Consider the following 353,609-nt stretch of genomic DNA (forward strand, 5'->3'; position numbering starts at 1 on the left):
CGGTTGGGAATGGTGAACGCGACGATCGGCGTCAGATCAGCCGTTTCCTCCGGTCGTTCCGATTTCAGATCGATGCGGATGCCGACCACGCCCGATGCACCGGAAATCTTGGATGCGCTGACGGTCGGACCGTCCAAAGTAAAGGTCGCCGTTATATCCCACGGCAGTTCCACACGCTCTTGCGGCACGCGCTGCGAAGACGTCGCGCCCTCATCTGCATTCATGTCCGTATCAGTTGCAGAAGCGGCGTCACTCGTCAAATACAAGCGGCCCGGCTCATCAACGGACTCATATGCGCTCATCACATCGTGCGAGGCCACCGCCGAGACGTACTCGCCGTTCCGACGCACCGCATCAACCACATTCGAAACCCCGACCGCGCATACGGGAGCCGCCGAAACCAGCGTTACCGCAATGGACGCAGCCAGCATGTGCCGCAGATGGACACTCGCCACACGCATATCACGCTCACCACGCGTGCTATCGGCATGATGGGCACAAGATGCACGAAACGCAACAGAACGACGCATGCCGAGCCTCTCAATCGCAATCAAAACAACGTTCCAAAGCAATCAATGTAGCGCGCGGCATGCCCCGGCAAGAAACGATTTCGCGGAAAACAGACAGGTCAGGCGAATACGTCGAGCACACCCGGATCGACGCCGTTCTCGGCGATGCGCTTATGCCTGCGCTTGGCTTCGGTCACCACGAATTCGCGATACATTTCGGCGATGTCGGGATCCAACCCGGCATCGACAGCAATGCGGTGCAACCGTTCGATCTGGTAATCCTCACGCTTGTAATCGGCCGGCGCGAAACCCGCGCGGGCTTTCAGCACACCCACTTGGGACGTGTATTTGAAGCGTTCCGCCAGTAGGGAAACGATGGCCGTGTCGACATTGTCGATCGACTGGCGCAATGCAGCGATTTTCGCCACGGCATCGGCAACCTCGGGATTGCTTTGCGCGGTGCCCGCATCGATGACGGTTTCGGTTTCATGCTCTTCTTCTGGCCGAAGCCAGTCATGTTCGCTATCGCTCATGCGTACAAGACTACCGCGCGCATGTCACTTGGAGAAGTACCGTTGCAGCACAATCGTGGTTTCCGTGCTCACCGGCACCGTTTGGTGGATGACGTTCAGCAGATCCTCAAGCTTGCTTGGCGAGGCTGCGCGCACGGTCAGCATGTAGCTGGGTGACCCAGCCACGGAATCGCACGACATGATGCCTTCGATATCCTGCAATTTGGCGGGAATCTCGGCTTCCTTGGAATAATCGATCGGCGTGACCGCAATGTAGGCACGTACGGCGAGGCCACGCTTTTCATCGTCGATAACGGCCTTGTAGCCGAGAATCACATTACGACGTTCCAGTTTCTGCACGCGCGATTGCACCGCGGAAATCGACAGTCCCGTAGCATCCGAAAGCTGAGACAGCGTAGCGCGGCCGTCTTTCTCCAGCATGCTGAGAATGGTCTCGTCGATATCGTCGAATTGGCCCACGCTCGCATGCGTGGTGTCGGGTTCGTTGCCATTGCCTGTCATAGATGCCCCTTTCCAACAAGCATTCTGCATCAGTCCGGTAGGACCGACTCCCCTATGCAGCTCACGTTTCCGTCCATTACCATACCCACCCCAACACACAATCCGTCAACTGCATTTTCGTAACATTTCCAACGAATTTCGATTTTCAATCATTTTTCTCCTATTTTTTTCATATACCCCCTATATAGCAATACTATTTTCGTCTTTTTACTTTCGATTTCGTATTTTTTCGTGCGTCGATTTTTACATACCGTATGTCCACAACGTGATCATCCACATTGCCGAATCGTGCGGAACTTTCGAAAAACAATCGAAACGCATTCGAAAGTAGTTGAAAACTGCAAAACGGAAAAACAGCCGAACAGAAAGACAGCCGAACAGAAAGACAGCCGAACGAAACAAAAGGGCCGCATGGCGATTGTCATACGACCCTTGGATGCGTAACCGCAGATTGCGATTACCTGCGATTAGCTGTTGCCGTTATTCGCGGTATTGCCGCTCTGCTGGATCAGCGACGCCATGAAATCACGGTTGGTCGCGGTCTTCTTCAGACGCGGCACAAGCGTCTGGTAAGCCTGCTCAGGCTCCAGACCGCCAAGCAGACGACGCAGACGGTAGATGATCGGCAGCTCCTGCGGATCGGTGATGAGTTCCTCGCGACGGGTGCCGGAAGCGTTCACGTCGATGGCCGGGAACAGGCGCTTGTCTGCCAGTTCGCGGCTCAGGCGCAGCTCCATGTTGCCGGTGCCCTTGAACTCCTCGAAAATCACCTCGTCCATCTTGGAGCCGGTTTCCACCAGTGCGGAGGAGATGATGGTCAGAGAGCCGCCGTTTTCGATGTTACGAGCGGCACCGAAGAACTTCTTCGGTGGGTACAGCGCCTGGGCATCCACACCACCGGAAAGAATACGGCCGGAAGCCGGAGCGGCGATGTTGTAGGCACGGGCCAGACGGGTCATGGAATCAAGCAGCACCACCACGTCCTGGCCAAGCTCCACGAGACGCTTCGCGCGTTCGATGGCGAGTTCGGCGACGGTGGTGTGGTCGGAGGCCGGACGGTCGAAGGTGGAGGAAATGACCTCGCCCTGCACCGTACGTTCCATATCGGTGACCTCTTCCGGACGTTCGTCCACGAGCACGACCATCAGGTGGACTTCCGGATTGTTGGTGGCGATCGCGTTGGCGATGTTCTGCAGGGTGATGGTCTTGCCGGCCTTCGGCGGAGACACGATCAGGCCACGCTGGCCCTTGCCGATCGGCGCCACGATGTCGATGAGGCGGCCGGTGAGCTTGTTCGGCGCGGTTTCCTGCTTCAGACGCTCCTGCGGATACAGCGGAGTGAGCTTGTTGAACTGCGGACGGTTCTGTGCGGCCTCCACGGTCATGCCGTTGATGGAGTCGATGGACTGCAGCGGCACGAACTTCTGACGCTGGTTGCGGCGGTCGCCCTCACGCGGGGTACGGATGGAACCGTGCACGGCATCACCCTTGCGCAGCCCATACTTCTTGACCTGGCCCATGGAAACGTACACGTCGTTCGGACCCGGCAAATAGCCGGAGGTACGCACGAAAGCGTAGGAATCGAGCACGTCGACGATGCCCGCGACAGGCACGAGATCCTCTTTCGGCTCCTCGTGACGCTGTTCGCGTTCAACATTGCGATCCGTGCGCTCGTTGCGCTCGACGCGATCGTTACGCTCGTTGCGATCATTGTTACGGTCGCCGGTACGGCCACGACGCTCGTCACGCTCGTCATAATCGCGGTCACGGCCACGCAGGCGACGGCCACGACGATCCACGCGGTCACCCCTATCGCTGACGCGACCGCGACCACGACGCGCGAAATCACCGTCTTCAGCCTCGTCACGACGTTCGTCATCATCACTGCCCTGCGAAGGCAACGTGGCGAGAATGTCATCAAGATCGCGCACAACGTCCTCATCCTTCGGCCCTTCCACCGCACGACGGCGACGGCGCGGCTCAACGTCGGACGCATCATCCTTACGATGGCGACGACGATCATCCTGCTTCGGCGAAGCATCGTCCAATCCCAGTTCGGCCAGCAGATCGGTGGCAGCGTCCGCATCACGGCGGCGACGGCGCTTCGGAGCCTCATCGATGCTGTCCAGGGCGTTCACCGCGGCCATGACATCGGCCGCCTCCTCGCTCGTCGGAGCCTCAGCCTGCTTGCGACGGTCAGCACGCTCGGTGCGCTCGGCACGTTCCGTCTGTTCGGAGCGCTCCGCACGCTCAGCGCTATCAGCACGTCCGGCAAGGGTCTTCCTAACGGTTTTGGCCGTCTGCTTTTCGGACTGCTCAGCCTCGTTGGCTTTGCTTTCGGCAGCCTCGTTGGACTTGCCGGATTCCTCAGCCGTGTTCGCCGCGACCTCAGCGTCTGCGGTTTGGGCTTCAGCAGGAGCCACCGGAGCGGCCGGTGCAGCGGACTTCGGAGCTCGCACGGTCACACCGGCAGGCGCTTCACCGCCGGAACGAGCGGCCTGAAGCGTCGCGATAAGTTCCGGCTTACGCATGGTGGAGGTGCCACGAAGGCCCATCTGCTTGGCGAGCTCCTTGAGCTCAGGCAGTTTCATGTCTTCAAGATTCGGGCTGGTTGCCACTGGTTTTTGCCTTTCCCCTAGCTTCCGCAAGCACACGCCTGCAACAGCTGTAAAAAGAGATACGGAAATTTCCGCCACTGAAAGTCCGCCGCGAAATATCACGGTTTTCGAACTTTCCTAACCATACAACGTCATCCAGACCAACGCAACGTAGGCGTGCCAACGTATTCATGCCAATCAAGCATTCAAGTCAATGACAAATCGCAAATCACAATGCGAAAGACCCGCCATGCGATCACATGACGGGTCTTTCGCTTTACCACATGCTTTACAGCAACAGGTGCAGGTCTTGCCGGAACCTACTTTTCCTCGTGATAGCTCTTGTCGGTATTGACGGACCATACGTTCTTCTTGGACGTCTTGCCGTTCTTGATATTGCCGACGGCCTCGATTGCGGTGGCCATGGAATGATCCATGTTGTTGTAACGATGCTGGCCGTTGCGGCCGACGCAATACAGATTGCCGAAGGAATCGAGGTATTCCACGAGCTCAGGCATGCGATCGTAGGTGTCGAAATATGCTGGATACGCCTTCTTCACGCGCTCACGATGGGAGTCGATCACGTCTTGCGGACCGTTGATGATCTGCATGCGCGTAAGCTCCTGGATGGCGAACTTCTTCGCTTCCTCGTCAGACATGTTCCAGAAGGAATCGCCTTCTTCGCAGAAGTATTCAAGACCGATCCACACGGTGTTGTCAACGTCCTTGACCAGGTACGGGCTCCAGTTGTTGAAGATCTGCAAACGGCCGACCTTGTAGCCCGGATCCTGCACGTAAATCCAGCAATCAGGCACGATCGGCGGGTTGCCGAGGGTGGGAATGTCGGTGGTGTTCGACAGGCGTAGGTGCTTGACGAGCAGACCAACGGTCACGAAGTCGCGGTACGGCAGGCCGTTGGCGATTTCGGTCATGTCCTTCGGCGCGGGCTGGCTGGAAGCGTCCACGGCGTTGATGAGATCCTTGACGGGCATGGAGGAGATGAAGTCGTCCGCGGCCATTTCGGTGCGGTTGCCTTCGGAATCCTCATATACCACGGATGCGATCTTGCCGTCGGCCTGGCGAATCTCCACCACGTTCGCGTCGGTGATGACCTTCACGCCCGCGGCCTCGCAGTTGGCCTCGACGGTTTCCCACAGCTGGCCCGGACCATACTTCGGATACCAGAATTCCTCAATCAGCGAGGTTTCAACCTCAGCATTGCTGCGCTTCTTCGGCAGGAGCTTCTGGAACGCGTTCTTCAGCACGCCCATAATGCTCAGGCCCTTGACGCGCTGCGCACCCCAATCGGCGGAAATCTGGGACGGATGGCGACCCCACAGCTTCTCGGTGTACCCCTCGAAGAACATGGAATACAGCTTGCGGCCGAAACGATTGATGTAGAAGTTCTCCAGATTGTCTTCCGGCAGCTTGTGCACCATGGACTTCAGGTAGCTGAAGCCGGCAACAAGCGTAAGCTTCGGACCCATGGCCTTCAACGTGTTGGCGCTCAGGGAAATCGGGTAGTCAAAGAAGTGGCGGTTCCAGTAAATACGAGACACGCGATGACGCTTAAGCATCACCTTGTCTTCGACTTCCGGATCCGGTCCGCCCGGTTCCATATCGTGCTCGCGACCGAGCTTCTTGTCATCATAGCTTGGCGCGCCCTGCAGCGGCAGGACCCCCTTCCACCAATCCATGATGCGTTCGTCCTTCGAGAAGAAACGATGGCCGCCAATATCCATACGGTTGCCATCATGCTTGACGGTGCGGGAGATGCCGCCGAATTCGCGGGTCGCTTCCAACACAGTCACGTCGTAGTTCTCGGAGCCACCGTCCTTGACGAGCTCCCAAGCGGCAGTCAGGCCTGCAGGGCCACCGCCGATAATCACCACGGATTGCTTTTGCGTCACTTTGAGGTCTCCTTATGAAAACAAAAATCCCTGATAGTCTACCCGAGGGTAGGGAAACGAACACCGCAACTTGTGCGAATGCTTACAAAATCAAGCCAAGTCAGCCGGATATACGGCTATCGCATCATGCAAAACGCAATCATCAAACCGGCCGATGCACGACCCGACTGCGCGGCCAAAGCGCGCAACCACATTACGCGATCCAACTACGCGACCAGCAACCGCACAACTGGCAACCGCGTGACCGGCAACTGCGCAACTAGATGGAATCAGGAATGTCAATATCGGTTTTCTGCACTTCCTCAACATTGACATCCTTGAACGTGACGATACGCACGTTCTTGACGAAACGACTGGAACGATAGACGTCCCACACCCAAGCATCAGTCAGGCGCACGTCGAAATACACGTCCTGGCCTGCGGAACGCACATTGAAATCGACTTTATTCGCCAAATAAAAGCGACGTTCCGTTTCAACAACATACGTAAACAGCTTGATTACGTCGCGATACTCCTTATACAGAGCCAGTTCCGCGTCGGTTTCGTAATTATCGAGATCCTCGGCGCTCATCACTTACCTTCCGTATCGCGCTTGCGACCACGACCAAGCGTGCGCCACCAAGCTTCCTTCGACGTCTTACGCTCGCCCGCCGTGTACGGCCAGCTGTTTTCGGCATCGGCATCGCCAGTAACGGACTTGCGATCATCATGCTCGCTTTGTCGCGCAGGTTCCGCGCCTTCCGCGTCCTTCCGCACAGCCTCGGCCACGTCACCAGCACCATCGGAAGAAGCTTTCTGCACGGATTGCGCAGCTGCCGCGGCATCGTTGACATCCGTACCTTCCGCATCATGCTTCGAAGCATTCTTCTCATTCAGTCGGATGGCAATGGAATGCTCGCGCGCGCTCAACGCTTCCTTGACGCCCGGATTATCTTCGATCACATGCATGCCGAACGCGTCAAGCGAACGGATCGGGTCGAACTCGTCAACCAGCGTGTCCATAACGATCAGATCCTGGTAACGGTTCTGCGAAGCGTTCCACAAGGCGTCGCGCGAACGACCGGACGGCACGAATCCCAACGACTGGTACACGGACACGGAACGCGTGTTCTGCTCGGGCACGGCAACCCAAATGCGATGCATGCCAAGGCCTGCCGGTTCCGGCGCAAGTCCGTACGTCATCACGCGCGGCATGATGTCACGCGAATAGCCACGGCCGCGGTAATCCTTGCCAAGCACCACCTGAATGCGCGCGGAACGAGCCCAACCGTCAATATCGATCAGGAAAATCATGCCAATCACATTGTCGGAATTCGCGGCATCGATCTCGCCATCGCCATCATGGTCGGCTTCGGTGATGATGGACCATGCGATCGTGCGACGCGACTCCGGATCCCCCACACCGGATTCGGTCGGCGTTTCGCCTTGGGACCATGCCACGGAACGACGCACCCACGCATGCACCGCGCCACGCTCGGCAACCCGATCCTTGCCGGTGATTCCGGAAGCGCCGATGTACGCCCCAATGGCGTCCATACGTTCAAGATCTTCGATCACGGACGGACGCAGATGCACCATCTCGCCCTTGATAGACGGAATGACGATGAGATCCGGCAATTCACGCGACTGCTGGTCCAACTGCTCCTGTGTCGCAGCCTCAACTTGTTCTGGCATTATTCCTGTCCCCTACATCATTGCAGGCACGACCGTCGCCGCACCCATACCGAGGGTATTGTACCCGACTGTATGTCAGCTGTGAATCCGCGCGGCGGCAATCGCTGTACATATTCCTCTACCAGCATAACCTGATGTTGAAGGACATGTCGGCAATCGTAAGAAAATGCGCTTCGCGATTATGCATTCTCTTTCTTTGAAATCCCTTTTCCGGAATAACGAAAAGAAAACGCACGTCCCAAGCTTTTTGGAACGTGCGTTTTCCTGCGATTCAACAATCGGCTGTAATCGTCAGCAATCGTTGTAAACGTTACTTGATCTTGCTCATCACGATCTTGGTGACGGCCTTTGCGTCAGCCTGACCGCGAGTGGCACGCATGACGGCACCAATGATGGCGCCCATCGGCTTCATATTGCCGCTCTTGAGCTTTTCAACGATGTCAGGATTGGCTGCGAGAGCCTCATTCACGGCCTTTTCGAGAGCGCCGTCATCAGACACGACCTGGAAGCCATGCTTCTTGACGACCTCATCCGGAGTGCCTTCGCCAGCAAGCACACCGGCGACGGTCTGCTTGGCCAGCTTGTCGTTGAGCTTGCCATCGGCGATCAGCTTCTCAACCTCAGCCACATCGGCCGGAGCGATCGGTAGCTCTTCGAGGCTCACGCCCTTGTTGTTGGCTTCACGGCTCAGCTCGCCCAGCCACCACTTCTTGGCACCTGCGGCGGTGGCACCAGCCTTGACGGTCTCCTCAAGCAGATCCAGAGCGTCGGCGTTGAGCACGTCACGCATCTCCAAATCGTTGAAGCCCCACTCGCCCTTCAGGCGGTTGCGGCGCTCGCGCGGCATTTCCGGCATCTGAGCCTTCATCTCTTCGATGTGCTCCTTGGTGATGTGCAGCATCACCAGATCCGGATCCGGGAAGTAGCGGTAATCGTCGGCATCGGACTTCACGCGGCCGCCTGCGGTGGTCTGCGAAGCCTCATCCCAGTGGCGGGTTTCCTGCAGAATCTCGCCGCCTTCGCTCAGAATGGCCGCCTGACGGCGAATCTCATACTGAATGGTCTTTTCAATACCGCGGAACGAGTTCACGTTCTTGGTTTCGGAACGGGTGCCGAACGGATCGGACGGGCTGTTGCGCAGCGACACGTTCACGTCGGCACGCATGTTGCCCTGCTCCATGCGAGCGTGGGAAATATTAAGCGCACGCACGATGTCGCGGATGGCGCGCATGTAGGCACCGGCGATTTCCGGAGCACGATCGCCTGCGCCAACGATCGGCTTGGTCACGATTTCGATCAGAGGAACGCCTGCACGGTTGTAGTCGACCAGGGAGTGGTCAGCGCCTTCGATACGGCCGTCAGCGCCACCGACGTGGGTGTTCTTGCCTGCGTCGTCTTCGATGTGGGCGCGTTCGATCGGCACACGGAACACGGTGCCGTCTTCAAGTTCCACATCAAGATAGCCGTTGCCGTTGGTCGGCTTGTCATACTGCGAGATCTGGTAATCGCGCGGCATGTCCGGGTAGAAGTAGTTCTTACGCGCGAACTGGCTCCACTCGGCAATTTCGCAATGCAGGGCAAGACCCAGCTTGATGGCGTAATCGACGGCGGTCTTGTTGACCACCGGCAGAGAACCCGGCAGACCAAGGCTCACCGGGGTGAGCTGGCTGTTCGGATCGCCACCGAACGAGACTTCGGCCGGGCAGAACAGCTTCGTGGTGGTGCTCAGCTCAACATGGGTTTCCAGACCGATGACCGGATCGAACTTCTTGACGGCATCGGCGTACTTCATCAACTTTTCAGCCATTTTGTTTTCTTTCCTCCGATGCTTCCTACTTGTTCAAGCCGTCGAGCCACGGGGTCTTCAGGGACTGCCAGATCGGACCGTTCCAGTCTTCCTCGAGAGCCGCCTCAAGTGCCGCGGCAGGCTTGTACATGGCCTCGTCACGCTGCTGCGGAGCGAGGAACTGGAAGCCAACCGGCAAGCCGTCGTCGCTCAGACCAGCAGGAATGCTCATGGCCGGAACGCCTGCAAGGTTGGCCGGAATGGTGGTGATATCGATGGCATACATGGCCATCGGATCCTCGGTCTTCTCACCGAACTTGAATGCGGTGACCGGGCTGGTCGGGCCAACAAGCACGTCGACCTTCTCGAAAGCCTTCTTGAAATCGTCGATGATCAGGGTGCGCACCTTCTGTGCGGAACCGTACCATGCATCGTAATAACCGGCGGACAGGGCATACGTGCCAAGGATGATACGACGCTTGACCTCGTCGCCGAAACCGGCTTCACGAGTGTAGGCCATCATGTTGGCGGCGGTCTGCGGAACGCCTGCCGGCGGCATGACGCGCAGACCGTAACGCATGCCATCGTAACGAGCCAGGTTGGAGCTGACCTCGGACGGCATGATGATGTAGTACGCGCCAAGGGAGTACGGCAGGTGCGGCAGAGACACTTCAGTGACTTCAGCGCCCATCTCCTCAAGCTTCTTGACACCTTCGTTGAAGCGTGCCATAACGCCCGGCTGGAAGCCTTCGCCGCCGAGCTCCTTGATCAGACCGACCTTGAGGCCCTTCAGATCACGCTTCATGCCTTCGCGGGCGGCCGCCACCATCGGGCGAGGACTTTCCGGAATGGACGTGGAATCGCGCTTGTCGTGGCCTCCGATCACTTCCTGCAGCAGGGCCGCGTCGAGCACAGTACGGGAGCATGGGCCGATCTGGTCGAGCGAGGAAGCCATGGCGATTGCGCCGAAACGAGAGACACCGCCGTAGGTCGGCTTGACGCCGACGGTACCGGTCAGCGAGCCCGGCTGACGGATGGAGCCACCGGTGTCGGTACCCAGGGCGAGCGGGGCTTCGAACGCTGCCACTGCAGCTGCGGAACCACCGCCGGAACCGCCCGGAACACGTTCGGTATCCCACGGATTGTGTGTGGTCTGGTAGGCGGAATGCTCGGTGGACGAACCCTGAGCGAACTCATCGAGGTTGGTCTTGCCCAGCAGCGGCATGCCTGCAGCCTTGAGCTTCTCGATGACGGTAGCGTCGTACGGAGGCACCCAGCCTTCGAGGATCTTGGAGGCTGCGGTGGTTTCGATGCCCTTGGTGACGATCATGTCTTTGATGGCGATCGGCACGCCGGCAAGTTCCGGCAGCTGTGCCTTTTCCTCATCGGACTTGGCATCGAAGGCGTCGGCCTGTTCGAGAGCCTGATCGCCGGACACCTTCAGGAAAGCCTTGATGCTCGGCTCGGCGGCCTCGATGACTTCGAGATGCGCTTCAACCAGTTCACGGCTGGAAACTTCCTTGGCCTTGATCTTAGCCGCCATCTCGGCGGCGGAAAGCTTGACGAGTTCGCTCATGTCACTCCTCCCCCAGAATGCGCGGTGCAACGAACATGCCGGCCTCGGAAACCGGAGCGCCTGCGGTCGCCTCTTCCTGAGTCAGCGGGGTTTCCGGCACATCCGGGCGCAGGTAGGCTTCCAGCGGAATCGGGTTCGCGGTTGGTTCCACATCGTCGGTAGCGACTTCCTGGACCTTGTTGATGGATTCTGCGATGACGTTCAGATCGCCCTGCAGACGGGTGATCTCCTCGTCAGTAAGTGCAATTCGGGCCAAATCGCCCAGATGCACGATTTCTTCTTTGGTGAAAGTAGGCATGTCCCTAACATTAACGCGTCTGTGTGACGAGCGCCCGCCCATTTCGTCTCGCCCCGCAACCACGTCACACCGGCATTGCCGGCACGCCCCGCACAGTCCAAAATCACCCACCCACTGGAGGAATCCTCCCGCTGACACGCCCGCACAGTCCAAAAACCTCCAGTCACTGGAGAAAACTGGACTCTAGGATGAACAATCCTCCCGCAAACTGGACTGCCTCCCATTTTGAGCAACAAAAAGGGAGGCAGTCCAAAAGGAAGGTATCGTCACGCGAAGTCAAGGTTGAAAGCCAAGGTTGAAAGCCAAGGTTGAAAATCAAGACTGAAAGCCAGAACTAGAAATCAAAACTGAAGCCAGAACTGGAAGTCAAAACTGAAAGTCGGAACTGGAAATCAAGGCTGAAAATCAGGAACGGAAATTAGGGTTGGATGGTGGCGTGTTGGGCGATCCAGGCGTGCATGGAGACTGCTGCGGCAGCTCCGGCGTTAATGGAACGGACTGAGCCGAACTGAGAAATGTAGACCACGTCATCGGCCAGCTCGAGCGCCTTTTCAGACAACCCCGGACCTTCCGCGCCAAACAGCATGAGGCATCGCTTCGGGAAATGGTAGGTTTCCATCGGCACCGCGCCGGGAATGATATCGAGCGCAATCACCCGCGCGGCCTTCAACTCGGCGATACGCTGATTAATCGCCGCCAACTGCGCCATACAAGTGGACTCGTTTCCATGTTCAATACCACTCGTAGCTGAAACGTCCATTGAAATACCAGATGGAGCGCACCCAGCAACACGGATCTCAGCTAACGAAGCCGCCTCGCTCATGCAGGCACAGTTCGCTTTTTTTGCATTTTCGCGCATGCGGAATGCGATTGCGGCCGCTTGCGATTGGACTGCGGCGATTTCTCCGGCAATGCGCAGCTTCCAGCATTCGACAAGCTCGGCTATGGACGGGTGGTTTTCGACGTGCTGGTACAGTTCCGTCATCAGCGCGCCCTTGCGATTCCACTTGTGCGGTCCGACGATATGTACACGTTTCGCTTGGAATGCGTTGGCAGTGCGCACCATGGATCCGATATTGAAATCGTGCGTCCAGTTTTCCACGGCAACTTCGAAATCATGCCGACCATGATCGTCAAGATCATCTTTAATGGCCGAAACCGTCCAGTAGCGGTACCGGTCAAGCACGTTACGACGGTCGCCCTCATCAAGCAGCACAGTATCGAATCGACGATCATAATTCGGTGATTGCGGATCATCCGGACGAGGTTCGCCAGGATGCGTTTGGCCCCACGGACCTACGCCCACCTCACGAAAAGCCGGCTCTCCGGACGCTTTCGCCGCAATATCAATAGGATTAGGCTGATGCACGATTTTCCTCACATTCGTCGTCCGATATTTCGTCGACAGGTAACTTCTGTTATATCTTCCACCATTCGCCCACGATCAACATCGGCAATCGCAGCATTGCCCACCGCGATTTTGGAGATCGCCTGCCGTCAACCGCATCCGTACTGCCGACTTTATTTTTCCTTTACTCATGTCAGCATGAACGTCAGCATGATTCCAACAGAACAATACCCGTGAAACATTCCATGAAACACGGCGGATGACATCATTAAAAAAACCGCCGGTACAACCGGAAAGTCGCGCTGGTCAGTGAAGCTCCGACTCCTTGAAGACCTCCACAAACGGCAGTTCAGCTTCGGACCCATCCACCGGATTGACGACTTTGATCGACGGGTCGGCCATATCGACGCCACCAATCAACGAAGCGACAGCAAGCACTTCGGCGCCTTCGTTCTTCACCACGGAGAAGTCAAGGCTCAACTCATTGCCGTTACGCAAGGTGACCAAAGAGGACGTCTGCACATATGACTTTTCAGACAGCCAGGAATCCAGCAACACCACACGTTTACCGGCAATCGAAGGCCCCTTGATGGACGGATACACAAAATCCATCACAAAACCGTTAAGGTTTTCACCTCGAGAAGCGGCCGCCTGGATCATAGCGGAAACCAGCGGAACCGCAGCCGCAGTCAGCGCACCAACCGCATCGAAATCATCAACGGAATAGCCGGCCTCTTCCAACGTATCCAACAAAATATGCCCAACAATCGACGCTCCACGATGGTCGAACAACACTGAGGAAAGTTCCGAGAACGGCTTATCGGCCATCTCGGCCTGCAGCAGCGACTTGAGCTGATCACGCGGTTCAAGCATGGCGAAATCAACGGCTGCGTTCACAGTATCGCCAGCGGTTGCGGCAGTGGATTCAGCAACCGGCTTGGTCTTACGGAAAGTCTTCTCTTCGGTCATAGTCCCAGCCTACCGTTTCTACTCGTCAAAAGAGTGACAGTGTTGGTGTCAACAAGCAACGTCCAATATCTCCCATCAACAGATGGTCAACAGAAAATCAACATTTCAAAAGTCAGGCCGGTCTCACCATAAAGATGAAACCGGCCTGAACCGAACCCAAGAAACCGGCGAGAGCAGCAGATTACTCACTTAAGCGCGAGAATCCACTTCAGATCTGTTTCAAACTCCGCTTCCAGGTTCGCTTCCGGACTCTCATCTGGTCTCGCTTCCAGCCCCGCTGACGCACCGGCGCAATACCACACCCGCTCCCACCAGCAACACCATCACGGCGATTACGCCACTGACAGCCGAACCGGTATTGGCAACCTTGTTGCCGGTCTTGGAAGCAGTATTGTTCTTACCATTGCCAGCAGAATTACCGGAATTACCACCAGAATTATCCGAATCCCCAGGTTTGTCCGAATCTCCGGGCTTGTCCGAATCGCTCTTCAGCGAAGCCTGCGCCGCTGTCAACGCTTCAGACGCCTCATCGACGTCCGCCTGCGACAGCCCCTCATCCAAAGCCTTAGACAGCGCCAGTTTCGCAGCGTCACGAGCCTCAACGAACGCATCCCACTTCCCACTGTCATATCCGTTGTTGACCACCGCCGCAGCATCCGCAACAGCGGAAGACAACGCATCGGTCTTCGCCATCGTGATCGACACGCCTTCATCGGTAGGATTGATGGTTTGCATCAGCCCGTTTTCGTCGAAGGTGATCTCGTCGATCGCGGTTTCGCGGTGAAAGCCAAGCCCGGAAGTAAACACGCCAAGCGGAGTGTAGTGACGGTGATACGCCATGAACCAGCGCTCTTCGCCATTCGCGTCCACCACGTGCACTTCGGACTGATGGGCCGTACCCTGCAAATTCTTCGACGCGTCCTTTTGCAGGAGCACGCCATGGTTGTCGATATCAGTCACGGAGCCATCTTCCTTGAACAGCGACGGCGAAGTGCCGTATTCGACGTGGTAATTCGCCGATCCGGCATCGTCGCATGACCACGTCCAGTGATAGACGCCATCGCGCTTGGACACCACAACGGATTCCCGGAAGTTGTTCAGACCGTTGATCCGTTTGACCGTTCCCGGCACCACGCTCATCATGTCATCGCTCAATTGGGCGATGGCCGCCGAACCGTTGCCGTACAGGATATACGACGTGCCGTCATCATCGGTAAAAATCGACGGATCGATGGCCTGCCCCACAGTCACACCCTCCATCGAACGCGTAACGATGGGGTCTTTGGCCGCCTTGTATGGGCCGGCAGGCGAATCCGCTACCGCCACGCCAATCGCCGATTCACCGCTCTCAAGCTTGGCGCAGTAGTAGAAGTAATACTTGCCATTCTTTTTCTCGATGGTCGGCGCCCATGCGGATCCGACAGACCAAGGCGAAATTGCCGTATTCTCGTCGCCATTCGTGGTCGGCTCGTGATTCTTATCCACGTCGAGGATCACTCCTTCGTCGGTCCAGTTGACCAGGTCGGTCGAGCTGAAAGCATGGAAGTAATTCCCACTCCATCCCGAGAAGCCATCAGTCGTCGGGAAAATCCAGAATTTTCCGTCGAAATAATCGATATCCGGATCGGCATATTGCCCCGGCAAAACCGGATTATTTGACTGAACCGCCTTTTCGAGCGTCCATTTTTCGCTAACGATACCACCGTTGCCGTCCGAACATTCGATTACAAGCGTATGCTTCTTGGACATGTCAAGCTTGTCACCGCTGGCAAACGACTTGCCATCGACCGTGACACTCGCATCGTCGTAAGTCAGCGCGAACGTTACCGGAACGGCGTTGATCTCGGCACGATTGTTCACTACGGAGGTGATGGTTTTCGCGTCGCAATCCATGCTGGTACGCACGTTGCTGTGCTTATCGGTGCCACGCAATGCATCTGCTTGCGACGAGGTCGGCACAGTGCCCACAGTGATGGATGCGAGCGCGGGCGCGTTGTTCCGTTGTGCGATTTCGTTGGCGTTCAGCGTTCGATTCCAGATGGTCAGATTGTCCATCAGACCGGAATAGTATTCGCCGGATCCCCAGTTGGCTTTGCCGATTTGCAGGATTCCTCCGGTTTCGCCAAGGATTTCCTTGACGCCCAGCCCGGAAACGTCCGTGCTTTCGCCGGCAAGCACGCCATCGATGTAGACACGTGTCGTCTTCGCGTTTACCGTGACGGTCACGTTGTGCCATCCGTCGCCGCTTGTGGTGGCCGATGCGTTGCCTCGACCATCTCGACTGCCGTCGGTGTTGTATCGTTCGACAACAACGCTGCCGACCTTATCAAGCACTCCGATGTAGTGTTCGGATTGGTTGTACGTCGGGGCAGCCGTGGACGGAGCCGCGTAGAAGGTCCAGCCGGTATTGCCGTTGGAGTCGGGCTTAGCATCGTAGGAGACGGTGAACTCGGTGGCGTCCAACAGCAGTGCGGCGCCATTGGTTTGCGTGACGCTCAGCCAGGAACCGCTGCCCAGTCGAGCGGCTTTGGTGCCGTTGTTGCCATCTTCAAGCTTGGCCGTTCCGTGGATTCCGGCAACTGCCAGATCGCTGGTGTAACCGGTTTCCTCATCGTCAAAGGTGAATTGCGCGATCGGATTCTTCTGCTGTGCCAGAGGAGTGTTGGGCGCGATATGTTCGCCGTAAGCTGCGAGCACGGCGGTTTCCTCGTCGACGTTTAGACGGACGACGGTGCCATGGCGGAATCGCTGTCCGAAATTGGCTGAGGCCTTTGAGAATGTGCCCGACTTCTTCAGGGACGACAGTTTTGCGATGGTCCAGCCGGCGTAGCCTCCGTTGTCGCCCATCACAATCCACGCCCCATCAGTGCCTTGGTACACGGTCAAACCTTCGATGCGGGTGCTCAATCCTGATTCCGAGGTCTTGACGACTTTGTCTCCAGTAATTTTCGACGTGCCGTCGGCATTGACTTCGGAGTCGCGTTCAACTAGTCGGGTCCACTTCTGCGCTTCCAGAGAATCCGCGGTGTCGATCACCGTGTACCAATCCGATGTGGAGAAACGATAGTAGGATCCGTCATCGCCTTGCACGATTGTGGTGTCGATGATGTTATGCAGGTCGGCCGAGCTTTGATCGATCCAGATTTGAGGATTCTCAAACGTGGTGAAGTCCGAAGTGTATGCTTTGTACACTTTCAGCGCGGTATTGCCAGTAGTGGGATTGTCTCCGCCTGTTGACAGGTCGCGGCTTGACCAATACACCAGATATTTGCCCGCTTCGGCGTCCCAGATCGCTTCGGGAGCCCAAGCGTTGCCGACTTTGCCTTCCAAACCGGTTGATACCAGTTCAGGATCGGTCCAGATGACGAGATCCTTGGATTTGGCGACCACAAGATAGGTGCTGGCGTTGATCTGATTCCAAGAACCGCCCGAAGCGCTTCCTTCGGCGTGCAGATCGGTGCCGAGCATCACATACTTGTTGCCGTCCGCATCCGGCTCTTCCAAGCGAATCAGATGCGGATCGCGGATGCCTTTGGTGCCTTGCGTGGAAGACATGATTGCCTCACCATCGTTCAGCGCCTGCCATTTCAGGCCGTTTTTGCTGTATCCGTAATTGATTTTTTCATAGTCGGATGCGTTGAAGTACAGCCACAGATATCCGGCTTTCTTGGCAGCATCGTCATCTTTGGGATCATCCTTGCCGTCATCCGGCTTGGATACCGTCACGGTTGCCTCCACGGGCATGCGGGAGTCATCTTGGGCGGTTCCCTTGACGGTGAAGGTGCCAGCCTTGGCGTACTGGTCCGCGTCGATGTCATCCCATTGCACGTCAGCATCCTGTTCGGAGCCGTCAGCCATTGTCAGATGCACGGTTTCCGGCATCGTCGGAGCGGTCCCGGCGTTAGTGGACACGTCAACCGATGCCACCGACTTGACCGCGATGCTCGGCGCATAGGCTTCAAGCACGGTCTGATACTGGGCGCGGGTGACCGGAACCACGGTGCCGTGACGGGGCTTGCCACCATCGGAATTGACGGGGAAGTTCTCCTCGGGCATCTTGTCGCCGATTACCGTCCACTTCGAAGCGTCGGAAATGTCGGTGGTCGCCATGGGCACGTAATGGTTCGGACCTCCGTGATAGCTGGGCTGGTCGGCGAACAGATAGTATTGGTATCCGTTCACATCGCCTTCGTTGGCTTTGAACAGCGAGGGGCCTTCGCCTGCGGAGAAGGTGCCACCGTATCCGTTGGATTTGTCGTTGCCGATCGCGGTGCCGACTTCGCTCCACGAGCTGCCGGACAATGCCGTGCTGTAGTCTTTGATGCCGGCTTTTCCAATGGAATCGGTCAGGGTGTTGGACTTCTCCTGGCGCAAGGTCATCGACTTTTCATCCTTGTAGATGCGGTAGTAGGTGTCGCCTTCCTTCTGCACCGTCACATCAATGGAACCCGCTCCAGCTTGGCCTCTCCGATCCACGTCAATCCACGTCTTCGGTTTGGAGAACGTGATGAAATCAGGCGTCGTCACATACATCATGCGGTTGTAACTTGGCGAGGTACGAGTGCTCGAATCGTCATTGTCGTACAGATTCGAGGCCCAGTAGACCACATATTCGCCCAACTCATCATCCCAGTAGGCTTCCGGAGCCCACGTGTTGCCCGCGCTGTCGTCGCTGACCTTGATATGACGCTGGTTCGTCCAGTTCACCAGATCATTGGATTCCCAAACCTCGATATACAGCGAACCGTTGTACTGTGCCGCCGAGAAGCTGCCCTTCCTGCCGGAGATCTTCAGATCGGTGGCAAGCATGTAGAAGGTGTCGCCGTCATGCGAGCGCATGATGAATGGATCGCGCAATCCCTGTTCGCCTTCGGTGGAGGTGAACAGCGGAGTGCCTTCATTGAGCGTATTCCAGTCGAGCGCGTTGTTGCCCTTGGAAGCGGCGAGGCTTATCTTCTCGCCTCCCACGCCTTCGCCGGTGAAGAACGCCCAAATGTATGCCTCATCTTTGCTTTGGTCGGAAGGCATCGGCGAAACGGTGATCGGGAATTCCCGGTTTGCGGTGGCACCGTTGTTCGTCGCCGTCGCTTCCAATGTCACGTTGACGGAATCTTTGCCGGCAGCCGGCCGATTCACCGATACTTTGGCATTGTTCTCGTTATATCCTTCGGCGATAGAAGCGTTCGCACCGCCATCGTTCTTGACGGACCATGTAATGGCGGAGCCATTGTCACCGACCGTCGGCACCACGAAATTGCTACGAATATCGTCGGCGTCCAAGATATTCACGGCATCAAGATCGCTTTGGATCTTCTCATCGTCCGATATGATGTGCGGAACCGTAACCTTAAACGTCCGCAACTGATCGTCCGAGCCGTTGAGCTTGGCAGTCAAAGTTGCCACAGCATCGGCTTCACCGACTGCGGGGCGAGTAACTTGCGCGGTTCCATCTTCCGTGAACCGGATCGCGTTGTTATCGCTCGACCAAACGATCGGCACACCGTTGCTTTCCGTAATGACGGAGAAGTTTTCGGTTGCCTCTTGCGCAACGCTGATGGCGTTGAACGCATCGGTCGCCGCAGCTAGGGAACTGTCGTAAATCTTGAAATTGTCGATCAGACCGGTAAAGTATTCCGCGCCCCAATTCGCTTTGCCGAGTTGCAGAATACCACCGTCTTTGCCGAGGATTTCTGTCAGATCATGGCTTTCTTTGGCCTCCACGCTGTTCACAAGTGTGCCGTTGACGTACATTGTGGTGGATTCGTCGGATACGACTACATCCACGTGCTTCCAGCCGACACTGGAAGCACCGCTGACATTGGCTCCCGTGCGACCGCCCGTGGTGTTGTTGTAGCGTTCGAATGTGATCTTGTCGGTTTTGTCAAGAAAGCCGATGTAATGCTCATAACCATAGGTTGGTTTCGCCGCATCGCGGGCCGCGTACAGTGTCCAGCCGCTGTTGCCGCTTGATGCGGGCTTCGAATCGTAGCTGATGGTAATGGCATGCTTGCCTTGAAGCACCGCACTACCATCCGCGGATGTCAGGCTCATCCAGAATCCGCTGGACAGGTTGGCTGCAGTGGTGCCGTCTTCGCCGGTTCCCGTGGCCGTCTGGCCATTAATCGAAGCGACGATATTTCCCGATTGGTAGGTTCCGGTTTGTCCTGCCGTAAGATCGTTGAAATTCAGATCTACAAGCAGGCTGCTTTCGTTCTTGTATTTGTCAAGCGCCGATGGCTCCGATGCCATCGTACTTGGCGCAACGAGCAGAACGGCAGTCATGGTTGCGGCGGCGACGATAGCGCCGGTCAACCGTTTGACGGTGAGATGTTTTCTCGTATTCATAAATATTCCTTGAAGAATTCAGCATTAGTGCATGCGATTCATGCATAACAAGGAGGATGAGAAACCGTCCGGAAAGGAGGTAAATAGAACCGGACGGTTTCTCTTACGGGGCTTCGTCTTGTTTTCACGCGGGATGGATGGAATACGTGGAAACGGAATAGGCGAAGCGTTCATGTGAAGTCAGCGAGCTGCCTTCCAGCGACGCAGAACAGCCAACGCACCACCGATGGCCAGGATTGCGGCGACCAGCGCTATGCCCTTGACATTGGCACCGGTATTCACCACAACCGCAGCCTTCTTCGCAGTCTTCTTGGTGGTGGTAGTACCGGGCTTAGTGGTCGGAGCCGGAGTCGGATCAGGATCAGGAGTCGGGTCCGGAGTCGGATCAGGATCCGGAGTCTGCTCGATTGCATCGTCAGACACGTTGACCAAGTTATCGGTGTACCCACCGTAGGCCGCCGTGATCTTGGAAACTTTGCCCAGCGCGCCTTCTGGAGCGGTGACTGTGGCGACGCCATCAGCATTGAGCTTGACGGTTTCGGTCCAGTCGCCAGCGGTGAAGACAACCGATCCGGCCACATTGCCGCCGTCCTTGGCGGTGACAGTGGCAGTCAGCGTGTCTCTACCGCGCTCCAGCTTGGTCGTGGAGTCAGTCGCATCCGGAGTGGTGGGGTTGGCGGTCGTCCAACGATGCATGTTCTCGGCGATGGCAGCAGGCACATTGACGAACGCACCGTGGCGGGTCGGGGTCGGCATGCCATTGGCATACACGTAGCCGCTCACACCCGCGTTCTGATCCTTCTGAGTATGCCATCCATCGGTCTGCGACAGTCGGTTGTTCCAATCGCAGCTCAGCAGAGCGGATTCGCTGGTCATGTACGGCTGGTATCCACCGGAATCAGCCATGATGACCATGGCATCCCCTGCTTCATTCTGATACTTGTCTCCGGCGTTGAGCTTGATAGCCTCCGGACCTTCGAACGGCAAGATGCGCTGGTCAAGCAGCTGCCAGCCGGTTTCCGGATCGGTATCGGGAGATGCCTCCTCGGTGGTGGCCGTCAGCACCTTCGAACGCTCAAGGAACGTGGACTTGCCGTTGGTGATGTAGCTTCCGGCAGCGCCGCTTTCCTCGTTCTTGGTGAAGCGGTAGTAGTAGTCGCCAACCTTGATGACCGTGGAGTCGATACGGGAATAGTTGGTATCCTGCCACATCACCGGTTCGGTGAAGGTCTTGAAGTCGCGGGTGATGCAGTACAGCAGCACGTTGTACGCGTAGCCGGTATTGGTGCTGGTCACCGCGGTGGAACGGGTGTCGTCGGTGTACATACGTGACGAGAAGAACACCACGTAAGCGCCGAGCGAATCATCCCAGTAGGCTTCCGGAGCCCACGTCATGCCCGCATTGTCGACATTGATTTTAATGCCGGTATCGCCGTCGGCCGCGTTGGTGCGAGTCCAGTTGACCATGTCCTTGGACTCCCACACTTCAACCTTGAGCGAACCATACTGCTGGTTCTGGCCCCATCCTTGTGCGGAAACCTTCAGATCGGTGGCGATCATGTAGTACTTGTCCCCGTCATGCGACTTGAGCACGTAAGGATCGCGCAGGCCCTTGGTATCGGCGTAAGATTCGATGACCGGATTGGAATTGTTGATTTCCTTGAAGGAGAAGAAGTTGTTGCCTTCCGTGGCAGACATGTACAGCGCTTCGCCCGTCTTACCATTCGTCTTGTCGGAATCCGACAGGAAGGTGACTGCGGCATAAGCTTCGTCAGGCACTTCGCGAGTCTTTTCCTTGACTATCACCGACACTTTGGCGGTTTTGGTGACACTGCCGTCAGCGTTGGCCGCGGTGGCGGTCAGCTCTACCGGCGCGGCATCGCCGTCACCGTATGCAGGGCGGGTCACAACGCCTGCACCCTTATACGGGTCAGCGGATCCGACCGACGGCGCCTGGTAATTTGTATCGGTTCCGGTGATCACATTTTCATTGGAAGACGTCCAAGTGATGGTGGATCCGTACTTCGAGCCGGTGGAAATCAGCGGCAGATTCTCGGTGGTCGCCTCGTTGACGGCAGAAATCGCGGAATCCAGATCGAATTGGACCACGGTCGCCGGATCCAACGGCTTGACGGTGACGTCAACGCTTGCGGAAACGCCGCCGGCCTTCGTAGTCGCCGTGATTGTGGTGGTTCCTTCTCCGACAGCCGTGACGGTGCCGTCGCTGCCGACGGTGGCGACGGAAGTCTTCGACGACTCCCATGTCACATCGGTGCTGATGGCGTTTTCAGGAGAAACCGTGGCCGTTAGCTTCGTAGCGCTGTTTTCAACCATGGTCAGTGCACCGTCAAGCACGCCATCGCCAACGATCGTCACGCTGCTTGGCAACGTGACGTCCGCACCTTGATAGATCTTGATGTCATCGATCGCGCCACTCCAATAAGCGTCGCCGCTATACAGGGATTTGCCGATGGTTGCGGCGGTGCTGCCCAGATCGGCCATGGTGATGCCGGTGTTTGCCTTGTATCCGACAAGTTCGCCGTCACGAAGCATGGTGAGGGTTTCGCCGTCGACGATCAGCTTGTAGTTGTGCCAGATATTGTCATTGTTAGACAGCGAAGTCTTAAATCCTTGCTCATTGTTCCACTTGTTATCGGAAATGACGAACTTCGTGGACTTGGTGCTCAGGTACCAGAACAGGTATTTCTGCTGGCTTCCACCCACAGAGAAGCTGAAATAGTTGCCGTCATCAGCATGACGTGATTTGGCAGCGAATTCCATGGTGAACGAGTTGCCCGCCTTGGCGAACAGCTCATCCGGGAACGAAGCATACTGGCCATTGCCTCGCAGAGACAACGCCTGGTTATTGTTCCTGTCGCCGAACGCTTCGACCTTCGCACCGCCGTTCATGGTCAGGTTGTACCCGTTGCCGGATGTGTCAGTCGCAGTTCCGTCGGAAAAATCATAGCTGGCAAGCAGGTTCAGACCGCTTGAAGCAGAGGGGGTTGCCGAACCGTTACCGGTTCCGGCGCCGTCTTCAGCGAATGCGACCGGCGCGAACGAAACCATCATCGGTACCGTGACCGCGATGGCAAGCCCACGTCTGAGAATATCGCGCAATCGTTGGCTATGTCGTTTCATGCACTCTCCTTGATTTACCACCGCCGCACACGGTTACGACATAGAGTGATAGCTAGCGCTCTGCTTATGCTTCATTACTGCATCACCGTCGTTCGTTCTGAGTCGGCGGCGCTGGTCCGTATTTATTGTTTTTCTTTTGCTTGTGGCCGCATGGCCGGACCGTCCATGTCCAACCACGAACCGCGACGCGCCCTACAACACTGTGAACGTTAACGGTCTATGTTCTATTCAAAGCTATGGTGACTTTCACCACAATCCCAGCCAGTAACAATTCAATAACAATTCCAGCCAGCAGCCCCTTTGCAACAAAGACGGCGGAAGCCGGACAATCCCCTTAAAAGAGCCTCATCAAGGATTTATAGACCCCCATACAAAGCCAAATAGCATTACAACACCCGCTGCAGCACTTGCTCCAAAGCACCCATAATACACCCTTTTCACAGCACCTACTGCTCGTTGGTTTCAGGGGCGGTGAGTTCGCGGATGTCGGCCTTTTCTGGCGCGATCATGTTTACGGGTTCGATGATTCTGCTCTGGTCGACGCGCTGCAGCTTGCGTGCGGTGACCAGCACGCGCGATTCCAGCGACGAGGCGAACGCATTGTAGGCACCGACCGTTTTGGTGATGGCGGACCCCAGCTTGGTGGCGCGATCGCCCAACACCGCGAACCGTTCATACAATTCGCGGGACAGGTCGAACAGCATTTTCGCGTCATCGGTCAGGCTTTGCTGCTGCCACGCGTATGCCACGGATTTCAGCACCGCCCATAGGGTAATCGGCGAGGTCAAAGCCACCTTGCGTGCAAACGCGTCATCCATCAGCGTCGGGTCAGTTTCCAAAGCCGCCTGCAGCAGGGATTCGTTGGGGATGAAGGCGATCACAAAATCGGGGGCATCGGCGAACGCGTTCCAATAGGCCTTGTCGCCCAAGGTCTTCACATGTTCACGCACTGCCTTGGCATGCGCATGCAGCAGCTCCGACTTTCGCGTCAGCTCCTCGGGCGTGGCGGTATCGGGAATCTCGCACGCCTTCTGGTAGTCGGCATACGGAGCCTTGGCATCGATTGGAATGGTTTTGCCGCCCGGCATATGGATGACCATATCCGGACGCTGCGTACGCCCATCCACGTCGGTGACGACCACCTGGGTGTCAAAATCCACATGTTCCAGCAGTCCCGCGGATTCCACGATGTTCCTCAGCTGCGCCTCACCCCACGCGCCGCGCACCTTGTTGTTGCGCAACGCGGACGACAGGGCGTTGGTTTCGCGGTCAAGACGAGCCTGCTGCTCGCCAAGGCCTTTGAGCTGCTCGCCAAGCGCACCCATTTCCCGCTTGCGACCCTCTTCGATCTGCGAAACCTTCTGCTGCAGGGCGTCAAGATTCTTCTGCACGGGCGCGAGCGCGGACAATACCTTGCTCTGCTCCTGCAGTTTTCGCTCGTTTTCGGCCTGCTTGCGTTCCGCTTCGGCCGCGGCCCGCTCACGCTCCCGCTCCACTCGTTCCTGTTCGGCCCGTTGGGCCTGCGCGAGCTGCGATTTGAGATAGGTCAACTGTTGGGCCAACCCTTCCGCCTGCGTGCGGTATTGGGTCACCGCCGTGGACAATTCGCTGATTTCCTGCCGATCAGCTTCGATCTGCGCTTTCGCCTCGTTAAGATCAGCGGTTTTCGCATCACGGGCCATTTCCTGCCCTTTGGAACGGCCCGCAAAAAAGCCGGCCGCGGCTCCAAGCACGGCCACAACCACCAGAAGAATCACCACAAACACAGGATTGTCGAACATATGTTCTATATAACAGCATGACCAAGACATCTTGGAAGATCAAAGTTCGCAAGACATCCATGCCCAGCTGCATTATGCTTGGAGCCGAAAGCATGCTCACGAACATGCGGCAACGCGAGCACGCTGAATATTCGAGAGGCATTCAAGAGGCAATCCGGGGGTTCGGAAACACATGGGATTCGATTTGTTTATGACGGTGGCGGCGATTGTTGCGGCGGCCGTGGCCACTTGGGCCATCCTCAGGCTATTCCTAAGCGAAAACGATGACATAGCCCCCTCCCACCAACGCATCACCGATGACAAGCCCGCCAAGAATCACACCGAAAATCACACCGAAAATCCAGACGAGGCAGCCGGCGCAACACACCGAAGCGACATCGCCAAGAGTCTCGCCATCGCAACCATACTGACCGCTCCCACATTCACCGTAACCATGCTGACATTCGGCGGCATCACACTTCCCCACTGGCTGACCAATCCATGGCTGCACGCCATCATCGCCACGCCGGTCATGTTCTACTGCGCCGCGCCGATGCACAATCGCGGTATCGCCGCCCTGAAAAGCCACACGCCCAACGCGGATTCGCTGCTGTCGCTCGCCATGACCATTGTGTACGTCTACAGTCTGCTGGCGTGCGTGGTGTCGTGGATTTTCCCCGCGGGGTCACGCAATCAGTATTTCGCTTTCGCAAGCATGGTCGCCGTGCTATCGCTTGCGATTTCGCTGATCGCGCAACGCCCCATGGCAAAGAAAGCATCGGAAGGCGATATTCCGACCGCACAATCGCAAGAAAAGCAAGAAATACAATCGCAAGAAACGCAAGAAACACAGCAAAGCATGGATACGCTTATCCAGGCCAGCATCACATATGAGATTCGCACGCGGGTAACGCAGATTACCGCGACCGTGACGATGGTCATCGCGGTGTGGACGTTCGCTTTGTGGCTGATTTTCGGGCTTCAGCCGAAGCTTGCGATCGCCGTGTTGATCGGTGCGACGGTTTTGACGGTCGCAGGCTTGGTTTTGCAGGCATATGACCGCCAACCGTCACGGTAAAACGGTTTTCGCAAAAGAAAATCGCGCAATCGCACGAAAAATGGGCGGACCCGCATGTGCGCAGTCCGCCCACCGTCAACGGTTAGACCGTTTTGTGACTCGGCCAATCAACAGTCAGTCAGGCCAAACCGATCAGCCGAATGACTCCGACCGTCACTTAGCCTCTGCCGAAAAATCGTCGTCAATCTGCCCCGGCGCCCACGAGGAGAGCTCCAAATGGTCGCCGCCGGTCTGATCCACAAGCACGGTGTCGCCGTCGTGCACTTCGCCGGCCAGCAGCATGCGCGCCAACTGGTCGCCGACTTCGGTTTGTACCAAACGACGCAGCGGGCGAGCGCCATACGCCGGGTCGTAACCGGTGTTGGCGAGCCAATCGCGCGCCGAATCGGTAACATCCAGCTTGATGCGGCGATCCGCCAAGCGGGCCGAAACCTGCGCCACCTGAATGTCCACGATGCCGCCGAGCTCTTCGCGCGTAAGCGGGTGGAACATAACCAGTTCATCCAAGCGGTTGATGAATTCCGGCTTGAACTGCATATGCACGGCGTCCATCACGGCCTTCTTCTTGGCTTCGTCATCCAGTTCGGTGTTCACCAGGAACTGCGAGCCAAGGTTGGAGGTCATGATCAGAATCGTGTTCTTGAAGTCCACGGTCCTGCCCTGCCCGTCGGTCAAACGGCCGTCGTCGAGCACCTGCAACAGCACGTCGAATACTTCAGGATTGGCCTTTTCAACCTCATCGAACAGCACCACCGAATATGGGCGGCGACGCACGGCTTCAGTCAGCTGGCCACCCTCCTCATAGCCGATGTAGCCTGGCGCAGCACCGATTAGACGAGACACGGAGGCCTTCTCCATGTACTCGCTCATGTCAATGCGCACCATGGCCTTTTCATCGTCGAACAGGAAGTCGGCGAGCGCCTTGGCGAGCTCGGTCTTGCCCACGCCGGTCGGGCCGAGGAACAGGAACGAGCCGGTTGGGCGGTTCGGGTCGGAAATGCCCGCACGCGAACGACGTACCGCATCGGAAACCGCTTGAATGGCTTCCTTCTGGCCGATCACACGTTTGCCGAGATAGTCTTCCATGGTCAGCAGCTTCTCGTTTTCGCCTTGCATGAGGCGTCCGACGGGAATGCCCGTCCAGTCGGACACGATTTCGGCCACGGAGTCGGCGTCAACGCGGTCCGGCACCATCGGAATATCGCCACCCAAGCCACCGTCAGCACCGCCTGCCGCACTGTTCTTGGCCGCCGCCTCGTTTTGTTCGGCTTGCGCGATCTCCTTCTGGATGGCCGGAATTTCGCCATAGTTGATGGCGGAGGATTTCGCCAGATCGCCTTCGCGTTCATACCGTTCGGCTTGGGTGCGTAGTTCGTCGAGCTTCTTGCGCAGGTCGCCGATGCGGTTGTGCCCGTTCTTTTCGGCGTCCCAGCGTGCTTTCAGACCGTTGAGTTTCTCGCTTTTGTCGGCGATTTCCTTGTTGAGGTCGTCGAGACGTTCCTTGGCGCTTTCATCAAGCTCGTTTTCCGCTTTCTGCGCGTCGGCATCGTCTTTCGGATTGCCAAGCAGGTACGATTTTTCCATCTTGAGACGGTCGACCTGACGCTGCAGTTCGTCGATTTCCTCAGGCGAGGAGTCGAGTTCCATGCGCAGGTGCGATGCGGCCTCGTCAACCAGATCGATGGCTTTGTCCGGCAGCTGACGGCCGGAAATATACCGGTTCGACAGCGTCGCCGCGGCCACGAGCGCATCGTCTCCGATGGTCACCTTGTGGTGGGCTTCGTATTTCGGTGCGATGCCACGCAGGATGGCGATGGTGTCTTCCACGCTCGGCTCTCCTACGAACACCTGCTGGAAACGGCGTTCCAATGCCGGATCCTTTTCGATGTTCTCACGGTATTCGTCGAGTGTGGTGGCACCGATCAGGCGCAGTTCGCCTCGCGCGAGCATGGGTTTGAGCATGTTGCCCGCGTCCATGGATCCTTCGGCCGCGCCCGCGCCGACGATGGTATGGATCTCATCGATGAACGTGATGATCTGCCCGTCTGCGTTCTTGATTTCCTGCAGCACGCTCTTCAGGCGTTCCTCGAACTCGCCACGGTATTTCGAACCTGCCACCATGGAGCCCAGATCAAGCGAGATGAGCTTCTTGTTTTGCAGGGTGGTCGGCACATCGCCGGCGACGATACGCTGCGCAAGGCCTTCCACCACGGCGGTTTTGCCCACGCCAGGCTCGCCGATCAGCACCGGATTGTTCTTGGTGCGGCGGCTCAGGATCTGGATGACTCGGCGGATTTCCTGATCGCGGCCGATCACGGGGTCGAGCTTGCCTTCTTTCGCGGCTGCCGTCAGGTCGGTCGAATACTTTTCGAGGGCTTTGTAGGAGCCTTCGGCGTCGGGACTGGTCACTTTCGCGCCTCCTCGGATCGTTGGCACGGCTTTGCGTAGCGCGTCGGCGGTCACGCCGTATTGTTCCATGATTTGCGCGCTCTGATTCGGCTTTGCCGCCGCGATGGCGATGAGCAGATGTTCGGTGGATACGTATTCGTCGCCCATCTGCTGCATTTCCTTGCCGGCTTGCGCAAGTACTGCGGATAGTTGCCTGCTGACTTGCGGTTGCGCGGTGGTCGATCCGCTGACGCTTGGCAGCGCGTCCTGCGCTTGGTGCACGGCGGCGCTGATGTTCTGCGCGTTGCCGCCCGCGGCTTCGATCAGACCGCGGATCACGCCGTTTTCCTGGCGCAGCAGCGCGTCAAGCAGGTGCAGGGTTTCGACTTGCGCGTTGCCTGCTGCCGACGCGTTCTGTACGGCGTCGGAAATGGCTTCCTGCGCCATTGTGGTGAACTTCTGTTCCATATCATCCTCCATGGTTCGCGCCGATCGTCCGTTTTTCGCACGGTCGCGTCGACGCATATGTCGTTGTCTGATATGCTCAACCGACTTCACCACCATTCTATTCCCAAAAGTTGAGCCTGCAACACTCAACTTTTGTTCACTAAACGGGAAATCGCGAACAACGCAGCACAAAGGCCGTCACCCACGAAAGGTGACGGCCTTCATATCTTCAATATGTCAATCAGCAATCGGCAATCAGCCGCGCACCACCACGTTGCGCAGGCTGCCGATGCCTTCGACGTGCACGATCGCCTCGTCGCCCGGATCAAGATGGCCGGAAGCGTTCGGCGTGCCCGTCAGAATCACGTCGCCCGGCAGCAGCGTCGTGAAGCTGGAAATCGCCGCGATCTGCTCCGGAATGCCGTGAATCAGATTCGCCGTGGTGCCGGAAGCCAGCTCGACATCCTCACCGTTCAGCGTGAAGGAGATCTTCGCGTCCTTCCAATCCAAATCGTCGCGGGTCACGATCCACGGGCCGAGCGGGCAGGAGGTGTCGAAGCCTTTCGCACGCGTCCACATCGGGTCAAGTCCCTGCAGGTCACGCAATGTCACATCGTTCACGCAAGTGAAGCCGAGCACGTAATCCATGGCCTGTTCGACCGTCACGTTCTTGGCGATGCGCCCCATCACCACGGCCACTTCCGGCTCGAAATTCATATCGTTCGAGTACGACGGGATCACGATCGGATCGTCCGGGCCGATCACCGACGTGCTCGGCTTGGAGAAGATCACCATGTCTTCCGGAGCGTGCTTGATGTCGGAATGGCCTGCTTCATGCATGAACTGCGCGTGCGCCTCGTAATTCTTGGCCAGCCCGTATACCTTCGACGGGATCACCGGAGAGAGCAGACGAACGCCATCGCCATCCACCGGAAAACGCTCGCCGGTCGGCTTCACACCGGCACCGGCCAGAGGATGCCCCTCAAGCGCCACGAGATAGTCCTTGCCGTCGCTTTCGTCGGTCTGCACGAAAGCGTATTGCGGTACATCATTATGCGAAAAACGTGCGATTCTCATGTCTGCCAGTCTACCCGCAACAATCGTCGAATCGTCCATATCATCGACATGCAACGCCCGACAATCAAAAACATCGAAAAAAAAAACGGGCCATCACATCATGCGAAGGCCCGTCACAGGAAGAAAACGTCAGATAAAAGCACGCTCGCCGAAAATCGCGGTGCCGACGCGCACGATGGTGGATCCTTCCGCAACCGCAAGTTCCATGTCGCCGGTCATGCCCATCGACAGTTCGCGGCAGGATTGCGTGCCCGGCTCGCCGGATTCGAGAATATGGTCGCGGGTTTTGCGCAGGTGCTCGAATCCCTTGCGGATGGCGGTTTCGTCGTCGACATGCGCGCCGATGGTCATCAGCCCCTGCAATTCAAGTCCGTCCAATGTACCGATTTTTTGCGCGATGCGGATGGCATGCGAGGGATCGCAGCCGGATTTCGACGCCTCACCCGATTCGTTGACTTCCAGCAGCACGCCCACGGTGATGCCGCGCGCCACGGCCCTGCGTGAGATTTTCTCCGCCAAGTCAAGGGAATCAACCGATTCGATGGTGTTGACGACCGGCAGCACTTTGCCGATCTTATTGCTTTGCAGCTGGCCGATCAGATGGAACGGAATATGCTCACCCGCAATAGTGGAAGCGCCGGCATCGTCGGCAACGCCCAACGCGAATCCGCGCTCCCCGCAACGTGCCATCAATCCTTCGGCCTTCGCCATCACTTCCTGCGGACGATTCTCGCCGATCATACGCACGCCAGCGTCGATCGCAGCCATGATCTCACCTACGTCGCGCGTTTTCGTGGCGGCAAGCAGGCGTACGGAACCTGCGTCACGCCCGGCATGCTGCTCCGCCGATGCGATGCGGTCCAGCACACGGTGCACGCCATCGGCGATCTGCACGGCACGCACACCGTCGATCACCTCATTGGCAAGATTCTTATGGTCCATATATGCAGTCATGTTCAGCCTCTTGCGTTCAATCCCAACTACCTCTACCAGAGTAAGAAGAAGCCCGTACGACGGTCTGAAGTGAAGCGATAAAGCGACCGATATCCGTACGGGCTAATAAAACAGACGGCAGTAGAAGGGGGAACTTCAAAGACTCCGTCCGACAGCAACTATATGCAAGATTTACTAAACACGCGCCGAAAAAACTTTTTTCTTCAAAAAAAAATTTTCTCAGCGAACTCAAATTCAGCCTTGCGATTCGTCTAATTTGCGTTCCAAAGCATCAACGCGTTCCTTCAACGCAAGCACCTGACACGTCAGCGATCGAATCTGCCCCAACTGCACAGTCACCAATCGTTCCCTGGTGTCGGAAGACAAGGCGCCCGTCGTGGAATTGCTTCTTGCGGCCGCCATAATATCCAGATCCACTTTCCAACGTGCGATATTACGTTCCACACGCTTGCGCCCGATGATCGCAGGGCTCAACCCAGCCGACGTGAAAATCGTGCTCGGCCGCTCGCCATCCAAATATCGGCGCATGCAACTGATCTGAAAATCACGCGAATACGTGATCCGATTTTCCGTAACCGACTCAACCGCCGGCAACGCACGAAGATACTCGACCTCCGTGTTACTAAACTGCCTTTTCGTCATATCGACCCCATTCATCCGACAAAACGGAATACCATTCTCGTGCTCGTAGATTACCATCACAAACGAACGCGCCCGAACGGCATATACTACCACTTTAACGTAAGGCTATGGGGGCTCACGCCACCTGAATCGCCCTACGCTAAACCTAGCTAAACCCCAACGGGTACAGTTGCGTACTGCCACAGTCAACCCACCAAAGGAGCAGCCATGACCGGCCGATTCGCACCAACCCCATCAGGACGCATGCACATCGGCAACGTTTACGCCATGCTCGGAGCATGGCTTTCCGCCCGCAAATCGGGTGATTCCATACGGCTGCGCATCGAAGACATCGACGAGCCACGAGTGGTTCCCGGCGCCGCCGAAACCATGATGCGCGATCTCGAATGGCTTGGTCTCGGTTGGGATGACGAACCGGTATTCCAGTCGTCGCGACACGCCCTATACCAGGAAGCGCTTGAGCTTCTCAGCAAGCTGAGCTTTGACGAAATCAGCGATATTATCAGTACTGGTTCCAACGATTCCAAGCCCTGCAGCACTACAGCAGGCAACGAAGCAGCCACCTCTGAGGCAACACCGCTCATCTACCCCTGCTTCTGCTCGCGCGCCGACATCCGCGCCGCCTCTGCGCCACAGGAAGGCGATCGTTTCACCGTGTACCCAGGAACATGCCGACGCCTCATCGCCAGCGAACCGCAGCGTGCGAAACAACGCCTCGCCAACAACGACCGCCACTCGATGCGCATCGCCACCGCCGACACCACCATCACCTTCCACGACGAAGTATTCGGCACCCAGCAATACAACCTCGCCCACGACATCGGCGACATCATCGTGCGCCGCTCGGACGGCATCTACTCCTACCAGCTGGCCGTCACCGTGGACGACCTCGACATGGGCATCACCGACATTGTGCGCGGCCGTGATCTGCTTCGCTCCAACGCTTTGCAAATCTACATTCGCAAAGCCCTTATCAACGCGGGATTCAAGCCTTCCGAACCGACACAGCCCTTCCATCCTGCCGACGGTTCCAATAAACCTGACGATGTGACCATCTCATACGCGCATCTGCCCCTCATCGACAACGCAGCCGGCCAACGCCTTGCCAAACGCGAGCGCTCGCTCGATCTCGGCATACTCACGGCACACGGCGCCACCGCGCAACAGATCATCGGCTATTGCGCATGGCTGCTCGGATTGCAGGGAGACCTGAAACACACCAAACCGCAGCCTATGAGCGCCGACGAAGCGCTTGGCGTATTCAGTTGGGATGCCGTTCGCACCAACACGTCAGACCGCACGCTCGATCAAGGCGAGTTCAACGCATATTTCGGACTGTAGGCCCTATTCTGCAGTTTTATTCTGCAGCTCTATTCCGCAATCGCGTTCAGCCAATCCATAATTCCGAATCAAGCGGATATTCGTTGATCGCACAGCCATCCAAAAATATGGACTGCTCCTGCATAAGCGGTGCCGCTTGGCCAGCCCCGCGCACGTCATCTCATTGTCGATATGCCCCAACCGGTGCCCGACCTCATGATTGATCACCATCGTGCGATATCGCGCCAAGTCGCCGCCTCCCGACATCCACACGTCCGTGCCGGAATTCCAACGATCATCGTTGATAATCACATTGTTGCCCACACGGCAGCTGTATTGCTCCGAACATACCGACGAGAACGTCGGCAAGGTCGACGCTTGGGCGAGCACGATATTGAAATCGCAATTGCCGTCCGTAGAAGGTTCGAAAATCGCGCCTGCGCGCCCATCCATGTTCGCTGTTCAGAATACGAAACACGGCATTCGAAAAATCTTCGACTGATCCGACTTCACCATTGGTGACCACACAGTAATGATATTGCACCATGCCATATCCGCTGTTTTGCGCCGTTTGCTGCGCTTTCGCAAGTATTTCGCTTTTCTGATCGTCCATCAGCGCGGCCGACTGCTCGCGAAGCGCTTTGGTGACGGCGTCTTCCTGCGGTTCCGCCGTTTCCTCCGCTGAGGCCTTTGCGTCTTTCGTTTCCGACGATTCCTAGGTTTTCTTCTCTGATTGTTGCGATTTCTTTTCGGATTTCGCGGATTGATCCGTTTTTTCTGAATGTGTTCCGGAATTGCCGATCTGCGCCGTTTTCGCATGTCCGTTCAGTACCGCGTTGACCAGCACGGCATGCACGCTGCACGACGTACATGACACGATGACGCATAATGCAAGAATCCAAGCCACGACGCTTCTGCGGATGCGGAACGCTTCCGTCCGTTCCCGGCGGCTCATGGTGGCGGCCGCTTTCGGATCGAGCGCACGCAGAATGGTACGAATTCGCTTCAATCCGGCCTCCTTATAACCCTGCCGTCACGCAGGTGGCAGCATATCTCTTCCGCGGCAACACTACCAGCCAACAGTAGGCATGCAAAAAGCCCGCTTCCCCCGTACCGGAAATTTTCCGAGGAAAACAGGCTTTATGCAACAGTTCTCATATATCAAACGCAACTTATGCGACGGTCAGGCAAACAAGTCACGAATGATTGAATGCGATCAGGCGAACAACTTGAACACGAACGCACCCACGATAGCGCCCAGAATCGGGGCGACAACCGGAATCCAAGCCTCGCCCCAGCGGGAGGAGCCCTTGGACGGGATCGGCAGGATGGCGTGCAGCAGTCGCGGCATGAGATCACGGGCCGGGTTCAGGCCAGGACCGGTCGGGCCGCCCATGGAAGTCACGAGACCCCACACAATGAAGCCGACCACGATGGAAGCGGCAGCGTGGTCCGCTTCGCCCCACGGCATGGACAGGCAGCACAGGGCGCCGAACACGAGCACGAGGGTGCCGAAGAACTCGTTGACGAAGTAGTTGATGCGGTCGTTGTGGGCGTCGGTGGTGCAGAAGGTGCCGAGGATGGCGTTGGCGTTTTCGGTGTCCTTATAGTGCGGGTAGTAGGTGATGTACACCACGAGCTGACCTGCGGCGGCACCAAGCAGCTGGGCGATGATGTACGGCAGCACGAGGCTCCAGTCGAACAGGCCGTTCACAGCCTGGGCGATGGTCATGGCCGGGTTGATGTGCGCGCCGGAGACGGCACCGAACATGAGCACCGGGATCATCACGCCGAAGCCGTAGCCCATGGCGATGTTCAGCCAGCCCGCATGGTGGCCCTTGGTGTTCTTCAGTTCAACGTTCGCGACAGCGCCGTTGCCGAAGATCATCAGAATGGCGGTACCGAAGAATTCGGCCGCAAGTTTGACAAAAGTCGAGTATTCCACTGCTGTTTCCTCTATTGCTTCTTCTCAATAAGAATCAGATTGATGTCGATTCCGCTCTCGGCGGACAACAGCGTCCAACATTACTCCCCGCACTGGAAGTCAGTATGCCACTAGGTATGACGTCATAGCGCTGGTTTCATATGTTGGATATTGCACTCGTAGTTTGATTCGGCAAACCGCGGTTTCGCCAGTTCCACCATTATCGTCAGTACTGCCGACCGCTGGGCAGCGTCACATCGAATTCGGAATTATACGATTGCGTTTCGTTGATATGGTATGTGGATCCGCCTTGGCTGACCCAAGTACCGCCGAATTGTTCGGCTTTGTCGTCACCTGCGGATTTCATGCTGCCGGTCCACGTACCGCCAGTCTGCATAGTCATCTGCATTTCGGTAATGGTCAGACCTGCCGCCTTGGCAGAGAATCCCCATGTGCCAATGAGATTGCCTTTCGCAGCCTTCTTCGGTGTGGTCAGCGTGGCCACAACCATGGTGCTGGCTTTATCTATAGATGATGAATCCACTCCGAAGAACTCTGCAATACCGATGTCTTCGCCATCCCTGTAGAAATGAAGATTAGAGATGTCGTACTGCGCGTTGGAGCCTGTCGACCTGCCCTTGCCAAGAGTGCCCACGATCTTGTCTTCTGCAATCAGAGTAATACGTCATTATTCTCAGACAAAGAAGCAAATCGATGATCGGACCGCACGTGGGCCTTTGAGCATATCGGAACCAAAGTTATTGTCTATACCCTCGGAAGTTATTACCAGGGTGGACGCGCCGGGGGATTGAACCTGGAACGCGTGTCTTCATGGAGTGATGAGGCGTCGGCCGGCATGCGGGAGCCATAGTGAGTCCGTCGCGGGAAGCCAGTAGGGCCGGTGCGTAAGTCCATCCACGGGAATTCATCGCAAAGCCATTTCCTTAGCATCCCATTTCCTCCACCCGCTGGACGTTTTGCCCGCTGGAAGGCTTGCTTTCCGGGTAAATTCCCCCAGTCACTGGAGGAATCAGGACTCCGAAGCGTGCGCCAGCGGGTAGATTTCCCCACCGGCTGGAAGAATCAGGACGCTGAGACGCCAGTCGATGGGTGGATTCCTCCACCGACTGGACGTTTTGCCCGCTGGAAGGCTTGCTTTCCGGGTAGATTCCCCCAGTCACTGGAGGAATCAAGATGCTGAAGCGTGCGCCAGCGGGAAGCTTCCCCCACCGACTGGATGTTTCGCCCGCTGAAAGGCCCACTTCCGGGAAGATCCCTCCACCGATTGGATGTTTTCGGACTCTGGGATGCTTACAAACGGGAAGATTCCTCCACTGACTGGAGGAATCAGGACGCTGGAGAACCTTGCCGATAGTACGGATGCGGAGTACGAGGAGGATAGGCCCGAGAAACAGTTTCTACGCAAACTGCAGTGGATGTGGGAGTAGACATGCGAGCATCAGAAAACAAAAAAACCTTGGAACCGGAGTTCCAAGGTTTTGTCTGTGCCCCCTCAGGGATTCGAACCCTGGACACGCTGATTAAGAGTCAGCTGCTCTAACCAACTGAGCTAAAGGGGCGTTGGTCTTGCGAGGTTTTGTTCTCGCTGAGCACAAGAAGTAAATATACTCAGAATCAAGAAGAACGCAACTCTCGGCGTGTCGCGATTGTAGAACCGCTATTTTTCAACGATTTCAGCATATTGCATAAATTACAGAAAAATGCGATCCAGCCGTCATGTTCCCTATCTAAACAGCACAGCCAAGGCAGGAAATCACAATTTCTTCACAACTGTCGTTCCGCGTAATCCAATCGCCCCAAACACTTCCGCCAATTCACTTCGCTAATTTATTTGCACGGCCATGCAATCATTCTCCCCGAATCCATTGTCCGAACACCATGCACGCGCATCAGCCACCGAACCGAACTCCTCCCCGGAAAGAAGCACGTAATAATCGGCCTCATGCCCATACCGCGTGTAGTAGCTGTAGTCCGCGGCCCACGCCAACACCGCCTTCGGCCATGAAGCGCGCGATGTAAGATACTGCGCGTAAATATCGCGGTATTGCTGGGTTTTGCCGTCGACTTCCATACCGTATTTACGACTGAACAGCTGCGTTGTCGGAATGTCGTACAGTCCGGAAACCGCCGACCGGTCATGAGACAGCTGCCAGCTCAACGCCAGCTGCGCATAGCGTTCCGCATCGGAGTCGGCAATGTTCGCGCCACCCCTTGCGTCTCCCACACTCGCAACCGCATTACCGTTCGGCGTCGCACCCTTCTGCACCACCATGCTGGTCGACTTGGTTTCGATCTGGTCGGACGCACGCCAGTACTGCCCTATCGCGTACGCCAGCTCGAGCGTCGCTGTGCCGCTTGTGAACTGCATCGGATCGGATGCGAAGTCGTACACCGCGGACGCGATCACCTCATTGCTGGAATCCTTGATGGAGATTGTGACGTCCTCGCCTTTCCACGCGGTGTCACCGCAGGCGTGTGCAGAGAACGCGACGGTCGCAATCATCGTGGTTCCATTTTTCTCGACACTCTCCAAGCCCGCGTCGGGCGTTGTCGCGCAATCCTTGGTTTGCTTGGCCGCATCGTTCTGCTTGGTTTTGTTGGATTGCTCATCCGCGTTTTGCGCCGTCGAAGAACCGTTTTGCGCCGAATCGTCACCGCTATTACGATTGGTTGATTTCCATACAACAAATCCCGCGATTAACGCTATCACCGCAATAATTACAATAATTGCGATGATGATTGGCTTCTTGCGGTTCTTGCAATCATTGGCTTGCGGATCAGATTGCGTTCCGGACTGCATGTCTAGCTGCAGGCTTGATGGCGCGGGCATGGGAACCGGAGGATATGCGGCCGTTGCCGGCGGAACATCGATTTGAGTGGTCTCAGCCGGCTGAGCACCTTGTGTCCCCAACGGAAAACCGCAGGAACCACAGAATCGCATATCTGCGGTGACGGCGACGCCGCACTGCGGACACACGGAAGGAATTCCCGCAGCCGCATGGCCATCCTGCAATTGCGCGGCGCCGCGTTTGGCGCTTATATGCTGGCGCGTAAGTCCGCACTGCGTTTCAAGTGGACCGGTGCGATCAGTTCCGCTATCGTCGGTGTGCTTTCCGGTTTGGTGGTTGTTATTCTCGCCGCCATTTTCCCTGCGAAAATCGGAGGATCGTACGCATATTACTCCGCGTCCGCATCGCTTTCCGGAGCATCGTTCCGCACGTTCTTCATGGCGTTCCTGCTGGCTGGACTCGGCGCATTGGCCGGCTACGCTCTGGCGCAATTTGCTCCCGATTCCAATAACATGTTCTCCGCCACTTGGCGTTGGGCTCATCGCACGCGCGGTTTCGTACGCACGCTTGTTGAATCTGCTGCGATTTACGGCGTATTGTTCCTGGCGCTCGGTCTCGTTGCACTGATTGTGGCGACGGCCGCTTCCGGAAGCGCACTGGCCGGCATACTGCTGATTCCGCTGCTATTGCCTGCCGTACCGTTCGTACTGTTTTCCGTATCTTCGTTCGGTGGTGTCACGGCTTCGGTTTCCGGTCAATCCTCCTACACGCTTTCCCTGTTCAATGTCGCCAGCGTCACCCAATACGCTTGGGCACTGTGGATTTGCTTTGTGCTTTTCATCATTGCAACGATTTACATTGCGCTTCGTGAGACGGCCCGCAACATGTATGACCCGTATTATGCGAAGTGGGAGAACACATGGAAGGCTCCTGTCGCCGTGATGGTGTTCTGGCTTGTCGCGGAATTCCTGTGCACGAATTTCCTTGCCGGATACAGCTCGAATACGGTTTCGACGATGGTGCCAATGTGGTATTTCATCGTCGCCGGCGTCTGGGCTTTCCTCGTTGAAGTGATTGCGATGACGTTTGGTCCGACGTTGGTTGCGTCGACGCCGGGATTGTGGAAGATTCTTGTTGGCGGTACCGTACAGCAGACTCCGCAGAACGTCGTCGATTACGTCAAGGCTTGCGATCCGCATTTCGGCCAACCGAAGGCAGCCAGGACCGCAGCTTCCGCGCAGACCACGCAGACCGCGCAATACAACGCGCAATACAACGCGCAGTACGCCAATCCGTCCGCGCCAGCAACGTCACCAGCCGCGCAGACCGCTCCTACGCAAGCGATGCCCGCTGTTCCAATGCCAACCACGCCAATCCCAGCGCCAGCCGCTTCGGTTCCACCAGTACCGCAGTCAACGGCTTCGGTTCCTCCCATGCCACAATCTCCGGCCGACATTCCGATGCCGGCCGTTCCACAGGGTGAAGGAAAGCCACTCGACCCAAAAACTAAGAAGACGATCCTGATCGGCTGCATCGTCGCCGGTGCACTGATCGTATTGGGCATTGTCTATGGTGTGCTCAATTCGACCGTCTTCAGCGCGAAATCCATGGCGGAAAGCTATGTGTCGGCAATCGCCAGCGGCGATTACGACAAGGCTAACGACATTGCCGATCCTCAAGTGGGTAAAAACCAACGCAAGCTGCTTTCCAACAGCGTCGCCAAGACCGATAACGCGACCATTTCGAATGCGCATGTCAATGGCGTGAAATCCGGCAATGGCACAACCACCGCATCAATCAGCTACTCGTTGAACGGCGAAACCGTCGATGAGGAACTCACGATGCGCAAATCCGGCAACAAATTCCTGATTTTCCCGAACTGGCAAATCACCACGCCACTGATCAAGTCCATCAATGTTTCCGTGCCAAGCAGTGTGGAATCGTTGACGGTCAACAAGGTTGCGGTCACAGCCAAAAACGCGGAGAAGACGGATTCCGGCGAATGGCAGTTGCGCGTATACCCAGGCACGTACAACATTTCCGTTACGAGCACGGATTATATCGTCAGCGAAACGGTGGTATTCCGCACGAACGAAGACAGTGATTCGCCGACCACGCTGAAGGTGACGACCACCAGCAAGTTCAAGGATGCATTAAGCACCGCCGTGAACAACGCGCTCGACAAGTGCGCGGAATCCACCGACTATGCGCCGGAAAACTGCCCGTTCGGCTTCCGCGTATGGGATGAGGATAATTACCGTAATTTCGCGTGGTCGATCAGCATCTATCCGAAAATCGACGAAGTCGACCTTGATTATGGCGCTTTTGATACTAAAACCGGTAAGGCAAAGTGCACATACGAGGTGAAAGACGGCGATTCTTGGGATTCGGATGATGATAGTACGACGTTCAATGCGAGCGGATCGTTCGCTATCAAGGATGGTAAGGTCACGGTCACGCTTGATGACGGTGGCTACAGCTATTAAATGAAGTATGAAAATCCCCCTGCATAGCTGTTTTCAGCTGGTGCAGGGGGATTTTCCATGCTTAAGCTCAGACGTATCTCAGTCTGAAGTCATTCGCCGTAACCGCAATGAATGCAGCCATAGCGAATGGGGCCGAATCACTCAGCGACAACCTTCACGGTGAAGGAAGCGGAGATTTCCGGGTGCAGAGCGACGGTTGCAGCGAACTCGCCGGTGGTCTTGATCGGATCCACGGTGATGTTCTTCGGGTTGACGGCAGCCTTGGAAGACAGCGCGATGGCGATCTTGTCGGCGGAGATGCCACCGAACAGCTTGCCGGACTCGGAGACCTTGGCGGCGATTTCGACGACGGAACCCTCGATGAGTTCCTTGGCGGCAACAGCCTCTTCGCGGGTGGCAACGGCCTTGGCCAGACGAGCGCGCTTCATGGCCTCGATCTGGGCGGCAGCGTTCTTGGACCATGCGAAGCCCAGACCCTGCGGAATCAGGTAGTTGCGAGCGTAGCCGGCCTTGACGGACACGACGTCGCCCGGGTGACCCAGGTGATTGACGGACTTGGTGAGAATAACCTTAGTTTCAGCCATTTTTCAAACCTCTCTAAGATCAGCGACCGGAAGTGGCGTACGGCAGCAGAGCCATCTCGCGGGCGTTCTTGATAGCCTTGGCGAGCTCGCGCTGTTCCTGCACGGAAACACCGGTGATACGACGGGAACGAATCTTGCCGCGATCGGAGATGAACTTGCGCAGCAGGGCAACGTCCTTGTAATCGATCTCGGTGACCTTAGCGGCCTTCAGTGGATTCGGCTTCTTCTTAAACGGCTTGACCGGCGGCTGCGGCCTCTTGCGTGACATCTTGATGTTCTCCTTACAATCTGGAAATTGCTTTTCTTTTAAGCTGCGATCCGGGTCGGATCAGAATTCCGGTTCGTCGCTGCTTCCACCAAATTCGGAGGAGCCAAAGGAACCGAACGATGAGGAACCGGAATTATCCGAATTGCCCCACGGATCCGATGCCGGAGCAGGCTGCACGGCGGGCGCGGCATTGGCTGGAGCGGTAGCCCCACCCTGATAGCCAGCGCCACCGGAATACCCGGCACCGCCCTGATATCCACCGGCATTGCCGGCGAAGCCACCGTTGTTGAACCCGCCGTTGCCGCCAGCGAAAGCATTGCCGCCACGATTGCCGGCAAAATTACCACCGTTGGCACTGGAGGTTCGGGTGACCTGGGCGGTCGCATAGCGCAGGGACGGACCGATCTCATCGACCTGAAGCTCAATAACCGTGCGCTGGGAACCATCGTTCGCCTGATAGGAACGCTGCTGCAAACGACCCTGCGCGATCACACGCATGCCCTTGCTCAGGCTCTGCGCGCAATGCTCGGCCATGTCGCGCCACGCGGAGCAGCGCATGAACAAAGCCTGACCATCTTCAAACTGGCCCGTATTACGGTTCCAGGTGCGCGGAGTGGAGGCAATGGTGAAGCTGGCCACGGACGAGCCGTTGCCAACCGTACGGATTTCGGGATCAGCCGTGAGGTTACCCACCACAGTGATAATCGTTTCGCCTGCCATCGTTACCTACTTACTTTGCAGCTTATTGTTTTGCAGCTTGAAAAGCTTGGAATTACTTACTTGCGAAGAATCTTCGTACGGATGACGGATTCGTTCAGGTTCAGCAGACGATCGAGTTCGTCGCTGGTGGCCGGCTCAGCGGAGTAGTTGACCACAACGTAATTGCCTTCGGTCTTGCCAGCGATCTCGTAGGCAAGCTTGCGACGGCCCCAGATGTCGATGTTCTCGACAGCACCGCCTTCCTTGGTGACAGTTTCCAGATACTGCTCGGTCAGCTTCTTCAGACCGCGCTCATCCAGCTCAGGATCGGCAATGAACATCAGTTCGTACTTATGCGCAGACATCACCCACCTCCTTCGGACTATCGGCCATGGACCTTCCATGGCAGGAGTGTGTATGCGTACTGCCTTCACGCATCTATATATGAAAGGTATAAAGATACAGTTCAGACAACCTGTTCAGCATAGCCCTTCTGCTGGACGAGCGGCAATTGCGCACGTTCTGTGGTGCAGGCGCGTCATGGGCACCCGCATTGTTATATTGAATACGGCTATTTTTGTACGGTTGGTACCGTATTTACGCGACTCTAGATTTGTGGAAGGCGAAGCATGTCGGCGATTCTCGAAGGCACCCCGGATAAGAAATTGGCTTTGGTGACGGGTCGTGCGTACCCTGAGCAGGCCCATGAAACCGCGAAATACCTGGGAATCGACGTACTTGAGACCACGGCTTACGATTTCGCCAACGGCGAGATGTATGTGCGTTACACCGAGCCGGTGCGTGGCGCCGATGCGTTCGTGATGCAGGCGCACACCGAGCCGATCAACAAGTGGATTATGGAGCAGCTCATTATGGTTGACGCCATGAAGCGCGCTTCCGCCCGTTCCATTACCGTGGTCGCGCCGTTCCTTGGCTATTCGCGCCAGGATAAGAAGCATCAGGGCCGCGAGCCCATCACCGCCCGACTGATTTTCGACCTGTTCCGCGCAGCCGGCGCCGACCGTATTATGACGGTCGATCTGCATGCCGCCCAGGAGCAGGGTTTCTTCGATGGGCCGGTCGACCATCTCACCGCCACTCCGGTGCTGCTTGACTACGTGCGCAACAACATGCCGCTTGAGAACACCACCATCGTGTCTCCGGATGCCGGCCGCATCAAGGTTTCCGAACAGTGGGCCGCGAAGCTGGGCAATCTGCCGCTCGCGTTCATTCACAAGACCCGTGACACCACCCGCCCGAACCATGCCGAAGCGCATGGCATTATCGGCGAGGTCGAAGGTCACGACTGCGTGGTGGTCGACGACATGATCGACACCGCGGGCACCATCTGCGAGGCCGTGCGCACACTGAACAACGCTGGTGCGAAGTCCGTGACGCTGGTTGCCACGCATGGCCTGCTGTCCGGCCCGGCCGTGGAACGCCTGAGAAATTGCGGTGCCAAGGAAATCGTGCTCACCGACACCGTGCCCGTTCCGGAAGAGAAGCGCTTGCCGAACATGACCGTGCTGTCCGTGGCTCCGCTGTTGGCCGCCGGCATCCGTTCCGTGTTCGAATCCGGATCCGTTTCCACGCTGCTCAACGGTCTGCCCGAAGACATGCGTCCCCGCAATATCTACGCCTGATTCGCGCAATCTTTTCAACGTAACAAAAACTCGCCCCCATCCGGTCGGCGAGTTTTTTAATGTCAGATCTTCCCAAAAACGGGGTGCCGCATCCTACGTCGGTAGGATGCGGCACCCCGCGTATCAAGAGAGAAAAGAGAAATCTGGCTAGCGTCCGATAGGCATCCTCGCTCCCGTTATTTGGCGAATGCTTCGCGGATTTGCGCGGCATTGCCGTAGGAGGCCTGCGCACCATACCCTGTGGCGGCGTATGCCGAAACATACGAGGCAAGCTCGGCCGCTTCGGAAAGCGCCATGCCCGAGGCAAGACCGGCTAGCACCGTGCCCATGAAGGAGTCGCCGCAGCCGGTGGTGTCCACCGCGTTCACACGCACGGGGGCAATGCGCTGGATCGGCGTTGCCGAAGTGGAATCCAATACCACGGAACCATCGCCGCCGAGCGTCACGATCGCCTGTTCGAAACCGAATCCACGCATTGCTTCCAGCGCATGATTCCAATCGAAACCGTCCCAATCGTCGTTTTCCGGCTCGTCAATGCCGAGCAGCTGCACCATCTCATGCTCGTTGACGAGCAGAATATCGGATGCTTCCACCAGTTCGGCCGGCAGCGACGGGGTGAACGGCGAATCGTTGAGCAGCACTTTCACGCCCGCTTCATGGCACATGCGCGCGGCGGCCGTCACCGTTTCGATCGGGCTTTCCAAGCACAGGCCAAGTACGGAAGACCGTGCCAGCGCATCGCGCACGGATTCCACATAATCCACGGTGACCTGCGCGTTCGATCCCGGCGAGTACACGATGGTGTTTTCGCCGGTTGCGTCCACGGTAATCACGGTTGTGCCGGATGGTCCGAGCACGCGGCGAACATGCGTGGTGTTCACGCCCGCCTCGCCCAGAGCGCCGAGTAGGAAGTCGGCGTTGGAATCGGAGCCGACCGCGCCGAACATCTGCACGGTTGCGCCGATGCGCGCTGCGGCGGCCGCCTGGTTGCCGGATTTTCCGCCCGGCAGCAGCTGCAGCGGACCGCCGGTGATGGTCTCCCCCGGCCCTGGCAGACGCTGTGCGGTGACGGTGTAGTCCGCGTTCATCGAGCCGATTACGGACACTGTGCCGTGGATGCGGTCCAATGCGGAGAGAACTTCAGTCGCGCTCATCTTTACCTTCCTTACATCAAAAGAAGATTTATGAAAATGGAGATTTGCGAAATAGTGTTGTTCAGTAATCGCAATTATCGCAAATCCCCATTTTTACTATATTGAGGATGTAATGTGCGATTACTTTGCCGATTCCTCGGTTTCCAGCGCATGGTTGCCTTCGTAGATCTTCTTCTTGAAGACGAAGAACACGATCAGGCCAAGCAGTGCGGTACCGGCGGCGACCAGCAGCAGGTTGGCATAGTTGGCGGCAGTGCCGGTTGCGCCGGTGATGGAGCCGCCTGCGAGGGCGTTGGAGCCGAGCAGGCTGCCGATGATGGCGATGCCGATGGACGGGGAAACGTTCATGGCCAGATCGTTCATGCCGACGCCACGGCCGGATTCGTCCTTTTCAATGGTGCCCAGCACGGTGGAGACCACCGGGGAGTACATGAGGCCGCAGCCTGCGTAGAACACACATGCGCACAGGGTCAGCACCACGAAACCGGAGTTCACGCAGAATGCCGCACCGGTCCAGCCGAGGAACATGAAGGTGCCTGCGGTCACGATGCCGGCCTTGATTCCGATCTTGCGGATGATCATGCCGGAGCAGGTGCCCACCACGGCGGCGACCACGAAGGCCCACACAATGTGCAGGGAGACCTGGGTGGTGGTCATGCCGTAGATGTTGGTGCCGATGGCGTTGAAGATCGGGCTCAGTGCGTAGTTCACGAAGTAGAACACGAGAATCAGGCAGATGGCGCGCAGCCAGCGGGTGTTCTTGAAGAACGCCGGGGTGATGAACGGGTTGGAGGCCTTGTTGATGTAGAAGGCGAATGCCACGAACAGCAGCAGGGAGACCACGAGCATCCACCATGCCATGTACGAGAAGAACAGGGTGAGGAATGCGGTGGCGAAGCCGAAGATCACGAAGCCGAATGCGTCAACCTTCTGGCCGTTGCCGCTCTTGGACGGCAGGGTCTTGAGCAGGATCGGCAGGAACAGGATGGTGACGGACGGGATCAGGAACAGGAACTGCCATGCGATGGAGCTGAGCATGCCGGCTGCGAACACGCCGATGGATGCGGAAAGCTGGTATGCGGCGGTGAACAGACCGAAGAAGATGACCTTCAAATCGTTACGCAGGTACTTGGTGGCCACCACCAGGAAGGCGGAACCTGCCACCTGTTCGCCTGCGGTCTGCAGCACGCGTGCGATGATCACGGTCCACAGGTTTGCGGCAAAGAAGTAGTTTGCCACGAAACCGAAGATGGAGCCGACGAACAGCGTCACGAGACCGACGGTCACAAGCTTACGCAGGGAGACGAAATCGCCCAGGGAACCGTAGATGAAGCACACGATGCCGAGCACGATGCTCGGAAATGCGGTGATCAGGGACGCCTGGTTCGGTGCGCCGACGTCGGCGCCGACCTGCTGGAACACCAGGTTGAAGCCCTGCAGGCACAGGGTGCCGAGCACGAAGGTGATCAGCAGCGGGATCAGGGCGCGGATGGCCATCTTGTTGCTGGTCACCGGATCATCGAACGGATCGGCGGATGCGGTACCGGTCACGGCGGTTGTGTTGTTAGACATAATAAAAATCCTTGATTCTCTCGAATTGCGCGATATGCGATACGCGATTGCTTGGCCGGTTACGCTTATTCAGCCTTGGCTGCGAGGCCGGAGATGCGGGTCATGAATTCGTTCAGGAAGCGCGGCACGTCGACGCCGACGGCAACCTTCATGGTCTTGGCCGGGTCATTCAGGCGGGTTTCGTCGCCGATGGTGCGTCCGCGGGTCGGGCCTTCCACGTCGACCTTCATATTGATGTCGAGGGTGGTGACGAGGGTCGGGTCCACTGCCACGCCAACGGCGAGCGGATCGTGCAGGCCGCAGCCGCCCAGATGCGGGGACGTGGTTTCGTAAGCCTTGATGTAGAAGTCGGTCATGTCGGCCAGGAACTTGCCGGCCTTGGTGCCGAGGTCGCGCCACTGCTGGGTTTCCTTGTAGGTGAGCAGGGTCTGCAGGGTTACGTCGAGACCGATCATGGTGGTCGGCGCCCCGGAACGGAACAGGTAGTCGGCGGCTTCCGGATCCTGCGAAATGTTGGCTTCCATGCAGGCGTTGCAGTTGCCGGGTACGGTCAGTGCGCCGCCCATAAGCACGATTTGGCCGATTTCATCCTTGATTTCCGGTGCTTTCTTCAGTGCGGCTTCGATGTTGGTCATCGGGCCGGTCGGCACGTAGACGAGATCCTTGCCATAAGTCTTCACTGCGTCGATGATGAAGTCGACCGCAGATTCGGTTTCGACGGAACGGCTGGAATCGGGGATTTCCACATCGCCGATGCCGTTGTCGCCGTGGATGAACGCGGAGATTGGCAGTACTTCGAAGTGATCGGTGGTGCTGGAGTGCGGCAAACCCTGATACACCTTGACTTCCGGGTGGCCGAGCAGGTCGGTCACGGCCAGTGCGTTGCGCACACCCTGCTCGACGAGCACGTTGCCGTAGGTGCCGGTGATGCCGATCAGTTCAATCTCCGGGCTTCCCAGAGCATACGAAATGGCAAGCGCGTCATCAACGCCGGTATCAAGATCAAGAATCATCTTTTTCATGTGTGTGCCTTTCCTCTTTGACGGCCTGACGACGGTCCGCCACCATACGGGTGCATCGTCAGTTATACATCGAGCGCATTCTCGATTGTGTTGTGTTGACAAGATTTATGATAAAGCGTTTTATCAAGAACGCAAATTCTTCACCTATACACGGCGTGTTGCCTGTATTCCCAACGATTACAGCATATTGGAGATGCTTACGTCACCACATACCGAGATTGATCTGCACCACCCGTTTTGCACCAGTCTGCAGCATCTAAAAATGGCGGTTTACGCGCAGGCCGCCTGCACCAGTTTCGGCGTAAGCACTTCAACCTGCGGATCGGAAAGCCACGGACGGGCATCCCCTGATTCCGTACCGGACTTGGCACGAACCGCAACATCAATCCGCTTACGCAACATACCCCAACAAGCGGCGGCCAAATCAGTCACGCTCTGCTCAACGGTGGTCATACGCCAACCAAGACCGAATCGTTTGAGAATATTGTCGTAACCAATCACCTGCATATCCTCAGTAACATGCAACCCACGCTCCGCCATACGCTGACGGAAGCCAAGCGCCATCACATCGTTGCAGCAGAACACGGCCGTCGCCCCGCCATCGATGATCTGATTCGCGGCACGATAGCCGCTATCGAAACGGTAATCACCCTCAACACACAGCGAAGAATCAAAATGCTTCCCCGACTGCTCGATGGCATCCACAAAACCACGACGACGCTCCGCGGCACTCGACTCCGCAATATCGCCGGTGACAATGCCAATACGAGTATGACCACCTTCCAACAGATACTGGGCAGCCAAACGACCACCAAGATAGTTGTCAAAACCGACGGCATCGCACCAGCCGCACTGCGTCAAACGGTCGATCAGCACCACCGGGCACGACACAAGCGCCACATCCTCACACAGCTGCTCAACAGCACTCCCAACACACGACTCACGCGCCGGGATCAACATCACCCCATCCACCCCACGGGCAGGAAGACGCTGCAACAACTCATGCTCCGCAGCACGCGAATCATCGGAATTGGCCACAATCAGCGAATACCCCTGCGCGGCGCACTCATCCTCCACACACTTGGCAAGCGCCGCGAAAAACAAGTTCTCAATATCAGGCACGATCAGCGCAACCAGCTGGGACTGCTTGGTCACCAAGCTACGCGCGCTCTGATTCGGCACATAATTCAGCTTCTTCGCCGCGTCGGCAATGGCCTTACGCTTCTCCTCAGACACGCGAGCCGGCCGATTATTCAACACCAGCGAAACCGTCGTCACAGACACCCCCGCAGCAGCGGCCACATCCTTCAACGTCGCACGATACGCCATTCAAACCCCTTAAAACGTTGCTCCTTCCAGCATAAATGCCACGCACTCCTGACGCGCCCAGCACCCCCATCCACAAACAAATTCCTTTCATAGCAAAATAATCCACACTATTTCCACCGGTAAATCGTTTTTCGGAAGTGTTTTTTGTATACTCGCAACGTTTTGCCCGAAATGAGAACCGCACAAGAAGAAAGGAACCAGCAATGCAGCCAACAGCACAGAAAAACAATGCGAAACAGCGCAAAACCATCGCCATCGTCGCCGTGATAGCAGTGGTTGCCATTGCGCTCGCAGCCGTTGCCATCATCGCAGTCGCCAATAAGCGCGAAATGACGCAAGCCGCCAGCGACACCTGCACGTTGAACGCGAAGGCGCTCGCCACGCATCAGCAAAACTTCGAAGTGGCTCAGAAAGAAGCCGAAGATGCGGCAAAACTCACCGTGGACGACGTGGCCGACGGCACCACGCTGGAAACCCTGAAGGATGCGATCACGCTGGCCGAAGCCGTGGAAAACGCGCCAACATGCCCCGCGAACGGCAATGCCAGCGACTTCACCAAGGCGACAGACGATATTCGCACGTACGCCGACAACCTGCGCAACATCACCAACGAACTCGACGCGGCCGCCAAGTCGGTGATCGCCAGCCAGGAACTCAAACTCGAGTCCGCCAAGTAAGCCGTCCGAGCCAGACGAGCCGACAGGGCGCCGCCCCTAGCTCCGCCGCCCCTGCGTTCAACGGGGCCAAGTTGCGTTTTCAAACAACTTTGACCTCGTTAAAGATGACTTTCGCAACGTTTTCACAACCCGATAACCGCCCATACCGCAAATCGATACCCCCTTCCGCAAAAACCCGAAAGAGCTTATTAACGGGGTCAAAGTTACGTTTTGGACGACTTCACCCCCGCACAAGCGCTTTCGCACCGTATCTGGCTTATATATGGCAGATTCGACAGTCCGACCGGAGGCATTTCCTGACGAAGTCAGCTACTTGCAACACGTTATTTCCCAATCGCCACTTGCCGAACCCAATTACCAAGCTGCGTCGCATCCACCATGACGCACCGTCACAAACGTTCCCGTCCGACGCGCTTTACTGGCCTTGGGCGCGGTAGCGGGCTTCGGTGGCGGCTTTGGCGGGCTCCCACCAGGCGCGGTTGGCAGCATACCAAGCGATGGTCGCTTGCAAACCGGCTTCGAAATCGGTGCGCACAGGCTTCCATCCAAGTTCGGTACGCAGCTTGCTGGAGTCAATCGCGTAACGCCGATCATGCCCGGGGCGGTCACGCACCCAGTCGAACGCATCTTCGGCACATCCCATAAGCCGCAGGATCATACGCATCACGGCAATGTTGCTCATTTCACCATCCGCGCCGATCAGGTATGTTTCGCCGATCCGCCCGCGTGTAAGAATCTTCCACACCGCAGAAGAGTGGTCTTCCGTATGGATCCAGTCGCGCACGTTCTCGCCTGTGCCATATAGTTTCGGACGCACGCCCTCCATGATGGAAGTGATCTGGCGTGGAATGAATTTTTCCACATGCTGGTACGGCCCGTAATTGTTGGAACAGTTGGAAATCGTGGCGCGAAGCCCGTACGTGCGAACCCAGGCACGCACCAGCTGGTCGGACGCCGCTTTTGACGCGCTGTACGGGCTTGACGGCTTATATGGCGTGCTTTCGGTGAATTTGCATGGATCGTCGAGCGCAAGGTCGCCGTACACTTCGTCGGTGCTGATGTGATGGAATCGCACGTCATGCTTGCGCGCCGCCTCAAGCAGGTGGAACGTACCCTCCACATTCGTTGTGATGAAGGGTTCAGGATTGGCGATGGAGTTGTCGTTATGCGATTCGGCCGCGAAATGCACGATCGCGTCATGACCAGGCACGATACGTTCCAGTAGTGCAGCATCGCAAATGTCACCTTGCACGAGTTCGACTTGCGATTGCGGAAGACCGGCGATATTCTGCGGATTTCCGGCATACGTCAGCTTGTCGAGCACGGTTATGCGCACGTCAGGATGGTTGTGTGCCACGTAGCGCACGAAATTAGCTCCGATAAACCCACATCCGCCGGTCACGATGATGTTGCGCGGCTTGAAAATCTCACTACTCACCATTTCAGGGTACCGGCAGGGTTGCATAGTTCATGGAGCAATTTCACACCTACCTCATATATGGCAGATTTGGAAGGCTGACCGGAAATATCTACGAGATACCCGTTCGTCCACAGCTGAACACTAAAATGTATCCGGTTTAATTGTACAGAGCCCCTAATTATAAGGGGCTATCTTGTTGAAGGATGCGACGATGCCTATTTTTTCGCCTGACCGTCATGCTTGTGCACCTTCATACGTAAAACTTACTAAGCAGCCGATTGCGGGTGGAACATATCGCCCTCTTGCGAATGACGAAGACAGCAACGCTTGCGCCCCATCCGCCCTTTCAGGCCACCACGGTTCAAAACTGTATACGCAGAAATCAGCAATTCACGCCATCTCCGATAACACAAGCATTTTCATTCCCAAAGTCGATGCGCCCCATCTGCCAAAAACGACTGACGACAAGTCCATTAACGAAGCTGCGAACAACAGTACCCATCCAGCCCCCCTATCTGCTGAAATTCAGCTCACGCAAACTGACGAACATCCTCTGATGCAGGCCTTTGAAGTCTGCAAGCAAGCAGCCCGCACCACAACAAACGCGCTTTCCACCGCAGGGCACGCAGTCGTAAAAGCCGCCAAAACTACCGGCCACGCCATCCATATCGCCGCCACAGCAGTAAAGACCGCATGGCACACCTTCACCAACTTCAAAGCCGTTCAACTCATCATCAAATTCTTTAGAAAAGCATATGGCCCGTGGAAGAAGCGCATGAGGTTCTCCTATGCGTTCTACGCCATCGTATTCACCCTATTGACTTCTGCCGAGGTCATCTTCCTTCAGTGGGGAATGTATAGCGAACCAACATACGATAAAAGCAACGAGGTGGATCAGACAACCAAAATCCTGAACAGTGTCGCAGGGCAAGTCACCAAATTCGTCAGTCAAATGTATCTTGAGCAAAAATACCAATTCCTGCTCAGTCTGTTTACACTCGCAGTGATTTATCTTGTTTTCATCTTTGTCACCAATCGTTTTTGGATTGCGACATTATTGTTCGGTATTCTTTTCACTGTCTACGGAACGGCCAACAGCGTTAAGATGGGACTACGCAATGAATCAATCATTCCTGCCGATCTATCTTTTGTGACAGGAGGAGATTCAGGAAAACTTCTGTCTTTCATTCCTAAAGAAAGTCAGTCATTCGTCAACGGAGCCGCCACTGTTTTAGTCTGGTTCATTTGCTGCTGTATCGTTTTCTTCATTATAGATGGTAGACGGAGTTTCATCTATTGCTCATGGAAAAGACCTTTTGCAAGCATTAAAAACTTTACTGGCACTCTTACCCGCATTGTTGCCGCAATATCCAGTATTGCTTTGCTCTGTTCCTACTCTTGGAACCTCAGCGTTCCCGGCTCCTGGGCATACTCTTTCGCGGGATCGCTTGGGTATACTCCTTCCTTATTCGATACTAAAATTGACGCCCAGACCAATGGTCCGGTCACTACATTCCTCAGCTTGGCAAAAACGAAAGTGATAGAAAAACCAAAAGATTATAATCGCGATACAATGACGCAAATTGCGGAAAAATACTCTCAGCAGGCCATATCAATCAACAACAACAGGCAGAATGACCTTACTGACAGTACTGTAGTAATGATTCTTTCGGAGACTTTTTCCGATCCAACAAGAATTCCTGGTATTTCTTTTTCGACTGATCCGATTCCGAATATTCATGCTATAAAAGACACCACGACCTCGGGCTTGATGTTGTCTTCGGGGTATGGCGGAGGTACCGCCAATATGGAATATCAAGCTTTGACGGGTTTAAGTCTGTCTATTTTTGATGATTCCCTCATTATCCCGTTCCAACAGCTTGTGCCTAATCAGAAGAACCCTTATGCCTTCAACCAAATCTGGAACAATCGATATGGCGCTGACGGCTCTGACGCAGTTCATCCGTATTACCAAAGCATGTATCTGAGAAACGTTGACTACAAGAAATTTGGCTTTTCTCACCTACGCACTCTTGATAGCACTCCCTCAATCAAGCACAAAGACACAATCGACTACTCTCCATACGTCAGTGATGAAGAGGCATACAAAAATATTATTGATTTAATCGAAAAGCAAAAGCACCCACAGTTTTTGCAATTATCCACCATGCAAAATCATATGCCTTACACCAATTGGTACATCGATAATGAATTTGTAGGCGCAGATACTTCCACAGGATTGTCTGCGGACGAATATCAAAATCTCGAAACCTATACTAAAGGACTAAACCTCACCGATCAGGCAACCGCTTCGTTCTTAGACGAACTCAACCAAATTGACAAGCCAATTACTGTGATTTTCTATGGCGATCACCTGCCTAGTATCTATTCGACAGCTGATCAGGATACTGAAAATCACGTCGCTCTACATGAAACCGACTACTTTATATGGTCAAACAGTGCATCAGCATCAAGTGGAACGAAACTCGATGCCTCTAATACAGCCTTCACGTCGCCAAATTACTTCATGTCATTAGCAGCCAACCATATGAATGCGAAAGTATCTCCTTATCTTGCATTACTTACACAATTGTTGGAACAAATTCCCGCAGCAAGTCGCATCGCAACAGAAACAGGCGGAATCAGTTCAGGGGACACAACGTATCTGGACATGTCAGGCAATCAGATCTCGAAGAAATCACTGAGTAAGGACGCAAAACAACTACTTCGTGACTATGAATTGGTTCAATATGATATGACCGCAGGCAAAGGGTATCTAAACAACACCGATTTCACCAAAGTCCAATAACCTTGTACGATAGAAACGTACGACTAACCCATGCGTCAAGGATGCACTTCATGACCGGTATAAGACCGTTGGTCTCAATTATTGTTCCCGTGTATAACGCAGAAAAATATCTGCCATACTGTATCGATTCAATTCTGGCTCAGTCATACCAAACCTTGGAAATCATCCTCGTCGATGATGGCGCTACGGATAAGTCGCCACAAATTTGCGACAGTTATGCAGCTCTGGACTCTCGTGTTCATGTCATTCATCAAGAAAATGGTGGCATCGCTAAAGCTCAGAACGCTGGCCTCGATGCCGCACACGGTGAATATGTCGCTTTTGCGGACAACGATGACATTTTGGATTGTCATAACATTGAATTCCTTCTGCATGCTCTCCTAAGCAGCGGCTCTGACATGTCTAAGGCTCGGTGGCAACAGTTTGGCATCTCACAGCTCGATAAGGTCAAATCAGTTGCAGCAGTAGGCGCAACGGCACCTAACAAAGTAACTGCATTCAAAAACCCACTTCGGTCGTATCAAACTGTTTTCTGCAAGAGTCTTCGTCTCATCGGTGACATACTCAAAAAAAATACCGAAGCTCGTTACTTCAACGAGGCGAACTGGTGCCGCTTATACAAACGAGAATTGTGGGACGGCATTCGTTTCCCCGAAGGCATGTATGCCCAAGATGTCATGGTAGCCGGCAAGTTATACTCCCGCATGCATAAAGTTGTGGACATCGATTGTACTTTGTACTACTGGCTCCAGTCCCCTGGATCCGTCACTCACAGCAAGCGCAATTACAGTTTTTACCAGGACAATCTCAACGCGGGGCTGTCAAATTTCGAGCATGCTCTCAGCCAAGGCGTGCTTCCAGCCCGCAGCTACTACACCATGATCGGATCACTAAACGAGGCAGCCTCCGCCCCCGATTTAAGCTCAAATAGAAGCACTTATGAGCGTAGCAAGAACGAGGCTCAATCTCTTATTAGGAAGCTGTCTCTTTCGCAAAAAACAATTTGTGTAATTCTGCGTCATATGCGGTTAGTTGAAAAGGCTGTGTACGACCGCAAAATTAAAAACATGCAGTAGCTTGCTTCCCAAAGCAATCCAACGTTATATGTGGCATGTGCATAGGGTGTAGATTTTAAACAGCCTAAAGTTTCAGCTATCCCTTTTGATAGAGTGGAGAGACTATGAGTGACTTAATTCGGCGTTTCAAGGCTAAGTACCGATATTCAATAGTGGTATTTAAAGAATTAGTGAAGACTGACTTCCAGCTAAGATATCAAGGATCTTTTCTAGGCGTACTTTGGTCTGTCTTAAAACCGTTGATGCTTTTTGCCGTCATGTACATGGTTTTCGTCCGATTCCTACGTTTTTCGGACGGTACTCCTACATTTGCGATTTCACTTCTGTGCGGTACATGCTTGTGGTCATTCTTTTCTGAAGCGACCACTATGGGAATGCAGTCAATAGTTAATCGTGGCGATTTACTTCGCAAGGTTCATTTCCCGAGCTATATCATCGTTGCCGCAACAACCATGGGATCTATGATTTCCCTTGGAATAAACTTGCTTGTGGTTGTCATCTTCGGTTTCTTCTCGCACGCCCATTACACATGGTATATGCTGCTAGTTCCTCTGAACGTACTGCAGCTTTATGCGCTGGCCCTCGCCATTTCGTTGCTTCTCGGCACGTTGTATGTATATTTTCGAGATGTGTCCCATATATGGGATGTCGTTTTACAAGCAATGTTTTATGCGATTCCTGTAATTTATCCACTTTCTATGGTTTCGCAGTACTTCCCCGCTGTGTCCAAAATTATGTTACTCAATCCAATAGCGCAGACCATCATGGATGTCCGTCACAATCTGTTATCTCCAGAGGACATTCCAACTGTATGGACATGGGTGGGTGACCCCATTCTTTCCCTTATCCCGTATGCTCTGACGGCATTATTGCTCTGGCTTGGTGTACATGTTTTCCGAAAGAATAGCAGCAAATTCGCGGAGGTACTCTAGTGACTACAGTTGAAACCCCGATTGTCCTGTCGAACGATGAAGAGAATCCCCTCGCGCTATCTGTTTCTCACGTTGCAAAATCGTTCCGTCTGCCGACAGAACAGGCAAGTGGCCTAAAACAAGCCTTCCTGAACTGGACCAAAGGCATCAAAGGATACCGTGAACAGCAAGTGCTGCGCGATATTTCTTTCGAAGTACGAAAAGGTGATTTCTTTGGTATCGTCGGACGAAACGGCTCTGGAAAATCAACCCTCCTCAAGATTATTTCAGGTATCTATACACCCGAAAAAGGCAACGTTGTGATAAATGGAACTCTAGTCCCGTTTATCGAATTAGGTGTCGGTTTTAATCCAGAATTAACGGGTAGAGAAAATGTGTACCTCAATGGCGCACTCCTCGGTTTCTCTCGCGACCAAGTCGACGCAATGTATGACGATATCGTTGAATTTGCTGAGCTTGGTGAATTCATGGATCAGAAACTTAAAAACTATTCTAGCGGCATGCAGGTGCGTCTTGCTTTCTCTGTGGCTATCAAGGCGCGCGGAGACATTCTAGTTCTAGATGAAGTACTTGCGGTTGGAGACGAGGCTTTCCAGAAGAAGTGTGATAGGTTCTTTAAGCAGGTCAAAACCGATCCAAGCAAGACAGTTATACTTGTCACGCATAGCATGGATGCCGTCAAGAAGTATTGCAATAAGGCAATTCTCATTAAAGACGGTGAAATTATTGCCTCTGGTGACCCACATAATGTCGCAGATCAGTATTCGCTCGAGAATGCACATGAACTCAACTATTACAAGACAAAGAACGACTCGAGCAAGGAGCTTCACTATCCCAATGGTCTGAACCAGCGCGTTCCCGTGCTTCGAATAACTCCTGTCAGCCCTAAAATCGTCGATGGGGAATCTCCCTTTGTTTTTGACGTTGAATATGAATACGCCATTAGTGATCGACAGGGATATCTGGGGCTAATTCTGCAAGATGCACGACGCGGTGGCCAAATTTATGACGTCGATACTCAAAGCGAATATTTCGGTCTCCCAATTGAAAAAGGGCACCATAAAGTCCGGTTTTCCATTCCAATGGAGCAATTCAATAACGGGGAGTTCCGCATTTTCGCCACCATCCGTTCTGAGTCAGAGGAATCAGAACGGCCAGATTACGTCGCTTTCACCAACGATGATTTCTGCTGCTATTTTGCAGTGCGCAATGATAGAAACAGCGAAAATGGTATCCTCAGTGACCGCGCGTTGACTTTTAATCGCATCGACTAGTCAAGTTTTACGAGAAGGACGACTTTCAAAAAATTGACAGGTCTTTAGAAAGCGACAGCGAGTCATTGCTGTAAGTAATTATGATCAGATAAATAACTGCAGCAACCTGTCCAGGTCGTGATACGTATTATCAATACACACAGAGAGAGCAAACTACTATGAAAATTCAAGATGAGTCATCGGTAAAACGTCTTGGGATTTTCTTCTTCTACGATGCAGAAGGCGTGGTAGATGACTACATCCCTACATTGCTGAATGGTTTCAGACCCTATCTTTCTGAAATGACTATCGTCTGCAATGGAAAATTGAACGAGGCAGGAGAAAAAATTCTTTCCTCGTATACAAATAACCTGATTGTTCGCCCAAATGAGGGCTTCGATGTTTGGGCTTATAAAACTGCAATGGAATCTTACGGTTGGGAAAAACTCGTATCTTTCGATGAAGTTGTGCTGTTCAACGCCACCATCATGGGTCCTGTCTATCCGTTCTCTGAAATGTTCGAGACGATGGATCAGCGTGATTTGGACTTCTGGGGTATCACAAAGTTCCATAAAGTTCCACAGGACCCATTCGGGCGCAGTCCCTTTGGATATCTACCAGAGCATATTCAATCCCACTTCCACGCATACCGTCGAAGCCTGATTGAGAGCAAGTCATTCCAAGACTATTGGGACAATATGCCTCCTATTAAAAGCTACTATGACTCTGTTGGCCTCCATGAGTCATTGTTTACTAAACGTTTTGCTGACAAGGGATTTAAGTGGGACACCTACGTCAATACGGATGATTTAGAAGGCTTTACATACGGACCGATTACTTTTGCCGCGAAGACACTAGTCGCAGAAAAGCGTTGCCCTATTTTCAAACGTCGCTCATTCTTCCATGACTACATGGATACCATGAATCAGTCCGTAGGCAATGCCGCGTTGGACTTGTTTGAATTCCTACGTGATCATACTGACTTTGATGTTGATCTCATTTGGCAAAATGCACTGAGAACCATGAATCTCGCAGATCTTGTCAGAAACCTGCATCTTGATTTTGTTCTTCCCTCAAATACTATCGCTCCCATTCCGACTAATAAGCGTATTGCTCTTATCATGCATTTGTACTATATGGATTTGCTCGATAAGACTCTGGAATACGCTAAATCCATGCCGGAAGGTTGCGATTTCATTTTCACCGTTGGCTCTGAGGAGAACGCTACGATTGTGCGAGAGCGTTGCAAAGATCTGCCCTATAACGTTGATGTGCGTGTTATTCAGAATCGCGGACGTGACGTCAGCGCATTATTGGTTGGAGCAGGCAAAGACTGCCTTCAATACGATTACGTATGCTTCGCACATGACAAAAAAGTTACCCAACTTTCTCCATACAGCATAGGTGATGGCTTCTCTTATAAGTGCTTCGAGAATGTATTAGGAAGTAAGGCTCTGGTCAGCAATATAATCAATCATTTCGAGAATGATCCGCATGCTGGCGTTCTTGCGCCTGCGCCGCCGAACCATGCTGATTATTTTGGTAATTTCGCCAGTCTTTGGGGGCCGAATTACGAAGGTACCAAGAAGATGCTTGAAGAAACACTACAGGTTAAGGTTCCACTGGATAAAAGTAAAGAACCTATTGCTCCCATGGGAACGATGTTTTGGTTCCGTCCAAAAGCTTTGCAACAGTTCTTCGACATCGACTGGAAGTATGAGGACTTCCCTCCTGAGCCGAATAAAATCGACGGTTCCATGCTTCATTTTGTTGAACGAGCTTACGGTTATGTTCCTCAAGCCAACGGCTACTATACAGGCTATATCTATTCTGACCGTTTTGCGCGTATCGAGATCACTAACCTTTCTTATGATATCCAAAAGCTAGCCAATTCTGCCGCTCCATATCTTGATGCGACTTTACTTGGGACTTGTACAAATGTACCCCGTGGCTTCTCTTTAAGAGCTGCCATTCTTCTATGGTTCAAGCGTATGCTGGTAAAAATACCCTTTGCCTATCATTGCGGTGCAAAGTTCATGAACTTGTATAGACATATCCGTCACCCGCGCACATACAAAACACGATATGGCAATGCCAACAGCCATCTGAAGAAAGACCGTACATGACAGACAATAGTCTCACCGCCAAGAAAGCTGAGGACGTAGCCCAGCAAAGCAAGAAAAAACGTCCACGACTTTTCTATTTGGATTTGGTGCGTGCGCTAGCTGCAATCCTTATTATTATCACGCATTTCAACAATCCTTATATGCTTGGTCATCCAGTTTTTATATATGAACCATTTGGCATTTATGTAGGCAGTCTAGGTGTATCGTTGTTCCTCATCATTTCGGGAGCAGCGCTTATGTACACATATGGCGAATCCAACAAACTAGACTGCAGGCATTTCTATTACAAGCGCTTCATTGGAATCTATCCAATGTTTTGGATTGCATTCATTATCGCTAACGCCTATCTTTTTTTGCGTAACGGTGGACATGTATTCGCGAACGCCTCAAAATGGACGTTAATTTTCTCTATGCTCGGCATTGACGGGTTAATGGCCAATACTTCACTTCCAACGTTCTATACGCTTGGTGAATGGTTCTTGGGATTCATCCTCATTTTCTATGCAGTATTTCCGTTATTGAGGTACGGGGTAAAAGAACATCCCATCGTCACTGGATCTGTCGCTATTGCATTGTATGCCTTGACGCTTTATTTCCATCCAATGCCCCTTGGATTACCATCTGATTTATTGCTTACAATGAGGCTGCCTGAATTACTGTTCGGCATGTATTTCATTCAGTACATCAGAAAAATACCAACCTATGCAGCCGCAGTAGCTTTATTATTCCTTGTTGTACAAGAAATTCATCCACTGCTTAACGGGTCCTTTGCCGTGACCATCGTAGGAATTTGTGCATTTGCAGTTATAGTTTATATCGCAAAATGGCTTGATATACAACCTATTCGAGTGCCAGTAAATTCTGTATCAAAATATTCGTATCCTATTTTCTTAGTTCACCATGTTTTGATTTCACAGGTATTCACAATTGTTGACTGTACTGCTTTGTCACACTTCGACGGTTATCTACTATTTTTTGTAGATTTCATGATAATCATGACATTGTCAATTGCACTGTATCGACTAGAAAAAAATACTATTCAATATATACATTCAATGTTTCAGTAAAATAAGAAACGATATCCTTATAAATAATGCGCCTGATTTAACGGCGCATTATTTATATGCTACTAAAAAGCTGTTTCAATGTAATACCGAGGACGATGCTTAGTTTCCAAGTAGATTTTACCTACATATTCGCCTACGATACCCATCGAAACCATTAAGAAACCTCCAATGAGCCATATAGAGCACATCATAGATCCCCAACCGACAACAGCATGATTCATAAAAACAGACCCGATTGCATATGCCAACATGATTAAGCCTATGAGTATAGATATCACGCCCAGACCCGTGACAAACTTCAAAGGCTTTGTGGAAAAAGATGTAATACCTTCCAGCGCAAAAGCAATCATCTTCTTCAATGGGTATTTAGACTCGCCAGCTTCACGCACACCACGCACATAATAAACCTTGCCGGTTTTAAAGCCAATCGACGGAACGATGCCTCGAAGGAATAAATTGACTTCGTGATACTCAGATAGAGCCTCCAAAGCCAAACGGCTCATCAATCGATAATCAGCATGATTGGGCACAGTTTCAGCACCCATCCATTCAAAAACACGATAAAACATCAATGCTGAATTCCTCTTAAACCAAGAATCCTTCTCCCGAGAGGAGCGAACGCCATACACGATCTCACAGTGCTCTTGGCTAAATTTCTTAACCATCTCATCTACAGCATTAACATCATCCTGCAAATCGGCATCCATGGAAATAGCCGCATCACATCCATCACGCAATGCTTGCATGAGTCCCGCGTATAAAGCACTCTGATGACCACGATTATGGGCAAGCTTCACTCCGCCGAACAACGCTTCATCCTCATAATGCAATTGCTGAATCAAATCCCAGGTACCGTCTTTAGATCCATCGTCAACAAATAGAATGCGACTTTTCCCCGAAATACCATCACAAGCAATCAGCTGATTAATCTTCTTTTTTAGCACATCAGCAGTATGTCTTAAACCTTCAGATTCGTTATAGCAAGGTAAGACAAAATAGACAACAGGTAAAGTCATAATGTCATTAGCCAAAATATATTCCCCAATTATCAAGTACTACCTTAAAAGGACAAAGCAATATAAATATATGCTCCAATACGCAAAAGCTAAAAATTAACTATTATCAAATCACCCTTCTTAGCGACACTTCCCGGAGCAGGCCAATGAGGCATTGCAGCACCGACTTTCTCAGCACTTTGCAACTGAGGCTTGCTGGCCTGTTTGAATTTGTTGCCCATGATATTCATAAAATTCGTCTTAACAAACGTTCCTTGCTCCGGCGAAACAGTTACCTCAAACAAAGACCGTCCGACCAGCCCTAGTTGATCCGAGGTAAAACAATCACTATTACATGCAGAAGGATGATAGTTCAAAAACACCAAAGTTTCTTTTGATTGATCGGTGACACCAAGCTCATCAATACGGTTCCTGATATCCTGCGCTAATTCCGCATCTTGCTGATGATTAATAGCCTCGGTATAAAAAATACGATTTACGATAAGCGCTTGGCTCCAGCTAAGGATAAATGCCAATACAACAGCAACATACTTAACCGCAATTTTCCCATTAAATAAGTCAGAAGTCCACATCACCAAGAAAACGACAGCGAAAGCAAACATCAGCGGATAAGACATTTCCGTTCTCACTGATGGTGCGCTTCCCAAGATAATACTCATCATCATTGGAGATAGACACAAACACAGCGAGACAATCAGCGTCAATACATCAACTTTATGCCGAAATACAGAAATCAATATTATTACAATAAATAGTGCCAACAAACAAGTGAAAACTTTTGAATAATATATTCCCTTGCCTGAATATAATGATGCAGCATGCAAACTTATTGATTGCAAAATGTGATGAACAGAGTCCTTGCCCCACCTCGACTGCTCACTGATGTAAGGGTTTGTCGTCATATGGCATATTTTCAACGCACATACATTAGCAACCACATATAAAAGATAAGAAATACAGAAAAATCCAGCACCTACTCCGATAAAAACAAACCGGCGAGCTAAAGTAAATTTGGAATTATCCCAAAATAATAAAATAAATACCATAGCAAAACCGGCGATAAAAACCGTCACCATTGCCAAATATAGCGAGAAGGAGACCGTAGCAAACAATACCGTTAGAAAGCCCATCCACCACTTTTTGCTTACAACGAAATCCATCAAACACATCAAGGCTATCGCTGCAAAACCTATGGCAATCCCCACTTCTGCTCCCATAAGAGAGAACCCTAACATTTCTGCCAAAACTGGAGATGTAACAAATGGTCCTACAAAATAAACCGGATGATATTTCCCTATAAAATTAGTGACGCCAGAAAAAAGATAAGCCCATAAAAGAGCCGCCACAAGTAAACAGACGGCAGTCAGGAATGATGCTAACGCGTTATTATACCAGTACAATCCCAACATTTTCTTCAGGAGCAACAATCCAAATCGTTCTAGCCCAATCCAAGATCGGTATAGTGAACTTTGGACTTGTATCATTGCCTCTGTATCAATAGAATATGAATTACCGAACATTTTCAGCTCATATCCCATAAGCAACAAAAATGTGCTCAGCACCATATCCCAAGGGTTCATGCGCAGAAAACGCATGAACCCGCGAACTGTATACTGCCTCTCTAAAGGAAAAGTCGACGTTGTGGAATCAACGGATTTCTCTCCAGAATTTTTCCTTTTTCCCTTAGCTATTGAGTCAATAGTCTGTTCTGTTGTTGATGCACATGTCATAGTGGATGCCCTAATTCACTGGTTTTTTAAAATCTGTTTGATCTTAGAAGCATCGCCCCATACGCCCGGCGAATCGTATGGACGATCAGGGAACACGCCATAGTCGAGCTTAATATTGAGATCATTCTCCTTGATATAGCGCTCGACGCGTTCAGCCAATGTCATCGGTTCACCAGTGCAGCAATTAATGACGCCATCAACCGCATCCTGCGAAACAACTGCACTAATTTGACCCGCAAGCTCATCTACATCGATGAAATCGTACTTATTTTTACCTGTAGTGAATGGGAAAGTCGCTTTGCCATCATTCGCTGCCTGCAGCAGCTTTGAGAAAATAGAGCTACCGTGAGCATCGTCGCCAACAATGTAGTAAGCACGAATCCATTGCGCAGTTGCATCATATTCCTTAGCAAGCATTAAAGTCGCCTCACGCAACGCATTCTTAGCAATTCCGTACATAGAAGCAGGATGGCAAGGAGTATTTTCATCAATCGCGCCTTCCCAATAACCAACTTCATGCATAGTTCCCATAACAGCGATCTGCTTAAGCCCAGAGTCAAGCATGTGCTTCAGAAAGCGATAATGGTTGGACAAATCCCCCATATGGTTATCCGAATTATGTTTAAAACCATCACGCCAAGCCATGTGCAGACATACATCAGGGGCCCCTAGCTCCTCAAATAAATCATCATTTGGCTCAAAAATATTTGCTTGTACTTTTGTGGCGCGTTCATCGACACCATCAAGCCGTAAATCTGAAGCAATGACGTCTTGTCCAGCATCAAGCAATGCACTCACGACATGACGTCCAATATATCCGCCAGCACCAGTTACCAAAATTTTCTTAGCCATATTTACAAAGTCTACCAGCAGGCTCCCCACAGGAAACAAGCGATTGAATGTCTAGCCCAATTTTCACGTTTTTAGAAAAACTCGTACGCGCAAGCGGCTAATATTGCATATATGGCTGAAGAGACGTTTACTCCCAAGAACATCATCGTGACCGGTGGCTGTGGTTTCATCGGGTCGAATTTCGTACATTACGTGGTCGACAACCATCCGGACGTGCACGTGACCGTGCTGGACGCTTTGACCTACGCAGGCAACATCGAGAACATCGCGGGCCTTCCCGAGGACCGTGTCGAGTTCGTGCACGGCAACATCTGCGACGCGGAGCTGCTCGACAGGATCGTGCCGGGCCACGATGCGATCGTGCATTACGCGGCCGAATCCCACAACGACAACTCGATTGCGGATCCAGAACCGTTCCTGAAGACGAACGTGGAGGGCACGTTCCGTCTGCTCGAGGCCGTGCGCAGGTACGGCATCCGCTACCACCACGTGAGCACGGACGAGGTGTATGGCGACCTCGCTTTGGATGATCCGGCCAAGTTCACGGAGCGTACCCCGTACCATCCGTCCAGCCCGTATTCGTCCACGAAGGCGGCATCGGACATGCTGGTGCGCGCGTGGACGCGTACGTACGGCATCCGCGCCACGATCTCGAACTGCTCGAATAATTACGGCCCGTACCAGCATGTGGAGAAGTTCATCCCGCGCCAGATCACGAACATTCTGGACGGGCAGCGTCCGAAGCTGTATGGCAAGGGCGAGAACGTGCGCGACTGGATCCACACCGAGGACCACAGCTCGGGCGTGTGGACGATTCTCACGAAGGGCCGCATCGGCGAGACGTACCTGATCGGCGCCAACGGCGAGAAGAACAACATCACCGTGCTACGCATGATCCTGAAGATGATGGGACAGCCGGAAGACGCGTTCGACTGGGTCAAGGACCGTCCGGGCCACGACCGCCGTTACGCGATCGATTCCACGAAGCTCAGGACCGAATTGGGCTGGACGCCCACGCACACGGATTTCGAGTCCGGTCTGAAGACCACCATCGACTGGTACACGGACAACCGCCAGTGGTGGGAGCCGGCCAAGGCCGCCACTGAAGCCAAGTACAAGCAGCAGGGCCAGTAAAAAGCGTATGGAAAACAGGCCGCGCCCGGAAAAACGCGGCCCCTGAATGTGGTCCCTATTAAAGCAAAGGATTTACGGGGTATGGATTTCGAGAAGGATCTGAGGGTCGAGGAGACAAACATTCCAGGACTGCTGGTGTTCGACCTGCCGGTGCACGGCGACAACCGTGGCTGGTTCAAGGAGAACTGGCAGCGCGCGAAGATGACCGCGCTAGGCCTGCCGGATTTCGGTCCGGTGCAGAACAACATCAGCTTCAATGCGAAGAAGGGCGTGACGCGAGGCATCCACGCGGAACCGTGGGACAAGTACATCTCGATCGCCACGGGCTCCGTGTTCGGTGCATGGGTGGACCTGCGTCCGGGCGAGAGCTTCGGCCAGGTGTACACGACCGTATTGGATCCATCGAAGGCGATCTACGTGCCGCGTGGCGTGGGCAACAGCTTCCAGGCGTTGGAGGACGGCACTGCGTACACGTATCTCGTGAACGCGCATTGGAGCCTCGAGCAGAAGAAGACGTACACGTTCGTGAACCTCGCCGACCCGGACCTGGACATCCAGTGGCCGATTCCGTTGGACGAGGCCGAACGCAGCGAGGCCGACCTGAAGCACCCGATGCTGAGGGACGCGAAGCCGATGGCGCCTAAGCGCACAATGGTTTTTGGATGCAACGGCAAACTCGGCAAGGCAATCAGGCAATATGCCGAAGATCATCATCTCGAAGGTTTTGAATATCACGACACAGACACCTTCGACATCTCCGATGCGCATGCTTTTGAAAATGTGGATTGGGATTTATACGGCACCATTATTAATGCCGCAGCTTTCACTGCCGTCGATGCTGCCGAAACAGCAGAGGGACGAAAAGCGGCATGGTTGACAAATGTCCAAGGCGTAAAGAACCTTGCTAAAGTCGCTACAGATCACAAAATCACCTTGGTTCATATTTCCAGTGATTACGTATTCGATGGCGAACTTGAATTCCACAAAGAAGACGAAGGCTTCGCGCCACTGGGGGTCTACGGACAGACCAAGGCCGCGGGTGATGCACTTGTGGAAAATGTCCCTCAGCATTATCTCTTGCGTTCTAGCTGGGTTATCGGTGAAGGGCGCAACTTTGTAACCCGCATGCTAGGTCTTGCGCAATCAGGCGAACCTGCAGAAGCGCCACGAGATCAATTCGGGCGTTTGACTTTCACCTTTGATATGGCAAATGCTATTTTCCATCTCCTGACGACCCATGCTGAATACGGTACTTATAACATGACTGGATCCGGCAAAGTTGCTAGCTGGTACGATATCGCAAAGATTGTTTACGAGACCGCAGAAGCTGATATATCTGCGCTTAAGGCAAATTCCGTCGAAGAATATGTTCAGAACACTCACGGTGCACTTCGCCCACGCAATTGTTCTCTGGATCTAAGCAAATTGGAATCCACCGGATATGCACCGGTTGACTGGGAAGAGGCTCTCCACGACTACCTCCAGAAGGAGATTGCAAAATGAAAGGCATCATTCTTGCTGGAGGATCCGGCACGAGGCTTTATCCTCTAACAACCGTCACTTCAAAGCAGCTTCTACCGGTTTATGACAAGCCGATGATCTATTACCCGCTCAGCGTGTTGATGATGGCTGGAATTCGTGACATTTTGATCATCAGCACTCCGAAAGATCTACCGAACTTTGAACGACTTTTGGGAGACGGTAGCCAGTATGGAGTCAATTTCAGTTACAAGGTTCAGCCGTCTCCGGATGGTCTGGCGCAAGCTTTCATCATCGGAGAAGATTTTATCGGAGGCGAACCCTGCGCACTTGTTCTTGGAGATAATATCTTCTATGGAAATGGTCTTGGCAAAACCTTGAGAAGAGCCGCCTCCGTCAAACACGGCGCTACTGTTTTCGGGTATTACGTTGATGATCCTGAACGTTACGGTGTTGTCGAGTTCGACAGTAACCATAAAGCGATATCGATAGTAGAAAAGCCCGAACATCCTGCTAGCAATTATGCTGTTACGGGTCTTTATTTTTACGATGCACGAGTCAGCGAGTTCGCCAAGCAGGTAAAGCCTTCTCCTCGCGGAGAACTCGAAATTACTGATTTGAACAAGATGTATCTAGAAGATAATAGCTTAAACGTCCAAACCTTGGGACGAGGCTATGCTTGGCTTGATACGGGAACAATGGATTCTCTGTTTGAAGCTGGAGAATTCGTGCGAACAATTCAGCATGCTCAGGGTCTTCCGATTGCAGTCGCAGAAGAAATCGCATTTGAAAATGGCTGGATCTCAGCAGAGCAACTTATGGAAGCTGCAATAAAGTATGGAAAATCCCCATATGGAAAGCATCTTAAAGATGTCGCAGACCATAAAATTATATCCCGTCCAAACGATGATCCGCAAATAACTGAATAATAATAAAAAATAGATCGCTGTTTCACGAAGCTCATGAAACAGCGATCTTTTTTATCAGCCTAATAACTAGCCCAATGAGTCGTCAAACTCCAAAGGCATAGGTCTTAGTCTCTACTAACTTCCCATTTGACGTATACAACTCAAAGTGAGTCCAATATATCCCTTTACTAGGTTTTTCCCAAACAGCCCACTGACCGTTAAAACCGGCGACCCATTGTTGCTTGTTTACGTCGTATATCTTAATCTTGTAACGTCCTTGAGCATTATCAGAGGATACTCCCAGCAAAACATCTTTTGACTGCCATCCCGCGTAAGTAGCATTGATCCGCTTGCTGCCCGGAACATATGCAAATGCGATGGTCTTTTCACCAACACTTGTCTTGGAAGCCGCATCGCGCACTTCAAGATGCAACCAATATGTTCCAACATCATCAGACCAGCCGGCCCAATTTGCACTATTCCAATTGGCGATGGTCTTCCATTTGCCCGTATTAACATTGTACGACTGCCACTTGTATTCAAGATCAGTGTACGGAGCATTCACAGATGCTCCAACTGCGATATCTTCATCTCTTACGACCCATAGCAGATTAATTAAGGATTCATACTCCTTATTCCCAAACGCATTCATGTCCACGTTGCCGCTGATGCCGTCCACCTTGCCGGTGCTGGTGTATTGCCATCCGCGACTGTTGGTCGGGAATGAGTCGAATCCCATGCGAGCGCCGTACTGCGCCACCCACGTGGTTTTGGCGTAAATGTCGGCATGTTTCAGCGGTCCTTGCAGGTAGCTGGTGTACGAGTAGACGCCCAGGTTCTTGTATCCGGCGGACTGTAGTGCGCTGTACCAATTGTTGACGATATTGTTGTACACGTTCGGGTCGGTGGGCGGCTGATGCCCTTCCCACGTCCACTTTTCCAGGTCGTAATACACGGGGTACGCCAGATCGCTCGGATTCACGCCAAACTGCTTGAGTTTGGCGACCACGTCGGCACCTTCTTCTTTGGCGAGCGCCGGAGTGTCCGCGTAGGAATACCAGTAGATGCCGAACGGGATGCCAAGTCTCTTGCATTCGGAAATGTTACGTTGCGCTTTCTTGTCGGCATTGTTGCCTTCGCCGTAGCCGAGGCGGATGATCGCGCCTTCCACGCCGTCGGCTTTCGCTTTGGCCCAATCGATGTCGCCTTGCCATTCGGAAACGTCAATCACGCCTTTGGCTTGCTGCACGAACAGGTTGTTCTGGTAGTCGAAGAAAGCTTTCGTATTGTTGTAGGTGCCCCAGTGCGCGCCGTATTCATTGCTTTCGAATTTGGAGAGCTGTACGTTCGCGTCGGCTACAGCATTTTTGACATCTTCCGCACTTACCGGAATGAAGGATTCGCCGTTGGTTTTGGCGAGCGGATCCGGCTGCTGATCTTTCGTGCCGACCAATGTTGGATCGGTCACGATTTCGCCGGTTTCGATGTTCTTGACCTCACCTTCGGGGGTGACAGCCAGGTCTTCCGAAATCACGGTGGCATCGTCGGAAATCTCGTCACTGACGTTATCCGGAAGTTTCGCATTCGGATTGTCAGGCATGCTGTCTTGCGATTGCTGGCCGCCCGTCTGATCATCCGACTGATCGTCAGACTGCATAACAACACCATTATCTGCAGTAACGGAACCGCTTTGCGCAACAGCATCCTCAATCGCAATATCCTGCAATGCGTAAGCCGGCGCAACCGCAACGGAAGCAGTCAACGCAACCGCAGACAGCGCAGTCGCAATCTTCACAACATGATGTGGCGAAACCATTCGTCAGCCTCTCTTGAATACAGTCATCAACCCCAAATATTCGGCGCAAACGCCCTAACCGCCAACTCTAACTGCAACCCACAACCCCGTCCATCCCCAACTCCAAAATCATCCCAATCCCCACATCTCACGCATTACACACTGATAAGAATCGACTAGCTCGTTAGGGGCACCGATATGGCATCATCCATTTCCATATCTCCTTTCCAGCATTCTCGCTGACCTTCCCATCACGCTTCGTAGAGGGACCATTTCCAGGAGGGGAGTACGTGGATCGTGCCAGTGGAATCGGGAAGTTCAATGGTTTCTCCCTCGTTAAGCGTGAGAATCAGGCCGGAATCAACGTTGGTACGTTGCATAACCGCTTGCAGAGAGCCGATTTCTCGCGCCCTGGTTTTCTCATTTCCCATATTGGCACACACTTGAATAAGCCCATACGGTTCCGTAACAAGAGCATCGCCGATAAGAAAGTCAACTTTCTCCTGTTTGGACGTCGGCATAGTGTACGAAGTGATTGTTTCCGTACGCCTACCGGAAGTTCGTCTCTGCAGTTCGCAGAAAATCGCAGTTTCCAGTCGTTTTCCAATATCTTGCTGGTTGGCGCGTGACACCGCGTAAACCATACCCTGATCGACGGCATACATTTTCGGCACCGCAGTACTACCCGGCTTGAGCATGGTGGAATACTCCTCAAGCTGATACGCCAGAAATGCCTGCTTGAACAGCTCGAGTAACGTATTCGCCTTATCCCAATAGATTTTCCAGCCGACCGCTCGCAACGTTTCCACAAGACCATTGGTAGACAGCTCGCAGGCCGTATTGCGCAGCAAAAACAGCGCTATCTGCGTGGCGAGAGTAATGTTTTCACGACCAAGACGCTCGGCAACGTCACGCGCAACCACGTCCCGCACGTAACCTTGGAGCGTTTCAATACGATCAGCTTCAACCATACGTTGCACTGCAGGGAAGCCGCCAATAGTTAGGTAATCGTTGTAGGCAGCTTCAAACCGGGTGACCTCTCGCGGCGAAAACACGGCATCGGCAAGAGTGCTGCCCGCTGTAGGCGTTTCGATTCCCCGAAAGTCGCAGAATTCACGGAAAGACAGTGGCGCCATGGCATGCGGATGCGATCTTCCTCGGAAATTCGTTGCGATTTCTTCGCTGGACAGTTTCGAAGACGATCCAGTAATGACTAGCGTCACAGCTTCATGTTCGGCTATGTGCTGGCAGAATCCCTGCCAATTGGCGCATTCTTGCACTTCGTCAAGGAAGAGGTAGCAGCCATGGTCACGAGAGTCGGGATATTGCCGCCAGTATTCCGTAACAATATCGTTGAGCACGGTGTCTTGCATTGGTTGTAGACGATCGTCAGCGAAGTTGAAATAGAAAATATCATTACGCGAGACGCCGTTTTGTAACAAATCATGAATTTTCTGGAAAAGATAGAACGTTTTGCCGCAACGTCGGATGCCAGTGATGATGTGCACAGCATTGAACACTGCCGGCTGCGGCAGCTCGCGTATGATTTCGATGCGGCGTGACGGCGTAGGAATGTCAAACTGCATGGACTCACGAACCAGCATGGCATACGATTCACATGGATTATCCGGCACCATAAGTTCTTCCTTTCGCCGTCCGTTGCGAAACACCCAACAATCCCAGCATAACACTTCTCAAAAATTTTAAGAAGTTTCCACCAACACTTCTAAAAATTTTTAAGAAGTTACCACAGACGAATAAAACTCCAGAGAATACCTGAATGCATTAACGACTACAACACGAGTGTGGGAAATCGGGGAAGGACGGGTATCGTACGCTGTATATTGGCATTTCAGGTGGACTCTCGGAACGTGATTCAATTGACCTGAATCGGGAGCTGTCACCGGGGAGTGCAGAATAGTAGGCAGATTCTGGAGGGGTTATGGCACGGCACGGCAAGAAGCCAAGCGAGGAAGGTACCTCGCCACACACACCGAGAACACTTGCCGGAAGCGCAACGACCAACACTTCTGCCGACAGCACTGACGCCGCTGCCAGCGGTATCGCTGTCAACAGCTCGACCGTCAGCAGCGCATTTGCCAGCGATGCCGATGGCAATACCGGGAATACGCTTGTCGGCAACGCTTCCAACGAAGTCGAAGCAACCGAAGTCGAAACCAACGCAACCAGTACCAACGCAACCGGAGAGCGCACAATCAGCAGCAGCAACACGGCTGAAATCAGCAACCGGCAATCACACGAATCCAGCGAATCCCGCCAGCCGCAAGACCTATTCGACGCGGCCATAGCGCAAGGCATCAGCGACGGCGACGCTTGGACGGACCAGCGCGTAAAACACATCTACCGCCAGATCATCATCGTCGTAGTCGTCGTAGTCGTTGTTCTGGGCGCGGTCTTCGGATTCACAGGCGTGCGCGCATCGCAGCAAATGCGCGACCTGGCCGCACTCAACGACTGCAAGGAAGCCGTCACGGCCATGAACATCTCCTATTCCAAGGCGTTCCAGCTGAAGGCGAAGATCTCCGAAGCGTTCACCAGCTTCGACGGGTCCTACGATCTCGACAAGCTTGCCGAACTGCACCAGACGGAAGTTACCGCGCCGAAAACGCTGAGCTGCGCCGCCGACACTTCCGCTACCATCAGCAAAGCCAACGCCGCAAAAGCCGAGTACGACAAGCAGACCAAGCAGTTCAAGCAGGCTTTGCAGAAGAGCGACGAATCCGCGGCCACCGATGGCGGTGACGGAACCGACAATAGCGCTGACGGAACGGCCGGCGACGACGGAACGGACGAAGCCACAGACACGGAGGGCGATGCTGGAGTTGCCGGCGACGCGGGCGCCACGGACGGCACCGTCGACCAATCCGGCGCAGCCGACGCGACCGACGCAACGCTGGACGATCAATTCCTCCAGTAAATCAACCGATCGCAACGCTGCCAACCAACCAGCCGATCAAGCCGGCCAATCAACCAGCCGATCAAGCCGGTCAATCAAGCCAACCAGGCCTGTCAACCAAGCCGGTCATTAGCCTCACCGTCTTTACGTTTCTCCCAACTCTTCCATACCCCTTTTCCGCATACCCAACGTTTCTTTTGATTTTAGAATCAAAAGAAAAGCAAAAGAGAGTCACATGGCAGGCAAAAGAAGAAACGCTGAAATTCCGCCATTTTCAAGACTTCACGGCTATAAAATGCAGTAACAAGTCAAAAGAAAAGTGCAAGACTAGGGAAAGACCAAACGAACGGAAAGGAGGCTCTCATGAGCTGGACATCGGCAAATGGTCGAGAGATCACCGATGAGATGATCGATCGTTGGCGCAAATCCTACGAACAAGGCGAATTTCCTGAAGACGAACGAACAGTGGGTGGCGTGATTATGGGACGTCCACCGCTCTCGACCGATAAAAGTCCGGCCCATGGGACGCCATCATGAAGAGATGACAGAAATGGGCAGAGCCTGACGGATGACCATATTTGTGCGCATCGCAGCAAGATTGACTAGGCTTTAATGTGATTGCTCCGTTAAACAAACGCTGCAAGCGTTGCATTGCGGACGCAGAAGGGGAGCCATCTTGAAGAAGAAACGACTGGCACGCGTGATTATTGCCGCGGTAGTGACCGCGGCAATTCTGGTGGCGATCATTGTTGGTTGTGGGCCGAAATGGGGCGACGGTTCAGCAAACGTCAACGGCAGTAATTCCAATAGCAGCAACAGCGCATCAGATAATGTCTCCAGCAACGACAACGCCGCGCAATCCAACAACAATTATGCGACCCGCATCACCGTGAAACTCCCCTCCTACTATTTGGAGAACATGGTTTTCCAACGTGGGAAAACGCTGGTAGTCAAAGGAACGGCCACCACTTCACAACGCGGAAAAGTTGTTGACCCAACGCAACTGATTACAACGATTTCCCAAGGAAAGAAATCAGCATCAGCACAAGCTAAAATTTCCAAAAATGGCGATTTCACCTGCACCTTACCTAAACAAAAAGCAAGCCTTAAACCATATTCATTAACGATTTTATACAACGAAACCACTTTGTTGACTCTGAAAAACGTGTATGTTGGCGACGTATTTATTGCTGCCGGACAGTCGAATATGGAATTGAATTATTCGCAATATTATGAGGGTTCAGGCAACTCCTACAATTTCGGCGGAGGTCTGATAACGACCGACGATCTGCCGAAGCAGCTTTCCGACAACAACGTACACTTCGTTGCGAGCGCCAATTCCTCGAAAGGTACGGATTTTCCGTTACGCGACGTGAATGAGCAGGCTGGCACCTGGCTTGAGGCGACCGCCGATAATTCGCAGCATTTCAGTTATCTGGCGCAGCAGTTTGCCATGCAGCTTCGTGCCGCGCATCCGAACGTGCCGATCGGCATTATTCAAACCGCATGGGGTGGCACGCCGATTCGACGTCACGTGCAAGGCGGTGATATTTATGCGAACCATATTGCGCCTTTGGAAGGGTTCCACGTGGCGGGCGTGCTGTGGTATCAGGGATGCAATGATTCCACGAACGAGGCGACCGCGCTGGCGTACGAGTCGCAGATGACGCTGCTGATCAACCAATATCGTGAAGTGTTCGATCAGGATGATCTGCCGTTCCTGTATGTGCAATTGGCACGCTGGCCCGGCTACCAGTACACGCAAAACGTGCGATTCGCGCAGTTGAACACGTTGAGCAATGCCGGATTACGCAATGCTTCCAACGTTGCAATGACGGTGTCACTGGATACGGACAAGGGCACTTCAACGTTGATACATCCGCTTGGCAAAGATATTCTCGGCGCGCGCATGGCAGCGCAATATCTGGCGATGTCGGAAGGCAAGACCATTCCCAACGGGCCGCTTATCGCGCATGCGAAGCATGCTTCCGATGGCACGATCGTATTGTCGTTCCAGAACGGCACCGCAACCGGTTTGCAGGCGGAAAAGCCCAATTATTCGAAGACTGCGAGCGCGACCGTGCCCGATTATGATGCGAATCCGGACGCGACTCCTTTGAATGGTATTTCCAACGTTGCAACGCCGACTTCCACGCCATTGCAAGGTTTTGAAATTGCCGACGATTCCGGAAAGTGGGTTTCGGCAACGGCAACGATTAAGGGTGATCAGATTGTGCTGAGTGCCGCCGATGGAAGCTCGAATTGCAACGCGGTAACTCAAGTGCGTTACTGGTGGAGTGGGAATCCGGTTATTTCCAGTCTGCTGTATAACGATCTCGGATTGCCTGCAAGTCCGTTTATTGCTGTTGTTGAGTAATACGGCAGATTGATAATCGGGCATTATCCGGCTGCGACGACTAATCGATAAAGCGGACTGTAATTAGGTTAGAATCAGGCCTGTTTCATCGAACTTAAGTCGAAAGCAATGTCGACGGTCAAAATCGACGATCAATCGACGTAGTGCGGGGCGCTGGACGCTATGCGGGGCGTTATGGAGCCGCTATTGCCGTTGCCGTCGGTACTACCGTCTGCATCGAAATCTTGCGATTTACGAAGCGAGCCGGCAGCCAGCGAACGTATGGATCGAACGGAACGGCCAATCTGTGCCTGTTTTTCCTGAGCATCCGACTGTATTGCGGGAATCGTGCCCGTCACAGGGCGAATGCGGCCGGTCGCAGTGGGAATGAAGCTTGGCGGCAACACCTGCGTGGTAACGGCACCCGGCGATGACACATGGTAGTGGGCCATCGAAGCCAGGGAATCGCGGGTATCGAGTTCACGCTGCATATCTAGCTCATCGTCGAACTCAGCCATCGCTGCCCTCCCTCTCTTCAAGCAATCTCTGCCGGTAATCTCTCCACTGGCAACGGTCATCGTTCCGAGCGTAACGCAAGGTAGCATACCGTTACGAACGAAATCAGCGATATGCGCAACTCCCCCACTGTTTCGCAACTTTTCCGTTGCACGTGCCGCAGCGAGCCACGCCAGCGAGCTATTGAAAACCCGCCGTTTTGGCATAAAAAAAGGCTTTCGGAATCATCCGAAAGCCCTACTGGCGGAGAATACGAGATTCGAACTCGTGAGGCTGTTACACCAACACGCTTTCCAAGCGTGCGCCATAGACCACTAGGCGAATTCTCCAATTATGCAACGTCTCACAGTGTCTATCCGCGAAACGCAACTTGATTAGGATACAACAGTTTCTTCCAAACCCCAAATCGGCGTGTCGCAACGTCCCAGATCGCCCACTCACTGGAGGAATCAGCCCGCTGCCAAGACTCTCACAGTCCGAATTCCTCCAGTGGCTGGAACAATCAGTACGCCCATAGGCCTTCTACAGTCCGAAAACCTCCACCCACTGGAGGAAAACACCCGCGCACCGGCCTCCAAACGTCCTGAAACCTCCATCCACTGGAGGAATTGATACGTTGGTATGCTTCCCAGCATCCGGATTCTCCCACCCACTGGAGGAATCTGCCCGCATATACACCCCCGAATTGTCCAGATTCTTCCAGCGAGTGGAGGGATCCGGACACGAGCTCACGTACCGTGAGCACAGCAGCTATCGTTTGGACGCGAAGGCACGCAGGTTGGCGAGCATGGCAGTGAACATCGGACGGACCGGACCGAACTTATCAAGCAGCGATCCCGAAACCGGAGCACTAGCCGCTCCCAGCAACGCGCCAGGCAGCAACACCACGCCTGCAGCAAGCACAGACGCGCCGAATCCCAGTTGCGAAGCGTTCGGAATCATATAGCCGTAACCGATCGTCACAAACTGCAGCAGCACATACGCAAGCAAATGCCAACGGAATTTCACGCTCCGCAACACGGTCAGACGAACCAGCGAGAACGCACGATGCGACACCCAAGCGAACACTAGCAAAGCGGCCATGGCAATCAGCAGCAGAACCACTGCAATCACACATTGCGTAGTCGCGGAAGTATCCCCATTACTCACTGCGGTAACGGCGGATCCGCCACGGTCGAGCGCAAACACGAAACAGACGAATCCGACTGCTAGGCAAAGCACATGCAGCGGATTGATATACGCCTCTTCGGTAGGAGTGACCTGATGAATCGTTTTAAGGCCGCACACCAGCGAAACAAACAGGAACGGCAGCAGAATCACGAAAATCCAACACCACGGCATGAACGTGCCGACAAGACCGCCCACAGTCGGTCCGAGTGCCGGCGCCACGGCCACCACCATGCCTCCAACGCCCATCAGCATGCCGATTTTGCTTTTCGGAGACTGTTCAAGAATGATATTGAACATCAACGGAAGCGCGATTCCCGTGCCCGCTCCCTGTAGTATTCGCGCGGTCATCAGCATAGGAAAGTTCAACGTGCAAGCTGCCATCAGGCAGCCGGTGATGCAGAGCACGATTGCGGTAAGGAAGATGGTACGCAACTTCAGTTTGCGCTTGAAATAGCTTGAGAGCGGCGTGACAAGCGCTACCGTAAGCAGATAGCCGGTCTCAGCCATTGAACAGTGGACGTGTCGACGTGGAATTCCGCCATTAATCCAGGGAAAAGCACGTTGGTGAGGGTTTCCGTAAGGATGCCAATGAAGGCCATGATTCCAGTTGACAGAATGGCAAGAATAAGATTGATGGAGATGTTCTCGTCATCTTGCGTTGCCGTGTTATTGTTTCGCGCAATGGACTGTGACATGGATTTGCGGCCGTTCCCGGCCTTCCCTTTCTTGGCCCGGCTTTACTGAGCCACCATTCCGTTATGCCGGGCAGTTTGCCGGAATGGCGATTATTTGCCCAGAAATACAAAAAGATCCTTGGGAGCGGAGCGCTCTACCAAGGATCTTCATATTATTAAGTTGAATGCGGCGGCGTGCTACTCTCCCACACCCTCTCGAGTGCAGTACCATCGCCGCGACCAGGCCTTAGCTTCCGGGTTCGGAAAGGGACCGGGCGTCTCACCTGGGCCATGACCACCGCAAAACCAATACAACGGCCAACCCCGACGGGCCGGCCGGCAGAACCGGAACCACGCCACGATTCCGATCGTGGCGGTCCGGGAACCGGACAACGGACGCGAGCAACCAAACGCTTCACCGGTATCGTTTCCGTGACCACAAGAAACAATGCTCCTTGCCATCCAACGAAAGAAACCACCACAGGACGAGACCCGACCCAACAAGCGGGTCGGAAAAAGTGTGCCGCGTTCGCCCGTTAGTACCGGTCGGCTCCACCCCTCGCGGGGCTTCCACCTCCGGCCTATCGAACACGTGTTCAACATGCGGGCTTCGGACGCTCCGGGGAGCGTCAAGGAATCCTAATCTTGGAGCAGGCTTCCCGCTTAGATGCTTTCAGCGGTTATCCCTCCCGAACGTAGCCAACCGGCCATGCCGCTGGCGCGACAACCGGCATACCAGAGGTCCGTCCACCCAGGTCCTCTCGTACTATGGGCAGGCCTCCTCAGGATTCCAACGAGCGCAGAGGATAGAGACCAAACTGTCTCACGACGTTCTGAACCCAGCTCGCGTGCCGCTTTAATCGGCGAACAGCCGAACCCTTGGGACCTGCTCCAGCCCCAGGATGCGACGAGCCGACATCGAGGTGCCAAACCATCCCGTCGATATGGACTCTTGGGAATGATCAGCCTGTTATCCCCGGGGTACCTTTTATCCGTTGAGCGATGCCGCGCCCGTGCGCCGGCACCGGATCACTATCTCCGACTTTCGTCCCTGCCCGAACCGTCGTTCTCGCAGTCAAGCCCGCTTGTGCGATTACACTCGAAACCCGATTGCCAACCGGGCTGAGCGGACCTTTGAGCGCCTCCGTTACTCTTTGGGAGGCAACCGCCCCAGTTAAACTACCCGCCAGGCACTGTCCCTGAACAGGATGACTGTTCGAGGTTAGACGTCAAACGAGAACAGAGCGGTATTTCACCTTGCGGCTCCACACGGGCTGGCGCCCATGCTTCGAAGCCTCCCGCCTATGCTACACAATCCGCGCCTAACGCCAATACCAAGGTATAGTAAAGGTCCCGGGGTCTTTTCGTCCTTCTGCGCTTAACGAGCATCTTTACTCGTACTGCAATTTCGCCGAGCTCCTGGTCGAGACAGTGGGGAAGTCGTTACGCCATTCGTGCAGGTCGGAACTTACCCGACAAGGAATTTCGCTACCTTAGGATGGTTATAGTTACCACCGCCGTTTACCGGGGCTTGAATTCACCGCTTCACCCCAAAAGGGGCTGACGGATCCTCTTAACCTTCCGGCACCGGGCAGGCGTCAGTGCATATACAGCGGCTTGCGCCTTCGCATGCACCTGTGTTTTTGGTAAACAGTCGCTACCCCCTGGTCTGTGCCACCCCCCAACGCTCCGAGGGCAAGCCTCTTCACGCCCGGGGGTCTCCCTTATACCGAAGGCACGGGAGTGATTTGCCGAGTTCCTTGACCAGGATTCGCTCGATCGCCTTGGTATTCTCTACCTGACCACCAGTGTCGGTTTGGGGTACGGGCGGCGACGCCCCTCGCGCCGAGGCTTTTCTCGACGGCCTGGACCACCGGATATCGCGTCCAAAGGACGCCCATCATCACACCTCACCCTATGCGTCCCACGGATTTGCCTATGGGACGGGCTGCGTGCTTGACCACGGAAAACCACCTCCGCGGCCGGCTCCCATTCCGTGTCACCCCTGTGCGCTAGCCTACCAGGACTACGCTCCCAACGACCGCGGACCCCGAACCCCGAAGGGAACGACGCCACGCGACCGGAGGTTAGTACTCATCCGTTCGGCTCTTACGGTACGCCGCCGGTACGGGAATATCCACCCGTTCATCCATTCGACTACGCCTGTCGGCCTCGCCTTAGGACCCGACTCACCCGGGGACGACGAACGTGGCCCCGGAACCCTTGGTCATCCAGCGGACGGGATCCTCACCCGTCTCTCGCTACTCATGTCTGCATTCTCACTCCCGCGCGGTCCACGGCACGGTTCCCCGGCCGCTTCGCCCCACGCGGGACGCTCTCCTACCCAACGGCCGCAAAGGCCGCTGCCGCGTCTTCGGTGGTGTGCTTGAGCCCCGCTACATTGTCGGCGCGGAACCACTAGACCAGTGAGCTGTTACGCACTCTTTCAAGGATGGCTGCTTCTGAGCCAACCTCCTGGCTGTCTATGCGACTCCACATCCTTTCCCACTTAGCACACGCTTCGGGACCTTAGACGACGATCTGGGCTGTCTCCCTCTCGACGACGGAGCTTATCCCCCGCCGACTCACTGCCGGAATACACATCCACGGTATTCGGAGTTTGGCTGCTATTGGTACCCGACACGGGCCCGCAAGCATCCAGTAGCTCTACCCCCGCGATGCAATCAACCGACGCTGCACCTAAATGCATTTCGGAGAGAACCAGCTATCACGGAATTTGATTGGCCTTTCACCCCTAGCCCCAGGTCATCCCCCCGGTTTTCAACCCAGGTGGGTTCGGTCCTCCACGCGGTCTTACCCGCGCTTCAACCTGCCCAGGGCTAGATCATCCCGCTTCGGGTCCAGGGCGCGCGACTCAAAACGCCTTTTGAGACTCGCCTTCGCTACGGCTCCCCCACCACGGGTTAGCCTCGCCACGCACCACTGACTCGCAGACTCATTTTTCGATAGGCACGCCGTCACCCCACAAGGAGGCTCCGACGGATTGTAGGCGCACGGTTTCAGGAACTCTTTCACTCCCCTCCCGGGGTGCTTTTCACCTTTCCCTCACGGTACTGGTACGCTATCGGTCAGACAGGTATGCTTAGACTTACCCCACGGTCGGGGCCGATTCACACGGGATTCCACGAGGCCCGCGCTACTTGGGACACATGATCGGAAGACGGCAAGCTTCCAGGTACGGGGCTGGCACCCTCTGCGGCCAGGCCTTCAAGCCTGTTCCCCTGGCAAGCCGTTTTATGACTCCCGCCCGGTCCGTCGGAACCGGGACACACGCTCCCGCAACACCACGAACGCAACCCCCGACGGGTATCACGCGCCCATGGTTTGGTCTGATCCGCTTTCGCTCGCCACTACTCACGGAGTATCCCTTCCTGCAGGTACTGAGATGTTTCACTTCCCTGCGTACCCCCGGAACAACAAGGTTCCGTGCCGGCCCATGACGGCCGGCGGGTTGCCCCATTCGGAAATCCTCGGATCGAAGCCATGTTGGAGGCTCCCCGAGGCTTATCGCATCCTCAAACGTCCTTCATCGGTACTGTCTGCCAAGGCATCCACCATACGCCCTTCAGGGCGGCACACGCCCCGAAAAAACCCAATGATAGCTTCAAACGCCAGACGACAAATCATCACACTGTAAAAAATGATCACAAAACGATCGATCTCGAAACCAGACTCCAAAAAAGAAGCCTGGCGAAATCGCGATAAAGCAAACGATGACATCACATCATCGCATTGCTCGCGTCCACTATCCAGTTCTCAAACCACCACGCGCCCCGACCGGACCCGACCCGCGGCCCGCAAGGCCGACGGCGTCCCACCAGGGGCATCCGGAAAACCGCACGCACCCAAAACGGATGCGGGTGGCGGTCCGGGAACCCAAAAGCATATCCGCACCACTCCCCGCCGGCCCCAAGGGCCCGCGAAGCCAACGATCTCTTCCACACCAGCACGCCCACACGAACCCGGGAACCATCCCCGGCGCATGGGCCACACGACGGACGCCAGACCGGCGTCCTGAAAAACTCCGTAGAAAGGAGGTGATCCAGCCGCACCTTCCGGTACGGCTACCTTGTTACGACTTAGTCCCAATCACGAGTCTCACCTTAGACGGCTCCATCCACAAAGGGTTAGGCCACCGGCTTCGGGTGCTACCCACTTTCATGACTTGACGGGCGGTGTGTACAAGGCCCGGGAACGCATTCACCGCGGCGTTGCTGATCCGCGATTACTAGCGACTCCGCCTTCATGGAGTCGGGTTGCAGACTCCAATCCGAACTGAGACCGGTTTTCAGGGATCCGCTCCACGTCGCCGTGTCGCATCCCGTTGTACCGGCCATTGTAGCATGCGTGAAGCCCTGGACGTAAGGGGCATGATGATCTGACGTCATCCCCACCTTCCTCCGAGTTGACCCCGGCGGTCCCCCGTGAGTTCCCACCATGACGTGCTGGCAACACAGGGCGAGGGTTGCGCTCGTTGCGGGACTTAACCCAACATCTCACGACACGAGCTGACGACGACCATGCACCACCTGTGAACCCGCCCCGAAGGGAGGCCATATCTCTACGGCTGTCGGGAACATGTCAAGCCCAGGTAAGGTTCTTCGCGTTGCATCGAATTAATCCGCATGCTCCGCCGCTTGTGCGGGCCCCCGTCAATTTCTTTGAGTTTTAGCCTTGCGGCCGTACTCCCCAGGCGGGATGCTTAACGCGTTAGCTCCGACACGGAACCCGTGGAACGGGCCCCACATCCAGCATCCACCGTTTACGGCGTGGACTACCAGGGTATCTAATCCTGTTCGCTCCCCACGCTTTCGCTCCTCAGCGTCAGTAACGGCCCAGAGACCTGCCTTCGCCATTGGTGTTCTTCCCGATATCTACACATTCCACCGTTACACCGGGAATTCCAGTCTCCCCTACCGCACTCCAGCCCGCCCGTACCCGGCGCAGATCCACCGTTAAGCGATGGACTTTCACACCGGACGCGACGAACCGCCTACGAGCCCTTTACGCCCAATAATTCCGGATAACGCTTGCACCCTACGTATTACCGCGGCTGCTGGCACGTAGTTAGCCGGTGCTTATTCGAAAGGTACACTCACCCGAAGGCTTGCTCCCGATCAAAAGCGGTTTACAACCCGAAGGCCGTCATCCCGCACGCGGCGTCGCTGCATCAGGCTTGCGCCCATTGTGCAATATTCCCCACTGCTGCCTCCCGTAGGAGTCTGGGCCGTATCTCAGTCCCAATGTGGCCGGTCGCCCTCTCAGGCCGGCTACCCGTCGTAGGCTCGGTGGGCCGTTACCCCGCCGACTACCTGATAGGACGCGACCCCATCCCATACCGATGAAATCTTTCCCGACACCCCATGCGAGGAGTCGGAGCATCCGGCATTACCACCCGTTTCCAGGAGCTATTCCGGTGTATGGGGCAGGTCGGTCACGCATTACTCACCCGTTCGCCACTCTCACCACCAAGCAAAGCCTGATGGATCCCGTTCGACTTGCATGTGTTAAGCACGCCGCCAGCGTTCATCCTGAGCCAGAATCGAACCCTCCACAAAAAAAACTTTGCAGAAAGCCAACATGTGACTCTCAAAAACAAGAAAATTGACGATCGCCTTATAAGGAAAGGCGCATCGCACGAAAACCTCACCGTCCTTCAAGGCCTCCCGGCCACTCGCGAACGAGCGGACGATGAACTGGCAATCATTGACTATAAAGAAGTAGTACAAATACGCTCTTGAGTTCTCAAACCACCACCGCTCACCCGCCTCGAGGCACCCCAACCGGGGAACCACTCGCCGAGCGGCAGCAAGAGATAAACCTACAGCACAATCCCATTCCACGCAAATCGGGCATGACGAAACAAGACGCGGACCCTTGCAAACACTGGAAAGCATCGGCGTGTCGAAAACACGGGAAAAACGGACTGCGGACGCCATCGCGTGGCGAAAGACCGTCGGAAAAACCCTGAAACACCTCACCGCAAACCAACATCCGGGCGTGTCGCAACCACACTATCCGTTTACGGCCCATCCCCCAAGCCAACCCATCCGAGAAAACCTCCCAGCTGAAAGCTGAAATAGGAGAAACAGAAGAAAGCAGATAAACGAAACCGCACCGCCGATCGTTGTCCTGAACACATTCAGATCCCAACTGATCGAAAGTGCGGTTTTGCATATGCGCGTGCAAGCGACGGCAGAACAAGGCAGCGCAGCCAAAAATCGATTAATCGGTGCAACCGAAACGGTAGAGGGCCCAACCCTGGCCGTATTGCGAATAATCGGCAACCTTCACCAACGTGCCGCCATCCACATACGTATCAATCAATTCCTCATTGTGGAAGGAATCGTACTGGGCGCGATACGGGAATGACTGCAGACTCTGCGCCTGGTCGCCCATCGTAAGGAAGTATTCCGGAGCGTCGGTCAGCGGACATACCGTGCCGAGCACCTGCTGCGCATCGCCGGAAGCAAACGCGGTCTCCACTTTGCCGAACGGAGCGGATGGCACATCGGTGCGCGCATTGATGATCGGATACAACATGTTCGCGTTGAACAGCGTCTCCGCATACATCGAACCGTTCAACGGATCGGAAATGATGGTGGCCTGGGTGCCCGTACGTTTCGTGACCTTGCGCAGCACAGCGATCTTTTGCTCGGTGAGCTGCTCGTTGGGGTCGCTTTGGTTCAGACTGGAATGCGCGATGATCGTGTCGCGAGCCGCGGAACGCGATGGGCATACGATCTGCGCGGAAACCGCAAGTATCGCAATCACAAGGAATACGGCGATTAGGACGATCCAATTGGAAGCGAAAGAAGCGTTCTTCACGGAAGAAACAGCAGACGCAGAAGAAAGGGAAGGAACGGAAGAAGCACTATTCTTCGTGGAAAAGGACGATGCAGAAGGAGCGAAAGAAGCGGATGCGGCGCACGCGGAAACGCATTCGGCAAGAGCGTTGATTCCAATGACAAGCAGCGGCAGCGTGACCAGCGGAAGCATGGTCATAATACGGTTTTCATCGCGATACCACGGAGCGCTGATGATATTCGGCAACGCGCCGACCAGCGTGACCGTGCACACATACACCAGCGTGACCAGCAGGAATGCGGCCGTCAACGCAATCACGTCACGCAGGCGATCGTTGCGACGAAGTCGAGATGATTCGGACGACGCGGACGCGGCATCAGTGGCGTTGGAGTGCGACGCAGGTGGCGGACAGGAAACGGAAACCGGGGAATCAGCGGCGGAAACCGCAATATCAGAAGTCGAAGCATCAACATCGACATCAGCAGAAGCCACGGGAACCACAGTGGAAGCAGCCGACGAAAACGAATCCGAAGCACGCGCAGCCGCGCGGCGGGAAGCGCAAACGAAAGCGGCCGCAGTTCCCGCAATCAGCAACAGTGCGAACAGAATCGCAGGAAAACCGTCAAGCCCATCCGTGAGACAGAACGAAATCGACTCCCACAAATTCTTGGACGGCTGATGGCTATGGAACCAGGAATCGGGATTCGCCCAACGGTCCGATTTGAACGACGTCAGCATCAACGCCACAAACGCCACCGCACCGACGCACATGGCAATGAACGCGCCAAGAATCAGCTTCCACGGCAAGCGCAGCACAATGAACGGCACCAGAATCAGAGCATACGTGAATGCGATACGCGGGTGCGCAACGAGGCAAACCACGCCTGCGACAGCAGCGATCGCAAGCCATTTTGCTATATGCTCGCGCGCGGCGATCGCATCGAACAAGCGCAATGTGGCGGCGATGAGGAACGGCAGCAGCGACGTGGCGAAACCGAATGCGATCAGCGGACCGGCATTCAGCAGTCCGTACGGGTGGCACACCGAGCTGACGGCAAGCACGGGCACGAACAGTCCAATCAGATTCTGCAGAACGAAAGTAGCGTCGAAAGTGACGTTATATTGCCGATTCACAGCTGACGATACCTGCTGATTTGAAACATTCGACGATTCAGATACGGACGACGATTCAGGCGTAGACGATGCTTGAGAAATACGTGAAATTGGATTGGAAATTGGATTACCGCGATTCCAACGTTGCAGGAAATACCTGCATAATACCAGCATTCCGGCAGGGAAAATCACGCCCGAAGCAATGATCCACGTGATATTGAATGCCGCGTAGATCGAACATTGCACGCCGAACAGCGCCGCGATCTTAATCACAAGGTAAGCACAGACGTGAAACAACGGCGGATAAAACGAATCATGCGGCCACAAATGCAGAGCCGCCCCCAATCCCTCGTCAAGCAGACGGTGAATGAAATAGTAATGCGCGGGGGCATCGCTGCTGACGATCGGCGTATTCCACACCGTGGAGGGGAACCACGCAATCACCAGGCATAGTGCGGACGCGACGCCGATAATCGACGTAAGCCACGGCAATAACGCGTGACGCGATGCAGGACGCAGCATCGCGTGGCACCGCTGCAGGCCATGTTTCTGCCCGGACGGACCGCCCTTGGCTGAATCATTCCTGGCTGGACCATTCGTAGCCGAACCATCCTTGGCCGAGCCATTCTGCCGAGCCTGAGTCTGCACATAAGCCTGCACATGAGTTCGCGCACGAGCCTGAGCCGAGCCACAATCGCCCGACACGGAACCGGTATTCGTAATCTGTTCGGAAGTCATCGATTCCATCGTAGCGAGTGCCGCAACCATGCTCAACGCTTATTCTCTGGAATCACTTTTCAGGAATCATTCAGACTTCATGCAGGGGTATAACAGTGTTGCGCAAGAAAACAATCACGTTGGAAGCCCAAGATGATTGCACGGGACGCATCATGCGCTACGGGCCTGCCTTGCTGCGGAGCGCGCGTCCCGGCCAACGCTGACGTCGGCATGCGCCGGCGCGCTATAACAGAGAACTGGAGAAGTACCGCATGTTCGTTCTCAAGAACGCATGGGCGGCGCTTGGTCGCGTCAAATGGCGCACCGCGCTGATCGCCCTACTCGCACTACTGGTGTCTTTCTCGGCTGCCGTGGACTTGGCAGTGATTCGAGCCGACGACACCGCCAATAATGAAACATACCAGTCGCAAAAAGCCACGGCGGTGATTCGTCCGAACGCGCAAACACAAGCCAAGCGCGACGGTGCCGATTCCAGCTATACCGACAAGTATTTGACGTGGGAAAAGTACAGCACGTATGCAACGGCCGCACAGAGCAACAACGTGACCTTCAATTACACGTTGGCAACATCGGTGCCGGTGCGCGAAAGCAAGTCGTTGCAGGCGATCGCCGCGAAAAACGACACCAGCGAAGACAAGACCGGCGGCAACCTGACTCTGCAGGCGTTCTACACGTTGGACGCCGCGAAAATCAACGACTACGGCTACTACAAGGTAGTCAAAGGCAAGCATCTGAGCTATAAGACGCAGAGCGACGGCGTACTCATTTCGCAGGCGCTGGCCGATAAGAACAATCTCAAGGTCGGCGACAAAGTGACGGTCGGCAATCCGTCGAAGGCTTCCGACACATACACGTTCACCGTGCGCGGCATTTACGAATACGACAGCGACGTGCCGGAAGGCAACGGATCCGACGCGAAATACGCAAAGGACAATCGTGAGAACGTGATCTACACGACGTATATCAACTTCGCCAAGAACGGGCTTGACACGACGGAGGCCACGGGATGGGCCATTCCGAATCTGAATATCATCTTCTCGCTGGCGAATCCTTCCACCTACAACACGTTCGTGCGCTTGGTGAAGAAGGCCAAGTTGGACACGAAGACGTACGAGATCACCTCGCCGTCGCTTACCGCTTACAAGAAGTCGATCGAGCCGCTTGATTCCGCCGCTTCGGCAGCGCGCATCATGCTGATTGCCGTGACGATTGTCGGTGGCATCGCTTTGCTGGCATTGATTGCATGTGCTGCGATTGGCGGCCGCCGCGATGAGATCGGCATGGCGATGATCACAGGTGTGACCAAGGGCCGTTTGGGATGGCAGTTCATGCTGGAAACGTTCATGATGACGGTTCCGGGTTGGATTGTCGGTTTGGTTGCGGGCGCGCTGTTGGCGAAGCCGATCGGCACCGCATGGGCCGGCGGGCAGGCTGTGTCGATGACGTCCGCTTCGGTGTGGAACGTGATCTGGTACGGCTTGGGCGCATGCCTGGTGCTTGGCATCGTGGCATTCGCGCGCGTGGCCTGCTTCAACCTGAACCAACTGTTTGAGGAACGCTCGGAGGTGAAGGCATGAGCGACAACATGAATGATAAGAACGAGAACCTCGACGAGACCGTGGTCGACGAGACCGTGGTCGACGAGACTGCCGAGACCGCATCAAACGAGACCGTCGATGATGTTGCGACTGACGATATTGCAGCTGACGCATCTTCCGCTGATTCCATTGAATCCATCGATTTTGCGGTGGTATACGACGATGACAATGCAGATATCGAAATTGCCGCAACTGACGGCGCGGAAATTTCCGACGATGTAAACGATGGCGATACTGCAGTAGCTGCCGACGGCGATGCTGTGGTATCTGCAGATAATGCAGATACCACTGAAGTTGCAGATGACGCTGCAACTGCTGCTGATACTGCGGATGGTTCGGATGTGGTCGCCAACAATGCGAATCAGGTGAGGGAAACGCTTGCCTTGCGTTCTTCCGACGAACCGACCGTGCTGGAATCACATGAAATGGTGAAAGCCGATTCCGCAACCAGCGTCTCCTCACAGCTCGACCGCGAAATCAAGCATCATCGCAAGAAGGATGCGTTTTTCTTCAAAGCGAATCCGACGTTCGCACTCGATCATGTGACCGTGATCAATCGCAAGACCGGCCGCAATATTCTCGACGACCTATCGCTGTCGTTCCATGCGGGCGCCACGCATGCGGTGCTCGTGGACGCGGAGGATCGCGAACAGCATCAGGCGTTGCTGGCCACCATGGTCGGCATGGTACGCACGGACCGCGGCAACGTGATGCACAAAAGCACCAACCTGAGCGACGTCGAACCGGTCGAAATGTTGGGACACCGCATCGGATTCATTCCGCAACGTTTCGCTTTCCGCCCCGACCTCGACGCGGAAAGCAATGTACTGTACGCCATGGATGCGTCGAACCGCAACTTCCTCAAGCCGAAGCCTGTGATCGCCCGCGAACTGCTCAAGCGCGTGGGCTTCGACGAAGTGACGTCCGGCCTGGCAGTCGGCGAAGTAAGCGAACTGAACCAGCGCCGCGTGGCCATCGCTCGTGCGCTGAGCTGCGAGGCTGAAGTGATCATCGCCGACGAGCCGACCGCTGGATTGGATGCCGACGATGCGGCCGTGGTGTTGGATCTGTTGAAGAAGTTCAAGCGCGATGCCGACCGCAAGCGCGCCATCATCGTGGTGACCACCAATCCGGAGATCGCCGATGCGATGGAGCACAGCGTGGAACTCGACTAGCCGCCTAGTGCAACGGGCGCACGAACATAGACTCTTTCGTGCGCCCATAGGTAAGCCCTTTGGAATTCTGGTTTTAGCCAAATTCCAAAGGGCTTGCGTGTTCTGAAAACGGTCTGCCCTACTCGACGATACGCATGTGGTACTGCTCGGCGAGCGGCGTGACGTCAAGCACGCCGTATCGTTCGAGCAGCCGCAGCCATTCGCGCCTGTTACTTTCGCCGAAACGGGCCGCCTTGCGCGCATAGGCTTCGGCCGTCAGGAACTTCGGCGGAATCGACTTGCTGTTGTACTTGTCGGCCACCATCACCACTTCCTGCTCAAGATTCATGGGCACATAGTCGGCCGGAGGCAATGGCAATCCTTGCGATTCCACCGCTTCTTTGGTGAGTCCCACACCGGTGTGGTTGCGCGCGAACTGCGCGATAGACTCGTCAACACCCTCATTCAACAAATATTCGTAGCCTTTAAGCCCATGCCGCACGTAATTCGGACCGTCGAATTTCAGCGGTCCACCGTCGGAACCGTCTTGCTTGAGCAGAAAATACGTGCCGATATCATGCAGCAGACCACCGATCACCACCAGATGCTCGTCGATCAGCCTCGGCGGAACGGTCCCGCCCGTAAGCCCGTCCGATGATGGAATGGAGGGGATGCGAAGCATACCGAACGATTCGCTTCCATTGCCGTCTTGCGTAAGCCTAAGGCCGAAATCGCCCGCTTTTTCAGGGGCATCGTCCGGTAGTGTGCAGCGGCGGGTGAACAGTGCATTCTGCCTGCGTGCCATGCGACGTGCGATGTCGGCGACGACTACGCAATGTCCGTGAATCAAATCGTATGCGGCTTGCGATTGCGCGATTTTTCGATGCAGTTCGTCAACTTGGGCGAGTGTAGGAATATATCCGGTTGTCATACCGCCTATCTTAGGCGCTGTATGACGATTGCCGCATGCTGAATCCGGTCGAAAAAAACTGGAAATCCCCGATGAAAGTTTCAGCCGAAAAATTCCGAAATACGGATTTCAGATTACGGATTTCAGATGGAACGCACACGGAATGCGCCGGTACGGTTGGAAGCAACGATCATCTGATTGTTTTCCAAACGAGTCCAGCCATCTTCGGCACACTGATCGAAACCGGAGCTGGCCACAACCACGCCCTTCGGCTGGCCTGCAGCCTGATCCGCTTCGGATTCACCGAGCGTACGATAGCGCATCACACGATAGTCATGCGCCTGGTCGCCACGGCCGTACTGGTCATAGATTTCCACAATGCGCTTGGACGTGACCTCACGACCGGCCGCGCACAGAGCGATGAATTGGTCTTGGCTCTGGATCATGCAGTTGTAGCTGGACTTCGGATAGCTTTTGCGCAGTTCACGCACCGCCTGCGCGACCGCCTCGTCGAGTGCGAAACCAAAACCGATGTACTGCAGGATCACTGCGAAGAAAATGGCGGAATCGGAACGTCCGCCAGTGGACTGCACGATGTTGGGATCGACCGGGAACGCGCGGTTGGTGATGATGTTGCGACCCTGATCGTCGGAAATATCGCCATTGTGGATGAAGCTCAATCCGTTGGCGTAGAACGGCTGCTGGTTTTCGAGAATCAGCGGCAGGTTCGAGCTGGCCAAACGCAGGTGCCACAGGCCTCCACGAGCCGGAGTGTTCGCAAGCTCGTCGAAAATCGGATCATGTCGGGCTGCGATCGTGTTCTTGTAGACGGCGGTGCCGGTTTCCGGGGTGGGAGCGCCACCGTCACGCAGGTACGGCGACTCGCTCGGCACGGTGACCAGCGCGGAGCCCCAGCCATCGTTGTGGATTTCGCTCAGATTCCGGAAATCGCGTACGGCCTGCATGCCGAGCACGCCATTGAGACTGGTGTTGCTTCCGGCTGCCGCGAATCCAAGTAATCTGCACATGGTTGATTACTCTACAGGGCTTGTAATGCAACGCGCGCATATGGCTATCGACATTGCTTATAGCGTGCGAAAAACAGCGTGATTCCAACGATTCTTCGAGATAAGACCATGCAAAAACCTACAAAATGCCCTACGAAAACGGGCTGCGCGACGATGGCAGATACGATCGCCATCATCACGCAGCCCGTTTCACGGCTTGTTTCACACACGCTTTAGCCGCGGAGGACGCTGAGTCGCGAGGAACAGCGGCTGTATCTCAATCAGCGGATTGTAAGGCGCAAGGCCGAACCATTTGACCGGAGATCCCGCAAAATGACGAATCGCATACTTGACTTCCAAAGAAATCGCGCCACGCTGCGACACCTTCGACTCAGGCATAAGCGCCTTGTGTATCAGCACATATCGAATCGGACCGATATTCGGATCAGCATCAAGCTTCGGATAGCGGCTTTCCTGCCTCGGCAGATCCCCCGACTTCGACAAATCGTTCATGATCTGATGAATGTAAGCTGGAATCGACTGAGAAACCTTGAAACCAAGCCGAATGCGAACACGGAACATATAATCCGTACCGAAATTCTCAACCGAATACTCGCGGGTGAACGGCTCATCGGCAGTCTCGACGGAAACAGCCCACCAAGCGCGGGCACGTTTTGGATGGTCGGCGAAAATCGAGAAGAAGATATCGGTATCGATACGCTTCGTTTCCGGATCCGACGTGAGATAGACGATATTGTCGGCAAAATACGGAATCGTATCGTCATCATGCAACCGCTTCAGCACCGGTAGGCATTCGGCGGGCTGCATATGGCGACGCTGCGCACGTTCCAGCTTCGTGCCTTCGTTCCACGTGTACATAACCAGCAGAATCGCGAAGGTAAGCAGCATCGTGAACCAACCACCATGCAGGAACTTCGCCATGGAAGCGAAGAAGAACATGAATTGGATCGCAAGGAACAGCACGGTGAATACGACCGCTCCGATACGACGCCCCGAATGCCAGATGTAGACGGCAAGCAGAATGGTGGTAGTGATCATGGTGATGGTCAACGCCAGACCATACGCCGCGGAAATATGCTCGGAATCACGGAATAGCGCCAAAACCAACAGCGTGGAAACGCAAAGCACCGCATTGACCACAGGAATGTACAGCTGACCGCGGGTACGGGCCGGGTAACGGACCTGAAGATGCGGCATCCAGTTCAGATGGGTGGCTTCAGACACCATCGTGAACGCGCCGGTGATCAACGCCTGCGATGCGATAACGCCCGCGACCACGGAAAGCACGACGGCCACGTAACGCACGCTGGGCGTCATCATTTCGAAGAACGGGTTCAAACCGTGCGTGCGGATGTAAGCCGAATCATCCCAATGATTGAGCATCCATGCGCCTTGCCCGAAATAACAGAGCACAAGCGCGATTTTGATGAACGGCCACGTGAAATAGATGTTGCCACGGCCAACATGACCCATGTCGGAATAAAGCGCTTCGGCACCGGTGGTTGACAGGAACACCGTACCCATGATGGCAAGCCCGGCGGCATTATGGCTGCTGAACAGGAATCTGACACCGTACACGGGGTTGAGCGCCGCGAACACGCTCCAATACTGACTGAGGTTCGCCAAGCCGACAACCGCCAGGAACGAGAACCAGACAAGCACGACCGAACCGAACGCCTTGCCGATACGCTCGGTGCCACGCGACTGCACAGAGAACAGCATCAGAATGATGGCCGCGGTGATCATCAGGGTCAGCTGCTTGTTTTCAGTAAAAAGTTTTTCAAAAGCTGGTAGCGTCTCCAAGCCTTCCACTGCCGAGCTGATGGACACAGCCGGAGTGAGTACGGAATCGGCGAGGAACGCGGCGCCGCCGAGCATGGCAGGAATCGCAAGCCATGCACCGTACTTTCGAACCAACGAGTACAGCGCGAAAATGCCGCCTTCGCCCTTGTTGTCGATACGCATGGCAATCAGCACGTATTTGACGGTGGTGATAAGCGTGATTGACCAGAACACCAACGAAAGCACGCCGAGCACGGCTTCGCGGTCGGCATGCGCAAGTCCGCCCTGCCCGTTGAGGAACGTCTGCATGGTGTACAGCGGCGAGGTGCCGATATCGCCATATACCACGCCCAACGCCACGATCGCCATGGCGGGCGTGATTCTGTTTGGACCGGATTGCAGACGGCTCCACCAACGACCGACGGGACCCTTGCTGGCCACCTGGTCAAGTTTGGCGGCCTCCTGCTGTTTCTCCTCGTGCTGCTTGATCAGCACCTGTCGCTCTTCCTTAGTCAGCACCTTGTGCGAAACCTTCGGCGCCTGCGTGTATGTGGCTGCGTGAAACAGCGGCTCATCCTCGTTTGGCTCGTTAGCCATAACGCTACCTCCAAGTGGCGGGCCTTCCAACCCACTCCCCAAAATAAACGCAAAAAGGCACGTTAGGAGCCTTACGAAGTCTTGTCAAATCTTCACATTGTTTCTTGCGATTCTTGATCTCGCACGAAGTAAACTTCCTGTGGGTTTTTTTCTTATTTTACCTCTTGTCTTTCTCTTACTCTCTCTTATTTTCGGATAAATCGTTTCCGTCCTGTCGATTTTCGGAATTTGTTCAGATTCCGTACACTTCGCGCGTGGTCTTTCGCGTTGCCTGCGCGACTTCCGTCAGCGGTTTATCGAGATAATTCGCCAACGACTGCAGGGTGTAGGGGATCATGTATGGCGCGTTGGTGCGGCCCCGATACGGCATCGGACTTAGGTAGGGGGCATCTGTTTCGACCATGACATGGCTCAATCCGACAATGCGCGCCGACTCGCGAATACCATCGTTGCCCTTATAGCTGGATGTGCCCGAAAGGCTGAGATACCAACCGTTTTCACGTGCGATCTCACCCATTTCGGCATCACCGGAATAGCTGTGGAACACGGTCCGTTCGGGAGCGCCGTCCGCCAGCAGCGTTTCGATGACTTCCTTATGTGAATCGCGATCATGGATCTGCATGGGCAGGTTCAGTTCTTTCGCGAGCGCGATGTGCGCGCGGAAGGCTTCTCGCTGCAGTTCTTTGGCGGCTTCTCCGGTGCGGAAGAGGTCCATGCCCGTCTCGCCGATGGCCACAACCTGGTTGGGGTAGGCGGTGGCGAGGCGGTGCACTTCGGCCATGGCGTCTTCGAAGCTGGTGTCGTGCCATGGCTGGTATTTGAGCGGCAACCCGTCTGGGCCCGGCACCCCGCGGTGACCGTGGAGCACGGATTCGTTGGGGTGTATGGCGATGGCCGCATGCACGGTTTGGGGGTGTTCGCGTGCCATGTCGATGGCCGTCATGAGGTTCGGCAGTTCGCATCCGCAGTCGATGACGCCTTCGACTCCGACTTGTTGCGCTTGGTTCAGCAGTTCGTCGACGCTGTATACGGGGACTTCCGGCTGTCCTTTTTCTTGCGCTTCGTGGCTCATGGCCCGCGAGAACGGCACGACGGACGCCACATGCGTGTGGTTGTCGATGACGTGCGCGTTCTCGGGAAGTGGTTGCGGTGCTGGCGCCCAGCTGCGGTCACGATGGTGTTTGCTCATGCCTCCAGCCTACGCTCGATGGCAGTCTTGCTTCGGAAGCCGCGTTATTCATCGATGGCAGTGGGATTAACCAACGCACCTCCATATGTTTTGCGGCGTAGCGCTGAAACGCTTTCCGCGATTAGTCATGGAGGGTGAGGGTGGTGAAGGACCAGGAGGGGGCGGTGTAGGCGCCGCTGGTTAGGTCGATTGCGGTTTCAACCGGAACGGTTGGCGAAGCCTTGCCGATTTCACCGGCGTACGGGTCGGTTCCGGCGAGCACGGTGGCGGTTGCCGAAGCGCGGGATTCCGCGGAAACACCAAGCTCTTCAAGCACTTGGTTCAGATCAATCTCGGCTTCAGCGTCGAGCGCGTTGACGATACGCACGTAGGTGACGCCTTCAGCATCATTGCGAGCCACGGTGACGGTACGGCGGGGCTCTTCCGGCTTCTCAACACCCTGCGCAACAAGCTCTCCATCGATATACAGCTTCATGCTTTCGCCGCGATCGGCCACTTCGATGCGCACCTGCCACACGGTTCCGGGGAACACTTCGTCCATGGACCATTCGGTGCCGTCAAGATTGTAGGCGGTACCGTCGCGCACCACCTTGATTTCGAAAGCACGACCGAAGGAGGTGATGTTGTGGTTCTTGCCGTTGATGTCGCCGTGGACCAGCTGCAAGCCCCAACGACCCTGATAGTAGGTGATGGTGGCGTTGATGGTGTAGGCGTCAGAGTCAATGTTGAGGCTCGTGTTCATCGGACCATTGCCTGCGTAATGGCAGTCCTCAAGATCGACATGGCGGCCATCAGCGGTGTCAACGCTGAAGTTGGTGATGTCGGCGTGAGCGGCACCTTCCAAGCGCAGGCCAACGGTTGGTGGCAGTTCGCGACGCAGCGTGGTCTTGCCTTCCACCGCGACCGGCCATGCGGTATCGGACGTGGTGGTGGCATACATCTGCTGCACCCAGTAGCTGTACGGCAGGTAGGTACGTTCGTTGTCGAAGTAGATCAGATCAGGATTCCAGCTGTGATGCCCGTTCTTGGCAAACAGCGGCGCATACGAAGACATGACCACGGCATCGCCGTTCAATTCCATGCGACCCATGAACGCCGCTTCGGAAAGACCGTTGATCAGCTGCGTGTTCCACGAACCATACTCGCCCAAGTACACCTTCGGGCCCTCACGATCCGTGGTGTCGTAGTGGTCGAGATTGTGGAACCACCAGCTGGAGGACTGATAGGAATGCTCGTCAACGATGGGAACGCCGGCTTCACGCGCATACTGCCAACCAGCCTCGTAGTCGGGACCGCTCGGAGCCGGACCGACCGTGCCAACCACAACAATATCCGGGTAGGTGGCCTTGACCGCGTCGAAGATCTGCTGGAAGCGGTTCCTGAACACGTCATCGATGAGATCTTCGTTGCCGATGCCCAAATATTCAAGGTTGAACGGTTCCGGATGACCCATGGCGGCACGCTTGGCACCCCATTCGGTGGTCGCGGCATCGCCATTGCAGAATTCGACCAAATGCAGCACTTCATCGATGTATGCCGGCATGTCTTTCTGCGCGATCGGCACCGGGCCCTGACTGGTGTTCTGGCAGCTCACGGCGGCGGGCAGCACCGGCAGCGGCTTCGCGCCAATGGTTTCACACAGGCACAAGTATTCGTAGTAGCCGATACGGAACGACTGGTGGTAGCCCCACAGGTTGAAATTGTGCGGCCGATGCTCAACATCACCGATGGTGCGATCCCAGTGGTACATGTTATCCATGCCAAGACCGTGGGTGATGCAGCCGCCCGGGAAGCGCATGAAGCGCGGCTGCAGGTCGGCGAGCGCCTTGACCAAATCGGGACGGAAATGCTTGAGCCCGTTGTAGGTGGTGCGTGGTTCGAGGGTAACGAAATCAAGATCGACGGTACCTTCCGTGGTGAAGGTGAGTCGCAAAGCGCCTTCATGTACAACGATGGCATTGCTTTCACCGGAAACCGTCAGCGAAACCTCTTGCTTACGCCAATCGTTGGAATCGACGGTGATATCTTGTTCTGCAATCGCATTTCCATCGTCGTCAATCAGAGCGACGGTGACGGGAAGTGCGGAAGCTTCGCAATTGCTGGAAATACGCATCCATGCGGAGAAATCGTAGGTTTCGCCGGCACGGAAGACCATGCCGTCCCAGCCGATATTTTCAAGCGAAGCCGGCGCCTGTTCGACTTCGACGGACGCATAGTGCGGGTTTTCTTCGGCTACCGGATTGTCGGTGAGCACGTCGAAGGCTGCGAAGGAGCCGGCGGGCACGATTTTGCGCCAGAAGCTGTAGTTGCTCCAGTCGGAGGAGTCGGCGCGATTGTATTCGAATGCGCCGTTCTGTACGAGGTCGGCGTTGAGTCCGCCGTCGCCGGAGTAGCTGATGTCTTCGTAGAAGATGCCCCACAGGTCGGTGCTGATGTTGCGCACGCCCGCCTTGTTGAGGGTTGCGATGAGTTTGTCGGTCATGGTGTGTCCTTGGATGGTGTTGGTTGTTTGTTGGGTTGGATGGTGTTGCGGTACGTGCGATTGGTTGCGATTCGACGTCTGTCTGGCACCGTTTCGCCATCGGTCGACCGCCGGCCGCGCTCGGGGAAGCGCCGCTCATCGGGAATCTGGCGACCGTACGCATCGATGCACAGCGGGGTGCCGTCGGAGTAGCCGTGCGCATGGGCGTTGGGATCGAACCAACCCGCATCGATGACTAGGGTGTCTCAGCCGGCGTCCTTGAGGTGGTCGGCCATGAAGCGCGCGTTGGCCAGGACCTCCCGATCGGTGACGGTGGTGCCGTAGGAATCCCAGCTGTTCCAGCCCATTGGCGGTCGCCATGCTTTTGGCAGATCCTCGGTAGTCGCCATTGCCTTCTCCTTGTACAACGTTAGAAAAGCGTGCCGTTTACAGTATCTGACGTCATCCTTGACTTACTTGTTCGACTTCATCATCTTGGAAAACTTCAGATATGTACCGTTACATATTTTATAGCATATTTCAGAAATCACAATCATGATAGGATATCGGTGATTCTTTGAAATTTCAACGATTACCAGAAAATCATCATATATAATATCGTTACAGAAAAACTTGGCTGTAAGGAGCGGTGCATGGCAAACGGCAAACCGACATTGCGCGACGTGGCGGCGGAAGCCGGCGTCTCCCCCATGACCGCATCGAATGCGCTGCACGGCAAAGCCGGCGTCAAGGAATCGACGCGGGCCAAAGTGCTGGCAGCAGCGAAAAAACTCGACTATCGCATCAATCTGACAGCCAGCATGCTCAAATCAGGTCGCAGCAACATTATTCACATCATCGTCAACGAATTCGATTCGCCGTTCTATTCGAAGCTGACGCAAACATTGAGCCGCGAGATCACCTCACGCGGACTCACGCCGTTCATCGAGCAAACCCAGTATTCGCCGGACGTGGCCGAACATGCGCTGACCAGCAATCCGTTCTCAGGGCAGCTCTTCGACGGTGAGATTCTGCACGCCACCGGATTGGGCACGAATCTACCGCTCGCCAAACTCAACGGCGGGCGCCCTCTCGTACTGCTCGACGCATGCGAGGAAACGCCAACCGTGGATGCCGTGAATTTTCCCAACGAGGAGGGCGAACGCGCTGCGATGCAGTATCTGATCGCCCAAGGATGCCGGAATATTGCGATTGTCGGGCATACGTTCGTGCCGCGCGCCGAGTTGGCGCATGCGCAGAACGCATTTGCATTGCGACTTCGAGGAGCGTGCGCGGCGTTGCTGGACGCAGGATTGCCATATGACGAAACCATGGTGTTCGAAGGCGGTCGCTCCGACGAAGGCATTACCGCCGGGCACGCGATCGCCGAACGGATCATGGCGGCGCGAAGGACGGGCTGCGGAGCCGGCGCGGGTGCTGGAGACCGCGAAACAGGCACGGCCGGAACCGCCGATTTCAACGATGCAAGCGGCAAGATTACGGGCAGATCGATCGAAACGACCGACAAGATTCCCGCAATCGCGTTCGACGGAGTGTGCTGCGCCAATGATTTCGCCGCATTCGGCGTGATTCGCGGCCTCGCCGACTATGGCATCCATGTGCCGCAAGACGTGAAGGTGATCGGATTCGACGGCGTGACTTCCGGAACCTACGCCACCCCTTCGCTGAGCACCATCCAAGTGGATCTCGACCAGCTTGCCAAATTCGCGGTCGATATGATTGTCGAACGGATCGAACGCGGCGAAGTGAATGATAATTCCAGCAATGCCGGAAATTCCAATGATGCAGGCACGGTGCTGCCGCCGAGCCGCGCAACCATCGGATATCAGTTGGTCGAACGTGAATCCACGACCGCGATCATATAGCTATCGTGCGTTCCGCGCCCGATTGCAGCGGAACGCACGATAGCCGGAAATACGGCATTTCAGCGATTGGTTGGCTCAGCCCCGATCAGTCGCGGCGGCGAATGGCAAAGATGCGGGCGGAGGGTTGCTTGGAGGTGGCGGCGTTCAGGCGAACCGTTTCCGGATCCATGCGTTCGATAGTCCACGGTTTGGCATTGGGCGCATGGTCCGGTTCGGCAGGATTCGGGAACACCTGTTCGATGGTTTGATCCGCATCCAACGGCATGTTCACGGACGGTGTGCCGCCGCGACGCCACACGATGATGTAGTCGGGCTTATCTTCCGGCTGAGGTTGCTGATCGTTCTGCTCGGCAGCCTGCTCATTCCAAGCGGATTCGCCGTACACATACGCGTCACCCATATCCGTTTCGACATGACGCAAGCCGACGGCAAGCCAATCGCCGTCGAAGTCGGGAAGTCCGGACGGCCAGAACGGCACCATATGCTGCTGGTCGGCAAGTACACAACGATGTAAGGCGATAGCGTCGCGAACGAGTGAAAGACGCGGCTCCGTCATGCGATCGATGAAACCAGACAGATACAGCCTGCCGAGCACACCCGTAGCAAGCGTGAACACAGCAGTCTCATCATCCATCTCTTGCTGAGCGTAACCCCAATTACCCTGCTGTTCCGGCAGAATCGTCATACCTGCACCAGCCGCAATCGCAGCATAAATCAGAGGATCGCACTGGTCGGAAGTGGACTGCAAATCCAAGCGGGACAACTGCGCGTAATCGGCGCGCATGGCACCGGAACCGCAGTTTTCGATCATCACATCCGGATGACGGCGACGCAGATCGTCAAGCCAATCCACATATGCGCGGCAATGCTCGAGCAGGCCATCGCCAACGGACTCGGCATTCAAATCAGTGCCGACGCCGGGAATGGTGTTGTAGTCGAACTTGAAGAACACCGCACCGAAATCGTCAATCAAACGATCAACAGTACGCGTAACATGCTCTCGCGCTTCGGGAGAACGGAAATCAAGCAGATAACGACCCGAATCGCACACGCGAACACCATGACGCTGGAAGAACGCGGAATCCGGCAACATGCTCGCAAGCGGCGATTTCACGCCGATCACTTCAGGTTCGAGCCACAGTCCCAAGCCCATGCCATGAGCACGAATCGTGTCGGCAAGACCGCGCAGACCGGCGTCGCCGAAACGGTTGGTGGAGGCCTGCCATTCGCCGACCATGTCCCACCAGCCGCCGTCGGTGCTGTCGTACCAGCCGGCGTCAATGCAGAAAACATCCGCGCCAACGCTTGCCGCACCTTCAATCAGCGGCAGTTCCTTCTCAATACGAGGGTCACCGAACAGCGTATTCATGTAATCGTTGTAGATCACAAGACCCTGCGTATGCTCGAACTGATCGACGCGCCCCAACTCACGAGCCTTGGCAATGCGCAGCGCACGACGCTGCAACGTCATTTCGGCAACAGCCCGCTGCCAATCGCCTGCGGCAATGGCAAACGACACAGGAACGGACTCGAAATCATTGCCTTCACCAAGATTGGTGAACCAACCATGATCCTTATATTCCGGACCGAACGCAGTGACGTGCAGACCGGGATCGTCCTCGCCGACTTCCCACTCCCACGGACCGTTATGCTCGATCTGCCACATTACGGAAAAATCGCGGGCGCGGCGTACCGAACCTTCCACCTGCAGAATGCCGGCCGGCTCATGCTCTCCCGAGCTCCATGTAGAAGTCGAGCTCATGGCAAAACGCGAACTAGACTGACCAGGATTGATTTTCTGGTTGCGGTTACGCACCTGAGTGTCACGCAGCGGACGAACACGCCAATCGTTTTCCACAGCCCAAGCGGCATCGCCCCAGAAAATATTCGAACGATGCACCTTGCCGCAGTTGACGCGCATCGGAACGGTCAGATTCAACGATGACACCGCTTCAATCGGCAGTTGCCTGGCGGACTGCAGACGCGTGTAGGTGCGCACTGCGGAAAGATTCGGGAACGCCTCGAATACGGAAGTGACCACCAAGCCTGCATTGGAATCGGCGGAAACCGCCTCGGACGCGGAATTCGCGGCGGAATCGGCTGCGTCACGTTCGCTTGCCGTCGGCTCGAATTCACGACCTTTCGGTTCAAGATCGGCATACGGCGCGAACTGCGTGATCTCCAAACGGAACGGATCGGCGGAACCTGGTTCAGGTTCGGAAGCAAGCGCGGAAACGAATCGCAATTGGCTGCCGGCAACTGTGGCAATCAGCGTCAGTCGGTTGTCTTGCGAACCGGTATTGGCGGCACACACCTCAACAATCGGACGCGGATCCTTTTCAACCACTGGCTTTCCATCGTCAGACAAGCGACCATCGATCGGAACCATGTTGCGCCCTACAACGTTGCAGAGGCGAACGGGGGAATCGGCGGCAATGTCAAACAGCATGGAGACCACACCATTGCCCCATTCAAGGCGCCCATCCTGCCGAGGAACAAGGGGAGTCATATTGCCGTTCTCCATTTCCATCTCCTTCGAATTCCGAATGCCGCCTATCCGTTGACGTGCATCGTTTGACGTACCCTCACTAGCTTAAGCGGAAAACGGGGCAACCGCGATGTGCGTGTCTACGCACATTCAGCAAATATTCAGCAACTGGAATGACCGTTCGAAGACCAGCAAATACCTACTCGAATTGCAGATATTCCACGAATTGAATCGGCATATCCTTGGATTCCGTGATATTGCTGAATCCGAGAATAACCCCTTCTTTCGGCAGTCCCTTCATGGAAGTCCATGTTTTCGAATGGGACAAGTCGAATCCGACAGCGTCGTTCACATCGGAAACCGGATTGCCTTTGGCGTCGACCAGCGCATCCTTGACCTGCTCAAGATCGGCGGCACTCATCACTTCCGCGGGTTTGGTGATGTCGCCGCGATCATTGACTTCGGCGAAAATATCGGTTTCGGCAACAATCATGTTGATCTGACCTGCCGAAACGCGAGCCGTCAACGATGCGGAACCATCTTGCGCGGCATTCTCGCTAATCGCAATGGAGGCATCCGTCCGCACGAGACGCTCGTCTTCAATACCTTGCGTCTTCACAAAATCAGCGCCCAACGCATCAATCTGTTCGGAATATTCCGCCATATCGACACCTTCAAGACTCAGCTCGGCCTCGGGACCTTTGGTCACATACGAGATGACGAAAGCAAGTACCAAGCCGACCACTGCGATAATGATCAGCACATCGGTCAGAAAGTTCTGCTTGAAGTACGGCCACTTGTCTTTCGGCGGCAGCTCGCGGAAGGTTTTGAATTTCGATTGCTTCGCATACACGTTGGTGGATGCGAGCGCTGCGACCGCATCTTGCTGCTCCTGGGTGAGAACTGGCTTCTCTACTGCCATACCAAACCTTCCCGCGTTGTTTCATCGACGCATTCACGCGTCATCTTCATGCGCAGCAACATGCGTTGCTTTCTGACTTCCCTATCTTCCGCCTCGTACCTGATAATTTGCGGCTAGCCGCCGGCCGAAAAACGACAAGCGGCTAGCAGGAAGGCTGATTTCAAGCCAATCAGTCCAAGCCCTAATCAGCCCATTTAGACCTTGATCATGGCGTATTGGGAGTCGTAGAGGCGATAGTAGGCGCCACGCTTGGCGAGCAGCTCGGCGTGGTTGCCTTGCTCCATGATCTGCCCATGATCGATGTAGCAGATCATGTCCGCGTTCTCTATGGTGGACAGTCGGTGCGCGATGATGAAGCTCGTGCGTCCCTTCAGCAGGTGGTTCAATCCGGCCTGAAGTGCCTCTTCGGTACGCGTATCGATATTCGACGTGGCCTCGTCGAGAATCAGAATGCGCGGATCGGCCAGCAGCACGCGGGCGAATGCAATCAGCTGACGTTGACCAGCGGAAAGCGTGGAACCGCGCTCCTCCACCACCGTGTCGTATCCGTTCGGCAAATCCATAATGAACTCGTGCGCATGCACCGCCTTCGCGGCCGCTTCGATCTCAGCATCGGTCGCATCCAACTTGCCGTAACGGATGTTCTCGCGCACATTGCCGGAGAAAATGAACGTATCCTGCAGCATGACGCCCATCTGCCGACGCAACGATTCCAATGTGACAGAACGCACATCATGACCATCAATTGTGACCGAACCTTCTGCAACGTCGTAAAAACGCGACAGCAGATTGATAATCGTGGTTTTGCCGGCACCGGTCGGACCAACCAACGCAACGGTGCTGCCTGGCTCAACATGCAGATCAACCAGATTGAGAATATTGCGACCGTCAGGCTCGTAACGGAAAACTACATCGTTGAAATCGACGCGTCCTTCGATTTGCGGCAGTTCAGTCGCGTCAGGCGCGTTACGAATCTCCGGCTGCACGTCAAGCGTTTCGAAAATACGCTCAAGATATGCGGAACAAGTGATCAGCTGATTGTAGAAATTGCCGATGCTGATCACCGGATTCCAGAAATTATTCGCATAGCCAACGAACGCGATCAGCACGCCGGTGGAAACGTTCACCGCGCCGAAGCCCGTGACGCCCACATAGTAGATGAATGCGATCGTCATGACGGAAATGGTTTGAATGCCCGGCCACATGAGGAACTGGATATGCACGGCCTTCATCCACGAGGTGCGCACGTCGTCTTGCTGCTCTTGGAAGGTTTTGAACTGCGCCGCCTCCTGGGCGAAGGTCTGCGTGGTTTTCACGCCGGTGATCGACTCGTGAATGAACGCGTTGAGATTGCTCTGCTTGTTCGACAACACCTGATACGCGCGGCGCTGGAAATGCTGCAATACCAGCACCCACGCGATCAGGAACGGGAAGAGCACCAGGCTGAACAGCGCAAGCCGCCAATCGACCACGAACATGACCACCAGCGTGATCAGGAAGGTGAACACGTCGGAAATCACATTGATCAGGCCGGAACTCAACGTGTCGGAAAGCGTGTTCACATAATTGACCACGCGAATCAGGATTTTGCCGTGCGGACGCGAATCGAAATAGCTGAACGGCAGCGTCTGAATATGCGTGAAAATATCGCGGCGCATGTCTTTCAACATGAGCTGACCGACGCGAGTAATTTCGACGGTACGATAACGCAATCCAAACTCATACATCACAATAAGTACGGCCATCAACCCCGTTAATTCACCAAGTAAGGTGAGATTTTTCGAAGGAATCGCGCTGTCAATCATGATTTTCGTCAAATATGGCACGACTACCGCAATGCAGCTCATCATGACGACGACGGCAAGAATGCGTATGATTCGTGACATATACGGCTTTACATAGACGCCGATGCGCAGAATATCATGCAGGTTGATCTGTTCTTCCAGCTCTTCATCTTCGCGGTATGTGTTACGTTTTGCCATGGGTTTTCCCCCTTTCCTGCTTTCCCGCGCCTACGCTTCGAAACCTTGCGAACGACCCGCCTGCAAGCCGAGCTGCCTGTAGTAGATCTCCCAATATCGGCCGTGCGCGGCCACCAGTTCGTCATGCGTGCCGCGCTCCACAATGCGGCCATGCTCAAGCACGAGGATCAGATCGGAATCTTTCACCGATGAAATACGGTGTGCGATGGTGACGATGGTTTTCTGTTCGTCCAGTTCGCGCAGATGGCGCTGGATTTCCGCTTCCGTTTCCATGTCGACGGCGCTGGTCGTATCGTCCATGATGAGGATCGACGGATTGTCGGCGAGCGCGCGTGCGAGGCTCAGGCGCTGTTTTTGGCCGCCGGAAAGGCCGACGCCACGCTCTCCGACCACGGTATCGTAGCCTTCCGGCATGCTGCGGATGAAGCCGTCCGCGCCGGCGATGGTGGCCATGCGGCGAATGTACTGTTCGTCGTATTCGCGTTGTTCGCCTGCGCCGAAGCTGATGTTGCCGCCGATGGTGTCGGAGAACAGGAACGTGTCTTGCGCCACGACGCACACTTGCGAGCGCAGTGTGGCGAGCGGCCAGTCTCGCGCGTCGACGCCGTCGATGAGCACATGGCCTTCGGTGGGGTCGTAGAAGCGGGAGATGAGGTTGACGAGGGTGGATTTGCCCGCGCCGGTTTCGCCGAGAATGCCGAGTTTGGCGCCTGCCGGAACATGGAAGTCGACGTCTTCGAGCACGAGGGTGTCTGGTTCGTCGGGGAAGGCGAAGCTGACATGCTGGAAGTCGATGCTGCCTGCGATGCGGGTTGTGTTGGTTGTTGCAGCGGTTGCAGCCGCTGTGCTGGCGTGATTCGCGTCGGCGCTGTCTCCCGGTTTTTCCGTATTTTCCGGCTTTTCCGTAATACGTGACTGAGCGGTGAGCAGTTTGCGGATTTTGATGCAGGATGCGTTGAATCGCTGCCAGTCGTTGATCAGCCATCCGGATTGGCGTACCGGCCCGTCGATCATCCACAGGTAGGAGTTGAACGCCACGAGATTGCCGAGGGTCATGCGCCCGGTGATGACCAGGAATCCGCCGAATCCAAGCGTGATCAGCTGCAGTGAGAAGCCGAGACCGTCGAGCCATGGCATGTATTTGCGGCTGTTGTAGGCCTGGTCCATGTTGCGTTGCATGTAATCGTCGTTGTGTTTGTCGAATTTTTCGGTTTCATACGGTTCGCGCACGAACGCTTTGACCACGCGGTTGCCTTCGATGTTTTCTTCGACCATTGAGTTCATTTCGGCAAGCGAGTTGCGGATGGCGAAGAACAGTGGTCTTGCGTGCGTGGAGAGTCCGCGCGTAAGGATGAAAATGAACGGCGTGACGCATGCGAGCGCGAGCGCGAGCCGCCAGTCGATGGTGAACATCATGGCGAGCGCGCCAATGAACATGACCACGCAGTCAAGCACCTGGTAGCTCACCCAGCTCAGCGCGTGGCGTATGGCATCGGTGTCGGAGGTCATGCGGCTCATGATGTCGCCGGTACGCGTGTGGTTGAAATAGGTGAAGTCGAGTTCGTGCAGTTTCTCGTATTCGTCGCTGACGAGACGGAATACGGAGTTCTGCCCGAAGCGTTCCATCCACATTTGGTAGCCGTAGCGCGAGGCGACGCGCACGATGGTGAACACGATCATCATGATGCACAGTCGCGTCAGTTCGTCGACTTGGCCTTGCACGATGACACGGTCCACGATGAGGCCTGACAATAGCGGAATGATGAGCGCCATGGTGTTGTTGACGCAGAACAGCACTATCGCGCCGGCCACTCGTGGCAGGTCGGGTTTGCAGTATGGCAGGATCCATTTAAGGTTGCCTGCTTCTGTATTACGATTCGGATCGACGTACATACGTAGCGTTCCTTCGGATTGTTTGCTGGTTGTCTGGGTTTTCGTGGGTTGGTTTTGCGTTTTTGCGTTGCTTTTACGGCCATTCGTTGCCGTTACGATTCACGTCCGTCGTTTGTCGAGCGTCCCGTTGCCGTCTCTCTCGGTCGAAACCCCTGTTCGGATTCGCAAACGCGACTTATTCTATGCGAACCGTTTTTTGATGCAACGTGAGTGATTTCGGCGTGTCGCAATCGCAATAAAATCAACGCATGTACCGTTACATAAATTCGCTCTGGACGTAAAGGAATATGGGTGATCGCAGTAGCGCTTTCTATATCGAACCGGTACGATATATCGAGGTGCGGCATTCCGATGACGGAACGGCCGCAATCGCATGAACATCATGAAAGGACGGCGTCGATGACGAGCACACAGACCATTGAGGAACTCAGCGCACAATACGCGGCAAAATATGGCATCACCCGTGAGATGATCGACCATGCGGAACGTTGGACGGAAACCGACGGCGATCTCGAAGGCCTTTCCGAAGAGCGCGTCCGCGGCATTCTCGACATGCGTTTCGGCGCGATCGCGGTTGACACCCCGCGTTCCGAACTGTGGCACACGCCTGACACAATCGACGTGATCGAAGATATTCCATACCTGCCTGACGGTGGCTACGATACGGAAGCCGGACAGTGCAGAGGGCATTTGCTCGACCTGTATCTACCGCACGATGCGGTGCTGCGCTGCGGGCATACGCTGCCGGTGTACATCGATATACACGGCGGCGGTTTCACTTACGGATATAAGGAATTGAACCGCAACTTCAACGTGCATCTGGCCGAAACGGGCTTCGCCGTATTCTCACTGAACTACCGACCGGCCCCGCAAACCGATTTGAGGGGTCAGCTGGCGGACGTTCAGGCGGCATTGCGTTGGATCAAGGCGCATTTGACTGATTATCCGGTTAATCCGAACGCCGTGTTCCTCACCGGCGATTCGGCAGGCGGCGCGTTGACCATGCTGACGTTGGCGATTGAAAACAATGCCGAAGCCGCGGCCGCATTCGGCGTGGATGAGCCTTCGGGCATTGGTTTCGCCGGTGCCGCTCCGGTGTGCGGTGCCTACAGTTCCGCATCGTTGGAAACCATGGGAAGCGAACTGACCGTAGGCTACGATCCGAATCGCCGCACCGGACTCGAACAGATGCTGGGCGTCGAATTCTTCGACGGCATCGAAGCCGCCGACCCGAAGTTCCTCACCGCCGAAGGCCTGGCGTTCAACGTCAACCTGCCGCCACTGTTCATCGTGACCTGCGGCGACGATTTCCTCGAGGCCGACAATCTGGCGCTTGCTGCCGCACTGGCCCGCAAGGGAGCCGATTTCGAACTGTTCGACCCGAAGCCACGCCGCCACGAAACGCTCGGCCACGTGTTCGTGATCGGCATGCCATGGCTTGACGAAAGCGTGGAATGCTTCGAACGCCTGCGCAGGTTCTCGTACGAGCGCTGCTGAATCACGAATGCCTGCACGCGACCACGCATAATCACCAGCATCACAAACGGCCGACCATGCATTACTCACGCATGGTCGGCCGTTTGTCTTGCAACTCTTTTCGGCAAAATCGCGAAACATAAATCGCGAATCGCACGAATCGCACGAATCGTGTTCAGAAAAGAAGAAAGCCGGCGGAAAGAAGGGCCGCCGGCTGAGAGAGAAGAGAGAAGAAGGGTTCAGTTATGGGGTTCTTCAGGAACCTCGCCAGCCGCCGTAACTGCTGACATGTTCTATATAAGCGCCCGAGTCTTGGAGGAATGATACGTGTTCCTGCCAATTAGCTGAGAAAAATGTATCAGACATGTGAGCGGCCATACACATTCGTGAATTCCGTCGAATGATCGCAACATTACTTCCGATTTGCCCAATCGCACGTCTATATCACTCACCCACTCCGCAAAAATCATCCATTTCACTGGACGATTCTGAAAAAACGCAAAATCATCCATTTCACCGGACGATATGTCGAGCTCAAGATGCTGCCGTTGTCTTTCTCGGAATACCGAAATGCATTGCAACCGACAGCAAATGACAATGCGCTGTTCGACCGGTATCTCACATATGGAGGTCTCCTCTACGTCACACAGCTCACCTTGGATACCATCGGGCTCGGCGACTACCAAGACATTCGACACCGCAACATCCTCGACTGGCTGCTCGAGTAGGACACACTCTCCCGACTGCACAATTTGCGTCCACGGATCACAAGGTACGAAAAATAGCGGGACCAAATAGTTCCTGCATAACGTGCGCCGTGTTCCACCTATGATGGATATATGAAACATTTCGAATATGAAATTTCCGGCATCGACGGCAGCGCAGCGAAATTCGTCGGATATTGCCTTGATAACAGCGAAGAAGTCGTTCCCGACCGTGTGCGTCCGTCTGTGCTTGTGATTCCGGGCGGCGGTTACGAAATGACGTCGGATCGTGAGGCGGAGCCGATTGCGATGCAGTTTCTTGCGGCCGGTTTCAACGCTTTTGTGCTGCGATATTCGGTGAAGCCTTCCGTTTTTCCAGTTGCGCTGTTGGAAGCTGCCGGTGCGATGACGATGATTCGTGAGCATGCCGCCGAGTGGCATGTCGATCCGGATGCGATTGCCGTGATTGGCTTTTCCGCAGGTGGTCATCTTGCTGCGAATCTCGCCACCTCCACCAGCGACGATGTTCTTGTCGCTCATGGTTACGATCCGGATGCGGTGCGTCCGAATGGTTTGATGCTCGCCTATCCGGTGATCACGTCTGGCCCGCTCGCCCATCGCGGCAGTTTCGATTCGCTGCTTGGTGAACGCCGCAACGATTCACAAGCGCTTGAATCCGTGTCGATCGAACGTCATATCGACGCCAAAACACCGCCGGTTTTCGCATGGCATACCGTTCCCGACGAAACCGTGCCATACGAAAACACACTGATGCTGATCGACGCTTGCAAGAAAGCCGGAGTCAGCATCGAAGCGCACCTATTCCCGCAAGGCGGGCATGGACTGTCGTTGGGCACTGCGGAAACCGCATGGCAGGGCGTCAACGGCATTGAACCGAGTATCCAGATCTGGCCGCAGCTGGCTGTCTCTTGGATGCGCAGAACGTTCGCACGATAATCAGCGCAGCAGACGCCGTGACATCTAACCCCATCTAGTCACGTTTCCCGCCTGCGCAACCCGCACCCTGCATCTGCACAACCCATAAAATCGGGTTAAAAACCCGGGTTGTGCAGACGCAGAACGCAAGTCGCGCAGACAGCACAACACCCCCGAACCGACCGGATAGACCGAAAATCGTAAGCTCGGGGGCAAAAATCAGCGGGGCTGACGGAAGCGACGATCGCCAATCGGATCGAACGGTGTATGCGGCTCGAGCTGATACCAGTACGCGACGGAAGCGACGTCGTCCTGACGCTCGAAATTGCCGCCCTCCTCAGTACCGATCTGCTGCCATTCCACACGCAAATCATGTTCGAAATAAATCGGATCGGGAATGTGCCAGCGATACAATCCGCGGGTCACCGGCGTATTTACATCCCAATACGCGCTCTCGCGATGCGAGGCGAGACGCTGCGAATAGAATGGGAAACCGACGTACGGCGCACAGAACGTCTGCTCATGCATACGCCCATGCTCGTCGAAATCGGCGAAACTCCACGCGCCACCGAAATAATCCTCGGCACCGGTGCTGCACCACGTGGGATACTGGTCGTCCCCATCGATGTACATCTTGACTTCACCCTCGCCCCACCAGCGGCTTTCCAACGCGGTGAGCGCCAGATACGTGCCGATATACGCGCCACGACCATGCACGCCGTCGAGCACCACATAGTCGCGGGCCAGTTCGGTGACGCGCTCGCGACGCCACTGCGCATGGAAACGCATGGTGCCGGCCGGAAGCGCGTCATATTCGGTGTAGTCGATCTGGTAGAAGAACGCGGGAACGTCTTCATTGTGATCGTTGCGGAGCACGATGCGCGCATGTTCGAACGGCATGGAGAAGTAGCAGTTGAAACCGCGATTGGGCACGACCACCACCGGCATCGAATTGACTCGGCAGGCCTGCGCGTGGCCGCAGCAGAAGAAGTCGCCGACCGGGCATTGCACGGACGGGGTCTCCTCGCCATCCCAATAGAATTCCAGGATCAGGTTGCGAAGCACGTTCGGACCGGTAGACGACGTGCGGTCGGTGACCGTCATCCAAATATGGCGGATCACGCCCGGACCGTCCACATCCATCAAAGTGACGCTCTCCCCCGCTTTCACGGTCTGGATGCACGGACTGCCCTTGCGCGACGGACCAAGTGCACTGGCTGCAGTGGCCGCAGCGCCCTTGCCGCCCGTGGGATTCTCGGCGTTCACGCAACGTGTGCGCCCTGGTGCCGCAACCGCAAGCAAGTCCAGCGGACTGCGCGCGGCGAACGCACCCAACGAATCAACCTGCATATCGTGACGTGAGCTGTTTTGCATGGTGCTCCAATCGTTATCTCGAGTCATAAGAAACCCCTTTTCCCGCTACTTTACGGCACCAGCGGTAATGCCCTGCGACAACTTGCGCTGGAAAATAATGAAGAAAATAATAGTCGGCACAATGCTCAGCAGCGAAGCCGAAGCAAGTGTGGTCGCATCCATCGTGCGTTGGCCCTGCAATGTGGCGAGCGCCAGCGGAATGGTCTGCACGTCGTCGCCCATCAGGAATGCCATCGGAATCATGTATTCGTTCCACGTCCACACGAAGAAGAACACGAACAGCACGCTGATGGTCGGCCAGGAAATCGGCAGCACCACCTTACGCAGAATCTGCCAGCGCGAGGCGCCGTCAATGGCTGCCGCTTCGAGAATGGCCTGCGGGAACGTACCGTATACGGACGACAGCAGATACGTGCCATACGCACTTTGAATGATGGTGAAGATGATGATGATCGCCAGTTTGGTGTTGTACAGTCCGACCTGCTTGAACATGGTGTACAGCGGGTAGAGCAGCGCTTCCTGCGGCATCATATTGGCAAGCATGATGGCGAGCACAATCCAAGTGTTGCCTTTGACCCTGCCGATGCCGAGCGCGAAGGAGTTCAGCACGGAAAGCACGACGGCGGCCACAGCCACTACCAGCGAAATAACCAAGCTGTTCCAGAATTTCAGCGGGAACTTGGTGGTGGTCCAGAAGGAGATGATGCCGTCCATGGTGAAATGCTTCGGCAGCGAAAGCGGGCCTGTTGCATTGTAATCGGCGGGTGTTTTGAACGCGTTGACGGTGAGCACGAGCAACGGGAAAAGCACGAGCAGTGCGGCTGCGATGAGCACGATGAGGGTGATCCAGTCGCCGGTCGAGCGCACATGTTGGGTTTTCTTGGATGCTTTCCGCGCTGCCGATGCGGTCATGGTTTGCGTCATGGTTGTTTCCTCGACTTTCGAAGTCTTGCGAGTCTTACATGTTACGGGTCAGTTGCGGTTTGAACCGTTCAGACCAGTTCCTTTTCGACGTGCTTCTGCACCATGGTGAACACGATGGAGAACACGATGATGACCACGGTGAGCGCTGTGGAGATGGCCGCGCCGTAGCCGACTTGTTGCACTTGGAAGAATTGATTGTAGGAATAGTATGATGGCACGGTGGTTGCCGTTCCCGGCCCGCCTTTGGTGAGCAGATAGACCGGTGCGAAGGTTTTCAGCGCGCCGATGGTGGCGGTGAGGATGACCACCAGCAGCTCGGGAATGATGGACGGCAGCGTGACCACACGGAATTTCTGCCACCAGTTGGCTCCGTCAAGACCGGCCGCCTCGTAAAGTTCAGGATCCACGCGCTGCAGACCGGACATGAAGATCACGATCGGATAGCCCAACTGGATCCACACCAGAATGAACATCAGCACCGGAAGCGCGCTATCAGGGCTGCCGAGCCAGTTATGCTGCAACGATCCCAGGCCGAGCTTGACGAGCAGCGCGTTCACCGCGCCATCTTCCGGACGGAAGATCCAGCCCATGATGATGGCCGCGACAGCAACCGGCAGCAACTGCGGCAGGTAGAACATGGCTCGCAGGAAGGAAGCCGTCTTGCCGCCGAATTTCTTCTGAATAACGTCAGTCAGCAGTGACGAAATAAATAGTCCAAGAATCGTAGGAATAACTACGATAGCCACAATAATCCAGAATGAATTAGCGAATGAAATCCAGAACGTGGAATCAGCGAACAGACGTTTCCAATTCTGCAATCCAACGAATTTAACCGGGCCGACTCCACGCCATCGAGTGAAACTCAAGTAAATGTTCCACACGAATGGAATAACGACGATAACGAGCAGACCTACCAGTCCGGGAACAAGATATGGTACGAATTTTGCGGAACGGTTTCCGGGAAGCCTTGACATTGAGACTCCCCCGTTTTTGGTCTTCTTTGACATTTTGGCTTTTCCTTTGGTTGCGCTGCGTTGCCTGTGAATATTTACGATTGCGATATTGGTTCGCAAGTTGTAATTTGCGATACCGCACGGGATTATTCATGATTGATACTGAGCAAAACCGGAATAATCCCGTGCGATGTCGGATATGAGATCAGATATACGATCAGTTGGTCTTGACGCCCATGTCTTCCACACCGACGTCGTACTTCTCGTGGATACCCTTGAGCACGTCGGCCGGCTTCTTGGTGCCGTTCACCAGTTCCTGGAATTCCGCCGGAACAGCATCGGTAAGGTTGGAAGCGGCGTAATCCGGGTAGTAGCTGAGCTTGCCATCATTGGCGTAGGAGGCGTATTCCTCGATCATGGCCTTGCTCTTCTCGTCGTTGATCTTGCTGGCGTCGCCCGCCACCGGAATTCCGCCGGCGTTGCCGAGGTAGTTCTGCACATCGTCGGAAAGCACGTAGTCAATGAACTTCGCAGCGAGATCCTTGTGGTGAGAGCGTTCCGGAATCACCAGCAGATTGCCTGCGCAGCCAATCGCGAAATTCGATTCCGGCATCACCGCGGCGTCCCAATCGAAAGTGGTGATCTGCTTGACGAAACGTCCCTGATTCCAGGTGCCGGTCTGATAGATCGGATACTCCCCCTTGATGAATGCCTGCGTGGTGTCTTCGGCCTTCATACCGGTGGCGTTGTGGGAGATGAAGCCCTTGTCGAGCCAGTCGTTGATGGTGCTCACGGAATTGGTGAGAATCTTGGAGTTCCAGTCGACATCGCCCTTGTAGAGCTGCCAGTTGTCGATGAATTTGGCGTCGGCCTCCTTGGAAACCAGCTGCCACCACAGCCACATCACGCCGTATTCCTGCGCGTCGGCGGCGATCGGCGTCACTCCGGCATCCACGAATTTCTGGCAGACGTCCACGAACTCGTCATAGGTGGTCGGAATCTCCAGCCCGTACTTGGCGAACAGATCCTTGTTGTAGTAGACGCGCTGGAATTCCGCGTAACTGGTCATGCCGTACCAGGTGTCACCATCCATGATGCCGTTTTCATCATACTTGGCCACGGCCGCATTGGCGCCGGTCACCTTCTTGTCCCAACCGTATTGATCGACGTAATCACCCAAATCGGTGAGCAGCCCCATGGTGGAGAGCACGCCGGCCGAACCGTTGCCGCGATTGGATTCCATAAGATCCGGCGCCTCATCGGAATTGAGGAATTGGCTGCCGTTCTGCGCGATCTGCGTGAACGACTTGCGTTCGAAATTGATTTTGACACCCGTTTCCTTTTCGAAGGCTTCCGCGGCGCGACGCCATGCCTGGGTCTGGCCAGCGTCGTCTTCCTCGTAATACCAGAACGACAGGCTGTCTGGCGTTTCCTCGTCTTGCGCGGTGTCGCTGCCGCATGCAGCGAGCGTGGTCAGCGACATTGCCGCCGCGGCCGCAAGTGCGATGCCTCGTGTGATCTTCATGGTTCTCCTTTGTTATTGGTGGTTGTGTTGTTGAGTTATGTCTCAAGTTGTTTTTCAGTTATGAAGATTGATATGTGTCGCCTCCTTTTTTCGAAACGTTTCGACGATGGCCGCGGATTGGCGCTTTTCAATTCGGCAATCACCATCTTCGCTTCGGCTACAACGCCTTCACTTACTTTCGAATCGTTTCGATTATGGATACGGGAATCCGTCCGCCTTTCACGGACATACTCCTACAACCTTCTTTTCACACGTCACCAACTTTGGTAACGGAACCTCGACTATGCATGACCGGAGCGGACAGCTCCACCAATCCCTTGATGTCGCGATGCTCATCGATGGCGTCGACCAGCAGATCCACAGCCTTAGAACATAATTCCTGCGGCATGACCGGCATCTCGGTAATCGGCTGCGGCATCAGCTCTCCCTCGAAATACGTGCCGCACGACAATACCGAAATATCATCTGGCACCCGCAATCCCGAAGCCTGTAATTGCTGCAATACCAACTTCAGCACATTGGCGTTCGCCTGGTTGACAATCGCCGTGGGGCGCTCATCCAAAGAACGAAGCTCACGCACGAATTCCGCGGCATCAAAGCGATCGTCACGATGCTTGGAGGATTCATGAATCGTCATGCCCAACTCTTCGGCACGTTCCAGCAAAGCCTTGCGGAACAGCAGCACATAGCCCGAACCGCGATCGTAATCGGTCTCATTGTCACGCAAAAACATAGCGCTCCGATGCCCCTTGGAATACAGGCAATCCACAGCCATACGACCAGCCGTGGCAAAATCGATATCGACACAGGCACAGCCTTCATGCTCTGCAGGGTAACCGATGGCCACACAGGGTTTGGAATATGAGCCAGCCTGGGCGGTACGCTCGTCATGTTCCTCAATGTCGAGCAGCACCACGCCATCAACCAAGTTGCTTTGCGTCACGCGCCGAATGTCGGCCACCGCGTCCTCGCCGGTAAGCAACAGCACATCGTAGCCACGGTTCTTTGCCTGCCATGCGGTCTGCAGAAAGTAAGCGTTGTATTTGGCCTGATTGATATCACCGCGAATCGGCGCGCTGAGCGCAAAAATATGATTACGCATACCACGCATTTTACGGGCGCTGGCATCCGGAGTATATCCAAGTCGTTCAACGGCGGCCATCACCTTATCGGTGGTTTTGGCGGAGATGGAACGCTTGCCGGAAAGTACGTACGAAACGGTGCTGACTGACACCCCCGCCTCCCGAGCCACATCTTTGATGCCCGTCATCTTCCGCCTCCTTCGGCTCTCCAAGTCATTTGCGTTACACGTCATGCGTACCGCAGCTCTCGTCCATCGTTCAACAAAGCCATCCGCCGAGCCTTCCGGAATTTCTTCCGCAGAATCACGCTCGTATTTTATCGAATCGTTTCGTCGAAACGTTTCACTAATCGTAAGCCAGCAACTCAGCTTTGTCAAACGTTTCGACACACCTACCCGTCATTCCTCGAAATGATGGACACCAGGATGCTGCGACCCCGTTCCTTCATATCATGATTTTGATGTACCGACCGTTGCAATCTTGAGTCCCGTCGCACGATTGCGATTTGGTTTCGACCTTACGATTTTATTTTCCGCTTTTTCCCAAATCGTGAGGTCAGCAAGCCAAAAACGTGCGGCCATCCTCCCCAAACACTAGGACGTGCAGACGGAAACGCAAGTTGCATAAGAATGGAGGCATCTACAACCGCCGCCCGTACACGTACACACGGGCTAGAGAAGTCTCAAGGCTACAGCGGGCGGGACTCGTAGATCATTTGGCGGTCGCCGAAGTAGAGGGCGTCACGCCAAGAGGCCTTCTTGCGGGCCGCCTCCTGCTGAGGCTCCTTGATCGGCACGAAGAACCAACGGACCAGACCAACCACCATGTCTTGCACGGAATGCCAGATGCCGATATACGCGGTCAACGCCCAGAACGTCACGATCGCATTGAAACCGGCGAACACCGCGTTGCCCCAATTGTGCGAAAGCGTATCGGCGTAGAACACCATGCACGAGTAAATGATGATCACCCACGGCATCGTCACATACAATGCCGGAGAAGCGGTACGATTATTGACTTTCGGCGTACGCGCGAACGGAATCTTCGTGTTCGTCATGCCCTGCTGAATCGACTTGAGCGTGCCGGAAAGATTCACCGTCAACAGCACGATGTTGAAGCCGTAAATACGGAAAATATCGGAACGTTTATACCCGTTGCGTTTCAAATCGCTCGACATGGTGGCAAAATACGGCAGCGACGCGAGCACCACCCACGGGCTCAGCAACCGCTGGTCGAACGGATATGCCAAGAGGAACATCAGGCCGAAACTCGACCATGCGATGGACGCCATATAGTTCACGCGCAGCGCCCACTCACCCAGCTTCACATCATTGCCCTGCTGATGCCGCGCGTGCACAATACGGAAGAATTTGCCGATGATCAGCAGACCGCCATTCGCCCAACGCCGCCGCTGCACCACCAACGAACCGAAATCAGGCGGGGTGGCACTATAGCTCAACCGCTCCGGATAGTTGACCAAATGCCAGCCGAAATAACCCAAATCGATACTGGATTCGGTGTCTTCGATCACCGTGCGATCCTGAATATACGTTTTCACCGTGCGCGTGCCCTCAGTCGACACCACGCAGATATCGTCGAGCGCGGCCTTGCGGATCACCGCGTTCGCACCTACCCAGAACGTGGCGTCATAGTAGGTCATGCCCTGATGCAGCATGTGCTGAATGTCGGTGGTGGCGGCCGCGATGCGTTCGATTCGCGTCGGCGCGCCACGATACGAGGAATACGGGGTTTGGATCACGGCCACGCGCTCATTGCCGGGCTGTTCCATCTGGTACACCAAGCGCAGGCAGTAGTCGCGCAACAGCATGGAATCGGCGTCCAACGTCAGCACGTATTCGGAATTGCGCATCACGAAATCGGGAGATTCTCCCTCGCGCACGTCACGCAGAATCACCCCGTCCGACGTTTCCACGCGCTTGAGCGAGTGCCCCATCAATCCGATGAACGAATTCAGATTCATGGCTTTGTTGCCTTCACGGGAGGTCGACGCATACAGCTTGCGTTCGAACGACCATCCTTTTGCGGTGAAAATGCGTACCAAACGTTCGTACAGTTGCAGAATGCGATTCGCGTCGACATGCTGCTGCAGGGTGATCGATTCGTTCAACGCCTGTTCCGTCAAACGCAGGTCGCGTGCAAGACCGCGCAATACCTGGTCGCAGAAGAAATCGTCGGTATGATCTTCGACCAGCCATGTGTCGGCCTTATGCTCCAACCATTGCGCGGCCGCACGATAGTCTTCCGCACAGCGTGCGACCACACTACGCCTTGCGTCCATCTGATCGGCGAGCGCCGCAACGGTTTCGTCGCGCGCTTTGGTGAAACGTTCCGCAGGTGCCGCCAATTCGGCCAATACTTTCGGCATGAGTTCGCGGCTTGCTTTGAGAATCGCTCGCGCTTCGTCATTGTTAGGATGCGGAGGATCGTCGATTAGGAGTACGACTGCAAGGTCGGGAAATTCCTGCAATGCCGCCGACCAGATCGTTTTTTCGACGACTTTCGGCTGTTCCACGTACGAAGGAATCAGCACTGTGATTCCCTTATCGTAGTTGTGTGCGAAATGGTCGTCGAGCATCGCCCGAGGCACGCGTTCATGCCGGATGAAACGGTATAGCGCCCCTTGCCGTGTGGTCAAGTAGACGAGCGCGCTGAAAATCAGCGTGGTCACAATCGTCATGTACAGCACGCCTTCAACCACGAAACGTAACGTGAGTGAAGGATTGTTGACGAACAACGACAGAATCATCGTGATCATGTAGATCAGCCATGAAACAACCGTGCAGATGATGGCAACGTAACCACGCACAACGCGCGTTGGCGAAGGCTTGGCATGCATGATCGCAAGCGGTTGCGTGGAGGTTTCAGCACCCCACTGGTGCCTGCGGTCATCGCCGTCAAAATCCCCTATTTTTGCCACCATATACCCCTTTGCCTTATCAGCGCTGCCTCACCTGCATAAACCATACATCACTGTTGAAATTGTCGTACTAGCCACAGACTACACTCCCTAACTGTAAGCGAGATATAAGAAAAACAGCGCACGAGAGGAAAGCTTAATCCCCCGTAAAATCCCCCGCATATGCACTGAAGCCCAGCGGGACACAGCCTGCTAGACGCCCCAATGTCCCCATCAGCATTGGTGACCTGACGATTTCGAAAGGGAATGATGAAACCCCTGTTTCCAGGAAGACGATTTTCCTTCCTCCGACTGTTCATAGCGATACTGTGCATCGCGCTCGTCGCGGCCGGCACATGGTCGTGGATCACGTTCACGCGAACGGCGGCTAAGAAATTGCCGGAACCCTGGTTCGGCGGCTATGTGGACGTGACCGCAACACCCTCATACGAGTTCGAATCCAAGGTAGGCAACGTCTACCGGAATGTGATTCTCGGATTCGTCACCGCCGGCGACGGCTGCCAGCCAAGCTGGGGCGGCTACTACACGCTCGACGAAGCGGCCTCCACGCTCGATCTCGACAGCCGTATCGCGCAAACCTACAAAACCGATCGCACGGTAACCGTCAGCTTCGGCGGGCAGAACGGCACCGAACTTGCCAGTGCATGTTCCGACGTCGATTCCCTTGCCGACGCATACCAGCAGGTGATCGACCGCTATCACATCACCTCGCTCGACTTCGACATCGAAAACTCGAATCTCGACGGGTACAGCGAAACCGCAACCCGGCGAGCGCAAGCCGTGGCAAAACTCATCGCCAACGAAAAAGCCAAAAACAAAGGGAAAGACGATACCAGTCACGATCTGATCATCAGTTTGACGCTTCCGGCCGACGCGAAAGGTCTTACAACGCAAGGAATGCAAACCGTGAACGCGTTTCTGGATGCCGGCGTGACGCTATCCACCGTGAATCTCATGACCATGGATTTCAACGTGGCGTCCACGTCGATCACGCAATCCATGCTGATCAAAAGTTCGCTGAACGCGGCCCACGCGCAATACAAAACGTTGCTGTACAGTCGCGGCAAACTCTTCAGCGACCATCAGATCTGGGAGCTGTTGGGAGCCACCGTGCTCATCGGCCAGAACGATACCAAAAACGAGTATTTCACGCTCGACAATGCGCGCGAAATCAACACGTTCGCACTGGAAACAAGCCTGGGCCACTTAAGCATGTGGTCGCTGAACCGCGACCAGCAATGCGGCGAAAACTATACGAACACCAACACGCTCAAAACGTTCTGCAGCGGCATGAAACAGACGGACGGCGAATTCGCCACCACATTGGGGTCAGGATTCCGAGGCACGCCGGGCACGCTCGTCGACTTCGACAATGCCAGCTGGAATTCCTCGCAGCAGGCCTACCCCACGTGGGAGCCAGACGTACTGTACAAGCAAGGCGACAAGGTGATCTGGAACGGCAATATCTACGAATCGTTGGGCAACAACGAAAACGAGCAGCCGGACAGCGCCGAGGAAGGCACGAACGCACCGTGGCGCATCATCGGACCGGTGCTATAAACGCTTGCCGCAGCGAGACGCGACCACAGACACAATACAAGGCAGGAACACAAGGCAGTCGCTACTTTTCAGTAAAAGTGGCACGCAACAGGGGAACGAAATCAGGCAATCATGACATCGAAGCAATCAAAGCATCAGGCAGCCACCGGCAGCCAGCCAAAAGACGGCATCAGAAAACCAGCCAGACTCACCATTCTGGCCATCATCTATGCGTTGTGCATTGCGGCCGCAATCGCATTCCATGCACAGGAAGGCGTGCAGCAACTTATGGAAGACCCTGCGCGCATCTGCATATGGTCGCTGTGTTTTCTGCCGTGCCTGATCTACCACAAAAAGCGTTCGTCGTATCGCGTTGCCGCCGAACACACCGTGCTGCCACCGTTGACCGTCATACTGCTGGTAACCGGCTATTTTCCCGACGTGGCCATGTTCCTGATCATCGTTACCATCATCACGTCGATCATCACCGCACGCAGTCTGAAAATCGGCATTCTTCGCGCCGGAACCACGCTTGCGCCAATCCCACTGATCAAAATATTATTTGCGAACACTTCTCACGTACTGTCAATTATCATCAGCCAGAATTCCGTCAATGCTGCGATTAATCCTTATCAATTCCAGCATTGGTTGCTGCCATTACTGATTATGACTGTTGCAGTGCCGATTATTCGATTGATTTGTGATATTGTAACGTTCTTTTTTGTACAAATTCCGATTCGTAAAGCCATGCGCGAGTATTCGCTGTCTCACATTCTTGCCATGGCTTTGGCTGATTTGATGGCGATTGTGTGGATTCCTGAAATTCTGGAGTTCGCCAATATTGGCTCGGATACTGCCACCGTGCTTTCCGTGTTCATGCTGGCGCTGATCGCCTACTCGCTGTTGCTGATGACGGTCGATACGATGAGCCGGCTCACGCGATCCCGAAGTGCGTTGAAATGCATAGCGAATGTAAGCGACGCGCTGCCGTTGCCGAATCAAGTGCCGGAAGAGACCGTCGTAAGACGCATCAATCGTGGCCTCACCCGCATGCGCTGTTTCATCAGCAATGCAAACAATCTTAATAAAAGAGGGTATTCCTACCGCTATTCCGCGCCTATTTCCACCGGCTCGCGACAGTATTATCTCGCGATGGAACGCAGTATTTGGAATCGTCCGTTCATGTCGACCGACGAGACGATATTGCTCACCTGCGGCGAAGTGCTTACCGAATCGTTACGCGTGAACAAGGAAGTGACGCTGCTACGCACCGAATCGGAAACGGATACGCTGACCGGCGCACTCACGTATCGTGCGTTCATCGGACATTTGAAGAGTCTGCAGACCGAGAATGTGCATAATCTGGTTGCCGTGGTGTATTTCGGCGTGGAGCATTTGCGCACCGTCAACGAACATTATGGACGCAAAATCGGCAATGCCGTGCTGCGATCCGTGGGCATGCGTTTAAGCCAGCTGCTGCCGGGAAACGCCACGCTTTCGCGCGTGAACGGCGCAGAATTCGCCATGATCGTAACCGATGTGACGTCAACCAGCGATGTGGAGGAGTTGGCCACACGCATGCGCAATCTTGCCGTCATGCCGGTATACACCGAAGAAGGCGAGGTTTCCGTGGACGTATCGAGCAGCATTTCGTTCTCGAACGCGACAGACGGCTTCTCCGTGCTCCTCGCCGATGCGAGCGCGCACATCTACGAGTCGGAGAGCTCCAATCTGCCCGTAGTCGACGGCATGACGTCCACGCTCGCCGCGCAGAATGGTTCGGGAGACTATTTCAACGCTTCCGACGTGCTTCGCCATGCGATCGAAGACAATACGATTTCCGTGCTCTACCAGCCGATTTTCGATGTGAATACGAAACGTATCACTTCGCTGGATACGATTGTGCGCGTGCATGACGCGAAGGGCCGTACGCTGGCACCGTATTTCGTAACGGCTGAAGCGCATCGTCTCAACATGAGCGTGCAGCTGACGCTCGACGTGCTGGAAACCTGCGTGAAAGACATGACCGCATTCCGCAAGGTGGCACCCGAATTGGATATTGTGGACATTTGCATGAATGGTTCGGAATTAGGTGCGTCCATCTTCCACGAGCGCTTGGAGCAGTTGACTCATGAGCAGCCACAGCTGCGTTTCGGCCTGCAGTTGGGATCGCATGCCATTCATGTGGTGCATGATGAAGTTGATGATGAGGTTGCCGCTCTTGCCGCTTTGCCGAACGTCGAGTTGGGTTTGACCAATGCTGGCACCACGTATTCGGAGGTTGCCGCGTTCGCGCATCTGCCATTGGATTTCGCACGATTCGACAAGACGGTGGTTCGCGATTTCCGTACGCCTCGCGCAAAGCAGATCATGCAGCGCACGCTCGAGATTTCGCGCGATAACGATGCGTTCCATGTGGTGTTCGATGGCGTGGAGTCCCTGGACCAGGTTGAGTTCATCCGTTCCATCGGAGGCACGCTCGCCGAGGGCACGCTGTTGAGCAACGCCATGAGCGCCAACGAGTTCCTCATGCGCCTCGAAACCATGGGCACTTCATTGCCCGAAGCCGCTCCGAGGCAAGCTGAGTAAAGAGGAGTCTCGTTTGTCGCACGATTGCTTCATCTCGTGAAACGCTTGGAGGAAATATGGCGAGATGGGAGCATGTGTGCTAAATTAATTAGTAAACGTGTTTAGCCAACGATGGCTTTGAGGAGGATTCACATGGCCACTATCAGAGAGATAGCGAAACGGGTAGGTTTCTCCCAAGCCACTGTTTCCAGGGTTTTGAAGGACGATCCCACTTTTTCGGTGAAGGATTCCACCCGCGAGAAGATTCTAAACGCCAGTCTGGAAATGGGATACAAGAACGTACCGCAATACCAGCGCATCACCATTCCGCAGGATGTTGCGATTCTCGACAATGTCGTACCCGACAAGGGCTTGCAGGACGCGTATTTCGACGAGCTGCGCGAAGTGCTCGTCAAGCATGCCGAAGAGCAGCGCATGAACGTGACCATGCACGAGGACGTGGATTCGCTGATCGCCGATGCCGATAAATACGCGGGATTTATTTCGATCGGCCCGTCCCCACTAGATCACAAGACGCTTCACCGCTTGCATAAGAAGCTTCCCCACGGCGTATTCATCGACATCAATCCTGCGCCGACATTGTTCGATTCGGTACAGCCGGATTTGGAACAAACCATATTGGATGCGATCGACGCGCTTATGGGGTCGGGTTGCTCTCGGATCGGCTTCATTGGCGGCTTGGGCAACATTATGGGCAAGCATGAATATCCGGAAGATATTCGTACGTTCGCATTCCGCAATTGGGCGTTGCGCTTGGGATTGGATGCGCAAGGATTGGTGTATGCGGACGGCCCGTTCACTGTGGAAAACGGCCGTTTGCAGGGGCGTCAGTTGGTGCAGGATCATGCGGACGATCTGCCCGACGCAGTGATCATCGCAGCCGATCCGTTGGCGGCTGGCGTACTGCAGGCATTTGCCACCGAAAATGTGATGGTGCCGCGAGATATCAAAGTAATCAGCATCAACAATCAGGAGATCGCAAAATACACGTCTCCCGCATTGTCGTCGTACGACATTAGCCAGGACGAGCTTGCGAAAGCCGCGGTGCTTATGCTTGCCGAAGCGCTGACCGCCGACCGCAAAATCAGCCAGCATATGCGGATCTCCACCAGTCTCGTCGCACGCGACAGCTTCACCCCGCAAGACTAAATATAAAAACTTGAGATACGGCAAGGGCCGGCATCCTGTTGCGGAGCCGGCCCTGCAATTGTGCTTCAGTAATCTCGCTTCAGTAATCTCGCTTTAGCGGAGAGGGCGAGCGTCACACCAAACGTGGGTGACGGACCAGGTGGCGGGATCGAGCAGAAGCACGTCGGCAGCGTAGCCGGGAGCAAGCAGACCGAGAGGTTGCCTGGTGACCGGGTTCGCGCGGTCGAAACCGAATGCTTTGGCCGGAGTCAACGTGGCGGCCTCCACCGCGTCGGCGGGCGTGAATCCCAATTCGAGCACCGCACGCTGAACAGCCTTTTCCAACGTCAGCGTGGAACCGGCAATCGCACCATTCGACACGAGCCGAGCGTGACCATCGATCACATCCACATCCAACGCGCCCAGCAGATAATGACCGTCCGGGCAATCGGTGGCAGCCATGGCATCGGTCACGAATGCCGTGCGATGCGGTGCGAAACCAAATCCCAAACGCACCATCGGATTCTGCACATGAAAACCATCATTGATCAACTCGATAGTGACGCGTGGATCCTCAACAGCAGCCGGAATTGGACCAGGCTCGCGATGATGCAAGCCATTCATCGCATTGAACATGTGCGTCATAATGCCCGCGCCCGCGTCGAAACCCTTGTGAGCGGTCGCATAATCGGCATCGCAATGTCCTACCGCAGGAACCACTCCTGCCGCCACGAAACGACGAATCGCATCAATGCCGTGCGGCAATTCGGGGGCGATGGTGATCTGACGCAGACAGCCGCCCGCCGCTTGCAAAAGCCGATCAACATACTCGGGAAGCGGATCCTTCAAACATTCCGGATCATGCGCACCCTTGCGAGACAACGCGAGGAACGGTCCTTCCAGATGCGCGCCGAGAATGTCAGGGCGGGCGCTCATCATGCCGTGCACGGTTTCGAGATTGGCGCACATCACGTCAAGCGGATTGGTGATCAAACTGAGCACTTGGCGGGTGGTGCCGTGCATCATATGACCTGCGCGAGCCGTGCGTATGCCTTGCACGCCATCATCGAAGGAGCTCCCCCACGAACCGTGCGCATGAATGTCGACGTAACCGGGAGTCATCATGCAGCCTGCAGCGTCGGTTACGGAACCGGTCGAACCGGTCATGGAATTTCCGAAACCAGCCGAACTGACCGAACCGGAATCAGCATCGGCACCAACTGCAGCATCCGCATCCAAACCGACGCTTGCGCAAGCCGCAGCAAAATCATCGTCCCGATTACCAGTCGCAATAATCGCACTACCATCGGAAACTATCCAATAATGTTCCGCAACACCTCGCGCATCGACTTTGCGCGCATTGTGAATCGCAAACGGGCGGGCCGACTGCGCCAACGCAATGTCCACCTCATTCGCAAAACGCTCCCGAGACTGTTCCATCTTCATACCTTCCGACTCACTTCCAGCCATATTCCTCAATTAGCATCCAATTCTTCCAGTCAGTGGAAGAATCACCCCGCCGACAAGCCCATCAGCGTCCAAAAACCTCCAGCCGGTGGAGAAATCCTCCCGCTAACAGCCACCTCAGAGTCCCAATTCCTCCAGTCACTGGAAGAATCCGGACGGCGAAATACCCTCGTACTGTCCAAAAACTTCCAGTGAGTGGAAGAATCATCCCGATGACAGGCCGAAAAGCGTCCAGAATGTTCCAGCGAATGGAAGAATCCGGACGCTAGCGGACACCGACTGCAGAGCAGCAATCAGATGTGCTGCCAGGCGGGCTTGTGGGCGTAGGCGTAACGGTAGTAGTCCTTGTGACGCAGGCGGCTCGCAGCCTCCTCGTCCACAATGATGGTGGCGTGCGGATGCATTTGCAGCGCGGATGCCGGGCAGAACGCACTCACACCGCCCTCCACCGTTTCGGCCACAGCCTCGGCCTTGCCCGATCCGAAGGCAAGCAGCACCAAATGACGGGCTTTGAGAATTGTGCCGATACCCTGCGTGATGCAATGCGTAGGCACCTTGTCGATGTCATCGTCAAAGAATCGGGCGTTGTCAATGCGCGTCTGCTCAACCAACGTTTTGACGCGTGTGCCGGAAGCAAGCGACGATCCCGGCTCATTGAAGCCCACATGCCCATCCGTGCCAATGCCCAGAATCTGCACATCTATGCCACCGACCTCTTCGATTGCCTTATCGTAGGCAGGGCCGGCAGCCTCAATGCGTTCGCCGTCGCTCAGCGGCGCCCCGTCAAGCACGTCACCAGGCACGTGCACCAAATCAGGGTTCAGTCCAAGCGGTTCCACAACAGTGCGGTGAATGGTGGAATGATATGACTGCGGGTGATCAAGCGGCAATCCCAAATATTCGTCCAATGCGAAACCACGCACCTGCGATACGTCAATATGCTCGCCGTGCACAATGCGTGCGAGCGACTGGTATGCTGCAAGCGGACTGGATCCGGTTGCCAGACCCAATACCGCATTCGGCTTGGTTTTGATGAGATCGGCAACTGAACGGCCGTAAATATCGCCCGCTTCGCGCTCGTTTTTCACGATGATGACTTCGGTCATGATGTTCCTTTCATTGGCATTGGATTGACGTTTTTCGTTTTGCTGATTTCTTGAGGATTTGTTTGATGATTTATCTGCTGATTCGTCGAAGCTCGTCGGCTGCTTTCCACACGGTTTCCTGAATGCGATGCAGTTCCGACGGTTGGCTTGTCACGTTCCATTCCTTCGCATAGGCCTCGCACCAGCATTCGAGCTCGCGTGCCAGCGCACGATAATCGGAAGGCCGCCAATCGCCAGCGTCATGCGCATCACGCACGTCATGCGCTTCGGCGAGCGCGAATCCCACTCGATTGAGCAGCAGCTGCCCTTCCATGGCGATACGTACGGCAGCTGCAATGCCCGGCTTTCCTATATGCGCCATAATCGGCGCAATTTCAACCATGCATTGCTGCAGCTTACGATTGGCTTGCGGAATTCGTTCGATTGTCGTTGCCATATTGCGCATCATGCGATCGCGCGCCTCACGCAAAGTCAATGCGTTTCCCGGATTGGCAAGACGATCGGTCAAGCATGGGATAGTTTGCGCAACATCGGTATTGCAGTTTCCCGTGCCGTCATCCAATTCGAGATATTCCACAAGCTCACGCCAAGTGAATACGGCTTGCGCGGAAGCGTTACGAAGCAATGTGACGAAACGAGCGCTGCAATCGCCATATTCGACGCGCGAAATACGCTCAAGCAAGTCGTTTTCAGCACTATCTCCAGCACTGTTTTCAGCGGTATTTCCGTCAGTCTTTCCAGCACTATCTTCTGCGGGATTCCACGCATAGTGCGCACCGAATATCATGCCGGGAACCGCCATGCGCGGATCGTTGATATGCCCAAAATCGCCCCAATCGGTGACGAGCATGCCTTCCGCACCGCAGTCGATGCCGTAGCGCGCGATGCGTGAAATGTTGTTCCACGCATCGTCGATGCGCGGCAGCAGCGCATTCCACCCCCATACGGCCGGGCATACGATTTGTTTGGCTCCGGCTTGCGCCATGAGTTGGATTTTTTCGTCGGTCGCTTCCGGTTCGTACTGCCAGTTCAGCAGTGTGACATTGTTCGGCAGGGTTTCGAGGATTTCCGGCATTTCGACGGCGATATCTCCCCAGAACATGGGTTCGCGGCCCTGCTTAGACAGGTGTTCGCAGAGTTTGCCCACGTATGTTGCGTACAGCGCTGCGACGCCCACGCGTTGCGCTTCCTGCTTCGACTTGCCTTTGCCGAGGTCGAAGGTTTCGTCGGCGCAGATGTTGAATCGCTTCGAACGGAAAAGTTGCAGATACGAGTCGACCAGTTGCGCAGAGAATGCGAAGGCTCGATCGTCGGCGACGTTGAGTGTGTGGTGCCTCATGCGTTCGATGAAGCTGAACGGCCGGTCTGCGTCTTCGGGGAATTCGCCGAGTTCGCGCAGTTCCTGCGTGCGCATGGCCACATATTGGTGTCCGAATGTGGAGACTGACGGCACGAGTTCGATGCCAAGGTTCGCGCAGTATTGGTCGAATTCGAGTGTGTCTGCCGGCGTGAGCGGGCTTGATCCGCGCCATGTTTCGCTCATACCGTCGAATGCGAACGTATGCTCGATGTACAGCTGCAGTTGGTTGTATTTGTAGAGGCAGAGTTTGTCTGCCCACTGTTTGAGCCATGCGAGCGTTGGCACTCGGCCGCGCGTCGCGTCCAAATAATATCCCCTGATTTGGCATGCGGGGGCATCTGCAATCTGCAGTTCCGGCAGTACGCCACCGTTTTGCCGTATGAGTTGGCGCAGTGTCTGCACGCCGTTGCGCACGCCCTCGAAATCGCAACCGGTAATCGTAATGCCGTCAGTGTTGATAGTCAGCGTGTATGCGCCGGCGGTACCGCCATCCTGCGAATCGAAATCCCACGAATCCGCAATACGCAATCTGATGAAACCCGACCACATATCGCCCGTCGCAATATCCCAATCAGTGCCTGTCGCGGAACGTATGTCGGCAACAAGCTGATGCGCAAGCAGGAAATCGCCATCGCCAATCGCAATGGATTCGTTCACGCGCCCCGCATAGGGCAACAGCACCGTGCCTTCGCCGACCGTCATGCTGTTCGGTTCGGGAATGATCGCCCATTTGCGGGTGTTCTCGCTTGCCATCGATTCGCCTTTCGATTGTCGATTATCGATTTCAATTCTCGATTGTGATTCTCGGATTGCCGGGATTGCCGGATCTGGATTTCCGGAATTGTTGCGCTTGTTCCAGTCTGCCTGAAGTATCACGCATTCACGATTGCGGTTGCGCTCGTTTTGCCGCGAGCGCCGCGCCGATTGCGCCGATTGGTTGGTCCATGGCTGCGATTCTGATGTTCGATGCGATGTCGAGTGTGGTCAGGAATCGGCATCCTTCGGCTCTGCGGCTCAGTTCGGCTTGGATGACTTCGATGAGTGCGTCACCGGTTTTCGCCATGCCTCCGCCAATGATGATGCGTTGCGGATCGTAGGCTTGCGCGACGATTTGGATGGTGTCGCCCATGGCGTGGGCCACCATGGCGAGCACGTCGTTGGCATGCCCGTCTCCTTGCCGCGCTTTGCGGATGAGATCAGGCATGGGCGGGTTTGCGGAGGGCCAAAGTTTTGCCACGGCCCCGCCGGATGCCACGGTTTCCAAGCATCCACGCTGCCCGCATGGGCATTCGAATCCGTTGGGGTCGATGGGTAGGTGCCCGATTTCGCCGATGGATCCGCTGTACCCGTGTTCGGCTTGCCCGCCGCGCACGAGTCCTGCGGCCAGTCCCGTGCCGAAGTTGAGGAATACGACGGTTGCGTTGCCGTCGACTTGTTCCACGAATTCCGCGGCTCCGACCGCAGCCGCGTTCACATCGTTTTCCACGTGCACCGGAGCGTGCATGATTGCGCTGACGCGTTCGCCAAGTTCCAACGTTTCAATATCAAGATTGACGACGTTGCTCACTTGCCCGGTCGCGCAGTTCACCTGCCCTGGAATGCCAATGCCGATGGGCAGCGCTTCGTTGGACAGTATGCGGGCGACGCGCACGATGTCGGTTACGACATTGCTTTCACCGGAGTGCGATGGCATACGGCAGACGTCGATGACGCGGTCTGTTGCGTCGAGCAGCACGCCTTCGATTTTCGTTCCGCCGATGTCGATGCCGACGCATCCTTGCGAACGGCCGTTATGGTGCAGTCTTGCGTTCATTGCATGTACCTGCCTGAAATAGTGGGGCCCGGATTACGGTTGTTCTGTTGATCCAACTCCATGCGTGGCGTTTGCATGCCACGCATGGAGTTGGATGGATGCCCGTCAACCCTTGACCGCGCCTGCCGCAAGACCGGCCTGCCAGTAGCGCTGCAAGCCGAGGAAGAGCACGATCACCGGCAGTACGCCGAGCAGTGCGCCCATCATCAGCGATCCACGATCGTTGAAGGTTGCGAGCGATACCATGCCATACAGGCCGAGCGTGACCGGCTTGAGGGTGTCGGAGGAAACCATCATCAACGGCAGCAGGAAGTTGTTCCACGTTCCTACGAAGAGGAACAGGAAGATGGTCACCATGGCTGGGGCGAGCAGTCGGAGCACGATGGTGAAGAAGATTCTCGCTTCACCGGCGCCGTCGATGCGGGCCGCTTCCAGCAGTTCGTTCGGTACGGAGGTTTGCGCGTACACGCGTCCGAGGAAGAAGCCGAATGGCGAAACGCAGCACGGGATGATGATCGCCAGCATGGTGTTGGTCAGGTGCAGTGCGTGGAAGATGGAGTACTGCGGAATGGTGAGCAGTGCGACCGGCATCAGCATGCATCCCATGACCACGCCGATGGCGATGGCCTTGCCACGGAAGTTGAATTTTGCGGTGGCATAGCCTGCCATCACCGAAATGATGGTGCCGATCAGTGCGGAAACCCCGGAGTAGATCAGGGAATTCAACACCCAACGCCAGAATTGGCCACGGGTCCACCCCATAAGCTTCGAATAGTTGGTTGCGATGGCGTCGGGAATCTGGTCAAGTCCGACGGCGAACCACAATCCGTTGCTGCTGGTCAGCTGCGATGGTGTTTTGGTGGATGCGATGATGGCCCAATAGATTGGGAAGAGGAAGTAGATCAGCGCTACGACGAGCACGATCACGGTAATGGTTTTGGTGATCGGCGATGGGCGCATGGAGCGCGGCAGATCGTGTTCGGCCGCTTCGCGTTGCTTTTCCATCATGCGTTCCGCTTTTCTGCGGGCGCGTTCGTCTTTTCTTGCTGCGACTGCATTGCTCATTGTTCGTTCGCCTTCCTCTCGACCAGTGCGTAGATCATGGCGAGAACGCCTGCGATCAGTGCCATGACGATGGCGACCGCCGATGCGGGTCCGTCACCGCCCGGAGTCAGCGTGCCTTGGGAAGTGTTCATGGCCATCATCATTGGCGTATAGGTTTTGGAGATGCCCGGATCGGCGGTCTGCATGATCTGCGGTTCGTTGAATAGCTGGATTGTGCCGACGATGGACAGCAACATGGACAGCAGCGCCGCGGAACGCACGTTCGGCAGTTTGATGCGCATGGAGATCTGCCATCCACTTGCGCCATCAATGCGTGCGGCTTCGTACAGTTCGTGCGGAATCGCCTGCAGTGCGGCCAAGAAAATCAGCATGTTGTAGCCGGTGAACGTCCATGTGGTGATGTTTGCCATGGAAGCGAGCACAACGTTCTTGCTGAAGAAATCAACGTTTATTCCGATGGCCGCAAGACCTTTGACGATCGGCGAAATCTGACCGTTATACAGGTACACCCAAATGATGGATGCGACCACACCTGGAATGGCGTACGGCAGGAAGTAGCCGAGACGGAAACCCGTGATGTGCTTGACCACGAACGAATCGATGACCATCGCCAAAGCCAACGCGATGATGATCATCAGCGGCACCTGAATGAGGGTGTAAATCAGCACCCTGCCCACACCGGACCAGAAATTGCCGGACGTAAGCACGTACTCGAAATTCTGGAATCCTACGAATTTATTCACCAATTCGCCGCCGCCGTACGCGCCGCCGCCCTCGGTGACCTGACGGAAGAAGCTGGAATAGATGGCATAGAAAATCGGGATGATGAATACAATGGCGAACAGTATGCCGAATGGCGCCATGAACGCCCATCCTGTTCGATTCTCGCGGCGTTGCGCATCAGTGCGCTTTGGTTTCGCCGCTTGCGTTGTTGCAGTCATGATGTACCTATCTTTCGCATCGGATGCCATTCATCGTTGATGGCATCTTTCACAGTTCGAATCGCCGTATCCAAATCGTCATCACGGGAGAGGAGTGCCGGTTTCAGCCGCTCCGTCGAATCAGCTAGATCGATTCATAGGGAATATTCACAAGGAATATTTTCATAAGGAACGGTGTGGAGCCGTGTGTTGCGTTGGCTCCACACCGTCGTTGGAGGGGTTATGGAATCAGAGCGGGTGATCCCTGGTTCCATACGTCGATCACTTCGCTACGGACAGGCCGTAGTTCTTGAGGGTGTCGATGGAGGTCTGCTGTGCCACAGGGAACACGTCCGCCACCTTGCCGGAACCGTCGGCTGCCTTGTCGGCGGCTTCCTGCATAGCTGCGGAGACCGCGGAGTAGCCCGGCATGTAGTTGAATGCGACCATGTTGTCGTTGGCAGTAGCGAATTCCTTCATCACGTCTTGGCCGCCGTAGAATTCGTTCCAGGATTCAGGGGTCTTCGCGGTTTCGGTGCTGGCGGCCACAATCAGACCTTGGGAGGTCAGATCCTCAACCTGAGTGTTGAACCAGTCGAGGAATTCCATGGCTTCGGCCTTGTGCTCACAACCCTTGAGCACTGCGACGCCGGAACCACCGTCAGGGCCGGTGCTGGTGCCATTGCCGAACCAGTCACCGATCTGGGTGACACGCCAGTCACCCTTGCCGGTGTCTCCTGCGGAGTCCTTGAATAGCGGAGCCTCCCAAGCGGCGCCGATGTTGCCGATCAGCGTGCCATCCTGCAGGGATGCGTCGAACGACGGCACCCAACGCGGGTTGGTCAGCGTGGCCTTGTTGTCGATCAGTTCCTGGAAGGTTTCAGCAAAAGCCTGCGAACCGCTGCCGTTGGTGTTGACCACCCAAGCGTCATTCTTGACGGTGTACCACGGGTCGGAAGCATTTGCCAAACCTGCGAAGATGTTGCCGGCCTCATCGGCTTCGTAATCCATGATGTACTTGCCGGACGCGGCCGCGGTCTTTGCCGCTTCGATCAGCTCATCCTTGGTTTTGGGAACCTTGATGCCCAGCTCATCGAAAGCCTTCTGGTTGTAGAAGTACACAAGCGGGCCGGTATCTTGCGGCAGGCCGTAGGTCTTGCCATCAACCTGCATCATGGAATATGGGCCTTCGGCGAAGTCGCTTTTGTACTTCGCGGCCTCTTCGGTCACGTCTTCGAGCAAGCCCTTGGTGAACACCTCAGGCACTTCGGCGTAGCCGACCTGTGCAAGATCCGGAGCATTGCCGGCCTTGACGTCGGTTTCCAGCTTCTTGATCATATCTTGTGCGGCACCATCGAACTTGGTGGCCTTGACCTGAATGTTCGGATGATCCTTGTTCCACTTGGCAACAATGTCTTTGACCAAGGTCATGCCTTCGGAATCCGGAAGACGGTGCATGTACGTGAGGTTGACGACCTCCCCGGAATCCCCGCCGGTGCTGGCCGTATTGGAACCGCATCCTGCAAGACCCATGCACAGAGCCGCGAAAGAAGCTGCGCAAACCATCAAACGCTGAGTGTGGGATCGCATATCTCTCTCCTTCGTGAGATTATTCCGGCACCTCCTTGCACCGGATAGTCACAGCATACCTACGTAATCCTTTTTTGTCAAGTTTCCTTACATTTAAATCCGGCACGCGATTGCTATTCCACAAAAAAGCTGAAATTCCGCCATTTAGTAACAATCGTAAAGCAATCGCAATTCGAGGAAAAATGCCGTATACTCTTGTTTAGTAATCTTTATTGCCAATAAAAATTACATAACGCACTTGTATCGCCACAAACTACAATATGTATCGGCTCCACACAAGAAAGCGAGGACATCGTGAGCGGTACCCAAGCAAAGGCATCACCTTCCGACATTCGAATCAGCAATATCACCGCCGCATTCGAGCAGCTTTTCCCCGCAACGCAAATGTCGCGAGCCAATATCGGCAAACTCATCGGACTTTCGCGCTTCACCACCAGCGAAGTGACCGGCGAAATGGTCGACAATCGCATTCTGCGCGAACTCGGCCCCGACAATCGCGAAGGGCGCGGTAAACGTTCACAAGTGCTCGCCATCGACACCGATTTCTGGCGAATCGTCTCCGTCGACCTGTCGAATCCGATGCTCGTCAAAGGAGCGCTGGCGGATCTTTCCGGCAGAATCGTGGACCGCACCGAGCTTCCCGTCGACCATGGCTGCAGCGTCAATGACGTGATCGACCTCTGCAGGCAGCTCATCAGCTCAACGCCACTGCCGACCCTTGGCATCGGCATCGCGGTGACCGGCATTGTGGAACCCAACGGCGTGGTGCGCAAATCCGTGCACTTGGGGTGGAGCGAACTGCCGCTGAAAACCGAAGTGGAAAACGCCACCGGAGTGCCCGTGATCGTAGGCAACGACACCAATGCGGCACTTGTGGCGGAACGATTCTTCGGCGACTGCTCCCCCAATTCCATGCTCATCTCCATCGGGCGGGGCGTCGGCGCGGCATTATGCCTCAACGACGTCATCATCGAAGGAAGTTCCTTCACTGCCGGAGAAATCGCACACGTGGTGGTCGACCCGAACGGGCCAATCTGCGAATGCGGCAAACAGGGATGTCTCGAATCATTCGTTTCCGGTGACAGGTTGCAGCAACGCATCTCGCAGGATCCCGCCGCGCGTACGCATATTCTCACCGAAGCGGGCGCGTTGCTCGGGCGCGTCATGGCCATACCGGCAGGATTGTTGGATCTGCGCGACATTTCGGTATATGGTGCGCCGGAAATCGTCAATACTCAATTCATCGACGCGATGGAAAACGAAATCAGCCGCACCGTGACCACGGATTATCAGGAGGCGCCGCAAATTCACCGTTGCAGGCAAGGCGAGGATCTCACCCTGCGCGGACAGGCCACCATCGTGATCCGCACACTGGTACCGACGATCCACGAACGCGGCTCCCTCATCGGCGAAGCATAGCTCCGGACGCCTTAGCGCGACCCAAAACCTCCAGTCGGTGGAGGAAGCTACCCGCTAACAGACCTGCTAACGTCCAAAAACCTCCAGCCACCGGAAGAATCGCCCCGTCTGCAACTCTCCAAGCATCCATATTCCTCCAGTCGCTGGAAGAATCCGGACCGCAAAATACCCCCGTACTGTCCAAAAACCTCCAGTGAGCGGAGGAATCCTCCCGCTGACAGGCCTTTTATCGTCCAGATTGTTCCAGTGAGTGGAGAAACCCGGACGGGATGAGAGGCATGGAGACGAAAAGAATGAAAGGCCGCCTGCAGCGGATGGAGTGCTTCAGGCGGCCCTGGTTGTCGGAAAGGAAGGGGAATTTCAGTTATCGGGATTCAGGTTGGCCCGCCGGAGTCGCGGTTCCAGCAGTTCCAGCGGTTTCAGCCACGGCAACCGCCTCGACGGCTTCCACGGTCTGAGCGTCGTCGGCTTCGATCTCACCGTTGGCGAGCTTCACTTCGAGCTCCTTGACGATCTCATCGTGCATCTTCTCAGTGATCTTCACCTTGAACAGAAACACGATCAGGCTCAGGATGATGAGCACGAGCGGAATGTAGAAGGCGCAGATCTTGAAGATGTGGATGTTGGATGCGGTCATGTCGGCTGCGGTCGCATTGCCGGTCATGCCAGCGGCCACGGCGATGATGCCGACGATGCCGTTGGACATGGCGCCACCGATCTTGTCGAGCATCGGGCGGACGGACAGGGTGACGGCCTCGTTGCGCTTGCCGTTCTTGAGCTGGCCGTATTCGATGGAGTCGGTCAGCGACAGGATGGCGGTCATCTGAATGAGGGTACCCGGCACGTAGAAAAGCACCAGAGCCACGAACACCATGATGATGTTGTCGGAGAAGATGCCGAGCATCACATAGCCGGCGATCATGGAGATCATGCCACCGATGTACAGGTAACGGCGCGGAATGCGCTTGTTCAGGATCGGGTACAGCGGAGCCATAACCAAGCCTGCGACCAGTGCGATCACGCCGGTGAGGGAGTATGCGGCCTGGTTGTCGAGGATGAACTTGAACAGGAAGATCAGCACGCCGGTGGTGGCCACGTTGGCGATGGCGTACAGCAGGTAGCTCAAGGCAACCCACAGCAGCTGGTCGTTCTGGAAGATGGCCTTGAAGGCTTCGATCGGGTTGCCGTTCTTCTGGGCCTTGGAGCGCAGGGCGCTCTCGTTCTCCTTGGTGCCGAAGGCAACGGTCCATGCGGTCAAGAGGCCGAGCAGGCCGACGATAATACCGAAGCAGGTCCAGCCGGACTGGCTTTCGACGTACTTGCCGGTGAACACCCAGCTGAAGTAGGTGACGATCGGGATGACCACGACGGTGATGCCGTTGTAGCCGATGGAGCCGGTGAAGGAGCCGAGTGCGGTGTAGGTGGAGCGCTCGTGGGAGTCGGAACTCAATGCAGGGATCATACCCCAGTAGGAGATGTCACGCAGGGAGTAGAACACGTCGAGCACGACGAAGGTGATGACGAACAGTACGATGAACCACGTGGTGTTCACGTTCACCAAGCCGAACAGGCCGGTGTACACTAGCACGATCAGCACGGACGAAATCGCGCCGGCGAGGAACTGCCATGGGCGGAAACGGCCCCACTTGGTGGTGGTGTTGTCGATGATGTTGCCCAGCAGCGGGTCGATGAAGATCTCCGCGATACGGATCACCACGACCAGGCCGGTGATGATGCCGATCAGCTTGGTGGCGACGCCTTTATCGACACCAGCGAACAAGGAGCTCGTCACATAGACGACGAAGTAGGTGCTCAGTGCGTTATAGAACGCGGACTGGCCAAGGTTGCCGCACGCGTACGCTACGCGCTGGCCGAGCTTTCCGCAACGAGCCGTGCCGTTCGCAGTAGTGGTCGTATTGCTCATTATCTCTTCTCCTTAGAAGATTTTGATGAGATCACCCGTTGACCTCGAAAATTGAGTATACGTTGTTTACTATCAAAAGTAAAATTCCTTAGTAAACAAAGCCCCCAAACGGCGTGTCGCAATCGCAGTTCTTACGATTATCAAATACTGACATCTGCAATCATGATTACTACCGCCATTTGCCGTCACCTATCGCCATATAAGTAAATTCAGTTGCAAATAAAGCAACACGCAGATTTGCAATTTAAGTAAACAACGTTTACCATGCTAGCAAAAGAGTTTATTACTCTGAGTACACAAAAGTACACACCAACTAAACCTACATCAACAACGAAGTTATGTTTCGGAAACGAGGAAATCATGGCAGATAAGATCACCACCGCATCCGCCGCGTGGCTCACCGACCCCACGGTGTTCGCAGTGAATCGCACGCCGGCACATTCCAATCACGTAACCTTTTCTCACATTCCCGCGATCGGCGAGCCGAGCGATTTGAAGCAAAGCCTCGACGGCGAATGGCGCGTGGAAATGGTGCAGGCCTCCGACATCGATCTTGAGGAAGAGCCGTTCGCAGCCGAGGATTTCGACGATTCCGCTTTCGGCCGCATCGACGTGCCCTCCCACCTGCAGAACGCGGGATACATGAACCACAAGTACGTGAATATTCAGTACCCGTGGGACGGCCATGAGAATCCGCAGGAGCCGAACGTTCCCGAAACCAACCATGTGGCACTGTATCGCCGCACGTTCACCGTCGCCGAGCGTCTTGATACGGCCCGTCAAAATGGCGGCACCGTCAGCATCACGTTCCACGGCATGGCCACCGCGATCTACGTGTGGGTCAACGGCGTGTTCGTCGGCTACGGCGAAGACGGCTACACCCCGAACGAATTCGACATCACCGAAGCGCTGCACGACGGCGAAAACGTCGTGGCCGTCGCCTGCTACGAATACGCAAGCGCATCCTGGCTGGAAGATCAGGATTACTGGCGTTTGCACGGCCTGTTCCGTTCCGTGGAACTCGCCGCACAGCCGCATGTGCACATTGAAGATATGAAGGTCGAAGCGGATTGGAATCCGGAAACCGCCACCGGTTCGCTCGACGCGCTACTCGCGGTGCGCAATGCGAAGAATGCCGCCACCGTGTCGGCGACGCTGAAGGATTTGAGTGGCAATGTGGTGTGGGAAACCGCATTGGCCGCATCCGACGAAACCGGCATCGTTTCCGGCTCGTTGGACGTCAAGCCGTGGAGCGCCGAGAGCCCGGCACTGTACGAACTGCAAGTTGTGGTGATCGGCCATGATGGCGCGATCGTTGAAACCGCAACGCAGCGCGTCGGCTTCCGTCGCTTCCGCATCGAAGACGGCATCATGAAGCTCAACGGCAAGCGCGTGGTCTTCAAGGGCGCCGACCGCCACGAATTCGACGCGAAGCGCGGCCGCGCCATCACCAGGCAAGACATGATCGACGACATCACGTTCTGCAAGAGGCACAACATCAACGCCATCCGCACCTCGCACTACCCCAACCAGGAATACTGGTACGACCTGTGCGACGAATACGGCATCTACCTGATCGACGAAACCAATCTTGAAACGCACGGCAGCTGGTGCCTGCCGGGAGACGTGGTCACCGAGGATTCCGCCGTTCCGGGCAGCAAGCCCGAATGGGAGGGCGCGTGCGTGGACCGTGTGAACAGCATGATGAAGCGCGACTACAACCATGCTTCCGTAGTCATCTGGTCGCTTGGCAACGAATCGTATGCGGGAGACGTGTTCCGCGCGATGAGCGTCCACGTGCACGAACTCGACCCGAACCGACCAGTGCACTACGAGGGCGTGACCCACAATCGCAAGTATGACGACGTGACCGACATCGAAAGCCGCATGTACGCGCACGCCGACGAAATCGAGGAATATCTCAAGTCCGATCCGAAGAAGCCGTATATTTCCTGCGAATACATGCACGCCATGGGCAATTCCGTCGGCAACATGGACGAATACACGGCTTTGGAACGCTATCCGCAATATCAGGGCGGATTTATTTGGGATTTCATTGATCAGGCGATTCTTGTGCGCTTGCCCGATGGCGATGAACGTCTCTGCTACGGCGGCGATTTCGGCGACCGCCCGAGCGACTACGAGTTCTCTGGTGACGGCCTGCTGTTCGCCGATCGCACGCCGTCGCCAAAGGCGCAAGACGTCAAGCAGCTGTATGCCAACGTGCGCATTGTGCCGGGTGAAACCGGCGTTGAGATCGCGAATGACAATCTGTTCGTTTCCACCGCCGACTATGTGTTCGTTACGCGCGTGCTTGCGGATGGCGAGCCGGTATGGCAGGCCGAACAGCGTTTTGATGTGCCGGCTGGCGAAACCAAGCACTTCGATATTGAATGGCCGTTGGAGGCCTACCGAGGCCAAGCCAACGAGCTCACGCTCGAAGTGAGCCAACGCCTTGCCGCCGCGGAAGAGTGGGCGTCGAAGGGCTACGAGCTGTCGTTCGGCCAGACCGTGGTTGCAGGCTCCAAGCCGGTTGCTGCCAGCGAGACGAAGCCTGTTGACGGCATCGTGACCGTTGGCCGTTGGAATGCTGGCGTGCAGGGATCCGGTCGTGAGATTCTGCTGTCGCGTACGCAGGGCGGCATTGTTTCGTACACGCTTGACGGCCGTGAATTCGTGCTGCGCAAGCCCACGCTCACCACGTTCCGCGCGCTGACCGACAACGATCGCGGTGCAGGCCACGGTTACGACCGCGCGCAGTGGGTCGGCGCAGGCCGTTACGCCAAGTGCGTCAACAACACCATCGAACAGGTCAATGACGATACGCTGAAAGCCGTATACGAGTACGAGCTCGCCACTCCGCAGCGCACGCACGTCACCATCACGTATGTGGCAGACACCACCGGCAAGCTGCACTTGAGCGTCGACTATCCGGGTGAAACTCAGGAAGCCCCGACCATTCCGGCTTTCGGTTTGGAATGGACGCTGCCGGTCGAATACTCCAACCTGCGCTTCTACGGCCCCGGACCCGACGAAACCTACGCCGACCGCAAGCATGCCAAGCTGGGCATTTGGAACACCAACGCTTACGACGATCATGCGCCGTACCTCATGCCGCAGGAAACCGGCAACCATGAGGATGTGCGTTGGGCTGAGATCACGGATGATGCCGGTCATGGCATGCGTGTGAGCCGTCACGGCGAATCAGCGTTCGCGCTCAGCCTGCAGCCGTACAGCGCATTCATGTTGGAAGAAGCCCAGCATCAGGACGAACTGCCCGCTCCGAAGCACATGTTCCTGCGCGTACTCGCCGCGCAAATGGGCGTCGGCGGCGACGATTCCTGGATGAGCCCGGTGCACCCGCAGTACCACATTCCAGCCGATAAGCCGCTCCACTTGGATGTGGATATCGAGCTGATCTGACACGTTGGGGCATGCCGGTTGCCCCAACAATTACGGGGGGTCCGCGTATTCTGCGGACCCCCTGCTTGCGTTATTGCGTTACCGCGTTACCGCCAATTTGCATTGGCGCTCATTGCCTCATATCATGCTCACCGCTCACCGCTGCGGATAGGAATCCTCAAAGAAGCGACGCTCGAGATGCACGATGGTGCGGAACACGTCGGCCTCCGAGCCATCCACCGACGCATACTCGTTGACGAGCGCGATCAGGCGGCCCGTCCAGGCGCGGAAATAATCGCCCTCATGCAAATCAACCCAACCCTTGTGCGCCGGAATCTGCTGAACGACGCCAGCGTCGATGGTGCGCTTGGCCCAGGCAAGATAAATCCATTCCATGCAGCACAGCGCAGTAATGAGTTCTTCCCAAGTTCCCTGAACCAGCTTGGTCAGATATTCGCAATATTCACGATTTGCCGGAGTCTGCTCGGAATTATTGTATTCTTCGTCAGTAATTCCGTATTCCTTAAGGAATCCGGTAAAATATGTTGCTTCATTGTCAGCAAACCATTGCGATTGTTTCGCCAGCATATCTTTGGTTTCCTGACGCGGCGCAAGTTCAATCGCATGTGCCATGATGCCCTGATTAAAGAACTTGAAATCCTGAATTAAATAAGACTTCAAAATCGATTCTGGAAGTGTATCATCCAGCAATTCATTCACAAAACGCGAATTGATTGCCTGATTCCATTCGTCGGCCGCCGACATATACAGCTGATCGGCTACGGAACCCGGCTCGGCTCCCAACCACGCATAATCGCCGCTTGCGGACTGCGGCGCTTCCGGAACATGATTCATGGTCACAAGACCCCCTCGGTTAATGCGGCCAATGCAAACGCAACGCACATCTCCTCGCTCCGTTCCGCCGTGGCTCGCTGTGATGGCGCCATAATAGCCGCCGTTCCCAACGTACCGAACGCGCCACCGAAACGCAAGAAGCAGAACGCTTCCATGACAGCCATGACCGCACTCAATCTCGGCGAATCATTGCGCGAATTTGTTGAGGCGGCGATCGTAGGTCATGAGGCCGTTGAGCTCTTCTTCGACGTCGGAAACCTGCGTATACACGTAGCCCGCCAATCCGCGTGATTCCAACGATTCCGCCGAATCAAGCACGGAACGGACGGCAGTGCGCCAATCCTCAATCGAATCGTATTCACCGTAGCCGTACGCGCGCGAAACCGCAGCATGATCGGCAACCAACTGCGCCAATCCTCCGAATTCCGAAATCACGAACGCACGAACGCCATGCTGCGCAACCGGCAACACCGCGTAATGCGCGGCACGACGACGCCGCTTATGCCGCTTTTCATATTCGGCCACATACCCACGCAATGGCCCCTTATCCGGGTAGATTTCCAGCGGACGGAAGTAGTTGTGCACGCTGTGAAAATCGCCGCAACGCTGGTCGTACCAGCCACTCGTGGCGTCGATCGGGCGCGTCGGGTCAAGCGCATGAATGCGTTCCGCCGCATCGCACGCGTCGAACTGCCCCCACCCTTCGTTGAACAGCACCCACGTGACGATCGACGGGTGGCCGGCAAGCATGTGCACCATGGCATCGCAGGTGCGCGACCAGTCGCGGCGGTACGTCGAATCGTCGGCACCGAGCGCCGCGAAATGCTTCGCCGTGTCGTCGCGGTACTTGTTCCATGTGGCACGCATGAGCGTCGGCTTGCGGTTGGTGACCCACGCGTTGTATTCGCCGCCACCCGACACCGCGTCCTGCCATACCAGCATGCCGAGGCGGTCACAATGGTAGTACCAGCGCGCCGACTCGATTTTGATATGCTTGCGCAGCATAGTAAAGCCGGATTCCTTCATGGCGATTATGTCATGCACCAGCGCTTCATCACTCGGCGCGGTCAGCAGGCCGTCCGGCCAATAGCCCTGGTCGAGCACACCCTTGAGGAACACCGGCTTGCCATTGAGATGGAAGCGCGCGATACCCTTCAAATCAGGCTTAATCTCAACCGTGCGGAACGCGCAATACGAGCGCACAATATCTTGCTTTTCCTGCGATTTCGCGGGTTTCTCTTGAATTTCCTGCGATTCTTGCTGCAGCTTTTCCTGCTTTCCCTGCGATTTCGCCGCACCAAATTCCAGCGTCGCCGTCACGTCATACAAATACGGATCGTTCGGCGACCACAAGTGTTCGGCCCGCGTTGCGATTTCCGTGCGCACCTTGCGCATGCCAGCCGGCAGCAATTCGTCCGCGACGATCGTGCCGTCCGCGGGATCGGCTACGACGATATGCAGTTTGGCATTCGGCTTGTCTCCGCCGATTTCCGCGCGAATAAACAATCTGCCGTCGGCGGCGCCCTTCAGCGTAAGCGTCTGCACGTACGCTTCCGGCACGATCTCCATCCACACGCTCTGCCAAATGCCGCTTTGCGCGGTGTACCAAATCCCCTCGCGCTCGATTTTCTGCTTGCCGCGCATTTGCGTACCCGAATCGTTCGGATCGTACACGCACAACGCAATCTCGAAAGCATCATCGGGATCGACGAATGCCGAAATATCGACGTCAAACGGCAAATATCCCCCGACATGCATCCCTGCAAACTGCCCGTTGATAAAGCAGGCGCACACGTAATCGACCGCTTCGAAATGCAGCATCAAGCGGTTCGCATCGCCGATCTGCCGAACCGCTTCCCCTCCCCCAAGCGTCACGGGATGCACCACCGTGCGATACCAGATCATATTGTCTGGGTAAATCGTCTGATGCACGCCGGAAAGCGCGGATTCCGGGGAGAACGGCACCAAAATCTTGCCGTCGAACGTTTCGGGGATGGCCGCTTCCTTCACTGCCTGCACCGCTTCGTCACGGGTGAGCACAGCCGCGGATTTGCGCCATTTCGAGCCGTTGCCGCTTTCGGGAATGGATACGATCGCGTAATCCCAGAATCCGTTGAGCATGGTGTGATTGCCGCGCACCATGGTTGGGCGCGGATGCTCGTTCAGGATTGGCGTGCGGCCGTTTTCCAGTTTGCGTTCGCCGTCTTTTGCAGGGCAGAACGCCTTGTGGGCGTCGTTGGAAGACAGCCATTCGCCGGCGATCTGTTCGCCCCAAGGCGTCCACAACTGCTGCAGCGGCTCTTGGGAACGCATTTTCGTAGGCGCGGCTTTCAGCACTCGCTTGACGTCCAACATAAGAGCCTCCCTGCAGCATCGCATTTCCCTCAACTTCCCCATTGTAACGAGAGGAATGGCAAAGAGAAATAGCGATTGTTACGGATTTTGAAATCGATTCAATCCGGATTGCACTATAGATTTGTAAAATCGTATATAGAAAGTCGAATATTGCACATTAGATTTACAAGTCGGATTTGCAAAATCAGATATAAAAAGCCGGTGCAAGAACTTCGTAATTCCTTGCACCGGCAATCAGAACAACTCACCTTAGCGGCAAATCAGGCCAAATCAAGCCGAATCCCCAGGTGAATCAGCGAATCAGCCTTCCAGCTTGGCCTTTTCGGCGGCAAGACGGGCCGCCTCGGCCTCACGACGAGCCTTCAGCTCCGAATCGAAGCGAGCGAGCTCCTCTTCGACGGCCTCCGGCGGAATCTTCGCGAAAATCGGATGCGGCTTCGGCACTGCAGTGCCGGCCACGATCGGCTCGGAAGCCCACGGATGCACGGTTTCGCCCAGCTTGTAGTCGCCGGTGATGATCGGATACATGAAGCCCGGCTTGTCGAGATCCTCGACCTCTTCCAAGCGCGGCAACGGCGAGAACGTGCCTGTGCCGCCGAGAGCCTCCCACACCTTCTGCGCGGAATGCGGCAGGAACGGGGCCAGCAGGTGGTTCGCGTCGGACACGGCCTGGGCGGCAACGTGCAGCACGGTGCCGAGGCGAGCCGGATTGTCCTTGATCTTCCACGGTTCGGTGGCGGAAATGTACTTGTTGATGTCGCCGACCACGCGCATGGCTTCACTCAGCGCGTTCTTCTGGCGATGGTTCTCGATCAGCGAACCGACCGTGTCGAACGCGGCCTTGGTTTCGCTCAGCAGAGCGCGATCCTCATCGGTCATTTCGCTCTCATCGAGCGCCGGAATCTCACCGAAGTTCTTGTTCATCAGATTGGCCACACGGTTGACGAGGTTGCCCCAGGAAGCGGCAAGCTCCTCGTTGTTGTGGCGCACGAACTCAGCCCATGTGAAGTCGGAATCGGAGCTTTCCGGACCGGCCACGGAAATGTAGTAGCGCACGGCATCCACAGGGTAGCGGGCGAGAATGTCCTTCACATAAATGACGATGCCACGCGAAGACGAGAACTTCTTGCCTTCCATGGTCATGAATTCGGAAGCCACGACCTGCTCCGGCATGTTCAGCGGACCGAGCTTGCCGGTTTCGCCGCCCTTGGAGCCCTGACCGTTGTAGCCGAGCATTTCGGACGGCCAGATCTGGGAGTGGAACGTGATGTTGTCTTTGCCCATGAAGTAGTAGCCCGGGGTTTCCGGATCATTCCACCATGCGCGCCATGCTTCCGGATCGCCCTTGCGGCGAGCCCATTCGATGGATGCCGACAAGTAGCCGATCACCGCGTCGAACCACACGTACAGCTTCTTGTTCGGATTGTCGATCCAGCCGGCAACCGGAACGGGAATGCCCCAGTCGATGTCACGCGTGATGGCACGCGGCTTGACTTCCTTGAACAGGCCGATGGAGAAGTTGATGACGTTGGTACGCCAGCCTTCGCGGGTCTTCAGCCATGCGAGATTGGCTTCGGCGAGCGCCGGCAGGTCGAGGAAGAAGTGTTCGGTTTCCTCAAAGCGCGGGGTTTCGCCGTTGATTTTGGAAACGGGATTGATGAGCTCGTCCGGGTCGAGTTCGTTGCCGCAGGCGTCGCACTGGTCGCCGCGGGCACCGTCGGCACCGCAGATCGGGCAGGTGCCTTCGATGTAACGGTCAGGCAGGGTGCGGCCGGTGGACGGCGAGATGGCGACCTTCTGGGTGCCCTTATAAATGTAGCCGTTGGCGAGGCACTGCTTGAACAGTTCCTGCACCACCTGCTCGTGATTGCCGGTGGTGGTGCGGGTGAACAGGTCGTAGCTCAGGCCGAGATCGCACAGATCCTTGGCGATCACACGGTTGTAACGGTTGGCGAGCTCCTGTGCGCTGACGCCTTCCTTGTCGGCTTCCACCAGGATCGGGGTGCCGTGCTCGTCGGTGCCAGACACCATCAGCACGTCATTGCCCTTCATGCGCTCGTAGCGCGCGTATACGTCGGAGGGCACGCCGAATCCGGCGACGTGACCGATATGACGGGGGCCGTTAGCATACGGCCAAGCAACATTCACCAAAATATGACTCATGGTGCCCGATTATACAAAGCGCCATATCCCGCATTTTCCATGTATTTCGGTAGTTGGATTTTTATTGGAGGATGGACGTGCGATCATCGATTTCAATCGTTTGAAATAGTTTGCATCATAATTTGCATATCTGCCGATCTATCCACATTGTTGCATTACGTAACAATCATTTTCCACATATCCACAGATTTTCGGGGGCTGGTGGCGCAACGGAATTCGAATCCGCTACGGTACCGTCATGGACACTCCACCACCCCTTCTGGGCAACGATGACCTTCCGGGCCCGATGTGCCTGAACCTGCTGGCCTCATCCGGCGCGCTGTGCAAGCTCGACAGCGCGAACGCCTATTCATGCCACGATTCGGACACGTTGTACGGGCGGTCCTGCATCATCGCGACATTGCTGCCGAGCCGGTCCGTGGCATGTTCACGCACCGCCGCATGGGTTTGGCTAGGCGGCACCTTCCCCGAATCCATCGACATTATCGCGAAAGCCCACTATCGAGCGCTACGTTACGGCCGTAAAATCAACGTTTTCAACCGTCTCGCACCAAACGAACACACCATCAAAGTCGGTCCGATCATCGTGACCACGCCTGTTCGCACCGCATGCGATCTCGCATTGAACTGCACCCCCGAAAGCGAATCGTTGGTTTCCGAAATCATCTGCATGCTCATGCAGGAATTTCATTTCCGCTCCAACGATTGCATGCAAATCATGCAGGAGACGAAGCATATTCGCAACGCGCCACAGGCGCGCAACTACATTCTTGCGATCGACGGAAGAAGCGACGAATATGAGCGCAGCGCATAGCAGGCATAAGGCGCGGCGCGCGACGCACGCCGACAGGATAGGTGCCGACAGAGCAAACGGATTCCGCAGACTGCTCGGAATCCAAGAAAAACGCAGGCCACGGACGCATCGCGAGACGCATCGGGATGCGCGGAATCTCGCACACCGTGCACAGCGGACGCGCCGCGAACCGCCGCCATACCAGCCCAAACCGCGGCCGAAACCGCTGGTGGATCCGCCGTCTCCCCCAATTCCATTGACGCCGCTGGTGGCGTGCAGTCCGGACACACCGCAGGACGTGCTATGGCATATCGCGGAATACGCGCCGCAACTGCGCAAATGGCTGGTCGCCAATCCTTCCGCAACACCGGCGATGTTGGACTATCTTGCGCAAGTCGGCGGGCCGGACGTGGCCCGCGCCCTGCAAATACTGCTGGAATCGTTGGAATCGTGCGGATCGCAAGCATGCAGCTAACACTTGCGCGACGGGCAATCGCACGATAGGCAATCGCCGGACGGTAACTAATATGGACTCACTGCTTCATCGCAAGAACCGCATTGTAGACCTGCTTGCGATTGGCAAGCGAGCCGTCCGCAAGGGGATGCTCGGCAACGACCTGCGAAATCGCGTCTTTGATGCGCAGATTGTCTTCCTGCGCACGGTCGATCGACAGCACCGCCAAGTCTTCGACGCTCAACGATGCGGGGGCAGCAGCGTCAGCCTCCTCTTCGGAAGCGCCGGCAACGACCAACACCATTTCGCCGCGCGGCGGCTCGTCGATCACGCTCTGGCGAATCTGCGCGATGGTTCCGCGACGGATCTGCTCAAAATCCTTGGTAAGTTCACGGCAAAGCGCCATCTTGCGGTTCGGACCGAACACGTCAAGCAGGTCGGCCATGGAATCGTCGATGCGATGCAGGGTTTCGTAAAACACGATGGTGCGGCGTTCAGAACGCAGGGTACGCAGGTATTGCACGCGTTCGGAATGCTTGCGCGGCAGGAATCCTTCATAGCAGAAGCGGTCGGTGGGCAGTCCTGAAAGGCACAGCGCGTCCAGCACTGCGGACGGGCCGGGAGCGCAGGTGACGGGCAGGCCACGTTCGATGGCGCGACGCACGATCGCGAGGCCCGGATCGTTGATGGTCGGCATGCCCGCGTCGGACACGACCAGCACGGTAGCGCCGGTTTCCACCTGATCGAGCAGACCGTCGGACTTGTCTCGCTCGTTGTGATCGTGGTAGGCCACCACGCGGCCGTTCACGTGCACGCCGAGACGGTTGGCGAGCGCGTAGAGACGGCGGGTGTCTTCGGCGGCCACGATGTCGGCGCGTTCCAGGAGCGCAATGAGGCGTGCGGAGGCGTCGGCCGTGTTGCCGATCGGCGTGGCAGCCATCACCACCGTGCCTTGCGGAACGTCGGTTCCGCACACGAGGGCGTCAAGCCCCGTACCAGACTGTTCTGTTCCAGACTGTTCCGCCGCTGTCGGCGATTCTGCCATCTCCGCCGTATTCACCATTCCCGCAGTTCCCGTTACTTCTGCCGTATTCGCACTCAACTCATTCAGTTTCAAGTCCAACGTCTCATTCATGCGTTCCATGCCTTCAGCCTATCCAACGCAAAGGAAAACAGCCCTCCCCGCGTCCTAAACCCCCAATCGCTGGAACAATCCGGACACAAAACAGACCCTCAGCGGGGTGATTCCCCCACCCACTGGAACAATCACCCCGCTTACAGCCCCAGTAACGTCCCAAAACATCCAGACATTGGAACAATTCGGACGCCAACAGGCTTAAAAACGTCCTGATTCTTCCAGTGACTGGAAGAATCCGCCCTCCTACAAGACTAAAAGCGGGCAGATTCCTCCACCGACTGGAAGAATCCGCCCGCAAACGCATGTTTACACCGCGCACACGTACTTACCTCGTGTACATACGTGGCAGCGAATCGGCCATGCGTATGAAGCTGTTGCGCGCGAAAGCGTTGAAATCGCGCGCATACGGCGATTCCGGCAGCGGAGTGCCATATGCGCCCGTGCCGGCAGCGCCCGAATCATTGCCCCAGACCGCCGGATATGCGCCGGTCACGGCATGCACGTCGGAATCCGTATCGGGGGTAATCACCTTGCTGGTTTCGTTTTGATGACCGAACATGGAGAATTTTCCGGCCGCCGCATGCAACGCTTCGAGCAGCGCCCGCGATTGCCGATTCAGATTCCCATCAACCGATTGCGCAAGATTTTCCGCCACGATTCACACTCCCTTGTATTTGCCGTATTCGCCTAGTCTTGCATTGCCCCAACCGCTCTCGCATTGCCTTACTGCTGTTTCCACGCTATCTTCCGCGCCATCGAAACACACTTTCGTACCGTCAACATGCGCGATTCGTGTTCAGCGGCCCCACTATTTGATTTGTTGACCTCACGATTCCGTTTTTCGCCGCCTTTTTTCAAATCGTGAGGTCACCAAATCAAAATCATGAGGTCACCCCCCCCCAAAAAAAAAACCAAAATCGTAAGGTCACAACGCCAAATCACAATGAGCGATACGCGATATACCGGATATATCGCATACTCTAAAGCCAAACAGCCAAACGCCAAACACCACCAAACCAAAATCACCCACCGCAGTTGGCACTTTGCGTCCGTTTGTGCAGATTTGCCAACCGTCGGGCATTACTAGGCGCCGCATTAGAGGGCCACTGGTAGGCTGACATTGGTTCCGCGAGGCCAACCCACACAAGGCAGCCTGAACCACTTAATTTTGGACGTTTAGATGTAAGGTACTCACAGAGAGCATTTCATGGGAATTATCAACTTCTTCATTAATCTGCTCAAGGATCCGCGCACGGCGATCGCCAGCTGGATCTCCATGGGCGTCGCCCCCACGCTTGGTTTCATCTTCCTGATTGTGTTCGTCGAAACCGGCGTCGTGTTCTTCCCGTTCCTGCCGGGCGACTCCCTGCTGTTCGCCGCCGGCTTCTTCGCCGCGCCCGACGCCCAGACCGGCGTTTCCGCACTACCGCTGTTCGCGCTGCTGCCCGTGGTCTGGTGCGCTCCGATCATCGGCGACCAGTGCAACTACTGGATCGGCCACTTCTTCGGCCGTCGCATCATCGAATCCGGCAGAGTCAAGGCTATGACCCCCGAACGCCTCGCCAAAACCGAAGGCATGATCGAAAAGTGGGGCCCGCTCGCCGTGTTCCTCGGCCGTTTCTTCCCGTTCATCCGCACGTTCATGCCGTTCATTTCCGGCATTTCCGGCATGCGTTGGAGCCGTTTCACCCCGTTCTCCGTGCTCGGCGGCCTGTGCTGGTCCACCCTGTTCACGCTGCTCGGCTACTTCTTCGGCGGCATTCCGGCCGTGCAGAAGCATTTCGAACTGGTCATCATTGCGATTCTCGTGCTGTCGCTGATTCCTACCTTCGTCGGCTTGCTCAAAGCAAAGTTCGACAAAAAGAAGGCTGATACCGCGACCGCGGAAGCCTGATCTTACGTTTTCTCCTTTTCTTGCGATTGCGGTGTCTTTCGATTTTTCGGAAGGCACCGTTTTCGTATGCTTTCGCATGCTTTTCCTGCAAGGGATATTCCGCAACACGCGAATCTCGCAGATTGCATTCGTACAGACTTCGTACTAGAATCGCGAGAGTTGTCTTGCTTAGCGTGTTGCTAGACATGACTTGGGGCCGTAGCTCAGTTGGTAGAGCGCTTCGTTCGCATCGAAGAGGTCGCGGTTTCGACTACCGTCGGCTCCACTAAGCCCGCTGCATTCATTCCACCGCAGCGGGCTTTTTCTTTTCCTAGCCACCAGACAAATCTGCCATACGTAAGCGAGATGGGGCGAAAAATCAGACCTGGGATACGCGCTGACGCACGAAAGCGTCGAGCGAGGCCGCGTCAATGCCCTCGTAGCCCTTGATCGAGGCGAACTGCGGGCCGTTGGAATTGTCGATCTGCATGAACCCGGTCTGGCCGATCGTCGTCGCGCCGGAGGCGACGGCCGAACGCAGGCCCGACATGGAATCCTCAATCGCAATGCAGTACTTCATATCTTCCGGAGCGATACCCAAGCGACGACCCGCCTCCAAATACGGGGCCGGAGACGGCTTCTTCTCAACATCATCATCGCCGCACACGTAGCCCGCAAACGCGCCAGCCGGCGCTTGGACAACCAGATTCTCCGCAAGATGACGCGGCGACGTGGTGACCAGCGTCGAAGGAACGCCAGCGTCACGCAGCGCGACAAGCACGTCTTCCACGCCTTCGATCCACGGAATGCGCTCGAATTCCTTTTGGGCGACGTAATCGATCATGCCCTGGCCGATCTCTTCAATCGACAGCTGGCAACCATGCTCCACCATGCGACGGGCCACATCCGGAACCGGCGTGCCCGAACCCTGCCAGGCGAGCTCCTCATCCCAATATCCGCCATGCGCGGCTGCGATTTTCATCTCACCCTCATGCCAATACGGTTCGGAATCGATCAGCGTGCCGTCCATATCCCAGAACACGGCCTTGATCATCAGGTTCGTCTCGGTCATGATGTTCCTTCCCTACGACCGTCGGACGCGGAGCACCGGATTTCCGGGCAGCGCCGTCCATCGCGACTTCCACTGCCATTTCAGCAGAGCGGCAAGACGGCAGCATTCGCGAGTCGCGGCAAAACGGCAGACAACAAACAGGCATACAAGCGAGGCAAACGAAAAGCGCCCGGACGGTCCTCCATCCGAGCGCTTCCCATATCGACGCAATACTTCGCGCCTACGTATTCGCAAAATCATCCGATTTTTTTCACGAATTATCGGCAACCCCCATCGCTATAATCCATGAAATTCGAAAATTTCACTTGTATCGGGAGATTTGAAATTCACTCTCCCTGATTTTCACTGTTTTCCACAGCGGTTTCAGCGGCCTTTTCCGCATTTTCCGCCTTCCAGCGAGCGATGCAACGTTCCACGCGCTTGTATCCGATGATCTTCGGATCAAGCCCGGCCTCGCGGAAAATCGCGGCAGGCGAGCCACCTTCGGCATACCTGCGCATGCAATCATCGCGAAACTCCTTGGAGTAACAAATACGATACTGGGTGACCGATTCCACGGCATCCAGAGACCCGAGATACTTGCGGGTCTTAGCTGTGAACGCAACTCTTGGCACTGTACGCTCCTAACCTTTCCTGTTCTCGCCGCATATCTTACCCCCTCCTCCATGATTATTCATGGGCAAAGAGAACTATCTTTCACCGAAGCACCTTGACGACCGGAAGAATGACAGTTAGAACGCGGATACTCAACATTATTTCCCACAACGACGACATCGTCGCAGGAAGCAATGCATTTGGTAAAACTATATAACAAAACAGGCACATCTGTTGCCAGATATGCCTGTTTTTGAATTTTTTTTCAATGTTTTCTGAAAATCAGTCAATCCCCCAAAGCACGATAGACCTAGAAATCGGCTGAGCAACGGGTTTACCCCTCTCAATCCCCTCGTTTTCGCCTGCGACACCCCCACCGCGCGTGTCGTACGCATCAGCCGCGACACGCGCGGCCTCCACGGACTCGCGCGACGGCAGCTGACGGGCGTCGACCTGAATCTGCCGACGCCACATGCGAGCGCGGCGGGAACGTTCGATTTCCACAATGTCACCGTCCGCATCGGCCGCGAACACGCTGGAACCGGCCGGCCGGCGCAATCGCTCGACTTGCCGGCGCAGCTCGCGGTTCTCCTCTTCCAAGGAAAGGATCCGCGCGATGCCAGCCAGGTTGATGCCTTCTTCCTGACTCAGCTGCTGCGCTTTCGCAAGGCGCGAGATGTCTCGCAGCGAATACCGGCGAGCGCCACCGTCCGTGCGTTGCGGCACCACCAGCCCCAAACGATCGTATTGGCGGAGCGTCTGCGGATGCACGTTGGCGAGTTCGCCGGCGCGACCGACCGTGAACATCGGCAGTTCGATGTCGAAACCAACTTCATCCGCCCCGTCCAGATCGGCCCTGCCGGCCACGATCGCCATTGCGCACATGTCGTACAGCATTTTGGCCTGCCGCGCCGCACGGGCTTGGGAGGTCCGGGATGCGCGTGCCATGGCAATCAGCGCTCCTTGGCAAGTTCGTCAGCGAAATCGCCGCACTCCTTGTCGAATTCCTTTGCCGCATGCTTGACTTTCAGGCTCGGCTTGTCGGGAATGCGGATTTGCACACGCCCGATCAGATCGCCGTCGCCCTGCCTGTTGGCCACGCCCCTGCCGGAGATGCGCACTTCGGTGCCGCTGGACGAGCCTGCCGGCACTTTGAAGGTGACTTCGTTGCCGTCGATATCCTGTGCGGTCACTTTCGCGCCCGCCACAGCCTGACCGACGGTGATTGGCAGATCCATGATGATGTCACGCTTGCGCAGGCTGAATTTCGGATCTTCGGCAACGTTGATCTGCAGGTACAGATCGCCGTTTTTTCCGCCGTTACGACCCGGCTTGCCCTTGCCTGGAATACGGATTTTCTGCCCGTCACGCACGCCCGCTGGAACATGCGTCTTGAACTTTTTTCCGTCGGCAGACAGTGAAACCGTTGCCCCCTTGACCGACTGGCGGAAAGTCAGATTGATCTTGGAATTGCGGTCTTCGCCATCTTCCGGCTGCGCAGCCTGCTCGTAGCTGCCCCCGTAGGGGTTGCCAGCCCCGGCAGGGCCACCAGCGCCGCCACCGAACATCGAGAAAATATCGTTGATATTCGGATTGCCGCCACCGGTCTGGAAGCGGATGCGCGAGCCATTGCCGCCCGTGCCATACGCTCCAGCGCCAGCGCCAGCGCCGAACATCGAGCCGAAAATGTCGGAGAATGCCCCCGCGTCGAATCCGCCCGCACCGGAGCCGCCGGCGAAGCGCGCGCCGCCCATGCCGAACTGACGGATGGCGTCGTACTTCTGGCGGTTGTCTTTGTTGCTGAGCACGTCGTACGCTTCGGAAATGTCTTTGAACTTTTCCTCCGCTTCCTTGGTCTTGTTCAGATCAGGATGGTACTTGCGCGCCAGCTTGCGGTACGCTTTGGTAATCTCATCGTCCGTGGCGTCTTTGGAGACACCGAGGACCTTGTAGAAATCCTTGCTCAGCCATTCATTCTCAGCCATGATGTGCCTCCTTTCACGAGGTTGCTGATGTCAAATGCCTGTTGTTGTTGAAATCGCTGTCACTGCGCTAGCTCTGCGGGGACGCCACGACCACGCGAGCCGCGCGAATCACGCGGTCGCCGATACGGTAGCCGGCTTCCACCACGGTGTCGACGGTTTCCTTCTCGGCCTGCGGATCCGGCTTGTGCAGGATCGCGTCATGCTTGGTCGGGTCGAAATCCTCGCCTTTTTCGCCGAACTTCTCGACGCCGAACTTTTCGAACGCCTTGTCGATTTTGGCGGAAACGGCTTTGAAGGATTCGTCCATTTCGCTGTGTTCGCGAATGCGATCGATGTCATCAAGTGCCGGCAGCAGTGCGGTCAGCACGTCGATGATGCCGTGCTGACGGAAGCGTTCCTGCTCCTTCTGCGAACGATTGCGGAAGTTGATGAATTCCGCACGTTCGCGCTGAAGGGCTTCCAAGTATTCCGCCGCTTCCTTCTTGGCCTGGCCAAGCGGAGTCAGCGTATCTTCACCATCTTGCGTCGCACCATCCGCAGCATCGCCGTTTTCTTGCGATTCGGAAGATGCTGCGTTCGCTGCAGTTGCTGCAGAATCTGCAGAATCGGAAGTTGCACTTGCTGCAGAATCGCCATTATTCTGCGATTCCTGCGATGCACCGGCTGCAGGGGCGGCCTGCCCGGACAGGTTGTCCATGTCGGGCAGGTCGTTCAGATATTCGTCCTTGTTGAAGTCGGACATGATTACTTGTTGTCCTTGTCGTCATCGTCCACGACTTCGGCGTCAACCACGTCGTCGTCAGCGGGAGCGGAACCGGCGGCACCTGCGGCGCCTGCGGCATCGGCGGCACCCTGCTGTGCGTAGAGGGCCTGGCCGATCTTCTGGGCGGAGGTCATCAGCTCGCTCTGGGCGGACTTGATCTTCTCAATGTCCTCACCCTTCAGGGCTTCCTTGAGCTCGTTGACCTTATCGGTGACTTCCTTGGCCACATCGTCGGAGAGCTTGTCTTTATTGTCGTTGACGAGCTTCTCGGTCTGATAGGCGAAGGATTCGGCCTGGTTGCGGGTTTCGGCGTCTTCCTTGCGCTTCTTGTCTTCGGCTTCGTGAGCTTCGGCTTCCTTGACCATGCGGTCGATTTCGTCCTTGCCCAGGCCGGAACCGCCGGTGATGGTCATGGACTGTTCCTTGCCGGTGCCCTTGTCCTTGGCGGACACGTGCACAATGCCGTTGGCGTCGATATCGAAGGTGACCTCGATCTGCGGAACGCCACGCGGAGCCGGAGCGATGCCGGTCAGCTCGAAGGTGCCCAGCGGCTTGTTGTCGCGAGCGAACTCACGCTCGCCCTGATAGACCTGGATGAGCACGGACGGCTGGTTGTCTTCAGCGGTGGAGAAGACCTCGGAACGCTTGGTCGGAATGGCGGTGTTGCGGTCGATGAGCTTGGTCATGATGCCACCCTTGGTCTCGATGCCGAGGGACAGCGGGGTCACGTCGATGAGCAGCACGTCCTTGCGGTCGCCCTTGATGACGCCGGACTGCACGGCTGCGCCGACGGCCACGACTTCATCCGGGTTCACGGACTGGTTGGCTTCCTTACCGCCGGTAAGCTCCTTGACGAGCTCCTTGACGGCCGGCATACGAGTGGAACCGCCGACGAGCACCACATGGTCGATGTCGGAAACACCGATGCCAGCGTCGTGCAGCACGTTGTTGAACGGGGTGCGGCAGCGGCCCAGCAGGTCGGAGGTCATGCTCTCGAAGTGGGCACGGGTCAGGGTTTCGTCCAGGTGCACCGGAGTGCCGTCAGGGGTCATGGCCAGATACTGCATGGAGATGGAGGTGCTCGAAGAGGAGCTCAGCTCCTTCTTGGCCTGCTCTGCGGCTTCCTTCAGGCGCTGCAGGGCGATCTTGTCCTTGCTCAGGTCGATGCCGTACTTGTTCTTGACTTCGCCGACGAGCCAGTCGATGATCTTCTGATCCCAATCGTCGCCGCCCAGGTGGTTGTCGCCGTTGGTGGCCTGCACCTGAATGGTGGAGAAGCCGTCGTCGTCCTTGCCGATCTCCAGCAGGGACACATCGAAAGTGCCGCCACCGAGGTCGAAGACCAGGATGGTTTCGTCTTCCTTGCCCTTTTCGAGGCCGTAGGCCAGTGCGGCTGCGGTCGGCTCGTTGATGATACGCAGCACGTTCAGGCCTGCGATGGTGCCGGCGTCCTTGGTGGCCTGACGCTGAGCGTCGTTGAAGTATGCCGGGCAGGTGATCACGGCGTCGGTGACCGGTTCGCCGAGGTAGGCTTCGGCGTCGCGCTTCAGCTTCATCAGCACCTGTGCGGAGATCTCCTGCGGAGTCCACTTCTTGCCGTCGATTTCAACGGTCCAGTCGGTGCCCATGTGGCGCTTGACGGAGCTGATGGTGCGGTCGACGTTGGTCACGGCCTGACGCTTGGCGACTTCGCCGACGAGGATCTCGCCGGACTTGCTGAATGCCACGACGGACGGCGTGGTGCGAGCGCCTTCAGCGTTCACGATAACGGTGGGCTGGCCACCTTCAAGAGTTGCGATGCAGGAATTAGTAGTACCCAGATCGATGCCAACTGCGCGTCCCATAACTTGTCTCCTTTGTAGATAGGTTCGCTATGCGTTTTCTGTTCTATTCGTTCTTTCGCCCGAGTTTCGGTTTGCCGCCTCCCGGACTTTCCAAAACTTGAGCCTACACCACTCAACTTTGAATCGCAAGCGATTATTCCCAAATCTACAAAAAAGTTGAGCTCCCTTCGCTCAACTTTTTATCAGACACAATCTCAAGACACGATTTCAAGGCGCGATCACCATCGAACATCAATCAAATCGCAATCTCAACAAAACCTGCCATCTCACCATCGGCAGGGCGCGAACGCAATCCGTCAACGTTTCAACTGCCTTTCGTTGACGAATCGCCATTAACTGCAATCAACCGGCCAAATCAGGCCGCACCGGAACCCGCGTTCGGATTAGCCAGATTGGCGGCGACCGGCGCGAGAAGCACACGACCCGTACCGCGATACACGTTGACCAAGCCCTCGCCGCTCGCAGCCGAACCGATCAGCGTCTTCGTGGAACGCTCGACCGTGAACTGCAGGCCGTTCGTCCACGCGATCGCGAAATTGCCGTCCACCTTCAGCTCGTCGTTCTCCAAATCGACGGTCACGATTTCGGAAGCGGGCACCGGCGACTCCAACGCAACCGTTCCCTGGCCCATCAGCGACAGGTTGAACAGGCCCTCGCCGCCGGCCACCATCGCGCTCGGACGCGAAACCATAACCGCATGCTGCTGAATCGTGGTTTCGCAAGCGTAAAACAGGCCGTCGTTCACGGTGATGGCGCCGCCCATCTGGCTCGGATCGAGCAGCAGCACATGACGGTAGGTCGGTTCGAGCACAACCACGCCATTGCCCACGTATTCCGGCTTGACCGCGGACTCGTTGGTGACCGCGCCACGCGCCAGCTTGCCGATGAAATCGCCAACGCCCTTCACACCGGTCGTCACTTCGACATGGCCGACGGTCCACTGCATGGCGCCCGCCTGCACAACCGCGCCGGTCTTGCCATTGAGATTGCAGACCAGTTGACGGCGGCGCACGTTCATTTCGGACGCATAGTAGGCGTCCATGGCGCTGCCGTACGTCACGGAAAAATCGCGCTTCCACTCCATGACCTGGAAAATGCCCTGCTGCGCGACAATTGCGGCATCGTCATTATCCGTCAGATTGTAAATACGCACGAATGCTCCTTTGCTGGTAATACTTTGTTGATAATACTTTGGATGTCGAGAGATAATCTCCCGGTTTGCGAGATAGACATCTCGAAGGATATTGTCTCACAACGCTTGCTGCGTTGAACGACCCATCTCATTTTGGATTTGCGGCCCGCCCTGTCTGCATTGACCTCACGATTTCGATTTGGCGACCTCACGATTCGGAAAAAGGCTTAAAAAATGAAATCGTGAGGTCAGACCACAAATCGTGAAGTCACCAAACCTGAATCGTGCGATGAAGCAAAAGATCCGGACCACACTGCAATGCGTGCGATCCGGATCTTATTTGCGCTCTTCAGATCTCTTCAGATTTTCAGCGGCTGATCTTGGCGGTCTTGACGATCATCGCGATTGCGGCCGGATCGTTCTCGACGGTCTGGTAGCCCATTTCCTTGGCCTGCTCCCACACGGTCTTGCCAGCGCATTCGCCGCCCTGCACGGTCTGGCGGAAGTACTTGGAACCACCGCCGATGGTCACGTCAGCGCGGGTATCGAGCAGCTGCTCGGAAATGGAACCGATGCCGCCGTTTTCCTTGAGCTGGTTGGCAAGGCAGCGCTTGAGCGCGTCGTTGGAGCTGCCGTCGGTCTTGCCTTGCGGACCGTAGCAGCCACGCTCGGTGGAGTGCGATTCGAGCACGGCCGGGGTGGTGTACTGGCCGGTGCCGGCATTGGTGTCGCCGAGCTCTGCCGGCTGGCCGACTGCGTCAAGGCCTTCGAAGTGGCCGTTTGCACCCCCGAGATAATCGCGGGCGACGGTGATTTCGGAATCGCCCATGCCGTCACCGATGAACAGGATGACGTTCTTGGCGGTGCCGTTGCCGATGGCCGCAATGCGCTGTGCGCCGCCGTGCTGAGCCAGTTCCGCAACGGACTTGCCGTTCAGATTGTAAGTGGAAGTTTCGTTGGCGAGCGCCGGTGCCGCAAGCGCGCCGAGCGTTGCAACGGAAGCGATTGCTGCAATCGCTCCTTTGAGAGCCTTTCGATTGCTCATCTTTTTTCTTCTTTCTTCAGCCTGTGCTGTATTGCAATCTCCACGCCAGGTTTCGCAAACCAACTTCCGAGGCGTTTTGGACGAACAAAACGTGAACTCTCGTCTTCACAAAGTGAACACTTATCTCAAATCCTCTTTCCGTCAACCATCATTCCCAATACCCCCTAAATACTGAATTATGACTCATGCTTTTGTCGCATGAAGGGCAAACGGTCAGGCAGGGGCGCGGCGCGTCAGGAAGAGGCGCGGGCGGAACGAGTGGCCTTGACGGCTACGAAGAGGCTGCGAATCAGGAGCACGCACAGGTAGCAGGCGAACAGAATCGATCCGACGCGGGGCGAGACCGCGCCCGCTATCCACGTACCGAATGGCGCGGTAACGGCAGCCACCAAGCCAATAATCAGCGCGGCCTTCACATGCACCAGCCTTCGTTTCAGGTTTGCCACGCTCGTCGTGATCGAGTTCGGAAACATGGCCAGCAGCGACGTGCCTCGCGCAATCAGATCGGAAGCGCCGAACAGCATCGATAGCGCGGGCACGGCGAGCGCCCCGCCGCCAATCCCCAGCAGTCCCGCCAATATGCCAATCACCACGCCCAGCAGCACCAGGCAAACTCCGGTCAGCGCACTCATCGCAATGTGCTGGTCGCGCGACGGCACAAAACTTATCTGGTTCACCACCACAAACACGAGAAACACTACGAAAATCCATCGCAGCACAAGTTCCGGCAAGCGCGAAAGCAGCCAGCTGCCAATCTGCCCGCCCACAAACATGCCGCAAAACAGCAGCAGCGCGGCGAGCCAGTCCACGTTTCCGCAAGTCGCGTACGAAATGACGCCGGAAATCGAGGTCGGTACGATCGCAAGCATTGACGTCGCCGCCGCATTGCGTTGCGTCAGTCCGAGCCATACCAGCGCGGGCACGATCACGGTGCCGCCGCCGATGCCGAACATGCCTGACAGCAGTCCTACTGCCACGCCGACGATCACCAGCACCGCAATGCCTCGCGCGGATTCGTCGAGTCCCGCAGGATCCGCACCAAACAGTCGATCCGCTTTCCCGCCGAATTTCCCGCTCGGTTGCACACTCGATCGCACACTTTCTTCAGCGCGTTCAACACTTTCAGCATTCGAAATATTGGAAATATCCGATTTCTTCATCTCTCCCCTACCATCGCACTTTCTTCATCTTGCGATAATTGCGATAGTACATTCCCACACATCGCAGCGTCGCAAGACCGGCAGAATACGAGAAGGAAGAAGAGAAACTACGCCCGTCTGCCGGACGAGTGGCGCCCGGCAGCCACGCGATCGGCTTTCACGATGCGCCCGCGCCGCCACAGCCGTGCCAGCCATACGCACGCGAATCCAATGATCGACACGAGCAGCCCAATCACAAGAGCCGCCACAGCCGTCATATACCCCGGCTCGTCGTACGTGGTCGCGTCCGGCACTTTCGGGTTCGGTATGCGATGCCCGCGCACGAGCAGCCTGTGCGAGTTCACCCCGTATGGCGTGCATGTGATCAGCGTCGCGTAGTCTTTGCCGGATTCGATGTTGAGTTTGCTGATGTCGCTCGGCAGCACTACGGAAATTTGGTCAACCTGGTACGTGTAGGTTTCGTCGAGCACGTGGAATGCGAACGTGTCGCCTTTTTGCAGTTCGTCGAGACCGGTGAGCAGTTTCGCGCTGGGCAATCCGGTATGCCCGGAAATCACCGCATGCGTGGTTTCGCCGCCTACGGGCAGTGACGTTCCCGCCAAATGCCCTGCCGCGATTTGCAGCACGCCTTCGCTGGTGCCATGGTAGACGGGCAGTTTCACTTTGATGCGCGGTATGGTCACGTATCCCATGATGCCGGTACCGGTTATGTCGAGCGTGTTTTCGTATGTTTGCTTCTGCTCGTCGGTCAGGTGCCAGCGGTCGCCGTTCGCCGCGAGCGCCTCGTTGTAGGCGTGCGCCGCGTCGAGCATGTGCTGTTTTTCTTCGCCGGAGAGATCTTCGGTTTGTTCCACGTAGCTTGCCACGGCGTACGACTGGTGCATGCGGTTCCACCAGTCGCTGAATGTTGGGTATGCGATGAGGCAGATCGCGCCGATCATGAATATTGCGGATATTGCGATTAATACGTCGAGCAGCGCGTTCGACTTTTTCTTCGGTTTCTTCGATTGTTCCGAAGATTTTACAGATTTCAAAGATTCCGATTTCGCACTTTCCGCGCCTTCCGCAGAACCTTCCGCACTTTCCATGCCTTCCGTGCTTTCCGAAAATTCAGCGAATTCTGAGAATCCGGCAAAGTCGGAAGAGCCGGCAATATCCGCGGAATCCCCGGCAATCTTACGGCGCGCTTCAGCAGTTTCACGGCGCGCTTCAGTGCTCGGTTCTCCCGATTCGCTGTTTCCGCTCCGCCGCCGTTTCACGCTACTGTTCGCCTTCCCGCTTTCTCGCAATCCTCACTACGCCTAAGAGTACCAATGCTGCGGCGCAGATGGCGGCTGCCATCCAGGCCACGCTCTGTACCGCCGAGCCGGTGTGTGCGGGCGGGGTTTCGGGTGGCGTGTGCGTGTTGGTGATGGTGGTGGTGTCGCCTTCCACGTCAGAGAGGGTGGTGTACCCGCTGGGTACGGAAGCTTCGACCACCGCCCACTGGTGTGCGGAGGAAAGTCCCGTCCACGAATGTGCCCACTTGTTGGACTCGTTGAGTTTCACTTCTTCGAATACCACGCCGTCACGCAATAATTTCACGGTGATGGATTCGGGACGCTTGCCGTCGGAGTCGTTGCGATCGTTCCACACTTTGCGCACGGTGCGTTCCAGGGTCGGCTTGAGTTGGGTGGAGCATTCGGTTTTTGGCTCGATGGCGAGTTCGCGTGATCCGTTGGAGACGCCGTCTTGCGGCATGGCGACGAGCATGTTGGCGGAAGCGCACTGCCAGTAGGAGTCTTCGTCGGCCGTTCCGCCAACAGCAGCCGCGCCAGCAGCGCCTTCGACTTTCACGCTATCGGACACGACCAGATACAGCCCGTCTTCCACGCCGGCGAACGTGAGTCGCCCGGCTTTGTCGGTTTCGCCCGAGTCCACGGCTGCGGATTCGCTTGCCCCGTTCGCCGCGATGAGTCCGGCGAGCGTGTTGGCCACGTCGCGGTACACTTGCGCGTCATATCCGGTTACTTTCGACCAGTCGATCGGGTATGCGGTGGAGTCGGTGAATGGTGCGACGGGTTCGAAGTTTGCGCCGGACGAGACTTGCCCGACTTTGTATAGGCGGAAGGTTGCTCCCGGAATGGCGAAATCGCCCGTTCCAGCGGCTCCAGAATCGGAAGCGCCTCCCGCATTAGAGTCAGCCCCGTCATTGCTTTTGCGTTGATACGTAATGGCGATGCTGCCGCTGGCAGAGTCTGTTGGCGCCGCAACCGCATCGCGAGTGGTGAGTGCACAGATTGCGGCGGCACATGCGACGGCAGCTGCGCAGCATGTTGCGACGATGCGGCTTGCGATCGTGTGTTCCTTCATTGCCAGCCCCTCTTCTGTGGTTCTTTCTATGAAAACTAGAAATATCAAGTCGCCCCCAACTTGCGACTTGGAAAAATTAGGGAGTCAGGCTGAATTCTCGTTAGTTTAGGCAGTTTACAAGGGATTTGAGGCAATCCAGCCTGACATATGTGGGTTCAGTTATTGTTCAATTATTTTTAAATTATGATGATTGTGATGATTCCGCTGTTGCCATGCGGAGGTAAGTGCATGGCAACAGCGGTTTCATGTGTAGTTATTTTCAGTTATGGTTTTTGATTTTCAGTTATGTTGACTGTGATCTGTGAGATCAGGCGTTGCGGCGACGCAGCGCCATGACCAGGGTTGCGCCAGCGAGCACGAACACTGCCACGCCAGCCACATACAGCATCACCGTGCCCATGCCACCAGTGGATGGCAGGTTGGAGCCCTTCTGGTTCACGATGGTGGTGGCGACAACACCGGTGGTCGTATCGCCAGCAGTCGAATCGATCTTGAGCGAGATCAGCTTCGGATCAGCAGCATCAACGTCATGCTCTGCAGTGATTTCGAAGAACTTATCCGCTGCGGTGTTGTAGCCTGCCGGAGTGTGGGTTTCCACGAGCTTGTACTTGCCGTCGTCGATGCGCTTGTAGGAGGTAGTGTACTTGCCATCCGTGCCCTTGACGACGGTCACTTCACCGAGATCAGTGGCGTAGTCTTTCTGAGCCTCGTCATACTTGTAGAGCTTGAACTTCGGCAGGTCATTCTCAGCCGGGGTGCCGTTATCGCTGAAGGTCTTGGTGATGTCCAGCTCATAGGTGAACACGATGACCTTATCCTTAGGGGTTTCGCCGGTTTCGCCTTCGCCGCCAACATTCGGGTTGTTGGAGAACTCAAGGGAGGCCTCGTTCGGGTTACCCGTAGAGCCGATTACAGCCTGATCATTCAGCGTAGAAGTGTATTCGACGGTGAACTTGCCGCCAGCAGCAACGGTGATTGCCTTGCTATCAGTGCCCTTGACGGACTTTGCATCAGCAATGGTGAGGTCGAAGGTGTGATTATCGGTAGTAGCCGTGTTGAGAGTGTAGGAGTCAGCGCTAAGCTGCTTGCCTTCATACTTGACAACCACGGATTCGCTATTGAAAGTCAGACCTGCGGACTGAGTATCGTGGAAGACCAGCTTGTAGGTCTTGTATGCGGCGAAATCAGCCGCATCGGTCGGCAGGGTGGCGGTCAGCTGGAACGGCACCTTGTCATTCACGTCGTAGTCGGCGGAATCCTGCCATCCGGTGGTGTCACCAGTGGAATCGTTGATGTCCTTGACCTTCTTTTCAAAGGTCGGCTTGTCAGCCTTACGGTTCACAGTCACCGGACCATTGACCCGCACGATGAACAGGGTGGAAGCATCGTCACCAGTCACGGCGGTGCTGTCCTTCAGCAGGTAGTAACCTGCGGCAGCATCAAGAGAGGCGTCCTTGGAGACCGAGCCGAAAGCAGCACCGCTCAGATCAACGAACTTGGAAATGGTTGCCAACTTCGTAGTGTCATCAGCAGTGCTCTCAAGCGCAGCGATCTTGACGGCAGCTTCGGCGGCAGTCAAATTAGCGTTTCCCTCGCCAGCACCATTATTTTCATTGAAGTTCTTGCCAGCGGTGACGTCACCCAGAGTACCGTCCGTGCTCAAAGAACCGGTGAAAATCTGATACACAGAGTAGGTGTGCGTATCTTCGGCCGGCACAGTAATCTGGTACGTGTTCGCTGCCATTGCGGTGCCTGCGCCGAACATGCCGGCGACGGCCATGGCTGCGGATGCTGCCACAGCGACGAGGCCTTTGAGAACCTTATTCATTGTTCTCCCTTTCTTTCCTTTTTCCATAAACTTGTTGAAATCTTCGTTGTTTTCCAACGTTTTCAATTATTTTTCAGTTATTGAGTTATTGCCCAGAAGGCAGTGGTCGTTTGTTTTACGGACCATCCCCTCCTCTTCTAGACGTGTTCATTGCCGACGCCTCCTGACTTTCAGGGCCAGTCCGGCCGTCGCAACGGATGCCATGGCCACAAGCAATCCCGTAGCCAAAGTCTTCATATTTCCGTCGCCGCCCGTCCCCGGCAACACCACCCCCGGCTGATTCTCAATCTTGTTGTCAGCGGGACCGGTTGCGCCGTCGACAGTGAGCGCAACGCTCCATGCGGAGCCGTTATACGAACTTGGACCGATGGTGAACTTGTAGACAACACCGCCGAGGTTGTACCCGTCGGGAGCCTTGTTCTCTTCCAACGTGTATTCACCCCAAGGCAAACCCGTCAGTTTGAACTTACCGGCACTGGAATCTTCGTCCGCAAAGCCTTCGCTCGAGCACGCATCCATGCAGTCAGTCACGAAGTACTCTTTAGAAGTGGCGAGCTTTTCAAACGTGCCGTTTACGCCATCGTTTCCGTACTTGAACTCGCTGGTCTGGGTGACTTTCCATTCCGATCCGGCAAGCAGCAAGGAATCATTTTCCGAGCTGACCTTTGACCAGCTCACTTCACCGAGCACACGAGGGTTCTCGATGATATTGCTGGCCGCGACGGTAAGGGCAGGGTCCTTGTACAAGGTGACGTCTCCGTTCGAATCAGTCAACCGGAAGTAGTACGTAGGTGTGCCTGCGTGGGCAGTCGGGTTGCGGGCTTCCTGAAGCTGGTAGATCTCGCCGTTCGTGTTGACCGGCAGACCGGAAACAGTGAACGCACCTGGATCGGCGTTTTCATCACCCATGCCATTGGCAACGCATGATGATGTGCAATCGGTCACTGTGATCGGCGTTCCGCCATTCGCCGTGAACGAACCATCGCTTACCTTGCCGGAAGCAATCGTCCAAGACGATCCTGCAATTTTCGCCTTGTCGGTGCCATCGATCTTATTCCACGTCACCTTGGTGCGAGTATCCGTGAACACAATCTCAATGGCGCCAACAGTTGTGCCCGTAGCATCATCCGCGTTCTCATGCCTCGTCACGGTTGTGACTTGACCGTCGCTAATTACGAATGTGTACCAAACGTCTGTCTTGGTGTATCCGGTTGGCGCTTCATGCTCTTTCAGCTTGTACGTGCCGTCCGCCAGATCCTTGACCTCGAACTTGCCCGCGTCAGCGTTGATATCGCACATTACGCCAAGCTGGTCGCCGTTCGGCTCAGACTTCGTGCAGGCAGTCGTACGTGCAACAGTCTCGTTTGCGAGCACTACGTCAGCAGCGCCCTGCTCGTAATACACAGCGGCAGACACCTTGGCTTCAACGTTCTTTGCAGAAACGTTTGCCGCGCAACCACTCGGAGCTGTGGCATACACATTCGCGGAGGTATTCAGGCCGCTCGACTTCTGTACGGTAATCACCGCACTGTAGTCCGCGACATAGTTTCCACCACCACTCGGCCCATCCCAAGACGCAGTTCCGTTATCAGAACCGCTCTTGAACTTGAAAGTGATCTGCTTCCGGTCATCATTCTGAATTTTGACATAGCTCCAGTCGCCGCAATTATTACTGCTATAGTCCCTGGTCATTGCCGCCTCGCGCCAAGAGCCATCCGTGCCGTCAAGGCTGTACCACAGGTATGGGGTGCTCCATTTGCCAGGATTATTAAAGTAAATGACCGTATAATGCGTATCCTTAGGCACGGTAACAGTGAACGAAACGGAAAGGCTTCCTGCTTTTGCGGTAATCGTCACCGTACCTGAAGCAACGGCGGTAACTTTGCCGTCGCTGTCCACCGTCGCAACGCTCTCAGCGCTCGACGTCCATGAAACCGCCGTATTAGCGGGATCAACAGTGGCAGTGAACCGCTGATAGTTTCCCTTTGACAAGCTGAACGATGCATTGTTCGCCACATCCATATTACCGGTTTTCACCGTCAGAGATGTCACCTGAACCGCAGTGACGGTGACCGTTATGGAATCGCTGATTGAATCGTCGCCAACAGGCTTGACCGTAATCACAGCAGTACCTGGGGCAATGCCGGTCACCGTTCCATCGCTAACGGTTGCGACAGCGGAATTGCTTGACTCCCACTTCACATCCTGTGCCGCATTCGCAGGCTGCACCTGCGCGGTCAAAGTAGCCGAACTATTCTGAGTAATACTCAGCGAATCACCAGCATCAACGCCATCCTTCAGAATGGTGACGCTGGAAACCTGCACCATATTGTCTTCAACGATGTAAGTTCTGCCATCGTTAGCAGTGATTTCCCAACTGGAATCTGCCAACGGTTTATCATCTTCACCATTCTTCGTCCAGGAAATCGACGCGGACTGCGGATAGTTCACAATCTTGTTGTCAGAAACCGGAGTCCAATTGGTTCCGTCTGCGCTCTCGTAAACATCTTGTACGAGAGAGCCTTGGTCGCCCGCAGTGATGCGGTACACCTTGCTGGAAATCTGATAGCCTTTTGGCGCTCCAAGTTCCTTCAGGTAGTAGTTGCTGTTGGTCTTGAGATTGCCGACCTGAATGGTGCCGTTATCAACACCGTCTTTGTCAGACAGCGCATTACCGTCAGTAACCGTCGTAATCGCCTCGCCACCGTTCGCGGCATCTGCGTAAGTCTTGTACACACCCCACGTGGTGCCAGCCAAGGCATTGTCGTTGTTGTCTACCTTGTTGATCTGAATGACCGCGCACTGGGTAGAGTACGAGCCGTTCCACGGCAGGTTGTGGCGTTCCTGATCCATATCAAGCGCGGAAGCCGAGTAGCTGCGCTCGTAGTTGAGGAACTTGTAGAAAGTACCGTTATTAGTATTGCCAACCGCATCCGGATTGTACATGGAGAAATCCCCGCCAACCCATACACGACCGTTGGTGCTCACGTGAGATTCGAAGCTGCCATTCGGCACGAGGATGCTGCCGAGCATGCCAGCGGCAGGATCATCCTTAGTCTCCATGGCAAACGACTTATCCCATACGCCATCAGCTTTTTCCAGATTGGAGTTTGCGTCCCTACGCGTCGTAGTGCCACTACCTTGGCCACCATGGATAACCACATTTGTAGCGTCAGCAAAATTCCACATGATCTGCTGCGCACGCTTAGCATACTCCGAGTCCGCATAAGAACCACCAAGCTCACGCTTGGTACCGCTTTCATCAGTCCACCAGAAACGCCAACCGTTATGAAAATCCACGTTCTTTCCGGTCACATTAATGACCACGGAAGCGCTATCGGGAATACCGGAAAAGTCGAAACTGACACCCGTATAGCTCGAAGAATCATTGAGAAAGCTTGCGGGAAGGTTGAACACCTGCATAGAGGCTTTCCCGTCACCCTGAAACTTAATTACCTTCTCATTGACGTTGTTAATCGTAAAAGTATAGCTACCGTTGTCGTACTCATTGACGTCATATTTCGTACGCTTCAAATTGTTATAGCTGTCCGAAGAATATGTCGCAGTGGTAACATATACGCTTCCGAACCCCTTCAGGGAAGACAAGTCGTTTGACAACTTCTTGATATATGTGTCAAAGTCCGAGAACTTTTCATTAGTCGAGCCGATCGTCTCATCAGTCTGTTTCCAGCTGACAGTACCCTCCATGCCGCCTGGCACATAGACGGAGTTCCTGGAGTCGTACCGATTGGTGTCGGTGTTCTTTGATCCATTTCCCAAAATCTGATTCGAAGAACCACCATATACCGTGGTGCTATCGCCCGCGATATTTGCGGAGTAGGACGGCTCAGTGTTCTTGTTCTTGCCAACCCAGCCAGCATTTCCCCAAGCTTGAGTGCCCTTAACCCAGCCAATGCTCGAATCGTTGCTGTCACCTTTAACGTCCAGCACAACAGAACCATCTTTAGGACGATACTGACCGCCAAAGCCCACGACACCGAAGCGGAAACCCCGGTAATCCTTTACATAGCCGTTCTTAGCACCGTCCGCATCGGTGAAATACGTGGCCCACGCACCTTTAAGCGGGTGCATCAAAAGCTTTCCTTTGACCGCGGTTAGGCCTTCGGCTTCCACAGCATACGACCCGCTTGGACCGTTAACATCTAGCATGTTTCCGCCGGTCTTCTTGCCAACGTACATGTCGCCGCCCACATATGTGGCGACGCCGGTATCTTCCGTACTGTGACCCGTATCAGTGCCCAAGGTTATGGATTGCGGGGTGCAGATACCGCCATTGTCTCCTGCCGCACCTTCGGCATTGGCGCTGTAGGTGGGGATGAAGGCGGTGACGGCTACGGAGGCCATCATGGCAACTGCGACTGCGGCGGCGGTCAGGGAGCGGGCATGAGAGAAGGCGCGGGCAGATACCACTCGCGCTCCCGAGTAATGCTGTGGCGCCGAGCTCCTCGCTCCGCCTCTGAGCAATCTCTTCATCATGTCCCCTAACTGCACGAATCAGACCCCCCTCAGACATTCCGACTCTAACACGACATCCTTTGCAATATGCCATCTACAGGAGTGGCAACTACGCCACTCAACCTTTTTCTTTCTCCCGCACCTTGTGGGTACGTCTCAAAATGATAACCTTTGCATTCATGAAAATCACTGAAACAAAAATACCACCCCCCCCCCCGATATAAAGGTGGTAAAACCTTTGTTTTCCAGTACCGAAGCGTCTAATCCGTTCTGCCAACTGGAGTTTGAAATCGTTCGCAAAAACGCCGAGGTTACCCCTGCGATCAGTCTTTGTTAATCTAACCGATACCCTCCACGGCGTGTCGCGAAACAAATGATTGCAAACCGTTTCATTCATTGCAGAAATTTTCATGAAAATACCCCCTAGTACACCCGTGTACCATACCCCAATTTCCCCGTCCCCGCCGCCCATCCACACTCGTTACAATCAACAATCACAAATCAACCATGGAAATCTCATAACCTCGCAACAGGCGGCAAAACCTCCGACCACAGGGATAAATTTTCAGGGCTCGCACACTCTCCAACAGCTACATATGAGACAAGGGCGCGTAAGGGATCGAGCCGTGACAACCAAGGTTGCGAAATGAACTATGATGACGGTTGCAAGCCCCGCATCCTACGAAGACGGCAAGTACCCGAGCGAAACCGGAAAATCCACTCCGGATCGCACCTCGACGCGGTCGGCAAAAAGCGAGTCACCGTCGTCTACGACGCCCAAGACACGCAACGGAACTTGTGCAGACACCACCAGCAGCGTTGCGCAGACGGCGGCAGCTGGCAGTATATGCAAAATACCCCCGTATTGTCGGCGTGAATCAAAACGGCAAGTACGGAGGCATGAAGAAGAGTGGCAGAAAAATCAGCGATCTCCGCCGTAGACGGAGTCGGTGCCGCGGAGCACAAGCTGGGCACGCACCACCTCATACGGATTTTCGAGAGTCTCCCCCGCAATCAGCTTCACGGCCTTCCGCGCTGCGGCACGACCCATGGCGAACGGATCCTGACGCATGGTCGTCAGGTTCACGGTGTCGGCATATGCGGAATCGTCGAAGCCGATGATCGAATAGTCGCGCGGCGTGCGATGCCCATACCGGTCAAGGCGCAGCACGAGCGGAATCGCCATCATATCGGTCTGGCAGCAAATGCCGTCGGGGAACTCATCCAACGCAAGCAGCGCGGTCAACGCCGAATCGGCGAACGTTTTGCCGCGCGGCACGGAAAGCACGCGCCACTTGAAATCGTGCGTGCCCTCCATGGTCTTGCATGCGCGAATGAAGCCCTGCCCGCGCGCATCGATCGACGAATTGATCGAATCGACTGCATCGGAGCACACGTACACAATGTTTTTGTGCCCAAGATTGATTAGATGCTGCGCGGACGAGAACATGCCGTCTTCATCGTCGACGGAGATCGTTGCGTCGAAGCCTTCCTGCGATGGCGTGTTGATGCCGATGATCGGCACATGAATACGCTGCAACTGCTGGATTTCCTCCGGTTCGACGCCGAACGACGTTACGAACACGGCGTCGACGTTGCGTCGCACCGGAAGATTCGTAAAGAAGTCACGCCTGTTCTCACCGGTATCGACATGCTGGAACAGAGAGATGTCGTATCCGGCATCATGCATGACGGAATTGATTCCAGCGAATACTTCCATATTGAACCAGCTGGTGATTTCCTCATTCATCAGCATGGCGACACGGTACGTTTGCCCTGACTTCAGTGCCGTCGCGGAACGGGAGATATTAAAATCCAACCGGTCCGCGGTGTCGAGCACCTTGCGCCTGGTACGCTCGGAAACGAGCTCCGGACGCGTGAACGCGCGCGAAACCGTCGAAATCGACACTCCTGCGGCCTTGGCCACCTCACGAATGCCAGCCTTGTCCATGTCAGCCCCTTTGCAGCTCACAGCATCATCGCACCCCTGCCAACAGTGGAACGGGTGGTATTTGGAGCGACGACGCTCTCTCAATCTGTTTTCATTATAGTGCGAACGTTGTCAAAACTCTCGCAATATGATCAAATTTCATGCGACAGCCGCGCAAATCAGCAAAATTACCGGATAGAAGGCATAGAACATCCACTTAGTCCATGAATGTTTGTATCCGAGTTTGCCATTGTAGTAGTGCACGAATGCAACACCGACGCCAGGCGCAATCATCATCACCGCACCGAACAGACCGGCCGTGAACATCATGGTGTTTTCACGCGAGCGCATCAGCCAGAAAATCAGCACGAAACCAAGCGTCACCGCACCCAGGCTCATCAGATGCTGGCGCAGTCCGACACGCAACAGCAGATCCCACAATACGGCAACCACTACCAGCACAATGTCGGAGATCACGAGCATGGCACCTTGGTAGCGCTGCGCCACCCATTTCATTGCTGCGAGCATGGCGAAGGCGATGAACAGGCCGAACACCGGATTCTGCGAGCCGAAATCGAACGGCTTGCCCGAAGTGGCGAGATCGTACGGCACTTCGGCGATTAGTGCCAGCAACAGCAGCTGCACGCCGTATGCCACGCGATTGCGCGTCTGCTGGAAGCCTTGCACCAGCAGCCACGCGTAGATCGGCGCGGCGAACCACGACACCACTTCGCATAGCACCATGGCCGTAAGCGACGTCATGTTGCTCGTGTCGGATCCGAAAATCAGTGGCACCAGCGTGGTACTGCCGGCGGAAAGCACCAGCGCCACCGCGCCGATTACCTTGAGCTGGAATACGCTCAATCCGCGGCGCTGCTTTTTCTTGCGGCGCATGCCCGCAAAGCCGATCTGGTCGGTGACGTCGGTTCCGGCGCCGTTTTCGGTGTAGCCTTCCATAAGTCCTCCTCGAGTTTTCCTCGATTCCATCGCGCAAGCAATCATGCGCGCACGTAATCGTCTGCGCACACTGTGCCACGTCACGACATTACGCCGCGGTATCGCGTTGCGGCATCGCTGCCATATGCGGAGCTTCGCGTCTCACGCGCTTGCACAGCATTCCGCGCAATATGTTTTTCACGTAACCCCTGTGCGACATGTTTCACGCGATTGTTTCACACTATGTCTTTCGTGCTTTCACGTAGCTTTACTCGCATCATCTTGCCATTGTTGCAAAAATCCTGCGAACGTATGCTGCAAATGTATGCAACATACCTTACACGCTTTACGAAAGGTGACCCCCGTAAACGTGGCGCACGCCGCGCAATACGCGCAACGCAACGCACGCCCCGCAATACACGAGCAGTACGCACGCAATGCGAAAGATCAGGCGTTCAGCACGTAATCCAGCAATCCTTCATAATCGGCACCCTTAAACGAACGCACCGCATAACTCGACGCATCCGGATCGTCGGCCGGCGAAATCTCCGTGCGGAAATACACGCCGTCAATGCCCGCCGAACGCGCACCGACAATATCGTTCTTCTCGTCATTGCCCACCATCAGCGCATGCTTGGCGGTAACGAATTCACGGTCGAGCGCCAGCATATACAAATCGCGCGCGGGCTTGCGAATCTTTTCCTCGCTGGAGATGATCACGTCGTCAAGCACGCTGGCAAGTCCCGTCATTTCCAACTCGGCACGGGTATAGCAGGATTGCGCGTTGCTGAGCAGCGCCACGACAATGCCGGCTTCCTGCAGTTTTTCGATCATTTCCAGCGCACCCGGATACAGGCGGATCATGCTGGTGCTACCCTGACGGAACGCCCACGCGGCCTTTTGAGCGGCCTGCGGCAACGCCAGCAACCGTTCCGCCTCGTCGTTGCGATTCATGAGCAGCGAGCGGTACACCGGCAGCACGTCGAACTCGTCCCACCCATTGCGAACGATGGCATGATTCGACTGATGCAGCATTTCGCGCGCCTCAAGTTTTTCGAAACGTTCACGCAGTGCCTCAACCGAATCGTATTGCGCTCCAAGCTCGCAAGCGGTGTCATACAAGGCCTGCCAGGCCGCGTCGCACTGTTCGTCGGTACGTATGTCAATAAGCGTTCCATACAGATCGAAGAACACAACCTCGTATTTAGGGGTATGCGTCACGTTTTCCATAGCAGGTCCTTTCATCGGCATCGTCGCCGCTTTACCGGCGGCGGCGATTGCCACTTTGCAGCCGCTGCCCTTGCAAACCAATGCGTTACATGCGTTATGCACGAGGTTACCGCAACCGCCAGATTGCAAACGTATGCGGTGGCACGATCAAATAATCGCCATCTCCCGCACTGATGCACGCCGCGGATGCGTTTGTGGACGAACCCATGCCGCACCATACGCGAGACGACTCCGAAACCGGCGCAACCGCAGTCGAGGCAACGTCAATCGCGCCAATATGACGTCCCGGATTCACCGCCACCAAGTAGTCGCCGACCCGGAACACCAGTTCGTCGCCTTCCACGCTGACGATCACACGATCGCCGTCAAACCATTCCGCCGAGCTCTTACGCAAGGCGATCAGTTTCGTGTAATACTCCACCAGATCGCGCATGCGCCAGGCACGAGTCCAATCAAGCCAATTCAGCTCGCGCGTCGAATCGTACGAATCGGAATTGCCGTATTTCGTACGCGCGAACTCCTCGCCAGACAGCATGAACGGAATGCCCGCGGAAGTGAGCACAATGCCCGCCGCCATACGATTCGCATCCATCACCGTGGCCATGGCCCCGGCAATCGCGGAACCGGCCGAGGCGAGCCCAGCTTCCGAAAGATCGGCGTCATACAACGCCTTCGGCACGTCCACGGAATTCTCGTTGTCGCCTTCACTAACGGCGCTGCCCAGCGATTTCGCGGCAAGACTTGCGCAAAGCTTGTCCCACAAGGTCAGATCGTCATGCGCGGAAACATACTGGATCACTTGACCCGCAACACCTTCCGGCTGTTTGCTGGCACGCCAGGCGTTCACCGCGTCGCGCACGGAGGCCGCATTCTCATGCATACCCCCGTTAACGTATCCGGGACGGTCCGAGAAGAACACATGCCCCTTGATGGCGTCTCGCGTGGTGTCGCAAAAATGCCCGATGCGATTATCAAGCTGCGGCAATCCGGCCTTGTCGGCAAGCACGGTGCCCGGCAAAGCTGCGGTAGCGCTGGCCGACCACGGTTCGCCATACATAAGAATGCTCGGCCCACGGTCGGGGATTTCGTCCAAAGCGGCGCGCACGGCGTTCATGGTGTCGACGTCGATCAGGCCCATCAGGTCGAATCGGAAGCCGTCAAGATGGTATTCCCTCGCCCAATACGCCACGGATTCCACCACAAAACGGCGGAACATCGCACGTTCCGTGGCCATATCGCATCCGCATCCGGAGCCGTTCGACAACGCCCCGTTCGGCTTGCGGCGCAGGAAGTATTCGGGCACAATGCGCTCGAACCAGTTGTCGGGCGAGAACATGTGATTGTAGACCACGTCCATAATCACTTTGATGCCGGCATTATGCAACGCCTGCACCATCTGCTTGACCTCGCGGATGCGCACGGACCCGTCATACGGATTCGTGGAGTACGATCCTTCAGGAACGTTGTAATTGACGGGATCGTAACCCCAGTTGTATCGGCTGCAGATCGTTTCGTCGACGGAACCGAAATCGTAGATCGGCATCAGCTGCACCGCGGTAATGCCAAGCTTTTTGAGATACGACAATCCCGTCGGAAAATCAGGATGACCGTCCAACGTCGTTCCCAGGTCGGTGAACGCAAGATATTTTCCACGATGGGATTCGGGGAATCCTCCCGCGGGATCGTTGCTGAAATCGCCGACATGCGTTTCCCAAACAACCGTTTGCGCAATCGGCACTTCCGGCATGCGATCGGCATCCCAACCTTCGGGATCGGTGCGAGGCAAGTCGACGACCATGCTTCGACGGCCGTTCACGCCAGCCGCGTGCGCCCATGGATCGGCAACGCGATCGACGGAACCGCAATCGCGTTCAATCAAAAAATCGTAATATAAGCCGTGTTTATTATCGGCAAAATCGTAAGTCCAAGAGCCATCGGCCTCGGGACGCATCAAAAACTGCCCAATTAAAGCGTCGCCGTCTTCCCCCTTGGAACCGCGCGAGAACAACCTCAACGTTATTTTCTCGGCCGTTGGGGCCCAAATGGCAAACTGGGTGCCGGATTGCGAAACCACGGCACCCAGCGGCCGTTCCAGACAAAGCGGGAACGGTTCGGCGACTCTCGTATTCGGCTGTTCGAAATTGTTTTCGAGGCTGTTTACGAGCGTCATTGCTTCCCCTTTTTCTAACTGTTATCAGCCCTTGACAGAACCTGACATGGACTCCTGATAGAAACGCTGCATCACGATGAACAGGATGGCGATCGGGATGGAGATCACGACCGCGGCCGCGGCGAAGCGGGCGTACCAGTTCTGGATGTATTCCTTCTGCAGCATGAGCCACAGGCCCAATGCCACGGTGTAGTTGGACTGCGTGCGGCAGATCACCTTGGCCATGACGAAGTCGAGCCACGGGGTCAGGAAGCCGATGATGGCCTGATAGACGATCATGGGCTTGCAGATCGGGATGATGATCTTGTAGAACACCTGGAAACGGGTGCAGCCGTCAAGCAGGGCGGCCTCATCCAACGAGGTTGGGATGGTGTCCATGTAGCCCTTCATCACGTAGAATCCAGCACCGGAACCTGCGGAGTACACAAGAATCAGCGCCACGGTGGTCATAGCGCCGCTTGACAGGCCCAAGGCCTTCAGAATGAAGTAGATGGCGGTGACGGCCATGATGCCCGGGAACATGCCGAGAATCAGCACGACGTTCATGAAAGTCTTACGCACGCGGAAGCGCATACGGCTCATGCAGTACGCCACCGACAGCACGAAGATCACGGAGATCACGCAGGTGAAGCAGGCGATGATGAACGTGGTCATGAACATCTTCGGGAAGTCCAGCACGTTGCGGTCGGTGAACAGCACCTTGTAGTTATCCAGCGTCCATTCCTTCGGGAAGAAGGAGCTGGTGTACGGGGCGGTGTTCTTGTTAAAGGACTCCGCGAACACCCACACGATCGGCACGAGCCAGATCACGGCCAGGATGGCGAGGAACAGGTGGGCGAAGATGTCGCCGGTGACGCGGCGGATCTTCTGGTCATGCAGGAAGCCATGGCTTTCCACTTTGGTTGAGGAATGCTTGTTGCTCATCGGAATGCCTCCTCATTCTTATAGGAGCCGGAATTGCGGTAGGTGATCAGCGAGACCACGGCCAACACAATGAAGGTCATGATGCCTATCACAGCGCCAAGGTTGTAGTCCTGCTTATCCACGGTGAGCTTGTACAGCCAGGTGATGAGCAGATCGGTGGAGCCTGCGGAATCGCCCAGTGGGGTAGGATCTCCGCTGGACAGCAGGTAGATGACGTTGAAGTTGTTCACATTGCCGGTGAAGGTGGTGATCAGGTACGGTGTGAGCACGAAGATGATGTACGGCATGGTGATCTTGGTGAAGATCTGCCACCAGTTTGCGCCATCGATCTTCGCCGCTTCGTACTGATCGGCAGGAATGTTCTGCAGAATACCGGTGATCTGCATGATGGTGTACGGAATACCAACCCACAGGTTGATGATGATGACGGTGACGCGGGCCCAGGTGGCGTTGGTGAAGAACGGCAGCGGGCCGTCAATCCAACCCCACGTCTGCAGCATGCGGTTCACCGCACCCTGCGGCTGGAGCATAGTGTGCATGACCAGCAGGGATACGAACTGCGGAACTGCGATGGACATGGAGAAGCAGGCACGCCAAAAACCCTTGAAGTGGGTGGTCTTACGGTTGATGATCATGGCCACGAACATGCCGAAGAAGAAGTTCAGGAAGGTGGCGAAGAAGGCCCAGACCAATGTCCACACCAGCACGCGTCCGAACAGTGCTGCGTTAACAGTGCCGCCGCTGTTGGAGAAGACCTTGGCGAAGTTTTCAAAGCCGACCCAGTGGAACAGCACGAGGTGCTTGTGGTCGTAGCTGGTGAACGCCATGGAAATCATGAAAATCAACGGAAGCACAGTGAACACTGCGATGCCCAGCGTAGGCAGGAACATCAGCAGGACATGAGCCTTGGCGTCGAGCAGTTCGTGCACATCATCCATGAAGCTCGGAGCCTTGCCGTTCTCTTCAAGCAGCACCTGGGACTTGTATGCGGAACGCACCGACATGACCCACAGGCCGACGAAGGCCACGCAGATCACGAGGGACGCCACGCCGTAGAGCAGGATGACCACGGAACGATCCGGCTCGACATACTGCCAGAAGCCGTCAACCAGTTTCTTGCCGCCCTTGTTTTCGCCCAAGCTTGGCAGCTTGGACAGATAATCAACGCCATTGGTAGCCATAAATACGAAGAACGCGACTTCAAGGGCCAGCATGGCAATGCCCTTGACGTACTGCTTGCGCACGATGTTTCCAAGACCGAATACGACCGCGGAAAGCTTGGTGAACACATCACCGTGGGTCAGCGCAGCCTTGACCGTGTACGGCGACGGGGGAACATAGTCAGCGCCCTGCTTCCGGCGGCGCTTCATTTCCCGAGGGGAAAGAGTCGTTGCTGTCATTTCGACCGCCTCTCTAGATTTTGAACATAAAAAAGCTTTGCTTCCGGACAAGGGGAAGGAGAATGTGAAAAACCTTGCCCGGGAATGCAAAGCTCGGAGGAGGAGTGAGCCATTGCGCCGAAAGGGAGAAACACCATGACTCGAAGCGTTGCTCATATGCGCCGGGTGGCTGGCGGGATTCGGCAAACCAGCCACCCGACGCTTTTCAGTTATTGGTATTGGGTTTCAGGATTTCACTCAGCGATGGTGCCCTTGGTCTGGTCAATCCAGTCCTGATACTTGGCAGCAGCGTTGTCCTTGGTGATTTCCTTGTTGACCAGGGCCTTGCCGAAGGTCTCGGCCGGGGTCCACCAGTCGTTCATGCCAGCCAGGCCGGACTGCAGGATCGCGGTGTTGGCCATGGTGTCAGCCTGAGCCTTGGCAGCGATGTCGTCGGTGGTCAGGTCGGACAGGGAGGTGTCGCTCGGCGGGATCTGACGCATCTCGTAGTGCAGCTTCTGGGAGTCGGTGTTGCCGAGGTAGGCTGCGAACTGAGCGGCGGCCTTGGTGTTCTTGGCGTTCGGGTTGTAAGCGACAGCCTTGGTAGCTGCGAAGGACTTCATCTGCTTTTTCTCGCCGTTCACGGTGAAGGTCGGCAGCTGAGTAGCGGCGTAGTTGTCGCCCAGGGCTTCCTTCACGTCAGCTGCGGACCAGGTGCCGGAGAACAGCACGTCGGCGGAGCCATCCTTAATGGCGGCAAGGCCGGAAGCGCCGTCGTCGTTGGAGAAGTTCGGATTGGCGACCACATCGACCAGATAAGAAGTAATATCGGCGCCGTCCTTCGGGAAGACCATGCCTGCATCGGCGTCATTGCCCTTCTCGCCAAACAGGCTCAGACCATCATAGAAGCCGTTGATGTACCAGGAATTTTGCAGGGGGAAGGTGACCTTGGCCTTGGAAAGGATGGTATCGAAGTCCTTGGCCTCATCCTCGGTGATCTTGGACTTGTTGTAGTACATGAACCACGTGTTGTCGGTGTACGGCACACCGTAGAGCTTGCCATCGGTACCGGTGACGGAATCGACTTCGAGGTCGCCGTTCTGTTCCTTCACCTGCTTCTCGGCGTCGGTACCCAGCTGGCCAATGGCCTTGGCGTCCATCAGAACGCCCAACTGATCGGAAGCGAACATATAGACATCGGCCGCGGCGGACGGATCGGTGCTGACCTGCTTGGAAGCGTCACCTTCGGAGACGACGTCGTTCTTCCAAGTGATGTTGTACTCTGGGTGATCCTTAGCGAAGTTCTCTTCGACCTGACCCAGCCAATTGGTATCCTTGGCCTGGTCTTCCTGCGGAGCCCACACGCTCAGGGTGATGTCCTCGGTGCCGGAGGCACCGCTCTTGCCATCGCCGTCGGAGGAGCCGCCGCATGCAGCGAGCGGGACCAGCATTGCAACAGCTGCGGTAAGTCCGATTGCCTTCTTCCAATCGATCTTCATTGACCTTTCCTTTCCTCACATAACCTTGTGTATCTTCAGCGCAACCGGTACCGAACGTCTGATCAAACTCCGCATACGTTCGCACCATCGTCTTTCAAGCGGGTGTTGTCCGTCTTTGGAGCTACCGGATGTGCATCAGTGATTGCAAGTGTAGCACAGTTTTGCCAACGTTTGCAATCTGACGTTAAGATTGTTTCAGCAGTTGCCGGAAAACACGTTTATTCCAAGGAGACACACCGACATGATTTCCCCTTCGACACACCCCTGTCCACAATGGCTCTCCAACGCGATCTTCTACGAGATCTATCCGCAATCCTTCGCCGACTCCAATGGCGACGGCATCGGAGACATTCCCGGCATCACCGCAAAACTCGGCTACATCACCGACCTTGGCTGCAACGCGATCTGGCTGAACCCGTGCTTCGATTCGCCCTTCAAAGACGCGGGCTACGACGTGCGCGACTACAAGAAGGTCGCCCCCCGCTACGGCACCAACGACGATCTGGCGGCCCTGTTCGCAGCCGCCCACGAGCGCGGCATGCATGTAATCCTCGACCTCGTGCCCGGCCACACCAGCGAGGAACACGAATGGTTCCGCCACAGCGCCGAGGTGGATCGCAACGAGTATTCCGACCGTTACATTTGGACGGATTCCTGGATTTCCGGCGGTGACGGCCTGCCGTTCATCGGCGGGGAAACGCCACGCAACGGCACCTACATTCTGAACTTCTTCAAATGCCAGCCGGCACTCAACTACGGTTTCGCACATCCCCAGCGCGCATGGCAGAAGCCCGCGTTCGGCCCGGAGGCGATCGCCACCTGCGATGCGATGGTAGACGTGATGAGATTCTGGCTTTCGCTTGGCGCGGACGGCTTCCGCGTTGACATGGCAGACAGTCTCGTCAAGCAGGACGACGCCGGCAAACCGTTCACGATTCGCACTTGGCAGTACATGTTTTCCAAGATTCGTCCGGAATTTCCAGAAGCCGCGTTCGTGTCGGAATGGGGACGCCCGAACGAATCGCTGGAAGCCGGTTTCGATATGGATTTCTATTTGGATTGGCGCTGGGACGGCATTCCGAACGGCTACAACATGCTGTTGCGCAACGTCGATAATCCGTTGAGCAGGGATGGCGACAAAAGCTATTTCAACGTGGATTCGGGCACGCCGATCAGTGATTTTCTCGAGCAGTACGAACCGCAGCTGCGCGAGGCGGAACACCTCGGAGGCACCTTCAATTTCATCACCTGCAACCACGACACCGCGCGCGTGGCACCACGCCTTTCCGAGCGTGAGATCGCCCTGGCATACTGCACGCTGTTCGCTATGCCGGGCGTGCCTTTCATATATTACGGAGACGAGATCGGCATGAGGTACCGCGACCTGCCCACCAAGGAGGGCGGCTACGTGCGCACCGGCTCGCGCACGCCGATGCAATGGCAGAGCCTCGCCTCGCTCAACGCGAGTTATGCGACGCCGGCCATCACCGGCGGGAACTATCTTCCGGTCGACCCCTCCCCTGACGCGCCCAACGTCGCCGACTCCCAATCCAACAAAGCCTCACTGTGGTATACGGTGCGCCGCATGCTGCATCTGAGGGGGAATTGCGACCCCCTTCAATCGAGGGCATCCTTCCATCCGATCTCACGCAGAAGGCTGTTCGCATTCGAGCGTTCGACCGATCTGGAACGAGTGATCGTGGCGGTCAATCCGAGCACAAACAGCGAACGTTTGCAATTACCGAATGGTCACTATCGAAAGATTTTCGAAATCGGCGAGACCAAGGTCGATTTCAACACTTTGACCCTCGGTACGCAAAGCTTTGCAATTCTGAAGGCGACCGCATGACCCATTCCGAGCAGTGCCGTCGTCAGCTTCAACGAAACATGCCGTCATTACCATGGCGGCAACGCCATCGCACTTCGGAAACAGCGGTGGCAACGACGGTAGGACAGCAGTCATATCCACTGTCAAACACCTTGCAAACGATAGGCAAACAGAAAAAGCATTTTCACTATCTAACGTCTATAAAGTAGTTAAGAAATCGCAATACTTCAACGTTTACACCCAATAACACGCCTATTGAAAACGATGTCATCATATGCTACAGTACATAGCAGAACGGTTGGCATACGCACCGAAGCGCGCCAATCGCGTGGCAATGCAGCATCATCGGCCAGCAACGGCCCCGGAAAGAAGGAACCTATGACGGCAACCCAGCAAACCGAAAGCGCGGAACGCATCGCACGACCGCTTATTCAGCTCGCCAAACTCAACGGCATCTCAACGTCGTATATCGACCAGCTCGGCACCTACGTGGAAATCCGCGACGAAGTGCTCGTCTCCGTACTTGCGGCGCTCGGCGTGGACGCATCCAGCGATGAAGCGATCGCGGCATCGTACGAACTCACCAAGCAGCGCATCGCAGACACCCTTGTGGAACCGACCATCGTGAAGTTCATCGGCAAGGAAGCGACCACGCCGATCCGCGCGAAGGGCCACGACGTGACGCTACGCCTGTTGCTTGAGGACGGCACGCGGTATGAGGGCAACCTGTGCATGTATTTGGCCCCGCAGACCGACGGCTCGCTCACGCTCACCCTGCCGGACGACATTCCCGCCGGCTACCACACGCTGCGCGTCAACGCGGGCCCGCTGCACGGCGAGGCGCGACTGATCTGCGCCCCGGCACGCGTACCGCTGCCGCCTGCGGTTGCCGAAAAGCAGCGTTGGGGTTGGATGGCGCAAATGTATTCCATCCGCTCCGCCGAATCGTGGGGCGTGGGCGACTACGGCGATCTGAAGCTGCTGCTCACCGACGCCGCCGAAAAGTCGCATGCCGATTTCATGCTCATCAACCCGATCCACGCAACCGCGCCGGTCGAGCCGCTCGAACCGTCGCCGTACCTGCCGGAATCGCGCCGATTCATGAACGTCACCTACATTCGCCCGCAGGATATCGAGGAATATGCGGGGCTTGACGAGGCCGCGTTGGCCGAAGTCGAGCGCTTGCACGCCGAAGTCGCTCCCGCCAACGACAATGCCGACGAACTCGACATCAACTCCGCGTGGTGGCACAAGCGCCAGGCGCTGCAGCTCGTGTTCAAGGTGCCGCGTTCCGCCGAGCGTCAGGCCGCATTCGAAGCGTTCAAGGAGGCGGCCGGCCCGGATCTGCGCGCATTCGCCGCATGGTCGGTGGCATTCCAGATGTGGGGCGCCCCATGGGAGGGCACATGGTTCGCGGAGACGAACCGTGATTCGCCGGAAGTGGCCGAACTCATGCGCGATCATGCCGACATGGTCGAATTCGAATGCTGGCTGCAGTGGATCGCCGACGAACAGGTGACCGCCGCGCAGACCGCCGCACGCGAAAGCGGCATGGCATTGGGCCTCATGCAAGACATGGCTGTGGGCGTGCACTCGCTGGGCGCCGACGTGTGGTGGAATCCGGAACGCTTCGCCGTCGGCAGCGTCACCGTTGGCTGCCCGCCGGACTTCTACAACCAGCAGGGCCAGGACTGGGGCCAGCCGCCGTTCAATCCGAACTATCTCGCCAAAACCGGTTATGGCGTGTACCGCGAAATGGTGCACAACATGTTCTCGCACGCGGGCGCGGTGCGCATCGACCATGTGCTCGGCCTGTTCCGCCTGTGGTGGATTCCGCAGGGCGAAGGCGCACGCGGCGGCGCATACGTCACTTACGACTATGAGGCGATGATCGCGATCCTCACGATCGAGGCTTCCCGCGTGAACGGCCTAGTGGTCGGCGAAGACCTCGGCACCGTGCCGGATTACGTGCGCACCGTGCTTGCCGAGCACGGTCTGCTCGGCTGCACGGTGGAATGGTTCGCCCGTGTGGACGACTCCCCCAACGCCGGCGACCCGTATGCCGATCCGGCCGATTACCGCGAGTATGCGTTGGCATCCGTCACCACGCACGATCTGCCGCCGACCGCAGGCTACCTGCAGTTCGAGCATGTCAAGCTGCGCGAAGAACTGAACCTGCTCACCGGTCCGGTCGAGGAATTCCAGGCGTCCGCAACCGCGGAACGTCAGGCCATGCTTGACCGACTGGTCGAAAGCGAACTGATCACGCCGGAAATCGCCGCGGACGTCGACGACCATATTCAAGAGATCGTCGAGGCGATGCACAAGATGCTGCTCCGCTCGCCATCCGTGCTTCTGCAGGCGGCGCTGGTGGACGGCGTCGGCGAAACCCGTTCGCAGAACCAGCCGGGCACGTCCAGCGAATACTGCAACTGGCGCGTGCCACTGGCAGGCCCCGACCACAAGGTGGTGCACACCGACGAAGTGTTCGACCTGCCGCGCGTGAAGTCGCTTTCCGCCATCATGAACGGCGAAAAGTAAGCGTCCTCATATAACTCCATAAAGTCCCGTCACGCACCATAGACGGGTGTCCGTAAAACAGTTAATCCTCCGTATGGCTTAGACCATACGGAGGATTTGTTTATGTCTAATCTTCAAACTTGCTGGCGGCAAACGGTTTGTCAAAACCGTTTGCGGACGGCAAGTCCACAGGGGATAGCCGCTTTAGCGGCGCAAGGGGGTGTAGCCACCTTGACGGAACGAAGTGACGAAACATTCTCGGTCGTGCAGTTTTCTTCTGCTGACCGGGAATGAAGCTCCGCAGGACGCACTACTCTCGATAGAGAGTATAGAAGTGCGCCCTTTAGTTCCTAAAGGGTTTTTATCAGTTCGACAAACTTGAATTCAATTTTAATGTTTTATTAGTCTTTACAAATCACCTTTGAACCTTCATCATTGACTATAATTGCCTGGTGGTTGTTAATAGCACAGATATTCAAATCCGAAAACTCAGCCATGATTCTCTCGGTAATTTTCTTAAAGGGTGCCGTGAGATAATGGGGAAGAACATAGAAATCAATCAAATCCAGCCCCTCATTATCTTCTTGAGAGTAATCCTCTGGCTTTTCATCCATTTGTTCAATATATTGAATGGTCGGAGCGCATATAATTGCGCCTGCCAACTCACCGATCATCAGTTTTCCGTTTGCCAATTCTTTCTTCAACAGCTCATCCGTTTCCGTTTTACGTAGCTGGTCCATAAGGAAGAAAGAATTTCCGCCGGTAAAATATATCACATCCGCATCTTCAAAAACAGCCTGTATCGTTGAATAAGCCTCCGTTGAGATATCAATTTCAGTTACAGATGCTCCCAGTTTTTTGAATAGTTTTCGAGCCGAACCAACATAACCGGTGTAACCTTCATGCAGCGAAGCTGTTGGAATAAATGCGACTTTCTTGTTATCAATTTCTTCTTTTATCAAACTTCCTACGCTTGAAAAGTGCGAACATAAAAACAGTTTCATCTAAATTTTCCTTTATGACTTCTGATTTATTGCTCAATTTCGTGTTCAAATTATACCATAAAACTTGTGAACAATTCTACCGCAACTTTGGAATATATGAGAAAAGTCCGAACAGTTTTCTGCCCGGACTTTCTCGCTCAATCATAAATCAATTCCGCTTTCACAACTTCCTCTGCCTGTGCCTTGCAAGCGTTCATCTGCCGTACCCATTCCATTTGGTTTTCAGCTTTCAGCTGTTCGGCCACGTCGTACTGCTTTGCCAGCTCTGGCATGATCAGCTCCATGCGGTTTCGTGCCGCTTCGTCAATCTTAGCGCAATACTGTCTTATGTACACCCGTCTATATGTGACGGGACTTTTTTATGCACATTCAATGACAACGATACTAAGAAAGCTACGCAAGGAACAGCAGACCACTACTCGATGTACGCATGCAAACGATTGCCGCACCGCCGAGTAGACTGGTACGCATGAAGTTCCTATCACCCGACTCCGGCTTTATGCGCGGCCTCAGCGACGCCGTCGACGCGATTTGGATCAACATCCTCATGTTGGTCACCAGCATTCCGATCGTCACCATCGGCGCGGCCTTGACCGCCGGCCACGACGCGGCACGACGCTCGCTCGCAGGCGAAGGCACCGTCACCCGCAATTATTTCACCGCATTCCGGTCAAACTTCGTAAAGGCAACCGGCTATTGGCTGATTTTCGGCATTGCAGGGGCGATCAGCGTGTACTCATGGATCGTGCTGCAGATCACGCCGCTGCTGATTCCGAAATTCGCGTTGAGCATCGTATGGGTCATCGGATTCGAATGGATATGGGCATTGCAGTCACGCTTCGAAAACTCGTTCTGGCGCACGCTCGGCAACGCCTTCGTATTCGGCGTGAGCAATATCGGGCACACGCTCGGCATGGCCGCCATCGACGCGGTCTATATCGCACTGCTGGTCGGCAGCTGGTTTTACATGCCGCAAGGCCTGTTCCTGCTACTCGTTTTGGGCTACGGCACCATGATTATGATTCACGTGCCGATTTTCGAGCACGTGTTCCGTAAATATGTGAAGTAGTTTTCTGATTCGGATATGAAAGAGCCCGGCCTTGCGGCCGGGCTCAATGCTACCTGAGCGAGGCCTGTCGGCCTCGCTCAGGCTGGTGCATGGGACAGCGCACTGCACTGTCCCACAAGGGATGATCGAAGATCATCCCTTGACTGCACCAGCCATTACACCCTTGACGATGTGCTTCTGGCAGATGAGGTAGAAGACAATAATCGGGATGATGGCCATCACCAGGCAAGCCATCATAGCGCCCATATCGACGGAACCATAGCCGCCCTTAAGGTACTGAATAGCCACGGAAATCGTCTTGTACTTGCCCAAATCGAGCGTCAGGTACGGCAGCAGGTAGTCGTTCCAAATCCACATTGCCTGCAAAATCGCAACAGACACGATCGACGGCTTCATGATCGGCACCACGATCTGGAAGAAAATGCGGGGCACGGAAGCGCCGTCAATCATTGCGGACTCTTCCAACGACTGCGGAATGCCCTTGACCACACCGGTGAAGATGAACACGGCCAGGCCTGCGCCGAATCCCAAGTACACAATGCACAAGCCCCACGGAGTGTTGAGCTTCAGCATATCGGCGAGCTTCGAAAGCGTGAACATCACCATCTGGAACGGCACGATCATGTTGAACAGGAACAGCGTGTACAGCAGCTTCGCAGCCCAGTTGTTCACACGCACGATCCACCATGCGCACATCGAAGTGCACACCAAGATCAGAATCACCGAGCCGACCGTGATCAGCAGGGTCCAGCCGAAGCTGGCGAAGAAATTCGTGGTTTCAATGCCACGGGTATAGTTTTCCAATCCAACGAACGCCTTGCCGGTCGGGATGGAGAACGCATCACGCGAAATATACGCCTTCTGCTTGAAGGAGTTGATGATCACCAGCACGATCGGGAAGACCCATGCCAGCGACACCAAGGAAAACAGTACGGTCCACAATCCGCCATGCTTGACCTTTTCTCCGGAAATCATGCTTCCACCTCCTTGGAAGTCGTCAGCTTATTCTGAATCAGCGCAACAATCGCGACAAGCACGAAGAACAGCACTGCCTTGGCCTGTCCAACGCCTTCCCAGCCGACACGGCCATAGAAGGTACGGGTGATGTTCAGCGCCAAGCCTTCAGACATGTTCGACGGAGCGCCGTTCGTCAATGCGAGGTTCTGGTCATACAGCTTGAATCCGTTGGTCACGCACAGGAACGAGCACACGGTAATCGACGGCATCATCAACGGAATGATGATCTTGAACATGGTCTGCGTGCCGTTCGCGCCATCCACGGAAGCCGCTTCAAGCACATCGGTCGGCAGCGACTGCATGCCGGCGATGTAGATGATCATCATGTAGCCGATCTGCTGCCAGCACACCAGTACGACCAGACCCCAGAAGCCGTACGTCGCGCTATAGGTCAGCGAGCGCGCCCAGTGCGCGAGAATGCCGTTGAGCAGCAGCATCCAGATGTAGCCCAGAATGATGCCGCCGATCAGGTTCGGCATGAAGAACACCGAACGGAAAATGTTCGATCCCTTGATCGCCTTGGTGAGCATGTAGGCGATGAAGAACGCGACCACGTTGATCACGATCGTGGTGACGATCGTCAGCAATGTGGAGAAGCCCAACGCGTGCAGGAATTCCTTGTCCTGCAGTGCGCGGGTGTAGTTCTTAAGCCCTACGAACTCGGCGTCGGTAACCGTTGTGAACTTGCAAAAGCTCAGGTAGACGCCCATGATGAATGGAACGACGAATCCAATAATGAATGCGGCGAACGTTGGCAGCGCAAACAGCGCCCACCATTTCCGTATCGCCTTGCCAGCCATGCTGATCATAGCCTGCCTGCTTTCTTTCCTTCTCCATTCCGATCACCGCGGCACCGCGGTGCGGAATTCCTGCAATTGTTGGCCGAATCAGCGGATCACTGCTCTGTTCTCCACCTTTCCGGTATTTACACTCGTCATGATAAACGGCATGACACGAAATGTCAAACGTTGTCATTTTTGCATGTCTTGAGACGCAAATTTACCAACGTTGTAATGTTTTTGATTATCAAAACTCGTTGCAATATCAAGCATTTTAAGCCTCTTCTGCTATAATGAAAACGTTTGTAATGCATGTATTGCAAAGATGTCGCAATACAGTATGTTGGAACGTAAGCAGTCACAAGGAAAAACATGAAAAGCAGTATTCAAGATGTAGCGCAGCTTGCGCACGTATCCATTTCAACGGTTTCGCGTTCCTTCACACGCCCGGATCTCGTGTCGAAAGCCACCCGAGACAAGGTGATGAAAGCCGCGGACGAGCTGAACTTCTCCATTTCACGTTCCGCAGCCGCGCTGAAAACCGGTCGCGCGCTACGCATCGCGGTCCCGGTTTCCGGACGGCTCAACCTGTGGTTCAGCTCATCCATCATCGAAGGCCTCAACCAGATCTTCCACGACGAGGGATACGACATTTCCATCTACCAGATGTCGAGCATCGAGGAACGTCGTGAATTCTTCGACATGCTGCCGGTGCGCCGCAACGTCGACGCGGTAATCGTCATTTCCTTCGATATCGACGCCAACGAGATCGATCAGCTCAAGTCCGTCAATGTGCCAATCATCGGCATCAACTCGAGTCTGCCGGAAGAGCGCGGTTTCAGCGCGGCCGTGCGCATCGACGACAAGCAGGGATCCGAGCTTGCCGCACGCCATCTTATGACGCTCGGCCACCGTGACATCGCCTACATTCGCACCAACCGCGAAGTGACGCTCCACTTCAGCGTGCAGGGACGTTTCGAATCGTTCATGGCGTGCTGCCAAGCCAACGGCGTCGAACCGCGCGTGCTCGTCACCGACGAAAGCAAGAACAACATCAGCAAAGTCGTGACGCAGCTGCTCAGCCTCGACCATATGCCGACCGCGATCGCCTGCCAGGAAGACGGCATCGCGGTGCCGCTGCTGTTCCAGCTGGAACGCAACGGATTCACCGTGCCGAACGATATTTCCATCATCGGCTACGACGACAGCATTTACGCGCGCGACCTCGGCCTGACCACCGTGCGCCAGACGCCTGTCGAAATGGCGCAGGAGGCGGCCCGCATGACGCTCGATCTCATTGAGGAGCGCCCGCTTGACGAACCGTTCAAAACGTTCCCGGCGCAGCTGATCGTGCGTTCCACTACGGCTCGTCTGCATCGCTAAACGGTCCGAACGAGCACCGTTCGCATAGCGTCTGTTTTTTGCCGCCATGTTGAACTTCACCACTTCGTGACAGCGATTACAGGCTACCGTTGCCTTACGCTATCTTGTAATCGAATCTTTATATTCGTCTTTCGACTACTGTAAATGATAGCGCTTTCATTTCTGTTGTACAAATTCACCAATCTACAGCGTGTTTTCGTCTAAAATCAAGGCTTTTAGTATCATGGAAGCGTTAATCATTTTCATCAAAGGAGACACATGGCCAAACCGACCATCGCCAACGTAGCCGAATTGGCAGGAGTGTCGCAAGCCACCGTTTCCCGAGCACTTCGTGGCGCGACCAACGTCACAGAAGAGACCCGCATCAAAGTTCAGCGGGCAGCGGATCAACTCAACTTCACACTCTCAAAAAGCGCTTCCGCCCTAGCATCCGGAAAAACCATGCGCGTCATCCTCCTGGTCTCGGGCAAACTCAACGAGTGGTTCAATTCCGGAGTGCTCCAAGGGGTCTACGAGGAGCTCGCGCCGGTCGGCTATGACGTCACACCGGCCTTCATCACCGACCGCAGCGAACTGGACCGGTTCTTCTCCCAGCTGCCGAAAAGCCGCAACGCGGACGCCATCATCATTTCCTCATTCCAGCTCATGCCCGCCATGCGCGACCAGCTCCAAGCCATAGACCTGCCGACCGTGGGCGTCAACGTTCCTGCGGAATCGGGTTATTTCGACGCTTCCATCAGCATCGACAACTCCAGTGCGATGACCATGGCCGTACGATTGCTGCGCTCTCTGGGGCATACCAACATCGCGTTCTGCAGCGACTACATTCCGGCCGACATGGTCTACAACACCAGCCAACGCACCCAGGCGTTCGCGGATGCCGCACAGGCCAACGCCACCGATGGAATCACATTCAGCCTGCTTACGGCCGACGCGCACGATGCGCCGCTGAGCAAATCCGACCTCGCCTCGCAACTGACCGCGAAACTGCTGTCACTTCCGGAACGCCCCACCGCCGTCTGCGTGGAAACCGACCAAGTCGCCATCGCACTGGTCAAGGAACTACGCAAGCAGCAGCTGAATGTGCCGGAAGACATTTCAGTGCTCGGCTTTGACGACGCCGAAATCGCACAGGCAGCGGATCTTTCCACCATTCGCCAGGAGCCAATCGAGCTAGGGCGCATAGCCGGTAGAAAAGTGCTGCAGCTCCTACGTAACGAACCTCTTGAACATCCGCATGAACTGCAGGATCCTTTGCTGGTGTTGCGCAACACCACAAGCCGCATTGACAGCGGGGCGGCGCCGGCGGAATAAATCGGCGTCATAAATCGACGGCAGCTGAATAAATCGAGAGGCAGCGGAAAAACGTAAAGCCGCCAAAACGCGAAAGCGGCCTGTATGCATGAACCAGATCATGCACACAGGCCGCTCTTTTCATCGCAAGCCTTGCAGGGCTTCAATCAGCGGTGCGATCTCACCCCTGCTGATCGAATTTCTGCGCTTGAGGAACGGATCCCAACGATTCCTCGTTGTTGTTCCATTCGGTGGCCCAGCCGTCGACGTAGGCGCTCTTCACCTTGCTCCAATCGCCGGTGCCCTGCGCGTATTCGATAAGCGCCGCGGCGACGTCGTCCTGCCACTGCTGATCCGGAACGGTGAAGCTGCGCACCTCGGTCTTGCCGTCGACAGCGTAGGAGCGAGCGATCTTGGTCAGCGGATTATCCGGCTGGAACTCATCGCCATCGAATGTGGTGAACGGTACGGAGAAGCCCATATCCTGGGAGAGGATCTTCTTGGCCTCGTCATCGGTGACCATCCACTTGATGAAGTCGAGCGTGGCCTGCTTGTCTTTGTCGGAAGCGTTCTTGTTCACCGCCCAGCTGGCGTCATACACGCCTGCGGGACCGCTCTCCTCCTCGCCCTTGATGCCCATGTAATACGGCAGCATGCCAAGATCGTCGTCCGCTACTTCGTTACCCTTGATCTGCGTGTAGGCCCAGACACCGTTCGGATAGAACGCCACCTGGCCAAGCGCGAATTCGGAAGTGACATCGTCGTACGTCTTCGAGCTGACCAGGCTCGGATCAGTCGGGCTGGTCTCCAGCTCGAGATCGAACAGATCCTTGTAGTTATCCAAGTAGGTGCCCTTGATGGTCTTGGAGAACGTGGTGTTCATGTCCTTGTACTCGTAGTACAGCGGGATGCGCCCCATATGCGCGGAGAAACGGTATGTGTCGGAGGCATCCAGACCTGGCGTCGCGAACGCGCCGTCGACGCCGAGATCGTCCTTGTGCTCGTTGATGGACTCGGCCACGGCCTTGAGCGTCTTGTAATCCTTGATGTCGTCGGCGCTCTTGATCACCGCGTAATCCTTGCTGGCGTAATCGTTGATGATCTTCTTGTTGTAGATGATGCCGTACCATTCAGCCGCGTATGGCAGCGTGAACGAATCGCCATCAATGGTGTAGGAGTAGGCCTTGCCGTCATCGGTGAGCAGTTTGTACGCTTCGGTGTCCTGCAATGGCTCGCAATACTTCTGATATTTTGCGAACTGGTCGAAACCGGAGATGTTGAACATGGTCGGCGCGTTGGACTTGGCCAGCTCCGAGCTCATGGTCGCATCGTATGTGCCGGACGCACCGGTCTGCACGTCCACCTGCACACCGGTTTTTTCGGTATACATTTCGGCGAGCTGCTTGTATTGGTCCACGACTTCCGACTTGTTGTTCATGAAATACACATGGCCCTTGTCGGAATCAGCGCTGCTGCTGCCGCCGCCGCAAGCCGCCAACGATACGCCCATGGCCAACGCCGCGGCGACCGCGCACGTTTTGGTGATGATTCCCTGCTTCATTGCTTATCTCCTTCGTTGGATTTGTTGTTATTCGTTGGACTTGCTGATTTTCGTGGTAGCTATTTGTACGTGCGCCGGCATTGCTTCCGGCCGCCGCGTTATAGCTGGAGCCAGACGGTGGTGTCCTGCGGCAATCGGCCATCCTCGGTGAGTTCACCCGACGCGAGGATGACATCGCCTTGCGGTAGTTCGGCCGGACGTTCGCCGAAATTGGTGACGCTCGCCCAACCGTTGGAACGACTGTAGGCGATGACTCCGCCGCGTTGTCCATCCGCGCCGTCCCGCACGTCAGATGGACGATCCTCGTCCAGCCACTGCAGTTCGGTGTCCTGCGGCATCAGGTTATGCCTCAACGACAGCGCCTTGCGGTACAGGTTCAGCATGGAATTCGGGTCGGCATCCTCCACGTCGACGGCGAAATCCTTGTACCATTTCGGCTGTGGTAGGTGTGGATCGTGCTCGGCGCCCGCAGGAGAGAAACCGAAAGAACCATCGTGGCCGAATTCGTCATCGGGATCATCGAGCTTCGGTGCGTCTGCGGCGACCCAGGGCAGCGGCACACGGCAGCCGTCACGGCCTTTTTCGATTTGCTCGCGCACGCTGTTGAACGCGGTGGGATCCTCCAGCTTGTTCCAAGGAATATCCGCGACTTCCGGCAGTCCCAGTTCCTCACCCTGGTAGATGTAGGTGGAACCAGGCAAGGCAAGTTCCATAAGAATCGCGGCGCGGGCACGCTTGGCGCCCAATTCGCGGTTCTCCTCATAGGTGGTACCGTCGCGCAGCAGCCAATCCTTGGCCAGCTGATGATGCGACGAGGCTGGAACCTGCGGCAATCCATAACGGCTGGCGTGACGAGGCACGTCGTGGTTGCTCATCACCCAAGTCGCGGAGGAGCCGGAACGTTCCGCGCTTTCCAAGCCTTCCTCGATGGCCAGGTGCATGTCGTCGCGAATCCAGTCCTTCTTGGCGAACTCGAAGTTGAACACCTGTCCGAGCTCTTCGGTCGAAGCGTACAGATGCTGGCGATCCGGATTGACCCAGGCTTCGGCCACGGCGAATGCCGGCGGATTGTACTCGTTGAACACCTTGCGCCACTCGCGGTAGATGTCATGCACCTCATCACGGTCATACAACGGGTGCGACCCGTCCGAGGGAAGCACATGCTCGCAGACCTTGTAGCTTTCGAGGTCGTCGCGGTCAAGATCCTTGGCGAGGCCGTGCGCCACGTCCACGCGGAAGCCGTCCGCACCATGGTCGAGCCAGAAGCGCAGCGTCTTGATGAAGTCGGCGCGCACCTCGGGGTTCTTCCAGTTCCAGTCCGGCTGCTCCTTGGTGAACATGTGCAGATACCACTGGCCGTCAGGAACGCGCGTCCACGCCGGACCGCCGAAGCTTGCGATCCAATCAGTCGGCGGCTGGTCGCCGTTCGGGCCCTTGCCGTCGCGGAAGATGTAACGGTCGCGTTCCGGGGAGCCTGGGGCGGCCGCGAGGGCGGCCTTGAACCATTCGTGCAGGTTGGAGCTGTGGTTCGGCACGATGTCGACCACGACCTTGATGCCGTGCTCGTGGGCGGCCTTGGCGAGCTCGTCGAAATCGTCCATGGTGCCGAGCTTCGGGTCGACGTTGCGGTAGTCGTCCACGTCGTAGCCGCCGTCGGCAAGCTGGGACGGGTAGAACGGGCTCAGCCAGATGGCATCCACGCCGAGTTCGGCGAGGTAGTCGATCTTCTCGGTGACGCCTGCGATGCTGCCCAGGCCCGAACCGCGGGAGTCCTTGAAGGAACGCGGGTACACCTGGTACACCACGGCCTGCTTCCACCACAACGCCGGATCGGTAGTATCAATTTCTTGTTGCACCATATGTTTTCACTTTCGTTCGCATCGTCGCAAAATGATAGCGGTTACATTTCTTCAAACTACAGATAAGAACATTTTTAAATCAACATCTTTTCTGCTTATTATTAATAATGATAGCGCTTTCATTACTGCAACGCAATCCCTCCGACGCACGGCGTGTCCTACAGCCGTACGTCGCCGCATAAAAAAACGAACTGCAATCAGGAGAGGAAAGGAAGACTTCCGATTGCAGCTCGTTGCTTGTTCAATTATTCAGTTATGCAGTTATTCGATCAATCACGCGCCGATGGTATTTCCGCGCTACGCGACGCGCGGACCGATTCGTCATGCGCGATTACGATTGGTTTTTCGAGACGATCAGTGAGACGCGTCGTATTCGGTCTTCCAACCGTCCACGAATGCGGTCTTGACGGCATCCCAGTCGCCGGTGCCCTGCGCGTACTCGAGGAGGGCGGAACCGAGCTGGTTCTTCCACTCTTCGGACGGCATCATGGTGAAGTTCCAAGAGACTGCGGTCTTGTCAGAATTCTGATCTTCAACAGCGGCCTGCACCAGCGGATTGTCGGACTTGACATCGCTGAAGGACTTGAACGGAGTGGTGAAGCCCATGGCGCTGGACAGGGACTCGATGCCGGTCTTGCTGGTGACGACCCACTTCAGGAAATCCTTGGTGGCCTGCTTATCGGCGTCGGAAGCCTTGGAGTTAATGCACCAGTAGTTCTCGGAGCCAGTGGCCAGACCCTGGTTCTCCTCGCCCTTGACGCCCGTGTAGATCGGGAGCATGCCGATGGACTCGGCCTTCATGCCGTTCTTCTGCAGATCGGTCCATGCCCAAGTGCCGTTCTGATAGAACACGGCCTCGCCGAGGGAGAACTCGGAGGTGGCGTCATCACCGGTCTTGGAGCTCAGCTGGGTCGGTTCGGTGGTGGAATCCTTCAGGTACAGGTCGAAGATGTTCTTATACTCCGGCAGATAGGTACCCTTGACGGTCGCCGGCTGCTTGGTGATGTTGTCATCCTTGAACTCGTAGTACAGCGGCAGGTTGGCCAGATGGGTCTTGAAGCGCCAATCGGAGCTGGAATCGAAACCGGCGGAAGTGAATGCGCCCTTAACGCCGAGCTGGTCCTTCTTGGCCTGGATGTCATCAGCCACGGCCTTCAGGGTATCGAAATTGTCGATATCCTTGACGTCCTTGATCTTGGCGCCATCGGTGGCGATGTACTTGGCCAGCAGATCCTTGTTGTAAATCAGACCATAGGTTTCCATAGCGTACGGAACGCCAACGACCTTGCTCCCATCCTTGAGGGCGACGTCCTTGTTGATGAGCTGCTTGTACGGCTCGGTGTCCGTCATGTCATCAGTGTAGGACTTCCAGTTCTGATAGCCGACCGGACCATTGACCTGGAACAGGGTCGGGGCTTCGGACTTGGCGATCTCGGACTTCAGGGTCTGCTCGTAGGTGCCGGAAGCAGCAGTCTGGACCTTGACCTCGACACCGGTTTCCTTGGTGTAATCCTTGGCCAGCTTCTGCCATTCGTCGTTGGATTCCGGCTTGAAGTTCAGGTAATAGACCTTGCCCTTGCCGTCGTCGGAGCTGGAGCTCGATCCGCAAGCGCCCAACGTGCCTACGGACATCGCCGCGATGGCGACCATTCCAACTGCTGCCTTGATAGTACGATTCATCATCGAACCTTTCTCTTCCATTCCTGTTTCCCAGCACCCCGCTGGTCAACATCCTGTGAAATCGCTTCCTCACGATTCCTGACATGCACTATTGTGCCGCATTTCTCCCGTTTTTGCAAACGTAAGCAAGAAAAACCATTTTTAGAGTGATTTTACGATCGCAGGTTTTTCTCAAAATACTTTATTTTCAACGGTTTTCATCACACTGTCTTTATGAAACCGTTTGCGACACACCCTCCATATCACACGGCAACAATCGCAGTGAATCGCGAACCTGACGCCGTACGGCAACAAAAAACGTCGGCGGTTTGTAAACGATGTCAAACTACCGACGCTCAGCCCAGCGCAACGCACCTAGCAATTCCAATGCTCGATAACGTTGTCTCCCTTATATTGGCTCAGCACGCAATAATGCGCGGTGTCGAGGCGCAGCAAACGCGCGAAATGCGGATCGACGTCCAGCCACTGCGAGGTGAGGATGCGCAACACATGCGCGTGCGCCACCAACAGCACGTCATGACCGGCATTGAGCAGCGGCATCACCGCGTCGATCGCATCGCGGGTGCGCGCGGCGGCCTCCTCAACCGTCTCGCCAGGGCCATTGTGCACCGGAACCTGCTCGCCGCTTGGCAACGTCTCAACCCAGTCGCCCTCCAACGATTCGGGAAGGGAACGCGGACCGTCGCGCCATACATCCCACTGGAAGCCGCCAGCCTCGCTCACCTCCTGGCGTGTACGCCCTTCGGCACGGCCGTAATCCCATTCCGCAATCTCGTCAAGCACTTTGAAATCGCCATAACCAGCCAGTTGCGCGGTCTGCTGGGCGCGACGCAGGGGGCTTGCGAACATGCAGCCTTGGTCGAAACCATTGGGGAACGCCTCACGAAGACGCTCGCCCGCCGCACGAGCCTGCTCGCAACCGGTATCGGTCAACGGAATATTGGTTCGGCCGGTATGCTGGCCCGATTCGCTCCACACAGTCTGGCCATGGCGCAGCAGTACCAGGCGGCCGGGCGCGATTGAAGAAGCATCCTTGCTTCCGACTTGAGTATCTGTCATACTCCTACTCTAGCCGACGAAAAGCGTTTCACCAGCAATCTTCCACCACGTGTCTTAAGCGCTTCGCAACGCACGCATGCGCCGGCGAAATCCAACCGAAATCCGACGGCACGGTCTACACTGGAAATCATGAGTGAAATGCCTGACCCGGAATCCAGCGCAGACCGCATCGTAGCGTCGCTGCATAACGTCGACGAGAAAGTGAATGCCCTGCGCGAACAGCGAATCAACGATCCCGACGATCTTTGCGACAAGATGTTCAAGGTGGCCGCCCCCACGCTGGCCGGACTCGTGTTCGGCAAACTGTTCGAACTGGCATGGCGCAAGTCGGTCGGCCGCAAAGCCGTGTTGCCGGACGGCACCACCGACAAACGCAAGGAACTGGCGCTGAATCTCGTGTTCGGCGTGGCTTCCGCAGGACTCGGCGCGCTGGTATCGCAACTATCCGACCGCGGATCGCAGGCGCTGGTCGATCGCCGCCACTCCCGTCAATCGCGCCGAATCCGCTGAAACCGTGGAATCCGCTAGATTTGCCGATAAGCGCAAATTTCGCCAGATCCGCAAACAATCCCACTCCAACTTCCATATTTCGAAGCGTGCGATTCAGATCTGCAATTGAAGCTGCGGCTGGAACCGCACGAAACTGCACGAAACTGCGATTGGAAGGAATGCGCTTGCGGGCGAAAATACTTGCGCAATTACGCGGATGGGATATAAATAGTCAACATGAGTAATATTCTGCATAATGCAACTGTCGACACTCTGCTGGAGCGTCGTTCCATCCGCAAATTCAAACCGAAGCCGCTGAGCGACGATATCGTCGAAACTCTCGAAACCGTGGCCCAGCATGCCGCAAGCAGCCAATTCCTGAACGACTGGTCGGCAATCCGCATCACCGATCCGGCCGCAAAGAAGCGTCTTGCCGAAATCGGCGGGCAGCCATATATCGCGACCGCGCCACTGCTGTACGTGTTTGTGCTTGACGAGCATCGCAATGCGGCCATCGCAGCTTCCAAGGGCGTTGAGACCGCTTCCGACGAGTTTACGTTGAATGGCAGCTATCGTTACACTCAGGCACAGAATGACGCAGTTTTGGCGCTTCATGCGATGGAGACGGCCGCTTATTCGCTCGGCCTTGGCTGTGTGATTCTCGGCTCGCTGCTTAACGATGTTCCGGCTTTGATTGATCTGCTGAATCTTCCGGAATACACGTACCCTGTGCTCGGACTTGCGATTGGCAAGCCCGATCAGGATCCCGCACTCAAGCCGCGTATGCCGCGCTCCATGCAGTTCTTTGAGAATGAGTATCCGTCGAACAATGAGACGTTGCTTGCCGGTTTGCAGGATTTTGACGAGGAAGTGCATCGGTATTACGATTTGCGCAATACCGAGCGCCCAGTTGATCCGTTCAGCGATCAGATCGCGTCGAATGCGGTCGATTCCGGTGTGACCAGCAAGGCCGTGGCTCCAAACGCCAAGCGCCAAGGCTTCCGCCTCGAGCGCTAACGGAACTACTTACGACGTGGTTTGTAGCCTTTTTTGCGGGAATGCGGTTTAATCTGCTGATTGAAGGGCACGTACGTGTAGCTGGATTGTGGATCGCGATGTGTGAGATGCCAGGTTCCGCAGAATTCGCACCGATACACCCATAGTTCAGTGCCGCGTTCACGCCAGCTCTGGTCGGCGGCCTGCCGGGCCGTCGCTTTGTCGCGATACATGATTTTGTTCGATTCGACGCAGCGTTTGGGTACGAAATAATGCATAGTTCCCCAGTCTATTCCACCATCGGATAAGGGCAGGAAGCTCCCCTGGAATTCCTGGGATCCCCCAGCGTCCCGGGACTCCCAGTGGGTGGAGGAATCCGCCCGCCCACGGGCCTTCCGGCGGAACAAAACACCCAGTGGGTGGAGGAATCATCCCGCCGGCAGTCCTTCCGGCGTCCAAAAACCTCCACCGAATGGAGGAAGACACCCGTGCGCGGGAATAAAAAAGGACCTTCCGGGAACCCCGATGGGGCTCGACCGGAAGGTCCATAAGTTGAATGCGGCGGCGTGCTACTCTCCCACACCCTCTCGAGTGCAGTACCATCGCCGCGACCAGGCCTTAGCTTCCGGGTTCGGAAAGGGACCGGGCGTCTCACCTGGGCCATGACCACCGCAAAACCAATATAACGGCCAACCACAAGGATCGGCCGGCAGAACCGGAACCACGCCACGATTCCGATCGTGGCGGTCCGGGAACCGGACAACGGACGCGAGCAAAACGCTTCACCGGTATCGTTTCCGTGACCACAAGAAACAATGCTCCTTGCCATCCAACGAAAGAAACCACCACAGGACGAGACCCGACCCAACAAGCGGGTCGGAAAGTGTGCCGCGTTCGCCCGTTAGTACCGGTCGGCTCCACCCCTCGCGGGGCTTCCACCTCCGGCCTATCGAACACGTGTTCAACATGCGGGCTACAGGCACCGAAGTGCCAAGGAATCCTAATCTTGGAGCAGGCTTCCCGCTTAGATGCTTTCAGCGGTTATCCCTCCCGAACGTAGCCAACCGGCCATGCCGCTGGCGCGACAACCGGCATACCAGAGGTCCGTCCACCCAGGTCCTCTCGTACTATGGGCAGGCCTCCTCAGGATTCCAACGAGCGCAGAGGATAGAGACCAAACTGTCTCACGACGTTCTGAACCCAGCTCGCGTGCCGCTTTAATCGGCGAACAGCCGAACCCTTGGGACCTGCTCCAGCCCCAGGATGCGACGAGCCGACATCGAGGTGCCAAACCATCCCGTCGATATGGACTCTTGGGAATGATCAGCCTGTTATCCCCGGGGTACCTTTTATCCGTTGAGCGATGCCGCGCCCGTGCGCCGGCACCGGATCACTATCTCCGACTTTCGTCCCTGCCCGAACCGTCGTTCTCGCAGTCAAGCCCGCTTGTGCGATTACACTCGAAACCCGATTGCCAACCGGGCTGAGCGGACCTTTGAGCGCCTCCGTTACTCTTTGGGAGGCAACCGCCCCAGTTAAACTACCCGCCAGGCACTGTCCCTGAACAGGATGACTGTTCGAGGTTAGACGTCAAACGAGAACAGAGCGGTATTTCACCTTGCGGCTCCACACGGGCTGGCGCCCATGCTTCGAAGCCTCCCGCCTATGCTACACAATCCGCGCCTAACGCCAATACCAAGGTATAGTAAAGGTCCCGGGGTCTTTTCGTCCTTCTGCGCTTAACGAGCATCTTTACTCGTACTGCAATTTCGCCGAGCTCCTGGTCGAGACAGTGGGGAAGTCGTTACGCCATTCGTGCAGGTCGGAACTTACCCGACAAGGAATTTCGCTACCTTAGGATGGTTATAGTTACCACCGCCGTTTACCGGGGCTTGAATTCACCGCTTCACCCCAAAAGGGGCTGACGGATCCTCTTAACCTTCCGGCACCGGGCAGGCGTCAGTGCATATACAGCGGCTTGCGCCTTCGCATGCACCTGTGTTTTTGGTAAACAGTCGCTACCCCCTGGTCTGTGCCACCCCCCAACGCTCCGAGGGCAAGCCTCTTCACGCCCGGGGGTCTCCCTTATACCGAAGGCACGGGAGTGATTTGCCGAGTTCCTTGACCAGGATTCGCTCGATCGCCTTGGTATTCTCTACCTGACCACCAGTGTCGGTTTGGGGTACGGGCGGCGACGCCCCTCGCGCCGAGGCTTTTCTCGACGGCCTGGACCACCGGATATCGCGTCCAAAGGACGCCCATCATCACACCTCACCCTATGCGTCCCACGGATTTGCCTATGGGACGGGCTGCGTGCTTGACCACGGAAAACCACCTCCGCGGCCGGCTCCCATTCCGTGTCACCCCTGTGCGCTAGCCTACCAGGACTACGCTCCCAACGACCGCGGACCCCGAACCCCGAAGGGAACGACGCCACGCGACCGGAGGTTAGTACTCATCCGTTCGGCTCTTACGGTACGCCGCCGGTACGGGAATATCCACCCGTTCATCCATTCGACTACGCCTGTCGGCCTCGCCTTAGGACCCGACTCACCCGGGGACGACGAACGTGGCCCCGGAACCCTTGGTCATCCAGCGGACGGGATCCTCACCCGTCTCTCGCTACTCATGTCTGCATTCTCACTCCCGCGCGGTCCACGGCACGGTTCCCCGGCCGCTTCGCCCCACGCGGGACGCTCTCCTACCCAACGGCCGCAAAGGCCGCTGCCGCGTCTTCGGTGGTGTGCTTGAGCCCCGCTACATTGTCGGCGCGGAACCACTAGACCAGTGAGCTGTTACGCACTCTTTCAAGGATGGCTGCTTCTGAGCCAACCTCCTGGCTGTCTATGCGACTCCACATCCTTTCCCACTTAGCACACGCTTCGGGACCTTAGACGACGATCTGGGCTGTCTCCCTCTCGACGACGGAGCTTATCCCCCGCCGACTCACTGCCGGAATACACATCCACGGTATTCGGAGTTTGGCTGCTATTGGTACCCGACACGGGCCCGCAAGCATCCAGTAGCTCTACCCCCGCGATGCAATCAACCGACGCTGCACCTAAATGCATTTCGGAGAGAACCAGCTATCACGGAATTTGATTGGCCTTTCACCCCTAGCCCCAGGTCATCCCCCCGGTTTTCAACCCAGGTGGGTTCGGTCCTCCACGCGGTCTTACCCGCGCTTCAACCTGCCCAGGGCTAGATCATCCCGCTTCGGGTCCAGGGCGCGCGACTCAAAACGCCTTTTGAGACTCGCCTTCGCTACGGCTCCCCCACCACGGGTTAGCCTCGCCACGCACCACTGACTCGCAGACTCATTTTTCGATAGGCACGCCGTCACCCCACAAGGAGGCTCCGACGGATTGTAGGCGCACGGTTTCAGGAACTCTTTCACTCCCCTCCCGGGGTGCTTTTCACCTTTCCCTCACGGTACTGGTACGCTATCGGTCAGACAGGTATGCTTAGACTTACCCCACGGTCGGGGCCGATTCACACGGGATTCCACGAGGCCCGCGCTACTTGGGACACATGATCGGAAGACGGCAAGCTTCCAGGTACGGGGCTGGCACCCTCTGCGGCCAGGCCTTCAAGCCTGTTCCCCTGGCAAGCCGTTTTATGACTCCCGCCCGGTCCGTCGGAACCGGGACACACGCTCCCGCAACACCACGAACGCAACCCCCGACGGGTATCACGCGCCCATGGTTTGGTCTGATCCGCTTTCGCTCGCCACTACTCACGGAGTATCCCTTCCTGCAGGTACTGAGATGTTTCACTTCCCTGCGTACCCCCGGAACAACAAGGTTCCGTGCCGGCCCATGACGGCCGGCGGGTTGCCCCATTCGGAAATCCTCGGATCGAAGCCATGTTGGAGGCTCCCCGAGGCTTATCGCATCCTCAAACGTCCTTCATCGGTACTGTCTGCCAAGGCATCCACCATACGCCCTTCAGGGCGGCACACGCCCCGAAAAAACCCAATGATAGCTTCAAACGCCAGACGACAAATCATCACACTGTAAAAAATGATCACAAAACGATCGATCTCGAAACCAGACTCCAAAAAAGAAGCCTGGCGAAATCGCGATAAAGCAAACGATGACATCACATCATCGCATTGCTCGCGTCCACTATCCAGTTCTCAAACCACCACGCGCCCCGACCGGACCCGACCCGCGGCCCGCAAGGCCGACGGCGTCCCACCAGGGGCATCCGGAAAACCGCACGCACCCAAAACGGATGCGGGTGGCGGTCCGGGAACCCAAAAGCATATCCGCACCACTCCCCGCCGGCCCCAAGGACCCGCGAAGCCAACGATCTCTTCCACACCAGCACGCCCACACGAACCCGGGAACCATCCCCGGCGCATGGGCCACACGACGGACGCCAGACCGGCGTCCTGAAAAACTCCGTAGAAAGGAGGTGATCCAGCCGCACCTTCCGGTACGGCTACCTTGTTACGACTTAGTCCCAATCACGAGTCTCACCTTAGACGGCTCCATCCACAAAGGGTTAGGCCACCGGCTTCGGGTGCTACCCACTTTCATGACTTGACGGGCGGTGTGTACAAGGCCCGGGAACGCATTCACCGCGGCGTTGCTGATCCGCGATTACTAGCGACTCCGCCTTCATGGAGTCGGGTTGCAGACTCCAATCCGAACTGAGACCGGTTTTCAGGGATCCGCTCCACGTCGCCGTGTCGCATCCCGTTGTACCGGCCATTGTAGCATGCGTGAAGCCCTGGACGTAAGGGGCATGATGATCTGACGTCATCCCCACCTTCCTCCGAGTTGACCCCGGCGGTCCCCCGTGAGTTCCCACCATGACGTGCTGGCAACACAGGGCGAGGGTTGCGCTCGTTGCGGGACTTAACCCAACATCTCACGACACGAGCTGACGACGACCATGCACCACCTGTGAACCCGCCCCGAAGGGAGGCCATATCTCTACGGCTGTCGGGAACATGTCAAGCCCAGGTAAGGTTCTTCGCGTTGCATCGAATTAATCCGCATGCTCCGCCGCTTGTGCGGGCCCCCGTCAATTTCTTTGAGTTTTAGCCTTGCGGCCGTACTCCCCAGGCGGGATGCTTAACGCGTTAGCTCCGACACGGAACCCGTGGAACGGGCCCCACATCCAGCATCCACCGTTTACGGCGTGGACTACCAGGGTATCTAATCCTGTTCGCTCCCCACGCTTTCGCTCCTCAGCGTCAGTAACGGCCCAGAGACCTGCCTTCGCCATTGGTGTTCTTCCCGATATCTACACATTCCACCGTTACACCGGGAATTCCAGTCTCCCCTACCGCACTCCAGCCCGCCCGTACCCGGCGCAGATCCACCGTTAAGCGATGGACTTTCACACCGGACGCGACGAACCGCCTACGAGCCCTTTACGCCCAATAATTCCGGATAACGCTTGCACCCTACGTATTACCGCGGCTGCTGGCACGTAGTTAGCCGGTGCTTATTCGAAAGGTACACTCACCCGAAGGCTTGCTCCCGATCAAAAGCGGTTTACAACCCGAAGGCCGTCATCCCGCACGCGGCGTCGCTGCATCAGGCTTGCGCCCATTGTGCAATATTCCCCACTGCTGCCTCCCGTAGGAGTCTGGGCCGTATCTCAGTCCCAATGTGGCCGGTCGCCCTCTCAGGCCGGCTACCCGTCGTAGGCTCGGTGGGCCGTTACCCCGCCGACTACCTGATAGGACGCGACCCCATCCCATACCGATGAAATCTTTCCCGACACCCCATGCGAGGAGTCGGAGCATCCGGCATTACCACCCGTTTCCAGGAGCTATTCCGGTGTATGGGGCAGGTCGGTCACGCATTACTCACCCGTTCGCCACTCTCACCACCAAGCAAAGCCTGATGGATCCCGTTCGACTTGCATGTGTTAAGCACGCCGCCAGCGTTCATCCTGAGCCAGAATCGAACCCTCCACAAAAAAAACTTTGCAGAAAGCCAACATGTGACTCTCAAAAACAAGAAAATTGACGATCGCCTTATAAGGAAAGGCGCATCGCACGAAAACCTCACCGTCCTTCAAGGCCTCCCGGCCACTCGCGAACGAGCGGACGATGAACTGGCAATCATTGACTATAAAGAAGTAGTACAAATACGCTCTTGAGTTCTCAAACCACCACCGCTCACCCGCCTCGAGGCACCCCAACCGGGGAACCACTCGCCGAGCGGCAGCGAAGAGTCAATTTACACGAACCCCGGCGATCACGCAAATCGACCCTTCCAAAGATACCCTAAAACCGTTGCAAATAAACACATCCCTCGGCGTGTCCCGATTCCGTCCATCTGAATCGTCTTTCTCCTTTTCCACAGAAACCAGCTCATCCTTCCGGAAAACATGTTCGTCGTATGAGTCGCCTTATCAGGAATTGACGGAACGATACGTTGAGGGGATTCTGTTATCCTGTGGGGCGCAGCGGAGCAAAATGGCCTGCCAAGACGGGATGGTCCCTTTCCTGAACAGGCTTTTGACTCAAATAGAAGACGGATCGAATATTCCGCAGTGATACCGTGAAGGGAGGGAACGGCATGGAGGCGCAGCCTATGAGGCTACAGGACCTGAGACTCAAAGAAGGAATGTCTCTAGAACAGCTGGCCGAGCTCTCCGGCGTGGATCATGATCGTCTCGTCATGTTCGAAAACAATCCGGAAACCATACGCAATATGCATTTGGACACCGCTCGCCAAATTGCCAAAGCATTGCACTGCAACGTGTTGGAGCTCCATCCCGACGAAGGTTGGAGAGGCGGAATCCACTGCGCTGAATCCGGGCTAAGAGACATTCGTCGGACTCGCGGCTATACGCAAAACGAGTTGTCAGAGATGACAGGGATTCCCCAGCCGAACATCTCTTGGTTTGAGACAGGCTATCGCTCGACCTCAGGCATGCGGCTGGATACAGCCAGGCGTCTGTCGGAAGCGCTTCGATGCGATCCGACAGATTTCCTAAAAGAAGCGTATAGCCGATATGAAAATAAATGTTGTATCTGATTTAGATAAAACACTTAAATTTCATCGGACGCCATACTTCAACAAACGAATGCATCCCGCGCACCTCCCATCTCACCAAAAAGATTAGGCAAGAAAGAAGCCCATCAATCATTGACTTCACAAACCTTTCCCTTCCAGAAAGCTGGATAACGTCCGAGATTTTGCGCACTTTCGGACGTTATCTGGCGCGGAGGACGCATTTGCGCAGTTCGGAAGCGATGAGCACGATCATGGCAAGGCCGAGGCATTCGACCCATGCGCCGACGCTGAGCGGTACCGTACCGAAAGCGGTGTTGAGGAACGGAATGTAAATCACCGCCAGCTGCAATACCATGCTCAGCGCGATCGCGCCCCATAGCCACTTGTTGGAGAACAGTCCGACGAACGCTGACTGCAAGTGCGAGCGCGAGGCAAGCGCGTTCAGCATTTGCGCGAACACGAGAATCGTGAAGCCCATGGTGCGTGCTTCCGTCATTTGTGCGTCGTGACCGATCGCATCGACGGAACGGTCGGTGAACAGACCGCCGTCCAAGTGCATGTCCATGCCGATCAGGGTGACGGCCGCCATAATCACACCGATGAAAATGATGTCGCCCCACATTTCGGCGTCAATCACGCGATCGGTGAGTTTGCGCGGCTTGCGCGCCATCACATCGTCGGTGGACGGGTCGACGCCCATGGCGAGCGCGGGTGCCGCGTCGGTGAGCAGGTTGATCCACAGCAGCTGCGTGGCAAGCAGCGGCACGGTCACGCCTTGGCTGCCGGGCTGGGTGATGCCGAGGAATCCGGCGAGCATCACCCCGCCGAACACGGTGAACACTTCGCCCACATTGGAGCTCAGCAGGTAGCGCAGGAACTTGCGGATGTTGTCGAAAATGCCGCGTCCTTCACGCACGGCTGCGACGATGGTGCTGAAGTTGTCGTCGGCGAGGATCATTTTCGCGCTCTGCTTGGTCACTTCAGTGCCGGTAATGCCCATGGCGACGCCAATATCGGCGGTTTTGACTGCGGGAGCGTCGTTCACGCCGTCACCGGTCATGGCCACGATATTGCCTTGCCGTTGCAAGGATTCAACGATCTTCAACTTGTGTTCCGGCGCGACTCGCGCATAGACGGACACTTCACTGGTCACCTTGTCGAATGCCGCTTCGTCGGATAGTTCGTCAAGCTGGCTGCCGGTCATGGCCGTGCCGCCCTTGTCGATAATACCCAGATCGGTGGCGATGCGCGCCGCGGTCAGCGGGTGATCGCCGGTAATCATTACCGTACGAATGCCGGCGCGATGCGCTTCGGCAACCGAATCACGCACTTCCGTACGCGGCGGATCGATGATGCCAACCATGCCGACCCAAATCAAATCGTTCTCAAGCACATCGCTTTGTTCCGCAATATCGGCAACATGACCTGCGGAATTCAGCATGATTCCCGGCACTTGCGCAAGAGAAGCGGTACCGAGCGGACGATAAGCCTGACCCAACGTGCGGTATGCGTCGGAGGAAAGCTGTTCGACAGTCGCAAGAATCTGCTGACGATCACCTTCCGTAAGTGGACGTACCGCACCGCCGACCGCAATCCTGCTGCAATATCCAAGAAGCACATCGGGGGCACCCTTGGAGAAGACGGTCAGACGGCCGGCGTCAGCGTTGTCTTGCGCCACGATGGACATGCGCTTACGTTCGGAAGTAAACGGGATTTCGCCAACGCGCTCGTAGTTGGCGTACTTGCGATCCGCCTTCACTTTTCGTGCTGCGACGATGAGTGAGACTTCGGTCGGGTCGCCGACCGCCTCCCACGTTACGTTTTCCGCATTTCCGGCAGAAGCAGCAGATTCGCGCAGTTCGCCGTCATTCGCCAACGCGCCCACGGCAAGGGTCGCAACGGCTTCCGATTCGATGATCCCGCGTATTTGCGCATGTTCCATGGTCTGTGGATCGACCACCATGCGGCCTTCCGGCGCATAGCCGGTGCCAGTAAGCTGCACTTCGCCGCTCGGAGTGACCACACGCTCCACGGTCATCTCATTGCGGGTGAGCGTGCCGGTCTTATCGGAGCAGATCACCGACGCAGATCCAAGCGTTTCCACCGAATGCAGCTTCTTGACGATCGCATTGTGCATGGCCATGCGCTGCACGCCGAGCGCGAGCACCACCGTAAGAATCGCAGCCAAACCTTCCGGCACGGCCGCAACCGCCAGAGAAACGGCCAACAGCAGCGAATCGATCACATCGTGAACGTCTTGGAAGCCTTCGGTAAGCGCGAGCGCGACCAACACCACGACCGCGATGATGCATACCGCGCTGCCGAGGATTTTGGAAACGTAGTTCATTTCCTTTTGCAGCGGGGTTTCGTCGTCTTCCGTGGCTTGCAGCAGATCGGCGATTTTACCGACCTGCGTGCCCATGCCGGTGCTGGTTACGATGGCGCGGCCGGTGCCTTGCGTTACGGACGTGCCGTTGAACACCATGTTGGCGCGGTCGCCGAGGGCCTTCGCCTGTGCGAGGGTGTCGGTCTTTTTGCCGACGGGCACGCTTTCGCCGGTGAGGCTGGCTTCCGCGATTCGTAGGCTGGCGGCGGCGAAGAGGCGTCCGTCCGCGGAAACGGAGTCGCCTTCGCCGAGCACGATGATGTCGCCGAGCACCACGTCAACCGTGTTGATGCGTTCGATTTTGCCGTCACGCAGCACGTTGGTTTGCGGCGCGGTCATGCTGGAGAGCGCTTCGACGGCGGCTTCCGCCTTCGATTCCTGGATGTAGCCGAGCACCGCGTTGACGATGAGGATCAGCACGATGACGATGGCGTCGAACGGCAATGCTTCGCCGCCTTCCACACCCGGTACGGCGTTGGCGCGTTCAATGAACCATGCGACGAGCGAAATGCCGGTTGCGGCCAGCAACAGGTAGACAAGGGGGTCTTTGAATTGTTCGAGGAATTTCTTCCATTTCGGCACCGGCGGTGCGGACGAGAGTTCGTTCGGCCCGTACTTGTCGAGACGCCGCTTGGCTTCCGCTTGACTCAGGCCGGTATTCAAATCGACACCAAGCGATTGCGCTACGGTTTGCGCATCGGCGAGCGACGGATCGACTTGCGTTTGCGTCGCGATATTTTTCGCTTGTTCGAAATTTCCCGAACTGGTATCGCGGAATTGGGTGGATTGATCTTCCTTGCGATCAACCATGATGATCTCCTTGGGAGCGCCGCGGAGTAGTCAGCACTCCCCTGCCGTTGCGATAGTGCGAAAACTGCGGAAAATTGCGATTTTCACAGATTCCGTCTGACAGGGCAATGCTGCGCGGTTGTGGACACCGGACGTGCGCCATCGGTGCATTCCTGCCATTATTACACACCGTGCCCATTTTGCAAGACTGCAACGCACCGTCTTTTGTCAAGATTTCACAAAATCGTGAAACATAATCTGCAATCTTATTTCGACCGCGCATTCGATTACACGGCAACACCGACGGCAATGTCGCTACCATCTTTGGCGGAAGTGTGATATGTTATCGGATGTTAGTAAACAAAATTACTTACGCTATGATTCGTAGCGTACATTGGCAACGTCGCAATGGATAGGGGTAGTTACTATGGCAGCTCAAGAAGAAGCCACGCAATTGCAAGAATCACAGGAAACGCAAGGGGTTCCGGAATCGCGCATCCTGCAGGCGCGGCAGGCGAACGCAAGCTGGCTCACCGATCCGACCGCATTCGCGGTGAATCGCAAGCCCGCGCACTCCAATCATCGGTATTTCCTGGGCGAAGCCACCGAACCAAAGCAGAATCTCGACGGCGAATGGAAAGTAAACGTCACTCAGGCAGCCAACGTCGACGTGGAAAACGCGCCGTTCGCCGCAGCTGACTTCAACGATGCCGGTTTCGGCGCGATCAACGTGCCCGAACACCTGCAGATGGCCGGCTATTTGAAGAACAAATATGTGAATGTGCAGTATCCATGGGATGGCCATGAGGATCCGCAGGAGCCGAACGTTCCCGAAAACAATCATGTGGCGATCTACCGCCGTTCCTTCACGCTTGACCGTCCGATCGCCGCGACGCTGGAAAATGACGGCACCGTCAGCATCACGTTCCACGGCATGGCCACCGCGATCTACGTGTGGGTCAACGGCACGTTCGTCGGCTATGGCGAGGATGGTTTCACCCCGAACGAATTCGACATCACCGAAGCGTTGAACGTTGACGGCGACAACGTGCTCACCGTCGCCTGCTACGAATACGCGAGCGCCTCTTGGCTGGAAGATCAGGATTTCTGGCGTTTGCACGGCCTGTTCCGTTCCGTGGAGCTCGCCGCACAGCCTCGCGTGCATGTCGAAACCGTGCAGATCGAAGCCGACTACAATCCCTCCATGGCCGCCGGAACGCTGAATGCAACCCTGCAGTTGCGCAATGCAAACGACGCGGCCACCGTCAAGGCGAAACTGCGTGACGCAAACGGCACTGTGGTGTGGGAATCCACGCAATGCGCCAACGAAACCATCACCCTCAATTCCGGCGCGCTGAAGAACATTGCGCCGTGGAGCGCCGAAGAGCCAACCCTGTATGAGCTGACGGTGCTTGTCGTCGGCCACGACGGCCCGCTGGTCGAAAAAAACGTGCAGCGTATCGGCTTCCGCACATTCCGTATCGAAGACGGCATCATGAAGCTCAACGGCAAGCGCGTGGTCTTCAAGGGCGCCGACCGCCACGAATTCGACGCGAAGCGCGGCCGCGCCATCACCAGGCAAGACATGATCGACGACATCACGTTCTGCAAGAGGCACAACATCAACGCCATCCGCACCTCGCACTACCCCAACCAGGAATACTGGTACGACCTGTGCGACGAATACGGCATCTACCTGATCGACGAGACCAATATGGAAACGCACGGCAGCTGGGTTGCGAACAACATCGAAACCCCCGAAACTGCGGTGCCGGGCAGCAAACCGCAGTGGGAGGGCGCGTGCGTGGACCGTATCAACAGCATGATGCGCCGCGATTACAACCATCCGAGCGTGCTCATCTGGTCGCTCGGCAACGAGTCGTTCGCCGGCGAAGTGTTCCGCGCGATGCACGCCCACGCGCACGCGATCGACCCGAACCGCCCCGTGCATTACGAAGGTTCCGTGCATGATCGCGCGTTCGACGACGTGACCGATATCGAAAGCCGCATGTACGCGCACGCCGACGAAATCGAGGAATATCTCAAGTCCGATCCGAAGAAGCCGTATATTTCCTGCGAATACATGCACGCCATGGGCAATTCCGTCGGCAACATGGACGAATACACGGCTTTGGAACGCTATCCGCAATATCAGGGCGGATTTATTTGGGATTTCATCGACCAGGCGATTCTCGACAGCAACGGTCGCATGTGCTACGGCGGTGATTTCGGCGACCGTCCGAGCGACTACGAATTCTCCGGCGACGGCCTGCTATTCGCCGACCGCACGCCGTCGCCAAAGGCGCAAGACGTCAAGCAGCTGTACGCGAACGTGCATATGACCGTCGATGCTTCCGGCATTACGATCACCAACGACAATCTGTTTGTTTCGACGGCTGATTCCACGTTTGTGTTGCGTATTTTGGCTGATGGCAAGCCCGTTTGGTCTTCTTCGCGCCGCTTCGACGTTGCCGCAGGTACAAGCGAGCATGTTGAGATCGATTGGCCGATCGACGATTACCGCGCAGGTGCGCAGGAACTGGTTTTGGAGGCGTCCCAGCAGTTGACTTCCGCTTGCGATTGGGCTCCGGCTGGGTATGAGCTTTCGTTCGGCCAGTGCGTGGTTGCGGGTGGCAAGATTGCCGATACTGTTACGGCCGCTTCCGCCGCTTCCGATGGAGCGATCACCTTGGGCCGCTGGAATATCGGCGCACGCCGTGCGGGCCGTGAAGCCCTGTTCTCCCTTGCACAGGGCGGCATGGTGTCGTACAAGCTTGGCGAGCGCGAATTCGTGTTGCGCAAGCCGCTGATCACCACGTTCCGTGCGCTGACCGACAATGATCGCGGCGCGGGCCATGCGTTCGAGCGTGCGCAGTGGGCGGTTGCCGGAAAGTATGCGCGTTGCGTTGATACGAAGGTTGAGCCGCTCGGCGAAACCGCAGTTTCCGTCACTTACACGTATGAGCTTGCGATTGCGCAGCGCACGAAGGTCACCATTCGTTACGTTGCCGATGTGCTTGGCCACGTCGATCTGCATGTTGCATATCCGGGTGAAAAGGACGGCGATCTGCCGACGATTCCGGCGTTCGGCATTGAATGGATGCTGCCGGTCGAGTATTCGAATCTGCGATTCTATGGCGTAGGCCCGGAGGAAACGTATGCCGACCGCAAGCATGCGAAGCTGGGCATTTGGGATACGAACGCCTTCCGCGATCGCGCGCCGTATCTGCTGCCGCAGGAAACCGGCAACCATGAGGACGTGCGTTGGGCTGAGATTACGGACGATTCCGGTCATGGCTTGCGCGTGAGCCAGACTGCGAATACTGAAACCGGCGTTACGAAGCCGTTTGCGATGAGCCTGCTGCCGTATTCGAGCACGATGCTTGAGGAGGCGCTGCATCAGGACGAGCTGCCGGAGCCGAAGCACATGTTCCTGCGCGTGCTCGCCGCTCAGATGGGTGTCGGCGGCGACGATTCCTGGATGAGCCCGGTGCACGAGCAGTATCAGCTGCCCGCCGACCAGCCGCTCAACCTCGACGTAGCCCTCGACCTGTTCTAGTTTCAAGGATTCAGTCGATTCCTACGTGCGAAATGTCTCCCGATTCTTGATTTCAAGGATCGGGAGGCATTCGTTGTGCCGCAAGTTGACTTTCGGCCTCACGATTCGCAGTTCTGTCTCACGATTTCGCAAGATCGTGCGACAATTCGGAAAAAACATGCGATCAGACCATCAAAATGGACGATGAGGGGGATTTTGTTGATGGCTTAAATTAGACGGATTGCCTAGAATGGGGGCAGAACTTCCGAAACGTTCGAGCGCAGGCGGGCAAATTCGCGCGCGTCCGAGCGTCACGAAGCACGCTCTTCCAGGAAAGGGGCCATCATGAGCGACGCAATGAACAACCCGTATGCGAACAATCCGAATCAAAATGGCAGCAACGAACAGCAGCCGCAAGGCCAGCCGGAATACGGGGCATACGCACCAAACCAGCAATCGCAATCCCAGCAGCAGGGCGGCAATCCCAACAATTCGGGCAATCCGTATCAAAGCGAGCCTCAGACCCCATGCTACTTCGACGGTCCCAACGCCAACCCGAATCCCAACCAGAACGGCTTCTTCTACGCGAGCTACACCACCGGTCAGCCGTACGGCCAACCATACGGACAGCAGAACAGCCAATCCGACGCTGACAACGGCACCAACAATTGGCAGCCGATCAGCCCATTCAAGCTCGTGGAGGAATGGCTCCCGAAGAAGGCAAAGAACGCGATCCGCGGCACGTATGCGGTACTCGGCATCGCCGCCGTCATTCTCGGCCTGGCACTGCTGATCTGGCCGGGTGCCACACTGAAGGTCGCCGCAATCGCGCTTGGTGCATACTTCGTGGTTTCCGGTGTGGTCCGCATTGTGACCGCAATTGTGGAACTCGGGCTTCCGGGAGGATGGCGCGTGCTTGACATTCTGATCGGCCTGATGCTGTCTGTCGGCGGTGTGGTCATGCTGAAAAACGCGGCGCTTTCCGGAGCCACACTCGCCGTGCTCATCACCATGGTGGTCGGTCTCGGCTGGATGCTGGAAGGCGTGATGGCGCTCGTGGAATCGTGGCGCATGCCAAGCTCCGCATGGGCCGTAATCTACGCACTGCTGTCGATCGTCGCCGGCTTCATCGTGCTGTTCTCCCCCGTCAGCTCCACGACCTGGCTGATCCTGTTCGGCGGATGCGCGCTTGTGGCGATCGGCATCGTCGCGATCGTACGTGCGTTCACCTTCGGCAAGTCCAAGCGCAAGTAATTTTTTGCGGCGCGGGCCGTAAAGTCTGATTATCTCTGTTTTCCCAGGGGCACCAAGCAACAGCTCGGTGCCCTTTCCATAGCGAAATCGCTTTTTATACCAAGATTCAAAGTCGCACAACCATGAATCTTGGTATTAATACTGGTATATAATTGGGTATGAAATTCGGTTTTAAGAAAGGTTTATCATGGCAAGCGCACTTGACATACTCGATGACCTTGCTCCAATCAGCGAGCTCAGCAATGGTCGTACTTCCGCATTGTTGCAGCGGGCCGACCACGATCCAGTCATTCTGATCAAACGAAACAAGCCGTCCTACGTTCTCATGAATATCGAAAACTATCGCGCTCTCATGGAACGAATCGAAGACAACGAAGACTTGCTTCTTGCCGAAAAAAGACTCGACAACAGTACTGGCACAACTATCAGCAACGAAGAGGTCATGCTCGATCTCGGCATTTCCCCAAGCGACCTCGCCGAGGCACCTGAGCCGGAACTCGCATGAACTGGCAAGTTGAATGGCTTGACGAAGCCAAGAAAGACATGCGCAAACTCGGCAAAGCCGAGCAAATCCAAGTACTCAAGGGAATCGAGAAAGTTCGCACAAACCCACTGCCCACCTCGCAAGGCGGGTATGGCAAACCGTTACGCAATGCCGAACGAACGAAACTTTCCAGGCTTTGCAAAATCAAATTCAGGGATATCGGCATTCGCGTTGTTTACAAACCGTTACTGCGAAATGGAATCATGACCATCATCGTCGTTGGCATTCGTTCCGATAGTGACGCTTACATCAAAGCCAACAAGAGACGCAAAGAATATGGACTATAAGATGCGTCCGCCAATTTTCAGCGAACGTTACTTTTTCTTCAAGATTAGCCGATGATTTTACAAAAGAAGTGACGATCGTCGCATGACATTGTCGACTTGCCCGACGTAAGATGAAGGCACAACAGAAGAACGAAGAAAAGAAAATAGACAACAAACACAGACTTACGGCAGCGGCCAGAGGAATGGACAAGAAAACAGATACGCGCCGCCAAGCCGAACGAAAGGAAACATCATGAAGAACAACACTTTCAACCAGGTCATCAACGCCAACCTCGCTTCCATCGATCCGGGCTTCGGCCAGTTCGCACTCGCCAAGGCTTCCTCCGACCTCTTCAAGAAGGTCCTCAACAAGTAAGACCGCTTCCTAGACGGGAGGCAAGGCGCAGGCGCCACAGCACCTCGCCCCTCTTCTTTCCAATCCTTAAATCACATAGCGGGAGGCCGCGGTTCCAAACGGAATCGCGGCCTCCCGCTTTTCACGTACGCCGGCTACCCCTCCTCAACAGCGAGATTGCGGGCGGCGGCGCGTTCGCGTGGGCCGCGCGTCACGTAGAAGCCGATTGCCACGATGACGAACATCACCGTGCAGCAGATCCACAGCACACGGCTGCCGAACGCGTTGAGAATCCAGCCTCCGACCAACGGCGAGAACGCGTTCGACAGCGACCACACCAGGTTGTATAACCCTTGGTAGGTGCCGCGCACATCCTTTGGCGCGATGTTCGCCACCGTTGTGGCGGCAATCGGGAACGTGCCCAGCTCGCCAAGCGTCCACAGCACGGTCGCGATTGCGAACGCCACCCACGAATTCGCGCCGATCTGGAACGCGTATCCGACCGCCGTGATGGACATGCCGAGCACCAGCACTCGGGTGTTGCTCATCCGCTGGAACAGACCGATCGCGGGAATCTGCAGCAGACACAGCAGGCCGCCGTTGATGGTCAGCAGACTGGAATATTCATCCGTGCCAAGGCCGATCTGCGTCATGGAAATCGGCAGGCCGCTGACGATCTGGTAATACGCCAGCGTGTACAGGAACATCAGCACCACCATCGACATCAGCGCGCCGTCGGCGCATGCGCGACGATAGCTGCGCCATACGGAGAACCGCTGCGGCCGCTGCGATTCGCCGGTTTGTTTCACAGCATGTTCCACGGCATTTCCCGCAGCTGATTCCGCGGCTTGCGACGCCCGCGCCGGCGCGACCTCGCCCCGCGGGCGCTTGCCCAGCCCGACTTCCTTGAAGAACACGATCATCAAGATCGTGGCGAACACCAGCACCGCGGCTTCCGCGTAGAACATCAGCGCATAGGAGATCTTCACCAACTGGTTGGCGATGATCGGGCCGATCGCGAAGCCGAAATTCGCGGCCCACGTCTGCAGCGAATACGCGCGCTTCTGTTTGCGGAACGGCACCACGTCGGACACGTACGCCGCGACCGCGGGCGTCGGCATGGATGAGATGGCGCCGTAGGCCAGCAGCGCGATCGCCATGATCCACGGATTGCCGATGAACGCCAGCAGGACCAGCATCGCGGCGGAGCCGAGATTGCCGATGACGATCATCGCCGGGCGGCCGAAGCGGTCGGACAGCGCGCCGCCATACAGGCAGCCGAAGATGCCGCCGAAACCGTACATGGAGACGATGGTGCCGGCCACGCCCGCGCTGACATGCATGTCAGACACCAGATACATGGAAAGGAATGACGTGACGAAGCGGCCCATCCACAGGATAAGCAGCGTGACCCACAAGCCCCAGAACATGAGGGGCAATCCGAAAATCTCTTTGTTCTTCTCCATTCTTGCCATCATATCGAGCAATATCGAGCGGACGCGACGCCAGTAGCCTTTTCCCGGGGTGCTGGGAGAATGGACAACTATGGCAATGAAAAAAGGACCGACCAAGGGGTCGGGTGGAAAGCATCGTAACGCGCTGAGGGGCAAGGGACCGACCCCCAAGGCCGAAGATCGCGTATATCACAAGGCTTACAAGGAAAAGCAGGCTACCAATCGTCGTAAGATGGCTGATCCGCGACTGGCGGCACGCCGTCGCGCGGCAAAGTTCAGCTCAGAATCCGACGATCTCGTCATCGGTCGCAACGCCGTTCTCGAAGCGTTGCGCTGCGGCGTGCCCGCGAGCACGCTGTATGTGGCCGCACGCATCGAGCACGACGATCGCACGCGTGAAATCATTCGTCTCGCCGGCATTCACGGACTGAACCTCATGGAAGCCGACCGACTGGAAATGGACCGTATCGCACGCTCCTCCAACCATCAGGGCGTGGTGATGAAGGCGCAGCCGTTCCAGTATTCCTCGCTCGCCGAGCTGGTGGAACGCGCGGACAAGAAGTCTCGTGCCATGGAAGCGGCCAACTCCGCAAGCGCACGCATTGCGGCACGTCCGCTGTTCATCGCGCTTGACGGCGTCACCGATCCGCAGAATCTGGGCGCGGTCATCCGTTCCGCAGCCGCATTCGGCGCCAACGGCGTGATCCTGCCGGAACGTCGTTCCGCTTCGGTCACCGCAGCCGCATGGAAGGTGTCCGCAGGCGCAGCCGCGCACATGCCAGTCGCCCGCGTGGTGAACCTCACCAAAGCCATTGAAAGCCTGAAGGAACGCGGATACTACAGCGTCGGTCTCGACGGTGGCGGCGACGCCCTCGTTGGCGAAACCGGTTTCGAAACCGATCCGCTGGTTGTGGTGCTCGGTTCCGAAGGCAACGGCCTGAGCCGTCTCGTACGCGAGACATGCGATTCCATCGCCGGCATCCCAATGTCGAACATGGTCGAATCGCTGAACGCTTCCGTCGCAGCGGGCATCACGCTGTATTCCGTCGCACGCGCCCGCCGCGAGGCCGGTGCCGCCGCTGACGCGAAGTAATCAACACGAAGCGACAGGAAGTAAGCACAGCGAAACTGCAGAAGTAAACACAACAAGGCAGCAAGTCCGAAATACATATGAGCGGATAGTCCATACGGATTATCCGCTCATTTTGTTGCGCAAATCTGTACTTGGATTGATTTTGCGCTTACCGCAGACCCACTCCCCCGCCAACGATCTCTCGCAACACGTTCTCTCACTTTCAAAAGTCAAAATTTTTTTGAGTTTTGAAAGTGAGGGGTGTGAAGGGATAACAAAAGCGGAGGATTATTAGTGGTCCTCCGCTTAACGGCTCGGCCCTGAAATTTTTGACTGCGGCTACGCCGCAGACTCAATACTGCCTTCGGCGCGGCTATCGCCTCGTCTCAGGGCATATTGATAGAAAAAGCTCCACTGGAGCTTTTTCTATCAATGTGCCCATACAGCTGCGTCGGGATCGTCGTCGGGGTTGTAGCCGTCGTCGGGATCGTCGTAGGTGTATTCGTCGTCGATCACACCGGAATCGGCTTCGGCGTTCAACGCGTCCACATCCTTCGTGGTGAGCTTGTACTGCGGAAGCACCTTCTCCACATAGCTTTGCACCGCCTCGGCCATCGGCACATCATGACCCGCCTTCTCGGCCAGGAACCAACGGTGGTCAAGCACTTCATGGAAGAACTGAGCCGGTTCGATCTGCGAACGGTATTCACGCGGAATCATGCGCACGGTCGGCTCGAACACTTCGCGCATCCAATCAGTGGCGACAATCTCAAGATCCTCACCCTCACGCCATGTGGAAGCGCGGTAGGCATCCAAATCGTTCAACAGTCGACGAGCCTGATTCTCCTGCACATCAAGACCAGTCAATCGCAGCAGCTTACGATTCGCATAGCCGGCATCGACCACACGCGGACGCACCAGCACACGCTTGCCATCTTCGGCGGTCTTCATCTCCAGCTCATCCACATCAAAACCAAGCTCATTGAGCTTGTTGACGCGCTTCTCGATCTTCCACATCTCATCCGGACCGAACTTGTCGGTATCAGTCAGCGCGCTCCACAGCGAATGGTAACGATCCACCAAACGGTTGCCGATCGCAATTTCGTCAACACCGCTCGGCAGCAGCGAACCGGACGAAAGATCCATCAATTCGCCAATAATGTTCGTACGGGCCAAATCAACGTCGTACTCGCGCTGGCCCTCCGTCAGATTAATCTGCAGATCACCGGTTTCCGCATCAACCAAAAATGCGGAGAACGCGTAGGCGTCGCGCAGGAACAACACGTTCGACAGTGACACATCGCCCCAATAGAAGCCAGCCAAATGCAAACGCACCATCAGCACGGCCAACGCGTCGATCAGTCGTTCCGCGGTATCAGGGCGCAGATTACGCGCGAACAGCGCACGATACGGCAGTGAGAACTTCAAATGCTTGGTGACAAGGATCGCTTCCAGCGGCTCGCCTTCACGGCTATGACGGCCTGTGACCACGGCGATCGGCTGCACGGTCGGCAGTTCCAGCTTCTGCAGGCGACGCAGCAGCTCGTATTCTCGTTCCGCCACATTGCGCGTGATTTCCTTCATGGCGTACACTTCGTCGCCTACGTGCACGAAACGCACCACATGCCTGGAAATACCACGCGGAAGATTAGCCAGCAGGTCTTCCGGCCAAGTAGCCAGCGGCTTTTCCCACGGCAGGGTGAACATCTTTGGATTCGAGCTTGCGGCGGTGATTTTCAGCGCATGCGGCTCCGGAGATGAGGCAGCCGGATCTTCGGCCTTCACGGAAGTTGCTTTCAGCACACGGGGATCCATCTGTGGCAATTCAAGAGATTCCATGAATCAACAATTTACCTGTTGACCTACCCGAAGAAGCAAGTATGGACGAATCCGTTTCACCTGCCGATATGCGATGATCTCAATACTGGAATCTCACTATCCATCTCATATTACGATCGAATATTGCGATCGATGCTACAAACAGACATTACAAGCCGATATCGTGCTTGCGGAAAACAAAAGAAGCCCCGCACCGACGCGGGGCTTCTCCAACGAGACGATAAGAGAGGAAGAGCACGTCTCGTTTAATGGTTGACGGAAGTTCGCGCTTCCGCCAAGTTTTTATTCAGCCACCCGCCAGCCGATTTCCGTAAAGGATATTCCCCTGAAGAAACAGCCAACGGTTGGTTACTCGATATCAGCTCAGTTCAGACGCAGCTCGGTCGACGGAGCGAACAGGTGCATCTTGGACGGGTCGATCTTGATCTTGACGGTATCGCCGACCTTCGGGAGAGCACGCGGGTTCACGCGGATCGTGGTGAGCTTGTTCTGATCGGACATCATGGTGGATGCCTCAGCAGCGGAGCCATCGGTGATGATGTTGCCGTAGATGTAGCCATCGGAGCCCAGATCCTCAACGTTCATGACCTTGAGGGAGAAGGCGTTGGCGTCATCCGGGGCGGCCAGGGAAGCGTCTTCCGGACGGAAGCCGACGACGATCTGGTTGTTGTCTTCAGCGGTGAGCTTGTTGACGGCCTCGGCCGGCAGATCCACGGTGTCTTCGCCGATCTTTGCCTTGCCGTTGACCACCGGGTGGGTGTTGATGTTCATCGACGGGGAGCCGATGAAGCCAGCGACGAAGACGTTGGCCGGGCGATCGTACAGCTCGGTCGGAGCGCCGACCTGCTGCAGGACACCGAGCTTGATGACGGCGATGCGGTCACCCATGGTCAGAGCTTCGGTCTGATCGTGGGTCACGTACAGGGTGGTGACACCCAGCTGGCGCTGCAGAGCAGCGATCTGGGTACGGGTCTGCACGCGGAGCTTGGCATCAAGGTTGGACAGAGGCTCATCCATGAGGAAGACCTTCGGCTCACGGACGATTGCACGGCCCATGGCCACGCGCTGACGCTGGCCACCGGACAGAGCCTTCGGCTTACGATCGAGGTACTCGGTCAGGTCGAGGATCTCAGCGGCCTTCTCGACGCGCTTGCGGATCTCTTCCTTCGGGGTGCCGGCGATCTTCAGAGCGAAGCCCATGTTGTCGGCCACGGTCATGTGCGGGTACAGAGCGTAGTTCTGGAACACCATTGCGATGTCGCGGTCCTTCGGCTGCATCGTGGTGACGTCCTTGCCACCGATGAGGATGCGGCCCTTGTTGACCTCTTCAAGGCCAGCGAGCATACGCAGAGTAGTGGACTTGCCGCAGCCAGACGGGCCAACCAGCACCAGGAACTCGCCGTCCTTGATGTCCATATTCAAATCATCCACCGACGGCTTATCGTTGCCCGGGTAGATACGAGTAACATGGTCGAATACGACTTCTGCCATGATTTGTCATCCTTTCAGAGGCAGGTACGTGCCTCACGATCCGTTGTAAAGGGATTTCTTTTCGGTGCCTCGCCTTGCGGCTTACGACTTCGACAAAGCCACAATTCAAAGCGTTAATTTATTTCTTTGGTTTGGCGAAGGTTCTCTTCGTTGAGCCACGTTCCATGATACATACAACGCTAAAACTGTCAATGCGTGTCGCGAGTCGCGCTGTTTACCTACGCTGGCAAAAGGGGGTTAACGGCGTAGTAAATACACGCCTTTATCGCCATCATGCAAGACAATGGTGCGGAGCGAAAGACAGAACAGGGAGGTTGCAGTGCGCAATATTAGAATCGGCGTGGTCGAGGATGATCCCGCAAGCTGCCAGCTGGTACTTGACTATCTCAACCGATATCAGCAGGAAAATGACGAACAATTCACCGTTTCCGTATTCGACGACGGCGCGAGAATCGTAGAGAAATATACCCCTGTTTACGATATTTTACTGCTCGACATCGAAATGAGCGAAATGGACGGCATGGCCGCCGCGAGACGCATTCGCGAGCGCGACGACAAGGTCGTGATCGTGTTCATCACCGCCGCACCGCAGTATGCGATCAGCGGGTACGAGGTGCGCGCATTGTCGTATCTGCTCAAGCCCCTGCCGTGGTTCGCGTTTTCACAGGAACTCAAGAAGTCGATCGACATGGTGAGGCGCAATGGCGACGATTCCATGCTTATCGAAACCAGCAACGGGCAGATGCGGCTGAATCTTGCCGATATTCTGTATCTCGAATCGATCCGGCATACCATCGTCATCCACACGTTGGAAGGCAAACTGTCGATCAATGGCACGCTCAAAGACATGGAAGCGAAACTCGCCGACCACCATTTCTTCCGCTCGAATTCCTGCTATCTGGTGAATCTCAAGCATGTGACGGGCGTCGCCGACCAGGATTGCGTGATGTCGAACGGCGAACAGTTGCGCGTAAGCCGACCACGCAAGAAGGCGTTCCTCGCCGCGTTGACCGACTATATAGGAGGTGGCAGGTGACCAGCGTGATATTGCCGAATGCGCTGGCCGGATTGGCAGGAGGACTGGCAGGAGGCTCCCCTTCCATACCTTCCGTTTTGGTGACCGTGCTTTCGGTGCCGCCGATGACGCCAATCACCAACGCTCTGCCCGACATCCCCCGTTCTTATACGGCGATCTGCGAATGGGCCGCGTGCATGGTGTATATCGCGGTGTCGTATCGTCGCGTGCCGCTCCGACGGTCGATCATCGTCAGTGCGGCCGGCTTGGCATCGCTGGTCGCGGTGCAGTATTTCGACGGCAGTATGCCGATCTGGTTCTGGATCATCGGTATGCTGCTCGCATTCGCCTGCATGTATGCGACGATTCTGCTCGGCGCGGGCACCGGCAAACGCGAGGGCCTGTATATTACGGCGCGCGCGTTCGTGTTGGCCGAATTGGTGGCGTCGCTGCATTGGCAGATCGTTACGTTCATTGGCGTGCGCGACGGATTCACCGATTACGATTGGCGCGCGATCGCGCTGCTTGTCGTTACGTATGCGCTGTGCTTCGGTCTAGCTTGGATGGTTGAACGCGGCAATTTCAGCCAGGCCACACCTACCTTGCCGACCGCTTCCGCCGCGATTGCGACGATGGCCATCATGATCGTCACGTTCGCCATGAGCAATTTGAGTTTCGTGTCGACGAATACGCCGTTTTCCGGTTCGGTCGGCCAGGAAATCTTCTACATTCGCACGCTGGTCGATTTCTGCGGTTTCGCGATCCTATATGCGCAGCAGGAGCAGGCGCGCCGTATTGAGGCGAATACGGAACTCGCGTCGATCAACGCGCAGCTGGAAAGCCAGCATCAGGAATACCTGCAATCGAAGGAAAATATCGAATCGCTAGGCCGTCTTGCGCACGATCTGAAGCATCAGCTTGCGGCGTTGCGTGCCGAAGTCGATCCGAAGCATGCCGCGGCCGGCTTCGAGCAGCTGGAGCAATCGGTGCAGCGCTATAGCGCGCAGCAGCATACCGGCAATCCCGTGCTTGACGTTATTTTGACCACGAAAGAGCGCACGTGCGCCGATCGAGGCATTACGTTCACGGCGGTCGCGGACGGCTCGCTGCTAAGCGGCATGTCGTCGATGGATATCGCATCATTGTTCGGCAACGCGCTTGACAATGCGATCGAAGCGACGTCGAAATTGCCGAAACGTGAGCAGCGTCTGATCAAACTTGCGTTATACGAGCAGAATCGCTTTATTGTTATCCGGGTTGAGAATTATTACGATTCCCGATTGAAGAAGGATGCGGAAGGCAATCTGCGCACCACCAAGCGCGACGATCAGCATCGGCATGGTTTCGGCGTGAAGTCGATTCGTCATATCGCGCAGCAGTATGGCGGCGAAGTGACGATTCGCACCGAAGACCACTGGTTTGTGCTGACCGCGCTTATTCCGCGGAAAACCGGCCTTATGGCCATGTAGGACTGGCCATAAGGCTTAAGGCGGCTCCGCTAGTTTTCAAGATTCTGCGCAGCGGCATCGCCGTCAGACGCATCACCGGCATCACCGCCTGCCGATGCGTCGCCGCCAGCATCGCCGGCATTCGCCGCACCTCCAGCCGCGCCGCCCGCCGCAGCACCTCCAGCCGTATTGTCCGGACTATTCGCAGCACCACCGTTAGAGCCCCCGTTAGTGCCGATATTGGTGTTGTTCGTCACGGTGTTGGGAGTCGACGACGCCTCCTGGTATTGGTCCATCGCCTGCTGAACGGCGTCTTTGGCGGCATTCAGCGCGTCAACGGCGGCCGTCACGTCGTTTTCCTTGAGATTGGTGCCATTGGCAAGGTTTCTGGCCGAGTCAATCGCCTGCTGCAATGCCATGCGCACGCTGTCGTCGGCCACCATGCCGTCGGAATTGTCGAGCACGGACTGCGCCTGCTCGATCGCGTCATTGAGCTGGCCCTTCAGACGATTCTGCGTGGCCAGCACTTTGGAAGCGTCGACGGCTTCGGCCGCATTTGTAATCTTTTCGGCCTTGTCGTTCATGCTCCGTGCCTCGGATGCCATGGCTTTCGCGGATTTCTTCAGCTTGCTGATGCCCTGCGACGTGTCGCACGACAGGATTTTCGCTTCCTTCGCGTTAGATATGGCCGCATTGAGCTTAGTGACGGTGCTGACGTCGGCGACTTGATCGGCAGTGACCTTCGCGCCGGTTTTTCCGATTTCCAAAGCGTCGGAAAGCGTGTTATTGGCACTTTGCAGCTGGCTTGTGGAATCCTGGCATTGCGCGGCTGCGCTGGTAATGGCTGATTTCTTGGAATTATTCGAAAGCATCCAACATGCAATACCGCCAATCAAAGCAATCACGACGATAGCCGCAATCACGATAGCGACGATTTTGCCGGTATTCTTCGGTGGTACCGGAATTTCATTGCTGTAATCGCCGTAACCCTCGAAAACACTGAAATCGCTTACACCGTTCACATCGCTTTCTTGCGAAGCGACCGTCGGAGGCTTCGGCGGTTCGGACATGTCAGCCCCCATCACCTCGGTATCCGTCGGAAATTCCAGCCTGAAATTGTTGTCTTTCGTCATACGTCCTTCTTCATCATCGGGCGCTCAGCATCGACCATCTATACGCCGACCCCCTAGTTTACCGCCTAACACACCCTTCAACGCGCATTCGCCTTAATTACCTTCTTTTCCGCACTTTTCGATAGGCGCAAAGCGGCAAGCGGCTCCCCTAAACACGATGCGGTGAACGCACTCACCGCAACCGCGAATCCAATGGGCACAAACAGATTGATCGGAGCATCCGCAAGTTCCATCACCAAGCAAATCGCCATAAGCGGAGCCTGTTGGGAAGCTGCGAGCAATGCGCACGCACCCAGCAGAGCATACATGCCAATCGAATTCGTGTGAAACACCTGCATCCACAGAACACCCAGCACAGCACCCCCCGAAGCGCCGAGCGCAATACCCGGCTGCAGCACACCGCCGGAAGCGCCGGAACGGATCGTCAGCAATGTGACAATCGCCTTCGCCAGGAACGAAACCAGCAAAATCGGCACCACCGCCAAATCGGCCTTGGACGAGAAACTCAACTGCGCGGTGGCACGGCCATTGCCCATAACCTGCGGCACCCAAATCGCCACCACGCCAGTCAGCAGGCCGGCGAGCGGCAACATCCACAGAATGCCCGCGCCCGACGGTTTGGACTTCTCGGCCCACTGCGAGCCGCGACGGAACAGTGCGCCGGCAGCGCCGAGAATCATGCCGGCAACCAGTGCGAACGCCATGTAATCGGGGGTGAACAGGCCGTCCGCTTTGCCGATCAGGTAGAACGCGTGCGTGCCCTTGACCAGCGACGCCACCCACGAAGCCAGCGCGGAACAGGCGAAAGCGAGCGTCACCGTTTCGAGGGTTATGTCGGCGAGCAGAATCTCGACCGCGAAAAACGTGCCCGCAAGCGGCGCGTTATACACGCCCGCAAGGCCGGCGGCGGCCGTAATGGCCACCAACATACGGGTGTCTTTCGCATCGAGACGCACCCAACGTGCGAACCGCTGACCGAACATCGCACCCAACTCGCGCGGCGCCACTTCTCGACCGATCGACATGCCCGTACCGACAATGAAAATCTGCAGCAACACATGCACGACGGTCTGCCAAATCGGCATAATATCGCCATTCACCGCCTTTTTGACGGACGGCACCTTCGTACTGCGCGTACGCAACAGCCACCAAATCACGGCGGCGACGGTCGCGCCAACGGTCACGGAAATCAAGCACCGAATCGCAGGAACGTTGAACGGGCCGGATTCCTGCGAATTCTCAACATAACCGAGCGCAAGATGCTCGACGCCGTACAGCATAAGCGTCAGCAGGCCAGCGGCCGCACCAATGGCCACACCCACAATCGCCACCGCCGCAATCAGCGCCGGAATTCTGCCAATCTTTGGCTGCGTTCCTTGAGGATTCTGCGACTCCTGCGATTCTCGTGTTTTTTGCGATTCCTGCGATTCCCGCATCTGCCGCACTCCTTGCACACCGTCTCCTTCGTTCAATTCGTTCCCCCAATTGTCCCACCTGCCGCAACGTTCATTTGTTACGCCCCGAGCGTGGCGATCGGCAGCACCAGAATGCCGTCATCACGCCGGTATGCAATATCACCACGCCCGACAATAAATGCCATGAATTCAGGCTCACGAACTTGAGATAGAGGATTTCCGCACACTTTTTCTTTGAAAGCATGTAGTTTGTCCACATTTTTCTCCATGACTTTCAAGTCGCTCAGCTTAATCCCCACCGCAGCCCAGCGACCATCCACCAATTCAAGAATCACATCAACTTCAAGGCCTTTTTCATCCCGATAATATGCGATTCGATTCGTGCCACCCATCGATTCGAGATACACGCGCAAATCACGAATCACCAATGTTTCAAACAAATCTCATACTGAATCAGAGACAATAGTGATGACGCTCTCAGCTTATCCAGCACAACTCATTGCACATCATTTGATAGGGATTGCTGCGAGAGCTGCATCTTTAGGTCATCGACTTTTAATTCCAAACGTCTGATATAAAGCGCCTGTCGACGGATAATCAAATCACGCATATCATTTCCACCGGTTCCAGGGTTACCTTCATTCGTGCGACTGGAAGTAACCTCAGCATCGGGGAGATTCACTCTGTCTACCGTGCCTGGATCTTCTATTCGTATTGTCTTCCTCCAACGATGCATGCACCGTTCAATACGCTTTTCGCCTATCAACTCAGGACCGAGCCCCGCTTCGCGGAACAGCACAGTGGGAGATTCACCATTTTCAGCACTCGAAACGCATTCACGCTTGAACCACTCTGCATATCGGATACGTGAACCAGTAATACTTATGACCGCAGGCAGCGAAGCCAGATACTGTGCTTGTTCCGGAGAGAATCGTTCGTCGCTCATGCTTACTTTTTTCACTTCATCGTGCAATCATCTGTATGGGATTTGCCGGCCGAATTGACATCCCGTATGCGGCGTCTCATGCGCAATCTGATCAAAATGAACGTAACAAGTAACATGAGCCCCGCTGCCGCGGCAATGCTGCCTACGGCGGCACCCGTACGACCGATAAGGCCAGGATTGCCCGGCTCCTCGCTCGGGTTATTTTCGGGCGGGACAACAGGAGTTCCAGTGCTAAATTTCGGCTCTACTGTGATGTTGAGATCAGCGGATGTGTCTCCACTGCCAGGAATCGAGATGAGGAACGGATCACAGTCGTATGCTTTGTTGGCTTTCGCCGAGCTCGTGCGGGAGACCAGATATAGGCCGAGCGGCAGATTCTGGAAAGTGAGCTGACCAGCTACGTTAGTGGTGCCGGAATGCTGGTACAGCTTGTTTTTCGCCGCGTGCGTAGCGAGCTTCTTGGCAGCATCGTGATATTCACTTGATGTCAGGCGTTCCCAATCGGCAGTGAGGCCGGAAAAATCGCCGACGGTTTTATATGAGGAGACGCTACCATCATTGTTCGTTGTGACGGTGGCGACGCGCACGATGGAATAGGTATCGCCGGCAAGCAATTTGGGCGAAGCCGTGTCTCGGCCCCATACGGCATTGATGGTGAGAGCGCCGAAAGAATCAGCTTGCGCATACGGCACCATAGAGCCGAAGGCTGCAAGAACAGTGAGGACGATAGTAACGGCGGCGGCAATCATGGCAGCAATGCGCGCCGCACCATATTCGCTTCCGCTATGCAGGTCTAACATGTCTGCCCGGTCCTTTTCGCCGTGATGAATGTGATTGGTTATTTGTACTGTCTGGCTGAGGAGGCAAGTCACCGTCCGGCTCGATATCCGCAGAGTCAGAATCACCAGATGCGACCTTGGCGCTCCCACTCTGCCGGCGTCGCCGCTCATGACGCTGCCATAAATGCCATGCGATAAGCAAGGCAATCAGTGCAAGAGACGGCAACAAGTACTGCAGCGGAATGTCCACGTGGAACGTGGATTTGGCGTCATCCTGCTGCTGCGGCGCGTATGGGATGCGATGGCCGCGCACCAGCAGCCGATGCGTATTGACCGCATACGGCGTACAAGTGATGAGCGTGACCAAATCCTTGCCGGGCTCAATTGCCAGTTGTTTGGTATTGGTCGGCAGAACGGTAGTGATCTTATCGACCTGATACGCATACGTGTCTTTAAGTATTGTGATGTAGAACTTGTCGCCTTTTTTCATAAGGTTCAAGTCCGTGAACAGTTTTGCCGTGGGCAAGCCCCGGTGGCCAGACAGCGCCGCATGAGTGGACGCGCCACCAACTGGTAGTGAGGTCTGTTCGAGATGTCCGATGCCGGATTGCAGTACTTTCTCGGAAGTGCCGTGATAAATCGGCAAGGTCTCCTTGAGCTTAGGCACAGTGATGTATCCCATCATGCCGTCGCCGTCAATATTGAGCAGACTGTTGTATTCCTCGTCCGTGGATGCGGAATTGACGGCACTGGCAAGAGCGTCGGTCTCTCCTGCATCGTTCTGGGCGAGCTTTTCGTTATAGGCGTGCGCAGCATCCAGCACCTTCTGGTACTGTTCCTGGCTCAATGCTTCAACGCTGGCGTCGTAGTTATTTACGGCGCGGCTGGCGTTGCGCATAATGAGGAAGTTGCTGATCGTCGGATAGAACAGAATGAGCATTCCACCGAGAATGACCAGTAAGGGCAGGATGTTGCGCAGTCGTTTCATCGAGCGTTCTTTTCGCGAGGAAACCGTGTTGTGGGCGTAGCGGGTGTGTGCCCTTCACGCCCAAAACACGGCCATGCTCGTCAGGCGTTCTTGCGCTTGAGAGTCCAGGCAACGCCGAGCGCGATGACCAGCACACCAATCACCGTGAAGGCGATGGTACCCATGCCACCAGTGCCAGGCAGGATAGCACCGGACTTGTTCTGGACCGGGATGACACCGTTCGATGCGGTCTGGTTGTAGCTGTTGCCATTGTCGTTGTTGTAGGTGATGGCGACGGTGGCATCCGTGGTGTCAGTGCCGTCGTTCTTGCCATCAACCTTCACGCCGATGGCGCTGGCGAGCTTGTTGTAGCCGGCCGGCGCTTTGGTCTCGGTCAGCGTGTACTCGCCGTTCTCCAGTCCCCGGAAGACAACCTTACCGCTTGCAGGAGTGGTGATAGTCGTCGTAGTATCTGTCTCACCAGCCTTAGCTACACGGTATACAGCGTTCGCGGTCGCACTACCGGCATCGACTTGCACGAAGCTCATAGCGGTGCCGTTCTTAGGTGCAAGTGTGAACTCAGCACCAGCAAGTCGAGTAGCGTCATCATCATATTTGTCACCAGTGTACTTATCGACGGTGAAGCCATAAGTGAAGACGCGAACCTTGCTGGGTTCGGACTCACCGGTGCCACCGCTGCTCGGGTTGTTGGAGTACTGAATTGTTGCGGAGTTGGTGTTACCAACACCGCCCACAACAGCCTTCTCGTTCAGCGTGGCCGTGTAGGTGACGGTAATCTTCTTGCCGGCATTGGCCTGCTGCTTGGCCTTGAAGTCCTTCATGGCGACAGTAAGCGTATTGTCGGAGACCGTAGGAGTGGTGACGGTGTAGTCAGTGTTCACGGTCAGTGGATCAGTCACACCTTCGACCGTAACGGAAGTGACTTGTCCAAAGGTGAGGCCCTGAGACAACGTATCCTTGAAGTTGAAGGTGTAGGTGTCATAGGCGGACATGTCTGGAATGGTGGAGGTCAGGGTGAAGGTCAGGGTATCACCGATCTTCGCGTCAGTGGCGTCCTTACCAGTGCCGCCTACCTGTACCTTCTTGTCGACGGTAGGCAGGTCGCCCTTAATGTTGGCAGTCACATTGGTGCTATCAACGGAAACTAGCGTGGCGTATTGACCACTGGCGTTGGCCAAGGTCGCACCCGGCACAGCGACCACGTAGTAGCCGTAGTCGAGACCAGTGAACGTCGCCAAGTACTTACCGTCCGTAGCAGCGGCAGATACCTTAGCGGTCGTGCCAGCCGTGATGTTGTTGGCCTTAGTCTGCGCCCAGTTCGATGCCTTGGTAGCGAAAGCAACCAAGTCTTCACCCTTCAGCTTGGATACGTAGTCGTTTGCTTTATCGTTGACGTTCTCGTCGGTAGCACCAGTCAGTCCGGAAGCAGTGGAGTTCTTGAAGAACGGCTTCCACTCGTCAGTCAACGTGTAGGAGACAGCCTTGCTGCCACCGTCACCGCTCACGGTGGCGGAGAACATCTTGTAGGCGTTCACGGTCTTACCGGCGAACTTCGCGTCAGTAGTGCTGACCGTCAGCGTGGCATTATCCGCTGCGTTGGCCGTGGCGACTGTCGTCGCAGCCAATCCAAATACGGTGGCAATCGCCGCAGCGGCAGCGAAAACCCTTTTCATCAGTGATTTCATTACTGTTCCTTCCTCTAAATGGAAATCTTTTCTGTTTGGCAGATACGGTTTGTCTATGTAGTCGTCACGCGGCATGGGCACCTCGCTTTCGTATACGGCTGGAGCCCGAGCGGACTGTGCCGGATTGAACGCGTTGATCACGCACGTACCAGACCACGCCAGCTCCCATAAGCAGCAAGCCGAACATCAGAAACCACATCGTGCCCGCGCCTCCCGTATCCGGAAGCAACGCCGCATTGGTAACAATGGCCACGCGTTCCTTGGTGTTGTAGGAGACCGATACTTGGTATCCGGCCTCCGCGGGCTTGATGGTCTTGGTGGTATCGCCGTCCTTATAGGTCACGGCGGTTTCTTCCACGGTGTACGTGTAGTAACGCACGATGTCCTTGCCGTTGGCATCCTGTCCATCCACGAATGCGACCGGCAGTCCTTGAATCACCTTGCGCCAGGTGTTGCTCCAGGAAGAGGCATCGGAGGAGTCCAACGTCACCGTCCATGGATTCTTCTGCGTCACGGTTGTGCAATCCGCGCCGAAGCATTGAATCGTCTGCGGCGTCACCGTATTGCCACGGCCATCGGTATAGTGCGCGGCGATCTTCAGTTCGACCGACTGCGGCCGTTCGAGGTTGCCGTCCTTCCACACCTTCTGCACGGTCAAGTCAACGCTCCGGCAGCCGTCCTTGCCGCACGGGTCCTGGCCGTCGTCCGGTTCGGGGGTGAGTCCGCCGTTGTTGTCGGTCACGGTCGCGTCGAGCATGAGCACGGCCTTGGCCGGGGACTGGTAGGCATCGAGCTTCGTCTTGGTGCTGCCGTCCGTGGAGTCGACCACGGCATCCTTGATGCCAACCCATGTGGTACCAGCGTCGCCGGATGCGGAGCCGTGCACAGCGCTGCTGTCGTATGTGTTGACCACGTCGAACAGCTTCACTTCCCAACGATCGAGTCCGGTGTTCAGCGCATCGTCTGCCGTGTTCTTCTGCGAGAAGATCTTGTTGCCGTCCTGTGCGGAGGTGCGGGCCTCACTAGCGTTCGCGGCCGCCTTGCGGTAAATGCGATAGGTGTTGTATGCCTTGTCGCCGTTGCCGTCATCGACCGGTCCGAGGATGTCGCTCATGGTGTTGAAGTCCCATACGGACTTGAGTTTGGTGTTCGAGAACGGGTCGACCAGTCCGCTGGCACCGCGGATCGTGTCGGCGTAGACCATGTGGTCGTCTGCCAGCACGCCCTCGTCGTTCAGTCCGGCGAAGCCGCCCGTGTAGCCTGTGGAAAGATCCTTCACACCGTCGGTATCCTGAGTTGCCCCTCCGCCGAACACGTCATAGCCATTGGCGATGCCCGTTACGGTGGACTGTTCGACGCGCGTACGGTTGCCCTTGATGAGCTGGACGGTCAGGTTGCTGCCTGACCCATCCATATCAATGCCGTCTTTGCTGCAAGGCAGTTTGATGACACTATCGCCGATGGTGACAATCGCCACGTCGGTCTGCTGCTGGTTTTCATCATCAGCCTTGGACAGAGCAACACTCACCTTCAGTCCGAACAGGTTCACGTACAGCACGTCGCCTTCCGAAAGCACCTTGAGATCGAATACCTTGCCGAAGATGGCCGGGAACCACTTGCCTAAATCGATGACGCCGACCTGTTCCGCCTTGTCGAGGTACAGGAGCTTGACCAGCGCGTTCACCACTTGCAGCAGCAGTTCCACAAGTACAGAGTTGACCTTCGCGTCAACCAAATAGGCACGGCTGGTTTCACCGACGAATCCGCCGGCAATCTCACCGCTAGTGACCTTCTTGAGATTGTCAGACGTGCAGCCCTTCACCCTGGCCAAATCCACGTATCCAACAAAACCGCCTGCGACCTCACGTCCGGTAGCCTTGTCGGTGGCTTTGCCGTAATTGTCGCCATGGTGTGTGGCGGTGACGGTATAACCGTCCGGGATGCCGGTGACGCGCGAATCGCCAACGTGCGAGCCCCAGATGTCAAGTACGCCGGCCGTGGCACCAAGCAGATTGAGCGCATCCGTGCCGAGTTGTGCATTGTCGGCGGCGACCGTGCCGGATTTGCCAAGATGCCCGATGAAGCCGCCCACGTAGTTCACGCCGGTCACACTGTTGAGGTTGGTGACCGCAGACTGCTTCACAGAGCCATTGATCAGTCCACCGCCGAAGCCACCGACCGCACCGGTGTAACGCTTCGAGTCAAGCATGCCCTTTGTGGTGGAATCATGGGCGACAATCTGGATGCCGTCGCTCACACCGTTGACCTGACCGTCATAGATGAAGGTGCGGAATGCTTCGAGCACGCCCACGTTGCCAACCTTGAGCAGTTTGAGCAGCAGGTTGGTATCCTGCTTATCGCCGGCCTCGCCGCCGCCGACGGAAGCGACGCTGGATACATCAGCAAGGCCAAAGAAGCCACCGGCGTATTGCCCGCCTTCGACAGCGCGCAGCCCGTTAACAGTAAGAGAAGCCGGGTCATTGTTCGGATCCGCTTCACTGCCGGTGCCTTTGGCGGAATCCTTGTCACCGAGGATCGCGGCTTGCAACGAACCAGCGAAACCGCCGGCGTTCAGGGCATACTTGGCTGTGGTATTACCCTTATCGTCCTTGCTCTCATATGCGCCATTGACCGTGTATCCCCATGCCGGGTCATCCGAGCTCACATGTGCACCGCGAATCGTCGTAACCGTGGCCTGCAATACGCTGACCAGACTTGCCGGGTTCGATACCAGCGAGTCGAGGATTCCTTGCAGGAATCCCTCGGACGCATTGGTGTCCACATCCGCAACCGCACCGGCAGTGGCCACGCCGATAAATCCGCCGACATTGTTGCGCCCTTCCACCTTGCGCAGGTTGGAAACGTTGGCGCCGGCAGCGGTGACACCCTCGGCAAGCTTCTGGCCGTTCTGGTCGAGATCGCCCCAGATCTGGCCACCGACCGCGAGACCGGCATAGCCTCCGGCATTACCGGTACCGTGCGTGATGTCTTCACCGGTGGCCACGACCTTCATACCCTTGCGGTAGCCGGCCACGCTCGAAGATTTGACGACGGGCACAAATACCTGTGCCACGTCGAGCATCTGTCCCAAATCAAGTTTGATGCCTTTGTCGCCGAATAGTTGGATAGAGCCGAACGAGGATGCCGAGCCGGATTCCATCGTGCCCGCATAACCGCCTGCCGCACGCATGGCAGAGACGGTCTTGACATCCATCGACTGGCCATCGGTGATCGTGCCGGTGCACATCAGACCGACGTGTCCGCCGGCGACGCCGGAATCATGCAAGTTCGCGCCAGTCTGATACTCCGCACGACCGGCGACGACGTTGAATCCGAAGATGTAGGATTCGAGGAACTTGTCCAGGGAATCCTGATCAGTAACAGAGCCCGCACCATCGCCCGTAGCTACCTCGGTAAATTCCTTGCCATACGCACCGTACTTGCCGATGTTGTCGGCCCACGTCTTCCATTGGTCGTAGCTCATATTGCGCAAAGGACCAGTGACCTTCGAGTGCTCCTCGGTCGGGTAGACCACAGACAGCACGCCAGCGAGATTGCCGGCCTTGATGAGACCGCCAAGCAAGGAGAGCGAACCGCCTTGAGCGGTATCGGCCGCCTCCATGAAGCCGGTGTAACCGCCGGCGATTTCGGCACCGTATACGCTGCGGATGCGCGCGGCGTAGGCTACGCGCTGCGGCCCGTTGTATTTGCCGTCGGTATTCTCCTGCTTCCACGCTGCTGTGTTGTTGCCCCAGATATGACCGCCACGATTACGACCTGCATAGCCGCCGGCCATGCCGCGGCGTGTGGTCGTATCCGATGCCGCCTGGGCACGCACCGCGCCGCCGCACACTGCGGCATCGGTCGAGCTGTTGCGAATCGTCGGCACGAAGTCCTGCACGAGCGAGAGCAGGTTGTCGAGGTTGACAAGCTTCTTGAGCACGCTGCCGTCACCAAGCACGTTCGCCACGGCTCCCGGCTGCATGGCGCCCACGTAACCGCCGGCCGAAACCTGGCCGATGATGTATACGAACTCATGAGAGCTCGAGTCCTGAATATAGCCGCCTTCAATGTCTCCGGCGAAACCACCAGCCATACCCAGTGGATCGGGCTCATTGTTGGCATTCCTATGATTTGCGGTGCTGGCCAGAACGGAATATCCGCCGATGCCGCCAGTCACATCGGAGTGTTCAATCGACGAGACGACGACATCCAGCACACTGAGTACATCGTTGAGATTGACGTTCTGGCCGAGCAGGCTCAGGCCACCGCCCACAGCTGCCGCCGAGCCGATGTCCATTTTGCCGATGTAACCGCCGGCGTATCGCGCAGCGGTGACTGCATATGTGCTGTCTTTGCTCAGATAGGTGCCATCGATTGATCCGGCGGTTTCCAGATTCTTCGGTGCCTTGACATCAGTACGGCGCAGTTGGGTCACACTGGAATGGGACACCTGCACACCGGAACCGTATCCGATGTAGCCGCCGGCGGAACCGGATTGCGTATCGGACTGATCAAATCGGGTGGCGGAAACGGTGAAGCCGGGATCATCCGGGTCGGAAATCTTGTTACCGCTAGTTGCCTCCACGGTGGTGGCATCGGAATGCACACCCGCGTAGGAGATGAATGGCACATAGCCCTGCACCACCTGCAACAGGTTGGCGAGATCCACCGTACCGAATTTGCCGAGCAAACTCAGGCCGCCGTTGCCAGCCGAAGCGAGCGCACCGGAGACAACCTTGCCGCCGAAACCACCTGCGTATGCGCCGCCAGTCACATGGTCAAGGTTGACAACGGCCACGGGGTTGGTTTGCACGCGGGACTGTACACCGGCCAGCGTTGAGTCGTTCTTGAGATCGGTTTCGGAGAACTGGTTGACCTTGCCGCTTTGGAAGTTTCCCGCATAGCCGCCCGCGATATCGCCTTCGACATAACCGCCGTTGACGTACGTCACGGTGGTATACGTATAGCTTGGAATCAGATACGGTACGGCACCGAGCAGGTCGTTCACGGACAGCAGGCCGCCTTTGATCAGGTCATCCAATATGCTGGAATCTTCTGCGTTGCTGAGCGCGTCGGCGAGGCCACCGGTGGTGGAGAAGCCCACGAAACCGCCTGCCACACCATCGGACGTGCTGGTATCGGCTGTGACCGATTTGAGGTTTGTCACATGGCTTTCCCGGGTCTTGGTGCTGTTGGCCTGACCATAGAAACCGCCTGCAGCGTAATCGGTCGTTTCGTTGTTCTCGTTCTTGCCGGTTGCCGCAACCGTGAATCCGCCAGAGATGCCGTTCACGTTCGATGCAGTGACTGCAACCGAAGAATATTGGGCAACCGATAGCAGACCGGAAAGCTTGATAAGCCCAAGCACATTGAGACCGCCAGCGCCGATGGCGTCGCCTGGTCCAGAGAAGCCAATAAAACCGCCGGCTTCTCCCCTGGCCGAGACCGTGGCCAGATTGGTAAGGTTCGTGTTGGCCACGTCGCCGCCGGTGGCGCATCCGATGGCACCGCCTGCATAATATGAACCAGCCGTCACTGTCAAGCCGGATGCCGGAGCGGTGACAGACATGTTCTCCACGGTGAACGCGGCAAACTGGTCGAACTTCTTGAGCGTGGCAATATCGCCAATTTTCACCACACTGTTGAGCAACCCAGCTACCGTTGTCGGTTGCAGATCGCCGGCGATGCCACCCGCGTAGGAGCCCGTGGCCGTGACCGATTCAAGACCTTCTATGGTGGTGGAACGCTGCTGTGGGAAGTCACGAAGATTGTTGTACTTCCAGAATGTGAGATTTTGAAGGCGGTTCCGCGAGGAATCACCGATCACCGTACCCGAACCTTCGCCCACAAGGCCGCCCGCGTAATCACCGCCGGCAGCAACTGTGAGGGAACCCTTCATTTGTGTACCGAGAATCACAGAAGGATTCACACCGACGATGGATAGCAGTTCTCCTGCACCGTTATCGCTGCCGCTCAGCAATTTAGTCACAGCCTTGGTGAGCTGTTTCAACAGCGATGCATTCGTGGTATCGTCCGTACCGAGTTCCAGGCCCCATCCCACGGAGGCGAATCCGGTGAATCCTCCGGCGTGGGATCTGTCGGCAGTCACGGCGACCGAAGCCGTAATCGAATTATTGACAGCATAGGCATTGGCCATGGCACCGTTGAAGCCGCCGGCGTAGTCTTCGGCCTGCACGGTGATCTTATCGTCACCGTTTACCGTCAGGCCACTGTTTTCGATGAGGCTCTGCGGACGCAGCGCAGACAGCAAGTCGACGCCAAGCGAGTTAATCAGACCGCCCACGTTGCCGTTGCGACTTACTCCGGCAAAACCACCGGCATATTGCGTTGCCCGCACGGTGAAACCATTCGTGCTCGTCACCGAAGAGTTCTCAATGATTGCACCAATCTGTGCACCGACAAAACCGCCGGCCTGCGAGTTGTCCTTGTTGCCGATCACCACGTTCTCTTTGAACCCGTTCACCGAACTATTCGAGATAACCGGGTTGTAGTAGCCAACCGGAATCAAGGCATTCAGCCCGAGCGTGCCGGACAGCAACCAGTCCACCAAATCGCCCAGCCCGAGGAACGGGATGACACCCAAGATCTTCGAGAGTACATTGGTGAGCGCTCCTACGATGCCGGAGACTGCATCGTATCGGGTTGCGCCCTCAACATATCCCACGAAACCACCGGTCATACGGCTTACGCTAGATACCGAAACATCTGCTACCTCGCAGTCCGTAACCTTGGTGTCCCCGTAGATACGGCCGGCAAATGCACCCGTGGCGAGGTTGGAAGGATTGTCTTTGTGCAGGGTGAGCAGACCTTGAAGATTGAGGTCAAGATCTACTTGTCCGAATGTCAATAGTTTTAACGCCTTCAACAGTGTGTCGAGCAGTAATCCCACTGCCGAAGTGAGCATACCGAGCAAGGTCGGCGGAATATACGATTCACTCGTATGATTCGTCACCGACACATCCTGCAGCTTGAGGTTCGACACCACGGCCGTACCGGCGCTGCCCAGACTGTTGCTGTTCATCACGGTCTTGTTCGTGATCGAGGCGAAGAAGCCGATGCCCTGCTGCTTGCTGACATCCAGCTGGTCGCCTTTGACATTAGAGACCATATCTTTCTGATTGACGACCACATGGCTGATGACCGGACGAGCTGCGGTAGCGTGAACCACGCTTGCGCCATCGGCACCAACAGCCTTCCACAGGCTGGCTTCGGTGTCGCCGTCATTGGAGACCGCACCGAGCATAGTGCCGGAGAACATGAGCGGAGTCCACTCGGTGTTGTTGGTATCTGCCGCGTTCTTGGACAGGTCGATGTCACGGAAGATCAGGTAGTTGGCGTCTGCGGAATAGGTCAGGCCGGTGTTGGCAGCGGAGTAGTCCGTTTGCGTGCCATCAGCACCCACGCCGTAATACTTGGTGCGGGTCCTGTTGACGCTTAACGCCGTGCATGCCAGCAGTGGACTGTCGTGGTCGGAGGCATCAGTATCGCGCAAAATATCTGAATCGGAGAGATCGGCGTCACCGGCGTATTCGGAAGACGGCGTGCCGTCCACCCACTGATAATTGAGGGCTCCTTGCTGCATGCAAGTCTGCGTGACCTTGTTGATGCGGCCAATAACCTTCTTGCCAGAACCAATCGCACGCAGCTGCTGCTCGTTACCAATCAGGATGTAGGTCTTGCCGTTGATCTCCTTCGTGGCCTGACCCTCAAAGTCACGGCCGCCAAGCGCCGTCGCGGCGACCTGCACATCGGCCTTCGCCGGCGATTGATCCGTCGCATTTGAGGAATCGTTCTTGGCATCTTGAGAAGAAGCATCGTTTGGAGCCTGCGTTTGGGCTCCATCATTAGTGGAATTGCCAGCGGTAGCTTCTGCTGAGTCGTCCGCCTTATTGTCTGTCGCACCATTTGAGGATTCGGAAGAATCACCAGTAGTAGAAGATGAAGGAGATGAATCCTGCTGTGCGTCTTGATTCGTTTCGGAAGGTGTTGGCGCACCGTTTGATGTATTGGCCTCTTCTGACGTCTTATCGTCAACGTTGACATTGCGGGCAGAAGGAGCAGCTACGACAGTATTACCCCCCCCCCCTCCAGAAATTACGGCGTTAGGAGAGCTACTCACATCGTCTATATTCTGAGCATATGCTGCAGGCACCATGCACACGATGGACAAGGAAACAGCAATAACCGAAGCAAGGCAACGCTTCAAAGACAGGCACTGCCGTCCAGATTCCCGTTCTGTTCCTCCGTTAAACCCGCAACGGACGAACTTCAATTCCGAGCTCATTGTCTCCCCTCATAGATTCGCAATCCCCTTTCGGGAGATTACTGCATACAACTATACGGAAGAGGTTGACAAAAGAACAAAAAACGTTCATTTGCTGGGGCCGGTTAGCGTATGTCTTTCTGAGCAAAAAGAAAAGCCCCGCAGCTATGCAGGGCTTTTCCAACGAGGTCATGAGAGAGGAAGAGAACGACCCCGTTTAATGGTTGACGAAGCTTTAGGACCTCGCCAAATCACTCATCATTCCGCACTTTCAAGTTTATGCCAATCCCGTTTTCGATTTTACGCTGTTTTGACTTTCGATTTTACGCCAATCTCGTTTTCGATTTTACGCCGGCAACACTGCTGACGATTGCATTTCGATATTCAGAAATCATAAGAAACTACAGGAAAGCAGCAAAAAGGGCATAAGAAAGCCCGCCCGGAAAAAGGGGGAAGACCGGGCGGGTTGAGGAAGGGAAGAAAAAGAAGTCAGCTATGAAGGGTTACTTGGCCGTCTCCTTGGACTTGCTCTTCGGCATAACCCAGAACTTGAGCAGCGGGTAGCTCACGATCACGGCGAGCAGGGTGTTGACCACGGAAGCGATGGTGCCAGCAATGCCAGCGCCCATGCCCCAACCCTGGCACAGACCGGTCACATAGCCCGGCAGCACAAGGTTCACAACCACGATGATCACAGCGAGGATCACGTACTTCCAAGCGGCATCCTTGAAGCTGGAGTCAGACTTGAACACCCACTTCATCTGCACGAAGAAGTTCACCACCTGGGCGAGCGCCTCGGCAAGCAGGAAGGTGAGGAAGCCGCCCAGACCGTTGCCCTGAGTGTCGTAGTTGAAGATCAGGAAGTGGAACGGCTGCGTCAGGCCCATGCCACTGATGAAGATGGCGGTGCCGATCCACGTCACCACGAAACGGGTGATGGTGGAGATGTTCGACAGCACGTTGAACAGGATGAACTCCCAGATGTTCGGGTGGTCCTTGATCCACTGGCGGATCGGACCGACCTTCTCAGCCGGCTGCGTTGCGTTGTTATCAGTCATTGTTCAGCTCCTTTGCAGTGCGCTTGTTTGCGGATTGGTTGCGGAAGAAGCCGGCGATGACGCCGCCCAATCCGCGGAAGGTGTGTCCGTTGGCGATTTTGACGATGGCGTCGACCATCGCGGAATCGACCATGCCTTGGGTCATCTTGCTCATGGCTCGCGGAGGCATGTTCAGGATGAACAGGGTGTTGAGGTCCGGAGCGCCGGTCTTCTGACGAATCTTGGCCTCCTGCTTGGTGAGCGTCTTGGCGACGGTACGCGCCACGAAGCCCTTGGAATCCACCCACGACATGATCGGATCGTTCACGCCGAACGTCACCGGCTTGCCCGGTGCCACAACCTCATGGCCGAACAGCACGGCCATTTCGGCGTCGGTCACTTCCTTGACGTGGCCGCTGAGATAATGGCCGAGCGCAGTATCCGCGGCAACCGGATTGACATCGCCTGCGACGGTGTGCGGAATCGTAAGCGGCAGGTGTTCGGCGTTGTCGCCCACCATCAGCGTCCACTCGCCGGTTTCCGTCTTCCATTCGTTGCTGGCAACGTCGAAGTGACGGAAGGTGTAACGGTCGAAATCGATGTGCACGCTCTTGCTTTCGTGTGCGGCAAGCGAAACCTTGGCGAAGCCCTTGAGCTCGCGATCCGGACGCAACACACCACCCTGCGGACCGCGCACGTACAGCTGTACAACGGTCGAACCGGCAACATCGGAATCGTTGCTGACCATCACGTCAATGCCGTTCTCACCAGCAGTGGCGGCACTGTAGGTGAACGTGGAGTAGCTCAAGCCGTAACCGAACGGGAAGCGCACGGGCACACCGGCGGTCTCGTAATAACGGTAGCCAACGAACGGGCCTTCGCGATAGATCGCATCGCGACCAATCGCCGGATACCAACTGGAGCTCGGGCAATCCTCGTAATGCATCGGCCAGGTTTCAGCCAAGTGGCCGGACGGATTGATCTCACCGGTCAGCGCGCGCACGGTCGCGGAAGCGCCGGCCTGACCCGACAGACCCACGTAAAGCACTGCGGCAACGTCGTCAATCCACGGCAGTTCCACCGGAGAGCCGGCGACAAGCACGACCACGATCGGCTTGCCCGCGCCCTTCAGCGCTTCGACCAGATCGTTCTGCACCTGCGGAATCGCCATGGTGGAACGGTCAAGGCCTTCGGATTCGCTGCGTTCGTCAAGACCGACGACTGCAAGCACCACATCAACGCTTTCCTTGCCAGCCAGCGCGACTGCGTCTTCCACGAGCACGCGGTCAGCCTTGCCCTGGCGGTCATAGCCCTGCTCATAGCCGGCAAGCACGAGGCCTTCGGCGTTCTTGACCTCTTCAAGAATGTTCTCTTCCTTGGTGGCGTTCACCTTGGAGGAGCCGGAACCCTGATAACGTGCGGTTGCGGCCATATCGCCGATCACCGCCACGCGGGTGCCGGCCTTGAATGGCAGGGTCGCGTTATCGTTCTTCAACAGCACACTGGAGCCTTCGGCCACCTTGCGTGCCACGTCGTGATGCGCTGCTGCGATATCGTCTTTGAGCAGATCGTTACGTCCAACACCGACCAGCTTGGTCGCTGCCGCGATTTTTGCGACTTCTGCGGCACGCGCGTTGATATCGGCTTCAGACAGAGTTCCAGCCTTGACCGCGCCTTCCAGCTCACGCGCGGAAGTGAAGCCCGGAGACGGCATTTCCAGCGATCCGCCTGCCTTGACTGCTGCGACCGCGGAGTTGGATCCGCCCCAGTCGGAGACGACCATGCCGTCGAAGCCCCATTCGTCGCGCAGAATCTCCTGGAGCAAATGTTTGTTTTCGTGCGCGTAGACGCCGTTGATCTCGTTGTAGGAGGTCATGATGGTCAGCGGCTTGGCTTCACGCACTGCGATTTCGAAACCGGTCAGATACAATTCGCGCATGGTACGCTCGTCGACCACGGAGTTGCTGGCCTGGCGGCGCAGTTCCTGGCTGTTAACCGCGAAATGCTTCGGGCATGCGGAGATGCCGTTGCTCTGGATGCCGCGGATCAGGCCTGCCGCCATACGTCCGGCGACGATCGGATCTTCGGAATAGTATTCGAAGTTACGTCCGCACAGCGGGTTGCGCTTGATGTTCAGACCCGGGCCGAGCAGCACGTTCACGTCAAGATCGTGCGCTTCGCTGCCGAGGGCCTCGCCCATTTCTTCGGCGAGCGCCGGATCCCAAGAATTGGCCACGGTTCCTGCGGTCGGGAAGCAGGTGGCCGGCTTGGATACGCCGATGCCGAGATGATCGCCTTCGCCGAGCTGGCGGCGCACGCCGTGGGGGCCGTCGCTCATCACGAAGCTGGGGATGTCTGCGCGGTCGTTGCCTCGCGAATCCCATTCGGATCCACCGGAAAGCATTGCGGCCTTTTCAACGACCGAAAGTTCTTCGAGTTCCATTGGTTCTCCCTTGCACTAACTCCTCGAACCCGCTTGGCCCTCCCTGAGCCTGCGCTGTTCTTGTTGCGGATGTTCTTGGCTGCATCGCATGTGAGCATCCGCCGCTAGTTTGATTGAACCAGCCTTTCGCCGCCAATCTGCGCCCCATTACACAACCTGTCGTTTTGCCCGCACAATCGGACATTCCTTAACTGATTTCGGAATCAAAGGAACTCACATGGCAGATACGTTTTTACCGCTCCGCCGCGCTTTCGTATGCGTTCCATACACACCATACGGCGTAGGAAATGAGTGGACAGATGGTGGCGGAAATAATCACGTCGGTCGGATAGTGCAAGCCGAGCAGCAATCGAGAACAGGCGACCGCCACGACAAGCGCGACAGCGCCGATGACCGCCCTGCGGAGGAACACCCGTCTTCCGTTTGCACGCCCGTCATCTTCTCCGTCGGGGAAGCGTTTGCGCGCGAAATTACGCACGGTAAGAATCATCATGACCGATACGATCACCGCGGCTGCCGTGTGACCACTCGGAAAACTTGGATCGCCTGGCAATAGATCACTGCCGACGGACGTGATCGGACGGGGGCGTTCGACCAGCCATTTGACACCGGTCACGTACAGTATCGGCGCCGCCGACACGACGACATCGCGGATGACGACGCGCCTGCTGCCGGTAATACGCAAATCGACAGCGGCAAGCGCGGCGACGATTGCGATGCAGCCTACCGTTGAAAACAAATACGCAAGTACCGTAGAGCAGTCGCGCAACCCTTCTGGCAGCGCCGCTAAAGCCTGCAAAATATTGGTCTCACGCATTGTCGCGATTGCCGAATTGCGCAGTGCGACGCCAATCATAGGCACAATGCCGCACAATATGGCGGTTGCGATTACCACAGCCGCCGCTCTCGCGATGCTTCCGTTCTTCATATGCATGATTTCAGTTAAGCACAGTTCACCATACCGTTGCCGTATGTTCACATCCGGGGTATCCCCGAAAATCGAAGATTATCCTTCAGGGGGCTTCCCCGACACGCGCGCTGCAGACGGCCGCGCAACACAAATATGGCATACCCACACGGGAAGTACCGCGAACGATGCGAGAATCGGAATTGGCGTTTAAGAAGGAAAGAAGGAAATATGACCGAACCAATCGCAATGACCATACGCCATATGAAAATCGAGGATTATCCGCTGGTATACGGACTGTGGACACGATGCACAGGTTTCACTATGAGGGATATAGACGATTGCGAGGATGCGATAAAGACGTTTCTCAAACGCAATCCCGACACCTGTTTCGTAACTGAGGACGATGACGGAAGGATCATTGGCGCGATTCTTGCCGGTCACGACGGAAGACGGTCACGCATCTACCACACGGCGGTCGACCCCGACGCACGCGGTAGGGGCATTGGCTCGATGTTGGTGGGCCGTGTGGTTGAAACGCTTCGTGCAATCGGTCTGCCGAAAGTCGCTGTCGGAGTGCCCACGGACAACGACGCCGGCAACGATTTCTGGGAACGGCAGGGCTTTGCAGTCCGTGACGATTTGGTTTATCGAGAACTGCCGTTGGAATAACGAACCATCCACGATGCCGTGCACGTCGCCCAGCCCACGTTGTTCGCGGACAGCAAGTAGAAGCCGGCCAGCATGCCGCCCCACCCATGGACACGTAGGCAGCGGAGGCGATGCCGCGGCCCAACGCGTTCATTACGTGGCGCAGCAGCCACGTGTCAAGAGGCCCCTGCCGTAACGGAAGTCCGAGAGGCCACCGATGGTGGATCGCTGTTCGGACGGAAGACACGGTTTAGGCGAGCGAGCTATGCCTTGGCTAGCTTCTTGTGCCTGAGAGTGTAAACGGCATCGGCGGAATCGGCGACACGCTTGGAATGCGTCACCACAATGACACATTTACCGAGTTGATGAGCGGCATGCCGCAAAAGATCAATCACCTCATCAGTCATTTCCGGATCCAGGCTGCCAGTCGGTTCATCCGCCAGAATCGCGCGGCCGGGCGCCACTAGGGCACGGCCGACCGCCACTCGCTGACGTTGACCGCCCGACAGGTGCATGATGTTGCGCTTCGATTCCTCACGGCTCAGTCCCAAATCCTCGAGGATCTTCATATCGGCCTTGGGATTGACCAAACGCAGATTCTCTTCGGGAGTGAGATAGTCGATCAGATTATGGTCCTGGAACACCAAGGACACGTGCTCGCGACGGTGCTTTGAATAACCCGTCGTAGCTATATCCTCACCCTCGAAACGGACCACTCCATCAGAGGGGGCATCCAGACCGGCCAACAGGGACAGCAGTGTGCTCTTTCCCGCTCCCGATGGACCGGTGATCGCATACATCTTTCCGGATTCGAAATCAGCGTTCACGTCCGAAAGAACGCGGATCTTCGCCGCGCCATATGAGTAATTGACATGGTCCAATTGCAGACAGATAGTCATGATTAATATCTCCTAACGCATAGAGGAAAGAATGGATTTCGGGGATTTGGCCAGCACTGCGGCGCACGACACGGCAAGCGCAATCGCGATGACCGCGCATCCGAGCAGCAGGATGAGCAGCGTCTGTTCTGGCGGCAGAGCCTCCACCTGCAATGATTCAAGAGGCGCGACTCCAGAATCGTGCAGCAGAAGCGAGGACACGTATCCAGACAATAGGGAGCCCGTGCCCAGCGAGCACAGGGCTGCGACCACAGCCATGAGACCGGTTTCGATTGCGAACTGGGCGATAATCTGCATCTTGCCGATGCCGAGAGCCAGAAGGGTGCCTATCTCATGAATACGTGAGCGGATCCAGAAGACAAGCGCCATGCCCAGTACCAACACATCAGCCAAGCAAACGGACAACAGCACCATACGAACCAGATCGCGCACCGTTTCCACCGACTGCAGCACGCCGGAAAGCCGCGCCGAGTCATCGGTGACGCCATACTTGCTTCCAGCGATTTTTTTCGCTTGGGCCACTGCGGCGGAGAGAGCCTGCGGATTATCCGAAAGACACCGGATCGTGCCGACCCGTTCCTCTCCAGTCAGCGCGGAAACCACTTGGGCACCCGCATAGATAAGATTCTCCGATGCGTCCGATGGCATAGGGCTCTGTGCCTGCACATTGCCAGAGAAGATTCCGGCCACGCGAACGGTGGAATCGCGGTCTTCCTGACTGAGCCGGAGTGTTGATCCCACCGATAGCCCATTCTCACGTGCGAAATCCCGGTGAATCAGTACGTTCCGGCCATTACCTGAAATGTGGTGTCCTTGTTCCAACCGGTACAGACCGCTTTGGAACTCTTCGGACAACGAGGAGTCAGTGGTGCCCAGCACGCTGACCTGCGTGGATAGACCGGAATCCAGCCGAGGACCATGTTCGGGGACAACCGGATGCGCTCCATCCACCCCTGCCAAGGTCTTACGCTCGTAAACGGTTTTTCCTACGCCGGGGATGCGCGAGAACCGGCTCGCTTCCTTTAGACTTGCAGGATTCTCGCCTGTGTCGACAGTAAAACCTATTCCCATGCTTCTGCCGATATCGTCGGACATTTTCTGAAGTGCCGTTGACACTCCAACCTGAGCCACAAGACTGGTGAAAACCATCAGCATCAGCAGTCCGATGATTCCGCTGCGTACCGGTTTACGCACGATTGCCAGCGTGGCACGATTCCACACGTTCATGCCCGTCATCGGAGCTCCGACAGGCTTCGCGGCGACTTGCGCAGCATCGGTATGCACGATATGGCGACGCATACCAGCATCACCGCCAGCAGGCCGAGCGACACATACAGTACGGCAGTCGTGTCGATCGATACCGTGAGCGAATCCAAGGTACGAACCGACATATTGGATTCGAGATCGCCGCCAACCTGCCCCATGCTGCTCAGCTCCTTCGCCGCGGAGGCGTTCACGGAACGGAGGGCCGAAGTGCCAAGCCATTGGGCCACTCCTCGTGCGCACAACCATCCGAGGGCCAGGGACGGCAGACCGATCAGAATCATCTCGGTTAGATATTGGGCGATCAGGGATGGCTTGCCGATGCCAAGGGACACCAGTACGCCCATCTCCTGACGTCGGTCGTTCATCCACAGTAAGAGCATGAGACTGAGAACTATCACGGCCGAAATGGTCACGCCGATCAAAGCGCCGAGCATCATGGAACGCACACCTCGGGCGGCATTCAGCATGCTCGACGTATATTGGTCATTGCGCGTGATCTGGTAGTTGTTCCAATCCACTGGAAGCTTCTTCGCCGCTTCCATGGTTTTCTCCACGTCGACACCCTTGTCCAGAACGAAAGTGGCATCCTGATATATTTCCTTGCCGGCCTTGTACTGGTACAGAGTACTTGTAGTGTCCAAATCGGTGTACACAGTGTTGGAGGTGAGTTCCGCGCGGCTGGATACCTTTCTGTCGCTGTCTCCTTTGAATATTCCAACGATGGTGGTTTTGACGGTTGCCGTCGAATGCGACTCATTGTCGGCATCATATGGATTGGCCTTGAGCGTGAGGGTATCGCCGACTTTAAGTCCATTGGTTTTGGCGAGATCCTCATGGACCATCGACATATGCTTATCGGATGTCTTGAGATGACGTCCGTCGACCATGCCGAGCGTGTGCGACGTGAACACATTGAGTTTTGACGAATCGTTTGTGCCTATGACGTTGGCCGTATTGCCGAACTGCTGTTCTTTCTCCGCATCGTAATCATCGCCGCCGGGGACCTTCACCACGCTGGCTCCCACGAGATCGGCGGTGGCGTTCTGCCTGACCATGTACGAGTCAACACCGGACAGCTTCGAGATTCGTTGCACATCAGCGGGACGAACCATTCCGCCTCCGCGAGGTGTCAGCATGCTGCCTTGCAGGTTACTGGCCAGCACGAATCCGCCGACCGCCTGTTTCTCAATCTGTCCGGCCTCATGTTGCGCTGCCCGAGAAACTGCGGTTGCGGACAGCATACTCGCCGTTATGATGGTCAGCACAATGAACAGCACTGCGGTGCGCACTCGCTTTCTGAGCACATAGCGCGCCGCCCGTGAGATAAATGTCATTAATACCCCCTGTGAAGCTGGGACCTTCTCATCCGAAACAATGAAATCTAATTCGATTCTTCGATTGGTCATTCGCCAAAATACATGGTTCACCTCGGAACATGGCAAGATATGCCTTGAGCGAAAAAACGAAACAACATTGGTTGCATTATGCTCCGGGACATCGGTCGTTTTGTTCATTTGACAAACTTTGAACGGCTATAAAACAGTGCATATACCAATGGAGGCCCCAATCGAAATTGGGGCCTCCATCAGAGAGAAAGGAAGGAGTGGCAAGTATTGGTTATTTATTCGGTCAGAATCTTGGCCTTCTCGTTGACGCTTCAACCGTCTCGACCGTCTTGACTTCCTCGTCGGGGATCTCACCGGCCGCGAGCTTGGCTTCGAGCTGCTCGACGATTTCGGCGTGTATCTTCTCGTTGATCTTCACCTTGAAGGCGAACATCAGGCGGACTCCACCGTCCGCGGCTGTTGCGTTGCTCATTTTTTCTTCTCCTCTAAGAGAGTTGGAGCCGAAATCACCCATTGATCTTGTATTGCAATACGCCGTTTTATAAACAGAAGTAAAAAACATTAGTAATCAAAGCTTTTGCCGACGTGTTGCAACAATTCCCATGATGCAAAGCCTATCCGTCACCGACTTAAACATGTTTAATGGGAGTACTTGAAAAACAGAGGGAACTGTGGCGGTAAATACGATTTGCTTTTCGGTAAAAAACATTTATCATTACTGGTAAAGGAAGTTTAGCTTCCTCATCATTCACAACGAAGTAATGAAAGAAAGCAGAAAACATGACAAACAGCAATCGTGTTGAGCACGCATCCGAGACATGGCTGACCGACGCGACTGTGTTCGAGGTCAACCGCACGCCGGCCCATTCCAACCACAAGTGTTTCACGCATGATCCGCAGAGCGGTGAGTACTCCGATCTCACGCAAAGCCTTGACGGAGAGTGGCGCGTCGAGATCGTACAGGCTTCTGACATCGATTTCAACGAAGAGCCATTCGTTGCCGAAAACTTCGATGATTCCGCTTTCTACCGCACCCAGGTTCCGGGCCATCTGCAGATGGCAGGCCTGCTGAAGAACAAGTACGTGAATATCCAGTATCCGTGGGATGGCCACGAGAATCCGCTGGAGCCGAATGTTCCGGAAAACAATCACGTGGCGCTCTACCGCAAGAAGTTCGTCGTGTCCAAGCGTCTTGCGGACACCAAGGAGTCCAGAGGAAGCGTCTCCATCGTCTTCCATGGAATGGCAACCGCAATCTACGTGTGGGTCAACGGCCTGTTCGCAGGTTACGGCGAGGACGGATTCACTCCCAACGAGTTTGACATCACCGATCTGCTGCATGACGGAGAGAACGTTGTGGCGGTCGCTTGCTACGAGTATTCCAGCGCATCCTGGCTTGAAGACCAGGACTTCTGGCGTCTGCACGGGCTGTTCCGCTCCGTCGAACTGACGGCACAGCCCCACGTCCATGTCGAGAACATGCAGCTCGAAGCCGATTGGGACGCCGAGTCCGGCACCGCCTCTCTTGACGCCGCATTGTCCGTGCGCAACGCCTCCGATGCCGCCACCATCTCAGCCACGTTGAAGGATTCCGAAGGCAACGTGGTATGGGAGACCTCGACCAACGCCGACGCCAACACCACGTTCGCGAGCGGTTCCTTGCAGGGCCTCGAGCCGTGGAGCGCCGAGAGCCCATCTCTGTACGAACTTGAAGTCAATGTCATCGATCAGGCCGGCGACATTGTCGAAGCCGTCGTTCAGAAGGTCGGCTTCCGTCGCTTCCACATCGAAAACGGCATCATGACCCTTAACGGCAAGCGCGTCGTGTTCAAGGGCGCGGACCGTCACGAGTTCGACGCCAAGCGCGGCCGTTCCATCACTGAGCAGGACATGATCGATGATGTGATTTTCTGCAAGCGCCACAACATCAACGCCATCCGCACCTCGCACTATCCGAACCAGGAGCGTTGGTACGATCTGTGCGATGAGTACGGCATCTACCTGATCGATGAGACCAATCTCGAAACCCATGGCAGCTGGTGCCTGCCCGGCGACGTAGTCACCGCCGAGACCGCGGTTCCAGGAAGCAAGGCGCGTTGGGAAGGCGCCTGCGTCGACCGCGTCAACAGCATGATGCGCCGCGACTACAACCACCCGAGCGTGGTCATTTGGTCCCTTGGCAACGAATCCTACACCGGCGATGTGTTCCGTGCCATGTACAAGCACGTGCACGACATCGATCCGAACCGCCCCGTGCACTACGAGGGTGTGACAAAGAACCGCGACTATGACGACGTGACCGATATCGAAACCCGCATGTACGAGCATGCCGATGTGGTTGAGGAATACCTCAAGAACGATCCGCAGAAACCGTACATCTCCTGCGAGTACATGCACGCAATGGGCAATTCGGTCGGCAATCTGGACGAATACACGGCACTGGAACGCTACCCGCACTATCAGGGCGGCTTCATCTGGGACTTCATCGATCAGGCGATTTATGCCAGCCAGCCGGACGGCTCCACCCGTCTGTGCTATGGCGGAGACTTCGGCGATCGCCCGAGTGATTACGAGTTCTCCGGCAACGGACTGGTCTTCGCTGACCGTACTCCCGCGCCGAAGGCCCAGGAGGTCAAGCAGCTGTACTCCAACGTCCATATCGACGTGACCGATCGTTCGGTGTCCATCAAGAACGACAATCTGTTCATCTCGACCGGCGGATACCAGTTCGTGCTGCGCATCCTCGCTGACGGGGAGCCGGTATGGCAGTCCGAGCGTCGCTTCGACGTGCCCGCTGATTCGGCATGCACGTTCGATGTCGAATGGCCGGTGGATCTCTATCGCGCCAATGCCAATGAGCTGTTGCTTGAAGTGTCCCAGCGCCTCGCCGAGGCGACCGATTGGGCTCCTGCCGGGTACGAACTCGCCTTCGGCCAGACTGTTGTGGCCGGAACGAAGGCAGCCGAAGACGCGGCCCTGCCTGCGGACGGCATCGTCACTGTTGGCCGTTGGAATGCGGGTGTTCAGGGTTCCGGACGAGAGATTCTTCTTTCTCGCACCCAGGGCGGCTTGGTCTCCTACACGTTCGACGGTCACGAATTCGTGCTGCGTCGCCCGGCGATCACCACATTCCGCGCGTTGACGGACAACGACCGTGGCGCCGGCCATGGATTCGAGCGAGCCCAGTGGATGGCGGCCGGCCGTTATGCCCGTTGCGTGGACAATGTCATCGAACAGGTCGATGAAGACACGCTCAAGGCCGTATACACGTATGAGCTGGCCACGCCGCAACGCACCAAGGTCACCGTCGAATACACCGCCGATACCACTGGCCGTCTGAACCTGCATGTGGAATATCCGGGCGAATCCGGCGATCTGCCCACCATTCCTGCGTTTGGCATCGAATGGACTCTGCCGGTCCAGTATTCGAATCTGAGGTTCTTCGGCGCTGGTCCCGAGGAAACGTACCAGGATCGCAAGCACGCCAAGCTGGGCGTGTGGAGCACCGATGCGTTCAAGGATCATGCTCCGTATCTCATGCCGCAGGAGACGGGCAACCACGAGGAAGTCCGTTGGGCGGAGATCACCGATGAAAATGGACACGGCCTGCGAGTCAGCCGCGCGAACGGTGCCGCACCGTTCGCTGTGAGCCTGCAGCCATATTCCAGCTTCATGATCGAAGAAGCTCAGCACCAGGACGAGTTGCCGGCTCCGAAGCACATGTTCCTCCGTGTGCTCGCCGCGCAGATGGGTGTCGGAGGCGACGATTCCTGGATGTCTCCGGTCCACTCCCAGTATCACATCCCCGCCGATCAGCCGATCAGCCTCGATGTCAATCTCGAACTGATCTGACGATCGGATAGCGTGTCCCTCCTCTGCGCCTTCCTGTGGAGGAGGGACGACATCGTCTTGCAAGGTTCCTTCACCTTGGTGTAACAGGTGACGATGCTTCATAACGCAGAAGATGCGGCATAGATTCATGTTTTCCATATGCCGCGTCTTCTGCTCACATCAGGCCTCTTTCGTATGGTTTTCATAAAGATGGCACGAAACTGTCCCTGACCACCAATTTTGCGGAAATCCTCACGTGCTGGTTTACGGATCGTCTGGTGGACAGCGCTTCCGACAGCATAAACACCGCGGCCTTAGCTAATTCGTCTTTGTTGATGTCGTACGATGACAACGCGGGCGAGGTATACTCCGCTATCTCTTGGTTGTTGATGCTGACCATGCGTATATCTCTCGGCACTAGGATTCCAACGGACGCAAATGCTTGAAGTACGCCGACTGCAATCGGATCGGCAGCAATGATGACGGCATCCGGAAGGTCGTTACTGTGCATTTGTATGAGTTTTTCACCGAGAGCGCGTCCGTTCTCTATGGTGAACGGTCCTTCTTCCAAGACGAGACCGTTGATGTCAAGTCCGAGACGTACTGACCAATTCCGGAACGCGAACGCACGGGAATCTTCCGGATACTCATGATCGCCCATAATGTTTCCGACTCCGCCGACGAAAGCTATGCGTCGGCTCCCGGAGGCGGTCAGCGTATCCAACGCGTCCAAAACGGTTTGTTCCAAATCTGGTTGCACCGAATCAAACAAGTCTGGTGCCGGATTAATATCGATGAATACTCCATGCTGAAAAGCATTATGCAATCGTAGGAGCACATCCTTCCCAAACGGTGCCGGACCGATCGAAATAAAACCAGCATGCTTGCCCTTATTCTTGATGAGATCGTTCACATTACGATACTCAGTTATATGCATGCGCTCATCTTCCGCATGCTGGTAGAGGAACGCCTTGAGCTCGTTGGAGTACATGTCTTGCAAACCTTTGTCCGGAACGGCATTGTCCAACAAGGCGATGTCCTGAGGAATGGTGACACGCTGGTATCGCGGCACATTCTCATATCCCAATTCAAGGCTGGCGTTCAGAACTTTTTGACGGGTGGCCTCTTTGACCGACAGCGAGGAATCGTCATTGAGTATCCTCGATACGGTTGCAGGGGAGAATCCAGCCCTTTCTGCAATCTCCCTGATTGTAGCCATGACAATCTACCTCCTCTTGGTAGACGAAAGCTAAACAAATTTAGTAACAAGTTTATCATGTTTCGCTTTAGAGATTCACTGGAAAATGGCGGGAATCTCTTTTTCCGTCAAAAAAGATTGCGGACCGTCCTCCCCTATTAGGAAAGACGGTCCGCAACATTTCGTAACGGATATAACGCAATACGTTAACGCCGGATGGATCCCTTGAATGGCTTATCCGGAGATAGCGCGACACGTCCCATATCAGTCCCCAGAACGTTCAGCGTAATCTCCGTGGGCTTCGAACAGCGCAACGTATATTCCACTGTCTGATCCGTCCATGTCGCATCCACTTGGATTCCGCCTCTTGCGCGGAGCGCATGGAAGGTTCCCTCATGCCAATCCTCCGGCAGGGCCGGAAGAATGCGAATCCAGCCATCGTGGCTTTGGACAAGCATCTCCGACAAGGCCGCTGGGAATCCAAGGTTCCCGTCGATCTGGAACGGCGGGTGAGCGCATAATCCGCTGTCGTACACGCCTCCGCCCAACAGATTGGTTTCAGCGTTCGCATCCACCGGCCGCAGGAACATGCCTATGATTCGTTTGGCATGCTCCGCATCACGCAGACGCGCCCACATGATCATGCGCCATACGATGCTCCAGCCGGAGCCATCATCGCCACGCACTTCGAGGGATTTCCTAGCGGCTTCCTCCAGGTGCGGAGTCTTAGACGTGATGCCTGCACCAGGATGCAGTTCGTAAAGGTGGGACAGATGACGGTGCTGTGGATCGGATTCGATGAATTCGTCGTTCCATTCGAGGATTCTTCCATCAGCTCCCAATCGCGTTTCAGCCAGTTGGGAACGGACGGCTTCCGCTTCACGGACCAGATCTCTGTCCTCTTCGTCAAGGTTTTCCAAATCGTGAGAAGCCTGAATTAAATCATCAAGCAGATTACGCACGATGGCCGTGGCATTCTCACTGCTTTGTGCAACGGACACCGGTTCTCCGTTCACCAAGAAACAGTTCTCCGGTGATGTTGCAGGGGACGGGGCCAGTCCATGCTCTGTCTCCGATAGGAAATCCATGCAGAATCGCGCGTTGTCCCGCATGATCGGCCAGATGCGGGCCAGGTACGATGCATCCTGGTTGAACAGATATTCATCGAACAGGTTCCGGCACATCCATGCCTGACCGAACGGCCAGAACGACCACATCGGGTCGCCGTTCGCAGGAAGGGCTCTGCGCCAGAGATCGACATTATGGAAGACCGCCGATCCTCGGCAGCCAAGAATCCTGTCAGCAGCGTCGTGCCCCGGCGCTAGCAGCTCCTCATTCATGGAGACGAGCGGCTCGATGAGTTCTTGGAGGGCGCATGGGCCTGTCATCCAATAGTTCATCTCGACGTTGATGTTCGTCGTGTAGGCGCTGTACCAGTTCGGGAAATCCTTATGGTTCCAAATCCCCTGCAGATTCGCCGGCTGGGTGTGTGGCCTGGATGAGGAGATAAGCAGATACCGGCCGAAATCGAACATTGCCTCTGCCAGCATCTCCAGACGATGCGATTCTTTGTTCTCATCCGAGCGAAGGATCGCCGAGAACAGTAGTTCCGCATCATCAGCATGGGCTGAACCGAGATGGATGGCCACCCTGTCGAAATATCTGCGGTAGTCCGCGATGTGGCGGTCGAGCATGGTCTGCAGGTCAGTCGACCACTCGTCAATGGTTTTCTCCAGATGGTCGGCGATAACCGTCATGCTTCGTTCCGGCTGCTGGTCGCTTCCCTTGAATCCGCTCATACTGCGGAAGCGGAGCGATAACCCGGTGATGTTCGAACATTGCAGACTGTTGTCGCCCACGTTGATGTCGCCACCTGTTACGGTAAGGGAGAACGCACCGGCGTACGCCATTCCGGTTCCGTCCTGCTCATCTTCCCAAGGATTTTCGGAAGGGTGAGGCAGAAGTCCGATGTTGAGTCCAGGCATCCGACCCATGACGATGAGGGTAGCCCGATGGCCGTCGGATACCGTTTCCAACGAAGCGCGTGATTGCTTGAGGAAAGTGCCGGAGACACTGATATTCACATCAATCGGCGCATCCGATGACATCCTGTAGACCAACAGGTCATCAGGCTCGCTGCACCATGCGTCGACATGAACGTTGGCATCACCCATCTGGAACGTTTCACCGGCGAGCGCCCTTGCAAGATCCAGCTGGCGTTTCATGCTCTCACGGCCGTCTGCAGAGGTCGAGTACTGAATACGGGCCGTTCCGAATGGCTCGTAAATCTGCTCGTCTTTTTCCTGCAGTGTGGCTTCCTTGATGATTCGCGTGGCGGTGGCGTAATCGTCATGCAACGACGCCTGGCGCGCCTTGGCCACAATCTCCGGCGTCACCGGCGAGGTTTCCGCGTGTGGATATCCTGACCAAAGGGTGTCGTCGTTGAGATACAGCACGTCGGTTTCCGGTTCGGAGCACAGGACCGCTCCCATGCGTCCATTGCCGAGAGGAATGCCTTCTTCCCAGCACGAAGAGATTCCATCGAATGTAAGTTTCATGCGTAAAGTCTCCTTGGCAGATTTGCTTATTTGAGAATGCTCTGGATATTGCGGTACTGTTCGTCGGTCAGCTGCACGGCGGGTTCATGGATGGACGTGTCGATTGGCAGTCCCTTCGCCTTGACCGCGCCCTTGATGGCGCTGATGAACAGGTCGGCAGTGTCGTACAGGCGCATCAGATAGGAAATGCGTTCAGCCGATTTGATGGCCATGGCGTAATCACCGGACTGCCATGCATGATGCAGGCTGACGAAAGTCTCCGGCTCCACATTGGTCAATCCGCACAGCACGCCATTGCCGCCGCTGATTCGGTTGACGGTGTAGTATTCGTCGAATCCGGACAGCACGCTGAACGATGGATTCACCTTACGAACGGCAGCGATGACCTTCCTGGTGTGGCTGATGGTGTCGACGGTGTCTTTGACGCCGATGATGTTCTGGTTCTCCGCTGCGAGATCCGCCACCAGCTCGGGTGTGAGGTCGTTGCCCGTCCTGGCTGGGAAGTTGTACAGAATGACCGGCAGCGTCGTTGCCTTGGCCACCGCAGAGAAGTAGCGCTTCGCGCAATCCGGGGATGGTCCGAAATAGTACGGGGATACTGCAACCAATGCATCGGCTCCGGCTACTTCGCTTTCCGCCGCCAATGTTCTCACATTGTCTAGGTTGGTGTCTCCCACTCCGACGAGCACCTTCATGCGTCCGGCGACTTTCGAAACTGCGAAGCGCACTGCTTCTGCCTTCGTCTTGACGTCGATGGCGTAGAATTCTCCGATGCTACCGAACAGCAGCACACCGTCGATGCCCGCATCGATGAGATGATCAAGGTGCTTGCCCCAATTGTCGTAGTCAATGGTCCCATCCGCGTTCGTGATGGTGATGGAGGGGCAGAACACGCCTTCGAACTGGGCGTTGCAAGTCATGATATTTTCCTTTCGACGATATGGTAGGCGTTTCGCGCGTTATTGAGGAAGAAGTCGTCATTCCCTGCGAAACGGTTAAGCAGGATTGACAGATGACTGTCGAAATCGGCGTATAGACCGACGACAGGCCAATTCGACGCATACAGCAACCGCTTGTTAGAGAACGCGGCTTGTGCGAGATCGAGCAGGGTTGAGACGAATCGTGGGTCATCGGTTGGATACCCCGATACCTTGACGTATACGTTTGGCAGCTCTCCGAGCCTATGCAAGGCATCGGATGAGGATTCGAGATTGTGAAGATCGGATATGTTGCCCATATGGTCAACGATGACGATTGCTTCGGGCACCTGCTCACAAGCCTGAGCGAGATCGCCAAGTTCATCCACCCTTACGCATGCGTCGAATGGCATGTTCTTATCGGCCATAAGCTGCAAACCGCGGATGAAGTCATCTTGCAGGCACCGTCCCCGCGGCGATGCCGGCGTATGCAATGGCTCACGAACGCCATGCGCGTACAGCGGCACGCGCATGGCCGGCCCGACGGTGGACCGCATAGATGTTGCCAACAGCAGAGGATCATGGTTTTCGGACAGCAGCCGATCTTCCAATGACGTATCGTCCGTGTCGACTTCCACATACACACCGCCGATGAAATTGACCGCAGCGTCTGGGTGGTGCTCATTGTATGAGGCATAGGCGTGTTTGAGGCAGTCCATGTCGTAACGGCGGGTGATGGACCCATCCGTACCGTCGAGCCATGAAAGCGGTTGGACGGATGGATCCCAGATATGGAAATGCGAATCGATGATCCTCTGCATGTCGCACGTCCTAGTCGAGTGCCCTATCGAGGTGGACGTATCCGCCGTCGGGGAAGACCCATTGTCCGGTGGTGTGCGAAGACCTGTCGGACAGAAGGAAAGCCACGGTGTCCGCGATTTCCGAAGTCTCGGTCATGCGGTGGCCGAGAGGAATCCTGTCGGTGATCTTCGCCAACTGCTCACGCTGCGCCTGCTCGTCGCCGAACGTCTTGATCCATTGCGCGTACAGCGGCGTCCATGCTTCGGCCACGACGACGGCATTGACCCGAACCTCGGCCGGGGCGAGGGCGGCGGCCCACTCGCGGGTCAGGCCCAGAATCGCACCTTTCGCTGCGGCGTAGGCGCTAGTCTTGCCCTGACCGGTCAATGCGGTCTTGGAACCGATATTGACCACCGAGCCCTTGCTGGCCTTGAGTGCTGGCACGCACTGATGAACCAGCTCGTAATAGTGGGTCAGATTGCCGTGAAGAGACTCCTCGAACTGACGCCATGACGTGGTCTCGAGCGCGAGGTTGTCGTTTCTGCCGGCATTGTTGACCACACCATCGATATGGCCGTATTTCTTCATGACCGATTCAACAATGGGGGCGATCTCATCGGTGTTGTTCAGGTCAATCAGATAGGTGTCATACGAATCGGTGATCTGTTCGATATCCTGTCGGAATTCGTCGTCGGCACCATCCGAACGATTCAGCACCACCGGAATGGCACCTTCTTCGGCCAGTCGCAGCGTTATGCCCTTGCCGATGCCTTTGAATCCTCCGGTGACAATAATCACCTTGTTCTTAAGATGCAGGTCCATCTCAGGTCCTTCCGACTAGTCCTTGTGCAGGTACTTCATGCATTCGTCGAGCTTCATCTCCGTGCCGTTGCCCGGAGCGAGCGGCGCGACGTATCGTCCGTTCTTGATGACGGTCGGATGTACGAAATACTCATGCTGGTTGTCCACGTATTCGACGACGCGGTCCTCCATCTCGCCAGAGACGGACACGTAATCGAACATCGCAAGCTGGCTGATGGCTTCGCACAGGCCGACACCACCCGCGTGAGGGCAGACCTTGACGCCGAACTTCTTGGCGAGCAGGTATTCGAGGACGATTTCCTGGGGGCCGGCGACTCGGGTCGCGTCAATCTGCATGACCTTGAAGCTGCCAGCCTGCAGGTACTGCTTGTACATGACTCGGTTCTGCATCTGTTCGCCGGTGGCCACCGGAATCGGATCGATGGCCTTCTGGATTGCGGCATGGCCAAGAACATCATCCGGGCAGGTCGGTTCCTCAACCCACGCGAGATCGTAGTCCTTGAATTTGCCGATCCATTCAATGGCCTGCGGCACATCCCAGACCTGGTTGGCGTCTACGGCGATGGCGATGTCCGGGCCGACCGCTTCACGGGCGAGCTTGAGCCTGCGCAGATCGTCTTCGAGGTTTTGACCGACCTTAAGCTTGATCTGCTTGAAGCCCATGACCTCGGTCTCTTGCTTGGCCAAACGGACCATCTTCTCGTCGGAATAGCCGAGCCATCCAGCTGCGGTTGAATATCCCGGATAGCCGACTTCCTTGAGGTGGGCGATGCGTTCCGCCTTGCCTTCCTGGGCGGCACGCAGAATCTCGATGGCTTCCTGCGGAGTGAGGGCATCGGTCAGGTAGCGGAAGTCGAGAGTCGCAACGAGCTCTTCGGGCTCCATCTCGGAAAGGAGCAGCCAGAGCGGCTTGCCGGCGCGCTTGGCTTTGAGGTCCCACAGAGCCGAAAGCACGGCACCGATTGCCATATGCTCGACACCCTTCTCAGGGCCAAGCCAGCGTAGCTGCGAATCGCGCACGAACATATCCCATGCGAGACGCATGTTGTCGAGCAGTTCCTCGACGTTGCGTCCGATGAGGGTTTCGGACATGGAGTCGATGGCTCGGACGACGACATCATTGCCGCGGCCGATGGTGAAGACGAATCCGTTGCCGGAATCACCGGCATCCGTGGCGATGACAACATAGGCAGAGGAATAATCCGGATCGGGGTTCATGGCGTCGGAGCCGGAGAAGGTGGCCGATGTCGGGAATCGGAAATCATAGGTGGTGACTTTGGTAATAACGCTCACGATGCGCTTCCTTCTTTGGAAAAATGTTTAATCTCAAAAAGGGAGGGCGGCCATTCGGCCGCCCTCCCTAGCGGTGGCGGGCAACCGGATGTCAGTCGGCGTCAGTGGTGACCTTAAAGCCGTTGTCTTCCGCGTATGCCTTGAGCTTCTGCTGAGCCTTGGCCATGGCGCCTACCAGATCGCCGTTCTCATTCATCTCCGGCACGATGACGTCGTTGAACACGACCTCCACCTGAGACATGAACGGGAGATACTCCCAATCGGTATTGACGTTATCCATGGAATCGAAATAGACCGAGTTAACGTCCGTATTCGCGAAGTATCCATCGGTTTCTTTCTTCTCGCGCACCGTCTTATCGTCCTGATAGACGGAAGCCGCCATGAAGTAATTGCCGCTGTTGGTATCCTGCCAAGACTGGATGGCGTCCGGAGCGGAATCGAGCCAGTTGATGAAGGCAAGGGCTGCTGCTTGCTTTTCCTTCGGGCATGCCGCAGCCACGCTCATCATGGAGCCGACGGAGGAGGACTGGAAATGCTGGTTGTTCCAGGATGGCGGAGTTGTGACCACCATCTTTCCCTTGAGGCTCGGGTTCTGGTCCTTATACATGTTGCCCATCCAGTTTTCGCTGATGAAGGTGGCATAACGGCCATCGTTGACCGAACGGTTGAACTCGTCAGTGTAGACGGTACCGCCTTCAAGGACGCCATCCTTCAGGCACTTCTGCAAGAATTCCGTGAATTCCTTTGCTTTTCCGCTGTTCATAGTCAGTTCGACGTCGTTCACGGAATTAACCTTCCACAGACGCGCTCCAACGGAGCGGTAGAGGTTGGTGAAGATGGAGATGTCAGATCCCAGGATTCCCATATACTTGTTGGAATCTTCTTTGTGGAGCTTCACGCCCTCGTTGTAGATATCTTCCCAGCTTTCTGGCACCTGCAGGTTATGTTCGTCCAGGATATCCTTTCGCACATAGTTGGCCAATGGCGTGGCATCCTGTGGCACACCGTAAAGGCCGCCGGCGTAATGCACCTGAGCCCATGCAGTCTTGGTGTACAACTTGCTCCATGCCTTGTCGATGCTGTCGTTGGCAAAATTCAGCAATGCGCCCGAAACCGCAAACTGCTGGAATTTATTAGCGCTCATCTGTACAACGTCGGGGATGTCTTTATTGGCCTGAACGACATTCTGGAACTTGGTGAAATGGTCGGCAGCGGCACCGGTGTTGACAAATTTAATCTTGATATGCGGATACTTCTCCTCGAATGCCTTGACGGTAGGCTCCATCTGCTTGGCGGAATAGGCCCAAACGGTCAGTTCGACGTTCTTCGACGTATCGGTCAGAGCGCTTTCCACTTCCTTCGCGGTCACTTCGCTCTTAGCCTGGCTTCCGTTAGTGTCGGAACCACATGCCGAGATCCCGGCCGTCATTGCCAGCGCCGCGATAGCGGCCACAAGCCTGACACTCTTCTTCTTCATGATTACTCCTTTGTGTGTCATGAATTACTATTTTGTTGTTTTTTCAAAAGGACGGATGCCGCACGGTCACCAAGGCAACGAATGGGTGATCGTAGGGACCGTGCGGCCGAGGGTTCACTGCTTGACAGAACCGGCCGCGAGGCCAGACTGCCAGTACTTCTGCAGGAACATGAATGCGATGATCAACGGAACAACTGCGATAAGCGAGCCCGTGATGATGAGGTTGTTCGGAACCTGACCGTTGGCAGTTCCCTGGGCACCCATCTTCAGCCACATGTTCAGACCGACTGTCAACGGGTAGTCGTTGGTGTCCGAGAGCATGATCAGCGGCAGGAAGTAATTGTTCCAGACGCCAACCAGCGTGAACAGCAGTACAGTGACGAAACCTGGAGACAGCAGCAGGAAACCGACCTTCCAGAAGATGGTCCAAGTGCTTGCACCGTCCAGTTTCGCGGCTTCAATCAGCGAGACCGGAATCGAGGTCTGCGCATAGATGATCATCAAATACAAGCCGAACGGCGTAGCCAGCTGCGGAATAATCACGGCCCATGGAGTGCCGACCAGACCGATCTTCGAGTACATGAGGAACAGCGGCACGGTGATTACCGTAGAAGGAATTGACATGAATGCCAAAGTGACGGCCAGCAGGGCGTTACGTCCGGGGAATCGCATGGTGGCGATGGCATACCCAGCGAAAGTGGCAATGATGGTTGCACCAACACCTGCGACCGCTGCGTACATGATCGTATTAAACAGCCAGCGGGTATAGGCGCCATTCTGGTAGGCGAATGTGTCTTGCACGTTCTGCCAGAACACATTCTTGTCATCGAACCACAGACCAAAAGAGCTGAAGATGCCCTCACTGGTCTTTGTGGAGGAGAAGATGACCCACAGTAGCGGCACGAGGCAGTAGATGACCATCAAAACCATAATGATGTGCAGCAGCCAGTTGAGCACACGCTGCTTGCCGGTCAGCTTCGGAGCCGGCTCACGTTGCTGCATGCGCTTGTAACGCTTGCTTGCCTTAAGCGCCAGTTTGGCGTCTCTGCGCTGCAGCGACTTGGAACGTGGTTTTGCGATTGCTTCACTCATCACTTGTTCTCCCACTTGTTGCCGATAATCTTAACGACGGCGACCAAGGCCATGACGATGATGCCGACGACCAGAGAGACGGCAGCAGCATAGTTGACGTTCTGACCATTGAATGCGAGGTTGTAGGTGTAGATGTTCGGCGTATAGCTGCTGTTGATCACGTCCGGGGCAGAAGTACGCAAGATGTTCGGTTCGTTGAACAGCTGGAGCGTGCCGATTACAGAGAAGAGGACTGTCATCACGATGGTGCTCTTAATCTGAGGAATCTTCACGGACCAAGCGATGCGCAGCTCCGAAGCGCCGTCAATACGGGCAGATTCGTACAGGTCGTTCGGAATGCCGATCAGTGCAGAATAATAAATCAGCATGTTATAGCCAAGGAAGCACCAAGTGCAGATGTTTGCGATGGCGAATAGCATGAGCTGCTTCGACAGCATATTAGGAGCCGTTACGTCAAGCATGCCGGCGATTTGTCCAAAAAGACCATACTTATCGCCGTAAATGTATCCCCACATCAGCGCTGCAATGACGCCTGGGACGGCATAAGGCAGGAACAGCAGAATTCGCAGCACTGCGATATGGCGGATTCTCTGGGAGTCCAAGATAAGCGCCGCTACGAGGGACAGAATCAGATTCATCGGAATCTGAATCGCCGCGTAAATCAGCACATTCTTAAAGCCGCCCCACAAAGCCTCATCCTTGAACGCTCGGATGAAATTGTCGAAGCCCGCGAAGGTGGTGCCACCGAGAAGGGACTGCTTGAAGAAGCTGAGATAAAGCGCGTAGAACATTGGGATGATCATGCCGAACAGGAAGACCACCACGTATGGAAGACAATACAATATGCCTATGTACTCGCGCTTCGGCTTGCGCATCCCGGAAGTATCCGGTTTCGCCGTTGCATTTGTCATAGTTTTTCTCTTTCTTCTTAACCCGTCTGAATGAGCCTGCCAACAACATCGTTGCCATTGCCGTTTCATCCATCGGTACGTTCAATATACAAGGTTCTGCAAAAAAGAGCAAATAAAACTTCGTTATGCGTGGCGAAATTTTCTTTATCTTATTTTTTGGCCTTGGAAAGGCTTTATTGCAACGATATATGCACATTACATCCATCAGGCAAGCAGCAGAAGATCAACGTCCACGGCACACATTTCCGCTATATAGACAGCAACACGCCGATAAAATATCTATTTCAAGGTAACGAAAATTTCGCTATCCTGTAGGTAACGCTTTTTTACAGCGTGCATACGAAAAGAGAAGAGTCATGACCACAATCAAAACAACAAGCAGACCGAAGGTCTCCGATATCGCCCAAGCGGCGGGAGTATCCCCCGCCACCGTATCCAAGGTCATCAATGGCCGCAATGGAGTCTCCGACGAGACACGCGATCGGGTGGAACTGCTCCTCGAAGAAGCCGGATTCCGCAAAAAACTTCCCACAACCAAAACCATGCGGTCAATCGAACTGGTCGTCAACGAAATGACCAACAACGGCTCCGTGGAGATGGTCAAGGAGGCAACTTCATACGCCAGAGATTTTGGCATCGGCATCACTGTAAGCTGCGCCGGACCGGATTCCGAAGAACACGCGACAAGAAACGAGGCCAGCAGCTGCCTCCGCAGCGCCATCGAACGCAACCCACTGGGCGTCATACTTCTCTTATCAAATATTTCATCGGCCGAGGAATCGCTACTGCAGACGAGGAACATCCCATATGTAATTGTCGATCCGGTCGGGCAGGTCTCCGCTGACGCATTGGGGGTGGGCATTGATAACTGGACCGGAGGAATGCTCGCCACGCAATATCTCATATCATTGGGTCACCGACGGATCGCCGTCATCACCGGCCCCACCAATTCACAATCCTCGCAAGCGCGACTGAGCGGATACATGGCGGCGCTGCAGAAAAACGGCATCAGCGCGGATCCGCATCTCATCAAGGTTGGCGACTACGTATCCGATAAGGCATACAAAGCGGCATGCGATCTCCTGGAAATGAGGGAACAGGACCGACCAACCGCCATCTTCGCGTTCAACGATCTCGGCGCAATCAATGTCTATCGCGCCGCCCGACAGCACGGCATCAGTCTGCCCGAACAGCTATCGATCATCGGCTTCGACGATGTCTATCCTGCGGCAAGCATGTGTCCGTCCCTGACGACCATCAGGCAACCATTCAACCTCATCGCCAGGCAATGCATCGACCTGATTCTCGAAGCGCGGGAAGGGAAGGTGGAACAGAATTACTTCATTCTTCCCACGCAACTCGTCGAACGCGAAAGCTGCACATCGCCAGCACTGCCGTAACATGCAACGGCACTGTTGCCATCCTCCGGAAGCAACATCGCATTCGTGAGATCACTTCCAGAGGAGACCGTCTATCATCCGCTTACCCCCGCCGATGTCGTTCCGGTTAGTCCAATCGGGAACGATGCGGAGGCGCTCGCATCGTTCAAGGATGATCCGTGGACCGGCATGGACGGACGTCCCGCGATCGTGTCCAACGCGTACGGCGATGAGCGCAACGTGTACGGCGGAGCACGTCTGGGCCACAATGGCATCACCAAGAGCCTGCCGGCCGACGGGGAGCCGATCGTCATGTCGTCGGTCGAGCGCGATGGAACGATTGCTACCATCAACCTCAATGGCGTGCTGATCATCAAGAACTAAACGCCATCATCCAATCGGTGGCTTCCAGCTTGTTGCGGGAAGCCACCGATTTTTCCTTTCCCCATCGAAAAACACCGCAAAACAGAGCCTTCCTGTGATTAAAAAACGCAGAGTTCCTGAGGACTGGGTTTACCCGGCCTTCCATGTATCGCGCACCAAAGACCATTTGCCAATAAGCTTTTGCCCCCCATGACGTAACCGTACAGTCCCGCTCGAACAAGCATTTCGATAAAATCTAAAAACTATCGAAATCATCGAAATTATTTGTTGACCAAAATTCGCCCGCCTTAGGATATCGACTACCGGCCAAGACGCCCAGACCTGCACTCCGCGTCGATGCCGCTTAACAGAAAGAAGGAAAACGATGAAGTTTTTTATGAAGAAGAAAATGATTGCGCTTTGTGGCGCAGCGGCGATGATTCTCCCATTGGCAGCATGCGGAACGACTCAGGCGGGGACCACCGATGAACAGGGTAAGACAGTTGTCAACGTTTGGGCTTGGGACAACAACCTCAAAGCCAACGCCAAAGTATTCATGAAGAAAAATCCTAACATCGTCATCAAATTCACGAACGCCGGCAGCGGTAAAGATGAATATCAGGCGCTGAATAATGCTTTGGAAGCCGGCAGTGGAGTGCCGGACATAGCTATGATTGAATACTATGCAATTCCTGAATACGCAATTAAGGGATCACTCAAAAATCTGAATGATTACGGGACTGCCAAATATAAGGATTTCTACACTCCTGGCACTTGGAACGCAGTGAACTTTAATGGCGGCATGTACGGCATGCCAGTCGATTCAGGCCCAATGGCTTTTTATTATAACAAGGAAGTGTTTGACAAAGCCGGCATATCCGAAGCTCCAAAAACTTGGGACGAATTCTACCAAGATGCAAAAAAGATCAAACAAACTGGCTCATATATCACCAACGACCCAGGAAATGCCGGATTCTTCAACGCGATGGTTTGGCAGGCCGGCGGCCATCCATATTCCACGTCTAAGGATGGTACCAAAGTCACCATCAAGCTCACTACCGATAAAGGGGTACAGAAATTCTGCGATTTCTGGCAGAAGATGATTGACGAAGGACTCATCGAAACGAAAACTAAAGATAGTTCCGACGACTGGTACCGCTCCATCGGTTCTGGAGAATTCGCGAGCGTGATTTCCGCAGCATGGGCTCCGGGAATGTTCCTGAACAATGCTCCGGAAGGCGCCGGAAAGTGGAGAATCGCTCAAATGCCAACATGGAATGCCGGGGAGAACGTTAGCTCCGAATACGGCGGCTCCTCACTCGCATTGATGTCATCTTCGAAGAACGCCGATGCCGCGTACAAGTTCATGGAATTCGCCAGCACTAATTCTGATGCCATCATGTCCCGAGTGAATCAGGGTGGTTTCCCTGCTGATTTAAAGACCATGTCTAACGATGAATTCCTCAATCAGACCACTATGGTGAATTCCGATGGAGACACAGTGGACTACTTCGGTGGAGAAAAATTCAACGCTGAATTTGCCGAAGCGGCGAAGCATGTCACTTCCAAGTTCGAGTTCCTCCCCTACGACGTTTACGCACGAAGCGTTTTCACCGATACTGTAGGAGCCGCTTACATGGGGCAAACAACAATGAAGGAAGGCGTGAAGGCTTGGCAGGACAAGCTTGTCGAGCAAGGTAAGAGCCAAGGCTTCACGGTGAACGAATAAAGGATGGTAATGGTTGGAATCAAGGACGTGGCAGCCCTCGCAGGAGTTTCCATCAGCACAGTCTCCTATGTGATGACAGGAAAACGTCCAATAGGAGCAAAAACTCGTCAACGGGTATTACAGGCCGCACGTGATCTTGGATACCTAGCGAAAAACGGCAGTCCAGCTCCATTGAATGGAGAGACTCATTTCGTTGCGTTGAGCTCGCCCGTCCATGATTCCACCAGCTACACCAATTATTGCGCATATTTTCTCAATTTCCTCAAAGCAGCGAGACAACTTGGCTATGAAACATTGCTGCTAACCGAAGAAACAGGGGATGAGCAGCTGCGTTCCATCATTGACACCGGAATGGTAGATGGCGTCGCACTTATGGATGTGACCATGAATGATCCCCGGATAGAGTTAGCTCAGTTTTCGACCATCCCTTTCATTTCCATCGGACATCCCATGGATGAAATAAACGTACCTTGCATTGATACCGATTTCATCGAAATGGGCGAAATGATTATGCAGACGCTTCACCGCAATGGACATGACAGAATACTGTTTATAGGAGGGAAAAAGATTGATTATGAACGCGCTGGAGGCGCGAATTACCTTATTCGACTGAGAACATCAATGCATGCCGCAGCCGCGCGTTACGGAATCCATATAGATGAAGAATTTACCGACAATGATGATTTCGATGCTGCAGAGAACCTACTTGAACGGTTCATTTCAGATAAAAAAATACAGCGATCGTAACACAAGGCGGGCCGTTGTTCTTGAATAACCTTGTTGCGGCAACGAGACAGCGTGGAATAAGAATTCCTCAGGATCTTTCGTTGGTCTCAGCAGGAACATACACGGATTCTATGGGTAAACGTCTGCGAATAGATGAATTCCCACTTATGCCAGCCGAATTGTGCCAACTAGGCATGAATATGCTGGTTCATCTCATGGACGGGACCATAAAGCGAAAGGAAAACGCCACACTAATTCATCCCATATATAAGCAACGCGGATCTATAACATCGCTTTGATGAAGAACTTGATTTACTAAGGAAACAAAATATGACTGATTTCAATCGTTCCACCCTTCCCGACACCGTGCGTTCCAACGGCGCGACCCCGAACCCGTGGTGGGCCAACGCGGTGGTCTACCAGATCTACCCGCGTTCCTTCCAGGATTCCAACGGCGACGGCGTCGGCGACCTGAAGGGCATCACCAGCCGTCTCGACTACCTCGCCGACCTCGGCGTGGACGTGGTGTGGCTCTCCCCGGTCTACAAGTCGCCCCAGGACGACAACGGTTACGACATTTCCGACTATCAGGACATCGATCCGCTGTTCGGCACCTTGGAGGATATGGACGAGCTGCTTGCCGAAGCGCACAAGCGCGGTCTGAAGATCGTGATGGATTTGGTGGTCAACCACACGTCCGACGAGCATGCTTGGTTCCAGGCTTCCCGCGACAAGGACGATCCGCATGCCGACTGGTATTGGTGGCGTCCAGCCAGGCCGGGGCATGAGCCGGGCACTCCGGGTGCCGAGCCGAACCAGTGGGGTTCCTATTTCGGCGGTTCCGCCTGGCAGTACGATCCGAAGCGCGGCGAATACTACCTCCACCAGTTCTCTAGGAAGCAGCCGGATTTGAATTGGGAGAATCCGGAAGTGCGCAAGGCCGTCTACAAGATGATGAATTGGTGGATGGATCGCGGCATTGACGGCTTCCGCATGGACGTCATCACCCTGATCTCAAAACGTCTCGATGGCCACGGACGGCTGCCCGGAGAAATCGACTCGGAACTATCCGAGGGCGAGATGGGCGAAGAGGGATACACGGACGCAAGCCCGTTCTGCTCCGATGGTCCGCGGCTCGACGAGTTCCTTGCCGAAATGCGCCGCGAAGTGTTCGAGGGGCGCGAAGGCTACATGAACGTCGGCGAGGCGCCGGGCATCACTCCGGCACGCAACGAGTTCATCACCGATCCGGCCCACAAGGAGCTTGACATGCTGTTCCTCTTCGACCACGTGGGCATCGACCAGGAAGGTTCCAAGTGGAACACCGTGCCGTTCGAAGTCAAGAATCTGCGCGCCCGCCTCGCCGACCAGCAGGAGGCTGTGAAGAACGCCGGCTGGGCCAGCCTGTTCTTCTGCAACCATGATCAGCCGCGCGTCGTCTCCCGTTGGGGCGACGACGCTGATCGCGAGTCGCGCGAGCTGAGCGCCAAGGCGTTCGGCATGCTGCTGCACATGCACCGCGGCACCCCTTACATTTACGAGGGCGAAGAGCTGGGCATGACCAACGCCCACTTCACCACGCTCGAGCAGTATCGCGACCTGGAATCCATCAACGGCTACCGCCAGCGCGTGGAAGAAGCAAAATGCCAGTCCGCAGAATCGATGATGGCGGCGCTCGCGCTCATCGGCCGCGACAATTCGCGCACGCCGATGCAGTGGGATGCCTCCAGGTATGCAGGTTTCACCGCGCCGGACGCGGCGACGGAACCGTGGATCGGCGTCAATCCGAATCATGTCGAGATCAACGCAGCCGAGGAATTCGACGATCCCGAATCCGTGTACACGTTCTACAAGAAGCTCATCGCCATGCGCCACAACATGCCGATAATCGCTGTCGGCGATTTTTCTCCAATGGATGCGGGAAACGATGATGTCATTGCTTTTCAACGGCATCTGGAAGATACAACCATCATGGTGATCTGCAATTTGTCTTCAAAAAAGGCAACCATATCGGAATCACTCAGAATTAATGACAACAAACAACAAGTACTGCTTTCCAATTACTCGACAGCTCACGCTTTCAAATCTATGCATGATGGCGTACTTGATCCGTGGGAGGCGATAACAGTCCAGTTGTGAAACACAACTTTTACGACACGCATACCAAGAAAATACTTAATGCCGGACCGATGATGTCCGGAATGATTCGCACGTAACTATATGCAACTACTCGGATTGAGATATCGATAACAAAGGAAGAAGATTGATGATAAAGCAGCGAAGCGTGAATCAGATTACGGGAATAAAGAGTTCGTCGGTGCGTGTGAACAGGCATCGGGCGGATTGGCGTGGTTGGAAGTTCATGTGGCCGTTCGCGTTGGTGTTCACTTTTGTGTTCATCATTCCGATTCTGTACGCGATCTACATCAGCTTCTTCCAGAAGCAGATGGTCGGGGGTACCCAGTTCGTGGGAATCAACAATTACATTCGCCTGTTCCACGACCAGCAGTTCTGGAGCTCGGTCGGCAGGGTCGCGCTGTTCACCTGCGTGCAGGTGCCAATCATGCTGTTCCTGTCGGCGGCGATGGCCCTGGCGTTGGATTCCATGAAGCTGCACGGCGCGAAGTTCTTCCGCATCTCCACGTTCCTGCCGTACGCGGTGCCGGCCGTGGTGTCGACTTTGGTGTGGGGCTTCATGTACGGCGCGAAGTACGGTCTGGTCGGCTCCCTGAACGACTGGCTGGGCACGAACCTCGACGTGCTGAGCCCAAGCGTGCTGCTCGCTTCGATCGGCAACATCGTGACGTGGGAGTTCACCGGCTACAACATGCTGATCTTCTACAGCTCGCTGTCCACGATCCCGCATTCGCTGTACGAGGCCGCCTCGATCGACGGGGCGTCCGAGTGGCAGATCATCAAGTCCATCAAGCTGCCCGAACTGAAAGGCTCGCTCGCGATCACGGTGATCTTCTCGATCATCGGCTCGTTCCAGCTGTTCAACGAGCCGAGCATCCTGCAGAACATGGTGCCGGGCAACGCGATCACCACGTACTACACGCCGAACATGTACGCGTACAACCTGAGCTTCGCGGGCAACCAGTCGAACTACGCCGCCGCCCTGGCGATCACGATGGCCGTGATCACGATGGCGATCGCGTACGCGGTACAGCTCAACAGCATGAAGGAGCAGATGAAGTAACGCCCGGTGGCGCGAACCATCCGCATATAGGGGAAGAAACGCTAAGGAGCATCGAAAATGAGTGACGCAACAATCGCCGCGGGCACGGAGCAGAGGCTCACCGCTCAGGAGCTCAAAGCCCAGGAGAAGGCCGCGAAAAAGACCGAGAAGGAACGCCTCAAGAGGGTCGCGCGCGACGAGAAGGCCGAGCGCAAGAGGGCTGCGAAGTCCGGCTTCGCGAACGTGGCGAACCCGCGCAGGAGCACGCTGCTGACCATCGTGTGCGCGCTGTTCGCGGTGTACTGCCTGTTCCCGTTCGTGTACCTGCTGATCAACGCCACGAAGACGCAGGCGGACTTCACGTCCACGTTCGGTCTGGGCTTCGGCCGCACGTTCGCTTTGTGGGACAACATCAAGACCGTGTTCACCTACCAGGACGGCATCTTCGGACGCTGGTTCCTGAACACGATCCTGTACGTGGTCGTGGGCGCCGGCGGCGCGACCCTGCTCGCCATCATGGGCGGGTACGGCCTGGCGAAGTTCCGTTTCCCGGGACGCAAGGCCGTGTTCGCGGTGATCATCGGCGCCATCTCGGTGCCGGGCATCGCCCTGGCCGTGCCGCAGTTCCTGCTGTTCGCCAAGCTGAACCTGACGAACACCCCGTGGGCCATGATCATCCCGAGCCTGGTGTCGACGTTCGGCCTGTACCTGATGTGGATCTTCTCCGAGCAGGCGGTTCCGACGGAATTGCTTGAAGCCGCGCGAGTTGATGGAGCTTCAGAGTTCCGCACGTTCTTTCAGGTGTCCCTGCCGCTGTTGGCTCCGGGCATCGTGACGACGGCCCTGTTCACGATCGTGGCGACGTGGAACAACTACTTCCTGCCGTTGATCATGCTGAAGGATTCGAACTGGTATCCGCTGACGATCGGTCTGAACCAGTGGAAGGACCAGGCGAGCACCGCTGGCGGTCAGGCGATCCAGAACCTGGTGATCACGGGCTCGTTGATCACGATCGTCCCGCTGGTCATCGCGTTCCTGTGCCTGCAAAAGTACTGGCAGTCCGGTCTCTCGGCCGGCGCCGTCAAAGAATAACGGAGCCACAGTCCCACCGACTGCCCCGCACCACGATTGTTGACGAAAAACGGTAATCGAAGGCGCATTATGTGCATAAGGAGGACAGAATAAAACAAGATGAAGAGGTGTGTGCATCTAATACTTGCACACACCTCTTCATGTATTGCGGCAACCGAGATATGCGGATAGCATCCGAGCTTCACACAGAATCAGCCTCCATGAAGCACCCCTGTATATGCAACATGTCTCCATCACAAGCATTTATTTCTGTTTACTAGATGAAGATACAAAAGAAGCGATGAAACTGACGAGATTTCACATCAGAGGTATGCCTACAATGAAGCCACAACGGAAAAACGGCTCCGCACGAAGCATGAACCAACAAACGAAACGACGAGCCGCGTGAAAGGAAGAAAAATGCAGAACAATACCTTCGACCAGATCGCCAGCGCCAACACCGTTTCCATGGATGCCGGCCTCAGCCAGTTCGCCTTCGCCAAAGCCTCCTCCACCTTGTTCAAGAAGGTTTTCAGCAAGTAAGATTCCTAAAAGTCTTTATCAAACGCCTCGGCTGCTGTGATGAACCGGTTCAGCAGCCGAGGCGTTCTCATATATGCTCCTGTAACGGGCGGAGACCTCCCCGCCCGTTACAGACCGTCCGGCGGCCAGTCGAAACAAATCGCGGTTACGCGCCGACCAATTCGAGCATCTGCGGAATGCTCTTCTTGCCGAACTCGACCCGCTGCGTGCCGTCGGCCCGTGTGATGACGATGCAGGGCACGCTCATTGCGCCGTATTGGTCCTTAAGCTCAGGAAAATGCGAAACGTCGTAGGCCTCGGCGCGCACGGCAGGGTTTAGCGAGGCGAGGCGTTGGGAGGCGAGCACTGTCTCCGGGCACATCGTGCAGGTGAGCGAGACGAGAATCATGATATTCAGCGGGCTTGCAATGGACTTTGCCCGTTCGATCAGATCATCGCCCAACGGCTGACCAGGACCAGCCACGTTGTACAGGCCCAGCACGAACGAATTAAATTCATGACCGGAGGGCACGCCATGGAAGGCGAGACCAGTCGGCTCGCCATCCACCACCATGCGCACGCATGGACGCGCTGCCGGCAGCACGCTGTCGACGTCGAATACCGCACGACCCGTATCATCCTTCTCGTACTCACCATCATCCACCGTCGATTTCAGCTTGCCACCGGACAGCGCGACCAACGCATCGATGAATCCCCGCAGTTCCGTGGACAGCGGCGTATCGTCCAGTTCCAGAGCAAGCGTGACCGGCCGAGACATGCGGCCAAAGACCACGTTGAGCTGCTGTCTGGTGGCGTCGGAGAACAATTCGCCGGGCTTCCTAACGGCGTTCGCCGCGGCATCGGCGTTGCGTTTGGTGGCGGGCGCAGGCGTAGGTGTAGGCGCTGTAGCGTCCAACGAGGCAGCATCTGTCTTCGTTGTGGACTGCTCGTAGGCGCAAGAGACCGGGCGCTGTGGCGTCAAACCGGTTTTCTCGCTCATCCGCTTGGCGTACCGTTCCAACTCCACTGCGGCAATAGCGCCATCGGCGGTGGCAGTAACCACTTGCCGCAGGTTCTTGGCCCGCAGATCACCGGCTGCATACACGCCCGGCACCGAGGTTTCGAGATAGCCGTGCGTGACCACGTAACCATAATCGTCCAGCTCCACCACGCCGCGCACCAGATTCGTGGCGGGCACATATCCGGCGAACACGAACACGCCGAACGTGCCGCCATCAACAGGTTTCCACGTTTCGGTCTGGCCAGTGGCCCGGTTTAGGATCGAAGCTTCACGTAAACCACCTTGCCCGGCAGTGACACCTTGCAGCTCGACCTGGTAACGCACGTCGATCTTCGGATTGTTTTTTGCTGCGGCGGCCACCGCAGCGTCGCAAGTGAAGTCCTGTTCCCGTACGAGAACGGTAACTTTGGAGGCGTATGTGGTCAGAAACACGGATTCCTCGGCTGCTGCGAACCCTCCGCCGACCACCAGTACTTCCTTGCCGGCAAAGAACTCGCCATCGCAGGTGGCGCAGTAGGCCACACCGCGGCCAGCATATTCGGACTCCCCTTCGAACCCTAGTTTGCGTGGGCTGGCACCGGTGGCGATGAGAATACCAAAAGCTTTCAAGTCGCCGCGCGAAGTATGCACGGTTTTGACATCGCCATGCACGTCGAGGCCGATGGCTTCGGCGGAAAGGAATTCAGCGCCGAAATCCTGCGCCTGTTGACGCATGGTCTGGGTAAGCGCACGGCCAGTGGTGCGGCCAACGCCCGGATAGTTGACCACCTCATTGGTGATGGTGATCTGTCCGCCAAAATCATCTTTCTCGAGAATCAGTACGCGATATCGGGCACGGGCCAAATACAATCCCGCCGTCAGACCAGCGGGACCGCCGCCGATGACTATGACATCGTACAAATCATTTCGAGACATAACGACTCCCTTCGTGCCTTGATCTGGCTATTCAGGAGGTGCCCGGAGGATTCTCCTGGGCACCCCGTCGGATTAGCTTGACAAGCCGTCCGTCAAGCGACGATCACAGTTGACCAACAAGATCAAGGCTAGGTTCAATAGTGTCCTCGCCTGGAGTCCAGTTGGCAGGGCAAACCTGATCGCCATGTTCGTGGACGAACTGAGAAGCTTGCACACGGCGTAGCAGTTCTTCGGCATTGCGGCCCACATTGGAAGAGATGACTTCATAAGCCACGACCTTGCCTTCGGGGCTCACAATGAAGTCACCGCGTTCGGCCATGCCATCGACTTCGTTGTAGGTGTCGAGATCCTTGGCCAATAGAGCGGTCGGGTCGGCAAGCATCGGATATTGAATCTTGGCGATCCTTTCATTGGCGTCATGCCATGCCTTGTGCACGAAGTGGGTGTCGCAGGAGACAGAGTAGACCTCGCATCCAATTTCCTTGAACTTGGCGTAGTTGCGGGCCAGATCCTCAAGTTCAGTGGGGCACACGAAGGTGAAATCAGCCGGGTAGAAGAAGAACAGGGACCAGTGGCCGAGCACATCAGCCTTGGTCACCTCATGGAACTCGTTGTTCTGGAACGCGTTCACCTTAAAATCGGTCAGTTCATGCTGCAGGAGAGTCATCATCGGTCCTTTCGCTGATTGTCAATTATCGGGCTTCTGCCGTTTTCCATCGTAACGTGATTCTCTGGAATCCGCGCGGGCGTAACGCGTGAGCCTCATCACATCATTACTAACAGTCACGCTGACGGACCATGCGATGCAAGGGTGTTGTGGATTGGGAGCCTCCCGCGCGCCGCGGGAAACAAGAACCAAAAGACAAAAAAAGGGGTTCCCGGAGCGTCACGCTCGACGGGAACCCCGACGTTGAATGCGGCGGCGTGCTACTCTCCCACACCCTCTCGAGTGCAGTACCATCGCCGCGACCAGGCCTTAGCTTCCGGGTTCGGAAAGGGACCGGGCGTCTCACCTGGGCCATGACCACCGCAAAACCAATATAACGGCCAACCACAAGGATCGGCCGGCAGAACCGGAACCACGCCACGATTCCGATCGTGGCGGTCCGGGAACCGGACAACGGACGCGAGCAACCAAACGCTTCACCGGTATCGTTTCCGTGACCACAAGAAACAATGCTCCTTGCCATCCAACGAAAGAAACCACCACAGGACGAGACCCGACCCAACAAGCGGGTCGGAAAAAGTGTGCCGCGTTCGCCCGTTAGTACCGGTCGGCTCCACCCCTCGCGGGGCTTCCACCTCCGGCCTATCGAACACGTGTTCAACATGCGGGCTTCGGACGCTCCGGGGAGCGTCAAGGAATCCTAATCTTGGAGCAGGCTTCCCGCTTAGATGCTTTCAGCGGTTATCCCTCCCGAACGTAGCCAACCGGCCATGCCGCTGGCGCGACAACCGGCATACCAGAGGTCCGTCCACCCAGGTCCTCTCGTACTATGGGCAGGCCTCCTCAGGATTCCAACGAGCGCAGAGGATAGAGACCAAACTGTCTCACGACGTTCTGAACCCAGCTCGCGTGCCGCTTTAATCGGCGAACAGCCGAACCCTTGGGACCTGCTCCAGCCCCAGGATGCGACGAGCCGACATCGAGGTGCCAAACCATCCCGTCGATATGGACTCTTGGGAATGATCAGCCTGTTATCCCCGGGGTACCTTTTATCCGTTGAGCGATGCCGCGCCCGTGCGCCGGCACCGGATCACTATCTCCGACTTTCGTCCCTGCCCGAACCGTCGTTCTCGCAGTCAAGCCCGCTTGTGCGATTACACTCGAAACCCGATTGCCAACCGGGCTGAGCGGACCTTTGAGCGCCTCCGTTACTCTTTGGGAGGCAACCGCCCCAGTTAAACTACCCGCCAGGCACTGTCCCTGAACAGGATGACTGTTCGAGGTTAGACGTCAAACGAGAACAGAGCGGTATTTCACCTTGCGGCTCCACACGGGCTGGCGCCCATGCTTCGAAGCCTCCCGCCTATGCTACACAATCCGCGCCTAACGCCAATACCAAGGTATAGTAAAGGTCCCGGGGTCTTTTCGTCCTTCTGCGCTTAACGAGCATCTTTACTCGTACTGCAATTTCGCCGAGCTCCTGGTCGAGACAGTGGGGAAGTCGTTACGCCATTCGTGCAGGTCGGAACTTACCCGACAAGGAATTTCGCTACCTTAGGATGGTTATAGTTACCACCGCCGTTTACCGGGGCTTGAATTCACCGCTTCACCCCAAAAGGGGCTGACGGATCCTCTTAACCTTCCGGCACCGGGCAGGCGTCAGTGCATATACAGCGGCTTGCGCCTTCGCATGCACCTGTGTTTTTGGTAAACAGTCGCTACCCCCTGGTCTGTGCCACCCCCCAACGCTCCGAGGGCAAGCCTCTTCACGCCCGGGGGTCTCCCTTATACCGAAGGCACGGGAGTGATTTGCCGAGTTCCTTGACCAGGATTCGCTCGATCGCCTTGGTATTCTCTACCTGACCACCAGTGTCGGTTTGGGGTACGGGCGGCGACGCCCCTCGCGCCGAGGCTTTTCTCGACGGCCTGGACCACCGGATATCGCGTCCAAAGGACGCCCATCATCACACCTCACCCTATGCGTCCCACGGATTTGCCTATGGGACGGGCTGCGTGCTTGACCACGGAAAACCACCTCCGCGGCCGGCTCCCATTCCGTGTCACCCCTGTGCGCTAGCCTACCAGGACTACGCTCCCAACGACCGCGGACCCCGAACCCCGAAGGGAACGACGCCACGCGACCGGAGGTTAGTACTCATCCGTTCGGCTCTTACGGTACGCCGCCGGTACGGGAATATCCACCCGTTCATCCATTCGACTACGCCTGTCGGCCTCGCCTTAGGACCCGACTCACCCGGGGACGACGAACGTGGCCCCGGAACCCTTGGTCATCCAGCGGACGGGATCCTCACCCGTCTCTCGCTACTCATGTCTGCATTCTCACTCCCGCGCGGTCCACGGCACGGTTCCCCGGCCGCTTCGCCCCACGCGGGACGCTCTCCTACCCAACGGCCGCAAAGGCCGCTGCCGCGTCTTCGGTGGTGTGCTTGAGCCCCGCTACATTGTCGGCGCGGAACCACTAGACCAGTGAGCTGTTACGCACTCTTTCAAGGATGGCTGCTTCTGAGCCAACCTCCTGGCTGTCTATGCGACTCCACATCCTTTCCCACTTAGCACACGCTTCGGGACCTTAGACGACGATCTGGGCTGTCTCCCTCTCGACGACGGAGCTTATCCCCCGCCGACTCACTGCCGGAATACACATCCACGGTATTCGGAGTTTGGCTGCTATTGGTACCCGACACGGGCCCGCAAGCATCCAGTAGCTCTACCCCCGCGATGCAATCAACCGACGCTGCACCTAAATGCATTTCGGAGAGAACCAGCTATCACGGAATTTGATTGGCCTTTCACCCCTAGCCCCAGGTCATCCCCCCGGTTTTCAACCCAGGTGGGTTCGGTCCTCCACGCGGTCTTACCCGCGCTTCAACCTGCCCAGGGCTAGATCATCCCGCTTCGGGTCCAGGGCGCGCGACTCAAAACGCCTTTTGAGACTCGCCTTCGCTACGGCTCCCCCACCACGGGTTAGCCTCGCCACGCACCACTGACTCGCAGACTCATTTTTCGATAGGCACGCCGTCACCCCACAAGGAGGCTCCGACGGATTGTAGGCGCACGGTTTCAGGAACTCTTTCACTCCCCTCCCGGGGTGCTTTTCACCTTTCCCTCACGGTACTGGTACGCTATCGGTCAGACAGGTATGCTTAGACTTACCCCACGGTCGGGGCCGATTCACACGGGATTCCACGAGGCCCGCGCTACTTGGGACACATGATCGGAAGACGGCAAGCTTCCAGGTACGGGGCTGGCACCCTCTGCGGCCAGGCCTTCAAGCCTGTTCCCCTGGCAAGCCGTTTTATGACTCCCGCCCGGTCCGTCGGAACCGGGACACACGCTCCCGCAACACCACGAACGCAACCCCCGACGGGTATCACGCGCCCATGGTTTGGTCTGATCCGCTTTCGCTCGCCACTACTCACGGAGTATCCCTTCCTGCAGGTACTGAGATGTTTCACTTCCCTGCGTACCCCCGGAACAACAAGGTTCCGTGCCGGCCCATGACGGCCGGCGGGTTGCCCCATTCGGAAATCCTCGGATCGAAGCCATGTTGGAGGCTCCCCGAGGCTTATCGCATCCTCAAACGTCCTTCATCGGTACTGTCTGCCAAGGCATCCACCATACGCCCTTCAGGGCGGCACACGCCCCGAAAAAACCCAATGATAGCTTCAAACGCCAGACGACAAATCATCACACTGTAAAAAATGATCACAAAACGATCGATCTCGAAACCAGACTCCAAAAAAGAAGCCTGGCGAAATCGCGATAAAGCAAACGATGACATCACATCATCGCATTGCTCGCGTCCACTATCCAGTTCTCAAACCACCACGCGCCCCGACCGGACCCGACCCGCGGCCCGCAAGGCCGACGGCGTCCCACCAGGGGCATCCGGAAAACCGCACGCACCCAAAACGGATGCGGGTGGCGGTCCGGGAACCCAAAAGCATATCCGCACCACTCCCCGCCGGCCCCAAGGACCCGCGAAGCCAACGATCTCTTCCACACCAGCACGCCCACACGAACCCGGGAACCATCCCCGGCGCATGGGCCACACGACGGACGCCAGACCGGCGTCCTGAAAAACTCCGTAGAAAGGAGGTGATCCAGCCGCACCTTCCGGTACGGCTACCTTGTTACGACTTAGTCCCAATCACGAGTCTCACCTTAGACGGCTCCATCCACAAAGGGTTAGGCCACCGGCTTCGGGTGCTACCCACTTTCATGACTTGACGGGCGGTGTGTACAAGGCCCGGGAACGCATTCACCGCGGCGTTGCTGATCCGCGATTACTAGCGACTCCGCCTTCATGGAGTCGGGTTGCAGACTCCAATCCGAACTGAGACCGGTTTTCAGGGATCCGCTCCACGTCGCCGTGTCGCATCCCGTTGTACCGGCCATTGTAGCATGCGTGAAGCCCTGGACGTAAGGGGCATGATGATCTGACGTCATCCCCACCTTCCTCCGAGTTGACCCCGGCGGTCCCCCGTGAGTTCCCACCATGACGTGCTGGCAACACAGGGCGAGGGTTGCGCTCGTTGCGGGACTTAACCCAACATCTCACGACACGAGCTGACGACGACCATGCACCACCTGTGAACCCGCCCCGAAGGGAGGCCATATCTCTACGGCTGTCGGGAACATGTCAAGCCCAGGTAAGGTTCTTCGCGTTGCATCGAATTAATCCGCATGCTCCGCCGCTTGTGCGGGCCCCCGTCAATTTCTTTGAGTTTTAGCCTTGCGGCCGTACTCCCCAGGCGGGATGCTTAACGCGTTAGCTCCGACACGGAACCCGTGGAACGGGCCCCACATCCAGCATCCACCGTTTACGGCGTGGACTACCAGGGTATCTAATCCTGTTCGCTCCCCACGCTTTCGCTCCTCAGCGTCAGTAACGGCCCAGAGACCTGCCTTCGCCATTGGTGTTCTTCCCGATATCTACACATTCCACCGTTACACCGGGAATTCCAGTCTCCCCTACCGCACTCCAGCCCGCCCGTACCCGGCGCAGATCCACCGTTAAGCGATGGACTTTCACACCGGACGCGACGAACCGCCTACGAGCCCTTTACGCCCAATAATTCCGGATAACGCTTGCACCCTACGTATTACCGCGGCTGCTGGCACGTAGTTAGCCGGTGCTTATTCGAAAGGTACACTCACCCGAAGGCTTGCTCCCGATCAAAAGCGGTTTACAACCCGAAGGCCGTCATCCCGCACGCGGCGTCGCTGCATCAGGCTTGCGCCCATTGTGCAATATTCCCCACTGCTGCCTCCCGTAGGAGTCTGGGCCGTATCTCAGTCCCAATGTGGCCGGTCGCCCTCTCAGGCCGGCTACCCGTCGTAGGCTCGGTGGGCCGTTACCCCGCCGACTACCTGATAGGACGCGACCCCATCCCATACCGATGAAATCTTTCCCGACACCCCATGCGAGGAGTCGGAGCATCCGGCATTACCACCCGTTTCCAGGAGCTATTCCGGTGTATGGGGCAGGTCGGTCACGCATTACTCACCCGTTCGCCACTCTCACCACCAAGCAAAGCCTGATGGATCCCGTTCGACTTGCATGTGTTAAGCACGCCGCCAGCGTTCATCCTGAGCCAGAATCGAACCCTCCACAAAAAAACTTTGCAGAAAGCCAACATGTGACTCTCAAAAACAAGAAAATTGACGATCGCCTTATAAGGAAAGGCGCATCGCACGAAAACCTCACCGTCCTTCAAGGCCTCCCGGCCACTCGCGAACGAGCGGACGATGAACTGGCAATCATTGACTATAAAGAAGTAGTACAAATACGCTCTTGAGTTCTCAAACCACCACCGCTCACCCGCCTCGAGGCACCCCAACCGGGGAACCACTCGCCGAGCGGCAGCAAGAGATAAACCTACAGCACAATCCCATTCCACGCAAATCGGGCATGACGAAACAAGACGCGGACCCTTGCAAACACTGGAAAGCGTCGGCGTGTCGAAATCCGTCTTTCTTACACCATAAATCGCAAAACCAACTCCAGCACAACCCAAAAATCGTCAGAAAAAGCTGATTGCCGCGTGTCACACAACGCAACAACACGGCAATCAGCAGATCAACAGCGCATCACAGCAAGTCACAGACGATCGGAAAGCCAATCGAACACCAAACGCAATGCGCGAGCGCTACGGAATCCGTAACAGGCATGGCAGGCGTTATCGAGCTTGTAGAACGTCACATCCTTGCCAAGCGCTTTCAACGTGGCATACAGGCGACAACTCTGATTGAACGGCACCAACTGATCGCGGCCACCATGCATGATCAGCGTTGACGGAGTGGGCATATCGGCACTCAGATAAGTCATAGGCGAAGCCGGGGCGCTCAAATCCGGATGTTCAAGCACGTCACCGCCATCAATCACCACACCTTCCGGGCACTGCGGATCACTGTGGTTCTGCGAACTCGGATAAAAGTTCATCTTCGCGAAATCAGTAGGGCCATGCCAATCCACGATCGCGTTCACTTCGACGCTTTCCTCGGCATAGGCATCCGTATCAGGCGCGCGATTGCCAGTGAACCCAGCCATCAACACCGTATGACCGCCCGAAGAATCGCCCCACAGCGCAATACGATCCTTGTTGCAATGGAAGCGTTCGGCATTCTTGCGCATGAAACGCACCGCAGTCTTGCAATCCTGCATCTGCGCGGGGAACGGCGCAATATCGCTGTGACGATACTTCAGCGCAGCCACCACATACCCCTGCTCGGCAATACGCACGAAATAATTCGAGCAATCGGTCACATTCTGCTCGTGGAATGCCGAACCGCGCACAAACACAATCACTGGCCAACCACCTTCCGGCATTGCGCCCTCGGGCATATTGTCAACGCCAGGCGTGAACACCCACATCGGCAAATCAACACTGCTGTCATCAGCCAGCTGACGGGTCACGTATGTAACCTGCTCGATATTCACGGGATATCCGAAATCATCCTGGTCCAAGTCGGAAATCACTTGGCAGCCTTCCGGAAACTCATCAGTGTGCGGGAAGAACTTAGTCTGCTCGCGGCGTCGGAATCGGGGCAAGCTGTGTCGGCGACGGCGGCGCCACCATCGATTCGATATCGATTGCCCCGATCGCCGTAACCGTCTCGGTCGTTTCGGCAGTCTCGGCCGCATCAGCGCCATCATCTGCAATGTTTTGTGCAATATCAGTAGTCATAATGCACCTCTCATTCCTTTCCATGCATGATTATTAAGATTGCTTTTCTCGAATTTGATTGCCCGATGTTCCCTGTTTCACGTGAAACATCAGAAGTTACGTCGTGCGGCTATACCTAAGATATGAGCAAAAAGATCGCAGTATTGACGGGGGCGGGGATTTCCACGTCCGCAGGTATTCCCGACTTCCGTGGACCGGATGGCGTCTGGACTAAGCACCCTGAACAAACGCAAGTGTATGACATCGAAGCATTCCTTTGCCACGAGGAAGATCGCAAGTATTCCTGGCGTTGGCAGAAGGAATCACCCGTGTGGACCGCACAGCCGGGCACCGCACATAAAGCGCTCGTCAAACTGGAACAGGCTGGCATGCTGACGCTGCTCGCCACACAAAACTTCGACGCATTGCATGAAAAAGCCGGCAATAGCAGCGACGTCATCGTCAATCTGCATGGCACCATCGGTACCTCGCACTGCATGAAGTGCCATGCAAAATATGACACCGCCGACATCATGGCGAATCTCGACAACGAACCCGATCCGCACTGCCATCGCAGACTGCCCTACAGCGGCAACATGCCATGCAACGGACTCATCAAAACCGACGTGGTCTACTTCGGCGAGGCGCTGCCGGACGGCGCGCTCGAAAAATCGTATCGACTCGCAACGCAGGCCGACGAACTGTGGGTCATCGGATCCACGCTGGAAGTCATGCCCGCGGCAAGCATCGTGCCCATAGCCGCAGAGGCGGGCGTGCCGATCACCATTATGAACATGGGACGCACGCAATACGATCGGTTGGCCGACCGGCTTATCCACGACGATATCGCCGTCGCCCTGCCGCAGCTCGTCGACGAAACCATCACCGCCGAGCAGTAAGCCGCACAGTAAATACGTTTTCTCGTACGTCTTGCAGTACCGGCACAAATCGTTGGAATTACACCGGTTTTGGTTGGTCGTTACCAAAATCCGAATTTTTCAACGACAAAAATCCGAATGACGTAACGGCTAGTCAAGCAATATAAACAACAAAAGGGTCTTGGATTGCTTTGCGACAATCAGAAATCATCGCAAGGCTTTCCAAGACCCTTATTGGTTATCAAATACTGAAAAACGGTACTGAAATCAGTAAATGCGCTTCGGCTGGAAACCGGCTTCCCGCAATGCCTCGAGCACACGATCAATGTGGTCGGGACCATTCGTTTCAACCGTCACGCCCAAAGCCACGGCATTCGCGTAATGGCTGGACGCCTTGAACTGGTCGTGATCCAGCGCGATAACGTTCGCACGCTGCTCGGCCAGCAATGTGGCGACCTTCACCAGCTGTCCCGGGGTATCGGGCAGCTCGACCTCGAAATGCATGATGCGGCCACGCGTGATCATACCCTTCTGAATCACAGCGCCAATGGACACAGTGTCTTCATTACCGCCAGACATGATCGGCACCACCACATGCGGACCCTTCGCCTCAGCGAACTTGCGCGAGCGCAGGTTGAGGTGCTCGAGCGCAGCCAGAGACACAGCGCCGGCAGCCTCAACCACCAGCTTGTGCTTTTCGAGCATGAGCAGGATCATCTCGTTGATGTCACGCTCGGTCACGGTGACGATGTCGTCAAGGAATTCGTTGAGCAGCGCGAACGTGAGATCGCCCGGACGCTTCACGGCGACGCCCTCGGCGGACGTGCGCACCTGGTCGGCGGCAACCACATGACCTGCGGCCAGCGAATTCTTCCATGCTGGGCTACCCTCCGGAATCGCGCCGATCACGCGCACTTCCGGCTTGAACGTCTTGATGGCGAGCGCCACACCGGCACCAAGACCGCCACCGCCCAGCGGTACGACCACGTCGGTGACGTTCGGCACGTCTTCGAGGATTTCAAGGCCGATGGTGCCCTGACCGCACAGCACCTCGTAATCGTCGAATGGCGGCACGTAGATCATGCCTTCGGTGTCGCTCAATTCCTGGGCGCGGGCTGCGGATTCGTCGAACACCTCGCCGTACAGCACCACGTCTGCACCGTACGCCTTGGTGGCGTCAACCTTCAGCGGCGGAGTGATCTGCGGCATGCAGATCGTTGCCTTCGCACCACGTTCGCGAGCCGCATAGGCCACGCCCTGCGCATGGTTGCCCGCGGAAGCGGTGACAATGCCGCGAGCCAGCTGCTCATCACTCAGGGATGCGATCTTGTTGTAGGCGCCGCGAATCTTGAACGATCCGGTGACCTGGAGATTCTCAGGCTTGAGCAGAATCTCATGTCCGGTCATGTCGGACAGCACCTTGGACGGAATGATTTCCGTGTGGCGCGCAGTGCCCTTGAGTCGTTCGGCGGCTAGTTTCAGTTCAGCTGCGTGATCGCGCTGCAATGCTTTGAGAACCTCGTTTTGTTCCATGAGCGTTATTGTAAGCGTACGTCTGCCGAAACTGCCTTATCATGCGGCTTTCGCGATGAAAAGTGAGATTGCTTGCGAAAAGTAATCACAAGCAATCAGGAATAATCGCAATACATAATCTGATAAATCACAATACAAATAAAGAAAAAGCGTTCGTACGATCCCGTGATGAATCGCACGAACGCTTTTTGCAGAGAGTTTATAGGAAAGATCGATCAGAGCTGAATCACGACCCCCTCCCAGCGAGCGAGCTCGCCGCGAGCGACCGACTTTACGCTATGCACAGCATCATAGGTGCTGAGCAGTACCTGCGACTCGCCCACGCCATCCTCAAGCAGTTGCGCGACCTCAGCAGGCACCTGCGCCGTCCTATCAGTGAGATTGACGATGACGAGAATCGTGTCGTCGCCGCTGGTACGGGTGAAGGAATACACCTGCTCGCTGTCTGCCGCGACCAGATTCCATTCGCCCGTCGCGATGGTCGCGTTGTTGTGGCGCATGGCGATGAGCTTCTTGTAGAAGCTGTACACGGATCCGGGATCGTCGAATTCCTCGGCTGCGTTGATCTCGACATGATTCGGATTGACGCCGATCCACGGTTCCGTCGCCGCGTCCGGCGCGGTGAAACCTGCATACCTGGAGGCATCCCACTGCATCGGCGTGCGCGAATTGTCGCGGCCGATGAGCGCGAGCGCCGCCATCATCGATTCTGCGGACTGGCATTTTGCTTCTTCCACGCGCTGGCGGTAGGCGTTGATGGATTCCAGATCGCGGTACTGCTCGAGCGTGGTGAAGTGTGCGTTGGTCATGCCCAGCTCTTCGCCCTCGTAAATGTAAGGGGTGCCGCGGTGCATGTGCAGCAGCATGCCGAACGCCTTGGCGCTCAGCTCGCGCGACTCACGGTCCGTGTCATTGCCCCAACGGGAGACGACGCGCGGCTGATCATGGTTGCAGAAGAACAGGCTGGCCCAGCCGGCGTTCTTCACAGCCTCCTGCTGGTCGGCGAGGCGGGCGCGCAGATTCTTGACTTCGAACGGCACGGTGTTCCACTTGGAACCTTCCTGGTCGATGCCCACGTGGTCGAACAGGAACAGCATGTCAAGTTCGCCGTTCTTCGGATCGGTGACATGCTCGTTGCGTGCCGGAGTGATGCCCGGCGCTTCGCCGACGTTCATGTAGCCTTCGCGGCCTTCGAACACTTCGCGGCGCATTTCGGCAAGGAACTCGTCGATGCGCGGACCGTCGGAGCACCATGGGAACGGGCTGGAATAGCCTTCCTCACCAACCGGATAATCCTCAATCTCGCAGCCGTCTTCTCCCGGCAGCTTGCCGTTCTTATCAACAGTCTTCGAAACCTGCGTGATCACATCCATACGGAAGCCGTCAATGCCGCGATCCATCCACCAATTCATCATCTTGTAGACGGCCTTGCGCACTTCCGGATTCTCCCAATTCAAATCCGGCTGCTTCTTGGAATACTGGTGGAAGAAATACTCGCCGCGCTTCGGATCGTACTCCCAAGCGGAACCGCCGAAATAGGAACCCCACTGGTTCGGCTCGGCACCCGGAGTGCCCGGCTCATGCCCCGGCCTGGCTGGACGCCACCAATACCAGTCGGCATGCGGATCGTCCTTGTCGCGGGAAGCCTGGAACCAAGCATGCTCGTCGGACGTGTGGTTGACCACCAAATCCATCACGATCTTCAGACCGCGCTTGTGCGCTTCGGCAAGCAGCTCGTCCATATCCTCCAAGGTGCCGAACAGCGGATCGATATCCTGATAATCGGAAATATCGTAGCCGTTGTCGTCCTGCGGCGACTTGTAGACCGGGCTCAACCACACCACGTCCACGCCAAGATCGGCCAGATAGTCAAGACGGCTGGTGATGCCCTTCAGATCGCCGATGCCGTCGCCGTTCGTGTCTTGGAAGGAACGAGGATACACCTGATACACCACCGCGTTGGCCCACCACGGGTTCGGGGTCGCGCCGTTGGAACGCACGGTGTCGGGAAGGGTGGAACGATTGAAATTCGTCATGTCGTGGAGCTCCTTTGCTTGACGTTTGTTGGATTTTCGTTCGATCTTTCGTGACTGACTCTGCCCGTTTTCAGCTCATGTCAGCTTCATGCAGAAGATCGATTTTGCCTACTCCCCTATGGTATGCAACCCTGTTTTTCTTTCTTTCCCGCGGCGAGTTGTGCAAAGCAAGAAAAGAATACGCTTCTTACGGACGCGAAAAACCAATCCGCAAAAATAAAAACGCGGGACGTTCCAGAAAGGGAAATGGAACGTCCCGCGCTGGGGAGTGGGATAGGCCAGTCCCGCTCGGTGCTGTGAAGTGTTACTTCCTGAACGGACGGCCTACGGCCGCGTTGTCCCTGCCTTCACTCGCCTATCGGCTCGCTCAGGGAGAGCCTATGAACAGACCACTGGGCTGCTCACTTAACGGCTCCCCTCATCACTCCACCGACGACCCACTTCTGGGCGAAGATGTAGACGATGAGGACCGGAGCCATGGCCATCAGGTAGGACGCGAAGGCCATCGGATAGTTCGACGTGAACTGGCTTTGGAACACGTACTGTGCGAGCGGAATCGTCTGATTGCTCTGATCGGTCAGCGTGATCAACGGCAGCAGGAAGTCGTTCCAAGCCCACAGTGCGGTCAAAATCGCAATCGTGGCATTAATCGGACCCATCAGCGGGAAAATGATCGTCCAGAAAATACGCCAGGTGGAAGCACCGTCGATACGAGCCGCCTCTTCCAACGAAATCGGAATCGAACGAATGAAACCAATCGCAATAAACAGATTCGTACCAATACCGAGAATCGTGTACAAAATAATCAAACCAAGCTGATTATCAAGATGCAGCGAACCCATTTCCTTCGCAATCGGAAGCATGATCACCGTGAACGGCACGAACATCATCGCAAGGAAGAAGTAGTACAGGAAACGGAAGAATCGCTTATCCATATTCCTTGCCACAGCATACGCGACGAACGTGTTCGTCAGCAGCGTCAACACCACCGCGCACACGGTGATGATTGCGGAATTAAGCGCGGCCTTCGGATAGTTCACCTTATTCCACGCATCGGCGAAATTATGCCATTCCCATGTGGTCGGCAAGCTGAACGTACCAGCCTCGCTCGGAGTCTTCAACGCGGTGACCACAGCGAAATACAACGGCACGAGCACGGTAAGGCTCAACACGGCCACAGCCGCGGTCAGCCACCAGTTGACCTTATGATCCCTGCGGATTTTCTCCGGCTTTGCCTGCGATTGAGTAGTCTTGGCTGCAGTCTTTGCAACAGTTGCGCTAGTCATGATATTTCCTCTTTACCTTCAGACTTTCAGACCCTTGCTCAGACCTTCTCCTTGCCGCTGAAGAACTTCAGCTGCACGAAGGCCAGGATTGCCAGCACGATGAAGAACGTGACCGCGTTCGCCATCTGGTAGGAGTATTCGCCATTGCCAAGGCCGTTCTGGAAGATCAGATACGAGACGGTTTCGGTCTTGGAATCCGGGCCGCCCTTGGTCAATGCCATGATCTGGTCGAACGCGCCGAGCGAATTCTTGAGGCTCAACACCATGTTGATGGTGAAGAACGGGCCGATCAGCGGGAAGGTGATCTGCCAGAAGTTCTGCCAAGCGCTCACGCCATCGATCGCAGCCGCCTCATAAATCTCGTTGTCGATGGTCTGTAGGCCAGCCAAATACAGCAGCGTGGAGTAGGCCACGCCCTGCCAGATTGACAGGAACACAATCGGGAACCATGCCAAATCCGGATTGGAAATCATTGACGTCGACAGCCAATCAATATGCAGCGCCTGACCGAGCGCCGGCAGCGGCGTCATGAAAATGTACTTGAACACATAGCCGATCACCAACACCGACAAGGTGTACGGAATGAAGAAGATCGCACGGAATCCGTTTTTGAACGCGATTTTCGAATTCAGCAGCACCGCAAGGAACATGCCAAGAAAATTCGTGCCGATCGTAATCAAAATTGCGATGAGAATAGTGAACAGGTACGCGTGACCGACGCGAGAATCCTGGAACATCGCAATATAATTCTTCAATCCGATGAATTTGAAATCACCATAACCCTGCGAATTGGTGAACGAGTATGCCGCGCCCTGCAGGAACGGCCAATACAGGAAGATGGACACCAGAATCACAGCCGGAACGGTCATCCAATAAAATGCCGGATCGACCTTGCGCTTGGAATATTTCGAAACCTTATTCTTGGAATTTTCTGCCGAGTTCTTCGCAGTATTTGCAGTATGTGCGGTAGTCATGTCCGTTCCTCCTCTCACCTGAAGTTTCTGGCTTCGATCTTGTCATATTCGGATTGCACGCTGTTCAGGAATTTTTCGGTGTTGCCCGACTGAACCAGCGTCTGCAGGAAGCCTGCGAGGTTGATGCTGGCTGGCACGTAATGGTCGCAGAAGTCGGCCAGTTTGCCCGCCCGGTAGAAGTCGAGCACACCGTTCAGCGCTTCATCGCCCACATACGTGTCTTTGTAGGGGGTAAATGCGGACTGCCGCTTGGAGTAGTCCTTGATGTTTTCGTCGTTCATCAGGAAGTCGATGAATTCGCGCGCTTCCTTCTCATGCTTGGTGTGCGCACCCATGGTCAGAATCACGTCATCGCCTGCCGTGAGCTGCTGTTCGCTGGCATCGTCGGTTGCCGGCATTTGCGCGAACCGCAGGTTGGCATCGCTGTTGATGAGTCGGATCTGCGGAATCGCGTAGGTGCCGAGTGGCAGAATCGCGGCTTTGCCTGCGGCCAGATCCTGCGTGGCCTGCTGGTAAGTGACGGCCGGATTCTTCTGCGTGTAGTTCTGGTAGATCTCGACCAGCTGATCGCTGACAGTGCCCCACAGGTCGGAGAATTTCTTCGATCCGTCTTTGAGGGAAAGATATTCGGATTCCGGCACCAGCGTGGAGTTGAGTGACGCCAGCGGCGCCTGGAGTGTCCACGGATCGGCGGTGCTCGCTTCGATCGGTACAATGCCCTTGCTCTTGAAGCGTTGCAGCAGGTCGATGAATTCGCTCCACGTCTGCGGTGGATTGTCGGGATCCTCGCCCGCTTCCTCCCACACGTCGGCGTTGATGATGTAGCCGGACGCGTTGCCCGCATACGGCAGGCCGTACAGGCGCTTCTTGGATTCGTCGTTGGTTTGTACAAGGCTCTTGGCGATGTTCACCATGCCTGGATTGAGTTCGTCGACGATGTCATCGTCGGTGAAATCGTGGAAAACACCCGCTTCGGCGAGCATGCCGAAATTAATGTCGCCATTGATGGTGATGACGTCGGGTTCACGATTTTTCACCAGTCGCGTACGCAGATCGGTGGTTGCGTCGGACGAATTGTTGACGTTGACTTTGATGTTGGGATGGGTTTTCTCAAATTCCTTTGCTTTTGCGGTGAACCAGTCCGCCGCTTCGGCTTTGAATTGGAAGAAATCCAAAGTGACGGTTCCAGCGGTGCTGTTGCCGCAACCTGCAAGGCCGGCCGTCAACGCGATTGCGCATGCGGCCGTAAGAGCGCGGTATACAATCCTCCTGAATTTACCTACACTAGTGGTGGAATCAGGTTTCATTCTCGACTCCTTTGTATCTTTTCTCTATTACGGTGGAGCGGCTTCCTTACCACACCACCGTTACTGAGAATTATAGAAGGGGGCAGTTTTCATTCCCAGCTCAGCGCGCCTGTGCGGGGCGGAAAACAAAAACGACGAGATTTTGTTACTCTGAGAAAGTAATTTGACGCACGATGTGCGCGAACGGGAGCACGAAGGATGGTTCAGATGGCGGTTTCACCTCTGCCACAGTGGTTTGAAGGCTCGGAATATACCCATAAAGTCGCGGCTTGCATCATGAAATATGGTCCGATTTCACGCATTACGTTGGCGCAGATTTTAGGACTTTCGCAGGGTGCTGTTTCCCGAATTACCAGCGATCTGATTTATGCGGGCGTGATTGAGGAGACGCCGATGCCATCCGGCAAGGCCGGCAAACTGCCGAAAGGTTTCGTGCAGAAAGAAAATACGGAACGTCGCGGCCGCCCGCAAACCGGATTGCAGGTGATTGCGAATGCGCGATCTTTCGTTGGCATGAAAATCAACGCGACGCATATTTCGGCAGTTGCGGTCAACGCAATCGGGCAGATCATCACCGGATGCCATGATCTGAAAATCGAAGACGCTTCCCCGCAGACCGTGGTCGCGCTGATCAAACAACTGACGACCGACTGTTCCGACGAGGCGGAGATGGCGGGCTGGCCGAAACCGTGCGCTGTGGGAATCTCGCTTGGCGGGCATATTGTCGACGGTACCGTGGTGACGTTCGCACCGTTCATGCACTGGTCGCAGCCCGTGGAACTTTCCGTCATGGTTCGTGAGGCGACCGGATTGCCTACCGGAATTTACAACGATATCGATTCGTTGGTGGTTGACGCCTGCCTGTTTGGACCGGGCGTTGGATTGAATAGCTTCGCGGTGCTGACGTTCGGCGCGGGCGTCGGCTATTCGTTGACAGTCAACGGCGAGCTGGTAAGCTGTCCGGATAAAAGTTACGGTTTGGTCGGGCATATTCTGGTCGATCCGGATGGGCCGCGTTGTGTTTCCGGACACAGGGGATGCGCGCAATGCCTGTCCGACAACTCGATCGCGGCGGAATATTCGCAAATCATCGGACATCCCGCATCATTCGACGATTTCGCACGTGACGCACGCGCGAACAAACCGCAAGCGACGAATCTGGTGAACCGCACCTGCTTCCGTCTCGGCACCCTGGTGGCGACCATCGCCAATCTTGCCATGCCAGACAAAATCATGATCGCCGGAGAATCGTCGTTCATCGCAAAATTCGGCATTGACGACTTGCGCAACGGCATCAACATGTATCGGCATAGCCAGGCCGCGCCAGTGGATTTTGAAATTCCCGACCACGATTGGGCTTTGTGGGCCAAGGCGGCCGCATCACAGGCAATTCGGCAATATGTTGGCTGATTGATTGCGATTGATTGCGATTGATTGTCTTGCAATACAAAAAATCCTCCCCTTTGTTTCAGGGAGGATTTTTGTTATGCGATTACGGCTTATTCAGCGCTCTCGACGGGCGCAAGCACGGCCTTGAAAAGGACTGCTTGCGCCGGGTGCAGTGCCGGCGGGCGGATGCCGTACGTGGCGAGCGCGCGTCCGGTCATCCTCACGCCTCCGGCCTTCCACCAGCCGAGCGGGCTCTGTCCGTTGGCGATGTCTTGCTTGGCGAGATCGAGGCTCACGTCAAGCGGCGACACCTCATACACCTTGTCAGGGTCGAGTCCGGGCAGGCGTGCCGGCGCGGCCGGGTAGGTCTGCGAGGTGGTGAGCTGGGTGAAACGGTAGATGGCGGCCGCTTGGTTAGGCATGACCACACCGTCCAAGCGCACTGCCGGATCGGCTGCGTCGGAATGCACGACTGTGTCGACGGCGAACCATTCGCGATGCTTCTTGAATTCGGCGACCCATTCGGCGAGCTTGTCGATATCTTCCTGCGGTTCCTTGAGCAGGTTCCATTCGATGCCCATGTGTCCGAAGAAGGCCATGGCCATACGCAGTTCCTGCGTGGTGGCGCGGTGCGTGGAGTGCGCCGGGGATGCGCCCACATGTTCGCCGATCATTTCCGGCGGCACGAGCAACGAGGTGTAGCGCTGGATGTCGGCGCGTTCCACCGGGTCGACGCAGTCGGATCCCCAAATGCGGTCGGCCACTTCGAGGATGCCGAGGTCCACGCGGCCACCGCCGGAAGAGCAGCTTTCGATTTCAAGTCCTGGATGCGCGGCCTTCAGATCAGTGAAAATGCGATATACGGCGAGCGTCTGCTGGTGCACTGCCGGGCGTCCGGTGCGCGGGGAGACGGCTTCGGTGACGAGTTTGTTGTGATCCCACTTGATGTAGTCGATGCCGAGTTCGCCGACGAGCTTGTCCATTGCGCCGTAAATGTAGTCGTAGGCGTCCGGATTGGTCAGGTCCACGACCTGCTGGGTACGTCCTTGCATGGGCAGACGGCCTTCGGTGGGCTTCAACACCCAGTCGGGGTGTGCGCGGAACAGGTCGGAATCAGGGTTGACCATTTCCGGTTCGAACCACAGACCGAATTCGAGTCCCTTGCCGTGCACGTAATCGGCAAGCGCCTTGAGCGACTTGTCGCCGTCGGGCCACACGTCCTGCGAAATCTGCCAATCTCCGAGGCCGGAGGTGTCGTCGCGGCGGGAGCCGAACCAGCCATCGTCCACGACGAAGCGTTCCACACCACTTTCCACGGCCTTGTCGGCGAGTGCGGTGAGGGTGTCATAATCGTGGTTGAAGTAGACGGCTTCCCATGTGTTGAGAATGACCGGGCGCGGCTTGGGCGCGATGTTGTGTTCAGCAAGCCAGTCGCGGTGCACTCGGCGAATGTAGCTGTGGAAGCGGGCTGCGACTTCGTTGAGGCCTTCGCCGTAGGAGCCGATGAGCCATGGGGTGGTGTAGGACTCTCCATTGGCGAGGCTGATTTCGCCGCCGAACAGTACTTCGCCGCCGCCGATCACGCCGCTGGTGTATGGCAGGCGTTCCGCGGAGAGCACGCTGTTACCGCTCCATGCCACGTGTGCGGAGTAGACGTTGCCGTGCGTGAAGCCGAAGCCTTTTTCGCCGACGCTGAGCAGCAGGGTGGCATCGAAGTCTGGGCGTCCGGCCATGGATGCTTTGGCGAAGCGGCCGAGGGTGAAGTCCTGGCGCTGCGGGGAGCGTTCGCGCAGATGGTGGCCGGTGGTGGTGAGGATTTCGTTGGCGTCGGCCGGCACGGTGAATGCGAGTTCGATCTTGCCGACTTCGAGCTGGCCTTCGCCGGTGTTCACGACTTCGGCGTTCTGGCGGATGAGGCCGGTTTCGTCGAGTTCGCAGGTCCAGATGAGTTTCACATGCTGTTCCTCGTCTTCGGCGGTGACGGTGACGGTTGGGGTTTGCTTGGGTTCGTCGGCCACGCTCCAGTTCGGGTATCCGTCTTTTTCGCCCATGACGTAGGTTTTGCCAGCCGCCACGGTTTCGGCGGTGATGTTGCTGACTGCGAACTTGCAGAACAGTTCCACGCCGTCGCGACGCACATCAAAGCGGGTTGCGCCGATCCAGGATTCGGATTGCGTGGGCAGCACGCTCGGCCATGAGGTGTAGTCGAGTGCGCCAGAAACACGCTGTGGCATTTGCGCGTCGAACATGTCGATCACGGTTGCCGGGGCTGCGAGCGGGCGACCCCAATGCACGAGTCGCGGCAGATCATTGCCGGGGAATACGAGCGCGAACGCCACGTTTGCGGCTGGCTGTTCGGCGTAGACCGCAGTGAGTTCGGTACCGTTGGTAGCGTTGCCATGGAAGGTCTGAATGAGCGTCATTGCAGCATCCTTTACATATTGCGATTGCCTTGTACTGTCACCTTCGATGGTATGACAAGCTTCATTTGTTGACGTCGCCGAGCGTGTTTCTTTCGGTCGGAAAGTATTTCTTGCGACCATAGAATCGCAAGAAATATTATTACGTAAACATTACCGTTGAAATCGCAATCATCTTTACCAAGATTTACTTGGCATTTCAATATTTCTTACGTTTTTGCGACTACAAAATCGCAATTATCGTTTTCCAGCGAAAAAATCAGTCATCAATCGTGCGCATTCCGATTCACGAACGCCGCCGATAACTTCCGGAACATGACCGACATGCGGGTCGCGAGGAATGTCCCAAATCGAACCGCATGCACCCAACTTGGCATCCCACGCGCCGAACACGATTCGTCCGACATGCGTTTGCAGGCACGCGCCGGCGCACATCGGGCACGGCTCCAAGGTAACAATCAACGTGCAATCGGCAAGATTCCACGTACCAAGCGACCGAGCGGCCTGCGTCATGGCCTTGACCTCGGCGTGCGCCAACGGATCGGCGTGCGCCTCGCGCAGATTACGGCCACTGCCGATCACCGCTCCCCCAGCGTCAAGCACGACGGCACCGACCGGTACCTCGCCTTCCGCGGCGGCCTCGCGGGCCAATTCAATCGCCAGCTCCATGTCGTCACTCCACTGCATACCCGCCACTATACGGTTGCTCGCGTGAAGCAAAAGACGAAACACGCCCATAAATACCTCTTGGTAGGCTGGAAGGGTTTGGAAAATGCGCGCAAAGGAGGCACGTTGGCGGCATTCGAGTTGATTGTATGTATTATCGCCGCCGTCGTACTATCTTCATTCCTCAGCCGTTTCATTCCCAAGGTTTCCACACCGCTCGTGCAGATCGCGTTGGGTGCGCTGGCGTCGCAATTGCCGTTTTTCCCGAACGTCACGCTCGATCCGGAACTGTTCATGGTGCTGTTCATCGCGCCGCTACTGTATTTGGAAGCGCATGAAATCGACAAAAGCGAGCTGCTGAAATCCGTTACATTGTCGCTTTCATTGGCAATTGGACTAGCGATCGCAACCATGGTGGCCGTTGGTTTCGCACTGCATGCCGTATGGCCCGCAATTCCCCTTGCCGCGGCACTGGCGCTCGGCGCCGCACTTGGACCGACCGACGCGGTCGCCGTATCGTCGCTCGGCAAGGAAGCCGCGCTTACGCAACGTCAAACCAGCGTACTTAAAGGCGAATCGCTATTCAACGACGCGTCCGGCATCGTCGGCTTCCAGTTCGCGATCGCGGCGGCCGTCAGTGGCGTGTTTACAGTGGGCGATTCGGCCGCACAGTTCGTGTTCTCATTCTTCGGCGGCGCCATTTTCGGCTTGGCAGTAGGCATGGTCGCCGACCTGTTATTTGAATCGTTGCGATCTTTCGGCTGGGAGACGACCACAAGCCGTATTTTGATGGAATTGTTCCTGCCGTTCATTCTGTATTTGGGTGCGGAAGCGGTGCATGTTTCCGGCATTCTTTCGGTGGTGACGGCCGGTTTGATCATCCGTTTCGATCGCACCGGCATCGGCCCGAATGTGGCTCGCACCAACATTGTTTCGTCAAGCGTATGGGGGGTATTCTCGTTCACGCTCAACGGCACGGTGTTCATTCTGCTTGGCATGTTGCTGCCGAATGCGATGAGCGCAAGCTGGGACGATCCGCAAGTCAGCAATTGGCTGCTACTGGTTGCGATTCTTACGGTTTCCGCAGTGGTAATCATCATGCGATTCCTGTGGATTTCATTGATGCTACGTCTCGCGCGAGATACCGTCACCGGCAAGCGACGCAAGATGACGGCGCAACGTTGGCGTTCGGCCGCGGTCATGACGTTCGGCGGGCCGAAAGGCACCATCACCCTGTCATTGATGTTCACGATCCCGTACACCATTACGGGAGGCGCGTGGTTCCCCATGCGTGACGAACTGATCTTCATCGCAGGTGGCGTGATCGTCGTAACCTTGCTGCTCGCCAACTTCCTGCTGCCGCTGCTGGCGCCGAATCGCAATAAAGACACTTCCGTGGAAATGACCGAAATCACCATCGAAGTGCTGCGACGGACCGTGGAGGAACTGACGGGACGAGTCACACCCGACAATCGTCGTGCGGTGCTGATGATCATCGACTCGTATACGAAACGTATCACACGACTGAAGCAGCGCATCGGAGAAATCGATCCGCAAGGGTATATGCAACTGCAGATCGACGCGCTCAACTGGGAGAAGGAATACGTCAAGGCGCGACTGGCGAAAGTCAAGGCGACGACGAACGACGACAAGGCAGCGCACGATCTGGAAATCGAAGCATGCGAGCGCCTGCTCGACCAGATCATGAGCTCTCTGCGCCATATCGAAACGGAACATAATTCCGGACGCACCATCTGGCGAGTCAAAGGCCGCTTCAGGGCGTTGCAGAGGCGTTTGGGCACGGTGGTGAAGCGTGTGAACAGCCGCATTCGCCGCACTACCCCGCTGTTCAGCGACGACGAGCTGTTCGCGCACACCCGCGCGGTGCAGGTGGATGCCATCGAACATGTGATCGACCGCCTGTATGAGGAGATGGGCCGCGACACGTACAATACGGAACATTGCTCGGCACTGCTGCTGGATTACCGACGAGGCGAGGCTACGCTGAGGTCGCGCCCGAATGTGGGCACGAGCGCGGAGGCGCAGGCGCAGGCGGAAGAGGTGAAGCGCGAAAGCTACGGTATCGAGCTGGGTGTGATCCAAGACATGTACGAGGCGGGTGACATTACGCGCGCGCAATCCAAGCAGCTGCGACGCAACGTGTATGTGATGAGCGTGGACGCCGACGCGCAGATCTAGCATCCAACTGATCTGATGGGATCAGCAAGCTGGCGTGAGCCGGTGATCCGCAGCGAGTTTGTCTGCGGACGAACTGTGGAAACGTGGGGGACGAGACAACTGTAGGAACGGAACACGGCGTGGAAGGCGGCAAACTGGAGGCCATTCCACAATCTAAAACATGAGGGAATTGAAATTCTCAGATATTTCCCAGAAAACACCAGACATGTACTCAGCATCGTCTGTTTATATAGGAGATGTCAGCAAAAGAGCCGACCAGGAACCCACAGCAGTTCCCGACAATTGAACCCTTTCTTCTTCTCTCTCCTTTCTCTCCCCGGTGGTTTTCTCTCCACCGGGGTTTCTTTTTGCCCTCAACGGGTGGATTCCTCCAGCCAGTGGGAGAATCCGCCCGCTGGCAGCTCACTCAAAGTCCAGAAACCGCCACTCACTGGAACAATCACCCCGCTGGCAAGCCGCCCAACGTCCCAATCCTTCCAGTGACTGGGAGGATTGCCCCGCTGGAACGGGTATATTGGAGGCATGAGTGAAATACGCGAGCACGAGACCAGTGATTCCCACGACTCCAGCAACCCAAACACCCCGACCAGTCTGATCGGGCGCGAATCGCAGGTGGTTCCAGGGAGGTTCGGCGAGCCGCTGCAGGTCACGCACGTACAGTATTCGCGCGGGGGCGGCAATGCGGCTCCACGACGCCCGCTGTTCCTCTGCCTGCACGGTTGGGGCTCCAATGAGGCCGATTTGGCCGACATGATGCGTTACGTGGCTCCTTATAACGATTTCGCGTCGTTGCGCGCGCCGCTCGTGCTGCAGGAGGCTGGTTCCGGTGAATTCGGTTTCGGTCAGGGCGCGTATTCGTGGTTCCATGATTGCGTGCCGTCCGGCGAAGATCTGGATCGAGACGCTTATGCTGCCGCTCAAGCCATTGACGATTGGGTTGCGCGCAATGTTCCCGAAGATCGCGCTGTAGTGCCGATCGGTTTTTCGCAGGGCGGTTTGCTGGCGATTCATCTGCTGCGCGTCCATCCGGAACGGTACGCCGCGTCAATCTCGCTTTCCGGCTTCCTTGCGCCGGGAATCGTCGCCGGTAGCGCGCCGGCCGACAGTCATGTCGCGGAATTGAATATTCCTGTGTTCTACGGCTATGGCAAGAACGATACCGTGATTCCGATGCCGGAGCTTTTCGCAACCGCCGCTTGGCTGGACGAGCATACGTTCCTCACGTCGAAAAGCTACCGTGGACTCGATCATGCGGTCAGTCTCAACGAATTCAGCGATTTGCGCGACTGGCTTGCCGCGCACGATATCGCGCCGGGAATCCTGTAAGAAATCCTGCGGAAGAATCCCGTAGAAAAATCCTGCAGAAAAATCCGATGCAACGGATTTTGCGTACCAAGCACACGGCAATCGTTACAACCCGATATAAGCCACGATATAGCGATACCGCGTTAGACTAGAGCCAGCTAATAATCATTTCGCAATTGCCGGCATTCGCACGCTCAACCATGCGAACGTTCGAATGTTGGCGAGCGCCATACCGGCACATTCGCGTGCCTGGCAATAAGGAGTTTCGATGCTGCTGTCCGATCGCGACATTCTCGCCGCGCAGGCCGAAGGTCATATTTCACTCGATCCATGGACCCCGGAAATGGTGCAGCCCGCTTCCATTGACGTGCGTTTGGACCGTTTCTTCCGTCTGTTCAACAATCATGCGTACACGTATGTCGATCCGGCTGAGAATCAGGGCGAGCTGACCGAGCAGTTCGAGGTGGCTCCGGGCGAACCGTGGATTCTGCATCCGGGTGAGTTCGCATTGGGTTCCACGTGGGAGTACGTGAAGCTTGATCCGACGATTGCCGCCCGCCTGGAAGGCAAGAGCTCACTGGGCCGCTTGGGCATTCTCACACATTCCACCGCAGGCTTCATCGACCCTGGTTTCGAGGGTCATATCACGTTGGAATTGTCGAATGTGTCGACATTGCCGGTGAAGTTGTGGCCGGGCATGAAGATCGGCCAGATGTGCTTTTTCCAGCTCAGCTCCCCCGCCGAACATCCGTACGGTTCGCAAGGCACCGGCTCGCATTATCAGGGTCAGCGCGGTCCGACGCCGAGCCGTTCCTACGTGAACTTCTACAAAGCCGACATCACCGACTAATCATCAAATATTCTTGGATTATCGCAATATATTGTCGATATATGGCGATTGATATTCCACCAAAAATACAAAAAGATTGGCTATCACATATCGCATGATAGCCAATCTTTTTTGCAATCTTCTATTGAGATTTCTTGTTGCAATGTCAGCAATATCGAATGATATTAAAAGATACTGCAACAGCGATTGGTAACGCCTTTTAGCGCTTGTGGATCGCGATGTGTGAGATGCCAGGTTCCGCAGAATTCGCACCGATACACCCATAGTTCAGTGCCGCGTTCACGCCAGCTCTGGTCGGCGGCCTGCCGGGCCGTCGCTTTGTCGCGATACATGATTTTGTTCGATTCGACGCAGCGTTTGGGTACGAAATAATGCATAGTTCCCCAGTCTATTCCACCATCGGATAAGGGCAGGAAGCTCCCCTGGAATTCCTGGGATCCCCCAGCGTCCCGGGACTCCCAGTGACTGGAGGAATCATCCCGCCGGCAGTCCTTCCGGCGTCCAAAAACCTCCACCGAATGGAGGAAGACACCCGTGCGCGGGAATAAAAAAGGACCTTCCGGGAACCCCGATGGGGCTCGACCGGAAGGTCCATAAGTTGAATGCGGCGGCGTGCTACTCTCCCACACCCTCTCGAGTGCAGTACCATCGCCGCGACCAGGCCTTAGCTTCCGGGTTCGGAAAGGGACCGGGCGTCTCACCTGGGCCATGACCACCGCAAAACCAATATAACGGCCAACCACAAGGATCGGCCGGCAGAACCGGAACCACGCCACGATTCCGATCGTGGCGGTCCGGGAACCGGACAACGGACGCGAGCAACCAAACGCTTCACCGGTATCGTTTCCGTGACCACAAGAAACAATGCTCCTTGCCATCCAACGAAAGAAACCACCACAGGACGAGACCCGACCCAACAAGCGGGTCGGAAAAAGTGTGCCGCGTTCGCCCGTTAGTACCGGTCGGCTCCACCCCTCGCGGGGCTTCCACCTCCGGCCTATCGAACACGTGTTCAACATGCGGGCTTCGGACGCTCCGGGGAGCGTCAAGGAATCCTAATCTTGGAGCAGGCTTCCCGCTTAGATGCTTTCAGCGGTTATCCCTCCCGAACGTAGCCAACCGGCCATGCCGCTGGCGCGACAACCGGCATACCAGAGGTCCGTCCACCCAGGTCCTCTCGTACTATGGGCAGGCCTCCTCAGGATTCCAACGAGCGCAGAGGATAGAGACCAAACTGTCTCACGACGTTCTGAACCCAGCTCGCGTGCCGCTTTAATCGGCGAACAGCCGAACCCTTGGGACCTGCTCCAGCCCCAGGATGCGACGAGCCGACATCGAGGTGCCAAACCATCCCGTCGATATGGACTCTTGGGAATGATCAGCCTGTTATCCCCGGGGTACCTTTTATCCGTTGAGCGATGCCGCGCCCGTGCGCCGGCACCGGATCACTATCTCCGACTTTCGTCCCTGCCCGAACCGTCGTTCTCGCAGTCAAGCCCGCTTGTGCGATTACACTCGAAACCCGATTGCCAACCGGGCTGAGCGGACCTTTGAGCGCCTCCGTTACTCTTTGGGAGGCAACCGCCCCAGTTAAACTACCCGCCAGGCACTGTCCCTGAACAGGATGACTGTTCGAGGTTAGACGTCAAACGAGAACAGAGCGGTATTTCACCTTGCGGCTCCACACGGGCTGGCGCCCATGCTTCGAAGCCTCCCGCCTATGCTACACAATCCGCGCCTAACGCCAATACCAAGGTATAGTAAAGGTCCCGGGGTCTTTTCGTCCTTCTGCGCTTAACGAGCATCTTTACTCGTACTGCAATTTCGCCGAGCTCCTGGTCGAGACAGTGGGGAAGTCGTTACGCCATTCGTGCAGGTCGGAACTTACCCGACAAGGAATTTCGCTACCTTAGGATGGTTATAGTTACCACCGCCGTTTACCGGGGCTTGAATTCACCGCTTCACCCCAAAAGGGGCTGACGGATCCTCTTAACCTTCCGGCACCGGGCAGGCGTCAGTGCATATACAGCGGCTTGCGCCTTCGCATGCACCTGTGTTTTTGGTAAACAGTCGCTACCCCCTGGTCTGTGCCACCCCCCAACGCTCCGAGGGCAAGCCTCTTCACGCCCGGGGGTCTCCCTTATACCGAAGGCACGGGAGTGATTTGCCGAGTTCCTTGACCAGGATTCGCTCGATCGCCTTGGTATTCTCTACCTGACCACCAGTGTCGGTTTGGGGTACGGGCGGCGACGCCCCTCGCGCCGAGGCTTTTCTCGACGGCCTGGACCACCGGATATCGCGTCCAAAGGACGCCCATCATCACACCTCACCCTATGCGTCCCACGGATTTGCCTATGGGACGGGCTGCGTGCTTGACCACGGAAAACCACCTCCGCGGCCGGCTCCCATTCCGTGTCACCCCTGTGCGCTAGCCTACCAGGACTACGCTCCCAACGACCGCGGACCCCGAACCCCGAAGGGAACGACGCCACGCGACCGGAGGTTAGTACTCATCCGTTCGGCTCTTACGGTACGCCGCCGGTACGGGAATATCCACCCGTTCATCCATTCGACTACGCCTGTCGGCCTCGCCTTAGGACCCGACTCACCCGGGGACGACGAACGTGGCCCCGGAACCCTTGGTCATCCAGCGGACGGGATCCTCACCCGTCTCTCGCTACTCATGTCTGCATTCTCACTCCCGCGCGGTCCACGGCACGGTTCCCCGGCCGCTTCGCCCCACGCGGGACGCTCTCCTACCCAACGGCCGCAAAGGCCGCTGCCGCGTCTTCGGTGGTGTGCTTGAGCCCCGCTACATTGTCGGCGCGGAACCACTAGACCAGTGAGCTGTTACGCACTCTTTCAAGGATGGCTGCTTCTGAGCCAACCTCCTGGCTGTCTATGCGACTCCACATCCTTTCCCACTTAGCACACGCTTCGGGACCTTAGACGACGATCTGGGCTGTCTCCCTCTCGACGACGGAGCTTATCCCCCGCCGACTCACTGCCGGAATACACATCCACGGTATTCGGAGTTTGGCTGCTATTGGTACCCGACACGGGCCCGCAAGCATCCAGTAGCTCTACCCCCGCGATGCAATCAACCGACGCTGCACCTAAATGCATTTCGGAGAGAACCAGCTATCACGGAATTTGATTGGCCTTTCACCCCTAGCCCCAGGTCATCCCCCCGGTTTTCAACCCAGGTGGGTTCGGTCCTCCACGCGGTCTTACCCGCGCTTCAACCTGCCCAGGGCTAGATCATCCCGCTTCGGGTCCAGGGCGCGCGACTCAAAACGCCTTTTGAGACTCGCCTTCGCTACGGCTCCCCCACCACGGGTTAGCCTCGCCACGCACCACTGACTCGCAGACTCATTTTTCGATAGGCACGCCGTCACCCCACAAGGAGGCTCCGACGGATTGTAGGCGCACGGTTTCAGGAACTCTTTCACTCCCCTCCCGGGGTGCTTTTCACCTTTCCCTCACGGTACTGGTACGCTATCGGTCAGACAGGTATGCTTAGACTTACCCCACGGTCGGGGCCGATTCACACGGGATTCCACGAGGCCCGCGCTACTTGGGACACATGATCGGAAGACGGCAAGCTTCCAGGTACGGGGCTGGCACCCTCTGCGGCCAGGCCTTCAAGCCTGTTCCCCTGGCAAGCCGTTTTATGACTCCCGCCCGGTCCGTCGGAACCGGGACACACGCTCCCGCAACACCACGAACGCAACCCCCGACGGGTATCACGCGCCCATGGTTTGGTCTGATCCGCTTTCGCTCGCCACTACTCACGGAGTATCCCTTCCTGCAGGTACTGAGATGTTTCACTTCCCTGCGTACCCCCGGAACAACAAGGTTCCGTGCCGGCCCATGACGGCCGGCGGGTTGCCCCATTCGGAAATCCTCGGATCGAAGCCATGTTGGAGGCTCCCCGAGGCTTATCGCATCCTCAAACGTCCTTCATCGGTACTGTCTGCCAAGGCATCCACCATACGCCCTTCAGGGCGGCACACGCCCCGAAAAAACCCAATGATAGCTTCAAACGCCAGACGACAAATCATCACACTGTAAAAAATGATCACAAAACGATCGATCTCGAAACCAGACTCCAAAAAAGAAGCCTGGCGAAATCGCGATAAAGCAAACGATGACATCACATCATCGCATTGCTCGCGTCCACTATCCAGTTCTCAAACCACCACGCGCCCCGACCGGACCCGACCCGCGGCCCGCAAGGCCGACGGCGTCCCACCAGGGGCATCCGGAAAACCGCACGCACCCAAAACGGATGCGGGTGGCGGTCCGGGAACCCAAAAGCATATCCGCACCACTCCCCGCCGGCCCCAAGGACCCGCGAAGCCAACGATCTCTTCCACACCAGCACGCCCACACGAACCCGGGAACCATCCCCGGCGCATGGGCCACACGACGGACGCCAGACCGGCGTCCTGAAAAACTCCGTAGAAAGGAGGTGATCCAGCCGCACCTTCCGGTACGGCTACCTTGTTACGACTTAGTCCCAATCACGAGTCTCACCTTAGACGGCTCCATCCACAAAGGGTTAGGCCACCGGCTTCGGGTGCTACCCACTTTCATGACTTGACGGGCGGTGTGTACAAGGCCCGGGAACGCATTCACCGCGGCGTTGCTGATCCGCGATTACTAGCGACTCCGCCTTCATGGAGTCGGGTTGCAGACTCCAATCCGAACTGAGACCGGTTTTCAGGGATCCGCTCCACGTCGCCGTGTCGCATCCCGTTGTACCGGCCATTGTAGCATGCGTGAAGCCCTGGACGTAAGGGGCATGATGATCTGACGTCATCCCCACCTTCCTCCGAGTTGACCCCGGCGGTCCCCCGTGAGTTCCCACCATGACGTGCTGGCAACACAGGGCGAGGGTTGCGCTCGTTGCGGGACTTAACCCAACATCTCACGACACGAGCTGACGACGACCATGCACCACCTGTGAACCCGCCCCGAAGGGAGGCCATATCTCTACGGCTGTCGGGAACATGTCAAGCCCAGGTAAGGTTCTTCGCGTTGCATCGAATTAATCCGCATGCTCCGCCGCTTGTGCGGGCCCCCGTCAATTTCTTTGAGTTTTAGCCTTGCGGCCGTACTCCCCAGGCGGGATGCTTAACGCGTTAGCTCCGACACGGAACCCGTGGAACGGGCCCCACATCCAGCATCCACCGTTTACGGCGTGGACTACCAGGGTATCTAATCCTGTTCGCTCCCCACGCTTTCGCTCCTCAGCGTCAGTAACGGCCCAGAGACCTGCCTTCGCCATTGGTGTTCTTCCCGATATCTACACATTCCACCGTTACACCGGGAATTCCAGTCTCCCCTACCGCACTCCAGCCCGCCCGTACCCGGCGCAGATCCACCGTTAAGCGATGGACTTTCACACCGGACGCGACGAACCGCCTACGAGCCCTTTACGCCCAATAATTCCGGATAACGCTTGCACCCTACGTATTACCGCGGCTGCTGGCACGTAGTTAGCCGGTGCTTATTCGAAAGGTACACTCACCCGAAGGCTTGCTCCCGATCAAAAGCGGTTTACAACCCGAAGGCCGTCATCCCGCACGCGGCGTCGCTGCATCAGGCTTGCGCCCATTGTGCAATATTCCCCACTGCTGCCTCCCGTAGGAGTCTGGGCCGTATCTCAGTCCCAATGTGGCCGGTCGCCCTCTCAGGCCGGCTACCCGTCGTAGGCTCGGTGGGCCGTTACCCCGCCGACTACCTGATAGGACGCGACCCCATCCCATACCGATGAAATCTTTCCCGACACCCCATGCGAGGAGTCGGAGCATCCGGCATTACCACCCGTTTCCAGGAGCTATTCCGGTGTATGGGGCAGGTCGGTCACGCATTACTCACCCGTTCGCCACTCTCACCACCAAGCAAAGCCTGATGGATCCCGTTCGACTTGCATGTGTTAAGCACGCCGCCAGCGTTCATCCTGAGCCAGAATCGAACCCTCCACAAAAAAACTTTGCAGAAAGCCAACATGTGACTCTCAAAAACAAGAAAATTGACGATCGCCTTATAAGGAAAGGCGCATCGCACGAAAACCTCACCGTCCTTCAAGGCCTCCCGGCCACTCGCGAACGAGCGGACGATGAACTGGCAATCATTGACTATAAAGAAGTAGTACAAATACGCTCTTGAGTTCTCAAACCACCACCGCTCACCCGCCTCGAGGCACCCCAACCGGGGAACCACTCGCCGAGCGGCAGCAAGAGATAAACCTACAGCACAATCCCATTCCACGCAAATCGGGCATGACGAAACAAGACGCGGACCCTTGCAAACACTGGAAAGCGTCGGCGTGTCGAAATCCGTCTTTCTTACACCATAAATCGCAAAACCAACTCCAGCACAACCCAAAAATCGTCAGAAAAAGCTGATTGCCGCGTGTCACACAACGCAACAACACGGCAATCAGCAGATCAACAGCGCATCACAGCAAGTCACAGACGATCGGAAAGCCAATCGAACACCAAACGCAATGCGCGAGCGCTACGGAATCCGTAACAGGCATGGCAGGCGTTATCGAGCTTGTAGAACGTCACATCCTTGCCAAGCGCTTTCAACGTGGCATACAGGCGACAACTCTGATTGAACGGCACCAACTGATCGCGGCCACCATGCATGATCAGCGTTGACGGAGTGGGCATATCGGCACTCAGATAAGTCATAGGCGAAGCCGGGGCGCTCAAATCCGGATGTTCAAGCACGTCACCGCCATCAATCACCACACCTTCCGGGCACTGCGGATCACTGTGGTTCTGCGAACTCGGATAAAAGTTCATCTTCGCGAAATCAGTAGGGCCATGCCAATCCACGATCGCGTTCACTTCGACGCTTTCCTCGGCATAGGCATCCGTATCAGGCGCGCGATTGCCAGTGAACCCAGCCATCAACACCGTATGACCGCCCGAAGAATCGCCCCACAGCGCAATACGATCCTTGTTGCAATGGAAGCGTTCGGCATTCTTGCGCATGAAACGCACCGCAGTCTTGCAATCCTGCATCTGCGCGGGGAACGGCGCAATATCGCTGTGACGATACTTCAGCGCAGCCACCACATACCCCTGCTCGGCAATACGCACGAAATAATTCGAGCAATCGGTCACATTCTGCTCGTGGAATGCCGAACCGCGCACAAACACAATCACTGGCCAACCACCTTCCGGCATTGCGCCCTCGGGCATATTGTCAACGCCAGGCGTGAACACCCACATCGGCAAATCAACACTGCTGTCATCAGCCAGCTGACGGGTCACGTATGTAACCTGCTCGATATTCACGGGATATCCGAAATCATCCTGGTCCAAGTCGGAAATCACTTGGCAGCCTTCCGGAAACTCATCAGTGTGCGGGAAGAACTTAGTCTGCTCGCGGCGTCGGAATCGGGGCAAGCTGTGTCGGCGACGGCGGCGCCACCATCGATTCGATATCGATTGCCCCGATCGCCGTAACCGTCTCGGTCGTTTCGGCAGTCTCGGCCGCATCAGCGCCATCATCTGCAATGTTTTGTGCAATATCAGTAGTCATAATGCACCTCTCATTCCTTTCCATGCATGATTATTAAGATTGCTTTTCTCGAATTTGATTGCCCGATGTTCCCTGTTTCACGTGAAACATCAGAAGTTACGTCGTGCGGCTATACCTAAGATATGAGCAAAAAGATCGCAGTATTGACGGGGGCGGGGATTTCCACGTCCGCAGGTATTCCCGACTTCCGTGGACCGGATGGCGTCTGGACTAAGCACCCTGAACAAACGCAAGTGTATGACATCGAAGCATTCCTTTGCCACGAGGAAGATCGCAAGTATTCCTGGCGTTGGCAGAAGGAATCACCCGTGTGGACCGCACAGCCGGGCACCGCACATAAAGCGCTCGTCAAACTGGAACAGGCTGGCATGCTGACGCTGCTCGCCACACAAAACTTCGACGCATTGCATGAAAAAGCCGGCAATAGCAGCGACGTCATCGTCAATCTGCATGGCACCATCGGTACCTCGCACTGCATGAAGTGCCATGCAAAATATGACACCGCCGACATCATGGCGAATCTCGACAACGAACCCGATCCGCACTGCCATCGCAGACTGCCCTACAGCGGCAACATGCCATGCAACGGACTCATCAAAACCGACGTGGTCTACTTCGGCGAGGCGCTGCCGGACGGCGCGCTCGAAAAATCGTATCGACTCGCAACGCAGGCCGACGAACTGTGGGTCATCGGATCCACGCTGGAAGTCATGCCCGCGGCAAGCATCGTGCCCATAGCCGCAGAGGCGGGCGTGCCGATCACCATTATGAACATGGGACGCACGCAATACGATCGGTTGGCCGACCGGCTTATCCACGACGATATCGCCGTCGCCCTGCCGCAGCTCGTCGACGAAACCATCACCGCCGAGCAGTAAGCCGCACAGTAAATACGTTTTCTCGTACGTCTTGCAGTACCGGCACAAATCGTTGGAATTACACCGGTTTTGGTTGGTCGTTACCAAAATCCGAATTTTTCAACGACAAAAATCCGAATGACGTAACGGCTAGTCAAGCAATATAAACAACAAAAGGGTCTTGGATTGCTTTGCGACAATCAGAAATCATCGCAAGGCTTTCCAAGACCCTTATTGGTTATCAAATACTGAAAAACGGTACTGAAATCAGTAAATGCGCTTCGGCTGGAAACCGGCTTCCCGCAATGCCTCGAGCACACGATCAATGTGGTCGGGACCATTCGTTTCAACCGTCACGCCCAAAGCCACGGCATTCGCGTAATGGCTGGACGCCTTGAACTGGTCGTGATCCAGCGCGATAACGTTCGCACGCTGCTCGGCCAGCAATGTGGCGACCTTCACCAGCTGTCCCGGGGTATCGGGCAGCTCGACCTCGAAATGCATGATGCGGCCACGCGTGATCATACCCTTCTGAATCACAGCGCCAATGGACACAGTGTCTTCATTACCGCCAGACATGATCGGCACCACCACATGCGGACCCTTCGCCTCAGCGAACTTGCGCGAGCGCAGGTTGAGGTGCTCGAGCGCAGCCAGAGACACAGCGCCGGCAGCCTCAACCACCAGCTTGTGCTTTTCGAGCATGAGCAGGATCATCTCGTTGATGTCACGCTCGGTCACGGTGACGATGTCGTCAAGGAATTCGTTGAGCAGCGCGAACGTGAGATCGCCCGGACGCTTCACGGCGACGCCCTCGGCGGACGTGCGCACCTGGTCGGCGGCAACCACATGACCTGCGGCCAGCGAATTCTTCCATGCTGGGCTACCCTCCGGAATCGCGCCGATCACGCGCACTTCCGGCTTGAACGTCTTGATGGCGAGCGCCACACCGGCACCAAGACCGCCACCGCCCAGCGGTACGACCACGTCGGTGACGTTCGGCACGTCTTCGAGGATTTCAAGGCCGATGGTGCCCTGACCGCACAGCACCTCGTAATCGTCGAATGGCGGCACGTAGATCATGCCTTCGGTGTCGCTCAATTCCTGGGCGCGGGCTGCGGATTCGTCGAACACCTCGCCGTACAGCACCACGTCTGCACCGTACGCCTTGGTGGCGTCAACCTTCAGCGGCGGAGTGATCTGCGGCATGCAGATCGTTGCCTTCGCACCACGTTCGCGAGCCGCATAGGCCACGCCCTGCGCATGGTTGCCCGCGGAAGCGGTGACAATGCCGCGAGCCAGCTGCTCATCACTCAGGGATGCGATCTTGTTGTAGGCGCCGCGAATCTTGAACGATCCGGTGACCTGGAGATTCTCAGGCTTGAGCAGAATCTCATGTCCGGTCATGTCGGACAGCACCTTGGACGGAATGATTTCCGTGTGGCGCGCAGTGCCCTTGAGTCGTTCGGCGGCTAGTTTCAGTTCAGCTGCGTGATCGCGCTGCAATGCTTTGAGAACCTCGTTTTGTTCCATGAGCGTTATTGTAAGCGTACGTCTGCCGAAACTGCCTTATCATGCGGCTTTCGCGATGAAAAGTGAGATTGCTTGCGAAAAGTAATCACAAGCAATCAGGAATAATCGCAATACATAATCTGATAAATCACAATACAAATAAAGAAAAAGCGTTCGTACGATCCCGTGATGAATCGCACGAACGCTTTTTGCAGAGAGTTTATAGGAAAGATCGATCAGAGCTGAATCACGACCCCCTCCCAGCGAGCGAGCTCGCCGCGAGCGACCGACTTTACGCTATGCACAGCATCATAGGTGCTGAGCAGTACCTGCGACTCGCCCACGCCATCCTCAAGCAGTTGCGCGACCTCAGCAGGCACCTGCGCCGTCCTATCAGTGAGATTGACGATGACGAGAATCGTGTCGTCGCCGCTGGTACGGGTGAAGGAATACACCTGCTCGCTGTCTGCCGCGACCAGATTCCATTCGCCCGTCGCGATGGTCGCGTTGTTGTGGCGCATGGCGATGAGCTTCTTGTAGAAGCTGTACACGGATCCGGGATCGTCGAATTCCTCGGCTGCGTTGATCTCGACATGATTCGGATTGACGCCGATCCACGGTTCCGTCGCCGCGTCCGGCGCGGTGAAACCTGCATACCTGGAGGCATCCCACTGCATCGGCGTGCGCGAATTGTCGCGGCCGATGAGCGCGAGCGCCGCCATCATCGATTCTGCGGACTGGCATTTTGCTTCTTCCACGCGCTGGCGGTAGGCGTTGATGGATTCCAGATCGCGGTACTGCTCGAGCGTGGTGAAGTGTGCGTTGGTCATGCCCAGCTCTTCGCCCTCGTAAATGTAAGGGGTGCCGCGGTGCATGTGCAGCAGCATGCCGAACGCCTTGGCGCTCAGCTCGCGCGACTCACGGTCCGTGTCATTGCCCCAACGGGAGACGACGCGCGGCTGATCATGGTTGCAGAAGAACAGGCTGGCCCAGCCGGCGTTCTTCACAGCCTCCTGCTGGTCGGCGAGGCGGGCGCGCAGATTCTTGACTTCGAACGGCACGGTGTTCCACTTGGAACCTTCCTGGTCGATGCCCACGTGGTCGAACAGGAACAGCATGTCAAGTTCGCCGTTCTTCGGATCGGTGACATGCTCGTTGCGTGCCGGAGTGATGCCCGGCGCTTCGCCGACGTTCATGTAGCCTTCGCGGCCTTCGAACACTTCGCGGCGCATTTCGGCAAGGAACTCGTCGATGCGCGGACCGTCGGAGCACCATGGGAACGGGCTGGAATAGCCTTCCTCACCAACCGGATAATCCTCAATCTCGCAGCCGTCTTCTCCCGGCAGCTTGCCGTTCTTATCAACAGTCTTCGAAACCTGCGTGATCACATCCATACGGAAGCCGTCAATGCCGCGATCCATCCACCAATTCATCATCTTGTAGACGGCCTTGCGCACTTCCGGATTCTCCCAATTCAAATCCGGCTGCTTCTTGGAATACTGGTGGAAGAAATACTCGCCGCGCTTCGGATCGTACTCCCAAGCGGAACCGCCGAAATAGGAACCCCACTGGTTCGGCTCGGCACCCGGAGTGCCCGGCTCATGCCCCGGCCTGGCTGGACGCCACCAATACCAGTCGGCATGCGGATCGTCCTTGTCGCGGGAAGCCTGGAACCAAGCATGCTCGTCGGACGTGTGGTTGACCACCAAATCCATCACGATCTTCAGACCGCGCTTGTGCGCTTCGGCAAGCAGCTCGTCCATATCCTCCAAGGTGCCGAACAGCGGATCGATATCCTGATAATCGGAAATATCGTAGCCGTTGTCGTCCTGCGGCGACTTGTAGACCGGGCTCAACCACACCACGTCCACGCCAAGATCGGCCAGATAGTCAAGACGGCTGGTGATGCCCTTCAGATCGCCGATGCCGTCGCCGTTCGTGTCTTGGAAGGAACGAGGATACACCTGATACACCACCGCGTTGGCCCACCACGGGTTCGGGGTCGCGCCGTTGGAACGCACGGTGTCGGGAAGGGTGGAACGATTGAAATTCGTCATGTCGTGGAGCTCCTTTGCTTGACGTTTGTTGGATTTTCGTTCGATCTTTCGTGACTGACTCTGCCCGTTTTCAGCTCATGTCAGCTTCATGCAGAAGATCGATTTTGCCTACTCCCCTATGGTATGCAACCCTGTTTTTCTTTCTTTCCCGCGGCGAGTTGTGCAAAGCAAGAAAAGAATACGCTTCTTACGGACGCGAAAAACCAATCCGCAAAAATAAAAACGCGGGACGTTCCAGAAAGGGAAATGGAACGTCCCGCGCTGGGGAGTGGGATAGGCCAGTCCCGCTCGGTGCTGTGAAGTGTTACTTCCTGAACGGACGGCCTACGGCCGCGTTGTCCCTGCCTTCACTCGCCTATCGGCTCGCTCAGGGAGAGCCTATGAACAGACCACTGGGCTGCTCACTTAACGGCTCCCCTCATCACTCCACCGACGACCCACTTCTGGGCGAAGATGTAGACGATGAGGACCGGAGCCATGGCCATCAGGTAGGACGCGAAGGCCATCGGATAGTTCGACGTGAACTGGCTTTGGAACACGTACTGTGCGAGCGGAATCGTCTGATTGCTCTGATCGGTCAGCGTGATCAACGGCAGCAGGAAGTCGTTCCAAGCCCACAGTGCGGTCAAAATCGCAATCGTGGCATTAATCGGACCCATCAGCGGGAAAATGATCGTCCAGAAAATACGCCAGGTGGAAGCACCGTCGATACGAGCCGCCTCTTCCAACGAAATCGGAATCGAACGAATGAAACCAATCGCAATAAACAGATTCGTACCAATACCGAGAATCGTGTACAAAATAATCAAACCAAGCTGATTATCAAGATGCAGCGAACCCATTTCCTTCGCAATCGGAAGCATGATCACCGTGAACGGCACGAACATCATCGCAAGGAAGAAGTAGTACAGGAAACGGAAGAATCGCTTATCCATATTCCTTGCCACAGCATACGCGACGAACGTGTTCGTCAGCAGCGTCAACACCACCGCGCACACGGTGATGATTGCGGAATTAAGCGCGGCCTTCGGATAGTTCACCTTATTCCACGCATCGGCGAAATTATGCCATTCCCATGTGGTCGGCAAGCTGAACGTACCAGCCTCGCTCGGAGTCTTCAACGCGGTGACCACAGCGAAATACAACGGCACGAGCACGGTAAGGCTCAACACGGCCACAGCCGCGGTCAGCCACCAGTTGACCTTATGATCCCTGCGGATTTTCTCCGGCTTTGCCTGCGATTGAGTAGTCTTGGCTGCAGTCTTTGCAACAGTTGCGCTAGTCATGATATTTCCTCTTTACCTTCAGACTTTCAGACCCTTGCTCAGACCTTCTCCTTGCCGCTGAAGAACTTCAGCTGCACGAAGGCCAGGATTGCCAGCACGATGAAGAACGTGACCGCGTTCGCCATCTGGTAGGAGTATTCGCCATTGCCAAGGCCGTTCTGGAAGATCAGATACGAGACGGTTTCGGTCTTGGAATCCGGGCCGCCCTTGGTCAATGCCATGATCTGGTCGAACGCGCCGAGCGAATTCTTGAGGCTCAACACCATGTTGATGGTGAAGAACGGGCCGATCAGCGGGAAGGTGATCTGCCAGAAGTTCTGCCAAGCGCTCACGCCATCGATCGCAGCCGCCTCATAAATCTCGTTGTCGATGGTCTGTAGGCCAGCCAAATACAGCAGCGTGGAGTAGGCCACGCCCTGCCAGATTGACAGGAACACAATCGGGAACCATGCCAAATCCGGATTGGAAATCATTGACGTCGACAGCCAATCAATATGCAGCGCCTGACCGAGCGCCGGCAGCGGCGTCATGAAAATGTACTTGAACACATAGCCGATCACCAACACCGACAAGGTGTACGGAATGAAGAAGATCGCACGGAATCCGTTTTTGAACGCGATTTTCGAATTCAGCAGCACCGCAAGGAACATGCCAAGAAAATTCGTGCCGATCGTAATCAAAATTGCGATGAGAATAGTGAACAGGTACGCGTGACCGACGCGAGAATCCTGGAACATCGCAATATAATTCTTCAATCCGATGAATTTGAAATCACCATAACCCTGCGAATTGGTGAACGAGTATGCCGCGCCCTGCAGGAACGGCCAATACAGGAAGATGGACACCAGAATCACAGCCGGAACGGTCATCCAATAAAATGCCGGATCGACCTTGCGCTTGGAATATTTCGAAACCTTATTCTTGGAATTTTCTGCCGAGTTCTTCGCAGTATTTGCAGTATGTGCGGTAGTCATGTCCGTTCCTCCTCTCACCTGAAGTTTCTGGCTTCGATCTTGTCATATTCGGATTGCACGCTGTTCAGGAATTTTTCGGTGTTGCCCGACTGAACCAGCGTCTGCAGGAAGCCTGCGAGGTTGATGCTGGCTGGCACGTAATGGTCGCAGAAGTCGGCCAGTTTGCCCGCCCGGTAGAAGTCGAGCACACCGTTCAGCGCTTCATCGCCCACATACGTGTCTTTGTAGGGGGTAAATGCGGACTGCCGCTTGGAGTAGTCCTTGATGTTTTCGTCGTTCATCAGGAAGTCGATGAATTCGCGCGCTTCCTTCTCATGCTTGGTGTGCGCACCCATGGTCAGAATCACGTCATCGCCTGCCGTGAGCTGCTGTTCGCTGGCATCGTCGGTTGCCGGCATTTGCGCGAACCGCAGGTTGGCATCGCTGTTGATGAGTCGGATCTGCGGAATCGCGTAGGTGCCGAGTGGCAGAATCGCGGCTTTGCCTGCGGCCAGATCCTGCGTGGCCTGCTGGTAAGTGACGGCCGGATTCTTCTGCGTGTAGTTCTGGTAGATCTCGACCAGCTGATCGCTGACAGTGCCCCACAGGTCGGAGAATTTCTTCGATCCGTCTTTGAGGGAAAGATATTCGGATTCCGGCACCAGCGTGGAGTTGAGTGACGCCAGCGGCGCCTGGAGTGTCCACGGATCGGCGGTGCTCGCTTCGATCGGTACAATGCCCTTGCTCTTGAAGCGTTGCAGCAGGTCGATGAATTCGCTCCACGTCTGCGGTGGATTGTCGGGATCCTCGCCCGCTTCCTCCCACACGTCGGCGTTGATGATGTAGCCGGACGCGTTGCCCGCATACGGCAGGCCGTACAGGCGCTTCTTGGATTCGTCGTTGGTTTGTACAAGGCTCTTGGCGATGTTCACCATGCCTGGATTGAGTTCGTCGACGATGTCATCGTCGGTGAAATCGTGGAAAACACCCGCTTCGGCGAGCATGCCGAAATTAATGTCGCCATTGATGGTGATGACGTCGGGTTCACGATTTTTCACCAGTCGCGTACGCAGATCGGTGGTTGCGTCGGACGAATTGTTGACGTTGACTTTGATGTTGGGATGGGTTTTCTCAAATTCCTTTGCTTTTGCGGTGAACCAGTCCGCCGCTTCGGCTTTGAATTGGAAGAAATCCAAAGTGACGGTTCCAGCGGTGCTGTTGCCGCAACCTGCAAGGCCGGCCGTCAACGCGATTGCGCATGCGGCCGTAAGAGCGCGGTATACAATCCTCCTGAATTTACCTACACTAGTGGTGGAATCAGGTTTCATTCTCGACTCCTTTGTATCTTTTCTCTATTACGGTGGAGCGGCTTCCTTACCACACCACCGTTACTGAGAATTATAGAAGGGGGCAGTTTTCATTCCCAGCTCAGCGCGCCTGTGCGGGGCGGAAAACAAAAACGACGAGATTTTGTTACTCTGAGAAAGTAATTTGACGCACGATGTGCGCGAACGGGAGCACGAAGGATGGTTCAGATGGCGGTTTCACCTCTGCCACAGTGGTTTGAAGGCTCGGAATATACCCATAAAGTCGCGGCTTGCATCATGAAATATGGTCCGATTTCACGCATTACGTTGGCGCAGATTTTAGGACTTTCGCAGGGTGCTGTTTCCCGAATTACCAGCGATCTGATTTATGCGGGCGTGATTGAGGAGACGCCGATGCCATCCGGCAAGGCCGGCAAACTGCCGAAAGGTTTCGTGCAGAAAGAAAATACGGAACGTCGCGGCCGCCCGCAAACCGGATTGCAGGTGATTGCGAATGCGCGATCTTTCGTTGGCATGAAAATCAACGCGACGCATATTTCGGCAGTTGCGGTCAACGCAATCGGGCAGATCATCACCGGATGCCATGATCTGAAAATCGAAGACGCTTCCCCGCAGACCGTGGTCGCGCTGATCAAACAACTGACGACCGACTGTTCCGACGAGGCGGAGATGGCGGGCTGGCCGAAACCGTGCGCTGTGGGAATCTCGCTTGGCGGGCATATTGTCGACGGTACCGTGGTGACGTTCGCACCGTTCATGCACTGGTCGCAGCCCGTGGAACTTTCCGTCATGGTTCGTGAGGCGACCGGATTGCCTACCGGAATTTACAACGATATCGATTCGTTGGTGGTTGACGCCTGCCTGTTTGGACCGGGCGTTGGATTGAATAGCTTCGCGGTGCTGACGTTCGGCGCGGGCGTCGGCTATTCGTTGACAGTCAACGGCGAGCTGGTAAGCTGTCCGGATAAAAGTTACGGTTTGGTCGGGCATATTCTGGTCGATCCGGATGGGCCGCGTTGTGTTTCCGGACACAGGGGATGCGCGCAATGCCTGTCCGACAACTCGATCGCGGCGGAATATTCGCAAATCATCGGACATCCCGCATCATTCGACGATTTCGCACGTGACGCACGCGCGAACAAACCGCAAGCGACGAATCTGGTGAACCGCACCTGCTTCCGTCTCGGCACCCTGGTGGCGACCATCGCCAATCTTGCCATGCCAGACAAAATCATGATCGCCGGAGAATCGTCGTTCATCGCAAAATTCGGCATTGACGACTTGCGCAACGGCATCAACATGTATCGGCATAGCCAGGCCGCGCCAGTGGATTTTGAAATTCCCGACCACGATTGGGCTTTGTGGGCCAAGGCGGCCGCATCACAGGCAATTCGGCAATATGTTGGCTGATTGATTGCGATTGATTGCGATTGATTGTCTTGCAATACAAAAAATCCTCCCCTTTGTTTCAGGGAGGATTTTTGTTATGCGATTACGGCTTATTCAGCGCTCTCGACGGGCGCAAGCACGGCCTTGAAAAGGACTGCTTGCGCCGGGTGCAGTGCCGGCGGGCGGATGCCGTACGTGGCGAGCGCGCGTCCGGTCATCCTCACGCCTCCGGCCTTCCACCAGCCGAGCGGGCTCTGTCCGTTGGCGATGTCTTGCTTGGCGAGATCGAGGCTCACGTCAAGCGGCGACACCTCATACACCTTGTCAGGGTCGAGTCCGGGCAGGCGTGCCGGCGCGGCCGGGTAGGTCTGCGAGGTGGTGAGCTGGGTGAAACGGTAGATGGCGGCCGCTTGGTTAGGCATGACCACACCGTCCAAGCGCACTGCCGGATCGGCTGCGTCGGAATGCACGACTGTGTCGACGGCGAACCATTCGCGATGCTTCTTGAATTCGGCGACCCATTCGGCGAGCTTGTCGATATCTTCCTGCGGTTCCTTGAGCAGGTTCCATTCGATGCCCATGTGTCCGAAGAAGGCCATGGCCATACGCAGTTCCTGCGTGGTGGCGCGGTGCGTGGAGTGCGCCGGGGATGCGCCCACATGTTCGCCGATCATTTCCGGCGGCACGAGCAACGAGGTGTAGCGCTGGATGTCGGCGCGTTCCACCGGGTCGACGCAGTCGGATCCCCAAATGCGGTCGGCCACTTCGAGGATGCCGAGGTCCACGCGGCCACCGCCGGAAGAGCAGCTTTCGATTTCAAGTCCTGGATGCGCGGCCTTCAGATCAGTGAAAATGCGATATACGGCGAGCGTCTGCTGGTGCACTGCCGGGCGTCCGGTGCGCGGGGAGACGGCTTCGGTGACGAGTTTGTTGTGATCCCACTTGATGTAGTCGATGCCGAGTTCGCCGACGAGCTTGTCCATTGCGCCGTAAATGTAGTCGTAGGCGTCCGGATTGGTCAGGTCCACGACCTGCTGGGTACGTCCTTGCATGGGCAGACGGCCTTCGGTGGGCTTCAACACCCAGTCGGGGTGTGCGCGGAACAGGTCGGAATCAGGGTTGACCATTTCCGGTTCGAACCACAGACCGAATTCGAGTCCCTTGCCGTGCACGTAATCGGCAAGCGCCTTGAGCGACTTGTCGCCGTCGGGCCACACGTCCTGCGAAATCTGCCAATCTCCGAGGCCGGAGGTGTCGTCGCGGCGGGAGCCGAACCAGCCATCGTCCACGACGAAGCGTTCCACACCACTTTCCACGGCCTTGTCGGCGAGTGCGGTGAGGGTGTCATAATCGTGGTTGAAGTAGACGGCTTCCCATGTGTTGAGAATGACCGGGCGCGGCTTGGGCGCGATGTTGTGTTCAGCAAGCCAGTCGCGGTGCACTCGGCGAATGTAGCTGTGGAAGCGGGCTGCGACTTCGTTGAGGCCTTCGCCGTAGGAGCCGATGAGCCATGGGGTGGTGTAGGACTCTCCATTGGCGAGGCTGATTTCGCCGCCGAACAGTACTTCGCCGCCGCCGATCACGCCGCTGGTGTATGGCAGGCGTTCCGCGGAGAGCACGCTGTTACCGCTCCATGCCACGTGTGCGGAGTAGACGTTGCCGTGCGTGAAGCCGAAGCCTTTTTCGCCGACGCTGAGCAGCAGGGTGGCATCGAAGTCTGGGCGTCCGGCCATGGATGCTTTGGCGAAGCGGCCGAGGGTGAAGTCCTGGCGCTGCGGGGAGCGTTCGCGCAGATGGTGGCCGGTGGTGGTGAGGATTTCGTTGGCGTCGGCCGGCACGGTGAATGCGAGTTCGATCTTGCCGACTTCGAGCTGGCCTTCGCCGGTGTTCACGACTTCGGCGTTCTGGCGGATGAGGCCGGTTTCGTCGAGTTCGCAGGTCCAGATGAGTTTCACATGCTGTTCCTCGTCTTCGGCGGTGACGGTGACGGTTGGGGTTTGCTTGGGTTCGTCGGCCACGCTCCAGTTCGGGTATCCGTCTTTTTCGCCCATGACGTAGGTTTTGCCAGCCGCCACGGTTTCGGCGGTGATGTTGCTGACTGCGAACTTGCAGAACAGTTCCACGCCGTCGCGACGCACATCAAAGCGGGTTGCGCCGATCCAGGATTCGGATTGCGTGGGCAGCACGCTCGGCCATGAGGTGTAGTCGAGTGCGCCAGAAACACGCTGTGGCATTTGCGCGTCGAACATGTCGATCACGGTTGCCGGGGCTGCGAGCGGGCGACCCCAATGCACGAGTCGCGGCAGATCATTGCCGGGGAATACGAGCGCGAACGCCACGTTTGCGGCTGGCTGTTCGGCGTAGACCGCAGTGAGTTCGGTACCGTTGGTAGCGTTGCCATGGAAGGTCTGAATGAGCGTCATTGCAGCATCCTTTACATATTGCGATTGCCTTGTACTGTCACCTTCGATGGTATGACAAGCTTCATTTGTTGACGTCGCCGAGCGTGTTTCTTTCGGTCGGAAAGTATTTCTTGCGACCATAGAATCGCAAGAAATATTATTACGTAAACATTACCGTTGAAATCGCAATCATCTTTACCAAGATTTACTTGGCATTTCAATATTTCTTACGTTTTTGCGACTACAAAATCGCAATTATCGTTTTCCAGCGAAAAAATCAGTCATCAATCGTGCGCATTCCGATTCACGAACGCCGCCGATAACTTCCGGAACATGACCGACATGCGGGTCGCGAGGAATGTCCCAAATCGAACCGCATGCACCCAACTTGGCATCCCACGCGCCGAACACGATTCGTCCGACATGCGTTTGCAGGCACGCGCCGGCGCACATCGGGCACGGCTCCAAGGTAACAATCAACGTGCAATCGGCAAGATTCCACGTACCAAGCGACCGAGCGGCCTGCGTCATGGCCTTGACCTCGGCGTGCGCCAACGGATCGGCGTGCGCCTCGCGCAGATTACGGCCACTGCCGATCACCGCTCCCCCAGCGTCAAGCACGACGGCACCGACCGGTACCTCGCCTTCCGCGGCGGCCTCGCGGGCCAATTCAATCGCCAGCTCCATGTCGTCACTCCACTGCATACCCGCCACTATACGGTTGCTCGCGTGAAGCAAAAGACGAAACACGCCCATAAATACCTCTTGGTAGGCTGGAAGGGTTTGGAAAATGCGCGCAAAGGAGGCACGTTGGCGGCATTCGAGTTGATTGTATGTATTATCGCCGCCGTCGTACTATCTTCATTCCTCAGCCGTTTCATTCCCAAGGTTTCCACACCGCTCGTGCAGATCGCGTTGGGTGCGCTGGCGTCGCAATTGCCGTTTTTCCCGAACGTCACGCTCGATCCGGAACTGTTCATGGTGCTGTTCATCGCGCCGCTACTGTATTTGGAAGCGCATGAAATCGACAAAAGCGAGCTGCTGAAATCCGTTACATTGTCGCTTTCATTGGCAATTGGACTAGCGATCGCAACCATGGTGGCCGTTGGTTTCGCACTGCATGCCGTATGGCCCGCAATTCCCCTTGCCGCGGCACTGGCGCTCGGCGCCGCACTTGGACCGACCGACGCGGTCGCCGTATCGTCGCTCGGCAAGGAAGCCGCGCTTACGCAACGTCAAACCAGCGTACTTAAAGGCGAATCGCTATTCAACGACGCGTCCGGCATCGTCGGCTTCCAGTTCGCGATCGCGGCGGCCGTCAGTGGCGTGTTTACAGTGGGCGATTCGGCCGCACAGTTCGTGTTCTCATTCTTCGGCGGCGCCATTTTCGGCTTGGCAGTAGGCATGGTCGCCGACCTGTTATTTGAATCGTTGCGATCTTTCGGCTGGGAGACGACCACAAGCCGTATTTTGATGGAATTGTTCCTGCCGTTCATTCTGTATTTGGGTGCGGAAGCGGTGCATGTTTCCGGCATTCTTTCGGTGGTGACGGCCGGTTTGATCATCCGTTTCGATCGCACCGGCATCGGCCCGAATGTGGCTCGCACCAACATTGTTTCGTCAAGCGTATGGGGGGTATTCTCGTTCACGCTCAACGGCACGGTGTTCATTCTGCTTGGCATGTTGCTGCCGAATGCGATGAGCGCAAGCTGGGACGATCCGCAAGTCAGCAATTGGCTGCTACTGGTTGCGATTCTTACGGTTTCCGCAGTGGTAATCATCATGCGATTCCTGTGGATTTCATTGATGCTACGTCTCGCGCGAGATACCGTCACCGGCAAGCGACGCAAGATGACGGCGCAACGTTGGCGTTCGGCCGCGGTCATGACGTTCGGCGGGCCGAAAGGCACCATCACCCTGTCATTGATGTTCACGATCCCGTACACCATTACGGGAGGCGCGTGGTTCCCCATGCGTGACGAACTGATCTTCATCGCAGGTGGCGTGATCGTCGTAACCTTGCTGCTCGCCAACTTCCTGCTGCCGCTGCTGGCGCCGAATCGCAATAAAGACACTTCCGTGGAAATGACCGAAATCACCATCGAAGTGCTGCGACGGACCGTGGAGGAACTGACGGGACGAGTCACACCCGACAATCGTCGTGCGGTGCTGATGATCATCGACTCGTATACGAAACGTATCACACGACTGAAGCAGCGCATCGGAGAAATCGATCCGCAAGGGTATATGCAACTGCAGATCGACGCGCTCAACTGGGAGAAGGAATACGTCAAGGCGCGACTGGCGAAAGTCAAGGCGACGACGAACGACGACAAGGCAGCGCACGATCTGGAAATCGAAGCATGCGAGCGCCTGCTCGACCAGATCATGAGCTCTCTGCGCCATATCGAAACGGAACATAATTCCGGACGCACCATCTGGCGAGTCAAAGGCCGCTTCAGGGCGTTGCAGAGGCGTTTGGGCACGGTGGTGAAGCGTGTGAACAGCCGCATTCGCCGCACTACCCCGCTGTTCAGCGACGACGAGCTGTTCGCGCACACCCGCGCGGTGCAGGTGGATGCCATCGAACATGTGATCGACCGCCTGTATGAGGAGATGGGCCGCGACACGTACAATACGGAACATTGCTCGGCACTGCTGCTGGATTACCGACGAGGCGAGGCTACGCTGAGGTCGCGCCCGAATGTGGGCACGAGCGCGGAGGCGCAGGCGCAGGCGGAAGAGGTGAAGCGCGAAAGCTACGGTATCGAGCTGGGTGTGATCCAAGACATGTACGAGGCGGGTGACATTACGCGCGCGCAATCCAAGCAGCTGCGACGCAACGTGTATGTGATGAGCGTGGACGCCGACGCGCAGATCTAGCATCCAACTGATCTGATGGGATCAGCAAGCTGGCGTGAGCCGGTGATCCGCAGCGAGTTTGTCTGCGGACGAACTGTGGAAACGTGGGGGACGAGACAACTGTAGGAACGGAACACGGCGTGGAAGGCGGCAAACTGGAGGCCATTCCACAATCTAAAACATGAGGGAATTGAAATTCTCAGATATTTCCCAGAAAACACCAGACATGTACTCAGCATCGTCTGTTTATATAGGAGATGTCAGCAAAAGAGCCGACCAGGAACCCACAGCAGTTCCCGACAATTGAACCCTTTCTTCTTCTCTCTCCTTTCTCTCCCCGGTGGTTTTCTCTCCACCGGGGTTTCTTTTTGCCCTCAACGGGTGGATTCCTCCAGCCAGTGGGAGAATCCGCCCGCTGGCAGCTCACTCAAAGTCCAGAAACCGCCACTCACTGGAACAATCACCCCGCTGGCAAGCCGCCCAACGTCCCAATCCTTCCAGTGACTGGGAGGATTGCCCCGCTGGAACGGGTATATTGGAGGCATGAGTGAAATACGCGAGCACGAGACCAGTGATTCCCACGACTCCAGCAACCCAAACACCCCGACCAGTCTGATCGGGCGCGAATCGCAGGTGGTTCCAGGGAGGTTCGGCGAGCCGCTGCAGGTCACGCACGTACAGTATTCGCGCGGGGGCGGCAATGCGGCTCCACGACGCCCGCTGTTCCTCTGCCTGCACGGTTGGGGCTCCAATGAGGCCGATTTGGCCGACATGATGCGTTACGTGGCTCCTTATAACGATTTCGCGTCGTTGCGCGCGCCGCTCGTGCTGCAGGAGGCTGGTTCCGGTGAATTCGGTTTCGGTCAGGGCGCGTATTCGTGGTTCCATGATTGCGTGCCGTCCGGCGAAGATCTGGATCGAGACGCTTATGCTGCCGCTCAAGCCATTGACGATTGGGTTGCGCGCAATGTTCCCGAAGATCGCGCTGTAGTGCCGATCGGTTTTTCGCAGGGCGGTTTGCTGGCGATTCATCTGCTGCGCGTCCATCCGGAACGGTACGCCGCGTCAATCTCGCTTTCCGGCTTCCTTGCGCCGGGAATCGTCGCCGGTAGCGCGCCGGCCGACAGTCATGTCGCGGAATTGAATATTCCTGTGTTCTACGGCTATGGCAAGAACGATACCGTGATTCCGATGCCGGAGCTTTTCGCAACCGCCGCTTGGCTGGACGAGCATACGTTCCTCACGTCGAAAAGCTACCGTGGACTCGATCATGCGGTCAGTCTCAACGAATTCAGCGATTTGCGCGACTGGCTTGCCGCGCACGATATCGCGCCGGGAATCCTGTAAGAAATCCTGCGGAAGAATCCCGTAGAAAAATCCTGCAGAAAAATCCGATGCAACGGATTTTGCGTACCAAGCACACGGCAATCGTTACAACCCGATATAAGCCACGATATAGCGATACCGCGTTAGACTAGAGCCAGCTAATAATCATTTCGCAATTGCCGGCATTCGCACGCTCAACCATGCGAACGTTCGAATGTTGGCGAGCGCCATACCGGCACATTCGCGTGCCTGGCAATAAGGAGTTTCGATGCTGCTGTCCGATCGCGACATTCTCGCCGCGCAGGCCGAAGGTCATATTTCACTCGATCCATGGACCCCGGAAATGGTGCAGCCCGCTTCCATTGACGTGCGTTTGGACCGTTTCTTCCGTCTGTTCAACAATCATGCGTACACGTATGTCGATCCGGCTGAGAATCAGGGCGAGCTGACCGAGCAGTTCGAGGTGGCTCCGGGCGAACCGTGGATTCTGCATCCGGGTGAGTTCGCATTGGGTTCCACGTGGGAGTACGTGAAGCTTGATCCGACGATTGCCGCCCGCCTGGAAGGCAAGAGCTCACTGGGCCGCTTGGGCATTCTCACACATTCCACCGCAGGCTTCATCGACCCTGGTTTCGAGGGTCATATCACGTTGGAATTGTCGAATGTGTCGACATTGCCGGTGAAGTTGTGGCCGGGCATGAAGATCGGCCAGATGTGCTTTTTCCAGCTCAGCTCCCCCGCCGAACATCCGTACGGTTCGCAAGGCACCGGCTCGCATTATCAGGGTCAGCGCGGTCCGACGCCGAGCCGTTCCTACGTGAACTTCTACAAAGCCGACATCACCGACTAATCATCAAATATTCTTGGATTATCGCAATATATTGTCGATATATGGCGATTGATATTCCACCAAAAATACAAAAAGATTGGCTATCACATATCGCATGATAGCCAATCTTTTTTGCAATCTTCTATTGAGATTTCTTGTTGCAATGTCAGCAATATCGAATGATATTAAAAGATACTGCAACAGCGATTGGTAACGCCTTTTAGCGCTTGTGGATCGCGATGTGTGAGATGCCAGGTTCCGCAGAATTCGCACCGATACACCCATAGTTCAGTGCCGCGTTCACGCCAGCTCTGGTCGGCGGCCTGCCGGGCCGTCGCTTTGTCGCGATACATGATTTTGTTCGATTCGACGCAGCGTTTGGGTACGAAATAATGCATAGTTCCCCAGTCTATTCCACCATCGGATAAGGGCAGGAAGCTCCCCTGGAATTCCTGGGATCCCCCAGCGTCCCGGGACTCCCAGTGACTGGAGGAATCATCCCGCCGGCAGTCCTTCCGGCGTCCAAAAACCTCCACCGAATGGAGGAAGACACCCGTGCGCGGGAATAAAAAAGGACCTTCCGGGAACCCCGATGGGGCTCGACCGGAAGGTCCATAAGTTGAATGCGGCGGCGTGCTACTCTCCCACACCCTCTCGAGTGCAGTACCATCGCCGCGACCAGGCCTTAGCTTCCGGGTTCGGAAAGGGACCGGGCGTCTCACCTGGGCCATGACCACCGCAAAACCAATATAACGGCCAACCACAAGGATCGGCCGGCAGAACCGGAACCACGCCACGATTCCGATCGTGGCGGTCCGGGAACCGGACAACGGACGCGAGCAACCAAACGCTTCACCGGTATCGTTTCCGTGACCACAAGAAACAATGCTCCTTGCCATCCAACGAAAGAAACCACCACAGGACGAGACCCGACCCAACAAGCGGGTCGGAAAAAGTGTGCCGCGTTCGCCCGTTAGTACCGGTCGGCTCCACCCCTCGCGGGGCTTCCACCTCCGGCCTATCGAACACGTGTTCAACATGCGGGCTTCGGACGCTCCGGGGAGCGTCAAGGAATCCTAATCTTGGAGCAGGCTTCCCGCTTAGATGCTTTCAGCGGTTATCCCTCCCGAACGTAGCCAACCGGCCATGCCGCTGGCGCGACAACCGGCATACCAGAGGTCCGTCCACCCAGGTCCTCTCGTACTATGGGCAGGCCTCCTCAGGATTCCAACGAGCGCAGAGGATAGAGACCAAACTGTCTCACGACGTTCTGAACCCAGCTCGCGTGCCGCTTTAATCGGCGAACAGCCGAACCCTTGGGACCTGCTCCAGCCCCAGGATGCGACGAGCCGACATCGAGGTGCCAAACCATCCCGTCGATATGGACTCTTGGGAATGATCAGCCTGTTATCCCCGGGGTACCTTTTATCCGTTGAGCGATGCCGCGCCCGTGCGCCGGCACCGGATCACTATCTCCGACTTTCGTCCCTGCCCGAACCGTCGTTCTCGCAGTCAAGCCCGCTTGTGCGATTACACTCGAAACCCGATTGCCAACCGGGCTGAGCGGACCTTTGAGCGCCTCCGTTACTCTTTGGGAGGCAACCGCCCCAGTTAAACTACCCGCCAGGCACTGTCCCTGAACAGGATGACTGTTCGAGGTTAGACGTCAAACGAGAACAGAGCGGTATTTCACCTTGCGGCTCCACACGGGCTGGCGCCCATGCTTCGAAGCCTCCCGCCTATGCTACACAATCCGCGCCTAACGCCAATACCAAGGTATAGTAAAGGTCCCGGGGTCTTTTCGTCCTTCTGCGCTTAACGAGCATCTTTACTCGTACTGCAATTTCGCCGAGCTCCTGGTCGAGACAGTGGGGAAGTCGTTACGCCATTCGTGCAGGTCGGAACTTACCCGACAAGGAATTTCGCTACCTTAGGATGGTTATAGTTACCACCGCCGTTTACCGGGGCTTGAATTCACCGCTTCACCCCAAAAGGGGCTGACGGATCCTCTTAACCTTCCGGCACCGGGCAGGCGTCAGTGCATATACAGCGGCTTGCGCCTTCGCATGCACCTGTGTTTTTGGTAAACAGTCGCTACCCCCTGGTCTGTGCCACCCCCCAACGCTCCGAGGGCAAGCCTCTTCACGCCCGGGGGTCTCCCTTATACCGAAGGCACGGGAGTGATTTGCCGAGTTCCTTGACCAGGATTCGCTCGATCGCCTTGGTATTCTCTACCTGACCACCAGTGTCGGTTTGGGGTACGGGCGGCGACGCCCCTCGCGCCGAGGCTTTTCTCGACGGCCTGGACCACCGGATATCGCGTCCAAAGGACGCCCATCATCACACCTCACCCTATGCGTCCCACGGATTTGCCTATGGGACGGGCTGCGTGCTTGACCACGGAAAACCACCTCCGCGGCCGGCTCCCATTCCGTGTCACCCCTGTGCGCTAGCCTACCAGGACTACGCTCCCAACGACCGCGGACCCCGAACCCCGAAGGGAACGACGCCACGCGACCGGAGGTTAGTACTCATCCGTTCGGCTCTTACGGTACGCCGCCGGTACGGGAATATCCACCCGTTCATCCATTCGACTACGCCTGTCGGCCTCGCCTTAGGACCCGACTCACCCGGGGACGACGAACGTGGCCCCGGAACCCTTGGTCATCCAGCGGACGGGATCCTCACCCGTCTCTCGCTACTCATGTCTGCATTCTCACTCCCGCGCGGTCCACGGCACGGTTCCCCGGCCGCTTCGCCCCACGCGGGACGCTCTCCTACCCAACGGCCGCAAAGGCCGCTGCCGCGTCTTCGGTGGTGTGCTTGAGCCCCGCTACATTGTCGGCGCGGAACCACTAGACCAGTGAGCTGTTACGCACTCTTTCAAGGATGGCTGCTTCTGAGCCAACCTCCTGGCTGTCTATGCGACTCCACATCCTTTCCCACTTAGCACACGCTTCGGGACCTTAGACGACGATCTGGGCTGTCTCCCTCTCGACGACGGAGCTTATCCCCCGCCGACTCACTGCCGGAATACACATCCACGGTATTCGGAGTTTGGCTGCTATTGGTACCCGACACGGGCCCGCAAGCATCCAGTAGCTCTACCCCCGCGATGCAATCAACCGACGCTGCACCTAAATGCATTTCGGAGAGAACCAGCTATCACGGAATTTGATTGGCCTTTCACCCCTAGCCCCAGGTCATCCCCCCGGTTTTCAACCCAGGTGGGTTCGGTCCTCCACGCGGTCTTACCCGCGCTTCAACCTGCCCAGGGCTAGATCATCCCGCTTCGGGTCCAGGGCGCGCGACTCAAAACGCCTTTTGAGACTCGCCTTCGCTACGGCTCCCCCACCACGGGTTAGCCTCGCCACGCACCACTGACTCGCAGACTCATTTTTCGATAGGCACGCCGTCACCCCACAAGGAGGCTCCGACGGATTGTAGGCGCACGGTTTCAGGAACTCTTTCACTCCCCTCCCGGGGTGCTTTTCACCTTTCCCTCACGGTACTGGTACGCTATCGGTCAGACAGGTATGCTTAGACTTACCCCACGGTCGGGGCCGATTCACACGGGATTCCACGAGGCCCGCGCTACTTGGGACACATGATCGGAAGACGGCAAGCTTCCAGGTACGGGGCTGGCACCCTCTGCGGCCAGGCCTTCAAGCCTGTTCCCCTGGCAAGCCGTTTTATGACTCCCGCCCGGTCCGTCGGAACCGGGACACACGCTCCCGCAACACCACGAACGCAACCCCCGACGGGTATCACGCGCCCATGGTTTGGTCTGATCCGCTTTCGCTCGCCACTACTCACGGAGTATCCCTTCCTGCAGGTACTGAGATGTTTCACTTCCCTGCGTACCCCCGGAACAACAAGGTTCCGTGCCGGCCCATGACGGCCGGCGGGTTGCCCCATTCGGAAATCCTCGGATCGAAGCCATGTTGGAGGCTCCCCGAGGCTTATCGCATCCTCAAACGTCCTTCATCGGTACTGTCTGCCAAGGCATCCACCATACGCCCTTCAGGGCGGCACACGCCCCGAAAAAACCCAATGATAGCTTCAAACGCCAGACGACAAATCATCACACTGTAAAAAATGATCACAAAACGATCGATCTCGAAACCAGACTCCAAAAAAGAAGCCTGGCGAAATCGCGATAAAGCAAACGATGACATCACATCATCGCATTGCTCGCGTCCACTATCCAGTTCTCAAACCACCACGCGCCCCGACCGGACCCGACCCGCGGCCCGCAAGGCCGACGGCGTCCCACCAGGGGCATCCGGAAAACCGCACGCACCCAAAACGGATGCGGGTGGCGGTCCGGGAACCCAAAAGCATATCCGCACCACTCCCCGCCGGCCCCAAGGACCCGCGAAGCCAACGATCTCTTCCACACCAGCACGCCCACACGAACCCGGGAACCATCCCCGGCGCATGGGCCACACGACGGACGCCAGACCGGCGTCCTGAAAAACTCCGTAGAAAGGAGGTGATCCAGCCGCACCTTCCGGTACGGCTACCTTGTTACGACTTAGTCCCAATCACGAGTCTCACCTTAGACGGCTCCATCCACAAAGGGTTAGGCCACCGGCTTCGGGTGCTACCCACTTTCATGACTTGACGGGCGGTGTGTACAAGGCCCGGGAACGCATTCACCGCGGCGTTGCTGATCCGCGATTACTAGCGACTCCGCCTTCATGGAGTCGGGTTGCAGACTCCAATCCGAACTGAGACCGGTTTTCAGGGATCCGCTCCACGTCGCCGTGTCGCATCCCGTTGTACCGGCCATTGTAGCATGCGTGAAGCCCTGGACGTAAGGGGCATGATGATCTGACGTCATCCCCACCTTCCTCCGAGTTGACCCCGGCGGTCCCCCGTGAGTTCCCACCATGACGTGCTGGCAACACAGGGCGAGGGTTGCGCTCGTTGCGGGACTTAACCCAACATCTCACGACACGAGCTGACGACGACCATGCACCACCTGTGAACCCGCCCCGAAGGGAGGCCATATCTCTACGGCTGTCGGGAACATGTCAAGCCCAGGTAAGGTTCTTCGCGTTGCATCGAATTAATCCGCATGCTCCGCCGCTTGTGCGGGCCCCCGTCAATTTCTTTGAGTTTTAGCCTTGCGGCCGTACTCCCCAGGCGGGATGCTTAACGCGTTAGCTCCGACACGGAACCCGTGGAACGGGCCCCACATCCAGCATCCACCGTTTACGGCGTGGACTACCAGGGTATCTAATCCTGTTCGCTCCCCACGCTTTCGCTCCTCAGCGTCAGTAACGGCCCAGAGACCTGCCTTCGCCATTGGTGTTCTTCCCGATATCTACACATTCCACCGTTACACCGGGAATTCCAGTCTCCCCTACCGCACTCCAGCCCGCCCGTACCCGGCGCAGATCCACCGTTAAGCGATGGACTTTCACACCGGACGCGACGAACCGCCTACGAGCCCTTTACGCCCAATAATTCCGGATAACGCTTGCACCCTACGTATTACCGCGGCTGCTGGCACGTAGTTAGCCGGTGCTTATTCGAAAGGTACACTCACCCGAAGGCTTGCTCCCGATCAAAAGCGGTTTACAACCCGAAGGCCGTCATCCCGCACGCGGCGTCGCTGCATCAGGCTTGCGCCCATTGTGCAATATTCCCCACTGCTGCCTCCCGTAGGAGTCTGGGCCGTATCTCAGTCCCAATGTGGCCGGTCGCCCTCTCAGGCCGGCTACCCGTCGTAGGCTCGGTGGGCCGTTACCCCGCCGACTACCTGATAGGACGCGACCCCATCCCATACCGATGAAATCTTTCCCGACACCCCATGCGAGGAGTCGGAGCATCCGGCATTACCACCCGTTTCCAGGAGCTATTCCGGTGTATGGGGCAGGTCGGTCACGCATTACTCACCCGTTCGCCACTCTCACCACCAAGCAAAGCCTGATGGATCCCGTTCGACTTGCATGTGTTAAGCACGCCGCCAGCGTTCATCCTGAGCCAGAATCGAACCCTCCACAAAAAAACTTTGCAGAAAGCCAACATGTGACTCTCAAAAACAAGAAAATTGACGATCGCCTTATAAGGAAAGGCGCATCGCACGAAAACCTCACCGTCCTTCAAGGCCTCCCGGCCACTCGCGAACGAGCGGACGATGAACTGGCAATCATTGACTATAAAGAAGTAGTACAAATACGCTCTTGAGTTCTCAAACCACCACCGCTCACCCGCCTCGAGGCACCCCAGCCGGGGAACCACTCGCCGAGCGGCAGCGAAGAGTCAATTTACACGAACCCCGGCGATCACGCAAATCGACCCTTCCAAAGATACCCTAGAACCGTTGCAAATAAACACATCCCTCGGCGTGTCGAAAAAGGCCTCCGAACAGCCGTACAGCCAGTCTAGACCCCGAAGACAACGCCTACATGAACCAAAAACAAACTATAAACGGCGTGTCATACCCATATACATCTCATTCCCATGTGATGAATACCCAAATGCAATCGCAAATCATGATTCCAGCGGAACAGAAAGAACAGAAATACAAAAGAGACGCGAAGAAGCATGAAACCTGGCTGCACTTGCGACGGCACGCACGCTGAAATACAACAAGAGCCGCCGACTCAGGGAAGTCGACGGCTCTCGCTGTTTCAATTGTTATTCAGTTATGTTTTGACCTGTGAGAAGGAAGTGAGATCAGGCAGTGACCTCAGCCTTGGCCTTCTTGCGATCCATGTAGCGCTTGATAGCCAGAGCCTCAAGTGCGATCACCAGGATTGCGGTCACGCCCCAAGCCACGTACATGGCGGTCTTCCAGATCGGGGTGGCGACCTTCGGCTCACCGTCTGCATACTGCCAGCTGTTGGCGGCGGTGTACAGAATATTGTGGGCGGCGGTACGCATGGCCTTCACGGAGGTTGCGGACTTGTCGGTGATGTGGTTGGTGATGGAGGTGGTAGCCAGCATGGAATCGTTGCCGTTACGGATTTCCTGATCACCGTTCTGGTAGCCGTAGCCGCCGAAATAATCGGTCAGGACGAAGCCCTTGAAGCCCCACTCGTCACGGAGCACGGTGTTCAGCAGAACGTTGTTGCCACCGGCATAGGTGTTGCCGATGTAGTTGAAGGCGCTCATCACGGCCTGTGCGCCGCCTTCCTTCACGCTCATCTCGAACGGCTTGAGGTAGATCTCACGCATGGCCTGCTCGTTGGTCCAGGTGCAGAGCATCTCAGTACGCTTGGTTTCCTGATCGTTCAGTGCGAAGTGCTTCATGAAGGAGTACACGCCCTTCTCCTTGGCGCCGGCGATCTCGTTGGATGCCATGACGCCGGAGAGCAGGGAATCCTCGGAGAAGTACTCGAAAGTACGGCCGGAGAATGCGTTGCGGTGGATGTTCATAGCCGGAGCGTACCAACCAGCAACATGCATGTCGTGAGCCATATCGCCGATCATCTCGCCGAACTGCTTGGCCAGATCCTTGTTCCAAGTGCAAGCGAATGCGGTGGAAGCCGGGAAGCCGATGGAGCCAACACCAGTGAAGTTGTTGTTCAACGAGGCCGGGCCGTCAGCGTCGGTGAGCTGGATCTTGCCGACGGAGGAGACGGCCGGAGTGCCGTAGCCGCCGTTGGCAATGAGGTTGTCCATATCGTCGAAGGTCAGCTCGTCAAGCAGCTTCTCCCAATCAGCATCGTCGTAATCCTTGCCGTACATGTCGGCCAGGCGGAGGCCATTCTTGGCACCGGTGGTCGGCATCTCGTCGGAATCGTCGTTGAACTGAGACGGATCGTAGTTGGTGTTGTTGTAGAAGGTTTCCTTTGCCTTATCAGACATTTCGAAGTTGGTCGGAGCGGCGGTGGCTTCCTTGTAGTTTGCGAAATGTCCTGCACGGCTCAGGTAGGTCACATCGCCTGCAGCATCATCGAACTGGTTGGTGGCCACGGTCTGGTCGCCATTGTGGGTGTTCGAATCGGAGTCGTAGGTGATGGTGTCGTCCACGGTGATCTTCTTGGAGCCGATCACAGTGTGGGAGTCGGAGTTGATGGAGATGTTGTAATCGCCCTTTTCGAGCACGTATGCCTTGGCATTCTTGTAATCATAGGAAGCCATGTCATCGTCTTCGAATTCGACGGTCACGTCCTCGGAAGCGCCCGGCTCAAGCTTCTCGGTCTTCTCGAAGCCAACCAGGTTGGCACTGGCCTTTTCGATGCCACCTTCGGTGTACGGCGGGTTGTAGTAGACCTCAACAACATCCTTGCCAGCGGTGTCGCCGGTGTTGGTGACGGTCACATCAACGGTGACCTTGCCATCCTTGTACGTCACATCGTTGAGCTTCTGCTCGAAGGTGGTGTAGCTCAGACCGTAACCGAACGGGAATGCAACCATGGAATCGTAATCGATGGCACCTTCGGCCGCTGCGGTCTCATAGAACTTGTAGCCCACATAGATGCCTTCGGAGTAGTTCACAAAGCCCGGGATGGCGGTGACTTCGTCACCAGTGAAGCCCGTGTACTTGGCGGCCTTGTCTTCCATGTTGGTGTATTCGAACTTGCCGAAGTTGTTGTAAGACACCGACTGGGTGAGATCCTTCAGGAAGGTGTCGGAAGTCTTGCCGGACGGGTTGGTATCGCCGGCAAGCACGTCACCGAGTGCGGAGAAGCCGGTCTGGCCTGCAGGCGGGCACCACACGACGGATTTGATCTGCGGATAGTCGTTCAGGAAGTCGAACTGGAAGGTGTTGGCGCCGTTGTAGACGAGCGTGACCTTGTTGAAGTTCTTGGTGACCAGGTCGAGCATATCGCGCTCGGTCTGGCTCAGCTGCAGGAAGCTTTCGCCGTCCTTGAAGTCCTCGTAATCCTTGGAGTTGTTCTCATAGGTGATGCCTTCGGCCTTCATGTTCATCGGAAGGTCAGCGCCCTCGCCACCGACGCGGGTGAGCACTACAACAGCCTCATCGGAGAAGCTCTTGGCATCGGAGATCAGGGAATCGGAATACTGGTCGGCCGGAACCTCAGGCAGGGTCCAATCCTGTGCCCACATGCCAACAACTGGGCGATCTGCACGGTAATCGGTGTACAGCTTGGTCAGGTCGGCGTTGGTCTCGATGCCGGCTTCCTTCATGCCATCAAGCAGGGAAACGGTGTCATACTGGTCAGACATGGAGCCGGAGCCGGTGCCGCCGTATACCGGGTTGGTGGAGCCCCAACCAAACACGTTGACCTTCTTGTTAGCCAGCGGCAGGTTGGAATCATCGTTCTTCAGCATGGTGATGGCTTCCGACTGCACTTCCTTGGCCAGCTCGTTGGCCTTGGAAACAGTGGTGTCAGACAGCATGTACTTGGTGATGGTCGCGTTGTTGAGCAGCGTCGACAGCGGACCGGACAGCATCATGGAAACCGCGACGACAATGCCGACCAAAGCCACAAGCCAAGACTCGGAATGGATGATCTTACGGGTCGCCACTTCCTTCACCGTCTTCTTGTTGACGGCAAAAGTAATGATCAGCGCGAGCACAAATAGCACGCCAATCGCAATCAGGTACGGCGTCAACGAACCGATAACGTTCATGACGTCAGCCATGTTGATTTGCAGCATGGTCTGCCTCCTCCTTGATTCTCATAACCAAACGACATGCAGGCTCCGATTTCCTCATCGAAACCAGAAATCATGCAACGCTGCCCCGCGTCACGCAATTTCCAGAAGTGAAGACACTTCTTCATGTCGATGTTTCGATTTCACCAAAATCCGCGAAAAAAGCACCCTGATTTTTCCCAGCCTGTCGTTTCGCGTGCATAATCTGCATACCACCTGCGCATGTAAAACTACCATTCGTGCACATATAATCCCGTTGCGCGCATGCATCTGGCACAATGTGCGCTCATCCGCAGATTGTTGCAACATCCTTGCCTTGATTGCGGAAATCATCGATCTTCATTGCGCTTCCAACTCCATAATCGCAATTCCTGCGATATTTTCGGCACACTACAGCGAGCTGTTCCAGCGGCAACTTACGTAAGGCAAGTACCATGGGTGCCATGAGCGACTTAAGCGCATTGAATCTGGAGGCAGGCAACCTCGTTGGCGGATACACGTTGATTTCCCGGCTTGGATCGGGGGCGATGGGATCGGTCTGGCGCGTGCGCGATGACGGCGGACACCAGTATGCGATGAAAATTTTGCGCGATTCCCTTGCCGAGGACGATGCGTCCAGCGAACGCTCCCGCGATCAGCTGACCGCACGCGAGCGCCTGCGTAGGGAGGCTATGGCGCTGCAGAAAGTGCGTCATCCGGGCGTGTGCGGCATTGTGGATATGGAATTGGATGATGCTCTGGCCTTCATTGTGACCGAGCTGATCGAGGGCAAGAATCTACGTGAAGATGTGCGTACCAACGGCCGGTATGTGGGCGATGATTTGGAACGGTTGGGACGCAAGCTGATCGAGGCGGTGAAGGCCGTGCATGCGGCCGGGATTGTGCATCGCGATATCAAACCGACGAATGTGATGGTGTCGAATACCGGACCGGTATTGGTGGATTTCGGCATTGCCATGGGCGAGGGCGAAAGTCATGTGACTCGTACCGGATTGGTGATGGGCACGCCTGGATTCATCGCGCCGGAAATCATCGACGGTGCCGAATCCGATGAGATGAGCGATTGGTGGTCGGTGGCGAGCGTGCTGGCATTTGCCGCCACTGGCGAGCCGGTGTTCGGCACGAAACCGATGATGGCGGTATTGGAGCGTGCTGCCGCGGGAAACGCGAATTTGGCGGGATTGCCGGCTGGGACCATGGCCGCGTTCCGTTCGGCGTTGGATCCGGATCGTACGAAACGTTGCACTCCAGACGAGTTGTTGCAGGCGATTGCGTTGGATGCGTTGAATCCGCAAGCTTGGATTTCGGGGAATACTTCGGATGCCGCCGATAGTGCCGGGTCGGAGGCGATGCTCCCTTTTGATGGATCGCCCGACAATCCACGAATGCTTTGGCGGGCGTTAGACCATGTGACGGGAGAAGACGCCATCGGCACGCGCACCTTGCCGCAATTCGTTGAGGCCACGCAGGCAATCGGCGCAACCGTTATTGCTGACATAACCGATACCGTTATTGCCGATGCGCCCGATGTCGGCACCTCGGTCATGGATATCAACGCGCATACCGCAACCATTCCTCTTGGCACCGGCACGCGCGTGCTGCCTGTCAATAGTGGGGATACCAGTGTGCTGCCGCAAGATACACCGCAATCCACGCGGGTGATGCCGGTCCAGGACGCTTGGAATCCCGCTCAAGAGGCCGCACAGATCGACCCGGCCATCAAACCTGCATTGCAGCGCATCGCCAACCAGCGGCCTCCTGCCGTAATACCGAACGCATCGGTTGAAATGGCGCAAAGTGCGCAGCCACAAGACATGCAAACATCTGCCGTGCCAACCGCACCGGTCACTCCGGCCGCGCCGCTCAACCCGAACGTGCCGCAGAGTGTACTGCAGCCGCCGAATCCGGCCGACGTGCAACGCGGCGAACTGCTAGGCAGAGGCGTGCCCCTCTGCGTGCTGATGGCGATTCCTGTGGCCGCATGCGGCCTGTTCTCGCCATGGATCGCCCTGATCGCGGGGGCGCTGCTGGCCTGGTTGCTCGCCACCATTGGATTCAATATGGAGGCGCAGCTGGAACGCGAAGGCCGCCGTGGGGGCAGCCGCAGGACTTCCGACTGGTTCGCCCGCGCCGCCACGCTGCCTTGGCATGTGCTCAAGGGGCTGGGTTATGCGGTGCCACGCGCACTGATCATGGCGGTCATCGCCGCATTAGGATTGACGATTGCCACAGTCACGCTGCAACTGCCGTTTGCCATGGTTGATACGTCGATATTCGGATTCACGATTCCGCTGCCGACCTGGATTGAAGGGCCGGTTTCGCAAAGCGGCGTCGCCCAGGCCGGTTGCTGCGCCATCGGCTGGCTGGTATGCGCCCTCGCTCCGGGAGCATTGGTGCTGCGATTGGGTGCCGGCGCATTGCGCGGCCGCCCGAAATCCGGCACCACTGCCGAATCGTACGATATGTAGTGACGCCATCTCACGAAATACGCAGCGAAAATCAAAAATCGGCAAACGTTTGCAATCATCAGAAAAACATCAGATAATCGCACGTAGTATGGCAACGTGAGCTTTTACGAAATACTTCATTCAGCAATAGCGTGCCCACACTACTATGGTGCACAGCATCGTGATGTGAACATCGAAAGGAATGTGGATGGCCCAGAACAGTAAGGATGCGCAGAAGCGCGCCAGCCGCGCCGAGCGTAGGGCCGCTGAGGCCGCGGAGATGAAGGCTCGCGCCGAACAGATGGAGAAGGAGCGCAAGCAGCAGACCCTCATCGGCGCCATCGTGATGGCGGTGCTGGTGATCCTGGTGGCGATCGGCGCGTTCACCGTGTATCACAACATGCACAAGAACACCGAAACGCAGGCTTCCACCCAGACCGTGGAAGAAGCGTACGACAAGCTGCAGCAAGTCGAAAACACGCCAAAGCTCGTCGATAAGAAGGGCGGATTGCTGATTTCGAAGGATGGCTACGGCAAGTCCGTCGAAGGCGCACCGACTGTTGCGATCTACATGGATTTCCTGTGCCCGGGCTGCGGCAATCTGCATCGTCAGCTTGATGAGGATCTGCAGAAGATGGTCGACGCGGGTCAGATCAATCTTGATTTGCATTTCATGGCGTTTATGGACAAGTGGTCCACCGACGATTATTCAAGCCGCGCAGCGAATGCCGCGATCTATCTGGCCGAGCATGACAGCGATCCGAGCCATCTGATCACCTTCCTCGAAAAAATGTACGCCGAGGATTTCCAGCCTGAGGAAAGCTCGAATTACAAGTCCGTCAGCGACGATCAGATCAAGGAACAGATGATCGCCTCGGGAGTTTCCGAGGATGTGGCGGACAAGGCGTTCGGCCGCGACTACCAGGATTGGCTTGACGCCATCGACACCTATACGCCGAAGCGCTCCGAACTGTGGAACACGTCCGGAACCTACAAAGACAGCATGACCACCCCAACGGTGACCATCAACGGCAAGTTCTGGGATATGAACCAGTTGAGCACTGCGCAGGAGACCATTGAGGAAGGCCTGCTGGAGGCCATCGGAATCAAGTCCGACGACATCGGCAAGGAAGGCGTGATGCCCTCCATCGGCTCCGACAAGGATCCGATCTCCAACACCACTGGCGAGTGATCAGCCCTACGCAATCCTCATAATCGAAAAAATATACCCCCCTACTCGCCAGCGTGCCAGCCAAAGCGCAGTTCCAAGTTGACGGTATCGGGCACGCTGGTTATGCTATTCAATCGTTGCCGTTTTTATGCATTATGCTAGAAAGCGGCACAAGCCTCCTTAGCTCAGATGGCCAGAGCGGCCGCCTTGTAAGCGGCAGGTCGTCGGTTCGATCCCGACAGGAGGCTCGAAACCCGTTTTGACGGGCTTTGACCTCTTACCATGGGTAAGTGATCCAGAAGCCTTCCCCCAACTTATGGCTTCTGGCGACCGGACGAGGCTTCCCCCAACCTGCCTCGTCCGGGCAGGGGGCAGGACATCCCCTTCTCTCCTGCCCCCTTTTTTCTTTACTCCTTTTCCTCGAAAATGTGGCGGTATAGATAAAGCCAGCGGAAACCATGCCATTCGTCCCGATCTGACCGTTACAATGACGGCGATGTAGGCAGTCGCTGGAAAGAGGACGTATGACAAGAAGGTGGACCCCCCGGAGATTCGTGACGCTTCGGCGTGTTCGAGTGACGGCATGCGTGGTCTCGTTGACGCTCGCCTCGACGCTCGCATTCGGCGTAGGCGCGCGCAAAACCGTGGCTCTGACCATCGATGGCGAAACCACCACCGTAACCACATACGCGATGAGCGTCGACCGTCTGCTGCAGGAACGCGGCGTGAAGGTCAAAACGCATGATCTCGTGGAATCCACCAGCCCCACCAGCATGCTGAGCAACCATGACGTGGTGACGGTACGAAGCGCCTACCAGACCACCATCACCATCAACGGGCAGGAAGTGCCCTTCTGGACAGTGGCGACCAGCGCCGAACAGCTGATCGGATTCTTCGAACAAAACGAAGCAGACGCGGCAAAAGTCACCGTCAATATCGACAACGTGTACAACAAACTCACCGGCGGACTGATCATCAACCAAAACGGGCCGGTCACCGTCATCGCAGACGGGCAAAGCTCCGAATCGCCGAATGGCAAACTGCCGGCGGCCTCCATTCTTGACTCCAAAGGCATCACGCTGAACAAGGAGGATCGCGTCAGCGTCGAAAAAGACAACGGCGAAACGATCCTGCGCGTCCGCCGCGTGACGCACGGCGAGGAAACACGCACGAAAGCGGTGCCTTTCGGCACGCAAACCATCGTCGATCCCAGCCTGCAGACCGGCGAAGTCGTAGTCAGGCAGGAAGGCGAGGACGGCGAAATCCAGCAAACGTACGACGTCACGTATGTGGACGGCGAGAAGGAAAGCGAGACGCTGACCAACGAAACGACCACGAAAATCGCCCTCGATCAGATTATCGCAGTAGGACCGGCAGCATCTTCCGACGATTCGGGATCGGATGACGGATCCGGCAATTCCGGAGATACCGGCAATTCCGATAATTCCGGAAAGAACGACAATTCGAACAAGAACAACAATTCCGATAATTCCGACAAGAAAGACGATCCGAACAGTAATTCCGGCAATACGGATAATTCAGACGACAACAAGAAGGACGATTCCGGATCGAAAACGGACCCGGATCCGACGCCAACTCCAGACCCGACCCCCACGCCAACTCCTGACCCGACCCCCACGCCGGATCCGACGCCCACCCCGACACCGCAACCTTCCGATCCTTCGGCAGGATGCCGCCTCTATCACCCCTCCCCCGCGCAGGCACAGGCCTACGCGGCCGGAGCCGCGGCGCAATATGGCTGGACCGGGCAAAACTGGACCGATCTGGTGAAACTGTGGACGCGTGAATCGAGCTGGCTGTGGTATGCGGAAAACGCATCTTCCGGAGCCTACGGCATCCCGCAGTCGCTTCCTGGCAGCAAAATGGCGGCATTCGGCGCAAACTGGCGTGACGATGCGGCCGTGCAGATCGACTGGGGCCTGAGCTACATCGCGCAACGCTACGGCAGCCCGTCGAAGGCATGGGAGCATTCCGAGCAGGTCGGATGGTATTAAACAACGCCGATCGCAACAATACGCAAACGCAACAGCGCACACTTTTCATACCAGTTGAACGGATAATGAGGTAATGACAGAACACGCGAACGAAACCAACGCAACCGACGAAACCGCGCAAGGCCGCCTGTTGGGGGCTGCCGACATTCGGCGTATCGCGGCCGAGGCCGGTATCAGCCCGACGAAAAAATTCGGGCAGAATTTCGTAATCGACCCGGGCACGGTTCGTCGTATCGTGCGCGAGGCAGGTGTGACCGCCGACGATCATGTGCTGGAAGTCGGACCTGGACTCGGTTCACTGACATTGGCGATTTTGGAAACCGGCGCCACGATGACCGCCGTGGAGATCGACCCGCCCGTTGCGGAACGACTGCCCGGCACCATCGCCGAATTCATGCCGGATGCGGTGGATCGTTTCCGCGTGGTCAATCGCGATGCGTTGACCGTGACGCCGGAAAATCTGCCTGATTTCCAAAATGATGATTCGTTTACACTGGTCGCCAATCTGCCATACAACGTGGCCACGCCGATTCTGCTGACCTTGCTGGAACGTTTCGACAATCTCGGCACGTTCCTCGTGATGGTGCAGAAGGAAGTCGCGGACCGACTGAGCGAAAAGCCCGGTTCAAAGATCTACGGCACTCCAAGCGTGAAGCTCGCTTGGTATGGTACCGCGGAACGTGTGGGCATTATCGGGCGCAATGTGTTCTGGCCGGCACCGAATGTGGATTCCGCGCTGGTGCTGTTCAAACGATATGAGGGCGGGCACACGCCTTCGGCCAACAATCCCGACGGTTCCGTAGTGGACCGCGAAAACGTGTTCCGTCTTATCGACGCCGCATTCGGCCAGAGGCGCAAAACCCTGCATGCCGCGTTGAAGAAGATCGTGCCCTCCGAAGCGTTCGAGCAGGCGGGCATCGATCCGACGCGCCGTGGCGAAACGCTTGCCATCGACGAATTCGTGGCATTGGCACGAGCCGTGGGCGAGGTGTCGCAAGCATGAGCGACGCCAACACCGCAATCAACACGGTCAGCGTGGACTGCCCGGCGAAAACGAATCTGACCCTGCACGTAGGCAGGCCACGCAGCGAATGGGGTGGCCGACACGAGCTCGACACCATCTACTGCGCCGTCGGCGTGTACGACACCGTCACCACCAGTCGCAAAAAGCCCGGATCCGGTTTCTCCCTGAATCTTGAAGGTGCCTATCTTGGCGATCTGGCCTCCTCCGGCAGCGACATGCGACGCAACCATGCCGTACTCGCCCTGTTCGCCATGGCCGAAGCGAGCGGCCATGAACCGGATGTGGCGTTGAACATTGAAAAACGCATTCCCGTTGGCGCGGGCATGGCAGGAGGTTCCGCGGATGCGGCCGCCACGATTCTGGCATTGAACACGCTATGGAATCTTGATTGGTCCATTGAACGGTTGCAACAGGTTGCCGCCACATTGGGCGCGGATATGCCGTTCTGCCTGACCGGAGGCTATGCGCGAGGCACCGGCTTCGGCGAGCAGATCGAACAACTCAGCGAAAACAGCGACGCCGTGCTGGAACTGACGGATCAGGGCTTTGCAGGCCGTCTGCTGGTCGGCGCGTATCAGGCGGAACTGCGCACGCCGGAAGTGTATGCCATGTTCGACCAAATCGGCGCCGGCGCAACCGACAACAATCATCTGCAACAGGCGTCGATCTCACTGCATCCACGCAGCGGACAGGCGATCGACGAAGCGTTGCAGGCAGGCGCCAAGCAGGCGTTCGTCTCCGGATCCGGCCCTTCCGTAATCGCATTCGTGCCAACCGACGATGCGGCACGCGCCGTGCAGTCGGCATGGCAACAAAGCCGTTGCGTCGACCGCATCATCGCCACCAAGGCACCGGCCCATCCGATTGTGCATATCATCGCGTAACAGTAAGGTTGAAGTCAACCGATTTTTGGAGAAGGACTCGTACATGACTCAGGCTAACGACGAGCGCGCCGCGCGCAAACAGTACATTCGCCGCCGTCAAAAGGTGGTGTTCACCATCACCGGCACCATTTTGACGATCGCATTGGTGATTTCCCTGCTGTTCTTCTTCCATGTTGGAGGATTGGGCAATGTCAAGTCGGCCGCGGTACAGCCGAATTACGGCCAGCAGGCCCCTTGCGCAGCACAGGAACAGGACGGCAGCAAAGGCAAGTACGTGGAAAACCGCAACATCACCGTGCGCGTGCTCAACGGCACTGAATTCGCCGGCTTCGCGCAAGCCGTCAGCAGCGCGTTGCAGAACCGCGAGTTCAACACCCAGGCAGCCGGCAACTACACCAGCTCCAAAGTGGAACGCACGATGATCATCTTCGGCAAGAACGCCATCAATCAGGCGTACACGGTGAACAGCAACTTCACCGACGCGACGATGGTGATGGACGATCGTGAGGATATGCTGATCGACGTTGTGGTTGGCGCGACTTTCGACAATCTGCAGAATCAGAAGAAGGTGCCGACCGCCGGCAAGGAGATCGACAGCTTCGAGGGATGCGTTACCGTCGACAAGATGACCGACGTACAGAAGGCCCCCGAACACGACGCCGTGTGATTTGCAGATTTTTTGATTTGCAGATTTTCGGATTGACCTCACGATTTCGATTTTTCACTGAAAATCAAGGTCGTGAGGTCAATTCTTATATTCGTGGGTTAAATCGCGGGCGAAATCCTCTAGAGAATACCCCCGAAACCGCACTTTTCGGAACCGACTGACCTCACGATTCTATTTTTTTCCCGAAAAATCGAATCGTGCGGTCATAGAATCCAAATCGTGAGGTCAGCAAGCAGACTACTCGGCCTGCTGTTCCTCATACCAACGGTTCAACTCGGCAACAGCGACATCACGCTCGACCGGGCCGTTATCGAGGCGATATTCCAGCATGTGCTTGTACGCCTTGCCAACCAGCGGTCCCGGGTCAATGCCGAGCAGCTGCATGATTTCGTCACCGTTCAGATCAGGGCGGATCGCGTCGAAATCCTCCTTCTCCTTCAGATCGCGCACGCGCTGTTCCATCTCGTCCATCGCCGACGAGAACACCATGGCCTTGCGCTTGTTCTGCGTGGTCGCGTCGGCACGCGTAAGGCGGTTCAGGCGCTCATACAGCGGACCCGCATCCTTGACGTAACGACGGACCGCGGAATCCGTCCACGGCTCCTCCACGTAGCCATGGAAGCGCAAGTGCAGATTGACCAGCTCGCTGACGTCCTCGACCATATGATGGTCGAAATGCAATGCCTTAAGGCGCTTGCGGGTCATTTTCGCGCCGACCGCATCATGATGATGGAAGCTCACCTTGCCACCCGATTCGAAACGACGCGTCTTCGGCTTGCCGATATCGTGCATCAGCGCGGCCAAACGCAACGTCAGATCCGGTGCCGGCACAGGGCCGTCCGGGCCGGTTTCGAGGGCAACCGCACGATCAATGACGATCATGGTGTGCTCGAACACGTCCTTATGACGATGATGTTCGTCGATTTCGAGCTGCAATGCCGGAATTTCCGGGAAGACGATATCGGCAAGACCGGAATCGACCAGCGCTTCGATACCTGCGCGCGGGCGATCGGACAGCAGCATTTTGACCAGTTCGTCGCGTACGCGCTCAGCGGAAACGATTTCAATGCGATCGACCATGTCGGTCAGCGCTTCAGCGGTTTCCGGTTCGATACGGAAGCCCAGTTGCGCCACGAAACGTACGGCGCGCATCATGCGCAGCGGATCGTCGTCAAACGACTGGCGAGGATCGACCGGCGTGCGCAACACGCCCTTGGCCAAATCGTTCGCGCCGCCGAACGGATCGACGAATTCCAATTCCGGCACACGCAACGCCATGGCATTCACCGTGAAATCACGGCGGGAAAGATCGCCTTCCAGCGTGTCGCCATAATTGACTTCCGGCTTGCGCGAGTCGGGGTCATACGTGTCGGAACGGTAGGTCGTTACCTCAACCTGCACTTCCGTGCCATCCTCACGCCTGCGCATGGCGCCCAACGTGCCGAATTTACGGCCCATATCCCAAAAGCCATCGCGCCCGAAACGGCGCAAAATGTGTTCAAACTGCTCAGGACGCGCCGATGTGCAAAAATCCAAATCATGCGATTTACGATGCAACAGCAGGTCTCGAACGGGACCTCCCACCAACGCCAATTCATAGCCTTCCGCGGCGAACATACGCCCTAATTCAATGGCCTCTGGCCACACTTCGAAGTTCACGCCATCCCTTTCCGGCACCACAAGTTTCTGCCTTACCAGCATACCGTTACCCCACCTGCACACAGAATTGAGTATGGTTGGAATCATGATTACGCCCGCAGACCTTGCACGCATGCTTGCCCATGCTGCGGACGACCATGCCCAAAATCCGATGGAACCAGACAAACTGCTGTACACATCGCAGTCCGTTTCCTTGCGGCAAGAGACCATCATCACGCCCAACGCACCCACCCCGGCAATAATGCCGCAGCGGCGCGCCACGGACGGTCCGACCACGTTCGCCTCGCTCGACGCGCAGGAACTGCCGGTAGTGCGCGAATATTCGGCGGGAGGTCTCGTATTCGACGACAAGGGCCGTGTGGCGATCATCGCACGCCACTCGCGTAGCGGACATTTGGAATGGTGCCTGCCGAAAGGTCATATCGAAAAAGGCGAAACACCGCAGCAAACCGCCGTTCGCGAAGTTCACGAGGAAACAGGAATCCTAGGTGAAGTGGTCGATTCCATCGCCACCATCGACTACTGGTTCACCGGAACCAGCCAGCGTGTGCACAAGCTGGTGCATCATTTCGCATTGCGTCAGATCGGCGGCGAGTTGACGGTGGAAGGCGACCCGGATCATGAGGCGGAAGACGCGATTTGGGTGGATTTTGCTGATTTGGACGACGTTCTCAGCTACCCGAACGAACGAAAGATAGCATGGTTGTACGCAAGGAAACTCAACAGACAGGCGTGAAGGTGAATCAACCCGCACAACGGAACGTTCCGCACGGCATGCGTGCGCTTTCGGCAATCCTCGCCATGGTTATGACCATGGCGTTGATGTTGTTATACGCACCTGTGCCGAAAGCCGAAGCCGAAGAAACACAGGAATCGCAATCCGGCACCATGCTGTCGATCGACTCCTCCACCGCCGTGCTGACCGACACTTCCGGCTATCATTTGAGCGCGACGGTGACCAACACCACCGATCAGGAAATCCCTTCAGGCACGCTCACCCTTGCCATGAACGCCTTCTACACGTTCGTGTCGCGCAACGATATCCAGGAATGGTCGGAAGGCATCGGGCAGATTCCCACGCCCAATATCGTTGGGCAGAGCGAGGTTCCCGCGCTTCAACCGGGAGCTTCGGCGAACGTGCACATCGACGCGGACTCGAATCAGGAGACGCTGGCGTCCGTCAACTCCTGGGGGCCGAAACCGGTCACGCTCAGTTATGAGGCCAATGGCGTTCAACAAGACGAAGCGCACACTTTCGCAACACGGACCGGAGCTGGAATCAATACCCCCGACACGCCCGCGATGAATATCACCATCGTGCAGCCGCTCGAAGCGCAAGGATGGACCACCGACAACACCATGCTGGAACAGCTCGTCAACAAAGGTGGCGTCACCTCCGCGGAACTCTCGAAAATCGCCGTTCCCGGCAAAGAAGACGAGGCACGACTCAAGTCGCTGGAACAGACGTTCACCAAGCATGACAAACTGCAGGTGGTGGCCGATCCAACCTATCTGAAGGCGATGCCGATGCCGACGCAAGTCGACGGCATCACGCAACCGGCCCTGTTCGACATCACCGCCTATTCCGCGCTGAACGACAGCAAAACCTATGATTCGGCAGGCGTCGGCACCTCGCAATGGAACGCCGAACAGGCCTTGAAAAACTATCAATCGGCGTTGGGTGACCCGAACGCGAGTATGACCACGTATGCATGGCAGGGCACCGGCAATTGGACCGCAGACGCGCTGGCGAAAGCCAAGCAGCAGGGGTACGACACCGTCATCGCCACGCATGATTTCGAAGAGGATGATGCGGCCACCGCGGAAACCGGCAAGACCGTAGTAACCACCGACGCCGGCGACATCACCGTACTGACCGCGCAAAGCGTGCTTTCCAACCTTGCACAAGGCAAGGCGACCAGTGCCGACGCCGAAGCGGACGGCGAGGGAACAACGGCCGGGCGTCTCGCGCGATTCGTCGCGCAAAGCGCGTTCTACCAGATGGAGCAGCCGTATTCGGAACGCAATCTGCTGGTCTGCCTGAACGGCAACTCTGATCCGGCCGTCGTGGACGCACTGATGACGGACGTCGAACAATCGCCATGGCTGAACATCACCGATCTGAACACGCTCAACAACGCCGACCCCGCCTTGAGCGGCGACGATGCAGCCGCGATCGTGCCGCAATCCGACGGAATCAATGATGCGACGCAAGCCAATCTCAGGCAGACGCTCAACACACTGGCAGCCTCGACAAACGACATCAAACGATTCAACGCATCCATCCTCACCGACGTCGCCGACGATGCCAAGCAGGCCCCCGCAGGCCTCAAAGCGTGGCGCAGGCAGCTCGTCAACGCGCACGGCATCATGGCCCTGCACGCGCTAGGCGGCGAAAATCCAGCCGGAAGCACCATGGTGGAAGGAGCCGGGCAACTGGCGTCCCTGCTCATCAACGGCGTGGCCATCACACCGACGGAAAACGTCAACGTGGTCAGCGAAACCGCGCAAATGCCCGTTACCATCAGCAACAGCCACCCCTATCCGGTCACGGTAAAAGTCTCATCATTGACCAACTCCATGCAGATCGTCACTTCGCGTTTCGACACCGTGGAAGTGCCCGCGCACGGCGAAGCCCAAGTGGCGTTCATTATCCGCGTAGCCACCTCCGGCACCGCGGACGCCACGCTCAGCCTGCAGGACAGGCAGGGCATCACATTCGGAGCGACACAAACCACCCACATCACCAGCGCATTGCAGATCAGCGACAAAACCGGCTTCATCATCATCGGCATCGCCGTGCTGCTTGGAGCTTTGGGACTGTGGCGCCAATCCCACCGTAAGAAGGATCCAGACGAATGAGTTCTTCCGTTGGCCGTAATTCACTGATCATGGCCTCCGGCACCGCGGCCTCGCGCGTGACCGGGCAAATCCGTACCATTCTGCTCGCTTGGGCTTTAGGCACCACCGGCTATGCGGCGAACGCCTACCAAGCCGGATCCATGATTCCGCAGGTGATCTACACCTTGGTTTCCGGCGGTATTTTCAACGCCGTGCTCGTGCCGCAGATCGTACGCACGTTGAAGGCAAAAGACGCCGAAACCAAACTCAACAAGCTCATCACGCTTGCCATCACCATGCTGTTGGCGGTGACGATCCTGATGGCCCTATGCACGCCGCTGCTCACCAAGCTGTATGTGAACGGTAGCCCCGAAACCATGGCGTTGGCGACCTCATTCACCCTGTGGTGCATGCCGCAGATCTTCTTCTACGGCCTATATACGGTGGTCGGCCAGATTCTCGCAGCCAAAGACCATTTCACCGCGTATGCGTGGAGTTCCGTGGGTGCGAACATCATCAGCTGCATCGGCTTCGGCACGTTCATCGCGCTATTCGGCCGTGCCACCGAGCATCCGCTTGATTTTTGGACCGCCGACAAAATCGCCCTGACCGCAGGCACGTGGACGTTGGGCGTGGCATTCCAGGCGCTGGTACTGTTCATTCCACTGACCAAAATCGGATTGAAATACCGCCCCATCTTCGGCCTTCGTGGCATTGGATTGCGTTCCATGGGACCGGTCGCGGCTTGGAGTGTCGGCATTGTCGTAATCGACCAGCTCGCCAATATCGTAATCACGCGTACCTCCACTAACGCGCCGATGCTCGCGCAGCAGCAGTTCGGCATCAATCCGCTCGACGTGGCCGGCAATGCTTCATACCAGAACGCGTACACGATTTACATGTTGCCGTATTCGCTGATTGCCGTTTCGCTGGCAACCGCGATTTTCCCGAAAATATCCCGTGCGGTCGCCGATCATAATATCGCCGAAGCGCGCATCGATCTCAGCCAGGCGCTGCGCAATATGGGTGTGATCATGTGCTATTTCGCGGTCGCTTTCGTGGTGATGCCCGTTCCGATCATTCTCGCGTTGCTGCCGTCTGTGAGCGTCAGAGAGGCGATTCTTATGGCGGGACCGTTGGTCACGCTTGGCGTGGGACTTCCGTTCGCCAGCGCGTATCTGATTATCCAGCGCACGTTCTATGCATTCGAAGACGGCAAATCGCCGTTCATTTTCATGCTGTTCGCCATGGGCATTCAAGCGGTAAGCGTGATCATCGGCGCGAAACTACTCCCCCCTACCGAATGGACGACAATGATCGGCATGGTAGGAGCCATGAGCTACATACTGCCGATCCCCATCCTGTATGCCATGCTGCGCAAACGATTCGAAAACAATATCGACGGTCCGCGCATAGCCATCTCGTATCTGAAATCGATTGGCGCGGCAGTAGCTACCATGTTCATCGGCGTGACGGTACGTGACAGCGTCTACCAGCTTGTCGGCGCCCAAATCGGAGCGGTGGACGGTCATATGAACTGGATTCAGGCAGTGGCGTGTGCCGCACTGCTGGCCATAGTGGCCTTCATCGTTTACGTAGGCATGTTGCGGCTGCTACGTTCCGAGGAATTCAAGGAGGCGATCGCACTGATTTCCTCACGTATTCCCGGACTTCGCAAGCCGACCAGCCCCAACGATAGACTGGAACAGGACGACGCCGAAAACGGCGAGTGACCATAGGCAGAACAAACGTTTACAAAAAGTTGAAGGAACCCATGAAACCTCAGCTGGGAGATACCATCAGCAATCGCTACGTGCTCGTTTCGCCATTGCGCGAAGAAACCGGACTGCAGGTCTGGAAGGCCAGCGACCATGTGCTCGCACGGGATTGCCAGCTGTTTATTGTCAGCAGCAGCAAGGCATTGCAGGAAGTCAACGCAACCGCTTCCATGCTGGCTATTTCGCATGATTCCCACTTCACGAAAGTGCTGCAGCTCCAGCATGCCGGCCAGGTCGCGCTGGTGGTGACGCAGCTTGACGAAGGCATGACCCTCAGTGAATATCTTGCGCTGAACGCCAACCAGCCGTTGAGCTATACAGCCATGCGCTCCATCATTGGCGAAGTCATCGAATCATTGCATGCGCTGCAAAAAGACAATCTCACGCATTTCTCCATCAGCACCGACACGGTGCGACTGACCCGTTCCGGCATTCAGATCGCAGATGCTCCAGTGAGCATCATGCTTGCCGACACTTCCCGCGCGCAGGCTTTGGAAAATCGGGAACAGCTTGCGATCCGTCAAATCTCAGCGCTGTTGTACGCTATGCTGATCCGACGCCCGTCCACGCTGTCGACGGATTTCCGTCTTGAAGCGCTCGCGCCGACCACGCCGATGGAATTCCGCGTGATCTGCAAGCGCGGTCTCGAACTTGAAGAGGACGACGGCTTCCCCACCGTTCCGATGGCAACCATTGCGGAATTGGAAGCGTTGCTTGGCGAGTACCAACCGCTGTCATCGTTGGGAAGCATGGATATCACGTTGCCTTCCATGGATTCGGAATGCTCAATCGCCAATGTTCCGTTACTGCAGATTCTTGAGAAGGATGTGCTCCCGCTGCCGGATACGCTGGCAGCGGCTGGAAGCATTCCGGAAATGACGTTCACGGCTCCCGAACCGCATAACGATTTTTCCGATGGCAAGGAGGCTTTGGCGAAAGGCGTCGCGGCCACCAGTGGAGCGGTGAAATCGTTGTGGAGCAGCGGCCGTGAACTGCTGAGCGAAGAAGACATCGATGGCGTGACCGACACCAGCGATTCTCCCTTCTCCTTCCCCATCAGGGTTTCCGTACCGGACGATGGCATGTCATCCGACGATTCCCAGTTGGAAAAAACCGGTCGCATTCCAGTGATCGGCGCGGATGGTCAGGTCATTCAGCCCGGCGAGGAGTCCGCCCGTGCGTTGAAAGCAGAGCAGGAGGCGATCGATGCCGCGTATGCCGCCGGTCGAGCCGCGGTTCCGCCGAGCTTCACGCCGAAGAATCCTTCTTCCGCTTCGGCGAATACTGACGTTGCCGACGCGAAACTGTTTGGCAAGCTGAAAACGAAGGTCGTTGCGATTATCGTTGCGGTCATCGTTGTTGCGGTTGCGCTTGGGTTTGCAGTTCATGGTTTGATGCAGCCTTCAGATTCGGTTACGACTGATTCAAAAGGACCATGGCCGGAAATAAATCTTGACGAAGTGCCGTTCGGCGAAGGAGATCAGTCGGATGCGAATTCCGCGGATTCTTCCAATTCCGATACGTCCGGCAATACCGATTCGTCCAATTCCAAGGATTCTTCCGATGCTTCCGCCAATACGCCGGCATCCGGCGAGTCTACGGCGTCCAAGCAACCCAAGAAAACCGAGGACAAGGTCGTGACCGCCGATAAGCAGTCGAAGAAAGTGCCGGATCCGAAGCAGCCGGAAAACACGACCGCGTACGAAATCGACAATCGTCAGTTCCTGTCGAATCCTGACGGACAGCAGGGCTACGGATATTACGTGCATCTGAGCCAGCCGCAGAAGGCGTATCGCATGGTCATCAAAATTCGTTCTTCCGGTGGTCAGGGATATATTCGCGTGAATGCGACAAACAGCCCGTCCCAAGGCGAACAGGTGGCGCAGTTCGAGTTTGACGCTTCCGGCACGACCGACATCAAGTTCGACAAGGCCGTGGAAACGCAGGACATCATGCTGTGGGTCCCACTTGATAGCCTGCCGGGCAACCAGCTGTACATCGAAAGCATTCAAGTGTTCTGATCGTCAGCACATCGCAATATCCGATTACTTCTGAAGATTGCGATACGAAAAGAGCCTGCCATGCGTCACCTCACGTATGGCAGGCTCTTTTCGTATTTATTTTTGGAATATGGTCGTAGTCGAAAAGCGATGGAACTTGGCTCAAGAATCGACAACCAACTTTTCGCCATTTTTATCACTCTGATGTCAGAACTCTAATGTCAGATTCGGGAGCGTGCTCGCGGATGATTTTATGCTGCGCGACGGCTACCCCCGTCTCTACAGTTCCGAAATGCCGCTTGAACTCTTCTTTTCGTCATATCTCAGCACATATGTCGAGCGAGACGTGGCCGGTTATCTCAATGTGCGAAACGTGACCGCTTTCCACAAATTCCTGCGTCTTTGCGCTCTGAGCGGCGCTTTGTGGCGGCTCGCGTGGAATCAAGTTTTCAAGCCAAAGACGAGCAGGTATATTCCGCCGCAGACTGGCTGACGCGCTGAAACGTCTACCCCAGCATTAGTCTGACCCATGATCTGGTTTGGCTGGCCTCATGATTGTGATCTGGCGACCTCACGATTTCAATCGGGGACACTCTTTTCCAGATCGTGAGGTCGCCAAAACAAAATCATGAGGCCAGATAGAAGAAATCGTGCGGTCAACTGACAAATCATGCGGTCGCTCACATAATCCCGTCCGCACAACCCGCACCTAAAACCGATTACCAGAGTCACACGGACGGAATCGCAGCTACCGCCAGCACACCCCTTACTCCGGCCAGGATTCGAAGAGGGTGAGGAGCGTTTCAACGTTGGTGTCGCTCCAACTGTCGATTCTGGGACCAGCATACGTACTGTTGTATGGCTGATCGAACACGACCACATGCTGCCCTGCCTCACGCAAAGTTTCGATATTCGCCGGCGAATCGTCAATATGAATCGTGGCCTGCATACTGTCTTTCAGCCCAGTAAAGCACAGACTCATGTACGGAATGCGGTTGCTGTCCAGCCATTGCGCGGTGTCGGAAACGACCATCTGATGCTGGCCGGACACGAACAGCCGGTGCGTGACAATGCGAATGTACACATGCTCATTCGCCAATCGCTGCAATGCCTGCGCGACCCCCGGAAGCGGCTTCATCGTCGCATACAGATGCTCACGCTCCGCGGCTTTGTGCGTTTCGATGTAATCGTCGAGCGTCTCGAACGGCCATCCGTCCTCGCGCGTGAGATTGTAATGCGCGGTCTGCAGCGCACGTTCCGGCACGTCAATGCCCTGCCGCTGCAGGTAATCGCGGATCGCGCCCTTGTAATCCGCGCAAACGCCGTCCAAATCGAGATTGAGCACGCGATATCCCTGCACGCCCACGCGCTGGCTCTCATATTGTTCAGGAATAGTCGCCATATCACGTTCCTTTCTTATGCCCGACACCAATCAGCCTGTCGAACAGCCACACCAATCAGCCCAGCCCAATCAGCCCGATATCAATCAATGTAACCTGACATTCGCCGGCAACAAGCGCAAATACTCCCGCAAATAAGGAAGATAGAAAATGGATAGAACAATGCCGACCTTGCGAAAAGTCTTACGGGAGAACGATTTTGAGACTTTCATAGAAAAGATAGAAAAGATAGAAAATCTGAAGATCGCGCCGTTTCTTTTGCGACGGCAATACTGCCCTGCAATCGACGATTGATGTTCATCACAGCATCGTTACGTTTATTTCAAGATTAGCCGATGAAAATACAAAAGAATCGACGATCGTTGCATGACATCGACGGTTGAGCCTGCCTATGATGAAGGCACAACAGAACAAAGAGACACGATGCGGCAGGAACCGGAGAGAAAACCGGAGCCGCACCCCACACGCGGGGAAACGGCAACGCCACCCGCGCTGAACGTAACCAAAAAGCAACAGACTTACGGCAGCGGCCAGAGGAAAGAACAGAAAACAAGAACGCCGCCAAGCCGAACGAAAGGAAACATCATGAAGAACAACACTTTCAACCAGATCATCAACGCCAACCTCGCTTCCGTCGATCCGGGCTTCGGCCAGTTCGCACTCGCCAAGGCCAGCGCCGATCTGTTCAAGAAGGTCATCAACAAGTGATCCAAGGCCCGCGCAGGCAGGCGTCACATTAACACGACCGAAGGGCTTGCGCTCCATGTGGAGCGCAAGCCCTTTCTCATGTTCCGATCAAGCGACGCCAAGAATCCAGCCACCCCAGCAACTGCACACACAGCACCGCACGCAACCACGCACAACAGCTGGTGTTTCACGTGAAACTCTGTAGATGATCCGGCTTGGAAAGCACTTGATAATACGCCATAAGAAAAAGGAATGCGTGAAATTGTGCAGTGCGCGGCTGGTTGCTTTGGTGGTTCGCTACAGTGGGAATATGAGTGATTTGCGAGATGTGATTATTGTCGGATCCGGCCCTGCCGGATATACCGCGGCCATATACTTGGGCCGGGCTGGATTCAAACCACTGGTCATCGCGGGTGCGCTGACCCCAGGCGGGCAGCTCGTCAACACCACTGAAGTGGAGAATTTTCCGGGTTTCCCCGACGGCGTTATGGGACCGGAACTCATGGATAATATGCAACGCCAGGCTGAGAAGTTCGGCGCGGAAATCGTTTGGGATGATGTTGTTTCCGTGAGCAACAATGACGTCACCGGCGTGAAAACCGTGAGCGTCGATCAGGGAGACGTTTTTGAAACCCATGCTTTGATCATCGCAACCGGATCGGAATATCGCAAACTCGACATCCCCGGAGAGGCGGAATATTCCGGCAAGGGAGTGTCATATTGCGCGACCTGCGACGGCTTCTTCTTCCGAGATAAGCCGATTATTGTGGTCGGCGGCGGCGATAGCGCATTCACCGAGGCTGATTTTCTTTCACGATTTGGATCGTCGGTGACGTTGATTCATCGTCGTTCTGAATTCCGCGCATCGCAGATTCTCGTGGAACGCGCTCAGCAGAATCCGAAGATCACCATCGTCACGGATTCCGTGGTGGAGGAAATCTTGGGTGACGACAATGGAGCCCAATCCGTGAACATTCGCAACGTCATCACCGGAGAAACCAGCACGATTGCCGCAAACGGCATTTTTGTGGCGATCGGCCACTCCCCCGCCACAGCTTTTATTGACGGCATTGTGCAGCGAGATGCGGGTGGATATATTCAGGTGGACGGCGCCAGCACACGCACCAGCACTGCCGGCATTTTTGCAGCTGGCGACTGTGTTGATAGTATTTACCGTCAAGCGATCAGTGCCGCCGGCATGGGCTGCCGGGCCGCCCTCGATGCCCAAGCCTACCTCCAGCAGTAACACTTCCCATCACGGTCATACCCTACAAAAACTTGAAAAACGAGCGGAAGGGGCGGCATATTCTGTTCACGACTGTAAGCTTGGCCAAACGGCCTTGAGTGTGTCGTGAACAGAATATGCCGCCCCTTCCGCGGACACCAAAAAACTTAAGAAATACTATTTTTCGGCAGTGGGCATGAGCAGGTCGACAATGCGCTTCATGTCGTCTTCGGATTTGAACACGATTTCGATGCGTCCATGCTCCTTGGATCCCTTGATCGACACCTTCGTACCGAACCTCTTTTCAAGACCGACCTGCATCGGAGTTCCGGCCCAAGGGTTCAGCTTATTGGTTTTCGCTTTCTTCGGCTGGTCCGATTCAGCGACCTTCATCGACACGATTTCCTCGGTGCTGCGTACCGACAACCCTTCGGAAATAATGCGCGTCGCAAGCTGTTCCATGTCAGCTTCCGTCGGTAATCCGAGCAATGCGCGCGCATGACCGGCCGACAGCAACCCGGAAGCAACCTTCTTTTGTACGGTCGCAGGCAGATTCAGCAGTCGCAGAGTATTGGCGATTTGCGGACGCGACTTCGACACCGACTTTGACAATTGCGCCTGCGTCAAGCCAAAATCGTCGATCATCTGCTGATAGGCGGCCGCCTCTTCCAATGGATTCAACGCAACGCGATGCAGGTTTTCCAGCAAAGCGTCACGCAACATATCGTCGTCGGCAGTGGTTTTGACAATCGCAGGAATCGTTTTCAAACCTGCGATCTGCGATGCACGCCAACGACGTTCACCCATAATGAGCTCGTACATGCTATCCATGCGCCCGTCGAACATATTGTGCGACTCGGCATCTTTAGCGGCGTTCTCCTTGCGAGCAGCCTCAATCTGCGCGAGTGGACGCTTCCGTACGACAATAGGCTGCAGCACGCCGACTTCTTTGATGGAATCGGCAAGCTCACGAAGATCATCCTCATCGAAAATGGTACGCGGCTGATGCAGGTTCGGTCCAACATCACTCAGTCGCAATTCAACGAGATAACCGCCCTGCACCGGCAACAGTTCAGGTTCGTCATTCTTCTTATCTTCGGTCTTTTTTACCGCAGCGGTTTCACGTGAAACACTTTCCTGCTTCACTTCGGCAGTGGCAACAGGACTGGTGGAACCGAAGAACATGTCGGCAGGATGAGCAGTCTCATTCAACGTGATGGAAGGCATACTGGCTCGATGGCCACTCCCCTTCTTGGTTTCACGTGAAACGTTCTTCTTCATGTCATGGACGGCATCGACGGAAGCCTTGGCGGTTGCCACGGAACTCTTGACCGCGGTCTTCCCCGCGGATTGCCCGGCAACAGTCGCACCACCGGCTACGTTTTCTGAAACCTTTCCAGCGATCTTGTTATCAGCCTTTGCACCCGCAACAGCCACAGCCGGTTCAGTAGTGGCTTCCGATTTCGCCGACTCTCCTGGAAGAGACGGAAACAGTGCGCCGAGACCCTTGCCTAAACGTGATTTCGTAGCCATGATCAGTTCTCATTCCTTCTTGCATCGATAGCCTTCAGCACCGTCTGCGAGCGACGTGCGATTTCCAATGCGGCCTCACAATAGGCAATCGCTCCCATTCCCTTGGGATCGTAGGCGATCACGCTTTGATTGAAGCTTGGAGCTTCCGATATTTTCACCGTTCGGGGAATCGTGGTATTCAGTACGATAGTCGGATAATGATTTTTGACTTCGTCATGCACTTCACGGCTGAGTAACGTCCTCTTATCGAACATGGTGATCAGCATGGTGGAAACCAGCAGCGACGGATTGAAATGCTCCTGCACCAGTCCGATGGTATTGATGAGCTGGCCGAGACCTTCCAGCGCATAGTACTCAGCCTGGATCGGAATCAGCATCTCATGCACCGCACACATGGCATTAATTACCAGCAGGCCGAGGCTTGGCGGGCAATCGATAATCACGTAGTCGTAGTGCTCCTCGCTGGTTTCCAGAAACTCGTCAACCGCGGTCTTCAGAAGCACATTACGATTTTCCATGTCGGCGACTTCCAGCTCGGCACCGCTCAAATCGATCGAAGCTGGAACCACATCGAGCAGATCAAAATCAGGGCATGTGCGCTTGACTTCGGCGATGGTCTTCCTGCCTTCGATCACGTCGTACACCGAAGGCTCCCCCGACGCATGCGGAGCGCCCAACGCGGTCGACGCATTGCCCTGCGGATCCATATCGATCAGCAGCACCTTGGAACCGAACTGAGCCAACGCAGCGGAAAGATTCACGGCCGACGTGGTTTTGCCAACGCCACCCTTCTGGTTGGCGACCGCGATCAGGCGCGTCTGCTCCGGCTTTGGGCAAACGGCCTTCTGCAAGGCGCGATAGCGAGTCGATTCGTCGGCAATCTGCGAACCAAGAGGAGAATCCGATCCTCCGAAAATTCGTTTGATGGTTTCCGTTGCCGATTCCATCGATGTCAGGTTATCTGGTCCTTCAGGTCCAGTCATACACTAGCCTTCCTTACGATATGCTTAACATTCAAGTTTCATCATTCGGGTGGACAGAATCAGCTCATCTCACCCACTGTGCACAAATGTGAATAGCTGTGGATAGTCGGTGGATAACTTACGTTGTTCGCAAAAAGTTATCCACCGATCTTTCGTTGCTACTTCAACATTTTTCCGCCGCTTTTTTTCGTCGATTTTCCAGTTGTGGACAATGTGCATAACTCACCGAAATGGTGGATAACTTACTTTTTATCCACCATGAGCACATGGGTCGATTCCAAGCCCGGACCAACCTCGGCATCCACCACCCGCGGACGAATGCCACCGCATTTGGCGATCTCTTTGGAAGCCTTTTCGATCTCCTCTTGCGCGGACCGCCCCTTCAGTGCGACCAAACGTCCACCGCGCTCAAGCAACGGCAGCGTCCACCCCGAAAGTTTGGTCATAGGAGCCACGGCACGGCACGTCACCACGGCAAACGGATGTTTCGCCTGAATAGGCTTGCCATCCAAATCCAGTACAGGACCGCGAACGGCCACTCCCCTGCCGTTCTTGCCGCCTTTGCCGTTCCTGGCGCTTCCATTGCCACGATTGCCGCCTTGAGCGCCAGTAGCACCCGCAATGGCCTCGATCATCTCATTGGCCCTGGCACGCACCACGGTAACGTTATTCAACTCCATATCGGCCACGCACTCGTTCAGCCATTCGACACGACGTTCCATCGGCTCCACAAGCGTGAACCGGTGATCCGGCAGGCAGGCGGCCGCGACAATACCGGGAAAACCGCCGCCACTGCCGATATCGGCAACCGTCTTGAACTGCTTCTTGGCCGTGGCTTCCTTTACGAAAGGCACAATGGCGGCCGAATTCAGAATATGGCGTTCCCAAATAATGCCAACATCTCTTGGCCCAATCAGACCGCGAGGTTCGCCTTCTTCGGCAAGTTTCGCATGGAAAACACGAAGCTTGCCCAACGCATCCCCCAGCACTTCCTCAAGCATCGGCGAATCATCAAGTTCGTCTGTCACATCACTCATGGGCACCATCCTATATCCTGCTCTTCCTCATTGTCGGTATTCCAGCAAGTACTTCCCGACCATTGACGGCAATATCACATGTCCGGCGCACGGCCAGCATGAAGTCACTCAAAAAATCGCAATAAAAAAAGCGCCACCAAATGGTGACGCCATGTTTCACGTGAAACGAGCCGAACTCAGGCCTCATCCTCGTCTTCAGCATCTTCGGCAGCGGAAGCCTTGAGATACACCGTGACGTAACGACGCGGTTCCTCGCCGTGGGAACGGGACTTCATGCCCTCCTCACGCACCACATCATGCACGATCTTGCGTTCGAAGGAGTTCATCGGCTTGAGATCAACCGGCTCCCCCGTCTCGCGCACCTCGTCGATGGCGTCCAGCGCGATGTCGTGCAGACGCTGGCGCTTGCGCTTCAGATAGCCGTCGACGTCCACAATGAGATGGGAACGCTCGCCGGTCTTCTGCTGCACGGCCAGTCGCGTCAGCTGCTGCAGAGCGTCAACGACTTCGCCGTTGCGTCCGATGAGATGCTTGATGTCCGTATCATCATCGGCGACGATTTGCACGGTAGGGCGATTGTTGCGCACGCCCATTTCGATATCGCCTTCGTAATCGACGATATCAAGCAGTCCTTCAAGATAATCGGCAGCGATATCAGCTTCCTCGTTGAGCTGATCGATGGTCTTTTCCTCATCTTGCGCCATAGTGGTTGTACTCCTTTGAGCGGGGTTTCTATTACTAAAGTCTTATTGTGTAAAGTCTAATTCCTGTTTACCACGTCGACAATAAACGCTGATAAAAGTGGTGTGTCCCGCGTTTCACGTGAAACACGGGACACACTTTTACTCACTTCTTTTTCTTTTTACGGCTCGGCTGCTGACGCTGGTAGCCGCTCTTTTCCTTCACTTCGGCGGCTTCCTTGGCCTTCTGCAGCGCCTCTTCCTCGAGGGATGGCAGACCGGCCTTGGCTCGGCGGGCGTTCTCATGAACATGATCACGCTTTTCCTTCGCTTCGGCGGCCGGAGATCCCGGAGTCGGGAAGACGTGGATCTGCCAGATGGAACGCAACAGATTGCAGATGTTGTTGGTGAGCCAGTACACCAGCACAGCGAACGGCATGGCAATACCGGAGAAAATGTACATGATCGGGAACATCCACAACATCATCTTCTGCATCATTTCGGTCTGCTTGTTTGCCGCAGACTGAGCCATGTTACGCTTCATGCTGTTGTACTGCATGAACCACAGGCAGAAGCACATCAATGCAACGAAGATGGCGATAACTACTTTGCCATGCACGGCGGCGGTCGTGAAGTTATCAGCCACGTTCACACCGAACACTGTGGTGGACGTGAACTGCTTGGCTGTGGCGATGTCGAAAGCGCCAAGACCCTGTCCGTCCCTGAATTTGCCGCGTGCGATGTACGGAATGGCTGACAGCGTATAGAACATGCACATGAATACGGGACCCTGCACGAACATAGGGAGCATGGAAGTGCAGCCACCCATCGGGTTCGCATCATTGTCCTGGTAGAGCTTCATCATCTCGCGCTGCATGGCTTCCTTGCTGGCGGGATCGTTCTTGCCCTTGTATTTGTTTTGGATACGCTGCATCTTTGGCTGCAGGACGGTCATCTGGGCCTGCATCTTGCGCATACCCTTCATGGACTTGTAGAACAGCGGAAAAACGCATGCCTGGACCACAAGTACTAGGAATACGATGGACATGACCCACGAGAAACCGATCTCGTTCATGCCCAGCATCACCAGGAACTTATGGAATACGGCCATGATCTGCGTCATGAGCCACTCGACGGGATACAGGAGCTTATACAGCCAGCCCCAGAAACCGCTGTCGAGGAGGAATTGATTTTGATTCATTACAGGCCAGTCTCCTTATCGCCTATAGGTTTTTCTACGTTCAGAGGCGTGAGCCGAGGTTCCTCGTGTGCCTTCGACCACGAACATCTGTAAAACAAGGAATAAAGCTGCGGAACGTCGTCAATTCCCCCACGGTTCCACTGATTGCAGCGAAGAAGGCGCAATAACGCAAGAAGGCCACCCTTAAGGCGGCCAAATCGTTCAATCGCCTGAATCGCGTAATTGGAACAACTTGGATAATATCTGCAGCAAGGCGCGGTATTCGCGGAAATATGACGTTGGTACCAGCGAATGGCACGAATCATCCAATTTCCGTTACGACCGGCGTTCATTACCGACGCACGGCCTTACGATTCACCGCTTCAAAACATGCTGCGATCTGCTGCTCCAACGATAGAAAATCGGCATGCGCAGCACTTGGCTTGGCACGCAACACGATATCGCAGGATTCAGGTAAGGCAGATTCGTACTTTCGTGCAAGCACGCGGAAACGACGCTTGACGGCATTACGCGTCACAGCGTTGCCGACAGCCTTGGAAACGGCCAAACCGACACGTCGGCCCCGCATCGCCGCAGAATCGTCGATAATGGCATCGTCGTGCACCAAATAATGCACGACGATGTCTTCTCGCGATACCCTACGACGGCGTTTGAGCACCGCGACGAAATCGCGATGGCTTTTCAGCCGTTCCACCGCTCTATGCCGTTAAATCAGGCAGCGAGGGACTTGCGGCCCTTGGCGCGGCGACGGTTGATCAGAGCGCGGCCTGCGCGGGTGCGCATGCGCTGACGGAAACCGTGCTTCATGTGACGACGACGGTTGTTCGGCTGGAATGTCCTCTTCATAATTAATGCTCCCGGTGTTTTTTGCCATGCCAAGGCACGGCTCCTCATGAGTCAAGCTCTACCAAGTTACTCTGACCCCTGAACAGAGATGAATACGCATATCAAATCCTTCACATTTTCATGGGGATTCTCCCCACAAAACAATCCACAGAAACGTTGATATGTCGCCAAACTCCCCACAAAAGTTATCCACAAACTACAATGATGTTATTCACAATTCAGTCTTTTCAACACGCTTACCGGTGGATAACTTGGGGAAAAGAGAGTACAAATAAACAGTTGCACACTTGGAAAAAGTCTGTCGAGAAAGGGGAATCC

240 protein-coding genes, 4 tRNA genes, 15 rRNA genes and 3 pseudogenes (1 of these 262 running past the window's edge) are annotated in these 353,609 nt (G+C 56.2%); 83 read left to right on the forward strand and 179 right to left on the reverse strand.

Annotated features, from left to right (window positions below):
* The 15 genes from BBPC_RS08045 to rmuC form a co-directional block, all read right to left on the reverse strand.
* A protein-coding gene (locus tag BBPC_RS08045) for a hypothetical protein (protein ID WP_004223234.1) crosses the window boundary here: on the reverse strand, nucleotides 1-461 show its 5' end (the start). 1,600 nt of this gene lie to the left of the window's left edge; only the first 461 of its 2,061 coding nucleotides appear in the window; the start codon lies at nucleotides 459-461; the stop codon falls past the left edge of the window.
* 167 nt (nucleotides 462-628) lie between these two features.
* Entirely contained in the window at nucleotides 629-1,042 is a 414-nt protein-coding gene (locus BBPC_RS08050; protein ID WP_004223233.1) for a chorismate mutase, read from the reverse strand.
* A gap of 24 nt (nucleotides 1,043-1,066) precedes the next feature.
* Nucleotides 1,067-1,543: an Lrp/AsnC family transcriptional regulator gene (locus BBPC_RS08055; RefSeq protein ID WP_033524304.1), complete on the reverse strand. Its 477-nt coding sequence runs from the start codon at nucleotides 1,541-1,543 to the stop codon at nucleotides 1,067-1,069.
* A gap of 467 nt (nucleotides 1,544-2,010) precedes the next feature.
* On the reverse strand, nucleotides 2,011-4,161 hold the full coding sequence (rho, locus tag BBPC_RS08060; RefSeq protein WP_033524305.1) for a transcription termination factor Rho: 2,151 nt from the start codon (nucleotides 4,159-4,161) through the stop codon (nucleotides 2,011-2,013).
* 299 nt (nucleotides 4,162-4,460) lie between these two features.
* Complete coding sequence (locus tag BBPC_RS08065) at nucleotides 4,461-6,050, reverse strand: NAD(P)/FAD-dependent oxidoreductase (RefSeq protein ID WP_004223226.1); 1,590 nt, start codon at nucleotides 6,048-6,050, stop codon at nucleotides 4,461-4,463.
* A 259-nt stretch (nucleotides 6,051-6,309) separates the two neighbouring features.
* Nucleotides 6,310-6,621, reverse strand: coding sequence for a DUF2469 domain-containing protein (locus tag BBPC_RS08070; protein WP_003833998.1), 312 nt, complete (start codon nucleotides 6,619-6,621; stop codon nucleotides 6,310-6,312).
* Nucleotides 6,621-7,724, reverse strand: coding sequence for a GNAT family N-acetyltransferase (locus BBPC_RS08075; protein WP_004223221.1), 1,104 nt, complete (start codon nucleotides 7,722-7,724; stop codon nucleotides 6,621-6,623). Before BBPC_RS08075 ends, BBPC_RS08070 begins: the two co-directional genes overlap by 1 nt.
* Nucleotides 7,725-8,034: 310 nt before the next feature.
* Entirely contained in the window at nucleotides 8,035-9,531 is a 1,497-nt protein-coding gene (gatB, locus tag BBPC_RS08080; RefSeq protein ID WP_004223220.1) for an Asp-tRNA(Asn)/Glu-tRNA(Gln) amidotransferase subunit GatB, read from the reverse strand.
* A gap of 25 nt (nucleotides 9,532-9,556) precedes the next feature.
* The gene (gatA, locus tag BBPC_RS08085; RefSeq protein ID WP_004223217.1) at nucleotides 9,557-11,086 is read right to left on the reverse strand and encodes an Asp-tRNA(Asn)/Glu-tRNA(Gln) amidotransferase subunit GatA; all 1,530 of its coding nucleotides are present in this window, start codon (nucleotides 11,084-11,086) and stop codon (nucleotides 9,557-9,559) included.
* Nucleotide 11,087: 1 nt separating this feature from the next.
* Entirely contained in the window at nucleotides 11,088-11,384 is a 297-nt protein-coding gene (gene gatC, locus BBPC_RS08090) for an Asp-tRNA(Asn)/Glu-tRNA(Gln) amidotransferase subunit GatC (RefSeq protein ID WP_003833990.1), read from the reverse strand.
* A gap of 418 nt (nucleotides 11,385-11,802) precedes the next feature.
* Nucleotides 11,803-12,600, reverse strand: a complete 798-nt coding sequence (locus tag BBPC_RS08095; RefSeq protein ID WP_004223214.1) for a TrmH family RNA methyltransferase — start codon at nucleotides 12,598-12,600, stop codon at nucleotides 11,803-11,805.
* Nucleotides 12,601-13,038: 438 nt separating this feature from the next.
* A complete protein-coding gene (locus BBPC_RS08100; protein ID WP_004223209.1) occupies nucleotides 13,039-13,701 on the reverse strand; it encodes a type I phosphoribosyltransferase in 663 nt (220 codons plus the stop codon).
* 252 nt (nucleotides 13,702-13,953) lie between these two features.
* The gene (locus BBPC_RS09395) at nucleotides 13,954-20,046 is read right to left on the reverse strand and encodes a family 43 glycosylhydrolase (RefSeq protein WP_004223207.1); all 6,093 of its coding nucleotides are present in this window, start codon (nucleotides 20,044-20,046) and stop codon (nucleotides 13,954-13,956) included.
* Between the two features lie 180 nt (nucleotides 20,047-20,226).
* The gene (locus tag BBPC_RS08115; RefSeq protein ID WP_226650437.1) at nucleotides 20,227-23,187 is read right to left on the reverse strand and encodes a LamG-like jellyroll fold domain-containing protein; all 2,961 of its coding nucleotides are present in this window, start codon (nucleotides 23,185-23,187) and stop codon (nucleotides 20,227-20,229) included.
* Between the two features lie 446 nt (nucleotides 23,188-23,633).
* Nucleotides 23,634-24,968 carry a DNA recombination protein RmuC gene (rmuC, locus tag BBPC_RS08120; RefSeq protein ID WP_004223201.1) on the reverse strand — a complete coding sequence of 445 codons (1,335 nt, stop codon included), beginning with the start codon at nucleotides 24,966-24,968 and terminating at the stop codon, nucleotides 23,634-23,636.
* A gap of 172 nt (nucleotides 24,969-25,140) precedes the next feature.
* On the opposite strand from rmuC, the gene BBPC_RS08125 reads away from it, so the two are divergent.
* Nucleotides 25,141-26,025 (forward strand): hypothetical protein, encoded by an 885-nt coding sequence (locus tag BBPC_RS08125; protein ID WP_004223196.1) that lies wholly within the window; start codon nucleotides 25,141-25,143, stop codon nucleotides 26,023-26,025.
* Between the two features lie 153 nt (nucleotides 26,026-26,178).
* Here the strand turns inward: BBPC_RS08125 and clpB are convergent, their stop codons facing one another.
* The 4 genes from clpB to BBPC_RS08145 form a co-directional block, all read right to left on the reverse strand.
* The gene (clpB, locus tag BBPC_RS08130; RefSeq protein WP_033524307.1) at nucleotides 26,179-28,881 is read right to left on the reverse strand and encodes an ATP-dependent chaperone ClpB; all 2,703 of its coding nucleotides are present in this window, start codon (nucleotides 28,879-28,881) and stop codon (nucleotides 26,179-26,181) included.
* A gap of 234 nt (nucleotides 28,882-29,115) precedes the next feature.
* Nucleotides 29,116-29,937 (reverse strand): fumarylacetoacetate hydrolase family protein, encoded by an 822-nt coding sequence (locus tag BBPC_RS08135; RefSeq protein ID WP_033524308.1) that lies wholly within the window; start codon nucleotides 29,935-29,937, stop codon nucleotides 29,116-29,118.
* Between the two features lie 129 nt (nucleotides 29,938-30,066).
* Nucleotides 30,067-30,891 (reverse strand): YggS family pyridoxal phosphate-dependent enzyme, encoded by an 825-nt coding sequence (locus BBPC_RS08140; protein ID WP_004223193.1) that lies wholly within the window; start codon nucleotides 30,889-30,891, stop codon nucleotides 30,067-30,069.
* Between the two features lie 234 nt (nucleotides 30,892-31,125).
* Entirely contained in the window at nucleotides 31,126-31,533 is a 408-nt protein-coding gene (locus BBPC_RS08145; protein ID WP_033524309.1) for an HTH domain-containing protein, read from the reverse strand.
* Nucleotides 31,534-31,740: 207 nt separating this feature from the next.
* On the opposite strand from BBPC_RS08145, the gene BBPC_RS08150 reads away from it, so the two are divergent.
* Entirely contained in the window at nucleotides 31,741-32,874 is a 1,134-nt protein-coding gene (locus BBPC_RS08150; protein ID WP_033524310.1) for a glutamyl-Q tRNA(Asp) synthetase, read from the forward strand.
* 3 nt (nucleotides 32,875-32,877) lie between these two features.
* Here BBPC_RS08150 and BBPC_RS10125 read toward each other — a convergent pair whose 3' ends face one another.
* The 7 genes from BBPC_RS10125 to BBPC_RS08175 form a co-directional block, all read right to left on the reverse strand.
* A complete protein-coding gene (locus BBPC_RS10125; RefSeq protein ID WP_231857854.1) occupies nucleotides 32,878-33,243 on the reverse strand; it encodes a DUF3152 domain-containing protein in 366 nt (121 codons plus the stop codon).
* Nucleotides 33,149-33,466, reverse strand: coding sequence for a hypothetical protein (locus BBPC_RS10130; protein ID WP_226565581.1), 318 nt, complete (start codon nucleotides 33,464-33,466; stop codon nucleotides 33,149-33,151). The genes BBPC_RS10125 and BBPC_RS10130 overlap by 95 nt, the downstream gene beginning before the upstream one ends.
* A 102-nt stretch (nucleotides 33,467-33,568) precedes the next feature.
* Nucleotides 33,569-33,862 (reverse strand): hypothetical protein, encoded by a 294-nt coding sequence (locus tag BBPC_RS09960; protein ID WP_004223186.1) that lies wholly within the window; start codon nucleotides 33,860-33,862, stop codon nucleotides 33,569-33,571.
* 207 nt (nucleotides 33,863-34,069) lie between these two features.
* Nucleotides 34,070-34,798, reverse strand: a complete 729-nt coding sequence (locus BBPC_RS08160) for an MIP/aquaporin family protein (RefSeq protein WP_004223183.1) — start codon at nucleotides 34,796-34,798, stop codon at nucleotides 34,070-34,072.
* 205 nt (nucleotides 34,799-35,003) lie between these two features.
* On the reverse strand, nucleotides 35,004-35,432 hold the full coding sequence (locus tag BBPC_RS08165; RefSeq protein WP_004223180.1) for a hypothetical protein: 429 nt from the start codon (nucleotides 35,430-35,432) through the stop codon (nucleotides 35,004-35,006).
* Between the two features lie 851 nt (nucleotides 35,433-36,283).
* A tRNA-Lys gene (locus BBPC_RS08170) sits at nucleotides 36,284-36,357 on the reverse strand.
* A 263-nt stretch (nucleotides 36,358-36,620) separates the two neighbouring features.
* Nucleotides 36,621-37,775, reverse strand: a complete 1,155-nt coding sequence (locus tag BBPC_RS08175) for a zinc ribbon domain-containing protein (protein WP_259328010.1) — start codon at nucleotides 37,773-37,775, stop codon at nucleotides 36,621-36,623.
* A gap of 21 nt (nucleotides 37,776-37,796) precedes the next feature.
* Here BBPC_RS08175 and BBPC_RS08180 point away from each other — a divergent pair, with 21 nt between their 5' ends.
* A complete protein-coding gene (locus BBPC_RS08180; RefSeq protein WP_004223172.1) occupies nucleotides 37,797-40,073 on the forward strand; it encodes a hypothetical protein in 2,277 nt (758 codons plus the stop codon).
* Between the two features lie 137 nt (nucleotides 40,074-40,210).
* Here BBPC_RS08180 and rplI read toward each other — a convergent pair whose 3' ends face one another.
* The 4 genes from rplI to rpsF are packed head-to-tail and all read right to left on the reverse strand — an operon-like array spanning nucleotide 40,211 to nucleotide 41,989.
* Nucleotides 40,211-40,657: a 50S ribosomal protein L9 gene (gene rplI / locus BBPC_RS08185; RefSeq protein WP_004223169.1), complete on the reverse strand. Its 447-nt coding sequence runs from the start codon at nucleotides 40,655-40,657 to the stop codon at nucleotides 40,211-40,213.
* A 19-nt stretch (nucleotides 40,658-40,676) separates the two neighbouring features.
* The gene (gene rpsR, locus BBPC_RS08190; protein WP_003833963.1) at nucleotides 40,677-40,925 is read right to left on the reverse strand and encodes a 30S ribosomal protein S18; all 249 of its coding nucleotides are present in this window, start codon (nucleotides 40,923-40,925) and stop codon (nucleotides 40,677-40,679) included.
* 60 nt (nucleotides 40,926-40,985) lie between these two features.
* Nucleotides 40,986-41,645: a single-stranded DNA-binding protein gene (locus tag BBPC_RS08195; RefSeq protein ID WP_004223165.1), complete on the reverse strand. Its 660-nt coding sequence runs from the start codon at nucleotides 41,643-41,645 to the stop codon at nucleotides 40,986-40,988.
* Nucleotides 41,646-41,701: 56 nt separating this feature from the next.
* Nucleotides 41,702-41,989: a 30S ribosomal protein S6 gene (gene rpsF / locus BBPC_RS08200; RefSeq protein WP_003810120.1), complete on the reverse strand. Its 288-nt coding sequence runs from the start codon at nucleotides 41,987-41,989 to the stop codon at nucleotides 41,702-41,704.
* Between the two features lie 264 nt (nucleotides 41,990-42,253).
* Here rpsF and BBPC_RS08205 point away from each other — a divergent pair, with 264 nt between their 5' ends.
* On the forward strand, nucleotides 42,254-43,267 hold the full coding sequence (locus BBPC_RS08205; RefSeq protein WP_004223162.1) for a ribose-phosphate diphosphokinase: 1,014 nt from the start codon (nucleotides 42,254-42,256) through the stop codon (nucleotides 43,265-43,267).
* 176 nt (nucleotides 43,268-43,443) lie between these two features.
* Here the strand turns inward: BBPC_RS08205 and BBPC_RS08210 are convergent, their stop codons facing one another.
* From BBPC_RS08210 to BBPC_RS08225, 4 genes are all read right to left on the reverse strand, one after another.
* Nucleotides 43,444-44,421 (reverse strand): ribokinase, encoded by a 978-nt coding sequence (locus BBPC_RS08210; RefSeq protein WP_004223158.1) that lies wholly within the window; start codon nucleotides 44,419-44,421, stop codon nucleotides 43,444-43,446.
* Between the two features lie 120 nt (nucleotides 44,422-44,541).
* Nucleotides 44,542-45,993 carry an MFS transporter gene (locus BBPC_RS08215; RefSeq protein WP_004223155.1) on the reverse strand — a complete coding sequence of 484 codons (1,452 nt, stop codon included), beginning with the start codon at nucleotides 45,991-45,993 and terminating at the stop codon, nucleotides 44,542-44,544.
* A gap of 65 nt (nucleotides 45,994-46,058) precedes the next feature.
* Nucleotides 46,059-47,015, reverse strand: a complete 957-nt coding sequence (locus BBPC_RS08220) for a nucleoside hydrolase (protein WP_004223152.1) — start codon at nucleotides 47,013-47,015, stop codon at nucleotides 46,059-46,061.
* Nucleotides 47,016-47,285: 270 nt separating this feature from the next.
* Entirely contained in the window at nucleotides 47,286-48,344 is a 1,059-nt protein-coding gene (locus tag BBPC_RS08225; protein WP_004223149.1) for a LacI family DNA-binding transcriptional regulator, read from the reverse strand.
* A 203-nt stretch (nucleotides 48,345-48,547) separates the two neighbouring features.
* Between BBPC_RS08225 and BBPC_RS08230 the strand changes: the two genes are divergently transcribed.
* A complete protein-coding gene (locus BBPC_RS08230) occupies nucleotides 48,548-49,021 on the forward strand; it encodes a hypothetical protein (RefSeq protein ID WP_004223146.1) in 474 nt (157 codons plus the stop codon).
* A 415-nt stretch (nucleotides 49,022-49,436) separates the two neighbouring features.
* Here the strand turns inward: BBPC_RS08230 and rfbB (BBPC_RS08235) are convergent, their stop codons facing one another.
* Entirely contained in the window at nucleotides 49,437-50,462 is a 1,026-nt protein-coding gene (gene rfbB / locus BBPC_RS08235) for a dTDP-glucose 4,6-dehydratase (protein ID WP_004223144.1), read from the reverse strand.
* Between the two features lie 172 nt (nucleotides 50,463-50,634).
* Here rfbB (BBPC_RS08235) and BBPC_RS08240 point away from each other — a divergent pair, with 172 nt between their 5' ends.
* The 6 genes from BBPC_RS08240 to BBPC_RS08265 all read left to right on the forward strand — a co-directional run bounded on the left by BBPC_RS08240 (nucleotide 50,635) and on the right by BBPC_RS08265 (nucleotide 59,704).
* Nucleotides 50,635-53,250 (forward strand): LTA synthase family protein, encoded by a 2,616-nt coding sequence (locus tag BBPC_RS08240; RefSeq protein WP_231857837.1) that lies wholly within the window; start codon nucleotides 50,635-50,637, stop codon nucleotides 53,248-53,250.
* 50 nt (nucleotides 53,251-53,300) lie between these two features.
* Nucleotides 53,301-54,326, forward strand: a complete 1,026-nt coding sequence (locus BBPC_RS08245) for a glycosyltransferase family 2 protein (protein WP_033524312.1) — start codon at nucleotides 53,301-53,303, stop codon at nucleotides 54,324-54,326.
* A 104-nt stretch (nucleotides 54,327-54,430) separates the two neighbouring features.
* A complete protein-coding gene (locus BBPC_RS08250; protein ID WP_004223131.1) occupies nucleotides 54,431-55,258 on the forward strand; it encodes an ABC transporter permease in 828 nt (275 codons plus the stop codon).
* Nucleotides 55,258-56,532, forward strand: a complete 1,275-nt coding sequence (locus BBPC_RS08255) for an ABC transporter ATP-binding protein (RefSeq protein ID WP_004223128.1) — start codon at nucleotides 55,258-55,260, stop codon at nucleotides 56,530-56,532. Before BBPC_RS08250 ends, BBPC_RS08255 begins: the two co-directional genes overlap by 1 nt.
* A gap of 158 nt (nucleotides 56,533-56,690) precedes the next feature.
* Nucleotides 56,691-58,637 (forward strand): rhamnan synthesis F family protein, encoded by a 1,947-nt coding sequence (locus BBPC_RS08260; RefSeq protein WP_004223126.1) that lies wholly within the window; start codon nucleotides 56,691-56,693, stop codon nucleotides 58,635-58,637.
* A complete protein-coding gene (locus tag BBPC_RS08265; RefSeq protein WP_004223124.1) occupies nucleotides 58,634-59,704 on the forward strand; it encodes an acyltransferase family protein in 1,071 nt (356 codons plus the stop codon). The genes BBPC_RS08260 and BBPC_RS08265 overlap by 4 nt, the downstream gene beginning before the upstream one ends.
* 62 nt (nucleotides 59,705-59,766) lie before the next feature.
* Here BBPC_RS08265 and BBPC_RS08270 read toward each other — a convergent pair whose 3' ends face one another.
* The 3 genes from BBPC_RS08270 to BBPC_RS08280 all read right to left on the reverse strand — a co-directional run bounded on the left by BBPC_RS08270 (nucleotide 59,767) and on the right by BBPC_RS08280 (nucleotide 63,302).
* On the reverse strand, nucleotides 59,767-60,720 hold the full coding sequence (locus BBPC_RS08270; protein WP_033524322.1) for a glycosyltransferase family 2 protein: 954 nt from the start codon (nucleotides 60,718-60,720) through the stop codon (nucleotides 59,767-59,769).
* An 89-nt stretch (nucleotides 60,721-60,809) separates the two neighbouring features.
* Nucleotides 60,810-62,450 (reverse strand): glucosyltransferase domain-containing protein, encoded by a 1,641-nt coding sequence (locus BBPC_RS08275; protein WP_080550632.1) that lies wholly within the window; start codon nucleotides 62,448-62,450, stop codon nucleotides 60,810-60,812.
* A 15-nt stretch (nucleotides 62,451-62,465) separates the two neighbouring features.
* The gene (locus BBPC_RS08280; protein WP_033524324.1) at nucleotides 62,466-63,302 is read right to left on the reverse strand and encodes an NAD-dependent epimerase/dehydratase family protein; all 837 of its coding nucleotides are present in this window, start codon (nucleotides 63,300-63,302) and stop codon (nucleotides 62,466-62,468) included.
* 111 nt (nucleotides 63,303-63,413) lie between these two features.
* Between BBPC_RS08280 and rfbB (BBPC_RS08285) the strand changes: the two genes are divergently transcribed.
* From rfbB (BBPC_RS08285) to rfbA, 3 genes are all read left to right on the forward strand, one after another.
* Nucleotides 63,414-64,436, forward strand: coding sequence for a dTDP-glucose 4,6-dehydratase (gene rfbB / locus BBPC_RS08285; protein ID WP_004223113.1), 1,023 nt, complete (start codon nucleotides 63,414-63,416; stop codon nucleotides 64,434-64,436).
* Between the two features lie 81 nt (nucleotides 64,437-64,517).
* Entirely contained in the window at nucleotides 64,518-65,939 is a 1,422-nt protein-coding gene (locus BBPC_RS08290; RefSeq protein WP_004223110.1) for a sugar nucleotide-binding protein, read from the forward strand.
* Nucleotides 65,936-66,844 carry a glucose-1-phosphate thymidylyltransferase RfbA gene (rfbA, locus tag BBPC_RS08295; RefSeq protein ID WP_004223109.1) on the forward strand — a complete coding sequence of 303 codons (909 nt, stop codon included), beginning with the start codon at nucleotides 65,936-65,938 and terminating at the stop codon, nucleotides 66,842-66,844. Before BBPC_RS08290 ends, rfbA begins: the two co-directional genes overlap by 4 nt.
* 82 nt (nucleotides 66,845-66,926) lie before the next feature.
* On the opposite strand, the gene BBPC_RS08300 is transcribed toward rfbA, so the two are convergent.
* Together BBPC_RS08300 and BBPC_RS08305 are read right to left on the reverse strand one after the other, a co-directional pair.
* The gene (locus tag BBPC_RS08300) at nucleotides 66,927-68,639 is read right to left on the reverse strand and encodes a glycoside hydrolase family 25 protein (RefSeq protein WP_004223106.1); all 1,713 of its coding nucleotides are present in this window, start codon (nucleotides 68,637-68,639) and stop codon (nucleotides 66,927-66,929) included.
* Between the two features lie 230 nt (nucleotides 68,640-68,869).
* On the reverse strand, nucleotides 68,870-70,255 hold the full coding sequence (locus BBPC_RS08305) for an ATP-binding protein (protein WP_152595410.1): 1,386 nt from the start codon (nucleotides 70,253-70,255) through the stop codon (nucleotides 68,870-68,872).
* A 305-nt stretch (nucleotides 70,256-70,560) separates the two neighbouring features.
* Here BBPC_RS08305 and BBPC_RS09400 point away from each other — a divergent pair, with 305 nt between their 5' ends.
* Both BBPC_RS09400 and BBPC_RS09875 read left to right on the forward strand, forming a co-directional pair.
* Complete coding sequence (locus BBPC_RS09400) at nucleotides 70,561-71,556, forward strand: hypothetical protein (RefSeq protein ID WP_004223102.1); 996 nt, start codon at nucleotides 70,561-70,563, stop codon at nucleotides 71,554-71,556.
* A gap of 342 nt (nucleotides 71,557-71,898) precedes the next feature.
* Complete coding sequence (locus BBPC_RS09875; protein WP_004223100.1) at nucleotides 71,899-72,072, forward strand: hypothetical protein; 174 nt, start codon at nucleotides 71,899-71,901, stop codon at nucleotides 72,070-72,072.
* A gap of 369 nt (nucleotides 72,073-72,441) precedes the next feature.
* Here the strand turns inward: BBPC_RS09875 and BBPC_RS10135 are convergent, their stop codons facing one another.
* Entirely contained in the window at nucleotides 72,442-72,672 is a 231-nt protein-coding gene (locus BBPC_RS10135; protein WP_226598592.1) for a hypothetical protein, read from the reverse strand.
* A gap of 13 nt (nucleotides 72,673-72,685) precedes the next feature.
* Here BBPC_RS10135 and BBPC_RS08315 point away from each other — a divergent pair, with 13 nt between their 5' ends.
* Complete coding sequence (locus BBPC_RS08315; protein WP_226644876.1) at nucleotides 72,686-73,912, forward strand: sialate O-acetylesterase; 1,227 nt, start codon at nucleotides 72,686-72,688, stop codon at nucleotides 73,910-73,912.
* 131 nt (nucleotides 73,913-74,043) lie between these two features.
* Here the strand turns inward: BBPC_RS08315 and BBPC_RS08320 are convergent, their stop codons facing one another.
* From BBPC_RS08320 to BBPC_RS08355, 7 genes are all read right to left on the reverse strand, one after another.
* Nucleotides 74,044-74,409, reverse strand: a complete 366-nt coding sequence (locus tag BBPC_RS08320; RefSeq protein WP_022244802.1) for a hypothetical protein — start codon at nucleotides 74,407-74,409, stop codon at nucleotides 74,044-74,046.
* Between the two features lie 239 nt (nucleotides 74,410-74,648).
* A tRNA-Ser gene (locus BBPC_RS08325) sits at nucleotides 74,649-74,736 on the reverse strand.
* 421 nt (nucleotides 74,737-75,157) lie between these two features.
* Nucleotides 75,158-76,084, reverse strand: a complete 927-nt coding sequence (locus tag BBPC_RS08330; RefSeq protein ID WP_004223094.1) for an MFS transporter — start codon at nucleotides 76,082-76,084, stop codon at nucleotides 75,158-75,160.
* A 352-nt stretch (nucleotides 76,085-76,436) separates the two neighbouring features.
* Nucleotides 76,437-76,554: ribosomal RNA gene (gene rrf, locus BBPC_RS08335) — 5S ribosomal RNA — on the reverse strand.
* A gap of 214 nt (nucleotides 76,555-76,768) precedes the next feature.
* Nucleotides 76,769-79,850: ribosomal RNA gene (locus BBPC_RS08340) — 23S ribosomal RNA — on the reverse strand.
* Between the two features lie 452 nt (nucleotides 79,851-80,302).
* A 16S ribosomal RNA gene (locus BBPC_RS08345) occupies nucleotides 80,303-81,830 on the reverse strand.
* The 16S, 23S and 5S rRNA genes sit together here, the layout of an rRNA operon.
* Nucleotides 81,831-82,497: 667 nt before the next feature.
* On the reverse strand, nucleotides 82,498-84,930 hold the full coding sequence (locus tag BBPC_RS08355) for a DUF6541 family protein (RefSeq protein WP_227572483.1): 2,433 nt from the start codon (nucleotides 84,928-84,930) through the stop codon (nucleotides 82,498-82,500).
* Between the two features lie 251 nt (nucleotides 84,931-85,181).
* On the opposite strand from BBPC_RS08355, the gene BBPC_RS08360 reads away from it, so the two are divergent.
* Both BBPC_RS08360 and BBPC_RS08365 read left to right on the forward strand, forming a co-directional pair.
* Nucleotides 85,182-86,507 carry an ABC transporter permease gene (locus BBPC_RS08360; protein ID WP_004223402.1) on the forward strand — a complete coding sequence of 442 codons (1,326 nt, stop codon included), beginning with the start codon at nucleotides 85,182-85,184 and terminating at the stop codon, nucleotides 86,505-86,507.
* Entirely contained in the window at nucleotides 86,504-87,703 is a 1,200-nt protein-coding gene (locus BBPC_RS08365; protein WP_004223405.1) for an ATP-binding cassette domain-containing protein, read from the forward strand. The genes BBPC_RS08360 and BBPC_RS08365 overlap by 4 nt, the downstream gene beginning before the upstream one ends.
* Before the next feature lie 118 nt (nucleotides 87,704-87,821).
* On the opposite strand, the gene BBPC_RS08370 is transcribed toward BBPC_RS08365, so the two are convergent.
* The 6 genes from BBPC_RS08370 to BBPC_RS10140 form a co-directional block, all read right to left on the reverse strand.
* Nucleotides 87,822-88,613 (reverse strand): HD domain-containing protein, encoded by a 792-nt coding sequence (locus BBPC_RS08370; protein ID WP_004223407.1) that lies wholly within the window; start codon nucleotides 88,611-88,613, stop codon nucleotides 87,822-87,824.
* Nucleotides 88,614-88,735: 122 nt separating this feature from the next.
* On the reverse strand, nucleotides 88,736-89,620 hold the full coding sequence (locus BBPC_RS08375) for a class II glutamine amidotransferase (protein WP_004223410.1): 885 nt from the start codon (nucleotides 89,618-89,620) through the stop codon (nucleotides 88,736-88,738).
* A 201-nt stretch (nucleotides 89,621-89,821) separates the two neighbouring features.
* On the reverse strand, nucleotides 89,822-91,999 hold the full coding sequence (locus BBPC_RS08380; RefSeq protein ID WP_004223414.1) for a KUP/HAK/KT family potassium transporter: 2,178 nt from the start codon (nucleotides 91,997-91,999) through the stop codon (nucleotides 89,822-89,824).
* A gap of 232 nt (nucleotides 92,000-92,231) precedes the next feature.
* On the reverse strand, nucleotides 92,232-93,188 hold the full coding sequence (locus BBPC_RS08385; protein ID WP_004223417.1) for a TatD family hydrolase: 957 nt from the start codon (nucleotides 93,186-93,188) through the stop codon (nucleotides 92,232-92,234).
* Nucleotides 93,189-93,309: 121 nt separating this feature from the next.
* Nucleotides 93,310-95,670, reverse strand: a complete 2,361-nt coding sequence (locus BBPC_RS08390; RefSeq protein WP_004223420.1) for an alpha-L-arabinofuranosidase C-terminal domain-containing protein — start codon at nucleotides 95,668-95,670, stop codon at nucleotides 93,310-93,312.
* Nucleotides 95,671-95,915: 245 nt separating this feature from the next.
* Nucleotides 95,916-96,059 (reverse strand): hypothetical protein, encoded by a 144-nt coding sequence (locus tag BBPC_RS10140; protein ID WP_022245600.1) that lies wholly within the window; start codon nucleotides 96,057-96,059, stop codon nucleotides 95,916-95,918.
* Nucleotides 96,060-96,302: 243 nt separating this feature from the next.
* Here BBPC_RS10140 and BBPC_RS08400 point away from each other — a divergent pair, with 243 nt between their 5' ends.
* The gene (locus BBPC_RS08400; protein ID WP_004223428.1) at nucleotides 96,303-97,535 is read left to right on the forward strand and encodes a LacI family DNA-binding transcriptional regulator; all 1,233 of its coding nucleotides are present in this window, start codon (nucleotides 96,303-96,305) and stop codon (nucleotides 97,533-97,535) included.
* Nucleotides 97,536-97,620: 85 nt separating this feature from the next.
* Here the strand turns inward: BBPC_RS08400 and BBPC_RS08405 are convergent, their stop codons facing one another.
* From BBPC_RS08405 to BBPC_RS10300, 5 genes and pseudogenes are all read right to left on the reverse strand, one after another.
* Complete coding sequence (locus BBPC_RS08405) at nucleotides 97,621-100,059, reverse strand: glycoside hydrolase family 36 protein (protein WP_033524413.1); 2,439 nt, start codon at nucleotides 100,057-100,059, stop codon at nucleotides 97,621-97,623.
* A gap of 163 nt (nucleotides 100,060-100,222) precedes the next feature.
* On the reverse strand, nucleotides 100,223-100,945 hold the full coding sequence (locus BBPC_RS08410) for a hypothetical protein (RefSeq protein ID WP_004223435.1): 723 nt from the start codon (nucleotides 100,943-100,945) through the stop codon (nucleotides 100,223-100,225).
* A 194-nt stretch (nucleotides 100,946-101,139) separates the two neighbouring features.
* A complete protein-coding gene (locus tag BBPC_RS08415; protein ID WP_004223439.1) occupies nucleotides 101,140-102,927 on the reverse strand; it encodes an ABC transporter ATP-binding protein in 1,788 nt (595 codons plus the stop codon).
* Nucleotides 102,928-102,957: 30 nt separating this feature from the next.
* Nucleotides 102,958-103,737, reverse strand: a pseudogene (locus BBPC_RS10295) (ABC transporter ATP-binding protein); the annotation flags it as partial.
* 84 nt (nucleotides 103,738-103,821) lie between these two features.
* Nucleotides 103,822-104,820, reverse strand: a pseudogene (locus BBPC_RS10300) (ABC transporter transmembrane domain-containing protein); the annotation flags it as partial.
* 399 nt (nucleotides 104,821-105,219) lie between these two features.
* Between BBPC_RS10300 and BBPC_RS08425 the strand changes: the two are divergent.
* The 3 genes from BBPC_RS08425 (at nucleotide 105,220) to BBPC_RS08435 (ending at nucleotide 107,957) form a co-directional block, all read left to right on the forward strand.
* Nucleotides 105,220-106,317, forward strand: coding sequence for an alpha/beta hydrolase (locus tag BBPC_RS08425; protein ID WP_004223447.1), 1,098 nt, complete (start codon nucleotides 105,220-105,222; stop codon nucleotides 106,315-106,317).
* Between the two features lie 554 nt (nucleotides 106,318-106,871).
* On the forward strand, nucleotides 106,872-107,024 hold the full coding sequence (locus BBPC_RS09880) for a hypothetical protein (RefSeq protein ID WP_153881456.1): 153 nt from the start codon (nucleotides 106,872-106,874) through the stop codon (nucleotides 107,022-107,024).
* Nucleotides 107,025-107,135: 111 nt separating this feature from the next.
* Nucleotides 107,136-107,957 carry an alpha/beta hydrolase gene (locus BBPC_RS08435; protein WP_004223450.1) on the forward strand — a complete coding sequence of 274 codons (822 nt, stop codon included), beginning with the start codon at nucleotides 107,136-107,138 and terminating at the stop codon, nucleotides 107,955-107,957.
* A gap of 198 nt (nucleotides 107,958-108,155) precedes the next feature.
* Here the strand turns inward: BBPC_RS08435 and BBPC_RS08440 are convergent, their stop codons facing one another.
* The 6 genes from BBPC_RS08440 to BBPC_RS08465 form a co-directional block, all read right to left on the reverse strand.
* Nucleotides 108,156-109,286 carry a glycoside hydrolase family 172 protein gene (locus BBPC_RS08440; protein ID WP_004223453.1) on the reverse strand — a complete coding sequence of 377 codons (1,131 nt, stop codon included), beginning with the start codon at nucleotides 109,284-109,286 and terminating at the stop codon, nucleotides 108,156-108,158.
* 69 nt (nucleotides 109,287-109,355) lie between these two features.
* Nucleotides 109,356-110,234 carry a carbohydrate ABC transporter permease gene (locus tag BBPC_RS08445; RefSeq protein WP_004223456.1) on the reverse strand — a complete coding sequence of 293 codons (879 nt, stop codon included), beginning with the start codon at nucleotides 110,232-110,234 and terminating at the stop codon, nucleotides 109,356-109,358.
* A gap of 68 nt (nucleotides 110,235-110,302) precedes the next feature.
* Nucleotides 110,303-111,241 (reverse strand): carbohydrate ABC transporter permease, encoded by a 939-nt coding sequence (locus BBPC_RS08450; RefSeq protein WP_004223458.1) that lies wholly within the window; start codon nucleotides 111,239-111,241, stop codon nucleotides 110,303-110,305.
* 163 nt (nucleotides 111,242-111,404) lie between these two features.
* Complete coding sequence (locus tag BBPC_RS08455; protein ID WP_004223460.1) at nucleotides 111,405-112,712, reverse strand: ABC transporter substrate-binding protein; 1,308 nt, start codon at nucleotides 112,710-112,712, stop codon at nucleotides 111,405-111,407.
* A 247-nt stretch (nucleotides 112,713-112,959) separates the two neighbouring features.
* Nucleotides 112,960-113,982: a LacI family DNA-binding transcriptional regulator gene (locus BBPC_RS08460; protein ID WP_022244641.1), complete on the reverse strand. Its 1,023-nt coding sequence runs from the start codon at nucleotides 113,980-113,982 to the stop codon at nucleotides 112,960-112,962.
* A gap of 500 nt (nucleotides 113,983-114,482) precedes the next feature.
* A complete protein-coding gene (locus BBPC_RS08465; RefSeq protein ID WP_004223466.1) occupies nucleotides 114,483-116,735 on the reverse strand; it encodes a glycosyltransferase family 2 protein in 2,253 nt (750 codons plus the stop codon).
* A 243-nt stretch (nucleotides 116,736-116,978) separates the two neighbouring features.
* On the opposite strand from BBPC_RS08465, the gene BBPC_RS08470 reads away from it, so the two are divergent.
* The 3 genes from BBPC_RS08470 (at nucleotide 116,979) to BBPC_RS08480 (ending at nucleotide 122,009) form a co-directional block, all read left to right on the forward strand.
* Nucleotides 116,979-118,292: a chitinase gene (locus BBPC_RS08470; protein ID WP_004223467.1), complete on the forward strand. Its 1,314-nt coding sequence runs from the start codon at nucleotides 116,979-116,981 to the stop codon at nucleotides 118,290-118,292.
* Nucleotides 118,293-118,403: 111 nt separating this feature from the next.
* On the forward strand, nucleotides 118,404-120,860 hold the full coding sequence (locus BBPC_RS08475) for an EAL domain-containing protein (RefSeq protein ID WP_004223468.1): 2,457 nt from the start codon (nucleotides 118,404-118,406) through the stop codon (nucleotides 120,858-120,860).
* A gap of 132 nt (nucleotides 120,861-120,992) precedes the next feature.
* Nucleotides 120,993-122,009: a LacI family DNA-binding transcriptional regulator gene (locus BBPC_RS08480; protein ID WP_033524411.1), complete on the forward strand. Its 1,017-nt coding sequence runs from the start codon at nucleotides 120,993-120,995 to the stop codon at nucleotides 122,007-122,009.
* A gap of 93 nt (nucleotides 122,010-122,102) precedes the next feature.
* On the opposite strand, the gene BBPC_RS08485 is transcribed toward BBPC_RS08480, so the two are convergent.
* From BBPC_RS08485 to BBPC_RS08515, 7 genes are all read right to left on the reverse strand, one after another.
* The gene (locus tag BBPC_RS08485) at nucleotides 122,103-123,458 is read right to left on the reverse strand and encodes an N-acetylglucosamine-6-phosphate deacetylase (RefSeq protein WP_004223470.1); all 1,356 of its coding nucleotides are present in this window, start codon (nucleotides 123,456-123,458) and stop codon (nucleotides 122,103-122,105) included.
* Nucleotides 123,459-123,748: 290 nt separating this feature from the next.
* Nucleotides 123,749-124,561 (reverse strand): glucosamine-6-phosphate deaminase, encoded by an 813-nt coding sequence (gene nagB / locus BBPC_RS08490; protein WP_004223472.1) that lies wholly within the window; start codon nucleotides 124,559-124,561, stop codon nucleotides 123,749-123,751.
* 70 nt (nucleotides 124,562-124,631) lie between these two features.
* Complete coding sequence (locus tag BBPC_RS08495) at nucleotides 124,632-126,674, reverse strand: beta-N-acetylhexosaminidase (protein WP_004223475.1); 2,043 nt, start codon at nucleotides 126,672-126,674, stop codon at nucleotides 124,632-124,634.
* 127 nt (nucleotides 126,675-126,801) lie between these two features.
* The gene (locus tag BBPC_RS08500) at nucleotides 126,802-127,734 is read right to left on the reverse strand and encodes an ROK family protein (RefSeq protein ID WP_004223476.1); all 933 of its coding nucleotides are present in this window, start codon (nucleotides 127,732-127,734) and stop codon (nucleotides 126,802-126,804) included.
* A 105-nt stretch (nucleotides 127,735-127,839) separates the two neighbouring features.
* Nucleotides 127,840-128,742, reverse strand: a complete 903-nt coding sequence (locus BBPC_RS08505; protein ID WP_370739643.1) for a carbohydrate ABC transporter permease — start codon at nucleotides 128,740-128,742, stop codon at nucleotides 127,840-127,842.
* Nucleotides 128,743-128,795: 53 nt separating this feature from the next.
* A complete protein-coding gene (locus BBPC_RS08510) occupies nucleotides 128,796-129,740 on the reverse strand; it encodes a carbohydrate ABC transporter permease (protein WP_033524415.1) in 945 nt (314 codons plus the stop codon).
* Nucleotides 129,741-130,001: 261 nt separating this feature from the next.
* On the reverse strand, nucleotides 130,002-131,309 hold the full coding sequence (locus tag BBPC_RS08515; protein WP_033524410.1) for an ABC transporter substrate-binding protein: 1,308 nt from the start codon (nucleotides 131,307-131,309) through the stop codon (nucleotides 130,002-130,004).
* 294 nt (nucleotides 131,310-131,603) lie between these two features.
* Here BBPC_RS08515 and BBPC_RS08520 point away from each other — a divergent pair, with 294 nt between their 5' ends.
* Nucleotides 131,604-132,728: an ROK family protein gene (locus tag BBPC_RS08520; protein WP_004223481.1), complete on the forward strand. Its 1,125-nt coding sequence runs from the start codon at nucleotides 131,604-131,606 to the stop codon at nucleotides 132,726-132,728.
* A 364-nt stretch (nucleotides 132,729-133,092) separates the two neighbouring features.
* On the opposite strand, the gene BBPC_RS08525 is transcribed toward BBPC_RS08520, so the two are convergent.
* A complete protein-coding gene (locus tag BBPC_RS08525) occupies nucleotides 133,093-134,652 on the reverse strand; it encodes a glycoside-pentoside-hexuronide (GPH):cation symporter (protein ID WP_004223483.1) in 1,560 nt (519 codons plus the stop codon).
* Between the two features lie 360 nt (nucleotides 134,653-135,012).
* Here BBPC_RS08525 and BBPC_RS08530 point away from each other — a divergent pair, with 360 nt between their 5' ends.
* Nucleotides 135,013-138,075, forward strand: a complete 3,063-nt coding sequence (locus tag BBPC_RS08530) for a glycoside hydrolase family 2 TIM barrel-domain containing protein (RefSeq protein WP_034878388.1) — start codon at nucleotides 135,013-135,015, stop codon at nucleotides 138,073-138,075.
* 135 nt (nucleotides 138,076-138,210) lie between these two features.
* Here BBPC_RS08530 and BBPC_RS08535 read toward each other — a convergent pair whose 3' ends face one another.
* The 3 genes from BBPC_RS08535 to metG all read right to left on the reverse strand — a co-directional run bounded on the left by BBPC_RS08535 (nucleotide 138,211) and on the right by metG (nucleotide 143,427).
* On the reverse strand, nucleotides 138,211-138,909 hold the full coding sequence (locus BBPC_RS08535) for a TenA family protein (RefSeq protein WP_004223487.1): 699 nt from the start codon (nucleotides 138,907-138,909) through the stop codon (nucleotides 138,211-138,213).
* A 186-nt stretch (nucleotides 138,910-139,095) separates the two neighbouring features.
* Complete coding sequence (locus tag BBPC_RS08540) at nucleotides 139,096-141,264, reverse strand: glycoside hydrolase family 2 protein (protein ID WP_033524388.1); 2,169 nt, start codon at nucleotides 141,262-141,264, stop codon at nucleotides 139,096-139,098.
* Between the two features lie 300 nt (nucleotides 141,265-141,564).
* Complete coding sequence (gene metG, locus BBPC_RS08545) at nucleotides 141,565-143,427, reverse strand: methionine--tRNA ligase (protein ID WP_004223494.1); 1,863 nt, start codon at nucleotides 143,425-143,427, stop codon at nucleotides 141,565-141,567.
* Between the two features lie 238 nt (nucleotides 143,428-143,665).
* Between metG and BBPC_RS08550 the strand changes: the two genes are divergently transcribed.
* Nucleotides 143,666-144,241, forward strand: a complete 576-nt coding sequence (locus tag BBPC_RS08550; protein ID WP_004223501.1) for a hypothetical protein — start codon at nucleotides 143,666-143,668, stop codon at nucleotides 144,239-144,241.
* Nucleotides 144,242-144,488: 247 nt separating this feature from the next.
* Entirely contained in the window at nucleotides 144,489-144,695 is a 207-nt protein-coding gene (locus BBPC_RS08555; RefSeq protein WP_226557191.1) for a variant leucine-rich repeat-containing protein, read from the forward strand.
* Nucleotides 144,696-144,753: 58 nt separating this feature from the next.
* Here BBPC_RS08555 and rsmI read toward each other — a convergent pair whose 3' ends face one another.
* The gene (rsmI, locus tag BBPC_RS08560) at nucleotides 144,754-145,719 is read right to left on the reverse strand and encodes a 16S rRNA (cytidine(1402)-2'-O)-methyltransferase (RefSeq protein ID WP_047749780.1); all 966 of its coding nucleotides are present in this window, start codon (nucleotides 145,717-145,719) and stop codon (nucleotides 144,754-144,756) included.
* A gap of 418 nt (nucleotides 145,720-146,137) precedes the next feature.
* The gene (locus BBPC_RS08565) at nucleotides 146,138-146,467 is read right to left on the reverse strand and encodes a hypothetical protein (protein ID WP_004223505.1); all 330 of its coding nucleotides are present in this window, start codon (nucleotides 146,465-146,467) and stop codon (nucleotides 146,138-146,140) included.
* A gap of 552 nt (nucleotides 146,468-147,019) precedes the next feature.
* On the opposite strand from BBPC_RS08565, the gene BBPC_RS08570 reads away from it, so the two are divergent.
* Together BBPC_RS08570 and BBPC_RS08575 are read left to right on the forward strand one after the other, a co-directional pair.
* Nucleotides 147,020-147,706, forward strand: a complete 687-nt coding sequence (locus BBPC_RS08570; protein ID WP_004223512.1) for a DedA family protein — start codon at nucleotides 147,020-147,022, stop codon at nucleotides 147,704-147,706.
* Nucleotides 147,707-147,898: 192 nt separating this feature from the next.
* Nucleotides 147,899-147,971: transfer RNA gene (locus BBPC_RS08575), tRNA-Ala, on the forward strand.
* A 93-nt stretch (nucleotides 147,972-148,064) separates the two neighbouring features.
* Here the strand turns inward: BBPC_RS08575 and BBPC_RS08580 are convergent.
* From BBPC_RS08580 to BBPC_RS08625, 10 genes and pseudogenes are all read right to left on the reverse strand, one after another.
* On the reverse strand, nucleotides 148,065-148,757 hold the full coding sequence (locus BBPC_RS08580) for an HAD family hydrolase (protein ID WP_004223515.1): 693 nt from the start codon (nucleotides 148,755-148,757) through the stop codon (nucleotides 148,065-148,067).
* A 326-nt stretch (nucleotides 148,758-149,083) separates the two neighbouring features.
* Nucleotides 149,084-149,371: a hypothetical protein gene (locus BBPC_RS08585; RefSeq protein ID WP_004223516.1), complete on the reverse strand. Its 288-nt coding sequence runs from the start codon at nucleotides 149,369-149,371 to the stop codon at nucleotides 149,084-149,086.
* A gap of 262 nt (nucleotides 149,372-149,633) precedes the next feature.
* Complete coding sequence (locus tag BBPC_RS08590; protein WP_004223520.1) at nucleotides 149,634-150,299, reverse strand: heat shock protein transcriptional repressor HspR; 666 nt, start codon at nucleotides 150,297-150,299, stop codon at nucleotides 149,634-149,636.
* A gap of 5 nt (nucleotides 150,300-150,304) precedes the next feature.
* Complete coding sequence (locus BBPC_RS08595; RefSeq protein ID WP_004223522.1) at nucleotides 150,305-151,336, reverse strand: DnaJ C-terminal domain-containing protein; 1,032 nt, start codon at nucleotides 151,334-151,336, stop codon at nucleotides 150,305-150,307.
* A 67-nt stretch (nucleotides 151,337-151,403) separates the two neighbouring features.
* Nucleotides 151,404-152,078 (reverse strand): nucleotide exchange factor GrpE, encoded by a 675-nt coding sequence (gene grpE / locus BBPC_RS08600; protein WP_004223525.1) that lies wholly within the window; start codon nucleotides 152,076-152,078, stop codon nucleotides 151,404-151,406.
* Nucleotides 152,079-152,080: 2 nt separating this feature from the next.
* Entirely contained in the window at nucleotides 152,081-153,943 is a 1,863-nt protein-coding gene (gene dnaK, locus BBPC_RS08605; RefSeq protein ID WP_004223527.1) for a molecular chaperone DnaK, read from the reverse strand.
* A gap of 355 nt (nucleotides 153,944-154,298) precedes the next feature.
* A complete protein-coding gene (locus tag BBPC_RS08610; RefSeq protein ID WP_004223528.1) occupies nucleotides 154,299-155,096 on the reverse strand; it encodes an AIM24 family protein in 798 nt (265 codons plus the stop codon).
* Nucleotides 155,097-155,478: 382 nt separating this feature from the next.
* Nucleotides 155,479-156,120: pseudogene (locus tag BBPC_RS08615) on the reverse strand (alkaline phosphatase); the annotation flags it as partial.
* Nucleotides 156,121-156,353: 233 nt separating this feature from the next.
* Entirely contained in the window at nucleotides 156,354-157,280 is a 927-nt protein-coding gene (locus BBPC_RS08620) for a sulfite exporter TauE/SafE family protein (RefSeq protein ID WP_004223535.1), read from the reverse strand.
* Nucleotides 157,281-157,387: 107 nt separating this feature from the next.
* Nucleotides 157,388-158,221: a class C sortase gene (locus BBPC_RS08625; protein WP_033524394.1), complete on the reverse strand. Its 834-nt coding sequence runs from the start codon at nucleotides 158,219-158,221 to the stop codon at nucleotides 157,388-157,390.
* Here BBPC_RS08625 and BBPC_RS10145 point away from each other — a divergent pair.
* Nucleotides 158,220-158,585: a hypothetical protein gene (locus BBPC_RS10145; RefSeq protein WP_226679678.1), complete on the forward strand. Its 366-nt coding sequence runs from the start codon at nucleotides 158,220-158,222 to the stop codon at nucleotides 158,583-158,585. The two genes, BBPC_RS08625 and BBPC_RS10145, sit on opposite strands and share 2 nt — an antisense overlap.
* Here BBPC_RS10145 and BBPC_RS08630 read toward each other — a convergent pair.
* The 11 genes from BBPC_RS08630 to BBPC_RS08680 all read right to left on the reverse strand — a co-directional run bounded on the left by BBPC_RS08630 (nucleotide 158,541) and on the right by BBPC_RS08680 (nucleotide 176,004).
* Nucleotides 158,541-159,632: a Cna B-type domain-containing protein gene (locus BBPC_RS08630; protein ID WP_033524385.1), complete on the reverse strand. Its 1,092-nt coding sequence runs from the start codon at nucleotides 159,630-159,632 to the stop codon at nucleotides 158,541-158,543. The genes BBPC_RS10145 and BBPC_RS08630 overlap by 45 nt on opposite strands.
* A gap of 307 nt (nucleotides 159,633-159,939) precedes the next feature.
* Nucleotides 159,940-161,460 carry an isopeptide-forming domain-containing fimbrial protein gene (locus tag BBPC_RS08635; protein ID WP_033524384.1) on the reverse strand — a complete coding sequence of 507 codons (1,521 nt, stop codon included), beginning with the start codon at nucleotides 161,458-161,460 and terminating at the stop codon, nucleotides 159,940-159,942.
* A gap of 147 nt (nucleotides 161,461-161,607) precedes the next feature.
* A complete protein-coding gene (locus BBPC_RS09410; RefSeq protein WP_004223542.1) occupies nucleotides 161,608-165,957 on the reverse strand; it encodes a SpaA isopeptide-forming pilin-related protein in 4,350 nt (1,449 codons plus the stop codon).
* 97 nt (nucleotides 165,958-166,054) lie between these two features.
* Nucleotides 166,055-166,408: a hypothetical protein gene (locus tag BBPC_RS08645; RefSeq protein WP_004223544.1), complete on the reverse strand. Its 354-nt coding sequence runs from the start codon at nucleotides 166,406-166,408 to the stop codon at nucleotides 166,055-166,057.
* 450 nt (nucleotides 166,409-166,858) lie between these two features.
* Nucleotides 166,859-167,887, reverse strand: coding sequence for a LacI family DNA-binding transcriptional regulator (locus BBPC_RS08650; RefSeq protein ID WP_004223547.1), 1,029 nt, complete (start codon nucleotides 167,885-167,887; stop codon nucleotides 166,859-166,861).
* A 138-nt stretch (nucleotides 167,888-168,025) separates the two neighbouring features.
* The gene (locus tag BBPC_RS08655; protein WP_047749691.1) at nucleotides 168,026-168,823 is read right to left on the reverse strand and encodes a TraX family protein; all 798 of its coding nucleotides are present in this window, start codon (nucleotides 168,821-168,823) and stop codon (nucleotides 168,026-168,028) included.
* A 426-nt stretch (nucleotides 168,824-169,249) separates the two neighbouring features.
* Complete coding sequence (locus BBPC_RS08660; RefSeq protein WP_022244881.1) at nucleotides 169,250-170,032, reverse strand: HAD family hydrolase; 783 nt, start codon at nucleotides 170,030-170,032, stop codon at nucleotides 169,250-169,252.
* Between the two features lie 106 nt (nucleotides 170,033-170,138).
* Nucleotides 170,139-172,202 (reverse strand): alpha-amylase family glycosyl hydrolase, encoded by a 2,064-nt coding sequence (locus tag BBPC_RS08665; RefSeq protein ID WP_004223557.1) that lies wholly within the window; start codon nucleotides 172,200-172,202, stop codon nucleotides 170,139-170,141.
* A gap of 24 nt (nucleotides 172,203-172,226) precedes the next feature.
* Complete coding sequence (locus BBPC_RS08670) at nucleotides 172,227-173,126, reverse strand: sugar ABC transporter permease (RefSeq protein WP_004223560.1); 900 nt, start codon at nucleotides 173,124-173,126, stop codon at nucleotides 172,227-172,229.
* A complete protein-coding gene (locus BBPC_RS08675) occupies nucleotides 173,123-174,496 on the reverse strand; it encodes a carbohydrate ABC transporter permease (protein WP_004223563.1) in 1,374 nt (457 codons plus the stop codon). The genes BBPC_RS08670 and BBPC_RS08675 overlap by 4 nt, the downstream gene beginning before the upstream one ends.
* A gap of 263 nt (nucleotides 174,497-174,759) precedes the next feature.
* Nucleotides 174,760-176,004, reverse strand: coding sequence for an extracellular solute-binding protein (locus BBPC_RS08680; RefSeq protein WP_004223566.1), 1,245 nt, complete (start codon nucleotides 176,002-176,004; stop codon nucleotides 174,760-174,762).
* A gap of 241 nt (nucleotides 176,005-176,245) precedes the next feature.
* Here BBPC_RS08680 and BBPC_RS08685 point away from each other — a divergent pair, with 241 nt between their 5' ends.
* Together BBPC_RS08685 and malQ are read left to right on the forward strand one after the other, a co-directional pair.
* Entirely contained in the window at nucleotides 176,246-177,853 is a 1,608-nt protein-coding gene (locus tag BBPC_RS08685; protein WP_004223569.1) for an alpha-amylase family glycosyl hydrolase, read from the forward strand.
* A gap of 357 nt (nucleotides 177,854-178,210) precedes the next feature.
* Complete coding sequence (gene malQ / locus BBPC_RS08690; RefSeq protein ID WP_004223573.1) at nucleotides 178,211-180,373, forward strand: 4-alpha-glucanotransferase; 2,163 nt, start codon at nucleotides 178,211-178,213, stop codon at nucleotides 180,371-180,373.
* A 380-nt stretch (nucleotides 180,374-180,753) separates the two neighbouring features.
* Here the strand turns inward: malQ and BBPC_RS08695 are convergent, their stop codons facing one another.
* Together BBPC_RS08695 and BBPC_RS08700 are read right to left on the reverse strand one after the other, a co-directional pair.
* Nucleotides 180,754-181,356 carry a Type 1 glutamine amidotransferase-like domain-containing protein gene (locus tag BBPC_RS08695; RefSeq protein ID WP_004223580.1) on the reverse strand — a complete coding sequence of 201 codons (603 nt, stop codon included), beginning with the start codon at nucleotides 181,354-181,356 and terminating at the stop codon, nucleotides 180,754-180,756.
* A gap of 137 nt (nucleotides 181,357-181,493) precedes the next feature.
* Nucleotides 181,494-181,640 (reverse strand): TnpV protein, encoded by a 147-nt coding sequence (locus BBPC_RS08700; RefSeq protein WP_004223583.1) that lies wholly within the window; start codon nucleotides 181,638-181,640, stop codon nucleotides 181,494-181,496.
* A 185-nt stretch (nucleotides 181,641-181,825) separates the two neighbouring features.
* Here BBPC_RS08700 and BBPC_RS08705 point away from each other — a divergent pair, with 185 nt between their 5' ends.
* Nucleotides 181,826-182,425, forward strand: a complete 600-nt coding sequence (locus tag BBPC_RS08705; protein ID WP_004223588.1) for a YesL family protein — start codon at nucleotides 181,826-181,828, stop codon at nucleotides 182,423-182,425.
* Between the two features lie 132 nt (nucleotides 182,426-182,557).
* Here BBPC_RS08705 and BBPC_RS08710 read toward each other — a convergent pair whose 3' ends face one another.
* The gene (locus BBPC_RS08710) at nucleotides 182,558-183,400 is read right to left on the reverse strand and encodes a carbohydrate ABC transporter permease (protein WP_004223590.1); all 843 of its coding nucleotides are present in this window, start codon (nucleotides 183,398-183,400) and stop codon (nucleotides 182,558-182,560) included.
* Nucleotides 183,397-184,251, reverse strand: coding sequence for a carbohydrate ABC transporter permease (locus BBPC_RS08715; protein WP_004223593.1), 855 nt, complete (start codon nucleotides 184,249-184,251; stop codon nucleotides 183,397-183,399). The genes BBPC_RS08710 and BBPC_RS08715 overlap by 4 nt, the downstream gene beginning before the upstream one ends.
* A gap of 342 nt (nucleotides 184,252-184,593) precedes the next feature.
* Between BBPC_RS08715 and BBPC_RS08720 the strand changes: the two genes are divergently transcribed.
* Together BBPC_RS08720 and BBPC_RS08725 are read left to right on the forward strand one after the other, a co-directional pair.
* Nucleotides 184,594-185,604 (forward strand): LacI family DNA-binding transcriptional regulator, encoded by a 1,011-nt coding sequence (locus tag BBPC_RS08720; RefSeq protein WP_004223598.1) that lies wholly within the window; start codon nucleotides 184,594-184,596, stop codon nucleotides 185,602-185,604.
* Nucleotides 185,605-185,862: 258 nt separating this feature from the next.
* Nucleotides 185,863-186,918, forward strand: coding sequence for a LacI family DNA-binding transcriptional regulator (locus tag BBPC_RS08725; RefSeq protein ID WP_004223600.1), 1,056 nt, complete (start codon nucleotides 185,863-185,865; stop codon nucleotides 186,916-186,918).
* A gap of 160 nt (nucleotides 186,919-187,078) precedes the next feature.
* On the opposite strand, the gene BBPC_RS08730 is transcribed toward BBPC_RS08725, so the two are convergent.
* The 4 genes from BBPC_RS08730 to BBPC_RS08745 form a co-directional block, all read right to left on the reverse strand.
* Nucleotides 187,079-188,458: an ABC transporter substrate-binding protein gene (locus BBPC_RS08730; RefSeq protein WP_004223604.1), complete on the reverse strand. Its 1,380-nt coding sequence runs from the start codon at nucleotides 188,456-188,458 to the stop codon at nucleotides 187,079-187,081.
* Nucleotides 188,459-188,556: 98 nt separating this feature from the next.
* The gene (locus BBPC_RS08735; protein WP_004223605.1) at nucleotides 188,557-190,317 is read right to left on the reverse strand and encodes a glycoside hydrolase family 13 protein; all 1,761 of its coding nucleotides are present in this window, start codon (nucleotides 190,315-190,317) and stop codon (nucleotides 188,557-188,559) included.
* Between the two features lie 354 nt (nucleotides 190,318-190,671).
* Nucleotides 190,672-192,018 carry an ABC transporter substrate-binding protein gene (locus tag BBPC_RS08740; RefSeq protein WP_004223607.1) on the reverse strand — a complete coding sequence of 449 codons (1,347 nt, stop codon included), beginning with the start codon at nucleotides 192,016-192,018 and terminating at the stop codon, nucleotides 190,672-190,674.
* A gap of 333 nt (nucleotides 192,019-192,351) precedes the next feature.
* Entirely contained in the window at nucleotides 192,352-193,056 is a 705-nt protein-coding gene (locus BBPC_RS08745) for a histidine phosphatase family protein (RefSeq protein WP_004223610.1), read from the reverse strand.
* 129 nt (nucleotides 193,057-193,185) lie between these two features.
* Here BBPC_RS08745 and BBPC_RS08750 point away from each other — a divergent pair, with 129 nt between their 5' ends.
* Nucleotides 193,186-193,566 (forward strand): DUF4235 domain-containing protein, encoded by a 381-nt coding sequence (locus tag BBPC_RS08750; protein ID WP_004223612.1) that lies wholly within the window; start codon nucleotides 193,186-193,188, stop codon nucleotides 193,564-193,566.
* A 216-nt stretch (nucleotides 193,567-193,782) separates the two neighbouring features.
* Nucleotides 193,783-194,562 carry a nitroreductase family protein gene (locus BBPC_RS08755; protein ID WP_004223617.1) on the forward strand — a complete coding sequence of 260 codons (780 nt, stop codon included), beginning with the start codon at nucleotides 193,783-193,785 and terminating at the stop codon, nucleotides 194,560-194,562.
* 5 nt (nucleotides 194,563-194,567) lie between these two features.
* On the opposite strand, the gene BBPC_RS08760 is transcribed toward BBPC_RS08755, so the two are convergent.
* The 4 genes from BBPC_RS08760 to BBPC_RS08775 form a co-directional block, all read right to left on the reverse strand.
* Nucleotides 194,568-194,819 carry a hypothetical protein gene (locus tag BBPC_RS08760; RefSeq protein WP_004223621.1) on the reverse strand — a complete coding sequence of 84 codons (252 nt, stop codon included), beginning with the start codon at nucleotides 194,817-194,819 and terminating at the stop codon, nucleotides 194,568-194,570.
* 278 nt (nucleotides 194,820-195,097) lie between these two features.
* Nucleotides 195,098-195,215, reverse strand: a 5S ribosomal RNA gene (rrf, locus tag BBPC_RS08765).
* A 208-nt stretch (nucleotides 195,216-195,423) separates the two neighbouring features.
* Nucleotides 195,424-198,501, reverse strand: a 23S ribosomal RNA gene (locus tag BBPC_RS08770).
* A gap of 452 nt (nucleotides 198,502-198,953) precedes the next feature.
* A 16S ribosomal RNA gene (locus tag BBPC_RS08775) occupies nucleotides 198,954-200,481 on the reverse strand.
* Between the two features lie 605 nt (nucleotides 200,482-201,086).
* On the opposite strand from BBPC_RS08775, the gene BBPC_RS08785 reads away from it, so the two are divergent.
* Nucleotides 201,087-201,548 (forward strand): helix-turn-helix transcriptional regulator, encoded by a 462-nt coding sequence (locus BBPC_RS08785; RefSeq protein ID WP_004220947.1) that lies wholly within the window; start codon nucleotides 201,087-201,089, stop codon nucleotides 201,546-201,548.
* Nucleotides 201,549-201,726: 178 nt separating this feature from the next.
* Here BBPC_RS08785 and BBPC_RS08790 read toward each other — a convergent pair whose 3' ends face one another.
* A complete protein-coding gene (locus BBPC_RS08790) occupies nucleotides 201,727-204,723 on the reverse strand; it encodes a cation-translocating P-type ATPase (RefSeq protein ID WP_004220949.1) in 2,997 nt (998 codons plus the stop codon).
* Between the two features lie 406 nt (nucleotides 204,724-205,129).
* On the opposite strand from BBPC_RS08790, the gene BBPC_RS08795 reads away from it, so the two are divergent.
* From BBPC_RS08795 to BBPC_RS10195, 5 genes are all read left to right on the forward strand, one after another.
* Nucleotides 205,130-208,261, forward strand: a complete 3,132-nt coding sequence (locus BBPC_RS08795) for a glycoside hydrolase family 2 TIM barrel-domain containing protein (protein WP_004220951.1) — start codon at nucleotides 205,130-205,132, stop codon at nucleotides 208,259-208,261.
* A gap of 324 nt (nucleotides 208,262-208,585) precedes the next feature.
* Entirely contained in the window at nucleotides 208,586-209,494 is a 909-nt protein-coding gene (locus BBPC_RS08800; protein ID WP_004220953.1) for an HdeD family acid-resistance protein, read from the forward strand.
* A 187-nt stretch (nucleotides 209,495-209,681) separates the two neighbouring features.
* Nucleotides 209,682-209,999 carry a type II toxin-antitoxin system Phd/YefM family antitoxin gene (locus BBPC_RS08805; RefSeq protein WP_004220954.1) on the forward strand — a complete coding sequence of 106 codons (318 nt, stop codon included), beginning with the start codon at nucleotides 209,682-209,684 and terminating at the stop codon, nucleotides 209,997-209,999.
* A complete protein-coding gene (locus BBPC_RS08810) occupies nucleotides 209,996-210,325 on the forward strand; it encodes a type II toxin-antitoxin system RelE family toxin (RefSeq protein ID WP_004220956.1) in 330 nt (109 codons plus the stop codon). The genes BBPC_RS08805 and BBPC_RS08810 overlap by 4 nt, the downstream gene beginning before the upstream one ends.
* A 232-nt stretch (nucleotides 210,326-210,557) precedes the next feature.
* Nucleotides 210,558-210,680 (forward strand): hypothetical protein, encoded by a 123-nt coding sequence (locus BBPC_RS10195; protein WP_004220960.1) that lies wholly within the window; start codon nucleotides 210,558-210,560, stop codon nucleotides 210,678-210,680.
* A gap of 134 nt (nucleotides 210,681-210,814) precedes the next feature.
* Here BBPC_RS10195 and BBPC_RS08815 read toward each other — a convergent pair whose 3' ends face one another.
* Nucleotides 210,815-212,125, reverse strand: a complete 1,311-nt coding sequence (locus BBPC_RS08815) for an MDR family MFS transporter (RefSeq protein ID WP_033524403.1) — start codon at nucleotides 212,123-212,125, stop codon at nucleotides 210,815-210,817.
* Nucleotides 212,126-212,204: 79 nt separating this feature from the next.
* Between BBPC_RS08815 and rlmB the strand changes: the two genes are divergently transcribed.
* Nucleotides 212,205-213,206, forward strand: a complete 1,002-nt coding sequence (gene rlmB, locus BBPC_RS08820) for a 23S rRNA (guanosine(2251)-2'-O)-methyltransferase RlmB (RefSeq protein WP_004220965.1) — start codon at nucleotides 212,205-212,207, stop codon at nucleotides 213,204-213,206.
* Between the two features lie 408 nt (nucleotides 213,207-213,614).
* Here the strand turns inward: rlmB and BBPC_RS08825 are convergent, their stop codons facing one another.
* Both BBPC_RS08825 and BBPC_RS08830 read right to left on the reverse strand, forming a co-directional pair.
* Nucleotides 213,615-215,024, reverse strand: a complete 1,410-nt coding sequence (locus BBPC_RS08825; protein ID WP_004220967.1) for a DUF4032 domain-containing protein — start codon at nucleotides 215,022-215,024, stop codon at nucleotides 213,615-213,617.
* Between the two features lie 363 nt (nucleotides 215,025-215,387).
* Nucleotides 215,388-216,515, reverse strand: coding sequence for an ABC transporter ATP-binding protein (locus BBPC_RS08830; protein ID WP_004220968.1), 1,128 nt, complete (start codon nucleotides 216,513-216,515; stop codon nucleotides 215,388-215,390).
* 319 nt (nucleotides 216,516-216,834) lie between these two features.
* Here BBPC_RS08830 and BBPC_RS08835 point away from each other — a divergent pair, with 319 nt between their 5' ends.
* Both BBPC_RS08835 and BBPC_RS08840 read left to right on the forward strand, forming a co-directional pair.
* On the forward strand, nucleotides 216,835-217,551 hold the full coding sequence (locus BBPC_RS08835) for a LytR/AlgR family response regulator transcription factor (RefSeq protein WP_022245639.1): 717 nt from the start codon (nucleotides 216,835-216,837) through the stop codon (nucleotides 217,549-217,551).
* Between the two features lie 104 nt (nucleotides 217,552-217,655).
* Nucleotides 217,656-218,999 (forward strand): sensor histidine kinase, encoded by a 1,344-nt coding sequence (locus tag BBPC_RS08840; protein WP_004220972.1) that lies wholly within the window; start codon nucleotides 217,656-217,658, stop codon nucleotides 218,997-218,999.
* A 29-nt stretch (nucleotides 219,000-219,028) separates the two neighbouring features.
* Here BBPC_RS08840 and BBPC_RS09415 read toward each other — a convergent pair whose 3' ends face one another.
* From BBPC_RS09415 to BBPC_RS08895, 11 genes are all read right to left on the reverse strand, one after another.
* Nucleotides 219,029-220,111: an FIVAR domain-containing protein gene (locus BBPC_RS09415; protein ID WP_004220974.1), complete on the reverse strand. Its 1,083-nt coding sequence runs from the start codon at nucleotides 220,109-220,111 to the stop codon at nucleotides 219,029-219,031.
* 77 nt (nucleotides 220,112-220,188) lie between these two features.
* Nucleotides 220,189-221,547: a chloride channel protein gene (locus BBPC_RS08850; RefSeq protein ID WP_004220976.1), complete on the reverse strand. Its 1,359-nt coding sequence runs from the start codon at nucleotides 221,545-221,547 to the stop codon at nucleotides 220,189-220,191.
* A 77-nt stretch (nucleotides 221,548-221,624) separates the two neighbouring features.
* Nucleotides 221,625-221,966, reverse strand: coding sequence for a DUF4143 domain-containing protein (locus BBPC_RS08855; protein WP_080550611.1), 342 nt, complete (start codon nucleotides 221,964-221,966; stop codon nucleotides 221,625-221,627).
* 56 nt (nucleotides 221,967-222,022) lie between these two features.
* Nucleotides 222,023-222,472, reverse strand: a complete 450-nt coding sequence (locus BBPC_RS08860) for a hypothetical protein (RefSeq protein WP_004220980.1) — start codon at nucleotides 222,470-222,472, stop codon at nucleotides 222,023-222,025.
* An 11-nt stretch (nucleotides 222,473-222,483) separates the two neighbouring features.
* A complete protein-coding gene (locus BBPC_RS08865; RefSeq protein WP_004220992.1) occupies nucleotides 222,484-223,272 on the reverse strand; it encodes a hypothetical protein in 789 nt (262 codons plus the stop codon).
* Nucleotides 223,256-224,239, reverse strand: a complete 984-nt coding sequence (locus tag BBPC_RS08870) for a class C sortase (protein WP_004220994.1) — start codon at nucleotides 224,237-224,239, stop codon at nucleotides 223,256-223,258. Before BBPC_RS08870 ends, BBPC_RS08865 begins: the two co-directional genes overlap by 17 nt.
* Nucleotides 224,240-224,319: 80 nt before the next feature.
* Nucleotides 224,320-225,924, reverse strand: coding sequence for a SpaH/EbpB family LPXTG-anchored major pilin (locus BBPC_RS08875; RefSeq protein WP_033524401.1), 1,605 nt, complete (start codon nucleotides 225,922-225,924; stop codon nucleotides 224,320-224,322).
* A 64-nt stretch (nucleotides 225,925-225,988) separates the two neighbouring features.
* A complete protein-coding gene (locus tag BBPC_RS08880) occupies nucleotides 225,989-233,695 on the reverse strand; it encodes an LPXTG cell wall anchor domain-containing protein (RefSeq protein WP_004220997.1) in 7,707 nt (2,568 codons plus the stop codon).
* Between the two features lie 1,019 nt (nucleotides 233,696-234,714).
* Nucleotides 234,715-235,269 (reverse strand): GtrA family protein, encoded by a 555-nt coding sequence (locus BBPC_RS08885; RefSeq protein ID WP_004221000.1) that lies wholly within the window; start codon nucleotides 235,267-235,269, stop codon nucleotides 234,715-234,717.
* On the reverse strand, nucleotides 235,262-237,691 hold the full coding sequence (gluB, locus tag BBPC_RS08890) for a beta-glucosidase GluB (protein WP_004221005.1): 2,430 nt from the start codon (nucleotides 237,689-237,691) through the stop codon (nucleotides 235,262-235,264). The genes BBPC_RS08885 and gluB overlap by 8 nt, the downstream gene beginning before the upstream one ends.
* A gap of 232 nt (nucleotides 237,692-237,923) precedes the next feature.
* Nucleotides 237,924-238,625: a phosphatase PAP2 family protein gene (locus BBPC_RS08895; protein ID WP_004221010.1), complete on the reverse strand. Its 702-nt coding sequence runs from the start codon at nucleotides 238,623-238,625 to the stop codon at nucleotides 237,924-237,926.
* Between the two features lie 204 nt (nucleotides 238,626-238,829).
* Here BBPC_RS08895 and BBPC_RS08900 point away from each other — a divergent pair, with 204 nt between their 5' ends.
* Nucleotides 238,830-239,270 (forward strand): GNAT family N-acetyltransferase, encoded by a 441-nt coding sequence (locus BBPC_RS08900; RefSeq protein ID WP_004221013.1) that lies wholly within the window; start codon nucleotides 238,830-238,832, stop codon nucleotides 239,268-239,270.
* 242 nt (nucleotides 239,271-239,512) lie between these two features.
* Here BBPC_RS08900 and BBPC_RS08905 read toward each other — a convergent pair whose 3' ends face one another.
* From BBPC_RS08905 to BBPC_RS08920, 4 genes are all read right to left on the reverse strand, one after another.
* Nucleotides 239,513-240,148, reverse strand: coding sequence for an ABC transporter ATP-binding protein (locus BBPC_RS08905; protein ID WP_003807101.1), 636 nt, complete (start codon nucleotides 240,146-240,148; stop codon nucleotides 239,513-239,515).
* A 12-nt stretch (nucleotides 240,149-240,160) separates the two neighbouring features.
* On the reverse strand, nucleotides 240,161-241,384 hold the full coding sequence (locus BBPC_RS08910) for an ABC transporter permease (RefSeq protein WP_004221017.1): 1,224 nt from the start codon (nucleotides 241,382-241,384) through the stop codon (nucleotides 240,161-240,163).
* The gene (locus BBPC_RS08915) at nucleotides 241,381-242,748 is read right to left on the reverse strand and encodes an ABC transporter permease (RefSeq protein ID WP_033524400.1); all 1,368 of its coding nucleotides are present in this window, start codon (nucleotides 242,746-242,748) and stop codon (nucleotides 241,381-241,383) included. The genes BBPC_RS08910 and BBPC_RS08915 overlap by 4 nt, the downstream gene beginning before the upstream one ends.
* 295 nt (nucleotides 242,749-243,043) lie before the next feature.
* On the reverse strand, nucleotides 243,044-243,232 hold the full coding sequence (locus tag BBPC_RS08920; protein ID WP_033524399.1) for a hypothetical protein: 189 nt from the start codon (nucleotides 243,230-243,232) through the stop codon (nucleotides 243,044-243,046).
* A gap of 308 nt (nucleotides 243,233-243,540) precedes the next feature.
* Between BBPC_RS08920 and BBPC_RS08925 the strand changes: the two genes are divergently transcribed.
* On the forward strand, nucleotides 243,541-246,612 hold the full coding sequence (locus tag BBPC_RS08925) for a glycoside hydrolase family 2 TIM barrel-domain containing protein (protein WP_004221024.1): 3,072 nt from the start codon (nucleotides 243,541-243,543) through the stop codon (nucleotides 246,610-246,612).
* Nucleotides 246,613-246,793: 181 nt separating this feature from the next.
* On the opposite strand, the gene BBPC_RS08930 is transcribed toward BBPC_RS08925, so the two are convergent.
* From BBPC_RS08930 to BBPC_RS08970, 9 genes are all read right to left on the reverse strand, one after another.
* Nucleotides 246,794-247,810, reverse strand: a complete 1,017-nt coding sequence (locus BBPC_RS08930) for a LacI family DNA-binding transcriptional regulator (protein ID WP_004221026.1) — start codon at nucleotides 247,808-247,810, stop codon at nucleotides 246,794-246,796.
* Nucleotides 247,811-247,995: 185 nt separating this feature from the next.
* Nucleotides 247,996-250,347, reverse strand: coding sequence for a glycosyl hydrolase family 95 catalytic domain-containing protein (locus BBPC_RS08935; protein ID WP_004221027.1), 2,352 nt, complete (start codon nucleotides 250,345-250,347; stop codon nucleotides 247,996-247,998).
* 26 nt (nucleotides 250,348-250,373) lie between these two features.
* A complete protein-coding gene (locus BBPC_RS08940; RefSeq protein ID WP_004221030.1) occupies nucleotides 250,374-251,267 on the reverse strand; it encodes a dihydrodipicolinate synthase family protein in 894 nt (297 codons plus the stop codon).
* Nucleotides 251,264-252,085 (reverse strand): amidohydrolase family protein, encoded by an 822-nt coding sequence (locus tag BBPC_RS08945; RefSeq protein ID WP_004221033.1) that lies wholly within the window; start codon nucleotides 252,083-252,085, stop codon nucleotides 251,264-251,266. The genes BBPC_RS08940 and BBPC_RS08945 overlap by 4 nt, the downstream gene beginning before the upstream one ends.
* Nucleotides 252,086-252,095: 10 nt before the next feature.
* The gene (locus BBPC_RS08950; protein WP_004221035.1) at nucleotides 252,096-252,887 is read right to left on the reverse strand and encodes an L-fucose dehydrogenase; all 792 of its coding nucleotides are present in this window, start codon (nucleotides 252,885-252,887) and stop codon (nucleotides 252,096-252,098) included.
* Nucleotides 252,888-252,902: 15 nt separating this feature from the next.
* On the reverse strand, nucleotides 252,903-254,180 hold the full coding sequence (locus BBPC_RS08955) for an enolase C-terminal domain-like protein (RefSeq protein ID WP_004221037.1): 1,278 nt from the start codon (nucleotides 254,178-254,180) through the stop codon (nucleotides 252,903-252,905).
* Between the two features lie 91 nt (nucleotides 254,181-254,271).
* Nucleotides 254,272-255,657, reverse strand: a complete 1,386-nt coding sequence (locus BBPC_RS08960; RefSeq protein WP_033524398.1) for an ABC transporter substrate-binding protein — start codon at nucleotides 255,655-255,657, stop codon at nucleotides 254,272-254,274.
* Nucleotides 255,658-255,771: 114 nt separating this feature from the next.
* Entirely contained in the window at nucleotides 255,772-256,749 is a 978-nt protein-coding gene (locus BBPC_RS08965) for a carbohydrate ABC transporter permease (protein ID WP_004221042.1), read from the reverse strand.
* Nucleotides 256,749-257,660 (reverse strand): carbohydrate ABC transporter permease, encoded by a 912-nt coding sequence (locus BBPC_RS08970; protein ID WP_004221044.1) that lies wholly within the window; start codon nucleotides 257,658-257,660, stop codon nucleotides 256,749-256,751. Before BBPC_RS08970 ends, BBPC_RS08965 begins: the two co-directional genes overlap by 1 nt.
* Before the next feature lie 356 nt (nucleotides 257,661-258,016).
* Between BBPC_RS08970 and BBPC_RS08975 the strand changes: the two genes are divergently transcribed.
* The 9 genes from BBPC_RS08975 to BBPC_RS10200 all read left to right on the forward strand — a co-directional run bounded on the left by BBPC_RS08975 (nucleotide 258,017) and on the right by BBPC_RS10200 (nucleotide 266,649).
* On the forward strand, nucleotides 258,017-259,060 hold the full coding sequence (locus BBPC_RS08975; protein WP_004221045.1) for a LacI family DNA-binding transcriptional regulator: 1,044 nt from the start codon (nucleotides 258,017-258,019) through the stop codon (nucleotides 259,058-259,060).
* Nucleotides 259,061-259,105: 45 nt separating this feature from the next.
* The gene (locus tag BBPC_RS08980; protein WP_004221047.1) at nucleotides 259,106-259,423 is read left to right on the forward strand and encodes a type 1 glutamine amidotransferase family protein; all 318 of its coding nucleotides are present in this window, start codon (nucleotides 259,106-259,108) and stop codon (nucleotides 259,421-259,423) included.
* 364 nt (nucleotides 259,424-259,787) lie between these two features.
* On the forward strand, nucleotides 259,788-261,131 hold the full coding sequence (locus BBPC_RS08985) for an ABC transporter substrate-binding protein (RefSeq protein ID WP_004221050.1): 1,344 nt from the start codon (nucleotides 259,788-259,790) through the stop codon (nucleotides 261,129-261,131).
* 9 nt (nucleotides 261,132-261,140) lie between these two features.
* Nucleotides 261,141-261,878 (forward strand): LacI family DNA-binding transcriptional regulator, encoded by a 738-nt coding sequence (locus tag BBPC_RS08990; protein ID WP_226594553.1) that lies wholly within the window; start codon nucleotides 261,141-261,143, stop codon nucleotides 261,876-261,878.
* 80 nt (nucleotides 261,879-261,958) lie between these two features.
* Entirely contained in the window at nucleotides 261,959-262,156 is a 198-nt protein-coding gene (locus tag BBPC_RS10150; RefSeq protein ID WP_231857856.1) for a hypothetical protein, read from the forward strand.
* 31 nt (nucleotides 262,157-262,187) lie between these two features.
* The gene (locus BBPC_RS08995) at nucleotides 262,188-263,996 is read left to right on the forward strand and encodes a glycoside hydrolase family 13 protein (protein WP_004221055.1); all 1,809 of its coding nucleotides are present in this window, start codon (nucleotides 262,188-262,190) and stop codon (nucleotides 263,994-263,996) included.
* Nucleotides 263,997-264,123: 127 nt separating this feature from the next.
* Nucleotides 264,124-265,056, forward strand: coding sequence for a carbohydrate ABC transporter permease (locus BBPC_RS09000; RefSeq protein WP_004221058.1), 933 nt, complete (start codon nucleotides 264,124-264,126; stop codon nucleotides 265,054-265,056).
* A 57-nt stretch (nucleotides 265,057-265,113) separates the two neighbouring features.
* On the forward strand, nucleotides 265,114-266,127 hold the full coding sequence (locus BBPC_RS09005; RefSeq protein ID WP_034885812.1) for a carbohydrate ABC transporter permease: 1,014 nt from the start codon (nucleotides 265,114-265,116) through the stop codon (nucleotides 266,125-266,127).
* 399 nt (nucleotides 266,128-266,526) lie between these two features.
* Entirely contained in the window at nucleotides 266,527-266,649 is a 123-nt protein-coding gene (locus BBPC_RS10200) for a hypothetical protein (protein WP_004223384.1), read from the forward strand.
* 145 nt (nucleotides 266,650-266,794) lie between these two features.
* Here the strand turns inward: BBPC_RS10200 and BBPC_RS09010 are convergent, their stop codons facing one another.
* The 7 genes from BBPC_RS09010 to BBPC_RS10155 all read right to left on the reverse strand — a co-directional run bounded on the left by BBPC_RS09010 (nucleotide 266,795) and on the right by BBPC_RS10155 (nucleotide 276,442).
* The gene (locus BBPC_RS09010; RefSeq protein WP_004223385.1) at nucleotides 266,795-268,564 is read right to left on the reverse strand and encodes an FAD-dependent oxidoreductase; all 1,770 of its coding nucleotides are present in this window, start codon (nucleotides 268,562-268,564) and stop codon (nucleotides 266,795-266,797) included.
* Between the two features lie 103 nt (nucleotides 268,565-268,667).
* Entirely contained in the window at nucleotides 268,668-269,231 is a 564-nt protein-coding gene (gene ahpC, locus BBPC_RS09015; protein WP_033524429.1) for an alkyl hydroperoxide reductase subunit C, read from the reverse strand.
* Between the two features lie 247 nt (nucleotides 269,232-269,478).
* Nucleotides 269,479-269,596: ribosomal RNA gene (gene rrf / locus BBPC_RS09020) — 5S ribosomal RNA — on the reverse strand.
* A gap of 213 nt (nucleotides 269,597-269,809) precedes the next feature.
* Nucleotides 269,810-272,891 (reverse strand): 23S ribosomal RNA (locus BBPC_RS09025).
* Nucleotides 272,892-273,343: 452 nt separating this feature from the next.
* Nucleotides 273,344-274,871 (reverse strand): 16S ribosomal RNA (locus tag BBPC_RS09030).
* A gap of 484 nt (nucleotides 274,872-275,355) precedes the next feature.
* Nucleotides 275,356-276,234 carry an alpha/beta hydrolase gene (locus BBPC_RS09035; RefSeq protein WP_004223916.1) on the reverse strand — a complete coding sequence of 293 codons (879 nt, stop codon included), beginning with the start codon at nucleotides 276,232-276,234 and terminating at the stop codon, nucleotides 275,356-275,358.
* Between the two features lie 40 nt (nucleotides 276,235-276,274).
* Nucleotides 276,275-276,442 carry a hypothetical protein gene (locus tag BBPC_RS10155; RefSeq protein ID WP_171025392.1) on the reverse strand — a complete coding sequence of 56 codons (168 nt, stop codon included), beginning with the start codon at nucleotides 276,440-276,442 and terminating at the stop codon, nucleotides 276,275-276,277.
* 122 nt (nucleotides 276,443-276,564) lie between these two features.
* Between BBPC_RS10155 and BBPC_RS09040 the strand changes: the two genes are divergently transcribed.
* On the forward strand, nucleotides 276,565-277,320 hold the full coding sequence (locus BBPC_RS09040) for an SIR2 family NAD-dependent protein deacylase (protein ID WP_004223912.1): 756 nt from the start codon (nucleotides 276,565-276,567) through the stop codon (nucleotides 277,318-277,320).
* A 246-nt stretch (nucleotides 277,321-277,566) separates the two neighbouring features.
* Here the strand turns inward: BBPC_RS09040 and ilvA (BBPC_RS09045) are convergent, their stop codons facing one another.
* From ilvA (BBPC_RS09045) to BBPC_RS09065, 5 genes are all read right to left on the reverse strand, one after another.
* Complete coding sequence (gene ilvA, locus BBPC_RS09045) at nucleotides 277,567-278,832, reverse strand: threonine ammonia-lyase (protein WP_004223909.1); 1,266 nt, start codon at nucleotides 278,830-278,832, stop codon at nucleotides 277,567-277,569.
* Between the two features lie 215 nt (nucleotides 278,833-279,047).
* Entirely contained in the window at nucleotides 279,048-280,868 is a 1,821-nt protein-coding gene (locus BBPC_RS09050) for a glycoside hydrolase family 13 protein (protein WP_004223905.1), read from the reverse strand.
* A gap of 401 nt (nucleotides 280,869-281,269) precedes the next feature.
* Nucleotides 281,270-282,154: a carbohydrate ABC transporter permease gene (locus BBPC_RS09055; RefSeq protein WP_004223902.1), complete on the reverse strand. Its 885-nt coding sequence runs from the start codon at nucleotides 282,152-282,154 to the stop codon at nucleotides 281,270-281,272.
* Nucleotides 282,155-282,192: 38 nt separating this feature from the next.
* Complete coding sequence (locus BBPC_RS09060; RefSeq protein WP_004223898.1) at nucleotides 282,193-283,128, reverse strand: carbohydrate ABC transporter permease; 936 nt, start codon at nucleotides 283,126-283,128, stop codon at nucleotides 282,193-282,195.
* 14 nt (nucleotides 283,129-283,142) lie between these two features.
* Nucleotides 283,143-284,435 (reverse strand): ABC transporter substrate-binding protein, encoded by a 1,293-nt coding sequence (locus tag BBPC_RS09065; RefSeq protein ID WP_004223895.1) that lies wholly within the window; start codon nucleotides 284,433-284,435, stop codon nucleotides 283,143-283,145.
* Between the two features lie 207 nt (nucleotides 284,436-284,642).
* On the opposite strand from BBPC_RS09065, the gene BBPC_RS09070 reads away from it, so the two are divergent.
* Entirely contained in the window at nucleotides 284,643-285,845 is a 1,203-nt protein-coding gene (locus BBPC_RS09070; protein WP_033524420.1) for an ROK family protein, read from the forward strand.
* 89 nt (nucleotides 285,846-285,934) lie between these two features.
* On the opposite strand, the gene BBPC_RS09075 is transcribed toward BBPC_RS09070, so the two are convergent.
* Together BBPC_RS09075 and BBPC_RS09080 are read right to left on the reverse strand one after the other, a co-directional pair.
* The gene (locus tag BBPC_RS09075; RefSeq protein ID WP_004223880.1) at nucleotides 285,935-288,247 is read right to left on the reverse strand and encodes an alpha-galactosidase; all 2,313 of its coding nucleotides are present in this window, start codon (nucleotides 288,245-288,247) and stop codon (nucleotides 285,935-285,937) included.
* A 234-nt stretch (nucleotides 288,248-288,481) separates the two neighbouring features.
* Entirely contained in the window at nucleotides 288,482-288,931 is a 450-nt protein-coding gene (locus tag BBPC_RS09080; RefSeq protein ID WP_004223875.1) for a nucleoside deaminase, read from the reverse strand.
* A gap of 105 nt (nucleotides 288,932-289,036) precedes the next feature.
* On the opposite strand from BBPC_RS09080, the gene BBPC_RS09085 reads away from it, so the two are divergent.
* The 3 genes from BBPC_RS09085 to dcd (BBPC_RS09095) all read left to right on the forward strand — a co-directional run bounded on the left by BBPC_RS09085 (nucleotide 289,037) and on the right by dcd (BBPC_RS09095) (nucleotide 293,264).
* Nucleotides 289,037-291,109 carry a cation:proton antiporter gene (locus tag BBPC_RS09085; RefSeq protein WP_033524421.1) on the forward strand — a complete coding sequence of 691 codons (2,073 nt, stop codon included), beginning with the start codon at nucleotides 289,037-289,039 and terminating at the stop codon, nucleotides 291,107-291,109.
* A gap of 522 nt (nucleotides 291,110-291,631) precedes the next feature.
* Nucleotides 291,632-292,435 carry an alpha/beta hydrolase gene (locus tag BBPC_RS09090; RefSeq protein WP_004223872.1) on the forward strand — a complete coding sequence of 268 codons (804 nt, stop codon included), beginning with the start codon at nucleotides 291,632-291,634 and terminating at the stop codon, nucleotides 292,433-292,435.
* Between the two features lie 247 nt (nucleotides 292,436-292,682).
* A complete protein-coding gene (gene dcd / locus BBPC_RS09095) occupies nucleotides 292,683-293,264 on the forward strand; it encodes a dCTP deaminase (protein ID WP_004223871.1) in 582 nt (193 codons plus the stop codon).
* Nucleotides 293,265-293,866: 602 nt separating this feature from the next.
* On the opposite strand, the gene rrf (BBPC_RS09105) is transcribed toward dcd (BBPC_RS09095), so the two are convergent.
* The 5 genes from rrf (BBPC_RS09105) to BBPC_RS10160 form a co-directional block, all read right to left on the reverse strand.
* Nucleotides 293,867-293,984, reverse strand: a 5S ribosomal RNA gene (rrf, locus tag BBPC_RS09105).
* 213 nt (nucleotides 293,985-294,197) lie between these two features.
* Nucleotides 294,198-297,279, reverse strand: a 23S ribosomal RNA gene (locus tag BBPC_RS09110).
* A 452-nt stretch (nucleotides 297,280-297,731) separates the two neighbouring features.
* Nucleotides 297,732-299,259 (reverse strand): 16S ribosomal RNA (locus BBPC_RS09115).
* A gap of 484 nt (nucleotides 299,260-299,743) precedes the next feature.
* Nucleotides 299,744-300,622, reverse strand: a complete 879-nt coding sequence (locus BBPC_RS09120) for an alpha/beta hydrolase (protein ID WP_004223916.1) — start codon at nucleotides 300,620-300,622, stop codon at nucleotides 299,744-299,746.
* Nucleotides 300,623-300,662: 40 nt separating this feature from the next.
* A complete protein-coding gene (locus BBPC_RS10160) occupies nucleotides 300,663-300,830 on the reverse strand; it encodes a hypothetical protein (RefSeq protein WP_171025392.1) in 168 nt (55 codons plus the stop codon).
* A 122-nt stretch (nucleotides 300,831-300,952) separates the two neighbouring features.
* Here BBPC_RS10160 and BBPC_RS09125 point away from each other — a divergent pair, with 122 nt between their 5' ends.
* Nucleotides 300,953-301,708 carry an SIR2 family NAD-dependent protein deacylase gene (locus tag BBPC_RS09125; protein ID WP_004223912.1) on the forward strand — a complete coding sequence of 252 codons (756 nt, stop codon included), beginning with the start codon at nucleotides 300,953-300,955 and terminating at the stop codon, nucleotides 301,706-301,708.
* Between the two features lie 246 nt (nucleotides 301,709-301,954).
* Here BBPC_RS09125 and ilvA (BBPC_RS09130) read toward each other — a convergent pair whose 3' ends face one another.
* The 5 genes from ilvA (BBPC_RS09130) to BBPC_RS09150 all read right to left on the reverse strand — a co-directional run bounded on the left by ilvA (BBPC_RS09130) (nucleotide 301,955) and on the right by BBPC_RS09150 (nucleotide 308,823).
* Entirely contained in the window at nucleotides 301,955-303,220 is a 1,266-nt protein-coding gene (gene ilvA, locus BBPC_RS09130; RefSeq protein WP_004223909.1) for a threonine ammonia-lyase, read from the reverse strand.
* Between the two features lie 215 nt (nucleotides 303,221-303,435).
* Nucleotides 303,436-305,256: a glycoside hydrolase family 13 protein gene (locus BBPC_RS09135; protein WP_004223905.1), complete on the reverse strand. Its 1,821-nt coding sequence runs from the start codon at nucleotides 305,254-305,256 to the stop codon at nucleotides 303,436-303,438.
* A 401-nt stretch (nucleotides 305,257-305,657) separates the two neighbouring features.
* Nucleotides 305,658-306,542, reverse strand: a complete 885-nt coding sequence (locus BBPC_RS09140; RefSeq protein ID WP_004223902.1) for a carbohydrate ABC transporter permease — start codon at nucleotides 306,540-306,542, stop codon at nucleotides 305,658-305,660.
* A 38-nt stretch (nucleotides 306,543-306,580) separates the two neighbouring features.
* On the reverse strand, nucleotides 306,581-307,516 hold the full coding sequence (locus tag BBPC_RS09145) for a carbohydrate ABC transporter permease (protein WP_004223898.1): 936 nt from the start codon (nucleotides 307,514-307,516) through the stop codon (nucleotides 306,581-306,583).
* Nucleotides 307,517-307,530: 14 nt separating this feature from the next.
* Nucleotides 307,531-308,823, reverse strand: a complete 1,293-nt coding sequence (locus tag BBPC_RS09150) for an ABC transporter substrate-binding protein (RefSeq protein ID WP_004223895.1) — start codon at nucleotides 308,821-308,823, stop codon at nucleotides 307,531-307,533.
* Nucleotides 308,824-309,030: 207 nt separating this feature from the next.
* Here BBPC_RS09150 and BBPC_RS09155 point away from each other — a divergent pair, with 207 nt between their 5' ends.
* Entirely contained in the window at nucleotides 309,031-310,233 is a 1,203-nt protein-coding gene (locus tag BBPC_RS09155; protein WP_033524420.1) for an ROK family protein, read from the forward strand.
* Nucleotides 310,234-310,322: 89 nt separating this feature from the next.
* On the opposite strand, the gene BBPC_RS09160 is transcribed toward BBPC_RS09155, so the two are convergent.
* Nucleotides 310,323-312,635, reverse strand: a complete 2,313-nt coding sequence (locus tag BBPC_RS09160) for an alpha-galactosidase (RefSeq protein ID WP_004223880.1) — start codon at nucleotides 312,633-312,635, stop codon at nucleotides 310,323-310,325.
* A gap of 234 nt (nucleotides 312,636-312,869) precedes the next feature.
* Nucleotides 312,870-313,319, reverse strand: coding sequence for a nucleoside deaminase (locus tag BBPC_RS09165; RefSeq protein ID WP_004223875.1), 450 nt, complete (start codon nucleotides 313,317-313,319; stop codon nucleotides 312,870-312,872).
* A 105-nt stretch (nucleotides 313,320-313,424) separates the two neighbouring features.
* On the opposite strand from BBPC_RS09165, the gene BBPC_RS09170 reads away from it, so the two are divergent.
* The 3 genes from BBPC_RS09170 to dcd (BBPC_RS09180) all read left to right on the forward strand — a co-directional run bounded on the left by BBPC_RS09170 (nucleotide 313,425) and on the right by dcd (BBPC_RS09180) (nucleotide 317,652).
* Nucleotides 313,425-315,497 (forward strand): cation:proton antiporter, encoded by a 2,073-nt coding sequence (locus tag BBPC_RS09170; RefSeq protein WP_033524421.1) that lies wholly within the window; start codon nucleotides 313,425-313,427, stop codon nucleotides 315,495-315,497.
* A 522-nt stretch (nucleotides 315,498-316,019) separates the two neighbouring features.
* Entirely contained in the window at nucleotides 316,020-316,823 is an 804-nt protein-coding gene (locus BBPC_RS09175) for an alpha/beta hydrolase (protein WP_004223872.1), read from the forward strand.
* Nucleotides 316,824-317,070: 247 nt separating this feature from the next.
* Nucleotides 317,071-317,652, forward strand: coding sequence for a dCTP deaminase (dcd, locus tag BBPC_RS09180; protein WP_004223871.1), 582 nt, complete (start codon nucleotides 317,071-317,073; stop codon nucleotides 317,650-317,652).
* A 602-nt stretch (nucleotides 317,653-318,254) separates the two neighbouring features.
* On the opposite strand, the gene rrf (BBPC_RS09190) is transcribed toward dcd (BBPC_RS09180), so the two are convergent.
* From rrf (BBPC_RS09190) to BBPC_RS09205, 4 genes are all read right to left on the reverse strand, one after another.
* A 5S ribosomal RNA gene (gene rrf / locus BBPC_RS09190) occupies nucleotides 318,255-318,372 on the reverse strand.
* A 213-nt stretch (nucleotides 318,373-318,585) separates the two neighbouring features.
* Nucleotides 318,586-321,667, reverse strand: a 23S ribosomal RNA gene (locus tag BBPC_RS09195).
* Between the two features lie 452 nt (nucleotides 321,668-322,119).
* Nucleotides 322,120-323,647: ribosomal RNA gene (locus tag BBPC_RS09200) — 16S ribosomal RNA — on the reverse strand.
* 674 nt (nucleotides 323,648-324,321) lie between these two features.
* The gene (locus BBPC_RS09205; protein WP_004222689.1) at nucleotides 324,322-327,216 is read right to left on the reverse strand and encodes a glycoside hydrolase family 3 protein; all 2,895 of its coding nucleotides are present in this window, start codon (nucleotides 327,214-327,216) and stop codon (nucleotides 324,322-324,324) included.
* Nucleotides 327,217-327,647: 431 nt separating this feature from the next.
* Here BBPC_RS09205 and BBPC_RS09210 point away from each other — a divergent pair, with 431 nt between their 5' ends.
* The 7 genes from BBPC_RS09210 to BBPC_RS09240 all read left to right on the forward strand — a co-directional run bounded on the left by BBPC_RS09210 (nucleotide 327,648) and on the right by BBPC_RS09240 (nucleotide 335,421).
* Nucleotides 327,648-329,681, forward strand: a complete 2,034-nt coding sequence (locus BBPC_RS09210; protein WP_004222694.1) for a serine/threonine-protein kinase — start codon at nucleotides 327,648-327,650, stop codon at nucleotides 329,679-329,681.
* 187 nt (nucleotides 329,682-329,868) lie between these two features.
* On the forward strand, nucleotides 329,869-330,852 hold the full coding sequence (locus tag BBPC_RS09215; RefSeq protein WP_033524151.1) for a DsbA family protein: 984 nt from the start codon (nucleotides 329,869-329,871) through the stop codon (nucleotides 330,850-330,852).
* Between the two features lie 153 nt (nucleotides 330,853-331,005).
* Nucleotides 331,006-331,079, forward strand: a tRNA-Thr gene (locus BBPC_RS09220).
* Nucleotides 331,080-331,355: 276 nt separating this feature from the next.
* Nucleotides 331,356-332,846: an aggregation-promoting factor C-terminal-like domain-containing protein gene (locus tag BBPC_RS09225; RefSeq protein ID WP_033524152.1), complete on the forward strand. Its 1,491-nt coding sequence runs from the start codon at nucleotides 331,356-331,358 to the stop codon at nucleotides 332,844-332,846.
* Nucleotides 332,847-332,919: 73 nt separating this feature from the next.
* The gene (gene rsmA / locus BBPC_RS09230; RefSeq protein ID WP_004222702.1) at nucleotides 332,920-333,849 is read left to right on the forward strand and encodes a 16S rRNA (adenine(1518)-N(6)/adenine(1519)-N(6))-dimethyltransferase RsmA; all 930 of its coding nucleotides are present in this window, start codon (nucleotides 332,920-332,922) and stop codon (nucleotides 333,847-333,849) included.
* Nucleotides 333,846-334,754, forward strand: coding sequence for a 4-(cytidine 5'-diphospho)-2-C-methyl-D-erythritol kinase (locus BBPC_RS09235; protein WP_004222715.1), 909 nt, complete (start codon nucleotides 333,846-333,848; stop codon nucleotides 334,752-334,754). The genes rsmA and BBPC_RS09235 overlap by 4 nt, the downstream gene beginning before the upstream one ends.
* A 43-nt stretch (nucleotides 334,755-334,797) precedes the next feature.
* Nucleotides 334,798-335,421 carry a LytR C-terminal domain-containing protein gene (locus BBPC_RS09240; protein ID WP_004222719.1) on the forward strand — a complete coding sequence of 208 codons (624 nt, stop codon included), beginning with the start codon at nucleotides 334,798-334,800 and terminating at the stop codon, nucleotides 335,419-335,421.
* Between the two features lie 237 nt (nucleotides 335,422-335,658).
* Here BBPC_RS09240 and BBPC_RS09245 read toward each other — a convergent pair whose 3' ends face one another.
* Nucleotides 335,659-337,080 (reverse strand): CCA tRNA nucleotidyltransferase, encoded by a 1,422-nt coding sequence (locus BBPC_RS09245; protein WP_033524165.1) that lies wholly within the window; start codon nucleotides 337,078-337,080, stop codon nucleotides 335,659-335,661.
* Nucleotides 337,081-337,153: 73 nt separating this feature from the next.
* Here BBPC_RS09245 and BBPC_RS09250 point away from each other — a divergent pair, with 73 nt between their 5' ends.
* Genes BBPC_RS09250 through BBPC_RS09265 form a run of 4 tightly spaced genes read left to right on the forward strand, consistent with a single transcriptional unit; the run spans nucleotide 337,154 to nucleotide 343,720 of the window.
* A complete protein-coding gene (locus BBPC_RS09250; RefSeq protein ID WP_004222724.1) occupies nucleotides 337,154-337,816 on the forward strand; it encodes an NUDIX hydrolase in 663 nt (220 codons plus the stop codon).
* Entirely contained in the window at nucleotides 337,780-339,942 is a 2,163-nt protein-coding gene (locus tag BBPC_RS09255) for a DUF6049 family protein (RefSeq protein WP_050775093.1), read from the forward strand. Before BBPC_RS09250 ends, BBPC_RS09255 begins: the two co-directional genes overlap by 37 nt.
* The gene (gene murJ, locus BBPC_RS09260; RefSeq protein WP_033524153.1) at nucleotides 339,939-341,654 is read left to right on the forward strand and encodes a murein biosynthesis integral membrane protein MurJ; all 1,716 of its coding nucleotides are present in this window, start codon (nucleotides 339,939-339,941) and stop codon (nucleotides 341,652-341,654) included. Before BBPC_RS09255 ends, murJ begins: the two co-directional genes overlap by 4 nt.
* A 41-nt stretch (nucleotides 341,655-341,695) precedes the next feature.
* Nucleotides 341,696-343,720, forward strand: coding sequence for a protein kinase family protein (locus BBPC_RS09265; RefSeq protein WP_033524154.1), 2,025 nt, complete (start codon nucleotides 341,696-341,698; stop codon nucleotides 343,718-343,720).
* 745 nt (nucleotides 343,721-344,465) lie between these two features.
* Here BBPC_RS09265 and BBPC_RS09275 read toward each other — a convergent pair.
* Nucleotides 344,466-345,101 (reverse strand): 5' nucleotidase, NT5C type, encoded by a 636-nt coding sequence (locus BBPC_RS09275; RefSeq protein ID WP_004222733.1) that lies wholly within the window; start codon nucleotides 345,099-345,101, stop codon nucleotides 344,466-344,468.
* Nucleotides 345,102-345,684: 583 nt separating this feature from the next.
* Here BBPC_RS09275 and BBPC_RS10205 point away from each other — a divergent pair.
* The gene (locus BBPC_RS10205; protein ID WP_255298631.1) at nucleotides 345,685-345,807 is read left to right on the forward strand and encodes a hypothetical protein; all 123 of its coding nucleotides are present in this window, start codon (nucleotides 345,685-345,687) and stop codon (nucleotides 345,805-345,807) included.
* A 289-nt stretch (nucleotides 345,808-346,096) separates the two neighbouring features.
* Nucleotides 346,097-347,032 carry a thioredoxin-disulfide reductase gene (gene trxB, locus BBPC_RS09280; protein WP_033524167.1) on the forward strand — a complete coding sequence of 312 codons (936 nt, stop codon included), beginning with the start codon at nucleotides 346,097-346,099 and terminating at the stop codon, nucleotides 347,030-347,032.
* A gap of 156 nt (nucleotides 347,033-347,188) precedes the next feature.
* Here trxB and BBPC_RS09285 read toward each other — a convergent pair whose 3' ends face one another.
* The 8 genes from BBPC_RS09285 to rpmH form a co-directional block, all read right to left on the reverse strand.
* Nucleotides 347,189-348,544, reverse strand: a complete 1,356-nt coding sequence (locus tag BBPC_RS09285) for a ParB/RepB/Spo0J family partition protein (RefSeq protein WP_004222739.1) — start codon at nucleotides 348,542-348,544, stop codon at nucleotides 347,189-347,191.
* A 2-nt stretch (nucleotides 348,545-348,546) separates the two neighbouring features.
* Nucleotides 348,547-349,491, reverse strand: coding sequence for a ParA family protein (locus BBPC_RS09290; protein ID WP_004222741.1), 945 nt, complete (start codon nucleotides 349,489-349,491; stop codon nucleotides 348,547-348,549).
* Nucleotides 349,492-349,769: 278 nt separating this feature from the next.
* Nucleotides 349,770-350,573 (reverse strand): 16S rRNA (guanine(527)-N(7))-methyltransferase RsmG, encoded by an 804-nt coding sequence (locus BBPC_RS09295; RefSeq protein ID WP_004222743.1) that lies wholly within the window; start codon nucleotides 350,571-350,573, stop codon nucleotides 349,770-349,772.
* Between the two features lie 167 nt (nucleotides 350,574-350,740).
* The gene (locus tag BBPC_RS09300) at nucleotides 350,741-351,268 is read right to left on the reverse strand and encodes a Jag family protein (RefSeq protein ID WP_004222745.1); all 528 of its coding nucleotides are present in this window, start codon (nucleotides 351,266-351,268) and stop codon (nucleotides 350,741-350,743) included.
* Between the two features lie 142 nt (nucleotides 351,269-351,410).
* A complete protein-coding gene (gene yidC / locus BBPC_RS09305) occupies nucleotides 351,411-352,445 on the reverse strand; it encodes a membrane protein insertase YidC (RefSeq protein WP_004222747.1) in 1,035 nt (344 codons plus the stop codon).
* Nucleotides 352,445-352,750, reverse strand: coding sequence for a membrane protein insertion efficiency factor YidD (gene yidD, locus BBPC_RS09740; RefSeq protein ID WP_004222749.1), 306 nt, complete (start codon nucleotides 352,748-352,750; stop codon nucleotides 352,445-352,447). Before yidD ends, yidC begins: the two co-directional genes overlap by 1 nt.
* Nucleotides 352,751-352,776: 26 nt before the next feature.
* On the reverse strand, nucleotides 352,777-353,139 hold the full coding sequence (gene rnpA, locus BBPC_RS09310; protein WP_004222752.1) for a ribonuclease P protein component: 363 nt from the start codon (nucleotides 353,137-353,139) through the stop codon (nucleotides 352,777-352,779).
* Nucleotides 353,140-353,156: 17 nt separating this feature from the next.
* Nucleotides 353,157-353,291 carry a 50S ribosomal protein L34 gene (gene rpmH / locus BBPC_RS09315; RefSeq protein ID WP_003807168.1) on the reverse strand — a complete coding sequence of 45 codons (135 nt, stop codon included), beginning with the start codon at nucleotides 353,289-353,291 and terminating at the stop codon, nucleotides 353,157-353,159.
* Between the last annotated feature and the right edge of the window lie 318 nt (nucleotides 353,292-353,609).

Origin of the sequence: Bifidobacterium pseudocatenulatum DSM 20438 = JCM 1200 = LMG 10505 (assembly GCF_001025215.1) — a bacterium.
Classification (GTDB): Bacteria; Actinomycetota; Actinomycetes; order Actinomycetales; family Bifidobacteriaceae; genus Bifidobacterium; species Bifidobacterium pseudocatenulatum.

Bases quoted from the DNA above. Each gene is read 5' to 3' on its own strand.
- BBPC_RS09050 (WP_004223905.1), bottom strand. From the start codon at position 280,868: ATGACGAATTTCAATCGTTCCACCCTTCCCGACACCGTGCGTTCCAAC.
- BBPC_RS08655 (WP_047749691.1), bottom strand. From the start codon at position 168,823: ATGGAAGGCTACACCGAAAACGGCGCCGGAACCGACGTCACCGACCAG.
- BBPC_RS08660 (WP_022244881.1), bottom strand. From the start codon at position 170,032: ATGGAAAACGTGACGCATACCCCTAAATACGAGGTTGTGTTCTTCGAT.
- BBPC_RS08360 (WP_004223402.1), top strand. From the start codon at position 85,182: ATGTTCGTTCTCAAGAACGCATGGGCGGCGCTTGGTCGCGTCAAATGG.
- BBPC_RS08275 (WP_080550632.1), bottom strand. From the start codon at position 62,450: ATGACATGTGCATCAACAACAGAACAGACTATTGACTCAATAGCTAAG.
- BBPC_RS08505 (WP_370739643.1), bottom strand. From the start codon at position 128,742: ATGATGGAAAAGCAACGCGAAGCGGCCGAACACGATCTGCCGCGCTCC.
- BBPC_RS08985 (WP_004221050.1), top strand. From the start codon at position 259,788: ATGAAGTTTTTTATGAAGAAGAAAATGATTGCGCTTTGTGGCGCAGCG.
- BBPC_RS08925 (WP_004221024.1), top strand. From the start codon at position 243,541: ATGACAAACAGCAATCGTGTTGAGCACGCATCCGAGACATGGCTGACC.
- BBPC_RS08400 (WP_004223428.1), top strand. From the start codon at position 96,303: ATGGCAAACGGCAAACCGACATTGCGCGACGTGGCGGCGGAAGCCGGC.
- gatA (WP_004223217.1), bottom strand. From the start codon at position 11,086: ATGAGCGAACTCGTCAAGCTTTCCGCCGCCGAGATGGCGGCTAAGATC.
- BBPC_RS08990 (WP_226594553.1), top strand. From the start codon at position 261,141: ATGGTTGGAATCAAGGACGTGGCAGCCCTCGCAGGAGTTTCCATCAGC.
- BBPC_RS08675 (WP_004223563.1), bottom strand. From the start codon at position 174,496: ATGAAGCGCCGCCGGAAGCAGGGCGCTGACTATGTTCCCCCGTCGCCG.
- BBPC_RS09165 (WP_004223875.1), bottom strand. From the start codon at position 313,319: ATGCAGTGGAGTGACGACATGGAGCTGGCGATTGAATTGGCCCGCGAG.
- BBPC_RS08300 (WP_004223106.1), bottom strand. From the start codon at position 68,639: ATGGTTTCGCCACATCATGTTGTGAAGATTGCGACTGCGCTGTCTGCG.
- BBPC_RS09135 (WP_004223905.1), bottom strand. From the start codon at position 305,256: ATGACGAATTTCAATCGTTCCACCCTTCCCGACACCGTGCGTTCCAAC.
- BBPC_RS08725 (WP_004223600.1), top strand. From the start codon at position 185,863: ATGGCCAAACCGACCATCGCCAACGTAGCCGAATTGGCAGGAGTGTCG.
- BBPC_RS08905 (WP_003807101.1), bottom strand. From the start codon at position 240,148: ATGACTATCTGTCTGCAATTGGACCATGTCAATTACTCATATGGCGCG.
- rlmB (WP_004220965.1), top strand. From the start codon at position 212,205: ATGGCAATGAAAAAAGGACCGACCAAGGGGTCGGGTGGAAAGCATCGT.
- BBPC_RS08800 (WP_004220953.1), top strand. From the start codon at position 208,586: ATGAGCGACGCAATGAACAACCCGTATGCGAACAATCCGAATCAAAAT.
- BBPC_RS08215 (WP_004223155.1), bottom strand. From the start codon at position 45,993: ATGTCTAACAACACAACCGCCGTGACCGGTACCGCATCCGCCGATCCG.
- gluB (WP_004221005.1), bottom strand. From the start codon at position 237,691: ATGGAACTCGAAGAACTTTCGGTCGTTGAAAAGGCCGCAATGCTTTCC.
- BBPC_RS08920 (WP_033524399.1), bottom strand. From the start codon at position 243,232: ATGAGCAACGCAACAGCCGCGGACGGTGGAGTCCGCCTGATGTTCGCC.
- BBPC_RS09215 (WP_033524151.1), top strand. From the start codon at position 329,869: ATGGCCCAGAACAGTAAGGATGCGCAGAAGCGCGCCAGCCGCGCCGAG.
- BBPC_RS08075 (WP_004223221.1), bottom strand. From the start codon at position 7,724: ATGCCAGAACAAGTTGAGGCTGCGACACAGGAGCAGTTGGACCAGCAG.
- BBPC_RS09060 (WP_004223898.1), bottom strand. From the start codon at position 283,128: ATGACTACCGCACATACTGCAAATACTGCGAAGAACTCGGCAGAAAAT.
- nagB (WP_004223472.1), bottom strand. From the start codon at position 124,561: ATGACCGAAGTCATCATCGTGAAAAACGAGCGCGAAGCGGGCGATATT.
- BBPC_RS09250 (WP_004222724.1), top strand. From the start codon at position 337,154: ATGGTTGGAATCATGATTACGCCCGCAGACCTTGCACGCATGCTTGCC.
- BBPC_RS08895 (WP_004221010.1), bottom strand. From the start codon at position 238,625: ATGCATATGAAGAACGGAAGCATCGCGAGAGCGGCGGCTGTGGTAATC.
- BBPC_RS08305 (WP_152595410.1), bottom strand. From the start codon at position 70,255: ATGGTGCCGGATAATCCATGTGAATCGTATGCCATGCTGGTTCGTGAG.
- BBPC_RS08245 (WP_033524312.1), top strand. From the start codon at position 53,301: ATGACCGGTATAAGACCGTTGGTCTCAATTATTGTTCCCGTGTATAAC.
- BBPC_RS10155 (WP_171025392.1), bottom strand. From the start codon at position 276,442: ATGACTACTGATATTGCACAAAACATTGCAGATGATGGCGCTGATGCG.
- BBPC_RS09205 (WP_004222689.1), bottom strand. From the start codon at position 327,216: ATGCTGCAAATCAACATGGCTGACGTCATGAACGTTATCGGTTCGTTG.
- BBPC_RS08945 (WP_004221033.1), bottom strand. From the start codon at position 252,085: ATGCAGAGGATCATCGATTCGCATTTCCATATCTGGGATCCATCCGTC.
- rpsF (WP_003810120.1), bottom strand. From the start codon at position 41,989: ATGTCTGCGCATAAGTACGAACTGATGTTCATTGCCGATCCTGAGCTG.
- BBPC_RS09140 (WP_004223902.1), bottom strand. From the start codon at position 306,542: ATGACTAGCGCAACTGTTGCAAAGACTGCAGCCAAGACTACTCAATCG.
- BBPC_RS08460 (WP_022244641.1), bottom strand. From the start codon at position 113,982: ATGACGGGCATCAAAGATGTGGCTCGGGAGGCGGGGGTGTCAGTCAGC.
- BBPC_RS08515 (WP_033524410.1), bottom strand. From the start codon at position 131,309: ATGCGATCCCACACTCAGCGTTTGATGGTTTGCGCAGCTTCTTTCGCG.
- BBPC_RS08440 (WP_004223453.1), bottom strand. From the start codon at position 109,286: ATGCAGGTTGATTCGTTGGGTGCGTTCGCCGCGCGCAGTCCGCTGGAC.
- BBPC_RS10200 (WP_004223384.1), top strand. From the start codon at position 266,527: ATGCAGAACAATACCTTCGACCAGATCGCCAGCGCCAACACCGTTTCC.
- BBPC_RS10160 (WP_171025392.1), bottom strand. From the start codon at position 300,830: ATGACTACTGATATTGCACAAAACATTGCAGATGATGGCGCTGATGCG.
- BBPC_RS08370 (WP_004223407.1), bottom strand. From the start codon at position 88,613: ATGACAACCGGATATATTCCTACACTCGCCCAAGTTGACGAACTGCAT.
- gatB (WP_004223220.1), bottom strand. From the start codon at position 9,531: ATGGCTGAAAAGTTGATGAAGTACGCCGATGCCGTCAAGAAGTTCGAT.
- BBPC_RS08535 (WP_004223487.1), bottom strand. From the start codon at position 138,909: ATGAATCATGTTCCGGAAGCGCCGCAGTCCGCAAGCGGCGATTATGCG.
- BBPC_RS08450 (WP_004223458.1), bottom strand. From the start codon at position 111,241: ATGTCAAAGAAGACCAAAAACGGGGGAGTCTCAATGTCAAGGCTTCCC.
- BBPC_RS08720 (WP_004223598.1), top strand. From the start codon at position 184,594: ATGAAAAGCAGTATTCAAGATGTAGCGCAGCTTGCGCACGTATCCATT.
- BBPC_RS08125 (WP_004223196.1), top strand. From the start codon at position 25,141: ATGGGATTCGATTTGTTTATGACGGTGGCGGCGATTGTTGCGGCGGCC.
- BBPC_RS08645 (WP_004223544.1), bottom strand. From the start codon at position 166,408: ATGGGCGGCGGGGACGGGGAAATTGGGGTATGGTACACGGGTGTACTA.
- BBPC_RS08100 (WP_004223209.1), bottom strand. From the start codon at position 13,701: ATGACCGAAGAGAAGACTTTCCGTAAGACCAAGCCGGTTGCTGAATCC.
- BBPC_RS08265 (WP_004223124.1), top strand. From the start codon at position 58,634: ATGACAGACAATAGTCTCACCGCCAAGAAAGCTGAGGACGTAGCCCAG.
- BBPC_RS08435 (WP_004223450.1), top strand. From the start codon at position 107,136: ATGAAACATTTCGAATATGAAATTTCCGGCATCGACGGCAGCGCAGCG.
- BBPC_RS08055 (WP_033524304.1), bottom strand. From the start codon at position 1,543: ATGACAGGCAATGGCAACGAACCCGACACCACGCATGCGAGCGTGGGC.
- BBPC_RS08670 (WP_004223560.1), bottom strand. From the start codon at position 173,126: ATGAGCAACAAGCATTCCTCAACCAAAGTGGAAAGCCATGGCTTCCTG.
- gatC (WP_003833990.1), bottom strand. From the start codon at position 11,384: ATGCCTACTTTCACCAAAGAAGAAATCGTGCATCTGGGCGATTTGGCC.
- BBPC_RS10205 (WP_255298631.1), top strand. From the start codon at position 345,685: ATGAAGAACAACACTTTCAACCAGATCATCAACGCCAACCTCGCTTCC.
- BBPC_RS08320 (WP_022244802.1), bottom strand. From the start codon at position 74,409: ATGGCTGAGTTCGACGATGAGCTAGATATGCAGCGTGAACTCGATACC.
- BBPC_RS08410 (WP_004223435.1), bottom strand. From the start codon at position 100,945: ATGGCAGTAGAGAAGCCAGTTCTCACCCAGGAGCAGCAAGATGCGGTC.
- rplI (WP_004223169.1), bottom strand. From the start codon at position 40,657: ATGGCTGAAACTAAGGTTATTCTCACCAAGTCCGTCAATCACCTGGGT.
- BBPC_RS08540 (WP_033524388.1), bottom strand. From the start codon at position 141,264: ATGTTGGACGTCAAGCGAGTGCTGAAAGCCGCGCCTACGAAAATGCGT.
- BBPC_RS08445 (WP_004223456.1), bottom strand. From the start codon at position 110,234: ATGACGCAAACCATGACCGCATCGGCAGCGCGGAAAGCATCCAAGAAA.
- BBPC_RS09225 (WP_033524152.1), top strand. From the start codon at position 331,356: ATGACAAGAAGGTGGACCCCCCGGAGATTCGTGACGCTTCGGCGTGTT.
- BBPC_RS09155 (WP_033524420.1), top strand. From the start codon at position 309,031: ATGGCGGTTTCACCTCTGCCACAGTGGTTTGAAGGCTCGGAATATACC.
- BBPC_RS09065 (WP_004223895.1), bottom strand. From the start codon at position 284,435: ATGAAACCTGATTCCACCACTAGTGTAGGTAAATTCAGGAGGATTGTA.
- BBPC_RS09875 (WP_004223100.1), top strand. From the start codon at position 71,899: ATGAGCTGGACATCGGCAAATGGTCGAGAGATCACCGATGAGATGATC.
- BBPC_RS08290 (WP_004223110.1), top strand. From the start codon at position 64,518: ATGGATTTCGAGAAGGATCTGAGGGTCGAGGAGACAAACATTCCAGGA.
- BBPC_RS08745 (WP_004223610.1), bottom strand. From the start codon at position 193,056: ATGACAGATACTCAAGTCGGAAGCAAGGATGCTTCTTCAATCGCGCCC.
- BBPC_RS08875 (WP_033524401.1), bottom strand. From the start codon at position 225,924: ATGAAATCACTGATGAAAAGGGTTTTCGCTGCCGCTGCGGCGATTGCC.
- BBPC_RS08795 (WP_004220951.1), top strand. From the start codon at position 205,130: ATGGCAGCTCAAGAAGAAGCCACGCAATTGCAAGAATCACAGGAAACG.
- BBPC_RS08390 (WP_004223420.1), bottom strand. From the start codon at position 95,670: ATGACCGACAAACTCATCGCAACCCTCAACAAGGCGGGCGTGCGCAAC.
- BBPC_RS08500 (WP_004223476.1), bottom strand. From the start codon at position 127,734: ATGAACGCAAGACTGCACCATAACGGCCGTTCGCAAGGATGCGTCGGC.
- BBPC_RS08405 (WP_033524413.1), bottom strand. From the start codon at position 100,059: ATGGAGAACGGCAATATGACTCCCCTTGTTCCTCGGCAGGATGGGCGC.
- BBPC_RS08135 (WP_033524308.1), bottom strand. From the start codon at position 29,937: ATGAGAATCGCACGTTTTTCGCATAATGATGTACCGCAATACGCTTTC.
- BBPC_RS09285 (WP_004222739.1), bottom strand. From the start codon at position 348,544: ATGGCTACGAAATCACGTTTAGGCAAGGGTCTCGGCGCACTGTTTCCG.
- BBPC_RS08050 (WP_004223233.1), bottom strand. From the start codon at position 1,042: ATGAGCGATAGCGAACATGACTGGCTTCGGCCAGAAGAAGAGCATGAA.
- BBPC_RS08415 (WP_004223439.1), bottom strand. From the start codon at position 102,927: ATGGCAAAACGTAACACATACCGCGAAGATGAAGAGCTGGAAGAACAG.
- BBPC_RS08965 (WP_004221042.1), bottom strand. From the start codon at position 256,749: ATGAGTGAAGCAATCGCAAAACCACGTTCCAAGTCGCTGCAGCGCAGA.
- BBPC_RS08850 (WP_004220976.1), bottom strand. From the start codon at position 221,547: ATGCGGGAATCGCAGGAATCGCAAAAAACACGAGAATCGCAGGAGTCG.
- BBPC_RS08840 (WP_004220972.1), top strand. From the start codon at position 217,656: ATGACGCCAATCACCAACGCTCTGCCCGACATCCCCCGTTCTTATACG.
- clpB (WP_033524307.1), bottom strand. From the start codon at position 28,881: ATGGAACAGAAGTTCACCACAATGGCGCAGGAAGCCATTTCCGACGCC.
- BBPC_RS08530 (WP_034878388.1), top strand. From the start codon at position 135,013: ATGGCAGATAAGATCACCACCGCATCCGCCGCGTGGCTCACCGACCCC.
- BBPC_RS08455 (WP_004223460.1), bottom strand. From the start codon at position 112,712: ATGAAGATCACACGAGGCATCGCACTTGCGGCCGCGGCGGCAATGTCG.
- BBPC_RS08815 (WP_033524403.1), bottom strand. From the start codon at position 212,125: ATGGAGAAGAACAAAGAGATTTTCGGATTGCCCCTCATGTTCTGGGGC.
- BBPC_RS09265 (WP_033524154.1), top strand. From the start codon at position 341,696: ATGAAACCTCAGCTGGGAGATACCATCAGCAATCGCTACGTGCTCGTT.
- BBPC_RS08860 (WP_004220980.1), bottom strand. From the start codon at position 222,472: ATGAGCGACGAACGATTCTCTCCGGAACAAGCACAGTATCTGGCTTCG.
- BBPC_RS09275 (WP_004222733.1), bottom strand. From the start codon at position 345,101: ATGGCGACTATTCCTGAACAATATGAGAGCCAGCGCGTGGGCGTGCAG.
- BBPC_RS08750 (WP_004223612.1), top strand. From the start codon at position 193,186: ATGAGTGAAATGCCTGACCCGGAATCCAGCGCAGACCGCATCGTAGCG.
- BBPC_RS08495 (WP_004223475.1), bottom strand. From the start codon at position 126,674: ATGGCAAGCGAGAACACCCGCAAATGGGCGATCATTCCCGAACCGAAC.
- BBPC_RS08475 (WP_004223468.1), top strand. From the start codon at position 118,404: ATGACATCGAAGCAATCAAAGCATCAGGCAGCCACCGGCAGCCAGCCA.
- BBPC_RS08570 (WP_004223512.1), top strand. From the start codon at position 147,020: ATGGGAATTATCAACTTCTTCATTAATCTGCTCAAGGATCCGCGCACG.
- dcd (WP_004223871.1), top strand. From the start codon at position 292,683: ATGCTGCTGTCCGATCGCGACATTCTCGCCGCGCAGGCCGAAGGTCAT.
- BBPC_RS08650 (WP_004223547.1), bottom strand. From the start codon at position 167,887: ATGGACAAGGCTGGCATTCGTGAGGTGGCCAAGGCCGCAGGAGTGTCG.
- BBPC_RS09010 (WP_004223385.1), bottom strand. From the start codon at position 268,564: ATGTCTCGAAATGATTTGTACGATGTCATAGTCATCGGCGGCGGTCCC.
- BBPC_RS08790 (WP_004220949.1), bottom strand. From the start codon at position 204,723: ATGGTTGATCGCAAGGAAGATCAATCCACCCAATTCCGCGATACCAGT.
- BBPC_RS08380 (WP_004223414.1), bottom strand. From the start codon at position 91,999: ATGGCTAACGAGCCAAACGAGGATGAGCCGCTGTTTCACGCAGCCACA.
- BBPC_RS08230 (WP_004223146.1), top strand. From the start codon at position 48,548: ATGCAGCCAACAGCACAGAAAAACAATGCGAAACAGCGCAAAACCATC.
- BBPC_RS08140 (WP_004223193.1), bottom strand. From the start codon at position 30,891: ATGACTGCATATATGGACCATAAGAATCTTGCCAATGAGGTGATCGAC.
- BBPC_RS08900 (WP_004221013.1), top strand. From the start codon at position 238,830: ATGACCGAACCAATCGCAATGACCATACGCCATATGAAAATCGAGGAT.
- BBPC_RS08635 (WP_033524384.1), bottom strand. From the start codon at position 161,460: ATGAATAAGGTTCTCAAAGGCCTCGTCGCTGTGGCAGCATCCGCAGCC.
- BBPC_RS08870 (WP_004220994.1), bottom strand. From the start codon at position 224,239: ATGAAACGACTGCGCAACATCCTGCCCTTACTGGTCATTCTCGGTGGA.
- BBPC_RS08595 (WP_004223522.1), bottom strand. From the start codon at position 151,336: ATGGCTGAGAATGAATGGCTGAGCAAGGATTTCTACAAGGTCCTCGGT.
- BBPC_RS08330 (WP_004223094.1), bottom strand. From the start codon at position 76,084: ATGGCTGAGACCGGCTATCTGCTTACGGTAGCGCTTGTCACGCCGCTC.
- BBPC_RS10140 (WP_022245600.1), bottom strand. From the start codon at position 96,059: ATGGCGACTACCGAGGATCTGCCAAAAGCATGGCGACCGCCAATGGGC.
- BBPC_RS08735 (WP_004223605.1), bottom strand. From the start codon at position 190,317: ATGGTGCAACAAGAAATTGATACTACCGATCCGGCGTTGTGGTGGAAG.
- BBPC_RS08885 (WP_004221000.1), bottom strand. From the start codon at position 235,269: ATGACTGATAACAACGCAACGCAGCCGGCTGAGAAGGTCGGTCCGATC.
- ahpC (WP_033524429.1), bottom strand. From the start codon at position 269,231: ATGACTCTCCTGCAGCATGAACTGACCGATTTTAAGGTGAACGCGTTC.
- BBPC_RS08510 (WP_033524415.1), bottom strand. From the start codon at position 129,740: ATGACTGCAACAACGCAAGCGGCGAAACCAAAGCGCACTGATGCGCAA.
- BBPC_RS08625 (WP_033524394.1), bottom strand. From the start codon at position 158,221: ATGATCGGCGCGATCTGCCTCATCGCATACCCAACATTCAGCGACTGG.
- dcd (WP_004223871.1), top strand. From the start codon at position 317,071: ATGCTGCTGTCCGATCGCGACATTCTCGCCGCGCAGGCCGAAGGTCAT.
- BBPC_RS09300 (WP_004222745.1), bottom strand. From the start codon at position 351,268: ATGGCGCAAGATGAGGAAAAGACCATCGATCAGCTCAACGAGGAAGCT.
- ilvA (WP_004223909.1), bottom strand. From the start codon at position 303,220: ATGGAACAAAACGAGGTTCTCAAAGCATTGCAGCGCGATCACGCAGCT.
- BBPC_RS08525 (WP_004223483.1), bottom strand. From the start codon at position 134,652: ATGAGCAATACGACCACTACTGCGAACGGCACGGCTCGTTGCGGAAAG.
- BBPC_RS08935 (WP_004221027.1), bottom strand. From the start codon at position 250,347: ATGAAACTTACATTCGATGGAATCTCTTCGTGCTGGGAAGAAGGCATT.
- BBPC_RS09415 (WP_004220974.1), bottom strand. From the start codon at position 220,111: ATGACGAAAGACAACAATTTCAGGCTGGAATTTCCGACGGATACCGAG.
- BBPC_RS09125 (WP_004223912.1), top strand. From the start codon at position 300,953: ATGAGCAAAAAGATCGCAGTATTGACGGGGGCGGGGATTTCCACGTCC.
- BBPC_RS09005 (WP_034885812.1), top strand. From the start codon at position 265,114: ATGAGTGACGCAACAATCGCCGCGGGCACGGAGCAGAGGCTCACCGCT.
- BBPC_RS08715 (WP_004223593.1), bottom strand. From the start codon at position 184,251: ATGATCAGCATGGCTGGCAAGGCGATACGGAAATGGTGGGCGCTGTTT.
- BBPC_RS08195 (WP_004223165.1), bottom strand. From the start codon at position 41,645: ATGGCAGGCGAAACGATTATCACTGTGGTGGGTAACCTCACGGCTGAT.
- BBPC_RS08580 (WP_004223515.1), bottom strand. From the start codon at position 148,757: ATGACCGAGACGAACCTGATGATCAAGGCCGTGTTCTGGGATATGGAC.
- BBPC_RS08250 (WP_004223131.1), top strand. From the start codon at position 54,431: ATGAGTGACTTAATTCGGCGTTTCAAGGCTAAGTACCGATATTCAATA.
- BBPC_RS08910 (WP_004221017.1), bottom strand. From the start codon at position 241,384: ATGACGGGCATGAACGTGTGGAATCGTGCCACGCTGGCAATCGTGCGT.
- BBPC_RS08810 (WP_004220956.1), top strand. From the start codon at position 209,996: ATGAACTGGCAAGTTGAATGGCTTGACGAAGCCAAGAAAGACATGCGC.
- BBPC_RS08830 (WP_004220968.1), bottom strand. From the start codon at position 216,515: ATGGCAGAAGTCGTATTCGACCATGTTACTCGTATCTACCCGGGCAAC.
- BBPC_RS09055 (WP_004223902.1), bottom strand. From the start codon at position 282,154: ATGACTAGCGCAACTGTTGCAAAGACTGCAGCCAAGACTACTCAATCG.
- BBPC_RS08805 (WP_004220954.1), top strand. From the start codon at position 209,682: ATGGCAAGCGCACTTGACATACTCGATGACCTTGCTCCAATCAGCGAG.
- BBPC_RS08785 (WP_004220947.1), top strand. From the start codon at position 201,087: ATGGAGGCGCAGCCTATGAGGCTACAGGACCTGAGACTCAAAGAAGGA.
- BBPC_RS10145 (WP_226679678.1), top strand. From the start codon at position 158,220: ATGAATATTGCGGATATTGCGATTAATACGTCGAGCAGCGCGTTCGAC.
- dnaK (WP_004223527.1), bottom strand. From the start codon at position 153,943: ATGGGACGCGCAGTTGGCATCGATCTGGGTACTACTAATTCCTGCATC.
- BBPC_RS08470 (WP_004223467.1), top strand. From the start codon at position 116,979: ATGATGAAACCCCTGTTTCCAGGAAGACGATTTTCCTTCCTCCGACTG.
- murJ (WP_033524153.1), top strand. From the start codon at position 339,939: ATGAGTTCTTCCGTTGGCCGTAATTCACTGATCATGGCCTCCGGCACC.
- BBPC_RS08375 (WP_004223410.1), bottom strand. From the start codon at position 89,620: ATGTGCAGATTACTTGGATTCGCGGCAGCCGGAAGCAACACCAGTCTC.
- BBPC_RS08865 (WP_004220992.1), bottom strand. From the start codon at position 223,272: ATGTTAGACCTGCATAGCGGAAGCGAATATGGTGCGGCGCGCATTGCT.
- BBPC_RS08210 (WP_004223158.1), bottom strand. From the start codon at position 44,421: ATGAGCGCGACTGAAGTTCTCTCCGCATTGGACCGCATCCACGGCACA.
- BBPC_RS08260 (WP_004223126.1), top strand. From the start codon at position 56,691: ATGAAAATTCAAGATGAGTCATCGGTAAAACGTCTTGGGATTTTCTTC.
- BBPC_RS10130 (WP_226565581.1), bottom strand. From the start codon at position 33,466: ATGGACGATCAGAAAAGCGAAATACTTGCGAAAGCGCAGCAAACGGCG.
- rsmI (WP_047749780.1), bottom strand. From the start codon at position 145,719: ATGGCAGAATCGCCGACAGCGGCGGAACAGTCTGGAACAGAACAGTCT.
- BBPC_RS08970 (WP_004221044.1), bottom strand. From the start codon at position 257,660: ATGACAAATGCAACGGCGAAACCGGATACTTCCGGGATGCGCAAGCCG.
- BBPC_RS08630 (WP_033524385.1), bottom strand. From the start codon at position 159,632: ATGAAGGAACACACGATCGCAAGCCGCATCGTCGCAACATGCTGCGCA.
- BBPC_RS08550 (WP_004223501.1), top strand. From the start codon at position 143,666: ATGGACACTCCACCACCCCTTCTGGGCAACGATGACCTTCCGGGCCCG.
- BBPC_RS08695 (WP_004223580.1), bottom strand. From the start codon at position 181,356: ATGAAACTGTTTTTATGTTCGCACTTTTCAAGCGTAGGAAGTTTGATA.
- BBPC_RS08115 (WP_226650437.1), bottom strand. From the start codon at position 23,187: ATGAAACGACATAGCCAACGATTGCGCGATATTCTCAGACGTGGGCTT.
- rfbB (WP_004223113.1), top strand. From the start codon at position 63,414: ATGGCTGAAGAGACGTTTACTCCCAAGAACATCATCGTGACCGGTGGC.
- BBPC_RS08685 (WP_004223569.1), top strand. From the start codon at position 176,246: ATGATTTCCCCTTCGACACACCCCTGTCCACAATGGCTCTCCAACGCG.
- BBPC_RS08180 (WP_004223172.1), top strand. From the start codon at position 37,797: ATGGCCATCCTGCAATTGCGCGGCGCCGCGTTTGGCGCTTATATGCTG.
- BBPC_RS09150 (WP_004223895.1), bottom strand. From the start codon at position 308,823: ATGAAACCTGATTCCACCACTAGTGTAGGTAAATTCAGGAGGATTGTA.
- BBPC_RS09080 (WP_004223875.1), bottom strand. From the start codon at position 288,931: ATGCAGTGGAGTGACGACATGGAGCTGGCGATTGAATTGGCCCGCGAG.
- metG (WP_004223494.1), bottom strand. From the start codon at position 143,427: ATGAGTCATATTTTGGTGAATGTTGCTTGGCCGTATGCTAACGGCCCC.
- malQ (WP_004223573.1), top strand. From the start codon at position 178,211: ATGACGGCAACCCAGCAAACCGAAAGCGCGGAACGCATCGCACGACCG.
- BBPC_RS09090 (WP_004223872.1), top strand. From the start codon at position 291,632: ATGAGTGAAATACGCGAGCACGAGACCAGTGATTCCCACGACTCCAGC.
- BBPC_RS08280 (WP_033524324.1), bottom strand. From the start codon at position 63,302: ATGGCTAAGAAAATTTTGGTAACTGGTGCTGGCGGATATATTGGACGT.
- yidC (WP_004222747.1), bottom strand. From the start codon at position 352,445: ATGAATCAAAATCAATTCCTCCTCGACAGCGGTTTCTGGGGCTGGCTG.
- BBPC_RS09290 (WP_004222741.1), bottom strand. From the start codon at position 349,491: ATGGAATCGGCAACGGAAACCATCAAACGAATTTTCGGAGGATCGGAT.
- BBPC_RS08480 (WP_033524411.1), top strand. From the start codon at position 120,993: ATGGCCACTATCAGAGAGATAGCGAAACGGGTAGGTTTCTCCCAAGCC.
- BBPC_RS08700 (WP_004223583.1), bottom strand. From the start codon at position 181,640: ATGGAGCTGATCATGCCAGAGCTGGCAAAGCAGTACGACGTGGCCGAA.
- BBPC_RS09400 (WP_004223102.1), top strand. From the start codon at position 70,561: ATGGCACGGCACGGCAAGAAGCCAAGCGAGGAAGGTACCTCGCCACAC.
- BBPC_RS09070 (WP_033524420.1), top strand. From the start codon at position 284,643: ATGGCGGTTTCACCTCTGCCACAGTGGTTTGAAGGCTCGGAATATACC.
- rmuC (WP_004223201.1), bottom strand. From the start codon at position 24,968: ATGTTCGACAATCCTGTGTTTGTGGTGATTCTTCTGGTGGTTGTGGCC.
- ilvA (WP_004223909.1), bottom strand. From the start codon at position 278,832: ATGGAACAAAACGAGGTTCTCAAAGCATTGCAGCGCGATCACGCAGCT.
- yidD (WP_004222749.1), bottom strand. From the start codon at position 352,750: ATGATTCGTGCCATTCGCTGGTACCAACGTCATATTTCCGCGAATACC.
- BBPC_RS08385 (WP_004223417.1), bottom strand. From the start codon at position 93,188: ATGAGCAAACACCATCGTGACCGCAGCTGGGCGCCAGCACCGCAACCA.
- BBPC_RS08960 (WP_033524398.1), bottom strand. From the start codon at position 255,657: ATGAAGAAGAAGAGTGTCAGGCTTGTGGCCGCTATCGCGGCGCTGGCA.
- BBPC_RS09075 (WP_004223880.1), bottom strand. From the start codon at position 288,247: ATGACGCTCATTCAGACCTTCCATGGCAACGCTACCAACGGTACCGAA.
- BBPC_RS08705 (WP_004223588.1), top strand. From the start codon at position 181,826: ATGAAGTTCCTATCACCCGACTCCGGCTTTATGCGCGGCCTCAGCGAC.
- BBPC_RS08145 (WP_033524309.1), bottom strand. From the start codon at position 31,533: ATGACGAAAAGGCAGTTTAGTAACACGGAGGTCGAGTATCTTCGTGCG.
- BBPC_RS09000 (WP_004221058.1), top strand. From the start codon at position 264,124: ATGATAAAGCAGCGAAGCGTGAATCAGATTACGGGAATAAAGAGTTCG.
- BBPC_RS08365 (WP_004223405.1), top strand. From the start codon at position 86,504: ATGAGCGACAACATGAATGATAAGAACGAGAACCTCGACGAGACCGTG.
- rpsR (WP_003833963.1), bottom strand. From the start codon at position 40,925: ATGTCACGCAAGAGGCCGCAGCCGCCGGTCAAGCCGTTTAAGAAGAAG.
- BBPC_RS08760 (WP_004223621.1), bottom strand. From the start codon at position 194,819: ATGCATTATTTCGTACCCAAACGCTGCGTCGAATCGAACAAAATCATG.
- BBPC_RS08590 (WP_004223520.1), bottom strand. From the start codon at position 150,299: ATGGCACGCGCATCCCGGACCTCCCAAGCCCGTGCGGCGCGGCAGGCC.
- rpmH (WP_003807168.1), bottom strand. From the start codon at position 353,291: ATGAAGAGGACATTCCAGCCGAACAACCGTCGTCGTCACATGAAGCAC.
- BBPC_RS08825 (WP_004220967.1), bottom strand. From the start codon at position 215,024: ATGGAATCTCTTGAATTGCCACAGATGGATCCCCGTGTGCTGAAAGCA.
- BBPC_RS08930 (WP_004221026.1), bottom strand. From the start codon at position 247,810: ATGGCTACAATCAGGGAGATTGCAGAAAGGGCTGGATTCTCCCCTGCA.
- BBPC_RS08425 (WP_004223447.1), top strand. From the start codon at position 105,220: ATGACGAGCACACAGACCATTGAGGAACTCAGCGCACAATACGCGGCA.
- rsmA (WP_004222702.1), top strand. From the start codon at position 332,920: ATGACAGAACACGCGAACGAAACCAACGCAACCGACGAAACCGCGCAA.
- BBPC_RS09040 (WP_004223912.1), top strand. From the start codon at position 276,565: ATGAGCAAAAAGATCGCAGTATTGACGGGGGCGGGGATTTCCACGTCC.
- rfbA (WP_004223109.1), top strand. From the start codon at position 65,936: ATGAAAGGCATCATTCTTGCTGGAGGATCCGGCACGAGGCTTTATCCT.
- BBPC_RS09145 (WP_004223898.1), bottom strand. From the start codon at position 307,516: ATGACTACCGCACATACTGCAAATACTGCGAAGAACTCGGCAGAAAAT.
- BBPC_RS09160 (WP_004223880.1), bottom strand. From the start codon at position 312,635: ATGACGCTCATTCAGACCTTCCATGGCAACGCTACCAACGGTACCGAA.
- BBPC_RS09410 (WP_004223542.1), bottom strand. From the start codon at position 165,957: ATGATGAAGAGATTGCTCAGAGGCGGAGCGAGGAGCTCGGCGCCACAG.
- trxB (WP_033524167.1), top strand. From the start codon at position 346,097: ATGAGTGATTTGCGAGATGTGATTATTGTCGGATCCGGCCCTGCCGGA.
- BBPC_RS09235 (WP_004222715.1), top strand. From the start codon at position 333,846: ATGAGCGACGCCAACACCGCAATCAACACGGTCAGCGTGGACTGCCCG.
- BBPC_RS09295 (WP_004222743.1), bottom strand. From the start codon at position 350,573: ATGGTGCCCATGAGTGATGTGACAGACGAACTTGATGATTCGCCGATG.
- BBPC_RS08680 (WP_004223566.1), bottom strand. From the start codon at position 176,004: ATGAAGATCGATTGGAAGAAGGCAATCGGACTTACCGCAGCTGTTGCA.
- BBPC_RS08355 (WP_227572483.1), bottom strand. From the start codon at position 84,930: ATGACTTCCGAACAGATTACGAATACCGGTTCCGTGTCGGGCGATTGT.
- BBPC_RS08150 (WP_033524310.1), top strand. From the start codon at position 31,741: ATGACCGGCCGATTCGCACCAACCCCATCAGGACGCATGCACATCGGC.
- BBPC_RS08710 (WP_004223590.1), bottom strand. From the start codon at position 183,400: ATGATTTCCGGAGAAAAGGTCAAGCATGGCGGATTGTGGACCGTACTG.
- BBPC_RS08225 (WP_004223149.1), bottom strand. From the start codon at position 48,344: ATGGCGTATCGTGCGACGTTGAAGGATGTGGCCGCTGCTGCGGGGGTG.
- BBPC_RS08205 (WP_004223162.1), top strand. From the start codon at position 42,254: ATGTCGGCGATTCTCGAAGGCACCCCGGATAAGAAATTGGCTTTGGTG.
- BBPC_RS08485 (WP_004223470.1), bottom strand. From the start codon at position 123,458: ATGGCTGGAAGTGAGTCGGAAGGTATGAAGATGGAACAGTCTCGGGAG.
- BBPC_RS08270 (WP_033524322.1), bottom strand. From the start codon at position 60,720: ATGACTTTACCTGTTGTCTATTTTGTCTTACCTTGCTATAACGAATCT.
- BBPC_RS09240 (WP_004222719.1), top strand. From the start codon at position 334,798: ATGACTCAGGCTAACGACGAGCGCGCCGCGCGCAAACAGTACATTCGC.
- BBPC_RS08740 (WP_004223607.1), bottom strand. From the start codon at position 192,018: ATGGAAGAGAAAGGTTCGATGATGAATCGTACTATCAAGGCAGCAGTT.
- BBPC_RS08755 (WP_004223617.1), top strand. From the start codon at position 193,783: ATGAGTAATATTCTGCATAATGCAACTGTCGACACTCTGCTGGAGCGT.
- BBPC_RS09255 (WP_050775093.1), top strand. From the start codon at position 337,780: ATGGTTGTACGCAAGGAAACTCAACAGACAGGCGTGAAGGTGAATCAA.
- BBPC_RS08070 (WP_003833998.1), bottom strand. From the start codon at position 6,621: ATGAGCGCCGAGGATCTCGATAATTACGAAACCGACGCGGAACTGGCT.
- BBPC_RS08995 (WP_004221055.1), top strand. From the start codon at position 262,188: ATGACTGATTTCAATCGTTCCACCCTTCCCGACACCGTGCGTTCCAAC.
- BBPC_RS08950 (WP_004221035.1), bottom strand. From the start codon at position 252,887: ATGGACCTGCATCTTAAGAACAAGGTGATTATTGTCACCGGAGGATTC.
- BBPC_RS08915 (WP_033524400.1), bottom strand. From the start codon at position 242,748: ATGACATTTATCTCACGGGCGGCGCGCTATGTGCTCAGAAAGCGAGTG.
- BBPC_RS08665 (WP_004223557.1), bottom strand. From the start codon at position 172,202: ATGACGCTCGTAAACAGCCTCGAAAACAATTTCGAACAGCCGAATACG.
- BBPC_RS08940 (WP_004221030.1), bottom strand. From the start codon at position 251,267: ATGACTTGCAACGCCCAGTTCGAAGGCGTGTTCTGCCCCTCCATCACC.
- BBPC_RS10195 (WP_004220960.1), top strand. From the start codon at position 210,558: ATGAAGAACAACACTTTCAACCAGGTCATCAACGCCAACCTCGCTTCC.
- BBPC_RS08620 (WP_004223535.1), bottom strand. From the start codon at position 157,280: ATGAAGAAATCGGATATTTCCAATATTTCGAATGCTGAAAGTGTTGAA.
- BBPC_RS08730 (WP_004223604.1), bottom strand. From the start codon at position 188,458: ATGAAGCAGGGAATCATCACCAAAACGTGCGCGGTCGCCGCGGCGTTG.
- BBPC_RS09395 (WP_004223207.1), bottom strand. From the start codon at position 20,046: ATGAATACGAGAAAACATCTCACCGTCAAACGGTTGACCGGCGCTATC.
- BBPC_RS08220 (WP_004223152.1), bottom strand. From the start codon at position 47,015: ATGAAAAAGATGATTCTTGATCTTGATACCGGCGTTGATGACGCGCTT.
- BBPC_RS09210 (WP_004222694.1), top strand. From the start codon at position 327,648: ATGGGTGCCATGAGCGACTTAAGCGCATTGAATCTGGAGGCAGGCAAC.
- BBPC_RS09175 (WP_004223872.1), top strand. From the start codon at position 316,020: ATGAGTGAAATACGCGAGCACGAGACCAGTGATTCCCACGACTCCAGC.
- BBPC_RS08975 (WP_004221045.1), top strand. From the start codon at position 258,017: ATGACCACAATCAAAACAACAAGCAGACCGAAGGTCTCCGATATCGCC.
- BBPC_RS08465 (WP_004223466.1), bottom strand. From the start codon at position 116,735: ATGGTGGCAAAAATAGGGGATTTTGACGGCGATGACCGCAGGCACCAG.
- rfbB (WP_004223144.1), bottom strand. From the start codon at position 50,462: ATGGTGAGTAGTGAGATTTTCAAGCCGCGCAACATCATCGTGACCGGC.
- grpE (WP_004223525.1), bottom strand. From the start codon at position 152,078: ATGTCCGACTTCAACAAGGACGAATATCTGAACGACCTGCCCGACATG.